The organism is Burkholderia sp. BCC0419, from assembly GCF_902830285.1.
In the GTDB taxonomy this organism is placed as follows: domain Bacteria; phylum Pseudomonadota; class Gammaproteobacteria; order Burkholderiales; family Burkholderiaceae; genus Burkholderia.
Genome location: NZ_CADESR010000001.1, coordinates 230687 through 687781 on the forward strand (window position 1 = coordinate 230687; position 457095 = coordinate 687781).

At 66.7% G+C, this 457095-nt stretch carries 398 protein-coding genes, 2 tRNA genes, 10 pseudogenes and 1 riboswitch (2 of these 411 only partly in view); of the genes and pseudogenes, 236 read left to right on the forward strand and 174 right to left on the reverse strand.

Annotated features, from left to right (window positions below):
• A protein-coding gene (locus HWW87_RS01035) for an alpha/beta fold hydrolase (protein ID WP_175818899.1) crosses the window boundary here: on the reverse strand, nucleotides 1-547 show its beginning. The gene continues 737 nt to the left of window position 1, outside the view; only the first 547 of its 1284 coding nucleotides appear in the window; the start codon lies at nucleotides 545-547; its stop codon lies off the left edge, out of view.
• Between the two features lie 375 nt (nucleotides 548-922).
• Here HWW87_RS01035 and HWW87_RS01040 point away from each other — a divergent pair, with 375 nt between their 5' ends.
• Nucleotides 923-1603 carry a class II aldolase/adducin family protein gene (locus HWW87_RS01040; RefSeq protein ID WP_175818900.1) on the forward strand — a complete coding sequence of 227 codons (681 nt, stop codon included), beginning with the start codon at nucleotides 923-925 and terminating at the stop codon, nucleotides 1601-1603.
• Between the two features lie 130 nt (nucleotides 1604-1733).
• The gene (locus HWW87_RS01045; RefSeq protein ID WP_175818901.1) at nucleotides 1734-2861 is read left to right on the forward strand and encodes a sigma 54-interacting transcriptional regulator; all 1128 of its coding nucleotides are present in this window, start codon (nucleotides 1734-1736) and stop codon (nucleotides 2859-2861) included.
• Here the strand turns inward: HWW87_RS01045 and HWW87_RS01050 are convergent.
• Genes HWW87_RS01050 through HWW87_RS01065 form a run of 4 tightly spaced genes read right to left on the reverse strand, consistent with a single transcriptional unit; the run spans nucleotide 2852 to nucleotide 6691 of the window.
• Nucleotides 2852-3640, reverse strand: a complete 789-nt coding sequence (locus HWW87_RS01050; protein ID WP_175818902.1) for an ABC transporter permease — start codon at nucleotides 3638-3640, stop codon at nucleotides 2852-2854. The two genes, HWW87_RS01045 and HWW87_RS01050, sit on opposite strands and share 10 nt — an antisense overlap.
• Before the next feature lie 21 nt (nucleotides 3641-3661).
• The gene (locus HWW87_RS01055; RefSeq protein ID WP_175818903.1) at nucleotides 3662-4477 is read right to left on the reverse strand and encodes an ABC transporter permease; all 816 of its coding nucleotides are present in this window, start codon (nucleotides 4475-4477) and stop codon (nucleotides 3662-3664) included.
• Nucleotides 4477-5583 carry a PhnD/SsuA/transferrin family substrate-binding protein gene (locus HWW87_RS01060; protein WP_175818904.1) on the reverse strand — a complete coding sequence of 369 codons (1107 nt, stop codon included), beginning with the start codon at nucleotides 5581-5583 and terminating at the stop codon, nucleotides 4477-4479. The genes HWW87_RS01055 and HWW87_RS01060 overlap by 1 nt, the downstream gene beginning before the upstream one ends.
• Nucleotides 5584-5614: 31 nt before the next feature.
• Nucleotides 5615-6691, reverse strand: a complete 1077-nt coding sequence (locus HWW87_RS01065) for an ABC transporter substrate-binding protein (RefSeq protein WP_175818905.1) — start codon at nucleotides 6689-6691, stop codon at nucleotides 5615-5617.
• A 440-nt stretch (nucleotides 6692-7131) separates the two neighbouring features.
• Between HWW87_RS01065 and HWW87_RS01070 the strand changes: the two genes are divergently transcribed.
• From HWW87_RS01070 to HWW87_RS01105, 8 genes are all read left to right on the forward strand, one after another.
• Nucleotides 7132-8304, forward strand: coding sequence for an LLM class flavin-dependent oxidoreductase (locus HWW87_RS01070; RefSeq protein ID WP_175818906.1), 1173 nt, complete (start codon nucleotides 7132-7134; stop codon nucleotides 8302-8304).
• Between the two features lie 50 nt (nucleotides 8305-8354).
• A complete protein-coding gene (locus HWW87_RS01075; RefSeq protein ID WP_175818907.1) occupies nucleotides 8355-9401 on the forward strand; it encodes an ABC transporter substrate-binding protein in 1047 nt (348 codons plus the stop codon).
• Between the two features lie 33 nt (nucleotides 9402-9434).
• Nucleotides 9435-10229: an energy transducer TonB gene (locus tag HWW87_RS01080; RefSeq protein ID WP_175818908.1), complete on the forward strand. Its 795-nt coding sequence runs from the start codon at nucleotides 9435-9437 to the stop codon at nucleotides 10227-10229.
• Between the two features lie 40 nt (nucleotides 10230-10269).
• A complete protein-coding gene (locus tag HWW87_RS01085; protein ID WP_174432461.1) occupies nucleotides 10270-10986 on the forward strand; it encodes a MotA/TolQ/ExbB proton channel family protein in 717 nt (238 codons plus the stop codon).
• A complete protein-coding gene (locus HWW87_RS01090) occupies nucleotides 10986-11396 on the forward strand; it encodes a biopolymer transporter ExbD (RefSeq protein ID WP_174432460.1) in 411 nt (136 codons plus the stop codon). The genes HWW87_RS01085 and HWW87_RS01090 overlap by 1 nt, the downstream gene beginning before the upstream one ends.
• A gap of 35 nt (nucleotides 11397-11431) precedes the next feature.
• Entirely contained in the window at nucleotides 11432-12496 is a 1065-nt protein-coding gene (locus HWW87_RS01095; RefSeq protein ID WP_175818909.1) for an ABC transporter substrate-binding protein, read from the forward strand.
• Nucleotides 12493-13710, forward strand: coding sequence for an MFS transporter (locus HWW87_RS01100; protein WP_175818910.1), 1218 nt, complete (start codon nucleotides 12493-12495; stop codon nucleotides 13708-13710). The genes HWW87_RS01095 and HWW87_RS01100 overlap by 4 nt, the downstream gene beginning before the upstream one ends.
• Nucleotides 13711-13906: 196 nt before the next feature.
• On the forward strand, nucleotides 13907-16222 hold the full coding sequence (locus HWW87_RS01105) for a TonB-dependent receptor (protein ID WP_174432457.1): 2316 nt from the start codon (nucleotides 13907-13909) through the stop codon (nucleotides 16220-16222).
• 66 nt (nucleotides 16223-16288) lie between these two features.
• Here the strand turns inward: HWW87_RS01105 and HWW87_RS01110 are convergent, their stop codons facing one another.
• A complete protein-coding gene (locus HWW87_RS01110; RefSeq protein WP_175818911.1) occupies nucleotides 16289-17308 on the reverse strand; it encodes an NAD(P)-dependent alcohol dehydrogenase in 1020 nt (339 codons plus the stop codon).
• 126 nt (nucleotides 17309-17434) lie between these two features.
• On the opposite strand from HWW87_RS01110, the gene HWW87_RS01115 reads away from it, so the two are divergent.
• Nucleotides 17435-18364, forward strand: coding sequence for a LysR substrate-binding domain-containing protein (locus HWW87_RS01115; RefSeq protein WP_175818912.1), 930 nt, complete (start codon nucleotides 17435-17437; stop codon nucleotides 18362-18364).
• Between the two features lie 123 nt (nucleotides 18365-18487).
• Here the strand turns inward: HWW87_RS01115 and HWW87_RS01120 are convergent, their stop codons facing one another.
• Together HWW87_RS01120 and HWW87_RS01125 are read right to left on the reverse strand one after the other, a co-directional pair.
• Complete coding sequence (locus HWW87_RS01120) at nucleotides 18488-18691, reverse strand: hypothetical protein (RefSeq protein WP_059640397.1); 204 nt, start codon at nucleotides 18689-18691, stop codon at nucleotides 18488-18490.
• Complete coding sequence (locus HWW87_RS01125) at nucleotides 18688-19281, reverse strand: hypothetical protein (RefSeq protein ID WP_244107112.1); 594 nt, start codon at nucleotides 19279-19281, stop codon at nucleotides 18688-18690. The genes HWW87_RS01120 and HWW87_RS01125 overlap by 4 nt, the downstream gene beginning before the upstream one ends.
• 301 nt (nucleotides 19282-19582) lie before the next feature.
• Here HWW87_RS01125 and HWW87_RS01130 point away from each other — a divergent pair, with 301 nt between their 5' ends.
• The 5 genes from HWW87_RS01130 (at nucleotide 19583) to HWW87_RS01150 (ending at nucleotide 24770) form a co-directional block, all read left to right on the forward strand.
• Nucleotides 19583-21532, forward strand: coding sequence for an arylsulfatase (locus HWW87_RS01130; RefSeq protein ID WP_175818913.1), 1950 nt, complete (start codon nucleotides 19583-19585; stop codon nucleotides 21530-21532).
• 16 nt (nucleotides 21533-21548) lie between these two features.
• Nucleotides 21549-22598, forward strand: coding sequence for a formylglycine-generating enzyme family protein (locus HWW87_RS01135; protein ID WP_175818914.1), 1050 nt, complete (start codon nucleotides 21549-21551; stop codon nucleotides 22596-22598).
• The gene (locus HWW87_RS01140; protein WP_175818915.1) at nucleotides 22595-23407 is read left to right on the forward strand and encodes a MetQ/NlpA family lipoprotein; all 813 of its coding nucleotides are present in this window, start codon (nucleotides 22595-22597) and stop codon (nucleotides 23405-23407) included. The genes HWW87_RS01135 and HWW87_RS01140 overlap by 4 nt, the downstream gene beginning before the upstream one ends.
• Nucleotides 23401-24381 carry a YkgJ family cysteine cluster protein gene (locus tag HWW87_RS01145; RefSeq protein ID WP_175818916.1) on the forward strand — a complete coding sequence of 327 codons (981 nt, stop codon included), beginning with the start codon at nucleotides 23401-23403 and terminating at the stop codon, nucleotides 24379-24381. Before HWW87_RS01140 ends, HWW87_RS01145 begins: the two co-directional genes overlap by 7 nt.
• A 62-nt stretch (nucleotides 24382-24443) precedes the next feature.
• Nucleotides 24444-24770, forward strand: coding sequence for an antibiotic biosynthesis monooxygenase (locus HWW87_RS01150; protein ID WP_011694587.1), 327 nt, complete (start codon nucleotides 24444-24446; stop codon nucleotides 24768-24770).
• Nucleotides 24771-24780: 10 nt separating this feature from the next.
• Here the strand turns inward: HWW87_RS01150 and HWW87_RS01155 are convergent, their stop codons facing one another.
• Together HWW87_RS01155 and HWW87_RS01160 are read right to left on the reverse strand one after the other, a co-directional pair.
• Entirely contained in the window at nucleotides 24781-25671 is an 891-nt protein-coding gene (locus HWW87_RS01155) for a hypothetical protein (protein WP_175818917.1), read from the reverse strand.
• A gap of 155 nt (nucleotides 25672-25826) precedes the next feature.
• Nucleotides 25827-26759 (reverse strand): LysR family transcriptional regulator, encoded by a 933-nt coding sequence (locus tag HWW87_RS01160; protein ID WP_175818918.1) that lies wholly within the window; start codon nucleotides 26757-26759, stop codon nucleotides 25827-25829.
• A gap of 206 nt (nucleotides 26760-26965) precedes the next feature.
• Between HWW87_RS01160 and HWW87_RS01165 the strand changes: the two genes are divergently transcribed.
• The 4 genes from HWW87_RS01165 to pdeR all read left to right on the forward strand — a co-directional run bounded on the left by HWW87_RS01165 (nucleotide 26966) and on the right by pdeR (nucleotide 35435).
• Nucleotides 26966-27739, forward strand: a complete 774-nt coding sequence (locus tag HWW87_RS01165; protein WP_175818919.1) for a putative hydro-lyase — start codon at nucleotides 26966-26968, stop codon at nucleotides 27737-27739.
• An 84-nt stretch (nucleotides 27740-27823) separates the two neighbouring features.
• Nucleotides 27824-29122, forward strand: a complete 1299-nt coding sequence (locus HWW87_RS01170) for an MFS transporter (RefSeq protein ID WP_174429324.1) — start codon at nucleotides 27824-27826, stop codon at nucleotides 29120-29122.
• A gap of 129 nt (nucleotides 29123-29251) precedes the next feature.
• Nucleotides 29252-32860: a hydantoinase B/oxoprolinase family protein gene (locus tag HWW87_RS01175; protein ID WP_175818920.1), complete on the forward strand. Its 3609-nt coding sequence runs from the start codon at nucleotides 29252-29254 to the stop codon at nucleotides 32858-32860.
• A 571-nt stretch (nucleotides 32861-33431) separates the two neighbouring features.
• Nucleotides 33432-35435 (forward strand): cyclic di-GMP phosphodiesterase, encoded by a 2004-nt coding sequence (gene pdeR, locus HWW87_RS01180; RefSeq protein ID WP_174429322.1) that lies wholly within the window; start codon nucleotides 33432-33434, stop codon nucleotides 35433-35435.
• A gap of 49 nt (nucleotides 35436-35484) precedes the next feature.
• On the opposite strand, the gene HWW87_RS01185 is transcribed toward pdeR, so the two are convergent.
• A complete protein-coding gene (locus tag HWW87_RS01185; protein ID WP_174429321.1) occupies nucleotides 35485-36348 on the reverse strand; it encodes a crotonase/enoyl-CoA hydratase family protein in 864 nt (287 codons plus the stop codon).
• Nucleotides 36349-36794: 446 nt separating this feature from the next.
• Here HWW87_RS01185 and HWW87_RS01190 point away from each other — a divergent pair.
• A pseudogene (locus tag HWW87_RS01190) lies at nucleotides 36795-38734 on the forward strand (APC family permease).
• Nucleotides 38735-38871: 137 nt separating this feature from the next.
• On the opposite strand, the gene HWW87_RS01195 reads toward HWW87_RS01190, so the two are convergent.
• Nucleotides 38872-39030 (reverse strand): hypothetical protein, encoded by a 159-nt coding sequence (locus HWW87_RS01195; protein WP_174429243.1) that lies wholly within the window; start codon nucleotides 39028-39030, stop codon nucleotides 38872-38874.
• Between the two features lie 188 nt (nucleotides 39031-39218).
• A complete protein-coding gene (locus HWW87_RS01200) occupies nucleotides 39219-39407 on the reverse strand; it encodes a hypothetical protein (protein ID WP_069250820.1) in 189 nt (62 codons plus the stop codon).
• Nucleotides 39408-39630: 223 nt separating this feature from the next.
• Here HWW87_RS01200 and HWW87_RS01205 point away from each other — a divergent pair, with 223 nt between their 5' ends.
• Both HWW87_RS01205 and HWW87_RS01210 read left to right on the forward strand, forming a co-directional pair.
• Nucleotides 39631-41553 carry a DUF3857 and transglutaminase domain-containing protein gene (locus HWW87_RS01205; protein ID WP_244107113.1) on the forward strand — a complete coding sequence of 641 codons (1923 nt, stop codon included), beginning with the start codon at nucleotides 39631-39633 and terminating at the stop codon, nucleotides 41551-41553.
• 68 nt (nucleotides 41554-41621) lie between these two features.
• A complete protein-coding gene (locus HWW87_RS01210; protein ID WP_175818921.1) occupies nucleotides 41622-41786 on the forward strand; it encodes a hypothetical protein in 165 nt (54 codons plus the stop codon).
• Nucleotides 41787-41842: 56 nt separating this feature from the next.
• On the opposite strand, the gene HWW87_RS01215 is transcribed toward HWW87_RS01210, so the two are convergent.
• Nucleotides 41843-42892: an AraC family transcriptional regulator gene (locus HWW87_RS01215; RefSeq protein ID WP_175818922.1), complete on the reverse strand. Its 1050-nt coding sequence runs from the start codon at nucleotides 42890-42892 to the stop codon at nucleotides 41843-41845.
• A 70-nt stretch (nucleotides 42893-42962) separates the two neighbouring features.
• Here HWW87_RS01215 and HWW87_RS01220 point away from each other — a divergent pair, with 70 nt between their 5' ends.
• Nucleotides 42963-44165 (forward strand): MFS transporter, encoded by a 1203-nt coding sequence (locus HWW87_RS01220; RefSeq protein ID WP_175818923.1) that lies wholly within the window; start codon nucleotides 42963-42965, stop codon nucleotides 44163-44165.
• 49 nt (nucleotides 44166-44214) lie between these two features.
• On the opposite strand, the gene HWW87_RS01225 is transcribed toward HWW87_RS01220, so the two are convergent.
• A complete protein-coding gene (locus HWW87_RS01225) occupies nucleotides 44215-45093 on the reverse strand; it encodes an aldo/keto reductase family oxidoreductase (protein ID WP_175818924.1) in 879 nt (292 codons plus the stop codon).
• A 100-nt stretch (nucleotides 45094-45193) separates the two neighbouring features.
• On the opposite strand from HWW87_RS01225, the gene HWW87_RS01230 reads away from it, so the two are divergent.
• Nucleotides 45194-46093, forward strand: a complete 900-nt coding sequence (locus tag HWW87_RS01230) for a LysR family transcriptional regulator (protein WP_174429317.1) — start codon at nucleotides 45194-45196, stop codon at nucleotides 46091-46093.
• 7 nt (nucleotides 46094-46100) lie between these two features.
• Here the strand turns inward: HWW87_RS01230 and HWW87_RS01235 are convergent, their stop codons facing one another.
• The 4 genes from HWW87_RS01235 to HWW87_RS01250 form a co-directional block, all read right to left on the reverse strand.
• Nucleotides 46101-46946, reverse strand: a complete 846-nt coding sequence (locus HWW87_RS01235; RefSeq protein ID WP_175818925.1) for a helix-turn-helix transcriptional regulator — start codon at nucleotides 46944-46946, stop codon at nucleotides 46101-46103.
• Between the two features lie 48 nt (nucleotides 46947-46994).
• Nucleotides 46995-47552, reverse strand: a complete 558-nt coding sequence (locus tag HWW87_RS01240; protein ID WP_175818926.1) for a carboxymuconolactone decarboxylase family protein — start codon at nucleotides 47550-47552, stop codon at nucleotides 46995-46997.
• 122 nt (nucleotides 47553-47674) lie between these two features.
• A complete protein-coding gene (locus HWW87_RS01245; RefSeq protein ID WP_175818927.1) occupies nucleotides 47675-48436 on the reverse strand; it encodes an isocitrate lyase/phosphoenolpyruvate mutase family protein in 762 nt (253 codons plus the stop codon).
• Nucleotides 48437-48581: 145 nt separating this feature from the next.
• On the reverse strand, nucleotides 48582-49049 hold the full coding sequence (locus HWW87_RS01250) for a MarR family transcriptional regulator (RefSeq protein ID WP_174388899.1): 468 nt from the start codon (nucleotides 49047-49049) through the stop codon (nucleotides 48582-48584).
• An 81-nt stretch (nucleotides 49050-49130) separates the two neighbouring features.
• Here HWW87_RS01250 and HWW87_RS01255 point away from each other — a divergent pair, with 81 nt between their 5' ends.
• The gene (locus HWW87_RS01255) at nucleotides 49131-49499 is read left to right on the forward strand and encodes a YciI family protein (RefSeq protein WP_175818928.1); all 369 of its coding nucleotides are present in this window, start codon (nucleotides 49131-49133) and stop codon (nucleotides 49497-49499) included.
• A 97-nt stretch (nucleotides 49500-49596) separates the two neighbouring features.
• A complete protein-coding gene (locus HWW87_RS01260; protein WP_175818929.1) occupies nucleotides 49597-50214 on the forward strand; it encodes a glutathione S-transferase family protein in 618 nt (205 codons plus the stop codon).
• Nucleotides 50215-50268: 54 nt separating this feature from the next.
• Here the strand turns inward: HWW87_RS01260 and HWW87_RS01265 are convergent, their stop codons facing one another.
• From HWW87_RS01265 to HWW87_RS01280, 4 genes are all read right to left on the reverse strand, one after another.
• The gene (locus HWW87_RS01265; protein ID WP_175818930.1) at nucleotides 50269-50991 is read right to left on the reverse strand and encodes an HAD-IA family hydrolase; all 723 of its coding nucleotides are present in this window, start codon (nucleotides 50989-50991) and stop codon (nucleotides 50269-50271) included.
• A 24-nt stretch (nucleotides 50992-51015) separates the two neighbouring features.
• The gene (locus HWW87_RS01270) at nucleotides 51016-51987 is read right to left on the reverse strand and encodes an ornithine cyclodeaminase family protein (protein WP_175818931.1); all 972 of its coding nucleotides are present in this window, start codon (nucleotides 51985-51987) and stop codon (nucleotides 51016-51018) included.
• 109 nt (nucleotides 51988-52096) lie between these two features.
• Nucleotides 52097-53227 (reverse strand): DSD1 family PLP-dependent enzyme, encoded by a 1131-nt coding sequence (locus HWW87_RS01275; RefSeq protein WP_175818932.1) that lies wholly within the window; start codon nucleotides 53225-53227, stop codon nucleotides 52097-52099.
• Between the two features lie 129 nt (nucleotides 53228-53356).
• Complete coding sequence (locus tag HWW87_RS01280) at nucleotides 53357-54316, reverse strand: LysR substrate-binding domain-containing protein (protein WP_174388905.1); 960 nt, start codon at nucleotides 54314-54316, stop codon at nucleotides 53357-53359.
• Nucleotides 54317-54515: 199 nt separating this feature from the next.
• Between HWW87_RS01280 and HWW87_RS01285 the strand changes: the two genes are divergently transcribed.
• Entirely contained in the window at nucleotides 54516-55358 is an 843-nt protein-coding gene (locus tag HWW87_RS01285) for a hypothetical protein (protein ID WP_175818933.1), read from the forward strand.
• Nucleotides 55359-55385: 27 nt separating this feature from the next.
• Here the strand turns inward: HWW87_RS01285 and HWW87_RS01290 are convergent, their stop codons facing one another.
• Entirely contained in the window at nucleotides 55386-56300 is a 915-nt protein-coding gene (locus HWW87_RS01290) for an NAD(P)/FAD-dependent oxidoreductase (protein WP_174388907.1), read from the reverse strand.
• 140 nt (nucleotides 56301-56440) lie between these two features.
• Between HWW87_RS01290 and HWW87_RS01295 the strand changes: the two genes are divergently transcribed.
• The 4 genes from HWW87_RS01295 (at nucleotide 56441) to HWW87_RS01310 (ending at nucleotide 62320) form a co-directional block, all read left to right on the forward strand.
• Nucleotides 56441-56881, forward strand: coding sequence for an Rrf2 family transcriptional regulator (locus tag HWW87_RS01295; protein WP_174388908.1), 441 nt, complete (start codon nucleotides 56441-56443; stop codon nucleotides 56879-56881).
• Nucleotides 56882-57141: 260 nt separating this feature from the next.
• Complete coding sequence (locus tag HWW87_RS01300) at nucleotides 57142-57726, forward strand: DUF2760 domain-containing protein (protein ID WP_175818934.1); 585 nt, start codon at nucleotides 57142-57144, stop codon at nucleotides 57724-57726.
• Nucleotides 57723-59564, forward strand: a complete 1842-nt coding sequence (locus HWW87_RS01305) for an Hsp70 family protein (RefSeq protein WP_174388910.1) — start codon at nucleotides 57723-57725, stop codon at nucleotides 59562-59564. Before HWW87_RS01300 ends, HWW87_RS01305 begins: the two co-directional genes overlap by 4 nt.
• A 5-nt stretch (nucleotides 59565-59569) precedes the next feature.
• Nucleotides 59570-62320, forward strand: coding sequence for an Hsp70 family protein (locus HWW87_RS01310; protein WP_175818935.1), 2751 nt, complete (start codon nucleotides 59570-59572; stop codon nucleotides 62318-62320).
• A gap of 133 nt (nucleotides 62321-62453) precedes the next feature.
• Here the strand turns inward: HWW87_RS01310 and HWW87_RS01315 are convergent, their stop codons facing one another.
• Both HWW87_RS01315 and HWW87_RS01320 read right to left on the reverse strand, forming a co-directional pair.
• Complete coding sequence (locus tag HWW87_RS01315; RefSeq protein WP_175818936.1) at nucleotides 62454-63455, reverse strand: arginine deiminase-related protein; 1002 nt, start codon at nucleotides 63453-63455, stop codon at nucleotides 62454-62456.
• Nucleotides 63456-63513: 58 nt separating this feature from the next.
• On the reverse strand, nucleotides 63514-64593 hold the full coding sequence (locus tag HWW87_RS01320) for an ornithine cyclodeaminase (RefSeq protein WP_175818937.1): 1080 nt from the start codon (nucleotides 64591-64593) through the stop codon (nucleotides 63514-63516).
• A gap of 295 nt (nucleotides 64594-64888) precedes the next feature.
• Between HWW87_RS01320 and HWW87_RS01325 the strand changes: the two genes are divergently transcribed.
• Entirely contained in the window at nucleotides 64889-65320 is a 432-nt protein-coding gene (locus HWW87_RS01325; RefSeq protein ID WP_059237585.1) for an Lrp/AsnC family transcriptional regulator, read from the forward strand.
• 35 nt (nucleotides 65321-65355) lie between these two features.
• Here HWW87_RS01325 and HWW87_RS01330 read toward each other — a convergent pair whose 3' ends face one another.
• The 5 genes from HWW87_RS01330 to HWW87_RS01350 are packed head-to-tail and all read right to left on the reverse strand — an operon-like array spanning nucleotide 65356 to nucleotide 69221.
• Nucleotides 65356-65949, reverse strand: a complete 594-nt coding sequence (locus HWW87_RS01330) for a peroxidase-related enzyme (RefSeq protein ID WP_175818938.1) — start codon at nucleotides 65947-65949, stop codon at nucleotides 65356-65358.
• Nucleotides 65946-66476 (reverse strand): hypothetical protein, encoded by a 531-nt coding sequence (locus HWW87_RS01335; RefSeq protein ID WP_175818939.1) that lies wholly within the window; start codon nucleotides 66474-66476, stop codon nucleotides 65946-65948. Before HWW87_RS01335 ends, HWW87_RS01330 begins: the two co-directional genes overlap by 4 nt.
• A complete protein-coding gene (locus HWW87_RS01340) occupies nucleotides 66473-67933 on the reverse strand; it encodes an NAD(P)/FAD-dependent oxidoreductase (RefSeq protein ID WP_175818940.1) in 1461 nt (486 codons plus the stop codon). The genes HWW87_RS01335 and HWW87_RS01340 overlap by 4 nt, the downstream gene beginning before the upstream one ends.
• Entirely contained in the window at nucleotides 67930-68943 is a 1014-nt protein-coding gene (locus HWW87_RS01345; protein ID WP_175818941.1) for a LysR family transcriptional regulator, read from the reverse strand. The genes HWW87_RS01340 and HWW87_RS01345 overlap by 4 nt, the downstream gene beginning before the upstream one ends.
• A 53-nt stretch (nucleotides 68944-68996) precedes the next feature.
• Nucleotides 68997-69221, reverse strand: coding sequence for a hypothetical protein (locus tag HWW87_RS01350; RefSeq protein ID WP_175818942.1), 225 nt, complete (start codon nucleotides 69219-69221; stop codon nucleotides 68997-68999).
• Between the two features lie 76 nt (nucleotides 69222-69297).
• On the opposite strand from HWW87_RS01350, the gene HWW87_RS01355 reads away from it, so the two are divergent.
• From HWW87_RS01355 to HWW87_RS01370, 4 genes are read left to right on the forward strand one after another with little or no spacing between them, the layout of a single operon-like run.
• Entirely contained in the window at nucleotides 69298-70491 is a 1194-nt protein-coding gene (locus tag HWW87_RS01355) for an ABC transporter substrate-binding protein (RefSeq protein WP_175818943.1), read from the forward strand.
• A gap of 39 nt (nucleotides 70492-70530) precedes the next feature.
• Nucleotides 70531-72342 (forward strand): ABC transporter permease, encoded by a 1812-nt coding sequence (locus tag HWW87_RS01360; protein ID WP_175820649.1) that lies wholly within the window; start codon nucleotides 70531-70533, stop codon nucleotides 72340-72342.
• A gap of 11 nt (nucleotides 72343-72353) precedes the next feature.
• Nucleotides 72354-73211, forward strand: coding sequence for an ABC transporter ATP-binding protein (locus HWW87_RS01365; RefSeq protein WP_175818944.1), 858 nt, complete (start codon nucleotides 72354-72356; stop codon nucleotides 73209-73211).
• Complete coding sequence (locus tag HWW87_RS01370) at nucleotides 73208-73972, forward strand: ABC transporter ATP-binding protein (protein WP_175818945.1); 765 nt, start codon at nucleotides 73208-73210, stop codon at nucleotides 73970-73972. The genes HWW87_RS01365 and HWW87_RS01370 overlap by 4 nt, the downstream gene beginning before the upstream one ends.
• A 20-nt stretch (nucleotides 73973-73992) precedes the next feature.
• Here HWW87_RS01370 and HWW87_RS01375 read toward each other — a convergent pair whose 3' ends face one another.
• Both HWW87_RS01375 and HWW87_RS01380 read right to left on the reverse strand, forming a co-directional pair.
• Nucleotides 73993-75414 (reverse strand): sensor histidine kinase, encoded by a 1422-nt coding sequence (locus HWW87_RS01375; protein WP_175818946.1) that lies wholly within the window; start codon nucleotides 75412-75414, stop codon nucleotides 73993-73995.
• Nucleotides 75401-76066 carry a response regulator transcription factor gene (locus HWW87_RS01380; RefSeq protein WP_174429308.1) on the reverse strand — a complete coding sequence of 222 codons (666 nt, stop codon included), beginning with the start codon at nucleotides 76064-76066 and terminating at the stop codon, nucleotides 75401-75403. Before HWW87_RS01380 ends, HWW87_RS01375 begins: the two co-directional genes overlap by 14 nt.
• 237 nt (nucleotides 76067-76303) lie before the next feature.
• Here HWW87_RS01380 and HWW87_RS01385 point away from each other — a divergent pair, with 237 nt between their 5' ends.
• From HWW87_RS01385 to HWW87_RS01395, 3 genes are all read left to right on the forward strand, one after another.
• Nucleotides 76304-77329, forward strand: a complete 1026-nt coding sequence (locus tag HWW87_RS01385) for an ABC transporter substrate-binding protein (RefSeq protein ID WP_175818947.1) — start codon at nucleotides 76304-76306, stop codon at nucleotides 77327-77329.
• 101 nt (nucleotides 77330-77430) lie between these two features.
• The gene (locus HWW87_RS01390) at nucleotides 77431-78741 is read left to right on the forward strand and encodes an MFS transporter (protein ID WP_175818948.1); all 1311 of its coding nucleotides are present in this window, start codon (nucleotides 77431-77433) and stop codon (nucleotides 78739-78741) included.
• Between the two features lie 128 nt (nucleotides 78742-78869).
• Nucleotides 78870-79064, forward strand: a complete 195-nt coding sequence (locus HWW87_RS01395) for a hypothetical protein (RefSeq protein WP_244107114.1) — start codon at nucleotides 78870-78872, stop codon at nucleotides 79062-79064.
• Nucleotides 79065-79099: 35 nt separating this feature from the next.
• On the opposite strand, the gene HWW87_RS01400 is transcribed toward HWW87_RS01395, so the two are convergent.
• Together HWW87_RS01400 and HWW87_RS01405 are read right to left on the reverse strand one after the other, a co-directional pair.
• Nucleotides 79100-80890, reverse strand: a complete 1791-nt coding sequence (locus HWW87_RS01400; protein WP_175818949.1) for a sensor histidine kinase — start codon at nucleotides 80888-80890, stop codon at nucleotides 79100-79102.
• A complete protein-coding gene (locus tag HWW87_RS01405; RefSeq protein ID WP_175818950.1) occupies nucleotides 80887-81534 on the reverse strand; it encodes a response regulator transcription factor in 648 nt (215 codons plus the stop codon). The genes HWW87_RS01400 and HWW87_RS01405 overlap by 4 nt, the downstream gene beginning before the upstream one ends.
• Nucleotides 81535-81869: 335 nt before the next feature.
• On the opposite strand from HWW87_RS01405, the gene HWW87_RS01410 reads away from it, so the two are divergent.
• Entirely contained in the window at nucleotides 81870-82322 is a 453-nt protein-coding gene (locus HWW87_RS01410; protein ID WP_174388929.1) for a hypothetical protein, read from the forward strand.
• 115 nt (nucleotides 82323-82437) lie between these two features.
• The gene (locus HWW87_RS01415; protein WP_174429302.1) at nucleotides 82438-84456 is read left to right on the forward strand and encodes an LssY C-terminal domain-containing protein; all 2019 of its coding nucleotides are present in this window, start codon (nucleotides 82438-82440) and stop codon (nucleotides 84454-84456) included.
• Nucleotides 84457-84480: 24 nt separating this feature from the next.
• On the opposite strand, the gene HWW87_RS01420 is transcribed toward HWW87_RS01415, so the two are convergent.
• From HWW87_RS01420 to HWW87_RS01440, 5 genes are all read right to left on the reverse strand, one after another.
• On the reverse strand, nucleotides 84481-84810 hold the full coding sequence (locus HWW87_RS01420; protein ID WP_006479699.1) for a transcriptional regulator: 330 nt from the start codon (nucleotides 84808-84810) through the stop codon (nucleotides 84481-84483).
• Nucleotides 84807-85139, reverse strand: coding sequence for a type II toxin-antitoxin system RelE/ParE family toxin (locus tag HWW87_RS01425; protein WP_174429301.1), 333 nt, complete (start codon nucleotides 85137-85139; stop codon nucleotides 84807-84809). The genes HWW87_RS01420 and HWW87_RS01425 overlap by 4 nt, the downstream gene beginning before the upstream one ends.
• A gap of 298 nt (nucleotides 85140-85437) precedes the next feature.
• Nucleotides 85438-85992 carry a protein tyrosine phosphatase gene (locus HWW87_RS01430; RefSeq protein WP_174429300.1) on the reverse strand — a complete coding sequence of 185 codons (555 nt, stop codon included), beginning with the start codon at nucleotides 85990-85992 and terminating at the stop codon, nucleotides 85438-85440.
• 182 nt (nucleotides 85993-86174) lie between these two features.
• Nucleotides 86175-88625 (reverse strand): alpha/beta hydrolase fold domain-containing protein, encoded by a 2451-nt coding sequence (locus HWW87_RS01435; RefSeq protein ID WP_175818951.1) that lies wholly within the window; start codon nucleotides 88623-88625, stop codon nucleotides 86175-86177.
• Nucleotides 88612-90330, reverse strand: coding sequence for a GMC family oxidoreductase N-terminal domain-containing protein (locus tag HWW87_RS01440; RefSeq protein ID WP_175818952.1), 1719 nt, complete (start codon nucleotides 90328-90330; stop codon nucleotides 88612-88614). The genes HWW87_RS01435 and HWW87_RS01440 overlap by 14 nt, the downstream gene beginning before the upstream one ends.
• Before the next feature lie 263 nt (nucleotides 90331-90593).
• On the opposite strand from HWW87_RS01440, the gene HWW87_RS01445 reads away from it, so the two are divergent.
• Both HWW87_RS01445 and HWW87_RS01450 read left to right on the forward strand, forming a co-directional pair.
• Nucleotides 90594-91625 carry an AraC family transcriptional regulator gene (locus HWW87_RS01445; RefSeq protein ID WP_175818953.1) on the forward strand — a complete coding sequence of 344 codons (1032 nt, stop codon included), beginning with the start codon at nucleotides 90594-90596 and terminating at the stop codon, nucleotides 91623-91625.
• A gap of 64 nt (nucleotides 91626-91689) precedes the next feature.
• Nucleotides 91690-92199: an N-acetyltransferase gene (locus tag HWW87_RS01450; protein WP_175818954.1), complete on the forward strand. Its 510-nt coding sequence runs from the start codon at nucleotides 91690-91692 to the stop codon at nucleotides 92197-92199.
• A 16-nt stretch (nucleotides 92200-92215) separates the two neighbouring features.
• Here the strand turns inward: HWW87_RS01450 and HWW87_RS01455 are convergent, their stop codons facing one another.
• The 3 genes from HWW87_RS01455 to HWW87_RS01460 all read right to left on the reverse strand — a co-directional run bounded on the left by HWW87_RS01455 (nucleotide 92216) and on the right by HWW87_RS01460 (nucleotide 94210).
• Nucleotides 92216-93169 (reverse strand): leucyl aminopeptidase, encoded by a 954-nt coding sequence (locus tag HWW87_RS01455; RefSeq protein WP_175818955.1) that lies wholly within the window; start codon nucleotides 93167-93169, stop codon nucleotides 92216-92218.
• Nucleotides 93170-93227: 58 nt separating this feature from the next.
• Nucleotides 93228-93350 carry a hypothetical protein gene (locus HWW87_RS37395; RefSeq protein WP_006479692.1) on the reverse strand — a complete coding sequence of 41 codons (123 nt, stop codon included), beginning with the start codon at nucleotides 93348-93350 and terminating at the stop codon, nucleotides 93228-93230.
• 404 nt (nucleotides 93351-93754) lie between these two features.
• A complete protein-coding gene (locus tag HWW87_RS01460) occupies nucleotides 93755-94210 on the reverse strand; it encodes an Lrp/AsnC family transcriptional regulator (RefSeq protein WP_174429294.1) in 456 nt (151 codons plus the stop codon).
• A gap of 116 nt (nucleotides 94211-94326) precedes the next feature.
• Here HWW87_RS01460 and HWW87_RS01465 point away from each other — a divergent pair, with 116 nt between their 5' ends.
• Nucleotides 94327-94872, forward strand: a complete 546-nt coding sequence (locus tag HWW87_RS01465; RefSeq protein WP_175818956.1) for an alpha/beta hydrolase — start codon at nucleotides 94327-94329, stop codon at nucleotides 94870-94872.
• 186 nt (nucleotides 94873-95058) lie between these two features.
• A complete protein-coding gene (locus tag HWW87_RS01470) occupies nucleotides 95059-96309 on the forward strand; it encodes a YbfB/YjiJ family MFS transporter (RefSeq protein WP_175820650.1) in 1251 nt (416 codons plus the stop codon).
• A gap of 11 nt (nucleotides 96310-96320) precedes the next feature.
• Here HWW87_RS01470 and hpaC read toward each other — a convergent pair whose 3' ends face one another.
• Nucleotides 96321-96866, reverse strand: a complete 546-nt coding sequence (gene hpaC, locus HWW87_RS01475; RefSeq protein ID WP_174429292.1) for a 4-hydroxyphenylacetate 3-monooxygenase, reductase component — start codon at nucleotides 96864-96866, stop codon at nucleotides 96321-96323.
• Between the two features lie 358 nt (nucleotides 96867-97224).
• Here hpaC and HWW87_RS01480 point away from each other — a divergent pair, with 358 nt between their 5' ends.
• Nucleotides 97225-97857 (forward strand): response regulator, encoded by a 633-nt coding sequence (locus HWW87_RS01480; protein ID WP_174429291.1) that lies wholly within the window; start codon nucleotides 97225-97227, stop codon nucleotides 97855-97857.
• A 12-nt stretch (nucleotides 97858-97869) separates the two neighbouring features.
• Here the strand turns inward: HWW87_RS01480 and HWW87_RS01485 are convergent, their stop codons facing one another.
• The 5 genes from HWW87_RS01485 to HWW87_RS01505 form a co-directional block, all read right to left on the reverse strand.
• The gene (locus HWW87_RS01485; RefSeq protein ID WP_175818957.1) at nucleotides 97870-98613 is read right to left on the reverse strand and encodes an SDR family oxidoreductase; all 744 of its coding nucleotides are present in this window, start codon (nucleotides 98611-98613) and stop codon (nucleotides 97870-97872) included.
• Between the two features lie 59 nt (nucleotides 98614-98672).
• A complete protein-coding gene (locus tag HWW87_RS01490; protein WP_175818958.1) occupies nucleotides 98673-99797 on the reverse strand; it encodes an amidase in 1125 nt (374 codons plus the stop codon).
• Between the two features lie 31 nt (nucleotides 99798-99828).
• Nucleotides 99829-100350 (reverse strand): nuclear transport factor 2 family protein, encoded by a 522-nt coding sequence (locus tag HWW87_RS01495; protein ID WP_175818959.1) that lies wholly within the window; start codon nucleotides 100348-100350, stop codon nucleotides 99829-99831.
• A gap of 8 nt (nucleotides 100351-100358) precedes the next feature.
• Nucleotides 100359-100736: a hypothetical protein gene (locus HWW87_RS01500; protein WP_006490490.1), complete on the reverse strand. Its 378-nt coding sequence runs from the start codon at nucleotides 100734-100736 to the stop codon at nucleotides 100359-100361.
• A 102-nt stretch (nucleotides 100737-100838) separates the two neighbouring features.
• Nucleotides 100839-102032, reverse strand: a complete 1194-nt coding sequence (locus HWW87_RS01505; protein WP_174429287.1) for an acyl-CoA dehydrogenase family protein — start codon at nucleotides 102030-102032, stop codon at nucleotides 100839-100841.
• A gap of 150 nt (nucleotides 102033-102182) precedes the next feature.
• On the opposite strand from HWW87_RS01505, the gene HWW87_RS01510 reads away from it, so the two are divergent.
• Nucleotides 102183-103730, forward strand: a complete 1548-nt coding sequence (locus HWW87_RS01510; protein ID WP_175818960.1) for an ATP-binding protein — start codon at nucleotides 102183-102185, stop codon at nucleotides 103728-103730.
• 56 nt (nucleotides 103731-103786) lie between these two features.
• Here the strand turns inward: HWW87_RS01510 and HWW87_RS01515 are convergent, their stop codons facing one another.
• The 3 genes from HWW87_RS01515 to HWW87_RS01525 form a co-directional block, all read right to left on the reverse strand.
• A complete protein-coding gene (locus HWW87_RS01515; protein ID WP_175818961.1) occupies nucleotides 103787-104173 on the reverse strand; it encodes a 2-hydroxymuconate tautomerase family protein in 387 nt (128 codons plus the stop codon).
• Between the two features lie 180 nt (nucleotides 104174-104353).
• On the reverse strand, nucleotides 104354-104857 hold the full coding sequence (locus HWW87_RS01520) for an aromatic-ring-hydroxylating dioxygenase subunit beta (RefSeq protein WP_175818962.1): 504 nt from the start codon (nucleotides 104855-104857) through the stop codon (nucleotides 104354-104356).
• Complete coding sequence (locus HWW87_RS01525; RefSeq protein ID WP_175818963.1) at nucleotides 104854-106137, reverse strand: aromatic ring-hydroxylating dioxygenase subunit alpha; 1284 nt, start codon at nucleotides 106135-106137, stop codon at nucleotides 104854-104856. Before HWW87_RS01525 ends, HWW87_RS01520 begins: the two co-directional genes overlap by 4 nt.
• 273 nt (nucleotides 106138-106410) lie before the next feature.
• Here HWW87_RS01525 and HWW87_RS01530 point away from each other — a divergent pair, with 273 nt between their 5' ends.
• Entirely contained in the window at nucleotides 106411-107328 is a 918-nt protein-coding gene (locus tag HWW87_RS01530; RefSeq protein WP_174429283.1) for a LysR family transcriptional regulator, read from the forward strand.
• Nucleotides 107329-107465: 137 nt separating this feature from the next.
• Here the strand turns inward: HWW87_RS01530 and HWW87_RS01535 are convergent, their stop codons facing one another.
• Nucleotides 107466-108455, reverse strand: a complete 990-nt coding sequence (locus HWW87_RS01535; RefSeq protein WP_175818964.1) for a PDR/VanB family oxidoreductase — start codon at nucleotides 108453-108455, stop codon at nucleotides 107466-107468.
• A gap of 214 nt (nucleotides 108456-108669) precedes the next feature.
• Entirely contained in the window at nucleotides 108670-110073 is a 1404-nt protein-coding gene (locus HWW87_RS01540) for an MFS transporter (protein WP_175818965.1), read from the reverse strand.
• Between the two features lie 410 nt (nucleotides 110074-110483).
• Between HWW87_RS01540 and HWW87_RS01545 the strand changes: the two genes are divergently transcribed.
• Entirely contained in the window at nucleotides 110484-111602 is a 1119-nt protein-coding gene (locus HWW87_RS01545; RefSeq protein ID WP_175818966.1) for a porin, read from the forward strand.
• 26 nt (nucleotides 111603-111628) lie between these two features.
• On the opposite strand, the gene HWW87_RS01550 is transcribed toward HWW87_RS01545, so the two are convergent.
• Both HWW87_RS01550 and HWW87_RS01555 read right to left on the reverse strand, forming a co-directional pair.
• Nucleotides 111629-112660: a LysR family transcriptional regulator gene (locus HWW87_RS01550; protein WP_175818967.1), complete on the reverse strand. Its 1032-nt coding sequence runs from the start codon at nucleotides 112658-112660 to the stop codon at nucleotides 111629-111631.
• Nucleotides 112657-113625, reverse strand: a complete 969-nt coding sequence (locus HWW87_RS01555) for an AraC family transcriptional regulator (RefSeq protein ID WP_175818968.1) — start codon at nucleotides 113623-113625, stop codon at nucleotides 112657-112659. The genes HWW87_RS01550 and HWW87_RS01555 overlap by 4 nt, the downstream gene beginning before the upstream one ends.
• 149 nt (nucleotides 113626-113774) lie before the next feature.
• Between HWW87_RS01555 and HWW87_RS01560 the strand changes: the two genes are divergently transcribed.
• A complete protein-coding gene (locus tag HWW87_RS01560) occupies nucleotides 113775-114881 on the forward strand; it encodes an NAD/NADP-dependent octopine/nopaline dehydrogenase family protein (protein WP_175818969.1) in 1107 nt (368 codons plus the stop codon).
• Complete coding sequence (locus HWW87_RS01565) at nucleotides 114878-115888, forward strand: 3-hydroxybutyryl-CoA dehydrogenase (RefSeq protein ID WP_175818970.1); 1011 nt, start codon at nucleotides 114878-114880, stop codon at nucleotides 115886-115888. Before HWW87_RS01560 ends, HWW87_RS01565 begins: the two co-directional genes overlap by 4 nt.
• A gap of 125 nt (nucleotides 115889-116013) precedes the next feature.
• Here the strand turns inward: HWW87_RS01565 and HWW87_RS01570 are convergent, their stop codons facing one another.
• On the reverse strand, nucleotides 116014-117351 hold the full coding sequence (locus tag HWW87_RS01570) for an MFS transporter (RefSeq protein ID WP_175818971.1): 1338 nt from the start codon (nucleotides 117349-117351) through the stop codon (nucleotides 116014-116016).
• A 107-nt stretch (nucleotides 117352-117458) separates the two neighbouring features.
• Nucleotides 117459-118376: a LysR family transcriptional regulator gene (locus HWW87_RS01575; RefSeq protein ID WP_174429274.1), complete on the reverse strand. Its 918-nt coding sequence runs from the start codon at nucleotides 118374-118376 to the stop codon at nucleotides 117459-117461.
• A 101-nt stretch (nucleotides 118377-118477) separates the two neighbouring features.
• Here HWW87_RS01575 and HWW87_RS01580 point away from each other — a divergent pair, with 101 nt between their 5' ends.
• The 7 genes from HWW87_RS01580 (at nucleotide 118478) to HWW87_RS01610 (ending at nucleotide 126708) form a co-directional block, all read left to right on the forward strand.
• Nucleotides 118478-120031 carry an AMP-binding protein gene (locus HWW87_RS01580; protein WP_175818972.1) on the forward strand — a complete coding sequence of 518 codons (1554 nt, stop codon included), beginning with the start codon at nucleotides 118478-118480 and terminating at the stop codon, nucleotides 120029-120031.
• Between the two features lie 11 nt (nucleotides 120032-120042).
• Nucleotides 120043-121230, forward strand: a complete 1188-nt coding sequence (locus HWW87_RS01585; RefSeq protein WP_175818973.1) for an acyl-CoA dehydrogenase family protein — start codon at nucleotides 120043-120045, stop codon at nucleotides 121228-121230.
• Nucleotides 121227-122369, forward strand: a complete 1143-nt coding sequence (locus HWW87_RS01590; protein WP_175818974.1) for a CoA transferase — start codon at nucleotides 121227-121229, stop codon at nucleotides 122367-122369. The genes HWW87_RS01585 and HWW87_RS01590 overlap by 4 nt, the downstream gene beginning before the upstream one ends.
• A 44-nt stretch (nucleotides 122370-122413) precedes the next feature.
• The gene (locus HWW87_RS01595) at nucleotides 122414-123712 is read left to right on the forward strand and encodes an MFS transporter (RefSeq protein WP_175818975.1); all 1299 of its coding nucleotides are present in this window, start codon (nucleotides 122414-122416) and stop codon (nucleotides 123710-123712) included.
• A 114-nt stretch (nucleotides 123713-123826) separates the two neighbouring features.
• Complete coding sequence (locus tag HWW87_RS01600; RefSeq protein WP_175818976.1) at nucleotides 123827-124885, forward strand: porin; 1059 nt, start codon at nucleotides 123827-123829, stop codon at nucleotides 124883-124885.
• Between the two features lie 39 nt (nucleotides 124886-124924).
• Entirely contained in the window at nucleotides 124925-125320 is a 396-nt protein-coding gene (locus HWW87_RS01605; RefSeq protein WP_174429268.1) for a BON domain-containing protein, read from the forward strand.
• A 47-nt stretch (nucleotides 125321-125367) separates the two neighbouring features.
• Nucleotides 125368-126708 carry a serine hydrolase gene (locus HWW87_RS01610; RefSeq protein ID WP_175818977.1) on the forward strand — a complete coding sequence of 447 codons (1341 nt, stop codon included), beginning with the start codon at nucleotides 125368-125370 and terminating at the stop codon, nucleotides 126706-126708.
• A gap of 31 nt (nucleotides 126709-126739) precedes the next feature.
• Here HWW87_RS01610 and HWW87_RS01615 read toward each other — a convergent pair.
• Nucleotides 126740-126931, reverse strand: a pseudogene (locus tag HWW87_RS01615) (ABC transporter substrate-binding protein); the annotation flags it as partial.
• 290 nt (nucleotides 126932-127221) lie between these two features.
• On the opposite strand from HWW87_RS01615, the gene HWW87_RS01620 reads away from it, so the two are divergent.
• From HWW87_RS01620 to HWW87_RS01630, 3 genes are all read left to right on the forward strand, one after another.
• Nucleotides 127222-127968 carry an SDR family oxidoreductase gene (locus HWW87_RS01620; RefSeq protein WP_174429266.1) on the forward strand — a complete coding sequence of 249 codons (747 nt, stop codon included), beginning with the start codon at nucleotides 127222-127224 and terminating at the stop codon, nucleotides 127966-127968.
• A 152-nt stretch (nucleotides 127969-128120) separates the two neighbouring features.
• Nucleotides 128121-128975 carry a DJ-1/PfpI family protein gene (locus HWW87_RS01625; RefSeq protein ID WP_175818978.1) on the forward strand — a complete coding sequence of 285 codons (855 nt, stop codon included), beginning with the start codon at nucleotides 128121-128123 and terminating at the stop codon, nucleotides 128973-128975.
• 67 nt (nucleotides 128976-129042) lie between these two features.
• Entirely contained in the window at nucleotides 129043-129516 is a 474-nt protein-coding gene (locus HWW87_RS01630) for a nuclear transport factor 2 family protein (RefSeq protein WP_175818979.1), read from the forward strand.
• 101 nt (nucleotides 129517-129617) lie between these two features.
• Here the strand turns inward: HWW87_RS01630 and HWW87_RS01635 are convergent, their stop codons facing one another.
• From HWW87_RS01635 to HWW87_RS01645, 3 genes are all read right to left on the reverse strand, one after another.
• A complete protein-coding gene (locus HWW87_RS01635) occupies nucleotides 129618-130571 on the reverse strand; it encodes a helix-turn-helix domain-containing protein (RefSeq protein WP_175818980.1) in 954 nt (317 codons plus the stop codon).
• Nucleotides 130572-130730: 159 nt separating this feature from the next.
• Entirely contained in the window at nucleotides 130731-131252 is a 522-nt protein-coding gene (locus HWW87_RS01640; RefSeq protein WP_175820651.1) for a GNAT family N-acetyltransferase, read from the reverse strand.
• An 85-nt stretch (nucleotides 131253-131337) separates the two neighbouring features.
• Nucleotides 131338-132081, reverse strand: coding sequence for an SDR family oxidoreductase (locus HWW87_RS01645; RefSeq protein WP_175818981.1), 744 nt, complete (start codon nucleotides 132079-132081; stop codon nucleotides 131338-131340).
• 312 nt (nucleotides 132082-132393) lie between these two features.
• Between HWW87_RS01645 and HWW87_RS01650 the strand changes: the two genes are divergently transcribed.
• Entirely contained in the window at nucleotides 132394-132777 is a 384-nt protein-coding gene (locus tag HWW87_RS01650) for a hypothetical protein (RefSeq protein ID WP_174385923.1), read from the forward strand.
• A 168-nt stretch (nucleotides 132778-132945) separates the two neighbouring features.
• Here HWW87_RS01650 and HWW87_RS01655 read toward each other — a convergent pair whose 3' ends face one another.
• The gene (locus tag HWW87_RS01655) at nucleotides 132946-133803 is read right to left on the reverse strand and encodes a helix-turn-helix transcriptional regulator (protein WP_175818982.1); all 858 of its coding nucleotides are present in this window, start codon (nucleotides 133801-133803) and stop codon (nucleotides 132946-132948) included.
• 95 nt (nucleotides 133804-133898) lie between these two features.
• Here HWW87_RS01655 and HWW87_RS01660 point away from each other — a divergent pair, with 95 nt between their 5' ends.
• The gene (locus HWW87_RS01660; protein ID WP_175818983.1) at nucleotides 133899-134792 is read left to right on the forward strand and encodes an SDR family oxidoreductase; all 894 of its coding nucleotides are present in this window, start codon (nucleotides 133899-133901) and stop codon (nucleotides 134790-134792) included.
• 45 nt (nucleotides 134793-134837) lie between these two features.
• Here the strand turns inward: HWW87_RS01660 and HWW87_RS01665 are convergent.
• The 5 genes and pseudogenes from HWW87_RS01665 to HWW87_RS01685 all read right to left on the reverse strand — a co-directional run.
• Nucleotides 134838-135137: pseudogene (locus tag HWW87_RS01665) on the reverse strand (zinc-binding dehydrogenase); the annotation flags it as partial.
• Nucleotides 135135-135278, reverse strand: a pseudogene (locus tag HWW87_RS37500) (LysR family transcriptional regulator); the annotation flags it as partial. The pseudogenes HWW87_RS01665 and HWW87_RS37500, both read right to left, overlap by 3 nt.
• Before the next feature lie 79 nt (nucleotides 135279-135357).
• Nucleotides 135358-136737: an FAD-containing oxidoreductase gene (locus HWW87_RS01675; RefSeq protein WP_175818984.1), complete on the reverse strand. Its 1380-nt coding sequence runs from the start codon at nucleotides 136735-136737 to the stop codon at nucleotides 135358-135360.
• A gap of 184 nt (nucleotides 136738-136921) precedes the next feature.
• Entirely contained in the window at nucleotides 136922-137500 is a 579-nt protein-coding gene (locus HWW87_RS01680) for a hypothetical protein (protein ID WP_174429256.1), read from the reverse strand.
• 99 nt (nucleotides 137501-137599) lie between these two features.
• A pseudogene (locus tag HWW87_RS01685) lies at nucleotides 137600-137707 on the reverse strand (GNAT family N-acetyltransferase); the annotation flags it as partial.
• Nucleotides 137708-137858: 151 nt separating this feature from the next.
• Between HWW87_RS01685 and HWW87_RS01690 the strand changes: the two are divergent.
• The 5 genes from HWW87_RS01690 (at nucleotide 137859) to HWW87_RS01710 (ending at nucleotide 143945) form a co-directional block, all read left to right on the forward strand.
• The gene (locus HWW87_RS01690; RefSeq protein ID WP_011548348.1) at nucleotides 137859-138497 is read left to right on the forward strand and encodes a LysE family translocator; all 639 of its coding nucleotides are present in this window, start codon (nucleotides 137859-137861) and stop codon (nucleotides 138495-138497) included.
• Between the two features lie 321 nt (nucleotides 138498-138818).
• On the forward strand, nucleotides 138819-139616 hold the full coding sequence (locus tag HWW87_RS01695; RefSeq protein ID WP_175818985.1) for a DUF3348 domain-containing protein: 798 nt from the start codon (nucleotides 138819-138821) through the stop codon (nucleotides 139614-139616).
• A gap of 10 nt (nucleotides 139617-139626) precedes the next feature.
• On the forward strand, nucleotides 139627-142674 hold the full coding sequence (locus tag HWW87_RS01700) for a DUF802 domain-containing protein (protein ID WP_175818986.1): 3048 nt from the start codon (nucleotides 139627-139629) through the stop codon (nucleotides 142672-142674).
• A gap of 3 nt (nucleotides 142675-142677) precedes the next feature.
• A complete protein-coding gene (locus HWW87_RS01705; protein ID WP_175818987.1) occupies nucleotides 142678-143322 on the forward strand; it encodes an OmpA family protein in 645 nt (214 codons plus the stop codon).
• Complete coding sequence (locus tag HWW87_RS01710; protein ID WP_175818988.1) at nucleotides 143319-143945, forward strand: DUF2894 domain-containing protein; 627 nt, start codon at nucleotides 143319-143321, stop codon at nucleotides 143943-143945. The genes HWW87_RS01705 and HWW87_RS01710 overlap by 4 nt, the downstream gene beginning before the upstream one ends.
• Nucleotides 143946-143978: 33 nt before the next feature.
• On the opposite strand, the gene HWW87_RS01715 is transcribed toward HWW87_RS01710, so the two are convergent.
• From HWW87_RS01715 to HWW87_RS01725, 3 genes are all read right to left on the reverse strand, one after another.
• Entirely contained in the window at nucleotides 143979-144551 is a 573-nt protein-coding gene (locus HWW87_RS01715; RefSeq protein WP_175818989.1) for an NADPH-dependent FMN reductase, read from the reverse strand.
• A 52-nt stretch (nucleotides 144552-144603) separates the two neighbouring features.
• Nucleotides 144604-145344: a histone acetyltransferase gene (locus HWW87_RS01720; protein WP_244107118.1), complete on the reverse strand. Its 741-nt coding sequence runs from the start codon at nucleotides 145342-145344 to the stop codon at nucleotides 144604-144606.
• Between the two features lie 105 nt (nucleotides 145345-145449).
• Nucleotides 145450-145674: a hypothetical protein gene (locus HWW87_RS01725; protein WP_175818990.1), complete on the reverse strand. Its 225-nt coding sequence runs from the start codon at nucleotides 145672-145674 to the stop codon at nucleotides 145450-145452.
• A 357-nt stretch (nucleotides 145675-146031) separates the two neighbouring features.
• On the opposite strand from HWW87_RS01725, the gene cml reads away from it, so the two are divergent.
• Nucleotides 146032-147231, forward strand: coding sequence for a CmlA/FloR family chloramphenicol efflux MFS transporter (gene cml, locus HWW87_RS01730; RefSeq protein ID WP_175818991.1), 1200 nt, complete (start codon nucleotides 146032-146034; stop codon nucleotides 147229-147231).
• 62 nt (nucleotides 147232-147293) lie between these two features.
• On the opposite strand, the gene HWW87_RS01735 is transcribed toward cml, so the two are convergent.
• Both HWW87_RS01735 and HWW87_RS01740 read right to left on the reverse strand, forming a co-directional pair.
• Entirely contained in the window at nucleotides 147294-148577 is a 1284-nt protein-coding gene (locus HWW87_RS01735; RefSeq protein ID WP_175818992.1) for an isoprenylcysteine carboxylmethyltransferase family protein, read from the reverse strand.
• 127 nt (nucleotides 148578-148704) lie between these two features.
• Nucleotides 148705-151014: a collagen-like triple helix repeat-containing protein gene (locus tag HWW87_RS01740; protein WP_175818993.1), complete on the reverse strand. Its 2310-nt coding sequence runs from the start codon at nucleotides 151012-151014 to the stop codon at nucleotides 148705-148707.
• Between the two features lie 360 nt (nucleotides 151015-151374).
• Between HWW87_RS01740 and HWW87_RS01745 the strand changes: the two genes are divergently transcribed.
• On the forward strand, nucleotides 151375-151773 hold the full coding sequence (locus tag HWW87_RS01745; RefSeq protein WP_174434710.1) for a carboxymuconolactone decarboxylase family protein: 399 nt from the start codon (nucleotides 151375-151377) through the stop codon (nucleotides 151771-151773).
• A 63-nt stretch (nucleotides 151774-151836) separates the two neighbouring features.
• On the opposite strand, the gene HWW87_RS01750 is transcribed toward HWW87_RS01745, so the two are convergent.
• From HWW87_RS01750 to HWW87_RS01760, 3 genes are read right to left on the reverse strand one after another with little or no spacing between them, the layout of a single operon-like run.
• Nucleotides 151837-152820, reverse strand: coding sequence for an alpha/beta hydrolase (locus HWW87_RS01750; RefSeq protein ID WP_175818994.1), 984 nt, complete (start codon nucleotides 152818-152820; stop codon nucleotides 151837-151839).
• Nucleotides 152821-152827: 7 nt separating this feature from the next.
• A complete protein-coding gene (locus HWW87_RS01755; protein ID WP_175818995.1) occupies nucleotides 152828-154402 on the reverse strand; it encodes an NAD(P)/FAD-dependent oxidoreductase in 1575 nt (524 codons plus the stop codon).
• Nucleotides 154399-155325: an SDR family NAD(P)-dependent oxidoreductase gene (locus HWW87_RS01760; protein WP_175818996.1), complete on the reverse strand. Its 927-nt coding sequence runs from the start codon at nucleotides 155323-155325 to the stop codon at nucleotides 154399-154401. The genes HWW87_RS01755 and HWW87_RS01760 overlap by 4 nt, the downstream gene beginning before the upstream one ends.
• Before the next feature lie 88 nt (nucleotides 155326-155413).
• On the opposite strand from HWW87_RS01760, the gene HWW87_RS01765 reads away from it, so the two are divergent.
• Nucleotides 155414-156070 carry a TetR/AcrR family transcriptional regulator gene (locus tag HWW87_RS01765; protein WP_175818997.1) on the forward strand — a complete coding sequence of 219 codons (657 nt, stop codon included), beginning with the start codon at nucleotides 155414-155416 and terminating at the stop codon, nucleotides 156068-156070.
• Between the two features lie 46 nt (nucleotides 156071-156116).
• A complete protein-coding gene (locus HWW87_RS01770; protein WP_174434706.1) occupies nucleotides 156117-156602 on the forward strand; it encodes a hypothetical protein in 486 nt (161 codons plus the stop codon).
• Between the two features lie 15 nt (nucleotides 156603-156617).
• On the opposite strand, the gene HWW87_RS01775 is transcribed toward HWW87_RS01770, so the two are convergent.
• A complete protein-coding gene (locus HWW87_RS01775; RefSeq protein ID WP_175818998.1) occupies nucleotides 156618-157571 on the reverse strand; it encodes a LysR family transcriptional regulator in 954 nt (317 codons plus the stop codon).
• Nucleotides 157572-157697: 126 nt separating this feature from the next.
• Here HWW87_RS01775 and HWW87_RS01780 point away from each other — a divergent pair, with 126 nt between their 5' ends.
• From HWW87_RS01780 to HWW87_RS01805, 6 genes are all read left to right on the forward strand, one after another.
• Nucleotides 157698-158342: a glutathione S-transferase gene (locus HWW87_RS01780; RefSeq protein WP_174385945.1), complete on the forward strand. Its 645-nt coding sequence runs from the start codon at nucleotides 157698-157700 to the stop codon at nucleotides 158340-158342.
• A 35-nt stretch (nucleotides 158343-158377) separates the two neighbouring features.
• Entirely contained in the window at nucleotides 158378-160447 is a 2070-nt protein-coding gene (locus HWW87_RS01785; protein ID WP_175818999.1) for a pyridoxamine 5'-phosphate oxidase family protein, read from the forward strand.
• 120 nt (nucleotides 160448-160567) lie between these two features.
• A complete protein-coding gene (locus HWW87_RS01790) occupies nucleotides 160568-160771 on the forward strand; it encodes a DUF2970 domain-containing protein (RefSeq protein WP_174434702.1) in 204 nt (67 codons plus the stop codon).
• A 613-nt stretch (nucleotides 160772-161384) separates the two neighbouring features.
• Complete coding sequence (locus tag HWW87_RS01795) at nucleotides 161385-163616, forward strand: TonB-dependent siderophore receptor (protein ID WP_175819000.1); 2232 nt, start codon at nucleotides 161385-161387, stop codon at nucleotides 163614-163616.
• A gap of 59 nt (nucleotides 163617-163675) precedes the next feature.
• Nucleotides 163676-164308: a nicotinamide riboside transporter PnuC gene (gene pnuC / locus HWW87_RS01800; RefSeq protein WP_175819001.1), complete on the forward strand. Its 633-nt coding sequence runs from the start codon at nucleotides 163676-163678 to the stop codon at nucleotides 164306-164308.
• Between the two features lie 36 nt (nucleotides 164309-164344).
• Entirely contained in the window at nucleotides 164345-165535 is a 1191-nt protein-coding gene (locus tag HWW87_RS01805; protein ID WP_175819002.1) for a phosphotransferase, read from the forward strand.
• Nucleotides 165536-165698: 163 nt separating this feature from the next.
• Here HWW87_RS01805 and HWW87_RS01810 read toward each other — a convergent pair whose 3' ends face one another.
• Nucleotides 165699-166148 (reverse strand): OmpA family protein, encoded by a 450-nt coding sequence (locus HWW87_RS01810; protein ID WP_175819003.1) that lies wholly within the window; start codon nucleotides 166146-166148, stop codon nucleotides 165699-165701.
• Between the two features lie 396 nt (nucleotides 166149-166544).
• Here HWW87_RS01810 and HWW87_RS01815 point away from each other — a divergent pair, with 396 nt between their 5' ends.
• Genes HWW87_RS01815 through HWW87_RS01840 form a run of 6 tightly spaced genes read left to right on the forward strand, consistent with a single transcriptional unit; the run spans nucleotide 166545 to nucleotide 174787 of the window.
• Nucleotides 166545-167846: a TolC family protein gene (locus HWW87_RS01815; RefSeq protein ID WP_175819004.1), complete on the forward strand. Its 1302-nt coding sequence runs from the start codon at nucleotides 166545-166547 to the stop codon at nucleotides 167844-167846.
• A gap of 26 nt (nucleotides 167847-167872) precedes the next feature.
• Nucleotides 167873-169342: an efflux RND transporter periplasmic adaptor subunit gene (locus HWW87_RS01820; RefSeq protein WP_175819005.1), complete on the forward strand. Its 1470-nt coding sequence runs from the start codon at nucleotides 167873-167875 to the stop codon at nucleotides 169340-169342.
• Nucleotides 169335-169478, forward strand: coding sequence for a hypothetical protein (locus HWW87_RS01825; RefSeq protein ID WP_175819006.1), 144 nt, complete (start codon nucleotides 169335-169337; stop codon nucleotides 169476-169478). The genes HWW87_RS01820 and HWW87_RS01825 overlap by 8 nt, the downstream gene beginning before the upstream one ends.
• Nucleotides 169471-172683: a CusA/CzcA family heavy metal efflux RND transporter gene (locus tag HWW87_RS01830; RefSeq protein ID WP_175819007.1), complete on the forward strand. Its 3213-nt coding sequence runs from the start codon at nucleotides 169471-169473 to the stop codon at nucleotides 172681-172683. The genes HWW87_RS01825 and HWW87_RS01830 overlap by 8 nt, the downstream gene beginning before the upstream one ends.
• Nucleotides 172683-173366 (forward strand): heavy metal response regulator transcription factor IrlR, encoded by a 684-nt coding sequence (gene irlR / locus HWW87_RS01835; RefSeq protein WP_021157388.1) that lies wholly within the window; start codon nucleotides 172683-172685, stop codon nucleotides 173364-173366. The genes HWW87_RS01830 and irlR overlap by 1 nt, the downstream gene beginning before the upstream one ends.
• The gene (locus HWW87_RS01840; RefSeq protein WP_175819008.1) at nucleotides 173363-174787 is read left to right on the forward strand and encodes a heavy metal sensor histidine kinase; all 1425 of its coding nucleotides are present in this window, start codon (nucleotides 173363-173365) and stop codon (nucleotides 174785-174787) included. Before irlR ends, HWW87_RS01840 begins: the two co-directional genes overlap by 4 nt.
• A 38-nt stretch (nucleotides 174788-174825) precedes the next feature.
• Here HWW87_RS01840 and HWW87_RS01845 read toward each other — a convergent pair whose 3' ends face one another.
• Nucleotides 174826-175113 carry a DUF4148 domain-containing protein gene (locus HWW87_RS01845; RefSeq protein WP_175819009.1) on the reverse strand — a complete coding sequence of 96 codons (288 nt, stop codon included), beginning with the start codon at nucleotides 175111-175113 and terminating at the stop codon, nucleotides 174826-174828.
• 324 nt (nucleotides 175114-175437) lie between these two features.
• On the opposite strand from HWW87_RS01845, the gene HWW87_RS01850 reads away from it, so the two are divergent.
• Nucleotides 175438-175650, forward strand: a complete 213-nt coding sequence (locus HWW87_RS01850; protein WP_175819010.1) for a hypothetical protein — start codon at nucleotides 175438-175440, stop codon at nucleotides 175648-175650.
• Nucleotides 175651-175851: 201 nt separating this feature from the next.
• On the opposite strand, the gene HWW87_RS01855 is transcribed toward HWW87_RS01850, so the two are convergent.
• Nucleotides 175852-177012, reverse strand: coding sequence for a porin (locus HWW87_RS01855; protein ID WP_175819011.1), 1161 nt, complete (start codon nucleotides 177010-177012; stop codon nucleotides 175852-175854).
• A gap of 315 nt (nucleotides 177013-177327) precedes the next feature.
• On the opposite strand from HWW87_RS01855, the gene HWW87_RS01860 reads away from it, so the two are divergent.
• Together HWW87_RS01860 and HWW87_RS01865 are read left to right on the forward strand one after the other, a co-directional pair.
• The gene (locus HWW87_RS01860) at nucleotides 177328-177603 is read left to right on the forward strand and encodes a DUF4148 domain-containing protein (RefSeq protein ID WP_175819012.1); all 276 of its coding nucleotides are present in this window, start codon (nucleotides 177328-177330) and stop codon (nucleotides 177601-177603) included.
• A 64-nt stretch (nucleotides 177604-177667) separates the two neighbouring features.
• Nucleotides 177668-178171, forward strand: a complete 504-nt coding sequence (locus tag HWW87_RS01865) for a hypothetical protein (protein WP_175819013.1) — start codon at nucleotides 177668-177670, stop codon at nucleotides 178169-178171.
• Between the two features lie 22 nt (nucleotides 178172-178193).
• Here the strand turns inward: HWW87_RS01865 and HWW87_RS01870 are convergent, their stop codons facing one another.
• Nucleotides 178194-178919, reverse strand: coding sequence for a hypothetical protein (locus HWW87_RS01870; protein ID WP_175819014.1), 726 nt, complete (start codon nucleotides 178917-178919; stop codon nucleotides 178194-178196).
• Nucleotides 178920-179080: 161 nt separating this feature from the next.
• Nucleotides 179081-180376: an aminotransferase class I/II-fold pyridoxal phosphate-dependent enzyme gene (locus tag HWW87_RS01875; protein WP_175819015.1), complete on the reverse strand. Its 1296-nt coding sequence runs from the start codon at nucleotides 180374-180376 to the stop codon at nucleotides 179081-179083.
• 148 nt (nucleotides 180377-180524) lie between these two features.
• Between HWW87_RS01875 and HWW87_RS01880 the strand changes: the two genes are divergently transcribed.
• Nucleotides 180525-181196, forward strand: a complete 672-nt coding sequence (locus HWW87_RS01880) for an O-methyltransferase (RefSeq protein WP_175819016.1) — start codon at nucleotides 180525-180527, stop codon at nucleotides 181194-181196.
• Nucleotides 181197-181205: 9 nt separating this feature from the next.
• Here HWW87_RS01880 and HWW87_RS01885 read toward each other — a convergent pair whose 3' ends face one another.
• The 5 genes from HWW87_RS01885 to HWW87_RS01905 form a co-directional block, all read right to left on the reverse strand.
• Complete coding sequence (locus HWW87_RS01885; RefSeq protein WP_244107119.1) at nucleotides 181206-182357, reverse strand: DUF1176 domain-containing protein; 1152 nt, start codon at nucleotides 182355-182357, stop codon at nucleotides 181206-181208.
• Nucleotides 182358-182615: 258 nt separating this feature from the next.
• Entirely contained in the window at nucleotides 182616-183431 is an 816-nt protein-coding gene (locus tag HWW87_RS01890; protein WP_175819018.1) for a nucleotidyltransferase domain-containing protein, read from the reverse strand.
• Nucleotides 183432-183486: 55 nt separating this feature from the next.
• On the reverse strand, nucleotides 183487-184710 hold the full coding sequence (locus tag HWW87_RS01895) for an RtcB family protein (protein WP_279607999.1): 1224 nt from the start codon (nucleotides 184708-184710) through the stop codon (nucleotides 183487-183489).
• Nucleotides 184711-184772: 62 nt separating this feature from the next.
• Nucleotides 184773-185912: a slipin family protein gene (locus HWW87_RS01900; RefSeq protein ID WP_175819019.1), complete on the reverse strand. Its 1140-nt coding sequence runs from the start codon at nucleotides 185910-185912 to the stop codon at nucleotides 184773-184775.
• 258 nt (nucleotides 185913-186170) lie between these two features.
• Nucleotides 186171-186243 (reverse strand) — tRNA-Phe (locus tag HWW87_RS01905).
• Nucleotides 186244-186580: 337 nt separating this feature from the next.
• Here HWW87_RS01905 and rtcR point away from each other — a divergent pair.
• Nucleotides 186581-188197 (forward strand): RNA repair transcriptional activator RtcR, encoded by a 1617-nt coding sequence (gene rtcR / locus HWW87_RS01910; protein ID WP_175819020.1) that lies wholly within the window; start codon nucleotides 186581-186583, stop codon nucleotides 188195-188197.
• Nucleotides 188198-188314: 117 nt separating this feature from the next.
• On the opposite strand, the gene HWW87_RS01915 is transcribed toward rtcR, so the two are convergent.
• Both HWW87_RS01915 and HWW87_RS01920 read right to left on the reverse strand, forming a co-directional pair.
• Nucleotides 188315-189067: a class I SAM-dependent methyltransferase gene (locus HWW87_RS01915; RefSeq protein WP_175819021.1), complete on the reverse strand. Its 753-nt coding sequence runs from the start codon at nucleotides 189065-189067 to the stop codon at nucleotides 188315-188317.
• A 13-nt stretch (nucleotides 189068-189080) separates the two neighbouring features.
• Complete coding sequence (locus HWW87_RS01920) at nucleotides 189081-189707, reverse strand: LysE family translocator (protein WP_175819022.1); 627 nt, start codon at nucleotides 189705-189707, stop codon at nucleotides 189081-189083.
• Between the two features lie 169 nt (nucleotides 189708-189876).
• On the opposite strand from HWW87_RS01920, the gene HWW87_RS01925 reads away from it, so the two are divergent.
• From HWW87_RS01925 to HWW87_RS01935, 3 genes are all read left to right on the forward strand, one after another.
• Nucleotides 189877-190677 carry a helix-turn-helix transcriptional regulator gene (locus HWW87_RS01925; RefSeq protein WP_174385966.1) on the forward strand — a complete coding sequence of 267 codons (801 nt, stop codon included), beginning with the start codon at nucleotides 189877-189879 and terminating at the stop codon, nucleotides 190675-190677.
• Between the two features lie 118 nt (nucleotides 190678-190795).
• Entirely contained in the window at nucleotides 190796-191215 is a 420-nt protein-coding gene (locus HWW87_RS01930) for an ATP--cob(I)alamin adenosyltransferase (protein WP_175819023.1), read from the forward strand.
• 101 nt (nucleotides 191216-191316) lie between these two features.
• Nucleotides 191317-192315, forward strand: coding sequence for a LysR family transcriptional regulator (locus tag HWW87_RS01935; protein WP_175819024.1), 999 nt, complete (start codon nucleotides 191317-191319; stop codon nucleotides 192313-192315).
• Nucleotides 192316-192341: 26 nt separating this feature from the next.
• Here HWW87_RS01935 and HWW87_RS01940 read toward each other — a convergent pair whose 3' ends face one another.
• From HWW87_RS01940 to HWW87_RS01950, 3 genes are all read right to left on the reverse strand, one after another.
• The gene (locus tag HWW87_RS01940; protein ID WP_175819025.1) at nucleotides 192342-193613 is read right to left on the reverse strand and encodes a HipA domain-containing protein; all 1272 of its coding nucleotides are present in this window, start codon (nucleotides 193611-193613) and stop codon (nucleotides 192342-192344) included.
• Nucleotides 193610-194119, reverse strand: a complete 510-nt coding sequence (locus tag HWW87_RS01945) for a helix-turn-helix transcriptional regulator (protein ID WP_174434136.1) — start codon at nucleotides 194117-194119, stop codon at nucleotides 193610-193612. The genes HWW87_RS01940 and HWW87_RS01945 overlap by 4 nt, the downstream gene beginning before the upstream one ends.
• Nucleotides 194120-194377: 258 nt before the next feature.
• Nucleotides 194378-195298 carry a LysR substrate-binding domain-containing protein gene (locus HWW87_RS01950; protein ID WP_174434135.1) on the reverse strand — a complete coding sequence of 307 codons (921 nt, stop codon included), beginning with the start codon at nucleotides 195296-195298 and terminating at the stop codon, nucleotides 194378-194380.
• Between the two features lie 108 nt (nucleotides 195299-195406).
• Between HWW87_RS01950 and HWW87_RS01955 the strand changes: the two genes are divergently transcribed.
• From HWW87_RS01955 to tssL, 10 genes and pseudogenes are all read left to right on the forward strand, one after another.
• A complete protein-coding gene (locus HWW87_RS01955; RefSeq protein ID WP_175819026.1) occupies nucleotides 195407-196489 on the forward strand; it encodes a tartrate dehydrogenase in 1083 nt (360 codons plus the stop codon).
• A gap of 169 nt (nucleotides 196490-196658) precedes the next feature.
• Nucleotides 196659-197969 (forward strand): MFS transporter, encoded by a 1311-nt coding sequence (locus HWW87_RS01960; protein WP_175819027.1) that lies wholly within the window; start codon nucleotides 196659-196661, stop codon nucleotides 197967-197969.
• 616 nt (nucleotides 197970-198585) lie between these two features.
• Nucleotides 198586-200175: a glycoside hydrolase family 68 protein gene (locus tag HWW87_RS01965; RefSeq protein WP_175819028.1), complete on the forward strand. Its 1590-nt coding sequence runs from the start codon at nucleotides 198586-198588 to the stop codon at nucleotides 200173-200175.
• 49 nt (nucleotides 200176-200224) lie between these two features.
• Nucleotides 200225-200446 (forward strand): annotated as a pseudogene (locus tag HWW87_RS01970) (MFS transporter); the annotation flags it as partial.
• Between the two features lie 850 nt (nucleotides 200447-201296).
• A complete protein-coding gene (tssI, locus tag HWW87_RS01975; protein WP_175819029.1) occupies nucleotides 201297-204008 on the forward strand; it encodes a type VI secretion system Vgr family protein in 2712 nt (903 codons plus the stop codon).
• A 33-nt stretch (nucleotides 204009-204041) separates the two neighbouring features.
• Nucleotides 204042-204911: a VRR-NUC domain-containing protein gene (locus tag HWW87_RS01980; RefSeq protein WP_175819030.1), complete on the forward strand. Its 870-nt coding sequence runs from the start codon at nucleotides 204042-204044 to the stop codon at nucleotides 204909-204911.
• Between the two features lie 23 nt (nucleotides 204912-204934).
• Nucleotides 204935-206188: a type VI immunity family protein gene (locus HWW87_RS01985; RefSeq protein WP_175819031.1), complete on the forward strand. Its 1254-nt coding sequence runs from the start codon at nucleotides 204935-204937 to the stop codon at nucleotides 206186-206188.
• A 23-nt stretch (nucleotides 206189-206211) separates the two neighbouring features.
• A complete protein-coding gene (locus HWW87_RS01990; RefSeq protein WP_175819032.1) occupies nucleotides 206212-207465 on the forward strand; it encodes a type VI immunity family protein in 1254 nt (417 codons plus the stop codon).
• Between the two features lie 77 nt (nucleotides 207466-207542).
• Nucleotides 207543-207794 carry a PAAR domain-containing protein gene (locus tag HWW87_RS01995; RefSeq protein ID WP_175819033.1) on the forward strand — a complete coding sequence of 84 codons (252 nt, stop codon included), beginning with the start codon at nucleotides 207543-207545 and terminating at the stop codon, nucleotides 207792-207794.
• Nucleotides 207795-207861: 67 nt separating this feature from the next.
• Complete coding sequence (gene tssL / locus HWW87_RS02000; protein ID WP_175819034.1) at nucleotides 207862-209112, forward strand: type VI secretion system protein TssL, long form; 1251 nt, start codon at nucleotides 207862-207864, stop codon at nucleotides 209110-209112.
• A 76-nt stretch (nucleotides 209113-209188) separates the two neighbouring features.
• Here the strand turns inward: tssL and HWW87_RS02005 are convergent, their stop codons facing one another.
• From HWW87_RS02005 to HWW87_RS02020, 4 genes are all read right to left on the reverse strand, one after another.
• Nucleotides 209189-209686: a shikimate kinase gene (locus HWW87_RS02005; RefSeq protein ID WP_175819035.1), complete on the reverse strand. Its 498-nt coding sequence runs from the start codon at nucleotides 209684-209686 to the stop codon at nucleotides 209189-209191.
• Between the two features lie 217 nt (nucleotides 209687-209903).
• On the reverse strand, nucleotides 209904-211241 hold the full coding sequence (gene argG, locus HWW87_RS02010) for an argininosuccinate synthase (RefSeq protein WP_175819036.1): 1338 nt from the start codon (nucleotides 211239-211241) through the stop codon (nucleotides 209904-209906).
• Between the two features lie 318 nt (nucleotides 211242-211559).
• Nucleotides 211560-212630: an FUSC family protein gene (locus tag HWW87_RS02015; protein WP_175819037.1), complete on the reverse strand. Its 1071-nt coding sequence runs from the start codon at nucleotides 212628-212630 to the stop codon at nucleotides 211560-211562.
• Between the two features lie 203 nt (nucleotides 212631-212833).
• Complete coding sequence (locus HWW87_RS02020) at nucleotides 212834-214366, reverse strand: sensor domain-containing diguanylate cyclase (protein ID WP_175819038.1); 1533 nt, start codon at nucleotides 214364-214366, stop codon at nucleotides 212834-212836.
• Between the two features lie 588 nt (nucleotides 214367-214954).
• Here HWW87_RS02020 and HWW87_RS02025 point away from each other — a divergent pair.
• From HWW87_RS02025 to HWW87_RS02040, 4 genes are all read left to right on the forward strand, one after another.
• A complete protein-coding gene (locus tag HWW87_RS02025) occupies nucleotides 214955-216490 on the forward strand; it encodes an amino acid permease (RefSeq protein WP_175819039.1) in 1536 nt (511 codons plus the stop codon).
• A 264-nt stretch (nucleotides 216491-216754) separates the two neighbouring features.
• Nucleotides 216755-217000 carry a DUF3717 domain-containing protein gene (locus HWW87_RS02030; protein ID WP_047901546.1) on the forward strand — a complete coding sequence of 82 codons (246 nt, stop codon included), beginning with the start codon at nucleotides 216755-216757 and terminating at the stop codon, nucleotides 216998-217000.
• 476 nt (nucleotides 217001-217476) lie between these two features.
• Entirely contained in the window at nucleotides 217477-218394 is a 918-nt protein-coding gene (locus HWW87_RS02035; RefSeq protein WP_174434404.1) for a LysR family transcriptional regulator, read from the forward strand.
• 109 nt (nucleotides 218395-218503) lie between these two features.
• Complete coding sequence (locus HWW87_RS02040) at nucleotides 218504-219316, forward strand: alpha/beta hydrolase (RefSeq protein WP_175819040.1); 813 nt, start codon at nucleotides 218504-218506, stop codon at nucleotides 219314-219316.
• Nucleotides 219317-219356: 40 nt separating this feature from the next.
• Here HWW87_RS02040 and HWW87_RS02045 read toward each other — a convergent pair whose 3' ends face one another.
• Nucleotides 219357-219710 (reverse strand): hypothetical protein, encoded by a 354-nt coding sequence (locus HWW87_RS02045; RefSeq protein WP_175819041.1) that lies wholly within the window; start codon nucleotides 219708-219710, stop codon nucleotides 219357-219359.
• Between the two features lie 182 nt (nucleotides 219711-219892).
• Nucleotides 219893-220513: a TetR/AcrR family transcriptional regulator gene (locus HWW87_RS02050; protein ID WP_175819042.1), complete on the reverse strand. Its 621-nt coding sequence runs from the start codon at nucleotides 220511-220513 to the stop codon at nucleotides 219893-219895.
• A 93-nt stretch (nucleotides 220514-220606) separates the two neighbouring features.
• On the opposite strand from HWW87_RS02050, the gene HWW87_RS02055 reads away from it, so the two are divergent.
• Entirely contained in the window at nucleotides 220607-221848 is a 1242-nt protein-coding gene (locus HWW87_RS02055; protein ID WP_175819043.1) for a glycosyltransferase, read from the forward strand.
• Nucleotides 221849-221863: 15 nt separating this feature from the next.
• Here the strand turns inward: HWW87_RS02055 and hutC are convergent, their stop codons facing one another.
• From hutC to HWW87_RS02070, 3 genes are all read right to left on the reverse strand, one after another.
• Nucleotides 221864-222559 (reverse strand): histidine utilization repressor, encoded by a 696-nt coding sequence (gene hutC / locus HWW87_RS02060; RefSeq protein WP_175819044.1) that lies wholly within the window; start codon nucleotides 222557-222559, stop codon nucleotides 221864-221866.
• A 181-nt stretch (nucleotides 222560-222740) separates the two neighbouring features.
• The gene (locus HWW87_RS02065) at nucleotides 222741-223868 is read right to left on the reverse strand and encodes a porin (protein WP_175819045.1); all 1128 of its coding nucleotides are present in this window, start codon (nucleotides 223866-223868) and stop codon (nucleotides 222741-222743) included.
• 134 nt (nucleotides 223869-224002) lie between these two features.
• The gene (locus HWW87_RS02070; protein WP_244107120.1) at nucleotides 224003-224317 is read right to left on the reverse strand and encodes a hypothetical protein; all 315 of its coding nucleotides are present in this window, start codon (nucleotides 224315-224317) and stop codon (nucleotides 224003-224005) included.
• A 677-nt stretch (nucleotides 224318-224994) separates the two neighbouring features.
• On the opposite strand from HWW87_RS02070, the gene HWW87_RS02075 reads away from it, so the two are divergent.
• The 6 genes from HWW87_RS02075 to HWW87_RS02100 all read left to right on the forward strand — a co-directional run bounded on the left by HWW87_RS02075 (nucleotide 224995) and on the right by HWW87_RS02100 (nucleotide 228822).
• On the forward strand, nucleotides 224995-225684 hold the full coding sequence (locus HWW87_RS02075) for an ABC transporter permease (RefSeq protein ID WP_175819046.1): 690 nt from the start codon (nucleotides 224995-224997) through the stop codon (nucleotides 225682-225684).
• Entirely contained in the window at nucleotides 225681-226394 is a 714-nt protein-coding gene (locus HWW87_RS02080; protein WP_175819047.1) for an ABC transporter permease, read from the forward strand. Before HWW87_RS02075 ends, HWW87_RS02080 begins: the two co-directional genes overlap by 4 nt.
• Before the next feature lie 33 nt (nucleotides 226395-226427).
• Nucleotides 226428-227195 (forward strand): ATP-binding cassette domain-containing protein, encoded by a 768-nt coding sequence (locus tag HWW87_RS02085; RefSeq protein WP_174434413.1) that lies wholly within the window; start codon nucleotides 226428-226430, stop codon nucleotides 227193-227195.
• A gap of 230 nt (nucleotides 227196-227425) precedes the next feature.
• Entirely contained in the window at nucleotides 227426-227860 is a 435-nt protein-coding gene (locus HWW87_RS02090) for a cupin domain-containing protein (protein WP_175819048.1), read from the forward strand.
• A 294-nt stretch (nucleotides 227861-228154) separates the two neighbouring features.
• Nucleotides 228155-228292: an HHHH-motif protein gene (locus tag HWW87_RS02095; protein ID WP_174385987.1), complete on the forward strand. Its 138-nt coding sequence runs from the start codon at nucleotides 228155-228157 to the stop codon at nucleotides 228290-228292.
• Between the two features lie 62 nt (nucleotides 228293-228354).
• Nucleotides 228355-228822 (forward strand): hypothetical protein, encoded by a 468-nt coding sequence (locus HWW87_RS02100; protein ID WP_174385988.1) that lies wholly within the window; start codon nucleotides 228355-228357, stop codon nucleotides 228820-228822.
• A 105-nt stretch (nucleotides 228823-228927) separates the two neighbouring features.
• Here HWW87_RS02100 and phaZ read toward each other — a convergent pair whose 3' ends face one another.
• A complete protein-coding gene (phaZ, locus tag HWW87_RS02105; RefSeq protein ID WP_175819049.1) occupies nucleotides 228928-230283 on the reverse strand; it encodes a polyhydroxyalkanoate depolymerase in 1356 nt (451 codons plus the stop codon).
• Nucleotides 230284-230572: 289 nt separating this feature from the next.
• Between phaZ and HWW87_RS02110 the strand changes: the two genes are divergently transcribed.
• The 11 genes from HWW87_RS02110 to HWW87_RS02160 all read left to right on the forward strand — a co-directional run bounded on the left by HWW87_RS02110 (nucleotide 230573) and on the right by HWW87_RS02160 (nucleotide 246033).
• A complete protein-coding gene (locus HWW87_RS02110) occupies nucleotides 230573-231235 on the forward strand; it encodes a glutathione S-transferase family protein (RefSeq protein ID WP_174434416.1) in 663 nt (220 codons plus the stop codon).
• 241 nt (nucleotides 231236-231476) lie between these two features.
• Nucleotides 231477-232727 (forward strand): cyclic nucleotide-binding domain-containing protein, encoded by a 1251-nt coding sequence (locus HWW87_RS02115; RefSeq protein ID WP_175819050.1) that lies wholly within the window; start codon nucleotides 231477-231479, stop codon nucleotides 232725-232727.
• Nucleotides 232728-232740: 13 nt separating this feature from the next.
• A complete protein-coding gene (locus HWW87_RS02120) occupies nucleotides 232741-233505 on the forward strand; it encodes a flagellar motor protein (RefSeq protein WP_175819051.1) in 765 nt (254 codons plus the stop codon).
• A gap of 63 nt (nucleotides 233506-233568) precedes the next feature.
• Nucleotides 233569-234240, forward strand: a complete 672-nt coding sequence (locus tag HWW87_RS02125; RefSeq protein WP_175819052.1) for an OmpA family protein — start codon at nucleotides 233569-233571, stop codon at nucleotides 234238-234240.
• 171 nt (nucleotides 234241-234411) lie between these two features.
• Nucleotides 234412-236274 (forward strand): methyl-accepting chemotaxis protein, encoded by a 1863-nt coding sequence (locus HWW87_RS02130; protein WP_175820653.1) that lies wholly within the window; start codon nucleotides 234412-234414, stop codon nucleotides 236272-236274.
• A gap of 479 nt (nucleotides 236275-236753) precedes the next feature.
• Nucleotides 236754-239261 (forward strand): type VI secretion system Vgr family protein, encoded by a 2508-nt coding sequence (locus HWW87_RS02135; RefSeq protein ID WP_175819053.1) that lies wholly within the window; start codon nucleotides 236754-236756, stop codon nucleotides 239259-239261.
• A gap of 53 nt (nucleotides 239262-239314) precedes the next feature.
• Nucleotides 239315-242617: a lytic transglycosylase domain-containing protein gene (locus HWW87_RS02140; RefSeq protein WP_175819054.1), complete on the forward strand. Its 3303-nt coding sequence runs from the start codon at nucleotides 239315-239317 to the stop codon at nucleotides 242615-242617.
• A 95-nt stretch (nucleotides 242618-242712) separates the two neighbouring features.
• Entirely contained in the window at nucleotides 242713-243657 is a 945-nt protein-coding gene (locus HWW87_RS02145) for a hypothetical protein (RefSeq protein WP_175819055.1), read from the forward strand.
• 155 nt (nucleotides 243658-243812) lie between these two features.
• Nucleotides 243813-244064: a PAAR domain-containing protein gene (locus tag HWW87_RS02150; RefSeq protein ID WP_175819056.1), complete on the forward strand. Its 252-nt coding sequence runs from the start codon at nucleotides 243813-243815 to the stop codon at nucleotides 244062-244064.
• Between the two features lie 497 nt (nucleotides 244065-244561).
• Complete coding sequence (locus HWW87_RS02155; RefSeq protein ID WP_175819057.1) at nucleotides 244562-245503, forward strand: hypothetical protein; 942 nt, start codon at nucleotides 244562-244564, stop codon at nucleotides 245501-245503.
• Nucleotides 245503-246033, forward strand: coding sequence for a restriction endonuclease (locus HWW87_RS02160; RefSeq protein ID WP_175819058.1), 531 nt, complete (start codon nucleotides 245503-245505; stop codon nucleotides 246031-246033). Before HWW87_RS02155 ends, HWW87_RS02160 begins: the two co-directional genes overlap by 1 nt.
• 331 nt (nucleotides 246034-246364) lie before the next feature.
• Here the strand turns inward: HWW87_RS02160 and HWW87_RS02165 are convergent, their stop codons facing one another.
• On the reverse strand, nucleotides 246365-247930 hold the full coding sequence (locus HWW87_RS02165) for a DUF5677 domain-containing protein (RefSeq protein WP_175819059.1): 1566 nt from the start codon (nucleotides 247928-247930) through the stop codon (nucleotides 246365-246367).
• A gap of 513 nt (nucleotides 247931-248443) precedes the next feature.
• Between HWW87_RS02165 and HWW87_RS02170 the strand changes: the two genes are divergently transcribed.
• Complete coding sequence (locus HWW87_RS02170) at nucleotides 248444-248797, forward strand: hypothetical protein (RefSeq protein WP_244107121.1); 354 nt, start codon at nucleotides 248444-248446, stop codon at nucleotides 248795-248797.
• A 200-nt stretch (nucleotides 248798-248997) separates the two neighbouring features.
• On the opposite strand, the gene HWW87_RS02175 is transcribed toward HWW87_RS02170, so the two are convergent.
• From HWW87_RS02175 to HWW87_RS02185, 3 genes are all read right to left on the reverse strand, one after another.
• Nucleotides 248998-250239, reverse strand: a complete 1242-nt coding sequence (locus tag HWW87_RS02175) for an amidohydrolase family protein (RefSeq protein WP_175819060.1) — start codon at nucleotides 250237-250239, stop codon at nucleotides 248998-249000.
• A 13-nt stretch (nucleotides 250240-250252) separates the two neighbouring features.
• Nucleotides 250253-251569 carry an MFS transporter gene (locus tag HWW87_RS02180; RefSeq protein ID WP_175819061.1) on the reverse strand — a complete coding sequence of 439 codons (1317 nt, stop codon included), beginning with the start codon at nucleotides 251567-251569 and terminating at the stop codon, nucleotides 250253-250255.
• A gap of 132 nt (nucleotides 251570-251701) precedes the next feature.
• Nucleotides 251702-252613, reverse strand: a complete 912-nt coding sequence (locus HWW87_RS02185; protein WP_175819062.1) for a LysR substrate-binding domain-containing protein — start codon at nucleotides 252611-252613, stop codon at nucleotides 251702-251704.
• Nucleotides 252614-252803: 190 nt separating this feature from the next.
• Between HWW87_RS02185 and HWW87_RS02190 the strand changes: the two genes are divergently transcribed.
• Nucleotides 252804-253235 carry a TIGR02594 family protein gene (locus tag HWW87_RS02190; protein WP_175820654.1) on the forward strand — a complete coding sequence of 144 codons (432 nt, stop codon included), beginning with the start codon at nucleotides 252804-252806 and terminating at the stop codon, nucleotides 253233-253235.
• A 46-nt stretch (nucleotides 253236-253281) separates the two neighbouring features.
• Here the strand turns inward: HWW87_RS02190 and HWW87_RS02195 are convergent, their stop codons facing one another.
• The 5 genes from HWW87_RS02195 to HWW87_RS02215 form a co-directional block, all read right to left on the reverse strand.
• Nucleotides 253282-254718, reverse strand: a complete 1437-nt coding sequence (locus tag HWW87_RS02195; protein ID WP_175819063.1) for an efflux transporter outer membrane subunit — start codon at nucleotides 254716-254718, stop codon at nucleotides 253282-253284.
• 10 nt (nucleotides 254719-254728) lie between these two features.
• Nucleotides 254729-256303 carry a DHA2 family efflux MFS transporter permease subunit gene (locus HWW87_RS02200; RefSeq protein ID WP_175819064.1) on the reverse strand — a complete coding sequence of 525 codons (1575 nt, stop codon included), beginning with the start codon at nucleotides 256301-256303 and terminating at the stop codon, nucleotides 254729-254731.
• A gap of 13 nt (nucleotides 256304-256316) precedes the next feature.
• Nucleotides 256317-257411, reverse strand: a complete 1095-nt coding sequence (locus HWW87_RS02205) for an HlyD family secretion protein (RefSeq protein WP_175819065.1) — start codon at nucleotides 257409-257411, stop codon at nucleotides 256317-256319.
• 64 nt (nucleotides 257412-257475) lie between these two features.
• Nucleotides 257476-257907 carry a MarR family winged helix-turn-helix transcriptional regulator gene (locus HWW87_RS02210; RefSeq protein ID WP_012338530.1) on the reverse strand — a complete coding sequence of 144 codons (432 nt, stop codon included), beginning with the start codon at nucleotides 257905-257907 and terminating at the stop codon, nucleotides 257476-257478.
• Nucleotides 257908-258012: 105 nt separating this feature from the next.
• Nucleotides 258013-258933, reverse strand: coding sequence for a LysR family transcriptional regulator (locus HWW87_RS02215; RefSeq protein WP_175819066.1), 921 nt, complete (start codon nucleotides 258931-258933; stop codon nucleotides 258013-258015).
• Between the two features lie 91 nt (nucleotides 258934-259024).
• On the opposite strand from HWW87_RS02215, the gene HWW87_RS02220 reads away from it, so the two are divergent.
• The 3 genes from HWW87_RS02220 to HWW87_RS02230 all read left to right on the forward strand — a co-directional run bounded on the left by HWW87_RS02220 (nucleotide 259025) and on the right by HWW87_RS02230 (nucleotide 261346).
• Nucleotides 259025-259453 carry a MarR family winged helix-turn-helix transcriptional regulator gene (locus HWW87_RS02220; RefSeq protein ID WP_175819067.1) on the forward strand — a complete coding sequence of 143 codons (429 nt, stop codon included), beginning with the start codon at nucleotides 259025-259027 and terminating at the stop codon, nucleotides 259451-259453.
• A 203-nt stretch (nucleotides 259454-259656) separates the two neighbouring features.
• Nucleotides 259657-260904, forward strand: a complete 1248-nt coding sequence (locus HWW87_RS02225) for an aconitase X (protein WP_175819068.1) — start codon at nucleotides 259657-259659, stop codon at nucleotides 260902-260904.
• Nucleotides 260897-261346: a DUF126 domain-containing protein gene (locus HWW87_RS02230; protein WP_175819069.1), complete on the forward strand. Its 450-nt coding sequence runs from the start codon at nucleotides 260897-260899 to the stop codon at nucleotides 261344-261346. The genes HWW87_RS02225 and HWW87_RS02230 overlap by 8 nt, the downstream gene beginning before the upstream one ends.
• Before the next feature lie 22 nt (nucleotides 261347-261368).
• Here the strand turns inward: HWW87_RS02230 and HWW87_RS02235 are convergent, their stop codons facing one another.
• Entirely contained in the window at nucleotides 261369-262448 is a 1080-nt protein-coding gene (locus tag HWW87_RS02235; protein WP_175819070.1) for an AraC family transcriptional regulator, read from the reverse strand.
• Between the two features lie 75 nt (nucleotides 262449-262523).
• Between HWW87_RS02235 and HWW87_RS02240 the strand changes: the two genes are divergently transcribed.
• Nucleotides 262524-264557, forward strand: coding sequence for an NADPH-dependent 2,4-dienoyl-CoA reductase (locus HWW87_RS02240; protein ID WP_175819071.1), 2034 nt, complete (start codon nucleotides 262524-262526; stop codon nucleotides 264555-264557).
• 192 nt (nucleotides 264558-264749) lie between these two features.
• On the opposite strand, the gene HWW87_RS02245 is transcribed toward HWW87_RS02240, so the two are convergent.
• The gene (locus HWW87_RS02245) at nucleotides 264750-265154 is read right to left on the reverse strand and encodes a DUF2471 family protein (protein ID WP_175819072.1); all 405 of its coding nucleotides are present in this window, start codon (nucleotides 265152-265154) and stop codon (nucleotides 264750-264752) included.
• A 165-nt stretch (nucleotides 265155-265319) separates the two neighbouring features.
• Nucleotides 265320-266213 carry a LysR family transcriptional regulator gene (locus HWW87_RS02250; protein ID WP_175819073.1) on the reverse strand — a complete coding sequence of 298 codons (894 nt, stop codon included), beginning with the start codon at nucleotides 266211-266213 and terminating at the stop codon, nucleotides 265320-265322.
• 86 nt (nucleotides 266214-266299) lie between these two features.
• Between HWW87_RS02250 and HWW87_RS02255 the strand changes: the two genes are divergently transcribed.
• Nucleotides 266300-267079, forward strand: a complete 780-nt coding sequence (locus tag HWW87_RS02255) for an NAD(P)H-dependent oxidoreductase (RefSeq protein WP_175819074.1) — start codon at nucleotides 266300-266302, stop codon at nucleotides 267077-267079.
• Between the two features lie 171 nt (nucleotides 267080-267250).
• Here HWW87_RS02255 and catC read toward each other — a convergent pair whose 3' ends face one another.
• Genes catC through HWW87_RS02270 form a run of 3 tightly spaced genes read right to left on the reverse strand, consistent with a single transcriptional unit; the run spans nucleotide 267251 to nucleotide 269653 of the window.
• Entirely contained in the window at nucleotides 267251-267541 is a 291-nt protein-coding gene (gene catC / locus HWW87_RS02260) for a muconolactone Delta-isomerase (RefSeq protein ID WP_175819075.1), read from the reverse strand.
• Nucleotides 267542-267584: 43 nt separating this feature from the next.
• Nucleotides 267585-268487 carry a catechol 1,2-dioxygenase gene (catA, locus tag HWW87_RS02265; RefSeq protein WP_175819076.1) on the reverse strand — a complete coding sequence of 301 codons (903 nt, stop codon included), beginning with the start codon at nucleotides 268485-268487 and terminating at the stop codon, nucleotides 267585-267587.
• A 32-nt stretch (nucleotides 268488-268519) separates the two neighbouring features.
• A complete protein-coding gene (locus HWW87_RS02270; protein WP_175819077.1) occupies nucleotides 268520-269653 on the reverse strand; it encodes a muconate/chloromuconate family cycloisomerase in 1134 nt (377 codons plus the stop codon).
• Between the two features lie 91 nt (nucleotides 269654-269744).
• On the opposite strand from HWW87_RS02270, the gene HWW87_RS02275 reads away from it, so the two are divergent.
• The 3 genes from HWW87_RS02275 to HWW87_RS02285 all read left to right on the forward strand — a co-directional run bounded on the left by HWW87_RS02275 (nucleotide 269745) and on the right by HWW87_RS02285 (nucleotide 272845).
• Nucleotides 269745-270635, forward strand: coding sequence for a LysR family transcriptional regulator (locus HWW87_RS02275; RefSeq protein ID WP_175819078.1), 891 nt, complete (start codon nucleotides 269745-269747; stop codon nucleotides 270633-270635).
• Between the two features lie 167 nt (nucleotides 270636-270802).
• On the forward strand, nucleotides 270803-272488 hold the full coding sequence (locus HWW87_RS02280) for a methyl-accepting chemotaxis protein (protein WP_175819079.1): 1686 nt from the start codon (nucleotides 270803-270805) through the stop codon (nucleotides 272486-272488).
• Between the two features lie 45 nt (nucleotides 272489-272533).
• Entirely contained in the window at nucleotides 272534-272845 is a 312-nt protein-coding gene (locus HWW87_RS02285; protein ID WP_175819080.1) for a hypothetical protein, read from the forward strand.
• Nucleotides 272846-272999: 154 nt separating this feature from the next.
• On the opposite strand, the gene andR is transcribed toward HWW87_RS02285, so the two are convergent.
• Nucleotides 273000-273959: an anthranilate 1,2-dioxygenase regulatory protein AndR gene (gene andR / locus HWW87_RS02290; RefSeq protein WP_175819081.1), complete on the reverse strand. Its 960-nt coding sequence runs from the start codon at nucleotides 273957-273959 to the stop codon at nucleotides 273000-273002.
• A 213-nt stretch (nucleotides 273960-274172) separates the two neighbouring features.
• Here andR and andAc point away from each other — a divergent pair, with 213 nt between their 5' ends.
• The 5 genes from andAc to HWW87_RS02315 all read left to right on the forward strand — a co-directional run bounded on the left by andAc (nucleotide 274173) and on the right by HWW87_RS02315 (nucleotide 278903).
• Nucleotides 274173-275444, forward strand: a complete 1272-nt coding sequence (gene andAc / locus HWW87_RS02295; RefSeq protein WP_175819082.1) for an anthranilate 1,2-dioxygenase large subunit AndAc — start codon at nucleotides 274173-274175, stop codon at nucleotides 275442-275444.
• Between the two features lie 14 nt (nucleotides 275445-275458).
• Entirely contained in the window at nucleotides 275459-275935 is a 477-nt protein-coding gene (gene andAd, locus HWW87_RS02300; protein ID WP_174428951.1) for an anthranilate 1,2-dioxygenase small subunit AndAd, read from the forward strand.
• A 35-nt stretch (nucleotides 275936-275970) separates the two neighbouring features.
• Nucleotides 275971-276297 (forward strand): anthranilate 1,2-dioxygenase ferredoxin subunit AndAb, encoded by a 327-nt coding sequence (andAb, locus tag HWW87_RS02305; protein WP_006479527.1) that lies wholly within the window; start codon nucleotides 275971-275973, stop codon nucleotides 276295-276297.
• The gene (andAa, locus tag HWW87_RS02310) at nucleotides 276287-277507 is read left to right on the forward strand and encodes an anthranilate 1,2-dioxygenase system ferredoxin--NAD(+) reductase (protein ID WP_175819083.1); all 1221 of its coding nucleotides are present in this window, start codon (nucleotides 276287-276289) and stop codon (nucleotides 277505-277507) included. The genes andAb and andAa overlap by 11 nt, the downstream gene beginning before the upstream one ends.
• A 109-nt stretch (nucleotides 277508-277616) precedes the next feature.
• Nucleotides 277617-278903 (forward strand): DUF445 domain-containing protein, encoded by a 1287-nt coding sequence (locus tag HWW87_RS02315; RefSeq protein WP_175819084.1) that lies wholly within the window; start codon nucleotides 277617-277619, stop codon nucleotides 278901-278903.
• Between the two features lie 48 nt (nucleotides 278904-278951).
• Here HWW87_RS02315 and HWW87_RS02320 read toward each other — a convergent pair whose 3' ends face one another.
• Both HWW87_RS02320 and HWW87_RS02325 read right to left on the reverse strand, forming a co-directional pair.
• Nucleotides 278952-279251, reverse strand: coding sequence for an addiction module antidote protein (locus tag HWW87_RS02320; RefSeq protein WP_174386022.1), 300 nt, complete (start codon nucleotides 279249-279251; stop codon nucleotides 278952-278954).
• 3 nt (nucleotides 279252-279254) lie between these two features.
• Nucleotides 279255-279572 carry a type II toxin-antitoxin system RelE/ParE family toxin gene (locus HWW87_RS02325; RefSeq protein ID WP_347879286.1) on the reverse strand — a complete coding sequence of 106 codons (318 nt, stop codon included), beginning with the start codon at nucleotides 279570-279572 and terminating at the stop codon, nucleotides 279255-279257.
• A 405-nt stretch (nucleotides 279573-279977) separates the two neighbouring features.
• Between HWW87_RS02325 and HWW87_RS02330 the strand changes: the two genes are divergently transcribed.
• The 12 genes from HWW87_RS02330 to HWW87_RS02385 all read left to right on the forward strand — a co-directional run bounded on the left by HWW87_RS02330 (nucleotide 279978) and on the right by HWW87_RS02385 (nucleotide 296458).
• On the forward strand, nucleotides 279978-281618 hold the full coding sequence (locus HWW87_RS02330; protein ID WP_175819086.1) for an acetolactate synthase large subunit: 1641 nt from the start codon (nucleotides 279978-279980) through the stop codon (nucleotides 281616-281618).
• Nucleotides 281619-281647: 29 nt separating this feature from the next.
• Nucleotides 281648-283081, forward strand: coding sequence for an aldehyde dehydrogenase family protein (locus HWW87_RS02335; protein WP_175819087.1), 1434 nt, complete (start codon nucleotides 281648-281650; stop codon nucleotides 283079-283081).
• 231 nt (nucleotides 283082-283312) lie between these two features.
• Nucleotides 283313-284896, forward strand: a complete 1584-nt coding sequence (locus HWW87_RS02340) for a Na+/H+ antiporter (RefSeq protein WP_174428957.1) — start codon at nucleotides 283313-283315, stop codon at nucleotides 284894-284896.
• A 488-nt stretch (nucleotides 284897-285384) separates the two neighbouring features.
• On the forward strand, nucleotides 285385-286518 hold the full coding sequence (locus tag HWW87_RS02345; protein WP_175819088.1) for a hybrid sensor histidine kinase/response regulator: 1134 nt from the start codon (nucleotides 285385-285387) through the stop codon (nucleotides 286516-286518).
• Between the two features lie 124 nt (nucleotides 286519-286642).
• Entirely contained in the window at nucleotides 286643-288319 is a 1677-nt protein-coding gene (locus tag HWW87_RS02350; RefSeq protein ID WP_175819089.1) for a methyl-accepting chemotaxis protein, read from the forward strand.
• Nucleotides 288316-288828: a chemotaxis protein CheW gene (locus tag HWW87_RS02355; RefSeq protein ID WP_175819090.1), complete on the forward strand. Its 513-nt coding sequence runs from the start codon at nucleotides 288316-288318 to the stop codon at nucleotides 288826-288828. Before HWW87_RS02350 ends, HWW87_RS02355 begins: the two co-directional genes overlap by 4 nt.
• On the forward strand, nucleotides 288825-290231 hold the full coding sequence (locus tag HWW87_RS02360; protein WP_175819091.1) for a CheR family methyltransferase: 1407 nt from the start codon (nucleotides 288825-288827) through the stop codon (nucleotides 290229-290231). The genes HWW87_RS02355 and HWW87_RS02360 overlap by 4 nt, the downstream gene beginning before the upstream one ends.
• Before the next feature lie 46 nt (nucleotides 290232-290277).
• On the forward strand, nucleotides 290278-290982 hold the full coding sequence (locus tag HWW87_RS02365; protein WP_175819092.1) for a chemotaxis protein CheW: 705 nt from the start codon (nucleotides 290278-290280) through the stop codon (nucleotides 290980-290982).
• Nucleotides 290979-293288, forward strand: a complete 2310-nt coding sequence (locus tag HWW87_RS02370; RefSeq protein WP_175819093.1) for a hybrid sensor histidine kinase/response regulator — start codon at nucleotides 290979-290981, stop codon at nucleotides 293286-293288. Before HWW87_RS02365 ends, HWW87_RS02370 begins: the two co-directional genes overlap by 4 nt.
• Nucleotides 293285-294304 carry a chemotaxis response regulator protein-glutamate methylesterase gene (locus tag HWW87_RS02375; protein WP_175819094.1) on the forward strand — a complete coding sequence of 340 codons (1020 nt, stop codon included), beginning with the start codon at nucleotides 293285-293287 and terminating at the stop codon, nucleotides 294302-294304. The genes HWW87_RS02370 and HWW87_RS02375 overlap by 4 nt, the downstream gene beginning before the upstream one ends.
• A 61-nt stretch (nucleotides 294305-294365) precedes the next feature.
• A riboswitch (Fluoride riboswitch) is annotated at nucleotides 294366-294469 on the forward strand.
• 79 nt (nucleotides 294470-294548) lie between these two features.
• Nucleotides 294549-295790, forward strand: a complete 1242-nt coding sequence (locus HWW87_RS02380; protein ID WP_175819095.1) for a voltage-gated chloride channel family protein — start codon at nucleotides 294549-294551, stop codon at nucleotides 295788-295790.
• Between the two features lie 68 nt (nucleotides 295791-295858).
• Nucleotides 295859-296458 (forward strand): hypothetical protein, encoded by a 600-nt coding sequence (locus tag HWW87_RS02385; protein ID WP_244107124.1) that lies wholly within the window; start codon nucleotides 295859-295861, stop codon nucleotides 296456-296458.
• 18 nt (nucleotides 296459-296476) lie between these two features.
• On the opposite strand, the gene HWW87_RS02390 is transcribed toward HWW87_RS02385, so the two are convergent.
• The gene (locus HWW87_RS02390) at nucleotides 296477-297190 is read right to left on the reverse strand and encodes a riboflavin synthase subunit alpha (RefSeq protein ID WP_175819096.1); all 714 of its coding nucleotides are present in this window, start codon (nucleotides 297188-297190) and stop codon (nucleotides 296477-296479) included.
• Between the two features lie 212 nt (nucleotides 297191-297402).
• Nucleotides 297403-299265, reverse strand: a complete 1863-nt coding sequence (locus HWW87_RS02395; protein WP_175819097.1) for an ABC transporter ATP-binding protein — start codon at nucleotides 299263-299265, stop codon at nucleotides 297403-297405.
• A gap of 484 nt (nucleotides 299266-299749) precedes the next feature.
• Between HWW87_RS02395 and HWW87_RS02400 the strand changes: the two genes are divergently transcribed.
• The gene (locus HWW87_RS02400; RefSeq protein WP_175819098.1) at nucleotides 299750-300631 is read left to right on the forward strand and encodes a Dyp-type peroxidase; all 882 of its coding nucleotides are present in this window, start codon (nucleotides 299750-299752) and stop codon (nucleotides 300629-300631) included.
• A 104-nt stretch (nucleotides 300632-300735) separates the two neighbouring features.
• Here HWW87_RS02400 and HWW87_RS02405 read toward each other — a convergent pair whose 3' ends face one another.
• On the reverse strand, nucleotides 300736-301137 hold the full coding sequence (locus tag HWW87_RS02405) for an OsmC family protein (RefSeq protein ID WP_175819099.1): 402 nt from the start codon (nucleotides 301135-301137) through the stop codon (nucleotides 300736-300738).
• Nucleotides 301138-301657: 520 nt separating this feature from the next.
• On the opposite strand from HWW87_RS02405, the gene HWW87_RS02410 reads away from it, so the two are divergent.
• From HWW87_RS02410 to HWW87_RS02440, 7 genes are all read left to right on the forward strand, one after another.
• The gene (locus HWW87_RS02410; protein ID WP_175819100.1) at nucleotides 301658-302722 is read left to right on the forward strand and encodes a helix-turn-helix domain-containing protein; all 1065 of its coding nucleotides are present in this window, start codon (nucleotides 301658-301660) and stop codon (nucleotides 302720-302722) included.
• Entirely contained in the window at nucleotides 302671-303987 is a 1317-nt protein-coding gene (locus tag HWW87_RS02415) for an Nramp family divalent metal transporter (protein ID WP_175819101.1), read from the forward strand. The genes HWW87_RS02410 and HWW87_RS02415 overlap by 52 nt, the downstream gene beginning before the upstream one ends.
• Nucleotides 303988-304067: 80 nt before the next feature.
• Nucleotides 304068-304658, forward strand: a complete 591-nt coding sequence (locus HWW87_RS02420; protein ID WP_175819102.1) for a phosphatase PAP2 family protein — start codon at nucleotides 304068-304070, stop codon at nucleotides 304656-304658.
• 365 nt (nucleotides 304659-305023) lie between these two features.
• The gene (locus tag HWW87_RS02425) at nucleotides 305024-306076 is read left to right on the forward strand and encodes an RNA-guided endonuclease TnpB family protein (protein ID WP_175820656.1); all 1053 of its coding nucleotides are present in this window, start codon (nucleotides 305024-305026) and stop codon (nucleotides 306074-306076) included.
• 253 nt (nucleotides 306077-306329) lie between these two features.
• Nucleotides 306330-307118, forward strand: coding sequence for an SDR family oxidoreductase (locus tag HWW87_RS02430; RefSeq protein WP_175819103.1), 789 nt, complete (start codon nucleotides 306330-306332; stop codon nucleotides 307116-307118).
• Between the two features lie 37 nt (nucleotides 307119-307155).
• Nucleotides 307156-308172 (forward strand): NADP-dependent oxidoreductase, encoded by a 1017-nt coding sequence (locus HWW87_RS02435; RefSeq protein WP_043177915.1) that lies wholly within the window; start codon nucleotides 307156-307158, stop codon nucleotides 308170-308172.
• A gap of 196 nt (nucleotides 308173-308368) precedes the next feature.
• Entirely contained in the window at nucleotides 308369-308881 is a 513-nt protein-coding gene (locus tag HWW87_RS02440) for a thioesterase (RefSeq protein WP_175819104.1), read from the forward strand.
• Nucleotides 308882-308927: 46 nt separating this feature from the next.
• Here the strand turns inward: HWW87_RS02440 and HWW87_RS02445 are convergent, their stop codons facing one another.
• The 4 genes from HWW87_RS02445 to HWW87_RS02460 all read right to left on the reverse strand — a co-directional run bounded on the left by HWW87_RS02445 (nucleotide 308928) and on the right by HWW87_RS02460 (nucleotide 313409).
• Complete coding sequence (locus HWW87_RS02445) at nucleotides 308928-309980, reverse strand: AI-2E family transporter (protein ID WP_174433258.1); 1053 nt, start codon at nucleotides 309978-309980, stop codon at nucleotides 308928-308930.
• A gap of 235 nt (nucleotides 309981-310215) precedes the next feature.
• Entirely contained in the window at nucleotides 310216-310800 is a 585-nt protein-coding gene (locus tag HWW87_RS02450) for a YSC84-related protein (protein ID WP_174433259.1), read from the reverse strand.
• Nucleotides 310801-310865: 65 nt separating this feature from the next.
• A complete protein-coding gene (locus HWW87_RS02455; protein WP_174387472.1) occupies nucleotides 310866-311252 on the reverse strand; it encodes a DUF883 family protein in 387 nt (128 codons plus the stop codon).
• A gap of 285 nt (nucleotides 311253-311537) precedes the next feature.
• Nucleotides 311538-313409, reverse strand: a complete 1872-nt coding sequence (locus tag HWW87_RS02460; RefSeq protein WP_175819105.1) for an ExeM/NucH family extracellular endonuclease — start codon at nucleotides 313407-313409, stop codon at nucleotides 311538-311540.
• A 206-nt stretch (nucleotides 313410-313615) separates the two neighbouring features.
• On the opposite strand from HWW87_RS02460, the gene HWW87_RS02465 reads away from it, so the two are divergent.
• From HWW87_RS02465 to HWW87_RS02500, 8 genes are all read left to right on the forward strand, one after another.
• Nucleotides 313616-313969, forward strand: a complete 354-nt coding sequence (locus HWW87_RS02465) for a YciI family protein (RefSeq protein WP_006482933.1) — start codon at nucleotides 313616-313618, stop codon at nucleotides 313967-313969.
• 125 nt (nucleotides 313970-314094) lie between these two features.
• Nucleotides 314095-314514 (forward strand): YciI family protein, encoded by a 420-nt coding sequence (locus tag HWW87_RS02470; protein WP_006482945.1) that lies wholly within the window; start codon nucleotides 314095-314097, stop codon nucleotides 314512-314514.
• A gap of 26 nt (nucleotides 314515-314540) precedes the next feature.
• Nucleotides 314541-314957, forward strand: coding sequence for a VOC family protein (locus HWW87_RS02475; RefSeq protein ID WP_175819106.1), 417 nt, complete (start codon nucleotides 314541-314543; stop codon nucleotides 314955-314957).
• Complete coding sequence (locus tag HWW87_RS02480) at nucleotides 314954-316222, forward strand: RNA polymerase sigma factor (protein WP_175819107.1); 1269 nt, start codon at nucleotides 314954-314956, stop codon at nucleotides 316220-316222. The genes HWW87_RS02475 and HWW87_RS02480 overlap by 4 nt, the downstream gene beginning before the upstream one ends.
• A gap of 223 nt (nucleotides 316223-316445) precedes the next feature.
• Nucleotides 316446-316868 carry a rubrerythrin family protein gene (locus HWW87_RS02485; RefSeq protein WP_175819108.1) on the forward strand — a complete coding sequence of 141 codons (423 nt, stop codon included), beginning with the start codon at nucleotides 316446-316448 and terminating at the stop codon, nucleotides 316866-316868.
• 122 nt (nucleotides 316869-316990) lie between these two features.
• On the forward strand, nucleotides 316991-318328 hold the full coding sequence (locus HWW87_RS02490) for a heterodisulfide reductase-related iron-sulfur binding cluster (protein WP_175819109.1): 1338 nt from the start codon (nucleotides 316991-316993) through the stop codon (nucleotides 318326-318328).
• Between the two features lie 29 nt (nucleotides 318329-318357).
• Entirely contained in the window at nucleotides 318358-318939 is a 582-nt protein-coding gene (locus HWW87_RS02495) for a DUF3501 family protein (RefSeq protein ID WP_175819110.1), read from the forward strand.
• A 738-nt stretch (nucleotides 318940-319677) separates the two neighbouring features.
• Nucleotides 319678-320622, forward strand: a complete 945-nt coding sequence (locus HWW87_RS02500; RefSeq protein ID WP_175819111.1) for a DUF6566 family protein — start codon at nucleotides 319678-319680, stop codon at nucleotides 320620-320622.
• Between the two features lie 122 nt (nucleotides 320623-320744).
• Here HWW87_RS02500 and HWW87_RS02505 read toward each other — a convergent pair whose 3' ends face one another.
• Nucleotides 320745-322295 (reverse strand): mannose-1-phosphate guanylyltransferase/mannose-6-phosphate isomerase, encoded by a 1551-nt coding sequence (locus tag HWW87_RS02505; protein ID WP_175819112.1) that lies wholly within the window; start codon nucleotides 322293-322295, stop codon nucleotides 320745-320747.
• A 431-nt stretch (nucleotides 322296-322726) separates the two neighbouring features.
• On the opposite strand from HWW87_RS02505, the gene HWW87_RS02510 reads away from it, so the two are divergent.
• The 10 genes from HWW87_RS02510 (at nucleotide 322727) to HWW87_RS02555 (ending at nucleotide 335545) form a co-directional block, all read left to right on the forward strand.
• Nucleotides 322727-324100 carry an undecaprenyl-phosphate glucose phosphotransferase gene (locus HWW87_RS02510; protein ID WP_175819113.1) on the forward strand — a complete coding sequence of 458 codons (1374 nt, stop codon included), beginning with the start codon at nucleotides 322727-322729 and terminating at the stop codon, nucleotides 324098-324100.
• Between the two features lie 75 nt (nucleotides 324101-324175).
• On the forward strand, nucleotides 324176-325588 hold the full coding sequence (locus HWW87_RS02515; protein WP_175819114.1) for a UDP-glucose/GDP-mannose dehydrogenase family protein: 1413 nt from the start codon (nucleotides 324176-324178) through the stop codon (nucleotides 325586-325588).
• A gap of 30 nt (nucleotides 325589-325618) precedes the next feature.
• Nucleotides 325619-326062 (forward strand): low molecular weight protein-tyrosine-phosphatase, encoded by a 444-nt coding sequence (locus HWW87_RS02520; protein ID WP_174387446.1) that lies wholly within the window; start codon nucleotides 325619-325621, stop codon nucleotides 326060-326062.
• Entirely contained in the window at nucleotides 326056-327234 is a 1179-nt protein-coding gene (locus HWW87_RS02525; protein WP_174433268.1) for a polysaccharide biosynthesis/export family protein, read from the forward strand. The genes HWW87_RS02520 and HWW87_RS02525 overlap by 7 nt, the downstream gene beginning before the upstream one ends.
• A gap of 50 nt (nucleotides 327235-327284) precedes the next feature.
• A complete protein-coding gene (locus HWW87_RS02530; RefSeq protein ID WP_175819115.1) occupies nucleotides 327285-329510 on the forward strand; it encodes a polysaccharide biosynthesis tyrosine autokinase in 2226 nt (741 codons plus the stop codon).
• A 62-nt stretch (nucleotides 329511-329572) separates the two neighbouring features.
• Nucleotides 329573-330532: a glycosyltransferase family 2 protein gene (locus tag HWW87_RS02535; protein WP_175819116.1), complete on the forward strand. Its 960-nt coding sequence runs from the start codon at nucleotides 329573-329575 to the stop codon at nucleotides 330530-330532.
• A 43-nt stretch (nucleotides 330533-330575) separates the two neighbouring features.
• Nucleotides 330576-331721 carry a glycosyltransferase family 4 protein gene (locus HWW87_RS02540; RefSeq protein ID WP_175819117.1) on the forward strand — a complete coding sequence of 382 codons (1146 nt, stop codon included), beginning with the start codon at nucleotides 330576-330578 and terminating at the stop codon, nucleotides 331719-331721.
• Between the two features lie 10 nt (nucleotides 331722-331731).
• Nucleotides 331732-333198 carry a glucose-6-phosphate isomerase gene (locus HWW87_RS02545; protein WP_175819118.1) on the forward strand — a complete coding sequence of 489 codons (1467 nt, stop codon included), beginning with the start codon at nucleotides 331732-331734 and terminating at the stop codon, nucleotides 333196-333198.
• Nucleotides 333195-334379: a glycosyltransferase family 4 protein gene (locus HWW87_RS02550; RefSeq protein WP_175819119.1), complete on the forward strand. Its 1185-nt coding sequence runs from the start codon at nucleotides 333195-333197 to the stop codon at nucleotides 334377-334379. The genes HWW87_RS02545 and HWW87_RS02550 overlap by 4 nt, the downstream gene beginning before the upstream one ends.
• Entirely contained in the window at nucleotides 334379-335545 is a 1167-nt protein-coding gene (locus HWW87_RS02555; RefSeq protein WP_174433274.1) for a glycosyltransferase family 4 protein, read from the forward strand. The genes HWW87_RS02550 and HWW87_RS02555 overlap by 1 nt, the downstream gene beginning before the upstream one ends.
• A 152-nt stretch (nucleotides 335546-335697) precedes the next feature.
• Here the strand turns inward: HWW87_RS02555 and HWW87_RS02560 are convergent, their stop codons facing one another.
• Nucleotides 335698-336933, reverse strand: a complete 1236-nt coding sequence (locus HWW87_RS02560) for an MFS transporter (RefSeq protein ID WP_175819120.1) — start codon at nucleotides 336931-336933, stop codon at nucleotides 335698-335700.
• A gap of 151 nt (nucleotides 336934-337084) precedes the next feature.
• Here HWW87_RS02560 and HWW87_RS02565 point away from each other — a divergent pair, with 151 nt between their 5' ends.
• Nucleotides 337085-337555: a helix-turn-helix domain-containing protein gene (locus HWW87_RS02565; RefSeq protein WP_175819121.1), complete on the forward strand. Its 471-nt coding sequence runs from the start codon at nucleotides 337085-337087 to the stop codon at nucleotides 337553-337555.
• A 265-nt stretch (nucleotides 337556-337820) separates the two neighbouring features.
• On the opposite strand, the gene HWW87_RS02575 is transcribed toward HWW87_RS02565, so the two are convergent.
• The gene (locus tag HWW87_RS02575) at nucleotides 337821-338594 is read right to left on the reverse strand and encodes an AraC family transcriptional regulator (protein ID WP_174433277.1); all 774 of its coding nucleotides are present in this window, start codon (nucleotides 338592-338594) and stop codon (nucleotides 337821-337823) included.
• 25 nt (nucleotides 338595-338619) lie between these two features.
• Nucleotides 338620-338961 (reverse strand): FKBP-type peptidyl-prolyl cis-trans isomerase, encoded by a 342-nt coding sequence (locus tag HWW87_RS02580; RefSeq protein WP_006479474.1) that lies wholly within the window; start codon nucleotides 338959-338961, stop codon nucleotides 338620-338622.
• Nucleotides 338962-339544: 583 nt separating this feature from the next.
• Here HWW87_RS02580 and HWW87_RS02585 point away from each other — a divergent pair.
• The gene (locus tag HWW87_RS02585; protein WP_175819122.1) at nucleotides 339545-340462 is read left to right on the forward strand and encodes a metal-dependent hydrolase; all 918 of its coding nucleotides are present in this window, start codon (nucleotides 339545-339547) and stop codon (nucleotides 340460-340462) included.
• 443 nt (nucleotides 340463-340905) lie between these two features.
• Nucleotides 340906-342369, forward strand: coding sequence for a sigma-54 dependent transcriptional regulator (locus HWW87_RS02590; RefSeq protein WP_175820657.1), 1464 nt, complete (start codon nucleotides 340906-340908; stop codon nucleotides 342367-342369).
• 17 nt (nucleotides 342370-342386) lie between these two features.
• On the opposite strand, the gene HWW87_RS02595 is transcribed toward HWW87_RS02590, so the two are convergent.
• Nucleotides 342387-342773 (reverse strand): GtrA family protein, encoded by a 387-nt coding sequence (locus HWW87_RS02595; protein WP_175819123.1) that lies wholly within the window; start codon nucleotides 342771-342773, stop codon nucleotides 342387-342389.
• 602 nt (nucleotides 342774-343375) lie between these two features.
• Here HWW87_RS02595 and HWW87_RS02600 point away from each other — a divergent pair.
• Entirely contained in the window at nucleotides 343376-343624 is a 249-nt protein-coding gene (locus tag HWW87_RS02600; protein WP_174433281.1) for a hypothetical protein, read from the forward strand.
• A 227-nt stretch (nucleotides 343625-343851) separates the two neighbouring features.
• Here the strand turns inward: HWW87_RS02600 and HWW87_RS02605 are convergent, their stop codons facing one another.
• On the reverse strand, nucleotides 343852-344634 hold the full coding sequence (locus HWW87_RS02605) for an ABC transporter substrate-binding protein (protein WP_175819124.1): 783 nt from the start codon (nucleotides 344632-344634) through the stop codon (nucleotides 343852-343854).
• Between the two features lie 235 nt (nucleotides 344635-344869).
• Between HWW87_RS02605 and HWW87_RS02610 the strand changes: the two genes are divergently transcribed.
• Both HWW87_RS02610 and HWW87_RS02615 read left to right on the forward strand, forming a co-directional pair.
• On the forward strand, nucleotides 344870-345289 hold the full coding sequence (locus tag HWW87_RS02610) for an MbcA/ParS/Xre antitoxin family protein (protein ID WP_175819125.1): 420 nt from the start codon (nucleotides 344870-344872) through the stop codon (nucleotides 345287-345289).
• Nucleotides 345286-345987 carry an RES family NAD+ phosphorylase gene (locus HWW87_RS02615; RefSeq protein ID WP_175819126.1) on the forward strand — a complete coding sequence of 234 codons (702 nt, stop codon included), beginning with the start codon at nucleotides 345286-345288 and terminating at the stop codon, nucleotides 345985-345987. Before HWW87_RS02610 ends, HWW87_RS02615 begins: the two co-directional genes overlap by 4 nt.
• Nucleotides 345988-346034: 47 nt before the next feature.
• Here HWW87_RS02615 and HWW87_RS02620 read toward each other — a convergent pair whose 3' ends face one another.
• Nucleotides 346035-346766, reverse strand: coding sequence for a metallophosphoesterase (locus tag HWW87_RS02620; protein WP_175819127.1), 732 nt, complete (start codon nucleotides 346764-346766; stop codon nucleotides 346035-346037).
• A 133-nt stretch (nucleotides 346767-346899) separates the two neighbouring features.
• Here HWW87_RS02620 and HWW87_RS02625 point away from each other — a divergent pair, with 133 nt between their 5' ends.
• Entirely contained in the window at nucleotides 346900-347553 is a 654-nt protein-coding gene (locus HWW87_RS02625; RefSeq protein ID WP_175819128.1) for a DUF1345 domain-containing protein, read from the forward strand.
• A gap of 45 nt (nucleotides 347554-347598) precedes the next feature.
• Here the strand turns inward: HWW87_RS02625 and HWW87_RS02630 are convergent, their stop codons facing one another.
• Complete coding sequence (locus tag HWW87_RS02630; RefSeq protein ID WP_175819129.1) at nucleotides 347599-348306, reverse strand: class I SAM-dependent methyltransferase; 708 nt, start codon at nucleotides 348304-348306, stop codon at nucleotides 347599-347601.
• 319 nt (nucleotides 348307-348625) lie between these two features.
• Between HWW87_RS02630 and HWW87_RS02635 the strand changes: the two genes are divergently transcribed.
• On the forward strand, nucleotides 348626-350278 hold the full coding sequence (locus tag HWW87_RS02635) for a DUF3459 domain-containing protein (protein ID WP_175820658.1): 1653 nt from the start codon (nucleotides 348626-348628) through the stop codon (nucleotides 350276-350278).
• A gap of 69 nt (nucleotides 350279-350347) precedes the next feature.
• Here the strand turns inward: HWW87_RS02635 and HWW87_RS02640 are convergent, their stop codons facing one another.
• The 5 genes from HWW87_RS02640 to HWW87_RS02660 form a co-directional block, all read right to left on the reverse strand.
• Complete coding sequence (locus tag HWW87_RS02640) at nucleotides 350348-350932, reverse strand: thiamine phosphate synthase (RefSeq protein ID WP_174387415.1); 585 nt, start codon at nucleotides 350930-350932, stop codon at nucleotides 350348-350350.
• Between the two features lie 22 nt (nucleotides 350933-350954).
• The gene (locus HWW87_RS02645; RefSeq protein ID WP_174387413.1) at nucleotides 350955-352298 is read right to left on the reverse strand and encodes a hemolysin family protein; all 1344 of its coding nucleotides are present in this window, start codon (nucleotides 352296-352298) and stop codon (nucleotides 350955-350957) included.
• A gap of 76 nt (nucleotides 352299-352374) precedes the next feature.
• Nucleotides 352375-353154, reverse strand: a complete 780-nt coding sequence (locus tag HWW87_RS02650) for a HAMP domain-containing sensor histidine kinase (protein ID WP_175819130.1) — start codon at nucleotides 353152-353154, stop codon at nucleotides 352375-352377.
• A gap of 67 nt (nucleotides 353155-353221) precedes the next feature.
• Nucleotides 353222-354145 (reverse strand): DMT family transporter, encoded by a 924-nt coding sequence (locus tag HWW87_RS02655; RefSeq protein ID WP_175819131.1) that lies wholly within the window; start codon nucleotides 354143-354145, stop codon nucleotides 353222-353224.
• A 38-nt stretch (nucleotides 354146-354183) separates the two neighbouring features.
• Nucleotides 354184-355041: a LysR family transcriptional regulator gene (locus HWW87_RS02660; protein ID WP_175819132.1), complete on the reverse strand. Its 858-nt coding sequence runs from the start codon at nucleotides 355039-355041 to the stop codon at nucleotides 354184-354186.
• 113 nt (nucleotides 355042-355154) lie between these two features.
• Between HWW87_RS02660 and HWW87_RS02665 the strand changes: the two genes are divergently transcribed.
• From HWW87_RS02665 to HWW87_RS02675, 3 genes are all read left to right on the forward strand, one after another.
• On the forward strand, nucleotides 355155-355538 hold the full coding sequence (locus HWW87_RS02665) for a tautomerase family protein (protein WP_175819133.1): 384 nt from the start codon (nucleotides 355155-355157) through the stop codon (nucleotides 355536-355538).
• A gap of 139 nt (nucleotides 355539-355677) precedes the next feature.
• Nucleotides 355678-357297, forward strand: coding sequence for a CHAD domain-containing protein (locus HWW87_RS02670; RefSeq protein WP_175819134.1), 1620 nt, complete (start codon nucleotides 355678-355680; stop codon nucleotides 357295-357297).
• A 53-nt stretch (nucleotides 357298-357350) separates the two neighbouring features.
• A complete protein-coding gene (locus HWW87_RS02675) occupies nucleotides 357351-358187 on the forward strand; it encodes a TOBE domain-containing protein (RefSeq protein WP_175820659.1) in 837 nt (278 codons plus the stop codon).
• Between the two features lie 182 nt (nucleotides 358188-358369).
• On the opposite strand, the gene HWW87_RS02680 is transcribed toward HWW87_RS02675, so the two are convergent.
• From HWW87_RS02680 to HWW87_RS02695, 4 genes are all read right to left on the reverse strand, one after another.
• Nucleotides 358370-359071, reverse strand: coding sequence for an ATP-binding cassette domain-containing protein (locus HWW87_RS02680; RefSeq protein ID WP_175819135.1), 702 nt, complete (start codon nucleotides 359069-359071; stop codon nucleotides 358370-358372).
• A gap of 64 nt (nucleotides 359072-359135) precedes the next feature.
• A complete protein-coding gene (gene modB / locus HWW87_RS02685; protein ID WP_175819136.1) occupies nucleotides 359136-359813 on the reverse strand; it encodes a molybdate ABC transporter permease subunit in 678 nt (225 codons plus the stop codon).
• A 10-nt stretch (nucleotides 359814-359823) separates the two neighbouring features.
• Nucleotides 359824-360618 carry a molybdate ABC transporter substrate-binding protein gene (modA, locus tag HWW87_RS02690; RefSeq protein WP_175819137.1) on the reverse strand — a complete coding sequence of 265 codons (795 nt, stop codon included), beginning with the start codon at nucleotides 360616-360618 and terminating at the stop codon, nucleotides 359824-359826.
• A gap of 128 nt (nucleotides 360619-360746) precedes the next feature.
• Complete coding sequence (locus HWW87_RS02695; protein WP_175819138.1) at nucleotides 360747-361445, reverse strand: phosphatase PAP2 family protein; 699 nt, start codon at nucleotides 361443-361445, stop codon at nucleotides 360747-360749.
• A 258-nt stretch (nucleotides 361446-361703) separates the two neighbouring features.
• Between HWW87_RS02695 and HWW87_RS02700 the strand changes: the two genes are divergently transcribed.
• Nucleotides 361704-362813: a PHB depolymerase family esterase gene (locus HWW87_RS02700; protein ID WP_175819139.1), complete on the forward strand. Its 1110-nt coding sequence runs from the start codon at nucleotides 361704-361706 to the stop codon at nucleotides 362811-362813.
• Between the two features lie 80 nt (nucleotides 362814-362893).
• Nucleotides 362894-363070 carry a DUF3563 family protein gene (locus HWW87_RS02705; protein WP_069618521.1) on the forward strand — a complete coding sequence of 59 codons (177 nt, stop codon included), beginning with the start codon at nucleotides 362894-362896 and terminating at the stop codon, nucleotides 363068-363070.
• A 109-nt stretch (nucleotides 363071-363179) separates the two neighbouring features.
• On the opposite strand, the gene HWW87_RS02710 is transcribed toward HWW87_RS02705, so the two are convergent.
• The 5 genes from HWW87_RS02710 to HWW87_RS02730 all read right to left on the reverse strand — a co-directional run bounded on the left by HWW87_RS02710 (nucleotide 363180) and on the right by HWW87_RS02730 (nucleotide 366689).
• Complete coding sequence (locus HWW87_RS02710; RefSeq protein WP_034185184.1) at nucleotides 363180-363599, reverse strand: organic hydroperoxide resistance protein; 420 nt, start codon at nucleotides 363597-363599, stop codon at nucleotides 363180-363182.
• 155 nt (nucleotides 363600-363754) lie between these two features.
• Nucleotides 363755-364207, reverse strand: a complete 453-nt coding sequence (locus HWW87_RS02715; protein WP_034205244.1) for a MarR family transcriptional regulator — start codon at nucleotides 364205-364207, stop codon at nucleotides 363755-363757.
• Between the two features lie 188 nt (nucleotides 364208-364395).
• On the reverse strand, nucleotides 364396-365205 hold the full coding sequence (locus HWW87_RS02720; RefSeq protein ID WP_174431952.1) for a BPSS1780 family membrane protein: 810 nt from the start codon (nucleotides 365203-365205) through the stop codon (nucleotides 364396-364398).
• Nucleotides 365196-366194, reverse strand: coding sequence for a homoserine kinase (locus HWW87_RS02725; RefSeq protein WP_174391218.1), 999 nt, complete (start codon nucleotides 366192-366194; stop codon nucleotides 365196-365198). The genes HWW87_RS02720 and HWW87_RS02725 overlap by 10 nt, the downstream gene beginning before the upstream one ends.
• Before the next feature lie 99 nt (nucleotides 366195-366293).
• Nucleotides 366294-366689 carry a hypothetical protein gene (locus tag HWW87_RS02730; RefSeq protein WP_027782546.1) on the reverse strand — a complete coding sequence of 132 codons (396 nt, stop codon included), beginning with the start codon at nucleotides 366687-366689 and terminating at the stop codon, nucleotides 366294-366296.
• 129 nt (nucleotides 366690-366818) lie between these two features.
• Between HWW87_RS02730 and HWW87_RS02735 the strand changes: the two genes are divergently transcribed.
• Complete coding sequence (locus HWW87_RS02735) at nucleotides 366819-368345, forward strand: AMP nucleosidase (protein ID WP_175819140.1); 1527 nt, start codon at nucleotides 366819-366821, stop codon at nucleotides 368343-368345.
• Between the two features lie 98 nt (nucleotides 368346-368443).
• On the opposite strand, the pseudogene HWW87_RS37505 reads toward HWW87_RS02735, so the two are convergent.
• Nucleotides 368444-368705: pseudogene (locus tag HWW87_RS37505) on the reverse strand (integrase); the annotation flags it as partial.
• A 509-nt stretch (nucleotides 368706-369214) separates the two neighbouring features.
• On the opposite strand from HWW87_RS37505, the gene HWW87_RS02745 reads away from it, so the two are divergent.
• A complete protein-coding gene (locus tag HWW87_RS02745; protein WP_175819141.1) occupies nucleotides 369215-369697 on the forward strand; it encodes a hypothetical protein in 483 nt (160 codons plus the stop codon).
• A 220-nt stretch (nucleotides 369698-369917) separates the two neighbouring features.
• Here the strand turns inward: HWW87_RS02745 and HWW87_RS02750 are convergent, their stop codons facing one another.
• From HWW87_RS02750 to HWW87_RS02760, 3 genes are read right to left on the reverse strand one after another with little or no spacing between them, the layout of a single operon-like run.
• Nucleotides 369918-370889, reverse strand: a complete 972-nt coding sequence (locus HWW87_RS02750; protein ID WP_175819142.1) for an aldo/keto reductase — start codon at nucleotides 370887-370889, stop codon at nucleotides 369918-369920.
• A 26-nt stretch (nucleotides 370890-370915) separates the two neighbouring features.
• Nucleotides 370916-371719: a glucose 1-dehydrogenase gene (locus HWW87_RS02755; RefSeq protein WP_174431956.1), complete on the reverse strand. Its 804-nt coding sequence runs from the start codon at nucleotides 371717-371719 to the stop codon at nucleotides 370916-370918.
• A gap of 41 nt (nucleotides 371720-371760) precedes the next feature.
• Nucleotides 371761-372222, reverse strand: a complete 462-nt coding sequence (locus tag HWW87_RS02760) for a cupin domain-containing protein (RefSeq protein ID WP_244107126.1) — start codon at nucleotides 372220-372222, stop codon at nucleotides 371761-371763.
• A 172-nt stretch (nucleotides 372223-372394) separates the two neighbouring features.
• Between HWW87_RS02760 and HWW87_RS02765 the strand changes: the two genes are divergently transcribed.
• Complete coding sequence (locus tag HWW87_RS02765; protein ID WP_175819144.1) at nucleotides 372395-373327, forward strand: LysR family transcriptional regulator; 933 nt, start codon at nucleotides 372395-372397, stop codon at nucleotides 373325-373327.
• 172 nt (nucleotides 373328-373499) lie between these two features.
• Here HWW87_RS02765 and HWW87_RS02770 read toward each other — a convergent pair whose 3' ends face one another.
• Together HWW87_RS02770 and HWW87_RS02775 are read right to left on the reverse strand one after the other, a co-directional pair.
• Nucleotides 373500-373790: a hypothetical protein gene (locus tag HWW87_RS02770; protein ID WP_175819145.1), complete on the reverse strand. Its 291-nt coding sequence runs from the start codon at nucleotides 373788-373790 to the stop codon at nucleotides 373500-373502.
• A gap of 379 nt (nucleotides 373791-374169) precedes the next feature.
• Nucleotides 374170-374928: a TIGR00730 family Rossman fold protein gene (locus HWW87_RS02775; protein WP_174388717.1), complete on the reverse strand. Its 759-nt coding sequence runs from the start codon at nucleotides 374926-374928 to the stop codon at nucleotides 374170-374172.
• A gap of 1 nt (nucleotide 374929) precedes the next feature.
• On the opposite strand from HWW87_RS02775, the gene polA reads away from it, so the two are divergent.
• The 3 genes from polA to HWW87_RS02790 all read left to right on the forward strand — a co-directional run bounded on the left by polA (nucleotide 374930) and on the right by HWW87_RS02790 (nucleotide 380534).
• Nucleotides 374930-377683 carry a DNA polymerase I gene (gene polA / locus HWW87_RS02780; protein WP_175819146.1) on the forward strand — a complete coding sequence of 918 codons (2754 nt, stop codon included), beginning with the start codon at nucleotides 374930-374932 and terminating at the stop codon, nucleotides 377681-377683.
• A 279-nt stretch (nucleotides 377684-377962) separates the two neighbouring features.
• On the forward strand, nucleotides 377963-379297 hold the full coding sequence (locus tag HWW87_RS02785; protein ID WP_175819147.1) for an NAD(P)/FAD-dependent oxidoreductase: 1335 nt from the start codon (nucleotides 377963-377965) through the stop codon (nucleotides 379295-379297).
• 361 nt (nucleotides 379298-379658) lie between these two features.
• Nucleotides 379659-380534 (forward strand): dienelactone hydrolase family protein, encoded by an 876-nt coding sequence (locus tag HWW87_RS02790; RefSeq protein ID WP_175819148.1) that lies wholly within the window; start codon nucleotides 379659-379661, stop codon nucleotides 380532-380534.
• Between the two features lie 99 nt (nucleotides 380535-380633).
• Here the strand turns inward: HWW87_RS02790 and HWW87_RS02795 are convergent, their stop codons facing one another.
• Both HWW87_RS02795 and HWW87_RS02800 read right to left on the reverse strand, forming a co-directional pair.
• Entirely contained in the window at nucleotides 380634-381503 is an 870-nt protein-coding gene (locus tag HWW87_RS02795; RefSeq protein ID WP_175819149.1) for a sulfurtransferase, read from the reverse strand.
• A gap of 117 nt (nucleotides 381504-381620) precedes the next feature.
• A complete protein-coding gene (locus HWW87_RS02800) occupies nucleotides 381621-382727 on the reverse strand; it encodes an aromatic ring-hydroxylating dioxygenase subunit alpha (RefSeq protein WP_126367177.1) in 1107 nt (368 codons plus the stop codon).
• A gap of 270 nt (nucleotides 382728-382997) precedes the next feature.
• Between HWW87_RS02800 and HWW87_RS02805 the strand changes: the two genes are divergently transcribed.
• The 4 genes from HWW87_RS02805 to folE2 all read left to right on the forward strand — a co-directional run bounded on the left by HWW87_RS02805 (nucleotide 382998) and on the right by folE2 (nucleotide 387123).
• Entirely contained in the window at nucleotides 382998-383291 is a 294-nt protein-coding gene (locus HWW87_RS02805) for an exodeoxyribonuclease VII small subunit (protein ID WP_175819150.1), read from the forward strand.
• Nucleotides 383288-384172, forward strand: coding sequence for a polyprenyl synthetase family protein (locus HWW87_RS02810; RefSeq protein ID WP_006479426.1), 885 nt, complete (start codon nucleotides 383288-383290; stop codon nucleotides 384170-384172). Before HWW87_RS02805 ends, HWW87_RS02810 begins: the two co-directional genes overlap by 4 nt.
• Nucleotides 384173-384253: 81 nt before the next feature.
• Nucleotides 384254-386158 (forward strand): 1-deoxy-D-xylulose-5-phosphate synthase, encoded by a 1905-nt coding sequence (gene dxs / locus HWW87_RS02815; protein WP_174431963.1) that lies wholly within the window; start codon nucleotides 384254-384256, stop codon nucleotides 386156-386158.
• Between the two features lie 155 nt (nucleotides 386159-386313).
• Entirely contained in the window at nucleotides 386314-387123 is an 810-nt protein-coding gene (folE2, locus tag HWW87_RS02820) for a GTP cyclohydrolase FolE2 (protein WP_174388724.1), read from the forward strand.
• A 91-nt stretch (nucleotides 387124-387214) separates the two neighbouring features.
• Here the strand turns inward: folE2 and tsaD are convergent, their stop codons facing one another.
• On the reverse strand, nucleotides 387215-388255 hold the full coding sequence (gene tsaD, locus HWW87_RS02825) for a tRNA (adenosine(37)-N6)-threonylcarbamoyltransferase complex transferase subunit TsaD (RefSeq protein WP_039358123.1): 1041 nt from the start codon (nucleotides 388253-388255) through the stop codon (nucleotides 387215-387217).
• A 121-nt stretch (nucleotides 388256-388376) separates the two neighbouring features.
• Between tsaD and HWW87_RS02830 the strand changes: the two genes are divergently transcribed.
• The 29 genes and pseudogenes from HWW87_RS02830 to HWW87_RS02965 all read left to right on the forward strand — a co-directional run bounded on the left by HWW87_RS02830 (nucleotide 388377) and on the right by HWW87_RS02965 (nucleotide 427882).
• Nucleotides 388377-389606: an NAD(P)/FAD-dependent oxidoreductase gene (locus HWW87_RS02830; RefSeq protein ID WP_279608013.1), complete on the forward strand. Its 1230-nt coding sequence runs from the start codon at nucleotides 388377-388379 to the stop codon at nucleotides 389604-389606.
• A gap of 105 nt (nucleotides 389607-389711) precedes the next feature.
• Nucleotides 389712-389924: a 30S ribosomal protein S21 gene (gene rpsU / locus HWW87_RS02835; protein ID WP_006479415.1), complete on the forward strand. Its 213-nt coding sequence runs from the start codon at nucleotides 389712-389714 to the stop codon at nucleotides 389922-389924.
• A gap of 194 nt (nucleotides 389925-390118) precedes the next feature.
• Entirely contained in the window at nucleotides 390119-390565 is a 447-nt protein-coding gene (locus tag HWW87_RS02840) for a GatB/YqeY domain-containing protein (RefSeq protein ID WP_050011331.1), read from the forward strand.
• Between the two features lie 71 nt (nucleotides 390566-390636).
• On the forward strand, nucleotides 390637-392514 hold the full coding sequence (dnaG, locus tag HWW87_RS02845) for a DNA primase (RefSeq protein ID WP_175819152.1): 1878 nt from the start codon (nucleotides 390637-390639) through the stop codon (nucleotides 392512-392514).
• Nucleotides 392515-392602: 88 nt separating this feature from the next.
• Nucleotides 392603-395020 (forward strand): RNA polymerase sigma factor RpoD, encoded by a 2418-nt coding sequence (gene rpoD / locus HWW87_RS02850; protein WP_175819153.1) that lies wholly within the window; start codon nucleotides 392603-392605, stop codon nucleotides 395018-395020.
• A gap of 138 nt (nucleotides 395021-395158) precedes the next feature.
• Nucleotides 395159-395237: transfer RNA gene (locus HWW87_RS02855), tRNA-Ile, on the forward strand.
• Between the two features lie 1116 nt (nucleotides 395238-396353).
• Entirely contained in the window at nucleotides 396354-402956 is a 6603-nt protein-coding gene (locus HWW87_RS02860) for a DUF3320 domain-containing protein (protein ID WP_175819154.1), read from the forward strand.
• Nucleotides 402957-403365: 409 nt separating this feature from the next.
• On the forward strand, nucleotides 403366-404358 hold the full coding sequence (locus tag HWW87_RS02865; protein WP_244107127.1) for a WYL domain-containing protein: 993 nt from the start codon (nucleotides 403366-403368) through the stop codon (nucleotides 404356-404358).
• A 73-nt stretch (nucleotides 404359-404431) separates the two neighbouring features.
• Complete coding sequence (locus HWW87_RS02870) at nucleotides 404432-404710, forward strand: hypothetical protein (RefSeq protein WP_175819156.1); 279 nt, start codon at nucleotides 404432-404434, stop codon at nucleotides 404708-404710.
• A 12-nt stretch (nucleotides 404711-404722) separates the two neighbouring features.
• Nucleotides 404723-404911, forward strand: a complete 189-nt coding sequence (locus HWW87_RS37510) for a hypothetical protein (RefSeq protein WP_347879287.1) — start codon at nucleotides 404723-404725, stop codon at nucleotides 404909-404911.
• Nucleotides 404912-405131: 220 nt separating this feature from the next.
• Complete coding sequence (locus HWW87_RS02875) at nucleotides 405132-409241, forward strand: hypothetical protein (protein WP_175819157.1); 4110 nt, start codon at nucleotides 405132-405134, stop codon at nucleotides 409239-409241.
• Between the two features lie 75 nt (nucleotides 409242-409316).
• The gene (locus HWW87_RS02880; protein WP_244107128.1) at nucleotides 409317-411464 is read left to right on the forward strand and encodes a hypothetical protein; all 2148 of its coding nucleotides are present in this window, start codon (nucleotides 409317-409319) and stop codon (nucleotides 411462-411464) included.
• Nucleotides 411465-411812: 348 nt separating this feature from the next.
• Nucleotides 411813-411998, forward strand: a pseudogene (locus tag HWW87_RS02885) (ISL3 family transposase); the annotation flags it as partial.
• Nucleotides 411999-412434: 436 nt separating this feature from the next.
• Nucleotides 412435-413643 (forward strand): FAD-dependent oxidoreductase, encoded by a 1209-nt coding sequence (locus tag HWW87_RS02890; RefSeq protein ID WP_175819158.1) that lies wholly within the window; start codon nucleotides 412435-412437, stop codon nucleotides 413641-413643.
• Between the two features lie 32 nt (nucleotides 413644-413675).
• Complete coding sequence (locus tag HWW87_RS02895) at nucleotides 413676-414977, forward strand: aromatic ring-hydroxylating dioxygenase subunit alpha (protein ID WP_175819159.1); 1302 nt, start codon at nucleotides 413676-413678, stop codon at nucleotides 414975-414977.
• Nucleotides 414978-414987: 10 nt separating this feature from the next.
• On the forward strand, nucleotides 414988-415530 hold the full coding sequence (locus HWW87_RS02900) for an aromatic-ring-hydroxylating dioxygenase subunit beta (RefSeq protein WP_175819160.1): 543 nt from the start codon (nucleotides 414988-414990) through the stop codon (nucleotides 415528-415530).
• Between the two features lie 12 nt (nucleotides 415531-415542).
• Nucleotides 415543-416487: a VOC family protein gene (locus tag HWW87_RS02905; RefSeq protein WP_175819161.1), complete on the forward strand. Its 945-nt coding sequence runs from the start codon at nucleotides 415543-415545 to the stop codon at nucleotides 416485-416487.
• A gap of 5 nt (nucleotides 416488-416492) precedes the next feature.
• Nucleotides 416493-417263 (forward strand): SDR family oxidoreductase, encoded by a 771-nt coding sequence (locus tag HWW87_RS02910; RefSeq protein WP_175819162.1) that lies wholly within the window; start codon nucleotides 416493-416495, stop codon nucleotides 417261-417263.
• A 26-nt stretch (nucleotides 417264-417289) separates the two neighbouring features.
• Entirely contained in the window at nucleotides 417290-417607 is a 318-nt protein-coding gene (locus tag HWW87_RS02915; protein ID WP_244107129.1) for a non-heme iron oxygenase ferredoxin subunit, read from the forward strand.
• Entirely contained in the window at nucleotides 417604-418338 is a 735-nt protein-coding gene (locus tag HWW87_RS02920; protein ID WP_244107130.1) for a class II aldolase/adducin family protein, read from the forward strand. Before HWW87_RS02915 ends, HWW87_RS02920 begins: the two co-directional genes overlap by 4 nt.
• A 315-nt stretch (nucleotides 418339-418653) precedes the next feature.
• The gene (locus HWW87_RS02925) at nucleotides 418654-419088 is read left to right on the forward strand and encodes a hypothetical protein (protein ID WP_244107131.1); all 435 of its coding nucleotides are present in this window, start codon (nucleotides 418654-418656) and stop codon (nucleotides 419086-419088) included.
• 114 nt (nucleotides 419089-419202) lie between these two features.
• Nucleotides 419203-420069 (forward strand): alpha/beta fold hydrolase, encoded by an 867-nt coding sequence (locus tag HWW87_RS02930; RefSeq protein WP_175819164.1) that lies wholly within the window; start codon nucleotides 419203-419205, stop codon nucleotides 420067-420069.
• Nucleotides 420070-420079: 10 nt separating this feature from the next.
• On the forward strand, nucleotides 420080-420871 hold the full coding sequence (locus HWW87_RS02935; RefSeq protein WP_175819165.1) for a fumarylacetoacetate hydrolase family protein: 792 nt from the start codon (nucleotides 420080-420082) through the stop codon (nucleotides 420869-420871).
• A gap of 10 nt (nucleotides 420872-420881) precedes the next feature.
• On the forward strand, nucleotides 420882-421826 hold the full coding sequence (locus HWW87_RS02940) for an acetaldehyde dehydrogenase (acetylating) (RefSeq protein WP_175819166.1): 945 nt from the start codon (nucleotides 420882-420884) through the stop codon (nucleotides 421824-421826).
• Nucleotides 421827-421840: 14 nt separating this feature from the next.
• Nucleotides 421841-422863, forward strand: a complete 1023-nt coding sequence (gene dmpG / locus HWW87_RS02945; protein ID WP_175819167.1) for a 4-hydroxy-2-oxovalerate aldolase — start codon at nucleotides 421841-421843, stop codon at nucleotides 422861-422863.
• Between the two features lie 198 nt (nucleotides 422864-423061).
• The gene (locus tag HWW87_RS02950) at nucleotides 423062-424180 is read left to right on the forward strand and encodes a porin (protein ID WP_175819168.1); all 1119 of its coding nucleotides are present in this window, start codon (nucleotides 423062-423064) and stop codon (nucleotides 424178-424180) included.
• Between the two features lie 156 nt (nucleotides 424181-424336).
• Complete coding sequence (locus HWW87_RS02955; RefSeq protein ID WP_208449925.1) at nucleotides 424337-425500, forward strand: CoA transferase; 1164 nt, start codon at nucleotides 424337-424339, stop codon at nucleotides 425498-425500.
• Between the two features lie 125 nt (nucleotides 425501-425625).
• Complete coding sequence (locus tag HWW87_RS02960; RefSeq protein ID WP_175819170.1) at nucleotides 425626-426705, forward strand: acyl-CoA dehydrogenase; 1080 nt, start codon at nucleotides 425626-425628, stop codon at nucleotides 426703-426705.
• Between the two features lie 22 nt (nucleotides 426706-426727).
• Nucleotides 426728-427882: an acyl-CoA dehydrogenase gene (locus HWW87_RS02965; RefSeq protein WP_175819171.1), complete on the forward strand. Its 1155-nt coding sequence runs from the start codon at nucleotides 426728-426730 to the stop codon at nucleotides 427880-427882.
• A gap of 24 nt (nucleotides 427883-427906) precedes the next feature.
• Here HWW87_RS02965 and HWW87_RS37060 read toward each other — a convergent pair.
• Both HWW87_RS37060 and HWW87_RS37065 read right to left on the reverse strand, forming a co-directional pair.
• Nucleotides 427907-428041 (reverse strand): annotated as a pseudogene (locus tag HWW87_RS37060) (transposase); the annotation flags it as partial.
• Nucleotides 428042-428119: 78 nt separating this feature from the next.
• Nucleotides 428120-428332 (reverse strand): annotated as a pseudogene (locus HWW87_RS37065) (transposase family protein); the annotation flags it as partial.
• A 199-nt stretch (nucleotides 428333-428531) separates the two neighbouring features.
• Between HWW87_RS37065 and HWW87_RS02980 the strand changes: the two are divergent.
• Nucleotides 428532-430082: a phospholipase D family protein gene (locus HWW87_RS02980; protein WP_175819173.1), complete on the forward strand. Its 1551-nt coding sequence runs from the start codon at nucleotides 428532-428534 to the stop codon at nucleotides 430080-430082.
• Nucleotides 430083-430089: 7 nt separating this feature from the next.
• Here the strand turns inward: HWW87_RS02980 and HWW87_RS02985 are convergent, their stop codons facing one another.
• Nucleotides 430090-431556, reverse strand: coding sequence for a PLP-dependent aminotransferase family protein (locus HWW87_RS02985; protein ID WP_175819174.1), 1467 nt, complete (start codon nucleotides 431554-431556; stop codon nucleotides 430090-430092).
• Nucleotides 431557-431791: 235 nt separating this feature from the next.
• Between HWW87_RS02985 and HWW87_RS02990 the strand changes: the two genes are divergently transcribed.
• Complete coding sequence (locus HWW87_RS02990; protein WP_175820662.1) at nucleotides 431792-432442, forward strand: pyridoxamine 5'-phosphate oxidase family protein; 651 nt, start codon at nucleotides 431792-431794, stop codon at nucleotides 432440-432442.
• Nucleotides 432443-432584: 142 nt separating this feature from the next.
• Here HWW87_RS02990 and HWW87_RS02995 read toward each other — a convergent pair whose 3' ends face one another.
• The 11 genes from HWW87_RS02995 to HWW87_RS03045 form a co-directional block, all read right to left on the reverse strand.
• Nucleotides 432585-434417, reverse strand: a complete 1833-nt coding sequence (locus tag HWW87_RS02995; protein WP_175819175.1) for a S53 family peptidase — start codon at nucleotides 434415-434417, stop codon at nucleotides 432585-432587.
• A 629-nt stretch (nucleotides 434418-435046) separates the two neighbouring features.
• Nucleotides 435047-435670, reverse strand: coding sequence for a histidine kinase (locus HWW87_RS03000; protein WP_175819176.1), 624 nt, complete (start codon nucleotides 435668-435670; stop codon nucleotides 435047-435049).
• Nucleotides 435667-436359, reverse strand: coding sequence for a response regulator (locus tag HWW87_RS03005; RefSeq protein ID WP_175819177.1), 693 nt, complete (start codon nucleotides 436357-436359; stop codon nucleotides 435667-435669). The genes HWW87_RS03000 and HWW87_RS03005 overlap by 4 nt, the downstream gene beginning before the upstream one ends.
• Before the next feature lie 101 nt (nucleotides 436360-436460).
• Nucleotides 436461-437891 carry an efflux transporter outer membrane subunit gene (locus HWW87_RS03010; protein ID WP_175819178.1) on the reverse strand — a complete coding sequence of 477 codons (1431 nt, stop codon included), beginning with the start codon at nucleotides 437889-437891 and terminating at the stop codon, nucleotides 436461-436463.
• Between the two features lie 4 nt (nucleotides 437892-437895).
• Entirely contained in the window at nucleotides 437896-441039 is a 3144-nt protein-coding gene (locus HWW87_RS03015; RefSeq protein WP_175819179.1) for an efflux RND transporter permease subunit, read from the reverse strand.
• 20 nt (nucleotides 441040-441059) lie between these two features.
• Entirely contained in the window at nucleotides 441060-442220 is a 1161-nt protein-coding gene (locus HWW87_RS03020) for an efflux RND transporter periplasmic adaptor subunit (RefSeq protein WP_175819180.1), read from the reverse strand.
• Nucleotides 442221-442484: 264 nt separating this feature from the next.
• Nucleotides 442485-443096, reverse strand: a complete 612-nt coding sequence (locus HWW87_RS03025) for an ankyrin repeat domain-containing protein (protein ID WP_175819181.1) — start codon at nucleotides 443094-443096, stop codon at nucleotides 442485-442487.
• A 77-nt stretch (nucleotides 443097-443173) separates the two neighbouring features.
• On the reverse strand, nucleotides 443174-444709 hold the full coding sequence (locus HWW87_RS03030) for a catalase (protein WP_175819182.1): 1536 nt from the start codon (nucleotides 444707-444709) through the stop codon (nucleotides 443174-443176).
• A gap of 236 nt (nucleotides 444710-444945) precedes the next feature.
• Nucleotides 444946-446433, reverse strand: a complete 1488-nt coding sequence (locus tag HWW87_RS03035; RefSeq protein WP_175819183.1) for an efflux transporter outer membrane subunit — start codon at nucleotides 446431-446433, stop codon at nucleotides 444946-444948.
• A gap of 13 nt (nucleotides 446434-446446) precedes the next feature.
• Nucleotides 446447-448033, reverse strand: coding sequence for an MDR family MFS transporter (locus HWW87_RS03040; RefSeq protein WP_174388744.1), 1587 nt, complete (start codon nucleotides 448031-448033; stop codon nucleotides 446447-446449).
• Nucleotides 448026-449150 (reverse strand): HlyD family secretion protein, encoded by a 1125-nt coding sequence (locus HWW87_RS03045; protein WP_175819184.1) that lies wholly within the window; start codon nucleotides 449148-449150, stop codon nucleotides 448026-448028. The genes HWW87_RS03040 and HWW87_RS03045 overlap by 8 nt, the downstream gene beginning before the upstream one ends.
• A 91-nt stretch (nucleotides 449151-449241) precedes the next feature.
• On the opposite strand from HWW87_RS03045, the gene HWW87_RS03050 reads away from it, so the two are divergent.
• Complete coding sequence (locus tag HWW87_RS03050) at nucleotides 449242-450075, forward strand: CerR family C-terminal domain-containing protein (protein WP_175819185.1); 834 nt, start codon at nucleotides 449242-449244, stop codon at nucleotides 450073-450075.
• Between the two features lie 33 nt (nucleotides 450076-450108).
• Here HWW87_RS03050 and HWW87_RS03055 read toward each other — a convergent pair whose 3' ends face one another.
• Both HWW87_RS03055 and HWW87_RS03060 read right to left on the reverse strand, forming a co-directional pair.
• Nucleotides 450109-452577, reverse strand: coding sequence for a mechanosensitive ion channel domain-containing protein (locus HWW87_RS03055; protein ID WP_175819186.1), 2469 nt, complete (start codon nucleotides 452575-452577; stop codon nucleotides 450109-450111).
• Nucleotides 452578-452917: 340 nt separating this feature from the next.
• Nucleotides 452918-453877: an LLM class oxidoreductase gene (locus HWW87_RS03060; RefSeq protein ID WP_175819187.1), complete on the reverse strand. Its 960-nt coding sequence runs from the start codon at nucleotides 453875-453877 to the stop codon at nucleotides 452918-452920.
• A gap of 1217 nt (nucleotides 453878-455094) precedes the next feature.
• Between HWW87_RS03060 and HWW87_RS03065 the strand changes: the two genes are divergently transcribed.
• The 3 genes from HWW87_RS03065 to gndA form a co-directional block, all read left to right on the forward strand.
• The gene (locus HWW87_RS03065) at nucleotides 455095-455997 is read left to right on the forward strand and encodes an NAD-dependent protein deacetylase (RefSeq protein ID WP_175819188.1); all 903 of its coding nucleotides are present in this window, start codon (nucleotides 455095-455097) and stop codon (nucleotides 455995-455997) included.
• The gene (locus HWW87_RS03070) at nucleotides 455994-456635 is read left to right on the forward strand and encodes a DUF938 domain-containing protein (RefSeq protein WP_175819189.1); all 642 of its coding nucleotides are present in this window, start codon (nucleotides 455994-455996) and stop codon (nucleotides 456633-456635) included. The genes HWW87_RS03065 and HWW87_RS03070 overlap by 4 nt, the downstream gene beginning before the upstream one ends.
• 97 nt (nucleotides 456636-456732) lie before the next feature.
• Nucleotides 456733-457095, forward strand: partial view of an NADP-dependent phosphogluconate dehydrogenase gene (gene gndA, locus HWW87_RS03075; RefSeq protein WP_175819190.1) — the 5' portion only. It continues 1050 nt past the right edge of the window; 363 of the gene's 1413 nt are visible here — the first part of the coding sequence; it begins with the start codon at nucleotides 456733-456735; its stop codon lies beyond the right edge, outside the window.

Sequence of the window (457095 nt, forward strand, 5' to 3'; positions counted from 1 at the left end):
GCGTGTAGCCGTTCGAGCGGTTGTTGAGCTGCGGATTCGGGCCGGGCGTGCCGAGCCCCTGATAGTCGGTTGCGACCACCGCGAATCCTTGCTGGAGCCACGCGTTCAGGTAGCGCACGTCGCGATACGAGCGGCCGAACCACGACGGCGCGCAGATGTCGGCCATCCCGAACGTGCCATGCGCCCACGCGACGATCGGCCAGCCGCCGGCCGGCGGCGTGCCGCGCGGCACGAACAGCGCGCCCGACACCGCGATCGGCGTGCGGCCGCCGATGCCGTCGGTCGACGCGTACAGGATGCGCAGTTGCCGGCCGGCGCTCGCGAGCCCGAGCGTCGCGGGCAGCGGTTCGGTGCGCAACAGCGCGCCGGGCGTCGCCGGAATGTCGCGGTCCCACGTGTAGAACGCGGAGACGCGGCCGTCGCCCTGCGACGGGTCGGGGGCGGGAACATGGCCGGGCGAAGCCGCGAGCGAAACGACGGAGGGCACGGCGAGTGCCGATACGAGCAGCGTGCGCGCGGCGAGGCCGTGCAGGGAAAGAAGCGTCATGGTCGGATGGAGGTCGATGAGAGCGGATGCGCCGGGCAATGCCGGCGCGGGCCGAGAGCGATGCAAGTTTCGAACCAGCGGGGGCGTTGCGTACGCGACGCGCGGCACGGCAGGCAATCGCTCCGTGCCGCGCGCATCGCGCACGGGCGCCGGCTGCGTGTCGTGCAGCAATCTCGGCCGACACGTTGTTGCTTCCGCAACAGACACGTATGCGCGGGCTGCATTGCGCAAGTCGAGCATCGGGGGCCTGCGCCGCGCCAGCCGGCCTTCGATACGCGCGTCGCAGCGCTGGCACGATTGCTGCTGATTCGTTGACCGTGCGTCGCGGCGTTGCGACGCGAGCCCATCCGTTCAACCAATCAAGGAAACTTCCTCATGTCCGTCACCCAAGCCGTCGACAGCGGCGAACTCGTGGCATTCGTCGAGCGCGCCACGCGAGAATTCGCGCAGGCCGCGCGCGTGCTGAAGGAAACGCGCACGCTGTCCGCGACCAACACGTTCCAGGCGTTCCAGCGCGTGCCGGGCACGGAGCTCGTCGTCGCGCTGTCGGCGCCGAGCCCGTGGGCCGCGTCGCAGGAGGTCCAGCCGGTCGTCGTGACGCTCGACGGCGACGTGCTGCACGGCGACGCGCGCGCGGGCGGCAACGGCCCGCGCTACGCGGGCGTGTTCCGCGAGGCGCCGGAAGTCGATGTCGTGATCCATGTGCACGGCCCATATCTCGGCGCGTGGGCGAGCGCGCATCGTCCGCTGCCGATCCGTTATGCGCCGGCCGCCCGCTACACGCGGGCGCGCGAAATCCCCGTCTATGTCGATCGCCGCCCCGGCGAGCCGCGTTTCATCGTCGACACGATCCGGCGCGATCCCGACGTGCCGGCGATCATCGAGGCAAACGGCGGCGCGACGTTCTGGGGCAAGTCGATCCTCGACGTGTCGAAGTACATCCTGATCCTCGAGGAAGCCGCGTATTTCCAGGCGCTCGCGGAACCGCTCGGCGGCTCGCTCGAATTCGGGCCGGGCGCGCTCGAGCAGCAATGGAAGATGACCGGCCTCGCGTGACGCCGCGTGACGCCGCGCGGCGGCCGGCGCAATCCGGCCGCCGTCATACCGATAGCTCGATGAATTGGTTCGTGGCCGGCGTGCGCCTTGCTATCGTCGAACCTTCCCCGTTCAACACGCCGGTCGTGCCATGGCCATCTTCAGCTTGCCGGACCCGACTTCGCACGCGATCACGATCCGCGCGAAGGCGCTGACGTTCGACGATCCCAAATCGCGGGTGCTGCTCGAACGCATCCAGCTCGTCGCGCCGAGCGATGCGACGGTACTCGTCACCGGCGAGAGCGGCACCGGCAAGGAGCTGATCGCGCGCCTCGTGCATTCGCTGAGCGAGCGTCATGACGGGCCGTTCGTCGCGGTGAACTGCGGCGCGTTTTCGGAAACGCTGATCGAAAGCGAGCTGTTCGGCCACGAGCGCGGCGCGTTCACCGGTGCGATCAACAGCCAGCCCGGCTGGTTCGAATCCGCGAATCGCGGCACGCTGTTTCTCGATGAAGTGGGCGACCTGCCGCTGTCCGCGCAGGTCAAGCTGCTGCGCGTGCTGCAGGAGCGCGAGGTGACGCCGGTCGGCTCGCGCAAGACCGTGAGGATCGACGTGCGGCTCGTCGCGGCGACCAACGTGAATCTCGAAGCCGCGGTGCGCGCGGGCAATTTCCGCGAGGACCTGTACTACCGGCTCAACGTCGTGAAGCTGAGCCTGCTGCCGCTGCGGGAGCGGCCGGGCGACATCGCGCCGCTGATCGAGCACTTCATCGACACCTACGCGAAGCGGCTGCGCGTGGCCGCGCCGACGCTGACCGACGCCGCCCGCGCGCGGCTGCATGCGCACGCATGGCCCGGCAACATCCGCGAACTGGAGAACGTGATTCACCACGCGGTGCTGATCTGCGCGGGCGGCGCGATCGACGTCGGCGACCTGCAGTTCTCCGCGCTGTCGCTCGCGCCCGACCCGGCCGACGCTCCGGGCGCGGCCGCCGCGCCGCCGCGCCGCGCGCGCGACGTGGCCGAAGCGACCGACGCACTGCGCCACGCGGTGATCGAACTGCTGGATCTCGGCACGCCGGCGCTGTGGCAGCACATCGAGGACACCGTGTACCGCAGCGTGTTCGACTACAGCGAGCACAACCAGTTGCGGATGTCGCGCCTGCTCGACCAGTCGCGCAACATCGTCCGCGCACGGCTCGCGCAGCTCGGCATCCTGAAGCCGCGCGACGCGGGCGACGGCGGCGACGCCGACGCGCGGCTGCGCCGTCAGGCGTGATCGCGCCAGCGCAGCGCGCGCTGCGCGATTCGCTCGCATAACGCACTCATGCCGACGGCCAGCGCCGTCACGCCCAGCACGCACACCAGCAGCACGTCGGCGCGCGCGCCGGCCTGCGCGTTCTGCATCAGGCTGCCGACGCCGGCGCCCGTGTTGAACAGCAGCTCGCTGCTGGTCGCGGTGATCCATGCGAACGGCACGGCCTGCAGCACGCCCGCGAACAGGTCGGGCAACGCGCCGGGGATCAGCACGTCGCGCCACAGGCCGACGCGGGTCAGGCGATACGACTGCGCGAGTTCGACATAGCGCGGATCGACGCGGCGCAACCCGTCGAAGCTGGCGGTGGTCATCGGGTAGAACGCGGCGAGCGCGATGATGAACACCTTCGCGAATTCGCCGGTGCCGGCCCACAGGCTCAGCAGCGGAATCAGCCCGAGCAGCGGCACGTAGCGCAGCGCCTGGAACGCCGGCTCGCCGAGCTTGCGCGCGAGCGGCGAACGCGCCATCGCCGCGCCGAACACGAGCCCGAACGCAACGCCGAACCCGAGCCCGAGCGTCGTGCGGCGCAGGCTCGCGCCGAGATCGGTCGCGAGTTCGCCGCTGCGCGCGAGTTCGAGCAGCGCGGCGCCGACCTGCTGCAACGGCACGAACGCATATTGATGGGCCGCGTCGCCGGACGATGCGGTTTGCCAGGCCGCCAGCAGCAAGGCCGGTACGACGAGACCGCGCGCGCGGCGGCACAGCGGGGCGAACGGGAAAATGCGGGGCACGAAAGTCATTCCGAAGCGGTTCCGATCGGGTCAGCGCGCGGGCGTCTGCCAGCGCAATGCGTAACGCTGCACGAGCGCGATCGAGCGGTCGAGCGCGAAGCCGATCAGCCCGATCGCCGCGACGTCGACGAGCACGACGTCGAGCCGCAGCATCTGCCGCGCGAGTTCCATCATCTGGCCGATTCCGCTATCCGCACTGAGCAGCTCGACCGCGACGAGCGCGAGCCACGCACGCGCGAGCGCGATCCGCACGCCGGTCAGCAGCGGCGGCAGCGCGGCCGGCAGCAGCACGTCGCGCAGCAGTGCGAAGCGGCCCAGCCCGTAGTGGCGCGCCATCTCGACGAGATCGCGCGGCGCGTCGTGCACGCCCGTGTACGCGGCCAGTGCGACCGGAAAGAACACGGCCTTGCCGACGACGACGAGCTTCAACGGTTCGTCGACGCCGATCAGCAGGATCAGCAGCGGAATCAGCGTGAGTGTCGGTAGCTGCCGCAGCAGGTCGAAGGTCGGTCGCAGGTAGTCGGCAAACAGCCGGCTGCGCGCGAGCAGGATGCCGAACGCGGCGCCGCTGGTCGCGCCGATCGCGAAACCGAGCGCGAGACGATGCAGCGTGATCGACAGGTTGTCCCGCAGTTCGCCGGTGTCGAGCAGCGTGCGCAGCGTCGCCGCGAGGCGGCCGGGCGGCACGACGAGCTGCGGCGGAAACCAGCGCTGCGCGCTCGCGAGCCACCACAGTGCGGCGAATGCGACGGGCGTGATCCACCACAGCGCGTGGTCGCCGAGCCGCGCGACGCTCGGCAGGCGGATGGCGCGCAAGCCGTTCGGCGCGAGGGCGCGCATCGGCATCAGCGGCTCGCGACGCGCGGGGCGTCGGCGCGCCAGTAGCCGTCGAGGCCGAGCTGCTTGAGCGCGGTCGACACGAAGGTCGGCGCGAGCAGCGCATTCACGTCGACCGGCGCGGACGTCAGCCCGGCCTGGCGGCTGTACGCGACGACGTCGCGGTAATGGCCGGTCAGCGCCGGCGTGAAGAGCGGCGTCCATTGCTCCTTCCACGGCGTCGCTTCGTCCGCGTATTCGCGGCGCACGACGCTTTCCGGCTGGCCGGATGCGCTCAGGATCTTCACGTACGCGTCGCGGTTCTGCGGCTGCGAGATCCAGTGCGCGGCGCGCACGTAGGCCGTCGCGACGAGCTGCGTGATGTCGGGGTAGCGCCGCACGAAATCGTCGGATGCCCACAGTTCCGCGCGCATCTTCCAGTCGTCGGGGGCGGTCTTGGTCGACCAGATGATCTTGCCGACGTGCTTGTCGACGAGCGAATACGCGTCGGACAGCGTGAAGAAGCCGTCGACGCGGCCGGCCGCGACGGCGGCTGCGCCGGCTTGAGGATCGAGGTTGTAGATCCTGAAGTCGGACAGCTTCAGCCCGTTCTCGGCGAGCAGCTTGCTGAACGGGACTTCCCACGGCCGGCCGCGATTGAGCGCGATGCGCTTGCCCTTGAGATCGACGATCGACTTCGCGGTCGAACCGGCCGGCACGACCAGATATGTGTTGCTGCCGACGCCGCCCGGCACGATCAGGCGCGTATGCGTGCCCGACGCGTTGACGACCACCGACGGCAGGTCGCCGTAGCCGGCGAAATCGATGCTGCCGTTCGTGAATGCCTCGTTGACGAGCGTGCCGACCGCGGCGGTCGACACCGGCACCCATTGCAGCGTCACGTGTCGCGCGGCGAGCGCTTTTTCGAGCGACTTGTCGGCGTCGATCAGCGCGGAGGCGCCCGCGTATTGCGTCTTGCCGCCGCTCGAATACGCGACGACGGCGATCCGCACGACCTTGGGCGCGTCTTCCGCGTGGGCGGCGGAAGTGGCGAGCGATGCGACGGCCAATGGCAGCGCAGCGAGCAGCGCGCGCAGCGGGCGACGCAGCGACGCGAGGGAGAGGGTGGGTTTCATGATGGTCCGGAGCAATGAACGGTAAAGGGGCTCACGCGCGTTTTTGCAGCGAGGGCCGCAACACGTCGGCGAGCGGGCGCGGATCGATCCAGTCGGCGACGTCGAAGTCGGCTTCCAGAAAACCGTGGTCGTGCAGGAACGTCTTGAACTCGTCGAGCGCGGCGACCGATTCGTCGTCGAGATTGACGCCGAGGTGCCGGTGCAACTGGTTGCCGTACGCGGCGCGCACCCAGTCGATCGACGATGCGGTTTCGCCGGCCACGTAGTGCGCGGTTTCGTCGGGATGCGTGCCGGCCCATTCGCCGGCGGCGACCACGAGTTTCAGGAAGCCGGCGACGATGTCGGGATGGTTTGCGAGCACGTCCGCGTTGACGGTCAGCGGGCGCGGCGTGCCGTTGTTGTTGCGGATCGAGCGCTCCGGATGAAAGCCGATGTCGATCACGACGTGCGCGCCGATCAGTTGCGCGATCTCGAGGCCCGTCGAGCCCTTCACGTAGATCGCGTCGACTTCGCCGCGCAGCAGCGCGCCGGCTTCGGCCGCATACAGCGCGCGGCTCGAAAAGCCGTGCGGCGACGCGAACAGGTTCGCCGCGCGCGCGGGCCCGACGGCCTGCAGCGTGCGGGCGCGCACGTCGACGCGTTCGACGTCGCGCAGCGTCAGCCCGTCGAGGCTCAGCGCGTTGACGAAGCCGCGCAGCGCCGACGCGCGAAAGATGTCGATGCGATCGTCGGGGCGGCTCGGGATCGCGATCCGGCGCCCGCGCAACGCCTTCACGGAGCGGATGCCCGACTCGGGGCGCACGAGGATCAGTTGCGATTCGTCGACCCACGACAGCCCGATCACACGCGTGTTTGCGTCGTTCGAGCGCGCCCACATCGCGGGGATGCTGCCGCCCTGGCGAAACGACTGCGCGAGCGTGTGATCGCTGATCGACGACACGTCGTGCCGCGTGGCGCCGCGCGGCGAACGGATCGCGACGCCGTCGGCCGAGGTCTCGCCGTTGAGCCAGCCGAGATGCACGGCGATGCCGAGCGGCGTCGGCACCGGCGATCGGGCATACCAGAACGTCTGCTGCTTGTTCGATGACGAATCGGGCCTGTCTGTCATGTGTGAGATTCCCCTGTCTGGGTAAGCGTGGTCGAGGCGCGGTGTCGCCCGCGCGGGCCGTTCCACGTTGCAAGTTCCGGGCCAGTGAACGGAAACGGCCGGGCGGCCGGTGGCGCGGGCATCACGGGCGATGCACGGCACGGCGGCGGGCAAGCAGGCTGTTGCGTGAGCAACAGTCGCGTCGGGCGCTGTTGCGCGCGCAGCACCGGTGCGGCCGGTGCAGCAGCAGAGCGTGTGCGTGTCGAGCGATGTCGGAGAGCAGTTGATGCGCGCGATTCGAGCGCCGCACACGCCCGGCCTGCAAGGCGTCAAGCGCATTCACCAGCGGCCCCGCGAGCGTCGGAGCGAGCACGTTGGCACACCGCGTGCTTTACAGCGCTGCATACGCGCGGCACGCCGGTGCCGCACGCAATCCGAACGGGCCGACAAGGAGAATCCCGATGGCTGTTGAATTTCTGTGGCGCCTGCCGATGCACGGCGACGGCCGGCGCGCACACGATCTGCATACGCGCGGCGAATGGAATCGCCAGCGCGCATCGCGCGTCGCGCCGAAAGTCGACGACGACGATTTCGGCTACATCGACTATCTGTCGCAGGTCGCGCGCGCGGCCGACATCGCGGGCTTTCACGGCGCGCTGATTCCGATCTTCCGCTTCACCGAGGAGCCGTGGGTCGTGGCGGCCGCGCTGGCACGCGAGACGCGCCGGCTGCGGCTGCTGATCGCGCTGCAGCCGCATTTCGTGCATCCGGTCTATGCGGCGCAAATGGCCGCGAGCCTGCAGCGGATCAGCCGCGGCCGCGTCGAGTGGAACGTCGTCACGGGCGGCGGCGGTCCCGATCAGCGCGCGTACGGCGACTTCATCGATCACGACAGCCGCTATGCGCGCACCGACGAATTCCTCGACGTCGTGAAGGGCGTCGCGGCCGGCGCGCCGTTCACGTTCGACGGCCGCTTCTATCGCGTCGAAGCGGGCGGGCTGCTGCCGCCACTGAGCGGCCAGAAGCCGCCGCGGATCTATCTGGCCGGCGCGAGCGACGCGGCGCTCGCGGTCGCCGCGAAGCACGGCGACGTGCATTTGAGCTGGGGCGAGCCGCTCGCGAAGCAGAAGGAAGTGATCGATGCGGCGCGCCGCGCGCTCGATCGGCAGAACGCGGAACGCGACCTGCGCTTCGGCATGCGCATCGACATCCTGGCGCGCGAGACCGAGGAGCAGGCGTGGGCCGAGTTGCGGCAGATGTTCGCGACGGTGGGCGACACGACGCGCAACGGCTTCGGCGGGCGCGGCGGAGCGTCGGAATCGGTCGGCGCGAAACGCCAGTTCGCGCTGCACCAGGGCAACACGCAACACTTCGATGACCTGATCGTCGGCCCGAACCTGTGGGCCGGGATGTCGCAGATCCGCGGCGGCCCCGGCTGCGTGATCGTCGGCAGCCACGAGCAGGTGGCCGAACGGCTCGCGGAATACGTCGAGATCGGCGTGTCGACGTTCATCCTCGCGAGCAACCCGCATCTCGAAGAGGCGTACCGCGTGGGCGAAGAAGTGCTGCCGCTCGTCGACGGCGCGCTGAACGCGCGCGGCACGCAGGCAGCGCTGCGCGTGGCCGGCGCCTGAGCGCGGCGGCCTGCCGCCACGCATCCACGACAACGACAAGGACACTCACCATGACGACACTCGCTGCGCAGGCCACGGCCTGCGACGCACTCTGGTACACGCGCTGCCCGGTGCCGACCGCGCTCGGCATCGCCGTGCATCGCGGCTGGTTCGACGAAGAGTTCGGGCCGGACGGCATCGCGCTGCATTCGCTGCAGGAGACGCCCGACGCGGACAAGCGCGAATCGCACTTCGATCACAGCCTGCCGCACTCGTTCCGGCAGGGCGGCAACATTCCCGCGCTGTGGGCGCGGGCACGCGGCGCCGATACGCGCGTGATCGGCCTGTCGTGGACCAACGAATTCCAGGCGATCGTCACGCTGCCCGAGCGCGGCATCCGTACCGCGCGCGACCTGCGCGGCCGGCGGCTCGGCTTGCCGCGCCATCCGATCAGCATCGACTTCTGGCGCGCGGCCGCGCTGAAGGGCTTCCTGAGCGCGCTCGAACTGGAAGGGCTCGGCCACGGCGACGCCGAATGGATCGACCTGCCCGACACGCGCGAACGCCGCACCGGGCCTGCGTCGTTCACGCGCGGCCCGCATGAATACGGGCTCGAAATCGCGGCGCTCGTGCGCGGCGACGTCGATGCGGTGTTCATGAAGGGCGTGGCCGGGCTGGAAACCGTGCATTTGATCGACGCGCAGGTCGTCATCGATCTCGGCGCGCATCCCGATCCGCTGGTGCGGATCGGCAACGGCACGCCGCGCACGCTGACCGTCGATCGCGCGCTGATCGACGCGCGCCCCGATCTCGTGAGCCGCTTCCTGTCGGTCGTGGTCGGCGCGGGCGACTGGGCCGCACGCCATCCGGCGGAGACGGTCGCGTATATCGGCTGCGAAACGCGTGCGTCCGACGAGTGGGTGCGCTACGCCTATGGCGCGGACGTGTACCGGCATCTGGAGACGGGGCTCGCGCCGACGTCGATCGACGGGCTGGTCGCGTTCAAGGATTTTCTCGTCGAGTGGGGCTTTCTCGAACACGATTTCGACGCGCGCGCGTGGATCGATCCGGCGCCGTTCACGCAGATCGACCGGCACCGCCATGCGTGGGTCGCGTAGCGCGCCGCGGCGCGTCATTGCAAGGAGTCGAACATGACAGGGCTGACGATCGAATACGGCGTGCCGCCCGCACGCCGGCATGCGGCGCGTGCCGCGCCGCGCGCGGTGGCGGCAGTTGCACGGCCGCCTTCGGTGCCGCCGTCCGCGCAGGTTGACGCACGGCCGGCACCGGCGAACGGATGGCGCGGCGCGACCGCGATCGCGCTGGCCGTCGCGGCGCTGCATGCGGGCGTTGCGCTGCTGGCTGCCCGCGTGCCCGCCGCACCGCCCGTGCAGCCGCCCCGGCCGCTGCCGATGACGGTCGAGCTGACGCGGCCGCCCGAACCACTGCCGCAGGCTCCGCATCCGCCGCCGCCGGTCGTGCCGCCGAAGCCGTTGAAGCAGGCGCCGACTCCGCCGAAGCCGCGCGCGGCCGTTCCGCGTCCGGCGCCGGCTGCCACGCCGCAGGCGACGCGCGCAGCCGCACCCGCGCCGTCGACGCCGGCCGTCGCCGCGCCCGCCGCCCCGGCTCAGGCACTTGCACCCGCACCCGCCGCGCCGGTGCGCGAAACCGCACCGATCGGCGACGCGGCGTACCTGCGCAACCCGGCGCCCGACTATCCGGCGTTCGCGCAGGACCAGGGCTGGGAAGGGCGCGTCGTGCTGCGCGTGCACGTGCTCGCGAACGGCTCGCCCGATTCGGTCGAGGTCCGCACGAGCAGCGGCCGCCGCATGCTCGACAACGCAGCGGTGGCCGCCGTGAAGCGCTGGACCTTCGTACCCGCGAAGCGTGGCGACGAAGCGGTCGACGGCTGGGTCAACGTGCCGATCGATTTCAAGCTGGGCTGACCCGCCGGGCCGCCCGCCTATTTTTCAAGGAACTCACATCATGAACGCTATCCCGACCACCTTCATCGTCCAGGGCGCGCTCTGGCTGCTCGTCGTCTTCTCCGTCGTCACGTGGACGCTGATCGTCGTGAAGGCGATCCAGAGCCTGCGCTCGCGCGCGCGCAACCGGCGCTACGTCAGCGCGTTCTGGGCCGCGAACAGTTTCCACGACGCGGCCGCGCTCGACGGCGCGAACAGCCCGGTGGGCGAACTCGCCGCGACGGGCTTCGACGCGCTGCGGCGCGCCGACGAGAGCAGCGCGCACGATCTCGAACACAGCTGGAGCCGCCACGACCTGCTCGAACGCCATCTGCGCCAGCAGATCCACAATGCGCGCCGGCGCGAGGAAGCCGGGCTCGCGGTGCTCGCGTCGATCGGCAGCACCGCGCCGTTCGTCGGGCTGTTCGGCACCGTGTTCGGCATCATCCACGCGCTGACCGCGATCACGCACAGCGCGTCGGCGAGCATCGACGTCGTGGCCGGACCGATCGGCGAAGCGCTCGTCGCGACCGGGATCGGCATCGCGGTCGCGGTGCCGGCTGTGCTTGCGTACAACTTCTTCGTGCGCCGCGTGAAGGCCGCATCGGCCGATCTCGACGCGTTCGCGACCGACTTCGTCACGCTCGCGCAGAAGGCCGGCTTCCGTGTGCCGGCCGCCGTGCCCGCCGCCGCCCCGGCGCGCCGTTCCGACGACACCCGCCAGGAGGCGTTCGCATAATGGCCTTCTCGTCCTCCTCCGACCACGACGACGTGCTCAGCGAAATCAACATCACGCCGCTCGTCGACGTGATGCTCGTGCTGCTCGTCGCGTTCATCGTCACCGCGCCGCTGCTGAACAACGCGGTGCACGTGAATCTCCCGAACACCGTCGCCACCGCGCCGGCCGACCGCAAGCCGAACGTCACCGTGAGCGTCGACGGCAAGGGCGTCGTGTATCTCGACAAGCGCGCGGTTGCGCTCGCCACGGTGCCGGCCGAGCTGGCCGCGCTGAAGGCCGGCCGGCCCGACGTCGCGCTCGACCTGCAGGCCGACGAGCACGTGCCGTACGGCACCGTCGCGAAGCTGATGGCCGCGATCGAGCACGCGGGCATCACGCGGCTGTCGGTGCTCACCGCGCCGCGCGGCTGACGCGCCTTTCACGACTCCTTTTTGCGAACGCATTCATGAGCACCACGGCTTCACACAACGTCCAGTCGATCTGGTACACGCGCTGTCCGGTGCCGACCCCGCTCGGCATCGCCGCCCATCTCGGCTGGCTGGATCACGAATTCGCCGGCGACGGCATCACCGTGCGCGCGCTGCAGGAAAGCCAGCACGCGGCGCTGCATCACGCCCACGTCGACCATTCGCTCGACAACGCGTTCCGGCAGGGCGGCAGCATTCCGGCGCTGTGGGCGCGCGCGTCCGGCGCCGACACGCGCGTGGTCGCGCTGACCTGGGTCGACGAGGCCCAGGCGATCGTCGCGCTGCCGGAAGCCGGCCTGGCGCGGCCGAAGGACCTGCGCGGGCGCCGCATCGGCCTGCCGCGCCGCGACGGCGAGCGGATCGACATCTTCCGTGCGGCGGCGCTGCGCGGCTTCGTCAGCGCGCTGTCGCTCGACGGGCTCGGCCCCGGCGACGTCGAATGGGTCGACGTACCGGCGTCGAACCTGCGCGCGCCGGTGTCGACGCCCGCGACCCGCGACGCGGCGTTCAGCCATCCGGCGAGCCTGTCGAGCCGGCGGCTTTATGCGGCCGAGGCGGCCGCGCTGGTGCGCGGCGACGTCGATGCGATCTACGTGAAGGGTTCGCTCGGGCTCGAAACCGCACATCTGATCGGCGCGCAGCCGGTGGTCGACATCGGTTTCCATCCCGATCCGCAGATCCGCATCAACAACGGCTCGCCGCGGCCGCTGACCGTCAATGCGTCGACGCTCGAGCGCCATCCCGACATCGTCAGCCGCTTCCTCGCACGCGTGACCGATGTCGAAGGCTGGGCGCGCGAGCACGAGCAGGAAGTGCTCGGCTATCTCGGCCGCGAGACGGGCTCGGGCCACGACTGGCTGCGGCTCGCGTACGGCACGGACGTGCACCGGCGGCTGCGCACGGATCTCGACGAAGCGTCGATCGCCGCGCTCGACGATTTCAAGCGCTTCCTGGTCGACTGGCGGTTCCTGCCCGCCGACTTCGACGTGCGCGCGTGGATCGACCGGCGCGCGCTCGACGGCATCGCGACGCTGTCGCGGTGAGCACGCCGGCACGCGTCGCCGACGCATGGCGGCGCGAGCGCTTCACCGGCGGCTTCATGCTGCTCGCGCTCGCGAGCGGCACGACCATCAGCATGGCGCAGCTCGCGACGACGCTGTATGCGCTGGCGCTCGGCGTCGACGACGCGCGGCTCGGCATCATCGCCGCGATGGAGCCGCTCGGCATCGCGCTGATGACGTTGCCGGCCGGGCTGCTCGTCGCGCGCTACGGTGCGCGGCGCGTGTACTTCGCCGCCAGCATGGGGCCGATGCTGCTCAATCTCGTCGTGCCGTTCACGGGCGCATGGCCGCTGATCGCGCTCACGCAGGGGCTGATCGGGCTGTGCATCCCGTTCCGGATCGTGTCGATCAACGGCGTGTTTCTCGCGCGTCTCGCGCAGATCGGCCTCGCCCGCGCGGGCTGGTATCGCGCGGCGATGTCGATCGGAACGGGAATGGCGGGGCCGTGGCTCGCGAGTTGGCTGATCGGCACGCACGGTGCGGTCGCGACGTTCTGCGCGGCATCGGCGAGCTTCGCGGGCATGGCGTTGTTCAGCCGCGCGTTGCTCGGCGATGCGGAGCCGCCGCCGGGTGGTGCGTCATTTCAAACCGGCGGCCTGCGCGCGTTGCTTGCGCTCGCGTGGAGTCGCGACATACGCGAGCAGCTCGTCGTGGAAGCGGTGAACAGCGCGACGCGCGCACTCGTCGGCACCTATACGGTGGTGCTCGCGATCCAGTCGCTCGGCCTCACGCAGACGCATGCCGTCGCGCTGCTGACGTGGCAGGGCGCGGTCGCGGTGATCGCGCTGTTCGGGCTCGGGCACGTCGCGCAGCGAATGACCGAGCGCCGCTGTCATGCACTCAGCCTCGCGGGCGGCATGGCCGGGCTGCTCGCGCTAGGCCTCGGGCGCGATGCATGGACCGTCGGCGCGGGGCTCGCCGCGCTGTGTGCGGGGTCGTCGCTGCTGCATCTCGTCAACATGCAGCATCTCGGCCGTCATCCGGCCGACAAGAGCCAGGTGTCGAGCCTCTACAACCTCGCGTCGATGACCGGCGCGTTCTGCGGCCCGCTGGTCGGCAGCGCGCTCGCGCCGCTCGTCGGGTTGCGGGCCATGTATCTGTGCTGGGTGCCGGTCGTGGTGCTGGTCGCGCTCGCGCTTCGGCTTGCGCACAGGCGTCGCGGCGCGACGCAGCCGCTGCCTGAGAAGCTGTCCTGACGATTTCGGAATCGAGCGGTGTTGCGTGACCAGCAATTTGCTTCCGTTCACAGATGCGCATGCAGCAACACCGGTGCGGCATGCACGCCGCAAGCCCCGTGCGACGGGCATGTCGATGCTGGCATCCGAATTGCATGAGAGAACCGTGCGTCGCGCACGCACGTGCGTTCAACCGATCAAACAGGATGACTCATCGATGTTCAGGAAAAAACTAATCGTCACCGCGCTGGGGGGACTGCTGACGGGCGGCGCCGTATCGTTGCCCGCGTGGGCAGAGGGCGGCGCGGCGACGGCGGGCGCGCCGGACGCGAAGCCGGCGCAACCGGCACCGGACGACGCGGCTGCGGCCGCGCCGAAGGCGGTGCGTGCGACCCGCGGCACGGCCGCACGCGAAACGAATCTCGGCACGGTGACCGTGACGGCGCGCCGGCGCAAGGAGCGCATCCAGGACGTACCGGTCGCGGTCAGCGCGCTGAGCGGCGATGCGATCAAGAACAACGAACTGCGCGTGATCAACGACGTGACGAAGTACGTGCCGAACTTCACCGGGCAATCGACCGAGGGCCGCGAGCGGCCGCGCTGGTTCCTGCGCGGCGTGGGCAGCAACGATCCGTCGGACCTGTCGCTGAGCCCGATCGGCGTGTACTTCGACGACGTGTACATCAACAGCGTGTTCGGGCAGGGCTTTCCGCTGTTCGACCTCGACCACATCGAAGTGCTGCGCGGGCCGCAGGGCACCCTGTGGGGCAAGAATACGGTCGGCGGCGCGCTCAGCATCACGTCGCAGAAGCCGACGTTCGACGTGAGCGGCTACGGCAAGCTCGGCCTTGGCCAGTACAACAGCCGGCTCGCGGAAGCGGCGATCGGCGGGCCGATCGGCAAGAACGACGTGCTGGCCGCGCGCGTGTCGGTGTATCACGAGAATGCCGACAGCTTCTACACGAACACGGTGCAGCAAGGGCGCTTCGGCGGCTTCCACGACAACGCGGTGCGCTTCCAGGTGCTCGCCGTGCCGACGTCGGATACCGATTTCCTGTTCAACATCCACGGCCGAAACTACACCGGCGGCGGCAACGCATGGCACGCGGAAGGCGCGGGGCGCGGCGGCACGAACCAGTTCGGCTTCGTCGGGTCGAGCGATCCGTATACGGTGTCGCTCAATGCGCCGTCGAGCGATCACATCTCGTCGTGGGGCACGTCGCTGACTGCGCACTGGCGCATCAACCCGGCGGTGTCGCTGACGTCGATCACCGCGTTCGAAGGGCTGCACCGCTGGTACCAGGACGACGCGGACTATTCGCCGGTCGATGCGGCGCGCTCGCACGACCGCCTGTCGAGCCGGCAGTTTTCGCAGGAATTCCGGCTCGAATCGCCGCAGAACGACCGGCTGAGCTGGATCGTCGGCACGCACCTGTTTACCGAGCAACTGGCTGAGCAGGGCGCCGGCGGCGGGCTGCCAGGCTCGCCGTCGCCCGCGTACTACCATCTGACCGACCTCACGCAGCACACGCAGAGCGCGGCGATCTTCGGCAGCGTCAAGTACCGGTTCACCGACCGCTTCAACGTGACGGGCGGGCTGCGTTACACGATCGAGCGCAAGACCATCAACCTGACCGGGCTGCAGGATACGGGCAACGTGACGTTCAGCGATCCGAACAGCTGGTGGTCGCCGTCGTCGGTATCGTCGCCGCTCGCGGTCAGCGCGCGGCAGAACCAGACGAACACCTGGCGCGCGCCGACCTGGGACATCACGCCCGAATATGCGCTCAGCAGCAACGTGCGCGCGTATTTCCGCTATGCGCGCGGCTTCCGCTCGGGCGGCTACAACGGCAACGCGTATACGCAGAGCACGGTGTCGACCGTGTCGCCGGAGTTCCTGACCGATTACGAGGTCGGCATCAAGAGCGAGTGGTTCGACAAGCGGCTGATCGTCAACGCGAGCGTGTTCCACTACGACTATCGCGACATCCAGGTGTTCGCGCTGGCGCCGAACCCGTTCGGCGGGCCGCCGGTGTCGACGCTGTCGAATGCAGGGCAGGGGCGCGCGGACGGCTTCGAGCTGGAGCTGAAGGCGCAGCCGGTCAACAGCCTGTACCTGTTCGCGAACCTCGGGATGCTGAACACGCGCTACACGGAATTCCGCAACGTGCCGACGGCCGTCGGCAACTCGTTCGCGCGTTCGCCGCATACGACGCTGAACGCGGGCTTCGACTATCGCGTGCCGGTGTCGTTCGGCACGCTGACGGCGGGCGGCGACGTGAACTACCGCAGCCGCGAGTACTTCAGCGCGACGCGGCAGACGATGCCGCAGCTGTGGCAGGGCGGCTATACGGTGCTGAACGCGCATGTGTCGTACACGACGCCGAACCAGAAGTACATCGTGACCGGCTACGTGACGAACCTGACGAACAAGGTCTACAAGAAGCTCGAGCTGTTGCCGTCGTATGGCGCGTATCCGGCGCTGTACGGCGATCCGCGCACGGTCGGGATCACGCTGACCGCGAAGATCTGACGGGCGGTGCCTGCCGCGGTGCCGGCGCGTGGCGCGTCGAGCCGCGGCAGGCCGCCCCTTCAGGCGTCACGATGCGACGCGAATCACCACCTTGCCGAAGTGCTGCCCCGATTGCAGGTACGCATACGCTTGCGGCGCCTCGTCGAAGCCGAACACGCGATCGACCACCGGCTTGATCCGTTTCGCGTCGACGAGCCGCACGACGTCGTCGAGCATCGCGCGGCTGCCGACCATGAGGCCGTGCAGTTGCTTGATGCCGCCAATCAGCGACAGCAACCCAAGGGCCGGCCCGTCGAAGCTGCTGACCCCGCCGATCACCGACACGATGCCGCCGATTTTCGTCGCGGCGACCGAGCGCGGCAGCGTGTCGCGTCCGCCGACTTCGACGACGAGATCCGCGCCCGCACCGCCGGTGAGCCGCAATACTTCATGTTGCCATTCGGGCGTCGCGCGATAGTTGATCGTTGCATCCGCACCGAGTGCGCGGGCGCGTTCGAGCTTCGCGTCGCTCGACGACGTGATGATCGTGCGCAACCCGGCGGCCTGCGCAAGCTGCAGCGCGATGATCGACACGCCGCCCGTGCCGAGCAGTACGACGGTCGCGCCCGGCCCCAGTCCGCCGTCGACGAACAGCGCGTTCCAGGCGGTGACGCCCGCGCACGACAGCGTCGCCGCCTCGTCGTAGTCGAGATGCGCGGGAATCGCGACCAGCGCGGCTTCGTCGGACACGAAGCGTTCGGCGAGCACGCCGTCGAATTGCGCGCCGGGCGAACCCGATACTTTGTGCGGCGTCGGCGGCCCGTCGATCCAGCGCGGGAAGTAGGTATTGATCACGCGGTCGCCCGGCTTGAAGCGCGTGACGTCGCGGCCGGTCTCGACGACTTCGCCGGCGCCGTCGGCGACCGGGATCAGCGCGTCGGGGCCGATGCCGAGATAGTCGCCGCGCGCGAACATCAGGTCGCGATAGTTCAGCGCAGCCGAATGGATCTTGACGACGACGTCGGTCGGCCCGACCGGGCGCAGCGTCGCGTCGATACGCCGGAGCCCCGCAGTGCCGTCGCCCGGTTTGATTTGCCATGCATGCATGTCGACTCCTTTTCGAGATAGTCAGGACTATCATAGTGTTGCGCAGGCGGACGCATTGGCGAGAATTCGGCCAATGATTGTCGCCGGTACGGATACAACTCTGTCATCCCATCGGAGCGGAACGGCATGGACGAACGGCTGAGAGGCGTTGCCGAATTTGTCGACGTCGTGGAATCGGGCAGCTTTGCGGCGGCGGCGCTGCGCCTCGGCATGACGCGCTCTGCCGTCGCGAAGATCGTCGCGCGGCTCGAACTCCGTCTCGGCGCGCGGCTGCTGCAGCGCACGACGCGCCAGCTCGGCCTGACCGACGAAGGGCTCGTCTATTACGAGCAATGCCGGCGGCTGCTGGCCGAACTCGGCGAGACCGAGGCCGCGCTCGACGCGGGCCGCCGCGAGCCGGCCGGGCGCGTGCGCATCAGCGTGCCCGTGCTGTTCGGGCGGCAGTGCGTGGCGCCCGTCGTGCGGCGTCTCGTCGAACGCCATCTGCGACTCGAAATCGACGTGTCGTTCAGCGATCGCGTGGCCGACCTCGTCAACGACGGCTTCGACCTGGCGGTGCGCATCGGCGAGCTGGCCGATACGAACGCGCTGGTCGGCCGGAAGCTCGGCGTGCAACGCATGGGCATCTGCGCGTCGCCCGCGTATCTCGCGCGTCATGGCCGGCCGGCGGGGCTCGATGCACTCGGGTCGCACGTCGGCATCGCGTATTCGCGCGGCGGGCAGCCGACGCCGTGGCGGATCATCGGCGCGGACGGCGCGGTGCACGACCATCGCGCGGCCGGCCGGCTGCGGTTCGACGACCTGCAGGCGATCGCCGAGGCGGCTGCGGCCGGCGCTGGCCTCGCGTGGCTGCCGTGCTGGCTGATGGCGCCGTACGTGCGCGACGGCCGCCTCGCGCTGGTGATGGACAGCGACAGCGTGTCGGGCGCCGAGGTGTTCGCGGTGCGGCCGGCGTCGCGTCACGTGCCGTCGAAGGTGCGTGTGGTCGTTGATGCGCTGGTCGACGAGATTCCGCACATGCTGGCGTCGGACGACGCGAACGGCGAGCGCGGATGACGGCGACCGATTCTCCGGCGACGACGCGACAATCTGGTTGGATGCGCATCGCGCTCGCGCGCGTCTCGCATAGTCAGCCTGAACCGAGGGAGGAAAAGCCGGCAAGTCGCTTTTTTCGGGAGACTAACGCTTGCGTCGTCGCGGATCGATGCCGTTTTGCTCAAGCAGCTTGCGCAGCCGCGAGTTTTCGATCCACAGTGAAGCGAACGCGGTCACCGTCATCAGGATCGGAAACCATTCGCCTGTCGCGCTGATGATCGCCCAACCTACGGCCGTGACAATCAGTGCCGTGACGATGAGAAGCAATCGGTCTGCAAGCCACTTCATTGCGCACCCCGGATCGCAGTGTTCGTCTTCAGGCCGAGATAGCTGTGCGAGCCAGGTGCAAGCACTTCGGGATGGCGCAGAATTTGAGCCATGACCAAAGGGTGAACCGCGAGTCCGTAACGTGTAGCCCATCGAGCGACCGCCAAAGACATATTGATTCCTCGCTTGCCGACTCCGCATGCCAATGACGCATCGGTTGCGACCATCAAGCTGCCAATGACTGCGCCCAGATAGATGCTGGCAAGAATCGAACTGCCGATGGTGACGCCTTCCAACTTCGTCGTGGCGCCAATCAGTTCACCGACCGTTGCATCTGCACCTAATGCTTTCAAGACATCCATCATCGCGGCAACGCTGACGATGGACGTTTGTAGTGTTGCGAAAAGCGTTGTTGGAACGGGCATGTGCAACGCGGTCATGTTTGCATGGAAGGCTGTGGAAAAACTCGGACATTTCGACATCTGGATTTTCTCGGGATAAGTCGTGAAATTCTTACATATCCCTTTCTCTAGATTGACCGGCAACTCTGGCAGGTTGTCGAGCAGGCCGATCGAGTTTAGATCGGATGATGGCGCCGGTGATATCCCCACCAATCGTGCCGGGTGGCGTTGATGCTGACATGCCGACCGATCGCGCCAGCCTCCGCGATTGTCGCGATCGGCGTAGTTTTGTTGCTCGCCTTGACCGTCTTGAGACCTTTTCTAACGTTTTCACGCCAACGATGGCGGGGGTATGGAGAACGTTGTAGCGACTACTCGACGCAACGCCGCCGCCGACCGCACGACGCGCAGCGCATATTCCCCCACCCCGTTAGCATGTGACGAATCCGACTTTGGGCGCCGCGCGAGCGACGCTAAGATCGCCGATCCCGTAGATCGAGCGTCAACAATAATGAAAAAGTCCGCGTCGCCGTTGCATGCTTTTCGTTTCCGTGTCGTCTGCGCCGCGATTGCCGGCGCGGTGTCGCTCGCGTCGTGCGGCGGCGTCGACAGCGATCCGCCGCCGCAGGCCAGCGCGACGCCCTCGGCCAAGCGCCCGAACATCCTGTACATCATGGCCGACGATCTCGGCTATTCCGACATCCATGCGTTCGGCGGCGAGATCAACACGCCGAACCTCGACGCGCTCGTCGCGTCGGGCCGCATCCTGTCGAACCACCACACGGGCACCGTCTGCGCGATCACGCGCGCGATGCTGGTGTCGGGCACCGATCACCATCTCGTCGGCGAAGGCACGATGGGCGTGCCGACCGACGAGCGGCGCGGGCTGCCCGGCTACGAGGGCTACCTGAACGACCGCGCGCTGTCGTTCGCGCAACTGCTGAAGGACGCCGGTTATCACACGTATATCGCGGGCAAGTGGCACATCGGCTCGGGCATCGTCGGCAGTACGACGGGCAGCGGGCAGACGCCGGACCAGTGGGGCTTCGAGCGCAGCTACGTGCTGCTCGGCGGCGCGGCGACGAACCACTTCGCGCACGAGCCGGCCGGCTCGTCGAACTACACGGAAGACGGCCGTTACGTGCAGCCGGGCCAGCCCGGGCAGCCGGGCGGCGCGGGCGGCAGCCCGGCCGTGTTCTATTCGACCGATTTCTACACGCAGAAGCTGATCTCGTACATCGATGCGAGCAAGCAGGACGGCAAGCCGTTCTTCGCGTACGCGGCCTACACGTCGCCGCACTGGCCGCTGCAGGTGCCCGATCCGTGGCTGCACAAGTACGCGGGCGTGTACGACGCCGGCTACGACGCGATCCGCAACGCGCGGATCGCCCGGCAGAAGGCGCTCGGCCTGATTCCGGCCGATTTCAAACCGTTCGACGGACTGCCCGAGACGACGGCCGCATCGCCCGCGACCGCGAACAACGGCGCCGCCAGCGCGAAGTACATCAGCGCGGTGCATTCGGCCGCGGACGGCTACAGCGACTACGGCCCCGGCAAGGTCGACAAGCTGTGGTCGAGCCTGTCGCCGGCCGAGCGCCGTGCGCAGGCGCGCTACATGGAGATCTACGCGGGGATGGTCGAGAACCTCGACTACAACATCGGACTCCTGATCCAGCATCTGAAGGACATCGGCGAATACGACAACACGTTCATCATGTTCCAGTCGGACAACGGCGCGGAAGGCTGGCCGATCGATTCCGGCGCGGACCCGACGGCGACCGATACCGCGAACGGACAGGACCCGATCTACTCGACGCTCGGCACCGACAACGGCAAGCAGAACGCGCAGCGCCTGCAGTACGGGCTGCGCTGGGCCGAAGTGAGCGCGGCGCCGTTCCGGCTCACGAAGGGCTATTCGGGCGAAGGCGGCGTATCGACGCCGACGATCGTGCACCTGCCGGGCCAGTCGCAGCCGTTGCCGACGCTGCGCGCGTTCACGCACGTGACCGACAACACGGCGACGTTCCTCGCGGTCGCGGGCGTCACGCCGCCGTCGCAGCCGGCGCCGCCGCTCGTCAACACGCTGACGGGCGTCGACCAGAACAAGGGCAAGGTGGTCTACAACAACCGCTACGTGTATCCGGTCACCGGCCAGTCGCTGCTGCCGGTGCTCACGGGCTCGGCGACGGGCGAAGTGCATACGACGCCGTTCGGCGACGAAGCGTATGGCCGCGCGTACCTGCGCAGCGCCGACGGCCGCTGGAAGGCGTTGTGGACCGAGCCGCCGCTCGGGCCGCTCGACGGTCACTGGCAGCTCTACGATCTGGCGGCGGATCGCGGCGAGACGACCGACGTGTCCGCGCAGAACCCGTCGGTGATCGGCACGCTCGTCGACCAGTGGAAGGCCTACATGAGCAACGTCGGCGGCGTCGAGCCGCTGCGTCCGCGAGGTTACTACTGAGCGCGGGGGCGACACGATGCGGTTGCGCTTCTGGACGATCGGCGCGGCGCTTGCCGCCACGCTGTTCGCCGCCGCGTTCGCGGCGGGCTATGCGAATCCGGCGGCGCCGGCAGGCGGCGCGTTCGACGACCTGAATCGCGGCCGCGCGCTCGCGCCGCTCGGTTCGGAGCGCCAGTGCGAACGCTATGCGGGGCTGCCGTCGAAGTGGCGCGACGATCCGCAGGCGGGGATGGTGCACCTGCGCGGCGGCGCGTTCGTGTTCGGCAGCACGCGCGGCTATGCGGACGAGCGTCCGGTCGGCGACGGCAAGACGCGCGTCGGCGGCTTCTGGATCGACCAGACCGACGTGACGATCGCGCAGTTCGCCGCGTTCGTGCAGGCGACCGGTTACGTGACCGAGGCCGAGCAGCAGGGCGGCGCGGCGGTGTTCCATGTGCCGACGCGCGACGAGATGAATGCACGCGACCTCGCGTGGTGGTCATGGGTGAAGGGCGCGTCGTGGCGGCATCCGCGCGGGCCCGGCAGCGATGTAGAAGGGCTTGGCAACCTGCCGGTGACGCTCGTCACGCAGCGCGATGCGCTCGCGTATGCGCACTGGCTCGGCCGCGACCTGCCGACCGAGGCCGAATGGGAATACGCGGGCAAGGCCGGCCGCGACGACGCGTCGCTCGATGCGGCGCCGCGCGATGCGCAGGGCAAGCCGGCCGCGAACTACTGGCAGGGCGCGTTTCCGGTGCTCGACTCGGCCGAGGACGGTCACGCGGGGCTGGCGCCCGTCGGCTGCTATGCGGCGAACGGCTTTCGTCTTTACGACATGATCGGCAACGCATGGGAATGGACGAAGGACGCGTACACGGGCCCGCATCAATCGCACACGAACGGCGACACGGCGGCCGTCGCACCGCCGACGCGCCGGCACGATACGCCGATGGTGATCAAGGGCGGCTCGTTCCTGTGCTCGCGTGATTACTGCGTGCGCTATCGCGCATCGTCGCGCGAACAGCAGGAAGCCGATCTCGGTGCGTCGCATATCGGGTTTCGCACGATCCTGAGGGACGCGTCATGACAGCGGGCATCGGGCGTTTCGCTGCGGCATGGCTGTTGATTGCGTGCGCGGCGATGCATCAGGGATCGGCGATGGCTGCCGAAGCAGCGGCACCGGCCGTGCGCGTCGGCGTGACGCGCGGCGTGCATGCGCAGATTCTCGACGAAGTGAAGCGGGTGGCCGCCGCGCGAGGGCTCGGCATCGACGTCGTCGAATTCGACGATGCGTCGCGCATCGACACGGCGCTGGCCGGCGGGCGGATCGACGCGGCCAGCTTCGAGGATGCGCAACAGCTTGCCGCGACCCGCGCGCAGAAGCGCTACGCGTTGACCGAAGTCGCGCCGACCGTCACGCTGCCGATGGCGCTCTATTCGCGCAAGCTGAAGAACCTGAACGAACTGCAACCCGGCGCGACGGTCGCGCTTCCCGCCGATCCGCGCGGGATGGCGCGTGCGCTCGTGCTGCTGCAGAACGACACGCTGGTGACGCTGCGCGAGAGGGCCGGCCTGCATCCGACGTTGCGCGACGTGACGGGCAACCGGCTCGGGCTGAAGTTCGTCGCGCTGCGCCGCGACCGGCTTTACGCGGCGCTCGATACGGCCGCGTTCGTCGCGATCGACAGCGACGACGCGGCGCGCGCCGGGCTGCAACCCGCGCGCGACAGCATCAGCCTCGAGGACGCCCGCTCGCCGTATGCGAACGTGCTCACGGTGCGCGACGCCGATCGTGCGAAGCCGTGGGTCGCGCAGCTCGTCGCCGCGTATCACTCGGACGACGTCGCGCGCTTCATCCTCATGCGCTACCAGGATTCGGTGCGGCGGCCGTGGTAGACGCCTACCTGCTCGCGTGCAACGCGTGCGGACGCTGCTGCAGCGCGCCGACGCTGTCGTTGCGCGAACTGTTCCGGCATCGGCACCGCTTCGTCGGCGCATTGACGATTCGCCGCGTGCCGACGCGGCGGATCGGCGAACGCTGGCAGGCCGGCGGGCGCGAGCATGCGCTCGGTGCGGACGACGTCGCGGCGGCCGATGCGCTGGCGGCCCGGCTGTTCCATCGCGGCGGCGTGCAGGGCGAATGGCTCGCGCTGACGCTGCAAGGCTACGACTATCCGTCGCTGGGCCGTTGCGCGGCGCTGGCCGACGACGGCCGCTGCGGCGTGCACGCGAACAAGCCGTCGATCTGCCGCGCGGTGCCGCTCGATCCGATGCTGCCCGACCGGTTGCAGGCCGGCGTGCTCGCGGCACGGCGCGACGATGCGGCATGGCTGGGCGCGAACTGCATCGTCGAGGCAGGGAGCGTGCAGTCTGCCGACGAATCGGCGTTCCCGATTCCGCTGGTGACGGCCGGGCAGGTCGCGGATCGTGCGGCGCTCGATGCGCATCGCGATGCGCTCGTGTTCGAGCGCGCGGTGTGGCGCGACGCCGTGTTCGCGTCGCTGGCCGACGGCGGGCCGGGCGTGAGCCATACGCTGTCGCGGCTTGCGCCCGGCGGCTACCTGACCGTGTCGATCGTGCCGGTCCTGCTGGCCGTCGCTCAGGTTTCCGCGCATTGCCGCGCGCTGTGCATCGACTTCATCGATACCCAACTGGCGTTGATCGGCACGACCATCGAAGCAGCGCTCGTGCGCCGGCATGCCGACGACCGGCCCGCGACGCACGAATTGCGCGGTTTCGCGCAGGCGCTGGAGCGGGCGCGACGGGCGCTCGCGGCAACGCCGGCACCCGCCGCTGTCACGCGTGACGACGCGTCGCGCATCGAAGCCTGGCTCGACGATCGCGTCGACGCCGCTCCGCTCGCCGCGTGACGATCGCGGCACACCGCGTGTGCCTTACACTTCGCGCTTTTTCAATCGTTCGGATGGAGCGCATGTACGCGTCGACCTTCATTTTTCGTGCCGGGCAGTACGACGACGAATTCCACCGGCTCGACCGGCAGATCGCCGACATGGCGCGTGCGACGCCCGGCTATCTCGGCGAGGAAACGTGGGAGAACGCGGAAGCCGGCCTGATCCAGAACGTCTATTACTGGGAATCCGAGGCGGCGCTGCGGCAGCTGATGCAGCATCCAGCGCATCTCGAGGCCAAGGCGAAGCAGGCGCGCTGGCTGGACGGGTATCGCGTCGTGATTTCGCAGGTGCTTCGCGAGTATGGCGACGGCAAGCTGACGCCGCCGCATGCGGGGCCATCCGCGTAAGGGTTGCCGGTCAGGCAGCCGCCCCGGCTTCTCCGGCGGCGGCCGGCTTGCCCGCCGCGCGTTCCCAGATCGGGAAGGTCGCGTTCTCGACCGACGTCTGCGCGTCGATGACCTTGCGGTGATCGATGCCGGGCAGGTCGAGCAGCCGGTCGACCGCCGCCTTCGCGCCGTGTGCATCCTGCGGGAATCCGCACGCGAACTGCTTGTTCGTATCGAACAGGACCCACCAGACATCCGACACGAACGGCCCGTGGTCGCTGGTTTCGATCAGGATCGCGCCGAGGTCGGACAGCGCGATGCCGCGCGTCGTCCCGGTCTGGTCGGTCGACGCGATGCGCGTGTCGGTCGCCGTCACGGTCCAGCCGCTCTGCCGGGTAAACGGCCGGGCCGATGCCGGCGCGGCATTTGGCCGGGCCGGGCTGCCGGCGCCTGTGCCCGCGCCGGTCGGTACGACCCCATCCACGGCACCGACGGCAAGGCTCGACGCCACGCCGTCCTGCCGCCCGCGCCCGTCGATCCACGGCAGCGCGGCGGCACCCACCATCGCCGCGATCCATAAGTAGTATCCGGCCCCGAACGTGCGGATCGTTTCATAGTTCGCGTCGGTCGGGATCGTATGCCACCCGAGCGCAAAGACCACGACCACGGCGAGCAGCGCCGACGCGGTACGGCTCGGCCTGAGCAGCGCGACGACGAGCAGCGGATTGCCGAGCCATGCGAATTGCAGGTCGAGGATCGCGAGCCCGCCGAGCGCGAGCACCGTGTAGCCGTGCCACCAGCTCACCGCGCCGGCCGCATTCGGCGGTTCGGCCGCGACGGGCAGCAGCAGCGACGCGGCATACAGCGCGATGATCACGACGCGCGCGAGGTTCAGGCGGGGCGAAGCGGAGCGAATCTGCATGTTGCCTTCCTGTCGTGCACGGTCATGCGAAGCGACGAATGCCGGACGGCCCGGCCTTCATTCACGAAGCGCGGCGCCGACGTGGCGATGCGCCGAACGCGATTGTGGGCGATTCGCGCGGCGATGTCGAACGCACGTGGTTCACCGCTGCGAAGTCAAAGCGCTTCGACCAGCAACCGCGTGCTCTTCTCGCAATACTCGTGACACGCCGCCCGCGCGGCGATCGACGCGCCATGCACGAACCGCGGCGCGTCGGCCCGCCGCGACATCGACACGACGATCGACGGCGGCGACGGCTGCAGCGGCAACTCGACGACTTCGCCGCTTTCGATCAGCGCGTCGACGAACAGCACCGGAATCGCGGCGACGCCGAAGCCGTCGCGCACCAGTTGCACGATCACCGAGATCGACGGCGACCCGGTGATGCGCGTTTCCGACAGCGGCACGCCGTGCGCGTGCGCGAGCGTGCGGACGATGTCCTCCAGCGCGCGGTGGGGCGCGGTGCCGCGCCCGTAGGTGAGGATCGGCTGGCGCAGCACCTGCCGCGCGAGGCCGGTGCGCGTGTTCGGCAGCAGCCCCGCGCGCGCGACCCAGCGCACCGGGTAGTTCGCGAGCGCGTCGCACACGACCGACGCCTCGTCGCTGCCCTCGACGCGGATGATCAGGTCGAGCTCGCCGGCCATCAGCCGGCGCTGCAGCACGACGCTGACGTCGACGGTCAGGTCGATTTCCAACTGCGGATAGTCGGCCGCGAGCCGCCGCATATAGTGCGGCAGCCAGCTGTGCACGACCGTCTCGATCACGCCGAGCCGCAGCTTGCCGCGCAGCGCACGCTCGCCGGATGCGGCGGCCTGCAGTTCCTGCGTCGCCTCGACCACGGCTTTCGCATAGCCGAGCAGGTATTCGCCGTTCGGCGTGAGCCGGAACCCGCGGCTGTCGCGATCGACGAGGACAGTGTGCAGTTCGTCCTCGAGCGCCTTCAGGCGCTGCGAGATCGCGGCCGGCGTCGCATGCAGCGCAGCCGCGGTCGTGCGGAAGTTGCGCAGCTTCGCGAGCGTGACGAATGTTTCGAGAAAACGCGTGTTCATGGCGGTCGGGCGAGCAGTGGATGCGCAGCTTGCCGGCGACGAAAAATGAACGGGACCGGGGAAAACCCGCGGATCCGTTAAGAAATTCTATACAGCAGACGCAAAAAAACTCGTTGGCGACAAAATTTTTTCCTTTCTATTCTTCGCCATAACCGATGACACACCACCGTCGTCGCCCCGCCATCCCGTTTCTGCGACCGACCATCATGACGCCTTCCGAATTCCGCCAGTCCGTGCGCCGCGGCGCGTTTCGCGGCCCGACCGCCGGCCATTGCGGCCCGTTTGCCCAGGCGAACCTGGCGATCCTGCCCGACGCGTACGCGCACGATTTCCTGCGCTTCTGCCAGGCCAACCCGAAGGCCTGCCCGCTGCTGGGCGTCGGCGAACCGGGCGCGTTCCGGATCGACGCGCTCGGCGAGGATCTCGACATCCGCACCGACGTGCCGAGCTACAACATATATCGGGACGGCCGCCTGACCGAGCAGGTCGAATCGCTCGACGCGCTGTGGCGCGACGATTTCGTCGTATTTGCGATCGGCTGCTCGTTCTCGTTCGAGGACATGCTCGCCCGCGAAGGGATCGGGCTGCGCCACGTCGAGGAGGGGCGCAACGTGCCGATGTACCGCACGTCGATCGCGAACCGCCGCGCGGGAATCTTCGGCGGCCAGCTGGTCGTGTCGATGCGGCCGCTGCGCGGCGCCGACGCGATCCGCGCGGTGCAGATCACGAGCCGGTTCCCGGGCGTGCACGGCGCGCCGGTCCATATCGGCCACCCGCGGGAACTGGGCATCGAGGATCTGAACGCGCCCGAATTCGGCGACGCGGTGACGATCCGCGACGGCGAGCTGCCGGTGTTCTGGGCGTGCGGCGTGACGCCGCAAACCGCGCTGATGGACGCGAAGCTGCCGATCGCGATCGCGCATACGCCCGGCCACATGCTGATGACCGACATCACGAACGCGTCGCTGGCCGTGTTCTGACCGGCCGACCGCCCCGTACGCGACACACCTGCGACACACCGCACCACACGCCATTTGACGACGCATCACGACAGGAGCACCACCATGGAAAGCAAGACCCTCGCGGCGAGCGCCGCCGAGCCCGCGAGCCGCGAGCGCAGCGGCCTGTTCTCGTGGTACGCGGATGCGCAGCCGCGCGAGCGCCGCGCGTTCTGGAGCTGCAAGGTCGGCTACATGCTCGACGGGATGGACACGCAGATGCTGTCGTTCGTGATCCCGACGCTCGTCGCGACCTGGGGCATCTCGCTCGCCGACGCAGGCTTCATCGGCACGGTCACGCTGCTCGCGTCGGCGCTCGGCGGCTGGCTCGCCGGCATCCTGTCCGACCGGATCGGCCGCGTGCGCACGCTGCAGCTCACGGTGCTGTGGTTCGCGGTATTCACCGCGCTGTGCGGGCTCGCGCAGAACTACCATCAACTGGTCGCGGCGCGTGCGCTGATGGGCTTCGGCTTCGGCGGCGAATGGACGGCCGGCGCGGTGCTGATCGGCGAAGTGATTCGCGCGCGCGACCGCGGCAGGGCGGTCGGCCTCGTGCAGTCGGGCTGGGCGATCGGCTGGGGGCTGTGCGCGCTGCTGTATGCGCTGCTGTTCTCGGTGCTGCCGGCCGAGCAGGCGTGGCGCGCGCTGTTCCTCGTCGGGCTCGCGCCCGCGCTGCTGGTCGTCGCGATCCGCCGCTACGTGAAGGAGCCGGACGTCTACGAGAAGGAGAAGGCCGCGCAGGCGAAAGTGGCCGATGCGCCGCGCCTCACCGAGATCTTCGCGCCGAAGCTGATCACGACGACGCTGCGCGCGGCGCTCCTGACGACCGGCGCGCAGGGCGGCTACTACGCGATCACGACGTGGCTGCCGACCTTCCTGAAGACCGAACGGCACCTGACGGTGATGGGCACCGGCGGCTATCTCGCGATGATCATCTTCGGCTCGTGGGTCGGCTACCTGACGAGCGCGTACCTGACCGATCGCCTCGGCCGCAAGCCGAACTTCATTCTGTTCGCGGTCGGCTCGATGGTGATCGCGTTCGCGTACACGTCGCTGAACCTGACCAACGCGTCGATGCTGTGGCTCGGCTTCCCGCTCGGCTTCTTCGCATCGGGTATCTTCTCGGGGATGGGCGCGTTCCTCACCGAGCTGTTCCCGACCCGCGTGCGCGGTTCCGGCCAGGGCTTCTGCTACAACGTGGGCCGCGCGATCGGTGCGCTGTTCCCGTTCCTGATCGGCGCGCTGTCCAAGCAGTACGGGCTCGGCACGAGCATCGGCATCTTCGCGGTCGCCGCGTACGGCGTGGTGATCGTCGCCGCGCTGACGCTGCCCGAGACCCGCGGCCGCGAACTCGACGCCGCCTGACAGACGGCACGGCAGCGGCCGGCCGGCCCTGCGTTTTTCTTCCCCTTTCATCGACACCGTGACACGGCGCGCGACGCGCGCCGTGCGGCGGCGCTCGTCCCTCGATTCTACGACGCACGACCCGACATCATGACTGACCGACACCTTTCCCCCGTTCCCTCCGACGCCGCGCGCTGGCAATTCTGGATCGACCGCAGCGGCACCTTCACCGACATCGTCGCGCGGCGGCCCGACGGCACGCTCGTCACGCACAAGCTGCTGTCGGAGAACCCCGAGCAGTACCGCGACGCGGCCGTGGCCGGCATCCGCCACCTGCTCGGCCTCGCGGCCGGCGAGCCGATTACGCCCGCGCTAGTCGACATGGTGAAGATGGGCACCACGGTCGCGACCAACGCGCTGCTCGAACGCAAGGGCGAACGCACCGCGCTCGCGACGACGCGCGGCTTTCGCGACGTGCTGCGCATCGCGTACCAGAACCGGCCGCGCCTGTTCGATCTCGACATCGTGCTGCCCGACGCGCTGTACGAAACGGTCGTCGAGATCGACGAGCGCGTCGGCGCGCATGGCGACGTGGTCGTGCCGCTCGATGTTCGGGGTGCCGAAGCATCGTTGCGCCGCGTGTTCGACAGCGGCGTGCGTGCGCTCGCGATCGTGCTGATCCACGGCTACCGCCATACCGCGCACGAACGCGCGCTGGCCGAACTCGCGCGCCGCATCGGCTTCACGCAGGTGTCGGTGTCGCACGAGGTGTCGCCGCTGATGAAGATGGTGTCCCGCGGCGATACGACCGTGGTCGACGCATACCTGTCGCCGATCCTGCGCCGCTATGTCGAGCAGGTCGCGCACGAGATGCCGGGCGTGAACCTGCAGTTCATGCAGAGCAGCGGCGGCCTCACGCGCGCCGATGCGTTCCAGGGCAAGGACGCGATCCTGTCGGGCCCGGCCGGCGGCATCGTCGGGATGGTGCGCGCGGCGCGCGCGGCCGGCTTCGGTCAGGTGATCGGCTTCGACATGGGCGGCACGTCGACCGACGTGTCGCACTACAACGGTGAATTCGAGCGCGCATTCGAGACGCAGGTGGCCGGCGTGCGGATGCGCGCACCGATGATGAGCATCCACACGGTCGCGGCAGGCGGCGGCTCGGTGCTCGGCTTCGACGGCGCGCGGCTGCGCGTGGGGCCCGAATCGGCCGGCGCGAACCCGGGGCCGGCCGCGTATCGGCGCGGCGGCCCGCTGACGGTGACCGACTGCAACGTGATGCTCGGCAAGATCCAGCCCGATCATTTCCCGCGCGTGTTCGGTCCGCAGGCGGACCAGCCGCTCGACTGCGACGGCGTGGTCGCGAAGTTCGCGGCGCTCGCCGATGAAATTCACGCGGCGACCGGGCGGCGCGAGACGCCCGAGGCGCTCGCCGAAGGGTTCCTGGAGATCGCGATCGGCAGCATGGCGAACGCGATCAAGAAGATTTCCGTGCAGCGCGGCCACGACGTGTCGCGCTACGTGCTGACGACGTTCGGCGGCGCGGGCGGCCAGCACGCGTGCGGCGTGGCCGATGCGCTCGGGATGACGCAGGTGTTCGCGCATCCGCTCGCGGGCGTGCTGTCCGCGTACGGGATGGGCCTCGCCGACCAGACCGCGATGCGCGAGCGCGCGGTCGAGGCCGTGCTGACCGACGCGTCGCTGCCGGCGCTGAACGCGGCGCTCGACCGGCTGGCCGACGAGGCCATCGGCGCGCTGCTCGAACAGGGCGTGCCGCCGCAGCGGATCGCGACCGAGCGACGTGTGCACCTGCGCTACCAGGGCACCGATTCGGCGCTCGACGTACCGGCCGGCAGCGTCGACGCGATGCGGCAGGCGTTCGAGGCCGCGTACCGGCAGCGCTACGCGTTCCTGATGCCCGGCACGCCGCTCGTCGCTGAGCTTGCGTCGGTCGAGGCGATCGGCCGCTCGGACGCGCCGGTCGACCTCGCGCCGCAAGCGCACACGGCCGTGCGCTTTTATTCCGGCGGCCAGTGGCACGACGCGGCGCTGTACGTGCGCGACACGCTGCGCGCCGGCGACGCGATCGACGGCCCGGCGATCGTCGCGGAGCAGAACGGCACGACCGTCGTCGAGCCCGGCTGGCGCGCCGCGATGACCGCCCAGGGCAACCTCGTGCTGACGCGCACGACGCCGCTGCCGACGCGCCGCTCGCTCGGCACCGACGCCGATCCGGTGCGGCTCGAGATCTTCAACAACCTGTTCATGTCGATCGCCGAGCAGATGGGGCTGCGGCTGCAGAACACCGCGTACTCGGTGAACATCAAGGAGCGGCTCGACTTCTCGTGCGCGATCTTCGACGGCGACGGCAACCTGATCGCGAATGCGCCGCACATGCCCGTGCACCTCGGCTCGATGGGCGAAAGCATCCGCACGGTGATCGAGCGCAACCGCGGCCGCATGCGCGACGGCGACGTGTTCATGCTGAACGACCCGTATCACGGCGGCACGCACCTGCCGGACGTGACGGTCATCACGCCGGTGTTCGCGGACGGCTCCGACGCGCCGCTGTTCTACGTCGGCTCGCGCGGCCACCACGCGGACATCGGCGGCACGACGCCGGGCTCGATGCCGCCCGATTCGACCCATATCGACGAGGAAGGCGTGCTGATCGACAACTGGCAGCTCGTGTCGGCCGGCGTGCTGCGCGACGCCGACACGCGCGCGCTGCTGGCATCCGGCCGCTATCCGGCGCGTAACGTCGAGCAGAACATGGCCGACCTGCGCGCGCAGGTCGCCGCGAACCAGAAGGGCGTCGACGAGTTGCGCCGGATGGTCGCGCAGTTCGGCCGCGACGTCGTGCTCGCGTTCATGGGGCACGTGCAGGACAACGCGGAAGAAGCCGTGCGGCGCGTGATCGGCGCGTTGCAGGACGGCGCGTACCGCTACCCGCTCGACAACGGCGCGGAGATTCGTGTCGCGATCCGCGTGGATCGCGCGGCGCGGTGCGCGGAGATCGATTTCACCGGCACGTCCGCGCAGCTCGACAACAACTTCAACGCGCCGAAGGCCGTCTGCATGGCGGCGGTGCTGTACGTGTTCCGCACGCTGGTCGGCGACGACATCCCGCTGAACGCCGGCTGCCTGAAGCCGCTGACGGTGATCGTGCCGGCCCGCTCGATGCTGAACCCCGAGTACCCGGCGGCCGTCGTGTCGGGCAACGTCGAGACGTCGTCGGCGATCACCAACGCGCTGTACGGCGCGCTCGGCTGCGTCGCGTCGAGCCAGGGAACGATGAACAACTTCACATTCGGTAACGAGAGAGTCCAGTACTACGAGACGATCGCGGGCGGCAGCGGCGCGGGCGACGGCTTCGCGGGCGTCGGCGCGGTGCAGACGCACATGACGAACTCGCGGCTCACCGATCCGGAGGTGCTCGAATGGCGCTACCCGGTGCGGCTCGATTCGCACCGGATCCGCGCGGGCTCGGGCGGCGGGGGGCGCTGGCGCGGCGGCGACGGCGCGGTGCGGCGGATCCGCTTCCTCGAGCCGATGACCGCGTCGATCCTGTCGAACAACCGGATCCACGCGCCGTTCGGCGCGGCGGGCGGCGAGGCCGGCGCGCTCGGCCGCAACACGATCGAGCGGGCGGACGGCACGGTCGAGGCGCTCGCCCACATCGGCCGCGCGCAGATGGCGCCGGGCGACGTGTTCGTCGTCGAAACGCCCGGAGGCGGCGGCTACGGCGCGGCAGACTGAGCCATGCACCCGGCGCGGGCACTCCGCGCCGGGTGCCGGGTGTGGGTGAAAGACATTGCAACGAAGCATGGAATAAAGCCGCGCATTCACGCACGAACGGAATCAAAAATGGCGGAAACCCGGATCGCGGCATACGATCCGACCCTGCCTGCCCAGTCTCGCCGAAGATCAGGCCCCATATCCTTCAATCGGCTTCAAACGCCCACGCGGCGGGGCTCCCGGCCCGGCGCGCCGCCCCCGCTGCGCAGCGCGTCATCCGCCCATTCGCAAGCGGCCAATCATGAAAAATCCGGCTTGCCAATCGAGTCCCGATTCCTTGACACTCTTCTCTAAATGTGAGTGCCAATCTTCATTGTCATTTGATAAGATGGCTCTCATCATTCGTAAGGCAGAACCTGCGCGCATCACGCGCGAACGCCGGTCGCATCAGCTGCAAACAAGTACGGGACGAGATCCGCTGTCACGGCATCACGGCCGCCCTGCCGGGCACGCGCACTGCGCGGCCCGGGAAGGCGGTGGGCCTGCTCGCCTCCGTCTACACTGTGCGTTTTTTTTGGATCGGGGCGTGTCCATGGATGACGAAAACGATAGCGCGGTGCTCGAGGCGCATGTCGGTACGCGCAGCCCCTGCTGGCGTCTCGGCAGCGACAGCAACGCGCTCGAACTGGCCGCGGTCCGCGGCCTGACCAACGTCGCGATCGCGCTGACGGTCGAGCAGGCCGCGCGCATCCGCGCGCTGACCGGCGTCACGTCGCACGTCGTGCTCGAGATCGTGCTGTTCGGCAACCCGGTCAGCCTCCATCTCGTCGGCAGGAAGGTCAATACGGTCGACTGGGCCGGCACGGCGTCCGCCTATTCCGATACCGAGTCCGTCGCCGGCGACCTGTCGCACGGGCTCGCGTTCGCCGAGCAGGTCGTGTCCGAAGTGAATTCGCTCGTCGTGATCCTCGATCGTAACGGGATGGTGCAGCGCTTCAACCGCCTGTGCGAGGAAGTGACGGGCAAGCGCGAGGTCGACGTGATCGGCCGCAGCGCGTTCGAGCTGTTCATGAGCCCCGAGCAGGGCGCGCAGTCGCGCAGCAACATCACGGGCTTTTTCGCGAGCAACCACTCGTTCGCGGTCGAGCGCTACATCAACACGGTCAACGGGCCGCGCCTGTTCCAGTTCCGCAACAAGTTCGTGCAGAGCGGCAGCGGCGTCGAAGAGCAGTTCCTGATCTGCTCGGGCATCGACATCACCGAGGAGCGCCACGCGCAGCAGCGGCTCACCGAGCTCGCGAACACCGACGTGCTCACCGGCTTGCCGAACCGCCACGCGATCAGCGAGCGCATCCATACGGCGATCGCCCAGGAGAGCGAGCAGGCGCGCGGCCAGGTCGGCATCCTGTTCCTCGATCTCGACAACTTCAAGCGCGTCAACGATCACTACGGGCACATCACCGGCGACCGCCTGTTGCAGGACGTGTCGGCGATCATCAGCGGCTGCCTGCCGTCCGGCGCGACGCTCTCGCGGCTCGGCGGCGACGAATTCCTCGTGCTGTTCGAACACAGCACGCGGCCGTTGCTCGAAGCGACCGCGCAGATCATCCTCGAACGGCTGCGCACGCCGATCCATCTCGGGCTGATGGAGGTCTACACGAGCTGTTCGATCGGCATCGCGATGTATCCGCTGCACGGCGATTCGCTCGAGACGCTGATCCGCAGCGCCGACACCGCGATGTACGTCGCGAAGGAAGAGGGCAAGCATACGTATCGCGTGTTCTCGCTGGAGATGAACCAGAAGGTCGCGAAGTACATGTGGCTCGACACGAACCTGCGCAAGGCGCTCGAGGAGGAGCAGTTCGTGCTGCACTATCAGCCGGTCGTCGATATCGCGACGGGCGACGTGCACGGCGTCGAGGCGCTGATCCGTTGGCAGTCGCCCGATCGCGGGCTCGTCGCGCCGATCGAGTTCATCCGCTTCGCGGAAGAGTCGGGGCTGATCGCGCCGCTCGGGCGCTGGGTGATGCGCACCGCGGCCGCGCAGGCCGCCGCATGGAAGGCGAAGGGGCTCGGCATCCGGATCGCGGTGAACGTATCCGCGCGGCAGTTGCAGGACATGAACATCGTGCACCAGTTCGCGTCGATTCTCGACGGCGCGGGGCTGAAGCCGGGCCTGCTCGACATCGAGCTGACCGAGAGCTGCTTCATCGAGGACGAGGAGGCGGCCATCGGGCTGATGCGGCAGTTCCGCCAGCTCGGCGCGGAGATCCATCTCGACGATTTCGGCACCGGCTATTCGTCGCTGTCGCAGTTGTCGCGCCTGCCGCTCGACGCGATCAAGCTCGATCGCACCTTCATCACGGCCATCGACCGCAATCCGCGCTCGCAGGCGCTGGTGCGCTCGGTCGTGTCGCTCGCGAAGGCGCTGAATTTCGCGGTGGTCGCCGAAGGCGTCGAAACGCATGCGGAAGCCGAATTCCTCAAGCAGCTCGACGTCGATTACGCGCAGGGCTACTACTACGCGCGGCCGATGCCGGTGCAGGCGTTCGAGGCGTGGCTCGCGGAGACGAGAAAGCTCAGGCTGATCGCCTGAGCGTCGTTCCGGAAAATGGCGCCGCCGGCCGTCGGCGGCGCCCGTCGCATTACACCGTGCGCAGTTTCGACACGCGCCGGTTCTGCAGCATCACCAGGCGTTCCATGTATGCGAGGTCCTTCGGCTCGATCGTGAACGCCGCATGCACCCACGCTTCCGTGATGTCCATCAGCTCCGAGCGCGACAGCTGGAACACGCGATCGCGGGCGCGCAGCATCGCACGGATGCCGTTCAGCTTGGGCTTCACCACGTCGATGAAGGTGCGCGTCGCCAGATACGCATCACCGGCGTCGAACGTCTCGTCGATCAGCCCCTGGTCTTCGTACCACTCGGCCGCATGCGCTTCGCCGGTCGCGATCAGCGATTCCGCGAGGCCGCGGCCCGCCTTGCGCGCGACCAGCGAATAGCCGCCCATGCCCGGGAACAGGTTGAACGCGATCTCGGGGAACCCGAGTTTCACGCCCTTCTGCGCGAGCACGTAGTGATGCGCGAGCGCGGCCTCGAAGCCGCCGCCGAGCGCGCTGCCCTCGACCATCGCGATCGAGATCGCGCCGGTGCCGAAGCCCGTGTAGATCTCGTACACGCCATCGATGCACGAGCGTGCGTAGGCCATCAGCTGGTCGCGCCGGCCGCTGCGGATCGCGTCGACGAAGAAGCTCAGGTCGCCGCCGACGTTGAACAGCTCGGGGACGAGCGAGCCCGTCACCCAGAAGTCGAACGTGAGGCCCGAGTCGCGTGCGACGCGCGCGAGATGGATGATGTCGGTGACGAGTTGTTGGTTGAAGCACGGCCGCGGCTCCGATCGCAGCATCATCCACATGACATTACGGCCTTCTTCGTAGAAGGCGGTCAGTTGCGAGAGTTCGCCGGCTTCGTAAAACGGGCGGCATGCCGGATGAGATTGGAGTTGCATGGTATGTCCTCGTGAGATGTGGTTTTTAAAGCGCGCCGCGCCAGGTGCCATGCGGGAATCGGGTTGCCTGCATGGCGCCTGGCGCGAGGCATCGCCATTGTTGCGCGCGCACAAAAGTCGAAATGCGGGGAACAACGCACGACGGGGACGTGGGCGAGGGCTGCGTTCGGCGGACGTGGTGCGCGGCGACGGGCGAAGAAGCGGCGCGAGTGGGGCGGCGGCCGGTTTGCCGGATCGCGACGGGCGGGGCAGGGATACGGTCGCGGGCACACGTCGGTGCGGGCAGCCGGTCCAGCGTACGATCGCCGGCGCTGTTCGCTTACGCGCTGAAAGCGGCGTCGGCCTGCCGGGCGCGGCCTATGGAATGTGCGGACTGGCGCTGCACCGGCGCATCGATTAGCTTTGCAGGGTCACGCTGCGCGCACCCGGCGCCTCGGGAGCAGACCATGACCACCTTCCAGAAGGTGTGGCAGTTGCTGGTCGGAAAACCGCTGGATCCGCTCGATCCGCGCACGCGGCATGCGATCGCCGTGACGCCGCTGCTCGCGTGGGTCGGGCTCGGCGCCGATGGACTGTCGTCGTCGTGCTACGGCCCGGAAGAGGCGTTTCTCGCGCTCGGCCAGCACCATGCGCTCGCGCTGTTCCTCGCGCTCGCGACGGCCGCCACCGTGTTCATCATCGCGCTTGGCTACAACCAGGAGATCGAACTGTTCCCGACGGGCGGCGGCTACCGCGTCGCGACGTCGCTGCTCGGGTCGAAGCCGGGGCTGGTATCCGGCGCTGCGCTGCTGGTCGATTACGTGCTGACCGTCGCGACGTCGCTCGCGAGCGGCGTCGACGCGCAGGTGTTCAAGCTCACGACCGAGATCGTGCTGATCCTGTTGATGACGGGGCTCAACCTCCGCGGGATGCGCGAATCGATCATGGTGATGCTGCCGATCTTCGTCGGCTTCGTTATCCTCCACTTCGGGCTGATCGTGTATGGCGTCGCCGTGCACGGCAGCAGCCTCGCGATGGTCGTGCCCGACGCGGCGCACGAGGCGCACGGGATGTCGCAGTCGCTCGGCCTGTTCGTGATGCTCAGCGTTGCTGATGCGCGCGTTCTCGCTCGGCGGCGGCACTTATACGGGCCTCGAAGCCGTGTCGAACAACGTGAACATGCTCGCCGATCCGCGCGTGCCGAACGGCAAGGTCACGATGTGGTACATGTCGACGTCGCTCGCGTTCACGGCCGGCGGCATCATCCTGCTGTACATGCTGTGGCACGCGCGGCCCGTCGACGGCCAGACGCTCAACGCGGTCGTGTTCGACAGCGTGATCGACCATCTCGGGCTCGGCTCGGCGTTCGCGCATCATGCATTGCTGGCAGCCGTGCTCGCGTTCGAAGCCGGGCTGCTGCTGGTCGGCGCGCAGACGGGTTTCCTCGACGGCCCGACGGTGCTGTCGAACATGGCGTCGGATTCGTGGGTGCCACGCCATCCGCGACCTGTCGACGCGCCTCGTGCGGCAGAACGGCATCGTCGTCGTCGGGCTGTCGAGCCTGCTGATCCTGTTGTGGACGCACGGTAGCGTCGACGTGCTCGTCGTGCTCTACAGCATCAACGTGTTCCTCACCTTCAGCCTGTCGCTGCTGGGGATGTGCGCGTACTGATTGCGTCATCGCCGCGAGCCGGGCTGGTTCAAGCACTTCTTCCTGTCCGTGCTCGGGCTGAGCGTGACGGCGACGGTGCTCGTCATCACGCTGATCGAGAAGTTCACCGCGGGCGGCTGGCTCACGGTGCTCGTGACGAGCGCGGTGATCGCGCTGTGTTTCGTGATCAACCGCCACTACGCGGATACGCGCGCCCGGCTCGCGAAGGAGGACGAACTGTTCTCCGGCAAGCCGCCCGTCGTGGACGAGGCCACCGCGCCGGGCAAGCCCGATCCGTCGCAGCCGACGGCCGTGCTGCTGGTCGGCAAGCACCGCGGTGCGAGCATGCACGCATTGCTGTGGGTCAACCGGCTGTTCCCCGGGCATTTCCGCAACGTGATCTTTCTCGCCGTCGGCGAGGTCGATGCAAAGGCATACGACGGGCACGAACATCTCGAACGGCTGCGTCACACGATCACCGAATCGCTCGATTACTATGTTGCGCACTGCCGCCGCAACGGCATCGCCGCCGACTACCGGATCGCCTTCGGCACGAACCCCGTTGTCGAGTTCATGAATCTCGCGTCGGCGACGCTCGACGAGTATCCAAACGCGGTGTGCTTCGCGAGCAAGCTGATCTTCCGGCGAGTGAACTTCCTGACCGCTTGGCTGCACAACCAAACGCCGGTCGAGTTGCAGGCGCGCCTGCATGTCGAGGGCAAGCAGATGGTGCTGCTGCCGATGAATGTCGGGTAGCGATCCGCGGCGGGATCGCACGCGGTTTTTTTGTTGCGCCCGCTGCGGGTCGAACCTCCGCCGGCGGTCTCGCGTCGTACGCTCGAACGACGCGCGCATGACGGCCGGCCTTCCGTGCGGCGCACTGCGTCGGCGCGTTACGGATGACGATGCGTATGCGAGCGCGGCCGCCGTGCGGACTTGCGCTGCAACTGGCCGCGAATCCGGTTGCGGCTGCGCCCTTCCGCGAAGAACAGCACGGCTAGCATGAGCACCGCAAGCAGCACGAGGATCGAGACGAGGTCGTGTTCCACCATGTCGCCTCCGATTGGAAGGAGATTGCGCTCCGGTGAGCGCCGCGGTTGCGGTCAGCCTGCGGGGATGAAGCCGCCGGCGCGCGGGCGTTGGTGTCCGACCTCACGGATCGGATGAGCGGGCCTGCGCGGCATTTGATCGGATGAATGAAGGCCGCGCCGCGCATCCCGCCGTGCGCGGCGGATCACCGTCACGTCAGCATCGGCACGGCTTCGACCAGCAGGATACCGATGAGCGCGCCGATCGCGGCGCCGATCAGTTTCGGATGCCACCGCCCGAGATGCAGCTTCGTCAGCAGCGCGCCGAACAGGATCACGCCCAGCAGCGTGAACAGCACCACGAGGAAGCCGGTTTCGAAATCGCTGTTGATCACGGCCATGATGCCTCCTTGCCCATGTCGGGCACGCCGCGTTCGTCGAGACGGCGCTTGTCCTGGCGAGATCGCGCACGCAATGTGACCTGATTTGATTATAGGTTGCGCCAGCGGTCAATCGCGCGTCGCTTGACGCTCGCCGATGCGTCACCCACACTGGGCTGCAAGGCGGCGCGCGACAGGCGCGCGTGAGCGCGGCGCGGATCGTCCGTGCCGGTGTGTTGCCGCCATGTTCCGAAACGAGCGCGACGTGGTGCGTTTTCTTTCCCGACCGACCGGTTTTGCGTTTGCGTGCGCCGTCGCATTCGGCGTCGTCGCGGCCGTGCGGTCGGCCGCAGCCGATACGGTCGATGCCGGCGACGCAGCGCCCGTCACGCTCGTCAGCGACGTCCACGAATTCGTGATCCAGCACGACGGTTCGCTCGACGAGCACGGCGATTCGACGCTGCGCGCGAACGACGCGAACGGTATCGACGCGGTCGCGCAGCGCTACGTGTGGTTCGACAAGAATCTCGAGAAGGTGGAGCTGCTCGCGGCCGAGACGATCGACCGCGATGGCGTCGCGCATCCGGTCGGCGCGGACGGCATCCGCGACGTGCAGGAGCCGCGCTCGGCCGGCGCGCCGACGTTCCAGGACGGGCTGCTGCGCACCGTCGTGTTCCCCGGCGTCGAAGCCGGGTCGAGCACGCGCGTCGCGTTCCGCAAGACCCGCACGAAGCCGGTCAATCGCGGCTACTTCGGCTACACCGTCGAGCCGTCGCGCGAGCCGGTCGACAGCCAGCGGCTGATCTTCGACGTGCCGGCCGACCTGCCGCTGTATGCGGATGCGCGCGGCTACGTCGCGCTGCCGCCCGTCACGGCGAACGGCCGCACGCGCTACGAATTCGATTACCGGCACGGCGCGTACGATCGCATCGAGAGCGGCGCGGTCGGCTACCCGACCTACGGCGACCGGCTCGTCGTGTCGACGCTGCCCGACTACGCGGCGTTCGCCGCGCGCTACCGCAACGCGGCCGTCGACCCGAGCGCGAACGATCCGGCGGTCGTGCAACTGGCGCGTGCGCTCACGGCGGATGCCGTCGATCCGCGCGACAAGGCGCGCCGTCTGTACGACTGGGTGCAGGCGAACGTGCGCTACGTCGGGCTGTTTCTCGGCGAAACGGCTGCCGCGCCGCATCGCGTGACCGACATCCTGCGCAACCGCTACGGCGACTGCAAGGATCATGTCGCGCTGTTCGGCGCGTTGCTCGCGGCGGTCGGCATTCGCAGCGAACCGGTGCTGATCAATCTCGGCGCCGTGTACACGCTGCCGTCGGTGCCCGGTTACGGCGGCGGCGCGATCAATCATGCGATCACGTGGCTGCCCGATCTCGCGCTCTATGCGGATACGACGACGGCCGGCATCGCGTTCGGCTATCTGCCGCCGATCGTGATGGATCGCCCCGCGCTGCTGGTCGATACGGGCGTGCTGTCGCGCACGCCGGCCACGCAGCCGCGCGTCCGCACCGCGCGCATCGCGATCGATGCCGCGCAGCCCGACGCCGCGCGTTTTCACGCTTATGTCGAGGACGACGGCTGGACCGCCGAACTCGAACGCAACCTGTTTCGCCGCGCGTCGCGGGACCGCATCGCGCAACTGGCGAACGAGCGCCTGCGGCAAAGCGGCCTGCGCGGCCGCGCGCAACTGTCGACCAGCGACCGGCGCGTGACCGACGGGCCGTTCGACGTGACGGTGACCGGCACGCTCGATCATGTCGTTTGGCCGGACGGCACGACTGCATTGCCCGCGCTGTCGAGCCTCACCGGGGGCATCGCGACGCAGGTCGAGACCTGGCTGGCCGAGCCCGTGCGCACGCAGCCGTGGGGCTGCGTCGGCGGCGCGTTCGACGAGACCGGCCAGATCGCGCTGCCGGCGGGCGTCGCCGTGACCGACCTGCCGGCCGATGCGGCGGTGCACGACCGTTTCGTCGACTTCACGTCGCATTACGTGTTCGATGCGGCCGCGCGGGTCGTGCAGGTCACGCGGCGGATGAAGGCGGATTTCGGCCGGCAGGTGTGCACGCCGGACGAGTTTGTCGCGCTGCGCGCGTCGCTCGAGCGCATCGAGCGCGATACGCAGGCGCAGATCGTCGTGCGGGCGAAGCCACGTTGAGCGGTGCGGGCACGGCATTCGCTCCGAACGGGTGAACGACCGCAATTGCCGACGCGCAGGAGGACATCATGACCGAGCGGGATCACGAGATCGCCGAACTCTCGAAGGAATTGCTGGGCCGGATCGTGCAGGGCACGATTGCGACCGGCGCGGCAGTCGATGTGGAGCAGTGCGCGGCGCTCGCCGTGCAGTGCGCGACAGCGCTGGTCGACAGGCTCGACACGTTGAAGTGACGCCCGGGAAGTGACGTTCGGCGCGCCGTCGCCCCGGCCGCCGCCGTGCGTCGGGCTTACGCTTCGGCGGGCACGTCGCCGTCCGCGCGCACGGCGCCCGGCGGCTTGCCGACCACGCGCTTGAACGCACGGCTGAACGCGGCGAGCGAACCGTAGCCGAGCCGGTACGCGACCGCTTCGATCGCTTCGCGGTCGCGGGCGATCCACTGCGCGGCGAGCCGCATCCGCAGCTCGGTCAGGTAGCGCACGGGCGTCATCCCGGTCGCCGCGAGGAAGCGCTCGGCGAACACCGAGCGCGACACGCCCGCTTCGGTCGCGAGCTCCGCGACGCTCCAGTTGCGGCCCGGGTCGCGATGCAGCGCGACGATCGCGCGGCCGAGCTTCGGCTCGCGCAGCGCCTGCACCCAGCCGGTCGCGTCGCCGCATCCGCATTCGACCCAGCCGCGCACGATGAACGCCGCGACCACGTCCGCGAGCCGCGCGAGGATGCCCGCGAAGCCCGCGCGCGCCGTGCACGCTTCGCGCTCCATCGCGTCGAGCATCGGGCGGATTTCCGGGTAGCGCGCGAGCAGCGTGCCCACGTGCATGAACTTCGGCATCGTACCGACCAGCGGCTGCATGCCGCCGAGATCGAGTTCCATGCACGCGCTGAAGATCAGCGCCTCGCCGGCGCCGGGCTCCGTCGTCGCGCAGGTCGCGGGCGAGACGCCGGCCGACGCCACCGACGCGACCGTATCGCAGATCTTCGCGACCTCGAAGCCGTTGATCTCGCGGCACGGCACATCCGGATCGGACACCAGCGCATGCATGCCGCCGTGCGGCAGCAGGATCGCGTCGCCGGCCTCGAGCCGCATCGTCTCGCCCGACGCGTCGCGCAGCAGCACGGGCCCGCGCACGACGAAATGGAACTGCGCGCGGCCCGGCGCATGGCCGAAATTCAGCCCGAACGGCCGCGCGACCTGGATGCGGCGGTACTGGACGCCGCTCAGGCGCATCCCCAGCAGCAGCTCGCTGACGAGGTCGTGCACGTCGGGAATCGGGGGCAGAAGGGGGTCGGACATATCGAGATGCGGACGTTCGATCAACAAGAACGGATTGTATGTCATAGACCGTCCTGTCGCTGTTCCCTACGATATGCCCTCATCAGTACTTTCCCTAACCGACACGGAACCCCGCATGAATCCCGGAATCTCCTCGGCCGCCTCGACGGCGGCCCCCCGCGAACCGGCCTGGGGCGCGGTATTCGCGATGGCGCTCGGCGTGTTCGGGCTCGTCACGGCCGAATTCCTGCCGGCGAGCCTGCTGACGCCGATGGCCGACAGCCTCGGCGTGACCGAAGGCGTGGCCGGACAGGCCGTCACGGCCACGGCCACGGTCGCGCTCGTCACGAGCCTGCTGATCTCGGCGCTCACGCGCACGATCGACCGGCGGCGCGTGCTGCTGGTGTTCTCGGTGCTGCTCGTCGCATCGAACCTCGCCGTCGCGTTCGCGCCGAACTTGGGCGTGCTGCTGATCGGCCGCGTCGTGCTCGGCATCGCGCTCGGCGGCTTCTGGACGATGGCGACCGCCACCGCGATGCGGCTCGTGCCGACGGCGATGGTGCCCCGTGCGCTATCGATCATCTTCAGCGGCGTGGCGGTCGCGACCATCGCGTCCGCGCCGATGGGCAGCTACTTCGGCCACCTGATCGGCTGGCGCAACGTGTTCCTGATCGCGGCCGTGCTCGGCGCCATCGCGTTCGTGTCGCAGATCGTCACGCTGCCGTCGATGCCGCCGAGCGGCACGACGCGGCTGCGCACGCTGATCGACGTGCTGCGCCGGCCGACCGTCGGCCTCGGGATGTTCGCGACGATCCTCGTGTTCACCGGGCATTTCGCGTTCTTCACGTATCTGCGGCCGTTCCTCGAACAGGTGGCGGGCGTCGGCGTGAACGGGCTGTCGGCGATCCTGCTCGGCTACGGCATCGCGAACTTCGTCGGCACGTCGCTCGCGGGCCGCGTGCTCGAACACCGGCTGCGGCCGATGCTGATCGGCATGCCCGCGTTGATGGTCGTGCTCGGCATCGCGCTCGTCGTGCTCGGCCGCGCGCCGATGATCGACGCAGTGCTGGTCGCGTTGTGGGGGATGGCGTTCGGCGGCGTGCCGGTCGCATGGTCGACGTGGGTCACGCGCACCGTGCCCGACGAGGCCGAGAGCGCGGGCGGGCTGATCGTCGCGGCGATCCAGCTCGCGATCGCGACGGGCGCGGCAGTCGGCGGCGTCGTGTTCGATGCGAACGGCGCGGCCGGCGTGTTCGTCGGCGCGGCGGTCGTGTTGGCGGTGGCGGTCGCGACGATCGTGACCGGTGTGCCGAAGCGCGTCGGCGTGGTCGCGTCCTGACCGGCCTGGCGGCCCGCGAGGCACGGGCGGCCAGGCGATCGTCCGCGCGTCAGGCGGCGCCGGCGCCCGCGATGCGGTCGAGTTCCGCGAGCGCGTCGGCCGGCAGATCGAGGTCGGCTGCCGCGAGATTCTCGCGCAGATGCGCGACCGACGACGTGCCGGGAATCAGCAGGAGATTCGGCGCGCGGCGCAGCAGCCACGCCAGCGCGACCTGCATCGGCGTCGCGCCGGTACGGGCCGCGACGCCGGACAGCGTCGACGACTGCAGCGGCGAGAAGCCGCCGAGCGGAAAGTACGGCACGTACGCGATGCCGTCGCGGGCAAGCGTGTCGATCAGCGCATCGTCGCCGCGATGCGCGATGTTGTAGTGGTTCTGCACGCAGACGATGTCGCAGATTCGCCGGCCTTCGGCGACCTGCGCGGGCGTGACGTTGCTCAGGCCGACGTGCCGGACGAGCCCGCGCCGCTGCAGCTCGGCGAGCGTGGCCAGCGGCGCTTCGATCGATCCTTCGGCCGGCCCGTGCGTGTCGAACATGATGCGCAGGTTGACGACGTCGAGCACATCGAGCCCCAGGTTGCGCAGGTTGTCGTGCACGGCCCGTTCGAGTTCGTCGGGCGCGAAGGCGGGCAGCCACGATGCGTCGTCGCCGCGTCGCGCGCCGATCTTGGTGACGATCACGAGATCGTCGCGATACGGGTGCAATGCGTCGCGAATCAGCTGGTTCGTCACGTGCGGGCCGTAGAAGTCGCTGGTGTCGAGATGGTCGACGCCGGATTCGACGGCTTCGCGCAACACGTTCAATGCGGCTTCGCGATCTTCCGGCGGGCCGAATACGCCGGGGCCCGCGAGCTGCATCGCGCCGTAGCCGATCCGTTTGACGTGGCGGTCGCCGAGCCTGAAGGTGGCGGTGTGGCGAATGTCGGGCATGCCGTGCTCCTGTCGATGGGATGAATGCGTTCAGCATAGGGATGAGTCATCTGCGCGATAAGCCGGCATAATTCGCACGGGTTGTACGAAAAGGCGAACAATGCAAACCGATCTGGGCGATCTGAACGCGTTCATGGCCGTGGCGCGCGCCGGCGGATTCCGCGACGCAGCACGCAAGACGGGCCTCAGCGCGTCGGGGCTGAGCGAGGCCGTGCGCCGGCTGGAAGCGCAGCTCGGCGTGCGGCTGCTGCACCGCACGACGCGCAGCGTCGTGCCCACCGAAGCCGGCGAGCGCCTGCTCGCGCGGCTCGGGCCCGCACTGACCGAAGTGGCGGCGGCGCTCGACGGTATCGATGAATTCCGCGGCCGACCGGCCGGCACGCTGAAGCTCAACGTGCCGGTCAGCGCCTCGCGGCTCGTGTTGCCGGCGATCGTGCCGCGCTTTCTCGATGCGTATCCGGATATCCGGCTGGAAGTGATCGCCGACGAAAATTTCGTCGACGTGCTGGCGGCCGGATGCGACGCGGGCATCCGCTACGACGAACGGCTCGAACAGGACATGATCGCGGTGCCGATCGGCCCGCGCATCCAGCGGTTCGCGACCGCGGCGGCGCCCGGCTATCTCGAGCGGCACGGCCGGCCGCGGCATCCGCGCGACCTGCTCGACCATCGGTGCCTGCGCGGGCGCTTCGCCAGCGGCGCGATGCCGCCGTGGGAGTTCGAGCGCGACGGCGAGGTCGTGCGGGTCGAGCCGGCGGCCGGCCCGCTGCTGGTGCAGATCGGCGGGGCGACGGACCTGCTGGTCGATGTGGCGATCGCCGGTACGGGCATCGTGCATCTGTTCGAAGACTGGCTGCGCCCGCATTTCGACAGCGGCGCACTCGAACCTGTGCTCGAACCGTGGTGGCGGCCGTTCTCGGGGCCCTTTCTGTACTATCCGGGGCGGCGTCTCGTGCCGCCGGCGCTACGCGCGTTCATCGATTTCATCAGGGCGTCCTGAGCGTTGCTCAGCGCACCGGCGCGTGCGCGTCGAGCAACTGGCGGTGGTACGTGTCGGTCGCATCGTCTGCCGGAAACATGCATTCCATCCGTAATTCCTGCGCGGCCGCGCTTTGCGGCGCGCCGACCGTCGTGACCAGCGAGAAGTAACGCAGCACGACGCCTTCGTGGATGAAGCCGATCGGGATGACCGGCAGCGATGGCGAGGCGGCCGGCGCCGGCGGCGTGTTCCAGTCGCGCGGCGTATCGGGGCACGCGAGCAGGTCGTCGAGCAGGCGCCGGGTTTCGTCGTCGATCACGCGGCCCACCGATTCGCGATGCACGCGCTGCAGCAGGCTGCGCGACACGGCGCCCCAGTCGGCCACGAACGGCTGCATGCCGTGCGGATCGAACATCAAACGCAGCAGGTTGCGCGGCCCGTCGCGCGCCGCCATGTCGATGAAGCACCCGAAAAAGCGCGGCGCCGCCTCGTTGGTCATCAGCACGTTCCAGTGACGATCCATCACGATCGCCGGAAACGGCTCGTGCTGCCGCACGACCCGTTCGAGCGCGCGGATCACGCCTTGCATCTCCTGCGCGTCCCACGGCGCTTCCGAATACATCGGCGCATAGCCGGCCGCGAGCAGCAGCGCGTTGCGTTCGCGCAGCGGCACGTCGAGCGCCTGCGCGAGCGTCAGCAGCGTGTCGCGGCCCGGCACGCTGCGCCCGCTTTCGATGAAGCTGATCTGGCGCTGCGAGATACCCGCGTCGAGCGACAGATCGAGCTGGCTCACGCCGCGCACGTCGCGCCAGTCGCGCAGCAACCGGCCCAGTTCGTGCGGCGGCGGGTTCGGGGCGCGGCGGCGGGCGTTCATCGGCGTTTCCTGGTCGTTCCGTGATCGACGCGAACGACTATATCGGGCTCATGCGGCGTGCGCATGCCATGCGTATGCGTCGAACGGCGCTTCGAGCGCCGGCTGCGCGACGCTGCCGACGTAGTTCGTGATCGTCGACGCGGCCACCACGGCGATGACTTCCAGCAACTGCTCGGCGGTGAAGCCGGCATCGACGAACGCCTGACGGTCGGTATCGGCGAGGCGGCCGCGGGTGTCGATCAGCGTGCGCGCCGCGGCCGACAGCGCGGCCAGTTTCGCGTCGGCGGGCAACTCGCCGCGCCGGATCGCGTCGACGTCGGCGGGCCGCACACCCTGTTTCAGCGCGAGCGCCGTGTGGAACGCGACCGGCCACTCGCTCGCGTTCGTGACCGCGTTGGTCAGCAGCAGCGTCTGGATCTGCGGCTCGGTGAGGCTGCTCGCGTGCACGCGCTCGAACAGGCCGATGAAGCCGTTGATCAGCACCGGCGACGCGGCCATCGCCGCCGCGATGTTCGGGACCACGCCGAACGCTTGCTGGAGTTGCTGGAGGACGGGCTTCGATTCCGCGGGTGCGGAATCGATCGTATGAAGCGGGTAGGCGGGCATGATGTCTCCGGGCGATGAGCGCTGCCGGAAGGGCGGCGCGACACCCGAAGCGTAGGAGCGGGCGTGCCGCGCGCCAATTACATGCGATGTAATCGGGTGACGCCCGTTGCTCCGCGAATCCGTTAGCCGCCTTGCTTGACCAGCGCCGCCAGCGTCTTCATCGCCTGCAGGTACGGATACGGCCCGTGGCTGATGCGCGCCACGCCGTAATCGGCGAGGTCGGCGAGCGTCGGTGTTTCCGACACGCGCATCACGTTCACCGGCAGCGGCGACGCGGCCGTCAGTGCGCGAATCAGCGCCGGCGAGCGCAGGCCCGGCACGAACAGGCCGTCGGCGCCGGCTGCCGCATAAGCGCGGGCGCGTGCCAGCGTTGCATCGAGCAAGCGTTCGTCGTGCGTATCGGCTGCTGCCTTGAAGAACACGTCGGTGCGCGCGTTGATGAAGTAGTCGGCGCCCGCGCGATCGGCCGCCTGCCGGGCGGCCGCGAGACGGGCCGCCGCTTCGTCGACGTCGCGCAGTTCGCCCGTGGCCGGAAAACTGTCTTCGAGATTGCAGCCGATCGCGCCGGCCTGGATGCTCATCGCGATCGTCTCGGCGACATCCTCCGGCCGCTCGCCGTAGCCGCTTTCGAGATCGACCGTGACGGGCAACGCCGTCGCGCGCACGATCCGCTCCAGCACGTCCATCATCAGTGCGCGCGGCATCTGCTCGCCATCGGCGAAACCGTTGGCTGCCGCGACCGACCAGCTGCCGGTCGCCAGTGCGACGGCGCCCGCGTCGGCCGCCGTGCGCGCACTGCCGGCGTCCCACACGTTGAACAGCGCCAGCGGCTGGCCCGCGCGGTGAAGCGATCGGAAAATCGCGCCTTTCTCGTTGTTGCCCATGCTCGTCTCCTCGTGGATACCGGATCGGTTGTCGTGCCGAGCGATATTGCCACCGAATCGGGCGGCGCGACGGGGGCCGGCAATGTCTGCTGACAGCGCGTGGCAGGAAGTGCGCGTGACCGCGCGGGGCGATCCGCGCGCCGGCTCAGTCGCGCGAACCCGGCTCGACCGACAGCGTGCGCAACTGGCCGCGCAACTGATCGACTTCGCCCGGCGCGAATGGCCGCTCGATCTCGGCATGCGCCTGCTGCCACAGCGGAAACGCTTCGGCCAGCAGGTCGTGACCGGCCGGCGTCAGTGCGAGCAGGCGGCTGCGTTTGTCGTCCGGATCCTGCACGATCGTGACGAGACCGCGCCGCTCGAGCGGCTTGAGCGCCGCGGTGAGCGTGGTGCGGTCCATCGCGAGCAGCGACGCGACCGATTTCATCGGGGCCGGTTGCGGCCGGTTCAACGACATCAGCAGCGAAAACTGGCCGTTGGTGAGGTCGAGCGGGCGCAGCACATCGTCGAAGATGCGCGCAAGATTGCGCGCCGCGCGCTGCATGTGCAGGCACAGGCAGCAATCGCGCACCATCAGCGTCGTTTCGAAGGGAAGCTTTTCTTTTCGTGCCATGTTGCAATTGTGTTGATATCAACCTATCTTGTCAAGGTCGAGGCGCGGCAACCCGCCGCGTCCGTCATCGGAGGAGAAGGCATGAGTGCGCAACAACAGTTGTATCTCGCCGTATTTCTCGGGACCCCGGATAGCCCGGCGATGCAGGCCTGGCTTGCGCTGCCGGAGGATGAGCGGCGCACGCGCGAGCGCGACGGCATCGCCGCATGGCATGCGTGGGTCGACCGGCATCGCGACGCGATCGTCGAGCTGGGCGGGCCGCTCGGCAAGACCAAGACCATCGATGCAGACGGCATCCACGACACGGCCAATGCGCTGAGCGGCTTTACCGTCGTGCGGGCGGCGTCGCACGACGCGGCCGCCGCGCTGTTCGAAGGTCATCCGCATTTCACGCTGTTCCCGGGCGTGTCGATCGACGTGATGCCGGTGCTGGCGATTCCGGGCGCATGAGCGACGCGTGATGCCGGGCGACGCGTGTCGCTTCGTTCGAGGCGCGGTGGCCCGCATGCGGCAGACATTTTCCCGACATTCTCGATGGAGACTGGCGATGAAGCTTTACGGATTTGCCGGCACCCGCTCGCAACGGGCGCTGTGGGGTCTGAAGGAACTGGATGCGGATTTCGAATTCGTGTCGGTCAACCTGCTCGAGGGCGAGCACAAGCGGCCCGAATTCCTGCACCTCAATCCGGCCGGCAAGGTGCCCGTGCTGGTGGATGGCGACCTGGTGATTCCCGAATCGGCCGCGATCGTGCTGTATCTCGCGGACAAGTACCCGGAGAAGGCGCTGCTGCCCGTCGAACCGGCGCTGCGGGCGGAGGCCTATCGGTGGGTCATGTTCGCGGTGACGGAGCTGGAGCAGCCGCTGTGGCGGATCACGCGGCACACGTTCCTCTATCCGCCGGAGAAGCGCTCGCCGGCCGATATCGAACTGGCGCGCGAGGATTTCGCGACGATGGCCGTCATTCTCGACAAGCATCTCGAAGGGCGCGAGTTCATCGTCGGCGATTCGCTGACGGTGGCCGATTGCGTGACGGCCTACCTGATCGACTGGGCGAGCGAATGCCACCTGATCGAACCGTTCCCGCAATTGCGCGCGTATCTCGAACGGCTGTATGCGCGGCCGAAGGCGCCGCAGCGGATCGCGGAGGCGAGGAAGGCGGCGTGAAACGGGTGGGGGGTCATGCGCCGCATCGGCACGACCCGCCGCGTCCGCCTGCGATCACGAAACCGTATCGGGCGCACCCAGCGCACGGCACAGCATCGCCAGGTCGCGCAACGTGAGATGCGGCGTCGCCGGATGCAGCGAAGCCTGTTCCCCTTCCGCCCGAGGCTCGCGCACGACCCACGCGGCCTGAAGCCCCGCATTCAACGCACCGACGATATCGAGGTGGAAGTCGTCGCCCACATGCAGCAATTCGGCCGGACGCACGTCGAGTGCGTCCGCCGCCGCATGGAAGATCTCGGGTTCCGGCTTGGCGAAGCCGAAGGCACGCGCGCTGAGCGTCGTGCGGAAGAATTCGCCGCCGCCGGTCAGCCGGAGATCCGCGTTGCCGTTGGTGACCGCGATCAACGGAAAGCGCGCGCTCAACCACGCCAGCGCCGGCAGCGCGTCTTCGTAGAACTCGACGCGGTTGCGCGCCGCATAGAAGACGTCGTAAGCACGATCGGTCAGCGAGACATCTTCGTTCGCGCGCTCCAGTGCGAGCCGGATCGAGCCGATTCGCATCGCGCGATAGTCGCTGGCGAGATTCGGGCACAACCGTTCGTATTCCTCACGTAGTGCACTGAGTGCCTGTTGCGTGGGCAGCACGCTCTCGGTATTCGGCGCGTGCTCGATCAGCCATGCGCGAAGCGTCGCCTCGGCCCGGACGACGGACGGCCCGAATGGCCACAGGGTGTCGTCGAGATCGAACGAGAGGGCGGAAACTTTGGCGAGACGCATGGCGGTTGAAAGCAGGAAGTCGTTTTACCAGGGCCACGGAACGGAGGTTCCGGTGCCGTTGTCGAGGGCGTGCCGATACAGGAAGCGCGCGACGGTCAGGTCCTGAAGCGCGAGGCCCGTCATGTCGAAGACGGTGATCTCGTGCGCGGCACGATCGACGGATGTCGCACCCGCGAGGATGTCACCGATTTCGGTGCGCGGCAAATCCGGCGCCCATTGGCACTCGCCGATGCTGCGCGCCTGGTCGTGATCGTCCACGACGATGCGCGCGCGTTCCAGCACGCCGGCCGGAAGTTCGCGCTTGCCCGCGGTATCGGCGCCCACGCAGGTCAGGTGGGTGCCCGGCTGAACCGCATCCGCGTCGAACAACGGGCCGCCGCCGGGCGTGGCCGTGATCACCACATCGCTATTGGCCACCGCGTCGTTCCGGTCGCGCGCCACGCCGATCGTGCACCGTTCGACGAAGTGCGATTCGAACGCCGGCTCCGGCTCGCCGCTGACGTTCACGTACTGCACCGTGCAGCGCTGCGGCAGCAGCGCGAGCGCATAGTCTAGCTGCACGCGCGCCTGCACGCCCGTGCCGAACACGCAGAGCCGCGTGCTGTCGCGGCGCGCGAGCTGTTGCAGCCCGAGGCCGCCGGCGGCGCCGGTTCGCGCGGTGGTGATCGCGTTGCCGTCCATGATGCACAGCGGCCTGCCCGTCGCCGGATCGAACAAGGCGACGGTGGCCTGATGCGGCTCGCCGCCGCGCGCCCGGTTGCCCGGCCAGAACCCGGCCGCCTTGAAGCCGAGCAGATCCTGGCCGGCGACGTCGCCCGACTTGATGCCGAACACGCCGCCGGTATGCAGCTTCTCGCGCACCACCGGGAATACGCGTCCGGCCCTTTGACTGTGCAGCACGAAGGCTTCGCGGACGGCCGCCATCACTTGCTCGGCCTGCAGGGCGGGCGCGATGGCATCGCGGTCGAGGAGAAGGAGGCGGGCGTCGGTCGGCATGGTCGGGGGTGCCTGGTCGGCACGAGACGAATCGAGAATGTTTAAAGTTTGTCCAGATATGGACAAATAGTCAATGCGCGAATGACACGGCATGGACGCCGGACGTCGCTCACCACCCGTAGAAGCGCGGCCACGTCTGCGCGGCGCCGTCATCACCGATCGCCTGGTACTCGGGATGTTGCGCGCCGGTGGCGCACGCGTGATTCGGCAGGATGCGCAGCCGCGTGCCGATCGGAAACCGTTGCGCGATGCCGGTATCCGGCGTACCCGCGCGCGACACGATCCCGTGTTCCTGGTTGGCGGCGCTCATCAGGTAGTCGCCGAGCACGTCGCCGGCTTCGGTGCAGACCTGCCCGTAGCCGAAATCGCGCGCCTGGCGCTGCGTGCCGCGGTCGCGGCTCATCGCCATCCAGCCCGCGTCGACGATCGCCCAGCCTTTCTCTTCCTGGTGGCCGATGACGGTGGTCAGCACCGACAGCGCGATGTCGGACGGTTCGCACACGCCGATGTTGTGCATCACGAGGTCGAACATCACGTACACGCCGGCGCGGACTTCGGTCACGCCGTCGAGCCGTTCCGCCGCCAGCGCGGTGGGTGTCGACCCGATACTCACGACCGGGCACGGCAGCCCGGCGGCCCTCAGGCGTTCCGCGGCCCGCACGGTGCGGCTGCGCTCCTGTTCGGCGATCGCGACCAGCGCTTCGTGCGTGTTGTATTCGTAGCTGGAGCCCGCGTGAGCCAGCACGCCGCCGAGCAGCATGCCGCCGTCGGTCAGCGCGCGGCCGACGTCGATCAGCAGGTCGGATTCGGGCGGGATGCCCGAGCGGTGGCCGTCGACGTCGACCTCGATCCATACGTCGTAACGTTCGCCGTGCTCGCGCCCGAACGCGGCGATCGCGTGCGCGGCCGGCAGGCTGTCGGCGACGATCTTCAGGTCGCAGCCTTGCCGGCGCAGCGCAAGCGCCTGGCCGAGTTTGGCGGGCACCATGCCGACCGCGTAGACGATGTCGCGGATGCCGTCCGCGAAGAACTGCTCGGCTTCCTTGAGCGTCGACACCGTGATGCCTTGCGCGCCCGCCGCGATTTGCGCGTCGACGACGTGCCGGCATTTGGTGGTCTTGACGTGCGGCCGGAACCGGACGCCGAGTGCGTCCAGATGCGTCTGCATCCGCGCGATGTTGCGCTGCATGCGGCCGACATCGATCAAGGCGGCCGGGGTGTTGAGGGTGCGAAGGTCCACGATGCGTCCGATTGCGAGGTTGCCGATGCGGACACTGTAGGGGAGTTGGCTCGCATCATGTTTAATGCGGAACTAATCTTCCATTAAGCACAATTTAATCGGCGGAATCTCGCGGAGAGCGGCCCCGGCTCACGCCTTGCCGCGCCACGGCGGCGGATCGAGAAACTGCCGCGCGGCGTCGAGAAACACCCGCTGCCGCGCGGAGCGGCCGGTACGCGACGGCAACAGCGCCGTCACCGGCGCGGGCGGCAGGCGCCAGCCGGGCAGCAACCGGACGAGCTTGCCGTTCGCGAGCAGCGGGGCGACGTCCCACTCCGAGCGTTCGACGATGCCGAGCCCGGCGAGCGCCCATTCGGTGATGACGGTGCCGTCGTTGGACGACAGCGCGCCGGTCACGCGGATGACGGTAGACCGTCGCGATTCGCCCTTGACGCCGCTCGCGGGCGAGAAGCGCCAGCGCGGAATGTCTTCGTCGTTCTCGCGCAGGCACAGGCAGTCGTAGCGGGTCAGGTCGGACGGATGGTTCAGGTCCTTGATGCGGCGCGCGTAGCCGGGGCTCGCACACAGGAAGCGCTCGTTGGGCGCGAGCGGATAGCCGATCCACGACGAGGATTTGAGGCCGCCGACATGGACGACCACGTCGGCCCCCGACGCGCTGGTCAGCGGGCTTTCCGACAGGTGGAGCGAGATTTCGAGCTTCGGATGTGCACGCTGCACGTCGCGCACGATCCGCGCGACGTATTTGCGGCCGAAGCCGAGCGGGGCGACGACGCGCAGCGTGCCCTGCACGTCGCCGTGGTCGCCCGCGATGCTGACCGGCAGCGCCTCCACGCGCTCGAGAATGCCGATGGCTTCCTGGTACAGCCGCTGCCCTTCGTCGGTCAGCGCAATCCCTTTCGGCTGCCGCACGGCGAGCCTTGCGTTCAGGCGTGCCTCCATCCGTTGCAGGCGAATCGTGACCGCGGGCGGCGTGAGGTCGAGCAGCCGGGCGGCAGCGGCCAGGGATCGCGACGTGCCGATCGCGCGGACGAGTCGAAGGTCGTCGAGGTCGAGCATTTCGTGGCTCTTAATGCGGGTGGTGTCGAGCATTAAACCGCACATCGAGACGCGAATCCATCGGCGCGGCGACGTGCCCGTGCCGCTGGCTTAAGGAACGGCCACATCGTGCCGATATAGAGGCGATGTCCGGTTCTTTGCGCGCCCTGTCCAGACCAGCGAGGCGCGCATGACCGAGGGCCGCGATCATGCCAACGAAAACAAAGGAGGGTCTCACCGTATGAAGTCCATCTTGTCCCGTCCCCTTGCAGGTCGTATCGCGATTGTCGTCGCGGCCGCTTCGCTCGCTGCATGCGGCACGTCGAATCCGCTGCAACAGGCTGGCCAGGGGATCATGGGCGCACTGACGTCCGACGCCGGTCGGACCGACGTGTCGAGCCTGAAGCCGATCGTCCTGAAGATTCCGAACGATACCGGCATCCAGCCGCGCAAGGTCGCGCCGTATTCGACGGTCATCGTCCGCGACGTCGGCTACGACAGCCGCAGCGTGCAGGTCATCGCGAACGCGAAGTACTACCGGCTCCGGTTCGAGAACCTGACGCCCGGCTCGTTCGTCGTGCATGCCCGCACGGACAATGGCGTTGCCGGTTCCGGCGTGAAGTACGACGTCAACTTCAATGTGCAGGAATCGCCGAAGGGCTATCAGGTCACCTTTCAGCCGACGACGCGCAATGCCTATCAGCAGGGGCTGATCGGCAAGTTTCCGGTGCCGAACTTCAACGATGCAGACCTGCGTACGCAACTGACGTCGCTGCAGATCGTCTATCGCTTCGAGGTTGATTCGCCGTACAACTCCGAATCGGTGACCGCGAACTTCATGCGTCTCGCGCGACCGATGACCGCGCAGCAGGGCTGGGCCGATCCCGTGACGGGCAAGATCTACAGCAGCTACTTCGTGTCGACGCTGCACGGCCGCGACATGACGTACGTCACGCAGGTGTACCCGTATCACAACGGGTCGAAGGCCGTGATTACCGCGGTGATCACCGGTGTCGAGACCGCGCCGGATACGGTCGATTTCAGCATGCTGATCAACGACGCACGCCGCATGCTCGAAGGCATCGCAAAGTCCTGATCGCGTGACGGGACGCTGCACGCGTTGTTACGCGTGCAGCCCCCAGATCAGCGACCGGTGCGCGGCGACCCCGGCCATCACGCCGGACGCCGATGCGAGCGTTGCGTTGCTCATCGGCGTCGACGCGTCCCCTGCTGCGAATACGCCGGCGATGCTCGCCTGCTTCAACGCATCGACGCGAACGACAGGGCCGAGCGGCCCTTCGTCGAACGCGCAGCCGAGCTGCTGCGCGAGGTCGCTCGCCATGCCGGTGCGCGCGCCGATGAACAACGCGTCGATCGGCACGACCTGACCGTCGGCGAGCCGCAGCGCGTCGATCCGCGGCGCATCGCCGAGGATCTCGACGACCGGCGAGCGCTCGATACGCACGCCGCGCGCCGCGAGCAACGCGGCTTCTTCCTCGTTCGCGTCGACCACGCCCTGCGTGAACCACGTCGTCGGGCCCCAGTCCGGAATCAGGATCGCCTGATGGACCGACAGCGGATGCGTGGCGAGCACGCCGAGCCGCTGGCCGCTGACCTCGTACCCGTGGCAGTACGGACAATGCAGCACGCTGATGCCCCAGCGTTCGGCGAGCCCCGGCAGCGCGGGCAGTTCGTCGCGGATGCCGGTCGCGAGAATCAGCCGGTCGGCGCTCGCGCGGCTGCCGTCGGCCAGCGTCACGTGAAAGCGCCCGTCCGCGTCGCGCTCGGCGGTGCGCGCCTCGCCGTCGATGCGCCGCACGGTCGGATACGCGGCGAGCTGCGCGCTCGCTTCGGCGACGATCTGCGCGGGCGGCTTGCCGTCCTGCCCGAAGAAGCCATGCGCATGTTCGGCAAAGCGGTTGCGCGGCCGGCCGGCGTCGATCACGAGCACGCGGCGGCGTGCCCGCGCCAGTTGCATCGCGGCCGACAGCCCCGCGAAGCTGCCGCCGATCACGATCACTTCATGATGGGAATGCATGCCTCAACTCCTTTCTGAACCTGCGTGAATGATCCACGTGCTCCGCTGGCGGCCAACTCATGAAACACGAGAAGTTGCATGATAAGGCGATGGTATCATTCATGCAACTTCAGAAGTTTCGAGAGAGGGGAGCACTGCCCGTGAGAACCGACAGCCGTTTGTCGCGCATGCTGCATGCGCTGATCCACATGGACCAGGCCGACGGCCCGCTGACGTCGGAGACGATCGCGACGATGCTGGCCACGAATCCGGTCGTCGTGCGGCGCCTGCTCGGCGGCTTGCGCGATTGCGGCTACGTGCAGTCGGAGAAGGGGCATGGCGGCGGCTGGGTGCTGAGCGTCGCGCTCGACGACATCACGCTGCTCGACGTCTATCGCGCAGTGGGCGAGCCGCCGCTGTTTTCCGATCTGGTGCCCGAGGACGAGCCCGAATGCCTGGTCGAACAGGCCGTCAACGCGCATCTGTCGGCGACGCTGAAGGAGGCCGAAGCGTCGCTGCTGGCACGCTTCGGCGAAGTCACGCTCGGCATGCTGTCGCGCGATTTCGAAGCGAAGGCTGCGCTGCGGGGTTACACGCGCTGACGCGGCACAGCATCACGATCGATCGCGCCTGACGTGCAATCCGGCACGATCCGGCGCGGCCGAAACCGTCGCGCCGCCATGTTCTGTCCCCCAACTTCTGCCCGGTTTGCCCGCCACAGGGCAAAATACGGGTTTTCCGCACCCGCGAGGGCGCGTTCGAATCACGCGCCGGGCGGCGCCAGTGCGCATGCCGCACGCTGCCGCCGGGCGCCCAGGCAAGATCGCTCGCCACGCTGCGAGCCCACAGGAGTCCAGACCCCATGCCCGAATCCAACCTGTCCTTCTTCGGCCGGCTGTCGCTGGCCGTCGGCACGTTCTTCTCCGTGCTCGGCAATCGCGAGTTCGCCGCCGGCGTGCTGCGCGTGCGCGACGGCGCCCCGGCCCCGGTCGCGCCGACCCCGGCACCGGCTGCCGCGCCCGTCGCACCCGCGCCGGTGAAGGCGCCGGCGCCCGAGCTGCGCGAAGCGAGCCCGCAGGCCGCACTGCAACTGCTCGGCCTGCTGCAACGCGACGCACGCTTCATCGATTTCGTCGAGGAAGACATCGCCGGCTACGCGGACGCCGACATCGGCGCGGCCGCGCGCCTCGTGCACGACGGCTGCCGCGCCGCGCTGCGCGAACACTTCACGATCGTGCCGGTGCGCGACGAAGCCGAAGGCAGCCGCGTGACGCTGCCGGCCGGCTTCGACGCGACGGCCGTGCGCGTGACCGGCAACGTGGTCGGCTCGGCGCCGTTCACGGGCACCGTCAGCCATCGCGGCTGGCGCGTGGCCGACGTGCGCCTGCCGAAGCTGACGGGCAGCCACGACGCCTCGGTGGTCGCACCGGCGGAGGTGGAACTGTGAGCGATCCGCGCTATTCGATCGGTATCGACCTCGGGACGACCCATTGCGCGCTGTCGTATGTCGACAGCAGCACGAGCGACGGCGAAAAGATCGTGCAGCAGGTGCTGCCGATCGCGCAGCTCACTGCGCCCGGCGCGCTGGAATCGCGCGACCTGCTGCCGTCGTTCCTCTACCTGCCGCATGAAAGCGAGCTGACGCAGGGCGACCTGACGCTGCCGTGGACAGACGCGCGCGGCTTCGCGGTCGGCGAGATGGCGCGCACGCGCGGCGCCGGCACGCCGATCCGCCTGGTGTCGAGCGCGAAGAGCTGGCTGTGCCACCCGGGCGTCGACCGCCGTGCGGCGATCCTGCCGAGCGATGCGCCGCCGGAAGTGGCGCGCGTGTCGCCGCTGGAAAGCTCGATCCGCTACCTGACGCACCTGCGCGAAGCGTGGGACCACGCGCATCCCGACGCGCCGTTCGTCGACCAGGACGTGACGGTCACGATCCCCGCGTCGTTCGATCCGGCCGCGCGCGAACTGACGGCGGAAGCCGCGCGTGCCGCCGGCTACACGCGGATGACGCTGCTGGAAGAGCCGCAGGCCGCGCTGTACAGCTGGATCCAGAAGAGCGAAGGCGGCTGGCGCAAGCAGGTGCAGGTCGGCGACCTGATCCTGTGCGTCGACGTCGGCGGCGGCACGACCGACCTGTCGCTGATCGCGGTGGTCGAGCGCGACGGCAATCTCGAACTGCATCGCGTGGCCGTCGGCGAGCACATCCTGCTCGGCGGCGACAACATGGACCTCGCGCTCGCGCACGTGGTCGCGCGCAAGCTCGCGCAGCAGGGCACGCAGGCCGATCCGTGGCAACTGCGCGCGCTCACCTACGCGTGCCGGTCGGCGAAGGAAACGCTGCTGTCCGACCCGACGACCGACGCGGTGCCGCTCGTCGTGCCGAGCCGCGGCTCGAAGCTGATCGGCGGTTCGATCCGCACCGAGCTGACGCGCGCGGAACTCACGCAGACGATCCTCGAAGGCTTCTTCCCGCAAGTCGATGCCGCCGCGCGCCCGGTGAGCCGCGCACGTGTCGGCCTGACGCAGCTTGGCCTGCCGTATGCGCAGGATGCCGGCATCACGCGCCATCTCGCGGCGTTCCTCGGCCGCCAGGTCGCGGCGCTCGACACGCTCGACGGCGTGCAGCGCACGCTGCCGCAGGGCGCGACGTTCCTGCATCCGACCGCCGTGCTGTTCAACGGCGGCGTGTTCAAGTCGACGCTGCTCACGCAGCGCGTGCTCGACACGCTCAACAGCTGGCTCGCCGCCGAAGGCGCGCCGCCCGCCCGCCTGCTCGAAGGCGCCGATCTCGATCTCGCGGTCGCGCGCGGCGCGGCGTATTACGGCTACGTGAAGCGCGGCCGTGGCGTGCGCATTCGCGGCGGCACGGCGCGTGCGTACTACGTCGCGATCGAATCGGCGATGCCCGCGGTGCCGGGGCTGGAGCCGCCGGTGCAGGCGCTGTGCGTCGCGCCGTTCGGGATGGAGGAAGGGTCGGACGCGGCGCTGCCGCCGCAGGAGTTCGGCCTCGTCGTCGGCGAGCCGGTGCAGTTCCGCTTCTTCGGTTCGTCGGTGCGCCGCCAGGACCAGGTCGGCACGCTGCTCGACTACTGGTCGCCGGAAGAGCTGCAGGAACTGGAAGAAATCCAGGCCACGCTGCCCGCCGAAGGGCGTACGGTCGGCGAGGTCGTGCCGGTGAAGCTGCATGCGCGCGTGACCGAAGCCGGCACGCTCGAGCTCGAGGCGATCCCGAGCGGCACGAACGAGCGCTGGAAGGTCGAGTTCGACGTGCGCGGTGCCGCCTGAGCGCGATGAAGCGTTATACGGTCGGCATCGACCTCGGCACCAGCAACACGGTCGTCGCATACGTCGAGGCCGGCTCCGACGCGATCCGCGTGTTCGACGTCGAGCAACTGGTCGGCCCCGGCGCGGTGGCCGCGCAGCCGCTGTTGCCGTCGGTGCGCTATCACCCGGCGGCGGGCGAACTGCCGCCGGACGCGCTGCGGCTGCCGTGGGCGACCGATGCGAAAGCGCCCGCGCACGCGGCCGGTGCGCCGCCGGCCGTGATCGGCCGCTACGCGCGCACGCTCGGCGCGCAGGTGCCGGGCCGGCTCGTGTCGAGCGCGAAGAGCTGGCTGTCGCACGCGTCGGTCGACCGGCTCGCGGCGATCCTGCCGTGGGGCGCGGCCGACGGCGTCGACAAGGTGTCGCCGGTCGATGCGAGCGCGAGCTATCTCGCGCATGTGCGCGACGCGTGGGACGCGCGCTTTCCCGATGCGCTGCTCGCGAAACAGGATGTGATCCTGACGGTGCCCGCGTCGTTCGACGACGGCGCACGCGCGTTGACGGTCGAGGCCGCGCGACGCGCGAAGCTGCCGGCGCTGCGATTGCTGGAGGAGCCGCAAGCCGCGTTCTACGACTGGCTGTACGGCCAGCGCGACACGTTGCGCGACACGTTCGCCGCGGCGCGGCGCGTGCTGATCTGCGACGTCGGCGGCGGCACGACCGACCTCACGCTCGTCGACGTCGCGCCGGGCGACGACGGCGAGCCGACCTTTACGCGCGTCGGCGTCGGCAACCACCTGATGCTCGGCGGCGACAACATGGACCTCGCGCTCGCGCGGCTGGTCGAGTCGCGGCTGACCGAGCCCGGTACGCGGCTGTCGGCCGCGAGCCTGTCGCAACTCGTCGAGCGCTGTCGCGCGGCGAAGGAGCGGCTGCTCGGCGACGACGCGCCGGCGTCCGTCACCGTCACGCTGCTCGGCGCGGGCAGCAAGCTCGTCGGCGGCGCGCGCTCGGCCGAGCTGACACGGCAGGAAGTCGAGCAGATCGTCGTCGACGGGTTCTTTCCGCAGGTCGATGCCGGCGAATTGCCGCGCCGTGCGCGCGCGGCGATCGTCGAGTTCGGCTTGCCGTATGCGAGCGACGCGGCCGTCACGCGCCACGTCGCCGCGTTCCTGAAGCGTCATGCGGAAGGCCCGCTGCCGGACACGCTGCTGCTCAACGGCGGCGTGTTCCGCGCGGGCGCGCTCGCCGGCCGTCTCGCGCAGACGCTCGGCGCGTGGCGCGGCGCACCGCTCGACGTGCTGCACAACGCGCATCCCGATGTGGCCGTCGCGCGCGGCGCGGTGGCCTACGGGCTCGCGCGCGCCGGGCATGCACCGCGCATCGGCGGCGGCTCCGCGCGCAGTTATTTCCTCGTGCTCGACGATGGCGCCGATGACGCAGCCGCACGCGGCGTCTGCCTGCTGCCGCGCGGCTCGGAAGAGGGCCATGAGATCCGGCTCGACGATCGCACGTTCGCGCTGCAGCTCGGGCAGCCGGTGCGTTTCCACCTCGTATCGACGGTGGCCGACACGAAGTATCAGCCCGGCGATCTCGTCGATCTCGACGGCGGCGATTTCGTGCGGCTGCCGCCGATCGCGACGGTCGTCGATGCGAAGGCGGGCGGCGACGCACGCGAAACGCCGGTGAAGCTCACCGCGTCGCTGACCGAAGTCGGCACGCTCGAAATGCATTGCATCGCGACCGACGACGCGGCGCGCCGCTGGCGGCTCGAATTCCAGTTGCGCGGCGATGCGCCGGTTCACGGCGACGATGCCGCGCCTACGCGGCATCCGCGGCTCGACCAGGCGATCGAGCTGATCGAGCGTTCGTTCGGCAGCAAGGCCGCGGGCGTCGCGCCGAAGGACACGCGCCGGTTGCGCGCGCAACTCGAACAGGTGCTCGGCGCGCGCGAAGACTGGGACGTCGCGCTCGCGCGCGAACTGTTCGACGCGTTGCTCGCACGGGCGCGGCGGCGCCGCCGCTCGGCCGATCACGAGCGCGCGTGGCTGAATCTCGCCGGGTATTGCCTGCGTCCGGGTTTCGGCCATCCGCTCGACGCGTGGCGTATCGAGCAGCTGTGGCCGCTGTTCGACGACGGCATTCAATACGTGACCGACGCGCAGGTGTGGTCCGAGTGGTGGACGCTGTGGCGGCGCGTGGCCGGCGGCCTCGACGACGCTGCGCAGACGCAGGTGCGCGACGCGATCGCGTTCCTCGAACCGTCCGACGACAAGCGGCGCAAGCTGCCGTTCGATCCGGCCAAGGTCGGGCCGGCCGACATGACACGGCTGTCCGCGTCGCTTGAACGGTTGCCCGTCGAGCGCAAGGTCGAGCTGGCCGAGCGCCTGATCGTGCAACTGCAGAAGCCGGCCGAACGCGCGTTGTGTGCGTGGGCGCTCGGGCGGATCGGCGCGCGTCGGCCGTTCTACGGCAGCGCGCACAGCGTCGTGCCGGCGGAAATCGTCAACGGCTGGCTCGATGCGTTGTTCGCGCTCGACTGGAAGCAGGTCGAGCCGGCTGCGTTCGCGGCTGCGCAGATTGCGCGGATGACGGGTGACCGCTCACGCGATCTGCCGGACGATACGCGCGAGGCCGTCATCAAGCGCCTGTCGGCCACGAATGCATCGACGGCGTGGATCGACATGGTCCGTGAAGCGATTGCGTTCGACGAAGCCGATACGGTGCGCGTGTTCGGCGAAACGCTACCGGCCGGGTTGAAGCTGCTGGCGGGGTGAGCGGCGCGGTGCGCTCCGGTATCGTTCGGATGCCGGAGCATTCCGCGGCGTTGCCGATTCAATACCCTTCGAACACGAGAACGGCTGCCGGTGCATTGCATCGGCAGCCGTTTGCGCTTTGCCAGCCTGCCGGTCAGATCTGCGGCGTCGTTTCGCGTGGCGATGCGGCCGATTCCACGGCGATCGCATCCGGCGCGGTTGCCCGCCGCGCGAGATGAATCCCCGCGAGCATGCAGCGCACCGATCCGCCGGCTAGTTCGATCGTCGGCACGTCGAGCGGCAGCAGCCGCGCGGAGCGCTCGATCACGGTGCGCTGGTCGCGCGTGAGGCAGTCGAACGCCCGCCGCGACAGCGCGAGCACGCGACCCTCCTTCCCCGACAATTCCAGCGTATTCCCCGCGAAATTCGCGATTTGAGACGGATCGAGCGCGATCACCGCGCGCCCGGTTTCGGTCAGCCGTTGCGCGATGTCGCCGCGGCGGCGGCTATCGGCGATCAGGTCGAGGCCGACCATCGCGAACTCGGTGGCCACGCTCATCATCACGTTCGTGTGATAGATCGGCTTGCCGTTCGCGTCGGCCGTGTCGAAGCAGATCGGCTCGAAGTTGAAGTGCGTGCAGAAGCGTTCGAGCGCGACCGGATCGGCACGGCGCGAGCGCGCGGTGTACGCGATCCGCGCGACGTGGTCGAGCACCATCGCGCCGGTGCCTTCCAGGAACACGTCGTCGTATTCGAGGCCCGAGTAATCGATCACGTCCTGCACGCGATACTCGGCCTTCAGCATCTCGATCACATCGGGCCGCCGCTCGCGGCGGCGGTTCGGGCTGTGCATCGGATACAGCGCGACATGGCCGCCCGGGTGCGTCGAGAACCAGTTGTTCGGGAACACGGAGTCGGGCGTGTCGCGCTCGCCGCGGTCGTCGAACACGTGCACGCGCACGCCCGCATCGGCGAGCGTTTGCGCGGCGGCCGTGACTTCGTTGCGCGCGGTGGCCGACACCGACCGCGTGTCGTTTGCGCCGCTGCCGGCCGTGCGCTGGAACGCGTTGTCGGCCGCGGTCTGCGGGTTCGGCAGGAAGCGGTGCGGCCGGATCATCACGACGGCGGACGGCGCCTGGATCGATACGAGATTCATGAAGGCGAGAGCGAAGGGCAGGGAAACGGGCGGCGCACGGGCCGCCCGCGCATGACGGTCAGCGCGCGAACGCGGCGACGGCTTCGGTCACGAACGCTGCGTGACCCTGCGCGATCGCGGCCGGATCGTCGATCAGCGCGAACAGGTTCTTCGGATCGACGGCCGGCGGAATCAGCGCGATCTCGACGCCCGCGTTGTGCTGCTGCGCGAGTGCGTACAGGTAGCGCAGCGCCGAGTAATCCTCGAGCGCGAAGCCGACCGAGTCGAACACCGTGACTTCGTCCGCGCGTTCGCGGCCGGTCGTCTCGCGTTGCAGCACGCGCCACAGTTCGGTCACGGGGAAGTCGGCCGGCATCTGCTGGATCTCGCCCTCGATGCGCGACTGCGGCTCGAATTCGACGAATACACGGCCCGCGTTCAGCACGCCCGCGTCGAGTTCGGTCTTGCCCGGGCAATCGCCGCCGACGGCGTTCAGATGCATGCCGGGCTCGATCATGTCGGCCGTGACGATCGTCGCGTACGCCTTGTCGGCGGTGACGGTCGTCACGATGTCGGCGCCGCGCACGGCGTCGGCCGTCGACGCGGCGCGCACGACGCGCAAGCCGGGGTACGCGGCGAGGTTCCGCACGAGCTTGTCGGTCGCGCGCGGATCGACGTCGAACACGCGGATTTCGTCGATGCCGAGCAGCGTGTGGAACGCGATCGCCTGGAATTCGCTTTGCGCGCCGTTGCCGATCAGCGCCATCGTGCGCGAATCGGGCCGCGCGAGCGCCTGCGCGGCGAGGACCGACGTCGCGGCCGTGCGCAGCGCGGTGGTGAGCGTGAGTTCGGCGAGCAGCAACGGGTAGCCGGTATCGACTTCGGCGAGCGCGCCGAACGCCATTACCGTATGCATCCCGCGCGCCGCATTGACGGGGTGGCCGTTCACGTACTTGAACGCGAACAATGACGCGTTCGCGACGGGCATCAGCTCGATCACGCCGTCGCGCGAGTGGCACGCGACGCGCGGCGACTTGTCGAAATCGGCCCAGTGCAGGTAGTCGGCGCGCAGCGTGTCGACGAGTTCGCGCAGGAACGTCGTGACGCCGGTTTGGGCGATCAGGCGGGCGGTGGCGGGAACGTCGAGGAAGCGAGTCATCGGTCTGTCTCCATATTCAGTGCCGGTACGGGTGTCCGGGCGTTCTGGTCGACCGGGCGGGGCTTCGGCGCGAATCCGGGCTTCCTGAAAAAGCAGCGGCGCGGCGGGTCGGCCGATCGATGGATTCATTATTTCCGTGAGTCGAGCCAACAAAAAGACGGCAAAAGTGGCAGATTTATCGATAGACTGAGCAAATTGCCAGCCCATTCCGGCAGTTTGAGTAGTTTGCTCTGGCCGGAATGCGCAGCCTCCGGCACGCTGGCGGCCGGTTCACGCTCAACAGGAAGGCCCGTTCATGATCACGCTCGACGACGTCGACCGTCAGCTCATCGCGCTGCTGCGCGACAACGCGCGACTGCCTGTCGTCGCCTTGGCGAAGGCATTGCGCGTGGCGCGCGCAACCGTGCAGAACCGGCTGACGCGGCTCGAGAAAAACGGCGTGATCGTCGGCTATACGGTGCGGCTCAAGCCGGCCGCCGAACGGCACCGGATCCGCGCGCTGATGTCGATCGCGGTGCAGGGCAATCGCGGCGCGGAGGTGGTGAAGGTGCTGCGCGGGCATCCGAACGTCGCGTCGATCCACAGCACGAACGGGCGCTGGGATCTCGTCGCCGAGTTGCATGCCGATTCGCTCGAACACTTCGATCGCGTGCTCGGCGCGATCCGCTTGATCGACGGGATCGCCAATACCGAGACGAGCATCTTGTTGTCGACGCACAAGGCGTGACGCGGGCCGGGCCCGCGCCGCGTCCTTCCGCGCGCTCAGGCGCTGGCCGTCGGCGCAGGGAACACCGGCTCACCGAGCGTCAGCATCAACCGGTTCGCCCACGCGAAGATCGCGACGGCGTGCGACAGGTCGAGCATCTCCTCATGCGTCAGCCCTTCGGCTTCGAGCGCGGCGATGTCGTTTTCGTCGATCGCGTCGGGCCGTTCGGTCAACGCGATCGCATAGCGGACGATCGCGCGTTCGCGCGCCGTGGTGCCGGCCGTCGCCGGATCATCGAACACCTGTTCGATCGCATCGGTGCGTTTCGCGAGCTGCGCGAAGCGCTGCGCATGCACCGACGCGCAATACACGCAGCCGTTCACGCGCGATACCGCCGTGCTCGCCAGTTCGCGATCGGCGCGCGACAGCCCGCCGGGGCCGTACATGATTGCGTTGAACACGCCCGAGCGCTGCCGCAGGATCTCGGGAAGGTGGACGAGCAGCAGGTAATAGTCGGACGTTTTCGCTTGCGGGTGGCTCGCTTCGAGCACCGCGAGCTGATCGGGCGTCGCCGCATCGAGCGCTACCGTGTCGAGCCACGCGCGCCAGCCGAGCGTGTCGAATGTGAAGCCGTGAGCGGCAGTCGTCATGCGGCCTCCTTGGCGGCGCGTGCCTGAAGTGCCCGTGCGGCCGCGGCGACGCGCAACTGATACGCGACGAACGCGACGAGCTGCGACAGCGCGACGATCGCGGGCGTCGTCAGCCCGGCCGATTTCAACGTGTCGAGATCGGATGCGCGCGCATCGGCCGGCGCGTGCGTCAGGCGCTTCGCGTGCAACAGGATCGCGCCGAGGCGGCGCGGCAGTGCGTCGAACGCGTCGGCATCTGCGTGCTCGATGTCGGCGAGCGTGCCGCCTGCGTCGAGCAATCGCGTGCGATAGATGTCGGCCAGCGCGTGCGCATTCGACTGCCGCGCAACATAGCGTGCCGCATGCAGCCGCTCGATCAGCGAAAGATCGGGCAACGCGGGACCGAACAGCGCGGCTTCGCTCAGTTGCGTATGCAACAGTACCTTGTCGCGTGCGCGGCGCAGCGCGGCGACGGTGTCGCCTTCCCGCAGGCCCGCTGCCGCATCGATCGTATCCGGCACGGCGGCCGGCGTGATGGAGTCAGTCATCGTTTCGGTTTTCCTTGGTCGTCAAAGTGATCGATGGCGTCGGCGTCGCGCCATTCGTCGCCTTGCAGTTCGGCATTCGCGTACGCGACGAGCGCGTCGTAGTGGCGGTCGCGATCGGCATCGAACAGCCGGCTCGCAATGCCGCGCGCCAGCCGCTTCGCGCCTGCGCTGATGGCCGGGATGTCGCCGGACAGCTTGCCGTGGCTCAGGCTCGCCGCATGGTTGAAGCAATGGATGCGCGTGACGGCCGGGCAGGCGTCGCGCTCGCGTTCCTGGAATGCGAACGCGGGGCCGAGGTCGGGCGACTCGGCAAGCTCGTCGAGCCACAGCGCCGGTTCAGGCCGATACCGATCCTTCCAGCGCCGCACGTGCGCGCCGAACGACGCGAATTCCTCGCGCGTCGTCCAGTCCGAATGAAAGCCCGTCGCGAAGATCAGGACGTCGACCGTGTAGCGTCCGCGCGGCGTCGTCACGTCGAGGCCATCCGCATGGTCGGCGAGCGTCTCGATCGGGCTGCCCGCATGGAAATGCGCATGGTCGTGGTGCGATACGCGCAGCACGCTGTCGCGCGGCGGCGGCGTCTGCGACGTCAGCGCGTAGTGCATGAAGCGCCACTTCGTCGCGTCGTCGAGATCGGCGTAGCCGTGCACGAGGCCCGGGCTGCCGATGCCGGTCAGCTTGTTGATGCGCGGAATGTCCGCGCGGCGAAAAAACAGGTCGACGCGTGCGGCGCCCGCTTCGAGCGCGGTGCCCGCGTTGTCGAACGCGGATGCGCCCGCGCCGACCACGCCGACACGCTTGCCCGCGAGCGCGGCGAAATCGATCGGCTCGGACGAATGGGCCCAGCGCGTGCGCGGCGCGCGCTGCGCGACGGGCGGCACGTACGGGCCGCCGAGCCCGTCGCGGCCGGTCGCGAGCACGACGTGCCGCGCGAGCAGCGTCTGCGCTTCGCCGTTGCCGCGCACGTCGAGCGCGAGCAGCCCGTCGTCGCGCGGGCGCAGCGCGACGAGCGTCGTGTCGTTGCGCACCTGCAGGTCGAGCACGCGCCGATACCAGCGCAGGTAGTCCATCCATTGCGGGCGCGGAATCTTGTACAGCGCGTCCCATGCGTCGCGGCCGTATTGCGCTTCGAACCACGCGCGGAACGTCAGCGCGGGCAGGCCGAGCGCGGGGCCCGCGAGCTGCTTAGGCGAACGCAGCGTCTCCATCCGCGCGAACGTGACCCACGGACCTTCGTAGCCGGCCGGCGCGCGGTCGATTACGCACTGGTTGTCGATGCCGAGCAGGCGCAGTTCGGCGGACGCCGCGAGCCCGGCCATGCCGCCGCCGACGATCGCGACATCGAGCACGCGCGCGCCGCCTACTTCGCGCGGCGGCACCCATGACGGCGCTGGCAGGTCGAGCCAGCGCAGATCTTGCGCGAGCCGTGCTTCGAGTGCGTCGAGCTGGGTCGTCATGCGGCCTCCGGGCGCGCACGGCTGGCACGGGTCGGGCGAGGCGGGCGCGCCGCGCGGTCGGGGCGCAGCCGGTCGCCGCGCAGCAGCGCGTCGTGCGCAGCGGCGTCGTGAAAGATCACGTCGTCGAGCAGCGCGCGCGTCGTGCGATGCAGCGCGTCGAGCAGCGCATCGACGGGCGCCGTGCGCGCCTTGCCGGCCGGCGTCGCGACGCCGAACGCGAACGGGATGTCGACGTCGAGCGCTCGCGCGACGACGCCGTCCACCGGCAGCGCGACGCCCGTGGCCGGATCGACGATGCCGATCCCGATGCCCGCGCGCGCGGCCATCACCGCATTCAGCGATGCATTGGTTTCGATGAACACGCGCGCATCGACCCGCGCGGCCGCGAACGCCGCGTCGATCCGCTGGCGCAGCCGGTGCCGGTTCGCGACCGTCACGATGCGGCGCCGCGCGAGGTCGTGCAGCGCGATACGCGGCTTTGCCGCAAGCGGATCGTCGGCAGGCAGCACGGCGACGCACGGCGTCTGCGCGATCCAGTGCACGTCGAGCCCGGCATGCGCCATCGGCAGCGTGACGACGCCGACATCGGCCGTGCCGGCCAGCACCTCGTGCACGACGTGCTCGGCCGATTCGCTGCGCAACTGGTAGTGCGGCGCATGCGTGTCGTCGGGCAGCGCGGCGAGCGCGGCCGGCACGAGCGTGGCCGCGAGCGACGGCGTGGCCGCGATGCGCACCGGTTCGGCGGTTTCGTCGCCGAGCGCGCGGGCCCGCGCCTCGATCGCGCGCAGGCCGACCAGCGAGCGCTCGACTTCCTCGTACAGCAGGAACGCGCGCCGCGTCGGCGTGACGCGCGGGCCATGCCGGTCGAACAGCGCGTAGCCGAGATCGGCTTCGAGTTCCTGGATCTGCCGCGTGACGGCAGGCTGCGAGCGGCCGAGCAGTTCGCCCGCGCCGGTCACGCTGCCGGCCGACATGACCGCGGAAAAGGCTTCGAGTTGATGCAGCTCCATGACGCGTTCCGATGATGCGATTTGCGCATTGTAGAAGTGCGAGCATGCGCAATTCATATAATGATTTTTGCTATCGACAGCGCGGAAACTGCGAAGCGCGCGATCGTCGCGGCGGCCCGTTGGGCGCGCATGCGCGCCGGTTGCGCGCGGTCACAAGAACGAAACGCCAATCGAATCAACGCGATGCGATGCGTGCCGGCACGTCGCTCGATGCAGGGCGTATGGATGACGTTCGCGAACGTCATCCGCTTCGCGCCGCGTGCGATATCGATATGCACAAAACTTCGTTGGATCGTCCGGAGCCGGATGGTTACATGCCTTCACTCTTTTCGACTGACTGAAGCTGGGGGACGCATGAACGTTTCGGGGAACGACGCGCGCGGCGCATGGCGGCGCGTGCTGGGCACGGTGGCGGCGCTCGCTGCCGCATGGGGCTTGTCGACGGGCGGCGCGCTCGCGGCCGGCGTGTCGGGCGAACCGGTGGTGATCGGCGTGAGCGGGCCGCTCACCGGCCAGGACGCGCAATACGGCGAGCAGTGGAAGCGCGGTTTCGATCTCGCGCTCGACGAGATCAACGGCAGCGGCGGCATTCACGGCCGGCCGCTCGCGATCGACTTCCAGGACAGCCGCAGCGACCCGCGCCAGGCAGTGGCGATCGCGCAGAAATTCGTCGCCGATCCGCGCATCGCGATCGAGCTCGGCGATTTCTCGAGCGCGACGTCGATGGCCGCGTCGCCGATCTACCAGCGCGGCCAACTGATCCAGTTCGGCTTCACGAATTCGCATCCGGATTTCACGAAGGGCGGCGACTACCTGTGGAGCACCGCGCTGAGCCAGGCCGAGGAGCAGCCGCTGCTCGCGCGCTATGCGGTGAAGGAACTCGGCTTCAAGCGCATCGCGGTGCTGTACCTGAATACCGACTGGGGCCGCACCAGCAAGGACATCTTCGCGAAGGCGGTGACGGGGCTCGGCGCGCAGGTCGTCGCGGCCGAAGGCTACCAGCCGGCGGAGAAGGATTTCCGCTCGACGCTCGTGCGGATCGGCGCATCGAAGCCCGATTCGATCGTGCTGATTTCGTACTACGCGGACGGCGCGCAGATCGTGCGTCAGGCGTGCACGTCGGGCGTCGCGCTGCCGATCGCGGCGGTGGGCTCCGTGTACTCGCCGAAGTTTCTCGAGCTGGGCGGCACGGCCGTCGAAGGCGTCTATACGGAATCGAACTTCTTCCCGGCCGAACCGCGCCCCGAGGTGCAGGCGTTCGTGCAGCGCTATCGCGCGAAATTCCACGCCGATCCCGATTCGTTCGTCGCGCGCGCGTACGATGCGCTGATCCTGTCGGCGGAAGTGCTGCGCCGCTACGGCACGACGCGCCAGGCCGCGCACGACGGTTTCGCGAAGGTCAGCGACGTGCCGAGCGTGATCTTCGGCAAGGTGCGCTTCGATCCGCAGACGCGCCGCGTCGCGGGCGCACGCACCGTCTATCTGGTCGTGAAGCAGGGGCAGTGGGCGCTGTGGGACGGCGCGAAGCCGCAGCTCGCCGCGCGCTGAATCTGACATGAACCGCATGCAAGTGACGGACGCATCGTGATGGCTTCCTGGCTCGACTACACGCTCAACGGCCTCATCGTCGGCAACATCTACGCGCTGCTCGCGGTCGGGCTCGCGCTGATCTTCGGCGTGTCGCACCTGATCAACTTCGCGCACGGCTCGGTGTACATGGTCGGCGCCTTCATCGGCTGGCTGTGCCTGACGCGCTTCGGGCTGCCGCTGCCGGTCGCGCTCGCGGCGGTCGTCGTCGGCTGCGGCGCGCTCGGCATCGCGATCGAGCGGATCGGGCTGCGGCCGCTGCGCCATGCCGCGCGCATCGCGCCGCTGCTCGCGACGATCGGCATCAGCTTCATCCTCGACCAGCTCGCGCAGCTCGCGTTCGGCGCGGACCCGCGCGCGGTGCCGACGCCGCTGCCCGACTGGCACCTGCGGATCGCCGGCGCGACGCTCGGCTCGCTCGACCTGCTGATCGCGGGCATCGGCATCGCGGCGGCCGCGCTGCTGTACGGCTTCCTGCGCTTCACGCGGCTCGGCTGGGCCGTGCGCGCGACCGCGCAGGATCGCGACGCGGCGCTGCAGATGGGTGTCGACGTCGACCGCGTGAACCAGACCGTGTTCGCGATCGCGTGCGCGCTCGGCGGCGTGAGTGGCCTGCTGGTCGGCATGTACTACAACAGCATCGATCCGGCGATGGGCTTCCAGGCGACGCTGAAGGGCGTCGTCGCGCTGCTGATCGGCGGGCTCGGCAACGTGCCGGGCGCGATCGCGGGCAGCCTGCTGCTCGGTCTCGTCGAAAGCTACGGCGTCGCGCTGTTCGGCACCAGCTATCGCGATCTGTTCGCGTTCGGACTGCTGATCGTGTTCCTCGTGTGGCGGCCGAACGGCTTGTTCAGCGCGAACCGTGCGCTGCCGCCCGAGCCGATGACGGGCACTTTCCTCGCCGCCGCGAAAGCCGTGCGCGTACCGCGCCCGGTGCTCGTCGTGCTGATCGCGGCGGCGGCCGTGCTGCCGTGGCTCGGCGCATCGCCCTACGTGTTGCAGACGCTGACCAACGCATGGCTGTACGGATTGCTCGCGCTGAGCCTCACGCTCGTCGCGGGCACGGTCGGGCAGATCTCGCTCGGCCATGCCGCGCTGCTCGTGATCGGCGCGTATGCGTCGGCGCTGCTGTCGTCGGATCTCGGCTGGTCGCCGGCCGTGACGATTCCGTGCGCGGGTGCGATCACCGCCGTGCTCGGCACGCTGCTCGTCTATCCGGCGTTCCGGTTGCGCGGGCATTACGTGTCGATCGCGACGCTCGGCATCGGTGAAGTGGTGGGCCTCGTGATCCTGAACTGGGACGGCTTGACGCGCGGCCCGCTCGGCATCACCGGCATCGCGCCGTTGCCGTGGGCGACGACCGCGCGCGCCGCGTACTGGTTCACGTTCGCGGTACTCGTCGTGTTTGCGCTCGTGCAGGTGCGGCTGCTGCGTTCGCATCTGGGCCGCACGCTGCGCGCGGTGCGCGAGGACGACGTCGCCGCGCGTGCGCACGGCGTCGCGCCGAACCGCTACAAGGCGATCGCGTTCGCGGTCGGTGGCGTCGCGGCGGGCGTGAGCGGCGGCATCGCCGCGCATCTGTACAGCTACATCAATCACCAGACCTTCGATTCGCAGGTGTCGATCCTCGCGCTGACGATGGTGATCCTCGGCGGGCTCGGCAACGTGCTCGGCGGCATCGTCGGCGCGATCGCGCTGATCGGGCTGCCCGAGCTGTTCCGCTGGGCGGCCGATTACCGGATGCTGATCTACGGCCTCGTGCTGCTGCTGCTCGTCCGGTTCCGGCCGCAGGGCCTGCTCGGCACGGTGTGAGGAGGAATGCGATGACGACCACTCGACCCCTGCTCGACGTGCAGGGCCTGACGCGCCGCTTCGACGGCGTGACCGCGCTCGACTCCGCCAGCCTGACGCTGGCGGACGGCGAACTGCTGAGCGTGATCGGCCCGAACGGCGCGGGCAAGTCGACGCTGTTCAACCTGATCGCGGGCGCCGACCGGCCCGATGCCGGCCGCGTGACGTTCGACGGCCGCGACATCACCGGCTCCGCGCCCGAACGGCTCGCGGCGCTCGGCATCGCGCGCACGTTCCAGCACGGCCGCGTGTTCGGCAACCTGAGCGTGCTCGACAATGTGCTGATCGGCGCGCATGCGCGGCTGCGCGCGGCACGGCCCGGCTGGCCTGCGCTCGGTGCGGCCGCCGAAGTGCTGCGTGCGCTCGTGCGGCCCGCGTCGGTGCGGCGCGAGGAAGCCGCGTTGCGCGAAGAGGCGCGCACGATCGTCGCGGGGTTCGGCGAACGGCTCACGCCGCGCATCGATCACCCGGCGCACAGCCTGTCGTATGCGAACCGCCGGCGCGTGGAGATCGGCCGCGCGCTCGCGCTGCATCCGCGCCTGCTGCTGCTCGACGAGCCGACGGCCGGGATGAACGAGACCGAGACCGCCGAGATGCTGCAACTGATCCAGTCGCTGAAGGCGCGCGGCCTGACGATCCTGCTGATCGAGCACAAGCTCGAACTCGTGATGCGCGTGTCCGACCGCGTGATGGTGCTCGACAACGGCGTGAAGATCGCCGAAGGCGCGCCGCGCGACGTGCGGCACGATCCGCGCGTGATCGAAGCCTATCTCGGCCGCCGCCACGCGGGCGGCACGCCGGCCGACCGCGCCGCGCAGGCGGCCGCATGACCCCGCAATCTTCCGGACCCGCCACGACGATGACCGACGCGCTGCTGAAACTCGAACACCTCGACACGTTCTACGGGCCGGTGCAGGTGCATTTCGACGTGAACTTCGAAGTCGGCCGCGGGCAGATCGTCAGCCTGCTCGGCGGCAACGCGAGCGGCAAGTCGACGACGATGAAGCTGATTCTGGGGCTGATGCGGCCGAAGCGTGGTGTCGTGCGTTTCGATGGCGACGACGTGACGGCGCTCGCGACGCCGCAGCGCGTGCGGCGCGGGATCGCGGCCGTGCCCGAGGCGCGGCGGCTGTTCGGCGACATGAGCGTGCGCGAGAACCTGCTGATGGGCGCGTACACGCGCGGCGATCGTGCGGCGGTGACCGAAGACTACGAACGCGTGCTCGACCTGTTTCCGCGCGTACGCGAGCGGCTCGCGCAGCGCGCGGGCACGCTGTCGGGCGGCGAGCAGCAGATGCTCGCGATGGCGCGTGCGCTGATGGCGCGGCCGAAACTGATCTGCATGGACGAGCCGACGATGGGGCTGTCGCCGCTGTACGTCGACAAGGTGCTCGAACTGATCGATGCGATCAACCGGCAGGGCGTGACGGTGTTCATGGTCGAGCAGAACGCGAGCCTCGCGCTGGAGATCGCGCACTACGGATACGTGCTGCAGACGGGGCGTGTCGTGCTGGAAGGGCCGGCGAAGGCGCTGCTCGACGACGAGCGCGTACGCGATGCGTATCTCGGTGGGGAGGCGGTGGCGGTGTAGGCGGCGCCACGGGACTTCATTCATGCGTGATCCGCGTGCGTCGTCACCGCACGCGGAAACGTCAACATCACCGCGAACCCGCCCGCATCGGGAAACGCGAACCCGACGCGTCCGCCGTGCGCCTTCATCACTTCCTGCACGATCGCGAGCCCGAGCCCCGACCCCGTGCGCCGCTCGCTGCCGTCCGGCGCGATCCGCACGAACGGCTGCAAGGCCGCGTCCCAATGCTCGCGCGGCATCCCGCGGCCGTTGTCGGTGACGGTCAGCGTCACCGCTTGATCCGCGTTGCCGGTGGTCGCGACCGACACGACGATGTCGTCCGCATGGCCGTGCAGCAGCGCGTTGTGCAGTACGTTCGACAACGCTTCCTGAAGACTGATCGCATCGCCGTCGATCCATGCCTGCGGCGCATCGCTCGCGAACGCGACGGCCACGTCGCGCTCGCCGGCGAGCGGAATCGTGCGGCCCAGGACCTCTTTCGCGAGCGCGACGAGTTCGACCGGTTGCAGCGGCACGGCCTCGGTGCGATGAATCACCATCGCATGATTGAGCAGCTGGCCGGTGAGCCGGCCGACGTCCGCGCTGGTCGCGCGCAGCGCATCGAGCCGCGCCGCGTGACGCGCGGGGTCGGATTCGCCGTCGAGCAGCTCGATCTGCGCATCGAGCCGCGCGAGCGGCGTGCGCATCTGGTGCGCGGCGTCGGCGATGAAGCGCTGCATCGCGTTGATCCGCTCGGCGAGGCGGTGCATCAAGCCATTGATCGACCCGATGATCGCGTCGATCTCGCTCGGCGTATCGACGGCCACCGGCCGCAGGTCGGCCGGGTCGCGCGCTGCGATGATCGTGCCGATCTGCGCGAGCGGGCGCAGGCCGCGCCGGATCGCGAGGCCGCTTGCGCCGATCGCGAGCACGCTCATCAGCAGGATCAGCGTCCACACCTTGATGCTCATGTCGTTCGTCAGCTGCTGACGCGCATTGGTTGTCTGCGCAACCGTCACGAGCGCCCAGCCCGGCGTGCTTTCCTCGGGCATGTAGCGTGCGATGGTCGCGGTGCGGATCCGGTGCCCCTGGTAGACGGCATTCGCGAACGCGGGGCCCTGCTTCGCGGCGGCGAGCGTCGCGGGGCTCGCGAGATCGTTGTAGCCGGCCACGACCACGCCGCGCGAATCGACCACCTTGTAGTAGACGAGGTCGTAGCGCGACAGCGTCGACAGCGCGGCGACCGGCGGATTCAGCGCGAGCACGCCGCCTTGCACGTAGAGGTTTTCCGCGACCTGGATCGAGGCGCCCGCCAGCAACTGGTCGTATGCGCGTTCGGCCGCGACGCCCGCGTAGTAGCGCGCGATCGCTGCAAGCGCGAGCGCGCCGGTCGCGACGACGAGCGCGATGAACAGCAGCGTGCGCCCGAACAGCGTCTTCGGGAACCAGTCAATGCGCGGCAATCTGATACCCCATCCCGCGTGCGGTGCGGATCTCGACCGAGCTGCCCTGCAGCTTCCGGCGCACGCGCGTCACGTATTGCTCGACCGCATTCGCGGTCGGCTCGTTGCCGAAGCTGAACAACTGGTTCAGCAGTTCTTCCTTCGAGAAGATGCGCTGCGGGCGGCTCGCGAGGATTTCGAGCAGCGCGAATTCCTGGCGCGACAGCGACAGCGGCTGGCCGTCGAGTTCCGCGAGGCGGCTGCTGCGGTCGATCACGAGGCCGCCGAGCGTCAGCACGTCGTTCGCGTGGCCGCTGTTGCGGCGCAGGAGCGCCTGCACGCGCGCGTCGAGTTCGCGATAGTCGAACGGCTTCACGAGGTAGTCGTCGGCGCCGAGGCCGAGGCCGCTCACGCGGTCGTCGATCGCCGAACGCGCGGTGACGAGCAGCACCGGCGTCGTGCTGCCCGACGCGCGCAGGTTGCGCAATACCGTGAAGCCGTCCATGCCGGGCAGGTTCACATCGAGCACGACGAGATCGAAGCGCTCGACGCGCAGCAGCCCGTTCGCGGTCGCGCCGTCGGTTTCGAGATCGACGGCGTGGCCGAGCCGGGCGAGGCGGCTGCGGATCGCCGCGCCGATTTCGGCATCGTCCTCCACGACGAGAATGCGCATGGTGCCGTTTGCAGGTAGGTGGATTAGGGGTTTTCCCGGGGCCGGGATGTCAGCATTTTCTCAGACTCGGTCGATAACCTGTGTCGAGCCGGAAGCAGTACGCAAGGACGGCATTAATACCAGAAATATTCAAGGAGACGGCAACATGCAGCATGTCACGGGCACGACGAACGCGCGTCGCGGCGCCACGCCGGCCTGCGCGTGGCCGCTGGCCGTCCGCCGCACGGCGGCGCGCGCATGACGACGTCGCCACGCCGCCGCGCACTGATCGCCGCCGGGCTCGGCGTGCTGGGCGTACTCGGGGCGCCGGCGCTGGTGCGCGCGAAGCCGCGCACGGTGCGGATCTCGAAAGGCTATGGCGTGCTGTACCTGCCGCTGCTCGTGATGGAGAAGCAGCGGCTGTTCGAGCGGCATGCGGCGCGCCACGGCGTGCGCGACGTCGCGGTCGAATGGGTGCTGCTCGACGGCGGCAATTCCGTCAACGACGCGATGATGGCCGGCACGCTCGATTTCGCGGGCGCCGGCGCGCCGGGTTTCATCGAACTGTGGGCGCGGGCGCGCGGCATTCCGAATGTCGAGGTGATCGGCATCAGCGGGCTGTCGACCACGTCGCTGTCGCTGAACGCGAACCGGCCGGGCCTCGTGTCGCTGCGCGACTTCACGCCGTCCGACCGGATCGCGGTGCCGGGCATCCGCACGTCGCTGTCGGCGGTCGTGCTGCAGATGGTCGCGAGCCGGCAGCTCGGCGCCAGGCATTTCGCGCAGCTCGATTCGATCACCGTGAACCTGCCGCATCCGCAGGCGATGCAGGCGCTGATCCGCCGCGAGAACGGCGTGACCGCGCACTTCACGTCGCCGCCGTTCTCGACGCTCGAATTGCGGCAGCCGGGCATCCATCGCGTGGTGAGCTCGGTCGACGTGCTCGGCCCGATGACGCTCGACGTCGTGTTCGCGCCGAAGCGGCTCGTCGATGCGGAGCCTGCGCTCGCCGCGGCGTTTCTCGGTGCGCTCGACGAAGCGAACCGCCTGATCGCGCAGGACCCGCGCGCGGCCGCCGCGCTCTACGCGGCGTCATCGGGTGTCGCCGTGTCGCACGACGACGTGATGCGGATGCTCGCCGCGCCCGACACGCGCTTCTCGGTGCTGCCGAACCAGCTGATGGACTACGTCGAATTCCTGTATCTCGCCGGCACGATCAAGGCGAAGCCGCGCGCGTGGCACGAGATGTTCGCGCCGATGCTCGACGATTACCGCTCGGGTTGAGCCACGCGGGCCGCGATGCGATTCCATTCATCGAACCACCTGACGCCGGCGCGTTCGTCACGCGCGGCGCCGTTTCAACCGATTCACGCAAGGAGCCTGAAGTGAACGCTACCGACACCCTGGACCCCGCGTCCGCCGAAGAACAGCGCATCATGTCGAAGATGGCGCGGCGCCTGCTGCCCATCCTCGTCGTGATGTTCCTGATCGCGTTCATCGACCGGCAGAACGTCGGTTTCGCGAAACTGCAGATGGTGCACAGCCTCGGGATGACGGAAGCCGCGTTCGGGCTCGCGTCGTCGCTGTTCTTCATCGGCTACCTGCTGTTCGAGGTGCCGAGCACGCTCGCGCTGCATCGTTACGGCGCCCGCGTATGGCTCGCGCGGATCATGCTGACGTGGGGGCTCATCACGGTGCTGATGGGCTTCACGACGTCGATGCCCGCGTTCTGCTCGCTGCGCTTCCTGCTCGGCATCGCCGAGGCCGGCTTCTATCCGGGCGTGATCTATTACCTGACGCTGTGGTTTCCGCAGAGCTACCGCGCGAAGGTGCTCGGCATCTTCACGCTCGGCAGCGCGCTCGCGAACATGCTCGGCTCGCTGGTCGGCGGCGTGCTGCTGAGCCTGAACGGCGTGTGGGGCCTCGCGGGCTGGCAGTGGGTGTTCATTGCAACGGGCATCCCGGCCGTGATCGTCGCGATCGTCGTGTTTCGCGTGCTGCCCGCGTCGTTCCGCGAAGCGCGGTTCCTCGACGAGCGCGAGAAGCAGATCGTCGCGGCCGCGCTGGAGCGCGAGAAACCCGCGCAGGCCGAGCACGGCCAGCCGTGGAAGGCGCTGCTCGATCCGCGCGTGATGCTGTTCGCGGCGACCTACATGCTGATGTCGACGTCGCTGTACGGCGTCACGTACTGGCTGCCGACGCTCGTGAAATCGTTCGGCGTGTCGAGCAGCACGAACGGGTTCCTGAGCATGCTGCCGTGGGCGCTCGCGGTGGTGCTGCTGGTGTGGCTGCCGTCGAAGCTGCGTCGCGCGAAGAGCATCCTGCGCACGATCGCGATCGTCGCGGCGCTCGGCGCGCTCGGTTTCCTGCTGAGCCTCGTGCTGCCGTCGACGCCGCTGCGCTTCATCGCGCTCGTGCTCGGCGGCGCGTGCATCCCACTGCTGTATCCGTGCTTCTGGTCGATGCCGCCGCGTTACTTCACCGGCGCGCGGGCGGCCGCGAGCGTCGCGGCGATCAACTCGATCGGCAACCTCGGCGGCTTCTTCAGCCAGAACCTGATGCCGTTCGCGGGTAAGGTGACGGGCAGCGCGTTCGGGCCGATGATCGTGCCGATCGTGTGCCTCGCGCTGCTCGGCGTCGGCGCGCTGGTCGCGTGGACGCGGTCGGAGCGGGGGATGGTGGCGGCGCGGGCGTGAGGGGGCGCGGCGTTACCGCCGCGTCGCCCGGTTTCCGATGATCCAGAAACTGCGCGACGCATGCCGGTTCGACGGCAAGTACTCGAGCACGCTACCATGCGGTGCAAATCCGACGAATGGAGCGTGCAATGAAGAAACTGACGACGATGAAGATGTCTCGTGATGGCGTTGTTCCCCCCAGTGTGCAGCGCGAGTTTGTCGCACGTGGACTGGCATCGCGTAACGAAGCACGGCGGACCGGCGAATACATCGAAGCGGCGAACGTCCACGCAGAACTCGAGCGCATGCTGAAAGCAGCGCGCTCGACGAAGGCGGCCGACTAGACCATCGTTGTTCGGCGTCGTCCGCTTCCCCCGATCTACCCTCGCGCAACCCCGCCCCCGCCATGCGCGACCGCGACGGGCGCCGGCGACAGCGGAATCTCGACCTCGACCGTCGTGCCTTCGCCGAGCGTCGTCGCGATCCGCAGCGTGCCGCCGACCAGATACGCACGCTCGCGCAACCCCACCAGCCCGAACGAACCCGACTTGCGCGGCACCGCGGGATCGAAGCCCGCGCCGTCGTCGCGTATCGTCAGCGCGATCGCTTCGCCGCCGCACACGAGCTCGACGTCCGCATGCGACGCGGCCGCGTGCCGGGCGACATTCGCGAGCGCTTCCTGCGCGATGCGGAACACGGCCGTCGCATACGGCTCGTCGAGTTGCAGCTCGGGCGGCTCGACATGCAGCGCGCACGCAATCCCGTGACGGTGCCGGAAATCCTCCACGAGCCATTGCATCGCCGCCGCGAAGCCGAGATCGTCGAGCATCAGCGGGCGCAGGTCCGACGCGATGCGGCGCGTCGCGGCCACCGCGCCGCGCGCGAGCGCATGCATCGCCGCGATCTTGCGTGCGAGCGACGCGTCGTCCTGCGGTACGCGGTCGATCAGCCATTCGAGATCGTTCTTCAGCGTCGCGAGCGTCTGCGCCAGTTCGTCGTGCAGTTCGCGCGCGATGCGGCGCTGCTCGGCTTCGCGTGCGCTGGCGCTGATCGCGGCAATCTCGCGTAACGCCTCGCGCGACGTCTGCAATGCGCGCTCCGCGCGCACGCGCTCCTCGACTTCGCGCCGCAGGTCGCGGTTCGACGTACTCAGTTGTGCGGTGCGCGCGGCGACGCGCTGTTCGAGCCGTTCGTTCGCATCGTTCAACTGCGCACTTTTCTGTACGACGAGCAGATGCTGGTAGCGCGCGCCGGCCAGCGCCCGCACCGTCTGCGCATGCAGTCGGCCGTTCTCGAACAGCATCGCGAACAGTACGACGCCCGACGCGACGAGGCCGTACGCGCGCCCCGCATAGAAGCCGAGATCGAAGCGCCCGTGATTCAGCATCGCCGACAGCGCGATGTCGAACAGCCAGGCGACGAGCACCGTCATCACCCACAGGTCGAGCACGGAATGGCGGCGGCGCCGCCGCCACATCAGCATCAGCGCGACCAGGTTCAACCCCCAGACCACCGTGATCGCGTTCGTCATCGTCGCGGTCATCCGGTTGCCGCTCATGATGCGCGGCAGCAGGTCGTGGCCGGCGGTCGCGAGCAGCGCGAGCGCGACCGTCGCGCCGACCGCGGCCGCGATGCAGAGGACGACCGGAATCGCCGCACGGCGCTGCGGGGCAGGGGCCGGGCGCCCGCGCGACGTCGCGCGCAGCAGCGCGTACGCGGCGACCGACAGCGGAAAGCCGCCATGCCAGAACAGGTACAGCCATGCGGTGGTCTGTTCGCCGGCGCCGAGCAGGCCGGTCGGCGCGAACAGCCCGGGGAAGGTCAGCATGTGCGTGCCGGCCATGAACGCCGTGAACAGGTAGCCGCCGGCCAGCACGAGCAGCGGTTTCTCGCGCAGGATCGCGTACTGGCCGAACAGCAGGCCGGCCGTCACCATGTCGTTGACGACGATCGCCGACTGGTACACGGGAATGAATGCCCAGCCCGGCGCGAGCGGCAGGGCCGCGAACGGCGCGAGCGCGGCGAAGATCACGGCCGATACGAGTACCGTCGCGAGCGCGAGCCGCCGCTCGCGCCGGCCCGGCGGCAGCGACGACATGAACAGGCGCGACGTGTCCGGATCGTCGTCGTCCGGCGGCGGCGCGGGCGGGGAGCGGAAGGCGGCCGTCATGCGTCGTCGGCCCCGAGGTCGAGATCGTGGCGCACCGTGTAGCGGACCAGTGCGGCTTCGTGCGGCAGTTCCATCTTCTCGAGGATCCGCGTCTTGTACGTGCTGACCGTCTTCGCGCTCAGCGCGAGTTCGGACGCGATCTGCGTGACGGTCTGACCCGCGACGATGCGGCGCATCACGTCGAGCTCGCGCGCGGACAGCCGCTCGTGCGGCAGGGCCTGAGCCGGCGCGTGCAGCGTGTGAGCGAGGCTTTCGGCCGCGGACGGGCTCACGTAGACGCCGCCCGCCGCCACCTTGCCGACCGCTTCGACGAGCTCGGCGGTCGCACTGTCCTTCGTCAGGTAGCCGGTGGCGCCGGCCTTGAACGCACGTGCCGCGTACTGCGCTTCCGCGTGCATCGTCAACACCAGCGTGCGCAGCGACGGCGCATGGCGCTTGACCAGCCGGATCAGCTCGATGCCGGTCGGCGCAGGCATCGACAGGTCGAGCAGCAGCACGTCGGCGGCCGCGCGCTCGGCCAGCGCGAGCGTGCCCGAGCCGTCGCTCGCCTCGCCGACGATCTCGAAACCGCCGGCCCTCTCCAGGATGTGACGCAGTCCGTCCCGCATGACTGCGTGATCGTCAGCCAGAATTACCCTGATCATCTTCCAGCGATCCTCTTCGGGATGACGCCGCGAGTTGCTGTCGTTGCTGTCCGGGTTGTCGCCGCGGCCGTTCTTCTGATCAATATATGCCCCCGAACCCGAAAACGGTACGCGTTCGCGAAATTTTCAGAATGGTTGGTCGCGGAATGTGCACTGAAACGAAATAATTTCAGGGACAGGGTACGGGGCGGAGCGCATGCGAATCAGGGTATTCCCGGATGGGCGTTGCAGTCGGCGCGGCCCGGCGCGCCTTCACCGGAACTGCCCCGCGAACCGCTCCATTTCGGGACTAAACTGGTGCCCGATGCCATCTACGCGAACCGAGGAGCCCCGCAATGATCGACCTTGCCGATATCCTGCCGTCCGCACTGCCCGCCGCCGTCGCGTGGGCCGAAGCCGAGGCGGCGCGCGGAATCGCGCAGGGCGCGCCGCTGACGCCGGGGCAAGCCGACGACGCGCGCACGGTGGGCGTCGCGCAACCGGAGCGGATCCGCGTGGTGGCGGTCGACCGCATGCCGTTTCCCGAGACGCCAACGCTTGCCGCGATCGCGCGCGATACGGGGCTGCTGTCGCCCGGGACGATCGGCCTCACGCTCGGTCATGCGGTGTACGTGCTGCGCGGGCAGGACACACGCCGCCTGCTGACCCACGAATTCCGTCATGTGCATCAATACGAGGCCGCCGGCTCGATCGGCGCGTTTCTTGCTCGCTATCTGCACGAGATCGCGACGGTCGGCTACCACGACGCGCCGCTGGAGGCTGACGCGCGGCAACACGAGTTCGATTGACACCTGCCCCCTGACCCAGACGCCGGCGCGAGCGTGCGCATGTCGCGATGAACGTATCCAATGCCCCTGCCGGCCCGGTGTTCGCGCACCGGGCCGCACCGTTCGGGAGTGTGCGATGAGCGACACGATCCATGCGTGGATCGGTGCGATCGGCGCGCATCCGCTGCTCGTGCTGGCGATCGTGTTCGTGGCCGCCTGCGCCGAGGCGATCGCGCTGATCGGCACGATCGTGCCGGCCGGCGCCGTGATGTTCGCGGCGGGTGCGCTGATCGGCGCGGGCGCGCTCGACGCGTGGGCGACGATCGGCATCGCGGCCGTCGGCGCGGTGATCGGCGACGGGATCAGCTACGAACTCGGGCGGCATTACCGCGGGATGATCCGCAACGCGTGGACGCGCTTCGGCTATGGGAGCGCCTACGCGCGCGGCGAGGAATTCGTGTTGCGTCATGGCATGAAGAGCATCGTGCTCGCGCGCTTTCTCGCGCCGGTGCGGGCGGTCGTGCCGGTCGTCGTCGGCTGCGCGACGCTGCCGCGCCGGTCGTTCTATCCGGTCAACGTGATCTCGGCGCTCGTGTGGGCGCCTGTCCATATTGCGCCCGGCATCCTGTTCGGCGCGTCGGCCGCGCTGGCCGCGGCGATCAGCGTGCGGGTCGCCGCGATCCTGCTGGTCGTGGCCGCGCTGGTCGCGCTCGTGTGGATCGGCGTGCGCGTCGCGCTGCGGCGCGGCTGGCCGTTGTTGTGCCGTGCGCTCGCCGAAGCCGTGCATGCATGCGCGCGCCGCTGGCCGCGGTTGGGCGCGCGGCTGCACGACGGGATCGCCTACCTGCGCGGGTTGCCGGGCGCGGTGCCCGTGCTCGCGCTGTTGTTCATCGGCTGCGTGTGGCTGTTCGCGAGGATCGTGCAGGACGTCGTCGCGAACGATCCGCTGATGCATGCGGACATCGCGCTGTACGCGTTCCTGCAGAATCTGCGCACGCCGCCCGTCGACGCCGCGATGAGCGCGCTCGCCGTGCTGCACGGACACGACACGGGGCTGATCGTCGCGGCCGCGTTTCTCGTCTGGCTGATGATCCATCGCTGCTGGCTGACGGCTGCATGGTGGCTCGCGACGGTCGGCGTCGCCGTCGCGCTCGTGCTGGTGTTCGGCGCGGGCGTGCCCGGCGCGACGCCCGCGAGCCTGCCGCCCGGCGCGCTGCACGTGCCGCTGCCCGACGCCGATGCCGCCTTCGCGATCCTCGCGAGCAGCGGCCTCGGCTGGGCGCTGACGCGCGACCGGCCCGCGCTGTGGCGCATTCCGGTCGTGACGGCGGTCGTGCTGTGGATCGTGCTCGGCGGCTTTGCGCGGCTGTACGCCGGCGATACCTGGCTGTCGGGTTTGCTGGGCGGATGGAGCCTCGGGCTCGCGTGGTTCGCGTTGCTCGCCGGCGCCTATGCGTACTGGCGCGTGCGTGAGCATGTGCAGCCGCGAGGCGCGCTCGTCGCGGTCGTCGTCGTGCTCGCGACGGCCGGCGTATGGACGGTGCCCGCCCAATGGCAGCTCGATCGCGCGGCGCGTCCGCATGTCGGCGATGTGGTCGCGATGACCGTCGACCAGTGGCTGCGCGGCGGGTGGCAGCGCGTGCCGACGCGGCGCACCGAGATCGGCGGCGACCGCGAGGAATATCTGCCGCTGCAATGGAGCGCGACGTCGGACACGCTCGACCGCCATCTCGCGCAGGCCGGCTGGCAGCGCGCGACGCCGTGGTCGCCGGCCACCGCGCTGCGCTGGCTGTTGCCGCAGGCGCCCGTCGACACGCTGCCGGTGCTGCCGCGCTACACGCATGGCGAAAGCACGCGGCGCGTGTTCGTCCGCGTCGATCCGGCCCGCCCGGAAAGCCGCTTCGTGCTGCGGTTGTGGCGTTATCCGTACGTGTTGCAGGATGCGCTCGGCATGCGGCCGCTGTGGTACGGCGCGCTGTATCGCGAAACGCTGCGCCGGCCGGCGCGGTTGATGACGATCGTGCACACGACGACGATCGACGATGCGGCGGCGATTGCGCAGGCGTTGGCGGTCGAGCCGACGATCGGGCATCCGCCGGCGGGGACGACGGCCGCGCCGGACGCGATGCTGCTGGTCTGGATGGTCACGCCGTGAGGGGGCCGGCGCGCGGTGCGCCGCTTACGCGTGCGACGGCTGCGCGGGAACGACGGACAGGCGCAGGCCGACCGTCTTGAGCACCGCGAGCAGGGTTTTCAGCGTCGGGTTGCCGTTCGGGGACAGCGTGCGATACAGCGATTCGCGGCTGATGCCGGCTTCGGCCGCGACCGCGCCGAGCCCGCCGTACGCTTCCGCGACCGTGCGCAGCGCGAGCAGGCCGGCCGCGCGGTTGTCGGGATCGTCGAGCGATTCCATCGCGACGCGCAGATAGGCGACCGCGAGCTCGCGGTCGGCGCCGAGTTCGGCGACTTCCGCATCGTGGTGCGATACCGCGCCTTTGAGCTTGTTCATGTTTGCCTCCGTTTCCAGTTCGACCAGTGTTCCTTGGCGCGCCTGATGTCGTCGGACTGACTGGCCTTGTCGCCGCCGAACAGCAGCAGCACCAAGGCGCCGCCGTGCCGGCCGAAGTACACGCGGTAGCCGGCGCCGACATGGACGCGCAGTTCGATCACACCTTCGCCGACCGGCTCGCAATCGCCGAAGTTGCCGGTCTGCACGCGGCGCAGGCGTTCGCGAATCCGTGCCTGCGCGACCTTGTCGCGCACGGCGTTGAGCCATTCCGTGAAAGGCTCGCGACCGTCGTCGCGCTGATAGCGAAGCAGTTCGAACTTGGAGAGCATTGTAACTTATAAACTACAAAAAGGGTAACTGAAACGAAACGGTTCGCATCGCAATGGCTGGGTGGCCGACGCGCATGCGGCGTCTTCTTGGTTCGGGATTTGACGGCGGGAGCGCTGGCTTCCCGGACGACGATCATTCTTTCATCCGGGATGGCGCATGACGATTCGGCCAAATGGCCGGTATCGATGGAGTGATGAGGGGAGACGTACGCCGAGACGGGGAGCGCGAGGGAATGAAGGATGGGGCGGAAAATCTGCCGGTACGCCGCGCGTGCTGCGAGCCGGCAGATGGTGTGAATTACTGCTTCGCCGGCGCGGCCGTCGCGACCTTGTCGAGCGCGGCCGGGATGTACGTGTCGAGTTGCGCGGTCACCGATTCGTAGAAGTCGATCGGCTTGCCCCATGCGTCGGGCACGTCGAGGTGTTTCCCGGTCGCGTACTCGGCCAGCGTGAACACCTTGCCGGCGGCCGCCGGATAGAGCGCGAGCACCTTTTCCCGGTGCTTGTCGGTCATCGTGAGGATGACGTCCGAATGCTTGACGTCGTTCGCGTTCAACTGCACCGAGCGGTGCGCGGACGTGTCGATCCCGCGCTGCTTCATCAGGATCACGCCGTTCTCCTCCGGCTTTTCGTCGTACGGATCCTCATCGACCGCGCGCGAGATCACCGCGACATGCGCGTGGCGCTGCGCGATCAACTGGCCGGCAATCGCTTCGGCCATCACGCTGCGCCCGGTGTTGCCGGTATCGACGAACGCGACCTTCTTCGGTTCGTCGGCGAATGCCGACGTTGCGCACTGGATGCCGACGCAGCAGAGCAGTGCAAGCGCGTTGAGGGTGTGCCTTCTTTTCATGATGTCTCCGCCAGGGTGGGATGGTTGTCGCCCCGGCGGCGCGCCGGGGTTTGCGGGAGATCATGACGGCCGCATGCGGCGGAAAAAAATAACCGACCGGTTTTCGCAAGTCGGTGTCGCTTCGTTGCAAGCGGGTACGACGATCGGACATGTGCTGATCGTCGTGCGTCCTCGTTTCATCGTCATGCCGTCGTGGCGACGCGTTCCGACGCAAACTTCGCCAACGTACGCAACGCATTCCGCGCCGAGCGCAAGTAAAACGCCTGCAGATGAAACACATGCCAGCGCGCCGCATGAATCTCCAGCCGGCACGGCACGCCGCACGCGTGTGCATGCTCCGCGAGCCGCTGCGCATCGGACAGCAGCACTTCCTGGTCGCCGGCCTGGATCAGCATCGGCGGCAGGCCGCGCAGGTCGGTGTCGAGCGGCCCGCGCGCCGCGGTGGAGCCCGTGCCGTGATACCAGCGCAGTCCCTGTTCGAGCCAGCCGCGCCGGATCATCGGATCGTCGTGGCGGCGTGAGGCCAGCGTCGCGCCGCCGAGCGCCGGGTCGGTCACGGGCGAGATCAGCAGCAGCGCGGCGGCAGCCGGTTCGCCGCGCTCGCGCAGCGCGATGGCGAGCGCCAGCGCCAGCGCGCCGCCGGCCGAGTCGCCGGCGATCACGATCCGGTGCGGCGCATGACCCTGCGTGCGCATCGCGTCGTATGCGGCCAGTGCGTCGTCGAGCGCGGCCGGGCTCGGATGCTCGGGCGCGAGCCGGTAATCGGGCACCCACACCGGCAGGCCCGCATCGTTCGCGAGGCGCGTCGTCACGCCGCGATGCGTATGCGGCCCGCCGAGACAAAACGCGCCGCCGTGCAGATAGAGGATCGCGCCACCCGTATCGCCGCGTTTCGGCGCGACGACTTCGACCGGCACACGCTGCGCCGACGTGCGGTAGCGCAGCGTGCCGCCCACGCCGGGCATCAGCGGCGACAGCAGCGCGACGACGCGGCGCTGGATGCGCGCGCCGAACGGCGGCCCGATCAGCGGCCGGAACGCGACACGCAGGAAACCGCGTAGCGAAGCGGCCGTGGCGGCTTCGAGTCCGCCGGCGGGCGGCGCGACCACCGCGCCGTGCATCGGCGCGACCGACCCGGGCAGCGGCTGCGACAAGCGGTACGCGGACATGCCGGTGAAGCGCGTGATCCACCGGTAGGTCAGCGTGAAGCCCGGCCAGTTCGTGCTGTTGTGCCCCGACGCATCGACGTACCAGCTCTTGCAATTGCTCCACACCGACCCTTCGAGCCGCTGCTGCACGTGCACGTTGAAACGCCGGTAGCGGTGCGCGTCGACGTCGATCTCGCGCGCGCCGTCGCGACGCATCGCCTGCACGCAGCGCATCACGTGCGCGATCTGGCTTTCGAGCATGTAGACGATCGAGTTGTGACCGAGGTTGGTGTTCGGGCCGTACAGCATGAAGAAGTTCGGAAAGCCGGGTACGGTGAGCCCGAGATACGCCTGCGCGCCGCGTCGCCATGCATCGTTCAGGTCGATGCCGCCGCGGCCCGTGATGCGCATCGGCGACAGGAATTCGGTCGCCGCGAACCCCGTGCCGTAGACGATCGCGTCGACGGGATGATGCACGCCGTCGACGGTCTCGATTCCGTCCTCGGTCACGCGCCGGATCGGCTCCGTGACGAGTGCCACATGGTCGCGGCTCATCGCGGCGAGATAGTCGCTCGACAGCAGGATGCGCTTGCAGCCGACCGGATAATCGGGCGTGAGCCGTGCGCGCAGCGCGGGGTCCGGCACGTCGCGCGCGAGCAGCTTGCGAAATGGCCTGCCGACCGCGACCTTCATCAACCCGTGCAGGCGCGTGAACGCGATCGCACGCGCTTCGTAGCGCAGGTAGATCGATGCGCGATGCAGTTTCATCGCCGCCGGCAGCCGGCGAAACAGCGTCTTTTCCCACGGGCGATACGCGCGGTCGGGGCGCGGCATCACATAGGCCGGCGAGCGCTGGAATACGGTCAGGCGCTGCACGTCACCGGCGATCGCGGGAACGAACTGGATCGCCGAGGCACCGGTGCCGACCACGGCCACACGTTTGCCGGCGAGCGCGTAATCGTGATCCCAGTGTGCGGAGTGGAACGCACGGCCGCGAAACGTGTCGATGCCGGGCAGGTTCGGCATGGCGGGGCGGCTCAACTGGCCGGTGCCGCTGACGAGCAGCGCGGCGCTCAGCGTCGTGCCGTCGCGCAGCGTGACGTGCCACAGCGCACCGGCTTCGTCGTAGCGTGCGTGTTCGACTTCGGCGCCGAAGCGCAGATAGCGTGCGAGATCATACTTGCGCGCGCAGTGTTGCAGGTACGCAAGAATTTCAGGCTGCGGCGCGAACACGTGCGACCACGCGGGATTGGGTTCGAACGAGAACGAGTACAGGTGCGAAGGCACGTCGCACGCGGCGCCCGGGTAGCGGTTGTCGCGCCACACGCCGCCGACGTCGTGCGAGCGTTCGACGATCACGAAATCGTGAATGCCGGCGCGCTGCAGCGCGACCGCCATGCCGATGCCGGCGAAGCCGGCGCCGATGATGATCGCCGCAAGCGGTGTGGTGGAGCCGGCGGAACGGGAAGGATCAGGCGACAGCATGGCGGGTTTCCTCGGGCTGGTGGGCATCGTGCGCGGCGTGGGTTGCAAGGGTAGGGTCGCAATCCGTCGATGTCCTGACGGTTTCTTCCGTATGCCGTTGCGCCGGCACGCGGCACACGCCGCGCATCAGGTCGACGGCCTTCTCGGCGATCATGATCGTCGGCGCGTTGGTGTTGCCGCCGATGAGCGTCGGCATCACCGATGCATCGACGATGCGCAGCCCTTGCAGGCCATGCACGCGCAGTTGCGGATCGACGACGGCGAGCGCGTCGTGCCCCATCCGGCAGGTGCCGACCGGGTGATAGACGGTGTCGGTGCGTCGCCGTAGCACGTCGCGGATCTCGTCGTCGGTCGTCACGTTCGCGGTGAACAGGTCGCGCGTGGCCCAGCTGGCGAGCGCCGGTGCATCCATCAGGCGACGCGTGATGCGGAAGCCCGCGACCATGTCGTCGAGATCGCGCGGATCGTCGAAGAACGCGGGATCGATGCGCGGCGCCGCGAGCGGATCGGCGCTGTTCAGCGTGACCGAGCCGCGGCTGCGCGGCCGCAACAGGCACACGTGGCACGACAGTCCGTGGCCGGCATGCAGCTTGCGCGCATGGTCGTCGACGAGCGCGACGACGAAATGCAGCTGGATGTCCGGCACGGCAAGATCGGCACGCGTTTTCAGGAAACCGCCGCCTTCCGCGAAGTTCGACGTCAGCATCCCGCGCCGTTCGCGGCGAAAGCGGGCGAATTCGCGCAGCATGCGCAGTCCGCCGCGGACGGACACGCCCATCGTGTCGACGCTGCGCGTGCGGTAGCCGAAGATGAAATCCGGATGATCCTGCAGGTTGCGGCCGACGCCCGGCAGATCGGCCTGTACGGCGATGCCGAACTGCTGGAGTTCGCGGCCCGGGCCGACGCCCGACAGCATCAGCAACTGTGGCGTCTGCAGCGCGCCGGCCGCGAGCACGACTTCGCGCCGCGCGCGCAGCGTGCGGACTTCACCGTGCTGCCGCACTTCGATGCCGGTTGCGCGCGTGCCGTCGAACAGGATGCGCAGCACCTGCGCATGCGTCTCGACCTTCAGGTTGTCGCGGCGCCCGACGTGCGGCAGCAGGTACGCGCGCGCCGCGCTCCATCGTTCGCCGTGCTTCTGCGTGACCTGGTAGATCCCGATGCCTTCCTGCTGCGCGCCGTTGAAATCGTCGGTGAGCGGCAGGCCGGCCTGTCGTGCGGCTTCCAGATAGCGCGCATGAAACGGGTTGCCGGTGCGCAGGTCGTTGACCCACAGCGGGCCGTCGCGGCCGTGCCAGGCATCGTCGAAGCGCTCGTTGTGCTCGCTCAGGCGGAAGTACGGCAGCACGTCGTCATACGCCCAGCCTTCGTTGCCGAGCGCGGCCCACCCGTCGTAGTCGGCGCGATGGCCGCGGATATAGACCATCGCGTTGATCGCCGACGAACCGCCAAGCGTCCTGCCGCGCGGCTGATAGCCGATGCGCCCGCCGAGCCCCGGCTGCGGCACCGTGTCGAACGCCCAGTTGTTCAGGCGGGTCGGCATCATCGCGACCGCGCCGATCGGCACGTTGACGGCCGCGCTGTCGCCGCGGCCGCCGGCCTCGAGCACGCAGACGGTCACGGCCGGGTCCTCGGTCAGCCGGCCCGCGACGACGCAACCGCCCGACCCGCCACCGACCACGATGTAGTCGAAAGTCTTGCTCATGGAATCGTCTCCTTTCTTTGGTAATCGGTGGGTCACGCGATGCGTGTCGGCATGCGGGCACCGGCGGCGCGCCGGCGGGCGAAGCGGGCGGCGGGATCGGTCGGGCGACTCGGTCGCATGGTGTCTCCTCCTGGGGCGATGGCGTCGTTCGGGCGACGACTGGATGACGCCGATGGTGCGGGCCGCATGGGAAAACACCAATGCTGCTTGGGGACAATTGTTTTAGTATTTGGGCCAAATCGGCGCTTCGAGGGTTTCTCCGCATGAGCTTCTGGGATTTCACCCGGAGTCCGGCCAGCGCCCGGTTGCTGGTCGATTTCGGCGACGAACGCGGCGTGCCGCATGCCACGCTGCTGGCCGGCACGGGCCTCGCGAGCGCGCAGCTCGACGACCCGAAAGTCGAAGTGACGGCCGCGCAGGAGCTGCGGCTGACCGCCAACCTGCTCCGCGCGCTCGGCCGGGCACAGGGCCTCGGGTTCGAGGTCGGTCAGCGTTATCACTTCTCCGCGTACGGCGTGTGGGGCTACGGGCTGATCGCGAGTGCGACCGGGCGCGATGCGCTCGCGCTGGCGATGCGCTTTTTGCCGCTCACGTATGCGTACACCGTCATCACGTACCGTGAGGCCGCTGACACCGGCGTGCTCAACTTCGGCGCGCCGGAACTCGACGCCGACCTGAGCCGGTTCCTCGTCGAGCGAGACATGACGGCCGCGGCCGTGCTGCTGCAGGAAATCGCCAGCGGCGATTTCGCGTTGTCGCGCTTCACGCTGCAGGCCGCGCGTTCGCCGGCGCTCGCCGCGCCGCGCATCGCCGGCATCGAGCCGACGTTCTCGGCGCGTGCGAACAGCCTCGCGTTCGATCGCGCGTTCCTCGACCGGCCGCTGCCGCATGCGAATCCGCTGACGGTGTCGATGTGCGAGCAGATGTGCGGACAACTCGTCGAAGCGCGGCGTGCACGCGTGGGCACGTCGGAGATGGTGCGCCAGTACCTGAACTCGACACCCGGCAGCGCGCCGTTCTCGCTCGAGGACATGGCACGGCTGATGAACACGAGTCCGCGCACGCTCAAGCGGCGGCTGCAGGAGGAGGGCACGACGTTTCGCGCGCTGCTCGCGCAGACGCGCGGGGCGATGGCCGAGACGCTGCTCGGCGATGCGCGGCTGTCGCTCGCGGACGTGGCCGAGCGGCTCGGCTTCAGCGATCTCTCCAGTTTCTCGCAGGCGTTCAAGCGCTGGTACGGCGTGCCGCCGGGCGCGTATCGCAGCACGGCGCGGCGAGAAGGCGACCCGCGATGAATCGCGGTACGATCGCTCGCTTGCTTGCCTTGCCTGTCGACATCATCCTCACGAGAGACCCCGCATGATCACGATCCGCCCGATGACCGACGACGATTTCGCGCGCTTCTGGCCGACCTACCGCGCCATCGTTTCTGCTCAGGAAACCTACGCATTCGATCCCGAACCGACGCCGGAAGCGGCACGCGCCCTGTGGCTCGACGCGCCGCTCTGCACGTGGATCGCCGAGGAGGACGGCGTGGTGCTCGGCTCGTACTTTCTGAAAGCGAACGCGGCCGGGCCCGGCAAGCACGTGAGCAACTGCGGCTACATGGTGAGCGAGGCCGCGCGCGGACGCGGCGTCGCGCGCCTGATGTGCGAGCACTCGCAGCAGGTGGCGCGCGAGCGCGGTTTCCTCGCGATGCAGTTCAATTCGGTGGTCGCGACGAACGAGGTCGCGGTCGCGCTGTGGCAGAAGCTGGGATTCGAGATCGTCGGCCGGTTGCCGCGCGCATACCGTCACGCGCGGCTCGGCTTCGTCGACTGCTTCGTGATGTTCAAGTGGCTCGGCGACGCGGCCGCCGCCGAAGCCTGAGCAGCCCGCCGCTGCGTCAGACGGCGAACGCGCTGTCGAACACGATCCGTTCGTCGAGCGCGAGCGTGCCGCGCGCGAAGATCAGGTCGAGATGGTGGCTGCCGTTTTCGCCGCCGCCGAGCCCGAGATGCAGCCCAGGGTGGCGTTCCTCGAACCCCGCGTTGCGGCCGTACAGGCCGCGGATGCCGAGGTTCGTGCCGATGCCGAATTCCTCGATCCGCCGGTGATTCGCGTGCCGGTCGAGATAGGTCGAGAAATCGCGCCGGAAGCCCGCATCGTCGGTGTCGAAATCGACGATCGTGCTGTGCTCGACATGCAGCGTCGCGAGCCGCTCGGCCACCTTGTACTTGATCGCGAACGGCACGGTGCCGAGAAACGTGCCGCTGAACACGACCGAGCCGTTCAGGTCGGTCACGTGCGTCGCGATCTCGCCGGGCACGACGTCGAGGTTGCCCATGCCGTCCACGCTCGTCCATTTCTGGTCCGGCGCGAGCGAGCCCGCGAGCGTGTTGCCGGCTTCGTCGATGAAGCGGATCTGCGACGCGCGTGCGGCGGCCTCGATCAGCCGGCCGTTGCGTGCGGCGATGTCGTCGAGCGATTCGGCGAACGCCTCGTCGAGGTGCGGGCCGTAATCCTTGAATAAAACCGACTTGCTCCAGTGCTCGACGATCGCGGGACGGATCGCGGCGAGGAACGGCGGCCCGCTCGGCGATGGCGTCGGCAGGCACGACGAGTCGTACAGCAGCACGAACAGGTCGGCGTCGTCGAGCGCGGCGGCGATGTCGGCGGGCGGGGTGCTTTCGAGGCAGAGGGTGGTCGCGTCGAGCGAATCGGGCAGGGCGGAAAAGGCGCGCAACGCGATGTCGCGGTTGCGGGTGTCGTAGCCGACCAGCAGTTTTCCCGATTCGCCGCGTGCCAGCTTGTCGCGCAGCGCCGGGTGAAAACCGAGCGCGCGGTGCAGGTTCAGCATGCGTATCTCCGGAAGCGGCGGAAGGGCCGCGGCCCTTCCGCGAGAACGGGTGGCCCGCTCAGACCGGCCAGAGCGCGGTGCCGAACGGCACCACGGCGTCCTCGACCATCATGTCGACGGCCTCGGGGTGTGTGTCTTCCTGCATCCAGTCAAGCAATTCGATTTGCTGGGTTTCCTGCATGTCAATTCTCCTGTGGTGAACATGAGTGATTCAACATGAAAGCGCGGCAAAAATAGTGCCGCTCCTCGTTCCGCATTTTGTGAATACCGGACGAGTGGCGTCGATATTAGTCTGATGATTTTGCGAATGCAATGCGTTACAGGATTTTTAGCAGAAGCGTGCTAAACACGGAGAGTTTGCGATTTTCAGATCGAAAGAGCCGAATAAAACGAGTGAAGATCGCGCATCATTTTTTTAGAAAATGGAATCCGGATCAACGAAATGGATGCGATTATTTTTAATTAAAATTCAATTGCCCGGATTGATGCGATTTATGTCATTCACGAAAGCCGCATGCGCGATCGTCAGGCGCTCGAACCGCTCCGCTGATTTCACGCGCCACGCAGTCGGTCCGCGTGCGCTCGTCAACCGAGCAGCGCCTTTCCGATCGCCTTGGTCGGTTCGGAGTGCAGCACCAGCGAAGTCGTGACCGCGCCGAAGCGGGCAATCGCGTCGATGAGGGTCTCCAGCTGGCCCGGTGTCGGCACCAGCACCTTCAGCAGAAAGCAGTCTTCGCCGGTCATGCGGTGGACTTCGATGACATGCGGCATCTCGGCGAACGTGTGCAGCGCCGGTTTGATGTGCTCGTGAGTCGTTTTGAGCCGGATGATGGCCATCATGCCCAACCCCAGCGCCGCCGGATCGATCCGCGCGCCATAGCCGGCGATGATGCCCCGTTCTTCCAGCCGCTTGACACGCTCCGAGGTGGCGGGCTGCGACAGCCCGATGCGCCTGCCCACTTCCGACAGCGGCGTTCGCGCGTTGTCCTGCAGCGCTTCGAGGATCGCAAGATCCAGGCGATCGAGTGCTTCGTCCGGCATGACGGTCCTCCAGTACCGTTGATTCATCGGCATTTTGTCTCAATAACCGATGACTTGCCATTCCATGCCGATCGGCGCCCCGTCACACTGCGGGCTTCCGTTGATGGAGGAGAGTGATGGATCAAGCGATCGTGATCGTGCCGGGTATCGGCAATTCGGGACCGGATCATTGGCAGAGTCATTGGGAGACGGCATTTCCCCGCGCCGCACGCATCGCGCCGGCTTCGTGGGATGCACCCGACCTGGCCGACTGGACGGCGGCGCTGGATGAGGCAGTCGCGAACGCCGGGGCGCCTCCGCTCGTGATTTGTCATTCGCTGGGCTGTCTGTTGTTCGCGCATTGGCATGCCGTGTCGGCGCGCGCGGTGCGTGGCGCGTTTCTCGTGGCCGTGCCCGACCCGGAAGGGCCGCGTTTTCCGGTGGCCGCCGCCGCGTTCGCGAACCTGCCGAGCAGTCGGTTCGATCGCTTGCCGGTGCTTGCGATCGCGAGCGCGGACGATCCGTACGACCCGTCGGGGCGCGCGCTCGAATGGGTAACGGAACGGGGCGCGACGCCGCTTCTGCTCGGCGCATACGGCCATCTGAACGCGGCTTCCGGGTTGGCGGGATGGCGCGAAGGGCGTGCGTTGCTTGCGGCGTTTGCGGCCGGACTCGGGCGGTAGTGCGTGCCAGCGCGGGCCGGTATTCCGCGTTTTCGGCCGTCGCGCGCGTCGCGCCGGAGAGCGGGAACCGGGCACACCGGCCGTCGGCTTTTTGCCGCCTGCGCGCGCCGGTTTCACGGCGGCTCCAGTATGATCGACCGACGGTGGCGGAAGCCCCGGAATCAAACAACGATGGAGACACCCCCGATGCGCGCAGTGCCGCAACCGGAGCCTGGCGGCCGCTCGCGGCCGGACGCCGGCACAACCGATCCCGGCCGCATGGCCGCATGGCGGCTTGCGATCTGCCTGTCGCTCGGCAGCGCGATCGCGCTCGGCCTCGCACGCTTTTCGTATGCGCTGCTGCTGCCGCCGATGAAGGCCGATCTCGGCTGGACATTCGCGCAGGCCGGCGCGCTGAACACGGCGAACGCGGCCGGCTACCTGATCGGCGCGCTCGCATTCCCGCTGTTGTCACAGCGCTGGCGCGCGGGCACGCTGCTCGCGGCCGGCTGTGTGCTGACCGCCGTGTTGATGGCCGCGGGCGGGTTCACGGCGGACATGCACGCGCTGCTCGCGCAGCGGCTGGCGACGGGTATCGGCAGCGCGTTGATCTTCATCAGCGGCGGCGTGCTGGCTGCGCGGCTCGCATCCGCATCGCCGCGCGATGCAGGGCTGCTGCTCGGCCTCTATTACGGCGGCACCGGATGGGGCATCGTCGCGTCGTCGCTGCTCGTGCCGGCCACGCTCGTGCCACGCGTGCACGGCTGGCAGCCCGCGTGGTTCGCACTCGCAACGGCGTGCGTGCTGTTCTCTGCGGCGGCCGTGGCGGCCGCGTTTCGCATCGAGCGCGTGCATGCGGCGCCGGCCGGACAGGCCAGCGGCGCGACACCGGTGGCGACCGCGAGCCCGGCCCGCTTCGCGCTCGCGCTGGCCGGCTACGGCCTGTTCGGCGTCGGTTATATCGGCTACATGACGTTCATCGTCGCGCTGCTGCGCGGCGCGGGCATGAGCGGCACGGTGGTCGCCGCGTTCTACGTGATGCTCGGGATCGCGACCGTCGTGTCGGCGCGGCTGTGGTCGGGGCTGCTCGACCGGATGCGCGGCGGCCAGGCGCTCGCCGTGCTCAACGCGCTGCTCGGCGTCGCGACGCTGATACCCGCGCTGTTCGTGCATCCGGCTGCCGCGTTCGCATCGGGCTTGCTGTTCGGCGCGACGTTCCTGTCGGCGGTCGCGTCGACGACGGCCTTCGTGCGGCACAACCTGCCGTCCGACGGCTGGGCGAAGGGGATCAGCGCATTCACGACGGTCTTCGCGTTCGGGCAGATCGCGGGGCCGGTCGCGATCGGCTGGGTGTCGGACAGTGCGGGGCTGGCGCGCGGGCTCGTGTACTCGGCGCTGACGCTGTTCGCGGGCGCTGCATTCGCGGCCGGGCAGCGCGCGCTGCGTCCGTCCGCGTAGTCAGGTGCCGGTCACCGCACGCATGCGGTGCGCGACACGCGATGAAATGCGCGGCTGAAGTAGATGAGGCTGTCGCCATCGTCGCGCACGCGAATCGACGTCGCCTCGATGAACATCACCGAATGCGAGCCGACTTCCTTCATCTCGGCAATCGTGCCCTGCAGGCTCGCGAGCGCATCGCGCAGCACCGGCACGTCCTGTTCGCCGCGATCCCACACGGGCAACTCGAAGCGTTGTTCCATCGGCAGGTCGGTGAGCCCCGCGAAGTGTCGCGCGAGCAGCTCGTGCTCGGCCGGCAGCACGTTGATGCACACATGACGGTTGCGCTCGAAGGTTGCGCGCATCGCGCTCGACCGGTTCAGGCACACGAGCAGCGTCGGCGGCGCGTCGGTGACGGAGCACACGGCGCTCGCGGTGATCCCGCAGCGGCCGTGCGGTCCCGCGGTGGTGATCACGTTGACGGCCGCGCCGAGGTGAGCCATCGCCTGGCGGAAGGCCTTCTGCGCGTCGGTCGGTTCGACGCGCGCCGGTCGCTGGATATCGGTCGTGGAAGACATGGGCGCTCCTGGTTGGACGAAAGCGGCGAACAGCGCGGCGCTGCCGGTGCAGCGCCGGATCGCCGACGATGACCCAAGCGTACGTCGCGAAAATGCGGCCGACCATTCGCACGATTGGCGATCAAGATGGCGTTCCTGCCGACGCATCTAAAGGTTCTACCTAGATGCGCGCCATCGCATGCGAAAAAAACCGCGATTGCGCGTTCGTGCGGTACGTGAAGGGGTGTTCAGCGGGTTTTCGGCTCGTTATGATGTGCCGCACACCCCCAGCGAACGACGCTCGCGACAGGCCGGCCACCGGCCTTGCGCGGCGCGTGCGATACCGATACCCATACCGATATTCAGCGAGACAGCCGCGATGACGTCACCCGCACCGATCGTATACATCGTCGACGACGACAGCGGCATGCGGACGTCGCTCGCGTGGTTGCTCGAATCGGTCGGCATCGCGTCCGAAGGGTTCGCGAACGCCGCCGACTTTCTCGCCCGCTTCGACGTGAGCCTGCCTGCATGCCTCGTGCTCGACGTGCGGATGCCGGAGAAAAGCGGCTTCGACGTGCAGGCCGAACTGAATGCGCGCGGCGCGACGCTGCCGGTGATCTTCGTCAGCGGGCACGGCGACATTCCGATGTCGGTGCGCGCGCTGCAGAACGGCGCGATCGATTTCGTCGAGAAGCCGTACAACTCGCAGCAGATGCTCGAGCGCGTGCAGCGTGCGCTGCGGCTCGCGCAGCAGCGGCACGCGGTGAGCCAGCGCCACCGCGAGCTGCGCCAGCGGCTCGATGCGCTGACCGCGCGCGAGAAGGAGGTGCTGCGCGGCGTCGTGGACGGCAAGGGCAGCAAGCAGATCGCATCGGATCTGTCGATCAGTGTGAAGACCGTCGACGTGCATCGCGCGAGCATCAAGGAGAAGCTCGGCGCGACGTCGATCGCCGCGCTGGTGCGCGACGTGATGGTCGTGTGGGGCGACGACGGGGCGTCGTCGCGATAGGGCCCGGCGCGTTCAGCGCATGTACAGCCCGCCGTTGATGTCCCAGCATGCGCCGTTCGCGAAATGCGCGTCGCCCGACGCGAGCAATATGGCTGCATCCGCAACGAATGCGGCCGACCCGAGCTTGCCGCCCGGCAGGCTCGCGAGCACCTGACGCAGTTTTTCGGGCGCGACGCTTTCGTACACGATCGGCAGATCGAGCGGCCCCGGCGAGATCGCGTTGACGGTGACGCCCTGCGCGGCGAGATCGCGTGCGAACACCTTGGTCAGCGTCAGCGTGCCGCCTTTCGCGGCCGCATAGTGCGCACCCGTCGCCGAGCCGCCGTTCTGCCCGGCGAGCGACGCGATGTTGACGATGCGGCCCGCGCCGCGCTGCGCGAAGTACTGGCCGAACACCTGGCAGCCGAACAGCACGCTGCGCAGGTTCACGTCGATCACCTGGTCGAACTGCTCGGCCGTGATCTCCATCGCCGGCACGACCTTCGATGCGCCCGCGTTGTTGACGAGCACGTCGATCGTGCCCCAGCGCGCAACGAGCGCATCGCGCGCGGCTTCGAAATCGCGTTTCGACGTGACGTCGAGCGGCAGCGCGATCGCGCGTTCGCCGCTCGGGTCGAGTTCGCGTGCATGCGCGTGAATGGCGTCGGCGGCGATGTCGGCCAGCGCGACGCGATAGCCGGCCGCATGGAAGCGTTCGGCGATGACGGCGCCGAGCCCGCGCGCGGCGCCGGTGACCAAGACGACTCGATCTGACATGGTGTGGGGTTCCGTGGTTCGCGGGCGCGCGCCGGTGGCAGCGGCGCCCGCATCGTGGTTCATGCGGCCAATGCCGCTTCGAAGTGTGCCGCGATCGCGCAGACCCGTTCGTCCGCGCCCTTGCGCCCGACGATCTGCAAGCCGGCCTTCAACGGCGAACCGGCGAGCGGCAGCGGCAGGCTGAGCGCCGGATGGCCGCTCAGGTTGAACGGACGGATCAGCGACGACATCGCGATCACCGATACGCCGTCGCGTGCCTGCTGCAGCGTGATCGGCAGCGCGGGCAGCGTCGGCAGCACCAGCACGTCCGCGTGTTCGAGCGCCGCATCGACCTGTGCGGTGAAGCGTGCGCGCACGGCTTCGGCTTCCGCGAGCGCGGCCGGTGTCGTCGTCGAGGCCGTGCGCAGTCGCGCATCGAGATCGGCGCCGAGCCGGCCCGTTTCGACCAGGTGACCGAACGCGCGCGACGTTTCCGCGTTGATCACGGTGAGCCCCGCCGCGAACGCGGCCGGCATTGCATCGAGCACGACCGTGTGCGAACGCAGGCCCGACGCGCGAACGGCCGCGTCGAGCGCGGCGGCGATCGCCGGATCGGCTTCGACGGCGAGTTGCGCGACCGTGCAGCCTGCCGCGGAAGCCGCCGCTTGCGCGCGATCGAAGCCCGGCGCGATCGCGGCCATCACCGCGACGAGCGTGCGGATCTCGCGGGCGAACGGCCCGACGCAATCGAGCGTCGTGTCGGCGGGCGCGACGCCGCGCCGCGACACGCGGCCGAACGTCGGTTTCAGCCCGGCCACGCCGCAGCACGCGGCCGGCCCGCGAATCGAGCCGCCGGTGTCGGTGCCGAGCGCCGCATCGACGGCGCCGAGCCCGACGAGCGACGCGGAGCCGCTCGACGAGCCGCCCGGAATGCGCGCGGCATCCTGCGGATTGACGGGCGTGCCGGTGTAATCGTTGATGCCGGTCATGCCGAACGCGAGCTCGTGCATGTTCGCCTTGCCGGCGATCTGCCAGCCGGCGTCGAGCAGCAGGCGGACCACGTCCGCGTGTTGGATGGCCGGCGGCGCATCGGCGAGCGCGCGGCTCGCCGCGCGGGTCGGATGGCCCGCGATGTCGATCGTGTCCTTGATCGCGATCGTCGGGCCGGGGCCGCCGAGCGTGAAGGTGTCGATGAAGCCTGTCATGGTCGGTATCGTGCGAAAGCAGCGGGAAACATCAGGACCGGGGCGCGGCGGCGAGCGGCCACGGGCCGTCGAGCACGCGTTCGGTGCGGAAATGGCGGATCAGCCAGGTGGACCCGTTGGCGGCCGGCGCGAAATCGACGGTCAGCCGCGCGGCGATCAGCTCGGCCGAGCCATCTGCATAGCGCGACGCCTGCAGCATGATCCAGCGGCCGCGCGCGCTGGCGTGGCCGGCGTCGATCTCGATCGACTCCGACGTCAGGAAGTGCAGGTTCGCCGAGAAATGCGGATCGGGCGGCAGATAGCGGCCGAGCATCGCGACGATCGCCGCGGTGCCTTCGAGGCGCCCGAACTTCTGCGCGTACTGCGGGCCGATGCCTTCCCATACGGCGTCGGCCGTGAACAAGTCGGCCAGCGACGGGCCGGCGCCGGCGTCTTCGGGTACGTCGCACAGCGCCATGTAGCGCGTGAGCGTCGCACGCACCGCGCGCTCGGCGTCCAGCGCCGCGACACGCTGCACGAGTGCGTCGATCGCAGCGGGTGACGGATCGGTCATCGCGCGCCTCACGCCGCGGGCTTCGCGGCCGGCGGCACGGTCAGCGCGCGGCCCACGCGTGCCTCGATCTTGCCGTAACGCCACAGGTTGTATTCGCCGACGGGCGTCGTGCGGTACAGGTTGCACACGGCGACCGTCGTGTCGAAATCGGCGACGTCGGCCATGATGTAGAAGGTCCACGGCGCGCCGTCGGCCTGGCCGACCACGAGGCGGTCGTCGTCCATCACGCCGAGCACGCGCACGCCGGGCATCGCTTCGACGGCCGCGAGCATCGCACCGTACGCCTGCCACACTTCGCCGATCTGCTCGCGCGGCAGGTCGAAGAAATTCTGCGACACGCCGCAGCAGAACAGGACGCGCAGCGGCAGCGGATTCGAATCGGACATATCGGGTTCTCCAGAGGAATCGGTCGGGCGCATGAGCCGGCCGGCGACGGTGCGACGGGTCCGGCTTCATGCGCGTTCGTCAAAAGCGTCGGTCGATGCCGGTTACAGATAGCCGGGAAACGGCGTGACGCCGGTGAACACCGCGCCCGCGCCGTCGAAGTTGCCTTCGGCCAGGAACGCGTGCTGCGTGACGACCATCGCATCGCGCAGCAGTCGCTGCAGCGGATGCGTGCGATAGATCGCCGCCGTGCCGCCGAGGCGGTACGCGCGCTCGACGACGCTCGCGCCTTCGCGGGCGATCTGCGTGGCCGCGAGCCGCAGCAGGCTGACCTGTTCGGGCGTCACCGGATTGCCGGCGAGGATCGATTGCCAGACCGAGTCGGTCGCATCGTAGAAGAACGCGCGCGCCGAGCGCAGTTGTGCCTCGGCCTTCGCGAGCTCGATGCGGAAATACGCGCGATCGGCGAGACGCGGTGCGCCGGTCGTCGTCTGGCGGCCGCCCGACATGCGGTTCACGACGTCGAGCGCCGCGCGCGCGAGGCCGAGGTTGACGACGGCCAGCACCTGCGCCGCATACGCGACGGTCGGGTAGCGGTACAGCGGCTCGTCGACGGTCGGTTCGCCGCCGCGCACGAAGGTCCACGCCTCGGGCACGAAGCGGTCGTTCACGCGCAGGTCGTGGCTGCCGGTGCCCTGCATGCCGACCACGCTCCAGTTCTCGACGATCTCGACGTCGGCGGCGCGGAACACGGCCGTGCGCGGCTTGTTCGGCGCGGCGTCGTGCGCGCCCGGCACGGCGATGCCGACGCCGAGCCAGTCGGCGCCCTTGCAGCCGCTCGCGAATTTCCACGTGCCGTTCACGCGCCAGCCGCCCGGCGCGGCCTGCGCGGGCTGCACCGGGAACAGGCCGCCCGCGAACACCTGATCGGGGCCGCTCGCATACAGCTCGGCCTGGGTGTCGAGCGGCAGCGCGGCGAGGTAGACGTTCGCGGAGCCGAAGCTCGCGACCCATGCGGCCGAGCCGTCGGCGGTCGCGATCCGTTCGATCATGTCGAGGAACGCGGTCGGCGCGAGCGCATCGCCGCCGAAGCGGCGCGGCGTGCCCGCGCGATAGATGCCGGCCTGCTTGAACAGCGCGATCACGTCGCGCGGCACGTGCGACAGGCGCTCGAATTCCTCGCGGCGCGCGGCGACGGTTTCGATCACCGCGTCGAGCGGCGACAACTGCCCGGCCGCGGCACCTGCCGCGGGCGGCGAGGTCGGTGCGGATTCGATGGCGAGGGCGGCTTGCGGCATGAAAGTCTCCTGGGGATGGGGGGCGGTGTCGAGGTCGGTTGCGGGGGGCAAGGCGATACAACCAGTCTAGAAACGCCGAAAACACGCAGCAATTGGTGCGTTGGGCCGCGCGACTGGTGACGTTCCGTGCCGGCCTAAAGAAATCTTCAGATGCGATCGGCGCGCGCCGGTGCTATGTTGGGTTTCCGGCCGCGCGATGCCGCGCGCCTTCCTCCGAATCCGATCATGAGTTTTCCCGACGAAGACGATTTCCACCGGCTGCTCGACGCGCTGACCACCTGCGTGCTGCTGCACGACGCGCGCACCCGGGCGATCGTGTGGGCGAATCGCGCCGCGTGCATCGCGCTCGGCTTTTCCGTCGAGGAACTGCTGCCGCTGAAGGCGCCAGACATGACGCGCCCCGAGCCGAAGTACCGCCGCGAGATCGCGGTGAGCGCATGGGATCGTGCGCTCGTCGACGGGCCGCAGGTGTACGAGTGGTGCTATCGATCGCGTACGGGCGTCGACATGCTGTCCGAGGCCACCGCGACCTACGTGCCGCTGCGCGGGCGCGACGTCGTGATGGTGCAGTTCCGCGACATCAGCGCGGAAGAGGCGGTGCGCCAGCAGTTGCGCCGCTACGAGGCGCGGCTGCGCGAGTTCATGCAGGATCTCGACGAAGGCATCGCGGTCGTGACGCCGCACGGCGGCGTGCAGTTCATCAGCGAGTCGGGCCGCCGCGTGCTCGGGCTCGCGCCCGACGAACCGCTCGGCGAGGTGCTCGACTACTGCTCCGCGGCCGATCGCGACCGGCTCGTCGCGCAGTTGCGCGACGCACCGTCGGCGTGCCCGTCCGCGCCGCAACGCTACCGGATCGTGCGGCGCGACGGCTCGGCATGCTGGCTGCGCCTCCTGTGCCGGCAGGTCGAGATCGAAGGCGATCTCGACGGGTTGCTCGTGCAGTTCCGCGACGTGAGCGACGAAGTCGCGATCGAGGACGCGCGGCGCGCCGAGGCGCGGATGCTCGAATATGCGGGTCGCTACAACGCGATGGGCGAGATGGCGACCGTGATCGCGCACGAGCTGAGCCAGCCGCTCGCGGCCGTGCGCAATTTCATCGAAGGCGCGGTGCGGCGGCTGAACGGCAACGGCGCCGTCGACGATGCGATCTGGGGGCTGCGCAGCGCGGACCGGCAGGCCGAGCATGCGGCGCTGATCATCAAGAGCGTGCGCGAATTCATCGTGAAGCGCGAGCCGGTCGTCGCGCGGGCCGACTTGCGCGATATCCTCGCGGACGTCGCGTACTTCATCGAGCTGCGCGCGAAGGAGGCCGGCGTGACGGTCGCGATCGTGCAGGCCGACGCGCCGCTGCCGATCCGCTGCGAGCGCGTGCTGCTCGGGCAGGTGATCCTGAATCTCGCGTTCAATGCGATCGAGGCGTTCGCCAGTTGCGAGCGCGTGCCGCGCACGCTGACGCTCGGCACCGCGAACGTGGCCGGCCACGCGGAGTTGCGGGCGATCGACAATGGCCCGGGCATCGAGGCCGGCGCGCACGACCGGCTGTTCGACGGCTTCTCGTCGTCGAAGGTGGGCGGCAACGGGATCGGGTTGTCGCTGTGCAAGAGTATCGTCACGCGCCACGGCGGGCGGATCGCCGCGAGCCCGGCCGCGGGCGGCGGGCTCGACTGCCGCGTGACGCTGCCGCTCGCCGACGGGTGAGCGCAACCGCGTCGGCGCGTCACCGTCACGGCAGGGCGGCGACGCGCGGCGCATGGTCAGCGCCCCAGCGCCCGCGCGGTCTGGCCGCCGATGCCGAAGTCCGTGTTCGGGATGTCCTTGATGATCACGCGGGTCGCCTGCAGCGGCGCGTCGAGCACGTTCGCGCCCGCGTCGGACAGCGCGGCGATCAGCGCGCGCTTCTGTTCGTCGGTGCGGCCGGCGATCAGGATCGCGACGATCACCGGCAGCGACGGCGGTGCGCCATCCGCGGCCGTGCGCCCGCCGAGGCCGATATGCGTCGCGGGCAGTTCGGTGAGCAGCACGCGCACCGATTCGATCGGTGCGCCGATCGCGTCGACGGTCGCGTTGCTGAGCCGTGCGATCAGTTCGGCCTTGCGCGCGTCGTCATGGCCGGCCGGCAGGAAAACTTCGAGTGTGGGCATGGTCGTCCGGAAAGGTGAAGGTAACTGGCTCACCATTGCGTGGGCGACGGCGAACCGGTGGGCCGCTCAAAGGTGAAGGTGACCGGCTCACCTTTGCGTTGGCGATGGCGAACCGGCAGCCGCTCACAGGTGAAGGTGTCTGGTTCACCATTGCGTTGGCGGCGGTGAACCGGCCACGGCTTACAGCAGGAAGCCGATCGCGCTGAGCGCTTCGGTCGAGTCGATCAGGCGCACGACTTTCTCGGCGATCCGCATCTCGCCTTCGGCATCGACGTGCAGCTTGTGCGTGACGTCGGCCGCGAACAGCGTCGCGACGCCGCGCTTGTACGCGACGACGACCTGCGCCGATTTCAGCTCGATGGTGTCGGCGCTGCCGCTTTCGATCGTGAAACGCGACACGGTGCGCACCGTGCGCGCCGCGTCGGTCGCCGACGCCGAATAGCCGGACACCATCCGCTGCACGCGCTTCTCGCGCATGTCCTGGTCGTCGAACACGTAGTTCAGCGTCGCCGCGAAATCGGTCGCGTCGGGATCGATCGGCACCACGTAGTGGCCGGCCGGATTCCACAGGTCGAGCCATGCGCGGTAGTCGCGGCGGTCGAGCATCTCGGCTTCGCGCCACACGAATTCGACCGCGCGGGCGAAGGTCTGCTCGGAAAAGAGGGCGTTGCGGTCGTCCATCACTGTTGCTCCATCATCTTGCGCCATTGCTGGTAGGCCTCGCGCATGCCGGTTTCGTCGGTCGCATGCGCGGTCTTTTCGCCGTTCGCGGCGGTCGTCTCGCGGTTCAGCCCGCGATTCACGAGGATCGGCACGTCGGGGCCCGCATGCGCGCCGCGCTGCACGCGCTCCCAGGCTTCCGCGTCGTCGGGGCTGCCGAAGCCGAACGGGCCCTGGAAATGCTCGTGAATGCGCAGCCGCTCGCGGTTCGCTTCGTCGGGGCCGCCGTCCATCGCGAGCGCGACGTGGCGGATCTCGGTTTCGTTCGCGGAGATCGGCCGCAGCACGCGGAAGAACGCCATCGACAGCGCGAGGTTCGGGAACAGGTTCAGGTTGAAGCCGACGCCCATCAGCGAGCGCACGATGCGGCGCACTTCGTCCGGCGAGTGGCGTTCGGCGAGCTTCGCCGCGAGCGGCGCGAAGCGTTCGGGCAGCGGCGCGCCGTCGTCTTCATCGAGATCGATCAGCTCGGGCATCAGCACCGCGAGGCTGTGGCCGTTGCCGAGCCCTCGGCAGAACGCGTGCTCGCTCGTCATGAAGCTGGTGATCGCGGCAGCCGTCTCGTCGTCGATCGACTTCATCCACGACTTGTGCACGACCGGGAAATGGTAGAGGTCGGTGGTGTTCTCGAGCTGGATCTTCCAGTTGCCCTTGAACTTGAACTTGTGCTCGCCGTTCGCCTTGATCGGGTAGCCGGCACCCTGTTTCATGAACAGGTCGATCCACGGCTTCGCGCCGCCGAGGAAATCCTCGAGCGGCTCGATCGCATCGTTGAAGCTCGCGAAGATCAGCCCCTGGTACACGCCGACGCGCAGCTTCACGAGCGGCAGGTCGCCTTTCTCGCACACGCCTTCGTAGCCGTCGCCGTACGGCAGCGCGCGCAGCGTGCCGTCGAGCGCGTACGACCAGCTGTGATACGGGCACGTGAAGCCCTTCGCGTTGCCCTTGTGCGCTTCGCACACGGTCGCGCCGCGATGGCGGCAGCGGTTCTGCAGCACGTTGATCTCGCCGGTCTTGTCGCGCACGACGATCACCGGCTGGCGGCCGATCGTCGTCGTGATGAAGTCGCCCGGGTTCGGCAGTTCGCTTTCGTGTGCGACCCAGATCCAGGTGCGGTAGAAGATGCGGTCGAGCTCGGCTTCGAACAGCGCGGGATCGTGATACATCGCGGGCGCGATGCGGTCGGGCTGCGCGAGACCATGCAACGCGCGGGTGTCGATCGTCTGGTAGGCAATGTCGCTCATTGTCGTCGTGGGGAAAGAGTCGCGAGGAAGTGCAAGGCCCGGTGGGGCGGACCTCGTGCGGATAGCAGAACCAGTTTCGTCGTCGCGATTTAATCCGTCAAATTGATCTAAAAAAGGCAATCAAATAAGCCGTATGGATAATTGAATGGTCGGCTCTCGGGAGGCGGCATGCTTCCGACGCGTGACGACGATGCCCCACGCACGTGCGTCAACATCCGCTTCACTGATTTAGAATGCGTTCACGCATCAATTTGACGAATAGCGGAGGCGGTCATGACGTCGGTCGATCATCTCGATCTGAACCTGTTGCGCGTATTCCAGGCGATCGTCGAGGAACGCAGCCTGACGAAGGCCGGCGAGCGGCTCGCGCTGTCGCAGCCGGCGGTCAGCTATTCGCTCGGCCGGCTGCGCACGCTGTTCGACGATCCGCTGTTCGTGCGCACGCGTTCGGGCATGCAGCCGACGCCGGTCGCGCTCGAGCTTGCGGGCATCGTCGGCAAGGCGCTCGACATGGTGCGCGTCGCGCTGCGCTACGCGGAGCGCTTCGATCCGGCCACCAGCACGCGCACGTTCCGGCTGTCGCTGTCGGATGCGGGCGAGATGGCGTATTTGCCGGCGATCTGCCAAGCGCTGCGCGAGCGCGCGCCGCGCGTGACGCTGAGCGTGCAGCCGTTGCCGGTGGAGGAGATCGAGGAAGCGCTACGCGCGAGCCGGCTCGATTTCGCGATCGGCAACCTGCCGGAGCTGATGCCGCGCACGCGCCATCAGGTGCTGTTCGAGGAAACCTACGTGTGCATGACGGGGCGCCGGCGCGGGTTGCCGGCCGCCGCGGCGCTGAGCCTCGAGCAGTTCGTGCGCGCCGCGCACGTCAACGTGAAATCGGTCGAGCACAGCCACCACGCGCTCGACGACGCGTTGCGCGTGCAGGGCGTGGGCCGCAACATCGCGCTCGAGGTGCCGCACTTCGTCGCGCTGCCGAGCGTGCTGTCGGTCACCGATCTGTATGCGACGCTGCCGAAGCGGCTCGCGCAGATCCTGAACCGCGACAACGCGTTCCGGCTGTACGACCTGCCGGTCACGCTGCCGCCCGCGCCGGTGACGATGCACTGGCACGAGCACTTTCACGAGGACGAGGGCAACGCGTGGATGCGCGCGCTGCTCGCCGAGATCGTCGAGCGTTTCGACGAATGAAGGCTGGGCCCGTGCGCCGCGTGCGGCTCGGGCGTTGCCATGGCTGAGTTTCAGCCGGTAGCGTACTGACGCATCAGCGCATCAGCGCATCAGCGCATCAGCGCATCAGCGCATCAGCGCACCCACGCGTCAGCGCATCAGAGATCGAGGACGAGCACCGCCGAACGCGCACGCGACACGCAGCAGCAGATCACCGTATTGCTCGCGCGCTCGGCCTTGCTCAGGCAGTGGTCGCGGTGATCGGGCTCGCCGTCGACGACGGGCACCATGCAGGTGCCGCATACGCCTTCGCCGCATGACGTATCGACTTCGATGCCGATGCGCGCGAGCGCGTCGACGATCGACGTATCGGGCGTCACGCGCACCGATTGCCCGCTGCGTTGCAGGCGCACTTCGAAACCGTCGGCAGGACCCGAGTTGGTTTCGGCATTGCCCGCATCCGCGGCGACGGGTTCCGCCGCGAAGCGTTCGAGATGGATCGCCTCGTCGGGTACGCGCGTGGCGGCTGCGGCGACGACCGCATCCATGAACGGCCCCGGGCCGCATGTATAGACATGTGCGTGCGCATCGATCGACTCGACGCAGCGGCCGAGTTCGGCCGAGAGCGCATCGGGCTCGACGCCATAGTGGAACGTCACGTGCGACGCGAACGGTTCGGCCGACAGTTCGTCGACGAAGGCCGCGTGGTCGCGGCTGCGCGCGAAATAGTGCAGTTGATAACGCGCGCCGCGCTTGTGCAGCGCATACGCCATCGACAGCAGCGGCGTGATGCCGATGCCGGCCGCGACCAGCACGTGCTCGCTCGCGTCATCCGTCAGACGAAACAGGTTGCGAGGCGTGCCGATCGACAATTCGGCGCCGACGCTCACGTCGTCGTGCAGCGAACGCGAGCCGCCGCGCGACTGCGCTTCCTTCTTCACCGCGAACAGGTAGCTGCCGCGCTCGTCGGGATTGCCGCACAGCGAGTATTGCCGCGTGATGCCGGACGGCGCGGTGACGTCGATATGAGCGCCCGGCTCGTACGCGTCGAACGGCTGGCCGTCGACGCGCGAGACCCGGAAACAGCGGATGTCCTGCGCCGCGTCGATCAGCGCGTCGATCCGGACCTGGTGGCGATTCGCTTGCATGGGAAATTCCGTGGGGTAGAGGAAAGCGGCGCGGCAGAGCCCCGCGCCGTCATGCAATCGAGAATAGGGACGGGCATCGCATAAATCAAATCGATTAAAAATCGATGGCGGAATAAGTGATATGGATGATGGTGGGCGTGCCGATTGTCGCCGGTCAGCGTTGCGGCGATCGCGCGGCCGGTCGCCGACCACGAGATCGGTGAACCGCGCGACTTCAGCGAGCGGCAATGGCGTTGCCGCCGTCGACGGCCGCGTCAGCCGAAGCCGCGGCCGACGCGTGACCGCGTTCGCGCTCGAGGCTGCGGCGATAGTGTCGGCAGCCGGCGGCGAGCAGCAGCGCGGCCAGCGTGGCCGCTGCGACGTTGACGATCGACATCGAATGGCCGACCGCGGCCGGCACGCCGAACACGCGATCGGTGAACAGCGCGACGACGGTCGTGCCGATCCCGAGCGCGATCAGGTTCGACACGAGCAGGAACAGCGCGGAGATCTGCGCGCGCATCTGGTTCGGCGCGAGCGTCTGCATCGCGGCGGTCGACGTCGGCATCGGGAACGACGCGAAGAACATCGCGACGACCAGCATCGCGAGCGACGCCGGCAGGCTGTCGAGCTGCGTGAACAGTGTCGCGGGGATCACCATGCACGCGGCGCCGATCGCACCGGCACGCATCGGCGCATCGCTGCGGCCGCGCCGCAGCAGCCAGTCGTTGAGCCAGCCGCCGCAAAACACGCCGGCGGTATTCGCAACCAGCAGCACGATGCCGAGCGTGTAGCCGGCTTCGACGGCCGTCATCCCGAAGCGGCGGATATAGAACGCGGGCGTCCAGCTCAGCAGGCAGTACAGCGCCATCGCGTAGAACGAGAAGCCGAGGTAGTGGCACGAGAAGGTCGCGCGATGCGTGCCGACGAAGCGCAGCGAATCGCGCATCGACACGCGCCGCACGGCGCCCGAACGATCCTGCGCGAGCCCCTTGCGCTGCGGGTCGCGCACGGTCGCGGCGAACAGCAGCGCAACGAGAATCCCCGGCAGCCCGACGATCAGGAACGTGACCTGCCACGCATGCACCTGCCCGACGACCGGCAGCGTGAATGCGCTCGCATGCTTGAGCAGCGCGATCACGTAGCCGCCGATCAGGAACGCGATGCCGCCGCCGATGAACGAGCCGAGCGAATACACGGCGACCGCGCGCCCGAGCTTCTCCTTCGGGAAGTAGTCGGCGAGCATCGAATACGCGCCGGGCGACAGCGCGGCCTCGCCGACGCCGACCCCCATCCGCGCGACGAACATCTGCACGAAATGCTGGCTGAGTCCGCACGCGGCGGTCGCCACGCTCCACAGCGCGATGCCGAGCGAGATGATGCGCGGGCGCGCATAGCGGTCGGCGAGATACGCGACGGGCAGCCCCATCACCGCGTAGAACAGCGAAAACGCGAAGCCGTTGAGCAGGCTGAACTGCGTATCGGACAGGTGCAGGTCGCGCTTGATCGGCTCGATCATCAGCACGAGGACCTGGCGGTCGACGAACGAAAAGATGTACGCGAGCATGCAGATGACGACGACATACCATTCGTACGTATAGCGCTTGCCGTCGGCAGCGCGGGCCGTGGATGCGGACATGCGGGTTCTCCAGGAGCGGGCGGTGGAAAAGCGCGGCATCGGCCTGGCGGGCCGGGCGCCGTCGCGGCGCGAAAGCGTGCGGATGACACGATCGGAGACGCAGCGTAGTCGGCCAAATTCGGCCGCCATAGCCGGAGTGACAGCCGCGCCACACGGACCTTTACCGATCCGGATAAAGAAAACACCGAGGCCGTGCGCGCGGGCCGCCGCGCAGCGCGCATGCGGCGGGGCCCGCGTGTCTCATGCGGCGCATCTATAAGCGTTATAGAGCGCATTGCGTCGACGTCCGAAATTGTCGTTCCTAGACTCGGCCCGGTTTTGATCGGCAGCGTTCGCATCTGAAAGCGAACGCGCTTCACATCAAGCGGCGCGATGCCGACAGGCGCCGCAACTTCTACGGGACGACGCAGATGAACCAACCGAACGGGCGGGCCGACCGGCTTGCCGTACCGCTTGCCGCGCTGCTCGCGTGCGTGACGCTGCCTGCCGTCGCGCAGTCGAGCGTGACGCTCTACGGCCGCATCGACACCGCGATCGAATACGCGAACGCCGGGCCGAACCACGTGACGCGCATGGGCAGCGGCAACCTGTGGGCGTCGCAGTGGGGGCTGAAGGGTGTCGAGAATCTCGGCGGCGGCTACGCGACGATCTTCAAGCTCGAGGACGGCTTCAACGCGGCGAGCGGTGCGTTGTCGAACAGCAGCGCGCTGTTCGGCCGCGAAGCGTGGGTCGGCATCACGGGGCCGTTCGGCGGCGTGCAGTTCGGCGAGCTCTACACGATCCTGCATACGACACTCGTCACGTACAGCCTGCCCGGGCTCGGCGCGGGGCTCGCCTGGGGCAACGCGACCAACAACTTCGTCGGGCCCGCGTTCCTGCGCGTGCGCAACTCGATGCGCTACACGTCGCCGCGCTACGCGGGCTTCCTGCTGCGCGCGATGGCCGCGCGCGGCGCCAACGGCGCGGCCGGGCAGCCGGCGACGCTCGGCGATACGTACGGCGCCGGCCTCAACTACGTGCGCGGCGGCTTGTCGGTCGACGTCGATTACATGCAGCAGAAGTTCAGCCCGGTAGCCGCATCGACGCTCGGCGCCACGAGCACGGCCGCGAACGGCAACTACACGCTCGGCGCGATTTCGTACGACTTCAACGTCGTGAAGGTGGCCGCTCTGTACATGCGCCATCGCGGCGGCCCCGATGTCGCGACCGCGATCGACAGCCAGAGCGCGTATCCGCACAGCGACATCATGGAGCTCAGCGCGACGGTGCCGATCGGGCGCGCGTCGCTGCTGCTGAGCGTCGGCCATTACCGGAAGGTGGCCGACAGCGACGGCAACGCCGATTCGTACGGCATCCGCTTCGACTATCCACTGTCGAAGCGCACGGTGCTGTACACGGGCGCCGCGATGGTGCGCAACGGCGCGCATGCGCGCTTCGTCGTCAATGGCGCAGCCGGTGGCGGTGTCGCGGTCGCCAAGCCGGGCGCGACCGCGAGCTCGCTCGTCGCGGGCATCCTCACGTCGTTTTGACCGTTTCGGCCGGCCCGCTTGCGCCGCTACGCGCAGGCGGGCGGCTGCGGCGCGAGCCATGCGTCGAACGGCGCCTGCGCGCCGATGTGGAACAGTTCGAGCAGCGGCGCACGCAGCCAGCGATGGCCGGGGTCCGCGTCGAAGCGGCGGTGCCAGTACGCGTTGACGGCCCATTCGCCGGCGCCGGCGATCTCGTACAGCACGCACGGCTGGCGCGCGGCGAACGTGATCGCGATCGTCTCCGGCAGGATCAGCGCGTAATCGCCATCCTGCAGCAACGCCGGCACCACCATGAAATCGGGCAACGCCGCGCGCACGCGCGGCATCAGTTCGTGCCGTTCGAGCAACTGCATCGATTGCGGATGCGACGAGACCGCGACGAAGCGCAGTGCGTCGGGCGCCGCGCCGTCGAGCACGAAATCGTCGGGCAGCCCGACGCGCTGCGCGGTGCGGCGCGGCATCAGCAGCACGCAGCGCTCGTGCAGCAGCGCGGTGCGCTGGAAGTGGCTCGACGCATCGGCGAAATGCCCGAGCGCGAAGTCGATGCGCCCCGATTCGAGTGCGACGTTGAGTTGGCATTCGTCGACGTGCAGCGTCTCGATCACGGCGCCCGGCGCGCGCCGGTCGAACGCGGCGAGCAGCGTCGGCAGGAATGCGCTCGCCGCGAAATCGCTCATGTGCAGGCGGAACACGCGCTGCGTGCTGTCGGGCGTGAAGCGCGAGCCTTCGTCGAGCACGTCCTGCAGGATCGCGAGCGCCTTGTCGACCGAGATCGCGAGCCGTTGCGCGCGCGGGGTCGGCTCGACGCCGGTGCCGGTGCGTACGAACAGCGCGTCGCGGAACATCAGTCGCAGCCGGCCGAGTGCGTAGCTGACGGACGGCTGCGTGACGCCGAGCCGCAGCGCCGCGCGGCCGACGTGCCGCTCTTCATACACCGCGCGAAACGTCTTCAACAGGTTGAGATCGAGATCCTGCACGCGCAGGCCGTCGGACGCGTCCGCGTCGTGCGGCGCAGGGTCGGAGCGGCCCGCTGGCCGGCTGGGGGCGGAGTGCGTCATCGAGCTTGCCTCGCGGTGACCGAAGGCGCATGGCCGTAACGCCGCGCATACGCCTTCGCGAAATGGCCGAAGCCATGGATGCCGTGCGCGATCAGCACGTCGGTCACGCTGCGCGCGTCGCCGCGTTGCAGCGCCGCATGCACGGCGGCGAGCCGGCGCTCGCGCACGTACGCGGCCGGCGTGGTGTGCAGGAACGCGCGGAACGCGTGCTGAAGCGTGCGCGGCGCGACCCCGGCGACGGCCGCCAGCGCGGCGAGCGCGAGCGGCTCGCCGAGGTGCGCATCGACGTGAGCGCACGCGCGCCGCACGTGGGCGGGCAGCGGCGGCGTGCCGCGCAGCAGCGCGTCGCTGTACGCGTGCGGCAGGTGTGTGAGCAGCAGCGACATCAGCCACGCGGTGAGGTCGGCGCCGAACACCGGCGAGGCCGCGCCGATGCCCGGCTGCGCGCCGAGCCGGCACAGGTATTCGAAGGTCGGCAGCACGAGCGCGGCGCCCGCGCCGCCGGCCGCGAGGTCGAATTGCAGCGGCCGCGCGAGCGTCGTGTGCAGCATGTCCTGCAACTTGCGTTCGAGCGCACCGCGTTCGAGCCGCAGCACGAGGTTGCGGCAATCGGGGCTCGTGCGCAGGCGGCTCGCGAGCGCGGGCGACGACACGGTCAGCGCGCCGGGGCCGGCGCGCGCGACGACGCTGCCGGCCTGCAGCTCGCACGCACCGGCGAGCGTCAGCCGGAACAGGAAGTGATCGGCGTCGTCGCCGAAATCGATGCGCGTCTCGCGGCCATAGCAGAGTTCGAGCAGCGCGCCGTGATGCAGCGGCACCTCGTACAGCTCAGCATGAAACGGATCGCGGCCGGACGCGGCCATCCGGTGCGGCCCGAGCCGGTGCGCGACCGCGCGTTCGACTTCGTCGGGCGCCTGCAGCGTGCCGAGCCGGTTCGGCGCATGGCGGGAAAGGGCGATGTTCATGCCTGGACCTCGTAGCGGATGCAGCGGAGCGGCGGTATGCGCATTGCCGCGATTGCGTTGCGCGAACGGGCGTGTCGTTGCGCGTTTTGAAGCGACGCGGCGCAGGCCGCCGCGTAGTCTCGGACAGACTCGATCACCAGGAGAAGACGATGAAGGTATGTGTTCTGGGCGGCGGCCACGGCTGCCATGCGGCGGCTATCGACCTGCTCGAAAAAGGCCACGACGTGACGTGGTGGCGGCGCGATCGCGAGCCGCATGCGCGGCTGCGCGAGCTTGGCGTGCTGAACGTCACCGACTATCGCGGCAAGCGCGCGGTGCCGCTCGGCGATGCGCCGGGCGCGATCCGTCTTACCGACGATCTCGCCGACGCGCTGCGCGGCGCGCAGCTCGTCGTGGTGCCGCTGCCGGCCACGTCGCACGACGCACTCGCCGCGCAGGTCGCGCCGCTGCTGGAGGACGGCCAGGTCGTGTTCCTGCCGCCCGGCACGTTCGGCAGCGTCGTGTTCGCCCGCGCGGCGGCCGACGCCGGCAACCGTTCGCGCGTCGCGTTCGCCGAAACGGGCACGCTGCCGTACCTGGTGCGCAAGCATGGCGACAACGACGTCGTGATCAGCGCGTACGCGACGCGCCTGCCGACCGGCGTGTGGCCGGCGAACGCGGCCGGCTGGGCGTTCGACGTGCTGCGCGCGGGCTATCCGTCGGTCGAACCGGTCGAGGATGCGTTGTCCGGCGCGCTGATGAACGCGGGCCCCGTGATTCACCCGCCGCTGATCCTGATGAACGCCGGGCCGCTCGAACACTTCGACGCGTGGGACATCCACAACGAAGGCACGCAGCCGTCGATCCGCCGCGTGACGAACGCGCTCGACGGCGAACGCATCGCGGTGCGCGAAGCGCTCGGCTACCGCGCGCCGCATTTCCCGCTCGCCGATCACTATGCGACCGACGGCGACGAGTGGATGTACGGGCGCGGCGCGCACGGCAAGCTGACCGATAGCGGCGACTGGCGCGAGAAGATCGATCTGCGCACGCATCGCTACATGCTCGAGGACACCCGGCTCGGGCTGTCGTTCATCGTGTCGTGCGGGCGCTGGGCCGGCGTGCCGACGCCCGTCGCGCAAGGGCTGCTGAGCATCGCAAGCGCGGTCGCGGTGCGCGACCTGTATGCGGAAGGCCGCACGCTGGAACGGCTCGGGCTCGCGGCGCTGTCGAAGGACGCGCTGCGCGCGCTGCTCGACGCGGGGTACGCGGCATGAAGGCGGCCGCCGATGTGACGCGCATCCACGTGCTCGGCGCGGGACGCATGGGGCAGGGCATCGCGCTCGTGTTCGCGTTCGCGGGCCTCGACGTGACGCTGATCGACTTCAAGCCGCGCGATGCGGCCGGCCGTCGCGCGTTCGACGATCGCACGCGCGACGAGATCGTCCGACCGCTGCATGCGCAGGTCGCACTGGGCCGCATCGATGCCGCGCAGGCCGACGCCGCCGTCGCGCGCATCGCGCTCGTGGCGCGGGACGGCGCGGCCGATGCGGTGCGCGATGCCGAGATCGTGTTCGAAGCGCTGCCCGAAGTGCTCGATGCAAAGGCCGACGTGCTGCGCTGGCTCGGCGAACATGTCGATGCGCACGCAACGATCGCGTCGACCACGTCGACGTTCGTCGTCACCGAATTGCAGCGCCACGTTGCGCACCCGGCGCGGATGCTGAACGCGCACTGGCTGAACCCCGCGCTGCTGATGCCGCTCGTCGAGGTCAGCCGCAGCGATGCGACCGATCAGTCCGTCGTCGACGCGCTCGCGGCGCTGCTCGAACGCGTCGGCAAGAAGCCGGTGATCTGCGGGCCGGCGCCCGGCTATATCGTGCCGCGCATCCAGGCCCTCGCGATGAACGAGGCCGCGCGGATGGTCGAGGAAGGCGTCGCGAGCGCCGAGGACATCGACACGGCGATCCGCGCCGGCTTCGGCCCGCGCTTCGCGGTGCTCGGGCTGCTCGAATTCATCGACTGGGGCGGCTGCGACATCCTGTACTACGCGTCGCAGTACCTGGCCGGCGAGATCGGCCCGCGCTTCGCGCCGGCCGCGAGCGTCGTGCGCAACATGGAGGCTGGTCGCGACGGCGTGCGCACCGGTGCCGGCTTCCACGACTATGCGCAGGTCGACGTGCCGGCCTACATGCGGCAGCGGCTCGGCGAGTTCGCGCGGCTGCTCGATCATCTCGGGCTCGCGCCCGAATTCGACGGCGCACGGCGGCCGGTCGGCGAGTAGGCGTTGCGTCGAGGCGTCGTGCGCACGCGTTGCCGCGGTCGCGGACCAGGCCGTGCGACGTGGCACGCCGCGCCGCGAGCCGTCGACGGTCCCGGGCCGCGCGAGCGCATGCCGCGGGGGCACGGTCATGCCGGGTCGCCGCGCGAACCGTCGGCGGGCGTGGTGCGCGTCTCGCGCATCACGCACAGCGTCGCGACGGTCACGAGGCCGAGCGCGACGAGGAACAGCGACACCGGCCACGACGCGTGATAGCGCGCGAGCAGCGCGGTCGCGATCAGTGGCGACATCCCGCCCGCGAAGATCGACGCGACTTCGTGGCCGAGCGCGACGCCCGAGTAACGCACCTCGGTGCTGAACAGTTCGCCGACGAGCGCCGGCAGCGTACCGATCATCGCGCCGTGGCTCACCGCCGTGCCGACCGTCAGCGCGAGCCACACGAGCGGCGTCACGCGCGTGTCGAGCAGCCAGAAGAACGGAAACGCGCACGCGACGAGGCTCAGCGCGCCGATCAGGTACACGGGCTTGCGGCCGATCCGGTCGGACAGCCGGCCCCATGCGAGCATCGCGCCCATTTCGACGATCATCGCGATCATCACGCCGGTCAGCATCGTGCCGTTCGGAATCCCGACGTACTTGCCGTAGACGAGCGAGAACGCGAGGAAGATATAGGCGCCGCCGTTCTCGGCCACGCGCAGCCCCATCGCGAGCAGGATTTCCTTCGGATGGCGGCGGATGCACTCGACGATCGGCAAATGCGTGTGCGCGCCGCGCTTGCCGGCCTGCTCGAAGTCGCGGCTTTCCGGCAGATGGCGGCGGATATAGATGCCGATCGCGAAGATCGCGATGCTCGCGAGAAACGGCAGCCGCCAGCCCCACGTGCGGAATGCGTCGTCCGGCAGCGCCTGCGCGGCGAGAAACGCGGCCGACGACAGCACGAAGCCGCCGCCCACGCCGAGCTGGCTCCACGCCGCGTAATAGCCGCGCTGCTCGGGCGGTGCGTTCTCGCTGATCATCAGCACGCCGCCGCCCCATTCGCCGCCGGACGCGATGCCCTGCAGCAGGCGCAGCACGACGAGCGCGGCCGGCGCCCACAGGCCGACTTGCGCATAGGTCGGCAGCAGGCCGATCGCGAAGGTCGACGCGCCCATGATCAGCAGCGTCCAGACGAGCGACGCCTTGCGCCCGTAGCGGTCGCCGACGTGGCCGAACACGATCCCGCCGAGCGGCCGCGCGACGAAGCCGAGCGCGAACGCCGCGAATGCGGCGAGGCTTCCGGCGAGCGGCGATGCGCCGGGCGGAAAGAACACGTGGCCGAACACCAGCGCCGCGGCCGTGCCGTATACGAAGAAGTCGTACCACTCCATCGCGTTGCCGGCGACGGAGGCGATGACGATCCGGCGCAGTTGCCGGTCGGCGAGCGGCCGGGCGGCGCTCGGGGATTGCACGGTGTCGGTCGGGTACATGGCGGACTCTGAAGGGGAGCGGGCGCGTGCCGTCTTGTGCGGCACTGCGGGCTAGTGTTGTCGGCCCCGCCGGCCCCGGTCAAATCCGCAGAAAAAGGGGAGTGTCATCACTCCGGCAAATGATGGTCGGCGTGCGATGCGGCGCTTTCCCGCAGCAGCGCGATCATCCGCTGCGCGAGCGGCGGCACGTACGCGCCCGCGCGGTGCATCGCGCCGATGCGGCGGTCCAGCTCGAGTTCGCCGGCCCGCAGGTCGAGCGCGCGCAGCCCGGTCACCTGGCCGAGCGCGTCGGCGCCGCCGACGCACAGCAGCGACGTGCCGCGCAGCAACTGCAGCAGCGACGTGTTGCCGAAATCGGTCTCCACACGCAGGCGCGGCGCCGGCAGCCCGCGCGCGCGGAACGCGTCGTCGATCCGGTGCCGCACCGGAATCGTCGTCTCCGGCAGCAGCCATTCCTGGTCGGCGAGATCGGCGAGCGTGAGCGCGCGCTTGCGCTGGAGCGGGTGGTCGGCGTCGGCAAGCACCGTGAGCCGGTCGTCGAACAGCGCGATGGTGTCGAGCGCGGGGTCCGGCTGCTGTGGCTCGGGCGCCACCACCAGGTCGAGCTCGCCGGCCGCGAGCAGGTCGAGCAGCTCGCGGGCGAGCCGGCAGCGCAGCCGCAGCCGCGCGGCCGGCCGTTCACGGATCAGTTGCCGGCACGCGCCGAGCACGAACGCGTTGGGCACGGTCGGCGAGTAGCCGACCCGCACGACGCCCTGTTCGCCGCCGCGGATCGCGCGCATCTCCTGCAGCGCATCGTCGAATTCGAGCGCGATCCGCTGCGCGCGGGCGACGAAGCGCGCGCCCGCCGGCGTCGGCGTCATCCCGTTCGCGGTGCGCTCGAACAGCGTCACGCCGACCTGCGCCTCCAGCCGCTGCACGGCCTTGGTCAGCGCGGGCTGCGACAGCCCCAGCGCGTCGGCGGCCTTGCCGATGCTGCCGTGCCGCTCCACGGCCAGCAGGTACTCCAGATCGCGGGTATCCATCGGGGGATTCCTGTCAGTTATGACTTTATATCAAGTAATGCATTGTGGTGATGCCTCGGCATCTTACAGACTGGCGGCACTGATCGACCAGGAGAATCGTCTTGAGCTTCGCCTACTTCCTGCGGCGCGCGGCCCGTTACTGGGGCAGCCAGCCCGCCGTGATCCACCGCGACCGCGCGGTCACATACCGTCAGCTCGACGAACGTTCGACGCGGCTCGCGAACGCGCTGCGCGGCCTCGGCTTTACGCGCGGCGCGCGCATCGCCGTGCAGGCGCGCAACTGCATCGAGCTCGTCGAGATCGAGTGCGCGCTGTACAAGGCCGGTCTCGTGAAAGCCGCGCTGAATCCGCGCTTCACGGCGGCCGAGGCCGCCGACGTCGTCGGCAACTGCACGCCCGTCGCGTTCATCGGCGGGCGCTGCTATACGGACTACACGCCCGATTCGCCGGGCTTCGGGTCGGTCGAGCGGTTCGTGTCGCTCGACGGCGCGGCCGCCGGCTATCTCGACTACGAAACGCTGCTCGCCAAGGGCGGCGATACGCCGCCCGACTACGTGCCGGCGGCCGACGACCTCGCGGTGCTGCACTTCTCGTCCGGCTCGACCGGGCGCATCAAGGCCGCGATGCAGAGCTACGGCAACCGGCTCGCGTCGCTGCGCAAGATCGTGCTCGGGATGGATCGTCCCGCGCAGCCCGGCGACCGGCTCGCGCTGATCGGGCCGATCACGCACGCGTCGGGGATGCTGATGCAGCCGTACCTGTTCTGCGGCGCGACGCTCGTGCTGTTCGACGCGTTCGAGCCCGCGCATTTCCTCGCCGAAGTCGCACGCCAGCGCATCACGCACACGTTCATGGTGCCGGCGATGGTCAACATGCTGCTGAACACGCCCGAGCTCGCGCAGGCCGACCTGCGCAGCCTGAAGGTGCTCGGCTACGGCGCCGCGCCGATGGCGCCCGCGCGCATCGAGGAAGCCTGGGCGCGCATCGGCCCCGTACTGTCGCAAGGCTACGGCGCGAGCGAATCGACGTCGGGCGTCACGCGGCTCGGCATTGCCGATCACGCGCATGCGCTGTTGCACGGCCGCGAGCGGCTCGCATCGTGCGGCCGGCCGCTCGGCGAAACGGAAGTGCGGGTGGTCGATGCGGACGGCCGCGAAGTCGAAGGCGATGCAATCGGCGAGCTCGTGATTCGCGGCGCGGACGTGTTCCAGGGCTACTGGAATGCGCCGGAGCTGACGCGCGAGGTGCTGGTCGACGGCTGGCTGCACACCGGCGATCTCGCACGCACCGATCGCGAAGGCTTCATCTACCTCGTCGACCGCAAGCACGACATGATCATTTCGGGCGGCTTCAACGTGTATCCGACCGAAGTCGAAGCGGCGCTGTACCGGCACGCGGGCGTGCTCGAGGCCTGCGTCGTCGGCGTGCCCGACGACAAGTGGGGCGAGGCCGTGAAGGCCGTCGTCGTGCTGCGTGCCGGCCATGGCGCGCAGACGGCCGACCTCGTCGCGCACTGCCGCGCGCAGCTCGCCGACTACAAGGCGCCGCGCTCCGTCGATTTCGTCGCGGAACTGCCGAAGAACGCGAGCGGCAAGATCGCCCGCAAGCTCGTGCGCGAGCCGTACTGGCGCGGCGTCACGCGCCGCGTCAACTGAAGGAGGCCGCCATGTTCGATCATCTGCAACGCCCCGAATTCGTCGCGCTGCGCGCGGCCGTGCTGCGCTTCGTCGACGACGAGCTGCGCCCGATCGAGCGCGAGCTGGAGCTCGACTCGGAAGACGTGTGGCCGCGCGACGTGCTGCGCCGCGTGTGGCAACGCTCGGCCGCGCTCGGCTTCTATACCGCGAGCCTGCCCGTCGAGATCGGCGGCCAGGGGCTGTCGATCGCCGAGGTGTGCGCGCTGAAGGCCGACCTGGCCGCCTGCGGTGCGGCGCTCGCGCCGCACGTGCTCGGCGAACTCGGCGGGCCGCCGCGCATCGGCAACATGCTGAAGTACGCGACGCCCGCGCAGCTCGAGCGCTATTTCAAGCCGGTGATGCGCGGCGAGAAATCGACGTGCTTCGCACTGACCGAGCCTCATTCGGGTTCGGACGCGATGAGCATCCGCACGACGGCGGTCGAGGACGGCGATTCGCTCGTCATCAACGGCACGAAGCACTACATCAGCGGCGCGCCGTTCGCCGATTTCGCGATCGTGATGTGCGTGACCGATGCAACCGCGACGCCGCCGCAGATCACGGCCGTGCTGGTCGATCTCGACCTGCCCGGCGTGAGCGTCGAGCACGAATACGTGCCGATGTCGGGCCAGCACATCGACGCGGACATCCGCTTCGTCGACGTGCGCGTGCCGCGCGAGAACGTGTTCGGCGGAATCGGCAACGGTTTCCGGCTCGGCATGTCGCGCATCAACGTGAACCGGCTGCTGCATTGCCCGACGATGCTGGGCCTTGCGATGTCCGCGTATCGCGCGTCGCTCGACCATGCGCGCACGCGCCGGCAGTTCGGCGGCCCGATCGCGCGCTTCCAGGCGATCCAGCACATGCTTGCCGACATGGCCGCCGCGCTGTGGGCGTGCGAAAGCATGATCGCGCACACGGCCGCGCTCGCCGACGCAGGCGCCGACCTGCGGATGACGGCGTCCGCGTGCAAGCTGTTCGTGTCGGAGCGCTGCTTCGAGGTCGCGGACAAGGCCGTGCAGATCCACGGCAACGTCGGCGTGACGCGCGGCCATCCGGTCGAGCAGACGTTCCGCAAGCTGCGGATGTTCCGGATCCTGACCGGCACGAGCGAGATCCAGCGCAACGCGATCGCGAAGGCGATTCTCGAACCGGCCGGCGCGGGGCGCGACGCATGACGGCCCGCGGCATGCACGACGCGTGGCCGGCAGGCGAGGACCATGCCCCCGCGTGGTCATGCCTGCGCGGCGTGCGGATCGTCGATGCAGGCCAGTTGCTGCCCGGCCCGCATGCGTGCGCGCTGCTGCGCCAGCTCGGCGCCGACGTGATCAAGGTCGAGCCGCCGGGCGGGGACGCGTTGCGGCAGGTCGGCGCCGACACGTTCGCGCAGTTCAACCGCGGCAAGCGCTCGCTCGTGCTCGACCTGAAGACGCCCGACGGCCGCGCGCGCTTTCTCGATCTCGTGCGTGATGCCGATGCGGTCGTCGAAGGCAGCCGGCCCGGCGTGATGGCGCGGCTCGGGCTCGATTACACGACGCTGGCCCGCGCGAACCCGCGCGTCGTGCTGTGCTCGATCACCGGCTACGGGCAGGACGGCCCGTATGCGAACCGCCCCGGCCACGACCTGAATTTTCTGGCCGATGCCGGCTACTGGTCGGTGCCCGCGCAACTGCACGACACCGTCGCGCGGCCGCGCGTGCGGCTCGCCGATCATGCGGCCGCGCTGCATGCGGCGCTCGCGCTGGCCGTCGCGGTGATGAGTGCGCGGGCGAACGGGCTCGGCCAGCACCTCGACGTGTCGATTCACGACGCGATGTTCGCGTGGACCGCCCCGGCCGCCTGGGCGCTGCGCACGGGCCGCGACGCGCCCGACGCCGCACGCTGGGTGATGCCCGACAACGACCTGTTCGAAACCGCCGACGGGCGGCATATCGTGCTCGCGACGTTCGAGGACAAGTTCTGGGCCGCGTTTGCCGATGCGCTCGGCGATGCGTGTCCGGCGCTGCGCGAGCCGCGCTATGCGCAGCGCGCGGGCCGGCAGCAACATCGGCACGCGCTCGGCGCGCAGTTGCGCGCGCTTTTCGCGACGCGCACGCAGGGCGACTGGATGCGCATGCTCGGTGCGCTCGGGTTGCCGGTGTCGCGCGTGCCCGATGCCGGCGAGGTGTTCGACGATCCGCACGTGCGAGCACGCGGCGTCGCGCGCGAGGTGGCGGCCGACCGCACGCTGGCGGTGCGCTTCCCGGTGAAATTCTCGCTCGGCCTGCCGGACGGCGACGACCGCGTGCCGATGCCCGGCGAGCACGGCGGCGGGTAGCGCGACGCGCCCGACCGCCCACGATAACGAAACAGGAGACAGCCATGACGAATGGTGCGCAGTACCGCCCCGGACGGGCGTGGTCCATCGCGACGATGCTCGCGCTGATGATGCTGGTGAATTTTCTCGACAAGGTCGTGCTCGGCCTCGTGTCGGTGCCGATGATGCGCGACCTGCATCTGAGCCCGACGCAGTTCGGGGTGATCGGCGGCAGCCTCAACTGGCTGTTCGCGGTCGCGGCGATCGCGGGCGGCATCGCCGCGAACCGCTGGCCCGCGAAATGGCTGCTGTTCGCGATGGCCGCCGCATGGGCGCTGCTGCAATTGCCGATGCTGGTCGCCGGCTCGATCTGGGTGGTCATCGCGTGCCGCGTGCTGCTCGGCATCGGCGAAGGGCCCGCGTCGCCGGTCGCGACGCATGCGATCTACAAGTGGTTTCCCGATACGCGGCGCAACCTTCCCGTCGCGCTGCTGCACCAGGGCAGCGCGCTCGGCCTGCTGATCGCGGGGCTGTCGATTCCGGTCATCACGACGCACTGGGGCTGGCGTGCGAACTTCGCGGTGCTCGCGCTGCTCGGGGCCGTGTGGTGCATCGCGTGGGCGGTGCTCGGCGAGGAGGGCACGCTGTCGCGGGCGCCGCGCGCGGCGGGCGGTGACCGCGTGCCGTACGGGCGGCTGCTGACCGATCGCACGGTGCTCGGCAACTTCCTCGGCCATTTCGCGGCGAACTGGATTCTTGCGATGACGCTCACGTGGATGCCGACCTACCTGCAACTCGGGTTCGGCTTCGGGCCGCACGAGGCCGGTCGCATGTTCGCGCTGTTCGTCGCGGTCACGTCGCCGCTCAGTCTTGCGCTCGCGTGGCTGTCGCAAACGCTGCTCGCGCGCGGCATGCCGTCGCGGCACGGCCGCGGCACCTTCATCGCGATCACGCTGGCGGTCGCCGGCGCGATGCTGGCCCTGCTGCCGGTGCCGGGCGTCCCGCGTGCGGCCAAGCTCGTGCTGCTGACGTTCGGCAGCGGGCTGACGCTGACCATGTACTCGATCGGCCCCGCGATGCTCGCCGAAGTGACGCCGGACGCGCAGCGCGGCGGCGTGCTCGCGCTCAGCAACGGCTTCGCGTCGCTGGCGGGCCTGGGCGCGCCGGTCGTCACCGGCATGCTGATCGAGGGCGCCGGTGCGTCGGTCGCGCGCGGCTTCGAACAGGCGAGCATCGTGTGCGGCGTCGTGCTGATCGCATGCGGCGTGCTCGGCGCGTGGTGCCTCGATCCGCAACGCTCGCTGCGGCGTCTTGCGGGCGAACCGGCGCGCGCCGCGCCGACGGTCGGCGCGTGCGGCCGCTAGCACGACGCGGCGCATCACATCGTTTTCGGCGTGCGGCCCGCTTGCCGGGCGGCGGCGCCTTTCGACGGCAGGCAGTACCACGATACGCCGCGCAACGACGTGGCAGGAGGAGACATGAAGAAGATGATTGCGGCGACGCTGGTCGGCGCGCTGTGCGCAAGCGTGCACGCGCAGTCGAGCGTGACGCTGTTCGGCCGGATCGGCGGCGGCGTGCGTTGGGTCAACGGGCTGCCGGGCGGCAGTCAGGTCGGCTTCAACAACAACATCATCGCGGGCAACGAGTTCGGCATTCGCGGCCGGGAGGATCTCGGCAACGGGCTGAAGGCGTTGTTCGTGCTCGACGGCGCGTTCAACAGCGGCACCGGCGCGTTGAAGACGTCGGGCACGCTGTTCTCGCAGGCCGCCTATGTCGGCCTCACAGGCGATTTCGGCCGCGTGACGTTCGGCCGCCAGTTCAACGTCGCGGAGGATCTCGGCATCGCGCTCGATCCGCTCGGCGGGCGCGGGCAGTCGCTCGCGGTCGAGCCGGGCGTGCTGTTCGACGGCAACTTCTTCACGCTCGATTCGCGTTTCAACAACACGATCAAGTATCTCGGGCAGGTGGGCGGCCTGCGCTTCGGCGCGAACTATTCGCCGGGCGGCGTCGCCGGCAGTTCGCATGCGGGCACCAGCTATTCGACGGCCGCGATGTACACGTATTCGGACCTGATGGGCGGCGTGTCGTATGCGAAGACCTACAGCCCCGATGGCTCGCAGTCGGCGCAGACGATCCAGGCGGGCGGCACGCTGCAACTCGGCCGCGCGCGCTTCTATTTGAGCTACGCGTCGCTGAACGTGCGTGCGAACAAGGCCGGCGCACCGTCGCGACGTGACGATATCCCGTCGTTCGGTGTCGTCGTGCAGCCGCTGCCGTCGGTGCAGTTGAGCGCGGCCGCGTTCTACGACCGCGCGCGCAATCTCGGCAACGTGCGGGGCGCGGACGGCCACAAGCTGACGACCTACGCGATCGCCGAGTATTTCCTGTCGAAGCGCACCGAGCTGTATGTCGAAGTCGACCGCAACGGGATGACCGGCGCGTACATGCGCGATCCGGCGACGATCGCGGCGCTGAACCTGCGGCGCGGCGCGAGCGCGACGACCGGCGTGTCGATCGGGCTGATGACGCAGTTCTGAGGTTTTCTGTCCAACGATTTTCAGGAGCGTGATCCGATCATGCGTACTTCATCCAGATTGGCCGCGGGACTGCTGATGGCAGCATGCTGGACCCTCACCGCCCATGCGCAATCCGATGCCGCGAGCGCGGCGGTTCGATCGTCATCGGCCCCGGCTGCTCAGGAATCGGCGCAAGTACCGGCATCGGCCGGCGTGCCGCCCGCGCAGCGCAACGCGGCCGACCGCAAGCTGAAGCGCCGCGTCAGCACCGCGCTCGCGCGCACGAAAAACCTGAACGCGACGCGCATCCTCGTGCGAGTGCGCGACGGCGGCGTGACGCTCGCCGGCTCGGTCACCGATACGGCCCAGGTGAATCTCGCGGCGGCGGTCGCGCGGCGCGTCGACGGCGTGACGTCGGTATCGAACCAGTTGCGCATCGATGGCCAGCAGCCGTGATGTCCGCGCGCATCGCCCGATCGCTTTCCACTACGAGGCATGATTCGATGCGAATTCATCGATGCTTTACCGCTACCCGGCACGGCCGCCGGCTGGCCCGGACCGTCGCGCTGGCCGGCGGGCTCGCGCTCGGTGCGACGACGCACGCGGCACCTGCCGCACCCGACGCCGCCACACCGGGCATGATGCAGGGCTTCCCGCCGCCGGCCGACCGGATCGTCAACAAGGCGAACGCGTTCACGCCCGCCCGCCTGCGCTGGGCGCTGACCAACACGCGGCTACTCGCGCCGACGGCCGGCATCCGGCACGCGGCCGCGCCGATGCCGCTTGCCGAGCAACCGGCGTCCGGTCTCGACGCGCTGCCCGTGACGATCGGCGGCGAAACGCTGATGCTCGACGCGTACTTGCGCGCGACCCACACCGACGGTTTCATCGTGCTGCAGCGCGGCCGGGTCGTCTACGAGCGCTATTTCGACGGCTTCCGGCCCGACCAGCAGCACGCATGGGCATCGATGACGAAATCGGTGACGGGGCTGCTCGCCGCGCAACTGATCGAATCGGGCGTGCTCGATGCCGGCGCGCCGCTGTCGCGCACGGTGCCGGAACTGGCCGACACGCCGTTCGGCAGTGCGACGCTGCAACAGAACCTCGACATGGAAGTGCCCACCGCCTATGCACCGGGCGTGCCGCCCGATCTCGGCCTGTTCGGCGCGGTCGGGCTTGTGCCGCACCGCGAAGGCGCGCCGGCGAGCATCGTCGATTTCCTGCTGACCGTGCGGCGCGTGCCGGACGTGACGCCGGGCAGCGCATGGTTCTATCAGAACGGTTCGCCGGAAGCCGTCTCGTGGGCGATGCAGCGCGCGACGGGGCAGTCGTGGAGCGCGCTGGTCGAGCGGTGGCTGTGGCGCGATTTCGCGGAAGACGATGCGTACGTCGCGGTGGACCGCAATGCGATGGCGATGGCGAGCGGCGGGCTGTACACGACGCTGCGCGACGCCGCGCGCTTTGCCGAACGCGTGCGCACCGGTCTGGGCGGTGCGCGAGGCACGCTGCCGGCCGCGACGATTCGCGCGGCGCTGCAGCCTGCGCACAACGCGGCGCTGTTCGCAAAGGGCAACGTGGTCCCCGGCAAGGACGGCTATGCGTATCGCGACTACTGGTATCAGGTGAAGGACGGCGATGGCGCGTTCGCGGCGGCGGGGCGCTTCGGCCAGGCGATCCTCGTCGATCCGAAGGCCGCGCTGACGATCGTCAAGTTCTCGTCGTCGCCGGATTTCGTGCCGCGCGCGCTGGAGGCACAGGGCGCAGCGTCGCGGCCGCGCGCCGCGCTCGAGCGCGGCGACGCGTTGAGCGCCGTGGCGCGCGCGGTCGCGGAGCGCTTGCGGTAAGGTAATCCGTGCAACCGCGCCCCGTGCGTGGTTACCGCTCGATCTGCCGGTTCCAGCGCGTATCCCACTGCGCGCGGCGCGCGTTGATCGCGGTCCAGTCGACCACCGTGGCCTTCCGCATCAGATCGTCGATGTTGCCGAGGCTCTGCTGCATCTCGGCGGGCATCTTCGCGACGCGGTTGGTCGGGATCTGCTTGCCGGCCTCGGCCGCCTTCGTCTGCGCGGACAGCGGGTTGCGTCATCTGTTCGACGAACCGAAGACGCTGTGGGGGCGAAGTCGCTACTTACTGAGTGATCGCGCGGATGCAGCCGCCACCGACGTACCGGGAATGATGTCTCCCGACGTCTCACCCATTCGCATCGAATGGCGTTTTTCGAGGGTTATAAGACCTTTGCGCCATTAACCTCCCGTTCCATACTTCACCTGGACGATCAAGCCGGAACAAGCACGCAAGCGTCATGGCGCGTCGCGTGTTCGGCCCGGTCAATCACGGACATGAAAAGGAACGGAAGATGAGACTCGAGAACAAATCGGCGTTGATCACGGGCGGTACCAGCGGCATCGGCCTTGCCACCGCGAAGCTGTTCATTGCAGAAGGTGCGCGCGTCGCGGTGACGGGGCGCGACGAGGCCGTATTCGAGCGCGTGAAGGCGGAGCTGGGCGAGCATGCGGTCGTGCTCAAGGGCGACGTGCGGTCGCTCGACGACATGCGCGCGATTGCCGCCGAGGTCAACGAGACGTTCGGCGGCCTCGATGTCGTGTTCGCCAACGCGGGCTGGGCTTTCCCGTCCGCCGTCAACGACATCGACGACACGCTCTACAACGACATCATGGATATCAACGTCAAGGGCGTGGTGGTCACGCTTCAAGCCGCGCTGCCGTACCTGCGCGAAGGTTCGTCGGTGATCCTCAATACTTCGTTCGTCGCGCAGACCGGCAAGCACGGCATCTCGTTGACCGCGGCGGCGAAGGCCGCCGTGCGATCGCTGGCCCGTAGCTGGTCGTACGAATTTCTCGACCGGAAAATCCGCTTCAACGCGATCGCGCCCGGCGTGATCGACACGCCTCTGCTCTCCAGGTGGGGCATGCCCGACGAATGGGTGCGCGAGCGCAAGGCCGAATTCGCCGAGGCGATTCCGGTGGGCCGCATGGGCAAGGCCGACGACATCGCGTACGCAGCGCTCTATCTCGCCAGCGACGAATCGTCCTTCGTCGTCGGCACCGAGCTGGTGGTCGATGGCGGTGCGTCGCAGCTTTAAGCCTGCGCTTCACGCGTCCTGAGCCCGGCACGTCATCCCGGCTCATCCCCATCCCGATTTCACGTCCGCCGCGCCGTTCGCCGTGGCGGTTATTCCATCCGGCCCGGCGGGGTTGCGCTCGCCCATGGGCCGAAGTGCAAGGAGCAATCATCTTGACCGACAGTAGCGATAACCCAGTCTCGGCCGGGCAACTCACGCGGGCAGGCCGTTCGCGTCGCGATGTCCTGAAGTTCGGCAGCGCCGCCACCCTCGGCGCCGTGCTGGGCGGCGGCGCGTTGCTCGGGCGCGCCACGCCTGCGCTGGCACAGACGGGCAGCGCAGGGCTGCTTGCGCCGAACGAGCCGCTCGACATCCTGATCGTCAATTACGACGGCGGCACGCTGCTCGACTTCGCGGGCCCCAGCGAGATCTTCCACCGGCTGCCGAATACGAACGTTCGCTACGCGAGCCTCGATGGCGGCAACGTGACGCTCGAATTCGGCGTCGTGTACGGCAAGACCGAACGGCTGGCCGATATCGACAGGACCGACGTGATCCTCGTGCCCGGCGGGTCCGATTTGTCGGCGCCGATGCGACCGGCGTATCAGGCGCAGATCCGGCGTCTGGCGGAAAGCGCGAAACACGTGACGTCGGTGTGCAACGGCTCGCTCGTGCTCGCCGCGACGGGCGTGCTCAATGGCAAGCGCAGCGCCTGCCATTGGGCGTTCGTCAACAAGCTGGCCGAGTATGGCGCGATTCCCGTTCCGGATCGCTTCGTCGAAGACGACAACGGCCGCTTCATGAGCGGCGGCGGCGTGACGGCGGGCATCGACTTCGCGCTGCGCGTGGCGGCGAAGCTGCGCGGCCAGCAGGCTGCCGAATACACGCAGCTCGTCATTGAATACGATCCCGCTCCGCCGTTCCACTCCGGGCATCCAAGAGATGCACGGCCCGAACTCGTCGCGATGGTCGACAAGACGCTGCCCGGCGCATCGAAGGGACTCGCACGCATTCCCGGCGTTCGCTGACACGCTTGGCGGCAACGCATGCAGGGTCGCCGTCTCTTTCATTCAAACCTGATTCGGAAATCACTCGATGCGACAGATTCATCTTGGTACGGCTGCGCTTGCAGCGTGCGTGTCCTTTTTTGCATTCACGGCGCCGGCTATCGCCGGGGGTGCGCAACGCCTGCCCGAAGCGGCCATCAAGGCCGAAAACGTGCGATGGGCGGATGCCTTTGCGCGCGGGGACTACGACGCGATAGGCCGCCTCTATACCGACGACGGCACGCTGTTGCCGCCGGGAGGCGACAAGGTCACGGGGCACCGTGCGATCACCGAGTACCTCGTCAAAGGGTATGCCGGATCGAAACCCGGCACCGTGGCGTTCAGCAATTACGAGTTCTACGGTAATGACCGGGTCGTGACCGAGGTGTCGGACGCGGAGGTGCGCGATCACGACGGAAAGCTCACGGTCCGCGCGAAGCAGACGCTCATCTTCCTGAAGCAGGGCGGCACGTGGAAGCTGCATCGCGACATGTGGAACGCTTACCCGCCCGTCAAGGATTGACGGTCATCGACGTCCGGCGAAATGGCGCGTTGCGTACCCACGCGCCAATCACTCGTTAGCGAGACGCCGACCCTGCAGCGCGCTGATCGGCAGACGGTCGATCAACGCGCTGCCGCTGCGTTCGATCTGCTCTCGCGTCGAATCGCTTGCGGCGGGTGTCCAAGCAGCTTGATGAAGGCTCGGCGCATCCGTTCCGGATCGGTGAATCCCACCGCCAGCGCAATCTGTTCGATCGGTTCGCTGCCGCCCTGAAGGCGCAGCCTCGCGGCTTCGACGCGTAAACGCTCGACGGCCCTCGCCGGTGTTTCGCCGGTTTCCCGGCGAAACGCGCGCCCGAACTGGCGCAAACTCAAGCTGGCCGCATCGGCGAGCCGTTCGACCGGCAACGCTTCGGCCAGATGTTCCCGGGCGAAATTCAGCGCGATGCGGATGCGATCCGATTCCGGCTCCATCTGCGACATCGCGGAGAATTGCGACTGCCCGCCGGGCCGCCGATACGGAACGACCAGAAGCCGCGAGACCTCGCGCGCAATCTCCGGACTCATGTCCCGTTCGATCATGCCGAGCGCCAGGTCGATGCCGGAGGCGATGCCCGCCGACGTCCAGACATGGCCATCGACGACATAGATACTGTCGCCGTCGACCCGCGTGAGAGGGAAGCGCGACTGCAATTGCGCGGCGTAGCGCCAGTGCGTCGCCGCTCTCAAACCGTCCAGCGAGCCGGTTTCCGCAAGCAGAAATGCGCCCGTACACACGCTTGCCACCCGCGACGCCTTGGCGGCGAGCTTGCTGGCCGCGGCGATATTTTCCGAAGTCTGCATCGGGGCGATATCGCCGCCGACGAACACGACGGTGTCGAACGCGCGCCTGCCGATCGGCTTCGTGTCGATCGAAAGGCCGGTATTGCCGAGAATCGGGCCGCCGGAGGGCGAGATGACGTGAAGATCGTATGGCGTATGGCCGGCGGCCGTGGCCACCTGATTGAAGGCCGATAGCGGCCCGCCAAGATCGAGCGCGTCGTAGCCGCGGCAGACGAAGAATCCAATTCGATGCATGACGAAGCAATGAGTCGATAACCCGGAATGGCGAATTTTACCGGGAACCCTCGAATCATGTCATTTGGCTCGAAACGAGGGAAAGACGTCGTTTACGCCGTCGTCGATTGGCTGTATTCGTCTGCGCCGCGCTTACACGATGCCGATAGGAGGCGACGATCAGCGACGGTAGATGAATTCCAGATCGGTCGATTCGCCGACCTTGAAATCGTACGTGCCGACACGCTTGAAGCCGGCCTTCTCGTAGAACGCGATGGCCTTCGCATTGCCCGACCACACGCCCAGCCATACCGGGCCGGGGCGCGTCGCGGCGAGGTACGCGAGCGCGGCGTCGAACAACGCCCGTCCGGCGCCGGTTCCCTGCGTGCCGCGTCGAAGGTAGATTTGATGAATCTCGCCCGAACCGTCTGCCACTTCCGGGTGCGGAAGCTTGCACGGCCCTGCTTGCGCGTATCCGACCAACGTGCCGTCGTCGCCTTCCGCGACCCACGTGCGGCACTGCGGGTCGCCGAGCTGCTCGGTGATCGCGGCAACCGAGTACGTCCGGGCTTCGTACTCGGCCAGATCGTTCGGCGGGTAGTCGATGCCGAACCCGTCCTGCAGAAAGGTTTCGCGAAACGTCTCGCGCTTCAATTCGGCAAGCGGAATGGCATCGGCCAGGGTCGCAACGCGGATCAACATGGTGCATCTCTCGGTTCGGTGTCGGGGCGACAGTTTATCCCGGGTGACCTCGAGAAGATGCATCGCCATCCCGCATCGCCGTCCGTTAACCGGCGACGGTTGCGGTCGGACGCACGACGATCTCGTTCACGTCGACATCGGCAGGCTGCGCGATCGCATACGCAATGGCCGCCGCGATCGCTTCGGGTTCGAGCGCGATGCTGCGGTAGCGCGTCATCGCTTCGGCGGCGACCGGGTCGGTAATCGTGTCGGCCAGCTCGGACGTGACGACACCCGGGCAGATGCTCGTGACGCGCAGCTTGTCGTTCTCCTGCCGCAAGCCGTCGGAGATCGCGCGCACCGCGTACTTCGTCGCGCAATAGACGGCGGCCGTCGGCGATACCCGCAATCCGCCGATCGACGATACGTTGACGATCTGGCCGAACCCCTGCCGATTCATCACCGGCAGCGCGGCCGCGATGCCGTACAGCACGCCCTTGATGTTGACGTCGACCATGCGGTCCCACTCGTCGACCTTCAGCGACGCCATCGGCGACAGCGGCATGACGCCCGCGTTGTTGACGATGACGTCGATCTGCCCGTACTCGGCGAGCGCGGCGTCGACGAAGGCGACGCTGTCGTCGCGCTGTGTGACGTCGAGTGCGCGCCAGGCCGCGGTGCCGCCACCGGCGCGAATGTCGTCGGCGAGCACGGCAAGGCGTTCGGTGCGGCGCGCGCCGAGCATCAGGCGTGCGCCGCGCGCGCCCAGATAGCGGGCGGTGGCCTCGCCGATGCCGCTGCTCGCGCCGGTGATCAGGATCACTTTCTGTTCGATGTTGTGGCTCGTCATATCCGTTCCTCGGTGCGGGATGAAGTACCGACAGCATCGCGCGGAAGCGGGCGCGACCGTTATCTCGCGAGTCCGCATTTCTTGCACGATTCTCCGAGAATGCGCGGAGCACGATCCGGTGCGTGGTTGCGTATGCGGTTTTCCCACCCGGTAAAAAAACGTCGATTTTGCAGCGCAGCGAAAGTCGGCGACGCCCGTCCGGCCCGGCCTCGGCAACGAACCGAAACCGCCGGTGTGGAAATCATGCGGATGCCGATGGTTGACCGCCGGCGGACATGCTAGGATTTCCATCAAACAACTCCGGAGACTGCGATGCCGTTCATCTGCGAAAACGTTGAGTGTCGTGCCGTGCTGGCTCGCGGGCAGGTCAGGCACCATCAGGAGGGCGCGGGCTGGTGCTTCTACTGCCCGGATTGCAACACCAGGAACGAGTTGATGAATATCGGCACGGTCAGCGGCCCGGTTGACCTGGTTCAGCCGGAGCGGGCGAGTCCGCCGCACAAGGTCGTCGCGAAGGCCCGCCCGCTGGACGACGGCCGATACGCGGCGCAGTTGAGCGTCCAGCGGGCGCTCGCCGTGAAAGGCACCTACGCGGCCGAAGAGCACTGGGATCAGCTCGGCGTATTCGGCGACGCGCAGCAAGCCGTCGCGCATGCGAGGTCTTTCGCCACCGACCTGCTGCAGCGCGCGGCGTAGCCGGCACTTTTCCGTGAATGAACAAGGGGCGTCGCGCATTCGCGCGCGACGCCCCTTTGCGTTTTCCGCTCCGCGTTCGTCAGTTGTGGATATCGAACGGGAAGTACTGTTTCGCGATTCGCTGATACGTGCTGTCCTGAATCAGGCTCGCCAGAAAGTCGTGTGCGGTCACACAGCCGGCGCCTGCGCCGCGCGCGCCTGTTCGCGGGCCGTGACGAGCGCCCGGATCCGCGCGCGGTCGGCCGGCGTCGCCGGCGTGAAGATCACGAGGCTCAGGTCCGGGCGGCCGGTGACCGAGAACGCCGAATAGTCGAGTGCGATCCGGCCGGCCTGCGGATGGCGGATCTCCTTCGTGCCTTCGTGATGCGAATGGATATCGTGGTCGCGCCACATCGCGTCGAATTCGGCGCTCGTCGCGCGCATCTCGTCGACGAACGCCTGCACGGCCTGCGTCGCGCCGCTGCGCGCGACGTCCGCACGAAACCCGCCGACCGCGAATCGCGCGATGCGCTCCCAGTTCGGCTGCGCGTCGCGCACGCGCCCGTCGACGAAGATCAGCCGCAGGATGTTGCGCGCGGCCGGCGGCAGTGTCGCGTAGTCGGTCAGCGTCGCGGCCGCCGCGTCGTTCCACGCGAGGACGTCCCACGTCGCCGTGCGGATGATCGCCGGGCTCGCGTCGAGCGAATCGAGCACGTGCTGCAGGCGCGGCGTCACGCTGGCCGGCGCGTGATAGCGCACCTCGGGCGGATGGCCGACGCCGATCAGGAACAGGTGCTCGCGTTCGGCCTCGTTGAGCATCAGCGCGCGGGCGAGCCGGTCGAGCACGTCGGCCGACGGCGCGCCGCCGCGCCCCTGTTCGAGCCACGTGTACCACGCGGCGCTCACGTGCGCGCGCTGCGCGACTTCCTCGCGCCGCAGGCCCGGCGTGCGGCGGCGCGCGGCCGGCAACCCGAGCGCGGCCGGGTCGAGTTTCTCGCGGCGGTCCCGCAGGTACGCGCCGAGCAGGTTGTCGGGGGCGTCAGCCATATCCTGTTAGTTCGTTTACTGGTAAACCGTCACGACTTCACCGCGAGCGGCGCTCGACAGATAGTAAGCCTCCATTTCATCCGGAGGTGCTGAACATGCGTGTCTTTGTTACGGGAGCGTCGGGATTCGTCGGCTCGGCCGTCGTGGCCGAACTTGTGGCGGCCGGGCACTCGGTGCTCGGGCTGGCGCGATCCGATACGGCCGCGGCGTCGGTTGCCGCTGCCGGCGCCGACGTCCATCGCGGGTCGCTGGAGGATCTCGACAGCCTGACCCACGGCGCCGAAGCCGCCGACGCGGTGATCCACACGGGATTCAATCACGATTTCTCGCGCTTCGCGGAGAACTGCGAACTCGACCGCCGCGCGATCGAGACGATCGGCGCGGTGCTCGCCGGCTCGGCGCGGCCGCTGGTCGTCACGTCGGGCCTCGCGCTCGTCGCGCCCGGCCGCGCGGCGACGGAGGACGATCCGCACGTGCCGGTGTCGGCGAATTATCCGCGTGCGTCCGAAGCGACCGCGGTCGCGCTGGAAGCGCGCGGCGTGCACGCGTCGGTCGTCCGGCTGCCGCCGTCCGTGCACGGCGACGGCGATCACGGCTTCGTGCCGCGCCTGATTGCGTTTGCGAGGGAGAAGGGCGCATCGGCGTTCGTCGGCGACGGCGCGAACCGCTGGCCGGCCGTGCACCGGCTCGACGCGGCGCGCGTGTACCGGCTCGCGATCGAACGCGGCGCGGCCGGCGCGCGCTATCACGCGGTCGACGATACGGGCGTGCCGTTCCGCGAGATCGCCGAGGTGATCGGCCGGCGGCTGAACGTGCCGGTCGTCGCGAAGTCGGCGGCGGAAGCTGGCGAGCACTTCGGCTGGTTCGCGATGTTTGCCGGGATGGATGCGCCGGCAACCAGCGAGCGCACGCGGGCGTCGCTCGACTGGGCGCCGACGCAACCGCGGCTGCTGGCCGATATCGACCGGCCGCGGTATTTCGAAAGCTGACGAGCGGCGCGCGCCGCTCGCCATGGGTGCGGCTCGGACAGCGGCTCAGACCGTGACGACGATCTTCCCGACCTGCGCACCGGCTTCCATATAGCGGTGCGCGCTCACGATGTCGTCGAACGCGAACGTGCGATCGATCCGCGGCTTCAGCGTGCCGGCCGCGAGCCCGTCGACGATGAAGCGCTTCGCGCGTTCGAGCCGCTGCGCGTCGCCGGTGATCTCGAACAGCTCGTAGCCGCGCAGCGTCAGGTGGCGCGCGAGCAGGTCCATCACCGGCACCGGGATGTCGCGTGTATCGAGCGCGCCGTACTGGAAGAACGTGCCGTTGGTGGCCAGCGCGCGCAGCCGCACGCCGAGTTCCTGTTCGAGCTGCTGCACGGCTTTCGTGACGGCCGGCCGATGCAGTTGCAGCGCATCGGCGGCCTGCGTGAAGTTGCCGCGTTCGGCGATCTGTACGTAGATCTGCATCGTTTGCAGGCGGTCCATGGCGTTCCCGGATGGCGTGGCGAGCGGCCATCTTCGCATACCGCCGGCGCCCGATGCGCGGCCGCCCGCCTGCCGTGCGTCATTCGACCGGATGCAGATCCTGTAGCAGCGTCGGCACCAGCTCCGACACGGTCGGGTGGATGTGCATCGCGCGGCTGATCGTCGTGTACGGCGCGCCGGCGGTCATCACGTCGAGCATCCCGTGCACGACCTCGTCGCCGGTCACGCCGAGGATCGACGCGCCGAGGATCGCGTGGCTGTCCGCGTCGACGATCACCTTCATGAAGCCCTGGCTTTCGCCTTTCTCGACCGCCCGGCCGACGCGTGTCATCGGGCGCGTGCCGACCAGCAGCCGGCGGCCCGTCTGTTTCGCTTCCGCGAGCGTCATGCCGACGCGGCCGAGCGGCGGATCGATGTACATCGCATAGGCCATGATGCGGTCGGACACCTTGCGCGGATCGTCGTCGAGCAGGTTGGCCGCGACGATCTCGTAGTCGTTGTACGCGGTGTGCGTGAACGCGCCGCGCCCGTTGCAGTCGCCGAGCGCCCAGATGCCGGGCACGTTGGTGCGCAACTGGTCGTCGACGGGGATATAGCCGCGCGCGTCGGTGTCGATGCCCGCGCGGTCGAGCCCCAGGTCGTCGGTGTTCGGCACGCGCCCGACCGCGAGCAGCAGGTGCGAGCCCGCGACCTCACGGCCGCCGCCCACGCAGTCGAGGCCGACGACGATGCCGTCGCCGTCGCGGCGCGCGCTCAGGCAGTTCGCGTCGAGCTGCACGTCGATCCCTTCGTTTTCGAGGATCTCGCGCACGGCCTGCGACACGTCTTCGTCCTCGCGGCCGATCAGGCGCGAGCCTTTCTCGATGATCGTGACCTTCGAGCCGAAGCGGCGGTACATCTGGCCGAATTCGAGCCCGACGTAGCTGCCACCGACGATCACGAGATGCTCGGGCAGGAAGTCGACGTCCATCATCGTCGAGTTGGTCAGGTACGGCACCGAGTCGAGGCCCGGCATCGCGGGCACCTGCGCGCGTCCGCCGACGTTGATGAAGATGCGTTCGGCTTCGAGCACGTCATCGCCCACGCGCACCGCGTTCGCGCGTTCGAACCGGGCATGACCCTGAAAGACGGTCGTGTTGTCGAGGCCGCGCACCCATTGCTCGACGCCGTGGTTCGAGCGGCCGGAGATCTGGTCCTTGCGTGCCTTTACGGCTTTCATGTCGACGGTGACGGGGCCGCCGACCGACACGCCATATTCGCCGGCGCGCCGTGCGAGCTGCGCGGCGTATGCGCTCGCGATCAGCGTCTTGGTCGGGATGCAGCCGGTGTTCACGCAGGTGCCGCCGAAGCGGCCGCGCTCGACGATCGCGACTTTCATGCCGGCGCCGGCGAGCCGCGCGGCGAGCGGCGGGCCGGCCTGGCCGGTGCCGATGACGATCGCATCGAAGTGTTGCGTCATGACGTCCTCCTGTGCGGGGGCAACGAGGAAAGGGGCAGGCGCAAGCCGCATGCCGTGCCGGCGGTCGCGCGGGCGACGAGCGCCTATGGTAGACCTGTTGGCGGACCGTCGCGAGCGGCGGGCGGGCGACGCGTCGCGTCGCGTTGAAAAACGGCACCGCCGCGGGCGTCACGGCGCGCAGCGTCTAGTCCTTGCGTTTCCATTGCCCGAACGACACCGGCCGGTGCGCGTCGGCGCGCGTGACGGTGACGTGGTCGGGCTTGTCGTCGAGCGGAAACGATTCGGTGACGATCTGGTTCGAAAAGAGCCAGCCGTGCGTACGCGGGTCGTAGCGGAACGTGATGTAGTCGGTCCAGTGCTGCCCGCACGCGACGAAGTTCTGCACGGTGAAATAGCGGCCCTTCACCGAAAGGCCGTTGTCGGCCGCATCGTCGGGGTCGAACGGATCGCACTGGCCGCCTTCGTTCGCGCGCAGCACGACCTGATCGTTGCGTGCGGCGAGCCGGTAGGTGTGGTCGGCCTGTTCCTCGTAGATCAGCAGCGGGCGCGGCGACGGCTGCTCGCGCGTATCGACCGCGCGATGCACGACGACGAGGAAGCTGTGCCGCCCGTTGTCGAGATCGGGGCCCGGGTGCTCGCTCAGCATCTGGTAGCCGGGCGGCAGTTGCGCGGCGATCGACTTCGGCAGGCCGTCGGCGCGGGCGCTGAGCGGGAGGGCGGCGAGCAGCGGGAGCAGCAGGGCGGAAAGGCGAAGAGCGCGCATGGCGGGCGGTCCGGTCGAAGGAAGAAAAGGGGGATGAGCCGCGCGGCGTTACAAATCGCGCCCGGGAAACTCGGTGCTGGGCGCCGGATTTCGGAGCGTATAGTCCTGGAAGGCGAGGCCGACGGTCGGGCTCGCGACGTACTCGCGAAAGATCGCTTCGACGGCAGCGGCATCGTCGGGATGGCGGGCGGCGCGGATCTCGATCATGGGGGCGGCGCGGAATGACGGGAAAGAGGGCCAGCATAGCAGCGCACGGCCGCTTTCGGCCATGCGCGAAGCGTGCCAGAATCAGCGGCTCGACCGTCGGAAACGACACGCAGGCGCCGGCGCAGCGGCGTCGCTGATCAAGGAGCCTTCGATGACCGCATCGGCTGCCGTACTCGCCATCCTGGCTGCGCTGTTTCTCGGCGCGATGATTCCGGGCCCGAGCTTCGTGCTGGTTGCCCGCAATTCGATCGGGCTGTCGCGCCGCGACGGGCTGGCCACCGCGCTCGGCATGGGTATCGGCGGCATCGTGTTCGGTGGCGTCGCGCTGGCCGGGCTCTACACGCTGCTGCAGGCCGTCGAATGGTTGTATGTGGGCCTCAAGGTCGCGGGCGGCGTGTACCTGATCTACATGGCGTCGAAGATCTGGCGCGGCGCCGACCGGCCGATCGCGATGGACGATCCGCAGGCGATGGCCGGCGGCAGCGCGCGCAAGTCGTTCTGGACCGGCCTCACGACCCAGCTCAGCAACCCGAAGACGGCGATCTGGTACGGCAGCATCTTCGCGGCGCTGCTCCCGCAGCATCCGCCGCTGTGGTGCTACCTCGCGCTGCCGCCGCTCGTGTTCGCGGTCGAATTCGGCTGGTACACACTCGTCGCGCTGTGCTTCTCGACGCGCCGGCCGCGCGAACTCTACCTGCGCGCGAAGAAGTGGGTCGACCGCATCGCGGCCGGCGCGATCACGCTGCTCGGGCTGCGGCTGATCCTGAATGCGCCGAAAGCGGGGATCTGAGCGCTTTCATTCCCGATCTGCGGCAGCGCGCGCGGCGGCCGATCATGGCCATCGTCGCCGCCGGCACGAACCGGCCGGCGACGGCCCGCCCGCCCGCTCGAGCGAGCGTCGGCGTTCCGCAAACGCGTTGCTTCCCGATGGCGCGGCCGCTCGCCGGCCGCCGCCGAACATGTTTTCCGCCCGTCACCGCCGCCCGCCGAGCCTTGCGCGACGGGCGTTCGCGTGGGGTCGCACGACGCGCCGGACCGCGCCGCTTCCCCGATTCTGGCGGTCGACCGCCCGACGACGTGTAAACTGCTGCCTTTTTTGACGGTTTGCAGCATGGTGCAAGCATCTCCGCGCCCGGCGTTGAGCGGTCCGACGCTCGTCCGGCTGCTCGCGCGCCTGGCCGATGCCGACGTCGCGGAATCCCGGCAGACGCTGTCCGACCGGCTGAGCCAGTGGCTCGGCTGGACCGACGCGATCACGCTGTCGTCCGCGCTGAATGCGAGCCCGCCGGGCGTCGCGGCCGGCGTGCGCGGCTACGACGCCGAGCGCGACTGCGCGCGCGTGCGCCACGACCTCGCGCAGGCGATCACGGCCACCCACCGGCCGCGGGCGCGGCGCCGGCCGGGCGACCTGCCGCCGCCGGCCGCCGACACGGCCGATTTCGCGGATTTCCGCCAGCGGTATCTGACCCTGCAGCAGGACATGGAAACGGCGATCGGCCAGTTGCGCGGCCGCCTGCGGGTCGCGCTCGCCGCGCGCTCGTCCGGGATGGCGCGGCTCGCGACGCTCGACACGATCATGGAGCGCGTGCTCGGCGCGCGCGAGCGCAGCCTGCTGTCGGCCGTGCCCGCGCTGCTCGGCACGCGCTTCGCGCGGCTGCGCGACGCGGAGCGGCAGGTGCTGGCCGAAGCCGAATCCGCGGCCGCCGCTGCGCCCGACGCCGCCGACGCATCCGCTCCGGCTGCTCCGGCCGCGGAAGGCGCGGCGGCCGGCACCCCGACCGTCGCGGCAATCGTGCCCGGCGCATGGCTCGACACGTTTCGCGACGAGATGCACAGCATCCTGCTTGCCGAACTCGAAGTCCGGTTTCAAACGGTAGACGGGCTGCTCGCGGCCCTTCGCACCAGCTAATCAACACGCTATGTCCAGAATTCGCCTTGATCTCGTTGTCTTCGTCGCCGGTCTGCTCGCAGTGGGCTGGATCGGTGCCGGCTATGTCGCGTCGAACCCGCTGGCGGCGGCCGTCACGCTGCTGATCGGCGCGTGCTACGTCGCCGGCGCATGGGAGCTGCTGCGCTACCGGCAGGCAACCGCCACGCTGTCGCACGCGGTCGCCGGCCTGGCCGAGCCGCCCACGAAGCTCGACACGTGGCTCGACACGCTGCATCCGGGCCTGCGCGGCGCGGTGCGCGCCCGGGTCGAAGGCGCGCGCGTCGCGCTGCCGGGCCCGGCGCTCACGCCTTACCTCGTCGGCCTGCTGGTGCTGCTCGGCATGCTCGGCACGCTGCTCGGGATGGTCGTCACGCTGAAGGGCACGGGCGCCGCGCTCGAGAGCGCGACCGATCTCGATGCGATCCGCGCGTCGCTGATCGCGCCGGTGAAGGGGCTCGGGTTCGCATTCGGCACGTCGATCGCCGGTGTCGCGACGTCCGCGATGCTCGGGCTGCTGTCCGCGCTCGTGCGCCGCGAGCGGATCGACGCGGCCCAGCAGCTCGACGCGAAGATCGCGACGACGCTGCGCGTGCATTCGTCCGCGCACCAGCGCGACGAATCGTTCCGGCTGCTGCAGCGCCAGGCCGATGTGATGCCGGCGCTGGTCGACCGGTTGCAGACGATGATGACGACGCTCGAGGCGCGCAGCGTCGCGCTGCACGATCGTCAGATCGAAAGCCAGCAGGCGTTTTTCGATCGGACCGAGCGGGCGTACGCGGGCCTGGCGTCGAACGTCGGCGACGCGCTGAAGGAAAGCGCCGCCGAAAGCGCGCGCGTGGCCGGCGCCGCGTTGCAACCGGTCGTCGCCGCGACGATGACGGGGCTCGCGCAGGAGATGGCCGCGCTGCGCGACACCGTGACGGGCGCGGTGCAGCGTCAGCTCGACGGGCTGACGGACGGCTTCGAGAAGACCACCGGCAACGTGACGGCCGTATGGAACCGCGCGCTCGACGAACAGCGCCGCGCGGGCGACACCGTCGCGCAGCAGTTGCAGACGACGCTCGGCCAGTTCACCGAGACGTTCGCGCAGCGTTCGTCGGATCTGCTCGACGGCGTCGCGACGCGCCTCGAATCGACCGAAGGCCGCCTGTCGGACGCATGGCGCGACGCGCTGGCGCGCCAGGAGCAGGTCGGCGAGACGCTGGCCGGCCAGCATGCGCGCGCGCTGGGCGAAGCCGCCGCGACGTTCGAACGCCATTCGGCCGCGACGCTCGCCGCGATGCACGAGTCGCACGCGGGTTTGCAGACGCAACTGGCTGCGCGCGACGAAGAACGTCTGTCGGCGTGGAACGATTCGCTCGCCGCGATGGCCGCGAAGCTGGGCGAAGAATGGCAGCGTGCGGGCGTGCACAGCGCCGGCCGTCAGCAGGAAATCTGCGACGCGCTTGCACAAACGACGCGCGACCTCACCGCACAGGCGTCGACGTTTGAACAACGCTCGAACGATCTGCTGTCGACGATTCGCGATTCGCACACCGGTCTGCAATCGCAACTGGCTGCGCGCGACGAAGAACGTCTGTCCGCGTGGAACGACTCGCTGGCCGCAATGGCCGCGAAACTCGGCGACGAATGGCAGCGCGCAGGCGTGCATAGCGCGGGCCGCCAGCAGAAAATCTGCGATGCACTCGCGCAAACGACGCGCGACCTTAGCGCACAGGCTTCGACGTTCGAGCAACGCTCGAACGATCTGCTGTCGACGATTCGCGATTCGCATACCGGTCTGCAATCGCAACTGGCTGCCCGCGACGAAGAACGTCTGTCGGCGTGGAATGATTCGCTGGCCGCGATGGCCGCGAAGCTGGGCGACGAATGGCAGCGCGCAGGCGTGCACAGCGCGGGCCGTCAGCAGGAAATTTGCGACGCGCTTGCACAAACGACGCGCGATCTCGCCGCACAGGCATCGACGTTCGAACAACGCTCGAATGATCTGCTGTCGACGATTCGCGAATCGCACACCGGTCTGCAATCGCAACTGGCTGCGCGCGACGAAGAACGTCTGTCCGCCTGGAACGACTCGCTCGCCGCGATGGCCGCGAAGCTCGGCGAAGAATGGCAGCGCGCAGGCGTGCACAGCGCCGGCCGCCAGCAGGAAATCTGCGACGCGCTTGCACAAACAACGCGCGACCTCACCGCACAGGCGTCGACGTTCGAACAGCGCTCGAACGATTTGCTGACGACGATCCGCGAGTCGCACGCCGGCCTGCAATCGCAACTGGCCGCACGCGACGAAGCCCGCCTGTCCGCCTGGAACGATTCGCTCGCCGCGATGGCCGCCGCGCTGCGCGACGAATGGGCACAGACGAGCGCGCAGGCCGCCGCGCGCCAGCAGGACATCTGCGACACGCTGGCCCGCACCGCGAACGACATCACCGCGCAGGCGCAGGTTCATGCGAGCGACACGATCAACGAAATCGCACGTCTCGTGCAGGCTGCATCGGAAGCGCCGAAGGCTGCGGCCGACGTCGTCGCCGAGCTGCGCCAGCGCCTGTCCGACAGCATGGTGCGCGACACCGCGACGCTCGAGGAACGCAGCCGCCTGCTCGCGACGCTGGAGACGCTGCTCGGCGCGGTCAACCACGCGTCGACCGAACAGCGCACCGCGATCGACGCGCTCGTCAGCACGTCGGCCGATCTGCTCGACCGCGTTGGCGCGCGCTTCAACGACACTGTCGATGCCGAAACCCGCAAGCTCGATTCGGTGGCCGCGCAGGTCACGGCCGGCGCTGTCGAAGTGGCGAGCCTCGGCGATGCGTTCGGGATGGCCGTGCAGGTGTTCGGCGAATCGAACGACAAGTTGCTGACGCATCTGCAGCGCATCGAGGCCGCGTTCGAGAAATCGCTCGCGCGCAGCGACGAACAGCTCGAGTACTACGTCGCGCAGGCGCGCGAGGTGATCGACCTGAGCGTGATGTCGCAGAAGCAGATCGTCGAAGACCTGCAGCAGCTCGCCGGCCGGCGGGCGCCCGTCGGAGCGTAACGCATGCACGACGAAATCGACGATGGCGCGCCATCGGCGCCGGTGTGGCCCGCGTTCGCCGACCTGATGTCGGTGCTGCTCGGCGCGTTCGTATTGATCCTGGTCGGCGTGATCGGCATGCAGCTTCAGCTCACGTCGAAGCTCGAGGAAGCGGTGCGTGCGCGCCAGCTCGAGGCGCAGCAGCGCAAGTCGCTCGAACAGGCCCTCGCCGGGCCGCTCGCGGCCGGCCGCGTGACGCTCGTGAACGGGCGCATCGGCATCAGCGGCAACGTGCTGTTCGCGCTGAACTCCGACCAGTTGCAGCCCGCGGGCCGCGACCTGCTGAAGACGCTGGCCGGCCCGCTGGCCACGTACCTGAAGACGCGCGACGAGATCCTGATGATCAGCGGCTTCGCGGACGACCAGCAGGTGCACGCCGGCAACCGCCTGTTCGCGGATAACTGGGAACTGTCGGCCAAGCGCGCGTTGACGGTCACGCGTGCGCTGATCGATGCCGGCGTGCCGGCGTCGTCGGTGTTCGCGGCCGCGTTCGGTTCCGAACAGCCGGTCAGCTCGAATGCGGACGATGAAGGCCGCGCGAAGAACCGCCGCGTGGAGATCGCGCCGGTGCCGCGCAAGTCGGCGTCGAACGGAGGAAAGGCCAAGTGACGGGCGACGCGACGCAGGTGCGCGCGACGCTCGACGCATGGCGCGAGCAGGGCGCCGACCGGCTCGACCCCGTGCGGTTTCACCGGATCGACGCGCTCGAACGGCGCGCGGCCGTGCTCGACGGCGCTGCACGCGCGCTGCTCGACGCGCGGCTGGCGACGCTGATCGAAGGGTTTGCGGAGATCGTCGCGCGCGCCGATGACGCCGACACCACGCGCGAGACGGCGGCAGCCGCGGCGGGTGCGCCCGCGCGCGGCGCGCTTGCCGCGCTCGTCGAAGGGCTCGCGCGCGATGCGCAGGCTGACCGGCGCGGGCTCGATCCCGAACTGGTCGACTACTTCCGTGCGATGTGGTCGAAAGTCCGCACGGAACAGCAATACCGCCAGTCGCTCGACCAGGTGCCGCGCAACGCGGGGCCGCTCAATTCGAACAGCCTCGTGCACCGCTCGCTCGCGACGATGCGCGAGCTGTCACCGGACTATCTGCAGCAGTTCCTGTCGTACGTCGATGCGCTTGCATGGCTCGAGGATCTCGCCGGCGGCGGCGCGCAGCCCGAGAAGGAAGCGCCGCGTGCGAAGGCTGTCAAACCGGCGAGAAAGACGACGCGCGCCAAGGCGCGATAACGCAACGGCGCACGCGTTCAGCGTGTGGATCGCCTAGCGGCCGGCAGCCGGGTCACCGATTGCCGCGCGGAGCGCGTGCAATGCTTCGACGAGCGCGGACGCGAATGGCGGATGCGCGGCGATGCCCGCCGCGTCGAGCCGACTCCCGAGGATCGGCAGCGCGATCGATGCATCTTCGACGATGCGCGCCGACATTACCGACAGCGTTTCGCGCAGCGCCGCGTCCGCATGTGTTGCGCGCGGCGACGCGTTCAACACTGCCACGGGCTTGTACACGACGGCCTCGCATCCCACGACCCAGTCCAGCGCGTTCTTCATCACGCCGGTTACGCCGTGCGCGTATTCCGGGCTGGCGATCAGCACGCCGTCGGCCGCGTTCAGGCGGTCGATCAGGTCGCGCACGGCGGCGGGCGTCGGGTATTCGGCATCGGGATTGAACAGCGGGAATTCGCCGAGACGATCGAAGCGTGCGATGCGCATGTCGCGCGGGGCGACGAGCGCGGCCGCATCGAGGAGTGCCGCGTTGTACGACTGCGCGCGGAGGCTGCCGCACAGCGCGACGATGTTGATGGGGCGCTCGGAATCGGTTCGGGTTTCGTTGGCCATCGCGGAACGTGTGGGGTAGGAGGCTCGCGCGGCGGCGCGCGGATCCGCCGAATTATCGCATCGGCGCGTGAGCCACCTGAGCCACCTGAGCCACCTGAGCCACCTGAGCCACCTGAGCCACCTGAGCCGCGTGAGCGACGGGCCGCGCGTGGCCGACGCTCCGCACGGGATGTCGTTCGTGTTCGCTGCGCCGCACATTCGCGTTCGCATATTCGGCGGCATCGACGCCGGTCATCCCGACCGCACGCGCGAATTCTCCGATTCCCCACCCATTCCCGAGCAACAGCCGCCGCGTATGCAGCGCACCGTGTACGTCGTCGGCCACGGTTTCGCCGAGATAACGTAGCACGCGGCCTTCGACATCGACGAAGCCATGCCCGTAATCCTGCGCGAGCGCCGTCCACAACTGCGCGGCGCCGACCGACTGGCGCGCGCCGCTGATCAGACACAGGCCCGCGTCGAGCCCCCATCGATACAGCGTCGTCGCGAGCCCCTTGCGTTGCGCCGAGCCGCGCAGCCGCGTATGCGGCGCGCGCAGGTAGCGGTCGGCGCGGCGCGGGATTTCGGGAAGCCGGTTGAACACCGTATAGCCGGCGAGCTGGCGGGCCGACGGATCCTCGACATACAGGAAGTATTCGCCGTCCGCTTCGCGGTGGCGGACGATCAGGCCCGAGCGGCCGAGCGCGACGGCCGGCAGGCCGTGCAGGCGATGGCCCGGCTGGTGGAGGCGTTCATAAAGGGTGTCGAGTTCGTCGTCGATGTCGTGCTGGGAATGCTGTACGTCGATACGCATGGCAAAAGCCGCCCGTTCCGGGCGGTTCGGGAAAGAGATTCATCGCAAAAGGGAACGGAAGCGGGTGCGGCCCCCGGGCTCGGCGAAGCGAGCCGGGGCCGCGAATCAGCTGGGGATGTGCTGGAAACCGGCGGCGATCGCGGCGAGGCCCGCGATGCAGAGTGCGAACAGGATCAGGACTTTGTGGATCATGCCTCTTTCCTCGTGAATGCGCGGCGCCGGCGGGCAGCGCCGCGGAGACGGTGAGCGGCGGGCACGGCCCGCACGGCCGTCGTGCGGGACGACGGTCGGGTGTCCGGCGACGGATCGTACGCGGACGGCCAGCACCATACGCGACGCGCCGGGGGCGGGCAATCGGACTGACGGAGAAAAGCGATGAAACGCGAGGAATCGCGGTGTTTCGCGACAATTGGCCGCATGGGGGCTGTGGGCACGCCACGATTCGCCGCGAAGATCCGGAATTGATCGCGTAACGGTTTCCGGCAGCAGCCCGCGTTCGTGCCGGGAAATCGCATACACTTCACCGCGAACGAACCCCACAAGGATCTGACCATGGGAGCGGGCCCGTCCACGGATCGCTGAGCCGCAACAACGTGCTTCACCCGGTTGTTGCGGCGATCTCCTCTCGTCGATGACTCAGCAGGCAGATTGCCGCCGGATTTCCCTTTTCCGAGCGGATGCTTCGTCATGCCTGATCAAACCCAAACTACGCCCGCATGGGCTTGCTCGCTGCCGTCGGCCTTGCTGCTGATGGCCCCTTTCGATCTCCTCGCGTCGCTGGCGATGGACGTGTATCTGCCGGTGGTGCCGGAGATGCCGTCGGCGCTGCGCACGTCGCCCGCCGTGGTGCAGCTGACGCTGAGCGTCTACATGGTCGTCCTCGGCCTGGGCCAGCTCGTGTTCGGCCCGCTGTCGGACCGGTGCGGACGTCGACCCGTGCTCCTGGGCGGTGCGCTACTGTTCTCGGCGGCGTCCCTGGCGCTCGCGACGGCGGGCAGCGGCGGCGCGTTCGTCGCGTTGCGCCTGCTGCAGGCGCTGGGTGCGTCCGCCGCGCTCGTGGCGACCTTTGCAACGGTGCGCGATGTCTATGCCGACCGCCCGGAAAGCAGCACCCTATACAGCCAGTTCGGGGCAATCCTGGCGTTCGTCCCGGCGCTCGGGCCGATGCTCGGCGCGGGCATTGCGCACGGTTTCGGATGGCGCGCGATCTTCATGACCCTCGGCGGCGCCGGATGTCTCGCGTTCGGCCGCGCGTTGTCGCACTGGTACGAAACACGGCCGCGGGCCGCCGGCAGGCCGCGGCAACCGCTCGTATCGATCCTGCGTAGTCCGTCTTTCCTCGTCTATTCGCTCGGTTTCGGCACGGCCATGGGCGCTTTTTTCGTGTTCTTCTCGATTGCGCCGCGCGTGCTGGTCGGCCAGGCCGGCTATTCCCGCACCGAATTCAGTGCGGCGTTTGCCACCGTCGCGATCGTGATGATCGTTGCCGCGCGTTTTGCGCGATGGTTCGTGTCGAACTGGGGGATTCCGGGTTGTTTCGTGCGCGGCGCCGGCGTCATGATGGCCGGCGCAATCACGCTGGCGGCATGCACGGTCTTGATGGCGCCGTCGTTCGTCGCGTTCGTGATGCCGATGTGGATCGTCGCGGTCGGCATCGTCCTGATGTCGTCAGTGACGGCAAACGGCGCGCTTCGGGATTTCGACGACGCGGCGGGGACGGCAGTTGCGCTGTATTACTGCGTCCAGAGCCTGATCGTCGGCGGGGCCGGCACGTTCGTGACGCTGGTGCTGCCCGGCGATACGCCGTGGCCGCTGGCGGCGTTTTGCTTCGTCATGCCGGCGGCATGCGTCGTCGCGCTCGCCGCATTGAAGCGCACGCGCGGATGAACCGGGGTGTGTGCGTTCCCGGCCGGGTCGATGCATCAGCGGCCCGGCCGGGAATCGCTCCGTCACACCGCCTGCCGCGCTCCGAACGCCTGCCTGATCCGCGCGAACAAGCCGTGCTGCGCGATCCATTCGGCATACGCGCGATAGTCGGGATCGCGCATCAGGTGACGCTCTTCCGTCTTCGCACGCGTGTAGTAGATCAGGTTGACCGCGACGAGCCCCGCGCAGTGCATGAGCCCGATCTGCCAGCCGAGCGGCTCGACGAACGGCACCGACACCATCCAGTACGACAGGTTCTTCGTGATGTAGGCCGGATGCTTCGTGAAGCGGTATGGGCCCGACGTGATGATCCCGCGGTTGGTGAGGTTCGAGAACCGCAGCCCGAACGAGATCGTGCACAGCGCGTAGGTCAGCAGCAGCAGGATGATCACCGCGCCCCAGACCACGCGCAGCGTCGGCGCCGACAGCAGCCAGTTGTCCCAGAACACCGAGCCTTCGTAGCGGATGTAGTTGTTCGAGATCAGCGACCAGAACGGCTGATAGCAGATCAGTGCGGCCACCCAGCCGAGCGTCGTCGGCTCGACGGTGCGCACGTGGCTGTCGAGGATGCGGAACGTGCACAGGTAGCCGACGGTGCCGAACATCAGGTCCATCGTGAACGACAGGTCGTACATGAAAACGAAGGTCGCGATCGTCATCGGCGCATGCATCGCGTTCGCGAGCGACGCGCTCAGGTGATCGGCGTCCTTCGACAGGTACACCGTCATCAGCGGCAGGAAGAACGCCTTCACGCCCCAGCCGGCCAGCATCTCGCGCACCGGCTTCCAGCTCGCGGGCTGCTCGCGGCGAAACAGGAAGCGGCCCCACAGCAGGTACGCGTCGTCGGTCTCGCGCTGATGGCGGTCCATCCACGCGAAGTAGAACGGCGCGGCGACGATCACGTACGGCGCGAGCGAGCGCAGCAGCGACCAGAACGGCAGGTAGAACGCGCCGTGGTATTCGGGCAGCAGCCAGTAGATCACGCCGATGCCCGCGTAGATCGACGTCAGCGCGCCGAGCCGCGTCGCGACGCGCGCGATGCCGAGCGGCCGGACGGCCTGCCGCGACAGCCCCGCGCTCGGGCGCAGGTAGACGCGCGAGATGAAGAGTTCGTGCAGCGCGATCGTGCCGATGATCGCGAGGCTCGCGATGACCGCGCGGGTGGCCGCGTCGAGGGCCGGGTGGTCGCGCGTGATCCACAGCGCGAAGAGTCCGGCCGCGATGCCGAGCAGGCCGGCGCGCAACGGCGTGGCGGAGCGGGGCGGACGGTCCGGGGCAGCGACGATGCCGTCGAGCGTGGAGTTCATGATCGGATCCTCGTAGGGATGAGGGCCGGCGCCCCCGCTTGGCGGGTGACGCCGGCCGTCGGCCGGGCTGTTTATGGATGCGCGCCCGGCCATTGGCCTGTCGTTCTGATACGTGATGCGTTGACGCTTACTTCTTGGTGCCGCCGCCCAGCAGACCGCCGAGCAGGTTGGTCACCGGCGACAGCAGGTTGCCGGTGCCGCCTGCGGCGGCGCCGCTCGTGCTGCCGGTCAGGCCCGTCACCACGGAGCCGCTGCCGCCCGGCGTCGTCACGGTGCCGGCTGCGCCGCCGGGGCTGACCGTGCCGGTGGCGCCGGCCGGCGTGCCCAGCGCACCCGTGAGCGTGCCGACCGGGCCGCTCGTCAGCACCCCGCCGAGCGTGCCGGACAGGTTGCCGCCCGGCGTCGTGACGGTGCCGGTGAGGCTTGCGCCGAGCGGCGTCAGCGAGTTGACGAGGTTGGTGACCGGCGCCAGCAGGCCGCCGACGCCTGCGCCGCTCGTCCCGCTCGTACCACTGGTGCCGCTGGTGCCGCCCGTACCGCTTGAGCCGATGCTGCCGAGCGCACCCGTCACCGTGCCGAGCAGGCCGGTGATCGGCGCGAGCGGGCCGCCGCTGGTGCCGCTGGTGCCGCTCGTGCCGCTGGTGCCGCCTGAGCCGCTCGAGCTGCCGCCGCCGAGTGCGCCCGTCAGCGAACCGAGCACGCCCGTGATCGGGGCGAGCGGATTGCTGCCGCTGCTGGAGCTGCCGCTGGACAGCAGGCCGCCGGCCGATGACACCGTGTTACCGAGCTGGGACACGCTGTTCCCGGCGCTCGTGCCGACCGGGTTGCCGGTTGCGCCGCCGACCTGCGAACCGGCGAGGCCGAGGCCACTGCCGAGCGTGTTCAGCAGGCTGCTGAGCGGAGCACCGAGCAAGGTCGTGTTGCCGAGCGTCTGCGTGACGCCCGGCGTCGTGACGCCGCCGGTCAGCGTGTTCGTGATCGGGTTGATCACGCTGCCGAGCTGCGTCTCGAGTTGCTGCACCGGCGAGCTGTTCAGCGCCGTGTTCAGCGCCGATGCGGTCGAGTTGACCGCGGTGCCGACCGTGTTGACGAGACTACCGACCAGGGTCGTCGCCGGTGCGAGCGGCGACAGCGGACCGGTGCCGAGGCTCGTCACTGCATTGCCGAGGTTGTTGACCGCACCGCCTGCGCCGGTCAGCAGGCCGGTGGTCGACGTGAGCGTCGGACCGAGCGGGTTCGGCGACACGCCGATCGAACCGAGGCCGGCCGCGACGCCGTTGCCGAGCGATTGCACGCCGTTGCCGAGACTGCCGACCGCGTTGCCGATGCTGGTGGCCGTCGTCGGGTTCGTGCCGGGAATCTGCACGCCGCCGATCTGACCGCCGCCGTTCACGATCGTCGTGCCGAGCGTCGTCACGACGTTGCCGGATTTCTGCAGGACGTTGCCGAGAGGGGTGACGCTAGTGCCGGAAGTACCCGACGTACCGGAAGTACCCGAGGTGCCGGAAGTACCCGAGGTGCCGGAAGTACCCGAGGTACCGGAAGTGCCCGAGGTACCGGAAGTGCCCGAGGTACCGGAAGTGCCCGAGGTGCCGGAAGTACCCGAGGTACCGGAAGTACCCGAGGTACCGGAAGTGCCCGAGGTACCGGAAGTGCCCGAGGTGCCGGAAGTGCCCGACGTGCCGGAAGTACCCGAGGTGCCGGAAGTACCCGAGGTACCGGAAGTACCCGAGGTACCGGAAGTACCCGACGTACCGGAAGTACCCGACGTACCGGAGGTGCCCGAAGTGCCGGAAGTACCCGAGGTACCGGAAGTACCCGAGGTACCGGAAGTGCCCGACGTACCGGAAGTACCCGAGGTACCGGAAGTACCCGAGGTACCGGAAGTGCCCGAGGTGCCGGAAGTGCCCGACGTACCGGAAGTACCCGAGGTACCGGAAGTGCCCGAGGTGCCGGAAGTGCCCGACGTACCGGAAGTACCCGAGGTACCGGAAGTACCCGAGGTACCGGAAGTGCCCGAGGTGCCGGAAGTACCCGACGTACCGGAGGTGCCCGAGGTGCCGGAAGTACCCGACGTACCGGAGGTGCCCGAAGTGCCGGAAGTACCCGAGGTACCGGAGGTGCCCGACGTACCGGAAGTACCCGATGTACCGGAGGTGCCCGAGGTACCAGAAGTGCCCGACGTACCAGAAGTGCCCGACGTACCGGAGGTGCCAGAAGTACCTGAAGTCCCCGACGACCCCGAACTACCGCCGCCCGAAGTCCCCGACGAACCGCCGCCCGACGTACCGGAAGTCCCCGAGGTGCCGCTCGTCCCGGACGTACTCGGCTTGATCGTCGGCGGGGTCGTCGGTCCATCGACCGAGCCGCAGCCGTACAGCGCGAGCAGTGACGAGACGGCCATCGTTACCGTCGTCTTCTTGAAGAGAGTGTGCATGTTGGCCTCGACATTGGAAGTGTGTCCAGGCCTTCACTGCAAATTCCGCGCCATGACAGGTTTCGCGAAACGGTGTCGCGATTTGTTGCGGGAATCGGGAATATCGACGCGATTTAAACGGAGGAATGGCGGTTTCGCGCGACAGGCACGCGCGGTGCGCGAACGTCGCGGCTGCGATGTTCCCGTCAGGCACCGTAACGCGCGGCCGGATGTTACGTAGCGTTCGGCCGCCCGTCACGCGAACGGCCGCGAACCGAGCTCCGCATCTTTGACGAAACCCGCCGCGCGCATGAACATGGCGCGACATCTCCCGGCTGCCGGCGACGCCGCAGCGGCCCCGACTCCAACCAGGACACCGACATGAGCGAACAGGACAGGGAATACGGCAAGGCGCGGCGGATCGACGTGATGGGCGAGGCGTTCGTCGAGCGCGCGATGCGCGACCTCGATGGATTCTCGCGTCCGCTGCAGAACTGGCTGAACGAACATGCGTGGGGCAGCACGTGGCAGCGGGACGGGATCGACCTGAAGACGCGCAGCCTGTGCACGTGCGCGATGCTGGCGGCGCTCGGCCGCAGCACGGAACTGAAGGGGCATATTCGCGGCGCGCTCAACAACGGCGCGAGCCTCGTCGAAATCCGCGAGGTGTTGCTGCACAGCGCGCTGTACGCCGGGGCGCCGGCCGCGGTCGAGGCGTTCCGCAGCGCGCGCGAGGTGCTCTCGGATCTCGGGCTGTCGATACCCGACGACGAAGCCTGATTCCGTCGCGGCACCGGCTGCCCGGTGCGGGATCGGAATCAGGCTCCGCTTCGCTGTCGCGACCTACGCGATGCGTACCGTCTGCGCGGCGACGTCGACCGGCGCGGCGGCGACTTCGAGCAGCCAGTCGGCCGTCGCGTCGGGAATCGTGACCGGCAGCATGTGCCCGCCTTCGACGACCTTCAGCCGCACGCGCGCCGATTTCTTCGCGAGCGCGTCGCCGTGCTCGCGCCAGTTCAGGATCGGATCGGCGCGGCCGTACAGCACGTCGACCGGCAGCGCGAGTTCCGCATAGCGACGCGCCATCGCGGGCAGGTCGACGGGCGCCGACAGCAGGTCCGTCGCCGTCGCGTAGAACACGTGCGGGCGCATCCCCAGCAGGCCGCCGCCCTTGACCGGGAAGTCGCGCGGCACGTCCTCCGGCGCGAACACCTGACGCACGGCCTTGCGGCCCGTCAGGATCGTCAGCGGGATCGCGAAGGTCCACGACACGAAACGGCGCACGAGCGGCGACGGCAGCATCAGCGGCTTGAACGGCGCAGGCGGCTCGGCCTGCTCGTGCGACAGCGGCGCGATCAGCGCGAGCCGGCTCACGCGGTCCGCATGGTTGAGGCCGACCGCGAGCGCGATCGCGCCGCCGAGCGAATGGCCGACCAGCACCGGCTTGTCGAGCTTCAGCGCATCGATGAACGCGGCGACCGTGCGGGCCTGCGCGAACACGTTCGCCTGCGAGGCCGCGCCGCGCAGCGAGCGGCCGGCGCCCGGCCGGTCGATCAGGATCACGCGATGCTGCTGCGCGAGCCGCGTGAGCGGCAGGTACGCGAAATTGCGCCATTGCCCCGCGAGCCCGTGGACGAACACGATCGGCGGGCCGTTGCCGTATTCGACGTAGTGGATGCGGTCGCCGTCGATGTCGACGAAGCGGCCTTCGGGCGGAAACGCGCGCGTCACGCGACGGGCCACGTAACCGGAAAACAGCGCGAGCGCGGCGAGCACCGCGACGACGCCGAGCAGCACGTTCTGGATCAGATGGAGCACAGGAGTCATGTCGGCCTCAGCGGGTTTCGAGTGCGGGTTCGGCAGCCGGCGCGGTGGCGGCCGGGCCGGTTTGGGCGCGGCGTTCGAAATGCATCGCGGAATCGGCGAGCGCGCTGAACTTCAGCGACGCGAGATCGAGCACATAGTTCTGGTGGAATTTCCACGGCTTGCGGTGCCCCTGCTTCGGCAGGATGCCGGCTGCGCGCTGGATATAGCCCGAGCTCAGGTTGACGGCCGGCACGTCGCCAAGGTCGCCCGCGCCGAGCCGCGGCACGCACGTGTCGTACCCGTTCGCGCGCATGTGGTTGAGCAGCCGGCACACGTAGCGCGCGATCAGCTCGGCCTTCAGCGTCCACGACGCATTCGTGTAGCCGAACGACGACGCGAGGTTCGGCACGTCGCTGTACATCATCCCCTTGTACGACACCGTTTCCGGCAAATCGACCGCGCGGCCGTCGACCGTCACCCGCGCACCGCCGAGCATCTTCACCTTCAGCCCGGTTGCGGTGACGATCACGTCCGCGTCGAGCTGCTGGCCGCTCTTCAACTGGAGGCCGGTCGGCGTGAAGCGCTCGATCTCGTCGGTGACGATCGACGCGCGGCCCGCTCGGATCGCCTTGAACAGGTCGCCGTTCGGCACGAGGCACACGCGCTGGTCCCACGGCATGTAGCGCGGCGTCAGGTGCTTCGCGACGTCGAAATCGGGGCCGAGCTGCTTGCTCGCCGCGCGGATGATGAATTGCTTCGTCCGGTCGGGCTTGCGGCGCGACACGTTGTACAGGTACATCGTCAGCAGCACGTTCTTCACGCGCACGAGCCGGTGCGCGAGCCGCGACGGCAGCACGCGGCGCAGCGCGTTCGCGATCTTGTCGCGCGCGGGCAGCGACACGATGTAGGTCGGCGAGCGCTGCAGCATCGTCACGTGCTGCGCGTCGGCTGCCATCGACGGCACCAGCGTGACGGCCGTCGCGCCGCTGCCGATCACGACCACGCGCCGGTTCGCGTACGACAGATCCTCCGGCCAGTGCTGCGGATGCACGAGCTTGCCCTCGAACGTCTCCATGCCTGCCCAGTCGGGCAGGTAGCCGGCGTCGTAGTCGTAGTAGCCGCTGCACATGAACAGGAAGCGGCAGGTGTAGACGAGCGTGTCGGTCGCGCCGTTTTGCGTGCGCTCAATGCGTACCGTCCAGCGCGCGCGGTTCGAATCCCAGTCGGCCGCGACGACCTTCTGGCCGTAGCGGATCGTCTTGTCGATGCCGTAGGTGCGCGCGGTGTCGCGGATGTAGTCGAGGATCGTCTGGCCGTCGGAGATCGCCTTGTCGCTGTGCCACGGGCGGAAGCTGTAGCCGAGCGTGAACATGTCGGAATCCGAACGAACGCCCGGATAGCGGAACAGGTCCCAGGTGCCGCCGATCGCGTCGCGCGCCTCGACGATCGCCACGCTCGCATGCGGGCAGCGCTGCTTCAGGTGATATGCGGCGCCGATACCGGACAGGCCGGCGCCGACGATCAGCACGTCGAGGTCGTTGTTGTCGCGGCGGGCGCCGGGAGTGGGCGGCGCGTCGCGCCGGTCGGTCGTCGTCGAGATCATGCGGGATCCTGGGTCGGCGTGGTCGGGCGCGCAGCGGGAGCGTGCGCGCGTTCTCCCACAGGGACTTCCTTCGGGCGGAGGTTGCGTGCGCGTGCGCGGCGCACGTGGCGCAGCATCAGCCACTGGTAACCGGCGCCGAGCAGCCGCGCGATCCTGTCGAGCCGGCGCGCGTCGGCGCCGACCAGCACGCGGCGCGCATTGCGCTCGACGCCCGCGAGAATCTGCCGCGCGGCCTCGTCGGCCGTCGTCGCGTTGATCAGGCGGTTCGCCTGGCGGCGATGGGTCGCTTCGTCCTGGCCCGTCAGCGCGTGGATGCTGGTATCGACGCGGCTTGCATCGACGATGCTCGTCGCGACGCCGCCTGGATGCACGCAGGTCGCGCTTACCGGCGCGCCGTCGAGTTCGAGTTCCATCCGCAGCGCCTCGGTGAAGCCGCGCACCGCGAACTTGGTCGCGTTGTACGCGCTTTGCGTCGGCATCGCGACGAGCCCGAACAGGCTCGACGTGTTGACGACGTGGCCGTTGCCCGACGCGCGCAGATGCGGCAGGAACGCCTGCGTGCCGTGCACGACACCCCAGAAATTGATGCCGACGATCCATTCGAGATCGGCGAGGCGTGCGGTTTCGGCGCTGGCGGCCAGCGATACGCCCGCGTTGTTGAAGATCAGATTGACCTTGCCGTGCTCGGCGCGCACGAAATCGGCCCACGCGAACACCGCCTCGCGGTTGGCGACGTCGAGCCGGCGCGTGCTCACGCGCACGCCGTGCCGCGCGCAGGTGGCCGCCGTGCCGGCGAGCCCGACATCGTTGACATCGGCGAGCGCGACCTCGCAGCCGCGCCGCGCGAGCTCGACCGCGAGGCTGCGGCCCATGCCCGAACCGGCGCCCGTGATCGCGGCGACCTTGCCGGAAAATCCCTTCATCCGTCGTCCCTCCCGTTCCGCTTGCGCTGTACCGGCGGCGCATCTATTGTGGTGTTGGTCGTCACCACTTTAGTTTTCGGGTGTCCTGATGTCAAATAGCGGAATGGAGAAAGCACTCGAAACGGAAAAAAAGGGCCGGTCGTATGGCGGCGTGGCGCCCGAGGTACGGGCCGCCGAGCGGCGCGACGCGCTGATCCGCGCGGCGACGCGCGTGTTCGGCACGGTGGGGTTTCGCAAGGCGACCGTGCGGTCGATCTGCCAGGAAGCGAAGCTGAACGATCGCTATTTCTATGCGGCATTCGACAGCACCGAGGATCTGTTGCGCTGCACCTACCTGCATCACGCGCAGCAATTGCACGACGCGGTCGCGCAGGCGGTCGCCGCGCGCGGCGGCGATCTGCGCGAGCGCGTCGATGCGGGGCTCGCCGCGTTCTTCGCGTTTCTGCGCGACCCGTGCGCGGCGCGCGTGCTGCTGCTCGAGGTGATGGGCGTGAGCGCGGATACCGACATGACGTACCAGCGCATGCTGATCGACTTCGGCAAGCTGATCATGGCGATCGGCGCGCCGGGCGAGGCCGCGACGCCTGCCGAGCGGACCGAGCAGCGGCTGATCGGGCTCGCGCTGGTGGGGGCGATGACGAACGTCGGCGCGGCGTGGCTGCTGACCGACTATCGCGATCCGGAGGCGCTGATGATCGCGAGTTGCAGGAAGGTGTTGCTGGGGACGTTGCAGGCGGCGGCGTAGATTCGCGGGAACGGGGCCGGTCGCCCGCGATCATGGATGGTTGTCAATGGATAACAAGGAACTTATGCAAGCACGGAACCGATGGGGGCGCCGCACGATGTCGGCGGGGATGGCTGTTTCCGTCCTGATGCTGACGGGCTGCGGCTGCTGGCCGTTGAGTGAGTCCACGCGCTACGAAACCGAGTGGAAATCGCAAACGGTCACGGCGCTGTTCAGGGATTCGGACCGGGCGGGCGACGCCTGCCTCGATGCCCTCTATACACAACACCTCAAGGACACGGTGTCGGCCTGCAAGGACGGGGCGTATGAAAAGATCCGCAACCGCATCAGCGGGGAGCCCGTCAGGCTCTCCTTCGCGAAGGCGACCTGTGCGGAAGCGCAAGCCCAACTGGACCGAGGTATTCCCGCCAACGTTCAGGACCGGATCTTCAATCTGAATCCGTTCCCGGACGAGTTTGCTTCGTGCATGAGCGAAAAGGGATTCAAGCGCGAGGAAGTCGCCAAAAAACAGTGCTACTTGAGATTCATGTGACGGACGGCGAAACGCTCAGCCCCCCGAGCGTTTCGATCGCGGCGCACGCACGGGCGGCGCTGCCGGCGTCTCCCCGAGCCGAGCCTTCATCGCATCGATGAACGCCCGCACTTTCGGCGACGGCAGCCGCGTCGACGGATACACCGCATGGATTCCGGCCGGCGCCGTGCGCCAGCCGGGCAGCAGCCGCACGAGCCGGCCCGCCGCGACGTCGTCCGCGCTCGAGAAATCCGTCAGCAGTCCGAAGCCGCCGCCCGCCAGCACGATCGCGCGGCACGCGGTCGCGGTGTTCGATACGACCGGCGCGACGCAGCGCAGCGACGCGCGGCCGCCCCGCACGTTATCGAGTTCGAGCGTATGCGGGCGCGGCAGCGACGACAACATCACGAACGGCAGCGCGGCGAGCGCATCCGGATCGCGCGGCAGCCCGTGTCGCGCGACGAACGCCGGGCTCGCGACCAGCCATTTCTCGTAGGTGCCGAGCTGCACCGCGCGATAGTTCGAATCGGCGAGGCGGCCGATGCGGATCGCGACGTCGAGGTTGTCCGCGACGAGATCGACGACGCGGTCGTTCGCGACGAGTTCGACGGCGAGCGCCGGATGCCGGTCGCGCAGCGCGACGACGGCCGGCGCGACGACCAGCGCGCCATAGTCGATCGGCACGCTCACGCGCAGCGTGCCGCGCAGCGGCCCGGCATCGGACGACACCGCGTCGAGCGCGGCTTCGGTGGCGCGCACGATGTCGCGGCACGCGTCGTAGAACACGCGCCCGGCATCGGTCACGCTCAGCCGCCGCGTCGTGCGCACCAGCAGGTTCGCGCCGACCTCGGATTCGAGGCGCTGCATGTGCGTGCTGACGACCGTCTTCGCGAGGCCGAGCCGCTCGGCCGCGGCCGTCAGCGAGCCGGCCTCGACCACCGCGACGAAGATCGCCAGCCGGTTCAGGTTCACGTCGCGCAGATCGGCCATCGTCGATTGTCCTATGGAAGCGGATAATGTTTCCGCGATTATCCGTCTTCTGGCGACGAACGGCGAGCGCTACGCTGGAGCCGTTCGTCGCCGATCCCCGGCGGCGCGAGATTCCGGAGTGTTTCCATGTCTGCCGCCAGCAAGCCTGCCTCGCCAATCCGCGTCTATTCGTTCCTGTTATCCGGGCACGCGCACCGTGTCCGGTTGTTCCTGTCGCTGCTCGGGCTGCCGTCCCGGACCATCGATGTCGATCTCGCGGCCGGCGCGCAGCGCGAACCGGCGTTTCTCGCGCTCAATCCGCTCGGGCAGGTGCCGGTGATCGACGACGGCGGCACCGTGATCGCCGATTCGAACGCGATCCTCGTGTACCTCGCGAAGCGCTACGGCGACGCGCACTGGCTGCCCGACGATCCGGTCGGCGCGGCCGTCGTGCAGCGCTGGCTGTCATACGCGGCCGGCCCGATCGCGTCCGGCCCCGCGGCCGCGCGGCTCGTGACCGTGTTCGGCGCACAGCTCGACCCGGAAGCGGCCAAGCGCACGGCCGCGAAGGTGCTCGACGTGATCGACCGCGAGCTGGCAGGCAAGCCGTTCGCGGCCGGCGCGCAGCCGACGATCGCGGACATCGCCGCGTACACGTACATCGCGCACGCACCGGAAGGCGGCGTGTCGCTCGAACCGTATCCGCACGTGCGCGCATGGCTGGCGCGTATCGAGGCGTTGCCGGGCTTCGTCGCGATGCCGACGACGCGCGCGGGCCTGCTCGCCGCTTGACACCCACCGCCACCTCGCCTGTTCAGGAAAACGCAATGAATGCGCCGACCGCCGTCGTACCGGGCTGGGAACTCGAGACCGCACCGTTTCACGCGGGCGAGCTCGCCGTGCAGCAGCGCGCAGGCGTGACGGACGCGGCGAGCGCGGCCGGCCGGCGCGGGATCCGGCGCTTCATGCCGGACCAGCACCGGACGTTTTTCGCGCAACTGCCGTTCTTCGTGCTCGGCGGCGTCGATGCAAACGGCCAGCCGTGGGCGACGCTGCGGGCCGGTGCACCGGGTTTCGTCACGTCGCCGGACGCCCGCACGCTGCGCGTCGCGGCGCGCGCGCTGCCGGGCGATCCGCTGGCCGGCGCGTGGCAGGCGGGCGCGCCGTTCGGCGGGCTCGGGATCGAATTCGATACGCGGCGGCGCAATCGCGTGAACGGCGTCGTGCGCGCGGTGGACGGCGATGCGCTGACGATCGCGGTCGAGCAGAGCTTCGGCAATTGCGCGAAATACATCCAGGGCCGCAAGCCGACCTTCGTCGCGCGGGACGTCGAGGCGTCCGTCGCGCCGGACGTGTCGGACGCGCTGAGCGATGCGGATCGCGCGCTGCTCGCGCAGGCCGATACGTTCTTCGTCGCGAGTGCGAACACGTCGGCGGAGGCGGGCGCAGCGCGCGGGGCGGACGTGTCGCATCGCGGCGGGATGCCGGGCTTCGTGCGCGTCGACGATGCGCGCACGCTGACGACGCCCGATTTCAGCGGCAACCGGTTCTTCAACACGCTCGGCAACCTGCAGCACGATCCGCGCGCGGGGCTGCTGTTCGTCGATTTCGACCGCGGCGATGTGCTGTATGTGGCCGCGCACGCGGAGATCGTGTGGGATGGGCCGGTCGTCGAGTCGTTCGACGGCGCGCAGCGCGTCGTGCGCTTCCATGTGCGGGAAGTGCGGCGCGTGCGGGCGGTGCTGCCGTTCCGGTGGTCGGCGGTCGAGCGCGCGCCGCAATTCGCGGCGATGGCGATGGCGTCGTCGTCGGGCGGCGCGGCGGCAACGGCCGGGCCGGCGCCGTCCGCGGCCGCGCCGGCATCGGCGCCCGCATGGCGGCCGCTGCGCATCGCGAAGATCGTCGACGAAGCGCGCGCGATCCGGTCGTTCCATTTCGAACCGGCGGATGGCGGCGCATTGCCTGCGTATGAAGCCGGTCAGCACCTGACATTGCGCGTCGCGCTGCCGGGCAGCGATGCGCCGACGATTCGCAGCTACACGCTGTCCGATGCACCGGGCGGCGCGCATTACCGGATCACCGTGAAGCGCGAGGGGCGCGTATCGGCGTGGCTGCACGATCATGCGCAGGCCGGCATGACGTTCGACGCGCAGATGCCGCGCGGCCGCTTCACGTTCGATCTCGCGAGCCCGCGCCCGGCCGTGCTCGTGTCGGCCGGCATCGGCATCACGCCGATGGTCGCGATGCTGCGCCGGGCACTGGCCGACGACACGCCGTCGCGCCGTGTCGTGTTCGTGCACGGCGCACGCGAAGCGGCCGACCGGCCGTTTGCCGAGGAACTGGCGCGCATCGCGGCCGCCGATGCACGCCTGTCGCTTCACTGGTTCGACAGTCATCCTCAAGCAGGGACGGCCGCGCGGGCCGGCCGCATCGACGTCGGGCAACTGAAGCGGGTCCTTTCATTCGACGATTACGACTTCTACCTGTGCGGGCCGTCGGCGTTCATGCGCGACCTGTACGACGGGCTGCGCGCGCTGAACGTGGCGGACGAGCGCATCCGTTTCGAGGCGTTCGGGCCGTCGAGCGTCTCGCGCAGTGCGACCCGCGCGGCTGCCGCGCCCACAGCGGCAAGCGTGCCGGTCGTATTCCGGCGCACGGCGCGCGAAGCCGCGTGGATGCCCGCCGACGGCACGCTGCTCGAATTCGCGGAAGGGCAGCGCGTGGCCGTGCCGTCCGAATGCCGCTCCGGCTCGTGCGGCACGTGCGCGACGCGCGTGTTGTCCGGCGCGGTGGACTACGAGCAAACGCCCGACGCGCCGGTCGAACCCGGCTGCGCGCTGCTGTGCGTCGCGCGGCCCGCGCAAGGGGCCACGGAGCCGCTCGTGCTCGACCGCTGACGCGCGTGCGACATGCCGCCGCAGATGGCCTGCTGCGCGAAAAGCGCGCGCAACTGCTTCTTTTTTCGAATGCCGTCCGGATCGACGATAGCGTCAACCGATTCGATAAAGGAGCCCATCATGAAACTGCTCGGCATGGTCCGCCTGGTCCTGTGGAGTTTTTTCGGCGTACGCAACAGCAAGGCGCATGCGACCGATCTCGCGAACGCCAACTTCACGCTGCTGCCGTTCGTGGCGCTCCTGCTTGCGCTGCTGGTCGGCGCGGTCATTTACGGCGTCGTGCATCTGGTCGTCGATCCGACCGTGACGATGCAGGGGTTCTGAGCGAACGGCTGGTGAACCGGTAGCGGGCCGCCATTTCCGCTCCGGTTCCCGGCCGCCCGAGACCGGCGCATGATGACGCCGGTGTCAGCGGCCGGCGCGCACGACGCGAATCGCCGTCGCCGCCGCGGCCGCCACCGACGTCGCAGCGTCGCCCGAGCCGCCTGCCCAGTTCCCGCCTTCTCCGTCCCCGTTCCGCCCGATTCCGCGGCCCTTCGCCCCGCCCGGGGTAAAATGCGCGCCACGCCGCGATGTCGCGCGCCGGGCAGGCCGCCGTTCCGACGAACGGCCGGCGCGAATGCCCGCCGCCCGCACCGGGGCGTTCGAAGCGTCCCCCGCATGACACGACCGCGCGAGGCAGCCGGCCGCCCGACAAGCCGTCGACGAACCTGTCGGCCGCTGCGTCGGTGCCCGGCGCGTCATCCGAATTCGATGTCCCATCCTGCGTTGTTCCGACCGGTCGGCCCGCTTGCACGCCGCATGGTCCGGTTCGTCTGATGAATATCGTGTCGCAGCACGCGTCCGGCGACGGGTGCGGCGGCGTGCGCGGGCGTACGCTTCGCAGCTTCGTAACGGGTTTCGACAGGGTCGAGTGGCGAGTTTTCCATCCAGAACAATGACGGTGAATAGAACAACAGCGGCGCCCGCACGGCGGCGGCGCGCGAAGGTCGGGCTCGGTGTCGGTCTCGGCGTCACGCTTTTCGCGGTGCAGGCTGCCGCGGCTCAGGGCGACGCGTCCACATCGGGCGCCGAGGCGGCCGGCACCGCGACGCTGCCCGCGATCACGGTGAGCGGCGAGCGCGGCCACCCGCTGTGGGCGCGCGAAGCGTCGGTCGCGGGGCTCGACGACGCGCCGCTGCGCGACACGCCGGCGTCGGTGAACGTCATCACGCGCGCGCTGATCGACGATCAGCTGGCGAAGCGCCTGAGCGACGTCGTGCGCAACGATGCGTCGGTCGTCAACGACTATGCGCCGGTCGGCTATTTCGAAGGCTTCGCGATTCGCGGCTTTCCGGTCGATCTCGCGAGCGCGATCCGGATCGACGGGCTGACGGTGTCCGGCGAGCAGAACGTGCCGCTCGAGAACAAGGAGCGCGTCGAGATCCTGAAGGGGCTCGCGGGCATCGACAGCGGCGTCGTCGCGCCGGGCGGCGTGATCAATTTCGTGACCAAGCGCTCCGCGAACGTCGCGAGCGTGACGGGCGGCGTGGATAGCCGCGGCTCGACGTCGGCGGCCGTCGATCTCGGCCGCCGCTTCGGCCCCGACCATCAGTTCGGGTTCCGGATCAATGCGGCGAAGGAGAACATGCACTCCTATATCGACGGCACGAACGGGCGGCGCACGTTCGGCTCGATCGCCGCCGACTGGGACATCAGCCCGCGCGCGAGCCTCCAGCTCAACGCCGAATTCCAGCAGTGGATCCAGCGTTCCGCGCCCGGCTACCAGTTGCTCGGCGGCACCGTCGTGCCGTCGGTCAAGACGACGTCGAAGGCGCTCGGCACGCAGCCGTGGGCGAAACCGGTGACGACCGATGCGCTGAACCTGAATGCGCGCTTCGACTACCAGTTCAACGACGACTGGAAGGCGTACATCGCCGCCGGCCGCAGCCGCACGATGATCGACGACAACAGCGCGTTCGCGTACGGCTGCTCGTATGCGGCGAGCTGCGCGGCCGGCGCGACATCGCCGTTCTTCTTCGGCGCGAACGGCGACTATGACGTGTACGATTTCCGCAGCCCCGGCGAATACCGGCGCAACGACGATCTGCGCGCGGTCACGACCGGCAAGTTCGCGACGGGCCCGCTGCGCCACGAGCTGACGCTCGGCGTGAGCGTGCAGCGCCGCGTCGTGCACATGGCCGACGCCGTGTATGACTACGTGGGCAGCGAGAACATCTACGGGCCCGACCTGACCTTCTCGCCGTCGCCGAATTCGCCCGGGCCGTCGTATCCGCGCCTCGACGCGTGGCAGTACGGCGTGTTCGGGCTCGACCGCATCAGCCTCGGCGAACACTGGCAGGTGCTCGCGGGCGGCAAGGAAGTGCTGCTGCGCCAGCGCAGCTGGAGCAGCCTCGACGGCGACACGACGCATACCGACCGTTCGGTGTTCCTGCCGCAGGTCGCGCTCGTCTACAAGCCGGTGAACGTGCTGTCGCTGTATGCGTCGTACAGCAAGGCGCTGTCGCTCGGCGATCAGGCGCCGGTGCGCGCGACCAACGCGTATGCGTTCCTGCCGCCGGTCGAATCGCACCAGTTCGAGGTCGGCGCGAAATACGACTGGCTCGACCGATTGAGCCTCACGGCCGCCGTGTTCTCGATCAGCAAGCCGTTCCAGTTCGCCGACCCGGACGCATCGGGCACGTCTTACACGTTCGTGCAGCGCGGCACGCAGCGGCACCAGGGGATCGAGCTCGGCGCGGCCGGGCGCGTGACCGAGCGGCTGGGGCTGACGGCCAGCGTCGCGGCGATTCGCGCCCGCGCGGTGGATTCGGGGTCGCCGGCCTACGAAGGGCACCAGATCATCAACGTGCCCGCGCTGCGCGCGTCGCTGTATGCGGACTACGCGGTGCCGGGCGTCGCGGGCCTGAACGTGCTCGGCGGCGTGGAATACAGCGCGGCGCGCAACGCGAACGAGGAAGGCACCGCGCGCGTGCCGTCGTGGTTCGTGTTCAATCTCGGCGCGCGTTATACGACGAAGATCGGCGGCCATCGCACGGTGTTGCGCGTGTCGGTGGACAATCTGTTCAACAAGTTCTACTGGCGCGACGCGGGCGAGCAGCAGGGCGATGCGTACCTGTTCCCGGGTGCGCCGCGCACCGCGCGCGTGTCGTTGACCTATGATTTCTGACCGACCGGCATCGGCCGCGTGACGCGCGGCCCCGGCAGCCCACCAGGAGAGCACAGACGATGTCCCCACTCGAAATCGCCGGCGTGATCGTCAGCGCGCTCGCGATCTGGCTGACCGCGAAGCGGCGCATGCTGTGCTGGCCGGTCGGTCTCGCGTCGGTCGCGTTGTACGGCTGGATCTTCTTCGATGCGAAGCTGTATTCCGACATGCTGCTGCAGGGCGCGTTCGCGGTGCTGCAGGTGTACGGCTGGCAGCGCTGGCTCGCGCAGCGCGCGAGCGAGGCTGGCGGCGGTGCGGCACCGGCCGGGGACGTGGCGCCCGTCACCGGCGTGCGGCCGCGGCAGATGCTGCCCGACCTGATCGCGGCCGTCGTCGGCAGCGCACTGCTCGGCGGGATGATGGCGCGCTGGACCGATGCGGCGCTGCCGTTCGTCGATGCGTCGCTGACCGCGGTCAGCCTCGTCGCGCAATACTGGACCGCACGGCGCTACATCGCGTCGTGGGGGCTGTGGATCGTCGTGAACGTCGTATACGTCGGGATGTTCGTGTTCAAGGAACTGTATCTGACGGCCGGACTCTATGCGCTGTTCATCGGGCTGGCCGTCGTCGGCTGGCGCGACTGGAGCCGGACGGCTGCCGCATTGCGAGCAGCCGCCGGCGGTCCGCTCGCATCGGGCGGCGGCGCGCGCTGATTCGCGCACGGATTCAACTACGGAGCAACGCCGTTCATGTCATTCCCTCTCGAGCCGGACGGCCCCCTTTCGCGCGACGTCGCGCCGCCGCAATTCGGCGTGGACGGCGAGCAGGACGAACGCGACTGGCCGCTGATGACGCACGACGAGGTGGCGGCCGTGCTGGCGCGGATCGACGGCGCGGGCGAGCCGGTGCGGCTGACGTGGCACAGCCCGCGGCAGTTCGCGGCGGCCGTGCTGGTGCGGATGGCGGACGGGCGCGGGTTGTTCGTCAAGCGTCATCACGCGAGCCTACGCGATGTCGCCGGGCTCGAGGAAGAGCATCGCTTCATCGCGCATCTGCGCGAACGCGGGATGCCGGTGGTGGACGTGCTGGCCGATCGCAACGGTGCGACCGCGTTTGCATCCGGCGAATGGACGTACGAGGTGCACGTGCTCGCACCCGGCGTCGACCCGTATCGCGGCGTGATGTCGTGGCAGCCGTTCATGCATCCTTCGCATGCGCATGCGGCCGGCCGCGCGCTGGCCGAACTGCATCGCGCGTCGGCCGGCTACGATGCGCCGGCGCGGCCCGTGCGCACGCTGCTGTCGAGCTTTCGCGTGCTGTCGTCCACCGATCTGGCGGGCGCGCTCGAACGCTGGGTCGACGCGCAGCCGCTGCTCGTGCGCGCGCTCGGCGCGCGCGACTGGCGTGGCGACGTGGCCGACGCGATCGGCCCGTATCACGCGCGCCTCGTGCCGTTGCTGCCGGCGTTGCCGCCGCTGTGGACGCACGGCGACTGGCATGCGTCGAACCTGTTGTGGACCGATGCGGGGCCCGGTGCGCAGGTGCGCACCGTGCTCGATTTCGGCTTGTCGGACCGCACCTGCGCAGTGATGGACCTCGCGCTCGCGATCGAGCGCAATACGGTCGACTGGATGGCGCCGGCCGATGCGCGGCGCGTCGAATACGCGCAGATCGACGCGCTGCTCGACGGCTACGAATCGATCGCACCGCTGAGCGACGACGCGTATGCGGCGCTGGTCGCGCTGCTGCCGATCGTACATACGGAGTTCGCGCTGTCGGAAGTCGCGTATTTCGGCTGCATCATCGATGCGCCGGCGATCGTCGACGTCGCGTACGACGGCTACCTGATCGGGCACGCGCGCTGGTTCGGCGAACGCGACGGGCGGCAACTGCTCGACTGGCTCGTGCAGCGGCGGCGGGCGAAGCAAGGGGCCGTTTGATTCGCGAGAATACGCTGATAGCTTCCCTGGTTCGGCGATTGACATATCGCTCGAATCGAACGTCGAAGTCTCGTCCGGATAGATTCGATGGATCGTCGCAAGTGAGCGTTGGAGGTGCGCCGTTCAATGCAAGCGCGGTGGCGATAAATGAGCCAACTTCATGTCAATGGCCCGTACAGCAGTTGTCGACGCAGCCGGGACTCACTTGAACGATGACCTCATGGGTTTCCGACGTTGATTCCGTTGTGCGATTGGCTGGATAAATTTGCGTTTTTATCTGAAGCGGGGCGTTTATCAGGCCATCGTCTATGACGACTTTCGCCGTCACGGAAGCACGTTTCGTTGCAAGTCGTTCGGGCTCGTCCTCATTTTTTGAAGCGCTGCCAATTACGTCGATCCATTTTTGAATTGGATGCTTGGAATTCATTGTTGAGATCCATTGTCCAATTCGTATTTGCTCGGATTCGGATATCTCGTGACTGTTGGGAGGAAAAGCCACGAAAAATTGTTGTGATGGCAGGTTTTGTGATCCCTGACATTCTGCTGCAGCATTTGTGGAGAAAAGAAGCGAGGCGGCGATAGGCGCGATTAATGCCGTGATAAAAATTCTCATGCAGTCTCGCTGTATAGGTTTTCAAGGGCGTCGCACGACCCGGAGTCGTAAAAACAGCATGATTCCGTTCGTGTTGCCGGAACCTTGAACATTCATATTTTCGAGCGAAGACGTCTATAGAATTCGTTCGAAATTTCGGAATGAAAAAATTGTTCCGATTTTGATGTGACCGATTTGAATGATCGAAGGCGCTGCGACGAGTCCGATGAAATGTGACGACATCATCGGATCGCACGCGAACGCCTAGACGTCGCGTACAGACGATTGTCCGGGCAGATATGCATGCCGGTTCGGCGGTACAACGCGCCCCACATGACGGAAATGTCATCTTCACCTCATGTTCGCACTGCGGCCGGTCCGTAGCATCGGTCGCAAACCGTTACCGCAGAACCGAACATGCTCAAGCTCAATCTCGCCGTGGCCGTCGTCTTCGCGATGGCCGCGACGGCTTATGCGCAGCCGTCGCCGTCCCCGATTGCCGCCGGCAGCGCGGCGCCGATCGGCGCATCGCCATCCGACGCACTTCCTGCCTCGTCATTGACGCTTCCCGATGCGCTCGCGGTCGCGTCCCGTAACAATCCGGCGCTGCGCGGCGCGCGTGCGGATGTCGATGCGTCGGCCGGCGCACTGATGCAGGCTGGCGTGCGTCCGAACCCGGAAATCTCGTTCCTGCAGGAGGGCTTCCGCCGCGCCGAGCGCACGTCGACCGTGCTGCTCAACCAGACGATCGAGCTGGGAGGCAAGCGCAGCGCGCGGCTCGATGTCGCGTCGTACGGACGGCAATCCGCCGATGCGTCGTTCGACGAGCAGGGCGCCGCCGTGCGCGCCGACGTGATCGCCGCGTTCTACGGATTGCTCGCCGCGCAGCGGCAGCTTCAGGTGACCGAGGAATCGGCGGCGATCGCCGCGCGCTCCGCGGATCTCGCGGGGCGCCGCGCGCAGGCCGGCAAGGTGTCGCCGGTCGAGGCGACCAAGGCACAGGTGGCGGCGGCCGGCGTGCAGATCGAAGTGGTGACCGCGCGCGGCCGTGTCGAGGTCGCGCGCGAAAAGCTGAACGCGGTGATGGGCGAAGCGCGCAACGACCGGCTCGCGGTGCGCGGCGACCTGGAAACTGTGCCGCCGGTCAAGCCGCTGTCCGCATTGACCGCGCAGCTCGCCGACGCGCCGCTTGCGCGGATCGCGCGCGCCGAGATGCTGCGCTCGAACGCGGCCGTGTCGCTGGAACGCGCGCGGCGCATTCCGGATGTGACGGTCAGCGCGGGCATGAAGCGCGTGACCACGGGCGGCGTGCCCGACAACCAGGCCGTGGTCGGCGTGTCGATCCCGATTCCGCTGTTCAACACCAACAAGGGCGCGCTGCTCGAGGCGACGCACAAGGCCGAGCGCGCGAACGCCGATCTCGATCGCGAACGCACGCGCCTGCGGCTGGAGCTCACGCAGGCGTACGCGAATTTCGAGGCCGCCGAACAGGAAGCGCAGCGGCTGAAGTCCGACATCCTGCCGGCCGCGCGCCTTGCGCTCGATGCGATGTCGCGCGGCTACGAACTCGGGAAGTTCGGTTTCCTCGACGTGCTCGACGCCCAGCGCACGCTGTTCCAGGGGCAGTCGCAATACGTGCGTGCGCTCGCCGACGCGCACGCGGCCCGCGCCGATATCGGCCGGCTCGTCGGCACGCCGCTCGCGGCCGCCGCGCGATAAGCGCCCCTCTTACCTGAAGGATCATCATGTCACGCAGCAGAATCTTCGTTATTGCGGCGGCCGTGCTCGGCGGCGCAGGGATCGTGATCGGCGCGCTCGCCGTCACGCGGGGCGGCAGCGGCGCATCGGCGCCGGCGTCCGCCGAGGCCGCGCAGCCGGCCGAGGGCGCCGGCGCGCGCGGCGGTGTCGTGCTGAAGCGCGGCACGCTGGCCGTCGAGATCGTGATGACGGAAAAGCCCGGCGACGCGCGGCTCGTCGTCTATCCGTTCGTCGACGGCAAGCCTGCGACCAAGGACGTGACCGTGTCCGGCACGCTGGTGCGGTACGACCGCACGCACGAACCGTTGCGGTTCGACGCGGCCGGCCAGAAGTTCGTGTCCGCGCAATCGATCGCGAAGCCGCACGTGTTCGACGCGACGATCGACGTGAAAGCCGGCAACGACGCCGCGTCGTTCCCGTTCGCGCGCGCCGACGGCGCGATCGCGCTGACCGACGCGCAACTGGCGACGTCGAAGATCGCGCTCGCGAAGGCCGGCCCCGCACAGATCGCGACGCCGTTCCAGCTTCCCGGCGAAATCAAGTTCAACGAGGATCGCACCGCGCACGTGGTGCCGCGCGTGGCCGGCATCGTCGAGCAGGTGTCGGTGTCGCTCGGGCAGAACGTCGCGAAGGGGCAGGTGCTCGCCGTGATCGCGAGCACCGATCTCGCCGACCGCCGCAGCGAGCTGCTGACGGCCGAGCGCCGGCTGTCGGGGGCGCGCGCGACCTACGAACGGGAACGCACGTTGTGGAAGGAACGCATCTCGGCGGAGCAGGATTACCAGCAGGCGCAGGTGCAGTTGCGCGAGGCCGAGATCGCGGTGCAGAACGCGCGGCAGAAGCTCGCCGCGCTGAACGCGCCGGTCGGCGGGGGCGCGCTGAACCGTTACGAGCTGCGCGCGCCGTTCGCGGGCACGATCGTCGAGAAGCATGCGACGCCGGGCGAGGCGATTGCCGCCGACGCGAGCCTGTTCGTGATCTCCGACCTGTCGACCGTATGGGCCGAGATGGCGGTGCCGGCGCAGCGGCTCAACGACGTGCGCGTCGGCCGCGATGCAACGGTGATCGCGACCGCGTTCGAATCGCGCTCGAGCGGCCCGATCGCGTACGTGGGGTCGCTGCTCGGCGAGCAGACGCGCACCGCGCCGGCGCGCGTCGTGCTGCCGAACCCGGACCGCGTGTGGCGCCCGGGGATGTTCGTGAACGTGTCGGTCGACGCGGGTAGGCAGGGCGTGCCGCTCGCGGTCGCGAGCGACGCGCTGCAGGACGTCGACGGCGCGCCGTCGGTGTTCGTGCGCTCGGCGAAGGGATTCGTCGCACAGGCCGTCGAAACGGGGCGGCGCGACGAACGCGCGACCGAAGTGCTGAAGGGGCTCAAGGCCGGGCAGGAATACGCGGCGTCGAACAGCTTCGTACTGAAGGCCGAACTCGGCAAGGGGAGCGCGGAACATGAATGAGCAGGAATACGCATACGCCGTGGCGCGACTGGCGGCCCGCTATGCGGCTCGCTTTCCGATCCGCCGCGTGACGGGCCGCGCGGCCCGCCCGGTGCGGGCGACCGTTCCCCGTTTCAAGGAATCCCGTCATGTTTGAGCGCCTGATCCGCTTTGCGATTGCACATCGCTGGCTCGTGATGCTGGCGATCGCGGCCGTGGCCGCGCTGGGCGTGTTCAGCTACCAGAAGCTGCCGATCGACGCGGTGCCCGACATCACGAACGTGCAGGTGCAGATCAACACGTCCGCACCCGGCTATTCGCCGCTCGAGGCCGAGCAGCGCATCACCTATCCGGTCGAGACCGTGATGGCTGGGCTGCCGGGGCTCGAACAGACGCGCTCGATCTCGCGCTATGGGCTGTCGCAGGTCACCGTGATCTTCAAGGACGGCACCGATATCTACTTCGCGCGGCAACTCGTCAACGAGCGCATCCAGGAGGCGAAGGACAAGCTGCCGGCCGGCATCGCGCCCGCGATGGGGCCGACGTCGACCGGCCTCGGCGAGATCTACCTGTGGACCGTCGAGGCCGATGCCAGCGCGCGCAAGCCCGACGGCACCCGCTACACCGCGGCCGACCTGCGCGAGCTGCAGGACTGGGTCGTGCGGCCGCAGTTGCGCAACGTGCGCGGCGTGACCGAGGTCAATTCGATCGGCGGCTACGTGAAGGAATACCGCGTCGCGCCGAATCCGGCGAAGCTGATGTCGTACGGGCTGACGCTCGCCGACGTCGTGCGCGCGCTGGAACGCAACAACGACAACGTCGGCGCCGGCTACATCGAAAAGCGCGGCGAGCAGTATCTCGTGCGCGTGCCGGGCCAGGCGCGCACCGTCGACGACATCGCGAACATCGTGCTGACCAACGTCGGCGGCGTGCCGGTGCGGATGAAGGACGTCGGCGTGGTCGACATCGGCCGCGAATTGCGCACGGGCGCCGCGACGTCGAACGGCGAGGAAGTCGTGCTCGGCACGGTGTTCATGCTGATGGGCGAGAACAGCCGGACGGTGTCGCAGGCCGTCGCCGCGAAGATGGAGGACGTGAACCGCACGCTGCCGGCCGGCGTGAAGGCGATTCCGGTATACGACCGCACGGTGCTCGTCGAGAAGGCCGTCGCGACGGTGAAGAAGAACCTGCTCGAAGGCGCGATTCTCGTGATTGCGGTGCTGTTCCTGTTCCTCGGCAACATCCGCGCGGCGCTGATCACCGCGCTCGTGATCCCGCTGTCGATGCTGATGACCTTCACCGGCATGGTCAACGCGAAGGTGAGCGCGAACCTGATGAGCCTCGGCGCGCTCGACTTCGGGATCATCGTCGACGGCGCGGTGGTGATCGTCGAGAACTGCGTGCGGCGGCTCGCGCATGCGCAGGCGGCGGCCGGGCGGCCGCTCACGCGCGACGAACGCTTCGCGGAAGTGATCGGCGCATCGCAGGAGGCGCGCCGCGCGCTGATCTTCGGGCAACTGATCATCATGGTCGTGTACCTGCCGATCTTTGCGCTGACCGGCGTCGAAGGCAAGATGTTCCACCCGATGGCGATTACCGTCGTGATGGCGCTCGCCGCCGCGATGGTGCTGACCGTCACGTTCATTCCGGCGGCCGTCGCGCTGTTCATCGGCGAGCGCGTCGAGGAGAAGGAGAATCGGCTGATGGGCTGGGCGCGGCGAGCGTACGAACCGGTGCTTGCCGTGTTCATGACGCGTCCGGCGCGCGTGATGATCGGTGCGGGCGCGATCGTGCTGGTCACGCTCGGGCTCGCCACGCGGCTCGGCAGCGAGTTCATCCCGAGCCTCAACGAAGGCGATCTGGCCGTTTCCGCGCTGCGGATTCCCGGTACGAGCCTGTCGCAGTCGGTCGAGATGCAGAAGTCGATCGAGAAGACGCTGAAGGCGCGCTTCCCCGAGATCGAGCGCGTGTTCGCACGCACCGGCACGGCCGAGATCGCGGCCGACCCGATGCCGCCGAACCTGTCGGACGGTTACATCATGCTGAAGCCGGCCGACACGTGGCCCGACCCGAAGAAGCCGCGCGACCAGCTCGTGCGCGAGATCGAGGCAGCGCTTGCCGAACTGCCTGGCAATGCGTACGAATTCTCGCAGCCGATCCAGCTGCGCTTCAACGAACTGATCTCGGGCGTGCGCAGCGACGTCGCCGTGAAGATCTTCGGCGACGACATGGCCGTGCTGACCCAGACCGGCGAGCAGATCGCGGCGGCCTTGCAGAAGGTGCCGGGCGCGTCGGAGGTGAAGGTCGAGCAGACCACGGGCCTGCCGGTGCTGACCGTCAACCTCGACCGCGACAAGCTCGCGCGCTACGGCGTGAGCGTCGCCGACCTGCAGGACTCGGTGGCCGCGGCCGTCGGCGGCCAGAAGGCCGGCACGCTGTTCCAGGGCGACCGCCGCTTCGACATCGTCGTGCGGCTGCCCGACGAACTGCGCTCCGATATCGAGGCGATCAAGCGGCTGCCGATCGCGCTGCCCGCGCCGGCCGCCGGCGCGAGTACGCCGCTCGCGGCGGCGCCGTACGTGCCGCTCGCGGAGCTCGCGACCATCGACGTGGCGCCGGGCCCGAACCAGATCAGCCGCGAGGACGGGAAGCGGCGGGTGGTCGTCAGCGCGAACGTGCGCGGCCGCGACGTCGGCTCGTTCGTCGCCGATGCGCGCGAGCAGTTGCAGCAGGACGTGCGCGTGCCGGCCGGTTACTGGGTGTCGTGGGGCGGGCAATTCGAGCAGCTGCAAAGCGCGAGCGAGCGCCTGAAGCTCGTCGTGCCGCTCGCGCTGTTCATGGTGTTCGTGCTGCTGTTCGTGATGTTCAACAACGTGAAGGACGGGCTGCTGGTGTTCACCGGCATTCCGTTCGCGCTGAGCGGCGGTGTCGTGTCGCTGTGGCTGCGCGGGATTCCGCTGTCGATCACGGCGGCGGTCGGCTTCATCGCGTTGTCGGGCGTGGCCGTGCTCAACGGACTCGTGATGATCTCGTTCATCCGCAACCTGCGCGATGAAGGGATGCCGCTCGATGCCGCCGTGCGCGAAGGCGCGCTCACGCGGCTGCGGCCGGTGCTGATGACCGCGCTGGTCGCGTCGCTCGGCTTCCTGCCGATGGCGTTCGCGACCGGCACCGGCGCCGAGGTGCAGCGCCCACTTGCAACGGTCGTGATCGGGGGTATCCTGTCGTCCACGGCGCTGACGCTGCTGGTGCTGCCGGTGCTGTACCGCGTCAGCCATGCGGTGTCGTGGCGCGCGGCGTTGCGTGGCGGCTTCGGTGCGGGCGTGCTGCGCCGGCTGGGTTTCTTCAAGGGAAAAGCGTAATGCGAATTCTGATCGTCGAAGATGAACCGAAGACGGGCGCGTATCTGCGCAAGGGCCTGACCGAGGCCGGCTACGTCGTCGACTGGGTCGAGGACGGCATCACGGGCCAGCACCAGGCCGAGACCGAGGAGTACGACCTGCTGGTGCTCGACGTGATGCTGCCCGGTCAGGACGGCTGGACGCTGCTGCAGAACCTGCGGCGCAGCAAGTCGACGCCCGTGCTGTTCCTCACCGCGCGCGACGACGTCGGCGATCGCGTGAAGGGGCTCGAGCTCGGCGCGGACGACTATCTCGCGAAGCCGTTCGACTTCGTCGAGCTGACCGCACGCATCAAGTCGATCCTGCGGCGCGGCCAGCCGCGCGATTCGAACACGCTGCGCGTGGCCGACCTCGAACTCGACCTGACGCGCCGCAAGGCCACGCGGCAGGGCGACACGATCCTGCTGACCGCGAAGGAATTCGCGCTGCTCTGGCTGCTGATGCGCCGCGAAGGCGAGATCCTGCCGCGCGCGACGATCGCGTCGCAAGTGTGGGACATGAACTTCAACAGCGACACGAACGTCGTCGATTCGGCGATCCGCCGGCTGCGCTCGAAGATCGACGACGCATACGACCCGAAGCTGATCCACACGGTGCGCGGGATGGGCTACGTGCTCGAAGCGCGCGGCGGCGCGGCCGCATGATCGCGCGCTTGCTGCCGCGCACGCTGCGTGGACGCCTGACCGCGCTGATCATCCTGTCGACGTCGGTGATTCTCGTATCGAGCGGTATTGCGCTCTCCGAAGCGCTGCGTAGCCGGGTCGACTCGTCGGCGTCGGAACGGGTGGCGGGCGTCGTCGACGCGTTGCGCTCGCACCTGGGCGCCGTGCAAACCACGGGTGACGTCATCCGGACCCGGGACGTGTGGGTCGACCAGCTTCATGGGCATCCGAACATGGAGCTCGCCATCTTCGATGCGCAGGGCAACCGGCTCGTCGGCACACCCGGATTCCAGTCGTATGCCCCGCTGCTGTCGATGAGCGTGAACCGCCGGCGTGTCGACGTCGCGCCGCCCCATTCGAAGCTCCGCTATGCCGTCGCGATCGTGCCGCTGGCGGGTCCGAATGCGCCGACGGTGCGTGTCGCGCTTCAATACGATCGAAGCCGGGACATCATTCTGCTGCACGCACACGCCTACACGATCGTCGTGATCGAGGTGCTCGGCGTGGCGCTTGCGGCTGCGCTCGCCTACGGCATTACGGCGCTCGGATTGAGACCGCTGCGGCGCTTCGCGGCGCGGGCCGAGGAGATGTCGACGAGTCGCCTGGCCCAGCCGTTGCCGGCGCTCGATACGTCCGGCGAGCTGAAGGAATTGGAGCATGCGTTCAACGGCATGCTCGCGCGCCTCAACGAATCGTTCACGCGGCTGAGTCAGTTCTCGTCGAATCTCGCGCACGACATGCGCACGCCGCTCACGAATCTGCAGGCGGCCGCCCAGGTCGTGCTGTCGCAGCCGCGCAGCGCGGATGAATACCGGAGCGTGATCGAGTCGAGCATTGACGAATACCAGCGGCTGTCCCGGATGATCGAGGACATGCTGTTTCTCGCGCGCTCGGAGCAGGCCGGCACGTCAATCGGCGTGCGGCGCCTGAACGCGGCGGAGGAGGCCGGGCGGGTCGCCGGCTACTACGAACCGCTCGCGGAGGATGCGGGCGTGACGGTGAAGGTCGACGGCCACGCGTGGGTGGATGCGGATCTGACGCTGTATCAGCGCGCGTTGAGCAACCTGCTGTCCAATGCGCTGACCTATGCGCCGCGCGGCAGCATCGTGACGATCGACTGTATCGAGCAGGGCGGCACGACGACGATCGCCGTGTCGGATACCGGGCGCGGCATCGCGGCGGAGCATGTCGGGCGGATCTTCGAGCGCTTCTATCGCGTCGATCCGTCGCGGCACAATTCCGCGTCGGGCACCGGGCTCGGTCTCGCGATCGTGCGGTCGATCATGGACAATCACGGTGGCGAATGCGGCGTCGACAGCGATCCCGGCCGGCGCACGACGTTCTGGCTGCGCTTTCCGCGACGGCAGGCCGAGCCGAACCGCCCGGCCGCCGTCAGCCCCTGACATCGCGGGCGCCATGCCCGCGATCGTGTCGCCAGGCGTCATTGCTTCGCGTTCAGGTTGTCGTGGTTGTCGGTCTGTGGCTTCTGCTCGCCGCCATGCACCGAAATCCCGTGAAGCTCCTTGTTGCGCGCAACGATCTCGCCGGTCGGCGGGTACTGCGTCTTGCTCGTCGGCACGACGCCGTCGTGTTGCGCCTGCTTCAGTTCGTTGACGACTTGCGAGCGGGACTTGCCCTGCGGTTGCGATTCCGCGAACGCGGCCTGCGTGGCGATGCCGAGCGACAGCGTGGCGGTGACGAACAGTGCTGCGAGTTTTGCCGTTTTCATCGAGTGCTCTCCTTGATCAGGGCCGCCGGGTGGCGAACCGTGAATCCAGTATGCGAAAGCAGCCGTGCGTCTTCGTGATCGCGCGATGAAAAATGCGTCAGATTGCATCATCCGGCGGTGCGCCGCTCGGCCCCGATCGATATGACGCAATCGTCATGTTCGCGTCATGCGCGCGATGAGCGGGAAGCGGAACATGAAGTCAGCCGAGGGATGACGTAGCCGCCGGCATTCGCGCCGTTCGCGAGAGCAGCATCGAAAGCGGGCGGTCCTGTTCAGACTTTCATTCCGGACCGAAACGTGCATCGTCCCGCCATTCGTCTAATCTTGATCGCAGTCCTGATCGTCCCGTGGTTCGCCGGCTGCGTATCGACGCGTTCCGACGCCACGGCGACCGCGCCCGCTGCGGCGCGCCAGCCGGTGCCGGCCGGCCTGATGCCGGGCGAGAAGATCGACTATGCCGGGCATCGCTGCGGCAACCCGAACCTGTATGTCAAGACGCATACCTGCCTGTTCCCGCGCCGCAATCCCGCGCCATGATCGTCGGGCAGGCGAAAAAAAGCCCGGCACTCGACGAGTACCGGGCCTAACGCGTGATCGTGCCGTACGGCAGCGACCCCGCTGCGTGGATGGGAACGGGCATAAACCCGCTACCGTTCCAATCGTAGCGACGCGACGCATCGCGAACCTGATCGGAACATGACATTTTCGTCACGCGGCGCGCATGCAGGATCGTCGCGATCAGAACTGGTGGCGCAGCCCGAGATTGACGATGCCCTGCGTGCGCGTGCCGCCGTAGCCATAGGAGCCGATCGACGCCTGCGCCGTCTGCGTGCCGCCGTCGAGCGTGCGTTGTTCCCCGTTTGCGCGCTGCCATGCGCCGACCGCATAGAGATCGGTGCGCTTCGACAGCACGTAGTCGGCGCCCGCGGACACCTGATGGTAGGTCGCGCTCGTATCGCCGCGGGCGCGCGTGTAGCTGTAACCGATGCCGACCAGCAGGCTGGCCGTTGCCTGATAGTTGAGGAACCCGCGCCCGGTGTCGTACTTCTGCGTGCTGCGAAACGCCGACATCGCATCGGCCTTGTACAGCGCATTGCTGTAGTCGATGCCGACCGCGAACGGCGCGAAGTTGTAGCGCAATGCGCCGCGCGCGATGCCGATCGATTTCGCGGAGATGTAGCCCCCGTTGACCAGCGATCCGTCGAACGTGCCGTCCGACGTGCCGTTCCAGCCGGTCCGCACGCCGTTGGCGAGCGACGAACGGTTGGCCGCGTAGTAGTAGCCGCCCGCGACATCGACCGGACCGTTGCTGTACGACAGGCCGGCCGACCAGGTTTGCCCGGCGCCGCTCTTGCCGGCCACACCGCCGAGGGCATACATGCCGACGAACTGGAGGCCGTCGATCATGGGCGACGTGTACTTCACCGTGTTGTCGGTTCGCGACGACGTGTCGTAGTTGTCGACGTCGCCGGGTGTCGCGTAGACGCTGCCGAAATAGAAATCGCCGGTGACCGGCCACGCGACGTCGGCGAGTGCGTCGTACTGGCGGCCGAGCGTCAGCGTGCCCCAGTGCTTGCTTTCGAGGCCGACGAACGCTTGCCGCCCGAACATCCGGTCGCCTTGTCCGAGGGCGCCGGTGTTCGGGTTGAAGCCGTTTTCCAGTGTGAAGATCGCCTTCAGCCCGCCGCCGAGGTCCTCCGCGCCCTTCACGCCGAAGCGGCTGCCGAGCAGATTGCCGTTGCCGAGGCCGACGAGATTCCTGCCTTCCGCATTGGCGTTCCATACATACGTCAGCGACGTATCGAGCAGGCCGTAGAGCGTGACCTCCGTTGCATGTGCCGCGTGAGCGATCGTCAGCAGCGCCCCCGACATCATGACAAGCCGAACAGGAGTTTTCATGGTGTGTCCCTGAAGTTCAAGATGATCGTTCCGCGCATCGTTCGATTTCGGCGCCGGGCCTTGTGCGGCCGGGCCGGAATATCACGATCGCGCTGGCGATTCTGGAAAGCGTTCGGATCGTGAAGGTGATGGACAAATGATAAAAATGTCATCGCGACGTCATGAGCGCTGCAACATGCCGTGAATTTCGTTCGTACTGCGATGCAGAAAAATTCGGGAGCGTGACGCAATCGTCATGAAGCGATCACGATTCCGCACCGCTGCCGGATCAAAGTGAAGGCTCCAGAAACGGATTTCGAGCAAGGAGGGACCCCCATGAAGATCCCGCGACCGATGATTGCCATGACCGTTGCCGCGCTGTCGATCGCGGCTGTTTCGCAGGCGATGGCCGCGCAATCGAAGACCCGGCAGGAGGTGCGTCAGGAACTGGTGCGCGCGCGTCACGACGGCGTGATCCCGAGCCCGAATCACGACTATCCGGCGAGCCCGGCCGCTATCGCGCGCAACCAGGAAATCCATCGCGCGACGGTTCATCGCGGCGAGCGGGCGCCGATGGTCGATGCGCACGACAACCGCTTCGCGGTTCGTTGATCGTTCATTCGCGGCCGAACGGCGCGATGCCCGCCGGCCGTATCCCCATGGAGAGGAGCGTGTCATGCGCAATTTCACGAAAGGAATCGTGCTCGCGGCGTGCCTGATGTCGACGGCCGCGATGGCGGCAGGCTGGCCGGAGCGTGCGCTGTCGCACGCGTCGGCGCACGACGTCGGCCGCCGCGCGAACGAGCGGATGCGCTGCGAGTTCGCGGCCGTGCCGACAGGCGAGTGGAGCGCGACGTTCACGCGCGGGCAATGCGAGGTCGACAACGGCCGGCTGACGTTCGTGCCGGCCGATGCGGGTGGCGACGCGCCGGTAGCGGAGAAGCGGATCGTGCTCGGCGATGTCCGTACCGCGTCGCATCAGTCGCGCAAGCTGAAGGAACAGTTGCAACTGACGACACGCGACGAAGTGATCGCGCTGAACGTGCTGACCGACGACGGCAGCCGCAAGTCGCGTGAACATGCGATCGACCTGTGGACCGCGCTGCGCAACGAGGGTGTCACGCCGGTCAACGGCACGCGCATCGTCGATACCTGGCCGACCGGCGCGACGACGTGGTAGCCGCCACGCCGGCGCGCGCGGCTTACCCGGCCTTCACCGATCCTTCGATCAGGAAGAACACGATGAAGCCGATGAAGAACGCAGCCGTCGCGAGCGGCGTTTCAGGCACCTCGTGCGCTTCGACCAGCAGTTCTTCGGTGACGAGGTACAGCAGCGCGACGGTGCCGAGCCCCAGCAGCACCGCGTAGATATTCGCCGGCAGCCCCGCGAACGCCGCGTTGCCGGCGACGGCCGCAAGGCTCAGCAGCGCCGCGAGCCCGACCGGCACGACGATCGACAGCGTGCGGCCGATGCCGGCCGCGGCCAGCGCCGCGCTGACCGACAGCGCGAGGAACAGCACCTCGAGCGTCAGCGCGACGGTCAGGATGATGCCGCTTTCGTCGCTCGCGGAGAACGCAATGCCGAGCACGAGGCCGTCGACGACGAGGTCGATCGCGGTGACGATGATCAGGCTAACCGGCAAACGCGCCTCCTCGAAGCGCGTCTCGATCGCGCCCGACAGCGCGCGAATGGCCAGCATCAGCGCAATGCCGAGCACGAAGCCGACGACGACCGGAAACAGCGCATGCGCGCGGTCCTGCGGCAGCAATTCGAGCGCCGCGGCCGCGAATACGATGCCGCCGGTGAAATGCTGGATCACGCTCGACGTTTTCGGGCCAGGCGCGCGCCACGCGGCCGCGAGCGCGCCGAGACAGGCCGCCAGCACGGGCGGTAACGTGAGCAGCGCAAGCTTCGTGGTCGGTGTCATGAGTCCTCTCGGCGGTTGGCGTGCGGCAGCGGAAGCTGCGTGACACGATCGTACGCGCCGGGCGTCGCCCCGGCATCAACCGGGGATTGAACACCTTGAAGCCGCTCCAGGGTCAAGCGATTCGATGCGGGCGCACCGGCGAGCCGGCGCGCCCGTTCCGCTCAAAGCTGCGCGAGCGCCTGGTCGAGATCGGCGAGCAGGTCGTCGATATGCTCGATGCCGATCGACAGCCGCACCGTTTCCTCCTTCACGCCGGCCTTCGCAAGTTCGGCCGGCGACAACTGACGGTGTGTGGTCGAGGCCGGGTGCGTCGCGAGCGACTTCGTATCGCCGATGTTGACGAGCCGGGTGAACAGCTTCAGCGCATCCTGGAACTTCGCGCCGCCGTCGCGGCCGCCCTTCACGCCGAACGTCAGGATGCCCGGTGCACGGCCCGACAGGTAGCGGGCGACGAGCGGATGGTCGGGGTGATCGGGCAGACCCGCATAGTTCACCCATTCGACGTGCTCGTGGCGCGCGAGATGCTGCGCGATCTTCAGCGCGTTGTCGCTGATTCGCTCGACACGCAGCGCGAGCGTCTCGATCCCCTGCAGGATCTGAAACGCATTGAACGGCGAGATCGCCGCGCCCATGTTGCGCAGCGGCACCACGCGGGCGCGGCCGATATAGGCTGCCGGCCCGAACGCTTCGGTATAGACGACGCCGTGATAGCTGACGTCCGGCTCGTTGAGCCGCTTGAAGCGGTCGGCGTGTTCGGCCCACGGGAACTTGCCCGAATCCACGATCGCGCCGCCGAGGCTCGTGCCGTGCCCGCCGAGATACTTCGTCAGCGAGTGCACGACGATGTCCGCGCCGTGCTCGAACGGGCGCAGCAGGTACGGCGACGGCACCGTGTTGTCGACGATCAGCGGGATGCCGTGGCGATGCGCGACCTCCGCGAGCGCGGCGATGTCGGTGACGTTGCCGAGTGGGTTTCCGACCGATTCCGCGAAGATCGCCTTCGTGCGCGCATCGATCAGCGATGCGAACGATGCGGGATCGCGCGGATCGGCGAAGCGCGTGGTGATCCCGTATTGCGGCAGCGTATGCGCGAACAGGTTGTAGGTGCCGCCGTACAGCGAGCTCGCGGACACGATGTTGTCGCCGGCTTCGGCGATCGTCTGGATCGCGTAGGTGACGGCGGATTGCCCCGATGCGAGCGCGAGCGCGCCGATGCCGCCCTCGAGCGCGGCGATCCGCTGCTCGAGCACGTCCGTCGTCGGGTTCATGATCCGCGTGTAGATGTTGCCCTGGACCTTCAGGTCGAACAGGTCGGCGCCGTGCTGCGTGTCGTCGAATGCGTACGCAACGGTCTGGTAGATCGGGACGGCGACCGCGCGCGTGGTCGGATCGGGACGATAACCGCCGTGCACGGCGATGGTTTCGAGGCGCCAGTTCGAATGGGCCTGATCGGTCATGGGTGCTCCGTTTGTTGTTGTGAAGGTCGAGGGTCCTGCCGTCCGGCGATTATAGGAGCACGTTTGCTGCTGCCTTTAGAACGAATGGTTGGTTGCTTATGGGGGCTCGGCGCATAGAATGCCCTTTTCCGCAGACGAGAGGTGCGCGATGGATCAGGATCGGTGGAACCAGGTGGATGCGTATTTTTCGGCGACGCTCGTGCCGTCCGACGCTGCGCTCGACGCCGCGCTGGCGGCGAGCGACGCGGCCGGGCTGCCGGCGATCAACGTCGCGCCGAACCAGGGCAAGCTGTTGCAGTTGCTCGCGACGATCCGCGGCGCGCGGCGGATCCTCGAAGTCGGCACGCTCGGCGGCTACAGCACGATCTGGCTCGCGCGTGCGTTGCCGCCGGGCGGCTCGCTCGTGACGCTCGAACTGAATCCCGAGCATGCGAAGGTCGCGACGCAGAATATCGCGCGTGCCGGGTTCGCGGCGGTCGTGACGGTGGTGGTTGGCAGCGCGAAGGACAGCCTCGCGCGGCTCGTCGACGCGGGGGAGGCGCCGTTCGATTTCATCTTCATCGATGCCGACAAGGACAACAATCCCGTCTATCTCGACGCGGCGCTGAAGCTGTCGCGGCCCGGCACGGTGATCGTCGTCGACAACGTCGTGCGTGGCGGGCGCGTGGCCGATCCGGACAATCGCGAGCCGGACGTGGTCGGCGTGCGCGACGGGTTCGCGCGCCTCGCGGCCGCGCCGGCGCTCATGACGACCGCCGTGCAGACGGTCGGGCAGAAGGGCTGGGACGGATTCTCGATCTCGATCGTCGGTGCCGCGTGAGGTGACGCGTCAGTGCGAGCCGCCGGCCGCATCGGCCCGACGATACAGGCGCGGCCATTGGGCCTGGAACAGGCCATTGCAGGTGCTGTGCGTCGCGAGGCCGTCGAGCACGAAGCGCCGGCCGTCGAAGACCCACGACGCGGTCGAGCCGCAATCGCCGGCGCTGCGCAACCGGACCGTGCTCGACAGCGTCGCGCTGGCGGAATCGTAGCCGGCGTCGGTCAGCTCGTTCGCGAACGACGCCGAATCGAGGCCTGCGCTCGCGTTCTCGCCGAAGTTCATCGCGGCCGGCGCATACGGTGCGGTGCGGCGTACGCGATACCACAGGTCGGTGTGGTTATACAGGCTGCTGGTCTGGCACGGGATCGCGACGAGCGCCTCGTCGGACGAAATCGCGACGGCTCTCGACGCTTTCCTGCGGTCGCTCGCCGACATTTCGTCTTCGACCTCGGCCGCACATTGCTTCACGTCGGCGCCGAATTTCGCGAGGACCGCGTCGACGAGCGGACGCTGTTCGTCGGCCGACAGATTTGACACGGGCGGTGGCGCCGGTGTGACCGCGGGCGGCAGTGCGGGCGCGGCCGGCACCAACGATGCAGGCTTGGTGCCCGGGCGCAGCAGCGCCGTCACCGTACCGACGCGGCCCTGCGTGTCATCGATCAGCAGCAGCGCGGCATTCAATCCCGACAATGGCGTACGCGCGGTGGGCGCCGATGCCGGATCGCCGAAGCTCAGCAGTTGTGCATTACGCGCCACGGCGAGCCACGCGGCCACCGTTGCCGGATCGTTGGTCCGGATCCGGAATGGGCGGGCTACGTCGTCGGTCTTGTCGCCGAACGCATGCCATTGCGCCGGCATTGCATCGAACGGTCGGCCGTCGACGCGTGCCGTGCGCAAGTCGACGGGCGCCGATGCGTAGAGGTCGAGCGATGGTTGCGCGTCCGGGCCGGCATCGCGCGTCACGCGCAGGATCAGGCCGGTGCGTGCATCGTCGATATCGTCGGCGTGGCTTTCTGCGATACAGCGATTGCCGTTGTCGCAGACGACCGACCAGTTCTTGAAGTCGCGTTCGACCGGCGGCCGCGACAGCGGACGGGCCTCGGCAACGATCGGGGAAACGGCGAGGAGGGTGGCGATGGCGAGCGAAAGGCGGTGCGACATGACGGTTCGTATCGACTGTGGATGGGCGGGCGGAAGACGTCGGACTGCAAGCGCATCGTCAGCAAGCGGGGCAGGTCGAAGGCTGCGGCGCATGCGGCGGCGCGCGTTGCCGAACGGCATCGAGTATACCGCCGCAATGGGCTGCGATCGTGACGACGACGCGTAGTGGGCGGGCACGTACGTTGCTGGTCGGCATTGATCGGACAAGAGCGGATGCAAAAACGGCGCGATGCCCGCAGGCATCGCGCCGTTCACTTTTCATCGACCGTCGACCACATCGCGCAGGAACGCATCGAGCATCGCCACGTCGCCCCACGGCCGCTTGTATTCGCGATCGTGTTCGGCATCGGCGAGCATCGTCTCGACCAGCGCGTGGATCGCCGGCCGGCGCGGCCCGTATTCGCTTTCGTTCGCGCTCATCTTCAGCGCGAGCAACGCGTCGAGCTCCGCGCGCACCGCCGTCTCGTGCACGGTGCCCTCGACGAGATCCGCGAAACGCATCGGCGGCATCCCGAGCCCCATGTCGATCCAGCGCACCGCGAGCAACGGCCGCAGCACGTACAGGTACTTCTTGTAACGCACCGTGTCGCCTTGCAGATAGCCTCGAAAATTCTTCTTCGCCATCGCGAGGTAGTGATGACGCCCTCGTACCGGCGAGAAGAACGCCGATGCCAGCAACCTGAGCCGTGGCGCCCAGCGCGCATCTTCGCGATACACGACGGGCGAGTCGAGCCATTCGAGGAGCGTCGGGTTCGAGCGGCGCAGCAGTTGCAGCGCCTTGCGCAATTCCCAGCCGCTGACGTCGAGCTCGTTGTCGAGCGGCCGCTCGATCACGTCGCGTTGCGGTTCGACGCTCAGGTACCAGTCGCACCGGTGTGCATACACGAAGCGTACGTCGTAATCGCTGTCCGGTGACGCGAATCCCCAGCCGCGGCTGCCCGATTCGCACGCGAACAGCACGCTCACATCATGGCGGCGCTCGACTTCCGCGAGCTCCGCCATCACGCGCGCCCGCACCGCCGGGTCGACCGGATGCGCGCTGCGCACGGTCGTCATTGCCTTGTCGGTTTTCATTGTTGTCGTTTCCCTTTCGTTGTGCGCGGCCGCCGGCCATCGGCCGCGCACCGCGCTATCCCTTCACGCACACCACCTGGCGCAGCGTATGCACCACTTCGACGAGGCTGCGCTGGGCCGCCATCACCGCGTCGATGTCCTTGTAGGCCATCGGGATTTCGTCGACGACGCCCGCGTCCTTCCGGCATTCGACACCCTGCGTCGCCTTCGCCTGATCGTCGGCCGTGAAGCGGCGCTTCGCTTCGGTGCGGCTCATCGTCCGGCCCGCCCCGTGGCTGCACGAGCAGAAGCTTTCCGGATTGCCGAGCCCGCGCACGATGAAGCTCTTCGCGCCCATCGAGCCCGGAATGATCCCGAGCTGCCCCTTCTGCGCGGACACCGCACCCTTGCGTGTCACGAGCACATCTTCGCCGAAGTGGCGTTCGCGCTGCACGTAGTTGTGGTGGCAGTTCACTGCGTGCTCGTCGACCGCAAACGGCTTCGCGATCACGCCGCGTGCTGCACCGATCACTGCGTCCATCATCGCCTGCCGGTTGCGGCGCGCGTAGTCCTGCGCCCAGCCAACCGCCTCGACGTAGTCGTCGAAGTGGCGGCTGCCCTCGGTGAAATACGCGAGGTTGCGATCCGGCAGGTTCGCGATGTGCTGCCGCATGTCGGCCTGCGCGAGTTCGATGAACAGGCTGCCGATCGCGTTGCCGACGCCGCGCGAGCCGCTGTGCAGCATGAACCACACGTGGTCCGCCTCGTCGACGCACACTTCGATGAAGTGGTTGCCGGTGCCGAGCGTGCCGAGATGCGCGTAGTGGTTCGTCTTTTCCAGCTTCGGATACTTGTCGACGATCCGCTGGAAGCCCGGTTGCAGCGCCTTCCACGATTCGGTCACGGCGGCCGGCGTGCGGTCGCCCCACGCGCCCGGATCGCGGCGGCCCGGCGCGCGGCCGTGCGGCACCGCGCGTTCGATCGCGCTGCGCAGCCCAGCGAGCGAATCCGGCAGGTCGGACGCCGCAAGCGTCGTGCGCGCGGCCATCATCCCGCAGCCGATGTCGACGCCGACCGCGGCCGGAATGATCGCGCCCTTCGTCGGAATCACGCTGCCGATCGTCGAGCCCTTGCCGAGATGCACGTCCGGCATCACCGCGACGTGGCTGAAGATGAACGGCATCTGCGCGGTGTTGCGCAGTTGCGCGCGTGCTTCGTCCTCGACGGCGACGCCCTGCGTCCACATCTTCACCGGCTTGCCATTCGCCAGTTCCATCACCTGGTAATCCATGTCTGTCATTTGCTTCACCTGATTCATTTCGGGGTCCGGCGCGATTCACCTGCATCGCGCCGGATCCTGCATTACGCGCCCTTGATGCTGACGAGCCCGTTCAGCACCTGGTCGAGACCGCCGAACACCGAGATGCGGTCGATCCGTTCCGCGACACGCTCGAGCGTTTCCAGCTCCTTGAGCCGCAGCGCGGTCGGGTTTTCTTCCATCACCTTCGCGGTGTTCAGCAGCGAGCGCGTCGCCGCCGTTTCCTCGCGGCGACGAATCACGTTCGCCTGCGCGGACTTCTCCGCTTCGACCACCTGCGCGAGGATCGTCTTCATGTCGCCCGGCAGCACGATATCCTTCACGCCGACGCTGCGCACGTCCACGCCCGAATCGTCGAGACGGGCGCGCACTTGCGCGATCACGACGTCGTCGAGCGACTGCTTGTCCTCCAGCAGTTCGTCGAGCGAGCGCGTGCCGACCGCCGAACGCAGCGCGAACTGCAGCTCGCGATACAGGTGTTCGACCGGCTTCTGCAACTGGCCGAACGCATGCAGCACGTCCGCATAGCGCCACGTCGCCGACAGGTTCAGCCGCAGCGCGACCTTGTCGCGCGTCAGGATTTCCTGCCCGCCGACTTCGAGCGCCTGCAAGCGCAGATCGACCAGCTCGACCGCGACGTCGCGGTTGAAGCGCCAGAACGCCGACGTGCCCGCGTCCAGCAACCGCTCGATCTTGCCGTCAATCTTCAGTACACCGACGTGGTACGCCGGCACCTGTGCCAGCAGCACGCCCGTCAGCCCCGCCACGCCGCGCGCACGCAGCGACGGTTGCACGATGCGCTTCACGAGCGCGGCGGGCAGCATGCTGTCCTGCGCGAGATCGATGCGCTCCAGCCGATGCGCGGTGGGGCCGCGCCAGTACAGCCGGCGCGTGCCCGGCGCCAGAATCTCGACGAGCACGTCGTCTTCATAGCGCAAGCCGGCTTCGTCGTCGGCGAGATCCATCGCGACGAAATACCGCGCGAGCACGTCCGGTGCGTCGTGACGCAGATAGTCGGCCAGCGCTTCGTCGGCGAGCGGCGCGTCGAGACGCGCGGTCTGCACCGACAGGCGCTTGAACGGATCGAAGGCCTTGAACACGCCCGGTTCCAGCACCTTCACGAAGTCGCCTTCGCTCATCAGCAGCGCGCGTTCGTTCTTTTTTACGACATGTCGCATCCACATATTCTTGTCCTTTTCTTCAATGGCCGCCGGGTGGCGCGCATCGTGCGGATCGCGGTGCGACGCAACCGGGCGGGCGGCGCGCTGGCCCGGCGTCGAAGTGCACGGCGACGCATCCTGCATTGCGTCGTCGTGCGCCTTCGCGCGGGCCGTGCGGCCGCCCGGCCGATCGCGCGGAACCGCAACCGGTCCGACGCGCGGCGGGCCTTGCGGCCCGCACCGGCGGGTACTGCTTTTCATACAAGACCGTCCTTACGGACAGCGTTCGAGCGGGATTCGAACCCGCCACCGGCCGGCTTTCGCCGGCTGCTCCACCTGGCTGAGCTTTCGAACAATGGGCGCTCCGGGATTCGAACCCGGACGAAGCATCCTGGCGCGCGCCCCTTTGCCTTCGTCTGTCCATGGCGGCATGCGCTGCCGCGACGAACGAGGTTCGGCGGCGGCGCACCAGCAGGGCGTGTGAACCCTGGCTCGTGGGCCAGCGGGACATCCGGCGTCTTCTATTTAGCGAAGAGCGTGCCAGCGCGGACACGGGGTTTCATGAAATTCCCCAGGTGATTGAAAATAAAGGGAAATTGTTTGTTTCCCGCGGCCGGGTATCGATGCTTGCCGTATCGCGTCGTCATGAATATCCGATACAATCAGATCGCTTCTTATCCGATGAGATAAACATGCGCAAAACCGTCGCGATCGGTTTTCTCGGCATCGTGCTCGACCAGGGCGACCGCACGGCGCGCCGCTACCCGAAATGGCGGCCGACGATTTCGCTGTGCGAGCAACCCGACCTGCCGATCGACCGGCTCGAACTGCTGTATCCGCAGGAATACGTGCGTCTCGCCCAGCACGTGCGGGACGATCTCGCGCGCGTGTCGCCGCACACCGACGTGCGGCTCACGCCGGTCACGATCCACGATCCTTGGGATTTCGAGGAGGTCTATGCGACGCTGCACGACTACGCACGCGCGTATCCGTTCGACCTCGAGCACGAGGACTACCTGATCCACATCACGACCGGCACGCACGTCGCGCAGATCTGCTGGTTCCTGCTGGCGGAAGCGCGCTACCTGCCCGCGCGTCTCGTGCAGACCGGGCCGCCGCAGAAGACCGACGAAGGGCTGAGCGGGCCCGGCACGATGTCGGTGATCGATCTCGACCTGTCGCGCTACAACCGGATCGCGCAGCGCTTCACGCGCGAGCGCGACGAAACGGTGTCGTTCCTGAAGGCCGGCATCGCGACGCGCAACGCGCGCTTCAATGCGCTGATCGAGCAACTCGAGCGCGTGGCCGTGCGTTCGCGCGCGCCGATGCTGCTGGTCGGGCCGACGGGGGCCGGCAAGTCTTTTCTCGCGAAGCGCGTGTACGAGCTGAAGCGCGGCCGCCATCGGCTCGCGGGGCCGTTCATCGAGATCAACTGCGCGACGCTGCGCGGCGACGCGGCGATGTCGACGCTGTTCGGGCACGTGAAGGGCGCGTTCACGGGCGCGCAGTCGGCGCGGGCGGGGCTGCTGCGCGCGGCGGACGGCGGGCTGCTGTTTCTCGACGAGATCGGCGAACTCGGGCTCGACGAACAGGCGATGCTGCTGAAGGCGATCGAGGAGAAGCGCTTCCTGCCGGTGGGCGCGGACGTCGAGGCGACCAGCGATTTCGAGCTGATCGCGGGCACGCACCGCGACCTGCGGCAGATGGTGGCGGCCGGTACGTTCCGCGAGGATCTCTATGCGCGGATCAACCTGTGGACCTACGAATTGCCGGGGCTCGCCGAGCGCCGCGAGGACATCGAACCGAACCTCGAATTCGAGCTCGACCGTTTCGGCCGCGAGCAGGGCGAGCAGGTGCGTTTCAACGTCGAGGCGAAGCGGCGCTATCTCGCGTTCGCGGCATCGCCGCGCGCGACGTGGGCCGGTAACTTCCGCGAGCTGTCGGCCTCGGTCACGCGGATGGCGACGCTGGCCGATGCGGGGCGGATTACCGAGGCGCTCGCCGAGCAGGAGGTCGAGCGGCTGACGCGCACGTGGTCGTCGCCGGGCGGCGCGGGGGCGTCCGATGCGTGCGTCGACGCGGTGTTCGGTGCGCGTGCGGCGGAACTCGACCTGTTCGACCGTGCGCAACTCGAACGCGTGCTCGACGTGTGCCGCACGTCGGCGAGCCTGTCGGAAGCCGGCCGCACGCTGTTTGCGGTGTCGCGGCAGAGCAAGAAGCAGCCGAACGATGCGGACCGGCTGCGCAAGTATCTCGCGCGGTTCGGGCTCGATTGGGACGGCGTGCGGCGCGCGCTCGATGGCGTGTGATGACGAGAGGGGCGCGTGATGTCTGCGCCGCGTCGGGCGGTTGCGCCGCACGATCCGGCATGCGTATGCGGTGGATGCGCTGCCCGTCGCCGGCTGATGCCATCGACGCGTGCGCACTCAGGCGCGGCAGATCGCGATGATCTCCGCGCTGGTCGCCTCGTCGAACGGTGCATGCCCCCAGTCGCCGCACCAGTCGGCCGACGCGAAACCGGCCGCCGTCACGCGCGCCTGCAATTCGGGGTGCGCGATGAAACGCAGTCGGCTCGTATTCGTCAGCACCGTATCGTCGCGGCGGAAGCGGTAGCGCGTGTCGAACGTCACGATCGCGCCGTCGATCGCACGCACCGCGTGATGGAGATCGACGATGCCGAGTTCGTGCGATTCGACGCTGCGTGCCGATTGCGCGGGCGTCCATGCTCGCCATGGTTCGCTGCGCGGGTTGCGGGTGTCGAACAGGAAGCGGCCGCCGTCGGCGAGCACGCGCCGCACGCCGCGCAGCGTCGCGTCGATGTCGTCGTCGGTCAGCAGGCACTGGAACGCGTGCCCGGTCATCACGACCGCATCGAACGGCGCGCCGGGCGGCAGGCCGTCGAGCGCGCACGCGAACCAGCACACGGTATCGGCGCCCGGCTGGCGTCGCGCGTAATCGATCATCGCCGGCGCGGGATCGATCGCGACGACGTCATGCCCGGCCGCCGCGAGCCGTCGTGCGAACGTGCCGGTGCCGCAGCCGAGATCGAGAGTGCGTTGCCGTCCGGCGCCGATCGCGGCGGCGTAGAACGCGAAGTCCCGATCGCCCGCGTTGAACAGGTCGTACACCGCGACGAGGCGCGGGTCGGTGTAGAGCAGGTCCGCGCCGGCGTGTGTCATGCGGTCGCGCGCATCAGCGCTGCTGCACGGCCACGCGCAACCCGAGCGCGATGAAGATCGAGCCGATGATCTTGCCCTGCCAGCGCGTGAGCCACGTGAGCCGCTTCACGATGCGGCCGAGCGGGCGGATCGAGCACGCGATCAGCGTCGTGTAGAGCGAACTGAGTACGACGAAGATCAGCCCGAGCACCGCGAACTGCACGAACGTCGAGCCGCGTTCCGGATGCACGAACTGCGGCATGAACGCGAGGAAGAACAGCGCGGTTTTCGGATTCAGCACTTCGGCGGGAATCGCCTGCAGATATGCGTTGAGCGGCGTGACGGGCGACACCTGCGGCAGCGACGGGTCGGCAGCCTTCTCCAGCAGCGCGCGCACGCCGAGATAGATCAGGTACGCGGCGCCGACCAGCTTCACGACGTTGAACGCGAGCGCCGACGTCATCAGCAGCGCGGACAGCCCGACGGCCGCGAACAGCGTATGCACGAAGTCGCCGCTCGCGACGCCGAGGCCGGTCAGGATGCCGGTCTTGCGCCCGCCCTGCACGGTGCGGCTCAGCACGAGCAGCACCGCGGGGCCGGGGATCAGGAACAGGCCCAGAACGACGGCCGTGAAGGTGGTCAGCGTGGTCAGGTCGAACATGGCGGCTCCGGCAGGCGGCGCAGCGGCAGGGGATCGGCGCATTGTATTCGGTTCGGCGCGCGGCCGCAGACGCCTCCCCGAACGGCACGGCTGCGCCGGCGCCTTTCTGGTATAAGCACGACAGGACGCGCGACACCGGCGTCCGGCCTTTTCCACTGCCCGTCGTTCCATGCGCGACCTTCCACCGATCACCGATCCCGCCGCGGACGCCGACGTCTATCACGTGCCGCGTCCGCTCGTCGTGTTCGGCGGCTCGGTCGTCGAGCCCGAATGGCGGCTGGAGCGGCACAGCCATCGCCAGGCGCAGTTGCTCTACACACTGAGCGGCGTCGTCTATTGCGAGATCGACGGCGGCGTGTGGAGCGCGCCGCCGCAATGCACGGTCTGGATTCCGGGCGATGTCCCGCATGCGGCGCGCGGCTCGGCCGGCGCGACCTTCTACGCGGTACTGGTCGAACCCGACGCGGCGCTCGACCTGCCTACGCGCTGCTGCACGCTGGCCATGTCGCCGCTGCTGCGCGAGTTGCTGCTGAAGGCGGCCAGCTTCCCGAACCTGTACGACGTCGACGGCCCGCAAGGGCGACTGGTGGCGACGCTGCTCGACGAACTCGTCGCGGCGCCGGTCGAGGACTTGTACCTGCCGATGCCGGCCGACCGCCGGCTGCGCAAGCTGATCGACCATCTGCTCGACGATCCGGCCGACAAGTCGTCGCTGCCCGAACTCGCGCGGCGCGCGGGCATCAGCGAGCGCAGCCTCACGCGCCTCGCGACGAAGGAACTCGGGATGAGCCTCGGCGACTGGCGCCGGCGGCTGCACGTCGCGCTGTCGCTGCGGATGCTGACGACCGGCCGCCGCGTGCACCAGATCGCGATCGATCTCGGCTACGAGAGCGCGAGCAGCTTCGTCACGATGTTCCGCAAGGCGACCGGCAAGCCGCCGACGCAATTCCTGACCGACCGGCAACGCTGAACGGCCGGACTGCGCCCGCGCACGTTTGGCCGGATTGAAAAAGCAGTTGGCCGGGATGAGAAATGACGCATGAGGGGCCGATCCATAAAATGAGAATCGTTCTCATCTGGAGGCCGACATGCAAATCGTCACGACTGAATTCCCGTTTGTCTGGCTGCGTTACAGCGGCTCGACCCACACCGATCCCGCCCGCCTGATTGCCGAACTCGATGCGCTGCTGGCGCGCCGCGAACGCTTCGTTCTTCTGACCGACGATGCGCCGTCCGGCGACGATCGCGCCGACAACGATCACGAGATGCGCAAGCAGCTCGCGAAGTGGAGCAAGGCCAACCGCGCGCTGTCGCGCGAATGGATCCCCGGGATGATCGCGATCGAGCCCAGTGCGGCGCGGCGCGTGGCGCTCAATGCCTTTTCGGGCGCCTTCGAGAAGGTCTGGGGTTATCCGCTGAACGCGGCGGCGAGCCGCGACGACGCGCTGGCGCTCGCGCAACGGCTGCTCGCCGAACCGGCGCCCGGCGTCGCGGCGGCGAACGCCTGACCCGGCGGCCGCGCGGGTCGCGCGGCTTGCGTCGACATCGACACGCACGCACGGTGCGCGAACGCGCGCTGCGGCATATCGCAACCACGCAGAGGTGTCCCGTGGACAATCCGATCCGCGCGATGCGCATCTTCACGCGCATCGTCGAAATGAACAGCTTTACGCGCGCGGCACAGGCGCTCGGCATTTCGCGCGCCACCGCGACGCGCACCGTGCAGGAGCTCGAAGCGGCGCTCGGCATGCCATTGCTGGTACGCACGACGCGCGCGTTGCGGGCGACGCCCGAAGGCGACGCGTATTACCGGCGCTGCGTCAGCATCACCGCGGACGTCGACGAGCTCGAAGCGAGCATCCGCGGCGCCGCGCTGCATCCGAGCGGGCCGCTGCGCGTCGAGTTGCCGGCGTCGGTGGCGGCGATCGTGTTGCCGGCGCTCGGCGGGTTTCATGCACGGCATCCCGATCTCGAACTGATGCTCGCCGTGGCCGGGCGCACGGGCGATCGCATCGGCGACGCGATCGACTGCAGCGTCCGGCTCGGTGCGCTGCCCGATTCGTCGCTCGTCGCGCGCCGGCTCGGCTCGCTCGAGCGCGTGACGTGCGCGAGTCCCGCGTATCTCGACCGCTTCGGCGTGCCGCGCACGCCGGACGACCTGGGCGCGCATCGCGCGGTAGGCGGGTCGCACGTGTTCGGCCAGCGTCCGGCCGAGCTCGAGTTCGTGGTGGACGACGCGGTGCGCAAGGTACGGCTCGACGGCATCGTCAGCGTGGACGACGAGCAGGCGTATCTCGCCTGCGGCGTGCACGGCCTCGGGCTGATCCAGCCGACGCGCGTCGCCGCGCAGCCGCTGATCGACGCGGGGCGGTTGCGGGAAGTGCTGTCGCGCTGGCAACCCGATGCGCTGGCCGTGTCGGCCGTCTACGTGAAGCGACCGCATGTGTCGCCCGGCGTGCGCGCGTTCGTCGACTGGATCGCCGAGCGGTTCGTACAGGCCGGGCACGAGCAGGAAGGGCTGGCGGCGGCGGGGGCAGTGGGGTGGCGGCCGGCGCCCGGTGCAGTCGCTATCTGCGATCGCTACAACGGGCTGGTAGAGGCGGCCTGACGGGGGGGTATGCGGACGGAAAGTCCTCAAGCGGTTGCGAGGCGGAACGCGCTGGCCATCCGATCCTGTTCCCGAGCCGGCAGCGCGAGTCGCGTCGCGAGCGTTCTCCATTGACTGACGACACCGCGGAAGTCGTCAATGATCTCATCGGCGTCGTTCAGACCCAGCCGAAAGAATTCGCACACTTCACGGGCAAGTTCGAGGTTCAGCGCGTTGTCGGCTTCCGTGATATTGAGCTTGAGGCCGTCGGCGATCGCGACCGGATTCATGTCATAAGCTGCGGAGAGCCGCCAGCCCTCACCCGGCGCCAGAATGAAGCCGTGATTGCGAAGATGGTCGTCGGTGTTCGACACGAGAAGATTGAAGACGATCCGCGCCCAAAGTTCTCGCAGGTCGGCATTCGGTTGCGCACCATGTTGCATGAGGACTTCCGCCAGTTCGAGATAGCTGACGCCGGTGGCGGCATCGTCGCCGTCGACGTGACCGGTCATGGTCATCGCCGAGGCAAAATGCAGGCGCCGTCCATCGGCCGTCCGGTCGAAGCGACGGACCAGGAAGCAATGATGGTCGCTGGCGAACTTTCGTGCCTCGGCTTGGGCGACATTCAGGCCGCAGCCGACCGCGAGCGCATTGACGACCATTTCCCAACCCCCTACGTCGTAATCGTCTCTTGCGCTGGGGAACTTCGCGATATACAGATGCCCCTGATCGTCGGCCACGCTTGCTTTCGGTCGTGCACCGCCGAGCGAGCCGCCAGGTGCGATGAGCATCGAAAGCCAGTCGCGGCCATCCGGGGCGATGTTGTCTACATCCTCTTCCAGCGCTCGACTGACGCGTTCCAGTTCACGGATTTCCGCGAATGGCGGCGCGGCGAGATCAACGCGATCGTCGAGAAAGTCTCCTTCGTCGTTGAGCTTGTAGCGCAATGCGCCGACGCGATAAAGATCATGGACGCCCAGCAGGTAGTCCGATTCATGGAGCCGGGTGCCTTTCGGTCGAAGGCCTGCACGAATGTCTCGCTCCAGCCGACGGTCCATCAGCATGCGCCCCCACCGATCGGGGCTTGAATCGGCGAACGCGCCGAACGAGTCTCGCGGCGGAGGTGGATATTGCGGCCCTTCGAAGAGGCCGATGCCGGGATCGAGTTGAACCTGGGCGAATTCGGGGGCGCCCAAGGCGGTTGCGTCGTACTGGAATTCGAAACGTTCGCTTGCACGCGTCTGTCGGCTGTGCAGAAGGCCGAGTTTCCGGGGAGCGGGCAGGCTGCTCCAGTCTGCGTAAACAGAGATGGTCGTCATTTCTCGCGAGATTTCCCCGGGTGTTTGTTCGCGGGCTTCAACAGCGCGGCCAGTTCCGCGGCCGTCGTACCGCGATGGTGGTCGGGCGCCTCGATGCTGGATGCCGTTCCCGGTGCTTCCTTGGCCGGGGCTCTGGTCGCGGCCGCACGATTGCGCCGATCGGGTATGCGGGGCGACTCGGCGGACGATAGCGGGGCAACTCGTTTCGTGGATCGCGGTTTGACGAGGCGAGCGTCTTGAAGCTGGCGGCCGAGCGAGTCTGCCGCGGCCAGTTTTTCCAGATCGCCCTGGAGGCCCAGTACTTGCATGACGGAAAGATAGGCGCCCATCGTGACCCCCGCACCGCCTCCCTCCAGCGAGCGAAGTGTCATCGGCGACATTCCCGCGCGTTCAGCGACCTGCTTGGCCGTCAGCTTCCGGCGCAGGCGGGCGAGCTTGAGCCGCTCGCCGAATTCAACGAGCAACCGACTGGATGCGGGCAGGAGAGGGGCGGTTTTCTTTGCCATGATGGCGCTAATATTTCAGTGCTTTCTGCGCAATAGAGACAAAATAATAGCACTTTGGTTCGGCGTGTCCGTACCTTTTGTCGGGATGGTGCGTTCATTTATGTAAATATTTTAGCTATTCTGTACTGAATTCGCCAAAATATTTACATAAATGCTCGGCGAGCATCTGCTCAGCAACACGTCGCGAGCCGGAAAACTATATGCTCGCCCCCGGCATCGCCTACCGATGCCGAGCTCCCAGCGCGTGTACCCGACGCCCTACGTCTCCTTCAACCGCCCCAATTCTTCCGCCAGGAAATCGACGAACGCGCGAATCCGCGTGGACATCTGGTGACGCTGCGCATACACCGCGTAGATGTCGGCGCTCGGCGTTTCATGGTCGGGCAGCACGACGACCAGCCGCCCGTCGGCGAGATAGTCGCGCAGATCCCATTCCGCGCGCATCAGGATCCCGTGCCCGTCGAGTGCCCACTTCACCGCGATCTCGCCGTCGTTCGTCGTCAGGTTGCCGTTGATCCGCACGGCCTCCGTGTGGCGGGCCGCGCCGCGCCCGCTCGTCAGGCGCCAGACGCCGTAGCCTTCGTCGCCTTGCCGGATGCCGATGCAGTTGTGCCGCGTCAGGTCGTGCGGCGTGCCGGGCGTCCCGTGCCGCGCGAGATACGCGGGCGCCGCGCACAGCAGCCGGCGGTTCGGCGCGAGCCGCCGCGCGACGACGCGCGTGTCGGGCGGTTCGCCGAAGCGGATGCACACGTCGAACGCGTCGTCCGTGAGCGGCGGCGGCATCACCGACAGCTGCAACTGTACCGACACCTCCGGATAGCGTGCGACGAAGCGCGAGATCGCCGGGCCGACGTGGCTGCGCCCGAACCCGAGCGTCGCATTCACGCGCAGCAGGCCTTTCGGCCGCTGCTTCGCGCTGCCGAGCAGTTCGCCGAGTTCGTCCATCTGGTCGAGGATCCGCCGCGCGTAGTCGAGATAGACGTCGCCTTCGGGCGTCAGCATCATCCGCCGCGTCGTGCGGTTGACGAGCGTCACGCCCGCGCGCCGCTCCATCTGCGTGAGCCGCTTGCTGACGGCCGCCGCGGTCAGCCCGAGTTCGCGCGCGGCCGCGCTCAGGCTGCCCGACGCGGCCAGCGTCGAGAAGAAGCCGAGATCGGCCGGCTGGACGGTATCCGCCATGACGGGATTCATGAATGGAAGTTAAAGATGCTTTGAGTATAGACCCGGTTTATGTACTTCCGGTTCGGTAAAGTGCGTTCACGCTCACGATCAATCGAGGATGTCCGCATGAAGACCTACCGTATCGCAACGATTCCCGGCGACGGCATCGGCAAGGAAGTGGTGCCTGCGGCCAAGCAGGTGCTGGAAGCGCTGGCCCGCGGCAGCGACCGCTTTGCGTTCGCGTTCGAGGATTTCGACTGGGGCGCCGATTACTACCGCCGGCACGGCGCGATGATGCCGGCCGACGGCCTCGACGCGCTGCGCGGCAAGGACGCGATCCTGTTCGGCTCCGCGGGCGACCCGGACGTGCCCGACCACGTGACGCTGTGGGGCCTGCGCCTGAAGATCTGCCAGGGCTTCGACCAGTACGCGAACGTGCGCCCGACGCGCATCCTGCCCGGCATCGACGCGCCGCTGAAGCGCTGCGGGCCGGACGACCTGAACTGGGTGATCGTCCGCGAGAACTCCGAAGGCGAATACGCGGGCGTCGGCGGCCGCGTGCACCAGGGTCATCCGATCGAGGCCGCGACCGACGTGTCGATCCTCACGCGCGCCGGCGTCGAACGCATCATGCGCTTCGCGTTCCGGCTCGCGCAGTCGCGGCCGCGCAAGCTGCTGACCGTGATCACGAAGAGCAACGCGCAGCGGCACGCGATGGTGATGTGGGACGAGATCGCGAAGCAGGTCGCGCAGGAATTCCCCGACGTCACATGGGACAAGGAACTCGTCGATGCGGCGACCGCGCGCATGGTCAACCGCCCGGCGTCGCTCGACACGATCGTCGCGACCAACCTGCACGCGGACATCCTCAGCGATCTCGCCGCCGCGCTCGCGGGCAGCCTCGGCATCGCGCCGACCGGCAACATCGATCCCGAACGCCGCTATCCGTCGATGTTCGAGCCGATCCACGGTTCCGCGTTCGACATCATGGGCAAGGGGCTCGCGAATCCGGTCGGCACGTTCTGGTCGGTCGTGATGCTGCTCGAGCATCTCGGCGAGACGGAAGCGGCCGCGCGCGTGATGCACGCGATCGAGGCGGTGACGGCCGACTCGTCGCTGCATACGCGCGATCTCGGCGGCAGCGCGACGACCGCGCAGGTGACGGCGGCCGTCTGCGAGCGCGTCGCGAACGCGGCGGTCGCGGCCTGACGGCGGCGAGGCGGGCGCGGCCGCGCGTGTGCGCAGCCGGGCACCGCCCATTCGCTTCACTCAGGCATTTTCTGCCCGCGACTCGCGCATGCGACGCGAGCCGGGCGTCGGCCGGCGCTCAAGGTCCACCGACCGACGGCGCACGGCCCGACCTCGAAGGAGGAGACACATGCAAGCGGATCTGGAAACCCGCGTCGCGCGGAAATTGATGTGGCGCATCATTCCGTTCGTGATGCTGCTTTACTTCGTCAGCTTTCTCGATCGCGTCAACGTCGGCTTCGCTGCGATGACGATGAACAAGGCGATCGGCTTGTCGCCGACCGCGTTCGGGTTCGGCGGCGGCCTGTTCTTCATCGGCTACTTTCTGTTCGAAGTGCCAAGCAACCTGATTCTCCACCGCGTCGGCGCGCGCATCTGGATCGCGCGGGTGATGATCACGTGGGGGATCGTGTCGGCCGTGTCCGCGTTCGCGGCCGGGCCGACCAGCTTCTACGTGCTGCGCTTCCTGCTCGGCATGGCCGAAGCCGGCTTCTTCCCCGGCATCATCCTGTACCTGAGCCTGTGGTTTCCCGCGAAGCAGCGCGCGGTGGCCGCCGCGTGGTTCATGGCGGCCGCGCCGATCTCGACCGCGATCGGTTCGCCGCTGTCCGGCGCGATCATGCAGATGCCGCCGATGTTCGGGCTTGCCGACTGGCAGATGCTGTACATCGTCGAAGCGTTGCCGGCGGTCGTGCTCGGCTTCGTCGTGCTGAAGCGCCTGACCGATGCGCCGTCGCAGGCCGCGTGGCTGCGCGCCGACGAGCGCGACTGGCTGATCGCGAAGCTGAAAGCGGAAGCGGATGCGCGCCACACGCACGCCGGGCACACGGCCGGCGCGTGGCAGGCGCTGCGCGATCCGCGCGTGCTGGCGCTCGCGCTGATCTACTTCGGCACGTCGGCGGGGCTGTACACGCTCGGCCTGTGGGCGCCGCTGATGGTCAAGCAGTTCGGCTTCACCGCGTTGCAGACGGGCTTGCTGACCGGCATCCCGAGTATTGCCGCCGTGGTCGCGATGATCGTGTGGGCGCGGCATTCGGATCGCACCGGCGAGCGCACGTGGCACGTCGTGATTCCGTGCGTGCTCGCGTGCATCGGTTTCGTGTTCGCGGGGCAGGCGAGCACCGCGCTGCTGACCGTGCTCGCGCTGGTCGTCGTCAACATCGGCATCAGTGCCGCGAAGGCGCCGCTGTGGGCGATGCCGAGCGCGTTCCTGTCCGGGGCCGGCGCGGCGGCGGGCATCGCGATGATCAACTCGATCGGCAACCTCGGCGGGTTCGTCGGACCGTTTGCGATCGGCTGGCTCAAACACGCGACGGGCGGGTATGCGGCGGGGCTCTACGTGGTGGCCGGCACGCTCGCGGTGTCGGCGGTGGTCACGCTGATGCTGAGCCGCAAGGGGGCACGGGAGCAGGTCGTGTCGGGCGTGGGGCAGCATCATTGACGATGCGGCTCTCATTCCGACAGACGCGCGCGAGTGCTGACACTTCCAACGCAATCGGGTCGGCATGGTCCGGTCCGACTGCCAGCGGCACTTCGCCCGTTCCAGGGTCGCCATGCATTCGTCGCCGCGATACCTTCGCGATGTCCCATGCACATGCGTTTGCCATCGGTTTCGACATAGCGACGAAACGATTGTTGAACGCTCGCGATACATACCTTTCCCGATACATCTCGGCGATCGGCCCGACGCTCCGTCCATTAATACGTGAGCAGCTCGTAGTCGAGGCCGGCGCTCAAAATCCGTTGACCACCGTGCCGGGCAAATTAGTGTTTCCCTAAGGTACGGTCGTGCCGGGCTATCCACCGCTCGATGCCCTCGATGAGGCAGTGCATCGCGAGCGTCGAGGCATACGGGATTGACAGTAACGCGACGAGTGACTCGTGATTTTGAATTATGCGTGTAGTTCCATGGAGACTGGCAACGGGCTGACCCGATCGGGAATCGGACTGACACAATCAATCGCTTGACACCGTCACATGCGCGTTCTTGACTGGAAGCCGCGCGTCGCAAGAATTGCGGTGCGTGACCAATCGTCAGATCATCACCTGGGAGACTAATGATGTTACATCGCTGCTCTCCACGAACCCGAATAGCTGACTCTCATCGACTTGCCCACGCAGTTGCCACCGCATTCCTCGCCATCGTCGCAGCACCCGCTCAGGCGCAATTCCCCGCACCGACACCGCATTCTCAACAGGCCTTCGATCCGGCCGCCAGCTTTACCTCCCGATGGACACGGGCGGATGCCCGGCAGATCAAGGCCATCTCTCTTCCCACCATAGTCGGTGGGAACTCGCTGCCCCCGGCCCTCACCATGCCGAACATCCCCGCGAACTTCCCTGACACCAACGCCAACTTCTGGGTATGGGATACCTGGCCGCTTGCGGACCTGCATGCGGTGCAGCTCAGCTACAAGGGCTGGGACGTGATTTTCGCGCTGACCGCCGACCGCCACGGCGGTTATTCGTTCGATGACCGGCACGTGCATGCGCGCATCGGATTCTTCTATCGCAAGACGGGCATTCCCGCGTCGCAGCGGCCTGCGAACGGCGGATGGATATTCGGCGGCCATCTGTTCCCGGATGGCTCGAGCATCAGGGTCTTCGGCCCCACCGTACCGATCACGCAAAACGCTGAATGGTCCGGCTCGGCCCGGCTCACCAACGGCGTCAACGTGAGTCTCTACTACACGGCGCTGGCGTTCAACAAAACGTCCCCGAACGGCCCGGACATCACCCCGCCGGTCGCGATCATTACGCGTGCGGACGGCCATATTCACGCGGACGCCACGCATGTGTGGTTCGACGGCTTCAACGACCACCAGGCGCTGCTGCAACCCGACGGCGTCCTGTATCAGAATGGCGCGCAAAATAATTTCTACAACTTCCGCGACCCGTACGTGTTTCTCGACCCGGCGCATCCGGGCAACACGTACATGGTGTTCGAGGGCAACACCGCCGGCCCGCGTGGGGCGCCCACGTGCACTGCCGACGACCTCGGCTATGTATCCGGCGACCCGTTCGCCGAGACGGTGGCAGCGGTGAATGCTTCCAGTGCGGTACTGCAGAAAGCAAACGTCGGCCTCGCGATCGCGACGAATCCTCAGCTCACTACTTGGAAGTTTCTCCCGCCGATTCTTTCCGCGAACTGCGTGGACGACCAGACCGAGCGGCCGCAGATCTATCTGAGCAACGGCAAGTACTACCTGTTCACGATCACCCACCGTTCGACCTATGCGACTGGTGTCGACGGGCCGGATGGCGTGATGGGTTTCGTCGGCAACGGGATCCGCAGCGATTTCCTGCCGATGAACAAGGGCAGCGGCCTGGTGCTCGGCAACCCGACCGACCTCACCCAGCCTGTCGGCTTTCCGTATGCGCTGGACCCGAACCAGAATCCGCGGACATTCCAGTCGTATTCGCACTATGTAATGCCCGGCGGCCTGGTCGAGTCCTTCATCGACGCAATCGGCCCACGTCGTGGCGGCTCGCTGGCGCCGACCGTGAAGATCAACATTGGCCTCACAACCTCGGCAGTCGACCCGACCTATGGCACATCCGGCCTGGGCGGCTATGGCGATATCTCAGCTGACCAGCCGGCTCTCGGCCATGGCGGCGCGAACAATGGAGGGGGCAACAAACCATAGGCAATCCGTAGTTTTAACGGGCGGATTATTCGGTGATCGGCATGCCCGCGCCGGCGCGGCCGCGGGGATCGCGATGATCAACTCGATCGGCAACCTCGGCGGGTTCGTCGGGCCGTTCGCGATCGGCTGGCTGAAGCATGCGGCGGGCGGGTATGCGGCCGGGCTGTATGTGGTGGCCGGCACGCTCGTGGTGTCGGCGGTCGTTACGCTGATGCTGAGCCGGAAGGGGGCACGGGAGCAGGTCGTGTCGGGCGTGGGGCAGCATCATTGACGATGCGGCTCTCGTTCCGACAGACGCGCGCGAGTGCTGACACTTCCAACGCAATCGGGCCGGCATAGTCCGGTCCGATCGCCGGCGGCACTTCGCCCGTTCCAGTGCCGCCATGCATTTTTCGCGGCGATAGGCGATACCTTCGCGATGTCCCGTGCACATGCGTTTGCTATCGGTTTCGACATAGCGACGAAACGATTGCTGAACGCTCGCAATACATACCTTTCCCGATACATCTCGGCGATCCGCCCGACCCTCCGTCCATTAATACGTGAGCAGCACGTAGTCGATGCGAGCGCTCAAAATCCGTAGATCTTCGTCGATCGCGCCCGTGATTCCATTCGAAGCCGCCGCAGCCTGCGCGATCGCGCAACGTTGAGTCAAATCTGAGAAAAGTACGCATGCACGAGACGATATCGATGGAATCGCTTTAACGAGCCGCCGCGATATCTGCCCAAGAAATCAAGCGTTCGTCAGGAGGTTATTCGGCAAATTATCTATCTCATATATTTTTTGAGATGAAGGCCGGATATACCATTTGATCGCTCATCGGAATCGTGACATCACTCGCTCGTATTGCCGGGATATACCGTTTGCGAAAAGTGGTTTTGGCAGCCAACACGACGTGAGACGTGCACGCTCGTGCCTGTATGCCTCGATTCTCCATGCGGCCCGCATTTTGGCGATAGCGCTGGAGCGTTACTTTGACTGTTCGTAACCATTGGCTTCTTATGGGCGGTCAGCGCGATGGGTGGGGGCTCGATTCTCGTTTCAACAACTACGCGATCCGCGAGATGCTGGATGAGAGGCTGGGCCGGACGTAAGGCGAGATTGTCGAGACGAGGAATCCATGTATTTACCCACGCAGTCCCGTGTCGTGATGATCTCGGGCACCGCGCTTCCCCAGTTTGCCGGGCAGCCCATTCTCCTGCCGGTGAGGATTCGCGGCGGAGAAGCGCTCGGCAAGCTATACGAATATACGTTGCGGCTCAAGACATTGAATTTGCCCGCGCTGCCGGTCTATGCGGCGCGTGAGCGGGTCGAGCCGGAAAAACTGATTGGCACCGAGATCGCCATATCGATCGAGTTTGACGGCAAGGGAACCTTTGAGGCGGGCGTTGCCGGCGGCGCGGGGCTCGGCAATTTTGGTGCCGGCAAACGTGAAATCGTTGGTTTGATTAGCGAAATGATTTTTACCGGGGAGGATGATCGAAGCGCGTACTACGAGGTGCGTGTGCGCCCCTGGTTGTGGCTCGCGATGCTGAACCGCGAGAACCGCATTTTCCAGAACCGGAACGTCGTCGAGATCACGGAGACAATTCTCGGTTCGAGCGCCTATCCATTTACGTACGAGTTGCGGCTTGGGCCCGAAGGCTTGCGAGGTGTCTACCCGACGCGGGACTACGTGCGGCAGTTGTGGGAATCGGACTTTGAATTTCTGACTCGGTTGTGGCGCGAGTGGGGCATCTACTACTTCATGGACGGCCCGACGCTGGTTCTCTGCGATTCGCCAGGGGCTCACAAGCCGCACGGGAACATGTACGACACGATTCTCTATCGCGCGCGTGACGGCGCGCGCATCGAGGAGGAACACATTCACTGCTTGAAGGTATCGCGCCTGCTGACGGCCGGATCGGTCAGCGTGATCGACTACGACCCGACACGCTCTCGTGCCACGCTATCGGTCGTTGTCGACCGCCACAGCGATGTTCCATTCAGCAACGCCGAGCATTACGTGTGGGGCGATTATTCGCAACCGCTGGCAGGCACGATGGGGTTGTCTGGAGCGCCGAACGATTACGCTCGGGAAGCACGCTATCTGGCAGGTGTCCGCGTCGATGCAGAGCGTTGCAGGAGCCTGCGCGCAAAGGGGCGCGGCAATCTGCGCGGGCTCGCGACGGGGCACACCTTCCACCTTGAAGGCTACCCGCAGCAGCGGGCCGATGCCGAATATCTGGTGGTTGAGACGGCGATCGACATTCGCAATAACGACGAGCTTTCGGGCGGTGAGTCCTATCGGTGCGTGACTGATTTCGTCGTACAGCCGGCCAATGCGTTCTTCCGGAACCGACTGAAGCGAAAGCCGCCCTGCGGGCCGGAAACGGCGGTGGTGGTGGGGCCGGACGATCAGCCGCTCTGGGTCGACGGCTATGCGCGCGTGAAAGTCCAGTTCGTCTGGGATCGCATAGGCGAGCGCGACGAGAACTCGAGTTGCTGGGTGCGGGTGTCGTCGCCCTGGCAGGGGAGCGGCTTCGGCTTCGTGGCGCTGCCCCGCATCGGGCAGGAAGTCACGGTGAGTTATCACGAAGGCGATGCGGACAAGCCGTATGTCTCGGATCGTCAGGTCAATCAGTTCAATCAGCCGCCGTGGGAATTGCCGAAGAACCACGCGTTGATGGGCTGGCGCAGCATGGGTCTGACGGGCAGTCAGGCGAATCAGGTGGTGGCGGACGATACGCCGGGGCAATTGCAGGTTCAGATCACGAGTGACCATGCGCAATCGCGGCTCGTGTTGGGCTACAACACGCGCATCGAAGGTCGGCCCGGGCGACAGCAGGCGCGCGGCGAAGGGTTCGAACTCGCGACGATGGCCTGGGGTGTCATGCGTGCGAACCGCGGCATGCTGATTACGACCGAGGCGCGTGAAGGAGCGAATCGCCCGGTCAAGGATATGGCCGAGACGGTGCAGCGGTTGACGCAGGCGTGTACGCAGCACGAAGACTTGTCGCAGTTGGCGCAGCGGCACGAAGCGCAAACGGCGGCGCTGAGCCAGCACGACGTTACCGACGGCATCAACGCACAGAACGACGAAGTGCTGGGTGATGCGATATCGGCCGAGAACGCCTTCCCCGAAATGACAAGACCGAATCTCGTGCAGGCGAGTGCGGCCGGCATCGTGACCACGGCGGCCGAGAGTACCCATCAGGCCAGCATGAAGGACCATGCGATCACGGCCGGCCGTGACGTGAGCGTGTCAGGCGGCCGGTCGATGCTGGTCGCCGTGCGGGGCGCGCTGTCTTTCTTTGCTGCCCGTCTGGGGCTGAAACTCGTTGCGGCGGCGGGCAAGGTTGAAGTCGAGGCGCAGAGCGATGCCATGTCATTGGCCGCGCTGAAGGATGTAGCGATCACGAGTACCGAAGGAAAGCTCGTGCTCAATGCGGCCAGGGAAATCTGGATCGGTGTCGGCGGGTCGTATATCTGCATTACGCCGTCCGGCATCGTGAACGGCACGACAGGGCAAATTCTCGAGAAGTGCGCGAAGTGGGACAAGGCGTCAGCCGATTCCAAACGGCTACCGCTTCCCGATTTTCCGACCGGTGAAATGACCGGCGAATGGGTGACGTTCGTGGACCATGCGACCGGCAAGCCGGTAGCGCACTTTCCGTATCGGCTGGATGCGGGAGGCGGGCGGATCGTTGAAGGTGTCAGCTCGGCAGACGGGCGTACCGCCGAGGTGCTCGCGCCGACGAGTCGCGAGGTGCGGATCACGACTTCGGCGCCGAAGCATGATCAGGATACCTATCACATTCCGCATCGGGATGTGCTCGATAACGCGATCTGACGCGTTCACCATTCAATAACAGGCATATGACTCATGGCTGAACCGACATATCGAACGATTGGCAATTCCCGTACCTTGCCGACGCCACGCGGCAAGACGATTCCCGTGTTGCCGCCGGATGACACAGGCTACCTGTGCCAGCGAGTTTGCAGGTGTGATTGCAATCCGATCATTTCTAGCAGAGGTCGCAAGTTCAAGCAGCGTTGTGTCACGGTGAGTATTCGCAACGACTGCGACAGCAAGGAGCAGGTATGGAAGTACAAGGGCGAGGTTGGTTACAACATGGTGAACAATCCGCCGTCGCCGATCATGGCCTCGCTCAGGAAAAATCAACCTTTGCAGTTTCCGCTGGGGGTTGATACGAAGGCGTTGGAGGGAGCGATTGATTTGGCGAAGTTGACTGGCCGGGCACAGAAGGGGCTGCTGCGCATTCCCGATGTGGTAATCGTGAAGAACATGCACGACTTCGATCTCAGTCAATGCAATATTGAATTTGTTGTCGAGATCAAATTTCCTGGTGATAGGTGGCAGAGAGATCAACAGAGAGACTATGAATTTATCGCAGGCGACGCGGATCGTCTCAAACTATTGTCACCGTCTCAATGCGCATGCAAGACATGTGAGGAACCCGAGAGTGTGCCGAAGACTGTTACTCTGCCGGAAAAACTCGTTGCTCCGGATTTTAGCCGCCGCTTGTCGAACATCCGTTGGCACAACAACGAAGTAGCCAGAGGTGTTTCGCCTGGGCCGCAATATCTTGAGCCGACGACGCTGGCCGATGTGCTAAAAACAGGTGCGACGATCATAGGCGGGCTGGCCGTTGCGTATGTCGTGGTGGCGACAGGACCACCGCTGCTGGTTCTTCTGGCGGTAGGTGGCGGTGCTGCCGCTGCTGCGCAGTGAAGGTCAACGGAGGATTCACGAATATGGACATCTGGACCCAGTATCAGAAGTACCGCAATGACCTGATTTATACCTCGGACGACGGCGAAGCAATCAAGTTGTGCGTAGGGTTGTCTGGTACATTTTACTTCTGGCATGGTGAGACGCTTGAAACCCGTCTGGTAGTAGCCCGATGCTTCGAGAGGTTCCAGGAGTTGTTCGGCTCACGGCTCAAATGGGTACTGCCAAACGAAGACATTAGTCGTCGCGAAGTGCAGATCTCGTCTGATAACGGTGTGCCCGCGATGCGCGATTACGTCGCGACAATGGACGCGGATGATCTATTGGAATGGCAAATATCAGGTGGAAGGTCTGCTGACGAAGCGAGTGACTGCTATATGGCGGTGCTGACTGTTCGACAATGGCAGATCAAGGTTCGTAATCTACTTTCATGGGTAAATTTCGCGGTACCGGTCGAAGTTGTCTACGGACCAGAAGGAAACCCGAAACTTTTTGTCGATTTCATCCGATTCTGCTGTGAACAGTTGCGGCCGTGGCATGGCACCGCCGGACTGGCATCGCTGTTACCGCAAGATAGCTTCAAGTCTTTGCCCGGAGAGTTTGATGTACAGCAGCGATATTTTGGGCTTGACATTGTCGACGGTACCTTTTCGCTAGGTGATCGCCTTCAGCGACACCTCAAAGGCGCGAACTGGCTAACTATGTTCGATAAGGAGTTCCCCGCCACTATTACCCGCGAGCAATGGCAGACGCTTGACACGACGCCCGGCATCCAGATATGGAAGGCGGGGCGGACATATGTGTTGCAGGCAGGTGAACAGCCTACATTGGGACCAGTGCCCGATGGCATTCCACCGCTATACAAGATTGTCAGCGACATCATCAAACCGATGCGCCTGACACCCATGCGCAGTTTTCACATCGGATCGATGACCGGTGCGATTCACTTCAACGGACGCACAAGCGAACTGTGGTCGCAGCGGTTCGACGCGCCGGGCATCTGGCCGCCCTATCCGGATCAGATTGAGTTTAATCACGTCGATACGTCTATTGACGAATATGCTGCGCAGCCGTTTGTTCAGTCAACGCCACAGCCGCCTGCCAAACCACCTCGCACAACCGTGCTTCGTGCGCTGCCGGGGCAACCGTGTCCGCAGGAAGGGAATTGGTTCAGTCCGTTTATGAAGGAGCTAGTCCACGTCAAACTGGGCGACCCGATGCCGGGACCGGAAACGACTGAACAGGGTGCTGTGACGTGGTATCTGCGCACGGAATAGTCGAACATAGGTGAGCAATACGTATGGACATCTGGACCCAGTATCAGAAATACCGAAACGACCTGATCTACAAGTCGACTGACGGCGACATGATCAAGCTCTGCGTCGGCCTTTCTGGAACGTTTTATTTCTGGCATGGCGAACAGCAGGCTACGCGTACTGCGATCGCTCGCTGTTTTGAACGGTTTCAGGATATTTTTGGGGCACACCTTAAATGGGTTTTGCCTAACGAAGATGCCGAGCGCCACGACTTTGAGATTAAACCAAGTAACAATACATCCGCAATGCTGTGCTACATCGCGACGATGGATGAAGACGATGCATTGGAGTGGCGGATCTCTGATGGGCGTTCTGCAGACGAGGCCAGCGATTGTTATATTGCTGCTCTCACCGTCAGGAATTGGCAAATAAAAGTTCGTAATCCACTGTCTCGATTAAATTTTGCGATTCCGGTGGAGGCAGTGTATGGGCCAAGTGGAAATCCAAAAATTTTTATTGATTTTATTCGGTTCTGCTGCGAACAGTTGCGACCGTGGAATGGTATCGCTGGATTGACTTCGCTTCTGCCGCTGGTCGAGTGCGATTCCCTGGAGAGCGAGTTGGATTTGCAACAACGCTACTTCGGTCTCGATGTCGTGTCTGGGAATAGTTTCTTGCGGAATTTTCTCCAACGTAGCCTCAAAGGTGCGAACTGGCTAACACTATTCGACAAGGAGTTTCCGGCCACCATAACGCGCGAACAGTGGCAGACGCTCGATACAACGCCGGGCATCCAGATATGGAAGGCGGGACGGACATATGTGTTGCAAGCCGGCGACCAACCGACGCTCGGACCGGTGCCTGACGGTATTCCACCGCTGTACAAAGTCGTCAGCGACATCATCAAGCCGATGCGACTGACCCCGATGCGTAGCTTCCACACGGGTTCGATGACAGGAGCGATTCATTTCAACGGACGCACAAGCGAGCTGTGGTCGCAACGGTTCGACGCACCGGGCATCTGGCCGCCGTATCCGGACCAGATCGAGTTCAACCACGTCGATACCGCTATCGATGAATATGCTGCGCAGCCTCTTGTCGAGCCTACCCCCCAGCCGCGTGCCGAACCACCTCGCACAACTGTGCTTCGTGCATTGCCGGGCCAACCATGCCCGCAGGAAGGAGACTGGTTCAGTCCGTTTATGAGCGAGCGGGTCCACGTCAAACTTGACGACCCGATGCCCGGACCGGAAACGACTGAGCAGGGTGCCGTGACGTGGTATCTGCGTACCGAGTAAGCGTGCTGACTTGTACGAAAAACCATGCTTTGGTGAGCATAAAAGAATACGGACTACGAAACTTAAATGAGATCGACATGAGCAACTTCATTCGCTTGGGCGATTCGACTGATCACGGCGGCAAGGTGGTTACTGCGTCGGAGAACATGAGTTACGACGGCATACCGGTGGCGCGCGTGGGCGACCAGATCGCCTGCCCGTTGCATCCACATGTGCAGCCGAACGTGATTATGGAAGGCGATCCCGATACGACGGACGAAGGTATTCCCGTCGCGCGGCATGGTCACTTGGGAACGTGCGGTTGTCATCTGATTTCGAGCATCGTCTGATGCGCTGGCTTTTCCCGATGCTTCAGCGGGATCGAAACGCGCCACAGGAAGCCGTGGAATTTTCGGTATGAAGCAGCCAATCACAAGCAAGGGAGTTGATGAATTGACCGACGTACAAACAAGGACCCGGCCGACCTTTACCGACGAATCCGGCTTCGACGCGCGGCTGGCCGCCGTGAAGAAAGCCGGGAATCCGCTGCTCGAAGCCGCTCGCACGCTGCTGCGAGCGCAGGCCGACATTCCCGATCTGCCCGAAGAAACGTCCCACGACACGGCCATCGGTTTGCGCGAGCTGCTCGTGAGCGAGGTCCAGCTATTCGACCGGTTGTGCACGCAGGCCAATATCCGTCGTGATCACGTGATTGGTGCGCGTTATTGCTTGTGCACCGCATTGGACGAAGCCGTGATGCAGTCGGCCTGGGGCAGGGATGTCCGGATTGCAGGGGAATGGGCGGGGCAGAATCTTGCGTCCACGTTTCTCGAAGACAGCAAGGGCGGGGCGAAAATCTATCTGCTTGTCGCACGCTTGATGGAGGAACCGGACGAGCATCGCGATCTGCTGCAGGTGATTTATCGCGTGCTGAGTCTCGGGTTCGAAGGTCAGTATCGCGGGATGACGAGGCAGCATTCCGCCGTGCGCCAACGTATCTACAACGAGATCATGCGAGGCCGGGAACCTGTGCCTCAGGCGCTGTCTCCGAACTGGAAACCTCACGAACAAGCACGTCGCATGTCGTTCTTCGAGTTTCCGGTGTGGATCACGGTGGCGGTGCTGTCGATCATCCTGCTTGGCCTGTTCGGCTACTTCAAATACGAACTGGCGACGCGCAGCGCGGCGGTCCAGAAGCAGATCATCGATATCGGCCGGATGATCCCACCGCCCGCATCATCGCCGCTGCACCTGAAGGATCTGCTGAAAAGCGAGGTCGCAACGGGCACGATCATGGTCAACGACGATGCGCACCGTTCTGTCGTAATTTTCCGAGGGGATGCGATGTTCCAGCCGGGCGACGCGTCGATCAAGCCGGCGATGGGCTCGCTGCTTGCAAAGATCGCGGGCGAAATTGTGAAGGTGCCCGGGAAAGTGGTGGTCGCCGGTTACTCGGACAATGTGCCGATTCGCAGTCGGCGGTTCGCATCGAATCAGGCGCTATCGGAGGAACGGGCGACCCAAGTCATGCAGATGCTGCAGGCCGCGGGCGTGCCGGCGAGTCGTCTCGAAGCTGTCGGCAAGGGCGACGCCGCCCCGATCGGCGATAACAGTACTGTGCAGGGACGTGCACAGAATCGACGCGTTGAAATAGTGGTTGCGCGTTGAGTGTACCGGGCGTCGTCAGCCACCTGCTGGACAAGACCCATGGCCGTTTTCGCCAGCCTTGAAGTCGCAGCCCCGATCATGGCACCGCCGCCGCGACATGCTGCGCGATGCGTTTTGCGCACGTATCGACCGACCCCCCCGACGTATCGACCACGCAATCGCTGAACCAGCGCGCCGCATACCCTTCCCGATACATCTCGGCGATACGCTGCCGTTCCCATTCCGTCAACACGCGCGAGCCGCGATCCGACGCCGCGATCGCCTCGGGCGGCGCGAGCGTGACGACGAACAGCCGCGCATCACGCGCATCGCAGGCCGCGCGCAACCGTTCGAATTCCGCTTCGCCGATCGGATAGGCGATGACCAGATGGCGTTCGCGTGCGTTCGTGATCTGCGTGACGAGGCGTTCGAGCGCGATCGCCCATTGCACGTCGAACGGCGCGTCTTCGGGCGCATCGTGATCGTCGCCGTCGATGAAGCGCGCGTCGGGCAGCACGCGTGCGAGCGCGAGGCCGATCGTCGTCTTGCCGCTGTTGATCGGGCCGTTCAGGTGGATGACGGTCAGGGTGGTCATGAGTCAAGGCAGAAAATCGGACGATTCGCAGCTTGCCATGACTGGCGCGGCGGTGCAGTGCCGTGGGTGCGTCACGCGGCGTGATGCGAATACGAAGGGAAAGCGGAAAGGCGGGGAGAGGGGAAGCGGCAGGCTGCGTGCGTGATGATGCGCCATACATGCAGCCTGCCCGGCCGTGCCGCATTCGACGATGCGGCACGGCGTCGAACAACGCGACTTACTTGTCGCCGTCGCCCTTGATCTGCGGCAGGGCCGACGTTTCACCCGGCGTCAGCAGCCCGACTTGCGAATACACGCGCAGCTTGTCGCGCGTATCGGTGATGTCGAGGTTGCGCATCGTCAGCTGGCCGATCCGGTCGCGCGGCGAGAACGTCGACGCCACCTTCTCCATCGACAGGCGTTCCGGCTGATACGTGAGGTTCGGCGACTTCGTGCTCAGGATCGAGTAGTCGTTGCCGCGGCGCAGTTCGATCTTCACTTCGCCGGTGATCGCGCGCGCGACCCAGCGTTGTGCGGTTTCGCGCAGCATGATCGCCTGCGGGTCGAACCAGCGGCCCTGGTACAGCAGGCGGCCGAGGCGGCGACCGTTCTCGCGGTACTGCTCGATCGTGTCTTCGTTGTGGATGCCGGTGACGAGACGCTCGTACGCGATGTACAGCAGCGCGAGGCCCGGGGCTTCGTAGATGCCGCGGCTCTTCGCCTCGATGATCCGGTTCTCGATCTGGTCGCTCATGCCGAGGCCGTGACGGCCGCCGATGCGGTTCGCTTCCAGCAGCAGCTCGACCGGATCCTTGAACTCGACGCCGTTCAGCGCGACCGGCTGGCCGGCTTCGAAGCGCACCGTGACTTCCTCGGCGGCAATCTTCACGTCGTCGCGCCAGAACGCGACGCCCATGATCGGGTTCACGATCTTGATGCCGCTTTCGAGGCTTTCCAGATCCTTCGCCTCGTGCGTCGCGCCGAGCAGGTTCGAGTCGGTCGAATACGCCTTCTCGGCCGACATCTTGTACGCGAAGCCGGCCTGGTTCATGAATTCGGACATTTCGGCGCGGCCGCCGAGCTCGTCGATGAACGTCTGGTCGAGCCACGGCTTGTAGATCTTCAGATCCGGGTTCACGAGCAGGCCGTAGCGGTAGAAGCGCTCGATGTCGTTGCCCTTGTACGTGCTGCCGTCGCCCCAGATGTTGACGCCGTCTTCCTTCATCGCGGCGACGAGCATCGTGCCCGTCACGGCGCGGCCGATCGGCGTCGTGTTGAAGTACGTGACGCCGGCGGTCGTGATGTGGAACGCGCCGCTTTGCAGCGCCGCGATGCCTTCGGCGACGAGCTGCGCGCGGCAGTCGATCAGGCGGGCGCCGGCTGCGCCGTATTCGATCGCGCGTTTCGGGATCGCGTCGTAATCGTCTTCGTCGGGCTGGCCGAGGTTCGCCGTGTATGCGTACGGGACGGCGCCCTTCAGTTTCATCCAGTGCAGCGCGGCGCTGGTGTCCAGGCCGCCGGAGAAGGCGATACCGACCTTCTGGCCGGTCGGGAGGCTTTCGAGAATCGTGCTCATAGGAATTACCGTGGATTGAAGCCGGTGGGATCGTATTTCGCGGAATATGCGAGTATCGGCTGTCCGGGAAGTTGGGGCAAGGGTTGATTTTGGTGCGGAACCGTCGTCGCGCCTGTCGCGGCGGGCCTGACGGGCGGTTAACCGGGTGGAGAACGCCGTGCCGGACGACGTTGTATCTCCGCCGAAACACGCGCGGACGAGGCGGGCGCCGGCCGGATTTCCGGGGCCGGATCGACCATCAACCCGGGTCGCAGTTGCCAGCGTGTCGCCTCGCCGCGCAGAAAGGGATATGAAAGGCTGGTGTGCGAAACCGGAACCTCAGATATTCCACGACCGCGCGGTATCGAGCAGCCGCTCGCGTAACTGGTCGACTTCGCCGGCCAGCTTGGCCGTGATCGACACGTAGCCGGACAACTGCGGCGGCGGTGCATCGTGCGGCGGGTCGGCCGGCCGGCGGCGCGGCGCGAGCCGGCTCGGCGTGCCGAACTTGAGCGCGCGGCTCGCGCCGACCAGCGTGTCGCGGATGCGCCGGTTCATGCCCTTCATCTCGACGCGCATGTATTCGCGGGCCGCCACGTCGTCGGAGGCCGGCAGCGCACTCGACAGGATCTCCAGATAACCGATGCACAAGCGCAGGCTGCGCTGGATCGCCTCGAGCTGCGTCATCGACGTCTCGCATTCCTTCGATACCGACGGCATCAGCGAGCGCAACTGCACGAGCAGCGTGCTCAGCGCGGCCATTTCCTTCAGGTGCGCGTCGTCGGTGACCTGACGGTCGCCCGCGAGCCGCGCATGCACGGCCGCGCACGCGCGCAGCGCGTCGGCGAGCTTGTAGCGCCACGAATAGGTCGCGTAGAGCGGCAGCGCGAACGAGAACGCCAGCGCGATCGCGATGCCGACCAGCACGTTCACCGCGCGCCACAGGCCGTCGACGATCTCGTTGTCGCCGTGCCCCGCGACGATCACCATCGTGATCGCCGACAGCAGCGCGATGTAGCCGGCCTTGCCGATCGCGTGATACGCGCAGACGCCGCACCCGACGGCCATCAGCAGGTAGATCGCGAACGGCGCGTTCAGGAACGAGTAGAGGAGGATCAGTCCGAGCCCCGCCAGTGCGCCGATCGACGTGCCGAGCGCGCGCTCGGCCGCCTTCTTGCGGATGTTGCCGTGGTGCTGCAACCCGCCCACGACGATCAGCACGGTGATCGTCGACCATTCGCCGTGCGGCACGTTCAGCCCCGTGGACAGCGCGATCGACACGAGAATCGCGAGCGCGACGCGCGCCGCGTGGATCAGCTTCGCGTGCCGGTAGCGGCGGTACGGGTCGAGCAGCGGGCGAAGCGCGTGGCGCACGAGCGGCGGCAGTCGGGTCGGGAGCGAGGCGGTCATGGCGGAGCTGAGGGTGGCCGGAACGCGCACGGCGGCCCGCGCGGGCCGGCGCCGCGCCGCATGCGCAGCAGACGTAACGCTAGCCGAACGCGCGCGGGCTGTCCACGGCGGCGCCGACGGGCCGGGCGGCAGGCGGCCGCATCAGATCACGCGACACGTCGCATCACGTCGCATCACATCGCGTCACATCGCGTCACATCGCGTCACGCGTCGGCCGCGCTCGACTGGGCGTCCAGCACGCGGTTGCGGCCGCCGGACTTCGCGCGGTACAGCGCTTCGTCGGCGCGCCGCAGCAGCGTCGCGGCGTTCATCCGGCCGTCGGCGGCGGTGGCCGTGCCGATGCTGGCCGTGACGCGCCCGTACGGGCTTTTCACGTGTTCGATGTCGAGCCCCGCGATCGCGCGCCGGATGCCTTCGGCGACGGTCGCCGCGCCCGGCGCGTCGGTGTCGGGCAGCGTGACGACGAATTCCTCGCCGCCGTAGCGCGCGACATGGTCGCTGTCGCGGCGCAGGCAGCGCGTCAGCGATTGCGCGACCTGGCGCAGCACGTCGTCGCCGGCCGGGTGGCCGTAGTAGTCGTTGAATGCCTTGAAGTGATCGACGTCGACGAACAGCACGGACAGCGGGCGGCCGCTGCGCGACGCGCGCTGGGCCTCCTTCGCGAGCACCGCGTCGAACGTGCCGCGGTTGTCGAGGCCCGTCAGCGAATCGGTGTGCGCGAGCCGGTACAGCTTCGATTCGGCGTCCTGCCGGCGCTTCAGCTCGCGCGACAGCGCGAGCGAGCCCCACGCGATGAACGCCGTGAACAGGCCCATCAGCACGACGGTCCAGATCGCGCGGTGGTGCCACGGCGCGTAGATGTCGATCTCGGCGGGCGCGACGTCGACGATCAGCGGCAGCCCGGTGAGATGCTTGTAAACATAGATGCGCCGCACGCCGTCGATGGCGCCGACACCGGTCAGCTCGCCGTTACGGCTGCGCTGCGCGTCGATGAACAGCGGCGAGTCGTGCAGGTCGAGGCCGACCACCCGCGTGTCGTACGGCAGGCGCGACACGAGCGTGCCGTTGTCCTCGACGATCGCCGCGCTGCCGTGCCGGCCGACCGCGAGGCCGTCGAGCAGCGCGCGGAAGTAGTCGATGCTGAGCGTGCCGACGACGATGCCGCCGAACGTGCCGTCGGGCCGGTTGATCCGGCGGCTCAGCGCGATCGTCAGCGCGCCGCCGCGCAGCCGCGACGCGTACGGCCGGCTGATGTAGAGGCCGGGGACGAGCCGGTCGCGATGCACGGCGAAATAGTCGCGGTCGGCGAAATTGCCTTGCCGTGCGGGCGACGCGCTCGAATCGATCGCGATATTGCCGTGCGCATCCATCACGAAAATCGAGCCGAGATAGGCGCCGGTCGCCGCGCGGTCGAACAGCAACCGATGGCGCTGGCGCGGCGGCAATGTCATTAGCTCCGGATCGGCGATGCCGTCGACGACGTTTTGCAGCGACAAATCGTAGAGTTCGATATTGCGCGCGATATCGCGTTCGATCAGCAGCATCAGGTTGCGCGCATTTTCGACCGCATGGGCATACGCGTCGCGCCGCGCTTCGATTAATAGCGACGTGGAAAGTCCCCAACTGAACATCAGCAGGACGATGCCCGCCACGAGTACGCCGCGGGGCGACAGAATGCGTGCCACGATCGACGCGGTATGGCGGCGTAGCGTGGCGGGCAGCGGGAATGACTTCATCCTCGGGGGGAGCGGGCGGCGGCTACTCGCGTCATGGGCGGTTCCGCGCGCTGATTATTTCGAATTAAGCGTCATTATCCCGCGAATTCCCGAATTTCGCGTGCACATGCAAAACATGCATGCGGAGACGGCGATTCGAAACGGTTACGCATCATTACCGCATGGCGCGCGGGCGATTTGATTTGAATCAATTGGCAGTGTCGGTCTTTTTGTCTGATTAATGGCGCAATGATCGGTTGATTTTGCGTATTGGCGCGGTATTTGTCGGATCGGGACAGGATTGCGTGCAGGCCGGCTGAAATGAAAACCGAATGACCCGGCCGTAATCGTGGTTTTTGCGACGGCGTGCGGCAGGGGCCGCGGCCGGCGCGGCCAACCCGTTGATTCTGCGAAATCTCCGGCGTGGCGGCGGGCGGGGCGACCTTGGCTGCCCCCCTGTCGAATCAGGTAGAATCCGCGCTTCGCCGCAGGCGCCCGCCGCGCAACGCGTATCGGGGCCGCATCGAATGCATCGCAGGACGCGCACCGCGCTCCGATTCCGCATGCGCCGGCTACGGATGCCGGCCCGCTCAACGTTCGTCTCGTTTTATGTCCGCCATTCCGAATTCCGACCCACCCGGTTCGCCCGCGAACCCACCCAAGCTTCATCGCGCGCTGAAGGCGCGCCACCTGACGATGATCGCCATCGGCGGCTCGATCGGCACGGGCCTGTTCGTCGCGTCCGGCGCATCGATCTCGCAGGCCGGCCCCGGCGGCGCGATGGTCGCGTACATGCTGATCGGCCTGATGGTCTACTTCCTGATGACGAGCCTAGGCGAGATGGCCGCATTCATGCCGGTGTCGGGCTCGTTCGCGACCTACGGCGCGAAATACGTGGACGAAGGCTTCGGCTTCGCGCTCGGCTGGAACTACTGGTACAACTGGGCGGTGACGATCGCGGTGGAGCTCGTCGCCGCGCAGCTCGTGATGCACTACTGGTTTCCGAACGTGCCGGGCGTGTGGTGGAGCGCGGCGTTCCTCGCCGTGATGTTCCTGCTCAACGCGCTCACCGTGCGCGGTTTCGGCGAAGCCGAATACTGGTTCGCGCTGATCAAGGTCGTCACCGTGGTCGCGTTCATCGGCGTCGGGCTGCTGATGATCTTCGGCATTCTGAAGGGCGCGCCCTCCAACGGCTGGGGCAACCTGACGATCGGCGACGCGCCGTTCGCGGGCGGCCTGCCGGCGCTGATGGGCGTCGCGATGATCGCGGGCTTCTCGTTTCAGGGCACCGAGCTGATCGGCGTCGCGGCCGGCGAATCGGAAAACCCGCGCACGACGATTCCGCGCGCGGTGCGCCAGGTGTTCTGGCGGATCCTGCTGTTCTACGTGTTCGCGATCTTCGTGATCGGCGTGCTGATTCCGTATACCGACCCGAACCTGCTGAAGACGGACGTGACCGACATCGGCGTGAGCCCGTTTACGCTCGTGTTCCGCCACGCCGGCCTGGCCTTCGCGGCCGGCGTGATGAACGCGGTGATCCTGACGGCCGTGCTGTCGGCCGGTAACTCGGGCATGTACGCGTCGACGCGGATGCTCTACAACCTCGCCACCGAAGGCCGCGCGCCGAAAGTGTTCGCGAAGCTGTCGCCGGGCGGCGTGCCGCGCAATGCGCTGTATGCGACCACCGCCGTCGGCGCGCTGTGCTTCTTCACGTCGCTGTACGGCGACAAGACCGTGTACCTGTGGCTGCTGAACACGTCGGGGATGACGGGCTTCATCGCGTGGCTCGGCATCGCGGTCAGCCACTACCGGTTCCGCAAGGGCTACGTGAAGCAGGGTTATTCGCTCGACCAGTTGCCGTACCAGTCGAAGTGGTTTCCGTTCGGCCCGCTGTTCGCGTTCGTGCTGTGCCTCGTGATCGCGCTCGGCCAGGATTACCAGGCGTTCCTCGCGAACCGGATCGACTGGGCCGGCGTGGTCGCGACCTATGTCGGCATTCCGCTGTTCGTCGTCGTGTGGCTCGGCTTCCGGTTCCTGAAGAAGAGCCGGTTCGTGCGCTACGAGGACATGGAGATCGCGCCGTGGATCGCCGCGAGCCGCGGCGCGCAGCGGCAGCCGGTGGCGAACCGCGAAACCGCGGGCTGACGCAGGCGCGGCTGGCGGCCGCGCGACGGTCGACGAAACGGGAAGCCGCGCGCTTCCCGTTTTTTTTGCCCGGCTTTTGCCTGCACGGGGTCAAAGCCGGTTATATTGCCCGACCCTACCGGGCCACGGCCCGGCCGGCGCGACAGGCGCAGTGCGGATCGGCATCCGGCGCGCGCGGCGCGCGGCGGCCGGCGAGATGCCCGGCGTTTTCATCGCTCCATCCGGGCCGGCACGGCCCGCGGAGCGCGCAACCCAGAGGAATTCATGAGCGCATCACCCGCCGAGCGGAAGGCCGGACCCGTTTCCATCGTGCGAATCGAAGCCGCGATCAACGCGTGGCGCGAAGTGTACCCGCCGGCGCCGGACGGCGAGGACGGCTACGCGCTCGACGCCGGCAGCAACTGCTTGGCCGAGCTGTACGGCACGATGATCTGCTATCAGTTGCCCGACGTGCCGCTCGACACGCTGAGTAACGAGCAGCGCGACGCGCTGTACGCGACCGAGGTGTGATGCGCGGTCGCGACGCCGCCGCGACGCGGCGCTGAAACGACGGGAAGCTCGCGGGCTTCCCGTTTTGCTTTGGGCGGCGTGTGGTGGCGCGAAGCGGCGCACGTGGCGGTCGGCCCCGCCTGCGGTATCGTGACGACATCATCCGGCCGAGGTTGGGGCCTGTTCACGCTAATAACGGGCTTGCGAACGTGCCTTTCCGCCCGCAGGGCAAGGAGAAAGGAGGCGCAATAGCCGTAGCTATTGCAACGACGAACGACGCCGCCATGCGGGCGGAAAGGCACGTTCCCTTGTTTGGAAAAATGCATTCGTGGGGCTGGCCCCCAGAAGGGCCGATCGCCGCGTCATGCTTCTCGCGAATACGTCGAGTATTCGCTTCGTCGCAATCCTTGCGCTCGGCCCTTCTGGGGGCCAGCGCAAGCCCGTTATTAGCGTGAACAGACCCTAGGCGCCGGATCGCTCGCCGGGAGGCATCGAACATGGAGTTGAGACACCTCCGCTACTTCGTCGCGGTGGCCGAAGAGCGGAATTTCACGCGGGCGGCGGAACGGCTGCATATCGCGCAACCGCCGCTGAGCCGGCAGATCCAGCAGCTCGAGGAGGCGCTCGGCGTGCCGCTGTTCGAGCGCACCGCGCGGCCGCTGAAGCTGACCGATGCAGGGCGTTTCTTCTATTCGCACGCGGTGCAACTGCTTGCGCAGACGACCGAACTCGAATCGATGACGAAGCGGGTCGGCAAGATCGAGCGCAGCATGTCGGTCGGTTTCGTCGGCTCGACGCTGTACGGCATGCTGCCGAAGATCATCCGGCGCTTTCGCAGCGAATATCCGGCCGTCGAGCTGAGCCTGCACGAGATGTCGACGATGGACCAGATCAAGGCGCTGAAGGAAGGGCGCATCGACGTCGGGTTCGGGCGCATCCGCCACGAGGATCCGAGCGTGCGGCGCGTCGTGCTGCGCGAGGAGCGGATGATCGTCGCGCTGCCGGTCGGCCACGTGCTCGACAGCGCGAAGCCCGTGCTGTCGCTGCACGATCTCGTCAACGACACGCTGATCATCTTTCCGAAGGCGCCGCGCCCGAGCTACGCGGACCAGGTGCTTGCGGCCTTCCACGATCGCGCGCTGCAACCGCGCAGGATCTACGAGACGCGCGAGTTGCAGATCGCGCTCGGCCTCGTCGCGATGGGCGAGGGCGTGTCGGTCGTGCCGCATAGCGTGTACGGGCTGAAGCGCGACGACATCAGCTACAAGCCGCTCGACGATCCGAACCTCGTGTCGCCGATCATCATGAGCATGCGCGCGCTCGACGAATCGGAGGACATCCGCGCGATGCAGGCGCTGATCTACCGGCTGTACGACGAAGCGCAGATGGAGTATCTGCCGCCGCAGCCCGAATGAGCGCGCGGGCGGTAGGGGCTTGCTTGACGCTGCGCGCGCCGGCAGGCCACCATGCATGGATTCGATGCGGCCGCCGACGGGCGGCCGCTTTCATGCAGACGACCGACCCATGACCGATATCCTGACCGACGAGACCACCGTCGAGACGCCGCAAGGGCGTCTCTTTGCGAAACGCTGGCGCGCGGGGCCGGCGCGGCACGCGGCAGCGCCTGGGCCGGCCGCGCCGATCGTGCTGCTGCACGATTCGCTCGGCTGCGTCGACCTGTGGCGCGACTTTCCCGCGCAGCTCGCACGCGCGACGCAACGCGATGTGATCGCATACGACCGCCTCGGGTTCGGCCGTTCGGATCGTCATCCGGGCACGCTCGGCACGACGTTCGTGCGCGACGAGGCCGATCATGCGTTTGCCGCGGTACTGGAACAGCTCGGCGTCGATGCGTTCGTCGCGTTCGGGCACAGCGTCGGCGGCGGGATGGCGGTCGGCTGTGCGGCCGCGTATCCGACGCGTTGCCGCGCGCTCGTGACGGTCGCCGCGCAGGCATTCGTCGAGGATCGTACGCTGGCCGGCATTCGCGACGCGGGGCGGCAGTTCGACGAACCAGGGCAGCTCGACCGGCTCGCGCGCTATCACGGCGACAAGGCCGAATGGGTGCTGCGCGCGTGGGTCGACACGTGGCTGTCGCCGGCGTTCCGCGACTGGAATCTCGACGACGACCTGCCGCACGTGCAGTGCGCGACGCTCGCGATTCACGGCGAGGACGACGAATACGGGTCGGACGTGCATCCGAAGCGGATCGCCGCGCGCGTCGCGGGGCCGTCGTCGTTCCTGTTGCTCGCCCGCTGCGGACACATGCCGCACCGCGAGCGAACCGACGACGTGCTGGCCGCCGTCGCGACGCGCCTGCACGACGCGCTCGCCTGAGCGCGCTCGCCATCACCAGCGGGCGCATGCCCGCCGGCCGTCAGAACGAAAGCTGGATCGCGAGATCGATCGCCAGCAGCGCGATCGAGCAGCCGATGCCGAGAATCACGTTCGGCAACCGGTGCTCGAAATCGCGATGATCCTTGCGCATCGCGGCGCCGAGCAGGAAGATCGCCTCGACGACGATCTGCAGTCCGACGAACAGCAGCATCAGCAGATACTCGTAGCCCATCTGCTTGAACGCGACGAATTGCATCCCGTGATCGCGGATCCACTGGCCGACGCGCAGCAGTTCGTAGACGAACAGCAACGCAGGGAACAGGTAACTGATGATGTAGGTCGGCGCGGTGGCGTGCCGTAGTTCGGGGTGGAAGTGCTGACGCGTGGTGGCCATCACAACCCTCCTTGCAACGCATGATTGCGGTCGCGACGGCGGCGCGATCGCGTGCAAACGACAGGATTGCCCGATGCACAGTGCGCAGCCGTACGACATCAGCATACTGCTGCGCGGGAAATTTGGCATGCGAAGTGTGCGAGCGTCGTAAAAATGCCGATGCGGGGCGCGAAAGCGATACGTCAGCCTTTGGCTTCCGCGCCTTCGATGAACAGCTTCGCGACCGATTGAAACTCCCGTTTCAACGACAGCCCCGGCACGGTCAGCCAGCGCAGCATCGCCGCGAGATACAGGTGATGGAACCAGGTTGCGAGCTGATCGGCCCGCAGCGTGCGGTTCAGTTCGCCGGCCTGCTGCCCGGCGGCGATCAGTTGCCGCCACACCAATGCGATATCGCTGCCGTTCTCTCCCGCACGCTCCGGTTCGGCTGCGCCGATACTCAGGAAGCGGTGCCGCAGGTACGCGAGCAGGTACGCCGGATGGTGTTCGCACCACGCGGCCGACGCATCGAGCACGCAGCCGATGCGCGACGCAAAGGTCTTGCGCCGCGCGACATCCTGCTGCAGATGCGCGAGATCGCGCGCGAGTTCGCCTTCGAGCCAGTGCGCGAGCACGGCTTCCTTCGTCGGAAAGTGGTTGTACAGCGTGCGCTTCGCGACATCGGCCTCGGCGGCGATCTGCTCCATCGTGACGGCATCGTAGCCGTGCGCATCGAACAGGCGCGCGCCGGTCGCGGCAAGATGCGCGAGCATCTGGATGCGTTTGCGCGCGCGGCGGCCCGGATCGTCGGTCGAAATCGTCATGGCAGGGGATTGACTGAAAGTGTACGGATTGCATTAGTATACGTTGTGCACTTTTTGAATCCAACCTTTTCCGCCGTGCACGAGGAGCCCTGCATGAAATTCGTCATCGCCACCTACGGCACCGAAGGCGACACGCGTCCGCTCGCGGCGCTGGGCCGCGCGCTGCTGGATGCCGGCCACGACGTCCGGCTGCTCGCCGATGCGGCGACGCTTGGCTCGGCTACCGCGCTCGGCGTGCCGTCGGCGCCGTTGTCCGGCGATATCCGTCGCGCGATTGCGCCGGACGGCGCGTTGGCCGATGCGGTGAGTGGGCGCGGCGGTTTCAACGACACATCGAAGGCGCTCGCGGCGATCGCGAATGCGAACACGGCCGCGTGGATGCGTGAAGTGGCGGACGCGTCGGCCGGGTGCGACGCGCTGCTCGTGTCGGGGCTCGCGTCGTTCGTCGGGTTGTCGGTCGCCGAGTATCGCGGCATACCGGCGATCGGCGCGGGCATGATCCCGATCACGCCGACCGCCGAATTCGCATCGCCGTTCCTGCCGCCGGGGAAGGTGCCGCGCTGGCTGAATCGCGCGAGCCATCGGTTCGTGAATGCGCTGCTGTGGCAGGCGTTCAGGAAGTCGACGAATGCCGCGCGCGCCAGCGTATGCGGATTGCCGCCGCGCAAGCGCGTGTGGACCGATCATCCGATGCTGTATGGCGTGTCTCCCGCGCTGCTGTCCAGCCCGGCCGACTGGCCGGCGAACGTGCACGCATGCGGCCAGTGGCAGATCGATGCGCGTGCCTGGGCGCCGCCGCCCGACCTGTCGGCGTTTCTCGACGCGGGCGAGCCACCCGTGTACATCGGTTTCGGCAGCATGGCCGGCTTCGATCGCGCGGCGATGGCCGCGGCGTTGACGCAGGCGCTGGCCGGGCGGCGCGGGCTGTTCTATTCGGGCTGGAGCGGCATCGATGCGTCGCTGCTGCCGGCGCACGTTCGCGTGATCGGCGACACGCCGCACGACTGGCTGTTCCCGCGCGTCGCGATGGCGATTCATCACGGCGGATCGGGCACCACGCATTCGGCCGCGCGGGCCGGCATTCCGTCGGTGGTCGTGCCGTTCGCGGGCGATCAGTTCTTCTGGGCGAACCGGCTGCAACGGCTCGGTGTCGCGGATGCGCCGGTGGCGGGGTGGCGCGTGGAGGCTGCTGCGCTGGCGCGGGCGATTGCGTTTGCCGAACGGGGCGACACGAAGGCGCGTGCGACCGAACTCGGTGCGCACATCGCGCAAGAAGACGGCTTGAAGCGGGCCGTCAGTGCGATCGAACGATGGGGACAACCGCGCGCGAAGTGAGCGCGCGCAGCGGCATCAGAAATGCCCGGTGAACCGGTAGCGGCTGCCCGGGTGCCACAGATTGGCGATCGACGCGACCATCCCCTGCGACCACGTGCGCCGATGCAGCAGCAGGCACGGCTCGCGATCGTCCATCGTCAGGTGGCGGCGCGTTTCGGCGTCGGGCATCGCGGCCTCGATCCGGTATTCGACGCGCTGTAGCGGCGCGACGCGCGTCAGGTACTGGTTCGGCGTCGTCGTCGTGAAGTCCTGCAGCGCATATTCGGGCGCGCAGGCCGGGTTGACCCAGCGTTCCTCGAGTTGCACGGGCGTATCGTTCTCGAAATGCAGCACGCGCGAATGGAAGATCGGGCTGCCGGTGTCGAGCTGTAGTTCGTCGGCGAGCTTCGCATCGGCGACGGCCGCGCCGACCAGCAACACCTGCGCGCGATAGCCGTGGCCGCGCGCGGCGACTTCGTCGGAGATGCTGCGGATCGCGACGAGCGTCGATTCGTATTTCGGCGACGCGACATAGGTGCCGGAGCCGCGCGTGCGTGTGAGCACCTGTTCGGCCGTCAACTCGCGCAGCGCGCGGTTGACGGTCATCCGCGCGACGTTGAATTCGCGCGCGAGCTCGTTCTCCGACGGCACCTGGTCGCCTTCCGCCCATTCGCCGGCATGAATGCGCGCGAGGATGAAGTCCTTGATTTCCTGATAGATCGGTGTGGTCATGGGATCACGATTCAGAGTCGGCAGCGGGCCGCCGCCGAATGCCGATCCGGCGCGCGCCCGGCGCCGAGTGTACCGGTTTCTCGGGCGCGCCGGCCCGGATTCCCCGAATGATCCCTGTTCGGCCGGCGCGCGTCCATGCGGGATTGCACAGAGCGGCCGGCCTGCGACGGCCCGCGCGCGCTCAGAACCGATGCCGGATGCCGACGGTTGCGACCACCTGCGTGCGGGTCGACGAAGCCGCGAGCCCCGTGACGTTCGCGAACCCGAGCGTCGTGCCCGACGGCACGCCGAACGCGTGCTGGTACACGGTTTCCGCATACACGTCGGTGCGCTTGCTCAGCGCGTAGTCGGCCATCAGCGTCACCTGATGCCACTTCGGCCGGTGGCTGCCGGTTGCGTCGTCGTAGCGGCCGTCGGTGAACGTATAGGCGCCCGCGAACGAGACCGCCGGCGTCAGCGCATAGCGCGCGTTGACCTCGTAGTTGTCGAAGCGCAGCGCATTCAGTGCGCCGGGCAGCGACGACGCGGCCGTTTCGTCGAACATCGCATGCGTCCACAACGCGCCGATCGTCAGCCGGTCGAACGCATAGCTGCCGCCGGCGCCCATCACGCGCTGCCGGACGGCGGGGAAGTTCGGCGCGTCGTTCGTCGACAGCGCGCCGCCGGCCGTCAATCCGCCGCGGTTGAGTTGCAGGTACGCGGCGCCGACGCTGACCGGCCCGTTCGCATACGACACGCCCGCGCTGTATGCGCGGTTGTTCGCGAAGCCGCCGGCCGCGTTGCCGAACCCGTACAGGCCGCCGAACTGCCAGCCGGCGAGCGTCGGGCTCGTGTATTTCACCGCGTTGTCGATGTAGAACGAATCGTCGACGTTGTCGTTGTCGAACGGATGCGACGCGAGGTTGTTGCCGTCGCCGTTGTTCGCCATCGCGAGCGGGCCGAGATAGTCGACCACGGCGTCGTACTGGCGGCCGAGCGTTAGCGCGCCGTATCGGTCGCTCTGCAGGCCGACGTATGCGCGGCGGCCGAACATCGTATTTCGATAGGACTGCGTGCCATTGTTCAGGTTGAAGCCGCTTTCGAGTCGAAACAACGCATGCAGGCCGCCGCCGAGATCCTCGTTACCGCTCAGCCCGAATACCGTATTCGACAGCAGGCCGCTGCCTTGCTGCCACGCGCTTTTGCCCGACTGGTTGTTCGTATAGGCGATACCGGCATCCAGCATCCCGTAGAGCGTGACGCTGCTTTGCGCATGCGCGGCGGCGCCGACGAGTGCGAACGACAGGGTACCGACGACTGCTTTTTTCATTGCTTGTGTTTCCTGGAAAGGCCCGTTGCGACGGGAACGGCGATTCGTCGCGCGTGTCCGTGCGGAAACGCGTGTGCGAATCGATGAAAGGGGGGCGCGCGACGCGTGTCACGCGCGGCGGCGGCGAACGCCGGCTAGTGCAGGAGCAGGCGGATCGTGCCGAACTCGGCGGCTGGCAGCAGGCGCAGGATCGACAGGATTGCGGGCGATGCCTGCGACCGCGCGACTTCTAGTTCGATGCATGCGCACCCGGTGCGGCTGTCGAGCGCGGCCGTGTAGAAGTTGAGCGCGGCGCCGACGGCCTGATGCAGCTGGCGCCGCACGAGCGCGAGATTGTCCGATTCGACGCGAATCGACAGCAGCACGAGTGCGTCCGTGGGGGAGCGGCGCCGCGAACGATCGGGCGGCAGATGGCGTGAAGCAGCGGAATCGGTTCTGGTCGGTTTCATGTGCTCATCCCCGGTCGCAGCGAGCTCCGCACCGCGGAGATTTTGTTCTGGACATGTCGCCCATTCTAGAAATCGCCATGGCGAGACGGTGTATAGACTCGCCACGCGTCTGCAAAGGATGCGTAAACGTGCCGGGCCGCGCTGGCGCTCAAGGGCAGGGCATGACGAGCCCGTGGCGGCAACACTGTCGTTGGATGAACGGCTGGCCGGCGTGGAAAAGCCGGCTCGGCCCGCGAAGTCTAGACAGCTGTCACGCACCGTCTGGCCGCCTTCGTACGCCGCTGGAAAGCCGTCAATCAGCCTCGCGTAATCAGTAGTTAATTGAAAATTAAGGAAAATCCTGCCCACGGCCATAATCTGCCGACAATTAGAGATAAACACGGATTGCCGCCTACATCCTTGAAAAGGCAAAGTTGTATGTACAACTTGGAGCGCCGCTGGAACGGGCGATTTCCCGGTTGGAAGAGTTCACGGCGGGGCAACCCCACCGGAGCCCGCCCCAGTTCGCCTCTGACAGGAACGCCATGAAGAAACTCGCGCTCAGTATTGCCCTCGTCTTGCCGTTCGCGTGATGCGCCCAGCTTGATGAGCAGGCTGCATCACGTCGTGCGCAGAACTCGTTTGATGCGCGCTTAATGGCTATTGACAATCCAGCCACATCGTTCTGGATCCCTTATATGATCTTCCAAGGATTTGGCCCGCTGCTGTGGGCCGGCACGGTCGAGACCGTGAAGCTCGCGGTGCTGTCGCTCGCCGCGTCGCTGATACTGGGCCTCGCGGGTGCGGCCGCGAAACTGTCGGCCAACCGCGTGCTCAAGTCGGTCGGCACGTTCTATACGACGCTGATCCGCGCGGTGCCCGATCTCGTGCTGATGCTGCTGCTGTTCTACGGGATCCAGATCCTGCTGAACGAGTTGACCGACCTGATCGGCTGGGACCAGATCGACATCGATCCGTTCGTGGCCGGCGTCGTGACGCTCGGCTTCATCTACGGCGCGTACTTCACCGAGACGTTTCGCGGCGCGTTCCTCGCGGTGCCGCGCGGCCAGCTCGAAGCCGGCTTCGCATACGGGATGAGCGGCTGGCGCGTGTTTCACCGCATCCTGTTCCCGCAGATGATGCGCTTCGCGCTGCCGGGCATCGGCAACAACTGGCAGGTGCTCGTGAAGGCCACCGCGCTGGTGTCGATCATCGGCCTCGCCGACGTCGTGAAGGCGTCGCAGGACGCGGGCAAGAGCACGCTCGATTTCTTCTTCTTCACGCTGGCCGCGGGCGCGATCTACCTCGCGATCACGACGGTGTCCAACGTCGTGCTGCATCACCTCGAGAAGCGTTATTCCGTCGGCGTCCGGAGGCTCGCACTGTGATCGAACTCGTCGGCCAGTACTGGCAAAGCTATCTCTATTCCGACGGCTACCGCTTCAGCGGCCTCGCGATCACGCTGTGGCTGCTGGTCGTGTCGATCGCGCTCGGTTTCGCGCTCGCCGTGCCGCTCGCGATCGCGCGTGCGTCGTCGAACCGCTGGATCTCGGGCCCCGTGTGGCTCTATACGTACGTGTTCCGTGGCACGCCGCTCTACGTGCAGCTGCTGATGTGCTACACGGGCATCTACAGCCTGCAGGTCGTGCACAACCACGTGCTGCTCGACACGTTCTTTCGCAACGCGATGAACTGCACGCTGCTCGCGTTCGTGCTGAACGAATGCGCGTATGCGACGGAGATCTTCGCGGGTGCGATCAAGGCGACGTCGGCCGGCGAGATCGAGGCCGGGATGGCCTACGGGATGTCGCGCTTCAAGCTCTATACACGCATCATCCTGCCGTCCGCGCTGCGCCGCTCGCTGCCGAGCTACAGCAACGAAGTGATCCTGATGCTGCACGCGACGACGCTCGCGTTCACCGCGACCGTGCCCGACATCCTGAAGGTCACGCGCGACGTCAATTCGGCTACCTATATGTCGTTCCAGGCCTACGGCATCGCGGCCGTGCTGTACGCCGTCGTCGTGTTCGCGCTCATCTGGACGTTCCGCAAGCTCGAGACGCGCTGGCTCGCGTATCTCTCGCCGCGCAGCCATTAACGCATTCGCAAGATCCGCAACGAAGGACCCAGCATGTACAAGCTTACCGTTGACAACCTGCACAAGAAATTCGGCGACAACGAGGTGTTGAAGGGCGTGTCGATGAAGGCGAAGGCCGGCGACGTGATCAGCATCATCGGCTCGAGCGGCTCCGGCAAGAGCACGTTCCTGCGCTGCATCAACTTCCTCGAGCAACCGTGCTCGGGGCAGATCACGATCGGCAGCGAGCCGATCCAGACCACGCGCGACCGCAACGGCTCGCTGCGCGTGGCCGACCAGAAGCAGTTGCAGCGGATGCGCACGAAGCTGTCGATGGTGTTCCAGCACTTCAACCTGTGGGCGCACATGACGGTGCTCGAGAACGTGATCGAGGCGCCGATGGCCGTGCTCGGGATCGGCCGTGACGAGGCGATCGCCCGGGCACGCCAGTATCTGGAGAAGGTCGGGCTCGCGCCGCGCGTCGAGGGCATGTATCCGTCGCACCTGTCGGGTGGCCAGCAGCAGCGCGTCGCGATTGCGCGTGCGCTTGCGATGGAGCCGGAAGTAATGCTGTTCGACGAGCCGACGTCGGCGCTCGATCCGGAACTCGTCGGCGAAGTGCTGAAGGTGATGCAGAAGCTCGCCGAGGAAGGCCGCACGATGATCGTCGTCACGCACGAGATGGGCTTCGCGCGCAACGTGTCGAATCACGTGATCTTCCTGCATCAGGGGAAGATCGAGGAAGAGGGCGATCCGCAGCAGATTCTCGTGAATCCGAAGAGCGAGCGGCTCGGGCAATTTCTGTCGGGGCGGTTGAAGTAAGTACGTGTGTGTGGGGCGACGCATCGCCCGTGAAGTCGCGAGCCGAACGCGTTCGCGAGCGCCTGCCCCCTCGGCCGTGCTCCACAGGCGGCCGTCGGGGTAGAGCGTGTGCTGGAAGACGCTGCTGACCGGCGAGCGGCGCAAGCGGCTATGTGCACGATTTCGCGCCGCCGCAAACTGGAACGCTAAATGCTTGTCTCGCGTGATCCTTTCGATGAAGGAGCACCGCGATGAGCACGCCGACCCCCACCGCTTTTTCCCACGTGAAGCCGCAGGACACCGCCTATCAAGGCGAGGGCCTGCGCGACTTTTTCCTGTACCGCGATCTCGGCATCGCCGCCGCGACGAACGGCAAGGTCATCGCGCAACTCGTCAGGGCCAATCATGCACCGGTGGCGGGCACCGGCTGGCACCGTCACGAGGCCGAGTTCCATATCGTGATCATGCTGAAGGGCTGGGCGCGCTTCATGTATGGCGAACAGGAAACGCTGGTGGCGGCCGGAGACTGCGTGCACCAGGCGCCGGGGATCGTCCACTACCTGTTCGACTATTCGCCGGACATGGAGTACCTGGAGATCGTCGGGCCTGCCGACTTCAAATCGATCGACGTCGACGGACCGTGCGCGGTGCCGCCGCCGACGCCGTGGGGCGAGGCCGGTGCGTAGCTAGCCGGGTTGGTGTGCGTTTTCGACGAACCGCCTTCATTCAGGCGGTTTTTTATTGCTCCGCTGATATCCGCGACCTGCCTTCCGATTCGAAACATTATTTCGAATTCCAAACGGTCGCGAAGCTGAAGAACCGGAAAGAAAAGAAAGACATTCGTCAGCTTCGACCCGCAATTGGCGATGCGATGTCAAAGATCGTCAATTGCACGCCGGTGCGGTGCACGGCCTGTCGACGACCGGCGTTAAGGAGGTACCAGCCGGATCACCGGCTGACCTATCCGGGAGAGTTTCACCATGAACCGCATCGCGAAGATCCTGACGGCAACCGCACTGGCTTGCGCCGTGCTCGTGCCGGCACTGGCCGAAGCGCATTCGCACCGCGTGTGCCATTTCGATCATCACCACCACCGCGCGTGCCGCTGGGTGCGGTAACTGTCGTTGCTCCCGGGAATGTCCCGGACGCTTTCATCATTCAGGCAAATCAGGAGAGGACCATGAAAAAGACAATGTTGATCGCCGCGCTGGTCGCCGGCATGGGTGTGTCGATCGGTGCGTTCGCGCAGGTTCCGGCCAGCGCGCCGGCCGGCACGACCGGGCTGTGCAAGGACGGTTCGTTCTACTCGGGCGCATCGAAGAAGGGTGCGTGTGCTGGCCACAAGGGCGTGAAGACGTGGTACGGCGCATCGGCCGCTGCCGCGGCGAGCGCACCGGCCGCGGCGCCGGCAATGGCGGCTTCCGCCGCGCCGGCATCGGGCACCGCCCCCGCGAAGAGCGCCGCCGCGACGACCGCGGCCGCCGCGCCGGGCGGCGGCGCGGGCAAGGTGTGGGCCAACGACAGCACGAAGGTCTATCACTGCTCGACCGACAAGTACTACGGCAAGACGAAGCACGGCAGCTACATGTCGGAAGCCGACGCGAAGACGAAGGGCTACCACGCGTCGCACGGCAAGGCTTGTTCGTAACGAGCAGCCCGGCGCGCGAGTGGTTTCGCTCGCGCGTTGTCGGCTGCTGCAGCAAACGTCGCCCCGCCTCTCCGGCGGGGCGATTCGCTGTGTCGCCAATCGCGTTCAGTGCACGTGATCCGATTGCGCTTCAGTCGCCGCATCGATCCCGGATGCGCGGGCATCGAGCAGCGCGCGCAGCGTGACGTAGTAGGTGCCGCTCGTGTCGCCTTCGGCATTCGCGGTGCGATCGTACGGCTCGTTGTCGTGGATCGTCGCCCGCACGATCGGATAGATCTGCGTCTCCCACCGGCTGCCGTTGAACACGCCGTAGTGCCCCACACCCGTTTGCACGTGGTGCGTCTTCAAGTACGACGGTAACCCCGAACACAGTTCCTGCGCGGCCACCGTCTGGCCCACTGCGCAGATATCGTCTTTCTCGCCTTCGACCGTCAACAGCGCGGTGCGATGAATCGCCGCCGGTTCGACGAGCGTGCCGTCGACCGTCAGCTCGCCGCGTGCAAGCGCGTATTGCTGGAACACCTTCTCGACCGTTTCCAGATAGAACTCCGCGGTGAGGTCGGCCGTCGCGAAATATTCGTCGTAGAAGTGCCGCAACGTGTCGGCTTTCGCGGGGTCGCCTTTCGCGCGTTCGTAGTACAGATCGGCGAACGACGCCGCATGGCGGTCCGGGTTCATCGACATGAACGCGCCGACCTGCACGAAGCCCGGATACACGCGCCGCTGTGCACCGACGAAACCCGCCGGCACCACGCTGATCAGGTTGCGCGCGAACCATTCGATCGGCTGGCTCGTCGCGAGCGCGTTGACCTTCGTCGGATTCACGCGGCAGTCGATCGGGCCTGCCATCAGCGTCAGGCTCGCAGGCTGCGCCGGATCGCCGCCGGCCGCCATCAATGAGACTGCCGACAGCGCGGCGACGGTCGGCTGGCAGATCGCGAGCACGTGCGTGTCCGGGCCGATGTGGCGGATGAAGTCGATCACGTGCGTGACGTACTCGTCGAAACCGAAACGCCCGGCCGTCAGCGGGATGTCGCGCGGGTTGTGCCAGTCGGTGATGTAGACGTCGTGATCGGCCAGCATCGTGCGCACCGTGCCGCGCAGCAGTGTCGCGAAGTGCCCGGACATCGGTGCGACGATCAGCACGCGCGGTTGGGGCGCGACCGGCCGGGCCTTGCGGAAATGCAGCAGCGTCGCGAACGGCGTGGCCGCGGCTGCTTCCTCGACGATCGGCACCGTTTCGCCGTCGACGACGACCGACGCGATCCCGAACGGCGGCCGACGGTGCGAGAACGCGCAGCATTCGAGCAGTTCGCACAGCGCGTCGAGCATGCGCCCCGTTGGCGTCGACGTCGCCGGCGGCCACAGCGACATCGTTGCGCGCGTCGCGACCGCCCATGCACGCGCCGGGCGCAGGCATTCCGCAGACCATTGATAAAACGGATAGGCAAACAGGTTCATGACCGTCGCTCGTGATGCTGCATTGCAAGGAACGAGGCAAGCCGTATGCCAGCATACAGCTGGCACGCGCGTTGCACGTGGTTCGAGAGCGCGGCGACGCGCGCGGTACGTGATGACGGCTGGGCGAAGGCGATGCGTTGCCGTGCCGGTCACGCGCGCGACACGTGCCGCGATGCCGTGCGACGTTGCGCCAGTTCGGCGAACGGACCGCACAGGCGTGGTGCGCGCGGTCGTGCGGCGCGTCCGTTTACGGTGCAGGGGCACGAACGACATTCAGCAGGGAAGCGAAATGGAATCCACCGGACGGACGACGCTGACGATCAGCAGCCGCAATTACTCGTCGTGGTCGATGCGCGGCTGGTTGCTCGCGAAGCTGAGCGGGCTCGCGTTCGAGACGATCAGCGTGCCGATCGATGCCGCTTCACGCGCGGAGTTGCTGCTGCTGTCGCCGTCGATCCTCGTGCCGTGCCTGACGCACGACGGCAACGCGGTGTGGGACACGCTCGCGATCGCCGAATACCTGAACGAGATCCGCCCGCAGGCGCGGCTGCTGCCCGACGACCGGCATGCACGCGCGCATTGCCGGTCGATCTGCGGCGAAATGCATTCCGGCTTCAGCGCATTGCGATCCGCGCTGCCGATGAACCTGCGCGGGCATTTCCCCGGCTTCCGGATCTGGTCGCGCGCGCAGCACGACATCCAGCGGATCGTGACGATCTGGCGCGAGTGCCTGATGGAGTACGGCGGCCCCTGGCTGTTTGGCGCCGAGATCGGCATCGCCGACGCGATGTATGCGCCGGTCGTCACGCGCTTCCTGACCTACGACGTGAAGCTCGAATCGGACGTCGCCGAGTACTGCATGCGCGTCCTCGCGCATCCGTTCGTCGCCGAGTGGATCGAGGCGGCGAAGGCCGAGCACGAAGACATCGACGAACTCGACATGGAGTTCTGACCTGACGCGCGATCGCGGCGGGCTTTCAATTTCACTACATGTGCCGTAGGCGAAACGAACGATCGATGCGCCCGTGCAACCCGCAAACGTTTCACCTTGATTTCGGTTCAAAACGAGCACGAATGCCCTAAAGGGCGTTGCGCCCGATGACGTAAACGAGTCACGGGGATGACTCGCGATCGCATGCTTCAGACGTGCGACGCGCAGTCCGCAACAACCAGCGCAGCAGGGGGATCGACTTGTGAATCGTCAGCAATCGTGGACGCGTACCGCCGCGCCCGGGGAAATCATCTACTCGGAGGGCTTCGCGGGCGAGCCCGTCATCTTCCTCATCACCGACGGCAAGGTCGAGCTGTCCACGCGCTGCGACGACAAGCGCGTGATCGTCGCGACGCTCGGCCGCGGCGAGTTCTTCGGCGAATCGGCGCTGCTCGCCGCCGAACCGCGCGCGCATACCGCGAAGGCGCTTTCGTTCTGTCAGCTCACGGTCGTGCCGGCCGGCGTGCTCGATGAGGAAATCGAGCGCGTGTCCGCGCTGCTGCGTCATATCGTACGAACGATGATCCGCCGCGTGAAGCGCAAGGACGACCAACTGGCGACCTATACGCATGCGGACTTCATGCCGGGCGTGCTGTCGTATGCGCATGTGCTGTCGCTGATGGCCGGCGCCGACGCGCGCGAATCGGGCGACACATGGGCGCGCCGGGCGATGCAGGCGCATGCGACCGAAACTTCCGTGCCGCTCGCCGACGTGATCCGCAAATGCCGCGCGATTGCCGGCCATTCGCGGCCGCACGTGCTCGCGATGCTGCGGCGCATGGAGAAGCTCAACCTCGTCACGATCGAAGCCGCGCAGGCCGACGTGGCCGGCGGCGCGACCGACTACGCGGCATCGTCGGATGCGCGCCAGGTCGTCACGTTCGACGCCGCACGCGTGATCGACCGCGCGCAGCAGGTTGCCGATCACGATCTCGACGTGTCGATCAACAGCGAACTCGAACTCATCGAACTGGCCGATCTCGAATCGCTGATCGGTGTCGACAAGACGCTGTTGCTGAGCAAGCTGTCGAACGGCGAGATCGCGGAAGAAGTGTTCGCGTTCCGCAAATCGAAGGTGCTCAACTACGTCGAGCAAAAGGGCGTTGCGTACTTCTCGCGTCGCAACGCGCGTCGCGGCGGCGACGTGCGCGCGCTCGAGGATCTCGTGTGGATCGACCAGCGCACGCTGTTCGACGTGATCAGCGCGTTCGATACCTACGACCTCGCGAAACTGATCGCGAACCTCGACGATCGTGCGGTGGCCGACAAGCTGTTTTCCGTGATGACCGAGGCGCGGCGCAACGAGGTGTCGTGGGTGATGCGCCGCGAACTCAAGCTCGATCCGGTCGAGATCGAGGACATCGAACAGCGCGTGCTGGAGGCCGTGCGCGCGGCGAAGGTGCCTGCGGCGGGTGCGATGTCCGTCGCGTCGACTTCATCGTCGAATGCTTGATACGGAGGCGCGTATGGATCTGCTAACTCTGGTCGGTGTGGTGCTGGGCGGCGCGGCGATCGTGTTCGGGTTCGCGCTGGAAGGCGGGCATTTCTCGATGCTGTTCCAGCTCGAGGCGCTCGTGATCGTGCTCGGCGGCACGCTCGGCGCGGTGATGATCCAGAACACGTGGGCGCGCTTCTTCGACGCAGTGAAGCAGTTGCGGCTCGCGTTCGTGCGCGCACGCGAAGTCGATCGCAAGAATTTGTCCGACCTGCTCGAATGGGGCGACCGCGCGAAGCTCGACGGGCTGCTCGCGTTCGAATCGATGGACGTGAGCGGCATTCATCCATTCGCGCGACGCGGGCTCGAACTGCTGGCGAACGGCGTGTCGACCGCGGTGCTCGAAGATGCGTTGCAGCGCGAACTCGATGCGTACGAACGCAGCCGCCTCGCTGCCGTGCGCGTGTGGCAGCAGGCCGGCGGCTATGCGCCGACGTTCGGCATTCTCGGCTCGGTGCTCGGGCTCGTGCAGGTGACGAGCCATATTCTCGAACCGGCGCAGCTCGGGCCGGGCATCGCGGTGGCGTTCATCGCGACGCTGTACGGGCTCGCGTTTGCGAACCTCGTGTTCCTGCCGCTGTACGGCAAGCTGCGCGCGCAGATCGACAGCGAGATGCGGTTCCGCAAGCTGTATCTCGACGGCTTGCTCGCGATTTCGCGCAAGGAGTCGCCGCATACGATCGAGACGCGGTTGACCGGTGATGTGCGCGGGCGGGCGGCGGAATCGCTGGCGTGATGTTCGTGCGCTTGTGCCGGTGCCTGTACCTGTACCGTATGACGAACCCGGATTCCCGACAGCATGACTGCTCGAACTGACGGCGCATCCGCTGCCGATCGCGACGATGACGAACTCGAAGGCGCGCAGTCCGGACGCTGGCTGATTTCGTACGCGGACCTTATCACGACGCTGATGGTGCTGTTTCTCGCGCTGTATGTGCTTCAGCTCGCGAAATACAACGCGCTCGATGCGCGGTATCAGACGCTTGCGCGGCAGGCTGGTAGTGCTGCGACTGCCGCTGTCGATAGCGTCAAGTCCGACCCTGCGCCGCCGTTGCTCGCGTTGCTCGATTCGTTGAAGTCGAATGGACGCATTTCGCTGGTGAAGGCGCCGCATGGCGTCGAGATCGGTATCGACGCGAAGATTCTGTTCAATGTCGGCGATGCGCGCTTGCTGCCCGATTCGTCGCCGGTGCTGAACCAGATTGCGCAGGCATTGAGCGAGCATGCAACCGGCGATATCCTCGTCGAAGGCCACACGGACAGCGTGCCGATCGCGAACGCGAAATACGAATCGAACTGGGAGCTTTCGTCGGCGCGTGCGGGGAGTGTGGTGCGCTACCTGACCGAGCGCGGTGTCGCGCCGCATCGGCTGGCGGCGATCGGGCGGGCGGATACGCAGCCGCTTGTCGCGGGGGACGATGCTGCTTCAAGGGCGCGAAATCGGCGGGTGACGATCTTCGTTGCGTATTGATCAACGCCTTGTATTTGCGTTGTTTCCGTACATATAGGCGGCCGCATATGTCCGCCCTTCAACAACATAACGAATCTCGAATGATCGATATCTGAAATCAGCGATGCGGTTCTGCGCGTGCATGCCGATAACCCAATCTGGCTCAGACCGAGCGGTTATCGAGGGTTCCCCATGCATTTCTGGCGCAAGCTTTCCATTCAGAACAAGCTGATTCTCAGCATGACGAGTTGCCTGCTCGTGTTCGTCGCGATTTCGAGCGGGCTCAGCGTCCGTCTGATCGGCAACGCGGTGCGCGATCGCGTCGTCCGCGAAGAGCTGCCGACCGCCGTGAACGGCATTCGCGCCGACGTGCAGCGCCAGATGGCCGGCCCGATCGCCGCGTCGCGCATTCTCGCGCGCGATGCGTTCCTGCTGCAATGGGAAGCCGACGGCGAACCCGACGCCGGCACGCGCAACTGGATTCAGCTTGCCAAGAACGTGAAGGACGAGCAGAAGGCCGCGTCCGTGCAGTGGGTGTCGGTGAAGAGCGGCAACTACTACAACGAAGCGGGCTTGCAGCGGAAGGTGACCGACAAGGATCAGTGGCTGACCAGCTTCCTGTCGTCGGGCAAGGCGTACGACGTGAACATGGATCGCGAGGTGACCGTCGGCGGCTACATGATGTTCATCAACAGTCGCGTGGAACTCGACGGCGTGCCGGTCGGCGCGGCGAGCATGAGCCTGTCCGTCGATGCGCTCGCGAAGGGCATCTCGGCTTACCGGATCGGCGAGACCGGCTTCGCGTACCTCGTGCGCCCCGACGGCGCGATCATGATGCATCGCGATACGTCGCTGATCGACGGCAAGCATTTCCTGAAGGATGAGCCTGGCATGCCCGGCGATGCTTCGTCGACGCTGCTCGCCGGCAAGCCGTATGCGTACCTGAGCTACGACGGCGACGGCGGCGCGCGCTTCATCGCGACGTCGTTCATTCCGGAGCTGAATGCGTATGTGGTCGTCCAGGTGCCGCAGGCTGAACTGCTCGGGCCGGTGACGCGTGCGATTCGTAGCGCGGCGCTGGTCGCGGCGGTGGTGGGGCTTGGGGTTGCGTTGTTCGTGATCTGGCTGGTGGGCCGCGCGACTGCCGCGCCGATCCGCCGCGCGGCGACGTTGCTGTCGGAGATCGCCAGCGGCCAGGGCGACCTGACGCGCCGTATGACGGTCGAGAGCCAGGACGAGATCGGGCAGTTGTCGGATGCGTTCAATCGGTTCGTGTCGTCGCTGTCGACGCTGGTTCACCGGATTCGTGCGGCTTCGGCTTCGATCGCGACCGGGTCGGCGCAGATTGCTTCGGGGAATGCGGATCTCAGCGAGCGCACCGAAGGGCAGTCGAGCAACCTGGAGCGGACGGCTTCGTCGATGGAAGAGATCACGGCCGTGGTGCGCAACAACACCGAGACGGCGACGACGGCCGCGAAGATGATCAACGGCGCGGCGGATACGGCGGCGCGCGGCGGGCACGTGGTGGGCGAGGTCGTGACGACGATGGAGCAGATCAGTAACGCTTCGCAACGGATCTCCGAGATCATCGTGATGATCGACAGTATTTCGTTTCAGACGAATATTCTGGCGCTGAATGCTGCGGTGGAGGCGGCGCGGGCGGGGGAGCAGGGGCGTGGGTTTGCTGTTGTGGCTTCGGAGGTGCGGAATCTGGCGCAGCGTAGTGCGCAGGCGGCGAAGGAGATCAAATCGCTGATCGAGCATAGCGCGGGGACGGTGGGTGCCGGGTCGCGGCTGGTGAGTGAGGCGGGGAAGGTGATGAGCGATGTTGTCTCGCAGGTTCAAGGCGTTAGCGCGATGATGAGCGAGATTGCCGAGGCTAGCCTGGAGCAGAGTGCCGGGATCGATCAGATCGGGGATGCGGTGCAGTCGCTCGATCAGATGACGCAGCAGAATGCGGCTTTGGTCGAGGAAAGTGCGGCGGCCGCGGAGAGTTTGAAGCAGCAGGCGGCGGAATTGACCAAGCTGGTTTCGGCTTTTAAGGTGGATGAGTAAGGGCTGATTTTTGGTTTGGGATTGGGGTGTTTCTGAGGGGCGGCTGCCGTGGAGTCACGGTGGCCGCTTTTGTTTGTTGGGGGAAATCGTTGACGTTCTATAACGATGAGCTTCATTTCCAGCTCGAAGATCGGGCGAGGCGGTGGTACTTCTCGTGACCACTACTGTGGAGTGGGTAAAGGTGGAGCGGTACTAGAGAAATGCGGTCATAGGTAAATTGGATTTAACAATCGCTGATATTCCGTCTGATGGGTCACTCTACGATGAATAGACGTATTATCATATGATTCTAGTGTGGCTTCGTCGAAAGATGGCTTGAAATAGCGAATCATCCGAGACGAATTTAATTAGCGCCTGATTCGTATGGTAATTGAAGGAATAGAAAGTTACATTACAAAGGCGACGAATTTAATATTTGCAAGTGCGGCTCTGAGAGAGCAGTGACAGCCGGACTTGTCAACACGGGACGGGGTATCCTCATGAGCGGGGGAGTATTGCTGAAGGCCCTGCGCGGTGGGCACGCGCAGTTCGATCGCATCATCAAGCTTGACACGCCGCTCGGCGAGGACTGGCTCGTCCCGTTGTACGTTAAGCTCCATGCTCGTCTGGGACGCAATTTTGAGGTGATTGTCGACGCCTCGTCGATCATGGGTGACAAGATCGAGCTCAATGCGCTGGTCCTGAAGCCCGTCACGCTCTGGATTCGACAGACGGACGGCGGTTACCTGCCGATTCATGGCTACGTGCAGCGGGCTCGTCGGTTGGGATACGACGGAACCGTGTCCTATTTTCAGCTTCAGTTCTCTTCCTGGTTGAGCTTTTTGAAGCTCAGCAGCGATCGGCGCGACTGGCAGGAAGCCGGTGGCTGGCAGATCCTGACAGATGTATTGAACAAGCACCCGCAGGCCTCTGGCAATTACGGGCAGGAGTTGCGCGGGGCGATGCGCTCGTATTCGCATCGCGTGCAGTGGGAGACCGACTGGAATTTCGTGCACCGGAGTCTGGAGGAAGTCGGGGTATTTATGCGCTTCGACTTCGCAAGCGATGGTCAATCGCACAAGGTCGTCATGATGGACGATCTTTATTTCGGTCCGCCCTTGCCGAATTCCGAGATGAAATTTAGTCATGCCGGCACGGATGAGGATTTTGACGGACTCACTCAGTTGAGTGAGCAGCAAGACGCGCAAAGCGAAACCCTGACCATCGGTACAGCCGACTACAAGCGGCCCGATCTCGACAAACAGGTCAGCATGCCGGCGGCGAACCTGGAGGAATTGCCAGGTCAAGGCGAAGACTACCTCTATACCGGCTCACAGACTTGGGCTGCTTCCGACGGTGGCGAACAACAGGCACGAATCCGCACCGAGGAGTGGGCGTCCCGATCGAAGCGCTATTTCGCGATCGGCAGTCCGCGCTATGCGTTGCCCGGTTACTGGTTCAAGGTGTCGGGGCATCCGGTCTTGGACATGCAGCCGGAGGAAGAGCGCGAGTTGTCGATCATTGCGAGCGACTGGCTAATTCAGAACAATCTTCCGGGCATGGACGCGCTCACACGGTTTCCCCGCAGCTTGCGCAGCGAAATAGAGCAGGTCCAGGCGACCGGGACCGGTACGACCGTGAGCCATCGCGATGGAGGTGTCGGATTCTTCCATGTAGAGATCGAGGCGCAACGTCGTAAGACGCCTTTCCGCAGTCCGTTCGAGCACGAGAAGCCGGAAATGCACCTGCAGACGGCGATCGTAGTGACGGACAGCGATGAGGAAATCCTGACCGACGACGGTAACCGTGTGCGAGTCCGCACATCGAACAGCCGGAACGATCGCAATACGAAGTCCACGTCGTGGATTCGCGCGGCGATGCCGGACGCCGGTGCAAAGCGTGGCGGCTACTTCCCATTGCGCAAGGATGATCAGGTGCTCCTAGGGTTCGTGAACGGTGATTGTGACCGGCCGGTAATCATATCGAGGCTGCACGGGGGCGCAACAATGCCGGTCTGGCATACGCACGGCCTGCTGTCTGGATTCCGGTCCCGTGAATACGGCGGCGACGGTTTCAACCAACTCGTCTTGGACGACTCGAGCGGTCAGAATCGAGTTCACCTTTACTCGTCAAGCTACAGCTCTCATCTGCATCTGGGTTACCTGATTGAGCAGTCCGACAACACGCGCGGGTCGTTCGTCGGTAGCGGCTTCGATCTCAAATCGGAAGCGCATGGAGCGATTCGGGCGGTGCAAGGCCTGTCGATCTCGACCCACGCGGCTGCCGTGCAACCGATGAACGTGTCGGCGGCAACGGATCAGCTTGCGGCCGCGGAAGCCGTGTTCGAGGCAGTCTCGCAGGCGAGCGAGACGAACCGGGCGGAGAGCCTGCAGGACGGCAGTGATGCGCTGAAGGCCTTTACCGAGATGACGCAGGGTAGCGTTCCGGGCGTCACCAAAGGGGGGCGAACGGCCGGTGGTGGCACGGGAAATGCCAACGGCTTTGCGAAGCCGGCCATGCTGCTGTCGAGTCCGGCCGGCGTCGGGATTTCAAGCCAGCAATCCCTTCACGCTTCGGCGAATCAACAGGTCAATCTGGTATCGGGAAAGAATGTCAACCTCGCGGCCGGGAAGTCGCTTCTCGCGAGCGTCATGGACAAGATCAGTCTGTATGCTCAAAACCTCGGGATCAAGATCTTCGCGACCAAAGGTCCTGTCGAAATCCAAGCTCAGAACGATGCGCTGACGATGCTTGCGCAACAGGACATCATGATCGAGAGCGCGTCCGGACGGGTGGTTCTGCGCGCGGAAAAGGAGCTGATTCTCAATGTCGGTGGGTCGTATATCAAGATCACGCCGAGCCTGATCGAGAACGGAACATCTGGTCAGATTCTCGAAAAATGCGCGTCATGGGACAAGCCGGGAGCTTCGACCATGACGTTACGCGACCCGCTGAACGGCACGCCGGTGTCGAAGCACGGCGGTTACGCGGACGATTTTTCAGGCTGACCGGGATTCAACCTGTTCCCTAAACGCGATCACGAATTGCTATTCCAACTGCGATGACGAACAAGCACGCCCCCCATCATCCTCCTAAGAAATCGGCCCCAGAAGGGAAGCCCGCGTCCGACTCCGCCAAGCCTGCATCTGGACCGCTAGCGTGGAGCTACCCGTTCTCGCCGACTGCGACGGCCGATGCCGCGACGGATGCGACGAGCTCGGCGAACGCGATCGATGCGACGGATCCGATGACCTACATGAAGGTGCTTGCAAACGCCGAGGACGGGTTCTATCCGCTTGGAGCGAGTGGCATCTGGCACGGTGGTATTCACTTCGGGCAGAAAACTGCCGAGAGCCTGAAACAGGACGAGGGCGTACACGCGATTGCAACCGGTGAGGTTGTTGCGTATCGGCTCGACAAGAAATATCCAGAACTGAATTACCAGGATAAGCGCAGCGCACTGTACTCGACGGGCTTTGTGCTGGTCCGGCACACCCTGACGCTTCCTCCTGCGCCGAAAAAGCAGGATCCTGCGCCGACGCCTGCGAATGGAGCACCTGCATCGCCGGCGTCGACTTCACCGAACGGCGCGTCCGCGCCAGCTGCGGCGCCGGGGGCCAACGGCACGCCTCCTGCATCAGCGGCACCTGCTCCAGCGCCGACCCCAGCACCATCGAGCCCGCCTCCCGATGAAACGCTGACGTTTTTCAGCTTGTACATGCACACGCTTGATTGGGAAAGCTATAAGGCGGCCCTCGATAAGGCTAAAGCGCCGGGCGCGGATCCCAAGGCCCCCAAGCTTACGCCGCCAGCGTATTGGCAAGCTGACCGCACGTATAAGGCGCTGAAGCCGAACCAGCAAGACGTGCCTAAACCGAAGTCGGACGATCCGGACAAGCTCGGTGGGCAACGTTCCGCCGAGCAATGTGATGCAAATACGCCGCTGCCGGGGCCAGTATCGGGTGTTCGGGTGCGCATTACTCCAGGTAAGGGCAAGATTCTCGGCTTGCTGCCGGAAGGCACAGAGCTCGCGGTGAACGAATCCGACAATGGGGGCGTGCACGGTTGGGTCAAGATCACGAAGATCATAGCGGGCACGCCGGTAGGCCCGATGGTGGGGCAGCAGCCCGACCAGCAACTGCCGTGGGGTTACGTATTCAAGTCCGAACTTGAGGCCATTCCCCAGCCAGGCCCGCTCGATCAGGTAGTCGTGCTGCAGAAGCCTTTCCACGTGAATGCAGGCGATGTCATTGCCCATATCGGTCAATATCAGCGCTACCGAGAAGCGAAGCTCAGCCCTCCGCAGCCGAGTCGACCGTTGCTGCATCTAGAAGTATTTGCAGGGCCGGATTTGCCAGCATTCATCACGAAGAGTCAGGCGCGTGCGAAGGAGTTGCCGGATACGGATTCGGACAAGCCGTTTCTGGAAATCCTTACTGGCGCGAAGCTTGTCACGAAGATTCCGGATCCGGACTATACGCTCGAGCAGACGAATTTGAAGTTGGTGCCGGTCAGTGATCCGAAATCACGATGGGTCAAGGTACAGCCCAAGACCGTCACCATTCCTGCTGCCCAGCCGGCGCCGGCTGTTCCTGCTGGCAAGGGGAAGAAGTCCAACGCGAAGCCGCCGTCAAAACCGGAGTCGATCGAGACGCCGACCGGTGATCCGTTCTGGGTCGAAAGCAGTCTGGTCAATAAGACTACGACGGTGCCCGTCAAGGGCTGGAAAAACTTTCCGTTGAAAGTGAGCCTTGCGGACGGTCCAGGAACAGACTTCCGTGACGTCTTCCGGGTGGCCGATCTCAATAAAAAGGCGCCGCAAGATGTAGCCCGCGAGGACAAGGATGCGAGCGGAAAAGTGAAGCGCTGGTGGAACGTGATCGTAGGTACGAAGGATGGAAAGTCACTTCAAGGCTGGGTGCGTGAGAAGGATCATCCCAAAGTAAATTTATGCAGCCCGTGGGATTGGCCGGGGTTCGAGTTCGTCGACAACAGTTCGGTGACAATGGCCGATATGTCGAAGCGATATCTGTTTGTCGCAGGGCTGGCGATGGAGGAAGATCTGGCAGAGTTCAAGCCTAGCGCTGACAAACTGGCTGCTTCCGATCTCATTCAGAAGCTCGAAAAAGCCATTGACGCGAATCATGATGGCACGGTTACCGCTACAGAGCTCGCTGATGCACAGAGAACGCCGTGGTTGGCGGAGGCGATCTCTCACATGGTCGTCAAATGTGAGAGCGAATGGGGCGGCAACATGGGGAAGTGGGAAGAAATCACCCCGCTCGTGAAGGCCGTCCCTTGGAAGTGGCAGAACGAAATGGAGCGAATCAAAAAGCTGCAATGGTGGGAGGACGTTCAATGTACAGACATAAAGATCCTTCCGAAGGACCCGAAACCGTGGCATTTCCATCCGATCGGTTTGATCGGGAATTTCATTCAGAGCGGGGGGGGATGCGATTGCGGCTGCTGCATGACCGTCACGGGAACGCGCTACATGCATACCAAGACTGATCCTTGGTATGGGCCACAGCACTCAGGCAAAATCTCACTAGGTAGTTGCCCAGCGCTAACAACAATGCGTGCCAAAGGAACTTTAGGCGACGTAGAAGAGAAGATTCTGCGCGCCATGTCTCAGAATGAAGGCTGTGTGGATACCGTTCAGGCGATCGATATCGCTATCATCAGCGCGGGTGCGATGCAGAAGACTATTCGAGGCGACGCTAGTGGGGGCGAGTTAGCCGTTCAGATCGCGGTGTTTCGCGACACGCATCCTGACGCGTATCAGCAGTACTTTGCTAATTGTGGCTGGACCGTGACCGGTTCTGGTAGCGACGCACAGTTGGGTTATTCGCATCCCACATTCACGAATGGCGTTCGGCTAATCGGCCCCGAACTTTACAAGGCACTCCGACGTGACTGTTCCAAGGACACCATGGGCAAACCGGTGAAGTGCCCACCAGTTGCATCGATGGCTCACGGAGTATCATCTCCGCTATATCAGGAACTGCAGATTAAGGATTTCGTCGATCGTCTCAATCAGGCTATCAATAAGTATCCAAACGGCTATCCTTATCGGATCAAGGATTATCTACAGTCTGCGCTTGGGCGCGCCACCGTCTTGGATCAGGATGTAAATTGGCCTGGTGAGACGTCGGAGAGCATGAGAGGATCGTTAGAGCGGTTTTTTAGCCACAATCCACAAGTGTCGCGGAATCCTGCGGATTGGGGGGCGAACAGGGGGGCGTACGAATCCAGCATTTTGCAGGATTATGGGCCAACTCGCGCTATGGCGAAGGTAAATGGCGCGTCCGTTGCGCCGGGACGTTATCAACGTTTGGTCCAAGCTTTGGGAATGCCATCTTGAAGAAATCAGCGTTAAAACTTACGACTACGCGTGTTCCGTTGTTTCGGGAAGGTACCCCGTGCACGCTTGTCACGCATGTCGGAACTATGCTTGCGATGACGATGCTTTGGTCGGGTCTAGCAAGCGCAGCACCACAGTCCACTCTGCGCTTTGCATTGCCTGGCGGGGCTGCAGTGATCTATAGCAACGCGGCGAACCCTCAAGATCCATTGCCCCGTCGGTCCTGGAAGAAAGCGGTTTTCTCCTTTCCGAATGGAACGACGTTTGGCTTGCTGCCACGAGCAGGTGAACCGAACGCCGACGGTGGAACGCAGATGGAGCCGCCCAACAAATGGAATATCTCCCCTTCAGGTCAATATGTAGTCGTCATGCGCAACGACCAAGGGACAGTGTTCGCGGGGCAAGGGCAACCGGAAACGGTACTAAACCGGGAGTACTGTTCCATGATTGAGATAAAAACAGGTTGCATTACGGCCGAGCAAACCGGAGAGATTTGCGGAGCGGGATGGCAACCGAGTCAAGGTGCCCAGTGGGGAACAGATTCCCAAACTTCGATGATGCTCACGCGCGATCGTCCATCGGCAAGCAACAAGTTGGCGTCCATCAATGCAGGACAGCCCCCGCATTTGCTGATGCGCAATGCTTCAGGGGCCGACAATCTCTTGCGGTGTGACCCACCTTCATCGACGAATCGCGAGGCCTATCGGAAAATTGCTGCGGCTCTAAAGGCGGATGGGGCGCGCTTCGATGCGCAACTGATCGATACTGCGCTTTCGAAAGGCTCTAACATCTCTGCAGGTGCGTCAGTAGCGCAAGAAGCGGTGGCTGATGGCCTGACCGCCACGGTATCGGTAGCAAAAGCGACTCTGTTCACAGCTCCCGACGACGGCACCGCAAGTCGAGCCTATCTCGTCCGGAATGATGTCGTAACCGTATTGAAGCAGTCTCCGAATGGGTGGGCCTACGTGGACTACGCTAACGCATCCGGTAAGCACTTGCTTCGTTGGATTAAAGCCGATCAGATATTGATCAAGCAATGATGCAAGTTGCCAAGCTCTACTCACGAATATGAATCTCGTTCAGGGCGGCCGACGTGGAATTTCGGGATGGTGCACTGAGCGGTTTTGGGGTGTGACATTAATGATGGACGACCCGGAGGTAGCTCCTTCGGAGATCAAGGACTTAAGGAGGCTGAGTGATTAATCTGATTCGAATTGGGGATGCCACTGACCACGGCGGCAAGGTAGAAACCGGTTCAACGAAGATGCGCTTCGATGGACGCTTTGTAGCTCGCAAAGGCGACCTTGTCTCTTGTCCGCAGCACCCGGGTGTCTCACCGAACGTCATCGAGGAGGGTGATGTTTCGATGACCGATGACGGTATCCCGATTGCGCGGCACGGGCATCGGGCGACGTGTGGATGTCACCTGCTCTCAAGCCTAGTCTGATTCAGATTACTGAAGGGTCGGGTTCCCCGATAATGCTCAGCCGGACGTCCGCACTCGTTAGTCCTGTCGGGTCTGAATAGCTCTAGTAACAACGCCATCTGGTCCGGTATGCTCGAGGGGGGCAGGGGAGCTTTCCGGTGCTGTTCGGCTCGACTGCTGTTCGGGTTCCGAGTTCTCGCTCGAACTTGCATGCGCGTTGGTCTGCTACAGCCGGTCGCGTCGGGCCGCATTTGGCCACAAGCGGCCATTCCCCTTCACGAATTGCTATCATTCGAACGGCCCCAACGGACAGTTTGCAACCGGGTTCATCGAGCTAGACGAATGTCCAATAATGCCGATCAGGCTGCGGGCGTCATTCGGCAGGCTTCGCCGCCCAGAGCTGTCATTCATGTGACAATGACGCTTCAGTCATAGACACGTCGCAATCACTTCGTAACCTCGAGCTGACCGTGTATGCCTATCAACATTGCAGTTGCGTTATTTTTGGACGCTATTGAATGAAGCGCATTGGGTTTCTTTCCGACCATTGGGATCATGGCCTCGTTCTTCAGGCGCTTCAATCCTTGGAGCATCCCGACGAGTATCACTTAGAAACTATTGACGATTTCCGGCGCGTGGAGTCAGTCGCGCAGGCTGTTTGGGGATTAATCAATTTAGTCGATGTTCTCGTTGCGCACATCACTAAAGACTCACGTAATCTTTACTATGAAATTGGCTTGGCGCACGGAGCCGGAAAGCCTGTAATCGTCGTGGCTGACAAGTCAGTATCATTGCCCGCCGATGTATTAGGGCAACGCATAATAAGTATTGATCCCTACGATCATCCTGTCGGAAACCTCACTTTCCTTATTCGCGAGGCCATCGAGGATGCAGATCGGCGGGGGCGCCTTTACACTGGTTACCGTGGCCCGCGAGAACGTACAGATCAATATCCTCGATCGGAACATGCGACGCCGGTTATAGATGATTTTCGTGCGCTCTTCTCATATGAGGGGGCAGCTCGAGGGGCGCGATTTGAACGTTGGTTCGTAGATGCCGCACGAGCCGTACCGGGCTGGGAAGTCATAGAGTCGGAACGGCCTTACGGCCATAGTGACGGATTCGACTTTGTCATCTGGAACTCGCGCGAAGACTCCGAACTGAGCGCCCTCGGAAATCCGATTGCCATTGAACTTAAGGCAATTCGGTCTATGAACGCTGTTATGCTGACCGATTTTCTTCATCGAGCGCGAGTAAGTGGATTAAAGGCGGTCGTTCTCGCTACAACAGGGAAAAATGATCAGCGGACGCGCAAACTTCTGTCTCGCCTGAGAAAGGATGAGCGGATCAACGCTATCGCTTTGGATCGAGATGACCTAATCCAAGTATCCCACCCGGAAGACCTAGTATTTTTGTTCAAACAAAAAATCCGTGAACTCCTCTACGAAGGGGAGTTCTGATGTTTGATCCCGCCCAACTTGCAGCCCGTATAGCGGCTGTGGACGCTGCCGCTACAAATCAAGACAAGGGGGCGAGTTTTGAGGCTCTCGCCATTTATCTATTCGAGCACTTGGATGGCGTTGAGGTTACGGAACACGATATTCGAATGCCGTCAGAGGAAATAGATATCGTGCTCTGGAACGCTCAGCAAGAGGAGGTCTTTCGCCCTTGGGAGGCTGTGATATTGGTAGAGTGTAAGAACTGGAGCGCGAATGTTGGTGCCCCGGCTCTGGATAATTTCATTGGAAAACTTAGGCGACGCAGCCTGACAACGGGAATTTTTGTGGCCGCCATGGGCGTCACTGGAGGTTTCATTAACGGAGACGGTGATGAACCCGGTGCCGTCGGAATTATCAGGAGCGCACTTCAAGAAGGCATCCGCGTTATCGTCATCACCATGAACGATATCCGAACCTTTGGTTCTCTTGACGACGTTCGAAGACTGATTAAGAAGCGTTATTGCGGCTTATATGTTCATAAGGTGCTTTAGGAATGATTTCTCGTCCAGCCGGAACGCGGAGGAACTGAGCTTCTCGGTTCCTTCAGCTTCTCGCGGTTCGATGGCCGACCACCTATAACGTTAGTGTCTGCTGTGGAGTGCGGCCGAACGAGGACCGAGCGACGGCGGATCATACCGCGGACTCAGCTTCCGACCGGGTCGGCCAGCACGCGTCATTCGTACAAGTTGCAACCGCGACGTCTACGCGGCCGTTCCGCTGCCGGAAGCTGTCAGCCGTCGGTTGGTTTTCACGACAATCCCATTGCGAGGTGGAGTTTTCGCTAGCGTACAACTGTGGAGATCGGTTACACACGGATTGCGGTTATTCCGATTGAGCAACGCTTTGCCTTTTCTCCGAAAATATTGCTATTTTGCCAATAGGTTCAGATCCAGGGTACAAAACGCCAAGTTGATGAAGCATGTCATTGACGATCGTTACAGCATCACTCTCCATCGATGTTAGACGTCGATGGACGACACGGGGTATACGGTGCAAGCGGTGCAAAGGATTCTGACATGTAATATAGTTTGTATCCCTCACGGCACCCCAGTGAGAGTGTACGAAGGTAGATGACCAAGAATAATACTTGTCGTAAATTTCCTTGGCGCCACACTGCTCTGCCAAGGTCCGGAGATTTGCTCTCGCCCAATGACCGATATCAATGTCAAGATATTCTTGCCACCGGTCTTCGTTCGCGATCTGATGCAAAGCATCTTCGTCAATAAAACTCGGTAGATCGCCTGCTATTTCTTGCGCCTTCAGGAAAGTGAGCTTTGCTTGGCCGGCGCCGAATACACGCCATCCAGACCAGAGTTTTTCATCGTCTTTTTGGCAAAGATAACGGAGTGTGACATATGCCTCTACCAGCGCACGCAAGCCAAGCCTTCCGAGTATGCCTTCATGACACTGACCGCCACCGATCTCATCGAGGATCGCTAGTGCGTAAAACACTAGTCCGAAGGAAGAATCGAGTCGGCTGTCAGTTCTGACACTCGTTCGACATTCCATGAATCGATTGAGTACGTCATTGCGGACCGATAACACGTTAGCGCGCTCGAGGGCAGTAGGTGCCAATTTCCCGTGTGCTGGATCGGTCGGATCGAGGCAGATTGTCTTATCTGAGCACTCTTGCCAGAAATCATTAACCCACTTCGCACCAGGTTTGCGGCGGAAGGCCATTTCCATAGATCGGATGGAGGGCCGAACCGAGCGCATGTCTCCCCTGTTCGGAAATTCAAAGAATTCTCGAATGCGCTCTTCGAAGGCTGGTCCGAATCGAACTCGATCGGCCAAAATTGCAAGCATTACCTTGAACCATCGGATATCTGTCGAAGCCTCTGACTGGTGGTCGATGGATTGACCGATCGCTCTAGCGAGTGTCTCCCAGTCGGCTGATTCGGGCTTAACGTCTAGCAAATGACGCCATCGATCGATTCCCGGAAGCGAATCCAGCAGAGCGAGGGGTCTTAGGGCCGCGTAACCCAAAGGATGTCGAAGTGGAATCCGGAGGTAAATCTCAAACTGCTCGTCGGGTAGCCTTGCCAGCGCCTCATGATCGAGGATAGCTGAAAAATACACCGTATCTTCTGGGTTTGGATTCTGCGGTGGTGCCTCAAAAGCGACTCCGCCTTCTGCGAACCACTTCGCGGCGTTTTCCAAGATCGCACGAAAGCAGTCTAGATATTGCTCGCGCGGAAAAGCCGCGCATATCAGTGCAGCCCACAGCATCGGCGGCAGATGATCATCCGCCCACGAGGACATTTGCACCTTGTCCATTTGCATAAAAGGTGGGCGAAGTTTAGTCCCGTCCCGTTTATGTCCGCTTAGGTCACTATAGTTATAGTCGCGATATTTGGATTTTCGCTTCGAGCTCTTCTTTTTATTCATTTAGCTTCCCCATGCTCAAATTTGCTACCTGTGGTCGGGTTTCTGCTCATATCGATACTACACGGTATCCAACCAGTCGTAATGTCCACAAGGTCCCCAAACCCACAGACCGACACAATTACTCCGAGCAGTTGACGCCCGTCCGTTTTTGCCTCCGAAACAGCCACTGAGGTTAGGAAGCCAAGAAGGACCGCTTCGGATCGTAACGGTCAATCGTATCAACTCGGTTTAGCTTTGGCGATCCGGCGAACATCCATGAACGTAACCTTACGAATTCGCAGCATCTGTCTTGCGTTGCGCACGCCCTATGCCTAACGGCCAATCCCCCTCAATTTCCCATTTCTGAGATGCCAGCCCGACTACACTGGTCATGAAGCCATGCTTCTCGCCATCGGGCGTTAAACGTAGTCCCCTTCGCCCCGATGGTCGAAAGAAAGCCGTCTTGCCCAACAAGACCCAGCGAAGAGGGGAGAGAGAAGGGGAAACCCGAGGTACCAAAGAAGCGCGGGCCGCATGGGCGGCAACCCATACGACCCGCTGACCACCACCAACTCGAACCAGGAGTCGGAAATGGCTGACGCCAATACTAAGCCACGTCGTAGAAAGAACAAACCCGTCAACATGCAAAAGACGTTTGAGCTGGTCCTGCGGAACTACCCGGACCTTCCCAAGCGAGGCTGGCCGTACCTGCCGTGGATGAAGGCGATCGATATCAATTTCAAGATCTTCGGATTCAAGCCGGGCGACCGCGTGTACCTGAGGGTCTGCGATGCCAACCGGACGATCACGATCACGCCGGACTACGGCCAGTTGGCGCTGCGAGAGCAGCCGTACCACGATCCTGACTGGGTGCCGCCGCCGCTATAACGCTTGCAAGGGCCGCTTGATGCGGCTCTAGAGAGTGGAACGCAGGCGTTTCCTGAATGCGATTGACCGCCGGGGCGGCACCGCCCCGGCCATTGCCGCGAACGCCGCAACTCACACCTATAGCCACCGTCAACAACTGTCACGACCACAGGGCCCGTGAGGCCTCACCGCGCCTACGGAAATATCCGCCGGGCTTCACATCACCGCCCGCCAGCAACCCGCTTCACAACCGCTCCCCGCTGCAACACATACTCAACCCGCGCACCTTCATCAGCCACCACCCCGATATCCTCAAGCGGATTGCCATCCAGCACGACGAGATCGGCGATCGCCCCCACCGCAACCACCCCAAGCTGCCCCTGCATATTCACAATCTCCGCCGCCACCGTCGTCGCAGACCTAAGCGCCTCCAAATTCCCCAGCACCTCCGCCCGAATCCGAAACTCACCGGACTGAAACGCATGCATCTCGCCGAGCAGGTCCGACCCGAACCCCATCTTCACACCGGCCTTCGCATAGATCTCAAGCGACTCGCGTCCGTTCTGCTGCACGGAAGCCACCTTCGCGATGGAGTCCGCCGGCATCCCGAACGCCGCGCCATGTTTCGCCAACGCGTCATAAGTCACCAGCGTCGGCACCACAAACGCCCCACGCTCATGCATGAGCGCCGCAGCCGCCTCATCCACAAGATTCCCGTGCTCGATCGTCCGCACGCCGCATCGCACAGCCCGCGCAATCGCCCGCCCGGTATACGCATGCGCCATCACATACGTATTCGCGGCCTCCGCCTCATCAACGATTGCCCGAATCTCGTCCTCCGAATACTGCGTGTTCGCAATCGGATCGGTCGGCGAAGCCACGCCGCCTGACGCCATGATCTTGATCTGCGTCGCGCCTTTCTGAATCTCCTCACGCACGGCGAGCCGCACCCCTTCGACACCATCGACGACCCGCGCAATCGCCCCCGTCCTGAAACAGCAGGAGCACGGCTCCAGCACATCGCCACGAGGCCGGAAATCCCCATGCCCGCCGGTCTGCGACAGCGCTTTCCCCGACGGAAAAATCCGCGGCCCCGGAATCAGCCCGGTCTCGACCGCCTGCATCAGGCTCCAATCCGCGCCCCCCGCATCCCGCACACTGGTAAACCCACGCGACAACATCGCATCGAGAATCGGCAGCGACCGAATCGCCGCGAGAATATTCGGCTGCGTCGCATTCGCGCCCAGGTTCGCATTCGATGCCAGCACATGCACATGGCAATCGATGAACCCCGGCATCACGGTTTTGCCGCGCGCGTCGATCACCTGCGCATTCGGCAAATCCACCGGCCGATCGGTGACTTCGACGATCCGCTCGCCTTCGATCACGACATGATGATGTTCGAGCAACACGCCTCGTTCGAGGTCGAGCACGTTGCCGCCTTGAAGCACGGTAATGGTCATGGGAGAAATATCCTTATCGAATCGTTGCGGCCGCATGCTTCGCATCCTTCACGAAGCGCGTGCCGACGAAACTGACGGCCGCCGCGAGCATCACGTAGAACGCAGGCGCCATGTTGCTGCCGGTGCGGGCGATGAGCCACGTGATCAGGAACGGCGCGAACCCGCCGAAGATCGTCACCGCGAAGTTGTACGCAACGGATAACCCGGTCGACAGCACCTTGGTCGGAAACAGCTCCGCGAACGCCGCGAGGATCGGCCCCGTATAGGTCGCGATCAGCACGCCGAACACGGCCTGGAACACGATCAGCGACGCGAACCCGGGCGCATGGTTGATCCACGAGAACATCGGCCACGCCAGCACGAGGATCGCGAGCGCCGAGCCGGACAGGAACACGCGCCGTCCCCACGCGTCGGCGAGTCGCCCGACGATCGGCGAGCAGCACATGATCATCAGCCCGCCGACCATGCCGGCCGTGAAGCCGGTCGATTGCGGCAGATGCAGCGTGCGCACGGAATAGGTCGGCATGTAGAACAGCAGCACATAGGTGCAGACGGTCCACAGGATGACCATCGAGAAACTCGCGAACGTCTCGCGCGGGTAGGTGTGCAGCACTTCCTTCAGCGGCGAGCTTTCCTTCGCCTGCGATTCGACGGCGCTGAACGCGGGCGTCTCGTCGATATGGCTGCGAATGAAGTAGCCGACCGGCCCGACGATGATCCCGAGCAGGAACGGCAGCCGCCAGCCCCAGCTATGCAGCGCCTGCGTGTCGAGCGACGTCGTGACGAACGTGCCGGTCGCCGCACCGAGCAGCACCGCGAAGCCGATGCTCGACTGGATCCAGCTCGAGTAATACGCGCGCTTCTCCGGCGGCGCGTATTCGGTGAGGAACGCGGTGGCGCCGCCCATCTCGCCGCCGGCCGAGAAGCCTTGCAGCAGCCGCGCAACGACGATCAGGAGCGGCGCGGCGATGCCCGCCTGTTCGTAGGTCGGCGCGATCCCGATCAGCGCGGTGCCGGCCGCCATCAGCAGGATCGTGAGCGACAGCGCGGCCTTGCGTCCTACCTTGTCGGCATAGACGCCGAGCACGATGCCGCCCACCGGCCGCATGAAGAAGCCCACGCCGAACGTCGCGACGGTGAGCAGCACGGACGTCAGTTCGTTGCCGGTCGGAAAGAACAGCTTCGCGATGATCACCGCGAAGAAGCTGTAGACGGTGAAGTCGAACCATTCGAGACCGTTGCCGATCACGGTCGCGACGATGGCGCGGCGGCGCTGTTGCACCGCCGCATCGACGGAAGGCGCGGCGCGTGGGGAAAGCGTTCCTTGCATGGTCTCTTCCTCTGTCAGAAGACGGGACGGCTGCCCCGCGTGAATCCCATGCTAAGGACAGCCGGATTTTTTTCTGAAACGAAAGATTCGCATGCCTGCATGCGCTGCACGCATGCGTCGCGCGCAGGGCATTCAGGCCCCGGTCTGCTGCTCCGCCTGTTCGAACAGCCAGCGGGTGAACAGGCGGGCGGCCTGGTTCTGCGCGCGGTCGTTCGGCGAGATCACGTAATAGCCGCCGCCGTGGCTCGCCGACGCCTCCGTCACGCGCACGAGCAGGCCGGCTTCGATGCATGCGTCGATCATGTAGCGCCAGCCGAGCGATACACCCTGACCGAGAATCGTCATCTGCACGATCTGCGGATAGGAGTTGATCGTGATGTCCTGCGGCTGTGCCTTCTGCCGGTCGACGTCGTTCATGTCGAACCATTCGGACCACGACATCCATTGGCGCTGGCCGTCTTCGAGGCGCAGCAGCGTTTCGTTCGCGAGATCGGCCGCGTCGAGCGTGCGGCCGGCCAGATAGCCGGGCGCGCAGACGGGGAACACTTCTTCGTCGAACAGCCGGCGTGCGGTGTATTCGGCCGGCGCCTGCTGGCGCACGTAGTAGACGCCGACGTCGAATTCCGCGGGCGACATCGATGCAAGACCGTCGCGCACGATCAGGCGCAGCTTGATGTTGGGATACGTGGCGCGAAAGGTCGGTAGCCGCGGCGTGAGCCACAGCAGCGCGACGCCGGACGAGCACGCGATCGTCAGTTCGAGATCGCCGTACGGTTTCATCACGTCGTGCGTGGCTTCCGCGCATTGCGTGAGCAGATGATGAACCTGCGCCGCGTATTGCTCGCCGGCGATCGTCAGCCGCAGCGAACGGTGTTCGCGAACGAACAGCGAGCGGCCGAGGAATTCCTCGAGTTGCTGGATCTGGCGGCTGATCGCGCTTTGGGTCAGGTGCAGTTCGGCGGCGGCTTTCGTGAAACTCGCGTGCCGCACGGCGGCTTCGAACGCGATGAGGCACTGAAGAGGCGGGAGAGGCGTGATGCGCATGGCGGGCAGGGAGTCGAGGGCGCTGCCTCCATGATACGGGTGGGTTCGACGAAAATCGCAACCCATGAAGGGCGCTGTGGACTCGCCCTATTCATGCGAAGATTGACGGAAACAACACCGACACGTGCCCAAGAACGACGTGACCCTATCAAACTCCGAGAGCAAAGTGAAAGCTGTCCACCCACCCTGGATGCCCGTCGCGCTGGCCGAACTCGGCATCCGCCGCCACCCGCCGGGCAGCATCAATCCGCGCATCGTCGAGTACAACAACCAGACGAACCTGGTTGGCTACGACGACAAGATTTCCTGGTGCTCGTCGTTCGTGAACTGGTGCATGGCGCACGCCGGATTCCGCGGCACAGGGTCTGCGCTCGCACGCTCGTGGCTCGAATGGGGCAAACCGCTGGAGCATCCGGTCTACGGCTGCATCGCGATTCTGACGCGCGACGATCCGACGAGCTGGAAAGGGCACGTCGGTTTCTACCTGCGTCACGACGCCGAATACGTCCACCTGTTCGGCGGTAATCAATTGGAAGAAGTGCGCGAACTCGCGTACCCGTTGAACGAAGTGATCGGCTACCGTTGGCCGATGTCGGATAACCACGGCGCCGAGCTTGCGTAACGGTGCGGGCCGTCGACGCGGTCCGCATCCGTATCAGGCATCGGCTTCAATTCTTCGCGACGGCCTCCACCTCCGTCCCACCCGCCGCGTCATTCCGGCTCCACCCACCCCCAAGCGACCGATACAACGCCACCGCCGCCAGCGCATGCTCGCGCTTGATCTGATTGAGCGAATCCGACTCGCGCAGATAAACCTCCTGCGCCGACAGCACATCCAGAAAGTCCGTCGCGCCACCCTTATAAAGCTGATTCGCCAGCCCAAGCGCTTTATCGGAAGCTGCCAATGCACTATCGAGTCGCCGCGTCGCCTCATCGGAACTGACGAGATTCGTGCGCGCATCCTCGACTTCCCGCAGCGCTTGCAGCATCGTCTGCCGTAACCCGAGTTCGGATTCGCGCATCCGGCTTTCGCTCTGCGAGATATCGGCGGTAATGCGCCCCGCGTTGAAGATCGGGCTCGTCGCACTCAGCGCCGCGCTGAACAGGTTATCGGTCAACGTCGGCAACCCGAGATACGAAGCTGCGAGAATCCCGTCCGTCAGGTTCAACGAAAACTTCGGATAGCGCTCGGCCTTCGCCACGCCGACTTGCGCGGCACGCCGCTCGACTTGAGCGTAGGCAGTCAGCACATCGGGCCGCCGCAACAACGCTTGCGAAGGCAACGTTCCCGGCGCGCCAATCGGCGGCGCAGGAATCTCCCCGGCCTGCGCCAGCAAAAGCCGATCGATCGATTCCGGCGTCCGCCCCGAATACACGGCGATCAGATTCAACTGATGCGAAATCTGCGCCTGCGTCGGCGGAATCCGCGCTTCGAGCGCATCGAGCTGGTTCTGCGCGCGGGTCACGTCGAGTTCCGTCGACAGCCCGAACGCCTGCCGCTTGCGCGTGAGTTCGAGCGCATGCTGCCGGATCTTCGCGTTGTCCTGCAGGATCTTCAATTCCTGCTGCGCCCAGCGCAGATCGACATACGCGGATGCCGCATCGGCAGCAAGCGCGAGGCGCATCGCATCTTCTGCGTGCTTCTGTCCGACCAACTCCGCTTGAGCGGCCAGCAAATCGAGCCGCTCGCCGCCGAACACATCGGGCGACCAACTCAGCGCGAGCCCTGCACCGGCCTGACGTACATACCCGAGCGGTGGCGGCGTGTTCTGCCGCGCGTCGGCCGCATGGGCGGTCGCGTCGAGTTCGGGCAGCAGCACCGCGCGCTTCTGCACGGTCAGCGCTTGCGCTTGCTTCACGCGTTCGGCGGCGGCTTGCAGATCGAGGTTGCCGTCGAGCACGGTCGCGATCAGCCGGTCGAGCACGGGGTCGTGGAATTGCGCCCACCATGCGGCCGCGTCGATGTCCGCGCGCGGCACGTCGGTATCCCAGGCGGTGGGCGCGAGCGTCTGAACGGATTCGTTCAGCGCCGGATGTTGCGCGGGCTGCACCGCACACCCTGCGGCGAACACGCTGACGGCAACGGCGACGAGTAGCTTTTTCATGATGATGATCTCAGTGCGCGTCCGGCGGCGGCGCGTTCAACGTAATGGGTTTGGAAAACACGACGGCAAGCAGCGCGACGACGAAGCACAGCGATAGCGCGTAGTACGCATCCGCATAGGTGAGCGTCAGCGCTTCGCGATAGATCAGCCGATGCAGGTTCGCGAGCCCGGCCTGCGCGGTATTCAGCGTATTGCCGGCCACCGAGCCCCAGTACGCGGTCTGCCGATCGAGCAGCGACGCGACCTGCGGTTCGCCTGCGCTCACGTGCTCGTTCAGCCGCAGATAATGAAAATTCAGCCGGTCGTTGAGCATCGTCGCGCTCACCGCGATACCGATCGCCCCGCCGAGGTTACGCATCAGGTTGAACAACCCGCTCGCCGATTTCAGCCGCGACTGCGGCAGCGAGCCGAGCGCCATCGTCACGATCGGCGGTACGCTGAACTGCTGGCCGATGCCGCGCAGCGCCTGCGGCAGCAGCAATTCCCGCCAGCCCCAGTCGTGCGTGATCGGCGTGTACAGGTAGCAGCCGAGGCCGAAGCAGATCAACCCGAACACGAGCAGCGCACGCATGCTGACGTAGCGCGCGGCGAACGCATACGCGCACAGCGCGACCAACTGGAACGCGCCGACCGACAGCAGCGCGATGCCGATCTGCAGCGAGCTGAACGCCCGCACCTGCGCGAGAAACAACGGCGTCAGGAACACGGTCACGAAGATGCCGATGCCGGTCACGAACGACAGCAGGCTGCCGATCCCGAAGTTGCGTACGGCGAGCGCGCGCAGGTCGACGATCGGATCTTTCGCAGTCAGCGCATGCACGATGAACAGGAAGCCGCAGATACCGGAGATCCACGCACAGATCACGATCGCATCGTCGCCGAACCAGTTCTTGCGCGGGCCTTCCTCGAGCACGTATTCGAGGCAGCCGAGGAAGCCCGACATCAGCACGATGCCGAGATAGTCGCCGCGCTTGATGAGGCTGAGATCGGGCGCGTCGATATGCACGTAGCGCGGCACGAGCGCGGCCACCGCGATGCCCGGCACGAGGTTCAGGTAGAACAGCCAGTGCCACGACCATTGGTCGGTGATCCAGCCGCCGATCACGGGGCCGATCGCCGGTGCGAGCGACGCGAGCGCGCCGATGGTCGTCGATGCAATCAGCCGTTGCTTGCCGGGGAACAGCACGAACGCGGTGGTGAACACGGTCGGGATCATCGCGGCGCCGAGCGCGCCCTGCAACCCGCGGAACAGGATCATCGAGTTGATGTCCCACGCGAGCCCGCACAGCATGCTGGTGATCGTGAAACCGACGGCCGATGCGACGAACAGCCAGCGTGTCGACATCACCTTCGACAGCCAGCCCGACATCGGGATCACGATGATCTCGGCGATCAGGTAGGCGGTCTGCACCCACGACAGTTCGTCCTGGCTCGCGGACAGCCCGCCGCCGATGTCGCGCAGCGACGACGCGACGATCTGGATGTCGAGCGTCGCCATGAAGAAGCCGACGCACATCAGCGCGAACGCGAATACGCGCTGCCTGGTCGGTTGCGACGCGGGGTCGCCGGAAAACGCGGTGGTCATCGTCGGCTCCCGCTCAGTTCTGGTGGTCGGTATGCACGGTCACGACCGCGGACAGGCCGGGGCGCAGCACGTGCTCGATGCCGGGCTGCGGATCGAGATGCACGCGCACGGGCACGCGCTGGACGATCTTCGTGAAGTTGCCGGTCGCGTTCTCGGGCGGCAGCACGCTGAAGGTCGCGCCGGTGGCGGGTGCGACGCTGTCGACGCGGCCGTGCAGTCGCGTGCTCGACGCATCGAGCGCGACGTCGACGCGATCGCCCGCGCGCATCTTGCGCAGCTGGTCTTCCTTGAAGTTCGCGTCGATCCACAGGCCGGACGCCGGTACGACCGTCAGCAGCGGCACGCCGACGTTCGCGAGCATCCCGACGCGGCCCGTGCGGTTGCCGACGTAACCGTCGACCGGCGAGCGGATCGTCGTGTATTCGACGTTGAGCGCTGCGACGCGTTGTGCCGCAAGCGCGGTGTTCACGCGGGCCCGCGCATCGGCGAGCTGCGCGCCGAGCACGTCGAGCTGTCGCTTCGACGCGAGCAGCGCGGCGTCGCTGCGTTCGACGGCCGCGCCGGCCTTCGAATAATCGGCGTCCGCGCGCTCGACGATCTGGTTCGATACGGCGTCCGACTTCACGAGCTCGCGGTAGCGCACGCGGTCCGATGCGGCACGCGTCAGTTCGGCCGACGACGCGTTCTTGTCCGCCGCGTGCTGGCCGATCACCGCGAATTGCAGTTGCTGCTTCGCTTCGAGTTCGGTCACGGCGGAGCGCGCGCTGTCGACTTCGGCGCTGGCCTGCGCGAGCTTCGCGTCGTAGTCGCGCGCATCGAGCTGCACGAGCACGTCGCCGGCCTTCACGCGCTGGTTGTCGGTCACGAGAATCTTGTCGACGAAGCCGTTGACCTTCGGCGCGAGCACCGTCACGTCGCCGCCGACATACGCGTCGTCGGTGCTTTCCTGGAAGCGCAGCACGAACAGCCAGTCGAGCGCGGCGGCCGCGACCACGACGACGACGGCGCCCACCGCGATGCGCATCCACGGCACGCGGCGTTGCTGTTTCGCGGGCTGCTCGGTTGTGGCTGCTTCGCGTGACGAGGCAGCGGCTTGGGTCGTATCCATCGATTCACCTATGTATATGCACTGATCAAAACGATCGACATCGTCGTGTCGATCGGGGAAGGGGCTAGCGTTCCGGCAGGTTGTGCGTGATCCGGAACAATTCGTCTCTCAGTCGGGCCGCCTGCGCCGACCCGAAGCACCGCTCGAACGCTTCCTGTGCGGCGAGCCAGTGCACGTGCGCATCGGCGACTTTCGTTTCGCCGTGTGCGGTCAGCGCGAACGTCTGGCCGCGGCACGGCGGCTCGATCCGGCCCGTCACCAGCGCCGCGCCGACCAGCGGCTTGAGCGCGCGCAGCAGCGCGGTGCGTTCGATCACCAGCACGTTCGACAGCGTCGCCATCGTCAGGCCGGGCCGGTCGCGCAGCAGCGCGAGGATGCTGTACTGCGACGGCGTGACGCCCGCCCGCGACAGGTAACGCTCATAGAACTGCGAGATCCGCCGGGCGGCTTGCCGGACCGCGAAGCAATCGTCATCGGTGAGCGTGGTCTTGTGCATGTGCACATGTTAGGTGGCGGGGCGGCGCGAAGCGAGCGGCGCGGCGGGATCAGATTGGTGTCGTGGCTGTATCAATCGGCGTCGGAAAGGCGCATTTGCGCCCGGTCACGCCGCCGCCGGAACGATCCAGCCTTCGCGGTCGCAATACGCGGCCGTGTAGTCGATGAACGCCTTCACCTTCGCGGGCAGCAGCGCGCGGTTCGCGTAGGCGAGCTTGATTTCGACGAACGCATCGACGAGATCGGCGCCTTCCAGCAACTGCACGAGCGCGCCGGACGCGAGTTGAGCCTCGACGAGCGTTCTCGGGACGACGCCGATGCCGAAGTCGTGCATCACCATTTCGCGGTTGAACACGGGGCTGTTCGACGAGATGTCGAAACGGAACGGCACGGTGAGCATGTTGCCGTCGACCCGGAACGACAGCGCCGGGCGGCGCAGCGACGGCGAGATTGGCACGAACGGATGATGGGCGAGGTCGGCCGGCGTCTCGGGGCGCGCATGCGCTTGCAGATACGCCGGCGTCGCGACGATCACGACCGGAATGCGCTCGACCAGCCGCACGACGGTCGATTCGCTCGTCAGCATGTACGGCACGACGATGCCGATGTCGTAGCCTTCGCCGACCAGGTCGACCGGGCGCTCGGTCAGCGTGACGTCGAGGCGCACGTTCGGATGCGCGGCCTTGAAGCCGGCGATCAGCGGCACGAGCCGGTTCAGCGCGGCCGTCGTATGCGCGACGAGGCGCAGCAGGCCTTCGGGCTCGCGCGTGTGCGTCTGCGCTTCCACTTCGAGCGCGTCGAGCTCGTCGAGCACGGCCGCGCAACGCTCGTAGATGCGCTCGGCCGTTTCGGTCAGCGACACCTGGCGCGTGGTCCGGTGCAGCAGCCGGCTGCCGAAACGCGCCTCCAGATCCGCGACCGCGCGCGATACGACCGGCCGCGCGAGGCCGTGCATGTCGGCGGCGCGCGTGAAGCTGCGCATCTCCACCACCGACCGGAAGATCCGCAGTTTGTCGATGTAGTCCATGTCCGTCTCCTTGACGCGATGGCCGGCCGCCGGCCCCGTTACGGCGGAGTGTACATTGACTTTATGCATATGCACATATAGATTGCCGAACATGAACGACATTCCGATTTCCGAGGCGTGCAACTGCCTCGCGCTGCGTCAGGCGGCGCGCTTCGTCACACAACTGTACGAACGCCATCTGGCCCCGGCCGGCGTCACGCCCGCCCAGTTCTCGATCATGGTGAACCTCAAACGCCGGCCCGGCCTGCTGATGAGCGAACTTGCCGATGCGCTCGTGATGGATCGCACGACCTTGCTGCGTGCGCTGAAGCCGTTGCAGCGAGACGGTTTCGTCGCGACGGCGGCGTCCGAGCACGATGCGCGCGCGCATGCGCTGCATCTCACGAAGCTCGGCGAGCGCACGTTCGCACAGGCGAAGGTCGCGTGGCAGGCCGCGCAGGACGAATTCGACACGCAGTTCGGCCGTGATCGCGCGAAGGCGTTGCGCGATGAGCTGTTCAGCCTGACGGCGGGACGCTAGGCGAGGGGCGGGCGGTTCGGTGTGGCGATCAACTGGTGCGAAATTCGAGCCATTGGTTGCCATCGAAGCATTGGGTCGTGAAAATTGGTTTTAATAACGTCCGGTTCGACGGTGATCTGGACAGTTTTTATTTCCAGTTGTAGAGTCCTCTGACTGAATTCATGAGCCGGCGCGGCCGCCGGCACGCGTCAGAGGAGCAACCGATGCTGCAGTTGAGTGACCGCGACGACGCAATGTTGCGCGGGGATTTCGGCGACGGCGTCGCCCGCGCAATGCGGATCGTCGCGCGCACCGCGCAAGTGATGTCCGCGCCGCACCTGATCGACATTACGTCCGCGCATATCGACGGCTGTCTGTATCACGGCCAGACGAGCCTCGACTTCGTCGACTATTTCGTCGAGACGGGCGCGAAGGTCGCGGTGCCGACCACCTTGAACGTCGGGTCGCTCGACCTGATCCATCCCGAGCTGTACCACGGCGACCGCACGATCCAGCGCGATGCGCAGCGCCTGATGGACGCGCATTTGCTGCTCGGCTGCGAATCGAGCTTCACGTGCGCGCCGTATCAGCTGAAGAATCGTCCCGCGATGGGCGAGCAGATCGCGTGGGCCGAATCGAATGCGATCGTGTTCGCGAACTCGGTACTCGGCGCGCGCACGAGCCGCTACGGCGATTTTCTCGACCTGGCCGCCGCGATCACCGGGCGTGCGCCGTATGCGGGGCTGCATGTCGATGCGAACCGCGCCGCGCGGATCGTGTTCAATGCGCCGGATTTCACCGGCCTGCCGTCGCGCGACATCCATTTCGCCGCGCTCGGTTTGGCGGTCGGCAAGATCGCGGGCGCGGTCGTGCCGGCGATCGTCGGGCTGCCGGCGGACACCACCGAGGACGAACTCAAGGCGCTCGGCGCGGCCGCCGCATCGAGCGGGGCCGTCGCGCTGTTCCATGCGGTCGGCGTGACGCCCGAGGCGCCGACGCTCGACGCCGCGTTGCACGGCCGCGCCGCGCAACGCACGGTCGATATCACGATGGCCGATCTCGACGAGATTCGCCGCACGCTGAATCACGGTGCGGCCGGCGACGCGCTCGTCGCGGTCGCGCTCGGCACGCCGCATTTTTCACTGGCCGAATTCCACACGCTCGACACGTTGCTCGACGCGTTCGACGGCAAGCCGGCCTGCGATTTCTACGTGAACACGAGCCGCTTCATTCTGTGGGAACTGGAGCAAGCCGGCCTCGCGGAGAAATTCGCCGCGCGCGGTATCCAGATCGTCGTCGATACCTGCACGTACATCACGCCGGTGATGAAGCAGTTGTCGGGGCTGGTGATGACCAACTCGGGGAAATGGGCGTCGTATGCGCCCGCGAACATCGGCGTGACGGTCGCGTACGGCAGCATGCGCGAATGCGTGCGCTCCGCGTACGAAGGCAAGGTGCGATTCGATGACTGAAGCGACGGGCAAATTCTTGACGGGCGACACGCTCGTGCCGGGCAGCGCGTGTGCGCGTCCGTTCATCCTCGACAAGCCGCTCAGCTTCTGGGGCGGCTACGACTCGGGCGCGGGCAGGATCGTCGATCGCGGGCATCCGCAGGCCGGCGCGAGCCTCGCCGGCAAGGTGATGGTGATGCCGCACGCGAAGGGTTCGAGTTCGAGCAGCAGCGTGCTCGCGGAAGCGGTGCGCAACGGCACCGGGCCGGTCGGGATCGTGCTGAAGGAGCGCGACCTGATCATCTCGATCGGCGCGATCGTGGCCGCGGAGCTGTATGCGATCGCGGTGCCGGTGGTGTGCGTGAGCGATGACGTGTACGACGCGATCGCCGCCGCCACGGGCGACGTGCGGATCGAAGCGGGCGAGGGCGACGGCGGCGCGCGGATTCATATCGGCCGCTGACGCGTCGCGCACATCTTTCGCGTTACTCGCGAGTTCCCGCAGCCGCCTCACGGTACGCGCTCGGCGTCTGCCCGGCCCAGCGCCGGAACGCGCGCGTGAAATTCGCCGGGTCGGTGAATTGCAGCCGCTCGGCGATCGTTTTCAGATCGAGATCCGACGCGGCGAGCAACTGCCTGGCGTCGCGAAACCGCGCTTCGTCGAGCAATTGCCGGTAGCTCGACCCCGCTTCCTCCAGCCGGCGCCGCAGCGTGCGCGTCGACACGAGCAGCGCGTCGGCGAGCGTGTCCGGCCCCGGATAATCGCCGGCTGCGCGCGCCAGTTCTGCCCGCACGCGCTCGACCAGATCGCCTTCCTCCTGCCGCACCTGCGCATACTCGCGCTCGACCTGCACGAGCGCCTGCCGGTGCGCGACTTCGTCGGCGAGCGGTAGCGGCCAGTCGAGCACGTCGCGCGCAATCCACAGCGCATTGGCCGCGCAGCCGAATGCCACCGGCGGTAACGTATCGCGATAGCGCGCGAAATACGCGGGCTCCGGCCACGCGAATTGCAGCCTGATCGGCGGTGACGCGCGGCCGGACCATTGCGAGATGTTCTGCGCGAGCCCCGTCAGCACGAATTCGAACATCACGTGATGCTGCAGCATGGGGTTCGCCTGCACGCCGTGCAGTTCGAGCGTCGCGCCGCGTTCGTCTTCCGCATAGGTCAGCCGGTACTGGCGATTGCGCATCCGGAAGTAGCGCTGCGTGACCGACAGCGCGTCGCGGATGTCCCGCGCGGTCAGCGTCGCGTAGCCGAGAAAGCCGTGCACGGTCGGCTTCAGCAGCAGCCCGAACGCGAGCCCGATGCCCGGATCGCCGCCGATTTCGATCGCGTTGAGCACGAGCCGCCCCCATTGCGACGGCGCAACGCGCGCGTCCGGTTCGGCCAGCACCGCGTCGCGCAGGCCCGTGCCGGCACGCACGGCGGCCAGGTCGACGCCGCGCGCGGCCAGCGCCTGCAGCAGCAGGCGCGTATAGGCGACCGGAATCGTCGGCCGGCGCAGCCCGAGTCGGTCTTTTCGGGACGGGGAAGTCATGTCGATTTGGCCGGAAATGACAAGCATTATGGCTGTTTGCCCCCTCACGTTCAAGGCGGCGCGCGCCTACGATGGCAGGCATCGCTTATTGGCCGAATCATCATGACGACTCCCTTTCCCCACCTGCTCGCACCGCTCGATCTCGGCTTCACGACGCTGAAGAATCGCGTGCTGATGGGCTCGATGCACACCGGCCTCGAGGACAGCCGCAAGACGCTGCCGCGCCTCGCCGAATATTTCGCCGAGCGTGCGCGCGGTGGAGTCGGCCTGATCGTGACGGGCGGCTTCGCGCCGAACGTGGCCGGCTGGACCAAGCCGTTCGGCGGCACGCTGATGACGTCGGCCGCCGCGCGCCGGCATCGCGAGATCACCGGCGCCGTGCATGCGGAGGACGGCAAGATCGCGCTGCAGATCCTGCATACGGGCCGCTACGGTTACCACCCGTTCGCGGTCGCGCCGTCGAAGATCAAGTCGCCGATCTCGCCGTTCGCGCCGCACGAACTGAGTGCGCGCGGCGTCGAGCGGCAGATCCGCGCGTTCGTGCGCTGCGCGACGCTCGCACGCGAAGCCGGTTACGACGGCGTCGAGATCATGGGCTCCGAGGGCTACCTGATCAACCAGTTCATCTCGATGCATACGAACAAGCGCACCGACCAGTGGGGCGGTTCGTACGAGAACCGCATCCGCTTGCCGATCGAGATCATCGAGCGCACGCGCGAAGCGGTCGGCCGCGACTTCATCCTGATCTATCGGCTGTCGATGCTCGACCTGATTCCGGACGGCAGCGACTGGCGCGAAACCGTGCAGCTCGCGAAGGCGGTCGAGCGCGCGGGCGCGACCATCATCAACACGGGGATCGGCTGGCACGAGGCGCGCGTGCCGACGATCGCGACATCGGTGCCGCGCGGCGCGTTCGCGTGGGTGACGAAGAAGATGAAGGGCGAGGTCGGCATCCCGCTCGTGACGACCAACCGGATCAACCGGCCCGAAGTGGCCGAGCAGATTCTCGCGGACGGCTACGCGGACATGGTGTCGATGGCGCGCCCGCTGCTCGCGGATGCCGAGTTCGTCGTCAAGGCCGCGCAGGGCCGTGCCGACGAGATCAATACCTGCATCGGCTGCAACCAGGCATGCCTCGATCATGCGTTCAAGAACCGAATCGCGTCGTGCCTGCTGAATCCGCGCGCGTGCCACGAGACGGAGCTGAAATACACGCCCGCGTCGCAGCCGAAGCGGATCGCGGTGGTCGGCGCGGGGCCGGCCGGGCTCGCCTGCTCGACGGTGCTTGCGCAGCGCGGCCATCAGGTCGACCTGTTCGACTGCGCGGCCGAGATCGGCGGCCAGTTCAACATGGCGAAGCGGGTTCCGGGCAAGGAGGAGTTTCACGAAGCGCTGAGCTACTTCGGCCGGCAGGTCGAGCTGACCGGCGTGAAGCTGCACCTGAACCGCCGCGTCGACGCGAGCGACCTGATCGCGGGCGGTTACGACGAGATCGTGCTTGCGACCGGCGTCGCGCCGCGCGACCCGAAGATTCCGGGGCAGGACGGGCCGAACGTGCTCAGCTATGTCGACGTGCTCGCCGGCAAACAGCCGGTCGGCCGGCGGGTCGCGGTAGTCGGCGCGGGCGGGATCGGCTTCGATGTCGCCGAATATCTGGTGCAGGACGGCGAGTCGCCGGCACTCGATCTCGAAGAATGGAAAGCGGAGTGGGGCGTGACCGATCCGGCCGCGACGCGCGGCGGCGTGACGCGTGCGCAGGTGTCGGCGCCGGCGCGAGAAGTGACGCTGCTGCAGCGCAAGGCCGCGCCGCTCGGCAAGGGGCTTGGCAAGACGACCGGCTGGATTCACCGTGCGACGCTGAAGATGAAGCAGGTGAAGATGATCGGCGGCGTGAACTACGAGCGGATCGATGCGCGCGGGCTGCATGTGTCGTACGGCGAGCAGCGTACCGATCACGAACTGATCGAAGCCGACACGATCGTGCTCTGCACGGGGCAGGAGCCGCAACGTGCGTTGCTCGCGCCGTTGCAGGCCGCCGGGCGCTCGGTGCACCTGATCGGCGGCGCGGAACTGGCCGCCGAACTCGATGCGAAGCGTGCGATCGATCAGGGCTCACGGCTCGCAGCGCGGTTGTAACGGGCGGCTGCGACGCTCATCCGGACGTTTGTCGCGTGGCGATGATCGGCTGACGGGACGGTGCGCGGCTCTTGCCACAGGATGCGCCGATTCGCGGGCGCAGAACTATAACGAGCCGCAGCGCCGACCGCGCCACTAGGAAACATGGCGGCGCGAACCCGGCCGACCGTGACCGCGATCGGCCGGCGCGGCTCAGGCCGCTTCGGCCCGCTCTTCCGCTTCCGCTTCGAGCATCGCCTTGACGATCAGGTAGATGGCCGGCAGGTCGTCGTCGTCGCGGCGCCAGTCGACCGGCTCCTCGACGTCCGCCGCGACCAGCCGGCTGTCGCGCAGCCGGATGAACGCGTCGACGACGGCCGGATCATTGCGGTTCAGGAAGCCGGCATTCGAGAACGCCAGCTCCTCGACGTTCAGCAGCGCCTGCCAGCTCATCGTGCGAACGGCCGCCGGGTGAGTGCGGCGGCGCAGGCCGAGCGCCCGCTGCGCGGGGCCGCCCGCGACACGCTGCAGATCGACGACCGCCCGCTGCGCGGCGCGCTCGAAATGGACGGGATTGAAGCCGGGTTGCTCGGGATCGAATGCGGAAGCCTGGAACATGGTCGCCTCACAAAAGTCCGTTCGTCTTGGATGACGGAATTCGGGTCAAATGGTGCAAAAAGCACTGTAAATATATACAGTGTTTGGTGCGGTTTCAAGTCCCGAATGCAGGATTTCGTGCGCCGGCGCTCGACGCGGGCGATTCGCATCGATCGGGCGAACGATTTACACCGCTGCCGCGATCGTCTCCCGCAGCCATCGATGCGCCGGATCGCGATGCACGCGCTCGTGCCACAGCATCGACATTTCATAGCCGGGCACCTCGACCGGTGCGTCCACCACGCGCAGCGCGGGCACGTCGCGCACCAGCCGCTCGGGCAGCATCGCGACGAGGTCGGTGCTTGCGACGGCCGACATCACGAACAGGAAGTGCGGCACCGACAGCACGACGCGCCGCGCGGCCCCCACCTTCGCGAGCGCTTCGTCCGTCACGGCGAAGAAGCCGCCGCCGTCGGGCGACACGATCACGTGCTCGAGCGTGCCGAACTGCGCGAGCGTGGGGCGCCGCTTCAGCTTCGGGTGACCGGCGCGGCCGATCAGCACGTAACGCTCGACGAACAGCGGCAGTCGTCGCATGCCGGGCGGCGACCCTTCTGTCGTATGGAAGGCCAGGTCGATGCCGTTTCGTTCGGCATCCTGCTCGATGCGCGGCGGCACGAGTTCGACGACGGCCAGCCGCGTGCCGGGCGCGGTCGAACGCAGCGTGCGCAGCGCGGGCAGCACGATCGTCGATTCGCCGTAGTCGGTCGCGGCCACGCGCCACGTGTTCGTCGCGGTCGCGGGATCGAACGGCGTGGCGGGGATCACCGCGCGCTCGACGGCTTCGAGCGCATCGCGCAACGGCTCGCGCAGCGCTTCCGCGCGCGCGGTCGGCCGCATCCCGCGCGGCCCGGGCAGCAGCAGCGGATCGCCGAACACGTCGCGCAGTTTCTGCAACTGCACGCTGACCGATGGCTGCGACATGTTCAGCTTTTCGGCCGCGCGCGTGACGTTGTGCTCGGCGAGCAGCACGTCCAGCGTGACGAGCAGGTTCAGATCGAGCCTTCTGAGATTATTCATCGCTATACCTGGAATATCAGGAATTCATTTCAAATATACCGTTGAAGGCGGCATCCTGCAGTCATTCAATCCACGGAGTGACCAACATGAATGTGCTGATCGTGTATGCCCATCCCGAGCCGCGTTCGCTGAACGGCGCGCTGCGCGACTTCGCGGTCGCGCAACTCGAAGCGGCCGGCCACGCGGTGCAGGTGACCGACCTGTATGCGATGAACTGGAAGGCGGTGCTGGATGAGAACGACGTGACCGATCGTGCGCCCGACGCACGGTTCGATCCGTCGCTCGATTCGAAGCGCGCGTTCGCGACGGGTACGCAAAGCGAAGACATCGCGCGCGAGCAGGACAAGCTGAAGTGGGCCGACGCGGTGATCCTGCAGTTTCCGCTGTGGTGGTTCTCGATGCCGGCGATCATGAAGGGCTGGTTCGAGCGCGTGTACGCGTACGGCTTTGCGTACGGCGTCGGCGAGCATTCCGATACGCACTGGGGCGACCGCTACGGCGAAGGGATGCTGGCAGGCAAGCGGGCGATGGTGATCGTCACGACGGGCGGGTGGGAACCGCACTACAGCCCGCGCGGCATCAACGGACCGATCGACGACTTGCTGTTCCCGATCCAGCACGGGGTGCTGTATTACCCGGGGTTCGACGTGCTGCCGCCGTTCGTGATCTATCGGACGGGCAAGATGAACGCCGCGCGCTTCGACGAAACGCGCGCGGCGCTCGGCCGGCGTCTCGACGATCTGTGGACCACGCCGCCGATTCCGTTCCGCCGGCAGAACACGGGCGATTACGAGATTCCGGCGCTGACGTTGAAAGAGGAGATCGCACCGGGGAAGGTGGGGTTCACCGCGCATTTGACCGCCTGACGGTTGCTGCCCCCCCCGATGCGGGGTGACACGGCTAACCGCAGCCAAACACAAATTGCAACATGCAAAAGACCCGGGCGGCCTGCGTGACATCGCCGGCCGCCCGGGTCGTGCGGATCGTGCATTTGGTGCATTTCGTGGCCGTGGGTCACGGCCGCGATTCAGCGTGGCTTACCGATCGTCTTCCCGCACCGACGACGGATGCCGGCACAGCGCCCGCACCTCCATCTCCATATACGGAAACAGCGGCAGCTGACTCAGCGTGTCATGCAGCTGCTGCACGCTTTCGACGTCGAAGATACTGACGTTCGCATACTGCCCGGCGATCCGCCACAGATGACGCCAGGTCCCTTCGTTCATCAGCCGCTGGCACATCGCCTTTTCTTCGGCCTTCAGCGTGGCCGCCTTGACCGGATCCATGTCCGCCGGCAGGCGAACGGTCATTTCCACATGAAACAGCATCCTGCACTCCTTGCGTTGTCGATTCGTCGAACGGGAAGGGCGCTCACGCCTGCGCGCGGGCTCGCTCGACCTCGCTTCCCGGCACATCCTGCTTTTCCTTGAGCAGCGAGAAGTCGAAGTCGATCAGCGCGAACTGCCCGTCGACGCCGTACGGCTTGCCTTCCGCGCCCTCCGCCTGCCTGACCGGCGGGATCAGCCCGTCGCGCGTCGCGAACGCGAAGTCGTCCCACAGATGCGGATCGCCATCGATGTTGATCTGCGTCGTCAGCTTACGATACCCGTCCGCGGAAACGAAGAAGTGAATGTGCGCCGGACGATGGCCGTGGCGGCCGAGCTGGTCGAGCAGTTGCTCGGTCTTGCTGCCCGGCGGCACGCTGTAGCCGACCGGCAGCACGCTGCGGAAGCTGTAACGGCCTTCGGCATCGGTGCGGATCGAGCGGCGCAGGTTGAACGCGGGCTGCGACGGGTCGAAGTACGAGTAATTGCCCAGATGGTTCGCATGCCACACCTCGACCAGCGCGTTCGCGAGCGGCGCGCCGTCCTGGCCGAGCACCTGGCCGCGCATGATCAGCGTCTGGCCAGGATCGGTGCCGTCGTCGAGACGCGCGTGGCCGACCGATTCCGGCGCGCCGGCGACATACAGCGGCCCTTCGATCGTGCGCGGCGTGCCGCCCTGGATGCCGGCCTTTGCCTCGGCTTCGTCCATCCGCACGTCGAGGAAGCGCTCGAGGCCGAGGCCCGCGGCGATCAGCCCGAATTCGCGGCCGGCTTCGTTCAGGTAGTTCAGGGCCGTCCAGAACTCGCTCGGCTGCACGTCGAAGTCCTCGATCGTGTAGCAGAGGTCCTTCACGATCCGGTTGACGATCGCGCGCACGCGCGGGTTGCCGGGTTTCTCGGCGGCGTCGTCGAAGGTCTTCAGCAGTGCGTCGATGGCTGGCTTGTTCATCTGTGTCTCCGGTTTCGGTTGTCGTGTGGGGATCAGCGGGCGTCGCGTCGCATCCGTTCGATGCGGGCCCAGTCGAAGGTGAGGCCGAGGCCGGGCGTCGCCGGCAGATGCAGCTTGAAATCCTGGTAGCGCAGCGGCTCGACGAGGATCTCCTCGGTGAGCAGCAGCGGGCCGAACAGTTCGGTGCCCCATTTCAGCGAGTCGAACGTGCTGAACAGTTGCGCGGACGCCATCGTGCCGGCCGCGCCTTCGAGCATCGTGCCGCCGTACAGTTCGATGCCGGCCGCCGCCGCGATCGACGCCACGCTCGCCGCGCCCTGCAGGCCGCCCGATTGCGCGATCTTCACCGCGAACACGTCGGCCGCGCGATCCTGCGCGAGCGCGAACGCATCGACGGGGCCGTGCAGCGCCTCGTCGGCCATGATCGGCACCTGCGCGAGCTGCGTGAGGCGTTTCAGCCCCGCGCGGTTGGTCGCTGCGATCGGCTGCTCGACGAGGCTCACACCGGCGTCGGCGAGCCGCGCGCCGGCCCAGATCGCATCGGTTTCGCTCCATGCCTGGTTCACGTCGACCCGCACGTCGCCGCGCTCGCCGAGCGCGCGCTTGATCGCGACCACGTGGGCCACGTCGTCGGCGACCGCGTTCGACCCGATCTTCAGCTTGAACGCGCGATGGCGGCGGGCGTCGAGCATCGCTTCGGCTTCCGCGATGTCGCGCTGCGTGTCGCCGCTCGCGAGCGTCCACGCGACATCGACCGCATCGGTCCGGCGCCCGCCGAACAGCTCGGACAGCGGCACGCTGAGACGACGCGCCTGCGCGTCGAACAGCGCGGTCTCGATCGCGCATTTCGCGAAGCGGTTGCCCTGGAACAGCTTGCGCGCACGCGCCATCGCGGCGCCCGGGCGCGTCGCGTCTATGCCCTGCAGCAGCGGCGCGAAATAGGTGTCGAGGTTGACCTTGATGCTTTCGGGGCTCTCCTCGCCATACGCGAGACCGCCGATGGTCGTCGCCTCGCCGACGCCTTCGATACCGTCCGTGCATCGAATTCGGACCAGTACGAGCGTCTGGCAATGCATCGTGGTGACCGACAATTTGTGGGGCCTGATCGTCGGCACGTCGACCAGCAAGGTCTCGATGCGCTCGATGGTGGCGGCAGTTGCTATCATGCGATTCCTCCTGTTGGTGCACATGGTAGGAATTCCCGCCCCGCGTCGTCCAACACTCTTTCCGACTACTTCCATACCTTTGAGGCATGAAATGGAATTGCGTCAGCTCCGCTACTTCATCGCCGTCGCCGAGGAAATGAACATCACGCGGGCCGCGGAGCGGCTGCACATGACGCAGCCGCCGCTGAGCCGCCAGATCCAGGCGATCGAGGACGAGATCGGATTGCCGCTGTTCGAGCGCGGTGCGCGGCCGCTGAAACTGACCGATGCCGGGCGCGTGTTCTATGCGCAGGCGAAACGTCTGGTCGACCAGGCCGACGAGCTCGGGCCGCTGACGCGGCGGCTCGCGCAACTGTCGGAGCGGATCGTGATCGGCTTCGTGCCGTCGACGCTGTACGGCGCGCTGCCGGACGTGATCCGCGCGTTTCGCGAGGCGCACCCGGACGTCGAGTTGTCGCTGATCGAAATGTTCACGCTCGAACAGCTCGGCGCGCTGAAGGGCGGGCGGATCGACGTGGGGTTCGGCCGCTTGCGCTTCGACGACGACCAACTGGTGCGCGAGGCGCTGATCGAGGAGAAGCTGATCGCGGCGCTGCCGGTCGGGCATCGGCTCGCCGATCCGGCCCGGCCGCTGACGCTCGCGGATCTCGCGACCGAGACGATGATCGTCTACCCGAGCACGCCGCGGCCGAGCTTCGCCGATCAGCAGTTGTCGGCGCTGCGCGACGGTGCGGTCGTGCCGGCGGCCGTGCACGAGGTGCGCGAGTTGCAGACGGCGCTCGGGCTCGTCGCCGCGCAGGTGGGCGTGTCGCTGGTGCCGGAGAGCGTGGAGGGCGTGCGCGTGAAGGGCGTCGTCTATCGGCGGCTGCCGGAGCCGGGCGCGACGTCGCCGATCATCATGAGCCGCCGGCTGCACGGCGAAAGCGCCGTCACGGCGGCGTTCTGCGCGATTGCGCGGGAGATGATCGTGCCGGCGGCGTGAGGGCTGCCGGCCGACCGAAAAACGATCGCCGCGTGTGCCGATTATTGCCGCACATGGTTTTTTCTATCCCGCCGCCGGCGGATAAATCGGCCGTATCGCTCTCCGTAAACAGGGTTGGAAGCGGGGTTTCCCGTTCCGCATCGCCCTGGGCATTCAAGGAGAGCAACGTGAGCCGATTTGGGAAAAGCATAAAGTTCAGGATCTTTTTCGCGCTTGCCGCGTGTGTCGCGCTCATGGTCGCCATCGGCGTGTTCGGCCTGTTCGGCATGTCGAGACTGAATTCGAACGTCCATGACGCTTATACGGGCAATACGCTGCCGATCAGCGAGTTGTCGGAAATTCGCGCCGCGACCTTCGAGACGCAGCTTCGGATGCGTGGGGCATTGTCCGAGCGCGATCCTGCGCGGGTCCGAAGCGGGATCGACGAGACGCGTGCCGAGCAACGCCGTCTCGACACGATATGGAACCGCTATTACAGCGAATCGATCACGAGCGACAAGGAGCGCCGCATCGCGGACCGGATTCGCGACGTGCTGCCCCGGTTCCGGGCCGGCGTGGACGAAGCGCTCGCGGCGGTGGGCGGCGGGGACCGCGACGCGGCCGCCGCGGCGATCGACCGGCTGGCGCCCGCCGCCGGCGCGCTCAAGCAGGCGCTCGACGACGACATCGCACTGAACATCGAGCAGGCGAAGTCGTTCGTCGACGACAGCGCGTCGACCTTCGTCATGATTTTATGGATTGCGATCGGCCTGATCGGCATCGGCGTGCTGGTCGCGGCGTGGGTGTCCGCGCACCTGATGCGGCACATCTCGACGCCGCTCGGCAAGGCCGTGAGCGTGGCCGACGAAATCGCCGGCGGGTCGCTCGACAACCGGATCGAGATCGATTCGCACGATGAATTCGGCCGGCTGCTCGGTGCGCTGGCGACGATGGATCGGCAGCTCGGCGCGACGGTGCGCGGCATCAAGCGCAGCGCGGAAGCGGTGGCGGTCGCGTCGCGCCAGATCGCGAGCGGCAATACCGATCTGTCGGCCCGCACGGAAGAGCAGGCCGCGTCGCTCGAGGAAACCGCGTCGAGCATGACGCAACTGACCGAGACCGTGAAGCAGAACGCCGACAACGCGCAGCAGGCCAATACGCTGGCGACGCGCGCGACCGGGATGGCCGATGCCGGCAACGATGCCGTGCAGAGCATGGTCGCGACGATCGGGCAGATCAGCAGCAGTTCCAGCCAGGTTTCCGACATCACGGGCGTGATCGAGGGCATCGCGTTCCAGACCAACATCCTCGCGCTCAACGCCGCGGTGGAGGCCGCCCGCGCCGGCGAGCAGGGGCGCGGCTTCGCGGTGGTCGCGAGCGAGGTGCGCAGCCTCGCGCAGCGCTCGGCGGCCGCCGCGAAGGAGATCAAGGAACTGATCGGCGCGTCGGTGTCGATGATCCGGGACAGCGCGCAGCAGGCCACGGGCGTCGGCGCGACGATGGGGCAGGTGAAGCTCGCGATCAAGCAGGTGTCCGATATCGTCGCCGAAATCGCGGCCGCGTCGCGGGAGCAGAGCCAGGGGATCGGGCAGGTCAATCTGGCGATCGAGCAGATGGACATGGTGACGCAGCAGAACGCGGCGCTCGTCGAGCAGGCGGCAGCGGCGGCGCATTCGCTCGAAGAGCAGGCCGGCCGTCTGCAGGAGGCGATGGCCACGTTCAAGCTCGCCCCGAACGCCGTCGATGCGCCGGCCGTGGCGTCGTCCGCGGCGGCACCGGCGTCCGCGCGGACGAAACCGCCGGTGGTTGCGCCGCTGGTAGTGGGGCTGAGCGAGCCTGCTGTGGCCGAAGCCGTCGACTGGAAGGCGTTTTGATCGGGATCACGGTCCGCAGCCTGCTGCGACGGGGGTATAGGCCACATGAAAGGCTCGACGCGTTCTGCTCACGTGGTACTCACGCTCGATGCGCTCGTCGACGCATGCGTGCGTTTCGATCCGTTGGACCGGGATCAGCGGCTGATCGTCCGAACGCTGGTCGTGCCGATGCTCGCGCGGCGGCTGAAGTGGCTGGGGCTGTTGCTGCGCGCGAGCCCGCGCAGCGAGGCCACGCGCACGATGCTCGAACGGATCGAAGGAGCGCTGGCGTGCGCGGCGGCACGGCTCGACCCTGCGCGCCGGCCGTCCGCGGACGCGGCGCGCAACGCCGTGCGGCGGCGCGGACCGTCGGCGTAGATCTCGAGGTCGCGTCGTGCGAGCGCAACCGACCGTCGATGGGCGGCTGTCCTTGCCAGCGGAAGGCGCGAATGGTAGGGATGGCGATCGGCAGGACGAAGCGCGAAATGCGGCGTGCGGCGTGCGGCGTGGAGCGGGGCGTGCGCGGACGGTTTCAGCACTTGGCGTCGAGCGTGTCCGACGGCGATTCGCCGAACCTCTCCCGATACGCGATCGCGAACCGCCCGAGATGGGTAAACCCGCAGTCGAGCGCGATATCGGCGATCCGCCGGTCGGATGCCGCGCCGCGCAGCAGTTCGCGCGCGTGCGCGAGCCGCGTCGCGCGCAGGTATTGCATCGGGCTCATGCCGCGGAATTGCAGGAACGCATCGCGCAGCGTCCGTTCGGGCACGTTGGCGGCCTGGACGATATCGGCGAGCTGCAGCGGCTGCGCGTAGTGCGCATCGACGAATTCCTGCGCGCGCCGCACGAAGCCCGGCGCCGGGTCGCGATGCGACGCCGGCAGCACGGACGGCGGATGGCCTTCGATCAGCAGGTCGATCAGCAGATGCTCGAGCTGCGACGCGACGCGCGGGTTCGCGTTCGCGCGTTCGAGCAACTCGGGCGACCGCGCGACGAACATCAGTTGCTGGCGCCACGCGCCGAGCGCGGCGTCGCTGACGTGCAGCACGGGGTCGAGCGTCGCGCGCGGGTCGCCGGTCAGCGCGCCGACGGTCGCCGCGTCGATGCGCAGCACGAACTGCTCGCAATCGGCCGACAGCACCGCGTCGAAGCGCTCGCCGGGCGCGCACAGCACGCCGGTCTGGCCGTCGACGCCGAGCTGATGCCCCATCGCGCGCACTTCGGCGTGGCCCGACAGGCAGAACATCAGCAGGTAGTAGCCGTCGACGGCGTCGACCTGCACGCGCATCGCGTCGCCGAACGCGATCGTGCCGATCCCGAGGCCGCCCAGCTTGACGAAATCCATGTGCGACGCACCCTGCACGCGGCCGTTCGGCAGCAGCGCGTGCGGCTGCATCACGCGCGAGATCCGCTCGCGCGTCTCGTCGAGATCGCGGGATTCGAACAGCCGGTGCGCGCGCAGCGCGAGCGGCTCGAACGACGTTGGGGACATGGGCCTCAGCCTCGGTATGGACGACGCGCGCTTCGATCCGACGAATGGGGCGCGATCGGGCGCCGGGTCGCGTGTGCCGTCATGCTAGCGCAGAAATCCGCCGAAAGTGGATAGTGCGCCGCCGCAATCGCACTTTCCGGATAGACGCCGAATATTAGCTTTTCAAAAATCGGCTCCATGCATTCAACGCAACGGATCGACCAGGAGTCCGACATGGAGCAGACAGAATCGCCCGTCGTTTTCGCCGCCCGCGGCGACGCATCCGACGTAACCTTCCCGCACGACGACGGCTCGCGCGTGCCGTACAAGGTGTTCAGCTCGCGCGCGGTCTACGATCGCGAGCAGGAGCGCATCTTCCGCGGGCCGACGTGGAATTTCGTCGCACTCGAAGCCGAGATCCCGAACGCCGGCGACTTCAAGAGCACGTTCGTCGGCGACACGCCGGTGGTCGTCACGCGCACCGAGGACGGCGCGCTGTCCGCGTGGGTGAACCGCTGCGCGCACCGCGGCGCGCAGGTCTGCCGCAAGTCGCGCGGCAACGCGAGTTCGCACACGTGCGTCTATCACCAGTGGAGCTTCGACAACCAGGGCAACCTGCTCGGCGTGCCGTTCCGGCGCGGCCAGAAGGGCATGACCGGGATGCCGGCCGATTTCGATCCGAAGCAGCACGGGCTGCGCAAGCTGCGCGTGGACAGCTATCGCGGGCTCGTGTTCGCGACCTTCAGCGACGAGGTCGCGCCGCTGCCCGAGTATCTCGGCGAGCAGATGCGCCCGTGGATCGACCGGATCTTCCACAAGCCGATCGAGTATCTCGGCTGCACGCGCCAGTATTCGAAGTCGAACTGGAAGCTGTACATGGAGAACGTGAAGGACCCGTATCACGCGAGCATGCTGCACCTGTTCCATACGACCTTCAACATCTTCCGCGTCGGGATGAAGGCGCGCTCGATTCCGGATGCGAACCACGGGCTGCACAGCATCATCACGGTGACGAAGACGGGCGACGACACGTCGGCTGCGTACAAGCAGCAGAACATCCGTTCGTTCGACGAAGGCTTCCATCTGGAAGACGAATCGATCCTCGATCTCGTGTCGGAATACGACGAGGACTGCACGAACCATATCCAGCCGATCTTCCCGCAGCTCGTGATCCAGCAGATCCACAACACGCTGGTCGCGCGGCAGATCCTGCCGAAGGGCCCCGACAACTTCGAGCTGATCTTCCACTTCTTCGGTTATGCGGACGACACGCCCGAGCTGCGCGCGCTGCGCATCAAGCAGGCGAACCTCGTCGGGCCGGCCGGCTACATCTCGATGGAGGACACGGAGGCGACCGAGCTCGTGCAGCGCGGCACGGTGCGCGATACCGATGCGACGTCGGTGATCGAGATGTCGCGCGGCAATCCGGACCAGCAGGACACGGTGATCACCGAGAGCCTGATCCGCAAGTTCTGGGTCGGCTACCAGAAGCTGATGGGCTATTGAGGCGGGAGCAAAAAATGACGGAAGACATGAAGACGTGGTTCGAGATTTACATGCTCCAGAACCGCTACATCGGACACCTCGACAACGACCGGCTCGAACACTGGCCGGACATGTTCACCGAGGACTGCACATATGAAATCGTGCCGAAGGAGAACGCCGATCTCGGGCTGCCGGTCGGGATCGTCCACTGCACGAACCAGCGGATGCTGCGCGACCGCGTGGTGTCGCTGCGGCACGCGAACATCTTCGAAGAGCACACGTACCGGCACATGACGTCGGGCCTGACGATCGTCGCCGAACGCGACGGCGAGTTCGATACCGAAAGCAACTACGTGGTCGTGCAGACGCGCAGCAACGGCGAATCGAACGTGTATCAGGCCGGCAAGTACTACGACACGGTGGTCCGCACGCCCGACGGGTTGCGCTACAAGACCAAGCGCGTGATCTACGACACGTCGCGCGTGCAGACGCTGCTCGCGACGCCGATCTGACCGACCTGATCGATCTGACGAAGCAAGGAAACGACATGACCGAAGCAACGCTGGCCGAGTGGCATCCGCTCGGCGCTTTCGACGAATTCTCCGAGGACGAACCGGCGGCGCGCGTCGCCGGCCAGAAGCCGATCGCCGTGTTCCGGATCGGCGACGAACTGTTCGCGATGCACGACCTCTGCACGCACGGCCATGCGCGGCTGTCCGAAGGCTATGTGGAGGACGGCTGCGTCGAATGCCCGCTGCACCAGGGGCTGATCGACATTCGCACGGGTGCGCCGAAATGCGCGCCGATCACCGAGCCGGTGCGGACCTATCCGATCCGGATCGTCGACGGGCAGGTGGAAGTCAATGTCGGCTGATCCGTTCGTGATCGTCGGCGCCGGCCACGCGGCGCGGCGGACGGCCGAGGCGCTGCGCGAACGCGATGCGGCGGCGCGCATCGTGATGATCGGCGCGGAGCGCGAGTTGCCGTACGACCGGCCCGCGCTGTCGAAGGACGCGCTGCTGACGGACGGCGGCGAACAGCGCGCGTTCATCCGCGATGCCGCGTGGTACGACGCGCAGCGCATCGAACTGCGGCTCGGCACGCGCGTCGATGCGATCGAGCGGGACGCACAGCGTGTGCGGCTCGACGACGGTGCGACGCTGCCGTACGCGAAGCTCGTGCTTGCGACGGGCTCGCGCGTGCGCACGTTCGGCGGGGCGATCGACGAAGGTGTCGACGTGCACTACGTCCGCACGGTCGACGATGCGCGTGCGTTGCGTGCGCAACTTGTGCCCGGGCGCCGCGTGGCGGTGCTCGGCGGCGGCTTCATCGGCCTCGAGGTCGCGGCGGCCGCGCGCCAGCTCGGCTGCGACGTGACGGTGATCGACCCGGCTGCGCGCTTGCTGCAGCGTGCGTTGCCGGAAGCCGTCGGCGCGTATGCACGGCAATTGCACGATGCGCGCGGCGTGCGTTTCCAGATGGCGACGCTGCCGCGCGCGATCCGTCGCGCACCGGGCGGCGGTGCCGTCGTCGAGACCGATCGCGGCGACGTGCCGGCTGACGTCGTCGTGGTCGGCATCGGCGTGGTGCCCAACGTCGAGCTGGCGCAGGCGGCCGGGCTCGACGTCGACAACGGGATTCGCGTCGACGCGGGCTGCCGCACGGCCGATGCCGCGATCTTCGCGGCGGGCGAGGTGACGATGCACTTCAATCCGCTGCTCGGGCGGCATGTGCGGATCGAATCGTGGCAGGTGGCCGAAAACCAGCCGGCCGTCGCGGCCGCGAACCTGCTCGGCGCCGACGAGCGCTATGCCGAGCTGCCGTGGCTGTGGTCCGATCAGTACGACTGCAACCTGCAGATGCTCGGGCTGTTCGGCAGCGAACGCACGATCGTCGTGCGCGGCGATCCGGCGAGCGGGCCGTTCACGGTGTTCGGGCTCGGCGACGACGGCAGGATCGTCGCGGTGGCCGCGGCGAACCTCGGGCGCGACATCGGCGCGTCGCGGCGGTTGATCGCGGCGGGCGCGGTGCCGGACCCGGTGAAGCTGGCCGATCCGGCCGTGAATCTGAAGACGTTCATGTAGCGGCGGGACGCGCGGCGCGTGTGCGCCGGGCGTGCCGACGCCGGCTGCGGGTTTGTCGGTTGCGGCGAAATCGGGGATATTAGCGGCATCGCCGATCCGCCCGTCCTCCATGACGCCCGACAAAGCCCTCGAACTGAAACGCAGCAAGCGCCGCGCGCTGTGGCTGCTGCTGGCCGCCGTCGCGGTGTTCGTCACCACCATCCTGCTGCCGCGCGGCCCGTGGGTCGACGGCTTCAAGGCGGTGGCCGAAGCCGCGATGGTCGGCGCGCTCGCCGACTGGTTCGCGGTCGTCGCGCTGTTCCGCCGCGTGCCGATCCCGTTCGTGTCGCGCCACACCGAGATCATTCCGAAGAACAAGGACAAGATCGCCGACAACCTCGCGGTGTTCGTGCGCGAGAAATTCCTCGGCCCCGACGCGCTCGCCGCGCAGATCCGCCAGCACGATCCCGCGCAGAAACTCGGCGCGTGGCTCGGCGAGCCGGCGAACACCGACGCGCTCGGCGGCTACGTGACGAAGCTGATGAGCTTCGCGCTCGACATGACCGACGACGCGCGGATCCAGTCGTTCGTCCACGATGCGTTCCGCGCGGTGATCGACCGGATCGACCTGTCGCAATCGGCCGGCGCGATCCTCGACACGCTGACGAAGGACGGCCGCCATCAGGCGCTGCTCGACGACGCGATCGAACAGGTGGTCGACGTGCTCGACAAGGAGGAGAACCGCGAGGTGATCGCGGGCTTCATCGTCGAATGGCTGAAGACGCAATACCCGAAGGTCGAGAAGATCATGCCGACGCAGTGGTTCGGCGAGAACGGCGCGCGGATGCTCGCGAGTGCGGTGAGTCGCGTGCTCGAAGGCGTCGCGGCCGACCCCGAGCACGAGCTGCGGCAACGCTTCGACCGGACGGTCGTGCGGCTGACCGAGCGGCTGAAGCACGACCCCGCGTTCATCGCGAAGGGCGAGGAGATCAAGCGCTATATTCGCGACGGCGATGCGTTCAACGAGTATGTGCGCGACTTGTGGGACCAGTTGCGTGCGTGGCTGAAGGCCGATCTCGCGCGTCCCGATTCGGCGCTGCACCGGCAGGCCGCGACGCTCGGCGGCTGGCTCGGCGCGCGGCTCGCCGAGAGCCCGGCGCTGCGCGCGTCGCTGAACGAGCACGTCGAGAAGGCCGTGCACGAGATGGCGCCCGATTTCGCCGATTTCCTGATGCGTCACATTCGCGACACGGTGCGCAACTGGGATGCGCGCGAGATGTCTCGGCAGATCGAACTGAACATCGGCAAGGATCTGCAATACATCCGCATCAACGGCACGCTGGTCGGCGGGCTGATCGGGCTCGGGTTGTATCTGGTGTCGCTGGCGCCGCGCTGGGCGGCCGGGTGGCTGCACTGAGGCGGGCACGGGCGTTGCGCCCGCGGCGCGATGCCGTGCGCCGCCGGGTCACGCGCCAGCCTTGGCGCCGTGCAATTGCAGGCCGAGCGCCTTGATGACTTTCAGGATCGTGCCGAAGCTCGGATTGCCGTCGTGCGACAGCGCCTTGTACAGCCCTTCGCGCGACAGGCCCGCGTCGCGCGCGACCTGCGACATGCCGCGTGCGCGGGCGATCACGCCGAGCGCATGCGCGATGAAGGCCGGATCGTCGCCGGCCTCCTGCAGGCATGCGTCGAAGTAGTCGGCCATGTCGTCTTCGGTTTTCAGGTGTTCGGCCGAATCCCACGGCCGCGTGTTGATCTTGTCCATCGATCACTCCATGTCGAGGTGCGCGAGCATTGCGTGCGCGGCGCGTATGTCGGCCTGTTGCGTCGATTTATCGACGCCGCAGAGCAGGATGACCCAGATCGTTCCGCGCCGGACGTAGTAGACGCGATAACCGGGCCCATGATCGATGCGCATTTCGACGATGGGCGCGCCGGCGGATTTCCAGTCGCCCGGATTGCCCATCGACAGGCGGTCGATGCGCGCCTGGATGCGGCGCCTGGCGATGCGATCGGGCAGGCCGGCAAACCAGGCGTCGAAGACGTCGGTGGTCCGGATGCTGAATGCTGGGGCACTGTAGGGCATGAATGGCAATGTGTCAACCATGGTTCACATGTCTGTTGAATGGAACATCGTTGCCATTACAGCCCGGTTGGGGCGTCGCTGGACGTTTACTGGCCGTCAGGCCGACCTTTGTCCCGCTGAGGGAGCCGGCCATCCGGTCGAATTCGGAATTCCGCGAATCCGTCTACAATCAAAAACGTCTTTGCCGTCCGTGTGCGCTTGCCGCGCGCGGGCGGGTCCGTTCGTCCTCCGGCATCCGGAGGCGCCGCCGCGCATCACGCATCACGCATCCAGCACGGCGTCTTGCGCGGCGAGCAGTGCCGTGGTCTGTGTCCAGTAGGTAAGGCGTCCGCGTGCCGTAGGCCGGCGCGCGTCCTGAACGCCGCGTGTCCGTAGGCCGGGCAGGCGGCATAACCGAGAGTCCCCATGAAAGCATCGGATCTGTTCGTGAAGGCGCTGGAAGCCGAAGGCGTCGAGTACGTGTTCGGTATTCCAGGTGAAGAAAACCTCGATCTGCTCGAATCGCTGCGGCGATCGACGATCAAGCTCGTGCTGACCCGGCACGAGCAGGCGGCCGGGTTCATGGCCGCCACCTACGGCCGCCTCACGGGCCGCACCGGCGTGTGTCTCGCGACGCTCGGGCCGGGCGCGACGAACTTCGTGACGGCTGCCGCGTATGCGCAGCTCGGCGGGATGCCGATGCTGATGATCACCGGGCAGAAGCCGATCAAGTCCAGCAAGCAGGGCCACTTCCAGATCGTCGACGTGGTCGACATGATGCAGCCGCTCACGAAGTTCACGCGGCAGATCGTGTCGATCGGCAACATCCCGTCGGCCGTGCGCGAGGCGTTCCGCCGCGCGGAGGAGGAGCGCCCGGGCGCCGCGCACCTCGAATTGCCCGAAGACATCGCGCACGAGGAGGGCGACGGCAAGCCGATCCCGCGCAGCTACAGCCGGCGGCCGGTGGCGGAGGAAAAGGCGGTCGCGCATGCGGTCGACGCGATCCAGGCCGCGCGCCATCCGCTCCTGATGATCGGCGCGGGCGGCAACCGCAAGACCACCTGCAAGATGCTGCTCGAATTCGTCGACAAGACGGGCATCCCGTTCTTCACGACGCAGATGGGCAAGGGTGTGATCGACGAGACGCACCCGCTGTGGCTCGGCAACGCGACGCTGTCCGACGGCGACTTCGTGCATCGCGCGATCGAGCATGCGGATTGCATCATCAACGTCGGCCACGACGTGATCGAGAAGCCGCCGTTCTTCATGCGCACCGACGACAAGACCGTGATCCACGTGAACTTCCTCGGCGCGCAGGTCGACCCCGTCTATTTCCCGCAGATCGAGGTGGTCGGCGACATCGCGAACGCGGTGTGGCAGATGAAGGAAGCGGTGACGCCGCAATCGCACTGGGATTTCGAGCGCTTCAAGATGATCAAGGCGCATTTCGACGCGCATCTGGAAAAGGGCCAGCACGATCCGCGCTTCCCGATGTACCCGGTGCGGATCGTCAACGACCTGTACAACGCGCTGCCGCTCGACGGCATCGTGTGTCTCGACAACGGGATGTACAAGATCTGGTTCGCGCGCTACTGGCGGGCGCACGAGCCGAATTCACTGCTGCTCGACAACGCGCTCGCGTCGATGGGTGCGGGCCTGCCGTCGGCGATCGCGACGAAGATCGTGCATCCGCAGCGCAAGGTGATCGCCGTGTGCGGCGACGGCGGCTTCATGATGAATTCTCAGGAGCTCGAAACGGCCGTGCGGCTGAAGCTCGACATCGTCGTGATGATCCTGCGCGACGACGCGTTCGGGATGATCCGCTGGAAGCAGGAGAACATGAATTTCCCCGATTTCGCGATGACGCTGCAGAACCCCGATTTCGTGTCGTACGCGCAAAGCTACGGCGCGCACGGGCACCGCGTCGAGTCGGCCGACGATCTCGAGCCGTTGCTGCGCGAGTGCTTCTCGTCGCCGGGCGTGCACGTGATCGACGTGCCGATCGACTACTCGGACAACGAGCGCGTGCTGAACCGCGAGATCAAGCGCCTGTCGGCGCAACTCTGAATGTCCCGTTCACAGGAAGGAGTCGTTCCATGTTGAAGGAAACCTATCCGTACTACCTCGCCAACGAAGCCGTCTACGCGAACACCGATCTGGAGGTGACCGACAAGTTCAGCGGCAAGGTCGCCACGCGCGTCGCGCTGGCCGACGCGAAGGCGATCGATGCGGCGATCGCCGCGGCAGTCGACGCGACGAAGCCGATGCGCGAGATGCCCGCCTACAAGCGGCAGGCCGTGCTCGATCATTGCGTCGCGCGCTTTCGCGAACGTTTCGACGAACTGGCCGAGGCGCTGTGCATCGAGGCCGGCAAGCCGATCAACGATTCGAAGGGCGAAGTGACGCGGCTGATCGACACGTTCCGCGTTGCGTCCGAGGAGTCGGTGCGCATCGACGGCGAGATCGTCAACCTCGAGATCTCCGCGCGTGCGCAGGGCTATACGGGCTATACGAAGCGCGTGCCGGTCGGCCCGTGCTCGTTCATCTCGCCGTTCAACTTCCCGTTGAACCTCGCCGCGCACAAGGTCGCGCCCGCGCTCGCGGCCGGCTGTCCGTTCGTGCTGAAGCCGGCGAGCCGCACGCCGATCGGCGCGCTGATCATCGGCGAGGTGCTCGCGGAAACCGACCTGCCGAAGGGCGCGTTCTCGGTGCTGCCCGCGCATCGCGACGGCGCCGACCTGTTCACGACCGACGAACGCTTCAAGCTGCTGTCGTTCACCGGTTCGCCCGCCGTCGGCTGGGCGCTGAAGGAGAAGGCCGGCAAGAAGAAAGTCGTGCTGGAGCTCGGCGGCAACGCGGCGGCGATCGTCGATGCGGACCAGCGCGACCGGCTCGACTACGTGGTCGAGCGGCTCGCGTTCGGCGCGTACTACCAGTCGGGCCAGAGCTGCATCGGCGTGCAGCGGATCCTCGTGCATGCCGACCTCTACGACGCGCTGCGCGAGAAGCTGATCGCGAAGACGCGTTCGCTGAAGATGGGCGATCCGAAGGATCCGTCGACCTTCGTCGGCCCGATGATCTCCGAATCCGAGTCGCGCCGGCTGTCGGGCTGGATGGACGCGGCCGTCGCGGCGGGCGCGAAGATCGTCGCGGGCGGCAAGGTCGACGGCGCGATGTTCGAGGCGACGCTGCTGGAAAACGTCGGGTGCGAGCAGGACCTGTACCGGAAGGAGGCGTTCGGCCCGGTCGCGATCCTCGAGAAGTTCGACCGCTTCGACGACGCGCTCGCGCGCGTGAACGACAGCGACTTCGGGCTGCAGGCCGGCGTCTTCACCGATTCGCTCACGCATGCGCACCGCGCATGGGACGAACTGGAGGTCGGCGGCGTCGTGATCAACGACGTGCCGTCGTTCCGCGTCGACAACATGCCGTATGGCGGCGTGAAGGATTCGGGCCTCGGCCGCGAAGGTATCCGCTACGCGATCGAGGACATGACCGAGCCGCGGCTGATGGTGGTGCGGCGCCGGTAACGCGCGGCAGGCAGCGGGGTGCCGCGACGGCACGCGGGCGGGCGATCGGGCCGGCCCGCGTGCCGTTTTTCCTGGCGCGTCGCGCGGCGGCACGGCGCCGCGCGTGTTGTGCGCGGCCGGTCGCCCGAAACAGGCTCGACTACGGGCCTCGCCTCGTGATGTAATCGCGCGAAACTGCCGACCGGGGTACGACGCCGGAAAGCGCGCATTCATTCTTCACGAGGTCGATTCATGTCCCCCGTCTCGGCATTCAAGCTGGTGCTGTTGTCCTTCCTCGCGATCGTCGCGCTCGAATGCATCGCCAAGCGGCTGCGGCTGCCGCCCGCGGCCGCGCTGCTGATCGGCGGCATCGGCATCGCGTTCATCCCCGGCCTGCCGCCGATCAACCTCGATCCCGAGCTGGTGCTGCTGGTGTTCCTGCCGCCTCTGTTGATGGACGGTGCGTACTTCTCCGTGTGGGAAGAATTCAAGCGCAACGTCGGCGGCATCCTGATGCTGGCGATCGGCGCGGTCGTGTTCACGACGTTCGCGGTCGGCTTCGCCGTGCACTGGGTGGTGCCGGCGCTGCCGTGGGCCGCATGCTTCGCGCTCGGCGCGATCGTGTCGCCGCCCGATGCGGTCGCCGCGAAGGCCGTGCTCGAACGCGTCGCGCTGCCGCGTCGGCTGATGGTATTGCTCGAAGGCGAGAGCCTGCTGAACGACGCGGCCGGCCTCGTGCTGTTCCGCTTCGCGGTCGCGGCCGCGCTCACCGGCGCGTTCAGCCTCGAGCATGCGGTCGTGCGCTTCGCGGAGCTCGGGCTCGGCGGCGTGGTGGTCGGCTTCGTGGTCGGCAAGCTCGTCGTGTGGTTCCTGAAGCTGCTCGACGACGACTATCTCGTGATCACCGTCGCGGTGATCGCCGGCTGGATCGCGTACATCGCGGGCGAAATGGTCGAGGTGTCGGGCGTGATCGCGACGGTGACGGCCGGCATGATCGTCGGCTGGCATCAGCACGAGGTGTTCTCGGCGGCCGTGCGCACGCGCGGTACCGCGTTCTGGCAGGTCATCGTGTTCCTGCTCGAGGCGATGGTGTTCGTGCTGATCGGGCTGTCGCTGCGCGGTGCAATTCACCGGCTCGGCGGTTTCGAGCAGGTGCTCGGCACGATGGTGCCGCCGGTGCTCGCGGTGCTGGCGGCGGTGATCCTGTCGCGCTTCGTGTGGATCTACGCGGTCGAGGCGCTGAAGTGGCCGGTGCGCGGCCTCGCGCGGCGCGGCGAGGCGCCCGACTGGAAGGCCGCGACGATCATGAGCTGGGCCGGCATGCGCGGCGTGGTGACGCTGGCGATCGCGCTGTCGCTGCCCGAGGCGCTGCCCGGCCGCGACGTGATCCTGGTCGCGTCGTTCGCGGTGATTCTCGTCACCGTGCTGCTGCAGGGCACGACGATCGGGCCGCTGATCCGGCTGTTGCGCCTGCCGCAGCGCGACGAGCGCGCCGCGCACCATCTGACCGAGCCGCAGACGTGGGCGTACGTCGAGGCCGCGCAGCTCGCGGCGATCCAGCCGCTCGTGCGGAACGAGAGCGGCGTCGTGATCCATCCGCGCCTGCTCGAGCAATATACGTATCGTGCCGAGCTGACCGAACGGGCCAAGAACGAGCCCGCGTATCCGGCGGAAGTGCGCACGGCGCACTACGACGTGGTGCTGGCCGCGATCCGGGCCGGGCGCGCCGAACTGTTGCGCCTGCACCGGTCCGGGCGCATCCACGACGAGATGCTGCACACGCTCGAACGCGACCTCGACCTGCAGGAAGTGTCCGCGCAGCACGCGCGCGGGTAAGCGGGCGCGCGGCGCGCGCATCGCACGGGCCGGCGTCCTGCCGGCCCTGAAACGCGCGCGGGTCGAGCGTCCGTCGCGCGATTTTTCTTCTCCCGCCTGCCGATGCCGGGTATCCGAATCCGGCCCCCAATACGACTTCCTATCCGACCGGCCCCCAGCCTTGCAGCGCATGCAAACCTCATCGCGGCGGTCTCGCAAACGTTATCGTCTTCCGAATCCGGAAATGATCCGATTTATCTGTTTCCGTCTCTTTCTGCATATTTGGCAAAACTAAACCGGAACGAGATAGATGATGTGTTCTAATTTCATTTAGAATCAGCCGGTTATGTTTATTGAGAGAAAGAATGCGGAGGTAATGCGGTCGTCGACGGGGGAACAAGCGGCGTCCAAAGCCCTGCATGGCAGTGCCGACAGGCCAAATCGGCGGAATCAGGCGGTTTTTACAACTGCCAATATAAGATAGTGTCCAAGTCGGATAAACAACTCCTATGAAAGAATCGATTGGAGATTCGGCGTTTGAAACTGTATTTATGAAAGAATCGAGCAGTGATAATGCCTCGGATTGCCTCGAATCGGGGTTATCGGTCCTCCTCGTCGACGACCAGCCGTTCGTCGGCGAGGTGATCCGCCGCGCGCTGCGCAGCGAGCACGACATCGACCTGCACGTGTGCACCGACGCACATCGGGCGATGGCGGTCGCGCGCGACGTGAAGCCGACGGTCATCCTGCAGGATCTCGTGATGCCGGAGATCGACGGCCTCGATCTCGTGCGCGCCTGGCGCGCGGACGCCGGCACCGCACGCGTGCCGATCATCGTGCTGTCCGCGAAGGAGGAGCCGATCGTCAAGCGCGAGGCGTTCATTGCCGGCGCGAACGACTATCTGGTGAAGCTTCCCGACGCGATGGAACTGACCGCGCGCATCCGCTATCACTCGAATTCGTACCTGATGTCGCGGCAGCGCGACGAGGCGCTCGATTTCCTGTCGCACGACATGCGCTCGCCGCAGACGTCGATCCTCGCGCTGCTCGACGTCTACCGGACCGAACACGGCGACATGCCGGCGATCATGGAGCGCATCGCCGGCCATGCGCGGCGCGCGCTCGCGCTCGCCGACGGCTTCATCCACCTGACCCGCGCGCAGTCCGAGCGCCGCGCGCACGAGGTCGTGAGTCTCAACGAGATCGTGCTCGACGCCGTCGACCAGCTGTGGGAGAAGGCGGCCGGGCTCGGCTGCCGGGTGACCGCGCACGTGCCCGATAGCGAGTGCGTGACGATGGGCGACCGCATGATGCTGACGCGCGCGGTCGCGAACCTGATCGACAACGGGCTGAAGTACGGCCCGGCCGGGATGGACGTACATTGCACGCTGAGCGGCGACGACGGCGCCTGGCTGATCGGCGTCGAGGATGCCGGCGCCGGCATCGCGCCGGAACAGCGCACGGCCGCGACCGAGTCGTTCGTGCAGCTCGAATCCGCGCACGGCGCGGCGCGCAGCGGTTTCGGCCTCGGCCTCGCGTTCGTCCGCGCGACGGCGGCGCGGCATCGCGGCCAGATCCTGATGCGCAATACGGCGCGCGGCTTCATGGTCGCGCTCCGGCTGCCGGCGCAAGCGGAGCGGTGATGTCGCGGCGCGGCCTGCCGGCGCCGCGCCGCCCGCGAGACCCCGATGCGCTCGTGGCGCGCCACCCGGCGCGCAGGCGGGCGCGGATTTTTTCAACGCTGAATTTAGAAAGCCCATAACGAACATGGCTACCGTGACGCCCCGCGCGACCAATGAAAGCCTGCATCCGACGATCGGCGCCGCCCGGCTGACGCTCGGCAATCGCATCCTGCTCAGCTTCGGCGTGCTGTTCGTGCTGATGCTGGTGACCGCCGGCGTGTCGTACGAGCGACTGCGCGCGATCAACGCCGAAGCCGTCAGCATCGAGCGCGACTCGCTGCCCGGCGTCTACCTCGCGTCGTCGCTGCGCGGCGCGGTCAACGAATCGTTCATGCTGCTGCAGCAGGCGACCTTCGTCGAGACCGGGCCCGAAACCGTGCAGCGCAATCTCGCGAAGATCGCCGACGCGCTGAAGGACGTCGAATCGCTGTCGGTGGACTACCAGAACACGACGTTCCGCGACGACGACCGGCAGCGCTTCATGGCGTTCCGCGGCGCCTACGATCACTACGTGCCGTTGCTGAACGACGCGGCGCAGAAGAGCCGCGCATCGCACGACGAGGCAGTCGCCGCGTACGCGAAAGTGCTGCCCGCGTGGACCGAGGTCGTGCGCAACGCGAACGTGCTGGTGCAGGAGAACCGCAAGTTCGCGGAGCAGTCCGCGAAGCTGATCCGCGAATCCGTGCAGGACACCGAGGTCGTGTTGGCGACCGCGCTGACGTTCATGCTGCTGTCCGCGCTCGGGCTCGGCTACATGCTGTACCGCTCGGTCACCGTACCGATGGCGCGGCTCGTCGAGGTGCACGACGTGATGCGCACCGGCAACCTGACGCGCCGCCTCGACCTGCGCCGCCGCGACGAATTCGGCACGCTCGAGACCGGCTTCAACCGGATGGCCGACGAGCTGACCGAGCTGGTCTCGCGCGCGCAGCAGTCGTCGCTGCAGGTGACGACGTCGGTCGCGGAGATCGCGGCGACGTCGCGCGAGCAGCAGGCGACCGCGAACGAGACCGCGGCGACGACGACCGAGATCGGCGCGACCTCGCGCGAGATCTTCGCGACGTCGCGCGACCTGCTGCGCACGATGAACGAGGTGGCCGGTGTGGCCGAGCAGTCGGCGACGCTCGCGGGCGTGAGCCAGAGCGGGCTCACGCGGATGGGCGAGACGATGCGCAGCGTGATGGATGCGGCCGGCTCGGTGAACGCGAAGCTCGCGATCCTCAACGAGAAGGCGCTGAACATCAACCAGGTGGTCGCGACGATTACCAAGGTGGCGGACCAGACCAACCTGCTGTCGCTGAACGCGGCGATCGAGGCCGAGAAGGCCGGCGAGTACGGCCGCGGCTTCGCGGTCGTCGCGACCGAGATCCGCCGCCTGGCCGACCAGACGGCCGTCGCGACCTACGACATCGAGCAGACGGTCAAGGAAATCCAGTCGGCCGTGTCGGCGGGCGTGATGGGGATGGACAAGTTCTCCGAGGAAGTGCGCCGCGGGATGCTCGACGTACAGCAGGTCGGCGGGCAGTTGTCGCAGATCATCGCCGAGGTGCAGACGCTCGCGCCGCGCTTCCAGATGGTCAACGAAGGGATGCAGACGCAGGCGAACGGTGCCGAGCAGATCACGCAGGCGCTGTCGCAGCTGTCGGAGGCCGCGCAGCAGACGGCCGAGTCGCTGCGCCAGTCGTCGCAGGCGATCGACGACCTGACGCTCGTCGCGAACCAGTTGCGCACCAGCGTGTCGCGCTTCAAGGTCGACGCGTGACGCGCGCCGATCCACAGCACGGCGCGCATGCGCTGTTCCTGATGTTCGAGCTCGACGGCGAGCGCTATGCGCTCGACGCGGCCGGCATCGAAGAGGTGCTGCCGCTCGCCGTGATGAAGGCGGTGCCCGGCGCGCCCGACTGGATCGCCGGGCTGCTGATGCGCGGCGGCCAGCCGGTGCCGGTGATCGACGTGCCGATGCTGGCGCTCGGGCGGCGCGCGCAGGCGCTGCGCTCGACGCGGCTCGTGATGGTCCGCTATCGCGCCGGTCATGCCGATGGCGAGCGTACGATCGGCCTGATCGTCGAGCGGGCGACGCAGACGATGCGGATCGACCGCGCGGCGTTCCGCACCAGCGGCGTCTCGACCGCGCGCACGCGCTGGCTCGGGCGGGTCGCGAACACGCCCGACGGCGTCGTGCAGCAGGTGTCCGTGTCCGACCTGATCGACGACGTGGCACGCCTGTATCTGGTCGACGGCCTGTCGGGCCACGGGGGGGAATCCGCATGAACGTGTCCGAATCGCGATTTCGCGGCTGGTTGCTGCGCGAGACCGGCATCGACCCCGATTCGCTCGGCAACGATTTCCTGATGCGGGCGCTGGCGGATCGCGTGCAGGCGTTGCAGGCGGACGGCGAGCGCGTGCCGTCGGCCGTGCGGCAGCCCCTGACGCCGGAAGCGCTCGACGCGTACTGGCAGCAGCTCAACGCGTCGGCCGACGAACGGCGCGCGCTGATCGAGCTGTTCGTCGTCCCGGAAACATGGTTCTTCCGCGACCGGGAAGCGTTCGCCACGCTCGCGCGGCAGGCCGCCGAACGGCTCGCCGCGATGCCCGGCCGCGTGCTCCGCGTGCTGAGCGCGCCGTGCTCGACGGGCGAGGAGCCGTATTCGGCGGCGATGGCGTTGCTGGACGCGGGGCTCGAGCCGGCCAGCTTCGCGATCGACGCGATCGACCTCAGCGCGCGCGCGATCGAACAGGCGCGGCTCGGCTGTTACGGGCGCAATGCGTTCCGCGGGACGGCGACGGAGTTTCGTACGCGGTATTTCACGCCGACCCGCGACGGCTGGCTCCTCGACGAGCGTGTGCGCGCGTGTGTGCAGTTCAGTCATGCGAACCTCGTCGAACCGGTGGCCGATAACGGCATTCGCTACGACTTCGTGTTCTGCCGCAACGTGCTGATCTATTTCGACCGCGATGCGCAGGATCGCGTGATCCGCTCGCTCGACGCGCGTCTCGCCGACGACGGCATGCTGTTCGTCGGGCCGGCGGAGACGGGCGTCGCGATGCGGCACGGGATGCGCTCGGCGCGCGTGCCGCTGGCGTTCGCGTTTCATCGCGAGCCGGCCGGCGCGGCGGCGGCCGATGCCTGCGCGGCCCGACCGGTTGCGCCGCTGTCCGCGGCGGCGCCGCACCGGCGCGCGGAGCGCTTCACGGTCGCACCGCTCGCCGCGCCGCGCCCGGTGGTGGCCGTCGAGCCGCCGGCCTGGCTCGGCGACGTGCGTCAGCCGCTCGCGGCGGCGCCGGCCGTGCAGACGGCCGCCATTGACGCACGGGCCGACCTGGCGGTGGCGACCGCACCGGCCTACGACGGTATCGCGTCGACGATCGACGATGCGCCGACGCTGGAGGATGCGCAGGCCCTGGCGAACGCGGGCGCGTTCGACGAGGCCGAACGCGTGCTCGCGCAGTTCTCGGCGCGCGTCGGCCCGCATGCCGATGCGTTCTACCTGAACGGACTGATCGCGGATGCGCGCGGGCGCGCCGCGGAAGCGGGCGACTTCTACCGGAAGGCGCTGTACCTGCGCCCCACGCATCACGAGGCGCTGACGCATCTCGCGACGCTGCTCGACGTCGGCGGCGATCGTGCGGGCGCGCAATGGCTGCTCGAACGCGCCCGGCGTTCGGCCGGCTGACACGACGACGGGAATGGGACCGACACCGCGATGACCAGAGGAATTCATGAACCGCGCCGCCGCTGCCACTGACGACGCGACGCTCGACGTCGACGATTGCTGGAACCGGATCGGCACGCGCGGCGACCGCTCGTGCGAGCGGCTGAACGACTGCCTGCGCTGCCTGAACTGCTCGGTCTACGCCTATCACGCGGCGAAGCTGCTCGAGCGTCCGCTCGACGTCGCCGAGATGGCCGACGTCACGCGCCGGATGAGCGCGTTCGGCACCGCCCATGCGCGCGACGACGATGGCGATACGCGCCATGCGGCGCTCGCGTTCCGGGTGGCCGACGAATGGCTCGCGCTGCCGATCGGCGTGCTGCGCGAGATCGCCGGCACGCGCCCGATCCATTCCCTGCCGCATCGCCGCCATTCGGCCGTGCGCGGCGTGGTCAATATCCGCGGCACGCTGCGCATCGCGATCTCGATCGGCGCGCTGCTCGGCCTCGAGGCCGGCAACGCCGGCGGCGGCGGCGATGGCCGTTTCACGCGGCTGCTGGTGGCCGCGCACCAGGGCGAACCGGTCGTGTTTCCGGTCGACGAAGTCGAGGGCGTGCTGCGCTTCGGCGCGTCCGACTGGGTGCCGGTGCCTGCGACGGTCGGGCGCGCGAGCGCCGGCCTGTCGCGCGGCGTGCTGTCGTGGCGCGGCAAGTCGGTGGGGCTGCTCGACGACGATCGTCTGTTCGACGCCGTGACACGGAGCATGCGATGAGCGGCGATGACGACCTGAGCCACCTGTCGCTGCTCGAGCTGTATCGCGAGGAGACGCGCACGCAGACCCAGGCGCTGTCGGAGCGGCTGCTCGCGCTCGAATCGGGCGAGCCCGATTCCGTCGCGCTCGAAGCGTGCATGCGCGCCGCCCATTCGCTGAAGGGCGCCGCGCGCATCGTCGGCGTGCCGCTCGGCGTCGAGATCGCCGGGCGGATGGAGGAATGCTTCGTCGCCGCGCAGGCCGGCACGATCGCGCTGACGGCCACGCACGTCGACGTGCTGCTGGCCGGCGTCGATTTGCTGGTGCGCGTCGGCGATCCGCAGGGGCAGCCCGTGTCGCAGACCGAGATCGACGTGTTCGCGGCGGCGCTGAAAGGCGCCGACGGCGCGCAGACGATGCAGGCGCCGGCCGCCGTGCCGCCGCCGGTGCCGCCGTCGTTCGTGCCGTATCGCGATCACGACGGCGCCGCGAACGAGCCGGTCGGGGCCAGTGCCGCCGTGCCGCCGCTCGCCGTGTCGGGCACGGCGCCCGACCCGGCCCAGGCCGGCCGCGTGGCGGGCGCCGGCGCGATGCGCCGGGTGCGCGCCGATACGCTGAACCGGCTGCTGAGCCTGTCCGGCGAATCGCTGGTCGAATCGCGCTGGCTCAAGCCGTTCGCCGAATCGATGCTGCGCGTGAAGCGCGCGCAGCGCGACGCGGCCCGTTCGCTCGACCTGATGTACGAGCAGTTCGCCGACGATCTCGACGCCGGCATGCTCGCGTCGATGAACGAAGTGCGGCACATGCTCAACGACCTGCAGCGCTCGCTCGCCGAGCGCATGGACGAATTCGACCGCTTCGAGCGGCGCAGCACGCATATCGCCGAGCAGCTGTACGACGAGGCGCTGCAGTGCCGGATGCGGCCGTTCGGCGATGCGACGCGCGCGTATCCGCGCATCGTCCGCGATCTCGCGCGCTCGCTCGGCAAGCAGGTGCGTTTCTCGATCGTCGGCGAAGGCACGCAGGTCGATCGCGACATCCTCGACCTGCTCGACGCGCCGCTCGGCCACCTGCTGCGCAACGCGATCGACCACGGCGTCGATTCGCCCGACGCGCGCCACGCGCGCGGCAAGCCGGCCGAGGCGAGCGTCACGCTCGAGGCGCGCCACAGCGCCGGCTCGCTGCTCGTCAGCGTGATCGACGACGGGCCGGGCGTCGACATGGACGCGCTGCGCGCGGCCGTCGTGCGCCAGCGCCTGACCGACGACGAGACGGCCGCGCGGCTGTCCGATCCCGAACTGCTCGAATTCCTGCTGCTGCCGGGCTTCTCGATGCGCGATGCGGTGACCGACGTATCGGGGCGCGGCGTCGGCCTCGACGCGGTGCAGGAGATGGTGCGCGGCGTGCGCGGCGCGGTGCGGATCTTCAACGAGCCGGGTTCCGGCATGCGCTTCGTGCTGCAGTTGCCGCTCACGCTGTCGGTGATCCGCAGCCTGCTCGTCGAGGTCGGCGGCGAGCCGTATGCGTTCCCGCTCGCGCACGTGCGGCGCACGCTCGAACTCGCGCACGACGACATCGACGTGCTCGAAGGGCAGCCGCATTTTCCGTTCGACGGCCGGCGCGCGGGCCTCGTCGCCGCGCACCAGCTGCTCGACGCGGGCGCACCCGACGTGGCGCGCACCAGTACGGCGGTCGTGGTCGTCGGCGCCGAGCCGGAGCTGTACGGCGTCGCGGTCGACCGCTTCCTCGGCGAGCGGATGCTCGTGGTGCAGCCGCTCGACAGCCGTCTGCACAAGATCCAGAACATCGCGGCCGGCGCGTTGCTCGAGAATGGCGACCCGGTGCTGATCGTCGACGTCGAGGACCTGATCCGCTCGGTCGACAAGCTCGTGCGCGGCGGCCAGCTCGCGCGGCTCACGCGCGATCCGCAGCTCGCGCTCGCCGACCGGCGCCGCCGCGTGCTCGTCGTCGACGATTCGCTGACAGTGCGCGAGCTCGAACGCAAGCTGCTGGAAAAACGCGGCTACGACGTGACGGTCGCGGTCGACGGGATGGAAGGGTGGAACGCGGTGCGCAGCGATGCGTTCGATCTCGTCGTGACCGACGTCGACATGCCGCGCATGGACGGCATCGAACTCGTCACGCTGATCAAGGGCGACCCGATGCTCAAGCGCGTGCCGGTGATGATCGTGTCGTACAAGGATCGCGACGAGGATCGCCGTCGCGGGCTCGACGCCGGCGCCGATTACTACCTCGCGAAGAGCAGCTTCCACGACGAGGCGCTGCTCGATGCCGTGCACGACCTGATCGGGGGCGCGCGAGGATGAACATCGGCATCGTCAACGACCTGCCGCTGGCCGTGGAGGCGCTGCGCCGCGTGATCGCGCTGCGCGCGGACCATCGCGTGCTGTGGGTCGCGACCGATGGCGACGAGGCAGTGGATTTCTGCGTCGCGCATCCGCCCGACGTCGTGCTGATGGATCTCGTGATGCCGAAGGTCGACGGCGTCGCCGCGACGCGCCGGATCATGGCGCGCGCGCCGTGCGCGATCCTGATCGTGACGGCGAGCGTCAGCGCGAACACGTCGTCGGTGTACGAGGCGATGGGCGCCGGCGCGCTCGACGCGGTCGACACGCCGACGCTCGCGCTCGGGCTGTCGACCGATGCGTCGCCGCAGGCGCTGCTCGCGAAGATCGACCAGATCGGCCGGCTGCTCGAAAGCCGCACCGCGACGCTCGTGCCGCCGGGGCCGGCGCCCACGCGCGGCCAGCCGACGCTCGTCGCGATCGGTGCGTCGGCGGGCGGGCCGACCGCGCTCACCGCGCTGCTGCGCGCGCTGCCGGCCGATTTCCCGGCCGCGATCGTGATCGTCCAGCACGTCGACCAGGCATTCGCGTACGGCATGGCCGACTGGCTCGACGGCTATACGCGGCTGCCGGTGCGCGTCGCGCGGCAGGGCAGCGTGCCGGAAGCGGGCGAGGTGCTGCTCGCGGCGACCAACGACCATCTGACGCTGTCGCCGCGCGGCGTGCTCGGCTATACGCGGCATCCGGCCGAAACGCCGTACCGGCCGTCGATCGACGTGTTCTTCAACAGCGTCGCGGACGGCTGGCAGGGCGATGCGCTCGGCGTGCTGCTGACGGGCATGGGGCGCGACGGCGCGCTCGGCCTGAAGGCGATGCGCGCGAAGGGCTGCTACACGATCGCGCAGGACGAGGCGACCAGCGCCGTGTACGGGATGCCGAAGGCAGCGGCGGCGATCGGCGCGGCGTCGGCGATCCTGCCGCTCGAACAGATCGCGCCCCAGTTGATCGCCCGGATCGCGCTCGCGCCGCGCGACTGACGGCGCACCGGGCGGGCGCCGTCGTCTGCATTGCGTGCGTGGCGCGGCGTCGCGTACAATCGCGGCCTGCGGAGATGGCATGCCTCCCTGCGGTCGTTCCCGGCGCGTGGCGCGCGGTGCGGCCCTCAACCGCCGGTTTGCCCGGCTGATGATGCCTGCGTGTTCCTGGGTCGTCAGGAGGTCGCAGGCCGTCCATGCGGTATTCTGCCGCCCAGGTTTTGATGTCCTGTCGAATCTGGAAATCATGTTTTTCACCACTTCTGCCGATCTTTTCGCGACCGTGCGCTATGTGTGCCGCTGGCTCGCGCTTTCAGCGCTGCTCGGCGCGCTGGCCGGCACGGCTTCCGCGCTGTTCCTGATCGCGCTCGACTGGGCGACCGGTACGCGCGTCGCGCATCCGTGGCTGCTGTGGGGGCTGCCGGCCGCCGGTTTCGCCACCGGCTGGCTCTACCATCGCTTCGGCCAGTCGGTCGCGCGCGGCAACAACCTGCTGATCGACGAGATTCACGACCCGAAGGCGCTCGTGCCGAAGCGGATGGCGCCGCTCGTGCTCGTCGCGACCGTCGTCACGCACCTGTTCGGCGGCTCGGCCGGCCGCGAGGGCACGGCCGTGCAGATTGGCGGCGCGCTCGCCGATCGCGTCACCCACCTGTTTCGTCTCGATCGCGAGCATCGCCGCGTGCTGCTGATGGGCGGCATCGCGGCCGGCTTCGCGTCGGTGTTCGGCACGCCGCTCGCGGGCGCCGTGTTCGGGCTCGAGGTGCTCGCGATCGGGCGCGTGCGGTACGACGCGCTGCTGACCTGCGTCGCGTCGGCGATCGTCGCGGACGTCGTGTGCCGCGCGTGGGGCGTCCATCACACGGCCTATGCGATTCCGTTCGTGCCGGCCTTATCGGCGACCGGGCTGGCCGTGACGGTCGTCGCGGGCATCGCGTTCGGCGTGGTCGGGCGGCTGTTCGCGTTTGCGACGCATGCGTTGACCGCGTGGTTTCGCCGCGTGATCCGCTATGCGCCGCTGCAGCCGGTGTTCGGCGGCCTGCTGGTCGCGGTGGCCGCGACCGTGCTGAACCTGCCGCAGTATCTCGGTCTCGGCATCCCGACGATCGAAGCCGCGTTCCACGGCCCGCTGCCGCTTTACGATTTCGCGGGCAAGTTCGCGTTCACCGTGGTCACGCTCGCGTCGGGGTTCAAGGGCGGCGAAGTGACGCCGCTGTTCTACATCGGCGCGACGCTCGGCAATGCGCTCGGCCAGGTGCTCGCGCTGCCGGTGCCCGTGCTCGCGGGGCTCGGCTTCGTCGCGGTGTTCGCGGGCGCGGCGAACACGCCGATCGCGTCGACGATCATGGCGATCGAACTGTTCGGCGCGGATATCGGCGTGTATGCGATCGTCGCCTGTGTCGTCGCGTATCTGTTCTCGGGACACGCGGGGATTTATCGCGCGCAGCGCGTGGCGGTGGGGAAGGGGGCGCAGGTGGAGGCGGAGTGAGGCGCGGGCAGCCGTGGTTCGATGTCGTTCGATCGCGGCGGCCCCATGTGATACCCAAGGTGCAACAAATGACTGACGGACATCCGATGACGCTGGACGACTTTCTGACCGAAGCGAAGCGCCTGGCCAGGCCGTGCCACGAGTACCGCTTCGCGGACGACGGCGAACCCGTCACCGGCTACTGGCATGGGATCGACGCCGGCGCGTTGTGCATTTCCGTCGAGCGCGATGGCGTCTGGCTGAACGTGTATCTCGACGAAAGCGGCACGTCAGGCCGTGTGGAGATTTCCACGCAACCCGTCCGCTCCGATCACCCGCTGTGCCGCTCCGACGCAACGTCGCTTCCGCCGGTCGACGCGGTGTTCCGCTTCGGCTCTGCCGCGATCGGCGCGTACCTCGACGCACACGGCTGGCAGCGCGACTGGGGATTCAACGGCAACTTCAAGGGCGCGGCCGCGCACGACTACGAGCGCGAGTGGATGGCGCAATGCCCGCTCTACACGGGCGGGGTAGTGGCCGTCGCGGGCGGATGGAACATGCCATGGCCCGACGACGGGGACGAGCCGATCGATCTCGAGCTCGTCCTCTGGACGTTCGAGGAATCGGAACCGTGGGTCGAGGTGTTTTCCGACGGCAGCCGGTACTCGGTGATCCAGCGGATCACCTAGCACGCGGGTAATCAGCCTTTACTGCTTCGGCAGCCGCGCGACGTTGCGCGCGAGCAGTTCCTCGATATCGATGCCTCTTTCCGCCAGCAGCGCGGTGACGACGCCGTTCAATTCGCCGAGCGTTTCCTTGACCGATTCCCGGATCGTATCCACGACGACCTGCGTGCTGCGTTCGATCTCGATGTTGACCTTGTCGTTGACGCCCTTCGCATCGAACGTGGTCGCGCGGCGCGTTTCGGGAATCAGCCACACGTCGAACCAGCCTTCGTCGCGATTGACGTCCGACACGGTGAGGCTGCAGCCGTTGATCGCGATGTAGCCCTTCGCGAACACGTAGCGCTTGAACTCGGCAGGTACGCCGATGCGGATCATCCGGTTGTGCTCGGACGATGCGATGTGCGCGATGGTGCCCGTGAAATCGACATGACCGGACAGCGGATGCCCGCCGATCTCCGCGCCGTCCTTCGCGGCCCGCTCGACGTTGACCCGCGCGCCGGTCGTGAGGTCGGCCAGCGTGGTGATCCGCAGGCTCGGCAGCATCACGTCGAAGTCGATCAGCACCGGCGAATGGAGGGTCGTCACCGTCAGGCACACGCCATCGACCGACACGCTCGCGCCGATCTCGATATCGTCGGTGAACCGCTCCGGGAATTCGATGCTGAACGTCCTCAGCTCGCCGTGATCCTTGATGGCGTTGATGGTGCCAACACCCTGAACAATGCCTGTAAACATGATCGATCCCTTGTCGCCCATTTGCTGGCCGACATGATAAGTGATCCTGGCGGCGGACACGGCGCGGCGCGCGGCTCGGTGCCGACGCGCCAGGCCCGCGGACACAAAAAAGGCCGTGCGCGTGGCACGGCCTCGATCCGGAACCGATTGCTGTCGACACGGCCCGGCGGCGATGACACCGCCGCCGGGCCGTGTCGCGACGCGCGCCTGCATCAAACCTCCGCCGGCTCCCCCAGCGGTCCGGCATCGCGATCCGCCACGCGCCGCGGCGAATCGGCGAGCCCCTTCGCCAGCTCCAGCGCCTGCCGCTCGAACAGCCGCCGATAAATCCCGCCGTCGATGCGGATCAGCGCGTCGTGGTTGCCTTCCTCGATCACCTTGCCGCGATCGAGCACCAGCAGCCGGTCGAGCGCACGCACGGTCGACAGCCGGTGCGCGACGACCAGCGTCGTGCGGCCGACCATCAGCCGCTCCATCGCCTGCTGGATCAGCAGCTCGCTTTCGCTGTCGAGGCTCGACGTCGCTTCGTCGAGGATCAGGATCGGCGCATCGGCGAGGAACGCACGCGCGATCGCGACGCGCTGGCGCTCGCCGCCCGACAGCTTGATCCCGCGTTCGCCGACGAGCGTGTCGTAGCCGGCCGGCAGCGCGACGATGAAGTCGTGCGCGCTGGCCTGACGCGCGGCGCGCTCGATGTCGGCGCGGCTCGCGCCGGGGCGCGCATACGCGATGTTCTCCGCGAGCGTGCGGTGGAACAGCACCGGCTCCTGCTGGACGATCGCGATCTGGCTGCGCAGCGACTCCTGCCGCACCTGCGCGATGTCCTGGCCGTCGATCGTGATGCGGCCGCCCGACACGTCGTACAGGCGCTGGATCAGCTTGATGAACGTCGTCTTGCCCGACCCCGAATGGCCGACGAGGCCGACGCGTTCGCCGGGCGCGATCCGCATCGAGAAATCGTCGTACAGCGGCACCGGATGGTTGCCGTAGCGGAACGTCACGTGCTCGAAGCGGATCTCGCCTTGCCCGATCCGGATGGCCGGCGCGCCGGGGCGATCGTCGATGCCGAGCGGCTGGCGTTCGAGCGCGACGAGTTCTTCCAGGTCGTTGACCGAGCGCTGCAGGTTGCGGATGTGCATGCCGACGTCGCGCAGGTAACCCTGCAGCATGAAGAACATCGTCAGCGCGAACGCGATGTCGCCGACGCTCGCCTCGTCGTTCATCCACAGCCGCAGTGCGACGCCGATCATCGCGGCCTGCATCGCGACGAGCATCGCACCCTGCAACCCGCCGTTGAACGTGCCGCGCACCCACGTGCGGCGCGTGCGCTGCCGCCACTTGCCGATCACGCGCGCGAGTCGCGCTTCCTCGCGCGTTTCCGCGCCGAACGCCTTGACGACCGCGTTGCAGCTGACGGCGTCGGCCAGCGCGCCGCCCATGCGCGTATCCCACAGGTTGCCGAGCCGGGCGGCCGGCGCGACGATGCCGAGCGACACCGCGACCGTCACCGCGATGTACAGCAGCGAACCCGCGCCGACGACGAGCCCCATCACGGGCCAGTGCGTGCCGAGCAGCACGGTCGCGCCGACCAGCATCGTGACCGACGGCAGCAGCGCGATCAGCACGGTGTCGTTGAGCAGGTCGAGCGCCCAGATCCCGCGCGTGATCTTGCGCACGGTCGAGCCCGCGAAGCTGTTCGCGTGCCAGTCGGTCGAGAAGCGCTGCACGCGGTGGAACGACGCGGCGGCGATCTCGCTCATCATCTTCAGCGTGAGCGTGATGATGTTCAGGTAGACGCCCTGGCGCAGCACCGTCGCGCCGATGCCGAGCGCGGCGAGCGTGCCGAATGCGACGAGGGCCGAATGCCACGCGGCGGCGCGGTCGGTCAGGCCGGTCGACAGTGCATCGACGAGGCGGCCGGCGAACAGCGGCGTGAGGACGTCGGCGAGCGCGGCGAGCAGCGCCAAGCTCGCGACCGTGGCGATGCGCGCCGGCTGCTTGCGCCAGTAGCGGATGGTGAAGCCGAAGACGGCCTGGAATGCATGGCCGCCCAGATGGGAGGTTTTTCTGGTCATGTATCGTTGCCCGGCGCATCGCGCGACGGGACTTTCCGGTTCGGAGAACGTCGAAAACGCAACAGCCGGGCCGCGCGAAACACGCGGGCGGAACGAAACGGGCTGTCGGGAAAAGCGCGGCTGACGGGTTAGCGGAAAACTCGGGAGCCGGCGCGGACGGCGGGCTGGATCAGCTGCGCCGTGGGACCACGTTCGGGAAGGTTGCTGGCATTCGGAACATCTGCACCTCCCCTGAAGTGAACGGTTGAAAGGACGCCGAAAAGACGTGGAAAAGATTCTAGCAGGACAGTCGCGCGCGCCGCAACGTCTGACGAATGCGGCGTTGCTGCGTCGATACGGTTAGTATTCAGGGTTTTGGCCCCTTTTCGCGTACGTTGCGCGATGGCGGGCAGGGGCCGGCGGGCGCATCGATTACACTTCCGCGTCCGCGGCGCACGACGACGCGGTCCGTACAGATTCACTCCGAACCATTCCCGAGGAAACGATGAGCGACGTTCAGCAAGGCATCCTGGCTCCGATCGATACGGCAGCCCGATACCTGACTTTCACGATGTCGAATGACGGCAATGTTGCCGCGGCGCTGGCCGCGCTGCGCGAGATCGTCGACGGACGCGACACGGTCGTCGGTTTCGGGCACGCGCTGGCTGCCTATCTCGGGCATCCGGTGCCGGGCCTGACCGACTACCCGGCGTTCGCGGTGAACGACCGCACGCTGCCGGCGACGCCGGCCGACGTGTGGGTCTGGCTGCGCTCGGACGACCGTGGCGAGATCGTGCTGCGCGCGCGGGCGATCGAACGCGCGCTGGCGCCGGCATTCGCGCTGCAGGATGCCGTCGACGGCTTCCGTTATTCGAACGATCGCGACCTGTCCGGCTACGAGGACGGCACCGAGAACCCGGAAGGCGACGACGCGGTGGCCGCGGCGATCGTGACGGGGCAGGGCGCGGGGCTCGACGGTTCGAGCTTCGTCGCGGTGCAGCAGTGGGTGCACGACTTCGACCAGATGGAGCGCATTCCGTCGGGCGACATGGACCACATCATCGGGCGTCGCCGTTCGGACAACGAGGAACTCGACGACGCGCCCGAATTCGCGCACGTGAAGCGCACCGCGCAGGAGAGCTTCGCGCCCGAGGCGTTCATGCTGCGCCGTTCGTCGCCGTGGTCGGACACGCGCCGTGCGGGCCTCTACTTCGTCGCGTTCGGCTGTTCGTTCCGCGCGTTCGACGTGCAGATGCGCCGGATGAGCGGCGCGGAAGACGGCATCGTCGACGGCCTGTTCCGCTTCACGCGGCCGCTGACGGGCGCGTATTTCTGGTGCCCGCCGATGAAGGACGGCAAGCTGGATCTGTCCGCGCTCGGACTGTAAGCGCCGGGCGGGATCGATGAACGGGCGGGTCGCGCTGGATGCGCGGCCCGCCCGTTTCGTTTTTCAGGCTTTCAAGTGGCAGTGCGTACGGCCTGCCGCGCGCGTCAGTTCAACGTCGTGTCGATCCGCGTGCCGCGCTTGATGAACTGCGTCACCGGGGTTTTCTCGCAGATTTCCGCGAGACGCTGGCGTTGCGCGTCGTCGAGCGGGCCGTCGAGCGTCACGACGCGGCGCACGTATTGCACGCCTTCGCGATCGGCATGCAGCTCGGTGCTCACGGCGATGCGCGCGGCCGGCCACGTCTTGCGCTGCATATACATGCGCAGCGTCGCGGCCGTGCATTGTGCGAGCCCGGCCAGCACGAACTCGTATGGCGCCGGCCCGCGATCCTGGCCGCCTTCGCGCGGCGCTTCGTCGCCGGTCAGCGCATGCGTGCCGGCCTGCAACTGGACGACGTAGTTGGGTGCGTCGGCATCGAGGACGGCGGCGGCGTGGATGAGCGACATGGCAAGTCTCCGGTAAGCGGATCAAGGAAAGCGGGCGCCGCGTGGCGGCGTGGTGAAGGACGGATCGATTCTAACGGGTGCGCAGGCAACGGATGCGCCGGTCGGCATACGCGGCGATCGCACGCGTTCGATGCGTGTCGATGCCGTTCGCGCCGATACGCGAGCGTCCGCTTGACCGTTGCGCAACGCCATCGAACACGCATGTTATTACGCACGACGACCGCAACAATCGGCCGCATCGCATACGCGATTCTGTGCCTGCATACCAGCGGCGCGCGGCAGCCTGTAGTAATCCGCCATCATGCTGTCCCGGTCGGCCATTTCGCGCCAAAGGCACTACCCGTTCGGCTAAGATGCCGTCGCTTCATATTTCGGGATAGCCGTCCTGTCGCACGCATTCAAACCAAATATAAGCCTGACAGTTCGACGGTATTAGAAGAAGTCGAACAAGTCGGGGGCTTGGCCAGTGAATGCAGCAGATCAGCGATGGGTCATCATCTATTTGAGTACGGGTTTTTCGTTGGCCCAGGCCGCGCGTCTTGGCGAGGCCTTCAACCTGGCGAATCGCCTGCATGGGTACGGCGTGGATTACCAGCTCAAGTACGTCTCCGAAAGCGGGGGACTGTTGCAGTCGTCGTCCGGCGTGAGAATCGCGGCCGATCCGCTCGGCGACGAACACAGCCGCCGTGCGCTCGCGTTCTTTCATCTTCATGGCGACCGTGCGGCCGTCAACTGGGACGACGCATTGCAGCGGCGCCTGACCGACATTCGCCTGCATGCGCGCTGGATCGTCGACGCGATGGATCTGCCCGCGCTCGCCGCCACGCGGCGGCCGTCGTCGTCGATCGACGGGCGGCCGGGCAGGTCCGGGCGCCGCGCCACCACGACGATCGAATCGCAGGCCGGCGAAACCGACGTGTTTGCCGCCGCGCTCGACATGTTCCGCGCCGACCTCGGCGACGGCGCCGCGCAGGAGATCGCCAGCAACATGATGCGGCCGGTCGAGCAGCGCTATGTGCAGTCGATGTGGGCATTCCGCGAACTGAGCGCGAGCCCGTCGATCCGGATGTCCGCGCAGCGGCTGCGCGCGCAGAGCGTGAACCGCATCTCGATCGCGAACGCCGCGCAGGCGGCCGCGATGAGCGAGCGCAATTTCCTGCGGCGCTTCAAGAAGGAAATCGGCGTGACGCCGACCGAGTTCGTCCAGCACGTGCGGCTCGAACGTGCGTGCCACATGCTGATCCATACGACGCTGCCGGCCGACAAGGTCGCGCGGCGCACCGGGTTCGGCAGCGGCGAGCGGCTCGCGAAGCTGTTTCGTCAGCGCCTGTTGATGTCGCCGACCGAATTTCGCGTCGCCGAGCGGGAAAAAATCCTCGCGCACGGCGCGGCGTCGCCCGATCCGGATGACGGGGCCGCCGCCGCGTGTTGCGACGGCGACGGGGCGGGATGCGACGCGTGCGTGGCCGAGCACGGGAAAACGGGCCGGATACCCGTAGAATCGTCGTGTCGCGACCTCGATTCCCGGTTTCCATGCCTTTCCTCCCCACTACCGCCACCGCCCCTTTCTGCCCGTCGGAAGTAAAGGGCAGCATCACGATCGATGCCGCCGCGCCGCGCTGGCAGAAGCTCAGGCGTTTCTTCGGCCCCGGCCTGCTGGTCGCGATCGGCTATATGGATCCCGGCAACTGGGCGACCGATATCCAGGCCGGCTCGCAGTTCGGCTATTCGCTGCTGTGGGTCGTCGCGTTCTCGAGCCTCGCGGCGATCTTCCTGCAGATGCTCGCGGCGCGGCTCGGCCTCGTCGCGGGCAAGGATCTCGCGCAGGCCAGCTACGAACGCTACGGCCGCCTCGGCCGCGTCGTGCAGTGGATCACCGCCGAAGTGTCGATCATCGCGTGCGACATCGCGGAAGTGCTCGGCTGCGCGCTCGCGTTCAAGCTGCTGCTCGGCGTGCCGCTCGCATGGGGCGTCGTGCTCACCGCGCTCGACACGGTGATCGTGCTCGGCCTGCAGGGCAAGGGGTTCCGGCAGATCGAGGCGATCGTGCTCGGGCTGATCGCGACGATGGCGTTCTGCTTCGTCGCGCAGGTGGCGATCACGCCGCCCGACTGGCATGCGGTGGTCGGCGGGCTCGTGCCGGGCGACCCGGGCCACGACCGCAAGGACGCGATCGTGCTCGCGCTCGGCATCGTCGGCGCGACGATCATGCCGCACAACCTGTACTTGCATTCGTCGGTCGTGCAGACCCGGCACGTCGTCGGCGGCGCGCGCGGCGTGATCCGCGACACGCTGGCGCTCGTGCGCATCGATACCTGCGTGTCGCTGTTCGTCGCGATGCTCGTCAACGCGGCGATCCTCGTCGTCGCGGGTGCGGCGTTTCATGCGACGGGCCAGCACGACGTGACCGACATCGAGCAGGCGTACCGGCTGATCACGCCGATCGCGGGCGGCGCGGCCGCGCTGTTGTTCGGCATCGCGCTGCTCGCGTCGGGGCAGAGCTCGACGCTGACCGGCACGATCGCCGGCCAGGTGATCATGGACGGTTTCCTGCATACGAAGATCCCGTGCTACCAGCGCCGGCTGATCACGCGCGGGCTCGCGCTCGTGCCGGCGCTGATCGGCGTGCTGTGGCTCGGCGACGGCTCGGTCGGGCAACTGCTCGTGTGGAGCCAGGTGCTGCTGAGCCTGCAGTTGCCGTTCGCGATGTGGCCGCTGATCCGCTCGGTCAGCGACCGCGGCACGATGGGCGACCACGCGATCGGCCGCGGGACGCAGGTGGCCGCATGGGCGCTGTTCGCCGTGATCACCGGCACGAACCTGCTGTTGATTACCGGTGTCGCGGGCTGATACAGCCTGTCACAGGCTGACACAGGTGCGGCGTGCGCTTGCGGTAAACTCTGGCCTTTCGATCGTCCCCGAAGTCCGTTATGTGGAGTGAAATCAGCAATATCGGCGATGCCGCGCTGACCTTGCCGATCGCGCTGACCTGCGCGGTATGGCTCGTGCTGACCGACTGGCGCCTGGCCGCCCGCTGGGGTGTGCTGCTGGCCGCCGGCATGGGCGTCGTCGGCGCCACGAAGATCCTGTATGCCGGATGCGGCATCGAGCTTCCGCAATTCGATTTCCGCGTGATCAGCGGCCATACGATGCTGTCGACGTCCGTGTGGACGGTCGCACTGTCGATGCTGTGGCAGGCGTTCCGGCCGGGCAAGGCGCCCGGCATCGCGGCCGGGCTGGCCATCGGTGCGATCACGGCCGTCGCGCGCGTGTTCGATCACTCGCACACCGTGCCGGAAGTCGTCGTCGGCTGGATGCTCGGCGCGCTGGTCGCGCTGGTGTTCCTGCGCGGCTACGACGGCGCGCGGCAGCGCGCGTTCTCGCCGCGCGTCGCGGCGGTCTGCCTGCTGCTGGTGTCGGGCATCGCGTATGGGCACCGCGCGCCGTTCCAGCAGATGATCGACACGCATTCGCCGCAGCTTTGCGCGTTCGTGCGCGCGCCGTCGGGCGACCGGTTCTGACGGTTGCCGGTGGCGGGCGCGCTGGCGCCGCCTTCTCTCCGCCGGCGTTCGTCCGGCGTTGTTTCTAGCGTTTTTCCGGCGGGTTGCACGATGCCTCGCCGGCTCATCTTCCCGGTTGCTTCCCCGCTTTCCCCGGTTGTGCGGAACGCAACGCCCGGCATCCGGAAAATCGACTCGCTCGCCAGTCCACCCGGTCGGCCCGCATGGGCGCGCGCATCGGCGCCGCTACGCGCCAGTCATGAACGATGTCTATGACCGGGCATAACGAATATTCATCAGTTGCTCCGAGAAACCCCGTCCTTCAGGACGGGGAGGAAAGGCGTGCTGTTGACAGGCTGCTTCTTCCACGGGTTAGGATCACCGACATGATCCTTGTCTACCGCTACCGCGTGAAGTCGCTCAACGGACTGCTTAACAAGCAGAGCCGCGCGGTGAACTACGTCTGGAACTTCTGCAACGACACGCAGAAGCACGCGCTGAAGTGGGGCAAGAAGTGGCCTACCGGATTCGACCTGAACGTGCTGACGACCGGCAGCAGCAAGGAACTCGGTATTCACTCCGGCACGGTCAACGCGACGTGCGAGCAATACGCGAAGTCGCGCAGCCAGCGTCGACGCCCTTATCTGCGCTATCGCGGCCGGAAATCGCTGGGCTGGGTGCCGCTGAAGGGCCGTGACCTGAAGCGCGCGGGTGACGCGTTCCGTTTCGCCGGCAACACCTTTCGCGTGTTCAACAGCCGACCGCTTCCCGAAGGCAAGATCAAGGACGGGAGCAACTTCGCGCAGGACGCGCGCGGCAATTGGTTTCTCAACATCGTGATCGAGATGCCGGATGTGCAGGCCCGCCCGCTCCGTTCCGGCGTCGGCATCGATCTCGGCCTGAAAGACTTCGCCACACTTTCGACCGGCGAGAAGCTGCCCAATGACCGGTTCGGTCGACGCGCGGCTGAAAGGCTGGCGAAGGCGCAGCGAGCACGAAAGCACAAGCGACATATCGCGAAGCTGCACGCCAAGGTCCCGAATGCCCGCGCCGACTTCCAGCACAAGCTCGCGCTCGATCTGGTGCGGCGTTTCGATTACATCGCGGTTGGCAACGTGTCGGCCGTCAAACTTGCCAGAACCAGCATGGCGAAGAGCGTCTACGACGCATCCTGGTCGTCCTTCCGGAACAAGCTCCGTTACAAAGCGATGGCGCACGGGGCCACGTTCGAGGAAGTGGACGAAAGCGGGTCGACCCAGTCCTGTTCGTCGTGCGGATCGAAAGGCAGCACGACGCGGCCGAAAGGTATCGCGGGACTGCGAGTAAGAGAATGGGCCTGCAGTGACTGTGGTGTCGTGCATGATCGTGATATCAACGCTGCGTTGAACATTCTCCGATGCGGACGTGCATCGCCAGGTGTGGGAATCCTCTCCCTTTAGGGAGACGAGGACGTCAACGATTGGCGGCATTCGCGTACGCTGGCTGTCGTTCAATCGCGGACAGGCTGCCCGGCCGGTCCGGCGTGCGGCGCGTTCAACTCGATATACTCGCGGAAACCGTGCGATGCGTCGTCATGTCGGCGCACCGGCCACCGGCGCACGTCGGCCGGCAGCGGCCCTGAAGGCCCGGAACGCACGGAAACCCCGTCGCGGCAGCGTTCCGCGACGACGACTCAAGACAGGAGCAGGTCACATGACAATCGTTTCCCCACGCCTCGCCGGCAAGTGCGCATACATCACGGGCGCCGCGGGCGGCCTCGGCCGCGCGATCGCGCGCCGGATGGTCGAGCAGGGCGCGCGCGTGTTCGTGACCGACATCGCGGAAGCGTCGGTGCTCGACGCGTTCGCGCAGGAACTCAACGCGGGCCACGCGACGCCGGTCGCGTTCGCCGCGACCCAGGACGTGCGCGACGAAGCGCGCTGGCAGGCGCTGCTCGCGCAGGCGACCGATGCGATGGGCGGGCTGTCGGTGCTCGTCAACAACGCGGGCGTCGGCTCGATCGGCTCGCCCGCGCAAATCGAGCTGGACGAATGGCGGCGCGTGATGGCGATCAACGTCGAGAGCATCGTGCTCGGCTGCAAGCACGCGCTGTCGTACCTGGCCGAGAGCCATCCCGCGTCGATCATCAACATCTCGTCGGTCGCCGCATTCAAGGTCGAGCCGGACTTCACCGCGTACAACGCATCGAAGGCGGCGGTCGCGTCGCTGACGAAGTCGGTTGCGATCGATTGCGCGCGCCGCGAGATCGACGTGCGCTGCAATTCGATTCACCCGGCGTTCATCCGCACGGGGATCGTCGAGCCGCTGTTCCAGTCGCTCGGCGAACGCGACGCGACGCGCAAGCTCGCGCGCGGCATTCCGCTTCGCCGGCTCGGCGAGCCGGACGACGTCGCGCACGCGGCCGTATATCTCGCGTCCGACGAGAGCCGCTTCGTGACGGCCGCCGAACTCGTGATCGACGGCGGCATGTGCGCGGTCTGACGCGCATCCCGAACCACAACGATTGGAGGAGAACAGCATGTCGACACCCGTGAACCGCCAGCTGCTGCTGAAGACGCGCCCGGAAGGGCGGGTCGGCCGCGAACATTTTTCGCTCGTCGAGACGCCGGTGCCGGCGCTCGCCGACGGCGAGGTGCTCGTGCGCGTGCTGTACCTGTCGATGGACCCGACCAACCGCGTGTGGATGAGCGACGTGCCGCAGTACCTGCCGCCCGTCGCGATCGGCGAGGTGATGCGCGCGCTCGGCATCGGCCGCGTGGTCGCGTCGCGCCATGCGGGGTTCGCGGAAGGCGATCTCGTGCAGGGGCTCGTCGGCTGGCAGGACTACGCGGTCGTGCCGGCCGAGCAGGCCGCGCAGCTCGTGAAGCTGCCCGCGCAGTCGGGCCTGCCGCTGCCGACGCTGCTCGGCGCGTGCGGGATGAGCGGGCTGACCGCGTACTACGGGCTGACCGACATCGCGCCGGTGCAGCCGGGCGAAACGCTCGTCGTGTCGGCGGCGGCCGGCTCGGTCGGCTCGATCGCCGGGCAGATCGGCAAGATCCACGGCGCACGGGTGGTCGGCATCGCGGGCGGCGCGGACAAGTGCCGCTACCTGACCGAGACGCTCGGCTTCGACGCGGCCGTCGACTACAAGGCCGACGATTTCCGCCAGCAACTGAAGGCGGCGACGCCGGACGGCGTGCACGTGAACTTCGAGAACGTCGGCGGCGAGGTGATGCGCGCGGTGCTGTCGCGGATGGTGATCGGCGGGCGTGTCGCGCTGTGCGGCGTGATCTCGAACTACAACAGCGGGCGCGCGGCCGACGACGTCGGCGTGCTGATCTCCAAGCGGCTGACGATGCGTGGCTTCCTGATCCTCGACTACCGCAAGAGCCGCGAAGCCGTGCAGACGCTCGCGGGCTGGCTGCGCGACGGCCGGCTCAAGGCCGAGGAAACCGTGGCCGACGGTCTCGAAAACGCGCCCGACGTGCTGAACCGCCTGTTCGACGGCGACCATCGCGGCAAGCTCGTGCTGCGCGTCGATCCGGACGCGTGACGGGCGTGTCACGCCTGTCGGATCGGGCCGCGGGGCCGTGTCGACCGCGCTGAGTTCGATCGATGCGGCTGCAGTTTAGGACTTGTCCCATATATTGTCCGGGCCGCTCTCCCTACAGTGATTGCCAGCACACAGGCGGCGTGACCGACGCGTCACGCCGCCTGTTTTTCTGGTGACGCGGCAGAGGAGAGGGAACATGCGCAACAACGCGAAGCGGTCGGCATCGGCAACGGCAGTGGGCGCCGGAGCCGTGCGGAGGATGGTGTTCGGGCTCGGTGTCGTGCTCGCGATGTCGAATGCAATGCCGAACGCGATGGCGGCCGGACAGCCCGCGTCGGACGGCGTCGTGCGGTTCACCGGTTCGCTCGTCGATCTCTACGACGTGACGCTCGATGCCCCGGCGGGCGTGCAGGTCGACGTGCGGGAGGCGGCTGACGGCGGGGCAACGGCCACGCTCCGGTTCGATGCGCATGGCCGGCGCTTGCCCGGTGCGCAGGTGGCGCTGGTCGGGCCCGACGGCGCGCCGTTCGCGCCGGACGGCGGCGCAGCGGTGCGTGTCACGTGGCGCGATGCGCGCGACGAACGAAGCGTGCGGCTGGCGCCGGGCCGGGTGCATCGCGTCGGCCCGTATGGCGGCGTGATGACGGTCGCGGCGGATGAAGCAACGGGCGCCGTGGCGCCCGTCGTGATCCATATCCGTCATCCTTGACTGGCGATGTCCGCACGCGTGCGGAGCGCCGGCGGCCGGACGCGGGTCATTCGCCCTGTTCGGCGCGCGCGTAGATGTCCCAGCTCGCCATGAACAGCGCGGCGACGAGCGGCCCGATCACGAAGCCGTTGATGCCGAACAGCGCCATCCCGCCGAGCGTCGAGATCAGCACGACCCAGTCGGGCATCTTCGTGTCCTTGCCGACGAGGATCGGGCGCAGCAGGTTGTCGACGAGGCCGATCACGCCGACGCAGAACACGACGAGGATCACGCACTTCCAGACCGCGCCGATCATCAGCAGGTAGAGCGCGGCCGGCACCCACACGAGGCCCGCGCCGATCGCGGGCAGCAGCGACAGGAACGCCATCAGCGCCCCCCACAGCACGACGCCCTCGATCCCGAGGATCCAGAAGATCAGGCCGCCGAGCGCACCCTGCACGAGCGCGACCGCGATGTTGCCCTTCACGGTCGCGCGCACGACGGTCGTGAATTTCGCGAGCAGCAGGTTCTTGTGTTCGTCGTCGAGCGGCAGCGCGCGGCGCACGCGGCGGCCGATCTCGCCGCCGTCGCGCAGCAGGAAGAACACCATGTACAGCATCACGCCGAAGCTCACGATGAACTGGAACGTGTTCTGGCCGATGCTGAGCGCCTGGGTCGCCGCGAACTGGCTGATCTGCGCGGCGCCGTCGGTCAGCTTCTTCTGGATGCCCGGGATGTTGGTCAGCCCGTATTTCTGCAGCAGATGCTGGATCGACGACGGCAGTGCGTGAATGATGTCCTGGAAGTACTGCGAATAGTTCGGCTGCGCGGTCTTGATTTCCTGGTACACGTACGCGATTTCCTGCACGAGCGTCCCGGCGACGAACACGAGCGGCAGGATCACGATCAGGATGATCAACGACAACGTGACGAGCGCGGCCAGGTTGCGCCGCTTGCCGAAGCGCGCGGCAAGCCAGCGCTGCACGGGCTGGAACAGGATCGCGAGAATGGTGCCCCAGAACACGGCGCCGAAGAACGGCGCGAGAATCCAGCAGAGTCCGACGGTGACCGCGAACAGCAGGAAGTAGAAGAATTTTTGGTGGTCTTGTCCGCTATCCATGGGTGGCATTCGCGCAGATTGATGCGTGGTTTGATTGAATCTCGTTGCCCTGTGCGCGATCGGTTCGCGAACGTCAGGGTTCACGGCGCAACGCGCCGCCGGGCGGCCCATGCGGAGTATGCCCGCAAAGGTGCCGCCATCATAGCCGCTGCGTGAGACACATGCGAAAACGCCGCGGCCGGGGCCGCGGCGCTGCCGGGAGGCGAATGCGGCGCAAAGGCCGCGTGCCGCATCGTCAGATGTGGAGCTTGGTGACCTTCGTGCCGTTCACCGACAGGTCGCCCATCAGGCCCGCGTTGGTCAGGACCAGCACTTCCACCGGTGCGGTGGCCGTGTTGGAGTCGACCGCGCCGTTCGCGCCCATCTTCACGACCGCGACGGAAGCGTCGGCGCCGGCCGACCAGCCTTCGGACTTGCGGAACGAGTCGAGCGCGTCCTGCGTCATGAACAGGAACACGACCGCCTTCGACTGCGCGCCTGCCTGCAGGCCGACCGACAGCGACGACGTGTTGTAGTAGCCGACGGTGCTGCCGCCGACGCGCAATGCGCCGTTGCCCGACTGGCCGCCGATGATGAAGCCGGCCTGCAGCACATTCGGGAACACGAGCACGCCGCGCGATTTCGCGACGAGCTCACGTGAGCCCGGCACCGTCGAATAGAGGCGCGACAGCGTCGCGTTCACGCTCGCGTCGATCGACTCGCGTTTCGATGCGCTGGTGGATGCGTTGTCGGATTTGTTAGGCGTGGTGGTGCAGCCGGCGAGGGCGAGGCTGCCGAGCATCACGGCAGCGGCGGCTTTCATGGCGAGGGATTTCTGCATGGCGGTTTCTCCTTCGTTGTCTGATTGAGGACGGACGGTGCGGGCAGCGGGGCGGCCGGCCCCGTTCAACGGCGGGAAAGGAGCAGCCCCGCGACGAACGCGAGGCCCGCGACGACGCCGGCGGTCTGCCACGGATTCTCGTGCACGACCTGCGACACGCGTTCGGCCGAATCGCGCAGCCGGGCGGCCGCGCTGCCCGACGCATAGTCGAGCGCGCCGCGCGCTTCGTCGATCCGCGATTGGATGCGCTTGCGCAGGGCGGCGATATCGCCATCGCCATCGTTTTTCAGCAGATCCTCCAGTTCGTCGACCAGCCCGCGCAGATCGTCGCTCACGTCGGCATGCAGGTCGCGGGCGGCAGAGCGGGTCGTACGGCCCACGCGTCGGCCGGTGCGACGGATGTCGGACAGGCCGCGGTCCAGCTTGTGTTCGATCGAGTCGGTAAGCGCCATGGTGTTTATCCTCCTTTGATTCCAGGCCAATTTGAAGATAAGACGAATCCCAGCAACTAGTGTGATTCACTTGATCCGCTTGAGTTTCGAGACAAATTTTCAATTCGTCGGCGGGATCGCCCGGAAGCCCCGTCACGCGGGGCGGGGCGGCGGTTGAAAAAATTTCGCGTCTCGGGGCGAGGCAGCGTGTCGAGCAGCGGATCGCAGTGAAGGTCCGGTAAATATGGCGTTGCCGGGCCGTCAGGTAAATAGTGCCGTTGCAGGCCGCGTACTGATGCAATTGCACTAATCAACGCCAGATCGATGCGCACGATTCGTGCCCGGAGCCGATTGCATCGCGCTGCCGTCCAGCGCGACGTCGATGACGACGGGATCGTGGTCCGACGAGCGGTAGGCGTCGGGTGCGTAATAAGCCGACCGTCGCGCGGACGTTTTGTAATCGGGCACGGGTTGCAGGACGAGCGGTTCGTCCGCGTTGATGTGCCAGAACTGCACGGCCTTCACGCGCGCGGCGAGCGGCGGCGTGGCAAGCGCATGGTCGAGATTGCCGGCTTCGCCGCGAAATACGTAGCTATACGCAGCATCGCCGACGAAGCGCGCCACCAGGTTCGTGTAGCCGCGCGCTTCGAGCGCGCGAACCGGGTCTTCCTTCGCATAACTGTTCAGATCGCCGATCAGCAGCACGCCGTCGGCCGCGACGCCCGTCGGCGACGTGGCGAGCCAGTCGGCGACGCGCGCGGCCGCCCGCGTGCGCGCCGCATTCCAGCAGCCCTGGCCGTCGGACTGGTCGAGATCGACGCCGCTTGCATGCGGGCAGTTCTTCGACTTCAGGTGATTGACCGCGACCGTGAACGCGCGCGTGCCGCCGATGCGCCGGAACGTCTGCGCGAGCGGCGGGCGGTGCCGGCCGCCGAGTGCGACGGTGGCGGCGCGCCCGATCGGCTCGACCGCGCGGCTGTCGTACAGCAGCGCGACCGCGATCGCGTCGCGGCCCAGCCGCGCGGTGCCGGGATCGACCGCGCGCCAGCCGTCGCCGAGTTGCGCGGCGAGACGCCTCACGGCGCTCGCGTCGCCGTGGCCGTTGTTCGCGATTTCCATCAGCCCGATCACGTCGGCGCGCAGCGCGCGCAACGCCGCGACGATCTTCGCTTCCTGCCGCGCGAACGCGGCGGGCGTTTTCGCGCCGCGGTTGGCCGGCGCGTCGAATCCGCCGCCACGGCCGTCGCCGTTGAAATAGTTGAATACGTTGAACGATACGACGCGCACGTCGGCATCGGGATGCCGGGCCGGTGCCGCGGTGCGCGGATTCGCGGCGGCATCGAATACCGGTGCCTTGCCGGCCACTGGTTGCAGCCGCCATGTGCCGTAGCGCAACTCGAGCACGCCTTCGACGCCGCGTACCGTGTAGCCCGCGCGCAGCGTGTTGACGGCACTCAGCGCGGGCGGCGGATAGCGCACGCTCGCCGAGTCGCGGCGGCTCGAACCGTCGTCGAGCACGATGCGGTTCAGTGCGTTGGCCGCGGCGTGCGCGGCAGCGTCGGCCGGCAGTGCGACCTGGGTCGGCACGCGCAGCCGGCCGTTGCTCAGCACGATGCTGCCGTAACGGCCGAGTTCGTAGGTATCGCTGACCGTCAGCGTTTGCGGCAGGCGTACGCGCATGGCTTCGTGCGCGGCCAGGACGGCGGGCGACGCGACCGGCAGCGCGAGCGTTGCCGGGGTGACCGTCTGCCCGCGTGCGCAGACGGCCACGCGGCCCGACAGCGTGAACTGCGTCCGGCCGTATTGCTCGTCGACCTTGCCGGTCAGGTGCACGAGATCGCCGGGTTCGGCGCGCGCGTTCGGCGCGTAGACGAACAGGCCTTCCGGGACGCCCGGCCGGCGTTGCCGCTGCGCATCGGCCTGCTGGACGAAGAAGCCGCCCAGGCCGTCCGCGCCGCCGAACGCCGCGGTGACGACCGCTTCGATCGACGTCGTTTGCCCGGCGAGCGGCGACGGCCGGCCGGCGCGGCGGATCTCGGCAATCGCCGTGGCTGCACCGCCGCAGCCGCTGCTGACCGGCAACGCGGCGGCGGCCGGCCGGGCGAAGCCGGCCGCGGAGAGCACGACGGACGACACCACGAACAGCGCAACGGCAAACAGGGGGAGCGGGCGTGACATGAGACGGTCCACAGGATGAAAATCCGACAGTTCGGGACCGCATCTTGAAGGCAAAATGTCAGGCCGCGGCCGAAATGGCCATCCGGCCAGTGCCGGATGGCCAACGATGCGGCAAGCGGCTCCGCGGCTGATACGCTTTCGCATCGGGCGTCGCATGCCGCTCGCCCGGCGCATGCCGCCGCGCCCCGTCCCCACAGGAGAAATCCATGTCTTACATGCTGTTGATTGTCGAACCGACCGAACAGCGCGCCGAGCGCACGCTCGACGAAGGTCAGGCGCTCTATGCGCGGATGGTCGATTTCGCCGAGTCGCTGAAGGCGCGCGGCGTGCTGCGCGGCGTCGAGTCGCTCGAACGGTCGGAGCGCGGCACGCGCGTGCAGGTGCGCGACGGCGAGACGCGGCTGCTCGACGGTCCGTTCGCCGAGGCGAAGGAGATGGTCGGCGGTTTCTTCCTCGTCGACGTCGACACGCGCGAAGAAGCGATCGAGATCGCGCGCCAGTGCCCGGCCGCGCAATGGTGCACGGTCGAGGTGCGCGCGGTCGGCCCGTGCTTCCTGTGAGCGTCGTGACTCGGTATTTACCCTGATTTGTCGTGGCGCGTGTCGATCCGGCCGTCTTCCGCCCGTCGTCCGGGTAAGGCGCTGCGGAACGGGCGCCGCTTTCCACCGACGACAAGGAGTGAACGATGCGATTCATGATCATGATCCGGGCGAACGCCGTCAGCGAATCCGACGCATTGCCGGACAACCGGCTGGTCGAGGCCATGACGGTCTATCACGAGGAACTGGCGAAGGCCGGCGTGCTGCTCGACGCCAACGGCCTGAGGTCGAGCGCCCACGGCTGGCGCGTGCGCTACACGGGCGGCAAGGGCACGGTGATCGACGGCCCGTTCGCCGAAACGAAGGAACTGATCGCCGGCTATACGCTGATCCAGGTGCGCTCGCGCGACGAAGCGCTCGAATGGACGCGCCGGTTCCCCGCGCCGTTCGGCGCCGAGCTCGATTGCGAGATCGAGGTGCGGCCGCTGTTCGAGCTCGACGACCTCACGCCGAGCGATGCGGTCGAGCGGTTCCGCGATCTCCACGTCGGCCGCAGCCACGCCTGAATCCAACCTCACCGGGAGCACCCGTCATGCACAAGATGGTTTTCATCAACCTGCCGGTAGCCGACCTGCCGCGCGCGAAGACGTTCTACCAGGCGCTCGGCTTCGAGGTCGTGCCGGCCTATACCAACGAGCAGGCCGCCTGCATCCAGATCAGCGACACGATCTTCGCGATGCTGCTCGTGCGGCCGTTTTTCCAGACCTTCACCGACAAGACCATCATCGATCCGGCGACGCACATCCAGGTGTTGTCGTGCCTGTCGTGCGACAGCCGCGCCGAAGTCGACGCGATCGTCGCGAAGGCGCTGGCGGCCGGCGGGGCCGCGCCGCAGGCGCCGCGCGAGTACCCGAACATGTACGGCCACGGCTTCACCGATCCGGACGGCCACACTTGGGAGCTGATGGCCATGCCGCTGGATGCGTCGGCCCAGGGGCAGGCGTCGTGACGCATGAGGCGACGCATCGTGCGATCGAAGCGGTCTGGCGAATCGAGGCGCCGAAGATCATCGCGCGCGCCGCGCGCGTGGTGCGCGACGTCGGCGTGGCCGAGGAGCTGGCGCAGGACACGCTCGTCGCGGCGCTCGAGCACTGGCCCGTCGACGGCGTGCCCGACAACCCGGCCGCCTGGCTGATGACGGCCGTGAAGCGTCGCGCGCTCGACCGCGTCCGGCAGGAGTCGCTTCATGCGTCGAAGCGCGACCAGCTCGGCCACGAGATGGACGCGCTCGAAGCGCACGTCGTGCCCGACATCGCGGACGCGCTCGCCGACGCGACCGACGACGACATCGGCGACGATCTGCTGCGGCTGATCTTCACGTCGTGCCACCCGGTGCTGTCGACCGACGCGCGTGTCGCGCTGACGCTGCGGCTGCTCGGCGGGCTGACGACGGGCGAGATCGCGCGCGCGTTCCTGACGCCCGAGCCGACGATCGCGCAGCGGATCGTGCGCGCGAAGCGCACGCTCGCGGCGGCGCACGTGCCGTTCGAGGTGCCGGCCGCCGACGCGCGGCCCGCGCGGCTCGCGTCGGTGCTCGAGGTGATCTATCTCGTGTTCAATGAAGGCCATGCGGCGACGGCGGGCGACGACTGGATGCGTCCGGCGCTATGCGACGAGGCGTTGCGGCTCGGCCGCGTGCTAGCGGGGCTCGCGCCGGACGAAAGCGAAGTGCTCGGGCTCGTCGCGCTGATGGAACTGCAGGCGTCGCGCATGCATGCCCGCATCGACGCGCAGGGCCGGCCCGTGCTGCTGCTCGACCAGGACCGCAGCCGCTGGGATCCGTTGCTGATCCGGCGCGGCCTCGCGGCGCTGGAGCGGGCGACGAAGCTCGGCGGCGTGCGCGGGCCGTATGCGCTGCAGGCCGCGCTCGCCGCGTGCCATGCGCGTGCGCGGCACGCGGCGGACACGGACTGGGCGCAGATCGTCGCGCTGTATGACGCACTCGCCGAAGTCGCGCCGTCGCCGGTCGTCGAGCTGAATCGCGCGGTGGCGGTGGGGATGGCGTTCGGGCCGGCCGCGGCGCTCGAACTCGTCGACGGGCTGCGCGACGATCCGGCGCTGGCGCGCTATCACTGGCTGCCGAGCGTGCGCGGCGATCTGCTCGCGAAGCTCGGCCGCGCCGACGAGGCCAAGCTGGAGTTCCGCCGCGCGGCGGAACTGACGCGCAACGAGCGTGAGCGCGAATTGCTGCTCAAGCGCGCGATGGATGCGTGACGCCTGGCGCATGACGAGCGCGGCACCGCGCGGCGCCCGTCTTTCTGGCCATCTGCCGCTCCGCACCCGACACTATCGCCCGCATTGAAAAAGCCTATTGGGGGATGCGAACGCGAGCGCCTAGATTGAAGAGCACGATGCGCGCCCGGCGCACGTATCGTTCCCCACATATCTGATCGGCCCGGCGTCGCACGCGGCCGCGCCGACTCGAACGGAGGCGCAAATGGCTCAACTCAAGGGCAGCAAAACCGAAGAGAACCTGAAGGCCGCATTCGCGGGCGAATCGCAGGCGAATCGGCGCTATCTGTATTTCGCTTCGAAGGCCGACGTCGAGGGGCAGAACGACATCGCCGCGCTGTTCCGCTCGACCGCCGAAGGCGAAACCGGCCATGCGCACGGCCATCTCGAATACCTGGAAGTCGTCGGCGATCCGGCCACGGGTTTGCCGTTCGGATCGTCGCGGCTGAATCTCGAATCGGCGATCGCCGGCGAAACGCACGAATACACCGACATGTATCCGGGCATGGCGAAGACCGCGCGCGACGAAGGCTTCGACGAAATCGCGAACTGGTTCGAGACGCTCGCGAAGGCCGAACGCAGCCACGCGAACCGCTACACGAAGGCGCTGGACAGTCTCGTCGACTGACGGGCCGCCGCGGGTCGCACGGCATCGCCGTGCGACCGGCACGCGGCCGGCTGTTCGTTCATCGCCGCCCGCACCGTGCGGGCGGTGCGCTTGCGCACATGCGCGCCACGCGGGAGCGCCCCATGCCCCACAAGGAAGGCAGTCTCGAAGCGCCGACCCGGCATCCGCTCGACTGGCAGTCCGAAGTGTTCTACGACCAAGCCGCGATCGATGCGGAAATGACGCGCGTATTCGACATCTGCGCCGGCTGTCGGCGCTGCGTGTCGCTATGCGGCGCGTTTCCGGCGCTGTTCGACCTGGTCGACGACACGCCGACGGGCGACATCGACGAAGTGCCGAAGGCCGCGTTCGGCAAGGTCGTCGACCAGTGCTATCTGTGCGACCTCTGCTACATGACGAAATGCCCGTACGTGCCGCCGCACGCATGGAACGTCGACTTCCCGCACCTGATGCTGCGCGGCAAGGCCGCGCGTTACAAACGCGGCGAAGCGACGCTGCGCGACAAGGTGCTGTCGAATACCGATGCGCTCGGCCGTCTCGCGGGCATTCCGGTCGTCACGCAGGCGGTCAACGCGGTGAACCGCACGCCGCCCGCGCGCCACGCGCTCGAAGCGGCGCTCGGCGTCGATCGCAACGCGTGGCTGCCGGAATTCGCGCCGCGCACGTTCCGGCGCGCCGCCAGGCGCTCGGACGACCCGCCCGTGCGCGACGGCGAACGCACGCCCGGCAAGGTCGCGATCTACGCGACGTGCTACGTGAATTTCAACGAGCCGGGGATCGGCCACGACCTGCTCGCGATCCTCGCGCACAACGAGATCCCGTACGAACTCGTCACGCGCGAAGCGTGCTGCGGGATGCCGCTGCTCGAGCAGGGCAACCTCGACGGCGTCGCCGCGAAGCGGGCCGTCAACATCCCGGTGCTCGAGCGCTACGCGCGCGAAGGCTATGCGCTGATCGGCGCGATCCCGAGCTGTGTGCTGATGTACAAGAGCGAGCTGCCGTTGATGTTCCCGGGCGACGAAGCCGTGCGTGCGGTGGCCGACGCGTTCTGGGACCCGTTCGAATACGTGATCGCGCGGCATCGCGACGGGCTGCTGAAGACCGATTTCAAGACCGGCCTCGGCACCGTGTCGTATCACGTGCCGTGCCATGCGCGCGTGCAGAACATCGGCCGCAAGACGGCCGATGCGCTGTCGCTCGTGCCCGATACGCGCGTGAACGTCGTCGAGCGGTGCTCGGGCCACGCGGGCACGTTCGGCGTGAAGAAGGCGTTTCATGCGGACGCGATGCGCATCGGCGCACCGGTATTCAAGGCGATGGCCGAGCCGCGGCCGGATGTCGTGTCGTCCGACTGCGCGCTTGCCGGCCATCACATCGTGCAGGGCATCGACGAGAAGGGGCTGCCGCAAGCGCCGCTCGCGCATCCGCTGACGCTGCTGCGCCGCGCGTACGGCATCTGAGCCGCTGCCGGCCATCCACGAGGATATCCATGACGCTGACCCGCGACTCCCTGCTGACGCTCGAAGCGTACGCGAAGATCCGCAAGGCCGAACACGCGCGGCTCGTCGCGTACAAGCGCCGCCGCGCGGTGGCGCTCGGCAACCACCTGCGTTTCCTGTTCGAGGACGAGACGACGATCCGCTACCAGATCCACGAGATGCTGCACATCGAGAAGATCTTCGACGAAGCCGGCATCGAAGGGGAACTCGACGCGTATCTGCCGCTGGTGCCCGACGGCACCAACCTGAAGGCGACGATGCAGATCGAGTACGAGCACGAGATCGAACGGCGCGCGGCGCTCGCGCGGCTGATTGGTGTCGAGGATCGCGTGTACCTGCGGGTCGACGGGCACGCGAGCGTCTACGCGATCGCCGACGAGGATCTCGAGCGCGACAACGGCGAGAAGACGTCGGCCGTGCACTTCGTCCGCTTCGAGTTCGATGCGCCGATGCGCGCGGCGCTCAAGGGCGGGGCGGCGCTGTCGATCGGCTGCGATCATCCGGCCTATACGATGCCGCCGCAGCGCGTCGACACGGACGTGGCCGCGTCGCTGGCCGGCGATCTGCGCTAACGCCACCATTCATCACCGCCGCCGCGTGCCGCGGACGCCGGCTCCCGCCTTTCCGTTCCGACCCGAAACCGGCGTGCCGCACGCGATGCGGCGCGCCGGTTGGCCTATTGCCGCGAAGATGTAACAAGCGTGACGGATTTGCATGCGGGGACACAGTGGGCGCAATGCGTCAGCGTGTTTTCATCACTCGCAGAGAAACAATAAAAAGATTGTGCATGGAGATAATTCGATTCAACGGGAATCGAATGATTTACCGATTCATGAATATCTTGTTACGAATTTTTCCCTGATTTACCGATTTCAGGGAGCAATCCCGGTGATTGTTGCCGGGAGGGGTCGGAGCAGCCGGTAACAGCCTATTCCAGGGCATTCTTCAGACGCTGCGGAGCCCCGCCAGACGGGCCTTTGCAGCCGCCGGCATAAAGATCTCGCAAAAAAATTCAAGCGTAAATGGTTTGCCCGCCCATGGCAGGTTGTTTCAGTGCGTAACATTAAGTCATTGTCATATTGAGATAAACCCTGAGGATGGTATGCTTCGTGCACAAAAATTCCCACATTGGAGTGAGACCGCGATTTGTGCGCCATTGCCGGGAATCGCGGCACCGTGAAAGTGCGGTGTCGCCCGGTATGCACAACGCCGGATAACCATAATGTGCAACCTGGGCCGCCCTGCGACGCGATGTGTCGCGACGGCGCCGCCAATCGCAGCCCCGGCCTGGCTGCGTGGAGAGATCGACTATGTTCTTCGATGAGCTTAACGATGAAGAGTGGTTTCGCCTTTCAGCGCTGATCGCCGATGAACCCATCCGGCTGAACCGTCGTGGGCGTCCACGCGCCGAACCGCGCGTCGTCGCCAACGCGGTGCTCTGGATCCTGACGACCGGGGAAGCCTGGTCAAAGCTGCCCGGTCGCTATCCGTCCGGGCCGACGTGCCGCCGCCGCTACGAAGAGTGGCTCGCGAACGGCACGCTGCTGAAGATGATCGACGTGCTGACGCAGTTCAGCGGGCGTACGTTCGCGTATATTCCGCCGCCGCCGGAGGCGGTCGTGCCGGCCCGCCGCGCGGAGCCGGTGCCCGACAACGACCGTCTGCGCGGCGTGTTCTGGCAGAACCCCGAGTCGTGGCAATTGCCGGTTGCGCAGGCAAACGTTTGGGAGGGCGAGGGTGCGTCGCTGAGCACGATGCCGGACGACCAGGTGGACGGCCGCTCCGACGTGTCGTTCACGGTGCCCGGTGCGCCGGCCGCGGAGTTGCGCCATGTGCGGGCGTCGGCGGCGAGCTTCGCCGCGGCCGAGCCGCAGGTCGACGAGTATCGCGGCTATACGATCAGCGGCATCGCGCAGCCCGTGCAGAACCTGATGTATCGCGCGTGGGCCGAGATCTCGCAGGACGACCGGCGCGTCGAACGCTCGGGCCTGATCGGCCCGCGTTTCACCGACGCCGAGGAAGCCGAGCAGTACGCGCTCGAGTGGGCGCGCCAGTGGATCGATCGCCACGGTGCGAGCGACGCGCCGGCGTGCGAGCCGCAAGGCGAAGTGCTGGCCGGTTTGTCGGCGCTGGCGCGCGCGGAGTCGGACATCAAGCGCTTCATCGCCGAGCGTCGCGCGGGCGCGTTGTCGGAAAGCCGCAACGATCCCGTGCAGTCGTCGGAGCGTCGCGAATACGCGTACCGCGTGGGCTGATCGCCGTTGCCGTGCCACGCGCGGGCCGTCGTGTGCCACGATGCCCGCGCGCAAGTTCAGTGTCTCCATCTCTTGCCTTACCCGGGCGCCGCTGTCGAAGCGGCGCCCTTTGGTGCATGGCGTTACTGTCTGCCGTAGGTATCGTCGAAGCGGACGATGTCGTCCTCGCCGAGATACGCGCCCGACTGCACTTCGATCAGTTCGAGCGGCATCTTGCCCGGGTTCTCCAGGCGGTGCGATACGCCGAGCGGAATGTACGTCGATTCGTTTTCGGACAGCAGGAACGTTTCGTCGCCGCGCGTGATCCGTGCGGTGCCGCGCACGACGATCCAGTGTTCGGCGCGGTGGTGATGCATCTGCAGCGACAGTTGCGCGCCCGGCTTCACGACGATACGTTTTACCTGGAAGCGCTCGCCCGTGTCGACCGAGTCGTAGTGGCCCCACGGACGATGCACCTTGCGGTGATCGGTCGCTTCGGAGCCTTGTCGCGCCTTGATGTGCCCGACGATCTTCTTCACGTCCTGCACGCGCGATTTATCCGCGACGAGCACGGCGTCGGGCGTTTCGACGACGACCAGGTTCTGCGTGCCGACGCAGGCGACGAGCCGGCTTTCCGAATGCGCGAACGTCGATTCGGCGCCTTCGAACAGCACGTGGCCGCGGCCGACGTTGCCGGTGTCGTCCTTCGGCGAGATCTGCCAGATCGCGTCCCACGAGCCGACGTCGGACCAGCCCGCGTCGAGCGGCACGACGACGCTTTCGCACAGTTGCGGCAGGCTCGCGAGCGGTTCCATCACCGCGTAGTCGATCGAATTCGACGGCGACGCGGCGAATGCGTCGCGATCGACGCGGAAGAAATCGCCGTCTTCCTTGCCCTGCGCGACGGCCTGTTCGCAGGCCGCGTAGATCGCGGGTTCGAGCTGCTGGATCGCCTTCAGCCAGACCGACGCGCGCACGATGAAGATGCCGCTGTTCCACCAGTATTCACCCGACGCGACGTACTGCTGCGCGAGTTCGAGGTGCGGCTTCTCGACGAAACGGTCGAGGCGGCGTACGTCGAGGGGGCCGGTCCCGGCGTCGCCGAGCGGCGCGCCGACGCGGATGTAGCCGTAGCCGGTTTCCGCATGCTTCGGCACGATGCCCATCGTCGCGATCTTGCCTTGCGCCGCGCAGTGCACGCCGGCCGCGACGGCCGCGTGAAAGCGCGGCACGTCCGCGACTGCATGGTCGGCCGGCATCACGGTCATCACCGCGTCGTTGCCGCCGGCGACGAGCCGCAGCGCGGCGAGCGTCAGCGCGGGCGCGGTGTCGCGGCCGAGCGGCTCGAGCATGATCGTCGCGTTCTTGGCCGTCAGGCGCAGCTGTTCGGCGGTCGTGAAGCGGTGATCCTCGCCGCAGACGATCAGCACGTCGTCGTTCAGCGGATGATCGGCCGTCAGGCCGTCGAGGCGCAGCGCGGTGGACTGCAGCAGCGAATGATCGCCGAGCAGGCCGATCAGCTGTTTCGGAAAACGCTCGCGCGACATCGGCCACAGGCGCGTGCCGGAACCGCCAGCGAGAATCACGGGCTGCACGGCGAGACGCGTACCGGCTGCGGGCATACCGGCTGCGGGCATGCCGGCTGCGGCGGAAGAAGAATGGCGCGTTTCGGCGACCACTGCCGGAGCATTCATGATGACACTCTCCACGGTTGAAGTCAGTGCCTGTCGTTGTAGCATGAAGTAAATCGACAATAAAACCGGACCCAATGCCGGATATCCGCCACGCATTGATCTGGGAGAATTTTCCGCGATAGCACCGGCCGGCAATAAAAAAATAAAAAATAATTCCGGGCGCCGGCCGGACATGACCGCCCGCAAAGGGCGAGCGGAAAGCGTAAAGATCCAGAAAAAATCCCCGTTCCCGACCGATTCGGGAAAACCTGCCGATTTAATTAAAAAAGATCGCGGCAAGAATTTCCGATTATTTTTCGAAATACTTGTGCGCTTGAGGCGGAATTTTCTTGTCGGTTCAATAGCGTCATGCAACGTTTGAATCGAATGTGCGGTACGGGCTGCACAAGGCGCTGTTCGGCAAACGCCTGTTCAAAGAAGAGGAAACAGACATGTTGAGCGTGCTGGCGAGAGTCATCGATATCGCGATGGTCGTGACGGGCGCGCTGATCGCGGCCGCGCTGCACGACGGCAGCATCGGGCTCAACGACCTGCAGCGCACGACGGTGCTGTTCGACTGCCTGCTGGTCGTCGTGTTCTTTCCGGCCGTCGGCATCTACCAGTCGTGGCGCGGCAAGCGTCTCGTCGGGCTGGTGGTCCGCGTGGCGTTCGCGTGGCTCGCGGTCGAGCTCGCGGGCATCCTGATGAGTTTCAGCTTTCACCAGTCGGGCGACCTGTCGCGGCTGTGGCTGGGTTACTGGGCGCTCACGACGATGGCGCTGCTCGCCGGCTCGAAAGCCTGCGTGCACGTGGTGCTGCGGCAGTTGCGCCGCGGCGGCTACAACCTGAAGGCGGTCGCGATCGTCGGCGGCACGCCGGCGGCGCGGCGGCTGATCGCGCAGATGCGGGCGCGGCCGGAAGCCGGCTTCAACCCGGTGTGCGTGTACGACGAAAGCGAGGCGCCGGGCGAAGTCGCGCTCGACGACGTGCGCATCGAGCGGCAGTTCGAATCGCTGGTGTGGCTGGTGCGCAGCCGCGCGATCAGCGAGCTGTGGCTCACGCTGCCGATCACGGAGGAGCGCCGGATTCACCAGATCGTGACGGTGTTCCGCCACGACTTCGTGAACATCCGCTTCATCCCGGACGTGCGCACGCTGTCGTTCTTCAACCAGGAAGTGGTCGAGGTGCTCGGCGTGCCGGCGATCAACCTCGCGGCGTCGCCGATCACCGACGTGCGGATCCTGCCGAAGTTCGTGTTCGACCGGCTGTTCGCGCTGGCGGCGCTCACCGCGCTCGCGCCGGTGATGCTGCTGATCGCGGCCCTGATCAAGCTGACCTCGCGCGGGCCGGTGTTCTTTCGGCAGAAGCGCAAGGGCATCGACGGGCACGAGTTCGAGATCTACAAGTTTCGCTCGATGAAGGTGCACCAGGAAGTGGCCGGGCAGGTCACGCAGGCAACCAAGAACGACTCGCGCGTGACGCCGGTCGGCCGGTTCCTGCGCCGCACGAGCCTCGACGAGCTGCCGCAGTTCATCAACGTGCTGAAGGGCGAGATGTCGGTGGTGGGGCCGCGCCCGCATGCGCTTGCGCACGACGACATCTACAAGGATCTGGTCAAGGGCTACATGTTCCGCTACCGGATCAAGCCCGGCATCACCGGGTGGGCGCAGATCAACGGCTTTCGCGGCGAGACCGACCAGATCGAGAAGATGATGGGCCGCGTGAAGCTCGACCTGTACTACATGCAGAACTGGTCGTTCTGGCTCGACATCAAGATCGTCGTGCTGACGCTGTGGAAAGGCTTCACCGGCAGCAACGCGTACTGACACCGACGCGCTGCGTCACGCAGGCATTCCGGTTTTTCCGAATTTCGAATCATTGGTCAAGGGGTCCGACACATCATGAATCTGACTATCATCGGCAGCGGTTACGTAGGGCTTGTCACCGGCGCCTGTCTCGCCGACATCGGGCACGACGTGTTCTGTCTCGACGTCGACCAGGCAAAGATCGACGTCCTGAACAACGGCGGCGTGCCGATCCACGAGCCGGGCCTGAAGGAAGTGATCGCGCGCAACCGCTCGGCCGGCCGCCTGCGCTTCTCGACCGACATCGAGGCCGGGGTCGCGCACGGCGACGTGCAGTTCATCGCGGTCGGCACGCCGCCCGACGAGGACGGCTCTGCCGATCTGCAATACGTGCTCGCGGCGGCGCGCAACATCGGCCGCTACATGACCGGTTTCAAGGTGATCGTCGACAAGTCGACGGTGCCGGTCGGCACGGCCGAGCGCGTGCGCGCGGCGGTCGCCGAGGAACTCGCGAAGCGCGGCGGCGACCAGATGTTCTCGGTCGTGTCGAATCCGGAATTCCTGAAGGAAGGCGCGGCCGTCGACGATTTCACGCGGCCGGACCGCATCGTGATCGGCTGCGACGACGACGTGCCGGGCGAGCGCGCCCGCGAGCTGATGAAGAAGCTCTACGCGCCGTTCAACCGCAATCACGAACGCACGCTGTACATGGACGTGCGCTCGGCCGAGTTCACGAAATACGCGGCGAACGCGATGCTCGCGACGCGCATCTCGTTCATGAACGAGCTGGCGAACCTGGCCGACCGCTTCGGCGCGGACATCGAGGCCGTGCGCCGCGGGATCGGCTCCGATCCGCGCATCGGCTACCACTTCCTGTACGCCGGCTGCGGCTACGGCGGCTCGTGCTTCCCGAAGGACGTCGAGGCGCTGATCCGCACGGCCGACGAGCACGGCCAGTCGCTGCAGATCCTGAAGGCGGTTTCGTCGGTCAACGCGACGCAAAAGCGCGTGCTCGCCGACAAGATCGTCGCGCGCTTCGGCGAGGACTTGAGCGGCCGCACGTTCGCGCTGTGGGGCCTCGCGTTCAAGCCGAACACCGACGACATGCGTGAAGCGCCGAGCCGCGAGCTGATCGCCGAGCTGCTGTCGCGCGGCGCGCGCGTCGCGGCCTACGACCCGGTTGCGCAGCAGGAGGCGCGCCGCGTGATCGCGCTCGATCTCGCCGATCACCCGAGCTGGCTCGAGCGCCTCACCTTCGTCGACGACGAGGCGCAGGCCGCGCGCGACGCCGACGCGCTCGTGATCGTCACCGAATGGAAGGCGTTCAAGAGTCCCGACTTCGTCGCGCTCGGCCGCCTGTGGAAGACGCCGGTGATCTTCGACGGCCGCAACCTGTACGAGCCGGAGACGATGAGCGAGCAGGGCATCGAATATCACCCGATCGGCCGGCCGGGCTCGCGCCAGGCCGTCGCCGCCCGCGTGCCGGGCGCCGCGCGCGCCAGCGCGTAACCCGTTTTACGTCACTCGTTACGAGACGCCATGTTCCGGAACATCCTGATCGTCTGCCACGCGAACGTCTGCCGCAGCCCGGCGGCGGAAATGCTGTTCAAGTCGCACGTCGCGTCGCGCGGCGGCCCGCGCCCGACGTTCCATTCGGCTGGCGTGCACGCGAACGACGGCGACGGCATCGATCCGGTGATGCGGCAACTGCTCGCCGAGCGGGGCGTCGATGCGACGACCCACCGCTCGCGGCGGCTGTCGCGCCGGATCGTGCGCGACGCCGACCTGATTCTCGTCAGCGAGCGCGATCAGATCAAGGCCGTCGAATCGGTCGATCCGTTTGCGCGCGGCAAGGTCCACCTGCTGGGCAAGTGGGAGGACGCCGAGATCGCGGATCCGCATGGCGGCCCCGAGGCCGACTATCGCGAGAGCTACTCATTGATCGAACGTCTGGTTCAAGGATGGCTGCAAAAACTATGCTGAAACGTCCCATGCGCCCGCTGGCGCTCTCTGTCGCGCTGACGACTTTCCTGTCGGCCTGCGCGACCGCGCCCGGCAACTACCTCGACTCGTCGAACCTGAAGGACGAAGGCCGGCAGGAAGCGGCCGAGACCTATCCGGTTCATTACATCGACGCCAAAGTGGTGATGGACCAGCTGCAGAAAGCGCAGGTCGACCATCCGCTGCCGCCCGGGCGCTATACCGATCCGTCGCAGTACACGTATCGCGTCGGCCCGCAGGACATCCTCGGCGTCACCGTGTGGGACCACCCGGAGCTGACGACGCCGCAGGGCCAGTCGTTCTCGAGCGGCGGCAACACGACGCAGTCGGTCGCGGGCGCGCTGCAGCAGCCGTATACGACCGCGCTGCCGGGCCAGGCCGATCCGTACGGCCAGACCGTGTCCTCCGACGGCACGATCTTCTTCCCGTTCGTCGGCCGCATTCGCGTGGCGGGCAAGACGGTCGCGCAGATCCGCGAAGAGATGGCGTCCAGCCTGTCGCGCTACGTGAAGAATCCGCAGCTCGACGTGCGCGTGCTGTCGTTCCGCAGCCAGAAGGTGCAAGTGACGGGCGAGGTGAAGCAGCCGGGCCCGCTCGCGGTGAGCGACGTGCCGCTGACGCTCGTCGACGCGATCTCGCGCTCCGGCGGCTCGACCAACGAGGCCGACCTGCAGCGCGTGCGCCTGACGCGCGACGGCAAGCTGTACACGCTCGATGCGAACGGCGTGCTCGATCGCGGCGAGGTGAAGCAGAACGTGATGCTGCAGCCGGGCGACATCGTCAACGTGCCGGACCGCAGCGACAGCCGCGTGTTCATCATGGGCGAGGTCAAGACGCCGGTCACGGTGCCGATGCTCAAGGGCCGGCTGACCATCGCCGATGCGCTGACCGCGGGCGGCGGGATTCTCGACACCGACGCGAACCCGCGCAAGATCTACGTGATGCGCGGGATGCGCGACAACCCGACGAAGCCCGAAGTGTTCCGTCTCGACATGACGCAGCCCGATGCGCTGATGCTGTCGAGCCGCTTCCCGCTTCAACCGCTCGACGTCGTCTACGTCAGCACGGCCAGCTCGGTGCAGTTCAACCGCGTGCTGCAGCAGGTGCTGCCGACGATCCAGACGATCTTCTACATGCGGCAAATCACGCGCTGATAGCCCGCCGGGGCGGCGCCTCCGCCCCGGCACCACTCAAGCGGGAACGAATGGTGAACACGCAAGCGAAACACTCCTACGCGGACCTGACCGCGAAAACCGAGGAAGAGGACTTCGTCCTCGGCCAGTTGCTCCAGGTCATCATGGACGACATCTGGCTGCTGCTCGGCATCGCGGTGACGGTCATCGCGTTCGCCGGCCTCTATTGCTTCATCGCGAAGCCGGTCTACCAGGCGGACGTGCACGTGCGGGTCGAGGGCAACGACAACACGTCGCAGGCGCTCACGCAGACGCAGACGGGCGCGTCGATCAACAGCGGCCCGCAGCAGGCGCCGACCGATGCGGAAATCGAGATCATCAAGAGCCGCGGCGTCGTCGCGCCGGTCATCGAGCAGTTCAAGCTGAACTTCTCGGTCGCGCCGAAGACGCTGCCGGTGATCGGCAGCCTCGCCGCGCGCCTCGCGACGCCCGGCGAGCCGTCGCGGCCGTGGCTCGGCCTGAAGTCGTATGCATGGGGCGGCGAACTCGCCGACGTCGACTCGATCAGCGTCGTGCCGGCGCTCGAAGGCAAGAAGCTGACGCTGACGGCCGGCCCGAACGGCACCTATTCGCTGGTCGACGAGAACGGCACGCGGCTGCTGGCGGGCCGCGTCGGCGAATCGGCGCAGGGCGGCGGCGTGACGCTGCTCGTGCAGAAGCTCGTCGCGCGCCCCGGCACGCAGTTCACCGTGGTGCGCTACAACGATCTCGACGCGATCAGCGGCTTCCAGGCCGGCATCCAGGTGACCGAGCAGGGCAAGCAGACGGGCGTCGTGCAGATCTCGCTCGAAGGCAAGGACCCGGACCAGACCGCCGCGATCGCGAACGCGCTCGCGCAGTCGTACCTGAACCAGCACGTGGTCGCGAAGCAGGCGGAAGCGACCAAGATGCTCGACTTCCTGAAGGGCGAGGAGCCGCGCCTGAAGGCCGACCTCGAGCGCGCGGAAGCCGCGCTGACGCAGTACCAGCGCACGTCGGGCTCGATCAACGCGAGCGACGAGGCGAAGGTCTACCTCGAAGGCAGCGTGCAGTACGAACAGCAGATCGCCGCGCAGCGCCTGCAGCTCGCGTCGCTCGCGCAGCGCTTCACCGATTCGCATCCGATGGTGATCGCCGCGAAGCAGCAGCTCGCCGAGCTGCAGGGCGAGAAGGACAAGTTCAGCAACCGCTTCCGCAGCCTGCCGGCGACCGAAGTGAAGGCGGTCCAGCTCCAGCGCGACGCGAAGGTCGCCGAGGACATCTACGTGCTGCTGCTGAACCGCGTGCAGGAACTGTCGGTGCAGAAGGCCGGCACGGGCGGCAACATCCACCTCATCGATTCGGCGCTGCGTCCGGGCGCGCCGGTCAAGCCGAAGAAGGTGCTGATCCTGTCGGCCGCCGTGTTCCTCGGCCTGATCCTCGGCACGGGCGTCGTGTTCCTGCGTCGCAACCTGTTCCAGGGCATCGAGGATCCGGACCGCATCGAGCGCACGTTCAACCTGCCGCTGTACGGGCTGGTGCCGCAGAGCGCCGAGCAGGTGAAGCTCGACGCGGCGGCGGAGAAGGGCGGCGGCCGCGCGCGGCCGATCCTCGCGAGCCTGCGTCCGAAGGACCTGAGCGTCGAAAGCATGCGCAGCCTGCGCACCGCGATGCAGTTCGCGATGATGGACGCGAAGAATCGCGTGATCGTGCTGACCGGCCCGACGCCGGGCATCGGCAAGAGCTTCCTGACGGTCAACCTCGCGGTGCTGCTCGCGCATTCGGGCAAGCGCGTGCTGCTGATCGACGCCGACATGCGTCGCGGGATGCTCGACCGCTACTTCGGCCTGACCGTGCAGCCGGGCCTGTCCGAGCTGCTGAGCGATCAGTCGCCGCTCGAGGATGCCGTGCGCGAGACGCCGGTGCAGGGCCTGTCGTTCATCGCGGCCGGCACGCGCCCGCCGAACCCGTCGGAGCTGCTGATGTCGACGCGCCTGCCGCAATACCTCGAAGGGCTCGGCAAGCGCTACGACGTCGTGCTGATCGATTCGCCGCCGGTGCTGGCGGTGACCGACGCGACCATCATCGGCCGCATGGCCGGCTCGACCTTCCTCGTGCTGCGCTCGGGCATGCATACCGAAGGCGAGATCGCCGACGCGATCAAGCGCCTGCGCACCGCGGGGGTCGACCTGGAAGGCGGGATCTTCAATGGCGTGCCGCCGAAGGCGCGCGGCTACGGCCGCGGCTATGCGGCCGTGCACGAATACCTGAGCGCTTGATCGCATTGCACGAAACCGGGCCGGTGCGCGCCGCATCGGCCCGGCCGAATGGAGAACCCTCGATGAAAATTTCCGTGCTCGTTCCGACCTACCGGCGTCCCGCCGACCTCGCGCGCTGCCTGCTGGCGCTGCAGCGGCAGCAGCGGCTGCCCGACGAGGTGATCGTCGTCGCGCGCCCGGAGGACGACGCCACGCACGAACGGCTCGCCGATCCGGCGGTCGGCGGCGCGCTGCCGCTGCGCATCGTGCCGGTCGACGTGGCCGGGCAGGTCGCCGCGCTGAACAAGGGGCTCGACTCGACGAACGGCGACATCGTCGCGATCACCGACGACGATGCGGCGCCGCACCCCGACTGGCTCGCGCGCATCGAAGCCGCGTTCCTGTCCGACCCGCGCGTGGGCGCGGTCGGCGGCCGCGACTGGGTGCACGAGAAGGGCCGCCTGCTCGACGAGTCGCGCGAGCTCGTCGGCCAGCTCACGCTGTCCGGCAAGATCATCGGCAACCATCACCTCGGCGTCGGCGGCGCGCGTGAAGTCGACATGCTGAAAGGCGCGAACATGAGCTACCGCCGCGCGGCGATCGAACGGCTGCGCTTCGACACGCGGCTGCGCGGCGCCGGCGCGCAGGTGCACAACGACATGGCGTTCAGCATGGAAGTGCAGCGCGCGGGCTGGACGCTGCTGTACGACCCGGCGATCGCCGTCGATCATTTCCCGGCCGAGCGCTTCGATGACGACCGGCGCGATGCGGCGTCGCTGAACGCGATCAGCAACGGCGCGTACAACCTGCAACTGACGCTGCGCGAGCATCTGCCGCCGCTACGGCGCGAGATCGCGTGGTGGTGGTGGGCGCTGATCGGCACGCGCGTCTATCCGGGCTTCGCGCACGTGCTGCTGTCGCTGCCGACCGCGCGGCGCGCCCGCGTGCTCGCGCACTGGCGCGCGGTGCGCCGCGGCGCACGCGATGCGCGCCGCACGAACCTCGCCCCCCACCGTGCGGCGATGCCGCCGGTGACGTCTTGAACGGCCTGCGCGCATCGCGCGCGGCCACGCCCGGAGGGCTCGCATGACCACGAAGGCTGCAACGAAAGTTCACGTCCATTTGTTCTACGGCGCCGATCCGCGTACCTACCGGAAAGGCGACGACATCGGCTGCCTGTACGGCTATCACCACGCCGAATCCGACGAATTCCGGCTGACCTATTCGCAGGACGGCGGCGAGAACCGCGTCGTGAGCCTCGCGCGCCGCGCGCTGAAGGCGGCGCTCGGCTTCGACGTCGTGCATGCGTGGCGCAACCGCGCGGCGCTGCTCGATACCGACGTGATCTGGACGCACACCGAGCAGGAGCATCTGGCCGCCGCGCTGATCCTCAAGCTCGCCGGCGCGCAGGGCAAGCGCCCGCTGCTGCTCGCGCAGAGCGTGTGGCTGTTCGACAAGTGGGGCAGCTTCGGCGGCCCGCGCCGCTGGCTGTACCGCAAGCTGCTCGCGCGCGCCGACGCGCTGACCACGCTGGCTCGCGACAACGCCGAGCTGTGCCGCCGCTATCTCGGGCGCGAAGCCGAGTTCGTCTATTACGGGCTGAACACGCAGGACTTCCCACCGGTCGAGCCGCAGCAATGGCAACCGAGCCGGCCGCTGCGGATCGCGGCGATCGGCAACGACCGCGACCGCGACTGGCGCACGTTCCTCGCCGCGTTCGGCGGCGACGCACGCTACGACGTGCGGCTCGCGACGCGCCGCCGCGTGCCGCGCGAATGGCACGCGCCGAACGTGAAGATCGGCCCGGCGTCGGGGCTCGCGAAGCAGCACGAGCTGTACGCATGGGCCGACGTGATCGTCGTGCCGCTGCGGCCGAATTTCCACGCGTCGGGCATCACGGTGATGCTCGAGGCGGCGGCCGTCGGCAAGCCGATGATCGTGTCCGACGTGGGCGGCCTGAGCGACTACTTTCCGCACGATACGGCCGCCTATGTGCCCGCGTTCGACGCGCAGGCGATGCGCCAGGCCGCCGACCGCTTCATCGCCGATCCGGCGGTGGCGCTCGACTGCGCGCGGGCTGCTGCTGCGTGCTTGCGCGAACGCGACCTGACCACGCAGGCGTTCGCCGAGCAGCACGTGCGGATCACGCGCGACATGCTGCGCCGGCGCCGCACGCCCGCGGCGGCCGGCATGGCGATGCCGCTCGCCGATTCGCGTCCTTCGTCGCAGTGAGCGCGGATCGATGAGTACGATTGCCGCCGAACGCGCGCCGTCGCGCGCCCGCAGCTGGTTCGCCGAGCCGAAGCACTGGGCCGGGCAGGCCGGGCTGTGGACGTTTACCGCCGCGCTGATCGCCATCCACCAGGGCAAGGTGCTGACGCTTGCGTTCCCGGTGCTGGCCATCGGGGTCGGCATCTGGCTGTATTTCAAGAGCCCGGCGCGCTATGTCGGCTTCATGTGGTGGGTGTGGTTCCTGAGCCCGGAAGTGCGGCGCCTGGCCGACTGGTCGAAGGGTGCGTTCACGCCGACGAGTTTGATCCAGGTCGCGCCGCTCGCGGTGACGATGATCGCCAGCTTCGGGCTGCTCAGGCATTACCGCGTGCTCGCGCAGCGGCGCGGGATTCCGGTGCTGCTGATCCTGTTCGGGCTCGTGTATGCGTACCTGGTCGGGATCGTGTCGAGCGGCGTGATGGCCGCGACCTACGACCTCGCGAACTGGCTGTACCCGATCCTGATCGGCTTTCACATCATGGTGAACGCGCGCAACTATCCGGAGTACCGCGACGTGCTGCTGTCCACCTTCATGTGGGGCATGCTCGTGATGGGCGTGTACGGCGTCGTGCAGTATTTCGTGATGCCGCAGTGGGACGTGCTGTGGATGGTCGGCTCGCAGATGGGCTCGCAGGGCGAGCCGGTGCCGTACGGCGTGCGGGTGTTCAGCACGATGAATTCGTCCGGACCGTTTGCGTTCGCGATGATGGGCGCGCTGGTGTTCGTGCTGGTCGCGCCGCAGAAGATCCGCTGGTTCGCGGGCGCGGCGGGCTTCGTGTCGTTCGCGCTGTGTCTCGTGCGCTCGACCTGGGGCGGCTGGGTGATCGCGCTCGCGATCCAGCTCGTGCAATCGAGCAACCGCGTGCGGATGCGGATCCTGATCAGCGGCGTCGTGCTGGTCGGGCTGTGCGTGCCGCTCCTGACCGTCGGGCCGGTGGCCGACCGGCTCGGCCAGCGCCTGCAGTCGATCACGAACCTGAAGGACGACCGCAGCTACGACGACCGCAACAAGTTCTACGCGACCTTCGCGCAGACGGCGTTCACCGACGTCGCCGGCGAAGGGATGGGCGCGACCGGCGCGTCCACGAAGCTGTCGAGCGACAGCGGCGAGCTCGGCAAGTACGGCAGCTTCGACAGCGGCGTGATGAACGTGCCGTTCGTGCTCGGCTGGCCCGGCACGCTGCTGTATCTCGCCGGCGTCGTGATGCTGTTCGGCCGCACGCTGCGCGCGGCGTTCAAGCTGCGCAAGGACAAGTTCGTCGGCGCGTGCCTGAGCCTGTGCCTGTCGACCTTCGCGATGCTCGTGTTCACGAACTCGCTGATCGGCACCGGCGGCCTGCTGATGTTCACAGCCATTTTTTCGATACTTGCCGCGGCGCACTGGCAGAAGGCGCAACGCCTGCTGGCCGCCGCGCGTTCACGGGGAGGCGACCATTGAGAATCGCGATCGTCACGCACGTCGTGCGACATAACGACGGGCAGGGCCGCGTCAATTACGAAATCGCGCGCGCGGCGCTGGCCGAAAACTACGAGGTCACGCTGGTCGCGTCGCATGTCGCGCCCGAGCTGCTGGCCGACCCGCGCGTGCGCTGGGTGCCGGTGAAGGTCGGCGGCTTCTGGCCGTCGAATCTCGTCAAGCAGCAGGTGTTCGCGCTGAAAAGCGCGGCATGGCTGCGCGCGCACCGCGGCGAATACGACGTGCTGCACGTGAACGGCTTCATTTCGTGGATCAAGGCCGACGTGAATACCGCGCACTTCGTGCACGGCGGCTGGTTCAAGAGTCCGTACTATCCGTTCGGGCCCACCAAGGGGCTGTGGTCGGCCTACCAGTACGTCTATACGCGCGTGAATACCGTGCTCGAGCGCTGGGCGTACAAGCGCTCGCGCGCGATCACCGCCGTGTCGCAGAAGGTGGCCGACGAGATCGCCGGGCTCGGCATCGACAGCCGCAAGATCAGCGTGATCTATAACGGCGTCGACGCCAGCGCGTTCGCTGGCGCGCAGGCCGACCGCGCGGCGTTCAAGCTGCCGGACGATGCGTTCCTGCTGCTGTTCGTAGGCGACCTGCGCACGCCGCGCAAGAACCTCGGCACCGTGCTGAAGGCGCTGACGAAGCTGCCCGCGAACGTGCATCTGGCGGTGGCCGGCTACTTGCCCGGCAGCCCGTATCCGGAAGAAGCGCGCGCGCTCGGTATCGATTCGCGCGTGCATTTCCTCGGGCTCGTGAAGAACATGCCGACGCTGATGCGCTCGGTCGACGCGTATGTCTTTCCGTCGCGCTACGAAGCGATGAGCCTGTCGCTGCTGGAAGCGATGGCGGCCGGGCTGCCGGTCGTCACCGCGCGCACGGCGGGCGGCGCGGAAATCATCACGCGCGAATGCGGGATCGTGCTGGAGGATCCGGACGATCCGGCCGCGCTCGCGCAGGCGATCGGCTCGCTCGCGGCGTCGCGCGACACCTGTCGCGCGATGGGCGACGCGGCCCGCGAACTGATGACCCGTTTCGGCTGGGCGCACATGGGCGCCCAGTACGTCGCGCTTTACCGGCGCATCGGCCAACCCTCGCAGCCGTCCGCCTTCGAGCGGGTCGAGCATGCAATCACGCAGGAGCAACCGTGATGTCCCAATCTTCCCGGCCGATCAAATCGTTGCAGATCGGCATGCACTGGTTCCCCGAACGCGCGGGCGGCCTCGACCGGATGTACTACTCGCTCGTCGGCGCGCTGCCCGGCGCGGGCGTCGAGGTGCGCGGGCTCGTCGCCGGCTCGCCGAAGGTCGCCGACGACACGGGCGGGGCGATCCAGGGCTTCGGGCCCGCGTCGCAGCCGCTCGCGCGCCGGATGCTCGCCGCGCGGCGCGCGCTGCGCGACGAGATCCGCAGCGATCGGCCGGACGTGATTTCGTCGCACTTCGCGCTGTACACGTTCCCGGGCCTCGACGTGACGCGCGGGATCCCGCAGGTGTCGCATTTCCAGGGGCCGTGGGCCGACGAAAGCCAGGTCGAGGGCGCCGCGACGCTCGGGCAGCGCGCGAAGCGCTATCTCGAGCAGGCCGTCTATACGCGCTCGTCGCGGCTGATCGTGCTGTCGCAGGCGTTCGGCCAGATCCTGACGAACCGCTACGGGATCGATCCGTCGCGCGTGCGCGTGATTCCCGGCTGCGTCGATACCGCGCAGTTCGACACGCCGCTTACGCCCGCCGAGGCGCGGCACAAGCTGCAACTGCCGCAGGACCGGCCGATCGTGCTGGCCGTGCGCCGGCTCGTGCGGCGCATGGGGCTGGAGGACCTGATCGACGCGATCGGCCTCGTCAAGCGCCGTCACCCGGACGTACTGCTGCTGATCGCCGGCAAGGGCAAGATCGGCGAGGAGCTGCAGCAGCGCATCGACGCAGCCGGGCTGCAGGACAACGTGAAGCTGCTCGGCTTCGTGCCCGACCACCATCTCGCGGCGCTGTACCGCGCGGCGACGGTCAGCGTCGTGCCGACGGTCGCGCTCGAGGGCTTCGGCTTGATCACCGTCGAATCGCTGGCGTCCGGCACGCCGGTGCTGGTCACGCCGGTCGGCGGGCTGCCGGAGGCAGTCGCCGGCTTGTCGAACGATCTTGTGCTGCCGTCGACGGGCGCGGATGCGATCGCCGAAGGGCTCGGCGGCGTGCTGTCGGGCGCGATCGCGCTGCCCGACGAGGCCGCGTGCAAGCGCTATGCGCGCGATCATTTCGACAACGCGGTGATCGCGCGGCGCGTGGCCGGCGTCTACGAAGAGGCGATTCAGGCGGCAGGCTGAACGCCCGCGGCGCGCTCCTCGCGCGCCGAACCGAAGCGGAACCGAAGCGGAACCGAAACCCGGACCGCCGCGCGTGCGTGGCCGGTTCGCGTGCCGGCCGCCCGTCGAGGGCGGGCCGGCTTTTCCCGTGCGATCCGCATGGCCGGCGCGCATCACGCGCGCCGCAGCGTCGCGCCCCATACGCCGAGCGCGGCTACGCTCACCCCCGCGCCGAGCACGCAGACGCCCGTCCATCCGGCGCGCGCATACATCATCGTCGCCGCGATCGCACCGAGCCCGCTGCCGGCCGAATAGAACAGCATGTAGCAGCCAATGAGGCGCGCATGCGCGTCGGGCCGCGCGCCGAGAATCATGCTTTGATTGACGACGTGCACGGCCTGTCCGCCGACGTCGAGCAGCACGATGCCGACGATCAGCAGCGCAATCGACGTATTGCCGAATGCGAGCGGCAGCCACGAGCACGCGAGCAGCGCGAGTGCGGCGCCGGTCGTCGCTTCGCCGCGCCCGCGATCCGCGAGCCGGCCCGCGCGGGCGGCGGCCGCCGCACCCAGCGCGCCGACGAGGCCGAATGCACCGATCTGCGTGTGCGACATCGCGTGCGGCGGCGCGCTCAGCGGCAGCACGAGCGCGCTCCAGAAGATGCTGAACGCCGCGAACATCAGCAGCGCGATCGCGCCGCGCACGCGCAGCACGCGTTCGTCGCGCAGCAGCGACGCCATCGAGCGCAGCAGCGCCGCGTAACCGATGCGCTCGCGCGGTTCGTGCGTATCGGGCAGCAGCCGCGACAGCACGACCAGCATCGCGATCGCGAGCCCGCCCGACACGAGATAGACCGCCCGCCACCCCGCGATGTCGGTGACGACGCCCGCCAGCGAGCGCGCGGCCAGCAGCCCGACCACGACGCCGCCCTGCGCGGCGCCCACGACGCGCCCGCGTTCGCCTGCGCCGGCGAGAGCGGCCGAGCAGGCGATCAGCCCTTGCGTCATCGCGGTGCCGAGCAGCCCGACCGCGACCATCCCGGCCAACAGCGCGACACGGGTCGACGCCGCGGCCACGCCGATGCAGGCCGCGGTCAGCAGCAGAAGCTGCACGGCGATCAGGCGCTTGCGGTTCAGCAGGTCGCCGAGCGGCACGACGAACAGCAGCGCGAGCGCGCAGCCGAGCTGCGTCGCGGTGATGACGCCGCCGACGGCGGCCTGCGACATGCCGAAATCCCGCGCGATCGAATCGAGCAGCGGCTGCGCGTAGTAGACGTTCGCGACGCTCGCCGCGCAGCACACGGCCAGCAGCGCGACATGCGCCGACGACAGACGGCCGCCCTCGGCCGGATGGATCGCCCCGGTGGGCGCGTTCGGTGCAACGGTGCCGGAATGGCAGGACGATTCCATGGTTTCCTCACGCAATGTAGTTGCAATTTGAAACTGGTTTGGAGTGTAGGGAAACTAGTTTTAAAATGCAACCTGTTGGGTGGCGGGCCAGGAGCCCGTGCACGGATGGCCGGCATGCCCGAAGGCGGCCGGCACGATTGCGGAGAGGAAGATGGCCAGGCAGAAAAGTCTTGCGGATTCGCCGTGCCCGGTGGCGCGCGCGACCGATATCGTCGGCGATCGCTGGGCGCTGCTGATCGTGCGCGATGCGTTCGACGGCGTGCGCCGCTTCGGCGATTTCCGCGCGAGCCTCGGCGTCGCGAGCAACATCCTGTCGGACCGGCTGAAGATGCTGGTGGACGCGGGCGTATTCGACGTCGTGCCGGCGTCCGACGGCACCGCGTATCAGGAGTACGTGCTGACCAAAAAGGGCGAGGGGCTGTTTCCGGTCATCGTGATGCTGCGGCAGTGGGGTGAGGCCCACCTGTTCGCGCGCGGCGAGCCGCATTCGGTGCTGGTCGATCGCGGCACCGGGCGCGCGATTCGCAAGCTCGGGCTGCGGCACGACGACGGCCGGCCTTTGAAGGCGGCCGACACGGTCGTCAGGAAGATCGACGACGAGGCCGGCGCGGCACGACGGTGAGCGTCATGTGTGATGGTTGAGCCGTCGAAGGGCATTCGGCGCGGAAGCACGAGCGCGGCCCGGCCGGCTACGCGAGTCGAGACAGCGGGGTGCGTGAAACTGGAGGTGACGAGCGGCGACCATTGGCTCGATGCGCACCGCTTTTACGCACGGCACGGCTTCACGCGGGATGGACAGCGGCTGTCGAAGCTCGTCCGGCCGTGACGCTACGGCGCGAGCGAGCGCCGCATCCGTTATCGCGGGAAAACCGGCGCCGCTTGGCCGTTCAATGCCGTTCGCCGCGCCAGCGTCCGGGCGCCACACCGAAGCGCTTCGTGAACGCATGCGTGAACGTGCTTTGATCCGCGAAGCCGACGCTGCCCGCGATATCGACGAGCGAATGGCGGCCGTCGGCGAGCAGCACGACCGCTGCGTCGAGCCGCAGCCGCTGCAGGTAGCGATGCGGCGTTTCGCCGAACGCATCGACGAACAGTTGATGAAACCGGCGCATCCCGTAGCCGCAGTGCGCGGCGAGATCGGCGATGCGCAGCGGGTCGGCGAGCCGCGCGCGCAGCCAGCGGTCGATGCGCGCGAAATCGAGGCCCGACGCGGGCGCGGCGATGCCTGCATCGTCGAGCAGCGCGTCGCACAGGCGCGCGGCGGCCTGCCACTGGAAACGGTGCGCGGCAGCCTGCCGTGCGTCGCCGGCAGGCGCATCGTGTTGCACGGCCGCCGCCGCGACCTGCGCGACGAGCGACGTGAGCGCCGGGTCGATCGACACGGCGCGGGCATGGTCGAACAGCCGCTGCGGTACCGCGAGCGACGCGGCGGGCAGGTCGATCACGAGCTGGCGATTGTCGCCGAGGCCCGCGTAGTCGTGGCGCGCGCCGGCCGGAATCAGCCAGGCCGCGTGCCGGTCGATGCGCCGGCCGATTCCGTCCACCGCCATCACCATCGCGCCATCGACGCCGAGCACGACCTGGTGGAAGTCGTGCACGTCCGACGCTTCGCACGTGTCGTAGCGGCGCAGCGCGATGGCGGGGGAGGCGATGCGTTCCATCGGAAGGAACCGGCCGGAGGCGCGGTCAGACGTCGAGCAGTTCGACTTCGAACACGAGCGTCGCATTCGGCGGAATCACGCCGCCTGCGCCGCGCGGGCCGTAGCCGAGTTGCGGCGGGATCGTCAGGCGACGCACGCCGCCGACCTTCATGCCCTGCACGCCTTCGTCCCAGCCCTTGATGACCATGCCGCCGCCGAGTACGAACGCGAACGGGTCGTTGCGATCCTTGCTCGAATCGAATTTCTGACCGTCGGTCAGCCAGCCCGTGTAGTGGACGCTGACGGTCTTGCCGGCTTGCGCTTCCGCGCCGGTGCCTTCGGTCAGGTCTTCGTACTTGAGGCCCGATTCGGTCGTGATGACGGACATGATTTCTCCTGAAAGAGAGGTTGCGTAAAACCGCTATTGTAGGCGAGCGCGCAGCGGGCCGGCGCGCGTGGATTTCGCGCTGCCGTACGCGTGTCGGCAAGCGTGGCGGGGCGCTGCGCGCAGGATCGGCCGAAACGCAATTGGAACGCGCGTTTGAATTTTTCGCGAGCCGCGGGGCCGAGGCTGCACCACGGCAGTGCGCTACGCGTATGAATCGACGCAACCGGCACGAATTGCCGCATGTTGAGCGACCGTTGCCGGATGCGGCGAAAGGCCCGCCGCATGAGGCTTGCGGGCCGATAGCAGGGCGCTGCGCCGCACCCGATATCCCGCCCGTCCACGCGCCCGCGCGTTCGAATCGCAATTCGTCCGGGCGCCTTGGGAACGCCATTTTTTCCGCCTTTCCGACCGTGCCCTGTTTGGAAGCGCGCATCTACCGCGCGGCTTGCGTGCGTCGGCGCGCGCGGCCTATCTTTACATCTGTCGATGTCAGGATTTTGGCGGCGCGCGACGCGTCGCCCGGGCTTGCGCCGGCCGCGTCGGACGATGCGCCGGGCCGCTCCGCAACAGGAGAACGATGAACATGAAGTCAGCCGCTTCCGCCACCGCAGCCGGGATCATGCCGGTGCGCCGCGACCTGCGCTTCGACCTGCCGGTCGAACGCGCGAAGGACTGGCATGGCCTCGGGTCGCATGTGACCCATTTCTTCAACGCGCTGTCGCTGCTGTTTCCGGCCGGCGAGCGCTTCTTCATGGATTCGGTGCGCCACTACCGCGACCGGATCGACGATCCCGTGCTGAAGCAGCAGGTGCTGGGCTTCATTGGCCAGGAGGCGATGCACACGCGCGAGCACGTCGAATACAACGAGCTGATGCAGGCGAACCGGCTGCCCGCGCGCAAGCTCGACCGGCGCGTGTGGGCGGTGCTCGGCTACATGAAGCGCAAGCTGCCGCATTCGGTGCAGCTCGCGCACACGGTGGCGGCCGAGCACTACACGGCGATGCTCGCCGACTGGCTACTGCGCGACCCGACGCGCCTCGACGGTTCGGTCGAAGGCTACCGGCAGATGTGGATCTGGCACGCGCTGGAGGAAACCGAGCACAAGGCCGTGTCGTTCGACGTGTGGAATGCCGCGATGAAGCCGGGGCTGCGCCGTTACCTGATCCGCGTCGGCGTGTATCTGCTGACGACGCTGACGTTCTGGCCGACCGTGTTCCTGATGCATGCGACGCTGCTGTGGCGCGATCGCGGCGCCGGCCATCACGTGCGCGGCATGCTGCGGATGATCGCGTTCCTGTACGGGCCGCGCCGCGGGCTGTTCCCGTGCATCGCCGGCGAATGGCTGAGCTTTTTCCGGCCGGGCTTCCACCCGTGGGATCACGACAATCACCACCATCTCGCGCGGGTCGACGCACTGGCCGCCGCCTACGGCGAACATGGCGGCACGCGGGCCGGCCGCGGCCGCGCGAACGCACCGGCGCCGCTCGCGTCGGGCCGCTGACCTGGCCCCGCCGCGCGGCGGGATGCCGTGCATGTTGCGTTCGTGCATCAATCGGCTTCTTCCGACGATTGACGAAAATTAACCGGCACCGGTCGAGCGGGCGCCCGCATGCCCGGCCGACCGGTTGCGCGCGCATGCGCCGGCGCGCCGATCGTGCGTGCGCCGCGTCGCACGCAATCGCCGCGCGCCAGCACCGGCGTGGCTTTGCGCGCGCGGCGCCGGTCCCGTCCGGTCGCCCGCGGCGCCCGCCACCGGGATAATACCCATCTAGCCGCAGGCCGGCCGCATCGATATACCGTTCATGACGATGTCGACCTCCGGCGCGATTCATGCGCAGGGGGATTTTATTCGGACGGAAATGCGGCCAATATGTCGGTTCGATCGTGTCCGTCGGACGCGGCGGTGAGCCGGCGCGCGATACCAACGCCAAGCGGGGAACAACGATGGTTGCAAGGTCACCCGACGCAAACGGGCACGCGGCGCCCGAGATGACGGACGTGTCCGTCACCGCTCCCGAGGCCGGCCGCAAGCTGTTCGCGATCATGCGCACGCCCGACGAGCCGTTGCTGGCACAACTGCGGGGGCTCGGCTGGGAGATCGCGGTCGCGAAGACGGCCGGCGCCGCGCAGAACATGACCTCCGGCGTGAGCGTGGCTGCCGGGCTGGTCGATTTCACCGGGTTCACGTCGCGCGACTATCCCGCGCTGAAGATGTGTCTGAGCCAGCCGGCGATCGGCTGGATTTCCATCGCGCAGGCCGGCATCACGATCGGCCCCGCCGTGCGCGAAATGATTCGCAGCTATTGTTTCGATTACGTGACGCTGCCGCTGCCGTACGAATGGATTTCGCACGTGCTCGGTCATGCGCGCGGGATGGCCGCGCTCGATCGCGTCGACGGCGCCGCCTATGCGGCGTCGATCGGCGAACACGGGATGATCGGCAACTGCGAGGCGATGCAGCAGCTGTTCAGCACGATCCGCAAGGTCGCGAAGACCGACGCGAGCGTGTTCATCTCGGGCGAGTCGGGCACCGGCAAGGAACTGACGGCGCTCGCGATTCACGAGCGCTCCAGCCGCGGCAAGGGGCCGTTCGTCGCGATCAATTGCGGTGCGATTCCGCATCACCTGCTGCAGTCCGAGCTGTTCGGCTATGAACGCGGTGCATTCACCGGCGCGAACCAGCGGCGCGCGGGCCGGATCGAATCGGCGAACGGCGGCACGCTGTTTCTCGACGAGATCGGCGACATGCCGGTCGAAAGCCAGGCGAGCCTGCTGCGCTTCCTGCAGGAAGGCAAGATCGAGCGGCTCGGCGGACAGGAATCGATCGCGGTCGACGTGCGGATCATCTCGGCCACGCACGTCGATCTCGACGGCGCGGTGGAGGCCGGGCGCTTCCGCGCGGATCTCTATCACCGGCTGTGCGTGCTGCGCATCCACGAGCCGCCGCTGCGCGCACGCGGCAAGGACATCGACATCCTCGCGCACTACGTGCTGCAGAAATTCAAAGCCGACAGCGGCCGCAAGATCAGCGGCTTCACGTCGGCCGCGCTCGACGCGATGCGGCGCTACGAGTGGCCAGGCAACGTGCGCGAACTGATCAACCGCGTGCGGCGCGCGATCGTGATGGCCGAGAGCCGGCTGCTGACGCCGCACGATCTCGGGCTCGACACGCCCGGCGAAACCGAACCCGTGACGCTCGAACAGGCGCGGGCGCTGGCCGAGCGCACCGCAATCGAGAACGCGCTGCTGCGCAACGACCACCGGATCAACAAGGCCGCCGCCGAACTCGGCATTTCACGCGTGACGCTCTACCGGATGATGATCGAGCACGGGCTGAACGATCGCGACAACAACGGCGGGCACGACGGCGCGCCGTCGGACGACGCGGGGCATCAGCGGGTCGGCTGAGCGGCGCGCGAACCGGCTCAGCGATAGGTCCACAGCCGGTGCAGCACGAACGTGACGGGCGGCACGCACAGCATGACCGCGACGACGCTCCACGCGCGGGCGAGCCCGAGCGCGTCGGTGCCGTGCGCAAGCAGCATCGTCACGGCCAGGCCGGCCGTCGCGACCGCGAGAAAGCGCACGAAGTTGCCCCACGTCATCGGCGACGAAAAACTCCACAGCGTGTTGGCGAGATACGAGAACGCGGTCGAGCAGACGAACGCGGTTGCGTTCGCGATGACGGGCGTCGCGTCGAACAGCGCGAACATCGCGGCGGCGATCAGCGCATGCAGCGCGGTCGAGCCCAGGCCCGACACGCCGAAGCGGATCAGCCTGGCGCGCTCGGCGGCATGGCAGGTACGGATCATCGTGGGCGGTCGCTCGGGCGGCGTGAGGTCGCGTGAAGCGGTGTCGCAGTATAGCCATGCGCTCGGCCGCCGCGTCCAGCGTCCAGCCGCGACGGGCGGTGCGCATCGCCGCCGCCGGCATGTAAAGCGCATGAAACATTTCGCGTCGGCGGCCGGGCGAATTTCCGCGGCGAACCGGGGCCGATCGGCCAGCCCGCCGCCGGTAAAAATTCCGTGCTCATTGTTCAGCCTTATTCCGCAACGCCCCGCCGTGACACGGCCGGCGCGTGCCGCGGCCCCGATGTTTCAGTTTCGTAACTTCCGGCATGCCGCGCCCGTTCCGGCCGCGAGCCGGCCTGGTCACCCCCTTGTCCGGCCGGGCTCGCGCAGCGCTGGCCCGGTCCTTGCGGAGAAGGGCGTGCGAGAGTCGACGACGCGAGATCCGTCCGGTCAGGCAGCGAAAGCCTTCAGTACCGGCCAGGATGCAGTCCGCGGGGATGCGGCGGCCGAGCGCGGTGCAGCAGCCGCGTCACGGCGAGCACGGAGCGTCGTCGCCTGATCGCCGGGGCATCGGCATCGTTCGGTTGCCGGAACAAACATCAGACAGCAAACGGGGTAGAAAAATGATCGATCGTCACACGCCGCGGTCCGCAGGCCGCGATCGCCGTGATCCGGGGCATCGCCGCTCGAACGTCGCGCTTGCGGCCGACCGGCATGCCTCGACAGGCCATCTCTCCGCGCCCGGTGCGAGGCGGATCCGGCTGGTTGCCGGTCATCCGCGCCGGGTCGGCACTTTTCTGCACCCGAACCCGATCCGCATGGGCATGTGCACACGGGCGCCGGTGCCGCGACGCCCGATCTTCGCCTATTGACTCGAGCAGTACGACGGCCGTTGGCGTTGCCCGTCATTGCCGCGAACGGTTGGTTTGTAATCCGAACGATGATCGAAGCGTCGTGCCGCGGGCTTCGCGCGACGCAACACGACAAGCATTCGATGCAACGGCGAACCGCTCGATGCCGTTGCCATCCGGTTGAAGGGGAGGGGCGGTCGGACGCGCGCGGCGGAAGCAGCAATCCGTACGCGCGCGACGCCGTTTTTTCAACCGCCGTAGATGTCGAAGTCGAAGTACTTCGATGCGAGCCGCTTGTAGGTGCCGTCCTTGACCATGTCGGCGATCGCGCGATCGATCTTCGCCTTCAGGTCGGTGTCCTCCTGGCGCAAGCCGATGCCGGCGCCGATGCCGAGCACCTTTTCGTCGACGAGTTCGGGCCCGACGAACGTGTAGTTCGCGCCGCGCGGCGCTTTCAGGAACCCGATCGCGGCCTGCACTTCATCCTGGAGCGCCGCGTCGAGGCGGCCGGCGATCAGGTCGGCATACACGCCGTCCTGGTTCTGGTACGACACGACGTTCGCGCCTTGCTTGCCCCAGTATGCTTTCGCATACGTCTCCTGCGTCGTGCCCTGCTCGACGCCGATCGATTTGCCCTTCAGCGATTCGGCGGTCGGCAACAGCGACGAGCCCTTCTTCACGACGAGCCGCGTCGGCTGGTTGTAGATCTTCGTCGTGAAGCCGATCTGCTGTGCGCGCTGCGGCGTGATCGACATCGACGACAGCACCGCGTCGAACTTCTTCGCCTTCAGCGCCGGAATCATCCCGTCGAAATCGTTCTCGAGCCACACGCATTTCGCCTTCAGGCGCGCGCAGATCTCGTTGCCGAGGTCGATGTCGAAGCCGACGAGCTTGCCGTCGGGCGCCTTCGACTCGAACGGCGCGTAGCTGGCGTCGGTGCCGAAGCGGATCGTGGTCCAGTCCTTCGCGACGGCGGGGCCTGCGGATACCGCGAGCAGGGCGATCGAAACAGCGGCAATCAGTCTCTTCATGGTGCGTTCCTTGGCGGGGTGCATCCGGTTTCTGTGCGACACGGTCTCCACGGACACGATTCGCGCCGTGACGCAGTGTCCGCACGGCCATTAACGCAGAAAATAAAATTAGAGTCCAGAATGGACAAAAAATATCGATTTGTCGGAGGGGCATGCACGATCGATGGGTGCGACCCTTGCAAAAATACGAGAATGGACTAATCTTGTTAGTAAATTCGTTTCGAGACTAACGATCATGTCACACCCTGCCTACGAATCGTATTCCGCTGTGCCGCACGCTTCGGTCGCGCAGATGTCGGCGGCCGGCCTGCGTGCGTTTTTCAACATCGCGCGCGACTGGGAACTGACGATCGACGAGCAGATCGTGCTGCTCGGGTCGCCTGGCCGGTCGACGTTCTTCAAGTGGAAGGCCGCGCCGGAATCGGCGCGCCTGCCGCGCGATACGCTCGAGCGGCTGTCGCTGCTACTCGGTATCTACAAGGGGTTGCAGATCCTGCTGCCGCAACCGGCCGCGGCCGATGCGTGGGTCAAGCGGCCCAACGATGCGGCGCCGTTCGGCGGCAAGCGTGCGCTCGACCGGATGCTGGCCGGCAACGTCGGCGATCTGGTGGCCGTGCGGCAATATCTCGACGCGATGCGGGGCGGCTGGGCGTGACGACACCGATCGAAGTTACCCGGTGGCCCACCACCACCGTCGACTGGGCGCCCGCCTATCGCGTGATTCCCACCCGTTTTCCGGCCATCAACCTGTTCGACCGCGTCGCATCGGCGGACGATTTCGACGCGCTGTACGCGCTCGAATCGCTGACCAACGATCGCATCCGCAACGAAGTCGGCACGCTCGACCTCGTGCCGCCCGCCGAGCGCCGCTACGGGCAGGGCTGGGGGCCGATCATGGCCGCGTTCACGCACCTGAATCCGCTGGGCAGCCGCTTTTCGGACGGCAGCTACGGCGTGTTCTACTGCACGCGCTTGCGCGACACGGCGATCGCCGAAACGCGCTATCACAGCGGGCTGTTTCTCGCCGCGACGAAGGAGCCGCCGATGCGCCAGCAGATGCGGCTCTACACCGTGTTCGCGCACGGTGACGTCGCCGACGTGCGCACGTGGCCGCAGCGCGATCCCATGTTGCTGGATCCGGTCGACTACAGCGCGGGGCAGGCGTTCGGCCGCGCGGTGCGCCATGCAGGCGGCGCGGGGATCGTCTATCCGTCGGTGCGCGACCCGCGCGGCGAGTGTCTCGCCGCGTTCCGCACGACGCTGCTGCGTGACTGCCAGCATGCGGCTTATCTCGAATACAACTGGAACGGCTCGGCCGTCGATGCGGTGTTCGAACTGAATCAGGTCGGCTAGCGTTCGCTTGGCCGTTGCATTGCGCGGCGCGGGCGCCGGCCGGCGCGTCAAGGCAACGGCCAGTCGCCCGCGTGGCGTTCGCGCGCTTCGGCCTGCGTCATCGACCATGTGCGGCCGGTGCGCGGCTCGGCGAGTGTGAGCCGGCCGGCCGGCGCGAACGCGCCTGTGTCGATGAACCATTGCGCGCCGATCCGGTGCGGCGCACGCACCGGCGTGTGTCCGGTGCAGGTCAGCGACAGTCCGGCCTGCCGCGCCGGATCGGCGAGCCCCTGGACGAGATCGCGGCCCCACATCAGCCGCTCGCGCACGTCGTGCGGATAGCTGCCGGTATCGAGATCCGCGTCCGAGCCGAAGAATTCCGCATGCAGCACATTGAAGCGCGCCGGGCCGTCGCCGACCACGCGCACGAGCGGCAGCGCGTCGACGCGCGCCGCGTGCGCGCGCAGCCGGTCCGGCGGCAGGTCGGCGCCCCAGTCGCCGCCGATCCCGCGCCACGCGTCGGGCGGCAGCTTGCCGCGCGCGACGAGGCTCAGCACTTCCTCGTGATTGCCGCGCACGACGTGGCACCACGGCCGGTCGAGCAGGTCGAGCGCGGTGTCGGAGGCCGGGCCGCGGTCGACGAGATCGCCGACCGAGAACAGCCGGTCGCGGGCCGGATCGAAGCGGACGTCGTGCAGCAGCGCGCGTAGTACGTCGACGCAGCCGTGCAGGTCGCCGACGACGAAGTCGCGGCCGGCCGTGTTCGCGGCATGGCGGCAGAGCAGGGCGGTGGCGGTCATCCTCTTATCTTAGGCGCTCGCGCCCATCGCCACGCCACGATGGAATGGGGATAATCGGGGCGCGTTACCCGCCGGCGCAGTGGCCCTCCCGCGCACCGGCCGAACCCTTTCCATCCGCTTTCGGAATCCCACGATGACGTTTTATCCGCAGGTATTACGCAACCGGCCGCGCATGGTCGCGGCATTCGTCGCCGGCGTGCTGTGCGCGGTGCTGCTGCCGTTTCCGCTGCGCCCGACCGCGCGGGTGCTGATCGGCTGGGATTGCACGGTCTGGCTGTATCTGGTGCTGATGTGGGTGCGCATGGTCACCGCGCATCATCACAAGGTGCGCGAAGTCGCGATCCGCGAGGACGAAAACGCGACGACCGTGCTGACCGTCGTGTGCCTCGCGACCGTCGCGAGCGTGGCGGCGATCGCGATCGAACTCGCAACCGCGAAGAGCGTCGGCTTCAGCGCGGGGCTCAGCCACTACGCGATCACGGGCGCGACGCTGTTCGGCGCATGGTTCCTGATTCCGACGATCTTCACGCTGCACTATGCGCGGCTCTATTACGGCTCGCCGACCAGCGATCGCGCGCTCCGTTTCCCGGACCGGAACCCGGAGCCCGATTACTGGGATTTCCTGTATTTCGCGTTCACGCTCGCGGTCGCGTCGCAGACGGCCGACGTGTCGCTCGCGAACCGCTCCGCGCGGCGCGCGGTGCTCGCGCAGTCGGTCCTGTCGTTCTACTTCAACATGGCCGTGCTCGGCCTGTCGATCAACGTCGCGGCGGGGTTGCTGAACTGATGCCGGTTACTTGAGCAGGTCAGGTCCTGGAGCCAGTACGTGTCGTCATGCGCGCCGCACCGCGATCCACGCACCCCAGAACAGGCTCCCGAAAAAGCGCAGCGGCGCATCGAAGCCCGCGTCGTGCAGCAGCGCGAACACGGCTTCTTCGGACGCGGGCGGATCGGCGCCCTGCAGGATCTTCGCGAGTTGCGCGCGCACGGCGTCGGGCGTGGCGCCCTTCATGCGCCAGCGCTGCTGCCAGGCGTCGAGCAGGCGCGGGTGGTCCGCGTAGCGGCGATGGTTGCCGGCGAGCACGAGCGGCGCGCCGGGCTTCAGGCGCCGCGCGATCGCGTGCAGCAGCGCGGCTTTCGCGTCGTCGCCCGGCACGTGATGCAGCACGCCGATCAGCGTCGCGCCGTCGAACGCGGGCGCGTCGGGCAACGCGTCGACGCCCGCCTCGACGAACGTCGTACGCGCGCCGAAACCCGCGGCTTCGACGTTCGAGCGCGCGAGCGCGAGCATCGGCGCGGACGGGTCGACGGCCGTGAATCGCCAACCCGGTTCGAGCCCGGCCGCGACGCAGATTTCCTGCCCCGTGCCGCCCGCGCCCGCGACGAGCATTCGGGCATCGGCCGCACCGATCGCCGACGCGAGCATGCATGCGGCGAGTTCGTGGCAGGCATCGTAGCCGGCGAGCGCGATGCGCGATTGCTCGGCGTATTCGTGGGCGCGTGACGGATCGAATTTCGCGGCGCTGGCGGGAAGCGACATGGCGGGGTTCCTCGGGTCGGGAGCGGACGAGGTGTCCGCGAGCATGACGCGGAGCGTAGGGGCGCGCGGCCGGCACAACAAGGCGAGCGATCATTCCGGTATGCCAACTACCTGACTCGGCGGCGCGTGCCGGCCCCCGGTTTCCAGGGCCGGTTTGCCGGGGTCGATTCGCATTTAAAAATGTCTGATCACGATGCATCGCGGTGGCGAATCCGGCGCATACTCGTTCCTCTCCCCCCGCCTGGCCTTCGCATGCCGGGCCCCGATGCGCTGCGCCATCGGCGCGGCCATGCCGCTCGGTACGCACGAGGAGCGCATGATGTCCGATTGTCCGCACGATCCGTACGCGCAGCACTACATCCATTGTTTGCCGTTTGGCGCGCAGCCCTGCGGCGCGCTCTGCACGACACCGCGCACGCATTTCCGCGTGTGGGCGCCCGGCAGCACACACGTCCAGCTCGAACTCGATACCGGCTACGGCCCGACGCTCGTGCCGATGGCGAGCGCCGGCCCGAACTGGTTCGAAGTCTTCGTCGACTGCGGCGCGGGCGCGCGTTACCGCTATCGTCTCGACGATACCGTGTCGATTCCCGATCCCGCGTCGCGCTCGCAACCCGAGGGGCTCAACGGCCCGAGCGAGGTCGTCGACCCGCGCGCGTTCACGTGGCGCAATACCTTCTGGCACGGGCGCGCGTGGGAAGACATCGCGCTCTACGCGATCCGCCCGCACGCGGTGGGCGGCTTCGACGCCGTGCGCCGCCGCCTGCCGCAGCTCGCGCGCCTCGGCGTGACCGCGCTGGAGCTGCTCGCGTCGCCGCACGACAGCCTGCCGTTCGCGCCGCTCGCGGCCGAAGGCGGCCCCGACGCGCTGAAGGCGCTGATCGACGGCGCGCACGGCTACGGTCTCGCGGTGCTGCTGGAACTCGACTACGCGCGCTTCGGCAGCGGCACCGATGCGCTGCGCCACTACGCAGGGCCGTTCTTCCATACGCGCGACGATCCGCTGCAGGCCGCACCGCTCGCGCTCGATCATCCGGAAGTCTGCGATTTCTTCTGCGACAACGCGCTGTACTGGATCGACGAATACCGCTGCGACGGGCTGCGCCTGCGCGAAGCCGACCGGATCGGCGTGTCGTGGCTGCGCGAGATTGCGGATCGCGTGCGCGCCGCCGTGCCGGCCGACCGGCTGATCCACCTCGTGCTCGGCAGCGAGCGGCATCCGGCGCATCTCGCCGATACCCATTTCGATGCGCAGTGGAACGGCTGCGGCGAACGCGCGCTGCACCGGCTCACGGGGCGCGACACGTCGGCTCATGAAGGTATTTCCGCGCACCAGTCGATTCACACGCTCGCCCGCGCGCTGACCGCGGCCGGCGCGGCGTACCAGTCGGCCGCGCCGGCGGAAGGGATGGCCGCCGAAGGCGGCCTGTCGCTGACGTCGCTCGTGCTGTCCGATGGCGCATGGCGCGACAGCGGCCAAAGCGATCACGAGCAGGCGGCCGGCCTGGCCGGGCTTGCGCTGTCGCTGCTCACGCCGCAGATCCCGCTGATCTTCGACGAAACCGCGCGCGACATCGACCGTGCGCATTTCGTGCAGTCGGCGCTCGCGGTGCGCGCGAAGCTGATCGCGCCGCGGCTGTCCGATTGCCGGCCGCAGGAAGCCCATGCGCTGAAGGCGGACGGCGACGGCGATGCCGACGCGCTGTGCGCATCATGGTGGCTCGCCGACGACGAGACGTTGACGATCGCGTTGAACCTGTCGCCCGATGCGGTGCCGTTCGACGCGCCGCGAGGGCAGGTGGTATTCGAGACGCCGGCGCGCGCGCGCGACCGGGTCGATGAAGGGGAGTTGCCGCCGTATTCGCTCGTCGCGTGGCTGACGGGCGACGTCAATCGCTACGCGCTGACGCACGACGTGCGTCGCATCGACGACGGGTCGTGGCGCGGCATGCGTCCGAATCTGAACGCATGAATCGATGAACGCGTGAAGCGCCGGAGCCGGGCGCGGTCGTGCCCGGCAGCGCTGCCGGAAGGCGCCGAATTACCAGAACCCGCGAATGCCCGCGATGCCGTACGCGCCGTGACGGCGTGCGTCGTCGAGGTGTGCGCGCGTCATGCCGCCGAGCGCGAACACGGGCATCGCGGCCTGTGCGGCCAGCGTGTCGAATTGTGCCCAGCCGAGCGTCGGCGCGCCGGGGTGGCTGAGCGTCGGCAGTACCGGCGACAGCGTGACGAAATCCGCGCCCGCGCGCGCGGCCAGCAGCAGGTCGTCGTGCGAGTGGCACGCGGCGGACACCCAGCGTCCGGCCGGCAGCGGCCGTTGCGCGACGGCGCGCAACGCGGTGCCGTCGAGATGCCAGCCGGCGCCGTCGAGCCGCATCACGCCGGCTGCATCGATCGGGCCGTTCAGCATCAGGTGCGCGCCGGCTGCGTCGCAGCGCGCGAGCGCCGCGGCGGCCAGTGACGCGAACGCGGCCGCGTCGAGCGATTTCACGCGCAGTTGCACGAGCGTTTCGCCGCGCGCGAGCACGGCCGACAGCCGGTCGAGAAACGCGGCCCGATCGGCCGCCGACGCGGACGCCGGTTCCGGCGTGATCACGCAGCAGCGCGGCAGCGGCGCGTTCATCGCGCGATGCGACGCGCGGCCGTCATTCGTCGGCCTCTTTCACGATCTTCGGATAGACGCGCACGAGCACGATGCGCGGCCCGTTCATCTTCTTCACGACGACGTCGAAGCGGTCGAACGACACGCGCTGCCCTTCGGTCGGCAGGTCGCTGAGCGCCTGGATCACGAGGCCGCCGACCGATTCCGCGCGGCCTTCGTCGATGTCGATGCCGAGCGCCTGTTCGAGCGACACGACGGGCAGGCTGCCCTTGCCCATCAGCGTGCCGTCGTCGAGGCGGCTCCAGTCGGCATCGCCCTGGCGGAACTCGTCGTGGATCTGGCCGACCAGCGCGCCGAGCAGGTTGTCGAGCGTCAGGAAGCCGATCGGCTTCTCGCCCTTGTTGCCGACCAGCGCGAAGTGCGGGGCGCCCTTGCGGAAGCGGCGGAACAGCTCCAGCGCCGGCGTGTCGGGCTTCACGTACTGGACCGGGCGCACGTAGTCGGAGAGATCCTCGAGCGCGGCGCCCGCATGACGCGCGAGCAGCAGGTCCTTCAGGTGGATCAGCCCGCTCACCTGTTCGCGCGACGCATCCTCGAACAGCGGATAGCGGCTGAAGCGGTGCCGCGCGACGATCTCCATGTTGTCGGGCAGCGGCAGGTCGCGCCGCAGGCCGATCATTTCATGGGCCGGCCGCATCAGGTCCGACACGGTCATCGACGAAAAATCGAGCGAATGCGCGAGCGTGTTCCACTCGTCGTTGCTGTACGTGCCGCGCGCCGGCTGTGCCGCATTGCCGGCCGCGCTGCGGCGGCTGCGCAGGATCAGCTTCAGCTCGTCGGTCGAGTAGTGCGCATCGCCGCCGTGGTCGGCCGACAGCCCCGCGAGCCGCAGCACCGCGTTCGCGCTGTTGTTGAGCACCCAGATCGCCGGATACATCGCCCAGTAGAACGCGTAGAGCGGCAGCGCGACCCACAGGCCGACCTTCTCCGATTGGCGGATCGCCATCGATTTCGGCGCCAGTTCGCCGACGACGATGTGCAGGAACGAGATCAGCGAGAACGCGAACACGAGCGAGATCAGGTGCACGACGCGTTCGGAGTGGACGCCGATCAGGTCGAGCAGCGGGCCGATCAGTTGCGCGAACGCCGGTTCGCCGACCCAGCCGAGGCCGAGCGACGCGAGCGTGATGCCGAGCTGGCACGCGGAAAGATACGCGTCGAGCCGGCCGTGCACGATGCCGAGGATGCGCCCGCGCAGGCCGTGCTTGCGGGCGAGGGTCTTGACGCGCGTCGCGCGGAGTTTGACGAGGCCGAATTCGGCCGCAACGAAGAACCCGTTCAGGGCCACCAGGAACAACGCGCCGATGAGCGCGAAGATCTGTAACAAAGAATCGCTCCGGTTATGACAGGCCCATCAGTATAGGGCCAGAAAGTAATTTGTAATGTGTCGGGCGGCCGATCGCTTACACCGGCGCCTCGCAGGGAATCGAGAACGTGAGGGTGGCGGGCGCGCCGTCGGCGAACACGTCGTGCGCGAACGTGCCGCCGTGCGCGAGTGCGACGCGCTGGCACAGCGCGAGCGTCCACGCGCTGCGTTTCGCGTCGCGCTCGCGCAGCATCTCGCGCCGGGCGAACGATTCGAACGCGTGCGGCTGCGCGGGATCGACGAGCACGTCGGCGTTCACGGTGCAGGTGGCGCGCGCGGTGAACTGCGCGCCGTCGCGCGTGCATGCGAACGCGACGCGGCTGCCCGCGGCGCTGGCCTCGACGGCCGTCGTCAGCAGGGTCCAGAGCGCCTGCGCGACGCGTTCTCGATCGACGGTGAGCGACGGCTCGCCGTCCGGCAGCGTCGTGTCGAGCGCGACCTGCCGTGCGTCGGCGAGCACGAAACGCACGAGCGCGATCGTGTCGTCGAGCAGCGCGCGCAGCGCGAACGGCCGCGGCGCGAGCGCGAGCGTGCGCGTTTCCGCGCGCGGCGCGTCGAGCACGCCATCGATCAGCGCGACCTGCTGGTCGATGCCCGTGCGGATGCCCGCGAGCGCGCGCTGCAGGTTCGGATCGGCATTGGCGAGCTGGCGCTCGAGCACGTAGGCCCAGCTGTGCATCGCATTCAGCGGGCTGCGCAGGTCGTGCGACGCGGTGGAGAGCGCCTGGTCGCGCAGGAACAGCGCCGCCTGGGCAGCGTAGTGCGCTGCGCGTTCGCGCAGCAGGTCGGCGGCGGGATCGGCGGAAATGGACGTCACGGAGCGGGCCTGTCGGAAGCGGTTGGCGTGGAAGTCACGCGAATCGCCATTATAGGGACGGTGGGTGTCACGCCGGCAGCGCGTCCTCGTCCTTTTTCCGTGCGTCGCCGTTCGGCAGCAACTGGCACGCGAGCAGGCCGGCCAGCATCAGCGCGCAGCCGACGAGCGCGCGCAGCGTCAGCGTTTCGCCGAGCGCGGCCCAGCCGGCGATCGCCGCGAACACGCCTTCCATGCTGAAGATCACGGCTGCGTGCGCGGGCGCCGCATCGCGTTGCGCGACGACCTGCAGCGTATAGCCGACCCCGACCGACAGCAGCCCGCCGTACAGCAGCGTCGGCAGCGCGCTGCGCAGCATCGCGACGCTGACCGGTTCGACGGCCAGGCCGACCGCGAGACACGCCATGCCGCACACGAGAAACTGCAGGAACGCGAGCACGAGCGGATCGTGGCGCTTCGCGAGATGGCCGACCGCCATCACGTGCGCGGCGATGATGACGGCGCCCGCGAGCTGGAACCAGTCGCCATAGAGCACCGAGAAGTGCTCGTCGATGCTGAGGAAATACAGGCCGATCGCGGCCAGCAATGCGCCGAACCACGTGCCCGCGCCGATCCGGTGGCGCGCGAACACGCCCATCAGCGGCACGATCACGACGTACAGCGAGCTGATGAAGCCCGCGTTCGCGACCCGCGTGTATTGCAGGCCGAACTGCTGCAGCGAGATCGACACGGCGAGCAGCCCGCCGAGCGCGAGGCCCGGCAGCAGCAGCGCCGGTTTGCGCCGGATGGCCGCGAGCTGCGCGCGCGACGCCGGATTCAGCATCAGCAGCGGCACCAGCACGAGCGCGCCGAGCAGGAAGCGCAGCCCGGTGAACAGGAACGGCCCGATCACGTCGAGGCTCAGGCGTTGCGCGACGAAAGCGGAGCCCCAGATCGCGGCGGCCGCGAGCATCAGCAGGTTGGCGCGGAGGTGCTTGCGGGCGTCGGGCTTCATCGGCATTCGTCTGGAGATTGCGGGGCGGAGCCGCTAGTTTACGCCGAGATTGCAAGGCTGTCGGCGAACCTGCGCAGCGCGGCGGCGGCGCGGGCGTCGCGTACGCGCGAATACAGCACGACCTGCGATGGCGGTAGCGCCGGCAGCCCGAATTTCGCGCCGACGTCGACCAGCGTGCGCGGGGCGACGCGCCGCGCGAGCGGGCAGACGGCCAGCCCCGCCGCGGCGGCGGCCGCGACCGCCGCGACCCCGCCGCCCGTGAAGCGCTCGCGCCATGGCAGCCCCGCGCGGTCGAGCGCGCGCAGCGCGGCGGCCCGCACACCGCAGGGGCCGGCCAGCACCGCGAGCGGCAGCGGCTCGCCGGCGCGCGGCGCCCAGTCGGGCGCGGCGAGCCAGGCCAGCGGCTCGGTGAACAGCGGCGTGCCGTCGTCGCGCGGCGGATCTTCGCCGGGCTCGTGCCGGACGATCACCGCGTCGAGCCGCCGTTCGTCGTATTGCGGGAGCAGGCTCGTCGACGCCCCGAGATGCATTTCCAGCGACAGCCCCGGATCCTGCCGGTGCAGACTTGTGAGCACGGCCGGCAGGTCGGGCACCGCGACATGCTCGCTGACGCCGAGCGACAGCCGGACCGTGCCGGTCGAGATCGCGCCGAGCGCATGCTCGTGCGCGTCGAGCAGCGCGCGGGCGGCCGGCAGGAAATTCTCGCCGTCGGCGGCCAGCTTGACGACGCGCGGCGTGCGCGCCAGCAGCGGCTTGCCGAGATGGGCCTCCAGCCGCTTCAGCTTCAGGCTGACGGCCGATTGTGTGGTGCCGAGCGCATCGGCGGCGCGCGTGAAGCTGGCGAGGTCGGCGACCAGCACGAACGCGCGGACAGCATCGAGATCGAGTACTTTCATTTCAAATGAAAATGAATGAAATATTCATCAATGACTGTTCATTATAGGTTGGGGCGCCTAACCTGACGCTGTGTTTTCGTTCTTCAACGTCACTCACCGACAGGAGCAGGACCATGCCATTCACCCGTATCGCCGTACGCGAAGGCAAACCGGCCGCCTACCGCAGGGCCCTCGTCGACGGCGTGCATCGCGCGCTGATGCAGACCTTCAACGTACCCGAGGACGACATCTTCATGGTCGTGACCGAGCATGCGTCCGAGAACTTCGTGTTCGGCCGTCATTACTACGATATCGAGCGCAGCGACGATCTCGTGATGATCCAGATCACCGCGAACAACACGCGCACGCTCGAGCAGAAGCGGGCGCTGTACCGGACGATCGCCGAGAACCTCGCGCAGGAGCTCGGCGTCCGGCAGCAGGACGTATTCATCAGTCTTGTCGAGGTGCTGAAGGAGAACTGGTCGTTCGGCAACGGCATCGCGCAATACGCCGTCTGACGTGCCGTCTTGACCTGCCACAGGGCGACGGGGCCGGATCGTCGCCTGTGCGTTGGGGCGGCGTGTACTATGGAAGCTGCTTCACGAGCGACGCCGGCGCGGTCGATGCGCCGGCGATCCTTCATGTGCAGGAGCCTCCATGTCGCGTGTGCTGGAAATCGTGTTGTCGCTGTCGCTGGAAGGGTGGCCGGTCAAGGGCGCAAGCCGCGCCCGGGGCGCGCAGCGCGACTTCGGTGCCGAGCTCGTGCGCGCGTGGCGGATCTGCCCGCAGGTCCGGATGCGGCGCGGCCACGAGCGCGTGACGATCGAGCCGTGCCTGATCGAGGAGGCCGAGCGGAGCCCCGGCGCGAGCTGGTGGACCTGGGTCGAATCGAACGCGCATGGCACGCGGGTCGTCGCATCGCGCACCGGGGCGTTCTCCCCCGGCGTCACGCAGCGCGAACTGTTCGACGCGGAGCACGCGGGTATCGTCGTCGCGACGCCGCTGCCGATACCCCCGACAAGTGCCGCAGCCGATGCCGACGCGCCGGCCGCCGAAATCGACGGCGTTGCACCGCACACCGACGAAGCGCGGGCCCAGGCGTCGGCGCTGCGCATCGTCAGCGAACGGCGGCGCGGGCGCTGGGCCGACGACAGCGGCGTCGTGGTCGAGATGACGCTCGACGACATCACGCTGCACGGCGGCGGCGAGCCGCCGCGCCGCTACGTCGAGCTGCGTCTGGCCGCGCCCGACTGGGAGACCGTCGCCGCGCGCACGGCCGCGCTGCACGCGTTGTTTGCCGCGGCGCGCGAACTGAGCGGCGCGTGGCCCGCCTTCGTGCAACTGACGAGCGTGATCGACCGCGCCTGCGCGGGCGGACCGGTGGCCGCCGCGCTGGTCAAGGCGCAGTCGGTCGACCTGACCGGCATCCGCACGCAGCGCGCCGCGCTGTTCGCGCTGTCCGGCGACATCACCGCGCAATGGCTCGGCAACGAATGCGGCGTGCTCGCTCGCGACGATCCCGAATTCGTCCACCAGATGCGGGTCGCGCTGCGCCGCCTGCGCACGCTGATGCGCTTCTTCCCGCGCTTCACCGACCGTCAATGGAAGGACACGCTCGGCGTCGACCTGCGCTGGCTCGCCACGCTGCTCGGCACGGTGCGCGACTGGGACGTGTTCGCGACCGAGAGCCTGCCCGCGCTGATCGAGGCCGACGGCGGCGGCAGCGACTGGGACGGCACGCTCGACGCCGCCCGCGCGCAGTCGATGGCCGCGCGCGTTGAGCTGCGGCAGGCGCTGCATTCGGCCCGCTATGCGCGGCTGACGCTCGGCTGGCTCGAATGGCTGAGCGCGCTCGCGCTGCCTGCGGCCCACGGCGACGCCGCGCCGTCGCTGCGGCGTCACGCGACCAAGCGCGTGCGGCGGCTGTTCGGTCATCTCTACGGATCGCCGTCGCTCACGTCGCTCGACACGGCGGCGCGCCACCAGGTGCGGATCGATGCGAAGCGGCTGCGCTACGCCCTCGAATTCTTCGCGTCGCTGGCGTCGCGCCGCACGCGCAACGAGACGGTCAAGACGCTGGCGCGCGTGCAGAGCGTGCTCGGCGAAGCGAACGACGCGATGGTCGCGCTGCACCATCTCGAGCAACTGGCGGCGCCGCCGTATCAGCTCGGTTTCGTGCGCGGTTACGGCGCCGCGCTCGAACAGCGGGCGGCGCGCGACGCCGAGACGCTGCTGGCCAGCCTGCGGGCGCCGAAGCTCGACGGCAAGCCGGGCTGAGCGCCGCGCGCCGACCCTATAATGGCCGCCCGTTTCCCGCACGCCTGCCGATGATGACCGACGCACCGCATTCTTCCTCGTCCGCCGAACCGCTCGAACTGGGCGGCGAGCTGTGGCTGCGCGCCGGCGAACAGACGCTCGGCGGCGCGACGCGCATCGCGCTGCTCGCGGCGATCGGCGACACCGGTTCGATCACGCGCGCGGCGAAGGCCGTCGGCCTCAGCTACAAGGCCGCGTGGGACGCGGTCGACACGATGAACAATCTCGCTGGCGAACCGCTCGTCGCGCGTTCGACGGGCGGCAAGGGCGGCGGCGGCACGACGCTGACGCCGCGCGCGACGTCGCTGATCGCCGCATTCCGCACGATCGAGCGCGAGCATCGCCGCTTCATCGAGGCCGCGAGCGCGGCCGTTGCCGGCTTCGACGTCGACTGGGCGCTGCTCGGCCGGATCGGGATGAAGACGAGCGCGCGCAACCAGTTGTTCGGCAAGGTCGTGTCGATCGTGCGCGGCACCGTCAACGACGAGGTGACGCTTGCGCTGCCCGGCGGGCAATCCGTCGTCGCCGTGCTGACGCACGAAAGCGCCGAGGCGCTCGGGCTGCGGGAAGGCGCGAGCGCGTGCGCGCTGGTGAAGGCGTCGTGGGTCGTGCTCGCGGTCGACGATGGCGGGCCCGACCTGAAGGTGTCCGCGCGCAACCGGCTGTGCGGCAGCGTCGAAGCCGTCGCGGCGGGCGCGGTGAACAGCGAGGTGACACTGGCGCTCGACGGCGGCGGGACGCTGACGGCCGTCGTGACCAACGACAGCGTCGACGCGTTGCAGCTCGACGCCGGCCGGCGCGCGATCGCACTGTTCAAGGCGTCGAGCGTGATTCTGGCGGTGACGGGCTGACCCGGCCGGCCGCGCCGGCTCCCGCTTGCCGGCGGCCGTCGTGCGGGGCGGGGCGAAGCCGGCGCCGCACGCGTGTGCATCGCACCGGCTTCGTTTCCGCTTTCAGCATGTGCCGCGACGCGGCGTCTCTCAGGCTTCAACGTGGCGGCCAGCGCCACGGTCACGACCACGGCGTCGCGCGCTCAGGTGACGCGCGTCGGCCACTCGGCGTGCGGCGAGCTCGCCTGCACGCGTCCTTCGCTCAACTGCACGACCTGGTCGCCGAAGGCGGCGACGTCGTCGGGGTCGTGCGAGATCAGCACCATCGGGATGTCGAGCCGCGCCTGCAGTTCGGCGAGCTCGTGACGCATGCGCTGACGCATCGCGCCGTCGAGCGCCGCGAACGGTTCGTCGAGCAGCAGGATGCGCGGCTGCGCGACCAGCGCGCGCGCGAGCGCGACGCGCTGCTTCTGCCCGCCCGACAACTGCGACGGATATTGCCCCGCGAGCGATTCGAGGTCGAACGCGCGCAGCCAGTACGCGACCTCCGGCGGCACCGTCTTCGCGCGCGGGTTGCGCAGCCCGGACGTGAGCCCGAACGCGATGTTCTGCCGCACGTTCAGATGCGGAAACAGCGCGTAGTCCTGGAACAGGTACGCGACCCGGCGTTCACGGGTCGGCACGTCGATGCGGCGTGCGGCGTCGAACAGCGGCTCGTCGTTCAGCGTGATCGTGCCTTCGTCGGGCGTCAGCAGCCCGGCGATCGCCTGCAGCGTCATGCTCTTCCCCGCGCCCGACGGCCCGAACAGCACGACGCGCTGCGTCGTCGCCGTGAACGACATGTCGAGCGTGAAGCGACGTTCGGCGTTCGCATAGGTCTTGCGGATATCGACGACGAGGCTCATGCGGGCCTCCGCCGAAGCAGGCCGGCTGCCGGGCGGCGCCGGCGATACGGACGGGAGAAGCGCTTCATGTCAGCTGGCTCCGCCGGGCGCGCGACGGCACGAGCCAGCCGGTCGCGAGCAGCACGAGCACGCAGGTGATCGACGTCACCAGCACGAGGAAGTTGGCCGTGCTGTCGTCGCCGGCCTGCACGGCCGCATAGATCGCGACCGACAGCGTCTGCGTGCGGCCGGGCAGGTTGCCGGCGATCATCAGCGTCGCGCCGAATTCGCCGAGCGCGCGCGCGAACGCGAGCAGCGCCCCCGCGAGGATTCCGCGCGCGGCGAGCGGCAGCGTCACGCGGAAGAACACCGCGACTTCGCCGAGCCCGAGCGTGCGCGCGGCGCGCTCCAGATGCGGATCGACGCCCTCGAACGCCGCGCGCGCCGATTTCAGGATCAGCGGAAACGCGACGACCATCGACGCGATCACCGCCCCTTGCCACGTGAACACCAGCTCGATGCCGAGCGTGTCGAGCCACGCGCCGAACACGCCGCGCCGGCCGAGCAGCACGAGCAGGTAATAGCCGAGCACCGTCGGCGGCAGCACGAGCGGCAGCGTCAGCACGGAATCGACGACGTCGCGCAGCGGCGAGCGCCAGCGCGCGAGCATGAACGCGGCCGCGACGCCGAGCACGATGTCGAGCGCGGTCGCCCAGCCGGCAACCTTCAGCGACAGCAGCAGCGGGACCCAGGCGTCTTGCATCGCGATACGCTCACTTGGCGGGCTTGAAGCCGAACGTCGACAGCACGGCCTGGCCCTGCGGCGACGCGACGAAATCGATGAACGACTGCGCCTGTGCGGCGTGGCGGCTGTCCTTGACCACGGCGATCGGGTAGGTGATGGCCGTCTGGGTCGGCACCGTCAGCGCGACCTTCACGCGGCCCGGCATGATCGCCGCGTCGGTGCCGAACACGAAGCCCGCGTCGACCTCGCCGCGCGCGACGTAATCGAGGCTCTGGCGCACGTTGGCGGCCAGCACGCCCTTCGCGCTGACGGCGTCCCACACGCCGGCCGTGCGCAGTGCGCCCTCGGTGTAGCGGCCGACCGGCACCGAGGCCGGGTCGCCGTACGCGATGCGCTTCACGCCGGGCGCGGTCAGGTCGTTCAGCGACGTCGGCGCGGCCGCGCGGCTGTCCGCCGGCACGATCAGCACGAGCGAGTTCGCGGCGAAATCGCGGCGCGTGCCCGGCACGATCACCTTCTCGTTCACCGCGCGATCCATCGCCTTCTGGTCGGCCGACGCGAACACGTCGGCCGGCGCGCCCTTGGCGATCTGCTGCATCAGCACGTCCGATGCGCCGAAGTTGAACAGCACCTTGGTGTCAGGATGCTGCTTCTCGTACGCGTCGCCGACGGCCTTGAATGCGTTCGTCAGGCTGGCGGCCGCCGACACGACCAGTTCGTCGGCGGCGGAAGCGGGCACGCTGAACGCGACCCCGGCAGCCAGCGTGGCGATCGGCAGCAGGCGAAGCAGGGTGCGGCGAAGCGGACGGACGGTTGAGCGCATGGGGGATTCGTTTTGAATGGGTGGAAACCGTAATCGTAATATAGGGCGGGTTATAACGCTCGACATACTGCTCATGCGACGGTGCGCATGAAATGGTCAGACGTGAAAAGGGGTGGCCGGGCGGCCGGTTACGCGTGAAGCGGATGCGGCGCCGATTCGGTGCGCTGCAGCGACGACGGCTGCGACGCGGGATGGTAGTTCGGATTGGCCTTCCAGCGCGCGCGGACGAACGGGCGCTCGTGGCCCGACAGTTGCAGCGCGACCTGGGTGACCCAGCGGTGCGACGGCACCGTGAGGCCGTGCAGCGCCACGGTGACGAGCGCGAGGCTCGCGACGACCGCCGGCACCGACCAGCGGTGTGGCGCCGCGCGCCACGAGCCGGCGATGAACGCGAGCGCGGCGAGCGCGCCGACGATGCAGCCGGTGATCGATTCGGACGGCGAATGCGCGTCGAGCGCGACGCGCGACACGCCGACCGCGACGCCGGCCGCGAGCCCGAGCGCGATGCCGGCGATCCGCACCGGCGTGCGCGTGCGGATCAGCGCGAGGAAAATGGCGACCGGATACACCGACGTCGACAGCATCGCATGGCCGCTGAACCCGGTGAAATCCCATGCACGGATGCCGATGCCCCAGCCGAGGAACGCGATCTTCGTGAGCGCCACCACGCCGATCGCGGCCGCGAGCACGCCGAGCCACGCAGCCGCGCGCTGCCACGAGTAGCCGAGCGCGAGCCAGACGGCGATCGTGATCGCGAGCGGCAAGGTCAGGCCGGCGCCGCCGAACGCGGTAATCATGATCCACAGGTGAGCGGGCAGGTCGAACATCGGGAAGGGGACGGACGAAGGCGGGGAGAATGCTTAAATCAACGCACGAGCCGGGAAGAACGACTACAACGGATACAAGCGGCGAAACCCCAGTATAGCGCCGCGTCCGGATGAGGCCCGTTTTTGCGTCGCCGGGATCGATCGGCGTGCAGGAAAAATCCTGGAAACAATGTTATGGTGCATTGCACAAAGTCGAACGATGCATCCGTTGCGGCGCCATGATGGTGCCCCTATTTTTCCTGACTGCGAGCCCGATCGATGACCAAAAGTCTGACCAAGGTGTGGCTGGGCGGCATGAAACGCGTGCTGTCCCCGGCCGCCAAGCGCGCGGCGCGCGATGCGCAGCGCATCGCCCGCAACGCACTCGAGGCTGCGGCCTCTCCTGCCGTGTCCGATCCGTCCCCGCCGCGCGAATCACGCGTGCGGCCGCGCGCGGCCGCGTGGGCGGCGGGCGAGTGGACGCGCGGCGAACATCCGATGGCGCCCGCGCTCGGTCGCCTCGTCCAGAATCTCGCGTACGGGCTTTACGTGCCGCCCGGCCGCCGGCGTGGCGCGATGCCGCTCGTCGTGATGCTGCACGGCTGCCAGCAGTCCGTCGACGAATTCGCGCAGGGCACGCGGATGAACCTGCTGGCCGACAAGCACGGCTTCGCGGTGCTGTATCCGGAGCAGTCGCTGCGCGCGCACGCGCATGGTTGCTGGCACTGGTATGAAGACACCGACCGCGCGGGGCGCGGCGAGGCGGACGCGGTGGCGTCGCTGGTCGACGCGCTGGTCGACGAGCACGGCTTCGACGCGTCGCGCGTCTACGTCGCGGGGCTGTCGGCCGGTGCGGGCCTCGCGTCGCTTCTGGCGCTGCACCATCCGGACCGTTTCGCGGCGGTCGCATTGCACTCCGGCCCCGCGCTCGGCGAGGCGAATTCCGGCATCACCGCGATGGACGTGATGCGGCGCGGCCTGCGGCAGAACCCGGCCGCGGCGGTCGATGCGCTGGTCGACGCCGGCGCGTATCCGGGCATGCCCGCGCTGATCGTCCAGGGCGACGGCGATCGTGTCGTCGCGCCGAAGAATGCCGACCAACTGACCGTGCAGTTCATGCGCCTGAACGGGCTCGCCGACAGCCGGGGCGCGTTGCGCGGCGGCGAGCGGGTCGAGACGCGCGAAGCGGGCGCCCAGATGACCGATGTGTGCCGCGACGGCGAGCCGGTGGTGCGGCTGTGCCACGTGAAAGGGCTCGATCACGCGTGGGCCGGCGGCGACGAAGCCGTGCCGTTTCACGCGGCCGTCGGCCCCGACGCAAGCGCGATGATCTGGGCCTTTTTCGAAACCAATCGCCGCACTGTGGCGACCGAACGACGCACCGTTTGATCGACGCTGGCCAAAGACTAGGGTTTTCCCTATAATTCGGGAAAACCCTAGTCCAGAACCTTTGAATAGCGAGATCGAACATGTACCTGCTGAGCCATCTCTTCCTGATGCTGACCAAGAACGCTGAAAAGGCCGCGAAAGAGCGCGCCGACGCGTACCTGGCCGAAGCCACCGACATCTACGATCTCGAATTCCGCATGCGCAAGATCGATCGCGACGCGGCGATGAACCGCCCGTATTCGATCGGCGCGCGCTAAGCGACGCACACGGGCCGGCCGGCCCGGCATTTCGACGAATCGCGCAAAAGGGCGCGTGCGGCATGATGCCGCACGCGCCCTTTTTGCATTCGCCGAATCCTGCGTCGCGTCAGACGACCGTCAGGCGCACCGGCACGTTGTTGCGCGTGGCGTTCGAATACGGGCACACGTGGTGCGCCTTCTCGACCAGCGCCTGCGCGTCGGCCTTGTCGAGCCCCGGCAACGATACGCGCAACTCGATGTCGAGCCCGAAGCCGCCTGCGTCGTTCGGGCCGATGCCCACTTCCGCCGTGACCTGCGTATCGGCCGGCAGCGCCTGCTTGTTCTGGCCCGCGACGAATTTCATCGCACTCAGGAAACAGGCCGAGTAACCTGCGGCAAACAGCTGCTCCGGATTCGTGCCTTCCGCGCCCGTGCCGCCGAGCTCGCGCGGCGCGGCCAGCTTCACTTCCAGCTTGTTGTCGGCGGATACCGCGCGGCCGTCGCGGCCGCCCGTGCTCGTGGCGCTGGTCTTGTACAGAATGTTCATCGTGCAGCTCCTGTCGGGAAGAGAGGGGGAAAGCGGTCCGGTCAGACGGGATGTCGCCGGCCATGAATAAAATATAGAACACAAATCATTGGTGTGCAAATGAAATTTTAAAGAAAAACCCGGCAGCGCCGGGCGGGTCGGTCTGCGCTCGAGTGTCAGCGTTCGTTGGCCACCGACAACGCGTCGCGCAACTGCTGGAGATCGGCGCGCAGCCTGATCAGGAATTCGGGTGTCTGTTGCATCGTGCAAAAGAGGTCGGCGGGCACCGAGCGCGCGCGATCCTTCAGTGCACGGCCTTCCGGCGTCACGCGCACGTTGACGACGCGTTCGTCAGCCGCGCTGCGCACGCGCTCCACGTAGCCGAGCGCTTCCAGCCGCTTGAGCAGCGGCGTGACCGTGGCCGGATCGAGGTCGAGCCGCGCGGCGATATCCTTCACGGCCATGTCGTCGCGCTCCCACAGCACGAGCATCGCGAGATATTGGGGATAGGTCAGCGACAGCTTGTCGAGCAGCGGCTTGTACGCCTTCGTCATCGCGTGCGAGGTCGAGTAAAGCGCGAAGCACAGTTGCTCGTCGAGCGTCTGGGGCAGCGGGGGCAGGCGATCCATGATTCGGGAAGCGCGGCGGATGCGCGAACGATTTGTACGCAAATTATTTTGCGCGCAAAAGATCGGATTGAACAGGGGCGACCTGAGGCGTCGATACCGGAAAAAGGGGGGAGATCAGAAGCGCCGGGTGACCACCCGGCGCGGGAAACAGCATGACGGCCGGCGACATGCGCCGGCCGGGAGAAGAGTCAGCGGCCCGACATTGTCGTGGTCGCGCCCGGTTCCTGCACGCCGAAGCAGCCGCGATAGGTCGCGTAGAACGAGCAGTACAGCATCGTGACGATGATGATCGTCACCGGCATCATGATCGTCAGCGCATACGCGCCGGCGCCGAGCGCCTGCAGCAGCAGCGACAGCGCGAGCGACGTGCCGAGCGCGACGCCGAACCACAGCGCGCCGTACACGACGAACGCGCCGCGATTGCGCCAGCAACTGACGACGCTGAAGAACAGCGCCTTCGCGGGCGGGACGTCATGCCATGCGACCAGCACCGGCGCGAACCAGAACAGCATCGCGACCGGCAGATAGAGCAGCGTCGCGAACATCAGCGCGCCGAACGTGCCTTGCGCGGCCAGCGTCTCGGGCGTCGTATTGGTTTCGTCGGCCGCGCCCATCATCACGTGGAACAGCGCGCCGCCGTCCACGAACGACGAAGCGGCGAACACCAGCACCATTGACGCGACGTAGATCACGCCGAGCGCGAGCAGCCGCTGGGTCGCGACGGTGCCGTACGAGCGAAAGCCGTCGACGAGGATCGTCGGCATCACGGTCTTGCCGGCCACCGTGTCGCGGCACGCGGCCATGAAGCCGACCGCGATGCCGGGAATGAACACCAGCGGCAGCGCGGAGCCGATCACGGGCACCATCGACACCAGCGTAATGGCGAGCAGGTACGTGAAGAACAGCGTGATGAACGCGAGCGGATTCCGGCGGAACAGCCAGATGCCTTGACGGAACCAGACATAGCCCGTTTTCGCGGGCACTTCGATCAGTTGCATGCGGTTTGGATCTCGGGAAGCGCGGGCGTATGCGCGATACGCTCCCGCAGAATGCGTTCGAAATGGCCGGGGTCGTGCGGCTTGAGCATCTCGGCCGCGCGCGGCAGGTGGAAGTCGTACAGGCGCGATACCCAGAAGCGGTACGCGCCGGCGCGCAGCATGTCGCTCCAGTGGCGGCGTTCCTCGGCCGTGAACGGCCGGACCGTCTGGTACGCGCGCAGCAGCGCATCGGCGCGCGCGACGTCGAGCACGCCGGTCGCGAGGTCGACGCACCAGTCGTTGACGGTGACCGCGACGTCGAACAGCCACTTGTCGCAGCCCGCGAAATAGAAGTCGAAGAAGCCGCCGAGCCGTACGTCGTGGCCGGTGCCGGGCGCCGCGTGCGCGAACAGCACGTTGTCGCGGAACAGGTCGCAATGGCACGGCCCGGCCGGCAGCGCCGCATAGTCGTCCGACGCGAAGAAGCCGGCCTGGTGCGCGAGTTCGCCTTCGAGCAGCGTGCGTTGCGCGTCCGTGATGAACGGCACGATGGCCGGCACGTTCTCCTGCCACCACGGCAGGCTGCGCAGGTTCGGCTGGCTGCGCGGATAGTCGCGGCCCGCGAGGTGCAGGCGCGCGAGCATCTGCCCGACCTCGATGCAGTGTTCGACCCCGGGCGCGAGTTCGGCCGCGCCGTCGAGCTTCGTGACGATCGCGGCCGGCTTGCCGTGCAGCTCGCCGAACAGCGCGCCGTCGTCACGCGGGACCGGGTCCGGCACCGGCACGCCGTGGGCGGCCAGGTGGCGCATCAGGTCGAGGTAGAACGGCAGTTGCTGCGCCGTGAGCTTTTCGAAGATCGTGAGGACGTATTCGCCGCGCGTCGTCGTCAGGAAGAAATTGCTGTTTTCGATACCGGACGGAATGCCGCGGAACGCAAGCACGTCGCCCAGTTCGTAGTGGCGCATCCATTGCGCGAGATCGGAGTCGGAAACAGCGGTGAAAACGGCCATGCGGGATGCGTCAGGTCAGGGTGTCGGCACGCGGGCGGCGTGCAGCGCGACAGCAGGTGAAGGGGCGGCGCGGCGCGGTCGGGGCGCGGCGCCACGGAATCAGTAGCGCAGGTTCAGCGACGGCAGGCGCGTGATCGGGACGCCCGCATCGTGCGGTTTCGGCGACGTGTCGGGCGTCGAGCTCATCTGGTAGCGCGTGCCGAAGTTCGACTTCACGTCGATCTCGACCGGCTTGCCGCGGTCGCGGTACTCGGTGACTTCGGTGCCGTTCTTGCTCTTTTCGTGGAAGCTCGGCGTGCGGCGGATGTCGGCGAAGTCCACTTTCGACGTGACTTCGGCGCCCGGCCGGTTGATCTTGCGGAGATCGGGCAGGCCGGCGGCTTCGTTGGCCTCGGCCCGGGCCTGCGCGTCGGCGTCAGGCGTGCCGCCGGCGGCGTGAGCGACGCTGGCGGCGGCAAACGCGACGGCAGCGGCGACGAAAATGAGCGGCTTCATGATGAGTCTCCAGTGAACCTACCGATTTTAGCAAATACTGCGCGCCATCCGGCCCCTGCGTGCGCAGGGGCGGCCATAAAGGCGACCGGGTTCCGTGGTAATGTCGTCGGATCTGACGAGGTAATGAAAATGAAGAACGATTTGAGCCGCCGGCACCGTGTGCTGTCGCCCGAAAGCCCGTCGGTCGAGGCTTTCGACGATCCGATCGCCGCCGTCGCGCGGCTGTCCGCCATTTACGACACGAATGCGGGCTTCCTGCGCGATGCATTCGCGCGCTATCGCCGCCACGAAGCGATTACCGAGCACGTCCGCGCGTGCTACCCGTTCGTGCGGATCCGCACCGACGTGAACACGCACGTCGATTCGCGCCGCTCGTACGGCTTCGTCGCGGGCCCCGGGGTATTCGAGACGACGGTCACCCGCCCCGATCTCTTCGCGAACTACTACCGCGAGCAACTGCGCCTGCTGTCGAAGAACCACCATGTCAAGATCGAGATCGGCGTGTCGTCGCAGCCGATTCCGATCCATTTCGCGTTTCCGGAAGGCATCCACCTCGAGGGCGAACTCGATCGCGACCGCCTGCTCGCGATGCGCGACATCTTCGACACGCCCGACCTGTCGTATCTCGACGACCGCATCGTCAACGGCACGTTCGAGCCGGCGCCGGGCGAGCCGCATCCGCTCGCGCTGTTCACCGCCGCGCGCGTCGACTTCTCGCTGCACCGGCTGCGCCACTACACGGCGACGTCGCCCACGCACTTCCAGAACTACGTGCTCTACACGAACTACCAGTTCTACATCGACGAGTTCGTGAAGCTCGGCCGCACGATGATGACGGAAAGCGACGATCCCGAGGTGCGCGCGTACCGCAGCGAGTACAGCGCGTTCGTCGAGCCGGGCGACGTCGTCACGTACAACGCGAACCTCGGCGGCGAGCCGGCCGAGGGCACCGCGCCGCCGCGCCTGCCGCAGATGCCCGCGTATCACCTGAAGCGCGCAGACGGCAGCGGGATCACGATGGTCAACATCGGCGTCGGCCCGTCGAACGCGAAGACGATCACCGATCACATCGCGGTGCTGCGTCCGCACGCGTGGGTGATGCTCGGTCACTGCGCGGGGCTGCGCAACACGCAGCGCCTCGGCGACTACGTGCTCGCGCACGGTTACGTGCGGGAAGATCACGTGCTCGACGCCGACCTGCCGCTGTGGGTGCCGATCCCGGCGCTGGCCGAAGTGCAGCTCGCGCTCGAGCGCGGCGTGGCCGAGGTCACGCGGCTGGAGGGCGCGGAACTGAAGCGCGTGATGCGCACCGGCACGGTCGCGAGCGTCGACAACCGCAACTGGGAGCTGCGCGACCATCGCGAGCCGGTGCAGCGGCTGTCGCAGAGCCGCGCGATTGCGCTCGACATGGAAAGCGCGACGATCGCCGCGAACGGCTTCCGCTTCCGGGTGCCGTACGGCACGCTGCTGTGCGTATCGGACAAGCCGCTGCACGGCGAGCTGAAGTTGCCGGGCATGGCCGACACGTTCTATCGCGGGCAGGTCGACCAGCATCTGCAGATCGGCGTGAAGGCGATGGAGATCCTGCGCACGAACGGGCTCGACAAGCTGCATAGCCGCAAGCTGCGGAGCTTCGCGGAAGTGGCGTTTCAGTAACAAGCCCTTGCGGTATAAGGGCTCCCCGGATGATCTGGGGAGCCTTCGTGTCTAACATGAGCGTCGGTGTCTAACTTACACGCGTCAATGGAACTGGTTGGACGCGTTCTATTTCGCGTGATTTCGTGTAGTGCGCCGTCATGCTTTCGGTCGTGTGGCCGGCCAGTGATTGCGCTGCTGCAGCCCCCCCGCTGCCGCTTCAGATCGGTAAGCGCCTTCGCCCGCAGATCGTGGAAGTGCATGCCGATCAGGTATAGCGGGCTCGCTTTCTTCGCAGTCTTTCTCGTAGGCCAATCGTGTGCGCCGGCAGGCGCGTTTCCACCCTGAGTACGCGCCGATATAGGTGAAGCGGCCACCGGCACGGCCGTGCGGATGGGGTGCGTATGCTGTAGTGGTAATCACAAGGTAAGCTTTTCTCCCGGAAGTGAGTCTTCCGGAAGATTGTCTTTCGCGCGGGTGGGAGGTTGTGCAGCGGCCTGATACGACTAACTTTCGCGGTCGGAGCACCGCGGCGATGAATACTGCGGCGAGCATGCGCCCCGCGGCACCTGGTAGCGGGGCGTTTGCCGAAGAACATCAGGCAAGTCACCGTTCGCAACCGGGAGGTTACGAGGCTGGGATGCGACACGTAAATTACGTAGTCCATAATTTCCTGCGTCGAATATTGGATTGGCCTCGATCCTTATCGGCGTGTAATCACGTGTAATTGAGCACGAGAGGCTATTCATCTAATTTTAGATCCAGGCGAGCACCGGTACAGGTAGCTCGCCGATACCTTTGGATCGCGAGCCGCTCCGGGCTTGCGTTTCAAGGGCGAATTCAAGACGGACGAGGTCGATTATTTTCGAAACTATCTTAGGGAAAATATCATGAGCGACGTGGTAATTGAATTCACTGCGGACCCGAGCCGCTGTATCGGAGTTAAGCCTGACTCTAACGAGGCTGGCTTTGTAGGTCCAGGCACGCCGGTAGAGCTACGCTCCCTGACCGACCCGGTGGTACTGAACGTGTGGAATTTCAATGCGACCCTCGGGGCCTTTATTCTCGATCTGACCGACATTCCGGGCGAAAAGAGGTTGGCGCTCGATTTTGCCGGAGGAAAGGCCGCTGCCGAGACCCCCCTCGTCGTGAATTACTTTACCGGTGCGTTATCTCAGCGGTGGAGTCTTACTATTCGGCCGGGATATATCACATCGCTGGCAAACCGGAATCTCGTGATCGACGACCATTTCGACAGTTTGCAAAGCAACAATATGATTTGGGGGTTTCCCTACAACGGGACACAGGCGCAGCGATGGACGGTGCGTAAATTGCTGGATGCGGTAGCCGCCAAAGCGCCTCGATACGCGTAATTGTTTCGTTTTGGCCACTGTCGCCACTACTCTGGCCGAAATTGCCATCGCGTCACATCAAAGGGGCCATCCAGCCCCTTTGTCTATGAGCGAATTACTTGGCGCACTGCCATTTAAGCGTGGCTTTACGCCGTTATCAACGCGCAATAACGGGTAACGTGTCGAACCCGGTCATGTGTTCCACCATTACATCGCCCACTTCCCGCCGCCGGCGCCGCACTCACCACTGCACCGGTTCGATCGTCCGGTCGAAGGCCGCCTCGAGCAACGCGGTTTCGCGCGCGTCGAGCGTGAGGTCGAGTGCCGCGAGCGCATCGGCCATGTGATGCGGCTTCGACAATCCGATGATCGGCGCGGTGACGCCTGGGCGCCGCAGCGCCCAGGCGAGCGCGACCCGGGCGGGAGGCACGCCGCGCGCCTGCGCCGCTTGCCTGACCGCTTCGACGGTCGCGGCGACCGTGTCGCGGCCATCGTACCAGGACACCATCTGCTGGTCGGTCGCGGCCCGCGTCGTCTGCGCGCCGCGCGAGCCGGCCAGCAGCCCGCGACCGAGCGGGGACCATGGCGTGTAGGCGATGCCTTCTTCGATGCACAGCGGCAGCATGTCGCGCTCGTCCTCGCGGCAGATCAGGCTGTACTGGCTCTGCATCGACACGAACCGCGCGAGGCCGTGATGCTGCTGGAAGGCGAGCATCTTCATGAATTGCCACGCATGCATCGACGATGCACCGAGATAGCGGACCTTGCCGCTCCTCACGAGGGTATCGAGCGCGTCGAGCGTTTCTTCGATCGGCGTATCCGGATCGAACCGGTGGATGACGTAAAGATCGACGTAATCGGTCCCGAGGCGCTGCAGCGACGCATCGATGCTCGCGAGCAGATGCTTGCGCGACAGCCCGCGCGCATTCGGCCCGTCGCCGGTCGGAAAGAACGCCTTGGTGGCGATCACCGCGTCGTCGCGCGTCGCGAAGTCGCGTAGCGCGCGGCCGAGAATGCGCTCGCTTTCGCCGCCCGAGTAGATGTCGGCCGTATCGAAGAACGTCACGCCCGCCTCGAGCGCCGCGCGGATGAACGGGCGCGCCACGTCCTCGGTCACGACCCACGGCCGCCACGACGGATGGCCGTAGGTCATGCAGCCCAGGCACAGCTTCGACACCTTCAGCCCGGACGTTCCCAGTCTCACGTACTCCATCGGTTCGATCTCCGTTGCGGTGCCGGTCAGCGCATGCCGCCGATCGTGTAGCCGCCGTCGACGAGGATCGATTCGCCGGTCACGAAGCGTGCTTCGTCGCTGCAGAGCCAGACGGCCGCGTCCGCGACGTCTTCGGGGGTGCCGATCCGCCGTGCCGGCGTGAACGCGGCGAACGGGCGAAACATCTCGTCGTCGCCGAAGCGGCGCGCCATCGGCGTGTCGATGATGCCGGGGTTCACGTTGTTGATCCGGATGCCGTGCGGGCCGCCTTCGAGCGCGACCGCGCGCACCAGCGCATCGAGCGCGCCCTTGCTCGCGGAATAGGTCGACGAGCCGGCCAGCGCGCCTTTCGCGAGCCACGACGACGTGTTCACGATCGCACCGCCGCCGTGCGCGAGCATCGCCTCCATCTCGTATTTGATCGACAGCCACGTCCCCTTGAGATTGGTGGCGATCACGTTGTCGAAGTCGGCTTCCGTCTGTTCCACGATCGGCGCGAACGTGCCTTCCGTGCCGGCATTGTTGAAGGCCGCATGCAACGCGCCGTAGCGTTCGATCGTCGTGTCGACGAGGGCGCGCACACCAGCGGCGGAGCCGACGTCGACGGCCACCGCGAACGCTTCGCCGCCGCGTTCGGCAATCGCCCGCACGGTGTCGTCGAGCGGCGCCGCGCGCCGCCCGGCGACGACGACGCGAGCGCCGTCCCGCGCGAACGCGAGTGCGGCTGCCCGGCCGATACCGGTGCCGCCGCCGGTGACGAGCGCGACGCGACCGGCGAGCCGGTGCCGTATCGTGGCGGAAGGCGTTGATAAGATGCGTGAATCGGACATGATGTGCAGTGCTCCGTGTTGGGGGGAAATGCGCCGGCCGCTCAGTCTTCGCCGTCCGCAACCGTCAGCGGTGCGCCGGGCGTGCCCGCGTAGAACACGATCAGCTCGGCGGTTTCATCACCGGTCTCGCCGCGATGAGCGCCGTCGACCATTTCCGGCACCACGTCGCCGGGGCCGAGCGCCAGCCGCTTGCCGTCGCTTCGGCGCACGGCGGTCAGGTGGCCCGACAGCACGTAGCCGATATTGATCGACGGATGCGTGTGCCACGGCAGGACGGCGTGCGGCGGAATGCGGTAGCGTACGACCGTCACCTCCGGTCGAGCCGTCGGATAGGCGCGGTAGGGCGAGCCGTCCCACGCGCGGGTGGTTTGTAGCAGCACCGTCTCGACGGCACGGGCGGGCGCGCCGCTCTGCTGCGCGAGTGCGGGCTTTGCCACACCGGCGACGATCGACACAGCCGCGACGGCGGCCCGGAAGGCGATGGAAAACGAGCGCGGTTTCATGGTGAGCGGCCCGTGCGGGCTGAGCGTTGAAGACGGCGCCATTGTGCGAAGCGGAACGGCACGCGACTAGCGCCGGACCGGTTGAAACCGATTCAACTTGACGGAGCGGTGGAGCGGTGGAGTGGCGCCATGGACGAATGCCGGGGCAGGCCCGGCTCGACGGGAGCATCGAATGGATCGTTTGAAGGCGCTGACGGTATTCGTCCGCGTCGCCGTCGCGGGCGGCATCAGCGCGGGAGCCCGCGAGCTCGGCATGACGCCGCAGGCGGCCAGCAAACAGGTCGCCGCGCTGGAGGCATTGCTGAACGTTCGCTTGTTCCAGCGTTCGACGCACCGGATCGCATTGACGGTCGAGGGCGAGCGCCTGCTGGCGCAATGCCGCGGTGCCGTCGGCGAACTGGAGACCGCGCTGCGCATGCTCGACGACGATCGCGCGCACGCGGTCGGCACGCTGCGCGTCGCGGCACCTTATTCGCTGGCGCGGCGTTTTCTTGCGCCGTTGCTCGGCGAGTTCTGCGACCAGCATCCGGGCATGACCGCCGAGCTGATCGTCAGCGACGACATGGCCGACATCGTCGAGCAGCGAATCGACCTCGCGGTGCGGACCGGCGATCTGCCCGACAGCGGGCTGATCGCGCGGCGCATCGCCGAGCTGCAACTGGTCGTGTGCGCGGCGCCCGCGTATTTGCGCCGCCATGGCGTGCCGCAGACGATCGACGCGTTGCGCGACCATCGTTGCACCGCGTTCCTGTATCCGCGCACGGGCAAGCCGTTTCCGTGGGAATTCCTCGTCGACGGCCGGGTCGATTCGCGTCAGATCGATCCGTTCATCGCGACCAACGACATCGACGCGGAACTCGATACGGTACTGAGTGGCGCCGCGATCGGCCAGTTCTTCGGCTATTCGGTTCACGAGCATGTCCGCGAAGGGCGGCTCGTGCCGTTGCTGACCCGGCATGTCACCTGCCGGTACGGTCTCTACCTGTGCATGCCGCAGCGCGAGCATCTGCCGCGCCGGAACCGTTTGCTGATGGATTTCCTCGTCGCCCGGCTCGGCGCGCATCCTGACCTGGCGCCGCTTTCGTTTGCGGAGACGCGTGCTTGACGTGTTGCTGGGTCGACGGCGACGGTAGCGGCTGACGCCCGTTTCATCCTGCCGGTGTGATTCGGCCGAAAAACGGCGCCCGGCGCGCGTTGTGCAAAGCGACAAGGCCGCCCGGCACCGAAGTACGCGGGCGGCCTTGCAGGGGCGAACGGCCGTGCTGTGTTTCAGTCGTTCAGCACTCGCCCTTTTTCGCATGCCCCGGCGGGCAGTGATAGCCGCCATGGCCGTGGTGACGCTCGCGATCTTCCCACTCGCGGCGCTCCCAGTAGCGGCGGCCGTCCCAGTAGCGGTCGCCGTGCCAGCCGACGATGACCGCCGGTGCCGGGGCGACCACGACGGGCGCGGGCGCGACGACGACCGGCGGGGGCGTGCCGATGTTGACGTCGACGTTGACGGCGTGAGCGAGGCCGGACAGCGAAAGGCCGAGGCCGGCGAAAGCGAGGGCGATCAGCGAGCGTTGCATGTTCTTTTCCGTGGTGTCGTGATGAATGGGCCGACGCGACGCGATGGAAGCGAGGGGGACCGTTCCACCGGGGGAACGCCGCGCCGACACAATGCAGTGTGCTGCCGTGCGACGGAAAAGGCGAGTCGTGATTATTACGGAGGGTTGGCGGTGCGCCGGCGCGCGGCGGGCCATTCATTTGACATTGACTGGCCGCCGGTGCGGCTGATCCGCCGCATCGCGCAGCGCCGATTGCGGCGATTTGACATTCGACCGCGCGCGGCGGCGAACGGGCATTAACAGCGCGTTACAAAGTCACGCCCGGCGGGCCGCCGGATCGCGAGTTCGTTGCGTGAAAAGCACGACGCCGGCCGTCGGGCCGGCTGTCGTCACTGACCGGTTACAGATAGAACATCCGGTCTTCTTCCGGGCGCGGCGGATGACCTTCCTCGTCCGAACCTTCTTCCTCGCCGCTGTCCTCGTAGAACGCGAGCACCGCGTCGAGCACCTGGTCGGGATCGTCGATCACCTGCATCAGATCCATGTCTTCCGGATTGATCAGGCCCATCGGAATCAGTTGATCGCGGAACCATTGCAGCAGCCCCTGCCAGAAGTCGCTGCCGACGAGGATGATCGGCACGAGGCGCGATTTTTTCGTCTGGATCAGCGTGAGCACTTCGGACAGTTCGTCGAGCGTGCCGAAGCCGCCCGGCATCACGATCACCGCATCCGAGTTCTTCACGAACGTGACCTTGCGCGTGAAGAAGTGGCGGAAGCGCAGCGAGATGTCCTGATAGTGGTTGCCGGCCTGCTCGTGCGGCAGCTCGATGTTCAGGCCGACCGACGGCGCCTTGCCGGCGTGCGCACCCTTGTTCGCGGCTTCCATGATGCCGGGGCCGCCGCCGGAGATCACGGCGAAGCCGGCGTCCGACAGCTTGCGCGCGATCTGCGCGGCGAGCTTGTAGTGCGGCGTGTCGGGTTTGAGGCGGGCAGAACCGTAGATGCTGACAGCCGGGCGGATCTCCGACAGGTACTCGGTCGCCTCGATAAACTCTGCCATAATCGTGAACATCTGCCACGATGCGCGGGCCTTCTTGGCCGTCGCGCGTTCTTGATCTGCGAGCGAACGCAGACTCGGAATCACTTTTCTCTTGTTCATAATGCCTGAAGAACGAAATCTGGAAGGTAAGACCCTGCTATTGGTTGACGGTTCGAGCTATCTGTATCGGGCTTACCATGCGATGCCTGATTTGCGTGGCCCTGGCGGGGAGCCGACCGGAGCGCTCTACGGAATCATCAACATGCTGCGCCGTATGCGCAAGGAAGTCAGTGCAGAGTATAGCGCTTGCGTGTTCGATGCAAAGGGCAAGACGTTCCGCGACGACCTTTATGCCGACTATAAGGCAAACCGTCCGTCGATGCCTCCCGATCTCGCGTTGCAGGTCGAACCGATCCACGGCGCCGTGCGCGCGCTCGGCTGGCCGCTGCTGATGGTGGAAGGCGTCGAGGCCGACGACGTGATCGGCACGCTCGCGCGCGAAGCCGAACGGCACGGGATGAACGTGATCGTGTCGACCGGCGACAAGGATCTCGCGCAGCTCGTGACCGAGCGCGTCACGCTCGTCAACACGATGACCAACGAGACGCTCGACCGCGACGGCGTGCTCGCGAAGTTCGGCGTACCGCCCGAGCGCATCATCGACTACCTCGCGCTGATCGGCGACACCGTCGACAACGTGCCGGGCGTCGAGAAGTGCGGGCCGAAGACGGCCGTGAAATGGCTGTCGCAATACGACAGCCTCGACGGCGTGATCGAACACGCGGGGGACATCAAGGGCGTGGTCGGCGACAACCTGCGCCGCGCGCTCGATTTCCTGCCGCTCGGCCGCCAGCTCGTGACCGTCGACACGGCCTGCGATCTCGCACCGCATCTCGAATCGATCGAAGCATCGCTGAAGAGCGACGGCGAGGCGCGCGACCTGTTGCGCGACATCTTCGCACGCTACGGCTTCAAGACGTGGCTGCGCGAAGTCGACAGCGCACCGGCCGAAGGCAACGGCGCCGATGCGCCGGAAGGCGAGCCGGCCCCGGTGGTCGCGACCGACGTCGTGCGCGAATACGACACGATCCAGACCTGGGAACAGTTCGACGCGTGGTTCGCGAAGATCGACGCGGCCGCGCTGACCGCGTTCGACACCGAGACCACCGCGCTCGATCCGATGCTCGCGCGGCTCGTCGGCCTGTCGTTCTCGGTCGAGCCGGGCAAGGCGGCCTACCTGCCGGTCGCGCACCGCGGCCCCGACATGCCCGAGCAGCTGCCGCTCGACGAAGTACTCGCGCGCCTGAAGCCGTGGCTCGAATCGGCCGATCGCAAGAAGGTCGGCCAGCACCTGAAGTACGACGCACAGGTGCTCGCGAACTACGATATCGCGCTGAACGGCATCGAGCACGACACGCTGCTCGAATCGTACGTGGTCGAATCGCACCGCACGCACGACATGGACAGCCTCGCGCTGCGTCATCTGGGCGTCAAGACGATCAAGTACGAGGACGTCGCCGGCAAGGGCGCGAAGCAGATCGGTTTCGACGAAGTGGCGCTCGCACAGGCCGCCGAATATGCAGCCGAGGACGCCGACATCACGCTGCAGCTCCATCACGCACTGTATCCGCAGGTCGCGCGCGAGCCGGGCCTCGAGCGCGTTTACCGCGAGATCGAGATGCCGGTGTCGCTCGTGCTGCGCAAGATGGAACGCACGGGCGTGCTGATCGACGATGCGCGCCTGCACGCGCAGAGCACCGAAATCGCGACGCGCCTGATCGAGCTCGAGGGCCAGGCGTACGAACTGGCGGGCGGCGAATTCAATCTCGGCTCGCCGAAGCAGATCGGGCAGATCTTCTTCGAGAAGCTGCAACTGCCGGTCGTGAAGAAGACGCCGAGCGGCGCGCCGTCGACCGACGAGGAAGTGCTGCAGAAACTGGCCGAGGACTACCCGCTGCCGAAGCTGCTGCTCGAGCATCGCGGGCTGTCGAAGCTGAAGTCGACCTATACCGACAAGCTGCCGCGCATGGTGAACCCCACCACCGGCCGCGTGCACACGAACTATGCGCAGGCGGTCGCGGTGACGGGCCGCCTTGCCTCGAACGACCCCAATCTTCAGAACATTCCGGTGCGCACGGCCGAAGGCCGGCGCATCCGCGAGGCGTTCGTCGCCGCGCCGGGCCACCGGATCGTGTCGGCCGACTATTCGCAGATCGAACTGCGGATCATGGCGCACATTTCGGGCGACGCATCGCTGCTGCGCGCGTTCGCGCAGGGCGAGGACATCCACCGCGCAACCGCCGCCGAAGTGTTCGGCGTGACGCCGCTGGAGGTCAATTCCGACCAGCGCCGGATCGCGAAGGTGATCAACTTCGGGCTCATCTACGGGATGAGCGCGTTCGGGCTCGCGTCGAACCTCGGCATCACGCGCGACGCGGCGAAGCTCTATATCGACCGCTATTTCACCCGCTATCCGGGCGTCGCGCAGTACATGGAAGACACGCGCGCGACCGCGAAGGAGAAGGGCTACGTCGAAACCGTTTTCGGTCGCCGCCTGTGGCTGCCGGAGATCAACGGCGGCAACGGCCCGCGCCGCCAGGCGGCCGAGCGCGCGGCGATCAATGCACCGATGCAGGGCACGGCGGCCGACCTGATCAAGCTGTCGATGATCGCGGTGGACGACTGGCTCACGCGCGACAGGCTGGCGTCGCGGATGATCATGCAGGTGCACGATGAACTGGTGCTCGAGGTGCCCGAAAGCGAGCTGTCGCTCGTGCGCGAGAAACTGCCGGAAATGATGTGCGGCGTCGCGAAGCTGAAGGTGCCGCTGGTCGCCGAAGTGGGCGCCGGCGCGAACTGGGAAGAGGCACACTGACGCACCCCCGCGCGATTCCCGTTTCCCGCGGCATATTGTTGCAGGGATGCTGAATATCGAGATGGTTTGCTTGTGGTCAACGCGCAAGCTCCCGGACAATGCATGTCAGTCATGTCATTGACGCGGGGGCGGCGCGCCCCGCGTTCCGGATCGGCCGCATCGAAGTGCTTCGAACTGCACATCGATGATGTCCGAACCGGTTAATCCACCGGGCGGCGCGAGTGCATCGCGTTTGCTTCATCCGGCGGCAGCAGTTTCGAATCGCAAAGGGGGAATCAGATGCATCGGATCATCATCGTAGGCGGAGGCGCGGGCGGCCTGGAACTGGCGACGCGGCTCGGCGATCGTTACGGCGCGCGCGGCAATCGTCCCGCGCGTGCGCTTGTCACGCTCGTCGACCGCAATCCGACGCACATCTGGAAACCGCTGCTGCACGAGGTCGCGGCCGGCAGCATGGACCCGTTCACGCAGGAGCTCGAGTATGCGGCGCAGGCGCGCTGGCACGGCTTCGAGTTCCAGCAGGGCGAACTGACCGGGCTCGACCGCGCGGCGAAGCGCGTCACGCTGTCGCCCCTCAACGACAGCGACGGCGCCGAACTGTTGCCGGCGCGCGAGCTGGAATACGACACGCTCGTGATCGCGATCGGCAGCACGACTCACTTCTTCGGCGTGCAGGGTGCGCCGGAAAACGCGATCGCACTCGATACGGTCGGGGAGGCCGAACGCTTCCGCAAGCGTTTGATCGCGGCATGCATGCGCGCCGAGCACCAGGCGCCGGCACCGACCGCGCCGGGCGAGTCGGCCGAGCCGCGCATCCAGGTCGTGATCGTCGGCGGCGGCGCGACGGGCGTCGAGTTGTCCGCGGAACTGCGCAATACCGCGCAGGTGCTGTCCGTGTACGGCCTGCACAAGCTCGATCCGCGCCATGACGTCGGCATCGTGCTGATCGAATCGGGGCCGCGGATCCTGCCGGCACTGCAGGAGCGCGTGTCGACGGCGACGGCCGAACTGCTCGAAAAGCTCGGCGTGCGGCTGATGCTCAGCGAGCGCGTGACCGAGGTGGCGCCCGGGTTCGTGCATACCGCGAGCGGCAAGGCGGTGCGTGCGGACCTGACGGTCTGGGCGGCCGGCATCAAGGCGCCGTCCGTGCTGTCGCACCTCGACGGCCTCCAGGTCAACAAGCTCGGGCAGCTCGACGTGCGCCGCACGCTGCAGACCTTCACCGACGACAACGTGTTCGCACTCGGCGATTGCGCAGCCTGCGCATGGCCCGGCAACGAGCGCAACGTACCGCCGCGCGCGCAGGCGGCGCACCAGCAGGCGAGTTTCCTGCTGAAGGCGATCGGCTGCCGGCTCGAGGGGCGCCCGCTGCCCGAGTTCACGTATCGCGATTTCGGTTCGCTCGTGTCGCTCGGTCACTTCAGCGCGGTCGGCAACCTGATGGGCGGGCTGATCGGCGGCAACATGCTGATCGAAGGGCTGTTCGCGCGCTTCATGTACATGTCGTTGTACCGGCTGCACATCGCGGCGCTGCACGGTTATCCGCGGATGATCCTCGACACGGTCGCGCACTGGCTGCGGCGCACGACGCTGCCGCGCGTCAAGCTGCACTGATCGCGCGCTTGCATGCGGAGCGGGTGGGGAATGCGCATGTCGTGCGTGTTCGCCGCCCGTTTTTCTTTTCGATTCGCAAAACTTCGGTTGCGCAACGAACCTCGATACGCGCAACCTCACGGTGATTCGGCGGGCCGCTGGCGGGCTGCCGCGCGATGATCGATTCGAGCGCCGCAACGCGCCGTAATCGAGTCTTACACATCCGACAGTTGACGCGACAACGGATTATTGGGCATCTTGTCCGGGTTTTCGTTTGCGGCGGGGTGCCAACCGCCGCGACATCCGCGCCGCGCGCCGGTGCGATGCCCCGTCATGCCGTATCCGCGATCGTGACGGCGGCGCCCAATCGAGGAGTGCATTCATGTTGAAACCCGAAGTCGACAGCCTGGTCCCCCATATCCCGTTCTCGCGCCGCAAGTTCATGCAGGCCGCGCTGGGCGGCACCTTCGCGGCGGCCGTGCTGCCCGTGTCGGCGCAGACGGTCACGACCGACAGCACGGGGCTGGACGTCGATACCATCGAGATCCGCTCGGGCGATGCGAGCGTGCCGGCTTATCGCGCCCAGCCGGTCGACAAGACGAACCTGCCGGTCGTCATCGTGATTCACGAGATCTTCGGCGTGCACGCGCATATCGCCGATGTGTGCCGGCGCTTCGCGAAGCTCGGCTATCTCGCGATCGCGCCCGACCTGTTCGCGCGGCAGGGCAACGCGGCGAAGTATCCGACGATGAAGGAGCTGTACGACCACATCATCAGCAAGGTGCCGGACCGGCAGGTCACCGAGGATCTCGACGCGACGGTCGCGTGGGCCGGCAAGAACGGCGGCGACCTGACGCGTCTCGGCGTGACCGGGTTCTGCTGGGGCGGCCGCCAGGCGTGGCTGTATGCGGAACACAATCCGCACGTGCGGGCCGCCGTGGCGTGGTACGGGTTCGTCGAAGGCAAGACCGACGAGATGACGCCGTTCAACCCGGTCGACCATGCGTCGTTGCTGAAGGTGCCCGTGCTCGGGCTGTACGGCGAGAAGGATCAGAACATCACGCAGGCATCGCTCGCGGACATGCGCAAGGCGATCCAGACGAGCGATTCGAAGCTCGCGCGCGAATCGGAGATCGTCGTGTATCCGGATGCCGGTCACGCGTTCTTCGCCGACTACCGGCCGAGTTACGTGAAAGGCGATGCCGAGGACGGCTGGAAGCGCGCGATCGAGTGGTTCCACAAGTACGGCGTGATGTAAACGGCAAGCGGCGGCACCGGCCGTCGCGGCATCGGCCGCCGCGGCATCGGCCGTCGCGGCATCGGCCGCCGCTTCATCCTCGTCGCGCCGCGCGGGGGCTCAAGGATTCGGGCCGGTCGCGATCGGCCGCGACGGATCGGCGCTCCATTCGCTCCACGAACCCGGGTACAGCGACGCGCCGTGCAGGCCCGCCACTTCCAGCGCCAGCGCATTGTGGCATGCGGTGACGCCGGAGCCGCATTGCAGGATCACGCGGTTCGGCTCGGTGCCGGCCAGCACGGTGGCGAACGCCTCGCGCAATTCATGGCCGGTCTTGAAGCGGCCGTCGGCGGCCAGGTTGTCCTTGAAGAAGCGGTTGCGCGCGCCGGGAATGTGGCCGCCCACCGGATCGATCGTTTCATTTTCGCCGCGATAGCGATCCGGTGCGCGCGCATCGATCACGACGCGCGCGTGCGACGACACGTTCGCGAGCACGGCCGCGGCATCGACCGTCGATTCGAGCGGCGTTCCCGAGCGGAAGTCGCCGGCAGCCGATTGCGGCACGTCGGTCGTCAGCGGCTGGCCGGCCGCTTCCCAGGCCTGCAGGCCGCCGTCGAGCACGGCGACCGAATCGTGGCCGAGCCAGCGCAGCAGCCACCACAGGCGCGCCGCATAGGCGCCGCCTTGCGCGTCGTACGCGACGACCTGCTGACCCTGCTTGAGGCCGCGGCTGGCGAGCAGCGTGGCGAGCGCGTCGCGGGTCGGCAGCGGATGGCGGCCGTTGGTGCCCGTCTTGCGGCCCGACAGGTCGCGGTCGAGATGAAGATATTGCGCGCCGGGGAGGTGGCCGGCCGCGTAGGCGGCTTCGCCGGCGCCCGGATCGGCGAGATCGAAGCGGCAGTCGAACAGCGCGACGCTGCCGGGCGCCGCGGCCAGGCGCTCGGCGAGATTGGCGGCGGAGATGAGCGTGGTGTAATGAGTGTGTGGCATGACGGCTCCCTGGAGTGCGAATGGCCTGACACTCCAAGTCTAAACAAAAAAAGACGGGCCGAAGCCCGTCTTTTCGTTCGCCGGCGGCCGCGCGGCGTCAAAGCGCCGCACCCGCTGTCAGAGGTCGCCGAGGTGGCGGCGCAAGAACTCGTGGAAGTGCTGCATGCCGTCTTCCATCGGGCTCTGGTACGGGCCGACCTGCGACTCGCCGCGGGCCATCAGCGCACGGCGGCCGGCGTCCATCCGCATCGCGATCTCGTCGTCCTCGACGGCCGTTTCCATATAGGCGGCACGCTCGGCCTCGACGAACTCGCGTTCGAACAGGGCGATTTCCTCGGGATAATAGAACTCGACGATGTTGGTCGTCTTCTGCGGCCCGCGCGGAATCAGCCACGACACGACCAGCACGTGCGGATACCACTCGATCATCAGGCCCGGGTAGTAGACCATCCAGATCGCGCCGAACTCCGGCGGTACGCCGTTGCGGAACTTCAGCACCTGCTCGTGCCATTTCTGGTAAGTCGTGCTGCCCGGTTTCGCGAGGGCGTTGTGTACGCCGACCGTCTGCACGCTGTACCAGTCGCCGAACTCCCATTTGAGATCGTCGCACGACACGAAGCTGCCGAGGCCCGGGTGGAACGGGACGACGTGATAATCCTCGAGGTAGACCTCGATGAACGTCTTCCAGTTGTAATCGCACTCGTGCACTTCGACGTGATCGAACTGGTACTCGGAGAAGTCGAAGTGATGCTTCGTGCCGAGGTTGGCGAGGTCGCGCGCGACGTTGCGGCCCTCGGCCTCGAACAGCAGCCCCTGCCAATTCTGCAGCGGGCTCTTGCCGAGGTTCAGGCACGGCTTGTCGGGGAAGTGCGGCGCGCCGAGCAGCTGGCCTTCCAGATCGTACGTCCAGCGGTGCAGCGGGCACACGATGTTCTGCGCATGGCCGCGCCCGTTGAGCATGATCGCCTGCCGGTGGCGGCACACGTTCGACAGCAGTTCGATCTGGTTCGTCTGGTTACGGACCAGCACGCGGCCTTCCTTCTCGGACGGCAGCGCAAAATAGTCTCCCGCCTCGGGCACCATCAACTCGTGCCCGACGTAACGAGGTCCTTTCTTGAAGAGGGTTTCGATCTCGCGCTCGAGTAGCGCCTCATCGAAATATGCAGTGACTGGAAGCTGGCTGTGGGCCGACTTCAACTGAAGCGCATCGCTCAGATTGGACATTCCCACTCCCGGTGTTAGCGTGAAAGCAGTGAACAACCCAACCATCGAAAAATCGATTTAGGGAAACGGGGAATTATACCCGGTTCGCCTCCCAAGGCTAGGATTAAGTGCCTGATTTGTGTCAATTTTTTGTCGGGCGACCGTCGAAAGGCGCACACTGTGCGTCGGAGATGGGGCCGGAATTGTGCGCGGGCGCCCACGACGGCAGGTCGGAAAATTCTCTTTTGCCGTAGAATGTCCGACTTGTTTTGAAATTTGACACCCTCGTCCATGGCGAAAACCGCATCCCCAGGCGCCACGCCGCCCGGCAATGACACCGAACCGTTGCCGGACAATTACGAGATGGCGCTCGCGGAACTCGAGACGCTGGTTGCCCGGATGGAAGGCGGCGCGTTGAGCCTCGAGGATTCGCTGGCGGCGTATCGCCGCGGTGCGGCCCTCGTTGCGTTTTGCCAACAGCAGCTCGAGAAAGTGGAGCAGCAGGTTCGCGTGCTCGACGGCGCGACGCTGAAGCCGCTTTCGTCCGGAACGGCCGCCACGGACGGCGAAGACGACGATCTATGACATTCGAACAATGGATGCGGTCCGTGCTTGACCGTGTCGAGGACGCACTCGGCCACTATCTGCCGGCTGAAACCGCGATGCCCGCGAAACTTCACGAGGCGATGCGCTACGCGGTCCTCGGTGGCGGCAAACGCGTTCGCCCGCTGCTGTGCCATGCAGCAGGCGAACTGACCGGTGCGACGGAGGCGGCACGCAACGCCGCGGCGGCGGCGCTGGAGATGATCCACGTCTACTCGCTCGTGCACGACGACATGCCGTGCATGGACGACGACGCGCTGCGTCGCGGCAAGCCGACCGTGCACGTGCAGTACGACGAGCCGACGGCGCTGCTGGTCGGCGACGCGCTGCAGTCGCAGGCGTTCGTGGCGCTGACCGACGCCGATGCGCTGTCGCCGGTGCAGCAGGCGGCGCTCGTGCGCGAGCTGGCGCTCGCGAGCGGCTCGATCGGCATGGCCGGCGGGCAGGCGATCGACCTGGCGAGTGTCGGCCTGAAGCTGACGCGCGAACAGCTCGAGACGATGCACCGGATGAAGACGGGCGCATTGCTGCGCGCGGCCGTGCGGATGGGTGCGCTGGCCGGCGAGACGCCTTCGGCGGAAACGATGGCCGCGCTGGATGTCTACGCGGGGGCCGTGGGCCTGGCCTTCCAGGTCGTCGACGACATTCTCGACGTCACGACCGATTCGGCGACGCTCGGCAAGACGGCCGGCAAGGACGCGGCGAACGACAAGCCGACCTATGTATCGATCCTCGGTCTCGAGGCGTCGCGCGAGCTGGCAGCGCAGCTGCGCGCCGAAGCGCATGACGCGCTGAAACCGTTCGGCGCACGCGCACAGCGTCTCGCCGAACTTGCCGACCTGGTAGTGAACCGGGTCAGCTGACGCGAAAGCCCGCCGCCGCGCACCCGCTACGGTGCGCGCAAAAGAATGCGGGCGCGTTTGATTTCCTACAATGGAACGACGATGTACGACTTGCTGAAAACCATCGACGACCCGGCGGATTTGCGCCGCCTCGATCGTCGCCAACTGCAACCGCTCGCGGATGAACTGCGCGCGTTCGTGCTCGACAGCGTATCGAAGACGGGCGGCCATTTGTCGTCCAACCTCGGGACGGTCGAGCTGACGATCGCGTTGCACTACGTGTTCAACACGCCGAACGATCGCATCGTCTGGGACGTGGGTCACCAGACCTACCCACACAAGATCCTGACGGGCCGCCGCGACCAGATGCATTCGCTGCGTCAGCAGGACGGCATTTCGGGTTTCCCGCGCCGTTCGGAGTCGGAATACGACACGTTCGGCACCGCGCACTCGAGCACGTCGATCTCGGCCGCGCTCGGCATGGCGATCGGCAGCCAGCTGAACGGCGACGACCGCTTCTCGATCGCCGTGATCGGCGACGGCGCGATGACGGCCGGCATGGCGTTCGAGGCGATGAACAACGCGGGCGTGTCGGAAGATGCGAAAGTGCTCGTGATCCTGAACGACAACGACATGTCGATCTCGCCGCCGGTCGGCGCGCTGAATCGCCATCTCGCCCGCCTGATGTCGGGCCGCTTCTATGCGGCTGCGCGCGCAGGCGTCGAGCGCGTGCTGAGCGTGGCGCCCCCGGTGCTCGAACTCGCGCGCAAGCTCGAGGAGCACGCGAAGGGCATGGTCGTGCCGGCCACGCTGTTCGAGGAATTCGGCTTCAACTACATCGGCCCGATCGACGGTCACGATCTCGATTCGCTGATCCCGACGCTGCAGAACATCCGCGAACTGCGCGGCCCGCAGTTCCTGCACGTGGTGACGAAGAAAGGCCAGGGCTACAAGCTCGCCGAAGCGGATCCCGTGCTCTATCACGGCCCCGGCAAGTTCAACCCGGCCGAAGGCATCAAGCCGTCGACGACGCCCGCGAAGAAGACGTATACGCAGGTGTTCGGCGAGTGGCTGTGCGACGAAGCCGAGCGTGATACGCGCGTGGTCGGCATCACGCCCGCGATGCGCGAAGGCTCGGGCATGGTCGAATTCGAGAAGCGCTTCAAGGATCGCTACTACGACGTCGGCATCGCCGAGCAGCACGCGGTGACGTTCGCGGGCGGCCTCGCGACCGAAGGGCTGAAGCCCGTCGTCGCGATCTACTCGACGTTCCTGCAACGTGCGTACGATCAGCTGATCCACGACGTCGCGCTGCAGAACCTGCCGGTCGTGTTCGCGATCGATCGCGCGGGCCTCGTCGGCGCGGACGGCGCGACGCATGCGGGCGCGTACGATCTCGCGTTCATGCGCTGCATCCCGAACATGACGATCATGGCCGCATCCGACGAGAACGAATGCCGCCAGATGCTGCACACGGCGCTGCAGCAGCCGAACCCGACCGCGGTGCGCTATCCGCGCGGCGCGGGCACGGGTGTCGCGACGGTGAAGGAGTTCACCGAGATCCCGCTCGGCAAGGGCGAAGTGCGTCGCCGGACGTCGCAGCCGGAAGGCAAGCGCGTCGCGATCCTCGCGTTCGGCACGATGGTCGCACCGTCGCTCGCCGCTGCCGAGGAGCTCGATGCAACGGTCGCGAACATGCGCTTCGTGAAGCCGGTCGATGCGGCGCTCGTGCGCGAACTCGCCGAGACGCACGACTACCTCGTCACGGTCGAGGAAGGCTGCGTGATGGGCGGCGCGGGCTCGGCCTGCGTCGAAGCCCTGATGGAGAGTGGGGTTATCCGACCCGTAATACAATTGGGCCTCCCTGACCAGTTCATCGATCATGGCGACCCCGCGAAGCTGCTGTCGCAATGCGGCCTCGACGGCGCGGGCATCGCGAAATCGATTCGCGAACGCTTTCTGAGCCCGGCGGCCGATGTCGCCGATCAGGCGAAGCGCGTCGCATAAGCTGGCGCCGCCCGTGGGCGGTGCCGGTGCGACTGGCGCAACCGGTCTTCATTGATGCGGAAAACATGGGCCTGCGGGCCCATGTTGCTTTTCCGGCTGCCGCGTGACGCGGCGTGCGCGTCGTCGGACGCGCGGCTTACAAGGATTGAACAAAGATGAACCAGATGAACCCCGCCTTCGTGATGCCCGACGTGCAGAGCACGGTGGATACCCGTCAGATCCCGATTCAGCGCGTGGGCGTGAAGGCGGTCCGGCATCCGTTGACGGTGTGCACCGAAAGCGGCGACGTGCAGCCGACCGTCGGCGTCTGGAACCTCGACGTGCGCCTGCCGGCCGATCAGAAGGGCACGCACATGTCGCGCTTCGTCGCGCTGCTCGAAGAGAATCGCGCGCCGCTGACGGTCGAGCGCTTCCGCGCGATGCTCGCGTCGATGCTCGAGAAGCTCGAAGCCGAGGCCGGCCGCATCGAAGTCACGTTCCCGTATTTCGTGAACAAGACGGCGCCGGTGTCGGGCGTGCAGAGCCTGCTCGACTATGAGGTGACGCTCGCGGGCGAAAGCCGCAACGGCGACACGCGCCTGTTCCTGAAGGTGCTCGTGCCGGTAACGAGCCTGTGCCCGTGCTCGAAGAAGATCTCGCAGTACGGCGCGCACAACCAGCGCTCGCATGTGACGATCGATGCGGAGCTGGCCGCCGATCTGCCGGTCGAGGCGCTGATCCGCATCGCGGAAGAAGAAGCGTCGTGCGAACTGTGGGGCCTGCTGAAGCGTCCGGACGAGAAGTTCGTCACCGAGCGTGCCTACGAGAACCCGAAGTTCGTCGAGGATCTCGTCCGCGATGTCGCGCAGCGTCTCGATGCGGACGAGCGGGTGGTCGCCTACGTGCTCGAAGCCGAGAACTTCGAGTCGATCCACAATCACAGCGCGTATGCGCTGATCGAGCGCGACAAGCGGCACGCTGCATAAACACCGCGGCGTTTCGTCGTGCCAATGAGAAAGGCAGCTCGGAACCGAGCTGCCTTTTTGTTTTCCGGCTTGCGGCGTCGCGTGGCGCGATTCAGCGTGCGAGCGACGCGAGATCCCAGCGCGGCTTCACCGTGAACGCGTAGTCGGCATTCGCCTGTTCGGGCCAGCGGCCGAGCCGCAGCGCACCCGCGAGTGCGATCATCGCGCCGTTGTCGGTGCAGAGCGCGAGATCGGGGTAGTGCACGTCGAAGCCGCGCTTGGCCGCGGCCGCCGACAGTGCCGCACGCAACTGGCGGTTCGCGCCGACGCCGCCCGCGACCACGAGGCGCTTGAGCTTCGTCTTCTTCAGTGCGGCGAGCGACTTCGCGACGAGCACGTCGACGGCTGCGTCGACGAAGCCGCGTGCCAGGTCGGCCTTCGCGCGTTCGAGTGCTTCGCCCTCGAGCTTCGCCGCTTCGAATTTCTTCATCTGCGTGAGCACGGCCGTCTTCAGGCCGCTGAAGCTGAAGTCGAGATCGCCCGAATGCAGCATCGGGCGCGGCAGCACGACCGCGCCCGGCGTGCCGGTTTCGGCGAGCTTCGATACTTCGGGGCCGCCCGGGTAGCCGAGGCCGATCAGTTTCGCCGTTTTGTCGAACGCTTCGCCGGCCGCATCGTCGAGCGTTTCGCCGAGCGTCTCGTACACGCCGACGTCGGTCACGCGCATCAGTTGCGTGTGGCCGCCGGAAACCAGCAGCGCGACGAACGGGAACGGCGGCGGCTCGTCGACCAGCAACGGCGACAGCAGATGGCCTTCGAGGTGATGGATGCCGACGGTCGGCTTGTTCCAGGCGAGCGCGAGCGCATTCGCGATGCTCGCGCCGACCAGCAGCGCGCCGGCGAGGCCGGGGCCCTGCGTGAACGCGATCGCGTCGATGTCGTCGCGGCGCGTGCCGCTTTGCGCCATCACTTCCTCGAGCAGCGGCAGCGCGCGGCGGATGTGGTCGCGCGACGCGAGCTCGGGCACGACGCCGCCGTATTCGCGATGCATCGCGATCTGCGAATGGAGCGCGTGCGCGAGCAGGCCGCGCTGCGTGTCGTAGAGCGCGAGGCCGGTTTCGTCGCAGGAGCTTTCGATGCCGAGAACGAGCATGGGTGAGGGCAGGGCGCGCCGTTTCGGGCGCGCCGCAGGAAGGTCGACGTAACCTGAAATTATAGCAGGCAGGGGCTGGCCGCCGCCGCCGACGGCCCGGGCCCGAGGCCGGGCAGGTACAATCCGCGCCATGGAAACTTATGACATCGCCGTGATCGGCGCGGGCGCCGCCGGGATGATGAGCGCCGCGGTCGCCGGGCAACTCGGCCGCCGCGTCGTGCTGATCGATCACGCGCCGCGGCTCGCCGAGAAAATCCGCATCTCGGGCGGCGGCCGCTGCAATTTCACGAACCTGTACGCCGGGCCCGACAACTACCTGTCGTCGAATCCGCATTTCGCCCGCTCGGCGCTGGCGCGCTATACGCCGCGCGACTTCCTCGGGCTGCTCAAGCGCCATCACGTGACCTGGCACGAAAAGCACAAGGGCCAGCTCTTTTGCGACCACGGCAGCGACGCGGTCATCGACGTGCTGAAGCACGAATGCGACGCGGGCGGCATCGCGTGGCGCCGGCCCGTCGTCGTCGACGCGGTGCGCCATGCGCCGTCCGACGGCTTCACGCTCGACACGCAGCAGGCCGGTCCGATCGGTGCGCGCGCACTGATCGTCGCGACCGGCGGCCTGTCGATCCCGAAGATCGGCGCGACCGACTTCGGCTACCGGCTCGCGAAGCAGTTCGGCCACAAGCTCGTCGATACGCGGCCCGCGCTCGTGCCGCTGACGTTCGCGCCGCAGGACTGGGCGCCGTTCGCGCCGCTGTCCGGCGTATCGCTCGAAGTGCGCGTATCGACCGGCGACAAGAAACGCGGCGGCGAATTCGTCGAGGATCTGCTGCTGACCCATCGCGGGCTGTCCGGGCCGGGCATCCTGCAGATCTCGAGTTACTGGCAGCCCGGCGACCCGATCCGCGTCGACCTGCTGCCGCAGCGCGACACGGTGGCCGACCTGCTCGACGCGAAACGCACGTCGAAGCGCCAGATCGGTTCGCTGCTCGCCGACTGGGTGCCGTCGCGCCTCGCGCATGCGTGGCTCGACACGCATCGTGTCACGGCCGACGCGCGGCTCGCGGACCTCCCCGACAAGACGCTGCGCCAGATCGGCGACGCGCTGTCCGGCTGGACGCTGACGCCGAACGGCACCGAAGGCTACAAGAAGGCCGAAGTGACGAAGGGCGGGGTCGATACGCGGGAGCTGTCGTCGGCGACGATGATGAGCGCGCGCGTGCCGGGGCTGTTCTTCATCGGCGAGGCGGTGGACGTGACGGGCTGGCTCGGCGGCTACAACTTCCAGTGGGCGTGGGCGTCCGGCACGGCGGCCGGGCAGGCCGCGGCCGAGTATGCGCGCGGTGCCTGACGCGCCAGCCTGCGCCGTTCTGGCGGGGCCCGGCCCCGTGCCTTTGGACAGTCGCTCTGCTATACTCGGTAGTCTTTCCTTGCAAACCTTTATTCGTGTCGGATCATGACGATCATTCGCGTTAAAGAGAACGAGCCGTTCGAAGTTGCAATGCGTCGCTTCAAGCGCACGATCGAGAAGAACGGTCTGCTGACCGAGCTTCGTGCGCGCGAGTTTTACGAGAAGCCGACCGCAGAACGCAAACGCAAGAAGGCCGCTGCGGTGAAGCGTCATTACAAGCGTATTCGCAGCCAGACGCTGCCGAAGAAGCTGTACTGAACGATTGGGCGCCGCGCGGTTCGCTGAGCGGCGCACCGGCGACTCCGTGCGATCGGGGGCGATCGTGCAGCCGATCAGGCGGCGAGTGGCCGATGCCGGATTCGAGCAACCCGCTTGAGACACTGTCCCAAGCGGGTTTTTGTGTTGACGCCCGTTCGCGGGCGTCGGATTCACGTTTCCATCCCGGGTGAAAGATGAGTTTGAAAGAGCAGATCAGCGAAGACATGAAGGCCGCGATGCGTGCGAAGGAAAGCGAGCGCCTGGCAACGATTCGCCTGCTGATGGCCGCGATCAAGCAGCGCGAAGTCGATGATCGGGTCACGCTCGACGACGCGGGCATCACGGCCGTGATCGACAAGATGATCAAGCAGCGCAAGGATTCGATCAGCCAGTTCCAGGCGGCCGGCCGCGACGATCTCGTCGCGAAGGAGCAAGCCGAGCTGGCCGTGCTGGGCGGCTACATGCCTGCGCAACTGTCGGACGCCGAAGTGGCGGCCGAAGTCCAGGCGGCGGTCGCGCAAACCGGCGCAGCCGGCCCGCAGGACATGGGTAAGGTGATGGGCGTGCTGAAGGGCAAGCTCGCCGGCCGCGCCGACATGACGGCCGTTTCCGCGCAGGTCAAGGCCGCGCTCACGAAGTAAAACCCGTTCCCGGCGCGCCCAGCGATGCGTGCGCCGGGCGTCGTATTGTCTTTTTTTCGCTCGATCCCACGGTGATTCCGCATTCGTTCCTGCAGGATTTGCTGAACCGCGTCGATATCGTCGACGTGGTGGGCCGGTACGTGCAGCTCAAGAAGGGCGGCGCCAATTTCATGGGGCTGTGCCCGTTCCATAACGAGAAGAGCCCGTCGTTTACCGTCAGCCCGACCAAGCAGTTCTATCACTGCTTCGGTTGCGGCGCGCACGGCACCGCGATCGGCTTCCTGATGGAACACGCGGGGCTCACGTTCCCGGAAGCCGTGCAGGAACTCGCGCAATCCGTCGGCCTGACCGTGCCGCACGAGCCGTCGATGCGCGGCGGCGGTGGGGGCGGAGGCGGTGGCGGCGACTATCCGGCGCCCGTGTCGAAATCGGTGGCGACCGCGCTGTCCGACGCGATGACGGCGGCGTGCGACTACTACCGCAAGCAGTTGCGCGGCGCGACCGTCGCGATCCAGTACCTGAAGAACCGGGGCCTGACCGGCGAGATCGCCGCACGCTTCGGCCTCGGCTATGCGCCGGACGGCTGGCAGAACCTCGAAGCCGCGTTCCCCGACTATCGCGACGAGTCGCTCGTCGAGTCGGGGCTCGTGATCGTCAGCGAGAAAACCGACGCGCAGGGCGTCGCGCGCCGCTACGACCGGTTCCGCGAGCGGATCATGTTCCCGATCCGCAACGTGAAGGGGCAGGTGATCGGTTTCGGCGGCCGCGTGCTCGGCAGCGGCGAACCGAAGTACCTGAATTCGCCGGAAACGCCGCTGTTCAACAAGGGCAGCGAGCTGTACGGGCTGTTCGAGGCGCGGCTCGCGATTCGCGAGCGCAAGTACGTGCTGGTCGTCGAAGGCTACATGGACGTCGTCGCGCTCGCGCAGCTCGGCTTTCCGAACGCGGTCGCGACGCTCGGCACCGCGTGCACGCCGATTCACGTGCAGAAGCTGCTGCGCCAGACCGACACGGTCATTTTCAGTTTCGACGGCGATTCGGCCGGGCGGCGCGCGGCCCGGCGCGCGCTCGAGGCGTGCCTGCCGCATGCGGGCGACAACCGTACGATCCGGTTCCTTTTTCTGCCGACCGAGCACGATCCGGACAGCTACGTGCGCGAGTTCGGCGCGGATGCGTTCTCCGAGCGGGTTGAACGCGCGATGCCGCTGTCTCAATTTCTGTTGAACGAAGCGATTGCCGGCAAGGCGCTCGATCAGCCGGAAGGCCGCGCGAAGGCGCTGTTCGATGCGAAGCCGCTGTTGCAGGCGCTGCCCGCGAACGCGCTGCGCGCGCAGATCATGCACATGTTTGCCGACCGCCTCGATATCCCGTTCGAAGAGGTCGCGGCGTTGTCGGACGTCGATACGCGCATCGCGGCGCCGCCGCGCCAGGCGCCCGCGCGCAGCGAGCGGCGCCGCGTGACGGACAGCGAAAAGCGCGCGTTGCGCACGCTGGTGATGCATCCGCGCGTCGCATCGCAGCTCGACGACGAACAGATTGCGACCCTGCGCGCGCTGCCGCGCATCGGCGAGCTGTTCACGGAAGTCGTCGATCATGCGCGTGCGCTGGGCGACGGCGCGGAATTCCGGCTGCTGTCGGATGTCCTGAGGACGTCCTCGAACGGGGCGACTTACGAGGAAATCTTCCGCGAAATTCTGGACTATGATGAAAACGTCCGCGATTTGCTGTTACAGAATCCGGAAGACGAGACGGTGCCCGAGCGGCAGCGTGAGCAGGAGCGAATTGCGGGGGAGGAACTGCAGGCAGCGGTGCTCAAGATGCGCTATGACGCCTGCTGCGACCGGCTGGACAGGCTGGCGCGGCAATCCACCTTCACTCCCGAGGAATTGGCTGAATTGACGGAATTGAACCAGCAGCGAACCGACATGAAGCGTCGGCTCGGGCTGTAGGCGGCCGGGGCGCTTAGAGAGGGCTCCCCAGCGTGCTATAATATAAGGTTTCCAGCGGTTTGTTTTCCAAGCAGAGGCGAGAATCGCGATGGCAAAGACGACAGGCGGAAAGAAAGCAACAGGCAAGGGCTCGACGGAGCCGACCAAGAAGGTCACAGCGGCCAAGTCTGCTTCTTCCACCAGGACAACGTCTTCAGCCACGTCAGCCCCTATGGGAAAGAAAACCGCGGCCGGCACTGCTCAGGCTGCGCCGGCACCGGCAGCCAGAACACGGGCTGCCGCCAGACCCGACTCCGGGCCGGCCAAGCCGGCGGCGAAGCGGGCAAGTGCGAAAAGCGCAAGGGACACGACTGCCGACGCGGACGAAACGGCAGTACGTACTACTCATGCACCCACGGTTCAACCGGCTGTCGTCCAGCAGCCGCGAGTCGATATAGCCGGTACGGCGAACTCCATGACCAAAAAGCTGAACGAAGTAACCGTCGAAGACGACGCAAATCAGAGCGACGAGCAGCCCGCAGTGGCGGCTGCACCGGGCAAATCCAAGGTGCGCGATCGTCGCGCCAAGGAAAAGGCGCTGCTGAAGGAAGCGTTCGCGACGAGCACGCCGGGCACGGCCGAGGAGCTCGAAGAGCGCCGCGTGAAACTGCGCGCGCTGATCAAGCTCGGCAAGGAGCGCGGCTTCCTCACGTACGCCGAAATCAACGACCACCTGCCGGACAACTTCACCGAGACCGAAGCCCTCGAGGGCATCATCGGCACGTTCAACGACATGGGCGTGGCGGTTTACGAGCAGGCGCCGGACGCGGAAACGCTGCTCCTGAACGACAACGCGCCCGCCGCGTCGTCGGACGATGAAGTCGAAGAGGAAGCGGAAGTCGCGCTGTCGACCGTCGATTCGGAATTCGGTCGTACGACCGATCCGGTCCGGATGTACATGCGCGAAATGGGCACCGTCGAGCTGCTCACGCGCGAAGGCGAAATCGAGATCGCGAAGCGGATCGAGGACGGCCTGCGCCACATGGTGATGGCCATCTCCGCGTGCCCGACGACGATCGCCGACATCCTCGCGATGGCCGAACGCGTCGCGAACGAAGAGATCCGCGTCGACGAGCTCGTCGACGGCCTGCTCGATCCGAATGCTTCGGACTCCGCCGATACGGACGGCTTCTCCGCGAAGGAAGCGGAAGCCATCGAGAACGAGGACGAGGAAGCCGAAGAGGAAGAGGAAGAAGAGGAAGAGGAGGAAGATGACGGTGCCGCGCAGGCATCGGCCAACGCCGCCCAACTCGAAGCCCTCAAGCGCGCGTCGCTCGAGAAGTTCTCGCAGATCAGCGAGTGGTTCGACAAGATGCGCCGCGCGTTCGAGAAGGAAGGCTACAAGTCGAAGGCCTACCTGAAGGCGCAGGAAACGATCCAGACCGAGCTGATGACGATCCGCTTCACCGCGCGTACCGTCGAACGCCTGTGCGACACGCTGCGTGCGCAGGTGGACGAAGTGCGTCAGGTCGAGCGTCAGATCCTGCACATCGTCGTCGACAAGTGCGGCATGCCGCGCTCGGAATTCATCGCGCGTTTCCCGGGCAGCGAGACGGATCTCGACTGGGCCGAGAAGATCACCGCGGAAGGCCATTCGTACAGCGCGGTGCTGTCGCGTAACGTCCCGGCGATCCGCGAACAGCAGCAGCGTCTGCTCGACCTGCAGGCGCGCGTCGTGCTGCCGCTGAAGGACCTGAAGGAAACCAACCGCCAGATGGCGGCAGGCGAACTGAAGGCACGTCAGGCGAAGCGCGAAATGACCGAGGCCAACCTGCGTCTCGTGATCTCGATCGCGAAGAAATACACGAACCGCGGCCTGCAGTTCCTCGACCTGATCCAGGAAGGCAACATCGGCCTGATGAAGGCGGTGGACAAGTTCGAATACCGTCGCGGCTACAAGTTCTCGACCTATGCGACGTGGTGGATCCGTCAGGCCATCACGCGTTCGATCGCGGACCAGGCGCGCACGATCCGTATTCCGGTTCACATGATCGAGACGATCAACAAGATGAACCGCATCTCGCGGCAGATCCTGCAGGAAACCGGTCTCGAGCCGGATCCGGCCACGCTCGCCGAGAAGATGGAGATGCCGGAAGACAAGATCCGCAAGATCATGAAGATCGCGAAGGAGCCGATCTCGATGGAAACGCCGATCGGTGACGACGACGATTCCCATCTCGGCGACTTCATCGAGGACACCAACACGGTCGCGCCGGCGGATGCCGCGCTGCATGCCAGCATGCGCGACGTCGTGAAGGACGTGCTCGATTCGCTGACGCCGCGCGAGGCGAAGGTGTTGCGGATGCGTTTCGGTATCGAGATGAGCACCGATCACACGCTCGAGGAAGTCGGCAAGCAGTTCGACGTCACCCGCGAGCGGATCCGTCAGATCGAGGCCAAGGCGCTGCGCAAGCTGCGTCACCCGAGCCGTTCCGACAAGCTGAAGTCGTTCCTCGAAGGGAACTGATTTCCAGCGTCTCTGCCACGAACGCCGCCGGTATCCCCATGATGCCGGTGGCGTTTGTTCCCTTGGTCGTCTTTGTTGTTACAATGCCGGCCCGACCTCGTTGCCGGGGCAGCGTGTAGCACGCTTTGCTTCTCGTCTGGGCCCCTAGCTCATGCTTGGTTAGAGCAGCGAACTCATAATTCGTTGGTGCCGGGTTCGACTCCCGGGGGGCCCACCAGATTCGCTTCCACGGTTGTCCGGGGAAGCCGCGCCGTTAAGCATAAGTTGTCCGCCTGGACACGTTGTGCTTGATTTCCTGATCGACCGCATTTTGCTTTGTCGGGAATAGGATGTAGCGTCGAAAATTTTGTTTGCGGCGAAGAGTCGTGCATGGACGAAAAAGCCGGCCCATAGGGTCGGCTTTTTCATTACTGAGGTAAAACGTACCTCACCTAGTTCACGCCGAGCGCCTCCTTGACCTCCTGACGCACGTCCATGACGCTGCGGATGCCCCAGAACTTCCTTGGATACGCGAGCGGTGAGGTCTCGCAGATCCGATGGCTTTCCCGTCGGCGAGCGCTTCGCAAGCTGGCCAGAAAGAGGCGTGAGCGGGTACAGGTCGTAGGACCCAACCAGCACCATCAGAGGGCCACACTGGCTTACCAACGACTTCAGCGTATCTAGCTGCATCCCTAGTTTGGAACTACCACGTGTCTGGTGAATGAAGTGAGCAGCTTCGGCAATGAGGTGAAGCTAGCGTTCCGGAGGGCGCGTACAGGCCGGGCGGGCGAAGCGGTTCCACACCGGGGGAGTCCAGATGTGGAAAATGAAATGAAGAGGGCCCTCACCTCAAGTTGAGGCTGCAACGTTTTGTAACCTAGATGGCGGTGTGTTTTACAAGCTCGAAGAGGAATTCCATTGCCGCTCACCAGATTGGCGACCGCCGTACATTGTGATGAGTCAATAGCCAAATATCATTAGTAATAGTTGCCTGCTTCGGAGAAACACGGACAAGACCGGGGACCGGGTAAGCGATGAAGCAAGATAAGGCGGCTGGACCCACACCGCTCCGCGCAGCCAGCAGATAAACCCAGGACCGATTTTATTGATTTCAGCATTCTGGTGACATTTATTGTCCTTGTAATACATCTTGCCGCTGGTATCCTAATTTCCCCACTGCCGTTCGCATCCGAGGTATGACTGTTGTTCGACGCGCTGGTGGGTTCGCCAAGCGGAAGCTTCTGTACCGCTTGAACGGGGTTTAGAAAGTACGGTGGCACGGATGCTTCCGGAGGAAGCGAGCGTTCGTGGTGACACGTCTAGACGAATAGCTAGTTGTAGTTGGAGACCATTGATGGATACCGGGGTTGTCGGGCCGACGGATGAATCGGCAAAGCCTTATTGCGTCCAAATTCAGGTGGCCGTCGCTGGACGGGTCAATCTGGCGGACTTCCAGAACGCGGTGCCCGTGGTTCGGGAGCTTTCTATAGTTAACGAAACGGAAGACACATTCCGGGACCTAAAGCTCACTGCGATTTCTGACCCACCATTCCTCAAGCCCAAGACTTGGCACCTAGACCATCTGGCGGCGGGGCAGACCCTGCGTATCACGGACCTTGATTTGTCTCTCGACGGTCCGCTGCTCGGCCGCCTGACTGAGTCGGAAAAGTCCGTGGTCACGCTCACACTCACTGCGCCAAACCGAGAGTCAGCCGAGATTGCAGTTTCCGAGCAGACAGTCGAGCTTCTTCCAAGGAATCAGTGGGGCGGGCTGTCGTCGTTGCCGGACATGATTGCGGCCTTCGTTCAGCCGAACGAGCAGGCAGTCGAACGTGTGCTCAAGCAGGCTGCGGAGGTGCTACGCAAAGCGGGGAAGCCCGGCGGCATCAATGGCTACCAGGAAGGTGCGAAGCGCGCATGGGAACTCGCTTCTGCTATCTGGAATGCGATTGGAGCGATGGGACTCGACTACGCCGTACCTCCCGCGAGCTTCGAGCGGGAAGGGCAGAAAGTGCGCGGGCCCAGCCAGATTGCGGAATCTGGGCTAGCTACCTGTCTTGACCTGGCTTTATTCGTCTGCGCGGCACTGGAGCAGGCGGGCCTGAATCCAGTTCTCGTCTTCCAGCAGGGGCACGCTTTTCCCGGCGTCTGGCTGAAGCCCGAAGAGTTTTCGACCACTGTCATCGACGACATCACCGCTCTGCGGAAGCGGGTGAAGCTCAAAGAGATGGTCCTGTTCGAGTCGACCCTCCTTGCACAGAGGCCTCTGCCGACTTTCAGTTTCACTACGGCCAAAGGTGAGGAACACATCTCCGAAGACGAAGAGCCGAAGTTCGAGCTGGCAATTGATATTCGACGCGCACGGATGCAGCGCATCAAACCGCTTGCTAGCGAACACGCTGTAGTTCGTGGCACAGCTGACACCGAGATGACCGAGGACCTGACTCAGCGGTGGGAGGATGCCCCTGAGTTTTTGGAGGAGCTCGAAGACGCGCATTCAGACGACGGGCGGGAGCGGCCGGAGGACCGTCTTACCCGCTGGCAGCGAAGGCTCCTGGACTTGTCACTCAGAAACAATCTGCTGAGTCTCAAGTCGGGAAAGAAGTCCCTGAAGCTCGACGCGCCTGAACCAGGACTGCTTGAGGATGTTCTGGCGGAGGGACATGCGCTAAAGCTGTTGACCCGTCCGGACCTCATGGACGGTTCGGACCCACGCAGTCAGGCTATCCATGAGGCGCGCGAGCGCGAACACATTCGCCGCCAGCACGCTCTCGACGCGTTGACGCGCAAGGAAGTGTTTATCGGGTTGCCGCAGGACGAGATGGATTCGCGCCTGACTGAACTGTTCCGGAATTCCCGGACCACCTTGCAGGAGGGCGGTTCGAATACACTGTACCTCGCACTCGGCTTCCTGTCGTGGACACGCGACGACAAAGAAGACAAGAAATATCGTGCACCTCTCATCCTCGTACCTGTCACTCTCGAGCGTCGCAGTGCGCGCTCTGGCTTCAGTCTGAAGCTTTACGACGAGGAGGCCCGATTCAATCCGACGCTTATTGAAATGCTGCGTCAGGATTTCGAGCTCGAACTCGGTGTGAACGACGTCGAGCTGCCCAAGGATGATTCAGGCCTCGATGTTGCCGGAATCTGGAAAACGGTGTCCCATGCCATCAAGGATATCAAGGGCTGGGAGGTCGTGGAAGAAGTCGTTCTGGCCTCTTTCTCGTTTGCCAAATACTTGATGTGGCGGGACCTCACCGAACGTACCGAGCAACTCAAACAGAACGCGGTAGTTCGTCACCTCATCGATACTCCGCGCGATTCGTATCAAAGTACGGTGGAGTTCCCTGATGTCAGGCGGCTGGACGTCGAACTGCCTGTGAAGGAGACGTTCTGCCCTCTACCAGCAGACTCGTCGCAGCTTTCCGCCGTGGTCGCAGGCAGCAAGGGCAAGGATTTTGTTCTGATTGGACCACCGGGCACCGGAAAGAGCCAGACGATTGCAAATCTCATTGCGCAGTGCCTCGCCGAGCGCAAGCGCGTTCTGTTCGTTTCCGAGAAGATGGCCGCGCTGGATGTCGTCTACCGGCGCCTCGCGGACGTCGGCCTTGGAAATTTCTGTCTCGAGCTTCACTCCAGCAAGGCGCGAAAGACTGACGTTCTTGAACAGTTGAAAACGTCATGGGATTCCTCCGCCGTCCTCGCGCCTGAGCAATGGCACGCAGAAGCGGTCCGACTTGAAGGACTGAGGTCCCAGCTGAATGGATATGTTGAACGACTCCATCTTCGGCACTCGAATGGCCTGAGCGTCTATGAGGCAATCGGTCGAGTCGTCGGCGGTCATGACCTGCCAGCGTTCCGGCTGACGTGGTCGTCTACCCAGGCGCATGACATGGAAGCGATGCGGGGCCTTCGCGAAACCGCCGAACTGCTCGATGTCAATGCCAAGGCATTCGGTGAAGAGAAGTTGACGTCAACCCCGCTGGCACATGTGGCTCAGACCGAGTGGTCGCCTCTCTGGGCGGCCGCACTGGACGACGCTGCCCGCGCGGTACCAGACGTTGCGGGGCGCTTCGAGAAAGCAGCGGCTGACTTGCGTCAGGCTATAGGGTTGCCGGACCTGCCGTTGGACCCCCGAGTACGCGATGGTATGCGGATGCTCGCCGCGGTCCTGCCGTCCGCGTCTGGTTACGACTGGCGTTTCGCGCTACGTCCGGATGCAAAGGCTATTGCGGATGGATTGCGCCAGGCAACACCAATGTTGCAGCGGTACCAGGAATTGCTTGGCACGCTGTCGACGCCTTGCTCGAATCAGACACTCGAGGACCTGCGAGTAGGCATTAGCCATTTGCAACGCGATTCGGAATTGCATGCAGCTCTTTCCGTGCCCTGGAGCGAAACACTGCGCGCTCGCCTCGCCAAAGGTATCGAACTGCTGCGCACCCGACTTGACGTTCTCGGCCAGCTTTCGATTCCATACAAGGAGGGCATCCAGACAAGGACAATTGCCGAGTTGCAGTCTGACCTGCGTGAGCTCAAGGACTCGGGCTGGCCGATGAGCATGATGCGCAAACGGTCCTTGACGAAGAAGCTCAGGGAGCTTGCAGGCGGAAACGGTGGCGAACCGAACATCGACGGTGATATCGAGTGTCTTGCGCGAATCGATGCCCTCAATAACGAAATCAAGGAATACGGTGACCTGTTCTCGCTCACTTCGAGCGTATGGACGGGGCTCAAAACCGACCTTGATGTAGTTTGTGCACTCCTGTCATTCGAGACGGCCCTCGAGCGTGCTCGTGCACGCTCGAACTGGGATGACGTGGGCCTTGACCCAGTCAGCCGAGGGCAATGCGGCGATGCTGCTCGAGATGACCTGCAGCGGATGCGTGAGCTGCGGAAAATCGAGCAGGTTATTGCGAATCTCGCTCATCTGGAAATCGAGACGGGCAATGTCTGGGCCGGTTACAAAACTGATGTTGTAGTCGCGAAGGCATATGTGCTTTTTCAGGGAGCGCTCTCTGCTGCACGAACAGAAACCCACTGGGTGGATGACGGCTATACGGTAATCGAGTCTGGACGCGCTGGCCCAACCGCGGCTACCGACATACGAAACATGCGCGAGTTGGTTTCGTTGCATGCCCGAATTCAGGAGTTCGCAGACCTGTCAGGCAAGACGTCCGGTCTGTGGAGCGGTCTGCAAACCAAGATTGATGGCATTGAGCCGGCCCTCAAATTTTTCGAGTCTCTCTCGGCTGCACTGGCTAACCTCGCGAATACACCTGAACTGCTTGCAGCGGTCAAAACCCCGGTCGCCCTTCTGCTTGGCGACAGCAATATTCTGCTTGAGCCGTCAGGCATTGTTGCTCGCACGAGGTGCACCTATGCCGAAGCGCTGCAGTCGTTTAATGAAGTTGTCGCTCAATTTGCCACTGCCAGCGGGCTGGCATCTTCGGAACACGCGACTCTTCATTCGCTTCCCCCCGGGCAAGTAGCGGAACGCGCTAGGCAGGTGGTGCAGAATGCTAACCGGCTGAAACTCTGGTGTGCCTGGCGGAAAGTCCGTCAGCATGCGCTTTCGCTGGGATTGGCCCCATTGGTTTCAGGTATCGAAGACGGCAATATTCAGCGTGGGCAGGTGAAGGCGGTCTTTGAGACCAACTACTGCCGCTGGTGGTTGAATGCTGTCGTGGATGGCGACGAGGTTCTGCGTAACTTTGTGTCCGCCGAGCACGAAAAACGCATCCAGGATTTCCGCGAGCTTGATGAGCAGTTCGTCGCTCTGACTCGGGCCTGGGTCAGAGCGCAACTTTCATCCGGTCTTCCGTCGCCGGCGAGGGTCGCACTGGGCTCCGAGTGGGGGCTTCTGCGTTATGAGATGCAGAAGAAGACGCGACACCTTCCGTTGCGCGAACTTATGTCGAAGGCTTCTGGTGCAATTCTCCGGTTGACTCCTTGTCTGCTCATGAGCCCGCTGTCGATTGCCCAGTATCTACCGGCTGAGACCTCTGACTTTGATGTCGTGGTCTTCGACGAAGCTTCTCAGATTCCGGTCTGGGATGCGATTGGTGCGATGGCGCGGGCGCGGCAAGTCATCATGGTCGGTGACCCAAAGCAGCTCCCGCCGACCAGCTTCTTCGACCGTGCCGAATCCGACGTCGACGATACGGATGTCGAGGCGGAACTCGAGAGCATTCTGGAAGAATGTATCGGAGCGAACCTGCCGACGATGAAGCTGTCGTGGCACTACCGCAGCCGGCACGAGAGCCTTATTGCCTTCTCGAACTACCGGTACTACAGCGGCGACCTGGTTACATTCCCGAGTCCTGTCACCAACGACAGGGCTGTCAGTTTCAATCTCGTGACCGACGGTCAGTACGAGCGCGGTGGAGCCCGTACCAACAAACCAGAGGCGAAGGCGCTTGTGGCCGACTTGGTCGGCAGACTGAAATCCCCGGGATTCATCGACAGTCGGATGACGGTCGGTGTCGTCACGTTCAACACCGAGCAGCAACGCCTGATTGAAGACCTCCTTGACGAGGAGCGTCGCAGGGACCCATCAATAGAGCCGCACTTTGCCGAGTCAGCGCTTGAGCCAGTGTTCGTCAAGAATTTGGAAAGCGTTCAAGGTGACGAGCGGGACATTATGTACTTCTCGATTACCTACGGCCCTGGCATTGATGGCACGATGCCAATGAACTTCGGTCCGATGAACCAGCAGGGTGGGGAGCGGCGCCTCAATGTTGCTATCACGCGTGCCCGCCAGGAACTGCGTGTGTTTGGCAGCTTCAAGCCGGAGAAGATGGACCTGTCCCGAACGCAGGCGCTGGGTGTTCGAGACTTGAAGCACTTCCTCGAGTTTGCCGAGCGAGGAGCTCGCGCTTTGGGTGAAGCCGTTGCCGGTAGCATTGGCGACTTCGATAGCCTGTTTGAGAAGGCAGTGTGTGTGGCACTGGCGGAGAGGGGCTGGACGGTTCATCCTCAGGTGGGCGTATCGGCGTTCCGTATCGACCTTGGCGTCGTGGATCCCGATGCTCCTGGCCGCTATCTGGCAGGCGTTGAATGTGATGGAGCGACCTACCATCGCTCAGCGACGGCTCGTGACCGCGATAAGCTGCGCGAGCAGGTTCTGAGAGGACTTGGTTGGGAAATCGTCCGAATCTGGTCGACAGACTGGTGGGTTGACATGCCGGGCACCCTCGAGAAGGTGGATAGTCAACTGCGAGCTTTGCTTGCCGTCAGACGAGAAGCAGAGGCAGCGGAGATGCAGAGCGCTGCAGCAATCGCGGCCGAGGTCCTCGCCGCCGCAAAATCGGTTTCAGGCAGCGGATTCAGCAACGCAAATGTAGTGGAAGATGTTGCGCCGAAGGTGGTATCGAAGGCTGCAGTCTCCGAAGATGAAGCAGCACCGGTCATGTACGCGCGTGCCGCGTCGACGCCGATATCCATTGAGCGCGAGGAGACGATATTCGTTGAAGTTGACTTGACGATTTCCGACCACGAGCGTGACCCGGAGCTGTTCTTCGCTCACTCATACGACGAGCGTCTCCTCGCGATGATTACAGCAGTCGTCAACATCGAGGGACCCGTGCGCGATGAGGTTCTGGCAAGACGTATTGCTCGCGCGCATGGATGGTCCCGAACCGGCTCTCGCATTCTGAATCGCGTGGTCGACCTCGCGTCGAAGCATTTCGATGCGGAGACAGAAGATGTTGGCTTGTTTATCTGGCCTAAGACCGTCGGTGATAAGGCATCTTTGGCGTTCAGAAGTCCGCTGCCCGGAGCTACACGGCCGGTAGATGAGGTTTCAATCGCAGAGCTGAGAACGCTTGCGACGAAACTGCAAGCCGAGGGGCATGACGAGGAGTCAGGGCTCAACGCCATGAGTCGAGAGTTGGGCCTCCTTCGACTGCGCGCAACGAGCAGAGGCCGCCTTGAGTTGGCATGGCGCGACGCATAGAAGATGGAGGCATACCTTGTCCGAGAAGAATTGGCCATTCCCGAAAGTTTCGCCCCCTGACAATCAGTCGGATGGTTGCCACGTGCCAGCGATATTCGCCTTAGCGATCAAGTGGCGAGATTGGGATTCGAGGAAAAGGCATGGAACACTGCAATGGGCGCGGATTGTAATGAAGGTCCCGGGCTAGACACGCAGGTCAAGGTCGCTCACGCATCTTTGCATCTGGGTCACAGTCTGGGAGTTGGGCAGTCGTTGGGCCGAGGGGCGCGCGGTACTTTTGTGGCAAGCGGGACGGATCAGACGACGCGGATCCTAGTGCAATATCCGAGGTCGGGGAGGGCAAGGCAGGCTAGGCCGCATTCCGATGCGGCAGGTCCTGCACGCTTTGCCAATATGCGAAGAGGGGCGCGTGTCAAAAGAAAACGCCGAACGAATTCACAAGATCGTGCAGCGCATTCGAAAGCGTGGCGTGGTCACGATTGAAGAGCTCATGGTTGACCTCGAGGTGTCGAGGGCGACGCTGAAAAGGGACTTTGACGTTTTGCGGGATCGGCTCGGGTGCCCCCTAATCTGGGATAAGCGCAAACGTGGATATGTAATCGAGGATGCCCAGCTACCGGGTGGCGGTCCGTTCGAACTTCCTGGCCTCTGGTTCAGTTCATCCGAGGTCCACGCGCTGCTCACGATGTTGCACCTCCTGCAGGGCGTGCAGCCCGGCTTGCTTGAAGAACACATTGGGCCGCTTAAGGCTCGTCTTCGCGAGATGCTCGGGCAAGGCGCGTACTCGGCCAAATCAATCGATCGGCGTGTCAAGCTCATCCATTTCGCCAACCGAAAGGTGGATGCCCGGAATTTTCAGCTGCTGGCTGGTGCCGTTCTTGACCGCAAGCGCCTTTGCATCCGGTACTGGAATCGGGAAAAGCATGAAGCGACCGAGCGTGAGATCTCACCGATCCAACTCGTGCACTACCGGGAGAACTGGTTACTGGACGCGTGGTGTCACACGCGCGATGCGATCCGGTCATTCTCGCTGGAGTCGATAGAGTCTGCGTATGCCGTCGACAAGGTAGCAATCGAGGTCGACGAGTTGACAATGGCGGAACACTTCAAGGGTGGGTACGGGATCTTCGCCGGAAAGGCGTTGCACAAGGCAACGCTGAAATTTTCCGCTCAGCGGGCACAGTGGGTCTCACAGGAGGTGTGGCACGAAAACCAGACCAGCAAATGGCTGGACGACGGCAGCTACCTGCTGGAGATACCGTATTCGAACGACCAAGAACTCATGATGGACCTGCTTCACCACGGCGATCAGGTTGAAGTGCTCGGGCCACCTGAGCTCCGGAGCAGGATATCCGCGGTTTTGTGCGCCGCAGCGGAAAAATATCGTACCAACGCGGGTTAGTGGCTCATTCCGTGAGCCACTACTCTGGGTACCATGTTTTCCATGCTGGGAGGGGCCCGGCTGGGAGATACTAATGCGGATCAATTTCGCGCATTTGCGTGAGCGAGCACAGAATGGTGGATGGATTAATTTTGCTGTTTTTGATGCCCGATCGAATTCAGGTTCAGACTCGGACAATGCAATCCTCCTGTCACAGTTGATGGCACGGGCTCGTGCTAATTCATTAAAGATCGACCAATCAGCGCTGGCCTATTCTTCCGGCAGGCGCGTCATATTCTATGGAAGTCCTTCCTTGGTCGAATTTCTCTCGAAAAGTGGCGTCCCGCGCTGGACGCACCATATGGATGTTTAACCGGATTGGAGAATTGAGCGATGGCAAAAAAATCCACCGATTGGTGATAACGCGCGCCGTGGGGCGGTTCGTGACAGGTCGCAAGTTTACAATCCGGTCACGGAGAACTGGACGAAGCGCGACCGAGAAACGGGACGGTTCATGGATCAGAAGAAGGACGGCGAACCATTCAAAGGCATACGCAAGGAACCGCGCAAGTAGGCAGCTTGACGCGCTACGGCGGGTGCTACGCGGTGCCCGCTTGCGTGCCCGGCCGGCTGCGGGGCGAGTTGACGATCAACCGGCGGCGTGCTGCCGCACTCGTGGGAAGCGCTTCCGGCCGGACGCGGTCTGCGGGCGTAAGGTTGGCTAGTGGCCAAAGAAACGGGGCGTCCGGGGGCTTTCCGTGTGTGATGTTCTGCATATCAAGGGTTTCAGGTAAATGAGCCGACAGCAAAAGCGCAGTGAGACAGACATTCTCAACCGGGGATTTCGGGAGCCATTCCTCCTGGCGGGCGACCGCCCGTTCATCAAGCATTTGAACTGGTTCACCGGATTCGGGAAGACGTACACCGCTGCGTTTTTCTCGCTCGAGCTATTCCTCAAGTATCAGGTCGTACCGGTCTTCATCGCACCGATGCAATCCCTTGTGAAGGGGTTCGTCGACGATGTCAGAAAGCAAAGTGCATCGAAGCAGGATAACGATGAGGTAAGTCGTCTCTTAAAGGGGCGCGGACGAGATGTACCGGTATATCTGCTTTACTCTCGCGACTATCATCGTAACGACAAGTTATTTTTTGACGCCGTCCTGAAACTGCACGATTGGTTGGTTCAAAATCGTGAAGTGCTATCAATGGTCGAAGTCGAGGTAGCTCGGGAGCGCTCGGCCGCATCGAAGAGCAACGTTTCCGAGATGCGTCGGCGTGCAAACATCTGTCTCACGTCCAGTTTCCACGATGTCGCGCCCGGCGACGACACATATGAAGATGCGAAGGCAGCATATTTCAAGGCTACATCCAGTGCGCTGTCGTCTGCGGACGGCGTTATCAGACGATTAATCACTCTTTCTGTCGATAGGGCGGCTGACAGTCGCTGGCGTGACGTGCTTGAAGTGCCACAGGTCGCTGAAATGGTACGCCGCCTTCAGCCGCTTCAGGCTTTCCTGAAGGACCCTGGAGTGATAGCCGGCACGGCCTCGAAGTCCCAGGTGCAGCAGCAACTCTACGCCTTTGATCCCGAGCGGGGCTGTAATCGTTGGTTCAAGTTTGAGACGCTGGCCGATTTCCTTGCTGAAATCAATCGGGAGGGCGGCGCACTCGGCAGGTCAATTTCAGGCACCAGCGAACCTGCCAGGGCCGTCGTCTTCCTGGACGAGGAAGAGGATGCTTATTGGTATCAATTCGACGCGCGCAGGTCCGTTGTCAATGCCGCTGGCCGGCACGACTTGAACGTTGTCATCACTGAATTTTTTGCTTTTCTCGACTTTCGCTGGCCCATTGCCTTCGAGAAAAGCAGCGACAACTTCGCCTTGGCCAGCAAGGTCTATCAGAATCTGGAGATGTTCGCCTCAGTCGCTCCCGCTGTCTGGCGGGAGTATGTAGTGGAGGCATCTTCGAAGAAGGCGCAACACATATCGGATCAACGACGGGTAGAGATTCTTCGTGCCAAGCTCAATGAGAGTTTTCCGGGAGGGAGGGCCGATGATTGGAGTGATTCCGAACTCCTCGAAGTCCTTCATCGGTTGCTTGATCGCAATGACGGATACAAGGATTTTGAAAGATTTCGGCTGAAGGCAAACATACTTGCCGATTTCCGCACGTATGTTGCGAGCCTCGGTGGTCTGACAGGTTACTCGCAATATCGCGAATTCAAGCGCGTGCGTGCTCTTGTCGTCGACAAGAAATACTTCACGATGAGCCGTTCATCCTATGGTGAAGTTCTCGACCAGCCTAGTCAGACGTTTTTTAGTGGTGAAGCAAGCGTAATGGATACGGAGTTCCTGAGACGCGTCGAGCTAAGTGAGGACACGGCGGGCCAGACGATCCGATTGGAGTACCATCAGGGTGACGTTCCAGAATCTGCATACACGCTCTTCAATTATCTGCAACTGGTCCTCTTCATCGCCGGTCGGCTCAATGTCGAAAGCGGGGAAAAGGAGATAACCTTCTCGCCAGATGACCATGAGCGGTATCCAAACCTTGCACGGTTCCGTGGCGAGGTGCGTAAGCTTTTCAGCAGCAAAAACACCAAAGGTGGCTTTGAAAGCGATACGTTCGCAGATCAGCTACTCACGGATGACTTTTTCTTCGGCGGGACGAAGAGCGTTGTGACGCTGGAAGAAAGTCGCTGGAAGGCCGAAGAGTACAACCTGCCTGCGGATATTAATCTCACTGCGACCATTACTTCCTTGATGGACACGCCTGAAACGGATGTTCTAAAAGCGTTGGGGCGCAACAATGGCGTGTATCTTATGAGTGCCACCGGCGGTCTCACCGAAGCATCGTCGGGAGCCTTCAACATGGGCGAGTTGCATCGAGGGATACTGGCCAGGCGCGGCCAATATGAGCGGATGACCGATGCCGAGACAGATGTCGTGTCGGAACGCGCCGACGATTATCTGGCAAGGCGAGAGCGCCGCATCCAGATCATCGATGACGACTCGCCTGTCTCGAGCTTTGAACCCTCAGGTGGATTCAAAGGTTTGCAGCAGTTTGTTCACGAGGCTTTTCCTGCGAAAGGTGAGCCTGGGTATGTTCCGCTGAACGCGTACAAGAGGCACGAAATTGACGGGCTCGTCGCATCGTTGGACAAGCTGCTTTCGACCGAATTGCGCTCGGGCCTCGTGCTCACACAGACCGTCCAGCGCATACGACCGATACTGCAGAAACTCGCTGGCAATTCCGCAACAGGCATCCGACAGGTCGACGACGACGGACATCATTTCGTCATCGCCCCTGTCTTGCCGTTCTACCGGAAGTCGGGGAACCGAGAACCGGTGACTCTCATTCTTTACACCGCAGCGAGATTTCGCCGGCGCGATCCGAGGGAGATTGGCGCGGTTCACGAAACAGATGATGCAGGGCAATTTAGTCAGGAACTGATCAATGCGCTTGATATCACGGAGCACAAGGTGCTTTTGTGGTCTGCATACGGCTCGGCTTCACGGGGCCTGGATTTTGTGACAACCGACAAGGGCGTGCGCAAGGACTTTGAACTGTTCTGCCTGCTCAACGATCCCTACTATACCCAACACACGCGCCCGGGCGAATGGGGGTTCTCGATAGAAATGTTCCAGAGCTATCTTCAGGTTGTGCGAGATACGGAAGAGGGCTGGCCCGCAATGTCGCGGCGCGACGTGCTGTACGACTATTCCCGAAACCGTTGGCGACGGCTGCGAAAGGAACACTATATTGATATCACGCGTACAGTGTTTCAGGCTTTGGGCCGTGGCGAACGGTGCCCAGAGGCCAAAATGCCACCCCAACATATCTATGTGAGTTCGCGCGCCACGCAGATGGTACATCTTGGCACGCGTTGCGCCCCAGAACTTGTATCGCGAGCATCTCCAGCCCAACGGGCGGTACTTCGGGCCATTGGCACTCGTAACTTGGATATGCAGTTGTTCGATGACGACAACGCGCGGCGGCAGCACGTCACAGACAGTCTGAAACGCGCGGTTGCACTCCGCGAATTCACGTCGGATACTCCCGCCCGATTCAGGAGCAGCGACGCGGCCCGCCAACTCTGGACAAGACTGTTTCGTCCGTCCATGTTCTCGGACCCCGCAAGCTATCTCGAGACGTTGCGAAAGGCTGGTGTGACAAGCGCGTTTATCGACGGCGCATTCCAGTGCATCAGACGACGAGTCGACCTTTATACCCGGGAGGTTTCGAGGGTTGGGGTGACAGAGTCGATTCTGACCGACTCTTTTGATGGAACGGACGTCTACAACTGGGTCGAGATGCTAGCGCCGCCGGGCCTTCTGGAGAAGATTGGATCGGTCGGCAAAGCGCTGGTGAAGGGCCGAAATGGCTTTCTTGCGTCAGTTGCAGGCGATGCAGAGCGGCTATTCCCTCAGCCATGGTTCGTCACTGAAATCATGAAGGGGTATCTGGCAGAGCTTGAGTTCGAGCGATTTGTCGAGCAGCAGTTCGGTGTGACGGTTGAGAACAATGCCGGTACAGGCCCGATACGCTTCATTGACGTGCGAAACCATTTGCTTGAGGCTGACATATTTCAGGTCTACGACTACTATCTGGAAGTCGCCGATTCGGACGTCATCGTGGCAGTGGATGTAAAGAACTGGGCGCGCATTACGGACCGGCTCAAAAAGAACGAACTGGAAGCCGAGGCCGTGGCGAAACATCAGCGCATCTCTCAGATTTTCAACGGCAGAACAGTTCATGGTGTGTATCTGAACCTGCATGGCGCCCACAAATATCACGTCCAGCGTTCGGCGGAGGGGGGGATCCGGTTCATGTCGTTGTACGTGCATCCTGCTGACGCGTGGATCTACAACGACAATCTGGTCGGTGTCCTGCTTGCGCGATAGTGTACTTACTCGAACATCACAAGAATGCCAATAAGAAACCTTGAGGGATCCGGGGCGGTCGCACGGCTTAGTTCTGTGCGGCTTGACGTCAGTATCGAAGAGGCGGCAGTTCAACTGGCGCGGTGGGAAGCATCCCGAGACAGCCTTATCGTCCCGGTCTCCATCGATCTACGGCAATTTGCGGAAGCGGCGAAGGCCGCTGGTGGCGGGGAGTTGGCCCCCGACTTTTACAGGGATCGAGCACGATACGTTCGTCAGTACATTGGCAGCGAACTTGGGCTGGACGAGCGCGCGGCGAGTCGTTTGACCTTCGCGATGACGACGAGTGAGGCCTGGTATCTGGGTCCCAAGCCGAAACTCAATCGCGAGAGCATGATTGCCGCTGTTCGCGCGCAACCCGTAAAGTTTGTCGAGCTGATGCTCCAACGGGAGTTGCTGGAGGCAGCCGCGTATGACCCAGAGCAGACCTTTGTGACAGGCGGGTTCGGGCCGGGCGTCTATCTGGGCAGCCTGCCGAAAGCGGGTGCACGCAGACTAAATCTCGCGGAAGCGAAGTTCAGGATCCGCCCAAAATATCAGCAGATCGTTTGTGATTTCATTGCGAAGTCGTTTACGCGAAAGAAGGCTTCACGGAGCAGTACTTCCGCCGAAACGCTTGCCGCCGAAGCCGGAAATGGGTTTCTCATTGGTGTTACACGCATTCTCCCGTCGGAGTTCTTTGAAGACGATGCCCGAAAATATCCAATGACGGGTGTGAGTCTGGACTCGGTGAAATTCCGTCAAACGCGACTGTACTATCTGAACATTCTGACGGAGTTTGCACTGAGTCTCTTTGAGCGGGCCGGTGTCCCGGCGAGTGTACAGACATTTGTGGCTACGCATTGCGTCGACGACGGATATATTCCGCTCGAGCCACTTGCGGAGTTGAAGCGCCCACTTGTCGTAGTGAACGCGACTGAGCAACAGTTAACTGAAGAGGCCTTGGCCCCGCTGAAGCGAATACCCGAGTTCTTTCCAAAATGGGCCAGCTCCCTCGGCGAGCGTGCGCATTTCACGGCTGGCTCCGTTACGGGCGTCGCCGCTGCTCCCGCGCAACTGAGCAAAGAAAAGAACTATTTGTTTCTCAATGGCGAAGTGGAGTCCGGCAAAACCAGTATCAGGCTGGCATCCAAGGCCGATGGCCTGATACAGGCGAAGGCCGCGACTGCAAGTGCGGCGTACAACAAGCTTGCGGAGGGTGACTCGGTGGCCGACGTCTATACCGAGAAGAAATTTGCTCAATTGATGGAGCAGGGGACCTATGTCGTGGCGATGCAGGGCCTCGATTACGGCCCTGTCTCTCTTGAGAAGCTTTCACCCGGACGCTCAGGCGACGTGACTCTCCAGGAGGCGTTGAAGCGGTGCTTGGTCGAGCTGTCGCTAAAGGAATGCCTGCTGGGTCAGAAGCCAGTTCCTGCGCCGTCGATGCCCGCAGAGCTGCGCAGTGGCCATCTAACATTGCTGGCCACGCGACGAATTTTTCAACAGGGACGCAAGGCAAAGCAACTTGTTGCCTGCGTGGAAGTCGAACTGACCGCCGACGGGATTGCCGTGCGCAGCACCGAAAGATCGCCTTGGTCACGCGATACGGCGGCCGCGCTCGACTTTGTCGATCGCTTCCCGTTCCTGCAGCCTGATGGCAAACAGATGATTGAGGACGGGCAATTCTGGGTCGTCGATCCAGCGACGGGCGAGCGACTGACGGCATGGTGGGGGGAGTTCGTCCCTCGAATCATCCTGAACAATGCCTACCCGTCCGTCGAATCCGCTCTCGCTGCTCAGGACTCAGAATTGCAACGCAGGCGTGAGGCGGGGGAGAAGGCGCGCTATTACTCGAAGGGAAGAGACTTCAACATGTTGCCGTACTACATGTCGATGTATAGTCCAGATCACCAGATGCACGGCGAAAAAACAGGTACAAAGATTGCCCTTCAGGACTGCGGGCTCTTTGTGCGGACATTTGTTCCGCCCGCTGGTGGCATTGTCGGGACGGGGGATGCCCTGTCAGGTATTCGTGATGTGATGGTGTATGGCGCGGACGGAAAACAAAAGGTGGGTGACTTGCTGGACCATCGCCTCGTGCGAGTCTACCTTCACACCCTGACAAATGGCGTGCTTGTTGCCGGCGACAACTCGAAAATGAGCGTTCTGGAAAAGCTCGTTCGTCTGGCATTGGAGAATTGACGCTATCTCGACCGAGCGGCTATTGCGTACACTGGGTTCGACCCCCAGTCCGGACCTGGTTCGGTAACCATGATTCACGCTCGAGAGAGTTGTTCCCCCCCCCCCGACGCCGGGAAAATTGCGCTGCTACTCAGGCCATTTTTCGTTTGGTCGATTTATGCCTTATTTGCGTCCGGTTGGCCAATTTATCTTTTCCTGATGCGGTTCCTTGCGGCATAACTGCCTACGTAGCGGGCATCTTATGCTTTACTCCGAGGACGGCTTATGCTTAACGGCACAAAGCCGCGAAACCCGCGATGCCGCATGGCGTCGCGGGTTTTTCTTTGGTTCATCGCAGGAGACCGTGAATTGCTCGATCGAAACGCACTTCAGGCCCTGGGCTGCTGGACCGGCTATCGGTTAGAGCGGGTGGAATGGCCGCAACGAGAGGTGCGCACGCTATCGCTGTATCTGAAGCCAGTCAGCGAGGTCATGTATTGCGAGCAATGCGGTGCATGCTGTCAGCAAATCCACGAGACGACGGTTCAGTGTGTCTTCTTTACAGCAGGCACGTCGTATTCGTTCGACCAGCATGCGAAGCTGGAAGTCGCTCTACCTTATGCATTTCCGAAGAGCTTTCCTAATGGGGGTCTTCCGGGCACGAGTGTACCGATCGAGGTTAGGCACTCTCAGATTGCCGCGTCGCTTGCATTCACGAAACGGTTCAGGCGCTTGTGTTGAAGATCGCGTGTCTTGATGACGAAGGATCCTGTCACGCCTGATGCGATAGGCGTGAGGCCTGGGCACAATCCGGGGAAACGCTCACAGATGGGGCCTCTCGCCAATGTGCGCGGTGCTGCGGCGCAGCAGCGAAAGATGACCATATGAGTTGACAGGAACATGTAGCGGCACAACAATGCAAAAACAGACGGTCTAGTCTGTTTGTTTTTTTGAGAAGTGGCTTGGTCGGAATCAATCAACTGGAACGAGAATGGACGAAGGCATCAAGCGGATCGTGATCGCAGGCGCGGGCCAGGCCGGCGCGACGGTTGCATTTGGCCTGCGACGCGGCGGATTCGACGGCGAGATCGCGCTGGTGGGCGACGAGATGCATCTACCGTATGAGCGGCCCCAGTTGTCAAAGGAGGTGCTGCAGCCGGGCCGAACCGAACATCGATCGATCAGGACGCGGGCGGAGTTCGATGAACAACGAATCGAGCTGGTCCTGGGCCGTAAGGTAGCCGCCGTCGATGCGGATCGTCGGCAGATCCGGCTGGATGACGGGCGCCGGTTCGCATTTGACCGGCTGGTGATTGCCACGGGCGTCAGTCCGCGAAAATTGCCCGGAGGACCTCACGATCCCGACAGGGTCCGCTATCTGCGCACGATCGAAGACGCCGGCAGCCTGCGCGCCGACTTGGAAGGGGGCGGGCACCTGGCGATTGTCGGCGGAGGTGTGATCGGTCTGGAGGTCGCGGCGGCTGCGCGGGCAAGGGGCTGCGAAGTCACGGTGATAGAGGCAGCCGACCGCCTGATGTCACGCAGCGTCGACGAAGCGGTGTCTCGTTTCCTCGACCGGACACATCGAGGCAGTGGCGTCGATATCCGCTACGGGGTGTTCGTCACCGAGCTGCTCGATGGCAGGCATTTGAAGTTGTCCGATGGCAGTACTGTCACGGCGTCTCACGTGCTGGTAGGCATCGGCGTGACGCCGAACGTGAATGGTTTCGAGGCGCTTGGAATTACCGACGCTGCCGGGGTACGCGTCGATGTCTGCGGGCGGACGGCCACGCAGGGGATTTTCGCCACGGGCGATATCGCGTCGCAGCCCAACGACACCGGGTTCGGGCGGATCGAGACCTGGGCGAATGCCCAGGATCATGCCGCGAACGTTGTCAGGAATCTGCTGGGTGAGCGGGTTCCTTATGAATCGCCGATGTGGTTCTGGTCCGACCAGGGCGCGACCAACCTTCAGGTGGTGGGCAACGCAATACGTGGCAAAAGGATCATCCGAGGCGATGAGCGCGGCGATGCCTTCAGCGTTTTCTGGCTGGACGAAGGGGACCGTGTCACCGGATGCGCGTCGATCAACCTCCCAAAGGACATGGCGGTCGCACGTCGCTGGGTAAAGCAGGGAAATCGGGTGGATCCGTATCAGCTCGGCGAGCCGGGCACGCCATTACGCAATTGTGCGCTCTGACAGAGTACGTTCAAGATCACGAGGATAAGACCATGGTGAATGAGTCGAAGTTGGTGGAGGTCGACGAGAAGCACCTCCAGTTCCGGGTGTCCCGGGAAGCATTCGTCAGTGAACAGATTCTGTTCAGCGAGTACGAAAAGATTTTTGACCGATGCTGGCTCTATGTCGGGCACGTGTCGGAGTTCAAAAAGCCCGGTGACTTCGTCACCCGTACGATCGTGCGTCGCAATCTGCTGGTGACCATGGGCACGGACAACAGGATCAACGCGTTCTTCAACACGTGCCCGCACCGCGGCGCCACGGTCTGTCGAGATCGTTCCGGCAACGCGAAGAACTTCCAGTGTTTCTACCACGGCTGGGTGTTCGGTTGCGACGGCAACCTGAAGAGTCAGCCGGGCAAGGAGCGATATTGCGCGGATTTCATGGCGAGCGGCGCAGGCAACCTCGTCCCCGTGCCCAAGTTCGATATCTACGCCGGCTTCTGCTTCGTCAGCTTCAATGCGGACGTGGAGCCGCTGCCCGACTATCTGGCGGGTGCGAAGGAATACCTCGATCTGGTGTCGAAGTATTCGGAGAGCGGCATGGCGATTTCCAGCGGCACGCAGGAGTATGCGATTCGTGCGAACTGGAAGCTGCTGGTAGAAAACAGCGTGGATGGTTATCACGCCGTCAGCACGCACGCAACCTACCTCGATTATCTGAAGAACACCAACGGCAGTCTGTCGAGCACGAAGCTCGAAGGGACGAGCTACGACCTCGGCAACGGTCACGCGGTACTTGAGTACACCGCGCCGTGGGGGCGTCCGATTGCATCGTGGGTGCCGCTGTGGGGTGAGGATGGCAAAAAGGAGATTGACGGAATTCATGCGCGCCTCGTCGAACTGCACGGCGAGGAGATGGCCGAGCGCATGGCACACAAGAACCGCAATCTTTTGATTTTCCCGAATCTCGTCATCAACGACATCATGGCGATCACGGTGCGGACGTTTTATCCGCAGGCGCCCAATTACATGCTGGTCAACGGCTGGTCACTCGCGCCCAACGAAGAGTCCGACTGGGCGAAAAAATTCCGGCTCGGCAACTTCCTCGAGTTCCTCGGGCCGGGCGGGTTTGCCACGCCGGACGACGTCGAGGCGCTGGAGTCGTGTCAGAACGGATTCAACAATTATCGTCTCGTGCCGTGGAGCGATATTTCCAAGGGAATGGGCAAGGAGTCGACCAATTACGACGATGAGCTGCAAATGCGCGCGTTCTGGACGCGCTGGAACCAGTACATCAGCGCTCCGTCGTCGAAGTCGCAGATCCATCAAATCATGCCGGAAACTGCAGCTTGAGGACACGCACATGAACGCCGTTACGATCGAAAAGGAACCTGTGCGTATCCCGTCGTCCAGCGACTTCGCGGAATATGTGACGAGAGCCGAAGTCGAGGACCTGCTGTTTTACGAAGCGGAGCTGCTCGACATGTGGCAGCTCCACGACTGGCTGTCGCTGTTCACTGACGACGGCACGTACTATGTACCGTCGGCCGACCTGCCGCGTACCGCTAGCGCGGACGACAGCCTGTTCTACATCGCGGACGATCCGGTCCGGTTGCGCGAACGCGTGATCCGACTGATGAAGAAAACCGCCCACTCGGAATACCCGCGATCTCGCACTCGGCATCTGGTCAGCAACGTCCGCATCCTCGGCGCCGGTCCAGACGAAATCAAGGTCGCCGCGGCGTTTGTGACCTACCGATTCAAATTCGGCAGCAGCGATGCGTATGTCGGGAGTACGCACTATCGCCTGCGGCGCATCGACGGCCACTTGCGGATCGCGGAAAAGCGCTGTTTCCTGGATCTCGAAGCGCTTCGTCCGCATGGGCGAGTGAGCATCATTCTCTGAGAGAGGCCGACTATGGATATCACGCTTCCTTTCCGCTACAAGAAACTCGGCTACGCCGCAATTAACGTCACCGACCTCGACCGCTCGATCGCGTTCTACACGAATGTCGTCGGTCTCGAGCTGATGCAGCAGGTTGCCGGCGTCGCGTATCTGCGATGCAGTCGGGATCACCACAGCATTCTGCTTTGCGAGTCGGCGGAGCGCGGGCTCAAGCGCGTCGGTTTCGAGCTTGAGCAGGAAAGCGACGTGTGCGCGGCGTTCGACCATTTCGAGCGGCTCGATATGGCGCCGGTCTGGGTGTCGCAGGAAGAATCCCGACTGATGAAGCAGGGCTCGGGATTCCGCGTGCGGGAGCGCCATAGCGGAGTGCTGTTCGAGTTGTTTGTCGGCAACACACACATGAGCAAGCCATTCGTGCCGACGGTCGCGAAGATCATCCGCATTGGCCACGTGGTGATCGGTGCCGAGAATTTCGAAGCGAGCCGCGATTCGCTGGTGCGCGATTTCGGTTTTCGGATTTCGGATCTGATCGAGGATCGCATCGTGTTCATGCGTTGCCATCCGAATCCGTTTCACCACACGTTCGCGATCGGGCCGGCCAGCAGCAGTCATTTCCATCACGTGAATTTCATGGTGACGGATATCGACGACATCGGTAAGGCACTCTACCGAATCAAGGCGCACGATGTGAAGGTGGTCTTCGGCCCAGGCAGGCATCCGCCGTCCGACAGTATCTTCTTCTATTTCCTTGATCCGGACGGGATGACGGTGGAGTACAGCTTCGGCATGGAGGAATTCGCGGAACACGGCGCGCGGCCGGCGCGCTACATGGAACCCGTACCCGAATCGCTGGACGTTTGGGGCGCAGTGCCGGACAGTCAATTCGGCCGCAGCGGCCCGATCGAGCGCGACGGGAATGACGTGTCCATGCCGAAGATGCAGAAGGTAGTCGGTTAAGCGAAATGAAAAATAAACAGACCAGTCTGGATGATTGTGTGGCAGTAGTGACCGGCGGTGCCCATGGCATCGGCTTTGGCATTGTCGAGCGGCTGCTGCAGCTGGGTGCGAAGGTCATGGTGTCGGACCTCGACCGGGAAGGGCTGGAAGCCGGTCGCGAGCGTCTCGTGAAGTCATTCGGTAACGCGGTTGCCGCGCATGCGGCGGATCTGTCGAAAGAGCGCGGCGCGCAGGCGCTGCACCGTGCCGCCACGAAGCGATTCGGGCCGGCGCAGATCCTCGTCAACTGTGCGGGCGGCGGCGTGATCCGCCCATTCCTCGAGCACACGCCCGACACGCTGAAGGCGACCGTCGACAGAAACCTCTGGACGGTTATCTGGTGCAGCCGCGTGTTTCTTCCGGACATGGTCGCCGCGAAGTACGGCCGGATCGTCAATATCGGTGCCGACTCGGTGCGAAACGGCCTTCCGGATCATGCGGGATACAACGCCGCGAAGGGCGGCATGCACGGACTGACGACGGGGCTGGCACGCGAGTTTGCGTTGTGCTGCATCACCGTGAACACGGTGGCGCCCTGTGCGGTGAATACGGACGTGTGGGTAAAGGTGAAGCAGTCGAACCCGGCGCTCGCCCAACGGTTTGTGGACGTGATTCCGATGGGTCGCGTGGGCGAGATCGACGAAGTGGCTTCGATGGTGGGCTATCTGACGTTGCCGGAGGCGGGGTTCGTCACCGGTCAGGTAATCAGTGTCAACGGCGGCAGCGCGATGTTGTGAGGATCGAGATGAACACAAGCACTGAAATGGTCGAACTGTGCGCGTCGGGTGACGTGGCTGACGGTGAAATCCGTCGCGGCATGTTGCCGTCGGGGCATGCGGTGGCGATCTATCGCGTCAATGGCGAATTCTACGTCACCGACGATATTTGCTCGCATGGGGAGGCGTCGTTGTCCGAAGACGGTTCGCTTGACGGATATGAAGTCGAATGCAGCTGGCATTTCGGCCGGTTCGACGTGCGTAGCGGCGCGCCGTGCGCGATGCCGTGCGAGCACGCGATTCGCATCTGGCCGGTGAAGATGGATGGCGACCGGGTCTTCATCGACGCCGGAGCGCACGCATGATGAGCGGCGTCGATCTCACCGTCGTCCAGCGCCGCGTACGCGTGGCGGCAAGAGCGCTTGCGCGCCACGGTCTCGTACAGGCGTGGGGGCACTGTAGCGCGCGGATCGACGAGACGTCCTTCGTCGTTTGCGCGGCGCGACCGATGGGGTGTATCGGCCCGGGCGAGCCGGGTATCGTCGTCCGAGTGGATGCACCGCTTCCGCAGGGCGTGCTCGGAGAGGTGCGCATTCATCAGCAGATCTACCGGATGCGTGCCGACGTCGGCGGCGTGTGCCGCGTGATGCCTCCGCATCTGGTGGCGCTGTCGACGCTGCGAATAGTGCCCAGCCCCCGGCACGGCGTCGGCGCATTCAATGCGGCGTGCCGATTCTGGGACGACCCGCGGCTGTTGCGCGACGATGCGCTGGCTGCGCAGCTGGCAGCCCATCTGGGCGATGCGCCCGCCGTCGTCATGCGGGCGAACGGCGCCGTCACCGTCGGGCCGAGTCTCGAACTGGCTGCGGGCTTCGCATGGTGCCTGGAAGACGCGGCACGCATCGAGGCGCTCGTGCGCTCCGCCGCGGGCGAGCAGCGCGCGGCGTCCGCGTGCCTGACGCGTGACGAGATTGCGTCACGTCAGGTCAGTTCCGGAGCGGTGTTCGAACGGCTGTGGGAATACCTGACGGCAGGGGATCCGGAGGCCGCGGCGACGGAAGCCGAGTTTCCGCCACCCGCCTGGGGGACCGTGTGATGACGCCCGGAAATGGCAGGGCAGTGGAGCCGACGGTGCGTCCGTCCGGGGGAGGTGCTTGCCGTCAGGTCGCCGTGTGGGGTAGTGTAATGCCGGTTTCAGCGGACTCTACACGTTACGATGACAATAAAAGTACCAGAACGACGTCGCAGCCAGACAGAACGGCGCGAAGAAACGCGTGCGCGGATACTGGAGGCCGCAGTCAGCGAACTCACGAGCAAAGGCTACGCGGGATTCCGGGTCGAGCAAGTCGCCGCTACGGCGAACGTCTCCCGCGGGGCGCAGTCGCATCATTTTCCGACCAAGGAATCGCTGGTGCTCGGCGCGCTGCAAAAGCTCTACGAGGCATCGACCGAAGCCAGTATGAGACTGATCGACGGCCTGAAGCCGGGAGACGACGTCCTCGACGCGCTGATGCAGGATTCGGCCAAGTTCTATCTTGGGCCGAATTTCATCATTTCGATGTCGCTGCTGAATCTCGGCGATCACGAGCCCGAGTTGCGGCAAAAGGTTCGCGCGATCTCGCGCAAGCACCGCTTGCCGATCGAAAAGGCGTGGCTGGACGCGTTGCTGCGCTCCGGGTTGGCGGAAGAGCCGGCGCGAACCGTCCTGAACATCACGCAGAGCATCTATCGCGGAATGGTCATACGCCGTTTCCTGCGCAACGATCCGGAATATACGCGCTTCACGATCGAGCAGTGGTCGAAAATCGCGCGCGCATACATGAACTCGAGCCAGCCGTCGCCGTAACGCGCGTTCGTCAGCACGCGCCTCTTTCACAGCGCCCATTCGTCTTCCAACGCCACCCCTGCGGGACCCGCAGCGGTGGCGTTGTCGTATCTGCTTCTTTTCGAGGAGAAATCCATGAGTCTCTGGCTTGATTTGCTCGGCGCGGAAATCCGCTACGTCGACACGAAGCACTTCGGCACGATTCGTATCGCCGAGGCCGGGAAAGGTAATCCCGAAACGCTTATCTTCCAGCATGGCATCAACGGCCATCTGGAGGCATATGCGAAGAACATCGTGCCGTTATCGAAGGACTTTCACGTCATCGCCTTCGATTATGTCGGCCAGGGGCTGTCAAGCAAGCCGGTTCGGGAATACCACCCGATCATGCTTGCAGAGCAGCTTGGCGAATTGATGGATGCGCTCGGCATCGAAACGGCCCACCTTTCGGGCGAGTCGCTCGGAGGCTGGGTGTCCGGGCACTTCGCCGCGGCGAACCCACATCGCGTGCGACGCCTCATGCTGAACACGGCGGGCGGCATCCCGATCGTGACTCGGAAGGGCAAGCAGGACCTGGCGACTTTTATCGGGCTGAACCAGCGCAACATCGACAGCACGCCTACCTACGAATCAGTGCAGGCCCGCATGCACTGGTTGATGCACCCGGACAACCGTCACCTGGTGGACGACGAACTGGTCGATCTGCGCCTGCGCCTCTACCTGCGCCCGGAAAGCCGTGCAGTGCTGCCGTTGCTCAACGAAATTCTCGCGCATCACGACGACTATCTGATTCCGTTGGAGAAGCTGCCCGAGGGGACGCTGTTCCTGTGGACGCACGACAATCCCATCCACGATACCGAATCGGTGAAAGCCGCACAGGCGAAGGTGCCGGGAAGCATTCTTTATTTCATGAAGGGGAATTCGGCCCACTGGCCCCAGTACGAAGCAACCGACGAGTTCAACGACGTCGCGGTGAAGTTTTTCAAGACCGGTGCGGTCGCGTGAGAGGCCCGGCATGACTTTGGAAAACGATATTGCCGAGCTGTTGTGGGACGCGCAGCAACGCAACGCACCCTGTGCTCCCGTGAGGGACCGCTTCGAAGGGCGGGACGAGAACGCACAGGCGGCACTCGCCTATGCGGTACAGCAGATCAACATCCAGCGCCAGGTGCGGGGCGGCAGGCGGATCGTCGGCAGGAAGATCGGCCTGACGTCGCCGGCCGTTCAGCAGCAGCTCGGCGTCGACCGCCCGGATTTCGGTACGTTGCTCGACGACATGGCCATCGTGGACGGTGAGCCGATCGAGCCGAACCGCTTGTTGCAGCCGAAGACCGAGGCCGAGATTGCGCTGGTGCTCGAGAAGGATCTGCCCCATGAACGGCACACCGTGGCCGACCTGATCGACGCAACCGCCTATGCGTTGGCCGCGATCGAGGTAGTGGCCAGCCGCATCGCGGGCTGGAATATCCGTTTCGTGGACACCGTCGCGGACAACGCATCGTCCGGTCTGTTCGTGCTCGGCACGCAGCCGGTTCCGCTTGCGAGGCTCGATCTGGCAGGCGTGACGATGCGCATGACCGACGGCGAGGAAACGGTATCGCAAGGCGCTGGCGCAGCCTGCCTCGGCAATCCGCTGAATGCCGCCCGCTGGCTTGCGGACACGCTTGTCGAGGTCGGAACGCCGATGCGCGCCGGCGACGTGATTCTCACGGGTGCGCTCGGTCCGATGGTGACGGTGAAGGCAGGCCATACCTATACGGCGCACATCGACGGCTTTGCTCCGGTACGGGCGATTTTCTCCAGATGAGGTACTTCCCATGAACTCGATTGACGAAAAGCATGCAGTCGCCATCATCGGATCCGGAAACATCGGCACCGATCTGATGGTCAAGATCCTCCGCTACGGAAAACACCTGAAGATGGGTGCGTTCGTCGGCATCGATCCCGAGTCGGACGGCCTGAAGCGGGCCGAGCGGATGGGCGTGTCGACCGTGACGACCGGAATCGACGGGCTGCTCGCCCATCCCGATTTCGGATCCATTCGCTACGCATTCGACGCCACGAGCGCCGGTGCACATGCCAAGCATGAACAGTTGCTGCGTCCGCACGGCGTGCGCGTGATCGACCTGACGCCGGCCGCAATCGGTCCTTTTGTCGTCCCGGCGGTCAACATCGACCAGCATCTGGATGCGCCGAACGTGAACATGGTGACCTGCGGCGGGCAAGCGACGATTCCGATGGTCGCAGCGGTGTCCCGCGTTGCGCCGGTCGAATACGCGGAGATTGTCGCGTCGATCTCGAGCCGCTCTGCCGGGCCGGGTACGCGAGCCAATATCGACGAGTTCACCGAGACCACGTCGAGCGCGATCGTGCAGGTGGGTGGCGCAAAGGCCGGCAAGGCAATCATTGTCCTCAACCCGGCGGAGCCGCCGCTGATCATGCGCGACACGGTGTACTGCCTCGTTCCGGGAGACGCCGACCAGGCTGCGATCGCCGAATCGGTCGAGCAGATGGCGGCTTCGGTTCGTTCGTATGTGCCGGGGTATCGGCTCAAGCAGGTCGTGCTGTTCGACGCGTTCAACGGACGCATGCCGCAAGAACCGGCCGCCCCGCGCGCGCCGCGCTTGAAGGTATCGGTTTTCCTCGAGGTCGAGGGGGCGGGGCACTATCTGCCAAGTTACGCCGGGAACCTGGACATCATGACCAGCGCGGCTCTGGCCACCGCGGAACGCATTGCCGCGCGTCAGCCGGTCTTGGCTTGAGGGGGCAACAGATCATGTACGACAAGAGCAAGAAGATCTACGTTTCGGATGTAACGCTGCGTGACGGGATGCATGCCATTCGACATCAGTACAGCGTGGCGGATGCTCAGCGTATTGCTCGCGCGCTGGACGAAGCGGGCGTGGACAGCATCGAGGTGGCACATGGTGACGGCCTGCGAGGATCATCGTTTAACTACGGTTTCGGCGCGCATACGGATCTGGAATGGATCGCGGCGGCGGCTGACGTGGTCAAGCAGGCGAAGATCGCCACGCTCCTCTTGCCGGGTATCGGCACGATTCACGACCTGAAGGCCGCTTACGACGCCGGTGCGCGCGTCGTGCGCGTCGCGACGCACTGCACCGAGGCCGATATCTCGAAGCAGCATATCGACTATGCGCGCTCGCTCGGCATGGACACGGTCGGCTTTCTGATGATGAGCCACATGACGACGCCGGAGAACCTCGCCGTCGAGGCAAAGAAGATGGAAAGCTACGGCGCGACGTGCATCTACGTCGTTGATTCGGGGGGCGCGATGACGATGGGCGATATCCGCGATTGCTTCCGCTCGCTGAAGGCGATGCTCGATCCGGCGACGCAGACCGGCATTCACGCCCATCACAATTTGAGTCTCGGCGTCGCGAACTCGATCGCCGCGGTCGAGGAGGGGTGCGATCGGGTCGACGCGAGCCTTGCCGGCATGGGCGCGGGAGCGGGCAACGCGCCGCTTGAGGTGTTCGTCGCAGCGGCCGAGCGGCTCGGCTGGAACCACGGGACGGACCTGTACGCGCTGATGGATGCGGCAGACGACATCGTGCGGCCGCTGCAGGACCGTCCGGTGCGAGTCGACCGCGAGACACTCGCGCTGGGCTATGCCGGTGTCTATTCGAGTTTCCTGCGACATTCGGAGGTTGCGGCGGAGAAATACGGGCTGAAGACCGTGGATATTCTCGTCGAGCTGGGGCGTCGCAAGATGGTGGGCGGGCAGGAGGACATGATCGTGGATGTCGCGCTCGACCTGTTGCGCAATACGGCGTGACCAACTGGTAATTCTTTTCATCATGCACGGTAGATTCGCATATCGGAAGGAGGCCGATTTGCTGAGCATCAAAAGAACGAGACGGTTTGCTTTAAAAAAAGACGACGCGACGTGCCATCGCTTGTATCGGCACGAGAGCGCCGCCCCTGATGGGTTCCGGCAGTAAAAGACGAGCCATCAACATGGTGAAGGAGACAAATGAGACATCAACGAACAGCGTTGCTTGCCGCCTCGGTGAGCATCTGTACGCCGGCATGGGCGCAATCGACGATTACGCTGTACGGCATTGTCGATACAGGCGTGGAGTTCTTTACTCACGCGTCACCAACAGGCGGCGCGATGATGCGGTTCCCGACGATCACCGGCGGCGATCTGCCGTCCCGTTGGGGCCTGCGCGGCGAGGAGGACCTGGGCGGTGGAATCAAGACCGTATTCACGCTCGAAAGCGGTTTTGCAATGTCGACTGGCGCTTCGCTTCAGAATGGCCGCTTATTCGGACGGCAGTCGTTTATCGGGATCAAGGGCGAGTGGGGACAATTGACTGTCGGCCGGCAAATGAACATGACCGTCTATGGCATGGTCGATGCGGATGTGATCGGCCCTGCCGCTTTCAGCATGGGATCGTTCGATGGCTACCTTGCCGCGGCACGGGCGGATAACAGCGTCGAGTATCGCGGGAGGTTTTCGGATTTGACGGTCGGCGTGAGCTATTCGTTCGGACGCGACGGCCTGTCCGCAAGCAACTGCGGCGGGCAGCTTCCCGGGGACATGATGTCATGCCGTGCAATCAGCGCGATGCTGAAGTACGACCGCGCGAACTGGGGCATGGCACTCATCTATGACGAGCAGCGCGGTGGCGCCGGCGCAACGGCAATGACGGCCGTACCGGGCTTGAGCGGCGTCGCTTTTGCGAACTCTGGCGCGACCGATCGGCGATACCAGGCAAACGGCTATGTTCTCGTTGGGAGGGTCAAGGTCGGGGGAGGATGGCTGCATCGGGAAATTAAAGGAGATGTTCGGACGGTGCGAACGGATCTCGGCTATCTCGGCGTGTCGGTGCCGTATGTCGCATGGATTCTCGACGCGCAAATTTTACACATCAGGAACCGTTCATACGACGCAGACGGGACGATGGGAGTCCTTCGCGCCAACTACTATCTTTCCAAGCGGACTGCGATATACGGCTTGCTTGCTTATATGAAGAACAGCGGAAGCGGTGCGGTTTATTCAGTGTCGGCAAGTAATGTCATTCCGGCGATGCCGGCACCCGGAGTCGGACAGGCGGGCGCAATGGTGGGGATGCGTCACCTGTTCTGACGGCTGATTCGACAGTGCTATCAAAATAAAAACAGACTAGTTTGTTTCTTATTGGAAAACGTTGAACCGATCCGGGAGAGACCGGTTTCGTTGATCGTATCGAAAACTTATCGACATAGGGATGTCAATCTCGACGTTGAAGTATTGGAGGAAGGAATGAGCGAGGAAGCGAGGAGGAGTGGGCCATGTTCGGGGCTTCGTGTGCTCGAACTGGGCTCGATGGTGTCGGCTCCGCTGGCGGGGCAGATTCTGGCGGACATGGGTGCGGAGGTGATCAAGATCGAGCCGCCGGAAGGCGATCCGATGCGCAGAGTCGGACCATTCCACAAGGGGATGAGTGCGTTGTTCATGACGGTGAATCGGGGCAAGAAAGGCATCGTGCTGGACCTGAAGACGCCCCGTGACCAGGAAGTCGCTCAGGCGCTGGCGTCAGCGTCGGACGTGCTGCTTCACAACATGCGCCCTCGTGTCATGGAGCGGCTTGGTCTGGGTTATGCGTTACTCCAGAGCGCCAATTCGAAGCTGATTTATGCATCGATTTCCGGCTTTGGCGAGTCGGGGCCGTATGCGTCGAAACCCGCATACGACCATGTGCTTCAGGGTATGACAGGCGTCATGTATCTCCAGGGGCGCGGCGGCGCGCCGGAGCCGATCCGCAATTTGATGGTGGACAAGTCGACCGCGACAATCACGGCGAGCGCGATTCTCGCGGCGCTGCTGCATCGCGAACGCAGCGGTGGGCACGGGCAGCGCATCGATGCCTCGTTGCTGAAGGCGTTTTCGTGGTTCGGTCTGACGGACAACATCGGAAACTACACGTTCCAGTCGCCCGACGCACGCAAAGCCCCAGCACTCGACATTCATCACCCGCTTCGCACGCGCGACGGATGGGTCATTGGCCATGTCCAGACGGACGATCAGTTTGCGGCGGCGTGCCGGCTCTTCGGTCGGGAAGATCTGCTGGATGACGAGACCTGGAAGTCGGCGGCGAAACGAATCGAACAGAACGGCGAGATGTGGCGAGCGCTCGGCGCCAAGGCGACCACGATGACGCGCGACGAAGTATTGGCGCGTGCCGAATCCGAGGGCGTGGCGATCGGCCCGATCTACACGTTGGAGGAGTTCTTCGAAGATCCGCAAGTCCGGAGCAGCGACGTTTATGTCGATTACGAGGATCCCGAGTTCGGCGTGATCCGGCACATGAACTTTCCGGTGCGCTTCGGTCTTTCAACGGTTCAAGTCGAGGCGCGGGCACCGCTGCTCGGCGAACACACCGAGGAAATTCTGCGCGATACGTCAGGCGGGGCCGTCAGGCTTTGACCGCGAGGTAGCGATTTTCTTTCGACGATTTTCTGCGGATCGAGAAGGGCGAATTTCGTGAACGATGCGCCGATACTTCTTGACGCAGATTTGAACTGCGTTGTTCAGGAGAACAGGAGGAAGACTTGATTACGTTCGATTTGAGCGAGGAACAGGAACTCGCGCGTAATGCGATGCGAAGCTTCGCGCAACGGGAGTTGCGGCCGATCGCACGGAAGCTGGACCGGGATTCGGCGATTCCCGTCTCGACGCTGGATGCGCTTTGGTCGACTGGCCTCATACAGATGCAAGGCAACGAGGACCAGGTTCGTTGCCCGATTCTCAACGCGCTTGTGCTCGAAGAGCTCGCCGCAGCCGACGCCACGCTCGCGCTTGCGCTGGCGGCGCCGGTGGCGTTTACCCAGGCCATCCTGGATCAGGGGTCGCAGCAGCAGCGGGAGACGCTGTTGCCGTTGTTTTACGGAAGCACATTCCGCGCTGCGGCCATTGCGCTGATGGAACCGCATTTCGGTTCCGACGTGTCGTCGCTGACGACCACGGCTGTGCGGGACAAAGACGGATGGCGGCTCAACGGACGCAAGACACTGGTCCCGCTGGCTTCCGCTGCGAGCCACTTTCTCGTCATCGCGCAAGCCGAGGGCGAGCGGGCAGCCTTCATCGTTGGGCGCGACACGGTTGGCGTGAATGTCGAGGCGCCGGTACCGACGGTTGGCTTGCGGGCACTCGAAATGAGCGACATTCGGTTCGACGGCGTATTCGTTCAGCACTCGGCACGCCTCGGCAGCGGGGCCGGCGTGAACGTTCAGCGCATCGTCGATTCGTCGCGCGTCGGGCTTGCTGCCGTGATGACCGGTCTTTCGCGCGGCGTCATGGAGTACGTCATCCCGTACGCAAAGGATCGGGTGGTTCATGGCTCCGCGCTCGCGAGCAAGCAGTCGATCGCCTTTCGTATAGCGGATATGCATATCGACGTGGCGGCGATGCGCATGATGGGATGGAGAGCGGCGTTCGAGCTTGCGGGCGGACAAGACGCCACGCGTTCGTCCCAGCTCGCGTATACGTATGCTGCGCGTCAATCGATGTCGATCGCGGATGAGGGCTTGCAGATCTTCGGCGGCCACGGGTTCGTACGTGAACATCCAATTGAAATGTGGTACCGGAATTCACGCGCGGTCTCGATGCTCGAAGGCGTGGCCGGTGTTTGACTTGTCGATAAGGAGATCGAACGTGGTTGACTTTACTCTCACCCCGAAAGACGAGTATCTGGTGAACATCGCACGTGAAGACGTGGAAATCGCCCGTAAATACGCGCGCTATTACGATCAGCATCACGAAGAACTCGAGCCCGTCGAGCTTCCGGAGGCCGCCGGGCGCCCGGATCCTTACGCATTGCTCGAAGCCGATCCGGCCGAAACAAGCGGGCCGATCGTTACGCAGGCGCTGCTGCAACTGGAGTATCCCGACGTGCGCATGCGGCGCGATACGAATCGGTTTCTCGGAACGAAGATCGTCAAGTACTCGGGTACGCCGGATCAGATCGAGCGCTTTGGCGACAAGTTGCTGTCGATCGCCATTTCGGAGCCCGGCGCAGGATCTGATCCGCGAGCGATGGTCGGAAGCGCCCGACACGACGAGGTCACCGATGAATGGATACTGAATGGCGAGAAGATCTATTGTTCGGGCTTCGGAGAGGCAGCGGGAGCAGTGGTTTTGCTGAAGGGTGCGCCGGACGAGCGGGGAATTCGCCCGTTCTGTGCGTTTATCGTCGAGAAGGGCGCGCCGGGTTTGCAACTGCTTGGCCAGGTCGACAAAATGGGCATGCGCGCGTGGGACACGGCGGACTTCGTGCTTCAGGACTGTCGCGTGCCTTCACGGAACAAGCTGAACGCAGACTTCAAGCGCACGATGATGGTTTTCAATGGGTCGCGCGCGATGGTTACGGCATTCGGCCTCAAAATCGCCCGCAACATGCTGGACGCGGTAGCGGAAAATCTTCGCCAGGCAGGACAGGCGCCCGACTACGCGGAAGGGCGCAACGCGCGGTCTGCCGCGCAGGATCGCCTGATCGCGCTCGAAGCGTTGTACGACGCGACCAAATTGTCGGTCTTGCATGCCAAATGGTCGGAACAGGCGAACGGCGTCACGAATGAGCAGACGATGATCGAGGCTTCCATGGCGAAAGCGCTGGGTGGTTTGGCTACGCGTCGCATTACGCAGGAGTGCATGGAACTTCTCGGGCCGCTCGCGCTAACGGAGCAACACCTGGCGGAGAAGTGGTTTCGAGATGCCCGGATCTTCGACATTTTCGAAGGGGCGGGTGAAATCAACCGTCTCATCGTCGCAAGGTGGCTGCTCGGTTATTCGAGCAAAGAACTGAACTAAATTCGGTATTTTCAGATTTTTGGTTCAACGCGGATCACCGAGGAACGCGGCGCGGATCTTGAGGAGGAAGTACTCCCCGTCGCGGTATCCGTAAGCTCGACGCTTGATGGCCTTGATGGTGTTGTTGATGTCTTCGACGACGCTGGTATTGAGCGAATGGCGGCAACGGGTCACGAAACAGCGACTGATTGGCCGCCAGTAACTCCCTCAGGTTCACGGCCTGACCGCTCCGTCACGCCGCTGGTAGCGACCCAGCCACGTCAGCTTCTCCAGCCGTGGGCAGCCACAATGTTCGCACCAGACCCGGCGACGAGGCACATGCAATACCACCCGGTATTCGAATAACGGCAGATCGCCCACTCGGCGAACCGTCGTCTCATGGATTTGCCGACTGCGCGCACCGCATTGCTCGCAATACATGACCTTGCTGACTGGCTTCAGATACAGCGATCGGCGCAGCATGTCGTATCGCCGCCACGGGAAACACGGAGAGCGTGCCGTCCCGATCTCGATCGAAGTATGCTGTAGCGCGACCGGCGTGCACGATCGGATTTCCGTCGGGCGCGCAAACCGCCGACCCGCGCCGCGTGCGATCCGGCAGCCAGAACAATCACAATCCGATTTCGCCCGACAGTGAGGGGCGGCCAACATGATCATGCTGCGTTCGTGGGGTGCGATTCTGTCGTTGCTGATGCTTGCCGCGTGCGCGAGCCTGCCGCCGCAGGCCGACCGCGCGCCGACGCATGCATTCACCGATACCGACACTACGCGCCTCGGCGCGGCATTTCGTCAGCAGGCTGCCGCCCATCCGGGGCAGGACGCGTTTCATTTGCTGACCGATCCGGTCGACGCGCTGGATGCGCGCGTGCTGCTCGCCGACCGTGCCGACCGCTCGCTCGACCTGCAGTACTACATCTGGCACGACGACCTGACCGGGCACGAACTGGCCGACGCGGTCATGCGCGCGGCCGATCGCGGCGTGCGCGTGCGCGCGCTGCTCGACGATCTCGGCACCAACGCGGACGACCGCAAGCTGCTCGAGATCAGCGCGCATCCGAACATCGAGATCCGGCTGTTCAATCCGGTGGCCACGCGCCGGTTCAAGAAGCTCGGCACGGTGTTCGAGTTCTCGCGCGTCAACCGGCGCATGCACAACAAGGCGATGATCGCGGACAACCAGGTGGCGATCGTCGGCGGCCGCAATATCGGCGATGAATACTTCGGCGCATCGTCGATGCTGGAGTTCGGCGATCTCGACGTCGTCGTTCATGGCCCGGTCGTGAAGGACATCTCGACCGAATTCGATACGTTCTGGAATTCGCCGTATGCGTATCCGGTCGATACGCTGGTCGGGCACGATGCGGCGCCGGGCGGGCTCGACCGCGAGCGCGAACGGTTGCGCGACTACCTGCGGGCCATGGAGGACAATCCGTACGTGCTCGAGGCCCGGCAGCGGCTCGACCGGATCGTCCACGGGCAGGGCACGGAGCTGTCGTGGGGGCATGCGACGGTGCTGTACGACGATCCGTCGAAGATCGCGCACGCGCCGAAGGACAGCGACGGGCACCTGATGCCGCAGTTGCGTGCGCTTGCGTTGCAGCCTCGGCACGACCTGCTGATCGTGTCGCCGTATTTCGTGCCGGGCAAGGAGGCGGTCGAGCGGCTGCGCGCGCTCACGGCGCGCGGCGTGCGCGTGACGGTGCTGACCAATTCGCTCGCGTCGACCGACGTGGCAGCCGTACATGCCGGCTACCGGCGCTATCGAAGCGATCTGGTGAACGCGGGCGTGCGGCTTTACGAGCGCCGGCCATCGGGCGACAAGAGCATTTCGAAGCAGGTCATCGGCGGCTCGTCGCGCGCGTCGCTGCACGCAAAGACCTACGTGTTCGATCACACGAGCATTTTCATCGGGTCGATGAATCTCGATCCGCGTTCGCTGAACCTCAATACGGAGATCGGCGTTTACTGCGAGAGCCCGGCGATTGCGTCTCAGGTGGCCAACGATCTGGAGGCACGGCTCGACCAGATCGCATGGCGTATCGAGGCGAGAACCGATCCGGCCGGCAAAGCGCGGCTCAAGTGGATTCAGACCGATGCGGACGGGACGGTCACCGAGATCGATCACGAGCCGGAGGTGTCCGCCCCGCGGCGGATGGAAGTGTGGTTTCTCGGGCTGTTTCCGATCGAATCGCAACTGTGAGCGACATTCAGCGCCGCGTGCGGCGGTGCTGCTCGATGACGGCCGCGAACTGCATCGCCGCTGTCTCGATAGTGGCGTCGCTCAGTCCTGAATAGCCGAGCACGAAGCCGTTGTATCGGCGGCCGTCGCCGATGCAGTAGCTGCTCAGCGGTTGCAGCAGCAAGCCATGAGCGGCTGCGGCGCGCGCGACGTCGGTATCGTGCAGCGGCGCCGCGAGATCCGCGGAAAGATGCATGCCGCCCGGGCTTTCGCGCACGCTCAGCGACGTGCCGAGATGGCGAGCGAGCGCCGCTTCGAGGCTGCTGCGCCGGTCCGCATAAAGCGCCCGCATCTTCCGCAGGTGCCGCGCAAACAGGCCGGTATCGATGAATTCGGCCATCGCCAGCTGGTCGGCCGAGTGACCGCGATGGACGAGTTCGCGCAGCGTTCTGGTGAAGCGTTCGACCAGCACCGGCGGCACCACCATGAAACCGAGCCGCAGGGCCGGAAACATCGTCTTGCTGAAGGTGCCGAGATAGCACACCGGCGCGTCCGCTTGCAGGCCCTGGATCGCGGGCAGCGGCTGGCCGCCGTGACGGAATTCGCTGTCGTAGTCGTCCTCGATGATCCACGCGCCGCATGCGCGGGCGCGCTCGACGAGCGCCGCGCGCCGCCGGGGGCTCATCAGCGCGCCGAGCGGATACTGGTGCGACGGCGTCGTATAGATCAGCCGGGGCGGGCGGGTGCGCCACTGCTCGTCGGTCGGCGCCATGCCCTCGCGATCGACCTCGATCGGCACGGGATTCAGGCCGGTCGACCGGAACGCGGTTCTCGCGCCGTTGTAGCAAGGGTTCTCGAGCCAGCCGTACTCGCCGGGATTCGCGAGCATCCGCGCGCAGAGCTCGAGGCTGCTCTGCGTGCCGTCGGTGATGAATACCTGGTCCGTGTCGCAGCGCACGCCGCGCGAGACGCGGATGTACGCGGCCACCGCGCGCCGCAGCTCGGGCAGCCCTTCGACCGGCCCGTACGCCAGCCGGGCGGGCGTGATGGTCTTCCATGCGCGCTCGATGCAACGGCGCCACTGGGCAACCGGGAATTCGTCGAGGGAAGGGAGGCCGGGAACGAACGGCAGCATGCGTTCGGGCTCGGGATCGGCATTCTCCAGCCCGTGCACGCGCGCCGACAGGTGAACCGGTGCGGGGCCGTCCTCATGGCCGACGCTCGACCGGCCGCATCCGTCCCATCGCGTGATCGTGCCGTTGCGCGTGGCCGCCACGAAGCCTTCCTCGGCCAGGCGCTCGTACGCATAGACCACGGAATTGCGCGCGATGCCCAGCTCGGCCGCGAGCACGCGCGTCGACGCGAGCCGCGTGCCGCGCGGAAGCTGCCCGTCCAGCAGCATGTCGCGCAGGCTCCGGTAGAGCGCTTCCTGCTGACTATGCGTTGGCGCGCCGTCCTGTCTGGCAAGCGATGAGATGAGCAGCGCGAGATCCATGGGCTGGTTCCAGAAATTTTCGTTGTGCTGGTTCTTTCGAAGACGCCGCGCGCATCGTATCGTTCACGTTCTCGCGGGGCAGGCCGGTGCACGCGCATATAGAGCGATCGGCGCGGCTTGCGGTACGCGCGTATTTTGCTCGATTCGGCGAGCGACTGTCGATGGGCCAGGCAATCGCGCGTTCCGCCATGGATACGGCATGATGCCGATACAATTCATTTCGCAGTACAGATATATGAACGACAAAACTACTCTCTCTTCCACGCCGCGTACGACCATTCGTCGCCTGCCTGAGCTGGCGAGCCACGATCGCACGATGCTCTATCGCATCGTGGACGACGCGTACGTCTGTCACATCGCGTTCGGCGACGGGCAGAACACGCACTGCATCCCGACCGCGCACTGGAGAAGGGGCGACGAGCTCTATATCCACGGGTCCAACGGCAGCCGGATGATCAAGGCGCTGTCGGCCGGCGCGCAGGCTTGCGTCGCGATGACGCTGCTGGACGGCCTCGTGCTGGCCCGGTCCGCCTTCAACCATTCGATGAATTATCGATCCGCGGTGATCTACGGGCAGTTCGACGTGATCGAAGGCAGTGAGGAAAAACTCGTCGCGCTGGATGCGTTGATGGACAAGATCGCGCCGGGCCGCAAGCATGAAGCGCGGCCGGGCAATTCGAAGGAAATCAACGCGACCAGCGTGCTGCGGATTTCGATGGCGGAAGCGGCCGTGAAAATCAGCGATTCGCTGCCGTCCGACAAGGAAGAGGATCTTGGGCTTGCTGTGTGGGCCGGGGTCTTGCCGCTGAAGACGACGCGCGGCGCACCGGTTCATGCAGACAGCAACGTGCCGGTGCCGGATTATGTGCGGAACTGGGCCGATTGAATGGCGCGGCAAGGCCCGCATCGGAGAGGCGAGACGACGCGGCATGCAGAGAACCCGCGACGGCTTCGCAGCCTTCGCGGGTTGTCGGACGCGGTTGCGCGCGATACGTCGCGCAACCGCAGCCGGTTCGGTCAACGGCCCATCAACGCGCGAAATCCGACGTGCTCTGGATGAACGCGTTCAGCTTCGAGATGTTCACGCTGCCGAAGCCCGTCGTCGCATCCCAGCCGGCCTTCGCCTTGTAGCCGTAAGTGCCGCTGCCGTTGTTGCCGGACGTGACGTCGTGCAGCAGCGCCGCGTTGGTCGGGAAGTACTTGTAGATGCTCGACGCGGGGAACCCGAGCGCATTGTTGTTGGCCGACTGCAGCCGCGCCCAGATGCCCGTGAAGATCGGCGCCGCGAGGCTCGTGCCGCCTTCGTTGTTCAGGTAGCCCGAACCCCACAGCGTGTCGGACGTCTGGCCGTTCACGACGAGAATCGCACCCGTGCGCAGGTCGGCGTCGAAGCCGATGTCGGGCAGCGCGCGCTTGGTCGAGCCGGTGAGGGTCGACGACTGCCACGTTGGCGCGGCCTCGTACTTGCTGTACCCGCCGCCCGTCGACCACACGGTGCCCGGCTGCCAGCTCGGATCGTTCCAGACGATTTCGCTGTTGTACGCATTGGTCGACGTATTGGTGAACAGCGTCGTGCCGCCCACCGCGATCACGTACGGCGACGTGGCCGGCTCGCTCACCGTGTAGGTCGAGCGCGACGGCGTGCCGCTCGCGCATTCGTACGCGCCGTGGTCGCCGGCGGAAACCGAGAAGGTTTGCCCTTGCGCGACCGCCTGCTTGAAGATGGTGTCGTCGGTGGCCTGCGAGCCGGTGCTGTTCGCGGACGATTCGCACACGCCGAGCGACACGTTGATCACCTTCGCGACGTTGTCGGTCACGGCCTTGTTGTACGCGGCCGTGATCGCGGTGAGCGTCATCGACGGCGCGGTGTAGAACACGACCTGCTTCACGCTGCCGCCGGCCGTGCCGACGATCGACTGGCTGTCGAGGTTCCATTCGACGGTGCCGTCGGTATCGGTGTACGAACTGCCGGCCGGCCCCGTCTTCACGATGCTGCTGCTGATCGTGCCGAGGCCGTTGTTCGCGGCGAACGTATTGAGGTCGCTCACCGTCTGCGACAGGTCGCCTTCGGAGATGATGCCGACCGTGGTCTGCGAGGCCGTCGGCGTGCCGTCGCCGCCGTAGATCGACGAGAACTCGGTCGGGTTGTGCGGCACCGCCGACGCGCCGGCCGGGATCGTCAGGTTGCTGGTGTTGCCTTGCGGCTTGCTGCCCGCACCCGTATGCATGAGCTCGACGTTCTGCAGGCCGAGCACCGTGCCGACGATGTTGCCGATCGCGTTCGGTACTTGCGCGGCGTCGGTGTTCGCATAGACGCTGCGGCCGTTGCGCGTGAAGCGCTTGAGAGTCGTGCGGAACGCGGACTGGACGGTTCCCGCGGTGCCGGACGCGGAGACCAGCAGCCGGTTCGGCGCGACCACGATATTCACGAAGCCCGCCTTGCGCAGGTGCGCGACGACGGACGCGACCTGCTGGTCGGTCGGCGCATATTGCGCGGCGAATTGCGCAGGCGTGAGGAACTGCCGGTAGTGCGGCGAGCCGGGCGTATGCAGGTCGCGCAGGTACTGGTCGAGCTGGGCTTCGTTGCGCAGGTTCAGCCCGAGCACGATGTCCACCGATTCGCCGGGCGCCATGTCGATCGCTGCGGCGGCAGCGGCAGCCGTGCTCGCGGCGGGCGCGCCGGCCGTGCCGGCTTCGTTCTGCTGCACGAGCGGCAGGAACCCCTTGGTGCGCGTTTCCGTCCAGCCGGCCGCAGGCGCGGCATGGGCGGTCGCCATGCCGAGCGACGCGGCGGCTGCGGCGGCGAGTGCGAGTTTGACGACGCGAATGTGCTTTTGTTTCTTGTTTGCAACCTGATTCATTTGAATTACCCCTCCGGTTGAACAACGAACGGCACGAACAACAACGGTCGACAGCGGTGCGGGTCATGCACCGCCGCTTTCTGTCGCATGCGGGCGGATGGCACGGACGCGACAGGGCCTTTCGCCCGATCCGGAAAGCGGTTTTTCTCCGGGGGCGAAATACGTAAAACGCGATAACGGGAAGGCTGCGCCGCAGGGCGGGGCAGTCGCGCCGGATCCGGCGCGGGCGGGGTTGCTAGAGCAACAGCTTCGTTGTCCTGCTCATTTGATTCGATCCTTCGGCCCGCTGCCGGATGGCAGCCGTCCAGTGAAATGCATCGGGATCCTGCACGCGCCGGCGGGCGAACGACTCATTCGGCGGCGCGTACTTCGGTGCAGCGGAAGCGAAAAAACGTGGAGCGGAATCGATTGCGTGGCGGGCAATCCGTCGGATTGCTTGCATCGGACGGTATCAAGAATGAAAGCGCGGTGTCAAACTTTTTTTGATTATATGAAACAAAATTAAATCGAATAAACCGAAATGATTTTGAAAAGATCGGCGGCATTTTGTAATGTTCGAAACCGGTAAAGCAGGTAATGCCGAAAGCGACTCGCCGATCCTTTCCGATGCGTGTTGAAACGGCCGTTCGTTATCGAGGAAATGCTCGAATCGGCGGGGCCTGTCGTTCGGCAATCTGAAGGTCGTCGACGAACCGGAACAGTTCGTCGACATGCTGAAGCAGCGCGTCGCGCGACGCAGCGTCCGCATCGGTGGCGAGCACCTTGATGGCGTCGAGCCGGGTTTCGAGTTCAGCGAGCTGGGTGCGCGTGACGCGACTGCTGCTGGCGACGGGGGCCGTCGCATCGGATGGATTCGTCGATTTCATGGAATGAGTCATCGCATTGAAGTGCTCGATGAAGCGCGACAGGTCGGCCGGGCAGCCGTCGCGGGAAACCGTGCGTGCCGACGGATCGCCGGCGACGATTCGGCCCGCGGTGTCCGCCATGGCGTCGAGCGTCGCGAGCATGCGGCGGAGCAGCCTGACGAGGTCGAACGCGGCGGCCAGCAGGCAGACGAACAGCACCGTCGCCAGCACCAGGTAAGTGGACGCACTGCGGAGCATCGCGTCGGCCGTCGCGTCGTGCGGCAACGCGGCCGGCGCATGCAGTGTGTAGACGAAGAACGCGACGGTGCAGGCGAGCAGCACGACGACGATCGCGCCGAGGCCGATCGCCCGCCCGATTTGCCGGCCGGGCCGTGCCGGCAGCGTCACTGCACGCCTCGCAGCCGGTAGCCGACGCCGCGCATCACTTCGGGCATGCCCGGTGCGCCGGCCTGTTCGAGTTTCTTGCGCAGCCTGCAGATGTGGCTGTCGACCGTGCGCTCCAGCGCGCTCACGTCGGCCATGCACGCATCGAGCAACTCGCCGCGCGTGAATACGCGGCTCGGCGATCTCGCCATGTGCGCGAGCAGCCGGAACTCCGTCAGCGTCAGCGTGATCGGCACCTCGGCGCCCGCCGTGCGCACGCGGGCCAGATAGCTGTCGGTGTCGACCTCCAGGTCGCCGACGCGCAGCATGCGCAGGGTCGGCGGCGCGGCGGACCGGCGCAGGATCGCGCGCAACCGCGCGACGACTTCGGCCGGGTTGAACGGCTTGACGATGTAGTCGTCCGCGCCGGCATGCAGTGCCTGCAGCCGGTCGAGGTCGCGATCGAACGCGGTGACCACGACGACGGGTGTGTTGTCGCGCCGCCGCAGCTCGGCGAGCACGTCCCAGCCGCTTTTCTGCGGCATCTTCACGTCGAGCAGGATCAGGTCGGGCTTCAGGTGCGGTTGCATGTCGAGCGCCGCTTGCCCGTCGGCGACGCGGTAGGTGCGAAAACCGTCGTGCTTCAGGTACGCATCGAGGATGTCCGAGATGTCGGGCTCGTCTTCTGCAATCAATATCAGTGAATTCGTCATGGAGTGTGCCGTGCGATGTCGAACAGTCGGGGCGGCCCGTTACCGGGCCGGGTCGCGCCGTTCCGCCACGCTGCCGCGCAGGACGGAACGGCGTCGTTCGTTCAGTCCTGCACCACGCGCTTCGACGGTGCAACGTCCTGGTCCGTCAGGCCGCCGCCGAGCGCCTTGTACAGCGCAACGGCATTGCCGAGCTCGCTGCGGCGCAGGTCGAGCAGCGCCTGCCGTGCCGAATAGAGCTGCCGCTGCGAATCGAGCAACTCCAGCCGGCCCTCGACACCCGCGCGATAGCGCAGGTTCGACAGGTCGGTGCGGCGTTCGGCCGAGCCGACCACGCGCGTCTGCGCGTCGATCTGGCGGCCGAAGGTTTCGCGCCCGGCGATGCCGTCGGCCACTTCGCGGAACGCGGCCTGGATCGCGCGTTCGTATTCGGCGACCGCGCTGGATTTGCGCACTTCCGCGAGACGCAGCTCGGCACGCAGCCGGCCGCCCTGGAAGATCGGCACCGTGACCTGCGGCGCGAAGCTCCACGTGCGCTGGCCGCCGTCGAACAGGCTGCCCATCGCGGGGCTGAGGAAACCGATCGACGACGTCAGCGACAGGCGCGGGAAGAATGCGGCGCGCGCGGCGCCGATGTCCGCGTTCGCGGCGACGAGATTTTGTTCGGCCTGCTGGATATCCGGTCGCCGGAACAGCAGCTCGGACGGCAGGCCGGCCGGCAGTTGCGTCATCACCGGTTGCTGCTGAAGCGGCAGCGGCTCGGGCAGATCCTTCGGCAGCTCGGCACCGACCAGCAGGCGCAATGCATTGCGTGCCTGCTCGACGGCGCGCGTGCGCGCTTCGAGATCGGCCGTCGCGCTCGCGACCTGGCCTTCGGCCTGCGCGATATCGACGCCGCTCGCCTGATGCGCTTCCTTCAGGCGGCGCGCGAGATCGAGCGACTGCTGCCAGTCGGCGAGCGTGCGCTCGGACAGCTGGCGTTGCTCGTGCGCGAGGCGTTCCGCGAAGTACGCGTCCGCCACGCCACCGACCAGCGAGATCTGCACCGCGCGGCGGCCGTGATCGGTCGCGAGGTAGCGCGCGAACGCGGCATCCGACTGCGACTTCACGCGGCCGAACAGGTCGATCTCGAACGCGCTGATGCCGACGTTCACGCCGTACTGGTTCTGCGTCGTGCCGAACAGCGGCGGACTCGACTGCGTGTCGTCCGACGTGCGCTGGCGCGTGAAGTTCGCGCCGGCGCCGATCGACGGCAGGCGCGCGGAACGCTGGATGCCGTACTGCGCTTCGGCGGCCTCGACGTTCAGCGCCGCCACCCGCAGGTCGCGGTTGTTGTCGAGCGCAAGCTCGATCAGGCGTTGCAGGCGGCGATCGCCGAACATCGTGCGCCAGCCGAGATCGGCGGCGTTGGCCTTGAGATCGGCGGCCGCGGTGGCCGTGTAGGCCGTCGGCACCGGCATCGAGGGTTTGACCAGCGTCGGCGCGAGCGAGCAGGCCGACAGCGCGAGGACGAGGGGAAGAATAAGCAATCGCATGGCATCAACCTTCCTGTCCGTGAGTCGGGGTAGCCGGCTGCTTGCGGGAAGCCCGCCATGCGCCGATGCGCTCCTGGATACTCATCACGAACACAAAGAAAACAGGGACGAAGAAAATGGCCAGCACCGTGGCGGTCACCATGCCGCCGAACACGCCGGTGCCGATCGCGTGCTGCGTCTCGGCGCTGGCGCCGGTCGCGATCATCAGCGGCACGACGCCGAGGCCGAACGCGAGCGAGGTCATCAGGATCGGGCGCAGGCGCAGCTTCGACGCCTGCACGGCTGCCTCGATCAAGCCCTTGCCTTCCTCGCGCAACTGCTTCGCGAACTCGACGATCAGGATCGCGTTCTTCGCGGACAGGCCGATCACGGTGATCATCCCGACCTTGAAGAACACGTCGTTCGGCAAGCCGCGCAGCAGCACCGCGCCGATCGCGCCGATCAGGCCGAGCGGCACCACCAGCATCACCGACAGCGGAATCGACCAGCTTTCGTACAGCGCGGCAAGCACCAGGAACACGACGATCATCGACAGCACCATCAGCATCGGCGCCTGCGACGCCGACTGGCGTTCCTGCAGCGACTGGCCGGTCCACTCGACCGCGAAGCCCGGCGGCAGCTGCGCGGCGAGCCGTTCCATCTCGGCCATCGCCGCGCCGCTCGACTGGCCGGGGGCGGCGGTGCCCGAGATCCGCGCGGACGGGTAGCCCTTGAAGCGCACCATCTGCAGCGGCGTCTCGGTCCACACCGGGCGCACCACCTCGGACAGCGGCACCATGCCGCCGGCCGCGTTGCGCACGTACAGCTTCATCACGTTGTCGATCTGCATGCGCGCCGGTGCGTCGGCCTGGATGATCACCTGCTGCATGCGGCCCGCGTTCGGGAAGTCGTTCACGTAGGTGGAGCCCATCGCGGTCGACAGCGTGTCGCTGAGCGTCGTGAACGACACGCCGAGCGCCTGCGCCTTCGCGCGGTCGATCTCGAGGCGGATGCTCGTGCCGGCCGGCAGGCTGTCCGGGTACACGCCGGTCACGACCTTGCTTTGCGCGGCGAGTTCGAGCAGCTTGACTTCCGCGGCCTTGAGCGCGGCCGTGCCCTGGTTGGCGCGGTCTTCCAGGCGCATCGAGAAGCCCGAGCTGTTGCCGAGTTCGTCGATCGCCGGCGGCAGCAGGCTCATCACCGTGCCTTCGGTCACGCCGGCCATCGCCTGCTGCGCGAGCATGCCTTCCTCGACGGTCGATGCGCCGCCGCGGTTCTTCCAGTCCTTCATCACGGACCAGTTGATCGCCGCGTTCGGCCCCTGGCCCGAGAAGCCGTAGCCGATCACGGAAATGCTCGACTGGATTGCCGGACGCGAAGCAAGATGCTTCTCCAGCGTCTTGACCACGTCATGCGTGCGCTCGGCGGTGGCGTCCGCGGGCAGCAGAAAGCTGGTGATGAAGTAGCCCTGGTCCTCGTCCGGCAGGAACGACGACGGCAGGCCGCGGAAGCCGAACACCAGTGCGCCGGCAATCGCCAGGAACACCAGCATCACGCGGCCCGTGCGGCCGACCAGGCGGCCGACGCGCGTCTCGTACCATTTCGTCATGCGATCGAAGCGGCGGTTGAACCAGCCGAAGAAGCCGCGCTTCTCGTGATGGCCCGGTTCGAGCGGCTTGAGCATCGTCGCGCACAGGGCCGGCGTGAGCGTCAGCGCCAGCAGCGCGGAGAACAGGATCGATACGGCCATCGACAGCGTGAACTGCTTGTAGATCACGCCGACCGAGCCGCTCGCCATCGCCATCGGCAGGAACACCGCGGTCAGCACCAGCGTGACGCCGACGATCGCGCCCGTGATCTCCTTCATCGCCTTCGACGTCGCGTCCTTCGGCGAGAGTCCTTCCTCGGCCATCAGGCGTTCGACGTTCTCGACGACGACGATCGCATCGTCGACGATGATGCCGATCGCGAGCACCATGCCGAACATCGTCAGCACGTTGATCGAGAAGCCGGTCATCAGCATTACCGCAAAGGTGCCGAGCATCGCGACCGGCGCGACGATGGCCGGGATCAGCGTATAGCGCACGTTCTGCAGGAACAGGTACATCACGAGGAACACGAGCACCATCGCTTCGAGCAGCGTGTGCAGCACTTTCTCGATCGAGATCTTCACGAACGGCGACGTGTCGAGCGGGATCGAGTAGGTCATGCCCGACGGCATCGACTTGCTCAGTTCGGCCATGCGCGTGCGGATCGCGTCCGCGGTCTTCACCGCATTCGCGCCCGGCGCGAGCTGCACGCCGGCGAGGGTGGCCGGCTTGTTGTTCTCGCGGCTCACGTACATGTAGTTCTGCGAGCCGAGTTCGACGCGTGCGACGTCGCCGAGCACGACCTTCGAGCCGTCCGCGTTCGCGCGCAGCACGACCTTCGCGAATTCCTCCGGCGTGGTGAGCTGACCCTGCGCGGTGAGCGGCACGGTCACGCGCTGGCCCGGCAGCGCGGGCAGCGCACCGAGGCTGCCCGGCGCGATCTGCACGTTCTGCTGGCCGATCGCGGTCGTCAGGTCGCTCATCGACAGGCCGAAATTGATCAGCTTCTGCGGATCGACCCAGATGCGCATCGCGCGCTCGGAGCCGAACTGGAGCACCCGCCCGACGCCGTCGATGCGCCGCAGCTCCTCGGACACGCTGCGCGCCATGTAGTCGGCGAGCGCGCCTTCGTCGAAGCGGCCGTTGTCGGAGCGCAGGCCGATCAGCATCAGGAAGCCGGACGACGCGGATTCGACGATCAGCCCGTTCTGGCGCACGGCGGCAGGCAGGCGCGGCTCGATCGACTTGATCTTGTTCTGCACGTCGACCTGCGCCATCTCCGGATCGGTGCCGGGCTTGAACGTCACGGTGATCTGCGCGCCGCCGGACGTGTCGGCCGACGATTCGAAGTACAGCAGGTTCTTGACGCCGGACAGTTCGCGCTCGATGAGGCTCAGCACGCCGTCGTTCATCGTCTGCGGCGTGGCGCCCGGATAGGTCGCGGTGATCGTGACGGAGGGCGGCGCGACCGACGGGTAGCGCGCGACCGGCAGTTGCGGGATCGCGATCAGCCCCATCAGGATGATGAAGAGGGCGATCACCCACGCAAACACCGGGCGGCGGATAAAGAATTCAGCCATGGCTGGAGGCTCCTCGTGACTCAGTGCGCGGACGCGGCGGCGGCCGCGTCAGGCGACTTCCAGTCGGTTGCGGCGGCCGCCGCGCCGTCGGTCAGGCGTTCCATGCCTTCGACGACGATCTTCTGGCCGGCCTGCAGGCCCGACTTGATGCGGTAGCTGCGGTTCGTGAGCTCGCCGACTTCGACGGCTTTCAGATGCGCGTTGCTCTTCGCGTCGAGCACCCACACCTGCGGCTTGCCGCCGGCGCGCACGATGGCCTGTTGCGGCACCATCACGGCGTTCGCGTAGTGCGCGCGCGGAATGCGGGCGCGCACGTACATGCCCGGCAGCAACTGGCGCTTCGGGTTGTCGACCAGCACGCGCAGCAGCACGTCGCCGGTGCCCGGATCGACGTTGACGCCCGAGAACAGCATGCGGCCCTTCACGTCGTAACGCGTGTCGTCGTCGCGCAGCACGTCGACCGGCAGGCCGTTGCTGTCCGACGCTTGCGGCTGCGAGGCGAGCGCGCCGCGCAGCGCGTCGAGCGAGGCGGCCGGCTGGCGCACGTCCACGTACACTTGGTCGATCTGCTGGATGCGCGCCATCGGCTGGCTGTCGCTGCTCGACACCAGCGCGCCTTCGGTCACGAGCGCCTGGTCGATGCGGCCGGCGATCGGCGCTTCCACGGTCGCGAACTTCAGGTCGAGCTGGCGGCGCGCAAGCGTCGCGCGGGCCTGCGCGACATCGGCCGCGGCCTGGTCGCGTTGCGATACGGCGTCGTCGTACACCTGGCGGCTGATCGCATCGGCCTCGACGAGCGGCTTGAAGCGCGCCGTCTGCACCTTCGCACGTTCGAGTGCGGCCTGCGCGCGCTGCAGCGAGGCGGCGGCGGTGTCCATCTCGGCCTTGAACGGCGCCGGATTGATCTGGAACAGCGGCTGGCCCACGCGCACTTCGGTGCCTTGCTCGAACAGCCGGCGTTGCACGATGCCGCTCACCTGCGGCCGGATCTCGGCCACCCGCACGGCCGCGACGCGGCCCGGCAGGTCTTCGGTCACGTCGACGCGCGTGGCGGCCACGGTCATGGCCGCCACCGGGGTGGCCGGTGCGGCGGCCTGCTGTTCGGACGGCCCGCAACCCGCCAGCATTGCCGCCACCAGCGCGCATACGGCGCCGTGGCAGCATCGTTTCTGATTTTTCATAGCGACTCCAGGAAGCGCAGGCAGCCCACTGCCTGCTTTGACGGACTGGAGTCTGACGCGCGTAGTTGGCGTCTTTTATGCGGAAAGATGGAGATTCGATGGAGACGGCGAAAGGCGGCAAAAAACGATGGCGGGCGGGAGGGGGGATGGTCAGACGAGGCCGCGCGGCTGCGCCGGCTGGCGACGACGGGCCTGCCGGGCGCAGATGCTCGACGTCGCGTCGGTGGTGGGGTGCGAGTGGATGCTGCTTTGACGCGTAGTGCGCTACGGTTTGGCGCCTGCATTGCGCAGTGCGTCCGCGGCATACGTGTTGTCGTGCGTCAGCGCGAGCTGAAGCAGCGACTGGCCGCGCCGGTCGACATGGTTCGGATTCGCGCCATGCGCGACGAGCAGCGGAATCAGCTCGAAGCGGTTGAACAGCGTCGCGAACCCCAGCGCGGTTTCGCCGGCGCCGTTCGTCTGGTCGATCGGGCAGCGCGTGTCGATCAGGCGTCGCGCGATGTCGGGTTCATTTTTGAAGAGGGCGCCCATCAGCGCGGTGTTGCCGTGACGATCGCCGACGCACGCATCGGCGCCGGCCGACAACAGGTAGTCGAGCGCCGCGGGCTGGCCGTCGTACGACGCGAGGATCACGGCCGTGTAGCCGTGGCTGTCGGTGGCGTCGACCGGATAGCCGGCGTCGTGCAACGCGCGCAGGATATCGACGCGGCCGACGCGCGCGGCGTCGAACCAGTCGTCGTCATAGCGGCGCAGCGCGGCAGGGTCGGCCTTGCCGTATGCCGGCTGGTCGGGCAGGTGCGCGCAGCCGGCGAGCGCGGCCAGCGCGAGCGCCGCCGCGGCCGCGCGGATCGCGTGGGTGAAGCGTTCGGATCGCATGAGGGTGTCCTGATGAAGTGGCCGGGCCGACGTGCGCGGCGCGATCGCACACGTCGGCAGCGACCGGCGTCGCGGGATCAGTTGTCGCTCAGCTTCGCCGCGAGCGACTGCACTTGCTGGACGTTCGCGTGAACGGCCTGCGCGAGACGCGTGCCGTAATCGGCATCGGCCTTGTAGAAGTACGACAGCATCGCGTACTGGTTCTGCGCGTTCTTCACCTGGCCGAGGTCGCCGGACAACGCGGTGACGAGGTCGTCCTTGTCCTGCTGCGACAGGCTGCGGTAGTACTCGCCCGCCTGACGGAACGGCAGCTTCTTGCGGATCGCTTCCTGCTGCGTCGTGCCGTTGAGCGCCATGCGGACCGACTTGTACTGCGGATCCTGCGCGAGTTCGTTCAGCGTCGACGGTTCGTAATTCACCTCGCCCTTGCGGTCGCCGGCATTCATCTTGCCGTCCTGGTTGTTGTTGACGACCGGCACGACCGGGCGGTTGATCGGCAGATCCATGTAGTTCGCGCCGAGCCGGTACATCTGCGTGTCGGCGTACGCGAACAGGCGATCCTGCAGCATCCGGTCTTCGGACGGTTCGATGCCCGGTACGAGCCGCGACGGCGCGAACGCCGATTCCTCGGTCGACTGGAAGTAGTTGTCGGGCACGCGGTTGAGCGTCATCGTGCCGATCTTGCGTTCAGGCACGCCGGTCCAGACCTTCGTATCGTCGAGCGCGTCGAAGTCGAAGCGGCTCAGGTCCTTCGGCGTGAGCACCTGCACGTACAGGTCCCACTTCGGGAAATCGCCCTGTTTCAGCGCGCCGTACAGGTCGTTCGTCATCATGTTCCAGTCGCGGCCGATCGATGCAGGGATCTCTTGCGGGCGCAGGCCGTGCACGCCTTGCTGGCTCTTCCAGTGGAACTTCACGTAGTGCACGTCGCCCTGCGCATTGACGAACTTGAACGCATGCACCGCGAAGCCGTCCATGCGGCGATACGAATCGGGCATGCCCTCGTCCGTGTACAGCCTCGTCAGCATGTGGGTCGCTTCGGGCGTGTGCGCGAAGAAGTCGAACGCGAGGTTCGGGTCCTGCACGCCGGTCACGGCGCTCGGTTTGTTCGCGTGCACGAAGTCGGGGAACTTGATGCCGTCGCGAATGAAGAACACGGGCCAGTTGATGCCGACCATGTCCCAGTTGCCCTGCTGCGTATAGAACTTCACCGCGAAGCCGCGCGGGTCGCGCGCCTGCTCGGGCGAGCCGCGATAGCCCATCACGGTGGAGAAGCGCACGAACACCGGCGTGCGGGTGCCCGGCGTGAAGACTTTCGCTTTCGTCAGGTCGGAGATGTCGGCGCTCGGCACGAACTCGCCGAATGCGCCGGTGCCGCGCGCATGCACGACGCGTTCCGGAATGCGCTCGCGATCGAAGCGCTGCAGTTTCTCGATGAGCGCGGAATCTTGCAGGAGTACGGGGCCGGCGGGGCCGGCCGTCTGCGAATTCTGGTTGTCGCCGACGGGCGCGCCGGTGTCGCGTGTGAGTTCGGCAGCGTATGGAGAAGCGGAGAGTGCCACGCAGATCGCGGCGACTGCGTGCCGCAGCACGCGATGGGAAGATGAGGACATGACGATGGAACTCCTTGAATCCGATCGGTGGTGGGGAAGCCGACTGAATTAGAAGAGATCGTCAGACGATTGGCTAATTGATATTCGATATGTTTTCGATAGTCACGGCATCGATGCGGCGCGAACCCGTTCGTTGCGCAAGAAACGAAGCAGCATCGTTGCGCGCGCAATGAGTCGTTGCTGAATTGTTTCGGCAAGCATGATGCATCGGTCGTGCATGATTTGCGTCGGCGCCGTCAACCGGCGCTTGCCTGCCATCCGAGCCCGAGGCTCTTCTGCACGGACACGTAGTCCTTGATCAGTTCGGCTTGCCCGGCGATCACGTTTTGCTGCGCGGACAGCGCTTCGCGTTGCGTATCGAGCAGGTCGATCATCGACGCGACGCCCGCGCGATAGCGCTGGTCCATCAGCGCGCGCGAATGCACGGCCGACGTCTGCACCTTCGTCAACGCGACGACATGCTCGCACTGATGCCCGTAACGCTGCAACGCGGTATTGGCATCCTGTAATGCACCGAGCACGGCCTTCTGGTAATTCGCTTCGGCTTCGTCGCGCGACGCTTCGGCCGCGCGTACCGCGCCGCGCGTGCGTCCGAAGTCCAGAATGTTCCATTGCAGGTACGGCGCACCGACCCACGTGAAATTCTGCTTGCGGAACAGGTGGCCGGGGTCGGTCGCGCTGAAGCCGAGATCGCCGAGCAACGTCACCTTCGGGAAATAGTCGGCGACATGCTCGCCGATCTGCGCATGGCTCGACGCGAGCCGGCGTTCGGCCGCGCGGATGTCGGGGCGCTGCTTCAGCAGCGTGGCCGGATCGCCGATCGCGACGCTGCCGGGCAGCGTCGGCAGTGCCACGTCCGGGGTAGACAGCGTGGCGTCGAGCGCGCCCGGCGCGCGGCCCGTCAGGATCGCGAGCCGGTCGAGCGATTCGGTCACCTGAGCATCGAGCGGGATCAGCGACGCGCGCGTGTTCTCGACCAGCGTCGTCAGGCGCTCGATGTCCGCATCGGCCGCGACGCCGCGCGCGCGGCGCTGCTGCGTGAGTTCGAGCATCTGCTGCTGCAATTGCGCGGTGCGCCGCGACAACGCAAGTCGTTGCTGCTGATCGCGCAGGTCGACATACGCATTCGCGACTTCGGCCGCGATCGACACCTGCGTGTCGGCGAGATCGGCATCGACGGCTTCGGCCTGCGCGGAAGCGGCTTCGACCGCGCGGCGCGTGCCACCGAACAGGTCGATTTCCCAGGTCGCGTCGAAGCCCGCCGAATAGAGTTGCAGCGGCCCCGAGCCGCCGAGCGACGGCGACGTGCCGCCCGATTGGCCCGAGCCGTTCGACGGCAGCAGCGAACCGAGCGCGCCGACGTCCGGTTCGCGCATGCGGATGGCCGCGACGGTGGCCGACGATTTCGGCATCTGCGCGGCGCGCTGTTGCGAGAGCTGCGCGCGTGCCGCGCGCAAGCGGGCCTGCGCCGCGTGCAGATCGGGGTTGTACACGAGCGCGGCGACGATCAGCGCGTCGAGCTGGCGATCGTTCAGCGCGTGCCACCACGCGCTCGGCGCGGGCGCGGCGGTGTCGACGCCGGTGGCCGGTGCGCGCACGAAGGTCGGCGCATCCGGCGCGGCGGGCGCGCCGCGGTAGTCGGGGCCGACCGTGCAGCCGGCGAGCAGGCACGCGGCCGCGCACAGGGTGAGCGCGGGGCGGCGGGGCAGGGAGAAGGATTTCATCGCGTATGACGGGTCAATGGCCGGACGACGTCGGCTGCGGCCCGCGCGGCGTTCTCAGCAGCAGCGCGAGCGGCACGCAGGCGAGCAGCGCGAGGCCCAGCAGATAGAAGGTTTCGGAATAGGTCATCACGACGGCCTGGATCTGGATTTGCTGCGCCAACTGGCCGAGCGCGCGCATGTTCGAATACGCGAGATCGCCGGTGTGCGCGAACCAGTTGGCCGCATAGGCCGACAGTCGATCCTGGCCGATCAGCGAGTTCGCGGTCACTGATTCGCGCAGCGCGGCCGTATGGAAGGTCGTGCGCCGGTCGATCACGGTGCCGATGATCGCGAGCCCGATCGAGCCGCCGAGGTTGCGCGCCATGTTGTAGAGCCCGGCCGCATCGCCCGAGTCTTCGCGCGCGACGGCCGCCATCGACGCCTGGTTGAGCGGCATCATCGCGAGCATCTGCGCGAGGCCGCGGATCAGTTGCGACCACATGAAGTCGTGGCCGACGCTCTGCGCGGTCAGGCTGATGTCGAGCATGCAGCTCAGGCAGAACAGCAGCAAGCCCGTGATCACGAGAATGCGGAAATCGACCTTGCCGAGCAGGCGCGGCAGGATCGGCATCACGAGAAAGGCCGGCAGCCCCGACAGCAGCATGATCGCGCCCGCCTGTTCCGCGTTGTAGCCGGCGACGATCGCGAGGAACTGCGGCAGCAGGTAGGACACGCCGTACAGCCCGGCGCCGACCGCGGACACGATCACGATCACGCTCGCGTAGCGCGGGTTGCGCATCAGCGACAGCCGCATGATCGGCCGCTTCGCGAAGCGCTGCGACAGCGCGATCAGGATCATCCCGGCGAACGACACGACGCTCAGCGTGACGATCATCTGCGATTCGAACCAGCGTTCGCGCTGGCCTTCCTCGAGCACGACGGTCAGCGAGCTCAGGCCGATCGCGAGACCGAAGATGCCGAGCCAGTCCGCGTTGAAGAATGCGCTCCATTGCGGGCGGTCCGACGGCAGCCCGAACACCAGCAGCGCCATCAGCAGCAGGCACACGGGCAGGTTCAGGAAGAAGCACCAGCTCCAGTTCACGTTTTCCGCGAGCCAGCCGCCGAGCACCGGGCCGAACAGCGGCCCGAGCAGTACGATCAGGCCGAACATCGTCATCCCGACGGGCAACTGCGACAGCGGCAGGCGCGTGCGGATGATCGTCTGCGCGGTCGGGATCAGCGCGCCACCCGTGAAGCCCTGGCCGATCCGGCCGGCGATCATCATCGGCAGCGAATGCGACCAGCCGCACATCATCGAGAACGCGATGAACAGCGCGGAGTTCGTCAGCAGGAAATTGCGCAGCCCGAACACGCGCGTGAGCCAGGCGGCGAGCGGGATCATCACGATTTCCGACATCAGGTAGCCGGTCGAGATCCACGTGCCTTCGGTGCCGGTCGCGCCGATTTCGCCCTGGATCTGCGGCAGCGCGGAATTCGTGATCGAGATGTCGAGCGTCGCCATCAGCGCACCGAGCGCGCCGGCCGCGACCGCGATCCAGTCGGTCACGCTCGCGCGGCCTTCATGCGGCGGCATGGGTATCGTGGCGGGCGTATCAGCCATGATGCTGCTCGTCGCGGGCCGAACGCGTATCGACGTCGACCGTCACCGACAGCCCGGGCAACAGCATGCGTTGCGCGCGGGCGTTCGCGGCGAGACGGATGCGCACCGGCACGCGCTGGACGATCTTCGTGAAGTTGCCGGTCGCGTTCTCGGGCGGCAGCAGCGCGAACTGCGCGCCGGTGCCGGGCGCGAAGCTGTCGACGACGCCGGACAGCGCACCGTCCGGCAGCGCATCGACATGCAGCTCGACGGGCTGGCCGATGCGCATCTGGCGGATCTGCGTTTCCTTGAAGTTCGCGACGAGATAGATCGAGTCGACCGGCACGACGGTCAGCAGCCGCGTGCCGGGCTGCACGTATTGGCCGACGCGCACCGTGCGATCGCCGACGCGGCCCGCGAGCGTGCTGCGCACGATCGTGTTGTCGAGGTCGAGCTGCGCCTGGGCGGCGCTGGCCTGCGCGGCCTCGAGTTGCGCGCGCGCCTGCTGGAGTTGCGCGGTGAACGACGCGATCTGCGTGCGGGCGGCGGCGATCGACGCGTTGTTCGCGGCGAGCGTCGCGAGCGCCTGGTCGCGCGTGCTTTTCAGGTCGGCCACACGTTCGTGCGTTTCGGCGCCGGTCGCCGCGAGCGGCGCATAGCGCGTGTACTCGTCGCTCGCGTGTTGCGCGTTGATGCGCGACACCTTCGCCTGTGCGTCGGCCTGTTCGAGATTCGCGTGTTGCTGGCTGATGTCGGCTTCGGCGCGCGCGATATCGGCGCGGCGGGCGTCGACGGTCGCCAGCGCTTGCGCGAGCGCCACCTGGTACTGGCGGACGTCGAGCCGCACGAGCGGATCGCCGGCCTTCACGGGCTGGTTGTCGCGCACGTAGACGTCGGTCACGTAGCCGGCGACCTTCGGCGCGGCAGTCATGCTGTCGGCCTGCAGGTACGCATCGTTGGTGCTTTCGATGAAGCGGCCGACCGTCCACCAGCGGCCGAGCCAGATCGCGCCGCCGACGGCCGCGAGCACAGCGACCGCGAGCAGGATGCGCCGCCTCGTTCCACCGTTGCCGTTGCGCGGCATTGTTCCGTTTTCCTGACGATCTGCTTTCTGTGGCGGCTCTTGTAGCGTCGACATGCGGGATCCAATTTATTCCAAGTGGAAGAATTATTCCAGTTGATAAAATTGTGTCAAGTAGAATGTCGATCGAGCGAATGACGAGGAAGGCATGAACGAAGCGAAGAAGCTGCGCCGCACGTCGGCGAGCGGCTACGCGCGTGGCGACGAAACGCGCCAGCGGATCATCGAGGCGGCGATCGAACTGTTCGGCGAACGCGGGTTCGCGGGTGCGTCGACGCGCGAGATCGCCGCGATGGCGGGCGTGAACGCGCCGGCGCTCCAGTACTACTTCGAGAACAAGGAAGGCGTGTACCGTGCGTGCGTCGAGACGATCGCCGAGCACGGCTGGCAGGTGTTCGCGCCGGCGGTCGGCCATGCGCGGGCGATGCTCGACGCCCACGCGAGCGTCGACGTGCTGATCGATGCGTTCATCGGGCTGCTGCGGGCGTTGTCGGACCGGATGTTCACCGCGCCGAAGACGATGAACCAGCGGATGTTCTTCGCGCGCGAGCAGGGCGGCCAGGAACCGGCGAGCGCGAGCGAAATCCTGATGAAGCGCATGCGCAAGCCGCTGAACGACGTGAGCGCCGAGCTGATCGGCCGCATCACGGGGCGGCCGGTCGACGACCCCGTCACGCGGTTGCGCGCGCTGAGCCTGTTCGGGCAGATCACGGTGTTCCACATCGCGCAGCGTTCGGCGCTGCAGTTGCTCGAATGGGACGCGTTCGAGGGCGAGCGCGCGGCGCTGGTGACCGACACGATTGCCGACCAGACGCGGGTGCTGCTCGAGCAATGGCATGCGCAGCGCGAGGCGGGGGCGGCTGGTCCGGAAACCGCTGCGAAGCGCGGGCAGGGCGCCGCGGCGAAACGTGCGGCGAAGCCGGGGGCGGCACCGCCCGCCGCGAAAAGCACGGCGCGCGTGAAGAAGCCTGCCGCGCGTTGAGCGTGGCTGCTCACCCGCCCCGGGCGATCACGATCAACCCGACTTGCGCTTCGCTGCGTCGGGCGACGGCGGCCGGGCTGCCGGTTCGGCGGCATTCCGCGTGTCGGGGCGAAGGTCGTTTTCATCGTTGCCGACCGGCCGCGAGCCGTCCGCATAGGCCACGAGGCTGCGCTGCGGATTGGCGATCCGGATTCCGCGTTCGCGGAACGTCTCCGCGATCCGCCGGTTGAATTCGCGCTGCACGCTCCAGCGCGCCGAGTCCGTGCACTGCATCTGTCCGGCCAGCGCGAGCGCCGCGCCGTCGACCTGGTCGATGCCCCAGTAGCTGAAGTCCGACAGGATGCCGTCGTGGTACTTCGGATCGTCGCGCAACGCGGCGCCGATTTCCTTCAGCGTCGCGATCGCGCGGTCGATGTCCTCGCCGTACGCGATGCTGACCTTGACCGCCGCGTTGCCGAGCCCGCGATTCGTGTTGTTGACGGTCGTCACCGAGCTGAACGGGATCGTGTACAGCGACCCGTCGCCGGCGCGCAGCCGCACGGTGCGGATCGACAGGTATTCGACCGTGCCCGACACGCCGGCGAGCGTGACCCAGTCGCCAACCTGCATCGCGTTTTCCATCAGCAGGAAGATCCCGGTGATGAAATCCTGCACCAGCTTCTGCGAGCCGAAACCGAGCGCGACGCCGAAGATGCTGGCGCCGGCCAGCAGCGGGCCGACGTTCACGCCGAGTTCGCTGAGGCCCGTCAGTACGACGACGAGCGCGATCATCACGAACAGCAGCGAGCGCAGCATCGGCAGCAGCGTGCGCAGCCGCGCGGCGCGCACCAGGTTGCCTTCGCGCGTCCAGCGCTGCAGCCGGCGCTCGATCGCGATGTTGGCCGCTTCCCACACGACGAGCGCGACGATCGCCGCGATCGCGATCGTCACCAGCGCGGACGCGAGCCGGTGGCCGATCGTGCCGGTCTCGAACGCGCGGAAGATCGGCACGCCCCAGATCTGCAGCAGCAGCACGACGGTCACGATGCCGATCGCGCCCGACACGATCTGGCGCAGCAGCGGGTAGTAGCGGTACGCGTGCAGATGAACGAGCGTGCGGTCGTCCTCGCGGCGCTGGAACAGCCGCGCGAGCGCGCCGAACACGACGATCGACACCATCCGCATCGCGATCATCACGGCGATCGAGCGGCCGCCGAGCGTGATCAGCACGCGGTAGCCGTTGTGGACGTCGAGCGCCCACACGAACCACAGTGCCATCACGATGAAGACCGAGACGGGCGCCCACGCGTCCGCGAGCGCGTTGCCGACGACCGTGAAGGTCGGACGATCCGCGCCGGCGGCACGGATCCGTGCCGCGACCGGCCGGCGACACTGCAGGATCAGCACCGAGATCATCACGTGCCCGACCAGCGCGACGGCCTTCAGCAGCGCGACATGGCCGGCTTCGGTCAGGCCGAAGTTCGCGGCGATCTCGACGGCCGCCGTGCACGCGCCGACCACGATCACGATCCGCGCGATCGAGCGTTGCCCGAACTCGGCCCATGCGTCGCTGATATGCAGCAACCGCAACTGCCGCGCGTCGGGCTGGAAGAACAGCCGGCTGACGATCGTGATGAGCCGGCAAATCACGTAGGTGTCGATCAATGCTTCGAGCGCGGATTCGATCGGCGTGTCTGCTTCAACGAGCAACGACATCGTCAGGCTCGCGACGCCGACGAACACGAGCAGCGGCACCGCGCGCAGCGCGAGACTGACGAGCGCGCGCGGCATCCGGTGCAGCAGCGTGGTGTGCCGCCGTGCGTGGCCTTGGCTTGGCGAGGACGAGGGCGCGGTGTCCGCGGTGTCTGCGGTTGCGGTGTCGGGCGGAGTGGACGTATCGGGCGGCGGCGCCGGCTCCTCGTCCGATGCGGCGGAATCGGGCGCGGTGCTGCGCGACGTGTCGGCGCGGCGCGCGGCCACGGCAACCAGCGCGCGTCGCAGCAGCCGCTTCGCCAGCCATTCGACGACGAGTGCAGGCAGGAGTACCGCAAGGAGGATCCCGAGCGTGTGAGTCAGATCCGCACGCTGGTCGGCGCGTACGAGCTTGTCGTGCCACCAGCTTCCCACCGAACCGATATCGAGCAGCGAGCGCAGCGATTCCTGCAGCGCGTTGCCGATCTGGGCGGACCAGCGCGATCCCTGGCGGACGAGCATCGATGCGAGCCCGTTCGACGTGAGCGCGGCCGGCGCCGCGGCAGCCGATGCGCCGCTGGCCGCCGCCGCCTCGCTTGCCGGCACCGCGGGCGCGCTCAACGCGCCAACGGCCGCGATCGCGCGCAGCGTCGTTTCGACCTGCGCGCGATCGCGTGGGTTTTCCAGCACATTCAGTGCCTGCCGCGCCTCTTGCGGCGTCAGTGCGGGCGCGGCGCCGGAGGCAGCCGACGCGGCGGCCGGAGCGGGAGCGGCCGCGTGGGCGGCCGAGACGACGGCGGCGAGCAGCCAGCCGAGGAGGATATGTCGCATGGAGTGGGCATGCGGGCGCGTCTCGTCACGCGGCCCGCGAGGCTGAATGATGGACGGAAGTTAACATGATCGCGCTCGGAACCGAATAGTTCCGTCGCCGACGATTTGAATCGGGCATGAGCGACGCGGCACGGGCGTGGTCGGGGCATGCGCGCAAGCGGTGTGCCGGATGCAGGCTGTCGGCCGATCCGATATCGGCGGGAACGTCCTGTTTGCCGGCTCGTAAGGCGTCTGTAACGCGTGTTTGCCAGTGCCGGTCAGCGATGCGCCGCTGCGCGAGCGTTCGTCCGGCCACGATCAACGCTTGCACCGCATCATATGGATTGGGATTCCTGATGAATCACGCTTGCTCGTCGTGAAATACCGGCAGGACATGCTCGGCGATTTCTTCGATGACGTCGCGCACGGGCCGGTCCGATCCAGGGTTCAGCGTGACATGGTGCGTCCCTGCCGCGCGCATGTCATGCAGGATGTCGACCAACGCGCGGCGCCCGGTTGCATAACCGAGCGGCAGCGCGGTGGCGGGCGTATCGGGATGCGCGGCGAGATCGAGCCGCATCGATACGCCGAACGCGCGAAATTCCGGCGACGCGAGCCGGTCGACCGCCGCGCGCCACATCGAATAGCGGGCGCGCTGCGTATCCGGATCGCGGTGATACGTCATCCAGCCGATCGAATGCCGGGCGATCCAGTCGACGCTCTGTCCGCCCGAGCCGACCGCCAGCATCGGCACCGCGTCGCCGTCGCGCGGCAGCAGCGTGAATTCGGGCGCATCGGGCGGCGCTTCGTCCGGCAACACGCGCGACGGCACGCCGAGCGCGGCCGCGACGACGTCCCAGTGTGCGCGATAGCGGTCGCGCCGCGTTTCCGCGTCGACGCCGAACGCCGCATATTCGGGCGGCCGGTCGCCGGAGCCGAGCCCGAGGATGAAGCGCCCGCCCGACAGCGTCGCGACCGACAGCGCGCCTTTCGCGATATGCAGCGGATGACGCAGCGGCAGCACGATCGCGCCGCTGACGAGCGCGATCCGGCGGGTGCGCGACGCCAGTGCGCCGAGCAGCACCCACGGGTCGAGGTGGCCGACCGGGTCGGGATAGTCGGCGCTGTTCAGCGGCACGTCGCGAATCCACAGCGCGCGAAAGCCGAGCGAATCGGCCAGCGCCGCGAGTTCGAGCTGTTCGTCGAAGTCCGCGACGATACGGCCGCTGCGAAGCAGCGGAAGCGTGAGGCCGATCGACAGCCGCCCGGCCGAGAAGACACGATGCGCGACGTCGGGGCGGGCGGGAGCGGGTGGGGGCATGGCGAATCCTTGGAAGCGAGGCAGCGGGAACGCGTGGCGCTGCGTGTCCGAATGCTAGCGTGTTTGCGCGATGCACGAGCAGGACGGCCAAGCGTCGCGCTACCCGACCCGCAGGCGTCGCGCAACACGAGCCTCGGGCGTGACGCCACGCGTTGCGACGCGCGGTTGTCGCGACCGGGGCTGTAGACCCGCGTGTGGGCGTCGATATCCAGCCAGCGCTTCGTGTCGGGCATGTGGCGAGTGCGGGTTCCGGCCGGGCGGTGGCGAGTCGCGGGAAAGGGTGAGGCGGGGCGCACGCGTTCGGTCGCGGCGCGATGCCAACTGTGGGGCGATTGTAAGGCGAGTGGCCGCCCCGCCCGGCGGCGACGCGACGATGCCGGCGGTGCGTTTCAGTTTCGAAACGTTCGCGCTTTCTGACGGGGCGCGATGCCTGCCCGCGGCCCGGCATAGGCCCGCGAGGCCTTGCGGCATGAAGCATGGTGCGCTCCTTGCATGGTTGTATGGGCCGTGAGTGCGATCGCGGGGTGCAGTCGGCCCGGCAATCGCTTCAGTGGGTCGGACGTATCGAAGACGGGGACAAGAGAATGAAAAAAGACCGAAACGCAACGTGTCGTGTTGCAAACATGAATCGCCGACCTGCCTGGGTATTCGCTTCGCCGTTGATTGCGGCGACGTGAGCGGGCGGCTTTCCGTTCCATCCGAGCAATCGGGTTCGTTCCGAACGACGACGTGCATGCGTGACGCACGCGTCCGACCGGTGCCGGTCGGCCGTCGGGGATGAGCCACGAACGCAGGCGGATAGCCCCGGCCCGGATCCCGGAATCGTCATGCCATGGCGCAACGCACATCGTCGCGCGGCGAATGCGTTGGCGCGCCGCGCGTTGCGCGGGCGTAACGCGCGCACCGAACAGGATCGGGTCGGAAAAGCCGCTGACGCGCCGATGTGCACGGCAGGGCGGAACACGCAAAGTCCCGGGGAACGTCCGTCGATCGCGGCATGACGGACGTCGCAATATTGTGCTGTCAGTTGATCCACTACCCCGATGGATCAATTGTTTAAGCGCCCGTCGCCGAGCGGCGATGGGCGTCTTTTTGCGTGCGCCGGCTTGCCGCGGCGGCGGCCCGTCCGATCGCGCGGCGTTCTGTATCATGTGCTGGCGTGCCTGGCCGCCCGTGCGGGCGCACGGCCTGCCGGCGCGACCGATCACGTTGCCAACATGAACGACACAGCCTTGCCCGATCCCTCCATCGCCGACGTCGATCCGGCCGCGCTCGATGCGCTGCAGACGTTCGTCGAGCGTCATCCGCGCCTGCTCGTGCTGACCGGCGCGGGCATCAGCACCGATTCCGGCATTCCCGGCTACCGCGACCGCAACGGCCAATGGATGCGCTCGCCGCCGATCCAGCTTCACGAATTCCTCGGCTCCGATGCCGCGCGGCGCCGCTATTGGGCGCGCAGCATGATCGGCTGGCCGGTCGTCGGCCGCGCGCGGCCGAACGGCTCGCATGTCGCGCTGGCGCGGCTCGGCGGCGCGGGCCGGATCGAGCGCCTCGTCACGCAGAACGTCGACGGCCTGCATCAGCGCGCGGGCAGCGACGACGTGATCGAACTGCACGGCGGGATCAACGGCGTGACCTGCCTCGAATGCGGCGCGCATCACGCGAGGGCCGCGATCCAGACCGTACTCGAAGCCGACAATCCCGAGCTGCTGGGCGCGCAGGCCGAGCCGGCCGCGGACGGCGACGCCCATCTCGAATGGGCCGCGCTCGATACGTTCCGCATCCCGGCGTGCCCCGCGTGCGGCGGCCTGCTGAAGCCAGCGGTGGTGTTCTTCGGCGAGAACGTACCGCGCGAGCGCGTGGCGCTGGCGTCGCAGGCGCTCGACGCGGCCGACGCGCTGCTCGTCGTCGGCTCGTCGCTGATGGTGTATTCCGGCTACCGCTTCTGCGTGTGGGCGCAGGCGCAGCACAAGCCGGTTGCCGCACTCAATCTCGGCCATACGCGCGCCGATCCGATGCTGACGCTGAAGGTCGAGGCGCGCTGCGCCCCCGCGCTCGACGCACTCACGGCGCGGCTGGGGCTCGGCAGCAACAGCAACACGACGGAGCATGCATCGTGACCGACTCCGCTTCTTCGCCCGATCCGTCCGCGCGGCTGTCGGCGCCGGCGGCCGAACGCAATCGCGGGCCGATCCTCGACGTGCTGCGCCGCGTGCTGCCGGCGAACGGCAGCGTGCTCGAAATCGCGAGCGGCACCGGGCAGCACGTCGTGCACTTCGCGCAGGCGTTGCCGGGCCTGCACTGGCAGCCGAGCGATCCCGATGCGCAGGCGCGGCGTTCGATCGCCGCGTGGGTCGCGCATGCGGGCCTCGCGAACGTCGCCGGGCCGCTGGCGTTCGACGTGCGCGACACGCCGTGGCCGGTCGCGGCGCTCGACGCGATCGTCTGCATCAACATGATCCACATCTCGCCGTGGGCCTGCACCGACGCGCTGTTCGCGGGCGCGTCGCGCGTGCTGCGGCCGGGCGGCGTGCTGTTCCTGTACGGTCCGTACCGTCGCGAAGGCCGCCATACGGCGCCGTCGAACGAGGCCTTCGACCGGCAGTTGCGCAGCCGCGACCCGTCGTGGGGCGTGCGCGATCTCGAGACCGTGGTCGCGCTCGGGCTCGATCGCGGGCTCGACTGCATCGAGGTCGTCGAGATGCCGGCGAACAACCTGAGCGTCGTGTTCCGGCGCCTGCCGCACGCGGAGCAATGACACGCAAGCGCGCAGCGCCGCCGGGTTTCCACTATCCTTTCGCCTGTGCGCGCGGCCCGGTTCGGGTCGCGCCCCGTTTTTTCCGGAGAATTGACTAATGGGCAAACAAGCAATCGGTGTGATCGGGCTCGCGGTGATGGGCCGCAATCTCGCACTCAATATCGAGAGCCGCGGTTACACGGTGTCGGTGTACAACCGCAGCCGCGAGAAAACCGACGAACTGATCGCCGAATTCCCCGGCCGCAATCTGGTGCCGGCCTATACGCTCGAGGAATTCGTCGCGTCGCTCGAAACGCCGCGCCGGATCCTGATGATGGTGAAGGCCGGGGAAGCGACCGATGCGACGATCGCATCGCTCAAGCCGCTGCTCGAGAAGGGCGACGTGCTGATCGACGGCGGCAATACGCACTTCACCGACACGATCCGCCGCAACCAGGAACTCGCGCAGTCGGGCCTGCAT

Coding starts and splice junctions, on each gene's coding strand:
- HWW87_RS01075 (WP_175818907.1), top strand. CDS start 8,355: ATGACGACACTCGCTGCGCAGGCCACGGCCTGCGACGCACTCTGGTAC.
- folE2 (WP_174388724.1), top strand. CDS start 386,314: ATGAACCAGATGAACCCCGCCTTCGTGATGCCCGACGTGCAGAGCACG.
- rpoD (WP_175819153.1), top strand. CDS start 392,603: ATGGCAAAGACGACAGGCGGAAAGAAAGCAACAGGCAAGGGCTCGACG.
- HWW87_RS01320 (WP_175818937.1), bottom strand. CDS start 64,593: ATGACTCGCTTCCTCGACGTTCCCGCCACCGCCCGCCTGATCGCCCAA.
- modA (WP_175819137.1), bottom strand. CDS start 360,618: ATGCGCTCAACCGTCCGTCCGCTTCGCCGCACCCTGCTTCGCCTGCTG.
- HWW87_RS01240 (WP_175818926.1), bottom strand. CDS start 47,552: ATGCCCGCCTACCCGCTTCATACGATCGATTCCGCACCCGCGGAATCG.
- HWW87_RS01160 (WP_175818918.1), bottom strand. CDS start 26,759: ATGAACACGCGTTTTCTCGAAACATTCGTCACGCTCGCGAAGCTGCGC.
- HWW87_RS02360 (WP_175819091.1), top strand. CDS start 288,825: ATGAACGTGTCCGAATCGCGATTTCGCGGCTGGTTGCTGCGCGAGACC.
- HWW87_RS02185 (WP_175819062.1), bottom strand. CDS start 252,613: ATGCGCATCACGCCTCTCCCGCCTCTTCAGTGCCTCATCGCGTTCGAA.
- HWW87_RS01065 (WP_175818905.1), bottom strand. CDS start 6,691: ATGACAGACAGGCCCGATTCGTCATCGAACAAGCAGCAGACGTTCTGG.
- hutC (WP_175819044.1), bottom strand. CDS start 222,559: ATGACCACACCGATCTATCAGGAAATCAAGGACTTCATCCTCGCGCGC.
- HWW87_RS02210 (WP_012338530.1), bottom strand. CDS start 257,907: ATGCACAAGACCACGCTCACCGATGACGATTGCTTCGCGGTCCGGCAA.
- HWW87_RS01490 (WP_175818958.1), bottom strand. CDS start 99,797: ATGACAGGCTTCATCGACACCTTCACGCTCGGCGGCCCCGGCCCGACG.
- HWW87_RS02435 (WP_043177915.1), top strand. CDS start 307,156: ATGTCGACACCCGTGAACCGCCAGCTGCTGCTGAAGACGCGCCCGGAA.
- HWW87_RS02730 (WP_027782546.1), bottom strand. CDS start 366,689: ATGAAGCCGCTCATTTTCGTCGCCGCTGCCGTCGCGTTTGCCGCCGCC.
- HWW87_RS01775 (WP_175818998.1), bottom strand. CDS start 157,571: ATGGCCGATCTGCGCGACGTGAACCTGAACCGGCTGGCGATCTTCGTC.
- HWW87_RS02160 (WP_175819058.1), top strand. CDS start 245,503: ATGTTTGATCCCGCCCAACTTGCAGCCCGTATAGCGGCTGTGGACGCT.
- HWW87_RS02630 (WP_175819129.1), bottom strand. CDS start 348,306: ATGTCGCTTCCCGCCAGCGCCGCGAAATTCGATCCGTCACGCGCCCAC.
- HWW87_RS01660 (WP_175818983.1), top strand. CDS start 133,899: ATGCGTGTCTTTGTTACGGGAGCGTCGGGATTCGTCGGCTCGGCCGTC.
- HWW87_RS03060 (WP_175819187.1), bottom strand. CDS start 453,877: ATGCCCCCACCCGCTCCCGCCCGCCCCGACGTCGCGCATCGTGTCTTC.
- HWW87_RS01345 (WP_175818941.1), bottom strand. CDS start 68,943: ATGGAGCTGCATCAACTCGAAGCCTTTTCCGCGGTCATGTCGGCCGGC.
- HWW87_RS02660 (WP_175819132.1), bottom strand. CDS start 355,041: ATGAAAGTACTCGATCTCGATGCTGTCCGCGCGTTCGTGCTGGTCGCC.
- HWW87_RS02985 (WP_175819174.1), bottom strand. CDS start 431,556: ATGGATCTCGCGCTGCTCATCTCATCGCTTGCCAGACAGGACGGCGCG.
- modB (WP_175819136.1), bottom strand. CDS start 359,813: ATGCAAGACGCCTGGGTCCCGCTGCTGCTGTCGCTGAAGGTTGCCGGC.
- HWW87_RS02905 (WP_175819161.1), top strand. CDS start 415,543: ATGGATATCACGCTTCCTTTCCGCTACAAGAAACTCGGCTACGCCGCA.
- HWW87_RS02230 (WP_175819069.1), top strand. CDS start 260,897: ATGACTGAAGCGACGGGCAAATTCTTGACGGGCGACACGCTCGTGCCG.
- HWW87_RS02320 (WP_174386022.1), bottom strand. CDS start 279,251: ATGGACAAGATCAACACGCGGCCGTGGGATTCGGCCGAACACCTGAAA.
- HWW87_RS01560 (WP_175818969.1), top strand. CDS start 113,775: ATGAAGGTATGTGTTCTGGGCGGCGGCCACGGCTGCCATGCGGCGGCT.
- HWW87_RS02095 (WP_174385987.1), top strand. CDS start 228,155: ATGAACCGCATCGCGAAGATCCTGACGGCAACCGCACTGGCTTGCGCC.
- HWW87_RS01215 (WP_175818922.1), bottom strand. CDS start 42,892: ATGACATACAATCCGTTCTTGTTGATCGAACGTCCGCATCTCGATATG.
- HWW87_RS02710 (WP_034185184.1), bottom strand. CDS start 363,599: ATGAACATTCTGTACAAGACCAGCGCCACGAGCACGGGCGGCCGCGAC.
- HWW87_RS01455 (WP_175818955.1), bottom strand. CDS start 93,169: ATGCTGAACCTGCACCGCGCGCTCGGTTTTCACCCGGCGCTGCGCGAC.
- HWW87_RS01725 (WP_175818990.1), bottom strand. CDS start 145,674: ATGGTGCTGGCCGTCCGCGTACGATCCGTCGCCGGACACCCGACCGTC.
- HWW87_RS02810 (WP_006479426.1), top strand. CDS start 383,288: ATGACATTCGAACAATGGATGCGGTCCGTGCTTGACCGTGTCGAGGAC.
- HWW87_RS02085 (WP_174434413.1), top strand. CDS start 226,428: ATGTACAAGCTTACCGTTGACAACCTGCACAAGAAATTCGGCGACAAC.
- HWW87_RS01650 (WP_174385923.1), top strand. CDS start 132,394: ATGCCGTTCATCTGCGAAAACGTTGAGTGTCGTGCCGTGCTGGCTCGC.
- HWW87_RS01265 (WP_175818930.1), bottom strand. CDS start 50,991: ATGCGTCTCGCCAAAGTTTCCGCCCTCTCGTTCGATCTCGACGACACC.
- HWW87_RS02405 (WP_175819099.1), bottom strand. CDS start 301,137: ATGTCGCTCATCCACGCCGCCGCCGTCCTCGATGCCGACGCACCCAAC.
- dmpG (WP_175819167.1), top strand. CDS start 421,841: ATGTACGACAAGAGCAAGAAGATCTACGTTTCGGATGTAACGCTGCGT.
- HWW87_RS02375 (WP_175819094.1), top strand. CDS start 293,285: ATGAACATCGGCATCGTCAACGACCTGCCGCTGGCCGTGGAGGCGCTG.
- HWW87_RS02490 (WP_175819109.1), top strand. CDS start 316,991: ATGCCCCACAAGGAAGGCAGTCTCGAAGCGCCGACCCGGCATCCGCTC.
- HWW87_RS01105 (WP_174432457.1), top strand. CDS start 13,907: ATGTTCAGGAAAAAACTAATCGTCACCGCGCTGGGGGGACTGCTGACG.
- HWW87_RS02860 (WP_175819154.1), top strand. CDS start 396,354: ATGGATACCGGGGTTGTCGGGCCGACGGATGAATCGGCAAAGCCTTAT.
- andAb (WP_006479527.1), top strand. CDS start 275,971: ATGACCGAAGCAACGCTGGCCGAGTGGCATCCGCTCGGCGCTTTCGAC.
- HWW87_RS01820 (WP_175819005.1), top strand. CDS start 167,873: ATGTCACGCAGCAGAATCTTCGTTATTGCGGCGGCCGTGCTCGGCGGC.
- HWW87_RS01745 (WP_174434710.1), top strand. CDS start 151,375: ATGAGCGAACAGGACAGGGAATACGGCAAGGCGCGGCGGATCGACGTG.
- HWW87_RS02135 (WP_175819053.1), top strand. CDS start 236,754: ATGAGCGGGGGAGTATTGCTGAAGGCCCTGCGCGGTGGGCACGCGCAG.
- HWW87_RS03020 (WP_175819180.1), bottom strand. CDS start 442,220: ATGAAAAATCAGAAACGATGCTGCCACGGCGCCGTATGCGCGCTGGTG.
- HWW87_RS02040 (WP_175819040.1), top strand. CDS start 218,504: ATGACCGATATCCTGACCGACGAGACCACCGTCGAGACGCCGCAAGGG.
- HWW87_RS01575 (WP_174429274.1), bottom strand. CDS start 118,376: ATGGATACCCGCGATCTGGAGTACCTGCTGGCCGTGGAGCGGCACGGC.
- HWW87_RS01545 (WP_175818966.1), top strand. CDS start 110,484: ATGAACCAACCGAACGGGCGGGCCGACCGGCTTGCCGTACCGCTTGCC.
- HWW87_RS01465 (WP_175818956.1), top strand. CDS start 94,327: ATGGATCAAGCGATCGTGATCGTGCCGGGTATCGGCAATTCGGGACCG.
- HWW87_RS01185 (WP_174429321.1), bottom strand. CDS start 36,348: ATGCAACTCCAATCTCATCCGGCATGCCGCCCGTTTTACGAAGCCGGC.
- HWW87_RS01830 (WP_175819007.1), top strand. CDS start 169,471: ATGTTTGAGCGCCTGATCCGCTTTGCGATTGCACATCGCTGGCTCGTG.
- HWW87_RS02735 (WP_175819140.1), top strand. CDS start 366,819: ATGAAGAACGATTTGAGCCGCCGGCACCGTGTGCTGTCGCCCGAAAGC.
- HWW87_RS02475 (WP_175819106.1), top strand. CDS start 314,541: ATGCACAAGATGGTTTTCATCAACCTGCCGGTAGCCGACCTGCCGCGC.
- HWW87_RS02315 (WP_175819084.1), top strand. CDS start 277,617: ATGACGCCCGACAAAGCCCTCGAACTGAAACGCAGCAAGCGCCGCGCG.
- HWW87_RS02870 (WP_175819156.1), top strand. CDS start 404,432: ATGCGGATCAATTTCGCGCATTTGCGTGAGCGAGCACAGAATGGTGGA.
- HWW87_RS02380 (WP_175819095.1), top strand. CDS start 294,549: ATGTTTTTCACCACTTCTGCCGATCTTTTCGCGACCGTGCGCTATGTG.
- HWW87_RS02665 (WP_175819133.1), top strand. CDS start 355,155: ATGCCATTCACCCGTATCGCCGTACGCGAAGGCAAACCGGCCGCCTAC.
- HWW87_RS01135 (WP_175818914.1), top strand. CDS start 21,549: ATGCGGTTGCGCTTCTGGACGATCGGCGCGGCGCTTGCCGCCACGCTG.
- HWW87_RS01080 (WP_175818908.1), top strand. CDS start 9,435: ATGACAGGGCTGACGATCGAATACGGCGTGCCGCCCGCACGCCGGCAT.
- HWW87_RS01095 (WP_175818909.1), top strand. CDS start 11,432: ATGAGCACCACGGCTTCACACAACGTCCAGTCGATCTGGTACACGCGC.
- HWW87_RS03050 (WP_175819185.1), top strand. CDS start 449,242: ATGAACGAAGCGAAGAAGCTGCGCCGCACGTCGGCGAGCGGCTACGCG.
- HWW87_RS01655 (WP_175818982.1), bottom strand. CDS start 133,803: ATGGCTGACGCCCCCGACAACCTGCTCGGCGCGTACCTGCGGGACCGC.
- HWW87_RS01530 (WP_174429283.1), top strand. CDS start 106,411: ATGACGTCGGTCGATCATCTCGATCTGAACCTGTTGCGCGTATTCCAG.
- HWW87_RS02950 (WP_175819168.1), top strand. CDS start 423,062: ATGAGACATCAACGAACAGCGTTGCTTGCCGCCTCGGTGAGCATCTGT.
- HWW87_RS01315 (WP_175818936.1), bottom strand. CDS start 63,455: ATGAATCTCGTATCGATCCAGGCGCCGTCCGCCGTCGTGATGATCCGG.
- HWW87_RS02600 (WP_174433281.1), top strand. CDS start 343,376: ATGATCGATCGTCACACGCCGCGGTCCGCAGGCCGCGATCGCCGTGAT.
- HWW87_RS02255 (WP_175819074.1), top strand. CDS start 266,300: ATGAATGTGCTGATCGTGTATGCCCATCCCGAGCCGCGTTCGCTGAAC.
- HWW87_RS01340 (WP_175818940.1), bottom strand. CDS start 67,933: ATGACGACCCAGCTCGACGCACTCGAAGCACGGCTCGCGCAAGATCTG.
- HWW87_RS02900 (WP_175819160.1), top strand. CDS start 414,988: ATGAACGCCGTTACGATCGAAAAGGAACCTGTGCGTATCCCGTCGTCC.
- HWW87_RS02755 (WP_174431956.1), bottom strand. CDS start 371,719: ATGTCCGATTCACGCATCTTATCAACGCCTTCCGCCACGATACGGCAC.
- HWW87_RS01510 (WP_175818960.1), top strand. CDS start 102,183: ATGCGATCGGCGCGCGCCGGTGCTATGTTGGGTTTCCGGCCGCGCGAT.
- HWW87_RS01090 (WP_174432460.1), top strand. CDS start 10,986: ATGGCCTTCTCGTCCTCCTCCGACCACGACGACGTGCTCAGCGAAATC.
- HWW87_RS01760 (WP_175818996.1), bottom strand. CDS start 155,325: ATGAAGGGATTTTCCGGCAAGGTCGCCGCGATCACGGGCGCCGGTTCG.
- HWW87_RS02390 (WP_175819096.1), bottom strand. CDS start 297,190: ATGTTTACAGGCATTGTTCAGGGTGTTGGCACCATCAACGCCATCAAG.
- tsaD (WP_039358123.1), bottom strand. CDS start 388,255: ATGCTCGTTCTCGGCATCGAAAGCTCCTGCGACGAAACCGGCCTCGCG.
- HWW87_RS01555 (WP_175818968.1), bottom strand. CDS start 113,625: ATGAACATCGCCCTTTCCCGCCATGCGCCGAACCGGCTCGGCACGCTG.
- HWW87_RS01960 (WP_175819027.1), top strand. CDS start 196,659: ATGCAAGCGGATCTGGAAACCCGCGTCGCGCGGAAATTGATGTGGCGC.
- HWW87_RS01600 (WP_175818976.1), top strand. CDS start 123,827: ATGAAGAAGATGATTGCGGCGACGCTGGTCGGCGCGCTGTGCGCAAGC.
- HWW87_RS01990 (WP_175819032.1), top strand. CDS start 206,212: ATGGACATCTGGACCCAGTATCAGAAATACCGAAACGACCTGATCTAC.
- pdeR (WP_174429322.1), top strand. CDS start 33,432: ATGGATGACGAAAACGATAGCGCGGTGCTCGAGGCGCATGTCGGTACG.
- HWW87_RS01915 (WP_175819021.1), bottom strand. CDS start 189,067: ATGACACACGCCGGCGCGGACCTGCTCTACACCGACCCGCGCCTCGTC.
- HWW87_RS01640 (WP_175820651.1), bottom strand. CDS start 131,252: ATGTTGATCCGCGTTGCGACCCTGGCCGATGCCATTCCGCTTGCCGAA.
- pnuC (WP_175819001.1), top strand. CDS start 163,676: ATGTCCCCACTCGAAATCGCCGGCGTGATCGTCAGCGCGCTCGCGATC.
- HWW87_RS02175 (WP_175819060.1), bottom strand. CDS start 250,239: ATGACCATTACCGTGCTTCAAGGCGGCAACGTGCTCGACCTCGAACGA.
- HWW87_RS02015 (WP_175819037.1), bottom strand. CDS start 212,630: ATGACCGCCTCGCTCCCGACCCGACTGCCGCCGCTCGTGCGCCACGCG.
- HWW87_RS01460 (WP_174429294.1), bottom strand. CDS start 94,210: ATGCCGGACGAAGCACTCGATCGCCTGGATCTTGCGATCCTCGAAGCG.
- HWW87_RS01485 (WP_175818957.1), bottom strand. CDS start 98,613: ATGTCAGATCGAGTCGTCTTGGTCACCGGCGCCGCGCGCGGGCTCGGC.
- HWW87_RS02065 (WP_175819045.1), bottom strand. CDS start 223,868: ATGAAAAAAGCAGTCGTCGGTACCCTGTCGTTCGCACTCGTCGGCGCC.
- HWW87_RS02215 (WP_175819066.1), bottom strand. CDS start 258,933: ATGGACTACATCGACAAACTGCGGATCTTCCGGTCGGTGGTGGAGATG.
- HWW87_RS02445 (WP_174433258.1), bottom strand. CDS start 309,980: ATGGATAGCGGACAAGACCACCAAAAATTCTTCTACTTCCTGCTGTTC.
- HWW87_RS01115 (WP_175818912.1), top strand. CDS start 17,435: ATGGACGAACGGCTGAGAGGCGTTGCCGAATTTGTCGACGTCGTGGAA.
- HWW87_RS01885 (WP_244107119.1), bottom strand. CDS start 182,357: ATGTCGCACCGCCTTTCGCTCGCCATCGCCACCCTCCTCGCCGTTTCC.
- HWW87_RS01380 (WP_174429308.1), bottom strand. CDS start 76,066: ATGCGCATTCTCGTCGTGGAGGACGATGCCGAAATCGGCGCGGCGATC.
- HWW87_RS02225 (WP_175819068.1), top strand. CDS start 259,657: ATGCTGCAGTTGAGTGACCGCGACGACGCAATGTTGCGCGGGGATTTC.
- HWW87_RS02350 (WP_175819089.1), top strand. CDS start 286,643: ATGGCTACCGTGACGCCCCGCGCGACCAATGAAAGCCTGCATCCGACG.
- HWW87_RS02890 (WP_175819158.1), top strand. CDS start 412,435: ATGGACGAAGGCATCAAGCGGATCGTGATCGCAGGCGCGGGCCAGGCC.
- HWW87_RS01280 (WP_174388905.1), bottom strand. CDS start 54,316: ATGCTCGACACCACCCGCATTAAGAGCCACGAAATGCTCGACCTCGAC.
- catA (WP_175819076.1), bottom strand. CDS start 268,487: ATGAACAAGCCAGCCATCGACGCACTGCTGAAGACCTTCGACGACGCC.
- HWW87_RS01410 (WP_174388929.1), top strand. CDS start 81,870: ATGATCGACCTTGCCGATATCCTGCCGTCCGCACTGCCCGCCGCCGTC.
- HWW87_RS01045 (WP_175818901.1), top strand. CDS start 1,734: ATGGCCATCTTCAGCTTGCCGGACCCGACTTCGCACGCGATCACGATC.
- HWW87_RS01040 (WP_175818900.1), top strand. CDS start 923: ATGTCCGTCACCCAAGCCGTCGACAGCGGCGAACTCGTGGCATTCGTC.
- HWW87_RS01085 (WP_174432461.1), top strand. CDS start 10,270: ATGAACGCTATCCCGACCACCTTCATCGTCCAGGGCGCGCTCTGGCTG.
- HWW87_RS01980 (WP_175819030.1), top strand. CDS start 204,042: ATGGCTGAACCGACATATCGAACGATTGGCAATTCCCGTACCTTGCCG.
- HWW87_RS03005 (WP_175819177.1), bottom strand. CDS start 436,359: ATGACGAATTCACTGATATTGATTGCAGAAGACGAGCCCGACATCTCG.
- HWW87_RS01050 (WP_175818902.1), bottom strand. CDS start 3,640: ATGACTTTCGTGCCCCGCATTTTCCCGTTCGCCCCGCTGTGCCGCCGC.
- HWW87_RS01595 (WP_175818975.1), top strand. CDS start 122,414: ATGACGAATGGTGCGCAGTACCGCCCCGGACGGGCGTGGTCCATCGCG.
- HWW87_RS02460 (WP_175819105.1), bottom strand. CDS start 313,409: ATGTCACGCCCGCTCCCCCTGTTTGCCGTTGCGCTGTTCGTGGTGTCG.
- HWW87_RS01250 (WP_174388899.1), bottom strand. CDS start 49,049: ATGGCACGAAAAGAAAAGCTTCCCTTCGAAACGACGCTGATGGTGCGC.
- HWW87_RS01585 (WP_175818973.1), top strand. CDS start 120,043: ATGTTCGATCATCTGCAACGCCCCGAATTCGTCGCGCTGCGCGCGGCC.
- HWW87_RS01620 (WP_174429266.1), top strand. CDS start 127,222: ATGAGACTCGAGAACAAATCGGCGTTGATCACGGGCGGTACCAGCGGC.
- HWW87_RS01130 (WP_175818913.1), top strand. CDS start 19,583: ATGAAAAAGTCCGCGTCGCCGTTGCATGCTTTTCGTTTCCGTGTCGTC.
- HWW87_RS03035 (WP_175819183.1), bottom strand. CDS start 446,433: ATGAAATCCTTCTCCCTGCCCCGCCGCCCCGCGCTCACCCTGTGCGCG.
- HWW87_RS01370 (WP_175818945.1), top strand. CDS start 73,208: ATGACCCCGCAATCTTCCGGACCCGCCACGACGATGACCGACGCGCTG.
- andAd (WP_174428951.1), top strand. CDS start 275,459: ATGACGGAAGACATGAAGACGTGGTTCGAGATTTACATGCTCCAGAAC.
- HWW87_RS02325 (WP_347879286.1), bottom strand. CDS start 279,572: ATGCCCTACAGTGCCCCAGCATTCAGCATCCGGACCACCGACGTCTTC.
- HWW87_RS01815 (WP_175819004.1), top strand. CDS start 166,545: ATGCTCAAGCTCAATCTCGCCGTGGCCGTCGTCTTCGCGATGGCCGCG.
- HWW87_RS02790 (WP_175819148.1), top strand. CDS start 379,659: ATGTTGAAACCCGAAGTCGACAGCCTGGTCCCCCATATCCCGTTCTCG.
- HWW87_RS01525 (WP_175818963.1), bottom strand. CDS start 106,137: ATGAGCGACATTGCCTACCAGACGATCGACACCCGCGCGTTGCATGGT.
- HWW87_RS03055 (WP_175819186.1), bottom strand. CDS start 452,577: ATGCGACATATCCTCCTCGGCTGGCTGCTCGCCGCCGTCGTCTCGGCC.
- HWW87_RS01235 (WP_175818925.1), bottom strand. CDS start 46,946: ATGAACGCCCGCCGCCGCGCCCCGAACCCGCCGCCGCACGAACTGGGC.
- HWW87_RS02895 (WP_175819159.1), top strand. CDS start 413,676: ATGGTGAATGAGTCGAAGTTGGTGGAGGTCGACGAGAAGCACCTCCAG.
- HWW87_RS01845 (WP_175819009.1), bottom strand. CDS start 175,113: ATGAAAACGGCAAAACTCGCAGCACTGTTCGTCACCGCCACGCTGTCG.
- HWW87_RS02075 (WP_175819046.1), top strand. CDS start 224,995: ATGATCTTCCAAGGATTTGGCCCGCTGCTGTGGGCCGGCACGGTCGAG.
- HWW87_RS01785 (WP_175818999.1), top strand. CDS start 158,378: ATGAATGCGCCGACCGCCGTCGTACCGGGCTGGGAACTCGAGACCGCA.
- HWW87_RS01900 (WP_175819019.1), bottom strand. CDS start 185,912: ATGTGGATGCGACATGTCGTAAAAAAGAACGAACGCGCGCTGCTGATG.
- polA (WP_175819146.1), top strand. CDS start 374,930: ATGCCTGAAGAACGAAATCTGGAAGGTAAGACCCTGCTATTGGTTGAC.
- HWW87_RS02035 (WP_174434404.1), top strand. CDS start 217,477: ATGGAGTTGAGACACCTCCGCTACTTCGTCGCGGTGGCCGAAGAGCGG.
- HWW87_RS01805 (WP_175819002.1), top strand. CDS start 164,345: ATGTCATTCCCTCTCGAGCCGGACGGCCCCCTTTCGCGCGACGTCGCG.
- HWW87_RS01825 (WP_175819006.1), top strand. CDS start 169,335: ATGAATGAGCAGGAATACGCATACGCCGTGGCGCGACTGGCGGCCCGC.
- HWW87_RS01415 (WP_174429302.1), top strand. CDS start 82,438: ATGAGCGACACGATCCATGCGTGGATCGGTGCGATCGGCGCGCATCCG.
- HWW87_RS01790 (WP_174434702.1), top strand. CDS start 160,568: ATGAAACTGCTCGGCATGGTCCGCCTGGTCCTGTGGAGTTTTTTCGGC.
- HWW87_RS03040 (WP_174388744.1), bottom strand. CDS start 448,033: ATGGCTGATACGCCCGCCACGATACCCATGCCGCCGCATGAAGGCCGC.
- HWW87_RS02055 (WP_175819043.1), top strand. CDS start 220,607: ATGAAATTCGTCATCGCCACCTACGGCACCGAAGGCGACACGCGTCCG.
- HWW87_RS02575 (WP_174433277.1), bottom strand. CDS start 338,594: ATGGAACGCATCGCCTCCCCCGCCATCGCGCTGCGCCGCTACGACACG.
- HWW87_RS02170 (WP_244107121.1), top strand. CDS start 248,444: ATGGGCGGCAACCCATACGACCCGCTGACCACCACCAACTCGAACCAG.
- HWW87_RS01940 (WP_175819025.1), bottom strand. CDS start 193,613: ATGACGACCATCTCTGTTTACGCAGACTGGAGCAGCCTGCCCGCTCCC.
- rtcR (WP_175819020.1), top strand. CDS start 186,581: ATGCGCAAAACCGTCGCGATCGGTTTTCTCGGCATCGTGCTCGACCAG.
- HWW87_RS02130 (WP_175820653.1), top strand. CDS start 234,412: ATGCATTTCTGGCGCAAGCTTTCCATTCAGAACAAGCTGATTCTCAGC.
- andAc (WP_175819082.1), top strand. CDS start 274,173: ATGGAGCAGACAGAATCGCCCGTCGTTTTCGCCGCCCGCGGCGACGCA.
- HWW87_RS01995 (WP_175819033.1), top strand. CDS start 207,543: ATGAGCAACTTCATTCGCTTGGGCGATTCGACTGATCACGGCGGCAAG.
- HWW87_RS02585 (WP_175819122.1), top strand. CDS start 339,545: ATGAAGTCAGCCGCTTCCGCCACCGCAGCCGGGATCATGCCGGTGCGC.
- HWW87_RS01985 (WP_175819031.1), top strand. CDS start 204,935: ATGGACATCTGGACCCAGTATCAGAAGTACCGCAATGACCTGATTTAT.
- HWW87_RS02535 (WP_175819116.1), top strand. CDS start 329,573: ATGAAAATTTCCGTGCTCGTTCCGACCTACCGGCGTCCCGCCGACCTC.
- HWW87_RS01840 (WP_175819008.1), top strand. CDS start 173,363: ATGATCGCGCGCTTGCTGCCGCGCACGCTGCGTGGACGCCTGACCGCG.
- dxs (WP_174431963.1), top strand. CDS start 384,254: ATGTACGACTTGCTGAAAACCATCGACGACCCGGCGGATTTGCGCCGC.
- HWW87_RS02220 (WP_175819067.1), top strand. CDS start 259,025: ATGAACGACATTCCGATTTCCGAGGCGTGCAACTGCCTCGCGCTGCGT.
- HWW87_RS01505 (WP_174429287.1), bottom strand. CDS start 102,032: ATGCCGCAAGCCGCCCTCGCCATCGAATCCGCACCGACCTCGCCGCCC.
- HWW87_RS01420 (WP_006479699.1), bottom strand. CDS start 84,810: ATGAACAAGCTCAAAGGCGCGGTATCGCACCACGATGCGGAAGTCGCC.
- HWW87_RS02580 (WP_006479474.1), bottom strand. CDS start 338,961: ATGTCCGTCATCACGACCGAATCGGGCCTCAAGTACGAAGACCTGACC.
- HWW87_RS03045 (WP_175819184.1), bottom strand. CDS start 449,150: ATGTCGACGCTACAAGAGCCGCCACAGAAAGCAGATCGTCAGGAAAAC.
- HWW87_RS01175 (WP_175818920.1), top strand. CDS start 29,252: ATGACTGACCGACACCTTTCCCCCGTTCCCTCCGACGCCGCGCGCTGG.
- HWW87_RS01895 (WP_279607999.1), bottom strand. CDS start 184,710: ATGACAGACATGGATTACCAGGTGATGGAACTGGCGAATGGCAAGCCG.
- HWW87_RS02655 (WP_175819131.1), bottom strand. CDS start 354,145: ATGAAGCCCGACGCCCGCAAGCACCTCCGCGCCAACCTGCTGATGCTC.
- HWW87_RS02930 (WP_175819164.1), top strand. CDS start 419,203: ATGAGTCTCTGGCTTGATTTGCTCGGCGCGGAAATCCGCTACGTCGAC.
- HWW87_RS02990 (WP_175820662.1), top strand. CDS start 431,792: ATGAACGACAAAACTACTCTCTCTTCCACGCCGCGTACGACCATTCGT.
- HWW87_RS02560 (WP_175819120.1), bottom strand. CDS start 336,933: ATGGAATCGTCCTGCCATTCCGGCACCGTTGCACCGAACGCGCCCACC.
- tssI (WP_175819029.1), top strand. CDS start 201,297: ATGTATTTACCCACGCAGTCCCGTGTCGTGATGATCTCGGGCACCGCG.
- HWW87_RS02670 (WP_175819134.1), top strand. CDS start 355,678: ATGTCGCGTGTGCTGGAAATCGTGTTGTCGCTGTCGCTGGAAGGGTGG.
- HWW87_RS02370 (WP_175819093.1), top strand. CDS start 290,979: ATGAGCGGCGATGACGACCTGAGCCACCTGTCGCTGCTCGAGCTGTAT.
- HWW87_RS02750 (WP_175819142.1), bottom strand. CDS start 370,889: ATGGAGTACGTGAGACTGGGAACGTCCGGGCTGAAGGTGTCGAAGCTG.
- HWW87_RS02635 (WP_175820658.1), top strand. CDS start 348,626: ATGTCCGATTGTCCGCACGATCCGTACGCGCAGCACTACATCCATTGT.
- HWW87_RS02495 (WP_175819110.1), top strand. CDS start 318,358: ATGACGCTGACCCGCGACTCCCTGCTGACGCTCGAAGCGTACGCGAAG.
- HWW87_RS02540 (WP_175819117.1), top strand. CDS start 330,576: ATGACCACGAAGGCTGCAACGAAAGTTCACGTCCATTTGTTCTACGGC.
- HWW87_RS02700 (WP_175819139.1), top strand. CDS start 361,704: ATGACCAAAAGTCTGACCAAGGTGTGGCTGGGCGGCATGAAACGCGTG.
- HWW87_RS01205 (WP_244107113.1), top strand. CDS start 39,631: ATGTTCCGAAACGAGCGCGACGTGGTGCGTTTTCTTTCCCGACCGACC.
- HWW87_RS02910 (WP_175819162.1), top strand. CDS start 416,493: ATGAAAAATAAACAGACCAGTCTGGATGATTGTGTGGCAGTAGTGACC.
- HWW87_RS02485 (WP_175819108.1), top strand. CDS start 316,446: ATGGCTCAACTCAAGGGCAGCAAAACCGAAGAGAACCTGAAGGCCGCA.
- HWW87_RS01255 (WP_175818928.1), top strand. CDS start 49,131: ATGAGTGCGCAACAACAGTTGTATCTCGCCGTATTTCTCGGGACCCCG.
- HWW87_RS01750 (WP_175818994.1), bottom strand. CDS start 152,820: ATGACTCCTGTGCTCCATCTGATCCAGAACGTGCTGCTCGGCGTCGTC.
- HWW87_RS01590 (WP_175818974.1), top strand. CDS start 121,227: ATGACGGCCCGCGGCATGCACGACGCGTGGCCGGCAGGCGAGGACCAT.
- HWW87_RS01140 (WP_175818915.1), top strand. CDS start 22,595: ATGACAGCGGGCATCGGGCGTTTCGCTGCGGCATGGCTGTTGATTGCG.
- HWW87_RS02980 (WP_175819173.1), top strand. CDS start 428,532: ATGATCATGCTGCGTTCGTGGGGTGCGATTCTGTCGTTGCTGATGCTT.
- catC (WP_175819075.1), bottom strand. CDS start 267,541: ATGCTGTTTCATGTGGAAATGACCGTTCGCCTGCCGGCGGACATGGAT.
- HWW87_RS02505 (WP_175819112.1), bottom strand. CDS start 322,295: ATGAATGCTCCGGCAGTGGTCGCCGAAACGCGCCATTCTTCTTCCGCC.
- HWW87_RS01870 (WP_175819014.1), bottom strand. CDS start 178,919: ATGACACCGACCACGAAGCTTGCGCTGCTCACGTTACCGCCCGTGCTG.
- HWW87_RS01680 (WP_174429256.1), bottom strand. CDS start 137,500: ATGCGCGCTCTTCGCCTTTCCGCCCTGCTGCTCCCGCTGCTCGCCGCC.
- HWW87_RS02195 (WP_175819063.1), bottom strand. CDS start 254,718: ATGAAAAAGCTACTCGTCGCCGTTGCCGTCAGCGTGTTCGCCGCAGGG.
- HWW87_RS01330 (WP_175818938.1), bottom strand. CDS start 65,949: ATGACGACTGCCGCTCACGGCTTCACATTCGACACGCTCGGCTGGCGC.
- HWW87_RS02250 (WP_175819073.1), bottom strand. CDS start 266,213: ATGAATAATCTCAGAAGGCTCGATCTGAACCTGCTCGTCACGCTGGAC.
- HWW87_RS01360 (WP_175820649.1), top strand. CDS start 70,531: ATGGCTTCCTGGCTCGACTACACGCTCAACGGCCTCATCGTCGGCAAC.
- HWW87_RS01110 (WP_175818911.1), bottom strand. CDS start 17,308: ATGCATGCATGGCAAATCAAACCGGGCGACGGCACTGCGGGGCTCCGG.
- HWW87_RS02100 (WP_174385988.1), top strand. CDS start 228,355: ATGAAAAAGACAATGTTGATCGCCGCGCTGGTCGCCGGCATGGGTGTG.
- HWW87_RS01270 (WP_175818931.1), bottom strand. CDS start 51,987: ATGCCGACCGACGCCCGCCTCCTTCTCCTCGACCGCGATGCCATCGCG.
- HWW87_RS01200 (WP_069250820.1), bottom strand. CDS start 39,407: ATGGCCGTGATCAACAGCGATTTCGAAACCGGCTTCCTCGTGGTGCTG.
- HWW87_RS02620 (WP_175819127.1), bottom strand. CDS start 346,766: ATGACCGCCACCGCCCTGCTCTGCCGCCATGCCGCGAACACGGCCGGC.
- HWW87_RS01325 (WP_059237585.1), top strand. CDS start 64,889: ATGATCACGCTCGACGACGTCGACCGTCAGCTCATCGCGCTGCTGCGC.
- HWW87_RS02200 (WP_175819064.1), bottom strand. CDS start 256,303: ATGACCACCGCGTTTTCCGGCGACCCCGCGTCGCAACCGACCAGGCAG.
- HWW87_RS01070 (WP_175818906.1), top strand. CDS start 7,132: ATGGCTGTTGAATTTCTGTGGCGCCTGCCGATGCACGGCGACGGCCGG.
- andR (WP_175819081.1), bottom strand. CDS start 273,959: ATGTCCCCAACGTCGTTCGAGCCGCTCGCGCTGCGCGCGCACCGGCTG.
- HWW87_RS03015 (WP_175819179.1), bottom strand. CDS start 441,039: ATGGCTGAATTCTTTATCCGCCGCCCGGTGTTTGCGTGGGTGATCGCC.
- HWW87_RS01930 (WP_175819023.1), top strand. CDS start 190,796: ATGCAAATCGTCACGACTGAATTCCCGTTTGTCTGGCTGCGTTACAGC.
- HWW87_RS02120 (WP_175819051.1), top strand. CDS start 232,741: ATGGATCTGCTAACTCTGGTCGGTGTGGTGCTGGGCGGCGCGGCGATC.
- HWW87_RS01770 (WP_174434706.1), top strand. CDS start 156,117: ATGGATAACAAGGAACTTATGCAAGCACGGAACCGATGGGGGCGCCGC.
- HWW87_RS01945 (WP_174434136.1), bottom strand. CDS start 194,119: ATGGCAAAGAAAACCGCCCCTCTCCTGCCCGCATCCAGTCGGTTGCTC.
- HWW87_RS02915 (WP_244107129.1), top strand. CDS start 417,290: ATGGTCGAACTGTGCGCGTCGGGTGACGTGGCTGACGGTGAAATCCGT.
- HWW87_RS01400 (WP_175818949.1), bottom strand. CDS start 80,890: ATGACGGCCGCCTTCCGCTCCCCGCCCGCGCCGCCGCCGGACGACGAC.
- HWW87_RS02530 (WP_175819115.1), top strand. CDS start 327,285: ATGGTGAACACGCAAGCGAAACACTCCTACGCGGACCTGACCGCGAAA.
- HWW87_RS01735 (WP_175818992.1), bottom strand. CDS start 148,577: ATGAACTCCACGCTCGACGGCATCGTCGCTGCCCCGGACCGTCCGCCC.
- HWW87_RS02240 (WP_175819071.1), top strand. CDS start 262,524: ATGACGACTCCCTTTCCCCACCTGCTCGCACCGCTCGATCTCGGCTTC.
- HWW87_RS02715 (WP_034205244.1), bottom strand. CDS start 364,207: ATGGATCGCCTGCCCCCGCTGCCCCAGACGCTCGACGAGCAACTGTGC.
- HWW87_RS02275 (WP_175819078.1), top strand. CDS start 269,745: ATGGAATTGCGTCAGCTCCGCTACTTCATCGCCGTCGCCGAGGAAATG.
- HWW87_RS01395 (WP_244107114.1), top strand. CDS start 78,870: ATGAAGAAACTGACGACGATGAAGATGTCTCGTGATGGCGTTGTTCCC.
- HWW87_RS01060 (WP_175818904.1), bottom strand. CDS start 5,583: ATGAAACCCACCCTCTCCCTCGCGTCGCTGCGTCGCCCGCTGCGCGCG.
- HWW87_RS01965 (WP_175819028.1), top strand. CDS start 198,586: ATGATGTTACATCGCTGCTCTCCACGAACCCGAATAGCTGACTCTCAT.
- HWW87_RS02775 (WP_174388717.1), bottom strand. CDS start 374,928: ATGAACAAGAGAAAAGTGATTCCGAGTCTGCGTTCGCTCGCAGATCAA.
- HWW87_RS01440 (WP_175818952.1), bottom strand. CDS start 90,330: ATGAGCAAGACTTTCGACTACATCGTGGTCGGTGGCGGGTCGGGCGGT.
- HWW87_RS01225 (WP_175818924.1), bottom strand. CDS start 45,093: ATGCCCGACATTCGCCACACCGCCACCTTCAGGCTCGGCGACCGCCAC.
- hpaC (WP_174429292.1), bottom strand. CDS start 96,866: ATGTCTTCCACGACCGATATCCAGCGACCGGCGCGCGTCGAACCGACC.
- HWW87_RS02590 (WP_175820657.1), top strand. CDS start 340,906: ATGGTTGCAAGGTCACCCGACGCAAACGGGCACGCGGCGCCCGAGATG.
- andAa (WP_175819083.1), top strand. CDS start 276,287: ATGTCGGCTGATCCGTTCGTGATCGTCGGCGCCGGCCACGCGGCGCGG.
- rpsU (WP_006479415.1), top strand. CDS start 389,712: ATGACGATCATTCGCGTTAAAGAGAACGAGCCGTTCGAAGTTGCAATG.
- HWW87_RS01925 (WP_174385966.1), top strand. CDS start 189,877: ATGCGCGACCTTCCACCGATCACCGATCCCGCCGCGGACGCCGACGTC.
- HWW87_RS02805 (WP_175819150.1), top strand. CDS start 382,998: ATGGCGAAAACCGCATCCCCAGGCGCCACGCCGCCCGGCAATGACACC.
- HWW87_RS01860 (WP_175819012.1), top strand. CDS start 177,328: ATGAAGATCCCGCGACCGATGATTGCCATGACCGTTGCCGCGCTGTCG.
- HWW87_RS02165 (WP_175819059.1), bottom strand. CDS start 247,930: ATGAATAAAAAGAAGAGCTCGAAGCGAAAATCCAAATATCGCGACTAT.
- HWW87_RS02765 (WP_175819144.1), top strand. CDS start 372,395: ATGGATCGTTTGAAGGCGCTGACGGTATTCGTCCGCGTCGCCGTCGCG.
- HWW87_RS01260 (WP_175818929.1), top strand. CDS start 49,597: ATGAAGCTTTACGGATTTGCCGGCACCCGCTCGCAACGGGCGCTGTGG.
- HWW87_RS01300 (WP_175818934.1), top strand. CDS start 57,142: ATGCCCGAATCCAACCTGTCCTTCTTCGGCCGGCTGTCGCTGGCCGTC.
- HWW87_RS03030 (WP_175819182.1), bottom strand. CDS start 444,709: ATGTCCTCATCTTCCCATCGCGTGCTGCGGCACGCAGTCGCCGCGATC.
- HWW87_RS02675 (WP_175820659.1), top strand. CDS start 357,351: ATGACCGACGCACCGCATTCTTCCTCGTCCGCCGAACCGCTCGAACTG.
- HWW87_RS01500 (WP_006490490.1), bottom strand. CDS start 100,736: ATGTCCGATTCGAATCCGCTGCCGCTGCGCGTCCTGTTCTGCTGCGGC.
- HWW87_RS01480 (WP_174429291.1), top strand. CDS start 97,225: ATGACGTCACCCGCACCGATCGTATACATCGTCGACGACGACAGCGGC.
- HWW87_RS02840 (WP_050011331.1), top strand. CDS start 390,119: ATGAGTTTGAAAGAGCAGATCAGCGAAGACATGAAGGCCGCGATGCGT.
- HWW87_RS02565 (WP_175819121.1), top strand. CDS start 337,085: ATGGCCAGGCAGAAAAGTCTTGCGGATTCGCCGTGCCCGGTGGCGCGC.
- HWW87_RS02555 (WP_174433274.1), top strand. CDS start 334,379: ATGTCCCAATCTTCCCGGCCGATCAAATCGTTGCAGATCGGCATGCAC.
- HWW87_RS01875 (WP_175819015.1), bottom strand. CDS start 180,376: ATGACCGATCAGGCCCATTCGAACTGGCGCCTCGAAACCATCGCCGTG.
- HWW87_RS01445 (WP_175818953.1), top strand. CDS start 90,594: ATGAGCTTCTGGGATTTCACCCGGAGTCCGGCCAGCGCCCGGTTGCTG.
- HWW87_RS01220 (WP_175818923.1), top strand. CDS start 42,963: ATGAATCCCGGAATCTCCTCGGCCGCCTCGACGGCGGCCCCCCGCGAA.
- HWW87_RS02745 (WP_175819141.1), top strand. CDS start 369,215: ATGAGCGACGTGGTAATTGAATTCACTGCGGACCCGAGCCGCTGTATC.
- HWW87_RS01865 (WP_175819013.1), top strand. CDS start 177,668: ATGCGCAATTTCACGAAAGGAATCGTGCTCGCGGCGTGCCTGATGTCG.
- HWW87_RS01470 (WP_175820650.1), top strand. CDS start 95,059: ATGCGCGCAGTGCCGCAACCGGAGCCTGGCGGCCGCTCGCGGCCGGAC.
- HWW87_RS01810 (WP_175819003.1), bottom strand. CDS start 166,148: ATGAGAATTTTTATCACGGCATTAATCGCGCCTATCGCCGCCTCGCTT.
- HWW87_RS01880 (WP_175819016.1), top strand. CDS start 180,525: ATGGATCAGGATCGGTGGAACCAGGTGGATGCGTATTTTTCGGCGACG.
- HWW87_RS02050 (WP_175819042.1), bottom strand. CDS start 220,513: ATGACGATTTCGACCGACGATCCGGGCCGCCGCGCGCGCAAACGCATC.
- HWW87_RS01120 (WP_059640397.1), bottom strand. CDS start 18,691: ATGAAGTGGCTTGCAGACCGATTGCTTCTCATCGTCACGGCACTGATT.
- HWW87_RS01690 (WP_011548348.1), top strand. CDS start 137,859: ATGACCGCATCGGCTGCCGTACTCGCCATCCTGGCTGCGCTGTTTCTC.
- HWW87_RS01290 (WP_174388907.1), bottom strand. CDS start 56,300: ATGCATTCCCATCATGAAGTGATCGTGATCGGCGGCAGCTTCGCGGGG.
- HWW87_RS02610 (WP_175819125.1), top strand. CDS start 344,870: ATGTCACACCCTGCCTACGAATCGTATTCCGCTGTGCCGCACGCTTCG.
- HWW87_RS01195 (WP_174429243.1), bottom strand. CDS start 39,030: ATGGTGGAACACGACCTCGTCTCGATCCTCGTGCTGCTTGCGGTGCTC.
- HWW87_RS03010 (WP_175819178.1), bottom strand. CDS start 437,891: ATGCGATTGCTTATTCTTCCCCTCGTCCTCGCGCTGTCGGCCTGCTCG.
- HWW87_RS01565 (WP_175818970.1), top strand. CDS start 114,878: ATGAAGGCGGCCGCCGATGTGACGCGCATCCACGTGCTCGGCGCGGGA.
- HWW87_RS02800 (WP_126367177.1), bottom strand. CDS start 382,727: ATGTCCAATCTGAGCGATGCGCTTCAGTTGAAGTCGGCCCACAGCCAG.
- HWW87_RS02785 (WP_175819147.1), top strand. CDS start 377,963: ATGCATCGGATCATCATCGTAGGCGGAGGCGCGGGCGGCCTGGAACTG.
- HWW87_RS02235 (WP_175819070.1), bottom strand. CDS start 262,448: ATGCTTGTCATTTCCGGCCAAATCGACATGACTTCCCCGTCCCGAAAA.
- HWW87_RS01385 (WP_175818947.1), top strand. CDS start 76,304: ATGACGACGTCGCCACGCCGCCGCGCACTGATCGCCGCCGGGCTCGGC.
- HWW87_RS02330 (WP_175819086.1), top strand. CDS start 279,978: ATGAAAGCATCGGATCTGTTCGTGAAGGCGCTGGAAGCCGAAGGCGTC.
- HWW87_RS02520 (WP_174387446.1), top strand. CDS start 325,619: ATGTTCCGGAACATCCTGATCGTCTGCCACGCGAACGTCTGCCGCAGC.
- HWW87_RS01950 (WP_174434135.1), bottom strand. CDS start 195,298: ATGGCGGATACCGTCCAGCCGGCCGATCTCGGCTTCTTCTCGACGCTG.
- HWW87_RS01335 (WP_175818939.1), bottom strand. CDS start 66,476: ATGACTGACTCCATCACGCCGGCCGCCGTGCCGGATACGATCGATGCG.
- HWW87_RS02005 (WP_175819035.1), bottom strand. CDS start 209,686: ATGACCACCCTGACCGTCATCCACCTGAACGGCCCGATCAACAGCGGC.
- HWW87_RS02795 (WP_175819149.1), bottom strand. CDS start 381,503: ATGCCACACACTCATTACACCACGCTCATCTCCGCCGCCAATCTCGCC.
- HWW87_RS01715 (WP_175818989.1), bottom strand. CDS start 144,551: ATGGCCAACGAAACCCGAACCGATTCCGAGCGCCCCATCAACATCGTC.
- HWW87_RS02335 (WP_175819087.1), top strand. CDS start 281,648: ATGTTGAAGGAAACCTATCCGTACTACCTCGCCAACGAAGCCGTCTAC.
- HWW87_RS01645 (WP_175818981.1), bottom strand. CDS start 132,081: ATGACGAGCCACAACATCGAACAGAAAGTGATCCTGATCACCGGCGCG.
- HWW87_RS01755 (WP_175818995.1), bottom strand. CDS start 154,402: ATGATCTCGACGACGACCGACCGGCGCGACGCGCCGCCCACTCCCGGC.
- HWW87_RS01890 (WP_175819018.1), bottom strand. CDS start 183,431: ATGAAAACCGACAAGGCAATGACGACCGTGCGCAGCGCGCATCCGGTC.
- cml (WP_175818991.1), top strand. CDS start 146,032: ATGCCTGATCAAACCCAAACTACGCCCGCATGGGCTTGCTCGCTGCCG.
- HWW87_RS02770 (WP_175819145.1), bottom strand. CDS start 373,790: ATGCAACGCTCGCTGATCGCCCTCGCTTTCGCCGGCCTCGGCCTTTCG.
- HWW87_RS01610 (WP_175818977.1), top strand. CDS start 125,368: ATGCGAATTCATCGATGCTTTACCGCTACCCGGCACGGCCGCCGGCTG.
- HWW87_RS02420 (WP_175819102.1), top strand. CDS start 304,068: ATGTGGAGTGAAATCAGCAATATCGGCGATGCCGCGCTGACCTTGCCG.
- HWW87_RS02070 (WP_244107120.1), bottom strand. CDS start 224,317: ATGAAACCGACCAGAACCGATTCCGCTGCTTCACGCCATCTGCCGCCC.
- HWW87_RS02680 (WP_175819135.1), bottom strand. CDS start 359,071: ATGAGCCTCGTCGTCGATATCCGCAAGACCTATGCGAACGCCGAACGT.
- HWW87_RS02605 (WP_175819124.1), bottom strand. CDS start 344,634: ATGAAGAGACTGATTGCCGCTGTTTCGATCGCCCTGCTCGCGGTATCC.
- HWW87_RS03065 (WP_175819188.1), top strand. CDS start 455,095: ATGAACGACACAGCCTTGCCCGATCCCTCCATCGCCGACGTCGATCCG.
- HWW87_RS01450 (WP_175818954.1), top strand. CDS start 91,690: ATGATCACGATCCGCCCGATGACCGACGACGATTTCGCGCGCTTCTGG.
- HWW87_RS02340 (WP_174428957.1), top strand. CDS start 283,313: ATGTCCCCCGTCTCGGCATTCAAGCTGGTGCTGTTGTCCTTCCTCGCG.
- HWW87_RS02180 (WP_175819061.1), bottom strand. CDS start 251,569: ATGCAAGGAACGCTTTCCCCACGCGCCGCGCCTTCCGTCGATGCGGCG.
- HWW87_RS02940 (WP_175819166.1), top strand. CDS start 420,882: ATGAACTCGATTGACGAAAAGCATGCAGTCGCCATCATCGGATCCGGA.
- HWW87_RS01425 (WP_174429301.1), bottom strand. CDS start 85,139: ATGCTCTCCAAGTTCGAACTGCTTCGCTATCAGCGCGACGACGGTCGC.
- HWW87_RS02450 (WP_174433259.1), bottom strand. CDS start 310,800: ATGCAGAAATCCCTCGCCATGAAAGCCGCCGCTGCCGTGATGCTCGGC.
- HWW87_RS02455 (WP_174387472.1), bottom strand. CDS start 311,252: ATGGCGCTTACCGACTCGATCGAACACAAGCTGGACCGCGGCCTGTCC.
- HWW87_RS01630 (WP_175818979.1), top strand. CDS start 129,043: ATGCGACAGATTCATCTTGGTACGGCTGCGCTTGCAGCGTGCGTGTCC.
- HWW87_RS02545 (WP_175819118.1), top strand. CDS start 331,732: ATGAGTACGATTGCCGCCGAACGCGCGCCGTCGCGCGCCCGCAGCTGG.
- HWW87_RS01605 (WP_174429268.1), top strand. CDS start 124,925: ATGCGTACTTCATCCAGATTGGCCGCGGGACTGCTGATGGCAGCATGC.
- HWW87_RS01720 (WP_244107118.1), bottom strand. CDS start 145,344: ATGCGTATCGACGTACAGCATTCCCAGCACGACATCGACGACGAACTC.
- HWW87_RS01740 (WP_175818993.1), bottom strand. CDS start 151,014: ATGCACACTCTCTTCAAGAAGACGACGGTAACGATGGCCGTCTCGTCA.
- HWW87_RS02415 (WP_175819101.1), top strand. CDS start 302,671: ATGCCTTTCCTCCCCACTACCGCCACCGCCCCTTTCTGCCCGTCGGAA.
- HWW87_RS02345 (WP_175819088.1), top strand. CDS start 285,385: ATGAAAGAATCGATTGGAGATTCGGCGTTTGAAACTGTATTTATGAAA.
- HWW87_RS02935 (WP_175819165.1), top strand. CDS start 420,080: ATGACTTTGGAAAACGATATTGCCGAGCTGTTGTGGGACGCGCAGCAA.
- HWW87_RS02025 (WP_175819039.1), top strand. CDS start 214,955: ATGTCCGCCATTCCGAATTCCGACCCACCCGGTTCGCCCGCGAACCCA.
- HWW87_RS01795 (WP_175819000.1), top strand. CDS start 161,385: ATGACGGTGAATAGAACAACAGCGGCGCCCGCACGGCGGCGGCGCGCG.
- HWW87_RS02030 (WP_047901546.1), top strand. CDS start 216,755: ATGAGCGCATCACCCGCCGAGCGGAAGGCCGGACCCGTTTCCATCGTG.
- HWW87_RS02110 (WP_174434416.1), top strand. CDS start 230,573: ATGGAATCCACCGGACGGACGACGCTGACGATCAGCAGCCGCAATTAC.
- HWW87_RS01230 (WP_174429317.1), top strand. CDS start 45,194: ATGCAAACCGATCTGGGCGATCTGAACGCGTTCATGGCCGTGGCGCGC.
- HWW87_RS02190 (WP_175820654.1), top strand. CDS start 252,804: ATGCCCGTCGCGCTGGCCGAACTCGGCATCCGCCGCCACCCGCCGGGC.
- HWW87_RS01570 (WP_175818971.1), bottom strand. CDS start 117,351: ATGTACCCGACCGACACCGTGCAATCCCCGAGCGCCGCCCGGCCGCTC.
- HWW87_RS01405 (WP_175818950.1), bottom strand. CDS start 81,534: ATGATCAGGGTAATTCTGGCTGACGATCACGCAGTCATGCGGGACGGA.
- HWW87_RS02695 (WP_175819138.1), bottom strand. CDS start 361,445: ATGTTCGACCTGCCCGCTCACCTGTGGATCATGATTACCGCGTTCGGC.
- HWW87_RS01675 (WP_175818984.1), bottom strand. CDS start 136,737: ATGACGCAACACTTCGATGCGATCGTCATCGGCACCGGCCAGGCCGGC.
- HWW87_RS01150 (WP_011694587.1), top strand. CDS start 24,444: ATGTACGCGTCGACCTTCATTTTTCGTGCCGGGCAGTACGACGACGAA.
- HWW87_RS02625 (WP_175819128.1), top strand. CDS start 346,900: ATGACGTTTTATCCGCAGGTATTACGCAACCGGCCGCGCATGGTCGCG.
- HWW87_RS02140 (WP_175819054.1), top strand. CDS start 239,315: ATGACGAACAAGCACGCCCCCCATCATCCTCCTAAGAAATCGGCCCCA.
- HWW87_RS01210 (WP_175818921.1), top strand. CDS start 41,622: ATGACCGAGCGGGATCACGAGATCGCCGAACTCTCGAAGGAATTGCTG.
- argG (WP_175819036.1), bottom strand. CDS start 211,241: ATGAGCACGATTCTCGAAAGCCTCCCGACCGGCCAGAAGGTCGGTATC.
- HWW87_RS02720 (WP_174431952.1), bottom strand. CDS start 365,205: ATGCAACTGATCGAAGTGCCCGCGAAAACGGGCTATGTCTGGTTCCGT.
- HWW87_RS01055 (WP_175818903.1), bottom strand. CDS start 4,477: ATGCCGATGCGCGCCCTCGCGCCGAACGGCTTGCGCGCCATCCGCCTG.
- HWW87_RS02515 (WP_175819114.1), top strand. CDS start 324,176: ATGAATCTGACTATCATCGGCAGCGGTTACGTAGGGCTTGTCACCGGC.
- HWW87_RS02510 (WP_175819113.1), top strand. CDS start 322,727: ATGTTGAGCGTGCTGGCGAGAGTCATCGATATCGCGATGGTCGTGACG.
- HWW87_RS02270 (WP_175819077.1), bottom strand. CDS start 269,653: ATGATAGCAACTGCCGCCACCATCGAGCGCATCGAGACCTTGCTGGTC.
- HWW87_RS02465 (WP_006482933.1), top strand. CDS start 313,616: ATGTCTTACATGCTGTTGATTGTCGAACCGACCGAACAGCGCGCCGAG.
- HWW87_RS01855 (WP_175819011.1), bottom strand. CDS start 177,012: ATGAAAACTCCTGTTCGGCTTGTCATGATGTCGGGGGCGCTGCTGACG.
- HWW87_RS01355 (WP_175818943.1), top strand. CDS start 69,298: ATGAACGTTTCGGGGAACGACGCGCGCGGCGCATGGCGGCGCGTGCTG.
- HWW87_RS01920 (WP_175819022.1), bottom strand. CDS start 189,707: ATGTTCGACCTGACCACGCTGACCACCTTCACGGCCGTCGTTCTGGGC.
- HWW87_RS01430 (WP_174429300.1), bottom strand. CDS start 85,992: ATGAAAAGAAGGCACACCCTCAACGCGCTTGCACTGCTCTGCTGCGTC.
- tssL (WP_175819034.1), top strand. CDS start 207,862: ATGAAGCAGCCAATCACAAGCAAGGGAGTTGATGAATTGACCGACGTA.
- HWW87_RS02640 (WP_174387415.1), bottom strand. CDS start 350,932: ATGAACGCGCCGCTGCCGCGCTGCTGCGTGATCACGCCGGAACCGGCG.
- HWW87_RS01550 (WP_175818967.1), bottom strand. CDS start 112,660: ATGACGCACTCCGCCCCCAGCCGGCCAGCGGGCCGCTCCGACCCTGCG.
- HWW87_RS01495 (WP_175818959.1), bottom strand. CDS start 100,350: ATGACCGATCCGTCACCCGCTGCGATCGACGCACTCGTGCAGCGTGTC.
- irlR (WP_021157388.1), top strand. CDS start 172,683: ATGCGAATTCTGATCGTCGAAGATGAACCGAAGACGGGCGCGTATCTG.
- HWW87_RS02365 (WP_175819092.1), top strand. CDS start 290,278: ATGAACCGCGCCGCCGCTGCCACTGACGACGCGACGCTCGACGTCGAC.
- HWW87_RS02995 (WP_175819175.1), bottom strand. CDS start 434,417: ATGAATCAGGTTGCAAACAAGAAACAAAAGCACATTCGCGTCGTCAAA.
- HWW87_RS02205 (WP_175819065.1), bottom strand. CDS start 257,411: ATGGATACGACCCAAGCCGCTGCCTCGTCACGCGAAGCAGCCACAACC.
- HWW87_RS01155 (WP_175818917.1), bottom strand. CDS start 25,671: ATGCAGATTCGCTCCGCTTCGCCCCGCCTGAACCTCGCGCGCGTCGTG.
- HWW87_RS01705 (WP_175818987.1), top strand. CDS start 142,678: ATGCACGACGAAATCGACGATGGCGCGCCATCGGCGCCGGTGTGGCCC.
- HWW87_RS02595 (WP_175819123.1), bottom strand. CDS start 342,773: ATGATCCGTACCTGCCATGCCGCCGAGCGCGCCAGGCTGATCCGCTTC.
- HWW87_RS02500 (WP_175819111.1), top strand. CDS start 319,678: ATGTTCTTCGATGAGCTTAACGATGAAGAGTGGTTTCGCCTTTCAGCG.
- HWW87_RS01700 (WP_175818986.1), top strand. CDS start 139,627: ATGTCCAGAATTCGCCTTGATCTCGTTGTCTTCGTCGCCGGTCTGCTC.
- phaZ (WP_175819049.1), bottom strand. CDS start 230,283: ATGAACCTGTTTGCCTATCCGTTTTATCAATGGTCTGCGGAATGCCTG.
- HWW87_RS02430 (WP_175819103.1), top strand. CDS start 306,330: ATGACAATCGTTTCCCCACGCCTCGCCGGCAAGTGCGCATACATCACG.
- HWW87_RS02470 (WP_006482945.1), top strand. CDS start 314,095: ATGCGATTCATGATCATGATCCGGGCGAACGCCGTCAGCGAATCCGAC.
- HWW87_RS01435 (WP_175818951.1), bottom strand. CDS start 88,625: ATGCTGTCGCCTGATCCTTCCCGTTCCGCCGGCTCCACCACACCGCTT.
- HWW87_RS01170 (WP_174429324.1), top strand. CDS start 27,824: ATGGAAAGCAAGACCCTCGCGGCGAGCGCCGCCGAGCCCGCGAGCCGC.
- HWW87_RS02955 (WP_208449925.1), top strand. CDS start 424,337: ATGAGCGAGGAAGCGAGGAGGAGTGGGCCATGTTCGGGGCTTCGTGTG.
- HWW87_RS01635 (WP_175818980.1), bottom strand. CDS start 130,571: ATGCATCGAATTGGATTCTTCGTCTGCCGCGGCTACGACGCGCTCGAT.
- HWW87_RS02395 (WP_175819097.1), bottom strand. CDS start 299,265: ATGACCAGAAAAACCTCCCATCTGGGCGGCCATGCATTCCAGGCCGTC.
- HWW87_RS03025 (WP_175819181.1), bottom strand. CDS start 443,096: ATGCGATCCGAACGCTTCACCCACGCGATCCGCGCGGCCGCGGCGGCG.
- HWW87_RS02875 (WP_175819157.1), top strand. CDS start 405,132: ATGAGCCGACAGCAAAAGCGCAGTGAGACAGACATTCTCAACCGGGGA.
- HWW87_RS01765 (WP_175818997.1), top strand. CDS start 155,414: ATGTCAAATAGCGGAATGGAGAAAGCACTCGAAACGGAAAAAAAGGGC.
- HWW87_RS01515 (WP_175818961.1), bottom strand. CDS start 104,173: ATGCCCACACTCGAAGTTTTCCTGCCGGCCGGCCATGACGACGCGCGC.
- HWW87_RS02425 (WP_175820656.1), top strand. CDS start 305,024: ATGATCCTTGTCTACCGCTACCGCGTGAAGTCGCTCAACGGACTGCTT.
- HWW87_RS02400 (WP_175819098.1), top strand. CDS start 299,750: ATGAGCGACGTTCAGCAAGGCATCCTGGCTCCGATCGATACGGCAGCC.
- HWW87_RS02045 (WP_175819041.1), bottom strand. CDS start 219,710: ATGGCCACCACGCGTCAGCACTTCCACCCCGAACTACGGCACGCCACC.
- HWW87_RS02440 (WP_175819104.1), top strand. CDS start 308,369: ATGCGCAACAACGCGAAGCGGTCGGCATCGGCAACGGCAGTGGGCGCC.
- HWW87_RS01780 (WP_174385945.1), top strand. CDS start 157,698: ATGTCTGCCGCCAGCAAGCCTGCCTCGCCAATCCGCGTCTATTCGTTC.
- HWW87_RS02245 (WP_175819072.1), bottom strand. CDS start 265,154: ATGTTCCAGGCTTCCGCATTCGATCCCGAGCAACCCGGCTTCAATCCC.
- HWW87_RS02145 (WP_175819055.1), top strand. CDS start 242,713: ATGACGATGCTTTGGTCGGGTCTAGCAAGCGCAGCACCACAGTCCACT.
- HWW87_RS02385 (WP_244107124.1), top strand. CDS start 295,859: ATGACTGACGGACATCCGATGACGCTGGACGACTTTCTGACCGAAGCG.
- HWW87_RS01535 (WP_175818964.1), bottom strand. CDS start 108,455: ATGCAAGCGAATCGCCACCAGGTCCGGATCGACGCGCTGATCGACGCG.
- HWW87_RS01540 (WP_175818965.1), bottom strand. CDS start 110,073: ATGTCCGCATCCACGGCCCGCGCTGCCGACGGCAAGCGCTATACGTAC.
- HWW87_RS02705 (WP_069618521.1), top strand. CDS start 362,894: ATGTACCTGCTGAGCCATCTCTTCCTGATGCTGACCAAGAACGCTGAA.
- HWW87_RS02525 (WP_174433268.1), top strand. CDS start 326,056: ATGCTGAAACGTCCCATGCGCCCGCTGGCGCTCTCTGTCGCGCTGACG.
- HWW87_RS02125 (WP_175819052.1), top strand. CDS start 233,569: ATGACTGCTCGAACTGACGGCGCATCCGCTGCCGATCGCGACGATGAC.
- HWW87_RS02760 (WP_244107126.1), bottom strand. CDS start 372,222: ATGAAACCGCGCTCGTTTTCCATCGCCTTCCGGGCCGCCGTCGCGGCT.
- HWW87_RS02020 (WP_175819038.1), bottom strand. CDS start 214,366: ATGAAGTCATTCCCGCTGCCCGCCACGCTACGCCGCCATACCGCGTCG.
- HWW87_RS01695 (WP_175818985.1), top strand. CDS start 138,819: ATGGTGCAAGCATCTCCGCGCCCGGCGTTGAGCGGTCCGACGCTCGTC.
- HWW87_RS01310 (WP_175818935.1), top strand. CDS start 59,570: ATGAAGCGTTATACGGTCGGCATCGACCTCGGCACCAGCAACACGGTC.
- HWW87_RS02920 (WP_244107130.1), top strand. CDS start 417,604: ATGATGAGCGGCGTCGATCTCACCGTCGTCCAGCGCCGCGTACGCGTG.
- HWW87_RS02285 (WP_175819080.1), top strand. CDS start 272,534: ATGAAAGGCTCGACGCGTTCTGCTCACGTGGTACTCACGCTCGATGCG.
- HWW87_RS02090 (WP_175819048.1), top strand. CDS start 227,426: ATGAGCACGCCGACCCCCACCGCTTTTTCCCACGTGAAGCCGCAGGAC.
- HWW87_RS01955 (WP_175819026.1), top strand. CDS start 195,407: ATGAAGACCTACCGTATCGCAACGATTCCCGGCGACGGCATCGGCAAG.
- HWW87_RS01245 (WP_175818927.1), bottom strand. CDS start 48,436: ATGGGCAACAACGAGAAAGGCGCGATTTTCCGATCGCTTCACCGCGCG.
- HWW87_RS01365 (WP_175818944.1), top strand. CDS start 72,354: ATGACGACCACTCGACCCCTGCTCGACGTGCAGGGCCTGACGCGCCGC.
- HWW87_RS37395 (WP_006479692.1), bottom strand. CDS start 93,350: ATGCAGGAAACCCAGCAAATCGAATTGCTTGACTGGATGCAGGAAGAC.
- HWW87_RS02155 (WP_175819057.1), top strand. CDS start 244,562: ATGAAGCGCATTGGGTTTCTTTCCGACCATTGGGATCATGGCCTCGTT.
- HWW87_RS02725 (WP_174391218.1), bottom strand. CDS start 366,194: ATGGCCGTTTTCACCGCTGTTTCCGACTCCGATCTCGCGCAATGGATG.
- HWW87_RS01165 (WP_175818919.1), top strand. CDS start 26,966: ATGACGCCTTCCGAATTCCGCCAGTCCGTGCGCCGCGGCGCGTTTCGC.